381 protein-coding genes, 9 tRNA genes, 3 rRNA genes and 4 pseudogenes are annotated in these 372,027 nt (G+C 44.7%); 267 read left to right on the top strand and 130 right to left on the bottom strand.

What is annotated here, in order from left to right; all coding sequences use genetic code 11:
• Positions 1-193: 193 nt before the first annotated feature.
• Together ICN15_RS07485 and ICN15_RS07480 are read right to left on the bottom strand one after the other, a co-directional pair.
• Positions 194-505, bottom strand: coding sequence for a cytochrome c, class I (locus tag ICN15_RS07485; RefSeq protein WP_216202049.1), 312 nt, complete (start codon positions 503-505; stop codon positions 194-196).
• Between the two features lie 10 nt (positions 506-515).
• The gene (locus ICN15_RS07480) at positions 516-1,736 is read right to left on the bottom strand and encodes a molybdopterin-dependent oxidoreductase (RefSeq protein ID WP_216202048.1); all 1,221 of its coding nucleotides are present in this window, start codon (positions 1,734-1,736) and stop codon (positions 516-518) included.
• A gap of 432 nt (positions 1,737-2,168) precedes the next feature.
• On the opposite strand from ICN15_RS07480, the gene ICN15_RS07475 reads away from it, so the two are divergent.
• Positions 2,169-3,605 carry a carbohydrate porin gene (locus ICN15_RS07475; RefSeq protein ID WP_216202047.1) on the top strand — a complete coding sequence of 479 codons (1,437 nt, stop codon included), beginning with the start codon at positions 2,169-2,171 and terminating at the stop codon, positions 3,603-3,605.
• A gap of 150 nt (positions 3,606-3,755) precedes the next feature.
• Here ICN15_RS07475 and ICN15_RS07470 read toward each other — a convergent pair.
• The 8 genes from ICN15_RS07470 to def form a co-directional block, all read right to left on the bottom strand.
• Positions 3,756-3,831 (bottom strand) — tRNA-Phe (locus ICN15_RS07470).
• 52 nt (positions 3,832-3,883) lie between these two features.
• Positions 3,884-6,085, bottom strand: coding sequence for an OsmC domain/YcaO domain-containing protein (locus tag ICN15_RS07465; protein WP_216202096.1), 2,202 nt, complete (start codon positions 6,083-6,085; stop codon positions 3,884-3,886).
• Positions 6,086-6,176: 91 nt separating this feature from the next.
• A complete protein-coding gene (locus ICN15_RS07460; protein ID WP_216202046.1) occupies positions 6,177-6,857 on the bottom strand; it encodes a response regulator in 681 nt (226 codons plus the stop codon).
• 2 nt (positions 6,858-6,859) lie between these two features.
• Positions 6,860-9,169 carry an ATP-binding protein gene (locus ICN15_RS07455; protein WP_216202045.1) on the bottom strand — a complete coding sequence of 770 codons (2,310 nt, stop codon included), beginning with the start codon at positions 9,167-9,169 and terminating at the stop codon, positions 6,860-6,862.
• The gene (locus ICN15_RS07450; protein WP_216202044.1) at positions 9,166-9,747 is read right to left on the bottom strand and encodes a DUF4390 domain-containing protein; all 582 of its coding nucleotides are present in this window, start codon (positions 9,745-9,747) and stop codon (positions 9,166-9,168) included. Before ICN15_RS07450 ends, ICN15_RS07455 begins: the two co-directional genes overlap by 4 nt.
• Positions 9,744-11,057 (bottom strand): 16S rRNA (cytosine(967)-C(5))-methyltransferase RsmB, encoded by a 1,314-nt coding sequence (gene rsmB / locus ICN15_RS07445; RefSeq protein WP_216202043.1) that lies wholly within the window; start codon positions 11,055-11,057, stop codon positions 9,744-9,746. Before rsmB ends, ICN15_RS07450 begins: the two co-directional genes overlap by 4 nt.
• Position 11,058: 1 nt before the next feature.
• Entirely contained in the window at positions 11,059-12,054 is a 996-nt protein-coding gene (gene fmt, locus ICN15_RS07440) for a methionyl-tRNA formyltransferase (RefSeq protein WP_216202042.1), read from the bottom strand.
• Positions 12,055-12,061: 7 nt separating this feature from the next.
• Positions 12,062-12,577, bottom strand: a complete 516-nt coding sequence (gene def / locus ICN15_RS07435) for a peptide deformylase (RefSeq protein ID WP_216202041.1) — start codon at positions 12,575-12,577, stop codon at positions 12,062-12,064.
• 71 nt (positions 12,578-12,648) lie between these two features.
• Between def and dprA the strand changes: the two genes are divergently transcribed.
• Positions 12,649-13,347 (top strand): DNA-processing protein DprA, encoded by a 699-nt coding sequence (dprA, locus tag ICN15_RS07430; protein WP_216202040.1) that lies wholly within the window; start codon positions 12,649-12,651, stop codon positions 13,345-13,347.
• Between the two features lie 196 nt (positions 13,348-13,543).
• Positions 13,544-16,222, top strand: a complete 2,679-nt coding sequence (locus tag ICN15_RS07425) for a DNA topoisomerase III (RefSeq protein ID WP_370625426.1) — start codon at positions 13,544-13,546, stop codon at positions 16,220-16,222.
• Positions 16,223-16,281: 59 nt separating this feature from the next.
• Here ICN15_RS07425 and mnmC read toward each other — a convergent pair.
• The 7 genes and pseudogenes from mnmC to rpmH form a co-directional block, all read right to left on the bottom strand.
• Positions 16,282-17,283 (bottom strand): annotated as a pseudogene (gene mnmC, locus ICN15_RS10910) (FAD-dependent 5-carboxymethylaminomethyl-2-thiouridine(34) oxidoreductase MnmC); the annotation flags it as partial.
• A gap of 47 nt (positions 17,284-17,330) precedes the next feature.
• Positions 17,331-19,196 carry a phosphoenolpyruvate carboxykinase (GTP) gene (locus ICN15_RS07420; RefSeq protein ID WP_216202039.1) on the bottom strand — a complete coding sequence of 622 codons (1,866 nt, stop codon included), beginning with the start codon at positions 19,194-19,196 and terminating at the stop codon, positions 17,331-17,333.
• 88 nt (positions 19,197-19,284) lie between these two features.
• Positions 19,285-20,664 carry a tRNA uridine-5-carboxymethylaminomethyl(34) synthesis GTPase MnmE gene (gene mnmE, locus ICN15_RS07415; RefSeq protein WP_216202094.1) on the bottom strand — a complete coding sequence of 460 codons (1,380 nt, stop codon included), beginning with the start codon at positions 20,662-20,664 and terminating at the stop codon, positions 19,285-19,287.
• 40 nt (positions 20,665-20,704) lie between these two features.
• Positions 20,705-22,381, bottom strand: coding sequence for a membrane protein insertase YidC (yidC, locus tag ICN15_RS07410; RefSeq protein WP_216202038.1), 1,677 nt, complete (start codon positions 22,379-22,381; stop codon positions 20,705-20,707).
• A 10-nt stretch (positions 22,382-22,391) separates the two neighbouring features.
• The gene (gene yidD / locus ICN15_RS07405; RefSeq protein WP_216202037.1) at positions 22,392-22,631 is read right to left on the bottom strand and encodes a membrane protein insertion efficiency factor YidD; all 240 of its coding nucleotides are present in this window, start codon (positions 22,629-22,631) and stop codon (positions 22,392-22,394) included.
• Between the two features lies 1 nt (position 22,632).
• On the bottom strand, positions 22,633-22,950 hold the full coding sequence (gene rnpA, locus ICN15_RS07400; protein WP_216202036.1) for a ribonuclease P protein component: 318 nt from the start codon (positions 22,948-22,950) through the stop codon (positions 22,633-22,635).
• Positions 22,951-22,958: 8 nt separating this feature from the next.
• Positions 22,959-23,093, bottom strand: a complete 135-nt coding sequence (gene rpmH, locus ICN15_RS07395; protein ID WP_011903922.1) for a 50S ribosomal protein L34 — start codon at positions 23,091-23,093, stop codon at positions 22,959-22,961.
• Between the two features lie 222 nt (positions 23,094-23,315).
• On the opposite strand from rpmH, the gene dnaA reads away from it, so the two are divergent.
• The 25 genes from dnaA (at position 23,316) to priA (ending at position 49,276) form a co-directional block, all read left to right on the top strand.
• The gene (gene dnaA, locus ICN15_RS07390) at positions 23,316-24,740 is read left to right on the top strand and encodes a chromosomal replication initiator protein DnaA (RefSeq protein ID WP_216202035.1); all 1,425 of its coding nucleotides are present in this window, start codon (positions 23,316-23,318) and stop codon (positions 24,738-24,740) included.
• Positions 24,741-25,002: 262 nt separating this feature from the next.
• Positions 25,003-26,118 carry a DNA polymerase III subunit beta gene (dnaN, locus tag ICN15_RS07385; RefSeq protein ID WP_216202034.1) on the top strand — a complete coding sequence of 372 codons (1,116 nt, stop codon included), beginning with the start codon at positions 25,003-25,005 and terminating at the stop codon, positions 26,116-26,118.
• Between the two features lie 11 nt (positions 26,119-26,129).
• On the top strand, positions 26,130-28,628 hold the full coding sequence (gene gyrB / locus ICN15_RS07380) for a DNA topoisomerase (ATP-hydrolyzing) subunit B (protein WP_216202033.1): 2,499 nt from the start codon (positions 26,130-26,132) through the stop codon (positions 28,626-28,628).
• A gap of 6 nt (positions 28,629-28,634) precedes the next feature.
• Complete coding sequence (locus ICN15_RS07375; RefSeq protein ID WP_216202032.1) at positions 28,635-29,129, top strand: SET domain-containing protein; 495 nt, start codon at positions 28,635-28,637, stop codon at positions 29,127-29,129.
• 13 nt (positions 29,130-29,142) lie between these two features.
• Positions 29,143-29,367 (top strand): DUF3717 domain-containing protein, encoded by a 225-nt coding sequence (locus ICN15_RS07370; protein WP_216202031.1) that lies wholly within the window; start codon positions 29,143-29,145, stop codon positions 29,365-29,367.
• Between the two features lie 93 nt (positions 29,368-29,460).
• The gene (locus ICN15_RS07365; protein WP_216202030.1) at positions 29,461-30,228 is read left to right on the top strand and encodes an ABC transporter ATP-binding protein; all 768 of its coding nucleotides are present in this window, start codon (positions 29,461-29,463) and stop codon (positions 30,226-30,228) included.
• Entirely contained in the window at positions 30,225-30,929 is a 705-nt protein-coding gene (locus ICN15_RS07360; protein ID WP_216202029.1) for an ABC transporter ATP-binding protein, read from the top strand. Before ICN15_RS07365 ends, ICN15_RS07360 begins: the two co-directional genes overlap by 4 nt.
• A gap of 22 nt (positions 30,930-30,951) precedes the next feature.
• Positions 30,952-32,175, top strand: coding sequence for an ABC transporter substrate-binding protein (locus tag ICN15_RS07355; protein ID WP_216202028.1), 1,224 nt, complete (start codon positions 30,952-30,954; stop codon positions 32,173-32,175).
• Between the two features lie 17 nt (positions 32,176-32,192).
• Positions 32,193-33,113: a branched-chain amino acid ABC transporter permease gene (locus ICN15_RS07350; protein WP_216202027.1), complete on the top strand. Its 921-nt coding sequence runs from the start codon at positions 32,193-32,195 to the stop codon at positions 33,111-33,113.
• Between the two features lie 2 nt (positions 33,114-33,115).
• A complete protein-coding gene (locus tag ICN15_RS07345; protein ID WP_216202026.1) occupies positions 33,116-34,045 on the top strand; it encodes a branched-chain amino acid ABC transporter permease in 930 nt (309 codons plus the stop codon).
• A gap of 224 nt (positions 34,046-34,269) precedes the next feature.
• Positions 34,270-36,195, top strand: coding sequence for a tRNA uridine-5-carboxymethylaminomethyl(34) synthesis enzyme MnmG (mnmG, locus tag ICN15_RS07340; protein WP_216202025.1), 1,926 nt, complete (start codon positions 34,270-34,272; stop codon positions 36,193-36,195).
• The gene (gene rsmG / locus ICN15_RS07335) at positions 36,188-36,850 is read left to right on the top strand and encodes a 16S rRNA (guanine(527)-N(7))-methyltransferase RsmG (RefSeq protein WP_216202024.1); all 663 of its coding nucleotides are present in this window, start codon (positions 36,188-36,190) and stop codon (positions 36,848-36,850) included. Before mnmG ends, rsmG begins: the two co-directional genes overlap by 8 nt.
• A gap of 23 nt (positions 36,851-36,873) precedes the next feature.
• Positions 36,874-37,644: a ParA family protein gene (locus ICN15_RS07330; RefSeq protein ID WP_216202023.1), complete on the top strand. Its 771-nt coding sequence runs from the start codon at positions 36,874-36,876 to the stop codon at positions 37,642-37,644.
• Between the two features lie 20 nt (positions 37,645-37,664).
• Positions 37,665-38,555 (top strand): ParB/RepB/Spo0J family partition protein, encoded by an 891-nt coding sequence (locus ICN15_RS07325; RefSeq protein ID WP_216202022.1) that lies wholly within the window; start codon positions 37,665-37,667, stop codon positions 38,553-38,555.
• Positions 38,556-38,587: 32 nt separating this feature from the next.
• Positions 38,588-39,076: an ATP synthase subunit I gene (locus tag ICN15_RS07320; protein WP_216202021.1), complete on the top strand. Its 489-nt coding sequence runs from the start codon at positions 38,588-38,590 to the stop codon at positions 39,074-39,076.
• A 34-nt stretch (positions 39,077-39,110) separates the two neighbouring features.
• The gene (gene atpB / locus ICN15_RS07315) at positions 39,111-40,001 is read left to right on the top strand and encodes a F0F1 ATP synthase subunit A (RefSeq protein WP_216202020.1); all 891 of its coding nucleotides are present in this window, start codon (positions 39,111-39,113) and stop codon (positions 39,999-40,001) included.
• Positions 40,002-40,043: 42 nt separating this feature from the next.
• On the top strand, positions 40,044-40,310 hold the full coding sequence (gene atpE, locus ICN15_RS07310; protein ID WP_028818346.1) for a F0F1 ATP synthase subunit C: 267 nt from the start codon (positions 40,044-40,046) through the stop codon (positions 40,308-40,310).
• Between the two features lie 63 nt (positions 40,311-40,373).
• A complete protein-coding gene (locus tag ICN15_RS07305) occupies positions 40,374-40,844 on the top strand; it encodes a F0F1 ATP synthase subunit B (RefSeq protein ID WP_216202019.1) in 471 nt (156 codons plus the stop codon).
• Position 40,845: 1 nt separating this feature from the next.
• Positions 40,846-41,382 (top strand): F0F1 ATP synthase subunit delta, encoded by a 537-nt coding sequence (locus ICN15_RS07300; RefSeq protein WP_216202018.1) that lies wholly within the window; start codon positions 40,846-40,848, stop codon positions 41,380-41,382.
• 46 nt (positions 41,383-41,428) lie between these two features.
• Positions 41,429-42,970 carry a F0F1 ATP synthase subunit alpha gene (gene atpA, locus ICN15_RS07295; RefSeq protein WP_216202017.1) on the top strand — a complete coding sequence of 514 codons (1,542 nt, stop codon included), beginning with the start codon at positions 41,429-41,431 and terminating at the stop codon, positions 42,968-42,970.
• Positions 42,971-42,987: 17 nt separating this feature from the next.
• Positions 42,988-43,857, top strand: coding sequence for a F0F1 ATP synthase subunit gamma (gene atpG / locus ICN15_RS07290; protein ID WP_216202016.1), 870 nt, complete (start codon positions 42,988-42,990; stop codon positions 43,855-43,857).
• A 55-nt stretch (positions 43,858-43,912) separates the two neighbouring features.
• Positions 43,913-45,313, top strand: coding sequence for a F0F1 ATP synthase subunit beta (gene atpD / locus ICN15_RS07285; RefSeq protein ID WP_216202015.1), 1,401 nt, complete (start codon positions 43,913-43,915; stop codon positions 45,311-45,313).
• Between the two features lie 21 nt (positions 45,314-45,334).
• The gene (locus ICN15_RS07280; RefSeq protein ID WP_216202014.1) at positions 45,335-45,751 is read left to right on the top strand and encodes a F0F1 ATP synthase subunit epsilon; all 417 of its coding nucleotides are present in this window, start codon (positions 45,335-45,337) and stop codon (positions 45,749-45,751) included.
• 6 nt (positions 45,752-45,757) lie between these two features.
• Positions 45,758-46,882: a uroporphyrinogen decarboxylase gene (gene hemE / locus ICN15_RS07275; protein WP_216202013.1), complete on the top strand. Its 1,125-nt coding sequence runs from the start codon at positions 45,758-45,760 to the stop codon at positions 46,880-46,882.
• A gap of 264 nt (positions 46,883-47,146) precedes the next feature.
• On the top strand, positions 47,147-49,276 hold the full coding sequence (gene priA / locus ICN15_RS07270) for a primosomal protein N' (RefSeq protein WP_216202012.1): 2,130 nt from the start codon (positions 47,147-47,149) through the stop codon (positions 49,274-49,276).
• On the opposite strand, the gene gcvH is transcribed toward priA, so the two are convergent.
• The 3 genes from gcvH to ICN15_RS07255 form a co-directional block, all read right to left on the bottom strand.
• Positions 49,273-49,665 (bottom strand): glycine cleavage system protein GcvH, encoded by a 393-nt coding sequence (gene gcvH, locus ICN15_RS07265; RefSeq protein ID WP_216202011.1) that lies wholly within the window; start codon positions 49,663-49,665, stop codon positions 49,273-49,275. The genes priA and gcvH overlap by 4 nt on opposite strands.
• A 336-nt stretch (positions 49,666-50,001) precedes the next feature.
• Complete coding sequence (locus ICN15_RS07260; RefSeq protein ID WP_370625430.1) at positions 50,002-51,036, bottom strand: fatty acid desaturase; 1,035 nt, start codon at positions 51,034-51,036, stop codon at positions 50,002-50,004.
• 188 nt (positions 51,037-51,224) lie between these two features.
• Positions 51,225-51,300, bottom strand: a tRNA-Arg gene (locus tag ICN15_RS07255).
• A gap of 101 nt (positions 51,301-51,401) precedes the next feature.
• Between ICN15_RS07255 and ICN15_RS07250 the strand changes: the two genes are divergently transcribed.
• Entirely contained in the window at positions 51,402-51,629 is a 228-nt protein-coding gene (locus tag ICN15_RS07250; RefSeq protein ID WP_255532909.1) for a hypothetical protein, read from the top strand.
• A gap of 42 nt (positions 51,630-51,671) precedes the next feature.
• On the opposite strand, the gene rsmI is transcribed toward ICN15_RS07250, so the two are convergent.
• Positions 51,672-52,577 carry a 16S rRNA (cytidine(1402)-2'-O)-methyltransferase gene (gene rsmI, locus ICN15_RS07245; protein ID WP_216202009.1) on the bottom strand — a complete coding sequence of 302 codons (906 nt, stop codon included), beginning with the start codon at positions 52,575-52,577 and terminating at the stop codon, positions 51,672-51,674.
• Between the two features lie 107 nt (positions 52,578-52,684).
• On the opposite strand from rsmI, the gene ICN15_RS07240 reads away from it, so the two are divergent.
• Genes ICN15_RS07240 through ICN15_RS07230 form a run of 3 tightly spaced genes read left to right on the top strand, consistent with a single transcriptional unit; the run spans position 52,685 to position 54,314 of the window.
• Positions 52,685-53,287: a phosphoheptose isomerase gene (locus ICN15_RS07240; protein WP_216202008.1), complete on the top strand. Its 603-nt coding sequence runs from the start codon at positions 52,685-52,687 to the stop codon at positions 53,285-53,287.
• Between the two features lie 28 nt (positions 53,288-53,315).
• The gene (locus ICN15_RS07235; RefSeq protein ID WP_216202007.1) at positions 53,316-53,960 is read left to right on the top strand and encodes a BON domain-containing protein; all 645 of its coding nucleotides are present in this window, start codon (positions 53,316-53,318) and stop codon (positions 53,958-53,960) included.
• Positions 53,961-53,969: 9 nt separating this feature from the next.
• Positions 53,970-54,314, top strand: coding sequence for a c-type cytochrome (locus ICN15_RS07230; protein ID WP_255532908.1), 345 nt, complete (start codon positions 53,970-53,972; stop codon positions 54,312-54,314).
• Here the strand turns inward: ICN15_RS07230 and ICN15_RS07225 are convergent.
• Entirely contained in the window at positions 54,311-54,973 is a 663-nt protein-coding gene (locus ICN15_RS07225; protein WP_216202006.1) for a GNAT family N-acetyltransferase, read from the bottom strand. The genes ICN15_RS07230 and ICN15_RS07225 overlap by 4 nt on opposite strands.
• A 493-nt stretch (positions 54,974-55,466) precedes the next feature.
• On the opposite strand from ICN15_RS07225, the gene ICN15_RS07220 reads away from it, so the two are divergent.
• From ICN15_RS07220 to dsbD, 53 genes and pseudogenes are all read left to right on the top strand, one after another.
• A 16S ribosomal RNA gene (locus ICN15_RS07220) occupies positions 55,467-56,999 on the top strand.
• Between the two features lie 58 nt (positions 57,000-57,057).
• Positions 57,058-57,134 (top strand) — tRNA-Ile (locus ICN15_RS07215).
• 30 nt (positions 57,135-57,164) lie between these two features.
• A tRNA-Ala gene (locus tag ICN15_RS07210) sits at positions 57,165-57,240 on the top strand.
• 267 nt (positions 57,241-57,507) lie between these two features.
• A 23S ribosomal RNA gene (locus tag ICN15_RS07205) occupies positions 57,508-60,381 on the top strand.
• 106 nt (positions 60,382-60,487) lie between these two features.
• Positions 60,488-60,601: ribosomal RNA gene (rrf, locus tag ICN15_RS07200) — 5S ribosomal RNA — on the top strand.
• The 16S, 23S and 5S rRNA genes sit together here with 5 tRNA genes alongside, the layout of an rRNA operon.
• 112 nt (positions 60,602-60,713) lie before the next feature.
• Positions 60,714-60,798 (top strand) — tRNA-Tyr (locus ICN15_RS07195).
• A gap of 7 nt (positions 60,799-60,805) precedes the next feature.
• Positions 60,806-60,879 (top strand) — tRNA-Gly (locus ICN15_RS07190).
• A 26-nt stretch (positions 60,880-60,905) separates the two neighbouring features.
• Positions 60,906-60,980, top strand: a tRNA-Thr gene (locus tag ICN15_RS07185).
• Between the two features lie 66 nt (positions 60,981-61,046).
• Entirely contained in the window at positions 61,047-62,237 is a 1,191-nt protein-coding gene (tuf, locus tag ICN15_RS07180; protein ID WP_216201998.1) for an elongation factor Tu, read from the top strand.
• A 29-nt stretch (positions 62,238-62,266) separates the two neighbouring features.
• A tRNA-Trp gene (locus tag ICN15_RS07175) sits at positions 62,267-62,342 on the top strand.
• Between the two features lie 20 nt (positions 62,343-62,362).
• A complete protein-coding gene (secE, locus tag ICN15_RS07170; RefSeq protein ID WP_216202005.1) occupies positions 62,363-62,740 on the top strand; it encodes a preprotein translocase subunit SecE in 378 nt (125 codons plus the stop codon).
• Between the two features lie 10 nt (positions 62,741-62,750).
• Entirely contained in the window at positions 62,751-63,323 is a 573-nt protein-coding gene (gene nusG / locus ICN15_RS07165; RefSeq protein WP_216202004.1) for a transcription termination/antitermination protein NusG, read from the top strand.
• Positions 63,324-63,474: 151 nt separating this feature from the next.
• Positions 63,475-63,906: a 50S ribosomal protein L11 gene (gene rplK / locus ICN15_RS07160; RefSeq protein ID WP_011901890.1), complete on the top strand. Its 432-nt coding sequence runs from the start codon at positions 63,475-63,477 to the stop codon at positions 63,904-63,906.
• Between the two features lie 2 nt (positions 63,907-63,908).
• A complete protein-coding gene (rplA, locus tag ICN15_RS07155; protein WP_215305628.1) occupies positions 63,909-64,610 on the top strand; it encodes a 50S ribosomal protein L1 in 702 nt (233 codons plus the stop codon).
• Between the two features lie 243 nt (positions 64,611-64,853).
• Positions 64,854-65,372, top strand: a pseudogene (rplJ, locus tag ICN15_RS07150) (50S ribosomal protein L10); the annotation flags it as partial.
• A gap of 155 nt (positions 65,373-65,527) precedes the next feature.
• Positions 65,528-65,902, top strand: coding sequence for a 50S ribosomal protein L7/L12 (gene rplL / locus ICN15_RS07145; RefSeq protein WP_216202002.1), 375 nt, complete (start codon positions 65,528-65,530; stop codon positions 65,900-65,902).
• A 226-nt stretch (positions 65,903-66,128) separates the two neighbouring features.
• The gene (rpoB, locus tag ICN15_RS07140; RefSeq protein ID WP_216202001.1) at positions 66,129-70,229 is read left to right on the top strand and encodes a DNA-directed RNA polymerase subunit beta; all 4,101 of its coding nucleotides are present in this window, start codon (positions 66,129-66,131) and stop codon (positions 70,227-70,229) included.
• A 1-nt stretch (position 70,230) separates the two neighbouring features.
• Positions 70,231-74,493: a DNA-directed RNA polymerase subunit beta' gene (rpoC, locus tag ICN15_RS07135; protein ID WP_216202000.1), complete on the top strand. Its 4,263-nt coding sequence runs from the start codon at positions 70,231-70,233 to the stop codon at positions 74,491-74,493.
• 177 nt (positions 74,494-74,670) lie between these two features.
• Positions 74,671-75,051: a 30S ribosomal protein S12 gene (gene rpsL / locus ICN15_RS07130; protein ID WP_062307031.1), complete on the top strand. Its 381-nt coding sequence runs from the start codon at positions 74,671-74,673 to the stop codon at positions 75,049-75,051.
• Positions 75,052-75,202: 151 nt separating this feature from the next.
• The gene (gene rpsG, locus ICN15_RS07125) at positions 75,203-75,673 is read left to right on the top strand and encodes a 30S ribosomal protein S7 (protein ID WP_011901897.1); all 471 of its coding nucleotides are present in this window, start codon (positions 75,203-75,205) and stop codon (positions 75,671-75,673) included.
• Between the two features lie 27 nt (positions 75,674-75,700).
• Positions 75,701-77,803, top strand: a complete 2,103-nt coding sequence (gene fusA, locus ICN15_RS07120; protein WP_216201999.1) for an elongation factor G — start codon at positions 75,701-75,703, stop codon at positions 77,801-77,803.
• A gap of 50 nt (positions 77,804-77,853) precedes the next feature.
• Positions 77,854-79,044 (top strand): elongation factor Tu, encoded by a 1,191-nt coding sequence (gene tuf, locus ICN15_RS07115; RefSeq protein ID WP_216201998.1) that lies wholly within the window; start codon positions 77,854-77,856, stop codon positions 79,042-79,044.
• Between the two features lie 131 nt (positions 79,045-79,175).
• Positions 79,176-79,487 (top strand): 30S ribosomal protein S10, encoded by a 312-nt coding sequence (gene rpsJ / locus ICN15_RS07110; protein ID WP_011901899.1) that lies wholly within the window; start codon positions 79,176-79,178, stop codon positions 79,485-79,487.
• A 197-nt stretch (positions 79,488-79,684) separates the two neighbouring features.
• Complete coding sequence (rplC, locus tag ICN15_RS07105; protein WP_215306983.1) at positions 79,685-80,341, top strand: 50S ribosomal protein L3; 657 nt, start codon at positions 79,685-79,687, stop codon at positions 80,339-80,341.
• 12 nt (positions 80,342-80,353) lie between these two features.
• A complete protein-coding gene (gene rplD, locus ICN15_RS07100) occupies positions 80,354-80,974 on the top strand; it encodes a 50S ribosomal protein L4 (protein WP_215328351.1) in 621 nt (206 codons plus the stop codon).
• Entirely contained in the window at positions 80,971-81,285 is a 315-nt protein-coding gene (gene rplW / locus ICN15_RS07095) for a 50S ribosomal protein L23 (protein WP_076024545.1), read from the top strand. The genes rplD and rplW overlap by 4 nt, the downstream gene beginning before the upstream one ends.
• A 2-nt stretch (positions 81,286-81,287) precedes the next feature.
• On the top strand, positions 81,288-82,118 hold the full coding sequence (gene rplB / locus ICN15_RS07090) for a 50S ribosomal protein L2 (protein WP_015420235.1): 831 nt from the start codon (positions 81,288-81,290) through the stop codon (positions 82,116-82,118).
• Positions 82,119-82,137: 19 nt separating this feature from the next.
• A complete protein-coding gene (rpsS, locus tag ICN15_RS07085; RefSeq protein WP_216164231.1) occupies positions 82,138-82,416 on the top strand; it encodes a 30S ribosomal protein S19 in 279 nt (92 codons plus the stop codon).
• 7 nt (positions 82,417-82,423) lie between these two features.
• On the top strand, positions 82,424-82,756 hold the full coding sequence (rplV, locus tag ICN15_RS07080) for a 50S ribosomal protein L22 (RefSeq protein WP_205621309.1): 333 nt from the start codon (positions 82,424-82,426) through the stop codon (positions 82,754-82,756).
• An 8-nt stretch (positions 82,757-82,764) separates the two neighbouring features.
• On the top strand, positions 82,765-83,586 hold the full coding sequence (gene rpsC / locus ICN15_RS07075) for a 30S ribosomal protein S3 (RefSeq protein ID WP_216201997.1): 822 nt from the start codon (positions 82,765-82,767) through the stop codon (positions 83,584-83,586).
• Positions 83,587-83,588: 2 nt separating this feature from the next.
• The gene (rplP, locus tag ICN15_RS07070; RefSeq protein WP_216201996.1) at positions 83,589-84,002 is read left to right on the top strand and encodes a 50S ribosomal protein L16; all 414 of its coding nucleotides are present in this window, start codon (positions 83,589-83,591) and stop codon (positions 84,000-84,002) included.
• Positions 84,003-84,016: 14 nt separating this feature from the next.
• The gene (gene rpmC / locus ICN15_RS07065; RefSeq protein WP_015420239.1) at positions 84,017-84,211 is read left to right on the top strand and encodes a 50S ribosomal protein L29; all 195 of its coding nucleotides are present in this window, start codon (positions 84,017-84,019) and stop codon (positions 84,209-84,211) included.
• A gap of 12 nt (positions 84,212-84,223) precedes the next feature.
• Positions 84,224-84,493 carry a 30S ribosomal protein S17 gene (gene rpsQ / locus ICN15_RS07060; RefSeq protein WP_046329381.1) on the top strand — a complete coding sequence of 90 codons (270 nt, stop codon included), beginning with the start codon at positions 84,224-84,226 and terminating at the stop codon, positions 84,491-84,493.
• 186 nt (positions 84,494-84,679) lie between these two features.
• Positions 84,680-85,048, top strand: a complete 369-nt coding sequence (gene rplN / locus ICN15_RS07055) for a 50S ribosomal protein L14 (protein WP_015420241.1) — start codon at positions 84,680-84,682, stop codon at positions 85,046-85,048.
• A 9-nt stretch (positions 85,049-85,057) separates the two neighbouring features.
• Positions 85,058-85,366: a 50S ribosomal protein L24 gene (rplX, locus tag ICN15_RS07050; RefSeq protein WP_216201995.1), complete on the top strand. Its 309-nt coding sequence runs from the start codon at positions 85,058-85,060 to the stop codon at positions 85,364-85,366.
• 16 nt (positions 85,367-85,382) lie between these two features.
• Positions 85,383-85,925: a 50S ribosomal protein L5 gene (gene rplE, locus ICN15_RS07045; protein WP_216201994.1), complete on the top strand. Its 543-nt coding sequence runs from the start codon at positions 85,383-85,385 to the stop codon at positions 85,923-85,925.
• A gap of 9 nt (positions 85,926-85,934) precedes the next feature.
• Positions 85,935-86,240 carry a 30S ribosomal protein S14 gene (rpsN, locus tag ICN15_RS07040; protein ID WP_015420244.1) on the top strand — a complete coding sequence of 102 codons (306 nt, stop codon included), beginning with the start codon at positions 85,935-85,937 and terminating at the stop codon, positions 86,238-86,240.
• A gap of 24 nt (positions 86,241-86,264) precedes the next feature.
• Positions 86,265-86,660: a 30S ribosomal protein S8 gene (gene rpsH / locus ICN15_RS07035; protein ID WP_216201993.1), complete on the top strand. Its 396-nt coding sequence runs from the start codon at positions 86,265-86,267 to the stop codon at positions 86,658-86,660.
• Between the two features lie 10 nt (positions 86,661-86,670).
• On the top strand, positions 86,671-87,204 hold the full coding sequence (rplF, locus tag ICN15_RS07030) for a 50S ribosomal protein L6 (protein ID WP_216201992.1): 534 nt from the start codon (positions 86,671-86,673) through the stop codon (positions 87,202-87,204).
• 13 nt (positions 87,205-87,217) lie between these two features.
• Positions 87,218-87,571, top strand: a complete 354-nt coding sequence (rplR, locus tag ICN15_RS07025; protein ID WP_046329386.1) for a 50S ribosomal protein L18 — start codon at positions 87,218-87,220, stop codon at positions 87,569-87,571.
• Between the two features lie 19 nt (positions 87,572-87,590).
• A complete protein-coding gene (rpsE, locus tag ICN15_RS07020) occupies positions 87,591-88,109 on the top strand; it encodes a 30S ribosomal protein S5 (protein ID WP_216201991.1) in 519 nt (172 codons plus the stop codon).
• A 24-nt stretch (positions 88,110-88,133) separates the two neighbouring features.
• Entirely contained in the window at positions 88,134-88,322 is a 189-nt protein-coding gene (gene rpmD / locus ICN15_RS07015) for a 50S ribosomal protein L30 (protein WP_216201990.1), read from the top strand.
• Between the two features lie 27 nt (positions 88,323-88,349).
• Entirely contained in the window at positions 88,350-88,790 is a 441-nt protein-coding gene (rplO, locus tag ICN15_RS07010) for a 50S ribosomal protein L15 (protein ID WP_215308693.1), read from the top strand.
• A gap of 17 nt (positions 88,791-88,807) precedes the next feature.
• Positions 88,808-90,145: a preprotein translocase subunit SecY gene (gene secY / locus ICN15_RS07005; RefSeq protein WP_216201989.1), complete on the top strand. Its 1,338-nt coding sequence runs from the start codon at positions 88,808-88,810 to the stop codon at positions 90,143-90,145.
• A 4-nt stretch (positions 90,146-90,149) separates the two neighbouring features.
• Positions 90,150-90,368: a translation initiation factor IF-1 gene (gene infA, locus ICN15_RS07000; protein ID WP_088526684.1), complete on the top strand. Its 219-nt coding sequence runs from the start codon at positions 90,150-90,152 to the stop codon at positions 90,366-90,368.
• 34 nt (positions 90,369-90,402) lie between these two features.
• Positions 90,403-90,519 (top strand): 50S ribosomal protein L36, encoded by a 117-nt coding sequence (rpmJ, locus tag ICN15_RS06995; RefSeq protein WP_012357167.1) that lies wholly within the window; start codon positions 90,403-90,405, stop codon positions 90,517-90,519.
• A gap of 24 nt (positions 90,520-90,543) precedes the next feature.
• Complete coding sequence (rpsM, locus tag ICN15_RS06990) at positions 90,544-90,909, top strand: 30S ribosomal protein S13 (protein ID WP_088526685.1); 366 nt, start codon at positions 90,544-90,546, stop codon at positions 90,907-90,909.
• A gap of 18 nt (positions 90,910-90,927) precedes the next feature.
• A complete protein-coding gene (gene rpsK, locus ICN15_RS06985) occupies positions 90,928-91,335 on the top strand; it encodes a 30S ribosomal protein S11 (RefSeq protein WP_011901923.1) in 408 nt (135 codons plus the stop codon).
• A 116-nt stretch (positions 91,336-91,451) separates the two neighbouring features.
• Positions 91,452-92,075 carry a 30S ribosomal protein S4 gene (gene rpsD, locus ICN15_RS06980; RefSeq protein ID WP_216201988.1) on the top strand — a complete coding sequence of 208 codons (624 nt, stop codon included), beginning with the start codon at positions 91,452-91,454 and terminating at the stop codon, positions 92,073-92,075.
• A gap of 23 nt (positions 92,076-92,098) precedes the next feature.
• The gene (gene rpoA / locus ICN15_RS06975; protein ID WP_216201987.1) at positions 92,099-93,079 is read left to right on the top strand and encodes a DNA-directed RNA polymerase subunit alpha; all 981 of its coding nucleotides are present in this window, start codon (positions 92,099-92,101) and stop codon (positions 93,077-93,079) included.
• Between the two features lie 16 nt (positions 93,080-93,095).
• Positions 93,096-93,488 (top strand): 50S ribosomal protein L17, encoded by a 393-nt coding sequence (gene rplQ / locus ICN15_RS06970; RefSeq protein WP_216201986.1) that lies wholly within the window; start codon positions 93,096-93,098, stop codon positions 93,486-93,488.
• 68 nt (positions 93,489-93,556) lie between these two features.
• Positions 93,557-93,898: a divalent-cation tolerance protein CutA gene (gene cutA / locus ICN15_RS06965; protein WP_216201985.1), complete on the top strand. Its 342-nt coding sequence runs from the start codon at positions 93,557-93,559 to the stop codon at positions 93,896-93,898.
• Positions 93,895-95,568: a protein-disulfide reductase DsbD gene (gene dsbD, locus ICN15_RS06960; protein ID WP_216201984.1), complete on the top strand. Its 1,674-nt coding sequence runs from the start codon at positions 93,895-93,897 to the stop codon at positions 95,566-95,568. Before cutA ends, dsbD begins: the two co-directional genes overlap by 4 nt.
• Before the next feature lie 51 nt (positions 95,569-95,619).
• Here dsbD and hemB read toward each other — a convergent pair whose 3' ends face one another.
• The gene (gene hemB / locus ICN15_RS06955) at positions 95,620-96,639 is read right to left on the bottom strand and encodes a porphobilinogen synthase (protein ID WP_216201983.1); all 1,020 of its coding nucleotides are present in this window, start codon (positions 96,637-96,639) and stop codon (positions 95,620-95,622) included.
• The gene (gene yihA, locus ICN15_RS06950; protein WP_216201982.1) at positions 96,623-97,288 is read right to left on the bottom strand and encodes a ribosome biogenesis GTP-binding protein YihA/YsxC; all 666 of its coding nucleotides are present in this window, start codon (positions 97,286-97,288) and stop codon (positions 96,623-96,625) included. Before yihA ends, hemB begins: the two co-directional genes overlap by 17 nt.
• Positions 97,289-97,392: 104 nt before the next feature.
• On the opposite strand from yihA, the gene ICN15_RS06945 reads away from it, so the two are divergent.
• Positions 97,393-98,115 (top strand): cytochrome c, encoded by a 723-nt coding sequence (locus ICN15_RS06945; RefSeq protein ID WP_216201981.1) that lies wholly within the window; start codon positions 97,393-97,395, stop codon positions 98,113-98,115.
• A gap of 93 nt (positions 98,116-98,208) precedes the next feature.
• On the opposite strand, the gene lysA is transcribed toward ICN15_RS06945, so the two are convergent.
• Positions 98,209-99,507: a diaminopimelate decarboxylase gene (lysA, locus tag ICN15_RS06940; protein ID WP_216201980.1), complete on the bottom strand. Its 1,299-nt coding sequence runs from the start codon at positions 99,505-99,507 to the stop codon at positions 98,209-98,211.
• Entirely contained in the window at positions 99,504-99,695 is a 192-nt protein-coding gene (locus ICN15_RS10970) for a lipoprotein (protein ID WP_223146572.1), read from the bottom strand. Before ICN15_RS10970 ends, lysA begins: the two co-directional genes overlap by 4 nt.
• Before the next feature lie 2 nt (positions 99,696-99,697).
• On the opposite strand from ICN15_RS10970, the gene cyaY reads away from it, so the two are divergent.
• Positions 99,698-100,126, top strand: coding sequence for an iron donor protein CyaY (gene cyaY / locus ICN15_RS06935; RefSeq protein WP_255532906.1), 429 nt, complete (start codon positions 99,698-99,700; stop codon positions 100,124-100,126).
• A gap of 14 nt (positions 100,127-100,140) precedes the next feature.
• Here the strand turns inward: cyaY and aroB are convergent, their stop codons facing one another.
• From aroB to ICN15_RS06915, 4 genes are read right to left on the bottom strand one after another with little or no spacing between them, the layout of a single operon-like run.
• Positions 100,141-101,223, bottom strand: coding sequence for a 3-dehydroquinate synthase (gene aroB, locus ICN15_RS06930; protein ID WP_216201979.1), 1,083 nt, complete (start codon positions 101,221-101,223; stop codon positions 100,141-100,143).
• Positions 101,224-101,231: 8 nt separating this feature from the next.
• Positions 101,232-101,756 carry a shikimate kinase gene (locus ICN15_RS06925; RefSeq protein WP_370625425.1) on the bottom strand — a complete coding sequence of 175 codons (525 nt, stop codon included), beginning with the start codon at positions 101,754-101,756 and terminating at the stop codon, positions 101,232-101,234.
• Between the two features lie 12 nt (positions 101,757-101,768).
• Complete coding sequence (locus ICN15_RS06920) at positions 101,769-102,890, bottom strand: secretin and TonB N-terminal domain-containing protein (RefSeq protein ID WP_216201978.1); 1,122 nt, start codon at positions 102,888-102,890, stop codon at positions 101,769-101,771.
• Complete coding sequence (locus ICN15_RS06915; RefSeq protein ID WP_216201977.1) at positions 102,887-103,570, bottom strand: hypothetical protein; 684 nt, start codon at positions 103,568-103,570, stop codon at positions 102,887-102,889. The genes ICN15_RS06920 and ICN15_RS06915 overlap by 4 nt, the downstream gene beginning before the upstream one ends.
• A 140-nt stretch (positions 103,571-103,710) precedes the next feature.
• On the opposite strand from ICN15_RS06915, the gene ICN15_RS06910 reads away from it, so the two are divergent.
• The 16 genes from ICN15_RS06910 to hisD all read left to right on the top strand — a co-directional run bounded on the left by ICN15_RS06910 (position 103,711) and on the right by hisD (position 122,274).
• Complete coding sequence (locus tag ICN15_RS06910) at positions 103,711-106,047, top strand: penicillin-binding protein 1A (protein WP_216201976.1); 2,337 nt, start codon at positions 103,711-103,713, stop codon at positions 106,045-106,047.
• Between the two features lie 12 nt (positions 106,048-106,059).
• Positions 106,060-106,764, top strand: a complete 705-nt coding sequence (locus ICN15_RS06905; RefSeq protein ID WP_216201975.1) for a transposase — start codon at positions 106,060-106,062, stop codon at positions 106,762-106,764.
• 194 nt (positions 106,765-106,958) lie between these two features.
• Positions 106,959-111,704, top strand: a complete 4,746-nt coding sequence (locus ICN15_RS06900) for a glutamate synthase-related protein (RefSeq protein ID WP_216201974.1) — start codon at positions 106,959-106,961, stop codon at positions 111,702-111,704.
• Between the two features lie 38 nt (positions 111,705-111,742).
• Positions 111,743-113,206 (top strand): glutamate synthase subunit beta, encoded by a 1,464-nt coding sequence (locus ICN15_RS06895; protein ID WP_216201973.1) that lies wholly within the window; start codon positions 111,743-111,745, stop codon positions 113,204-113,206.
• A gap of 10 nt (positions 113,207-113,216) precedes the next feature.
• Positions 113,217-114,083, top strand: coding sequence for an ABC transporter ATP-binding protein (locus ICN15_RS06890; RefSeq protein WP_255532905.1), 867 nt, complete (start codon positions 113,217-113,219; stop codon positions 114,081-114,083).
• Positions 114,080-114,877, top strand: a complete 798-nt coding sequence (gene mlaE / locus ICN15_RS06885; protein WP_216201972.1) for a lipid asymmetry maintenance ABC transporter permease subunit MlaE — start codon at positions 114,080-114,082, stop codon at positions 114,875-114,877. The genes ICN15_RS06890 and mlaE overlap by 4 nt, the downstream gene beginning before the upstream one ends.
• Positions 114,878-114,898: 21 nt before the next feature.
• Entirely contained in the window at positions 114,899-115,381 is a 483-nt protein-coding gene (mlaD, locus tag ICN15_RS06880) for an outer membrane lipid asymmetry maintenance protein MlaD (RefSeq protein WP_216201971.1), read from the top strand.
• Complete coding sequence (locus tag ICN15_RS06875) at positions 115,381-116,127, top strand: VacJ family lipoprotein (RefSeq protein WP_370625424.1); 747 nt, start codon at positions 115,381-115,383, stop codon at positions 116,125-116,127. The genes mlaD and ICN15_RS06875 overlap by 1 nt, the downstream gene beginning before the upstream one ends.
• A 73-nt stretch (positions 116,128-116,200) precedes the next feature.
• Positions 116,201-116,848, top strand: a complete 648-nt coding sequence (locus ICN15_RS06870; protein WP_216201970.1) for a phospholipid-binding protein MlaC — start codon at positions 116,201-116,203, stop codon at positions 116,846-116,848.
• A gap of 24 nt (positions 116,849-116,872) precedes the next feature.
• On the top strand, positions 116,873-117,133 hold the full coding sequence (locus ICN15_RS06865) for a lipid asymmetry maintenance protein MlaB (RefSeq protein WP_216201969.1): 261 nt from the start codon (positions 116,873-116,875) through the stop codon (positions 117,131-117,133).
• 1 nt (position 117,134) lies between these two features.
• Positions 117,135-117,887 (top strand): ABC transporter ATP-binding protein, encoded by a 753-nt coding sequence (locus ICN15_RS06860; protein ID WP_216201968.1) that lies wholly within the window; start codon positions 117,135-117,137, stop codon positions 117,885-117,887.
• Positions 117,884-118,672 carry an ABC transporter permease gene (locus ICN15_RS06855; protein ID WP_216201967.1) on the top strand — a complete coding sequence of 263 codons (789 nt, stop codon included), beginning with the start codon at positions 117,884-117,886 and terminating at the stop codon, positions 118,670-118,672. Before ICN15_RS06860 ends, ICN15_RS06855 begins: the two co-directional genes overlap by 4 nt.
• A gap of 61 nt (positions 118,673-118,733) precedes the next feature.
• Positions 118,734-118,982, top strand: coding sequence for a BolA family protein (locus ICN15_RS06850; RefSeq protein ID WP_216201966.1), 249 nt, complete (start codon positions 118,734-118,736; stop codon positions 118,980-118,982).
• Between the two features lie 33 nt (positions 118,983-119,015).
• On the top strand, positions 119,016-120,290 hold the full coding sequence (gene murA / locus ICN15_RS06845) for a UDP-N-acetylglucosamine 1-carboxyvinyltransferase (protein ID WP_216201965.1): 1,275 nt from the start codon (positions 119,016-119,018) through the stop codon (positions 120,288-120,290).
• 20 nt (positions 120,291-120,310) lie between these two features.
• Entirely contained in the window at positions 120,311-120,937 is a 627-nt protein-coding gene (gene hisG, locus ICN15_RS06840) for an ATP phosphoribosyltransferase (RefSeq protein WP_216201964.1), read from the top strand.
• 14 nt (positions 120,938-120,951) lie between these two features.
• On the top strand, positions 120,952-122,274 hold the full coding sequence (gene hisD / locus ICN15_RS06835) for a histidinol dehydrogenase (protein ID WP_216201963.1): 1,323 nt from the start codon (positions 120,952-120,954) through the stop codon (positions 122,272-122,274).
• 1 nt (position 122,275) lies between these two features.
• Here hisD and hisC read toward each other — a convergent pair whose 3' ends face one another.
• The gene (gene hisC, locus ICN15_RS06830; RefSeq protein WP_216201962.1) at positions 122,276-123,349 is read right to left on the bottom strand and encodes a histidinol-phosphate transaminase; all 1,074 of its coding nucleotides are present in this window, start codon (positions 123,347-123,349) and stop codon (positions 122,276-122,278) included.
• Between the two features lie 135 nt (positions 123,350-123,484).
• On the opposite strand from hisC, the gene hisB reads away from it, so the two are divergent.
• From hisB to tatC, 10 genes are all read left to right on the top strand, one after another.
• Positions 123,485-124,072, top strand: coding sequence for an imidazoleglycerol-phosphate dehydratase HisB (gene hisB, locus ICN15_RS06825; protein ID WP_216201961.1), 588 nt, complete (start codon positions 123,485-123,487; stop codon positions 124,070-124,072).
• 64 nt (positions 124,073-124,136) lie between these two features.
• Complete coding sequence (gene hisH, locus ICN15_RS06820; RefSeq protein WP_216201960.1) at positions 124,137-124,799, top strand: imidazole glycerol phosphate synthase subunit HisH; 663 nt, start codon at positions 124,137-124,139, stop codon at positions 124,797-124,799.
• 20 nt (positions 124,800-124,819) lie between these two features.
• Positions 124,820-125,581, top strand: coding sequence for a 1-(5-phosphoribosyl)-5-[(5-phosphoribosylamino)methylideneamino]imidazole-4-carboxamide isomerase (hisA, locus tag ICN15_RS06815; RefSeq protein ID WP_216201959.1), 762 nt, complete (start codon positions 124,820-124,822; stop codon positions 125,579-125,581).
• An 11-nt stretch (positions 125,582-125,592) separates the two neighbouring features.
• Complete coding sequence (gene hisF / locus ICN15_RS06810) at positions 125,593-126,351, top strand: imidazole glycerol phosphate synthase subunit HisF (RefSeq protein ID WP_216201958.1); 759 nt, start codon at positions 125,593-125,595, stop codon at positions 126,349-126,351.
• 32 nt (positions 126,352-126,383) lie between these two features.
• Entirely contained in the window at positions 126,384-126,785 is a 402-nt protein-coding gene (gene hisI, locus ICN15_RS06805) for a phosphoribosyl-AMP cyclohydrolase (RefSeq protein WP_216201957.1), read from the top strand.
• A gap of 44 nt (positions 126,786-126,829) precedes the next feature.
• A complete protein-coding gene (locus tag ICN15_RS06800) occupies positions 126,830-127,231 on the top strand; it encodes a phosphoribosyl-ATP diphosphatase (RefSeq protein ID WP_255532904.1) in 402 nt (133 codons plus the stop codon).
• Positions 127,232-127,254: 23 nt separating this feature from the next.
• The gene (locus ICN15_RS06795; protein ID WP_216201956.1) at positions 127,255-127,611 is read left to right on the top strand and encodes an HIT domain-containing protein; all 357 of its coding nucleotides are present in this window, start codon (positions 127,255-127,257) and stop codon (positions 127,609-127,611) included.
• Positions 127,612-127,627: 16 nt separating this feature from the next.
• Positions 127,628-127,867: a Sec-independent protein translocase subunit TatA gene (tatA, locus tag ICN15_RS06790; protein ID WP_216201955.1), complete on the top strand. Its 240-nt coding sequence runs from the start codon at positions 127,628-127,630 to the stop codon at positions 127,865-127,867.
• 28 nt (positions 127,868-127,895) lie between these two features.
• Entirely contained in the window at positions 127,896-128,372 is a 477-nt protein-coding gene (gene tatB, locus ICN15_RS06785) for a Sec-independent protein translocase protein TatB (protein WP_216201954.1), read from the top strand.
• A 10-nt stretch (positions 128,373-128,382) separates the two neighbouring features.
• The gene (tatC, locus tag ICN15_RS06780; protein WP_216201953.1) at positions 128,383-129,189 is read left to right on the top strand and encodes a twin-arginine translocase subunit TatC; all 807 of its coding nucleotides are present in this window, start codon (positions 128,383-128,385) and stop codon (positions 129,187-129,189) included.
• Here the strand turns inward: tatC and ICN15_RS06775 are convergent.
• Positions 129,174-130,646 (bottom strand): tetratricopeptide repeat protein, encoded by a 1,473-nt coding sequence (locus tag ICN15_RS06775; RefSeq protein ID WP_216201952.1) that lies wholly within the window; start codon positions 130,644-130,646, stop codon positions 129,174-129,176. The genes tatC and ICN15_RS06775 overlap by 16 nt on opposite strands.
• A gap of 207 nt (positions 130,647-130,853) precedes the next feature.
• Here ICN15_RS06775 and ICN15_RS06770 point away from each other — a divergent pair, with 207 nt between their 5' ends.
• Positions 130,854-132,170 carry a porin gene (locus tag ICN15_RS06770; RefSeq protein ID WP_216201951.1) on the top strand — a complete coding sequence of 439 codons (1,317 nt, stop codon included), beginning with the start codon at positions 130,854-130,856 and terminating at the stop codon, positions 132,168-132,170.
• 138 nt (positions 132,171-132,308) lie between these two features.
• Here the strand turns inward: ICN15_RS06770 and ICN15_RS06765 are convergent, their stop codons facing one another.
• On the bottom strand, positions 132,309-133,883 hold the full coding sequence (locus ICN15_RS06765; RefSeq protein WP_216201950.1) for a tetratricopeptide repeat protein: 1,575 nt from the start codon (positions 133,881-133,883) through the stop codon (positions 132,309-132,311).
• A 48-nt stretch (positions 133,884-133,931) separates the two neighbouring features.
• Positions 133,932-135,467: a tetratricopeptide repeat protein gene (locus ICN15_RS10905; RefSeq protein WP_216201949.1), complete on the bottom strand. Its 1,536-nt coding sequence runs from the start codon at positions 135,465-135,467 to the stop codon at positions 133,932-133,934.
• Positions 135,468-135,567: 100 nt separating this feature from the next.
• Between ICN15_RS10905 and ICN15_RS06755 the strand changes: the two genes are divergently transcribed.
• The gene (locus tag ICN15_RS06755; protein WP_216201948.1) at positions 135,568-138,039 is read left to right on the top strand and encodes a tetratricopeptide repeat protein; all 2,472 of its coding nucleotides are present in this window, start codon (positions 135,568-135,570) and stop codon (positions 138,037-138,039) included.
• 17 nt (positions 138,040-138,056) lie between these two features.
• Here the strand turns inward: ICN15_RS06755 and ICN15_RS06750 are convergent, their stop codons facing one another.
• Positions 138,057-140,336 carry a tetratricopeptide repeat protein gene (locus tag ICN15_RS06750; protein ID WP_216201947.1) on the bottom strand — a complete coding sequence of 760 codons (2,280 nt, stop codon included), beginning with the start codon at positions 140,334-140,336 and terminating at the stop codon, positions 138,057-138,059.
• 118 nt (positions 140,337-140,454) lie between these two features.
• Positions 140,455-140,886 (bottom strand): large conductance mechanosensitive channel protein MscL, encoded by a 432-nt coding sequence (gene mscL, locus ICN15_RS06745; protein WP_216201946.1) that lies wholly within the window; start codon positions 140,884-140,886, stop codon positions 140,455-140,457.
• A 137-nt stretch (positions 140,887-141,023) separates the two neighbouring features.
• Between mscL and petA the strand changes: the two genes are divergently transcribed.
• The 8 genes from petA (at position 141,024) to ICN15_RS06705 (ending at position 146,261) form a co-directional block, all read left to right on the top strand.
• Positions 141,024-141,626 (top strand): ubiquinol-cytochrome c reductase iron-sulfur subunit, encoded by a 603-nt coding sequence (gene petA / locus ICN15_RS06740; protein ID WP_216201945.1) that lies wholly within the window; start codon positions 141,024-141,026, stop codon positions 141,624-141,626.
• Between the two features lie 10 nt (positions 141,627-141,636).
• A complete protein-coding gene (locus ICN15_RS06735; RefSeq protein WP_216201944.1) occupies positions 141,637-143,037 on the top strand; it encodes a cytochrome bc complex cytochrome b subunit in 1,401 nt (466 codons plus the stop codon).
• Positions 143,038-143,063: 26 nt separating this feature from the next.
• Positions 143,064-143,837 carry a cytochrome c1 gene (locus ICN15_RS06730; protein WP_216201943.1) on the top strand — a complete coding sequence of 258 codons (774 nt, stop codon included), beginning with the start codon at positions 143,064-143,066 and terminating at the stop codon, positions 143,835-143,837.
• An 80-nt stretch (positions 143,838-143,917) separates the two neighbouring features.
• Entirely contained in the window at positions 143,918-144,529 is a 612-nt protein-coding gene (locus tag ICN15_RS06725) for a glutathione S-transferase N-terminal domain-containing protein (protein WP_216201942.1), read from the top strand.
• A gap of 28 nt (positions 144,530-144,557) precedes the next feature.
• Positions 144,558-144,965, top strand: coding sequence for a ClpXP protease specificity-enhancing factor (locus ICN15_RS06720; protein WP_216201941.1), 408 nt, complete (start codon positions 144,558-144,560; stop codon positions 144,963-144,965).
• Between the two features lie 18 nt (positions 144,966-144,983).
• A tRNA-Thr gene (locus ICN15_RS06715) sits at positions 144,984-145,059 on the top strand.
• 84 nt (positions 145,060-145,143) lie between these two features.
• Positions 145,144-145,719 (top strand): CatB-related O-acetyltransferase, encoded by a 576-nt coding sequence (locus tag ICN15_RS06710; protein ID WP_216201940.1) that lies wholly within the window; start codon positions 145,144-145,146, stop codon positions 145,717-145,719.
• 47 nt (positions 145,720-145,766) lie between these two features.
• Positions 145,767-146,261 (top strand): methyltransferase domain-containing protein, encoded by a 495-nt coding sequence (locus ICN15_RS06705; RefSeq protein WP_216201939.1) that lies wholly within the window; start codon positions 145,767-145,769, stop codon positions 146,259-146,261.
• On the opposite strand, the gene ICN15_RS06700 is transcribed toward ICN15_RS06705, so the two are convergent.
• Positions 146,258-147,079, bottom strand: a complete 822-nt coding sequence (locus tag ICN15_RS06700; protein ID WP_216201938.1) for a DUF5672 family protein — start codon at positions 147,077-147,079, stop codon at positions 146,258-146,260. The two genes, ICN15_RS06705 and ICN15_RS06700, sit on opposite strands and share 4 nt — an antisense overlap.
• A 124-nt stretch (positions 147,080-147,203) precedes the next feature.
• Here ICN15_RS06700 and ICN15_RS06695 point away from each other — a divergent pair, with 124 nt between their 5' ends.
• Positions 147,204-147,881 (top strand): hypothetical protein, encoded by a 678-nt coding sequence (locus tag ICN15_RS06695; RefSeq protein ID WP_216201937.1) that lies wholly within the window; start codon positions 147,204-147,206, stop codon positions 147,879-147,881.
• A gap of 2 nt (positions 147,882-147,883) precedes the next feature.
• Positions 147,884-148,783: a glycosyltransferase family 47 protein gene (locus tag ICN15_RS06690; RefSeq protein ID WP_216201936.1), complete on the top strand. Its 900-nt coding sequence runs from the start codon at positions 147,884-147,886 to the stop codon at positions 148,781-148,783.
• A gap of 11 nt (positions 148,784-148,794) precedes the next feature.
• Here ICN15_RS06690 and ICN15_RS06685 read toward each other — a convergent pair whose 3' ends face one another.
• From ICN15_RS06685 to hemA, 8 genes are all read right to left on the bottom strand, one after another.
• Positions 148,795-149,379 carry a 2OG-Fe(II) oxygenase gene (locus ICN15_RS06685; protein WP_216201935.1) on the bottom strand — a complete coding sequence of 195 codons (585 nt, stop codon included), beginning with the start codon at positions 149,377-149,379 and terminating at the stop codon, positions 148,795-148,797.
• An 18-nt stretch (positions 149,380-149,397) separates the two neighbouring features.
• The gene (locus tag ICN15_RS06680) at positions 149,398-150,744 is read right to left on the bottom strand and encodes an MFS transporter (RefSeq protein ID WP_216201934.1); all 1,347 of its coding nucleotides are present in this window, start codon (positions 150,742-150,744) and stop codon (positions 149,398-149,400) included.
• Between the two features lie 5 nt (positions 150,745-150,749).
• On the bottom strand, positions 150,750-152,024 hold the full coding sequence (gene rmuC, locus ICN15_RS06675) for a DNA recombination protein RmuC (RefSeq protein ID WP_216201933.1): 1,275 nt from the start codon (positions 152,022-152,024) through the stop codon (positions 150,750-150,752).
• 33 nt (positions 152,025-152,057) lie between these two features.
• The gene (gene grxD, locus ICN15_RS06670; protein WP_216202087.1) at positions 152,058-152,369 is read right to left on the bottom strand and encodes a Grx4 family monothiol glutaredoxin; all 312 of its coding nucleotides are present in this window, start codon (positions 152,367-152,369) and stop codon (positions 152,058-152,060) included.
• A gap of 84 nt (positions 152,370-152,453) precedes the next feature.
• Positions 152,454-154,748, bottom strand: coding sequence for a tetratricopeptide repeat protein (locus ICN15_RS06665; RefSeq protein WP_216201932.1), 2,295 nt, complete (start codon positions 154,746-154,748; stop codon positions 152,454-152,456).
• The gene (prmC, locus tag ICN15_RS06660; protein WP_216201931.1) at positions 154,745-155,596 is read right to left on the bottom strand and encodes a peptide chain release factor N(5)-glutamine methyltransferase; all 852 of its coding nucleotides are present in this window, start codon (positions 155,594-155,596) and stop codon (positions 154,745-154,747) included. The genes ICN15_RS06665 and prmC overlap by 4 nt, the downstream gene beginning before the upstream one ends.
• A 12-nt stretch (positions 155,597-155,608) precedes the next feature.
• Entirely contained in the window at positions 155,609-156,688 is a 1,080-nt protein-coding gene (gene prfA, locus ICN15_RS06655; RefSeq protein ID WP_216201930.1) for a peptide chain release factor 1, read from the bottom strand.
• Positions 156,689-158,005 (bottom strand): glutamyl-tRNA reductase, encoded by a 1,317-nt coding sequence (gene hemA, locus ICN15_RS06650; protein ID WP_216201928.1) that lies wholly within the window; start codon positions 158,003-158,005, stop codon positions 156,689-156,691.
• Between the two features lie 41 nt (positions 158,006-158,046).
• Between hemA and ICN15_RS06645 the strand changes: the two genes are divergently transcribed.
• A complete protein-coding gene (locus ICN15_RS06645) occupies positions 158,047-158,304 on the top strand; it encodes a hypothetical protein (protein WP_216201927.1) in 258 nt (85 codons plus the stop codon).
• Here ICN15_RS06645 and ICN15_RS06640 read toward each other — a convergent pair whose 3' ends face one another.
• From ICN15_RS06640 to ICN15_RS06625, 4 genes are read right to left on the bottom strand one after another with little or no spacing between them, the layout of a single operon-like run.
• The gene (locus ICN15_RS06640; protein WP_216201925.1) at positions 158,305-159,072 is read right to left on the bottom strand and encodes a uracil-DNA glycosylase; all 768 of its coding nucleotides are present in this window, start codon (positions 159,070-159,072) and stop codon (positions 158,305-158,307) included. It abuts the gene before it with no gap.
• A complete protein-coding gene (locus ICN15_RS06635; RefSeq protein WP_255532901.1) occupies positions 159,072-160,856 on the bottom strand; it encodes a M61 family metallopeptidase in 1,785 nt (594 codons plus the stop codon). The genes ICN15_RS06640 and ICN15_RS06635 overlap by 1 nt, the downstream gene beginning before the upstream one ends.
• A gap of 4 nt (positions 160,857-160,860) precedes the next feature.
• Positions 160,861-161,595 carry a DsbC family protein gene (locus ICN15_RS06630; protein WP_216862807.1) on the bottom strand — a complete coding sequence of 245 codons (735 nt, stop codon included), beginning with the start codon at positions 161,593-161,595 and terminating at the stop codon, positions 160,861-160,863.
• On the bottom strand, positions 161,588-162,862 hold the full coding sequence (locus ICN15_RS06625; RefSeq protein ID WP_216201923.1) for an FAD-dependent monooxygenase: 1,275 nt from the start codon (positions 162,860-162,862) through the stop codon (positions 161,588-161,590). Before ICN15_RS06625 ends, ICN15_RS06630 begins: the two co-directional genes overlap by 8 nt.
• Before the next feature lie 39 nt (positions 162,863-162,901).
• Here ICN15_RS06625 and ychF point away from each other — a divergent pair, with 39 nt between their 5' ends.
• Positions 162,902-163,996 (top strand): redox-regulated ATPase YchF, encoded by a 1,095-nt coding sequence (gene ychF, locus ICN15_RS06620; RefSeq protein WP_216201921.1) that lies wholly within the window; start codon positions 162,902-162,904, stop codon positions 163,994-163,996.
• A 93-nt stretch (positions 163,997-164,089) separates the two neighbouring features.
• On the opposite strand, the gene ICN15_RS06615 is transcribed toward ychF, so the two are convergent.
• Positions 164,090-164,440 carry a hypothetical protein gene (locus ICN15_RS06615; protein WP_216201920.1) on the bottom strand — a complete coding sequence of 117 codons (351 nt, stop codon included), beginning with the start codon at positions 164,438-164,440 and terminating at the stop codon, positions 164,090-164,092.
• Positions 164,441-164,563: 123 nt separating this feature from the next.
• Between ICN15_RS06615 and ICN15_RS06610 the strand changes: the two genes are divergently transcribed.
• Positions 164,564-165,127 (top strand): hypothetical protein, encoded by a 564-nt coding sequence (locus ICN15_RS06610; RefSeq protein ID WP_216201919.1) that lies wholly within the window; start codon positions 164,564-164,566, stop codon positions 165,125-165,127.
• Here ICN15_RS06610 and trpC read toward each other — a convergent pair.
• From trpC to rpe, 5 genes are read right to left on the bottom strand one after another with little or no spacing between them, the layout of a single operon-like run.
• A complete protein-coding gene (trpC, locus tag ICN15_RS06605; protein ID WP_216201917.1) occupies positions 165,124-165,927 on the bottom strand; it encodes an indole-3-glycerol phosphate synthase TrpC in 804 nt (267 codons plus the stop codon). The genes ICN15_RS06610 and trpC overlap by 4 nt on opposite strands.
• Positions 165,928-165,938: 11 nt before the next feature.
• Positions 165,939-166,961 carry an anthranilate phosphoribosyltransferase gene (trpD, locus tag ICN15_RS06600; protein ID WP_216201916.1) on the bottom strand — a complete coding sequence of 341 codons (1,023 nt, stop codon included), beginning with the start codon at positions 166,959-166,961 and terminating at the stop codon, positions 165,939-165,941.
• A 5-nt stretch (positions 166,962-166,966) separates the two neighbouring features.
• Positions 166,967-167,533 carry an aminodeoxychorismate/anthranilate synthase component II gene (locus ICN15_RS06595; protein ID WP_216201914.1) on the bottom strand — a complete coding sequence of 189 codons (567 nt, stop codon included), beginning with the start codon at positions 167,531-167,533 and terminating at the stop codon, positions 166,967-166,969.
• The gene (gene trpE / locus ICN15_RS06590) at positions 167,517-169,022 is read right to left on the bottom strand and encodes an anthranilate synthase component I (protein ID WP_216201913.1); all 1,506 of its coding nucleotides are present in this window, start codon (positions 169,020-169,022) and stop codon (positions 167,517-167,519) included. Before trpE ends, ICN15_RS06595 begins: the two co-directional genes overlap by 17 nt.
• Positions 169,022-169,747 carry a ribulose-phosphate 3-epimerase gene (rpe, locus tag ICN15_RS06585; protein WP_216201911.1) on the bottom strand — a complete coding sequence of 242 codons (726 nt, stop codon included), beginning with the start codon at positions 169,745-169,747 and terminating at the stop codon, positions 169,022-169,024. The genes trpE and rpe overlap by 1 nt, the downstream gene beginning before the upstream one ends.
• 49 nt (positions 169,748-169,796) lie before the next feature.
• Between rpe and apaG the strand changes: the two genes are divergently transcribed.
• The 3 genes from apaG (at position 169,797) to ICN15_RS06570 (ending at position 172,253) form a co-directional block, all read left to right on the top strand.
• Positions 169,797-170,171 (top strand): Co2+/Mg2+ efflux protein ApaG, encoded by a 375-nt coding sequence (gene apaG, locus ICN15_RS06580; RefSeq protein ID WP_216201909.1) that lies wholly within the window; start codon positions 169,797-169,799, stop codon positions 170,169-170,171.
• 327 nt (positions 170,172-170,498) lie between these two features.
• On the top strand, positions 170,499-171,452 hold the full coding sequence (locus tag ICN15_RS06575) for a murein transglycosylase A (protein WP_255532900.1): 954 nt from the start codon (positions 170,499-170,501) through the stop codon (positions 171,450-171,452).
• A 24-nt stretch (positions 171,453-171,476) separates the two neighbouring features.
• Positions 171,477-172,253, top strand: a complete 777-nt coding sequence (locus tag ICN15_RS06570) for an enoyl-CoA hydratase (protein WP_216201907.1) — start codon at positions 171,477-171,479, stop codon at positions 172,251-172,253.
• Between the two features lie 32 nt (positions 172,254-172,285).
• Here ICN15_RS06570 and ICN15_RS06565 read toward each other — a convergent pair whose 3' ends face one another.
• Genes ICN15_RS06565 through bioA form a run of 4 tightly spaced genes read right to left on the bottom strand, consistent with a single transcriptional unit; the run spans position 172,286 to position 176,792 of the window.
• Positions 172,286-173,482 carry a M20 aminoacylase family protein gene (locus ICN15_RS06565; RefSeq protein ID WP_216201906.1) on the bottom strand — a complete coding sequence of 399 codons (1,197 nt, stop codon included), beginning with the start codon at positions 173,480-173,482 and terminating at the stop codon, positions 172,286-172,288.
• An 18-nt stretch (positions 173,483-173,500) separates the two neighbouring features.
• Positions 173,501-174,223 carry a dethiobiotin synthase gene (gene bioD / locus ICN15_RS06560; protein WP_216201904.1) on the bottom strand — a complete coding sequence of 241 codons (723 nt, stop codon included), beginning with the start codon at positions 174,221-174,223 and terminating at the stop codon, positions 173,501-173,503.
• Positions 174,220-175,449 carry an 8-amino-7-oxononanoate synthase gene (locus tag ICN15_RS06555; protein ID WP_216201902.1) on the bottom strand — a complete coding sequence of 410 codons (1,230 nt, stop codon included), beginning with the start codon at positions 175,447-175,449 and terminating at the stop codon, positions 174,220-174,222. The genes bioD and ICN15_RS06555 overlap by 4 nt, the downstream gene beginning before the upstream one ends.
• A complete protein-coding gene (gene bioA / locus ICN15_RS06550; RefSeq protein WP_216201900.1) occupies positions 175,446-176,792 on the bottom strand; it encodes an adenosylmethionine--8-amino-7-oxononanoate transaminase in 1,347 nt (448 codons plus the stop codon). Before bioA ends, ICN15_RS06555 begins: the two co-directional genes overlap by 4 nt.
• Before the next feature lie 89 nt (positions 176,793-176,881).
• On the opposite strand from bioA, the gene bioB reads away from it, so the two are divergent.
• The 19 genes from bioB (at position 176,882) to lpxC (ending at position 197,869) form a co-directional block, all read left to right on the top strand.
• The gene (gene bioB / locus ICN15_RS06545; protein ID WP_216201899.1) at positions 176,882-177,919 is read left to right on the top strand and encodes a biotin synthase BioB; all 1,038 of its coding nucleotides are present in this window, start codon (positions 176,882-176,884) and stop codon (positions 177,917-177,919) included.
• A gap of 19 nt (positions 177,920-177,938) precedes the next feature.
• Positions 177,939-178,562, top strand: a complete 624-nt coding sequence (gene coq7 / locus ICN15_RS06540; RefSeq protein ID WP_216201898.1) for a 2-polyprenyl-3-methyl-6-methoxy-1,4-benzoquinone monooxygenase — start codon at positions 177,939-177,941, stop codon at positions 178,560-178,562.
• 277 nt (positions 178,563-178,839) lie between these two features.
• Complete coding sequence (gene mraZ, locus ICN15_RS06535) at positions 178,840-179,268, top strand: division/cell wall cluster transcriptional repressor MraZ (RefSeq protein WP_216202084.1); 429 nt, start codon at positions 178,840-178,842, stop codon at positions 179,266-179,268.
• A 12-nt stretch (positions 179,269-179,280) separates the two neighbouring features.
• Positions 179,281-180,231: a 16S rRNA (cytosine(1402)-N(4))-methyltransferase RsmH gene (rsmH, locus tag ICN15_RS06530; RefSeq protein ID WP_216201897.1), complete on the top strand. Its 951-nt coding sequence runs from the start codon at positions 179,281-179,283 to the stop codon at positions 180,229-180,231.
• Entirely contained in the window at positions 180,228-180,494 is a 267-nt protein-coding gene (gene ftsL, locus ICN15_RS06525; protein ID WP_216201895.1) for a cell division protein FtsL, read from the top strand. Before rsmH ends, ftsL begins: the two co-directional genes overlap by 4 nt.
• Entirely contained in the window at positions 180,491-182,263 is a 1,773-nt protein-coding gene (locus ICN15_RS06520) for a penicillin-binding protein 2 (RefSeq protein WP_255532898.1), read from the top strand. Before ftsL ends, ICN15_RS06520 begins: the two co-directional genes overlap by 4 nt.
• On the top strand, positions 182,263-183,813 hold the full coding sequence (locus ICN15_RS06515) for a UDP-N-acetylmuramoyl-L-alanyl-D-glutamate--2,6-diaminopimelate ligase (protein ID WP_255532897.1): 1,551 nt from the start codon (positions 182,263-182,265) through the stop codon (positions 183,811-183,813). Before ICN15_RS06520 ends, ICN15_RS06515 begins: the two co-directional genes overlap by 1 nt.
• A 2-nt stretch (positions 183,814-183,815) precedes the next feature.
• Positions 183,816-185,258 (top strand): UDP-N-acetylmuramoyl-tripeptide--D-alanyl-D-alanine ligase, encoded by a 1,443-nt coding sequence (gene murF / locus ICN15_RS06510; protein ID WP_216202083.1) that lies wholly within the window; start codon positions 183,816-183,818, stop codon positions 185,256-185,258.
• Positions 185,249-186,418 (top strand): phospho-N-acetylmuramoyl-pentapeptide-transferase, encoded by a 1,170-nt coding sequence (mraY, locus tag ICN15_RS06505; RefSeq protein WP_216201892.1) that lies wholly within the window; start codon positions 185,249-185,251, stop codon positions 186,416-186,418. The genes murF and mraY overlap by 10 nt, the downstream gene beginning before the upstream one ends.
• 10 nt (positions 186,419-186,428) lie before the next feature.
• Positions 186,429-188,048 (top strand): UDP-N-acetylmuramoyl-L-alanine--D-glutamate ligase, encoded by a 1,620-nt coding sequence (gene murD, locus ICN15_RS06500; RefSeq protein ID WP_216201891.1) that lies wholly within the window; start codon positions 186,429-186,431, stop codon positions 188,046-188,048.
• On the top strand, positions 188,045-189,316 hold the full coding sequence (ftsW, locus tag ICN15_RS06495) for a putative lipid II flippase FtsW (RefSeq protein ID WP_216201889.1): 1,272 nt from the start codon (positions 188,045-188,047) through the stop codon (positions 189,314-189,316). Before murD ends, ftsW begins: the two co-directional genes overlap by 4 nt.
• On the top strand, positions 189,313-190,386 hold the full coding sequence (gene murG / locus ICN15_RS06490; protein WP_216201887.1) for an undecaprenyldiphospho-muramoylpentapeptide beta-N-acetylglucosaminyltransferase: 1,074 nt from the start codon (positions 189,313-189,315) through the stop codon (positions 190,384-190,386). The genes ftsW and murG overlap by 4 nt, the downstream gene beginning before the upstream one ends.
• Positions 190,383-191,819: a UDP-N-acetylmuramate--L-alanine ligase gene (gene murC, locus ICN15_RS06485; RefSeq protein WP_216201886.1), complete on the top strand. Its 1,437-nt coding sequence runs from the start codon at positions 190,383-190,385 to the stop codon at positions 191,817-191,819. Before murG ends, murC begins: the two co-directional genes overlap by 4 nt.
• A gap of 16 nt (positions 191,820-191,835) precedes the next feature.
• A complete protein-coding gene (locus tag ICN15_RS06480; protein ID WP_255532919.1) occupies positions 191,836-192,825 on the top strand; it encodes a D-alanine--D-alanine ligase in 990 nt (329 codons plus the stop codon).
• Positions 192,822-193,694: a cell division protein FtsQ/DivIB gene (locus ICN15_RS06475; RefSeq protein WP_255532896.1), complete on the top strand. Its 873-nt coding sequence runs from the start codon at positions 192,822-192,824 to the stop codon at positions 193,692-193,694. Before ICN15_RS06480 ends, ICN15_RS06475 begins: the two co-directional genes overlap by 4 nt.
• Before the next feature lie 2 nt (positions 193,695-193,696).
• The gene (gene ftsA / locus ICN15_RS06470; protein ID WP_216201882.1) at positions 193,697-194,926 is read left to right on the top strand and encodes a cell division protein FtsA; all 1,230 of its coding nucleotides are present in this window, start codon (positions 193,697-193,699) and stop codon (positions 194,924-194,926) included.
• 48 nt (positions 194,927-194,974) lie between these two features.
• Positions 194,975-196,315, top strand: a complete 1,341-nt coding sequence (gene ftsZ, locus ICN15_RS06465) for a cell division protein FtsZ (protein ID WP_216201881.1) — start codon at positions 194,975-194,977, stop codon at positions 196,313-196,315.
• A gap of 110 nt (positions 196,316-196,425) precedes the next feature.
• A complete protein-coding gene (locus tag ICN15_RS06460) occupies positions 196,426-196,926 on the top strand; it encodes a peroxiredoxin (RefSeq protein ID WP_216201880.1) in 501 nt (166 codons plus the stop codon).
• Positions 196,927-196,957: 31 nt separating this feature from the next.
• On the top strand, positions 196,958-197,869 hold the full coding sequence (lpxC, locus tag ICN15_RS06455; protein ID WP_216201878.1) for a UDP-3-O-acyl-N-acetylglucosamine deacetylase: 912 nt from the start codon (positions 196,958-196,960) through the stop codon (positions 197,867-197,869).
• A 27-nt stretch (positions 197,870-197,896) separates the two neighbouring features.
• Here lpxC and ICN15_RS06450 read toward each other — a convergent pair whose 3' ends face one another.
• Entirely contained in the window at positions 197,897-198,373 is a 477-nt protein-coding gene (locus ICN15_RS06450) for a hypothetical protein (RefSeq protein ID WP_255532895.1), read from the bottom strand.
• 81 nt (positions 198,374-198,454) lie between these two features.
• On the opposite strand from ICN15_RS06450, the gene secA reads away from it, so the two are divergent.
• The 4 genes from secA to ICN15_RS06430 all read left to right on the top strand — a co-directional run bounded on the left by secA (position 198,455) and on the right by ICN15_RS06430 (position 203,827).
• Positions 198,455-201,220: a preprotein translocase subunit SecA gene (secA, locus tag ICN15_RS06445; protein WP_216201875.1), complete on the top strand. Its 2,766-nt coding sequence runs from the start codon at positions 198,455-198,457 to the stop codon at positions 201,218-201,220.
• Between the two features lie 67 nt (positions 201,221-201,287).
• Entirely contained in the window at positions 201,288-202,523 is a 1,236-nt protein-coding gene (gene argJ / locus ICN15_RS06440) for a bifunctional glutamate N-acetyltransferase/amino-acid acetyltransferase ArgJ (RefSeq protein ID WP_216201873.1), read from the top strand.
• A gap of 11 nt (positions 202,524-202,534) precedes the next feature.
• The gene (locus tag ICN15_RS06435) at positions 202,535-203,395 is read left to right on the top strand and encodes an ATP-binding protein (protein ID WP_216201872.1); all 861 of its coding nucleotides are present in this window, start codon (positions 202,535-202,537) and stop codon (positions 203,393-203,395) included.
• A gap of 15 nt (positions 203,396-203,410) precedes the next feature.
• Positions 203,411-203,827, top strand: coding sequence for an NUDIX domain-containing protein (locus ICN15_RS06430; protein ID WP_216201870.1), 417 nt, complete (start codon positions 203,411-203,413; stop codon positions 203,825-203,827).
• Here ICN15_RS06430 and zapD read toward each other — a convergent pair.
• The 6 genes from zapD to ICN15_RS06400 are packed head-to-tail and all read right to left on the bottom strand — an operon-like array spanning position 203,824 to position 209,149.
• Positions 203,824-204,576: a cell division protein ZapD gene (zapD, locus tag ICN15_RS06425; protein WP_216201868.1), complete on the bottom strand. Its 753-nt coding sequence runs from the start codon at positions 204,574-204,576 to the stop codon at positions 203,824-203,826. The genes ICN15_RS06430 and zapD overlap by 4 nt on opposite strands.
• Before the next feature lie 35 nt (positions 204,577-204,611).
• The gene (coaE, locus tag ICN15_RS06420) at positions 204,612-205,274 is read right to left on the bottom strand and encodes a dephospho-CoA kinase (protein WP_216862804.1); all 663 of its coding nucleotides are present in this window, start codon (positions 205,272-205,274) and stop codon (positions 204,612-204,614) included.
• The gene (locus ICN15_RS06415) at positions 205,229-205,702 is read right to left on the bottom strand and encodes an A24 family peptidase (RefSeq protein WP_255532893.1); all 474 of its coding nucleotides are present in this window, start codon (positions 205,700-205,702) and stop codon (positions 205,229-205,231) included. The genes coaE and ICN15_RS06415 overlap by 46 nt, the downstream gene beginning before the upstream one ends.
• Before the next feature lie 26 nt (positions 205,703-205,728).
• Positions 205,729-206,793 (bottom strand): type II secretion system F family protein, encoded by a 1,065-nt coding sequence (locus ICN15_RS06410; protein WP_216201866.1) that lies wholly within the window; start codon positions 206,791-206,793, stop codon positions 205,729-205,731.
• Positions 206,793-207,863: a GspE/PulE family protein gene (locus tag ICN15_RS06405; RefSeq protein ID WP_216201865.1), complete on the bottom strand. Its 1,071-nt coding sequence runs from the start codon at positions 207,861-207,863 to the stop codon at positions 206,793-206,795. Before ICN15_RS06405 ends, ICN15_RS06410 begins: the two co-directional genes overlap by 1 nt.
• Positions 207,860-209,149, bottom strand: a complete 1,290-nt coding sequence (locus ICN15_RS06400; RefSeq protein ID WP_216201863.1) for an HlyC/CorC family transporter — start codon at positions 209,147-209,149, stop codon at positions 207,860-207,862. Before ICN15_RS06400 ends, ICN15_RS06405 begins: the two co-directional genes overlap by 4 nt.
• Positions 209,150-209,266: 117 nt before the next feature.
• On the opposite strand from ICN15_RS06400, the gene ICN15_RS06395 reads away from it, so the two are divergent.
• The gene (locus ICN15_RS06395) at positions 209,267-209,761 is read left to right on the top strand and encodes a methylated-DNA--[protein]-cysteine S-methyltransferase (RefSeq protein ID WP_216201862.1); all 495 of its coding nucleotides are present in this window, start codon (positions 209,267-209,269) and stop codon (positions 209,759-209,761) included.
• On the opposite strand, the gene ICN15_RS06390 is transcribed toward ICN15_RS06395, so the two are convergent.
• Complete coding sequence (locus ICN15_RS06390) at positions 209,758-210,738, bottom strand: squalene/phytoene synthase family protein (RefSeq protein ID WP_216201861.1); 981 nt, start codon at positions 210,736-210,738, stop codon at positions 209,758-209,760. The two genes, ICN15_RS06395 and ICN15_RS06390, sit on opposite strands and share 4 nt — an antisense overlap.
• Positions 210,739-210,846: 108 nt before the next feature.
• Between ICN15_RS06390 and ICN15_RS06385 the strand changes: the two genes are divergently transcribed.
• Both ICN15_RS06385 and ICN15_RS06380 read left to right on the top strand, forming a co-directional pair.
• Positions 210,847-212,262 carry a sodium:solute symporter family protein gene (locus ICN15_RS06385; protein WP_216201860.1) on the top strand — a complete coding sequence of 472 codons (1,416 nt, stop codon included), beginning with the start codon at positions 210,847-210,849 and terminating at the stop codon, positions 212,260-212,262.
• A gap of 112 nt (positions 212,263-212,374) precedes the next feature.
• On the top strand, positions 212,375-213,394 hold the full coding sequence (locus ICN15_RS06380; RefSeq protein WP_216201859.1) for a 2-dehydropantoate 2-reductase: 1,020 nt from the start codon (positions 212,375-212,377) through the stop codon (positions 213,392-213,394).
• A 79-nt stretch (positions 213,395-213,473) separates the two neighbouring features.
• On the opposite strand, the gene ICN15_RS06375 is transcribed toward ICN15_RS06380, so the two are convergent.
• Positions 213,474-214,241, bottom strand: a complete 768-nt coding sequence (locus ICN15_RS06375) for a fumarylacetoacetate hydrolase family protein (protein WP_216201858.1) — start codon at positions 214,239-214,241, stop codon at positions 213,474-213,476.
• A gap of 56 nt (positions 214,242-214,297) precedes the next feature.
• Between ICN15_RS06375 and ICN15_RS06370 the strand changes: the two genes are divergently transcribed.
• Positions 214,298-215,215: a reductase gene (locus tag ICN15_RS06370; RefSeq protein ID WP_216201856.1), complete on the top strand. Its 918-nt coding sequence runs from the start codon at positions 214,298-214,300 to the stop codon at positions 215,213-215,215.
• Here ICN15_RS06370 and ICN15_RS06365 read toward each other — a convergent pair.
• Positions 215,212-216,216, bottom strand: coding sequence for a polyprenyl synthetase family protein (locus ICN15_RS06365; RefSeq protein ID WP_216201855.1), 1,005 nt, complete (start codon positions 216,214-216,216; stop codon positions 215,212-215,214). The genes ICN15_RS06370 and ICN15_RS06365 overlap by 4 nt on opposite strands.
• Positions 216,217-216,291: 75 nt before the next feature.
• On the opposite strand from ICN15_RS06365, the gene rplU reads away from it, so the two are divergent.
• The 4 genes and pseudogenes from rplU to proB form a co-directional block, all read left to right on the top strand.
• On the top strand, positions 216,292-216,603 hold the full coding sequence (rplU, locus tag ICN15_RS06360) for a 50S ribosomal protein L21 (protein ID WP_216201854.1): 312 nt from the start codon (positions 216,292-216,294) through the stop codon (positions 216,601-216,603).
• A gap of 33 nt (positions 216,604-216,636) precedes the next feature.
• The gene (gene rpmA, locus ICN15_RS06355; protein WP_062308046.1) at positions 216,637-216,897 is read left to right on the top strand and encodes a 50S ribosomal protein L27; all 261 of its coding nucleotides are present in this window, start codon (positions 216,637-216,639) and stop codon (positions 216,895-216,897) included.
• An 88-nt stretch (positions 216,898-216,985) separates the two neighbouring features.
• Positions 216,986-218,080: a GTPase ObgE gene (gene obgE, locus ICN15_RS06350; protein WP_216201852.1), complete on the top strand. Its 1,095-nt coding sequence runs from the start codon at positions 216,986-216,988 to the stop codon at positions 218,078-218,080.
• Positions 218,081-218,108: 28 nt separating this feature from the next.
• Positions 218,109-218,885: pseudogene (gene proB, locus ICN15_RS06345) on the top strand (glutamate 5-kinase); the annotation flags it as partial.
• A gap of 42 nt (positions 218,886-218,927) precedes the next feature.
• Here the strand turns inward: proB and ICN15_RS06340 are convergent.
• Both ICN15_RS06340 and ICN15_RS06335 read right to left on the bottom strand, forming a co-directional pair.
• A complete protein-coding gene (locus ICN15_RS06340) occupies positions 218,928-219,497 on the bottom strand; it encodes a CNP1-like family protein (RefSeq protein ID WP_255532892.1) in 570 nt (189 codons plus the stop codon).
• Positions 219,494-220,090 carry an RNA pyrophosphohydrolase gene (locus ICN15_RS06335; protein ID WP_216201849.1) on the bottom strand — a complete coding sequence of 199 codons (597 nt, stop codon included), beginning with the start codon at positions 220,088-220,090 and terminating at the stop codon, positions 219,494-219,496. Before ICN15_RS06335 ends, ICN15_RS06340 begins: the two co-directional genes overlap by 4 nt.
• Positions 220,091-220,140: 50 nt before the next feature.
• Here ICN15_RS06335 and ICN15_RS06330 point away from each other — a divergent pair, with 50 nt between their 5' ends.
• Positions 220,141-221,883: a proline--tRNA ligase gene (locus ICN15_RS06330; protein WP_216201848.1), complete on the top strand. Its 1,743-nt coding sequence runs from the start codon at positions 220,141-220,143 to the stop codon at positions 221,881-221,883.
• A 19-nt stretch (positions 221,884-221,902) separates the two neighbouring features.
• On the opposite strand, the gene ffh is transcribed toward ICN15_RS06330, so the two are convergent.
• Complete coding sequence (ffh, locus tag ICN15_RS06325) at positions 221,903-223,285, bottom strand: signal recognition particle protein (protein WP_216201845.1); 1,383 nt, start codon at positions 223,283-223,285, stop codon at positions 221,903-221,905.
• 107 nt (positions 223,286-223,392) lie between these two features.
• On the opposite strand from ffh, the gene ICN15_RS06320 reads away from it, so the two are divergent.
• The 5 genes from ICN15_RS06320 (at position 223,393) to ICN15_RS06300 (ending at position 230,029) form a co-directional block, all read left to right on the top strand.
• Positions 223,393-224,154: an inner membrane protein YpjD gene (locus tag ICN15_RS06320; protein WP_255532891.1), complete on the top strand. Its 762-nt coding sequence runs from the start codon at positions 223,393-223,395 to the stop codon at positions 224,152-224,154.
• A gap of 3 nt (positions 224,155-224,157) precedes the next feature.
• The gene (gene ampD, locus ICN15_RS06315; protein WP_255532890.1) at positions 224,158-224,976 is read left to right on the top strand and encodes a 1,6-anhydro-N-acetylmuramyl-L-alanine amidase AmpD; all 819 of its coding nucleotides are present in this window, start codon (positions 224,158-224,160) and stop codon (positions 224,974-224,976) included.
• Positions 224,977-225,307: 331 nt separating this feature from the next.
• Positions 225,308-228,217 carry a ribonucleoside-diphosphate reductase subunit alpha gene (locus ICN15_RS06310; protein WP_370625429.1) on the top strand — a complete coding sequence of 970 codons (2,910 nt, stop codon included), beginning with the start codon at positions 225,308-225,310 and terminating at the stop codon, positions 228,215-228,217.
• A 43-nt stretch (positions 228,218-228,260) separates the two neighbouring features.
• Complete coding sequence (locus ICN15_RS06305; RefSeq protein WP_216201837.1) at positions 228,261-229,427, top strand: ribonucleotide-diphosphate reductase subunit beta; 1,167 nt, start codon at positions 228,261-228,263, stop codon at positions 229,425-229,427.
• A gap of 332 nt (positions 229,428-229,759) precedes the next feature.
• Positions 229,760-230,029: a hypothetical protein gene (locus ICN15_RS06300; protein ID WP_370625423.1), complete on the top strand. Its 270-nt coding sequence runs from the start codon at positions 229,760-229,762 to the stop codon at positions 230,027-230,029.
• A gap of 203 nt (positions 230,030-230,232) precedes the next feature.
• Here the strand turns inward: ICN15_RS06300 and ICN15_RS06295 are convergent, their stop codons facing one another.
• The 7 genes and pseudogenes from ICN15_RS06295 to ICN15_RS06270 all read right to left on the bottom strand — a co-directional run bounded on the left by ICN15_RS06295 (position 230,233) and on the right by ICN15_RS06270 (position 235,977).
• Positions 230,233-231,192 (bottom strand): carbohydrate kinase family protein, encoded by a 960-nt coding sequence (locus tag ICN15_RS06295; protein WP_216201836.1) that lies wholly within the window; start codon positions 231,190-231,192, stop codon positions 230,233-230,235.
• Positions 231,193-231,253: 61 nt separating this feature from the next.
• Positions 231,254-231,820, bottom strand: coding sequence for a DUF3426 domain-containing protein (locus ICN15_RS10900; protein WP_255532917.1), 567 nt, complete (start codon positions 231,818-231,820; stop codon positions 231,254-231,256).
• A 54-nt stretch (positions 231,821-231,874) separates the two neighbouring features.
• Positions 231,875-232,795, bottom strand: a pseudogene (prmA, locus tag ICN15_RS10895) (50S ribosomal protein L11 methyltransferase); the annotation flags it as partial.
• Between the two features lie 28 nt (positions 232,796-232,823).
• Positions 232,824-234,188, bottom strand: a complete 1,365-nt coding sequence (accC, locus tag ICN15_RS06285; RefSeq protein ID WP_216201834.1) for an acetyl-CoA carboxylase biotin carboxylase subunit — start codon at positions 234,186-234,188, stop codon at positions 232,824-232,826.
• 62 nt (positions 234,189-234,250) lie between these two features.
• Positions 234,251-234,718: an acetyl-CoA carboxylase biotin carboxyl carrier protein gene (accB, locus tag ICN15_RS06280; RefSeq protein WP_216201833.1), complete on the bottom strand. Its 468-nt coding sequence runs from the start codon at positions 234,716-234,718 to the stop codon at positions 234,251-234,253.
• A 34-nt stretch (positions 234,719-234,752) separates the two neighbouring features.
• Positions 234,753-235,202 carry a type II 3-dehydroquinate dehydratase gene (gene aroQ / locus ICN15_RS06275; protein WP_216201832.1) on the bottom strand — a complete coding sequence of 150 codons (450 nt, stop codon included), beginning with the start codon at positions 235,200-235,202 and terminating at the stop codon, positions 234,753-234,755.
• 247 nt (positions 235,203-235,449) lie between these two features.
• Positions 235,450-235,977: a TlpA disulfide reductase family protein gene (locus ICN15_RS06270; RefSeq protein ID WP_216201831.1), complete on the bottom strand. Its 528-nt coding sequence runs from the start codon at positions 235,975-235,977 to the stop codon at positions 235,450-235,452.
• A gap of 26 nt (positions 235,978-236,003) precedes the next feature.
• Between ICN15_RS06270 and mpl the strand changes: the two genes are divergently transcribed.
• From mpl to mtgA, 6 genes are all read left to right on the top strand, one after another.
• Complete coding sequence (gene mpl / locus ICN15_RS06265) at positions 236,004-237,410, top strand: UDP-N-acetylmuramate:L-alanyl-gamma-D-glutamyl-meso-diaminopimelate ligase (protein ID WP_216201830.1); 1,407 nt, start codon at positions 236,004-236,006, stop codon at positions 237,408-237,410.
• Positions 237,411-237,415: 5 nt separating this feature from the next.
• Positions 237,416-238,144 carry a 3-oxoacyl-ACP reductase FabG gene (gene fabG, locus ICN15_RS06260; protein ID WP_216201829.1) on the top strand — a complete coding sequence of 243 codons (729 nt, stop codon included), beginning with the start codon at positions 237,416-237,418 and terminating at the stop codon, positions 238,142-238,144.
• 2 nt (positions 238,145-238,146) lie between these two features.
• Positions 238,147-240,135: a ribonuclease catalytic domain-containing protein gene (locus tag ICN15_RS06255; RefSeq protein WP_216201828.1), complete on the top strand. Its 1,989-nt coding sequence runs from the start codon at positions 238,147-238,149 to the stop codon at positions 240,133-240,135.
• Between the two features lie 94 nt (positions 240,136-240,229).
• Positions 240,230-240,979 (top strand): energy transducer TonB, encoded by a 750-nt coding sequence (locus ICN15_RS06250; protein WP_255532889.1) that lies wholly within the window; start codon positions 240,230-240,232, stop codon positions 240,977-240,979.
• Between the two features lie 22 nt (positions 240,980-241,001).
• On the top strand, positions 241,002-241,907 hold the full coding sequence (gene aroE / locus ICN15_RS06245) for a shikimate dehydrogenase (RefSeq protein ID WP_216201826.1): 906 nt from the start codon (positions 241,002-241,004) through the stop codon (positions 241,905-241,907).
• Positions 241,908-241,927: 20 nt separating this feature from the next.
• Entirely contained in the window at positions 241,928-242,671 is a 744-nt protein-coding gene (gene mtgA, locus ICN15_RS06240; RefSeq protein ID WP_216201825.1) for a monofunctional biosynthetic peptidoglycan transglycosylase, read from the top strand.
• Here mtgA and pyrF read toward each other — a convergent pair.
• The gene (gene pyrF / locus ICN15_RS06235) at positions 242,668-243,531 is read right to left on the bottom strand and encodes an orotidine-5'-phosphate decarboxylase (protein ID WP_216201824.1); all 864 of its coding nucleotides are present in this window, start codon (positions 243,529-243,531) and stop codon (positions 242,668-242,670) included. The genes mtgA and pyrF overlap by 4 nt on opposite strands.
• Positions 243,532-243,604: 73 nt before the next feature.
• Here pyrF and corA point away from each other — a divergent pair, with 73 nt between their 5' ends.
• Positions 243,605-244,570, top strand: coding sequence for a magnesium/cobalt transporter CorA (gene corA, locus ICN15_RS06230; protein WP_216201823.1), 966 nt, complete (start codon positions 243,605-243,607; stop codon positions 244,568-244,570).
• Positions 244,571-244,580: 10 nt separating this feature from the next.
• Here the strand turns inward: corA and ICN15_RS06225 are convergent, their stop codons facing one another.
• From ICN15_RS06225 to thiL, 3 genes are read right to left on the bottom strand one after another with little or no spacing between them, the layout of a single operon-like run.
• The gene (locus tag ICN15_RS06225) at positions 244,581-245,093 is read right to left on the bottom strand and encodes a CinA family protein (protein ID WP_216201822.1); all 513 of its coding nucleotides are present in this window, start codon (positions 245,091-245,093) and stop codon (positions 244,581-244,583) included.
• Positions 245,090-245,665 carry a phosphatidylglycerophosphatase A gene (locus ICN15_RS06220; protein WP_216201821.1) on the bottom strand — a complete coding sequence of 192 codons (576 nt, stop codon included), beginning with the start codon at positions 245,663-245,665 and terminating at the stop codon, positions 245,090-245,092. Before ICN15_RS06220 ends, ICN15_RS06225 begins: the two co-directional genes overlap by 4 nt.
• Entirely contained in the window at positions 245,662-246,684 is a 1,023-nt protein-coding gene (gene thiL, locus ICN15_RS06215) for a thiamine-phosphate kinase (RefSeq protein ID WP_216201820.1), read from the bottom strand. Before thiL ends, ICN15_RS06220 begins: the two co-directional genes overlap by 4 nt.
• Positions 246,685-246,756: 72 nt before the next feature.
• Here thiL and ICN15_RS06210 point away from each other — a divergent pair, with 72 nt between their 5' ends.
• Positions 246,757-249,096, top strand: a complete 2,340-nt coding sequence (locus tag ICN15_RS06210) for an NADP-dependent malic enzyme (RefSeq protein WP_255532887.1) — start codon at positions 246,757-246,759, stop codon at positions 249,094-249,096.
• A 138-nt stretch (positions 249,097-249,234) separates the two neighbouring features.
• Complete coding sequence (locus ICN15_RS06205; RefSeq protein ID WP_216201819.1) at positions 249,235-249,855, top strand: barstar family protein; 621 nt, start codon at positions 249,235-249,237, stop codon at positions 249,853-249,855.
• 41 nt (positions 249,856-249,896) lie between these two features.
• On the opposite strand, the gene ICN15_RS06200 is transcribed toward ICN15_RS06205, so the two are convergent.
• Positions 249,897-250,658 carry a 16S rRNA (uracil(1498)-N(3))-methyltransferase gene (locus ICN15_RS06200; protein ID WP_216201818.1) on the bottom strand — a complete coding sequence of 254 codons (762 nt, stop codon included), beginning with the start codon at positions 250,656-250,658 and terminating at the stop codon, positions 249,897-249,899.
• A gap of 43 nt (positions 250,659-250,701) precedes the next feature.
• Between ICN15_RS06200 and tkt the strand changes: the two genes are divergently transcribed.
• Together tkt and gap are read left to right on the top strand one after the other, a co-directional pair.
• On the top strand, positions 250,702-252,705 hold the full coding sequence (gene tkt / locus ICN15_RS06195; protein ID WP_216201817.1) for a transketolase: 2,004 nt from the start codon (positions 250,702-250,704) through the stop codon (positions 252,703-252,705).
• 57 nt (positions 252,706-252,762) lie between these two features.
• The gene (gene gap / locus ICN15_RS06190) at positions 252,763-253,791 is read left to right on the top strand and encodes a type I glyceraldehyde-3-phosphate dehydrogenase (RefSeq protein WP_216201816.1); all 1,029 of its coding nucleotides are present in this window, start codon (positions 252,763-252,765) and stop codon (positions 253,789-253,791) included.
• Between the two features lie 123 nt (positions 253,792-253,914).
• On the opposite strand, the gene fur is transcribed toward gap, so the two are convergent.
• Complete coding sequence (gene fur, locus ICN15_RS06185; RefSeq protein ID WP_216202077.1) at positions 253,915-254,367, bottom strand: ferric iron uptake transcriptional regulator; 453 nt, start codon at positions 254,365-254,367, stop codon at positions 253,915-253,917.
• 73 nt (positions 254,368-254,440) lie between these two features.
• On the opposite strand from fur, the gene ICN15_RS06180 reads away from it, so the two are divergent.
• The 10 genes from ICN15_RS06180 to hemL all read left to right on the top strand — a co-directional run bounded on the left by ICN15_RS06180 (position 254,441) and on the right by hemL (position 265,224).
• Positions 254,441-255,145 carry an outer membrane protein assembly factor BamE gene (locus tag ICN15_RS06180; RefSeq protein WP_255532886.1) on the top strand — a complete coding sequence of 235 codons (705 nt, stop codon included), beginning with the start codon at positions 254,441-254,443 and terminating at the stop codon, positions 255,143-255,145.
• 69 nt (positions 255,146-255,214) lie between these two features.
• Positions 255,215-256,024 (top strand): 4-hydroxy-tetrahydrodipicolinate reductase, encoded by an 810-nt coding sequence (dapB, locus tag ICN15_RS06175; RefSeq protein ID WP_216202076.1) that lies wholly within the window; start codon positions 255,215-255,217, stop codon positions 256,022-256,024.
• 29 nt (positions 256,025-256,053) lie between these two features.
• Positions 256,054-258,723, top strand: a complete 2,670-nt coding sequence (leuS, locus tag ICN15_RS06170) for a leucine--tRNA ligase (RefSeq protein WP_216201814.1) — start codon at positions 256,054-256,056, stop codon at positions 258,721-258,723.
• 49 nt (positions 258,724-258,772) lie between these two features.
• Positions 258,773-259,300, top strand: a complete 528-nt coding sequence (gene lptE / locus ICN15_RS06165) for an LPS assembly lipoprotein LptE (protein WP_216201813.1) — start codon at positions 258,773-258,775, stop codon at positions 259,298-259,300.
• 18 nt (positions 259,301-259,318) lie between these two features.
• Positions 259,319-260,380: a DNA polymerase III subunit delta gene (gene holA, locus ICN15_RS06160; RefSeq protein ID WP_216201812.1), complete on the top strand. Its 1,062-nt coding sequence runs from the start codon at positions 259,319-259,321 to the stop codon at positions 260,378-260,380.
• A 61-nt stretch (positions 260,381-260,441) separates the two neighbouring features.
• The gene (locus ICN15_RS06155; protein WP_216201811.1) at positions 260,442-261,728 is read left to right on the top strand and encodes a glutamate-5-semialdehyde dehydrogenase; all 1,287 of its coding nucleotides are present in this window, start codon (positions 260,442-260,444) and stop codon (positions 261,726-261,728) included.
• Positions 261,729-261,773: 45 nt separating this feature from the next.
• A complete protein-coding gene (locus ICN15_RS06150) occupies positions 261,774-262,199 on the top strand; it encodes a CopD family protein (protein WP_216201810.1) in 426 nt (141 codons plus the stop codon).
• A gap of 46 nt (positions 262,200-262,245) precedes the next feature.
• A complete protein-coding gene (locus tag ICN15_RS06145; protein ID WP_216201809.1) occupies positions 262,246-263,712 on the top strand; it encodes a class I SAM-dependent RNA methyltransferase in 1,467 nt (488 codons plus the stop codon).
• A 22-nt stretch (positions 263,713-263,734) separates the two neighbouring features.
• The gene (locus tag ICN15_RS06140; RefSeq protein ID WP_071464595.1) at positions 263,735-263,905 is read left to right on the top strand and encodes a rubredoxin; all 171 of its coding nucleotides are present in this window, start codon (positions 263,735-263,737) and stop codon (positions 263,903-263,905) included.
• 26 nt (positions 263,906-263,931) lie between these two features.
• Positions 263,932-265,224, top strand: coding sequence for a glutamate-1-semialdehyde 2,1-aminomutase (gene hemL / locus ICN15_RS06135; RefSeq protein WP_216201808.1), 1,293 nt, complete (start codon positions 263,932-263,934; stop codon positions 265,222-265,224).
• A 23-nt stretch (positions 265,225-265,247) separates the two neighbouring features.
• Here the strand turns inward: hemL and ICN15_RS06130 are convergent, their stop codons facing one another.
• Both ICN15_RS06130 and ICN15_RS06125 read right to left on the bottom strand, forming a co-directional pair.
• Complete coding sequence (locus ICN15_RS06130; protein ID WP_216201807.1) at positions 265,248-266,087, bottom strand: symmetrical bis(5'-nucleosyl)-tetraphosphatase; 840 nt, start codon at positions 266,085-266,087, stop codon at positions 265,248-265,250.
• Between the two features lie 40 nt (positions 266,088-266,127).
• Entirely contained in the window at positions 266,128-267,618 is a 1,491-nt protein-coding gene (locus ICN15_RS06125) for a deoxyribodipyrimidine photo-lyase (RefSeq protein WP_216201806.1), read from the bottom strand.
• 111 nt (positions 267,619-267,729) lie between these two features.
• Between ICN15_RS06125 and ICN15_RS06120 the strand changes: the two genes are divergently transcribed.
• The 17 genes from ICN15_RS06120 (at position 267,730) to waaC (ending at position 283,985) form a co-directional block, all read left to right on the top strand.
• On the top strand, positions 267,730-268,539 hold the full coding sequence (locus tag ICN15_RS06120; protein WP_216201805.1) for a YdcF family protein: 810 nt from the start codon (positions 267,730-267,732) through the stop codon (positions 268,537-268,539).
• Positions 268,540-268,636: 97 nt separating this feature from the next.
• On the top strand, positions 268,637-269,233 hold the full coding sequence (locus tag ICN15_RS06115) for a YqgE/AlgH family protein (RefSeq protein WP_216202075.1): 597 nt from the start codon (positions 268,637-268,639) through the stop codon (positions 269,231-269,233).
• 28 nt (positions 269,234-269,261) lie between these two features.
• Positions 269,262-269,648 (top strand): Holliday junction resolvase RuvX, encoded by a 387-nt coding sequence (gene ruvX, locus ICN15_RS06110; protein WP_255532885.1) that lies wholly within the window; start codon positions 269,262-269,264, stop codon positions 269,646-269,648.
• Between the two features lies 1 nt (position 269,649).
• Entirely contained in the window at positions 269,650-270,153 is a 504-nt protein-coding gene (gene pyrR / locus ICN15_RS06105) for a bifunctional pyr operon transcriptional regulator/uracil phosphoribosyltransferase PyrR (protein ID WP_216201803.1), read from the top strand.
• Positions 270,153-271,133, top strand: a complete 981-nt coding sequence (locus ICN15_RS06100) for an aspartate carbamoyltransferase catalytic subunit (RefSeq protein ID WP_216201802.1) — start codon at positions 270,153-270,155, stop codon at positions 271,131-271,133. The genes pyrR and ICN15_RS06100 overlap by 1 nt, the downstream gene beginning before the upstream one ends.
• A 29-nt stretch (positions 271,134-271,162) precedes the next feature.
• Entirely contained in the window at positions 271,163-272,503 is a 1,341-nt protein-coding gene (locus ICN15_RS06095; protein WP_216201801.1) for a glycosyltransferase, read from the top strand.
• A complete protein-coding gene (locus tag ICN15_RS06090; protein WP_216201800.1) occupies positions 272,500-273,399 on the top strand; it encodes a DUF6492 family protein in 900 nt (299 codons plus the stop codon). Before ICN15_RS06095 ends, ICN15_RS06090 begins: the two co-directional genes overlap by 4 nt.
• A gap of 132 nt (positions 273,400-273,531) precedes the next feature.
• Positions 273,532-275,262: a GT-D fold domain-containing glycosyltransferase gene (locus ICN15_RS06085; protein ID WP_216201799.1), complete on the top strand. Its 1,731-nt coding sequence runs from the start codon at positions 273,532-273,534 to the stop codon at positions 275,260-275,262.
• A 36-nt stretch (positions 275,263-275,298) separates the two neighbouring features.
• Positions 275,299-276,198: a glycosyltransferase gene (locus ICN15_RS06080; protein WP_216201798.1), complete on the top strand. Its 900-nt coding sequence runs from the start codon at positions 275,299-275,301 to the stop codon at positions 276,196-276,198.
• Positions 276,199-276,202: 4 nt separating this feature from the next.
• Positions 276,203-277,210 carry a glycosyltransferase family 10 domain-containing protein gene (locus ICN15_RS06075; RefSeq protein WP_216201797.1) on the top strand — a complete coding sequence of 336 codons (1,008 nt, stop codon included), beginning with the start codon at positions 276,203-276,205 and terminating at the stop codon, positions 277,208-277,210.
• Between the two features lie 39 nt (positions 277,211-277,249).
• Positions 277,250-278,194, top strand: a complete 945-nt coding sequence (locus ICN15_RS06070) for a WxcM-like domain-containing protein (protein WP_216201796.1) — start codon at positions 277,250-277,252, stop codon at positions 278,192-278,194.
• Between the two features lie 7 nt (positions 278,195-278,201).
• Positions 278,202-279,308: a DegT/DnrJ/EryC1/StrS aminotransferase family protein gene (locus tag ICN15_RS06065; RefSeq protein WP_216201795.1), complete on the top strand. Its 1,107-nt coding sequence runs from the start codon at positions 278,202-278,204 to the stop codon at positions 279,306-279,308.
• 60 nt (positions 279,309-279,368) lie between these two features.
• Positions 279,369-280,427, top strand: coding sequence for a dTDP-glucose 4,6-dehydratase (rfbB, locus tag ICN15_RS06060; RefSeq protein ID WP_216201794.1), 1,059 nt, complete (start codon positions 279,369-279,371; stop codon positions 280,425-280,427).
• Positions 280,428-280,443: 16 nt separating this feature from the next.
• Positions 280,444-281,406 (top strand): dTDP-4-dehydrorhamnose reductase, encoded by a 963-nt coding sequence (gene rfbD / locus ICN15_RS06055; protein ID WP_216201793.1) that lies wholly within the window; start codon positions 280,444-280,446, stop codon positions 281,404-281,406.
• Between the two features lie 25 nt (positions 281,407-281,431).
• On the top strand, positions 281,432-282,355 hold the full coding sequence (gene rfbA / locus ICN15_RS06050; RefSeq protein WP_216202074.1) for a glucose-1-phosphate thymidylyltransferase RfbA: 924 nt from the start codon (positions 281,432-281,434) through the stop codon (positions 282,353-282,355).
• Complete coding sequence (gene rfbC / locus ICN15_RS06045) at positions 282,352-282,918, top strand: dTDP-4-dehydrorhamnose 3,5-epimerase (protein WP_216201792.1); 567 nt, start codon at positions 282,352-282,354, stop codon at positions 282,916-282,918. Before rfbA ends, rfbC begins: the two co-directional genes overlap by 4 nt.
• Positions 282,919-282,959: 41 nt before the next feature.
• On the top strand, positions 282,960-283,985 hold the full coding sequence (waaC, locus tag ICN15_RS06040; RefSeq protein ID WP_216201791.1) for a lipopolysaccharide heptosyltransferase I: 1,026 nt from the start codon (positions 282,960-282,962) through the stop codon (positions 283,983-283,985).
• 6 nt (positions 283,986-283,991) lie between these two features.
• Here the strand turns inward: waaC and ICN15_RS06035 are convergent, their stop codons facing one another.
• Entirely contained in the window at positions 283,992-285,611 is a 1,620-nt protein-coding gene (locus ICN15_RS06035) for a TolC family protein (RefSeq protein ID WP_216201790.1), read from the bottom strand.
• A 120-nt stretch (positions 285,612-285,731) separates the two neighbouring features.
• Between ICN15_RS06035 and ICN15_RS06030 the strand changes: the two genes are divergently transcribed.
• The 4 genes from ICN15_RS06030 to trmB are packed head-to-tail and all read left to right on the top strand — an operon-like array spanning position 285,732 to position 288,839.
• Complete coding sequence (locus ICN15_RS06030; protein WP_216201789.1) at positions 285,732-286,577, top strand: undecaprenyl-diphosphate phosphatase; 846 nt, start codon at positions 285,732-285,734, stop codon at positions 286,575-286,577.
• Positions 286,578-286,621: 44 nt separating this feature from the next.
• Positions 286,622-287,080 carry a DUF2721 domain-containing protein gene (locus tag ICN15_RS06025; protein WP_216201788.1) on the top strand — a complete coding sequence of 153 codons (459 nt, stop codon included), beginning with the start codon at positions 286,622-286,624 and terminating at the stop codon, positions 287,078-287,080.
• Between the two features lie 6 nt (positions 287,081-287,086).
• Positions 287,087-288,040: a UDP-glucuronic acid decarboxylase family protein gene (locus tag ICN15_RS06020; protein ID WP_216201787.1), complete on the top strand. Its 954-nt coding sequence runs from the start codon at positions 287,087-287,089 to the stop codon at positions 288,038-288,040.
• A 1-nt stretch (position 288,041) separates the two neighbouring features.
• Positions 288,042-288,839, top strand: a complete 798-nt coding sequence (trmB, locus tag ICN15_RS06015) for a tRNA (guanosine(46)-N7)-methyltransferase TrmB (protein WP_216862803.1) — start codon at positions 288,042-288,044, stop codon at positions 288,837-288,839.
• 63 nt (positions 288,840-288,902) lie between these two features.
• Here the strand turns inward: trmB and ICN15_RS06010 are convergent, their stop codons facing one another.
• Genes ICN15_RS06010 through ribBA form a run of 4 tightly spaced genes read right to left on the bottom strand, consistent with a single transcriptional unit; the run spans position 288,903 to position 292,599 of the window.
• On the bottom strand, positions 288,903-290,381 hold the full coding sequence (locus ICN15_RS06010; RefSeq protein WP_216201786.1) for an NAD-dependent succinate-semialdehyde dehydrogenase: 1,479 nt from the start codon (positions 290,379-290,381) through the stop codon (positions 288,903-288,905).
• A 37-nt stretch (positions 290,382-290,418) separates the two neighbouring features.
• Positions 290,419-290,922, bottom strand: a complete 504-nt coding sequence (gene nusB / locus ICN15_RS06005) for a transcription antitermination factor NusB (protein WP_216201785.1) — start codon at positions 290,920-290,922, stop codon at positions 290,419-290,421.
• A gap of 5 nt (positions 290,923-290,927) precedes the next feature.
• Positions 290,928-291,446 carry a 6,7-dimethyl-8-ribityllumazine synthase gene (gene ribH, locus ICN15_RS06000; protein ID WP_216201784.1) on the bottom strand — a complete coding sequence of 173 codons (519 nt, stop codon included), beginning with the start codon at positions 291,444-291,446 and terminating at the stop codon, positions 290,928-290,930.
• 4 nt (positions 291,447-291,450) lie between these two features.
• Positions 291,451-292,599 carry a bifunctional 3,4-dihydroxy-2-butanone-4-phosphate synthase/GTP cyclohydrolase II gene (gene ribBA, locus ICN15_RS05995; RefSeq protein ID WP_216201783.1) on the bottom strand — a complete coding sequence of 383 codons (1,149 nt, stop codon included), beginning with the start codon at positions 292,597-292,599 and terminating at the stop codon, positions 291,451-291,453.
• Positions 292,600-292,732: 133 nt separating this feature from the next.
• Here ribBA and ICN15_RS05990 point away from each other — a divergent pair, with 133 nt between their 5' ends.
• The 8 genes from ICN15_RS05990 to ICN15_RS05955 all read left to right on the top strand — a co-directional run bounded on the left by ICN15_RS05990 (position 292,733) and on the right by ICN15_RS05955 (position 297,341).
• Entirely contained in the window at positions 292,733-293,053 is a 321-nt protein-coding gene (locus ICN15_RS05990; protein ID WP_216201782.1) for a hypothetical protein, read from the top strand.
• A gap of 7 nt (positions 293,054-293,060) precedes the next feature.
• Positions 293,061-293,609, top strand: a complete 549-nt coding sequence (locus ICN15_RS05985; RefSeq protein ID WP_216862802.1) for a hypothetical protein — start codon at positions 293,061-293,063, stop codon at positions 293,607-293,609.
• Positions 293,606-293,935, top strand: coding sequence for a hypothetical protein (locus tag ICN15_RS05980; RefSeq protein ID WP_216201781.1), 330 nt, complete (start codon positions 293,606-293,608; stop codon positions 293,933-293,935). The genes ICN15_RS05985 and ICN15_RS05980 overlap by 4 nt, the downstream gene beginning before the upstream one ends.
• Positions 293,928-294,506: a Tfp pilus assembly protein FimT/FimU gene (locus tag ICN15_RS05975; protein ID WP_255532884.1), complete on the top strand. Its 579-nt coding sequence runs from the start codon at positions 293,928-293,930 to the stop codon at positions 294,504-294,506. The genes ICN15_RS05980 and ICN15_RS05975 overlap by 8 nt, the downstream gene beginning before the upstream one ends.
• Before the next feature lie 61 nt (positions 294,507-294,567).
• Complete coding sequence (ribD, locus tag ICN15_RS05970) at positions 294,568-295,683, top strand: bifunctional diaminohydroxyphosphoribosylaminopyrimidine deaminase/5-amino-6-(5-phosphoribosylamino)uracil reductase RibD (protein ID WP_216201780.1); 1,116 nt, start codon at positions 294,568-294,570, stop codon at positions 295,681-295,683.
• 71 nt (positions 295,684-295,754) lie between these two features.
• On the top strand, positions 295,755-296,372 hold the full coding sequence (locus ICN15_RS05965) for a riboflavin synthase (protein ID WP_216201779.1): 618 nt from the start codon (positions 295,755-295,757) through the stop codon (positions 296,370-296,372).
• Positions 296,373-296,652: 280 nt separating this feature from the next.
• A complete protein-coding gene (locus ICN15_RS05960) occupies positions 296,653-296,961 on the top strand; it encodes a type II toxin-antitoxin system HigB family toxin (protein ID WP_216201778.1) in 309 nt (102 codons plus the stop codon).
• Positions 296,958-297,341 carry a type II toxin-antitoxin system HigA family antitoxin gene (locus ICN15_RS05955; protein ID WP_216201777.1) on the top strand — a complete coding sequence of 128 codons (384 nt, stop codon included), beginning with the start codon at positions 296,958-296,960 and terminating at the stop codon, positions 297,339-297,341. The genes ICN15_RS05960 and ICN15_RS05955 overlap by 4 nt, the downstream gene beginning before the upstream one ends.
• 25 nt (positions 297,342-297,366) lie before the next feature.
• Here the strand turns inward: ICN15_RS05955 and queC are convergent, their stop codons facing one another.
• The 7 genes from queC to tolQ all read right to left on the bottom strand — a co-directional run bounded on the left by queC (position 297,367) and on the right by tolQ (position 302,714).
• A complete protein-coding gene (gene queC, locus ICN15_RS05950; RefSeq protein WP_216201776.1) occupies positions 297,367-298,107 on the bottom strand; it encodes a 7-cyano-7-deazaguanine synthase QueC in 741 nt (246 codons plus the stop codon).
• Between the two features lie 17 nt (positions 298,108-298,124).
• Complete coding sequence (gene ybgF / locus ICN15_RS05945) at positions 298,125-298,856, bottom strand: tol-pal system protein YbgF (RefSeq protein WP_216201775.1); 732 nt, start codon at positions 298,854-298,856, stop codon at positions 298,125-298,127.
• Complete coding sequence (gene pal, locus ICN15_RS05940) at positions 298,856-299,356, bottom strand: peptidoglycan-associated lipoprotein Pal (protein WP_216201774.1); 501 nt, start codon at positions 299,354-299,356, stop codon at positions 298,856-298,858. The genes ybgF and pal overlap by 1 nt, the downstream gene beginning before the upstream one ends.
• A gap of 118 nt (positions 299,357-299,474) precedes the next feature.
• Entirely contained in the window at positions 299,475-300,776 is a 1,302-nt protein-coding gene (gene tolB, locus ICN15_RS05935; protein ID WP_216201773.1) for a Tol-Pal system beta propeller repeat protein TolB, read from the bottom strand.
• A 3-nt stretch (positions 300,777-300,779) separates the two neighbouring features.
• The gene (gene tolA / locus ICN15_RS05930; protein WP_216201772.1) at positions 300,780-301,616 is read right to left on the bottom strand and encodes a cell envelope integrity protein TolA; all 837 of its coding nucleotides are present in this window, start codon (positions 301,614-301,616) and stop codon (positions 300,780-300,782) included.
• A gap of 19 nt (positions 301,617-301,635) precedes the next feature.
• Complete coding sequence (locus ICN15_RS05925; RefSeq protein WP_216201771.1) at positions 301,636-302,055, bottom strand: ExbD/TolR family protein; 420 nt, start codon at positions 302,053-302,055, stop codon at positions 301,636-301,638.
• A gap of 2 nt (positions 302,056-302,057) precedes the next feature.
• Positions 302,058-302,714, bottom strand: a complete 657-nt coding sequence (gene tolQ / locus ICN15_RS05920) for a protein TolQ (protein WP_216201770.1) — start codon at positions 302,712-302,714, stop codon at positions 302,058-302,060.
• A gap of 64 nt (positions 302,715-302,778) precedes the next feature.
• On the opposite strand from tolQ, the gene glyA reads away from it, so the two are divergent.
• The 4 genes from glyA to ICN15_RS05900 all read left to right on the top strand — a co-directional run bounded on the left by glyA (position 302,779) and on the right by ICN15_RS05900 (position 305,324).
• Positions 302,779-304,023 (top strand): serine hydroxymethyltransferase, encoded by a 1,245-nt coding sequence (glyA, locus tag ICN15_RS05915; RefSeq protein WP_216202070.1) that lies wholly within the window; start codon positions 302,779-302,781, stop codon positions 304,021-304,023.
• A 39-nt stretch (positions 304,024-304,062) separates the two neighbouring features.
• Positions 304,063-304,509 carry a transcriptional regulator NrdR gene (nrdR, locus tag ICN15_RS05910; protein WP_216201769.1) on the top strand — a complete coding sequence of 149 codons (447 nt, stop codon included), beginning with the start codon at positions 304,063-304,065 and terminating at the stop codon, positions 304,507-304,509.
• 209 nt (positions 304,510-304,718) lie between these two features.
• Complete coding sequence (locus ICN15_RS05905) at positions 304,719-305,021, top strand: type II toxin-antitoxin system RelE/ParE family toxin (protein WP_216201768.1); 303 nt, start codon at positions 304,719-304,721, stop codon at positions 305,019-305,021.
• Entirely contained in the window at positions 305,022-305,324 is a 303-nt protein-coding gene (locus ICN15_RS05900; RefSeq protein WP_216201767.1) for an addiction module antidote protein, read from the top strand. It begins immediately after the preceding gene.
• Between the two features lie 56 nt (positions 305,325-305,380).
• Here the strand turns inward: ICN15_RS05900 and adk are convergent, their stop codons facing one another.
• From adk to ICN15_RS05870, 6 genes are all read right to left on the bottom strand, one after another.
• Positions 305,381-306,046, bottom strand: a complete 666-nt coding sequence (adk, locus tag ICN15_RS05895; protein ID WP_216201766.1) for an adenylate kinase — start codon at positions 306,044-306,046, stop codon at positions 305,381-305,383.
• 103 nt (positions 306,047-306,149) lie between these two features.
• Positions 306,150-306,905 carry a 3-deoxy-manno-octulosonate cytidylyltransferase gene (gene kdsB / locus ICN15_RS05890; protein ID WP_216201765.1) on the bottom strand — a complete coding sequence of 252 codons (756 nt, stop codon included), beginning with the start codon at positions 306,903-306,905 and terminating at the stop codon, positions 306,150-306,152.
• A gap of 11 nt (positions 306,906-306,916) precedes the next feature.
• Positions 306,917-307,096 (bottom strand): Trm112 family protein, encoded by a 180-nt coding sequence (locus tag ICN15_RS05885; RefSeq protein ID WP_216136400.1) that lies wholly within the window; start codon positions 307,094-307,096, stop codon positions 306,917-306,919.
• A 19-nt stretch (positions 307,097-307,115) separates the two neighbouring features.
• Entirely contained in the window at positions 307,116-308,183 is a 1,068-nt protein-coding gene (gene lpxK / locus ICN15_RS05880) for a tetraacyldisaccharide 4'-kinase (RefSeq protein ID WP_255532883.1), read from the bottom strand.
• A gap of 62 nt (positions 308,184-308,245) precedes the next feature.
• Entirely contained in the window at positions 308,246-308,689 is a 444-nt protein-coding gene (locus ICN15_RS05875; protein WP_216201763.1) for a biopolymer transporter ExbD, read from the bottom strand.
• Positions 308,686-309,336: a MotA/TolQ/ExbB proton channel family protein gene (locus ICN15_RS05870; protein WP_216201762.1), complete on the bottom strand. Its 651-nt coding sequence runs from the start codon at positions 309,334-309,336 to the stop codon at positions 308,686-308,688. The genes ICN15_RS05875 and ICN15_RS05870 overlap by 4 nt, the downstream gene beginning before the upstream one ends.
• Before the next feature lie 313 nt (positions 309,337-309,649).
• Between ICN15_RS05870 and xseA the strand changes: the two genes are divergently transcribed.
• Complete coding sequence (gene xseA / locus ICN15_RS05865) at positions 309,650-310,876, top strand: exodeoxyribonuclease VII large subunit (protein WP_216201761.1); 1,227 nt, start codon at positions 309,650-309,652, stop codon at positions 310,874-310,876.
• A 25-nt stretch (positions 310,877-310,901) separates the two neighbouring features.
• On the opposite strand, the gene ICN15_RS05860 is transcribed toward xseA, so the two are convergent.
• Both ICN15_RS05860 and ICN15_RS05855 read right to left on the bottom strand, forming a co-directional pair.
• Positions 310,902-311,315 (bottom strand): type II toxin-antitoxin system HigA family antitoxin, encoded by a 414-nt coding sequence (locus tag ICN15_RS05860; RefSeq protein WP_216201760.1) that lies wholly within the window; start codon positions 311,313-311,315, stop codon positions 310,902-310,904.
• The gene (locus ICN15_RS05855; protein WP_216201759.1) at positions 311,312-311,599 is read right to left on the bottom strand and encodes a type II toxin-antitoxin system HigB family toxin; all 288 of its coding nucleotides are present in this window, start codon (positions 311,597-311,599) and stop codon (positions 311,312-311,314) included. The genes ICN15_RS05860 and ICN15_RS05855 overlap by 4 nt, the downstream gene beginning before the upstream one ends.
• 120 nt (positions 311,600-311,719) lie before the next feature.
• On the opposite strand from ICN15_RS05855, the gene ICN15_RS05850 reads away from it, so the two are divergent.
• Positions 311,720-311,992: a HigA family addiction module antitoxin gene (locus tag ICN15_RS05850; RefSeq protein WP_216201758.1), complete on the top strand. Its 273-nt coding sequence runs from the start codon at positions 311,720-311,722 to the stop codon at positions 311,990-311,992.
• Positions 311,993-312,010: 18 nt separating this feature from the next.
• Here ICN15_RS05850 and murB read toward each other — a convergent pair whose 3' ends face one another.
• Positions 312,011-313,051 (bottom strand): UDP-N-acetylmuramate dehydrogenase, encoded by a 1,041-nt coding sequence (gene murB, locus ICN15_RS05845; protein WP_216201757.1) that lies wholly within the window; start codon positions 313,049-313,051, stop codon positions 312,011-312,013.
• Positions 313,052-313,168: 117 nt separating this feature from the next.
• Here murB and ICN15_RS05840 point away from each other — a divergent pair, with 117 nt between their 5' ends.
• Together ICN15_RS05840 and xerD are read left to right on the top strand one after the other, a co-directional pair.
• On the top strand, positions 313,169-313,654 hold the full coding sequence (locus tag ICN15_RS05840; RefSeq protein ID WP_216201756.1) for a YajQ family cyclic di-GMP-binding protein: 486 nt from the start codon (positions 313,169-313,171) through the stop codon (positions 313,652-313,654).
• Entirely contained in the window at positions 313,647-314,573 is a 927-nt protein-coding gene (gene xerD / locus ICN15_RS05835) for a site-specific tyrosine recombinase XerD (RefSeq protein ID WP_216201755.1), read from the top strand. Before ICN15_RS05840 ends, xerD begins: the two co-directional genes overlap by 8 nt.
• 39 nt (positions 314,574-314,612) lie before the next feature.
• On the opposite strand, the gene vapC is transcribed toward xerD, so the two are convergent.
• Both vapC and vapB read right to left on the bottom strand, forming a co-directional pair.
• On the bottom strand, positions 314,613-315,017 hold the full coding sequence (vapC, locus tag ICN15_RS05830; protein WP_216201754.1) for a tRNA(fMet)-specific endonuclease VapC: 405 nt from the start codon (positions 315,015-315,017) through the stop codon (positions 314,613-314,615).
• A complete protein-coding gene (gene vapB / locus ICN15_RS05825) occupies positions 315,017-315,256 on the bottom strand; it encodes a type II toxin-antitoxin system VapB family antitoxin (protein WP_216862801.1) in 240 nt (79 codons plus the stop codon). The genes vapC and vapB overlap by 1 nt, the downstream gene beginning before the upstream one ends.
• Before the next feature lie 95 nt (positions 315,257-315,351).
• Here vapB and plsY point away from each other — a divergent pair, with 95 nt between their 5' ends.
• The 14 genes from plsY to ICN15_RS05755 all read left to right on the top strand — a co-directional run bounded on the left by plsY (position 315,352) and on the right by ICN15_RS05755 (position 326,218).
• Positions 315,352-315,987, top strand: a complete 636-nt coding sequence (plsY, locus tag ICN15_RS05820) for a glycerol-3-phosphate 1-O-acyltransferase PlsY (protein WP_216201753.1) — start codon at positions 315,352-315,354, stop codon at positions 315,985-315,987.
• A complete protein-coding gene (locus tag ICN15_RS05815; protein WP_216201752.1) occupies positions 315,984-316,355 on the top strand; it encodes an MAPEG family protein in 372 nt (123 codons plus the stop codon). Before plsY ends, ICN15_RS05815 begins: the two co-directional genes overlap by 4 nt.
• A gap of 80 nt (positions 316,356-316,435) precedes the next feature.
• Positions 316,436-316,687 (top strand): antitoxin, encoded by a 252-nt coding sequence (locus tag ICN15_RS05810; RefSeq protein WP_216201751.1) that lies wholly within the window; start codon positions 316,436-316,438, stop codon positions 316,685-316,687.
• 1 nt (position 316,688) lies between these two features.
• On the top strand, positions 316,689-317,096 hold the full coding sequence (locus ICN15_RS05805) for a type II toxin-antitoxin system VapC family toxin (protein ID WP_216201750.1): 408 nt from the start codon (positions 316,689-316,691) through the stop codon (positions 317,094-317,096).
• A 43-nt stretch (positions 317,097-317,139) separates the two neighbouring features.
• Complete coding sequence (locus ICN15_RS05800) at positions 317,140-317,925, top strand: GTP cyclohydrolase I (protein ID WP_216201749.1); 786 nt, start codon at positions 317,140-317,142, stop codon at positions 317,923-317,925.
• A 9-nt stretch (positions 317,926-317,934) separates the two neighbouring features.
• Positions 317,935-318,168 (top strand): hypothetical protein, encoded by a 234-nt coding sequence (locus tag ICN15_RS05795; RefSeq protein ID WP_255532882.1) that lies wholly within the window; start codon positions 317,935-317,937, stop codon positions 318,166-318,168.
• Between the two features lie 178 nt (positions 318,169-318,346).
• The gene (locus ICN15_RS05790; protein ID WP_216201748.1) at positions 318,347-318,625 is read left to right on the top strand and encodes a high-potential iron-sulfur protein; all 279 of its coding nucleotides are present in this window, start codon (positions 318,347-318,349) and stop codon (positions 318,623-318,625) included.
• A 221-nt stretch (positions 318,626-318,846) separates the two neighbouring features.
• Entirely contained in the window at positions 318,847-320,322 is a 1,476-nt protein-coding gene (locus ICN15_RS05785; protein ID WP_216201747.1) for a mannose-1-phosphate guanylyltransferase/mannose-6-phosphate isomerase, read from the top strand.
• A 90-nt stretch (positions 320,323-320,412) separates the two neighbouring features.
• Positions 320,413-321,552 (top strand): GDP-mannose 4,6-dehydratase, encoded by a 1,140-nt coding sequence (gene gmd / locus ICN15_RS05780; protein ID WP_216201746.1) that lies wholly within the window; start codon positions 320,413-320,415, stop codon positions 321,550-321,552.
• A gap of 20 nt (positions 321,553-321,572) precedes the next feature.
• Positions 321,573-322,547, top strand: a complete 975-nt coding sequence (locus ICN15_RS05775) for a GDP-L-fucose synthase (RefSeq protein WP_216201745.1) — start codon at positions 321,573-321,575, stop codon at positions 322,545-322,547.
• A 42-nt stretch (positions 322,548-322,589) separates the two neighbouring features.
• On the top strand, positions 322,590-323,462 hold the full coding sequence (locus ICN15_RS05770; RefSeq protein WP_216201744.1) for a phosphotransferase: 873 nt from the start codon (positions 322,590-322,592) through the stop codon (positions 323,460-323,462).
• 17 nt (positions 323,463-323,479) lie between these two features.
• Positions 323,480-324,535 (top strand): hypothetical protein, encoded by a 1,056-nt coding sequence (locus ICN15_RS05765; protein WP_216201743.1) that lies wholly within the window; start codon positions 323,480-323,482, stop codon positions 324,533-324,535.
• A 46-nt stretch (positions 324,536-324,581) separates the two neighbouring features.
• Positions 324,582-325,364, top strand: a complete 783-nt coding sequence (locus ICN15_RS05760; protein ID WP_216201742.1) for a hypothetical protein — start codon at positions 324,582-324,584, stop codon at positions 325,362-325,364.
• 140 nt (positions 325,365-325,504) lie between these two features.
• A complete protein-coding gene (locus tag ICN15_RS05755) occupies positions 325,505-326,218 on the top strand; it encodes a hypothetical protein (protein WP_216201741.1) in 714 nt (237 codons plus the stop codon).
• Between the two features lie 54 nt (positions 326,219-326,272).
• Here the strand turns inward: ICN15_RS05755 and ICN15_RS05750 are convergent, their stop codons facing one another.
• A complete protein-coding gene (locus ICN15_RS05750; protein WP_216201740.1) occupies positions 326,273-327,043 on the bottom strand; it encodes a hypothetical protein in 771 nt (256 codons plus the stop codon).
• Between the two features lie 32 nt (positions 327,044-327,075).
• The gene (locus ICN15_RS05745) at positions 327,076-327,798 is read right to left on the bottom strand and encodes a glycosyltransferase family 25 protein (RefSeq protein ID WP_216201739.1); all 723 of its coding nucleotides are present in this window, start codon (positions 327,796-327,798) and stop codon (positions 327,076-327,078) included.
• A gap of 120 nt (positions 327,799-327,918) precedes the next feature.
• Here ICN15_RS05745 and ICN15_RS05740 point away from each other — a divergent pair, with 120 nt between their 5' ends.
• From ICN15_RS05740 to ICN15_RS05685, 12 genes are all read left to right on the top strand, one after another.
• Positions 327,919-328,878 carry a glycosyltransferase family 10 domain-containing protein gene (locus ICN15_RS05740; protein WP_216201738.1) on the top strand — a complete coding sequence of 320 codons (960 nt, stop codon included), beginning with the start codon at positions 327,919-327,921 and terminating at the stop codon, positions 328,876-328,878.
• 11 nt (positions 328,879-328,889) lie between these two features.
• A complete protein-coding gene (locus ICN15_RS05735; RefSeq protein ID WP_216201737.1) occupies positions 328,890-330,308 on the top strand; it encodes an O-antigen ligase family protein in 1,419 nt (472 codons plus the stop codon).
• A 124-nt stretch (positions 330,309-330,432) separates the two neighbouring features.
• On the top strand, positions 330,433-331,650 hold the full coding sequence (locus ICN15_RS05730; RefSeq protein ID WP_216201736.1) for a hypothetical protein: 1,218 nt from the start codon (positions 330,433-330,435) through the stop codon (positions 331,648-331,650).
• Between the two features lie 94 nt (positions 331,651-331,744).
• A complete protein-coding gene (locus tag ICN15_RS05725; RefSeq protein WP_216201735.1) occupies positions 331,745-332,902 on the top strand; it encodes a DegT/DnrJ/EryC1/StrS aminotransferase family protein in 1,158 nt (385 codons plus the stop codon).
• Complete coding sequence (locus ICN15_RS05720) at positions 332,859-333,635, top strand: class I SAM-dependent methyltransferase (protein ID WP_216201734.1); 777 nt, start codon at positions 332,859-332,861, stop codon at positions 333,633-333,635. The genes ICN15_RS05725 and ICN15_RS05720 overlap by 44 nt, the downstream gene beginning before the upstream one ends.
• Positions 333,636-333,642: 7 nt before the next feature.
• Positions 333,643-334,656: a glycosyltransferase gene (locus tag ICN15_RS05715; protein ID WP_216201733.1), complete on the top strand. Its 1,014-nt coding sequence runs from the start codon at positions 333,643-333,645 to the stop codon at positions 334,654-334,656.
• A complete protein-coding gene (locus tag ICN15_RS05710) occupies positions 334,649-335,617 on the top strand; it encodes a hypothetical protein (protein ID WP_216201732.1) in 969 nt (322 codons plus the stop codon). The genes ICN15_RS05715 and ICN15_RS05710 overlap by 8 nt, the downstream gene beginning before the upstream one ends.
• Positions 335,614-336,381 carry a glycosyltransferase gene (locus ICN15_RS05705; protein WP_216201731.1) on the top strand — a complete coding sequence of 256 codons (768 nt, stop codon included), beginning with the start codon at positions 335,614-335,616 and terminating at the stop codon, positions 336,379-336,381. Before ICN15_RS05710 ends, ICN15_RS05705 begins: the two co-directional genes overlap by 4 nt.
• Positions 336,382-336,386: 5 nt before the next feature.
• Entirely contained in the window at positions 336,387-337,391 is a 1,005-nt protein-coding gene (locus ICN15_RS05700; RefSeq protein ID WP_216201730.1) for a glycosyltransferase family 9 protein, read from the top strand.
• Positions 337,392-337,408: 17 nt separating this feature from the next.
• Positions 337,409-338,344, top strand: a complete 936-nt coding sequence (locus ICN15_RS05695) for a hypothetical protein (protein ID WP_216201729.1) — start codon at positions 337,409-337,411, stop codon at positions 338,342-338,344.
• A gap of 28 nt (positions 338,345-338,372) precedes the next feature.
• Complete coding sequence (locus ICN15_RS05690; protein ID WP_216201728.1) at positions 338,373-339,473, top strand: DegT/DnrJ/EryC1/StrS aminotransferase family protein; 1,101 nt, start codon at positions 338,373-338,375, stop codon at positions 339,471-339,473.
• Between the two features lie 13 nt (positions 339,474-339,486).
• Positions 339,487-340,686, top strand: coding sequence for a glycosyltransferase (locus tag ICN15_RS05685; protein WP_216201727.1), 1,200 nt, complete (start codon positions 339,487-339,489; stop codon positions 340,684-340,686).
• A gap of 1 nt (position 340,687) precedes the next feature.
• Here the strand turns inward: ICN15_RS05685 and ICN15_RS05680 are convergent, their stop codons facing one another.
• Positions 340,688-341,068, bottom strand: coding sequence for a hypothetical protein (locus ICN15_RS05680; protein ID WP_216201726.1), 381 nt, complete (start codon positions 341,066-341,068; stop codon positions 340,688-340,690).
• A gap of 14 nt (positions 341,069-341,082) precedes the next feature.
• Entirely contained in the window at positions 341,083-341,613 is a 531-nt protein-coding gene (locus ICN15_RS05675; protein WP_216201725.1) for a hypothetical protein, read from the bottom strand.
• A gap of 260 nt (positions 341,614-341,873) precedes the next feature.
• Here ICN15_RS05675 and ICN15_RS05670 point away from each other — a divergent pair, with 260 nt between their 5' ends.
• Positions 341,874-343,256 (top strand): oligosaccharide flippase family protein, encoded by a 1,383-nt coding sequence (locus ICN15_RS05670; protein WP_216201724.1) that lies wholly within the window; start codon positions 341,874-341,876, stop codon positions 343,254-343,256.
• Entirely contained in the window at positions 343,253-344,314 is a 1,062-nt protein-coding gene (locus ICN15_RS05665; RefSeq protein ID WP_216201723.1) for a hypothetical protein, read from the top strand. The genes ICN15_RS05670 and ICN15_RS05665 overlap by 4 nt, the downstream gene beginning before the upstream one ends.
• 2 nt (positions 344,315-344,316) lie before the next feature.
• Here ICN15_RS05665 and ICN15_RS05660 read toward each other — a convergent pair whose 3' ends face one another.
• Both ICN15_RS05660 and ICN15_RS05655 read right to left on the bottom strand, forming a co-directional pair.
• Positions 344,317-345,171 (bottom strand): hypothetical protein, encoded by an 855-nt coding sequence (locus ICN15_RS05660; RefSeq protein ID WP_216201722.1) that lies wholly within the window; start codon positions 345,169-345,171, stop codon positions 344,317-344,319.
• A complete protein-coding gene (locus ICN15_RS05655; protein ID WP_216201721.1) occupies positions 345,164-345,976 on the bottom strand; it encodes a hypothetical protein in 813 nt (270 codons plus the stop codon). Before ICN15_RS05655 ends, ICN15_RS05660 begins: the two co-directional genes overlap by 8 nt.
• 12 nt (positions 345,977-345,988) lie before the next feature.
• Between ICN15_RS05655 and ICN15_RS05650 the strand changes: the two genes are divergently transcribed.
• The 3 genes from ICN15_RS05650 to ICN15_RS05640 are packed head-to-tail and all read left to right on the top strand — an operon-like array spanning position 345,989 to position 349,318.
• Positions 345,989-346,753: an FkbM family methyltransferase gene (locus ICN15_RS05650; protein ID WP_216201720.1), complete on the top strand. Its 765-nt coding sequence runs from the start codon at positions 345,989-345,991 to the stop codon at positions 346,751-346,753.
• Positions 346,753-348,021 (top strand): WcaI family glycosyltransferase, encoded by a 1,269-nt coding sequence (locus ICN15_RS05645; RefSeq protein ID WP_216201719.1) that lies wholly within the window; start codon positions 346,753-346,755, stop codon positions 348,019-348,021. Before ICN15_RS05650 ends, ICN15_RS05645 begins: the two co-directional genes overlap by 1 nt.
• 4 nt (positions 348,022-348,025) lie before the next feature.
• Positions 348,026-349,318: a hypothetical protein gene (locus ICN15_RS05640; RefSeq protein WP_216201718.1), complete on the top strand. Its 1,293-nt coding sequence runs from the start codon at positions 348,026-348,028 to the stop codon at positions 349,316-349,318.
• On the opposite strand, the gene ICN15_RS05635 is transcribed toward ICN15_RS05640, so the two are convergent.
• The gene (locus ICN15_RS05635; protein WP_216201717.1) at positions 349,315-350,757 is read right to left on the bottom strand and encodes a bifunctional class I SAM-dependent methyltransferase/glycosyltransferase family 2 protein; all 1,443 of its coding nucleotides are present in this window, start codon (positions 350,755-350,757) and stop codon (positions 349,315-349,317) included. The two genes, ICN15_RS05640 and ICN15_RS05635, sit on opposite strands and share 4 nt — an antisense overlap.
• A 121-nt stretch (positions 350,758-350,878) precedes the next feature.
• Between ICN15_RS05635 and ICN15_RS05630 the strand changes: the two genes are divergently transcribed.
• Positions 350,879-352,813 carry an acyltransferase family protein gene (locus ICN15_RS05630; protein WP_216201716.1) on the top strand — a complete coding sequence of 645 codons (1,935 nt, stop codon included), beginning with the start codon at positions 350,879-350,881 and terminating at the stop codon, positions 352,811-352,813.
• A 5-nt stretch (positions 352,814-352,818) separates the two neighbouring features.
• On the opposite strand, the gene cysN is transcribed toward ICN15_RS05630, so the two are convergent.
• Together cysN and cysD are read right to left on the bottom strand one after the other, a co-directional pair.
• Entirely contained in the window at positions 352,819-354,735 is a 1,917-nt protein-coding gene (gene cysN, locus ICN15_RS05625; RefSeq protein ID WP_216201715.1) for a sulfate adenylyltransferase subunit CysN, read from the bottom strand.
• The gene (gene cysD, locus ICN15_RS05620; protein WP_216202067.1) at positions 354,735-355,685 is read right to left on the bottom strand and encodes a sulfate adenylyltransferase subunit CysD; all 951 of its coding nucleotides are present in this window, start codon (positions 355,683-355,685) and stop codon (positions 354,735-354,737) included. Before cysD ends, cysN begins: the two co-directional genes overlap by 1 nt.
• Positions 355,686-356,618: 933 nt before the next feature.
• On the opposite strand from cysD, the gene ICN15_RS05615 reads away from it, so the two are divergent.
• Together ICN15_RS05615 and ICN15_RS05610 are read left to right on the top strand one after the other, a co-directional pair.
• Complete coding sequence (locus tag ICN15_RS05615) at positions 356,619-357,386, top strand: sulfite exporter TauE/SafE family protein (RefSeq protein ID WP_216201714.1); 768 nt, start codon at positions 356,619-356,621, stop codon at positions 357,384-357,386.
• Between the two features lie 329 nt (positions 357,387-357,715).
• A complete protein-coding gene (locus tag ICN15_RS05610) occupies positions 357,716-358,438 on the top strand; it encodes a sugar transferase (protein ID WP_216201713.1) in 723 nt (240 codons plus the stop codon).
• On the opposite strand, the gene ICN15_RS05605 is transcribed toward ICN15_RS05610, so the two are convergent.
• The 4 genes from ICN15_RS05605 to ICN15_RS05590 form a co-directional block, all read right to left on the bottom strand.
• Positions 358,435-358,869 carry a hypothetical protein gene (locus tag ICN15_RS05605; protein ID WP_216201712.1) on the bottom strand — a complete coding sequence of 145 codons (435 nt, stop codon included), beginning with the start codon at positions 358,867-358,869 and terminating at the stop codon, positions 358,435-358,437. The genes ICN15_RS05610 and ICN15_RS05605 overlap by 4 nt on opposite strands.
• A gap of 72 nt (positions 358,870-358,941) precedes the next feature.
• The gene (locus tag ICN15_RS05600; protein WP_216201711.1) at positions 358,942-359,376 is read right to left on the bottom strand and encodes a hypothetical protein; all 435 of its coding nucleotides are present in this window, start codon (positions 359,374-359,376) and stop codon (positions 358,942-358,944) included.
• Positions 359,377-359,380: 4 nt separating this feature from the next.
• Positions 359,381-359,617 carry a tyrosine-type recombinase/integrase gene (locus ICN15_RS10965; RefSeq protein WP_370625428.1) on the bottom strand — a complete coding sequence of 79 codons (237 nt, stop codon included), beginning with the start codon at positions 359,615-359,617 and terminating at the stop codon, positions 359,381-359,383.
• A gap of 39 nt (positions 359,618-359,656) precedes the next feature.
• Positions 359,657-360,316, bottom strand: a complete 660-nt coding sequence (locus ICN15_RS05590; RefSeq protein ID WP_216201710.1) for a hypothetical protein — start codon at positions 360,314-360,316, stop codon at positions 359,657-359,659.
• 46 nt (positions 360,317-360,362) lie between these two features.
• Here ICN15_RS05590 and ICN15_RS05585 point away from each other — a divergent pair, with 46 nt between their 5' ends.
• Complete coding sequence (locus ICN15_RS05585) at positions 360,363-360,605, top strand: XRE family transcriptional regulator (protein WP_216201709.1); 243 nt, start codon at positions 360,363-360,365, stop codon at positions 360,603-360,605.
• 86 nt (positions 360,606-360,691) lie between these two features.
• On the opposite strand, the gene ICN15_RS05580 is transcribed toward ICN15_RS05585, so the two are convergent.
• The 4 genes from ICN15_RS05580 to ICN15_RS05565 all read right to left on the bottom strand — a co-directional run bounded on the left by ICN15_RS05580 (position 360,692) and on the right by ICN15_RS05565 (position 364,990).
• Positions 360,692-361,789, bottom strand: coding sequence for a glycosyltransferase (locus ICN15_RS05580; protein ID WP_216201708.1), 1,098 nt, complete (start codon positions 361,787-361,789; stop codon positions 360,692-360,694).
• Between the two features lie 303 nt (positions 361,790-362,092).
• On the bottom strand, positions 362,093-363,022 hold the full coding sequence (locus ICN15_RS05575) for a glycosyltransferase 61 family protein (protein WP_216201707.1): 930 nt from the start codon (positions 363,020-363,022) through the stop codon (positions 362,093-362,095).
• 170 nt (positions 363,023-363,192) lie between these two features.
• Positions 363,193-363,903: a DUF268 domain-containing protein gene (locus ICN15_RS05570; RefSeq protein ID WP_216201706.1), complete on the bottom strand. Its 711-nt coding sequence runs from the start codon at positions 363,901-363,903 to the stop codon at positions 363,193-363,195.
• 67 nt (positions 363,904-363,970) lie between these two features.
• The gene (locus ICN15_RS05565) at positions 363,971-364,990 is read right to left on the bottom strand and encodes a calcium:proton antiporter (RefSeq protein WP_216201705.1); all 1,020 of its coding nucleotides are present in this window, start codon (positions 364,988-364,990) and stop codon (positions 363,971-363,973) included.
• Between the two features lie 79 nt (positions 364,991-365,069).
• On the opposite strand from ICN15_RS05565, the gene ICN15_RS05560 reads away from it, so the two are divergent.
• Positions 365,070-365,432 carry a sirohydrochlorin chelatase gene (locus ICN15_RS05560; protein WP_216201704.1) on the top strand — a complete coding sequence of 121 codons (363 nt, stop codon included), beginning with the start codon at positions 365,070-365,072 and terminating at the stop codon, positions 365,430-365,432.
• Here the strand turns inward: ICN15_RS05560 and cobA are convergent.
• The 3 genes from cobA to ICN15_RS05545 are packed head-to-tail and all read right to left on the bottom strand — an operon-like array spanning position 365,355 to position 368,510.
• Complete coding sequence (gene cobA / locus ICN15_RS05555; RefSeq protein WP_216201703.1) at positions 365,355-366,209, bottom strand: uroporphyrinogen-III C-methyltransferase; 855 nt, start codon at positions 366,207-366,209, stop codon at positions 365,355-365,357. The genes ICN15_RS05560 and cobA overlap by 78 nt on opposite strands.
• 23 nt (positions 366,210-366,232) lie before the next feature.
• Entirely contained in the window at positions 366,233-366,781 is a 549-nt protein-coding gene (locus tag ICN15_RS05550) for a DUF934 domain-containing protein (RefSeq protein WP_216201702.1), read from the bottom strand.
• A gap of 13 nt (positions 366,782-366,794) precedes the next feature.
• Positions 366,795-368,510 carry a nitrite/sulfite reductase gene (locus ICN15_RS05545; RefSeq protein ID WP_216201701.1) on the bottom strand — a complete coding sequence of 572 codons (1,716 nt, stop codon included), beginning with the start codon at positions 368,508-368,510 and terminating at the stop codon, positions 366,795-366,797.
• A 160-nt stretch (positions 368,511-368,670) separates the two neighbouring features.
• Between ICN15_RS05545 and ICN15_RS05540 the strand changes: the two genes are divergently transcribed.
• The 5 genes from ICN15_RS05540 (at position 368,671) to ICN15_RS05520 (ending at position 371,809) form a co-directional block, all read left to right on the top strand.
• Positions 368,671-368,949 carry a type II toxin-antitoxin system RelE/ParE family toxin gene (locus ICN15_RS05540; protein WP_216201700.1) on the top strand — a complete coding sequence of 93 codons (279 nt, stop codon included), beginning with the start codon at positions 368,671-368,673 and terminating at the stop codon, positions 368,947-368,949.
• Positions 368,950-368,958: 9 nt separating this feature from the next.
• Positions 368,959-369,261 carry a HigA family addiction module antitoxin gene (locus ICN15_RS05535; protein ID WP_216201699.1) on the top strand — a complete coding sequence of 101 codons (303 nt, stop codon included), beginning with the start codon at positions 368,959-368,961 and terminating at the stop codon, positions 369,259-369,261.
• A gap of 150 nt (positions 369,262-369,411) precedes the next feature.
• The gene (locus ICN15_RS05530; protein ID WP_216202065.1) at positions 369,412-369,789 is read left to right on the top strand and encodes an antitoxin Xre/MbcA/ParS toxin-binding domain-containing protein; all 378 of its coding nucleotides are present in this window, start codon (positions 369,412-369,414) and stop codon (positions 369,787-369,789) included.
• 61 nt (positions 369,790-369,850) lie between these two features.
• Positions 369,851-370,468, top strand: coding sequence for an RES family NAD+ phosphorylase (locus ICN15_RS05525; RefSeq protein ID WP_216201698.1), 618 nt, complete (start codon positions 369,851-369,853; stop codon positions 370,466-370,468).
• A gap of 63 nt (positions 370,469-370,531) precedes the next feature.
• A complete protein-coding gene (locus tag ICN15_RS05520; protein WP_216201697.1) occupies positions 370,532-371,809 on the top strand; it encodes a serine hydrolase in 1,278 nt (425 codons plus the stop codon).
• Positions 371,810-372,027 lie beyond the last annotated feature (218 nt).

The following is a 372,027-nucleotide window of genomic DNA, read 5'->3' as shown; positions in this document are numbered from 1 at the left end:
ACCCGCTTAAGACCACCTGACTTTAGAAACTCTTTAACTACCTTTAGCTTGAACTGCTTGCTGTACTTGCTCATAAAACAAAACCCCCTTGGTTGGACATGGTGTCCAACTTTTGGGGGTCAGTTCAGAAGGTGGTTTTATTGTTTCTTGGTGGCCCGGGGCGGAATCGAACCAGGGCGGAGAATGCCGAACCTTATTTTCTATTAGCCCCATAGGTATTATTAAGATAATCAACAATCACCGGAACCTCTTCATCAGTAATCGGCGCCTTGAAGATATTCTTCATCCTTAAAACTTGGGTATTCCAATAGCCAACTCCGGTATTAGGCGGTTGGTATTCTGCGTAGTGAGCAGAGTGACAAGCAGAACATTTTTGTAAGGTCAACTGATAACCTGGCAAATCTGATGGTCTCCATAAAACAGTATCGGCTGGCAACTCAATCGTTTTGGCTTGTGCCATTTGCGCCAAAGCAAGGGCGAATATAAGAAGAATTAATTTTTTCATATTCTTCTCCTTAAACCGCAGTGACCTTGACGGTCTCCACGATATTTCGCATATAACCAGCAGGCATCCAACTTGCGGTCATTGGTTGAACTTGACCGGCATGATTAAAGGCTCTAACCCTTAAGTCCAATGTCCCTTTTTGTGTTGGCGTAAATTCAACTCGCCACTCTCTAAATGAGAAGCGCCCAAGGTCTTGGCCTAATCTTGCCTCTGTCCAATTTTGTCCATTATCTTGGGAGAACAATACTTTCTTTATTCCATAACCAGCATCAAAGGCGATGCCTCTAGCTTGCGCTGGCTTTCCAACCGTAACAACGCTACTGTCTGTAAAGTTGGTAATGAAAGAGCGAATCGTAAATTGATTAATTGGAATGGTTTTGGAAGGAGCAGTTCCAGGTGCAACGCAATTACAGTCATTATCAGGAATGCGATAGGCAGGATTCATCCAATAACCGTTGTAGACATCATCAACCACTTTAATTTCACTTAAGTGCTTGACCCAATATGTGCCATAGTAACCGGGAACAATTAACTTGATTGGATAACCATTTAAGAAGGGGATATCTGTTCCATTCATTTGATAGGCAACCATGACATTACCATCCATCGCATGATCAATATCTAGCCCTTTTACAAAGTCTGAATCGCTTGGCAATACCGGCTGATCTAAGCCATCAAAGGTTACCTGCTTAGCACCGCGCCCAGGATTAGCCGCTTTCAAAATATCTTTTAAGGCAACACCAACCCAAGCGGCATTACCCATAGCACCATTACCTAATTGACCGCCATTGACTCTAGGTTCAAATAAACCACGGCTATTACCCGAGCATTGATTAACCGCAACAATACGTTGGGATGGAAAGTTTTTCTTTAAAGACTCTAGAGAAATCTCTAAAGGCTTTTCTACATTGCCACCCACCTTCAATCTATAGGTATTGGGATCAATTGATGTCGGAATCCCAGCCATGTGATAACGCACAAAGAATTCATCATTTGGCGTAATGACATGATTGTCGTAATACTTAAATGGGGTTTCTAATTGTGGAGGCCTAGAAGTCAACACAATCATGGGCTTCTTTTCAGGAAAGGCCATGAGCTCACGCTCGCCATAGGCAATAGGTAAATTAGTTCTCTCCGCTCCCAAAGCCCAGGATGGTAATAAGGAACTGGCTCCACCAGCCAATGCCGCAGTAATGACCTTACGTCTATTGGTAAAGTTCTCTGAATTCATGGATGTCTCCTCCACAGTATTTTTAAGCACATGTCAGCATAGCTACTTTTATGGAAGCATGCGTTAGTGATTACCCTCAGCACTCTTTAAAAGTGTCGTTTTAAACGACATTTCAAGCAAGGAGCCCAGATGACCGTCGCTTAAATCGACACTTGAACGACGCAGGGATGAATAATTGATTTGTCCTTTTAAAGGACAGTTCATGATAGAGATATCCGGCTGTAATGGCGTCTAACCCTGCCAAGCCCGAAAGAAAAATAGCCCAACAAGTGGGCTATTGAGATTCTTGGTGGTCCGAGATGGAATCGACCAGGGCCGAGGATGTCTGATCCTACTTCTAGACTATCTTTTGAAGATACCTCTAATTGAGAGTCATTCTCAGTTATATGCTAAGATGAGAACAATTCTCATTAAGTATATTTGGCATTTAGGATGTTTTTCTCATTTATTGCTAACCGCACAGCCTTTTGCACTCTTATTAGTGCCCTTTGCTTGGTTGGGCTATCTTTGCCTGTCTATGCCGAGTCCCCCGTAAGTGATGCTCCTATTGTTATCGCTGAATCACCCGTAAGTGACTCACCTAAGGTTGATAGCGCAGTCTCTGTCGACGGAGATACGGAGCAGTGGAGTATTCATGGGCAATCAACTTATATTGTTCAGGAGAAAAATAATTTCAAATCACCTTACTACGGACAAAATAGTCTTCTCAATAAATCTGAAGGCGGTGGTGGCAAGAGCTACACATTAAGTGCCACAGCATTTTTAGGGGCAAGACTTTGGGAAGGAGCTGAAGTTTATTGGAACCCAGAGATGTTTGAGGGAACACCTTTTAATGGACAGCTTGTTGGTCTAGGCGGATTTCAGAATGGCGAGCTACAAAAGGGCTCCTATGCTCCACCAGTCTATTACACCGCTCGAGCCTTTATTCGTCAGACATTTGGTTTAGGTGGAGGCAAAGAGCATATTGAGGGCGGAGCAAATCAACTGGCTGGTAATCTTGATAAGAATAGAATGGTGATTTCCTATGGAAAATTCGCAACATTAGATTTCTTTGATCAAAATAGTTACAGTCACGATCCACGCACTCAGTTTCAAAACTTTGCCCTCTTTTCTATGGGCGCCTACAGCTATGCTGCAGATACCAAAGGTTATACCTATGGTGTTGTAGCGGAATGGTATCAAGACGATTGGATTTTGAAAGCCGCAAGATTGGCGATGCCGACCATTCCGAATACTGCTCAGCTTGATTACAGCTTGACCAAAGACTACGGCAATCAAATTGAATTGACTCATGAACATGAACTATGGGGAAAGCCTGGAGCGATAAGGGCGCTCTACTACCAACAACATGCTTATATGGGCAACTATCAAAATGCGATTAATCAAGGCCAGGCAACCAACAGCACACCCGATATCACTAATGTGCGTAAAGCGGCCCAAAGCTCATGGGGCTATGGTTTAAATATTGAACAAGCCATTAATGATGATGTTGGGATTTTTGGTCGCTGGAGCTGGAACCCAGGCACTACAGAAACGCAAACTGTAGATATCAGCAGATCCTTATCTGGCGGTTTGAGCATCAAGGGCTCTAGTTGGTCGCGGCCCAATGATACTGTTGGCATCGGTTGTGCGATTAATGGAATTGCGTCAGCGCAAATTACCTACCTACAACAAGGTGGTATGGCATCCTTTATTGGTGATGGTGCGCTTAGCTATAAGAAAGAACAAATATTGGAAACTTATTACAGCGCAAAAGTTTATAAAGAGTTATTCATTTCCGCTGACTACCAACGCATTGCCAATCCAGCGTATAACTCTGCCCGAGGCCCAGTCAATTTCTTTGGATTAAGAGCCCATATAGAGATGTAATGTCGTTTTAAACGACATGGCCGATACAGGGATGAAAAATTGATTTGTCCTTTAAAAGGACGGTCCATGATGGGGCCATCCGAGACTAATGGTGGCTAAGCCTGCCAGCCATAAAAGAAAATAGCCCAACAAGTAGGCTATTGAGATTCTTGGTGGCCCGGGGCGGAATCGAACCACCGACACAAGGATTTTCAATCCTCTGCTCTACCGACTGAGCTACCAGGCCAAGAGATGGAATTATAGATGAAACTGTGTTTTAGTCCTGAAAACTGTAAATCCTATGTGGACGGGGATGTTTTGGCTCGAGCTGCATGCAATTTTCTATAACTATCGAGCAAGCGTTGGTGCCTATCTAGTCCCTCTAGCTTGATGCCAGTTGGAGTTAATCCATAGAATCGGGTACCCCCTTCCACAGATCCGATTACAGCATCCATCCGCTCGTTGCCAAACATCCGGCGGAAATTAACTACATAATCATTAAGCTTTAAGTCATCATTTAACTCAATTTCTAGAACCGCATTTAGGGCTTGATAAAATAATTTGCGCTCAACGGTGTTGTCGTTATATTGAAGAAAAGCCTCTACCAAGTCATGTGCCTCATCAAACCGCTTTAGGGCAAGATAAATTAGTAACTTGAGCTCCAAAACGGTTAGCTGACCCCACGGCGTATTCTCATCAAATTCGATGCCGATCAAAGTAGCAATATCACCATACTCGTCTAACTCGTTGTTCTCCAAACGGTCTAGCAGTCCACTAAGGCTGAGCTCATCTAGAGAGAAGATATTCAAAATATCATTGCGGAACAAAAGCGCCTTATTCGTGTTATCCCAAATAAGATCTTCTATCGGGTACACCTCAGAATAGCCCGGCACTAAGATTCTGCATGCGATCGCCCCTAACTGATCATGCACTGCGACATAGGCTTCTTTGCCCATTGTCTTGAGAATGCCAAACAAGGTTGTTGCTTCCTGCGTATTGGAATCTATGCCTTTGCCAGAAAAGTCCCACTCAACAAAATCATAATCCGATTTTGTGCTGAAAAAACGCCAGGAGACAATCCCGCTTGAATCAATGAAGTGTTCAACAAAGTTATTTGGTTCAGTCACTGCCTCACTTGCAAAAGTTGGCGGGGGTAAGTCATTCAACCCCTCAAAACTACGGCCCTGTAAAAGCTCCGTCAAACTTCGCTCTAATGCGACTTCTAGACTAGGATGTGCGCCGAAAGAAGCAAACACGCCACCTGTTCGGGGATTCATCAAGGTAACGCACATCACCGGATAGATGCCGCCCAGAGAGGCATCCTTCACCAAGACTGGAAAGCCCTGCTCTTCTAGGCCACGAATGCCAGCAAGAATATCAGGGTATTTTGCAAGCACTTCCTGCGGCACATCTGGCAAAGCAATTTCACCCTCGAGAATTTCTCGCTTTACTGCCCGCTCGAAAATCTCTGATAAGCATTGCACCTGTGCCTCAGCCAATGTATTACCGGCGCTCATGCCATTACTAACGTACAGATTTTCAATGAGGTTGGAGGGAAAATAAACTGTCTCGCCGTCTGACTGGCGTACATAGGGCAATGAACAGATACCTCGCTCCGAATTACCAGAATTGGTATCTATCAAATGTGAGCTGCGCAACTCACCATCAGGGTTGTAAATTTTTCGACAGTGCTCGTCTAGTATTTCTGCTGGTAGCGAATCTTTAATGCCGGGCTTAAACCAGCGCTCATTTGGATAATGAACAAAATCGCTGTTAGCAATATCTTCTCCCCAAAATGCACCAGCATAAAAATGGTTGTTACTCAGTCTCTCAATGTACTCACCTAAGGCCGATGCTAATGCACTTTCCTTCGTAGAGCCCTTGCCGTTGGTAAAGCACATGGGCGAATGCGCATCACGGATATGCAAGGACCACACATTTGGAATAATGTTGCGCCATGAAGCAATCTCGATCTTCATTCCTAAGCTGGCTAGGATGCCAGACATATTGGCAATCGTTTGCTCCAAGGGCAGATCTTTACCGGCGATAAAAGTATTAGTGCCGGAGTCTGACCTTAAGGCCAAAAGAGATTGTGCATCTGCATCCAAGCTCTTTACCTCTTCGATGACAAACTCTGGTCCAGCTTGCACCACTTTTTTAACTGTGCAACGTTCAATTGAGCGCAAAATTCCCTGGCGATCATTGGCAGAGATATCCTCTGGCAGCTCTACTTGAATCTTAAAAATCTGTTGGTAGCGGTTTTCTGGATCAACTATATTGTTTTGCGAGAGTCGAATATTCTCAGTGGGAATATTGCGTGTATCGCAATACAACTTCACAAAATAGGCCGCACACAAGGCGGATGAGGCTAAAAAGTAATCGAAGGGGCCTGGGGCTGAACCATCACCCTTATATCGAATCGGCTGGTCAGAAATCACGGTGAAGTCGTCAAACTTGGCTTCAAGACGATACTTATCGAGAAAGTTAACCTTAATTTCCATGGGAATTCCGAGAGTAATGTAGGCGCTATTATCCGTCGCCACGACGATACTGCTTACTAGTTATTGCTTCTACACTAGCGCAAAGTATCTATTACTCCGCTTTATTGCGCGAAGTGTCAATTCCTAAGGCTTTGAGTTTGCGGTAGAGGTGGGTTCGTTCGAGACCAGTGTATTCAGAGATTTTAGTCATACTGCCGCCCATAATGATCATTTGATGCTCAAAGTAGGCCTTCTCAAATAGATCTCTAGCCTCTCTGAGCGGCAAGTCAAAATAGGTTTTTGCAATACCGCTAATGTACACGCCATCAAGAGCTTGCGAGGCCTGCTCGCTGACTGCCGCCCTAGGACTTGGGCTAGATGATGAAGACGTTAGTGATACTTTTTCTTCTGCGGGCTCCACATACTTGGGCGAACTCTCCAGAGCTTTGGAAACCGTTTTCAGCAGCTTTTGGAGTGCAATTGGCTTTTCTAAAAAGTTAAGCGCGCCAATGCGGGTAGCCTCAACCGCTGTATCAATCGTGGCATGTCCAGACATCATGACTACAGGCATGGTGAGCTGACCCGTCTTTGACCACTCTTTTAACAAGGTAATGCCATCAACGTCTGGCATCCAAATATCGAGCAAGACCAGGTCTGGGCGCATTTGTTCACGAATGGTGCGCGCCTGCATTGCGCTCTCGGCGGCATAAACAGTATGGCCTTCATCCGTCAGAATCTCATTGAGAAGCTCGCGGATTCCCATCTCATCGTCGACCACCAAAATACTTGCCATTCTTACGCAGCCTCTTTTGCCAGATTCATAAATAAAATTGATACCTTTGCGCCAACTACTGTATCGCCCTGCATACGATTTCGGACCTCAATTTTAGCCCCGTGATCATCTACGATTTTCTTTACTACCGCCAAACCTAATCCGGTACCCTTGCTCTTGGTTGTGACATACGGCTCAAATGCTCTTGCCAATATCTTAGCTGGAAATCCTGAACCACTATCACTTATTGTTAAACGCACTGCATTTTGTGCAATGCCATTTAGCTCACCATAAGGCACTAATTCTGTTTTTACCTCAACCGGTTCGGCTTGATGCTCGCCCTCGAGAGTAGCATCTTGCGCATTTTGTAAAAGATTGTGAATAACCTGTCTTAGTTGCGTAGAGTCGCCCAAAATGTTTGGGCACTGCGGGTCTAGGCGGGTTTTTAAAGGACTGCCCTCGTATAAACCCAGGATCTCTTGCGTCAAAGCATTGATCGAAACCGATTTCAGTTGTGGACTCGGTGTTTTTGCAAAATCCCTAAAATCATTCACCATTTCTTTCATAGCCTGAACTTGGGCGATGATTGTTTCCGTACTGCGATTCATCATTTCTTCCTGCTCAGGACTCAATTTACCGGCTAATTTGTGCTGTAACCTCTCGGCAGATAGCTGTATTGGGGTTAGCGGATTCTTAATCTCATGTGCTAAACGTCTGGCCACTTCACTCCATGCAATCGATCTCTGGGCGCTCACCACATCGGTAATGTCATCAAATACCACCATTCGTAAGTCTGAAGTCAGCTCAGTTCCACGAACAAACAAAGTGACGCCGGGCTCATTTTCGAACTCGTTTGTAGTATGGAGTTGAATTTGCTTTTGCCATACTGGCACTGATTTAGTATCGTTCACGTCTGATTGACCGCCATCTGCCCCAACCGCTAACTTCATTGTTGCGAAGCCATCTTTAATGGCCTGCTCAAACTCAACCAGACTAGGGCTATCGCTTAAGGGGCGGCCATCTATTTGCATCAGATCTTGCCCGAAGATTCTGTCAGCTCCCGCATTGCTGGAAACGACATTGAAATTTTTATCAAAAATACAGACGCCCGCCGTTAAGCTCCCCAATACAGTTTCTAAAAATGATTTAGATTCTTGCAAGGAGGTCCTAGTGTCAGCAAGCTGACGTGTCATCACATTAAATTGTCGAGTTAACAACCCGAGCTCGTCGCCAGTATCTAGCTCTGGCTTAGGAGACAGGTCTCCTTGAGCAACTGCTTGCGTTCCCTTTAAAAGCATTAAAAGCGGTCTAGCGAGCTGACGCCCCAGTATTAAAGCTAAAGTTACCGCAACAAATAGTGCGAAAAACAAAGTCAATGTCAGCGTACCCACAAACATCTTACGCAAACCGGTGCGTCCCAATGATTTCTCTTGGTAATCGCTGTAGGCAGACTCAACCGCATCAATGTTTTTAGCTAACGGAGTTGGGATATAGCGCACTAACTGCAAAACATATTTATCATCCCCACCTTTGCTGGTATCGAGCTTGCCCTGGATTGGTCTTTTTCTCACAATGGGCACAATGGCTCTCACTCGATAACCACGTTGTCCATTCTCCAGCTCGATTTGATCAAGAAAGGTAGATCCTTTATTTTTAAACGCTTCCGCAATAGCGTCGGCGCTAGGTGCTGGAAAATATTTTTTAGGCCTTGGCTCACTGGTAAAGATCATGTTGCGCTGGATACTAAATAGGCTCAACTCCTGAATACCAAATTGATTGCGAATTTTCATCGCCATGGCGCCAACCTGATCGGAACTTGTGCCTGGCGGAACTTGAATAATTTGCTCGGCAATAAAATTGCCCTCGGACAAAATTTCTTCTTGAGCAACCCGCAATGTCACGCGCCCCAACTCCAGACCAGACTCTAAAGCCGACTCGACTTTGACATCAAACCAAGTTTCAATACTACGAGATACGAACTGCAAAGAGACACCATACAAAATTAATCCTGGCACCACACCCACTAAAGCAAAAATCATGGCTAGCTTGGCAATTAAGCGGGTGCCAAACCGCCCCTTACGCCAACGAATCGCAATCGCAATCACCAAGCCTAGAATAACTAAAGTGAGACAGACTCCAATAATGATATTGGCCGCATAGAGCCAAATAAAATAATTGTCAAAAAACTCAGTATTAGAAGATGCAATGGATAATAGCGCCAGCAGCAAAAGCGCAAAGGCGCCAATCACTGACATTGCTATTGGAAGTGCGCGTCTTTTCCAGGCGCTTTTTTCAAAAGCATTAGACCCAATGAAGTCTAAAGAGAGCTTCATCGCTTAACCAAGTTCGTTCCAGTGGGTGCAAATGGAAACCGCAACCAATCGCTAGAGACATTCCAGTCACGATTATTTAAGGCATTTACTTGAAACGGCTTAGGAAGCTTGCTCAAATCCAGAGTCATCCTTAACGCCGCGGTATAGGACTTGCTTGGATCTATTTGGTTGTTATCAATCACTCGCCAGCCGCCAATACTACCAACCGTTTGCAGGGCCTCAAAGAGGGTTTTGGACGAAAAGGTAAAGCCTTCAGAGGCGATGCGATATTGCTGAGTCATGGGTTGATAAGACAGGCGCGTTTGTCTTAAGGCAAGGGCAGGCTTTTCGTCAAACCAATACCAGCGCGAACGGGTTAAATCAAACTCCGTCTGAAAATATAAGACGACGCCTTTTTGAAGCGCATCCTCTAAGCCAGGCGTTAATTCAATCTGAAACGTGGCGTTTAATAGCCAATCGTTATCCACCCGCTCTAACTCGGCGGATTTAATCTTGATGCCCTCTGCATTTGCTGCCGCTGAAAATAAATTGAGCGCCAACAAACTACAGAGCATGAATTGTTTAATACCTTGGCTCATGACCCATTTTTCTCAAACAAAGCATAGTAAAAACCATCATTGAGCTCGGCTGGCAAAATTTGTCCGGGCGCGCTCAATCGTAATGCATCAGCATGCACTGTAGCAAACCAAGCCGCCTGATCCTTACCCTCCTCCGGAAATATTGAACAGGTGACATATAAAAGCGCTCCTCCTGGCTTGAGCATCTTCCAGGCCTGCTCCAAGATGGCCTGTTGCCTCAACTGCAGGGCCTTAATATCTGCTTCGCGCCGCAAAAAAGGAATGTCAGGGTGTCTTGCAACAATGCCCGAAGCCGAGCAAGGGGCATCCAACAAGATTTTGTCAAATAACTTGCCATCCCACCAAGTGGCCTTCGATGCATCCCCACGCACCACCTGGACGGCATCAGATTGAAGTCGCAACCGATCTAAGTTGCCGCCAATCTTGCCAAGCCGCTCTCCATCTAACTCCAAGGCAATCATTTCGCATGAGGCAAGCTCTAATAGATGAGCAGTTTTTCCACCAGGTGCCGCACATGCGTCTAAGACACGCTCACCTGGCTTTGGGTTCAGCAATGCTGCGGCAATCTGGGCGCCCGCATCCTGCACAGACACTGCGCCACTATAAAAGCCGGGTAGTTCTGATACTGGCACAGGTTCGCGCAAGAGCAATGCAGAATCTAGTGAGATGCCAGCAAGCTCGTAGATAGGCTCAGCATTAATACCCGCTTGTTGCAGCAAATCTTGATACTCCTGACGCGTATGCTGCTGGGCATTCACACGCAGAATCAAGGGTGCCCGCTGCCCCTGTTGAATCAGCATTGCCTGCCAAACTTTTGAGTAGTTTCGCTTTAGGCTGGCCCGCCACCAAGGCGGAAAAAACATTGGGATAGGATCTGGGGGGTACGGTTTTTCATTCTCAGCCTGAATCGCTAGACTTACCTTACGCAGCACTGCGTTCACTAAGCCTTTGGCATACATCGTTGGCTCATATTCACTACAGGCTTTTACAGCCTGATCAACAATCGTATGCGCAGCGTAACCTTTGCCCTCTGATCCACCCTGCAGAAACAAGGCAATAGCAACACTCAATACATACTCCACTTCTGGTGGTGGAGCCTTAGGGATGAATTGTTTGATCAGGTCGTGAGACCTTACCCACTTTCGCAGTGCATCAAAAGTTAAGCTCTGCACAATGGGCCGCTCATGCGCATCCAATTGCTCCAAGACTTCTGTGAGAGATCGACCGGCCATCACCTCGCCAATGGCTTGCGCAGAAATCGTAATCGCCTCCGATAGTGGAAGACTGCGCGATGTTTTTTGATCGGTCAAATTAAGCTTTCTTAAACTGCATGATTTTTTCTTCCGCACGATGAGTCTGTAGGCAGGCGCTTGCACTAGTCTTTTTCCCGCCCGGTTTTTGCATCTCTAGAATTTCGATGACGCCATCACCACACTGAACATAGACGCCATCTTCACTAAGCCCCAAAACTTGTCCGGGGCTTAGGGCTTGATCTGTCCACTCCTTGCCTGGCAAACAAGAGTTCCAAAACTTCAGCTGTTCACCATTGAGACTGCTCGTAGATCCAGGAAATGGATTGAAGGCACGAATACGTCGATCGATTTCAGGCGCGCTTAACTGCCAATCAATCTCCGCCTCATTCTTTAATATTTTTTCAGCATACGTAATGCCTTCTTCAGGCTGTGAGGTTCTGGTAACGCCAGCGCCTTGATCCATTTCACTTAAGGTCTTCACCATCAACTCCGCCCCTAAAGTAGCCAAACGATCATGCAGTGATGCACTGGTCTCTTGCGGGGCAATCGTGAGTTCTCCTACTAAAACAATATCCCCAGTATCTAGGCCGGCATCCATCTGCATGATGCTGACGCCTGTCACATCATCACCCCTCTCAATAGCGCGTTGAATCGGCGCAGCCCCACGCCACCTAGGCAATAAGGAGGCATGAATATTGAAGCAGCCATGTCGCCCTTTTTGAGATGCAAGGTCTAGAATATCTTGCGGAAGAATTAAGCCGTAGGCCACTACCACCATTGCATCAAAATCAATACTTGATAGATGTTGATACGCTGCTTGAGCAGCAGATCTTTTTTGTAAATCATGATGCCCTTGCTTCAAGGTCTCTGGCTGTAGTACGGGAATACTTTTTTCTTGTGCAAATCGCTTTACAGGACTTGCTTGAAGATGCATCCCCCGACCCGCACGACGATCTGGTTGCGTTAGCGCTAAAACAATGTGATGGCCAGCCTGATCTATTGCGCGCATTGCTTGTGCGGCGAACTCCGGAGTGCCTGCAAAAACAATTTTCATTGGGCGCTTAGCGCTGTCCTACTAATTCTTTAGCGCGCTTTTTCATTTTGAGAGAGATGCGGGTGCGCTTCAGCATGGAGAGGTATTCAACAAACACCTTGCCTTGCAGGTGATCCATCTCGTGCTGCAAGCATACCGACAGCAGTCCATCTGCCTCTACTTCGAATTCTTTACCATGGATATCGAGCGCCTTCACTCGAACAACGGCGGGACGATCAACCTCATCGTAATACTCGGGCACCGAGAGACATCCTTCACGCCAAGATTTTTTTTCTGGGCTTACCCAAACCAACTCTGGATTGATAAAAACCTGTAGCGCATTCTGATTCTCTGAAACGTCAATCACGACTATCCGCTCATGGATATCAACCTGAGTGGCAGCAAGGCCAACCCCCGGCGCCTCATACATGGTCTCAGCCATATCGGCCACAATTTTTTTAATGCGCGCATCCACCTGCGCTACAGGTTTAGCTACCTTATGCAGGCGCGGATCTGGATAACAAAGGACGGTTAATAAAGCCATATCGGAATTATCCAACAGAGTAATCAGGCTGTCCCGATAGTAATAGCCAGCCCTATGCTGAAAATTGCTTTATGCCAATTCCCAAAAGCACAAACATCGCCCTTATTCAGCGAAATAATCCCTACTATCCAACTCGCCTGCTGGATTTATGTGACCCGCCCAATTCCCTCTATATATACGGGGATATTAATTTACTTAGCTTACCCATGCTCGCTATTGTTGGATCGCGCGCGGCCAGCCCAGCGGGGATCAAAAATGCCTATTTTTTTGCACGGGCGCTGTCTAAGGCAGGATATTTAGTAGTTTCTGGGTTGGCCCGAGGCATCGACGGGGCGGCCCATTGGGGGGCGCTTGGATCAAAGCGGGAGCATCCAACTCTGGCTGTTTGCGGGACTGGACTTGACATCGTATACCCGCGTGAACACCTCGGTCTAGCCTGCGCCATTGGGAGACGGGGGCTCTTAATCTCAGAACTAGCACCAGGCCTCGGCCCGAAAGCCCATCATTTCCCACGCCGAAATCGCATCATTGCTGCACTTTCCCTGGGAATCCTGGTGATTGAGGCGGCCGAGCGATCTGGCTCGCTCATCACAGCAAGGCTAGGTTGTGAGCTTGGACGCGAGGTATTTGCCATTCCTGGGTCAATCCACAACCCACTTTCTAGAGGCTGCCATCAACTACTTCAGCAAGGTGCCAAACTTGTCCAATCTCCGGAAGATATTCTTGAGGAACTGCCAAAGTGGCCAAAAAACCACTTTAAGGCCTTTTAAAGCGCTGTTTTGGCAAAACGAAGTCGGTTAATAAGCTCAGAAAGAGGCGCCCAAAATGGGGTTTTTGGACTTTTGTCAATTTATCGGTTAATAATAAAAAAGGGATGTGAGAGGGACTAGGCTGGGTTTAGGTTTAAATTAGTCCTGCATTTTCCCTCTATAAACATCATTTCAAGTTCAAATTTAGGCAAAACGCGTGGCAACTAAAGCATCTACTAAAAAAAGCAGTCCAAAGACCTCGGCAGCGGATCACCCCAAGACACTGATCATTGCGGAAAAACCTTCCGTTGCCAATGACATTGCTAAAGCGCTGGGTGGTTTTACTAAATATGAAGACTATTTCGAAAGCGATGACTTTGTACTCTCTTCAGCGGTTGGTCACCTATTAGAAATTGCAGCCCCTGAAGAGTTTGATGTCAAACGCGGCAAGTGGTCTTTTGCCAATCTACCGGTTGTACCCCCCTATTTTGATTTACGCCCGATCGCTAAAACGGAGTCGCGGCTCAAGGTGCTGCAAAAACTCATTAAGCGCAAAGATGTCAACGAACTTATTAATGCGTGTGATGCTGGTCGTGAAGGCGAGCTAATCTTCCGCTTGATTGCGCAGCATGCAAAAGCGCCACAGGCTGTTAAGCGCCTTTGGCTACAGTCGATGACGCCTGCAGCGATTCGTGATGGCTTTGCTTCGCTACGTAGCGATAGCGATATGCAGCCCCTAGCTGATGCTGCTCGTTGCCGCTCTGAGGCAGATTGGCTCGTTGGCATCAATGGCACGCGTGCCATGACCGCATTCAATAGTAAAAGTGGGGGGTTCTTTCTGACGACCGTAGGTCGAGTACAGACACCAACTTTATCGATCGTAGTTGAACGCGAAGAGTTGATCCGTAAATTTATTTCTAAAGACTACTGGGAAGTGAAAGCGGAATTCATTGCTGCTGCCGGAGTTTATGAGGGCCGTTGGTTTGATCCTAAGTTTAAAAAAGATGCTGCCACTCCCGATGCCCGCGAGAATCGCCTTTGGAGCGAGGCTGCGGCTCAAAGCATTGTCGCTGCCTGCCGCGACAAAAAAGCGAGTGTTAGAGAAGAGGCAAAACCAGCCACTCAACTTGCGCCCCAGCTGTTTGATTTAACCAGCCTCCAGCGCGAGGCGAATGCCCGCTTTGGCTTCTCTGCTAAAAATACTTTGGGCCTGGCCCAGGCGCTTTACGAACGACACAAGGTGCTGACCTATCCACGTACTGATGCCAAGGCTTTGCCTGAAGATTATTTAGATACCGTTAAGCAGACCATGGAAAATCTAGCGGAGCACTCGCAAGAATATCGGCCTTTCGCGAAACAAATTTTGCAGGGCGACCCGAAAGATTCAAAGGCTAAAGCAGGCTATGGTTGGATTAAGCCTAACAAACGTATTTTTGATAACTCAAAAATATCCGATCACTTTGCAATCATTCCTACCTTAGAGTCGCCTAAGACTCTGAGCGAGCCAGAGCAAAAACTATATGACTTAGTCGTGCGTCGCTTCTTGGCAGTGTTTTATCCTGCCGCTGAGTTCCGCGTCACTACTCGCATAACCGAAGCGTCGGGGCATCACTTCAAAACTGAAGGTCGTGTTCTGGTTACTCCAGGCTGGCTAACGGTATATGGCAGATCGAATCAGGCAGACGATGAATTGGTGGCTGTGCAAGAAGGTGAAATCGTCCAAAATGAAACCATCACTTCCGTCCCATTAAAAACTAAGCCGCCGGCTCGCTACACCGAGGCCACATTATTGTCTGCAATGGAGAGCGCAGGCAAATGGGTTGATGATGATGACATGCGTGAAGCCATGGCGGAGAAGGGCCTGGGAACGCCAGCAACTCGTGCCGCGATTATTGAAGGATTGTTAGCAGAGCGCTATATGGTTCGCGAAGCACGAGAGCTTATTCCAACGGCTAAAGCATTCCAACTCATGACACTCTTGCGCGGGCTCGATGTTGAAGAACTCACCAGACCCGATCTCACGGGCAACTGGGAAAATAAACTCTCGCTGATTGAGCGTGGCGAGATGAACCGCGACACCTTCATGCAAGAAATTGCACAGATGACTCAGCGGATTGTGAAGCGCGCCAAAGAATATGACAGCGATACCATTCCAGGTGACTATGCCATCATGTCTACACCATGTCCACATTGTAAGGGTTCTGTTAAAGAGAACTACCGTCGCTTTGCTTGTGAGAAGTGCGGCTTTACGATTAGCAAAACTCCGGGTGGACGCGCATTTGAATATCCAGAGGTTGAAGAGCTGCTGCGTGAAAAAACGATTGGGCCATTGCAGGGATTCCGCAGCAAAATAGGTAGGCCGTTTGCAGCGATTATTAAGTTGAGCGAGATTCCTGAAGATGATGCCGATTATCCAAACGCAGGATTCAAATTAGAGTTTGATTTTGGCAACTCTCAAGAAGATGAGTCAGAGGCCATCGACTTTACTGGTCGCCAAGCTTTAGGTGCTTGTCCAAAGTGCTCGGGTGCCGTGTATGAGGATGGCATGCGCTACTTGTGCGAGAACAATACCGGGCCAAATAAATCCTGTGATTTCAAAACAGGTAAAGTGGTTTTACAGCAAGAAATTTCAGTGGAACAAGTACAAAAACTTCTTACGGAAGGTAAGACTGATTTGTTAACAAACTTTAAGTCCAATCGGACTGGCCGTGGATTTAAGGCTTACTTAGCATTGGGCGCTGAGGGCAAGATTGGTTTTGAATTTGAAGCTAAGGCGCCTAAGGCCGGAGCTGCTGCCAAGGTACCAGCAAAGAAACGCGCAGGAGCAAGTGCAGCGACCAAGTCTGCCGCAAAACCGAAGCGTGCTAGTAAAGCAAAATCGTCCTCTAGCACTTGAGCTGTAATCAACTTGGCTGCTAGAGCCGACCAAAGCGCCCCTCTTGATCCTAGGGCTGTAGCCAAATAAATTCCGGGGCGCTGTGTCAGTGCCCCGACGATGGGCAAGCGATCCCCTGCCACACAGCGCACACCTACAAAGCTTCCGGCCCCGTGAAGTTGACTTATGTCACCCTGCACATAATTCAACAAACCCTTTGCTTGCTCACGGTTAAGGTCATCGCTCGAAGCCCAATCGTGGGGGTCGGTTTCACCCTCATCAAAACTGGAGCCGACGATCCATTCATAACCACCTTCTGGCAACCTCTTTGCTGGCAAGCAATAGCCATCGCCTGAAATCGCTGTTCTTGGGAGTTGAGATGCCCAGGCATCATTTTCGCCAATGGAAAAAATACTCAATTGCCCGCGCACAGGCCTTAATGGAAGCTTGACATCCATACTCGCAGCCAATGTTTTGGTTTCCAGCGCTGCAGCAATAATGACTTTGCCGGCAGTCATGCTGATCTCGTTTTGATGATTCAATAATTGCCAGGCTGCGCCCTTCTTTTCTAATCGGGCTATAGAAGTATTCCAGCAACAGGTCAAATGTGGATGGGGCTTTAATGCATTGTTGGTTGCTTCTGATAAGTTCAATGATGCACCCCGTGGAAGCCAAACTCCATCCTGAGCAACTCCACAAATCTCTTTTGCCTCTTGCGCAAATAGTGCTTGAGCCATTGCTTCATCTAATTCAAGGGTTCGTAAATGGGCATTGACTTCATCACGAATAAAATGGCGATCTTTTTTTGCTGGCTGAAATATGCCGTGCTGATTCCAGATCGACCCCCAGCGCGCTTCTGCCATCAAAAAGGCAATACGAGTTAGGCGCAATAACCGGGGAGCACCTCGACCAATATGTGGGTGAGCAATAGCATGTGCATGACTAGAACATGCACTAGCAGGAAAGGGGGCAGAGTCGACAATACAAACAGCCTGACCGCGTGCTAACAACTCATTGGTGATAGTTGCACCAGCAATGCCCGCCCCAATCACCACGAGGTCATGGTGTTGGGGTGAAGTCATTAAATAATCGGGGCCTTAAAAAAGCTTCTTCAACCTCTAGGAAGTGCCTAGGCGTTTAAGCGCTTCTCGATTTTGCTACGGGCTTCAATCAACTCTTTAGGTAAGCGCTCACCCAAATGCTCAAATAACTCAGTATGCAGTTTGAGCTCATTCTTCCAGTCACCAATAGACACGGAAATCGCTTTCTCAAATTTTTCTGCTGAGTAGTCAAGACCATCCCATTGCATATCAGCGTATTCAGGGCAAATACCAAACGCCGTTTCTACACCTTTAGCTTTGCCTTCAACGCGGTCCAAAACCCAAGACAGGACGCGCATATTTTCACCAAAGCCAGGCCACATAAATTTCCCACTTTCATCCTTGCGGAACCAGTTCACGCAATAGATTTTAGGCAATACCGCGCCCTCAGCTGCAAGCTTATTCCCAATGTTGAGCCAGTGCCGGAAGTAATCACTCATGTTGTAACCAGCAAATGCAATCATTGCGAATGGATCACGACGAACCACACCAACCTGACCAGTAATAGCGGCAGTAGTTTCAGAGCCCATCGTTGCTGCCATGTAAACACCCTCTACCCAATCTCGCGCTTCGCTTACCAAAGGCACTGTGTTTGAGCGACGACCACCGAACAAGAATGCGTCGATCGCTACACCCTCTGGATCATCCCAATGAGAATCAACCGCAGGGTTGTTTGTCGCAGCTACAGTAAAGCGTGAATTCGGATGTGCGGCCTTGCGTCCAGCAGCACCATCAGCAGGCGTCCAATCCTTGCCTTGCCAATCAATTAAGTGCGCTGGTGGAGTATCAGTCAATCCTTCCCACCAAACATCGCCATCATCCGTTAAACCAACATTAGTAAAAATCACGTCTTGGTTCAAGGAGTCCAGGCAATTAGGATTCGTTTGACGATTGGTGCCAGGAGCAACACCAAAGTAGCCTGACTCTGGATTAATCGCAAACAAGCGTGTCTTGCCAGTAACGGCGTCTTTACGTGGCTTGATCCAGGCAATGTCATCACCCACCGTGGTGACCTTCCAACCCTCAAATCCTTTTGGGGGAATCATCATAGAGAAGTTGGTTTTACCGCAGGCCGATGGGAATGCGGCTGCGATATGGTATTTCTTGCCTTCTGGCGACGTGACTCCCAAGATCAACATATGCTCTGCTAACCAACCTTGGTCACGACCCATGTTCGATGCAATGCGCAAAGCAAAGCATTTTTTGCCCAGCAAAGCATTGCCTCCGTAGCCGGATCCAAAAGACCAAATCTCACGGGTTTCTGGATAGTGAACAATGTATTTTGTTTTGTTGTTGGGCCAAAGCATATCTTTTTCGCCAACCGTCAAAGGCTTGCCAACACTGTGGATGCAAGGGACAAATTTGCCAGTGGCGCCTAGCTGATCAATCACTGCCTTCCCCATGCGAGTCATCAAACGCATATTGATGGCAACATAAGGACTATCGGACAACTCCACTCCAATGTGGGCGATTGGTGAGCCAATGGGGCCCATGGAGAAAGGCACAACATACATTGTTCGGCCGCGCATAGATCCGTCAAACAAAGGATTTAGGGTGGCACGCATTTCGTTTGGCTCAACCCAATTATTGGTGGGGCCAGCATCTTCTTTTTTTGTGGAGCAAATAAAAGTGCGATCCTCAACGCGCGCGACATCATCCGGATCAGATAGCGCCAAGAAAGCATTTTTACGTTTAGCTGGATTGAGGCGCTTAAAAACACCTTTACTAACTAGAAGCTCACACAATTGATCGTATTCAGATTGAGACCCGTCACACCAGTGGATCTTGTCTGGCTTAGTTAAGGTCGCTACTTCAGCGACCCACTGAATCAATTGTTGATTTTTTACATAATCTGGCCCAATGACATTCATTTGCGCATTGATACTGGTGGTCATGAGATTCCTAGAGTAAATAATATATTCGAGCAAATGATTTTAGCATTTTGAGTCTATTTTTTAGCGCCCCACCAACTAAACCGATAATTTATTTACCGATACAAAACTGGCTAAATATCTTGCCCAAAAGATCATCAGGAAGTAGCTTGCCGGTAATTTGACCTAGCTGGTCTTGGGCTAAGCGTAACTCTTCGGCAAATAACTCCAACGATATATTTCCATCTGCTGCGAAGTGTTGGGATTTCTCTAGATGGCTTGAGGCCCTATCAAGACAATCTATATGTCGTCGTCGTGCGACTATTGTTCCTTCCTGAGAGCCGCCCCAACCTACTGACTTTAGGATTTCCTGCTTCAAGGCCTCAATCCCATCGCCTGTTTTGGCTGAAATGAGCAAGGTCTGTGTAACGCCCTTAATGGGGTTTGAGTTGCCTAACAAATCAGATTTATTACCAACCTCTAAAATGGGGCAGTTGAGAGGCAGGGCTTTTAATATTTGGGCTCTCAGATCTAGGCCATTACCGCTTTCTGGTCCACTCAATGATCCGGAGTCTTGTAGAAAGATAACTAGGTCAGCCATACGAATTGCCTCCCAAGATCTTTCAATCCCCTTTGCCTCCACCAGATCACTGGTGTCGCGCAATCCGGCGGTATCAATAATATGCATGGGGACACCATTAATCGTGATGCTCTCTCTCACTCGATCGCGTGTAGTTCCCGCAATGGGGGTCACGATGGCTACCTCTTCGCCCGCAAGGCGATTTAGTAAAGAGCTTTTGCCCACATTAGGAGGCCCAGCCAAAACTAGCTGAATACCGTCTCGCAAGATCCTTCCCTGTTTTGCACTCTCCCTGAGTGCATGCAACTTACTCATGACGGTTGTTAAGCGCTCGCGGGCATGGGCATTCTCTAGGAATTCAATTTCCTCTTCTGGAAAGTCAAGTGTAGATTCCACCAAAATTCGCAGTTGTGTGATTTCTTCAATTAAGTTGTTAATGTCTTTTGAAAAGGCGCCTTGCAGTGAGCGCGCCGCGCCGCGGACTGCAGCATCACTTTGCGCGCCTATTAAGTCGGCGATCGCCTCTGCTTGGGCTAAGTCAATTTTGTTATTGAGGTATGCGCGCAAGGAAAACTCGCCCGGCTCCGCAATTACCAAGCCATAATCTTTGCCCAACTCTAGGCATCGCTTCATTACTAGCTCAAGAAGTTGTGGTCCGCCATGGCATTGCAGCTCCAATACATCCTCGCCAGTAAAAGAGGCGGGGGCAGCAAAATAAATTGCAATGAGTTGGTCAATAACCTCGCCCTGCCCATCACGAAGCGTGAGCAAGTTCGTCTGACGCGGTTTTAGTGCTTTATGAAACAAAGCCTCTGTAATAGGATGGAGTTGGGGTCCGCTAATCCGAATCACGCCAACACCTGCTTTACCTGGTGCAGTAGCCACCGCAATGATGGGCAGCTTTCTAGTCATCATTGCGGGCAGCCCTTATGCATTTCTAAACAGCAAAGCTTTATTTAGCCAGCTTTTTTCCAAACATTTGATTGATTTGCCATTGTTGAGCAATGGATAGTAAGTTATTCACTACCCAATACAAAACCAAACCCGCGGGGAAGAAGAAGAACATCACCGAGAATACGAGTGGCATGTACATCATCACCTTTGCCTGAATTGGGTCCGGTGGCGTTGGGTTGAGCTTGGTTTGCACAAACATCGACGCTGCCATCACGATTGGCAAAATGTAGAATGGATCCGGTACTGAAAGGTCATGAATCCAACCAATCCAAGGTGCATTACGCATCTCTACGGAAGAGAGTAATACCCAGTAAAGGGAAATGAATACAGGGATCTGAATCACCACAGGCAAACATCCGCCCAGGGGATTAATTTTTTCCTTGCGATACATCTCCATCATCGCTTGATTTAATTTTTGTGGTTCACCCTTGTATTGCTCTTTCATTGCGAGTAATCGAGGTTGCACCTCCTTCATGCGCGCCATTGATTTGTAACTTGCAGCAGAAAGCGGGAAAAATACCAACTTAATCAAAATTGTCAGGAGGATGATTGACCACCCCCAGTTACCAACATAGACATGGATGTTTTCTAACAGCCAGAAAATAGGTTTAGCAAGAATAGTGAGGTAGCCATAGTCTTTCAACAAAGCAAATCCTGGGGCTATGGTTTCTAAAACACTTTCTTCTTGGGGGCCAACAAATAATCGTGCTTTTTCAACAACGGTTGTTCCCGGTGCAATTATGCCCAAGGGGATTTGCATACCAATGCGATAGAGATTGCTGTCAATTTTTCCAGCATAGATATCGCGAGCAGTTTTGTCGCTCGGAATCCAAGCACTAGCAAAGTAGTGTTGCACCATGGCAACCCATGCTGGGTCGCCAGCCGCCACCTGAGCGGGAATGGTAATTTTGTTTTTATCCATCTCCGCGAATTCAAGCTTATTGAATTTTTCTTTTTCGGTATAAGCTGCCGGCCCAGTAAAGGTGCTTGCAGAGAATGCGCCGTCAAAGGGCCCAATTTTTGCTTCCTGAGAGGCGTCGCGAACCAGCTCTGTGTATAAAACCAGTGGTGTTGCGTTGGCAGTGGTTTGTGTAACGCGATGACCAACATCGACAACGTAGCTGCCAGGAGTCAAGATAAAAGTTTTTTCAAGCCTTACCCCATTTCGCTCGCTAGCCAAAACCATGAATGGCTTGCCCGTTGCGTCCTTTCCAGATTCAACCAATTTAAAGGTGCTGGTATGGTTTGGTAAATCTGCATTACCCAAAGCAATTAAGCCGGAGCGTGCAAAATATTTGTGGGTTGGTGAGTATTGAAAAAGCTCTACCGGGGCTTTTTCCGCAGTGAGCTCTTTCAGTAATTTCGCATCAATGACATTCGCACCATTGGCACTAATTTCCAAAACCAACACATCACTCTTGAGTACAAACTTTTCTGATGTCTCTATTGCTCCAGAGTTCGTTAAGGGCGCCTGGTTTGGTGCTGGAATGCTGGGGTTTTGAACGGGGGATGGAATGTCAACCTTGTTACTGGCTACTTTATCGGCTGCGACAACCCCGCCTGTAGGGCTCCCGCCAAACATGGATGGCTTGCCTTCGTGAACCTGCCAGTTGTTGTACAACATGAGGCCGGACATGGAGAAGACCATCCACAGAATTGTTTTTTTAAAGTCCATTTGCATTCACTTAATAATGATGAGTTCTTGGTTTTACAGCAGGGTCATGACCACCTTGTGACCATGGATTACAGCGCAAAATGCGCCACACCATCAATCTAAAGCTTTTAAAAAATCCGTAACTGGTAAAGCAGTCGCATGCGTATTGGGAACAGGAGGGCTCAAACTTACAGTGCATGCCGACAAAAGGGCTTAATGTGACTTGATAGAGCCTCAAAAGCCTAATAGCGCTCTTGTTGAATAGTCGCATACTAGATCAATCCTACAATTTGGGTTCGCAGAATTTGTTTTTCTTTTTTTCTGAGCCTGCCGCGGGTTTCGCGACCAATTGGCTTTTTTAACTTCACCACAACATCGCTGTTCAGACTTGTGGCCTGCGCGCTACGAACTATTTCACGGATCATGCGCTTTAATCGATTGCGATCTACCGCACGCTTAGCTAGTTTTTTAGCTACTGCGATGCCCAAATCGGGGGTCGTGCGCTGGTCTGAAGATGCCAAATACAAACCCCAATACAAACTTGTTTTGGGGCGTGTTTTTAGTAACTCAGAAATCCTGGCGCTATTCAACGGCTAAATTAGACGGCTAAACGCTTGCGACCCTTAGCGCGGCGAGCGTTTAATACTGCACGCCCACTCTTTGTTTTCATACGAATGCGGAATCCGTGAGTGCGTTTACGACGTGTTACTGAGGGTTGGTACGTTCTTTTCATGATTCATCCTGCAAAACCCCGTATTTTCCTTGTTGCACGGCAAAAGGTCAACCTCAGAAGAAGAATATATAGGTATTTTTCGCTATTTTTTAGGTCTATTTCTTGTAGACCTATGATTTTTAATGTTTTTTTAGTTTTATTCACAAGTTATCCACAGGTTTTCCACGAATTTCTGGCTTGTGGATAACTTTGTGAGATCGCTACAATGGATCCTCTAAAAATATGAGTAACTTACAAATTCCCGCCGCCTTAAACGAACTTAACCCGCTGAGCTTTTGGGATGCCGCGCTGGGGACATTAGCCCGTGAGCTATCTCCCCAACAATTCAAAACCTGGATACAGCCCTTAAGCTTGGTTTCTTACGACGAAGGTGAGCAATCACTTGTGTTGGGGGCCCCAAACAGGTTTAAACTAGACTGGACTAAAAAAACTTTCTCTGACCGCTTTCAAGAGATGGCGAACCAGTATTTTGGCCACCCAATCACCCTCAATTTTGTTCTCAATGTGGATGGTGTGAGCCCCCAAACCCAGGGTGCGACCGCGCTTTCAGATGTGATTGAGCCTCACGAGGTGCTTGGGACTCCAGACACCACCTCTACAGAGGAGCAGGCGTTTGAGATTGAGGACCACTCTAAACTCAATCCAAACCTTACTTTTGAAACCTTTGTAACCGGGAAAGCCAACCAGCTTGCCCGGGCCGCGTCCATTCAGGTTGCGCATAACCCCGGAGCCTCGTATAACCCCATGTTTTTGTATGGTGGTGTAGGGCTTGGTAAGACCCATTTAATTCATGCGATTGGTAATCACCTTTTAAAAGAAAAGCCGAATGCTCGAATTCGGTATATCCATGCCGAGCAATATGTGTCTGATGTGGTTAGGGCTTACCAACAAAAGGCTTTTGACCGCTTTAAGCGCTACTACCACTCATTAGACCTTCTTTTGATAGACGATATTCAGTTTTTTAGCGGGAAATCTAGAACTCAAGAGGAATTCTTTTATGCCTTTGAGGCGCTTTTAAGTAACAAGGCCCAGGTCATTATTACTAGCGACACTTATCCCAAGGAGATGGCGGGAATTGATGATCGACTAATCTCCCGGTTTGATTCTGGGTTGACGGTTGCCATTGAACCCCCAGAGCTGGAGATGCGGGTTGCTATTCTGATGAAAAAGGCCTTGAGCGAGGGCATTCCGATAAGTGAGGATGTTGCTTTTTTTGTGGCCAAACACCTCAGATCAAACGTGCGAGAGTTAGAGGGAGCGCTGAGGAAGATTTTGGCTTTTGTACGCTTTCACGGTAAAGAGGTCACTATTGATGTGGCTCGCGTAGCCCTAAAGGACCTGCTTTCTATACAGAATCGTCAAATTTCTGTTGAAAACATCCAGAAAGCGGTGGCTGACTTTTACAGCATTAAGGTGGCTGACATGTACTCCAAAAAACGTCCGGCAAACATTGCCCGCCCCCGGCAAATTGCGATGTTTATGGCCAAAGAGCTGACCCAAAAAAGCCTCCCGGAGATCGGTGAGTTATTTGGTGGGCGTGACCACACCACCGTTTTACACGCTGTCCGGAAGATTGGTGAGGAACGCTCGCATGATGGGCAACTAAACCATGAAATCCACGTCATTGAGCAAACGCTGAAGTCTTAGTTTTGCCTGTGGATAAGGCTGTGGATAGTCTATTGGATAACTTTGGGGATAGCGTGTGGATAAATTGTGGAAAACAGACGCTTCGTGCAAAAATAGGGTGTTGATTAAAAGTTATCCAATATTTATTCAGCGCTTATACAAAAGTTTTCCACAGGTTTTTTTGGTTTTAATGATTTGTTTTACATAGGTTTTTTGACTTATCCACAGAAATAACGGGCCTTATTACTACTACTAATAAGATATATACAAGGATTTAAAAGCAATGCAACTCGTAAATACTTCGCGCGACAGTTTATTAAAACCACTTCAAGTTGTTAGCGGTATTGTCGAACGTCGGCACACCTTACCCATCTTGGCAAATCTGTTATTTAAAAAGCAGGGCGACAAGGTGTCGTTCGTTTCTACAGATATTGAAATTCAAATTACAACTAACGCTAATTTTGGCGTTGGTGCTGAAGATGTAACTACCACCGTGGCAGCAAGAAAGTTGCTCGATATCTTGCGGGCGCTACCCGAAGGGCCCGTTACCCTAAATCTTAAAGACAACAAGATGGTTGTCCAAAGCGGGAAAAGCCGCTTCTCACTACAGACACTGTCCGCGGTAGAGTTCCCTGTCATGCAAAGTGTTGGTGAGGTTACGGCCAGTTGGAAGATGAGTCAGAAGAGTTTTCGTCAACTCATTAGTCAAGTTCACTTTGCGATGGCTCAGCAAGATATTCGCTATTACCTTAATGGAATGTTGTTGGTTATCGAGGGAAAACAGGTGATTGCCGTAGCTACAGACGGCCATCGTTTGGCTTACTCTCAGGTTGAGTTGGCAGAGGCCCCAGCAGGCTCTGGTGAGAGACAGGAAATCATTATTCCTCGCAAAACAATTCTAGAGTGTCAGCATTTGCTCGAAGACTCTAATGAGCCGCTTGAGATGAGTCTCACATCAAACCAGGTGAAGTTTGCTTTTGGAGATATTGAGTTGATTTCAAAATTAGTTGAAGGTAAGTTTCCTGACTTTCAAAGGGTGATACCTAAGGGGCATAAAAACTCTTTAGTTGTTGGGCGTGATGTTTTGCAGTCTGCACTCCAACGAGCAGCAATTTTGACCACAGATAAATTTAAAGGGGTGCGCTTTTCTTTATCCCCAGATCGTATTACCGTTCAGTCAACCAATGCGGAACAAGAAGAGGCTCAGGAAGAGATTGAAACTGAATATGGTGGCGATGCTGTTGAAATTGGTTTTAATGTAAGTTATTTATTGGATGTTCTATCAAACCTGAAGAATGACAAAATTCAAATTAGTTTAGGTGATGCTAACAGTAGCGCCGTGGTAACCCTTCCAGGCTCTGAAGACTTCAAGTATGTTGTGATGCCAATGCGTATTTAATTTAGAAAAAAATGACTGAAGAAAAAAAAGTAGTTGAGCAGTACGGTGCATCATCAATTCAAATCTTAGAAGGCCTTGAGGCGGTTCGTAAACGCCCCGGTATGTATATCGGAGATACCTCCGACGGAACCGGCCTACACCACCTTGTTTTTGAGGTTTTAGATAACTCTATTGATGAAGCTTTAGCAGGCTACTGTTCAGAAATTACCGTTGTCATCCAGACTGATAACTCTATTTCTATTGTTGATAATGGACGCGGCGTCCCAACAGGTATTAAGTACGACGACAAGCACGAACCAAAAAGAAGTGCCGCTGAGATTGTGATGACCGAGCTTCACGCTGGCGGCAAATTTGATCAAAATAGTTATAAGGTTTCTGGTGGCTTACATGGTGTTGGTGTTAGTTGTGTAAACGCACTTTCTAAATGGCTAAAGCTAACCATTCGCCGTGATGGCAAGGCGCATTACATGGAGTTTGCGCGTGGAGCGATCCAGAATCGCAATATTCAAGAAGAAAATGGCGTTGCCATCTCGCCGATCACTATTACTGGCGATACAACGCTATCCGGTACTGAGGTTCACTTCTTAGCAGATGAAACGATTTTCGGAAACGTCGAGTTTCATTACGAGATCTTGGTAAAACGTATTCGCGAACTATCGTTCTTAAATAACGGTGTGTATATTAAATTAATTGATCAGCGCACCGGCCAAGAAGAAGATTTTGCCTTCTCGGGCGGGGTTCAGGGCTTTGTTCAGTACATCAACCAAACTAAAAACGTCTTACACCCTAATATTTTTTATGCGGAAGGGATTCGCCCATCAGACTTGGGCGGCAACATTACCGCCGAAGTGTCGATGCAATGGAACGACAGCTTTAGCGAACAAGTTCTTTGTTTCACCAACAACATTCCTCAGCGAGATGGCGGCACACACTTAACTGGTTTGCGCGCTGCTATGACACGCGTGATCAATAAGTACATTGATGAGCACGAGGTAGCCAAAAAAGCAAAGGTAGAAATTTCTGGCGATGATATGCGCGAAGGCCTCACTTGCGTTTTATCTGTCAAGGTTCCTGAGCCAAAATTCTCCAGTCAAACAAAAGATAAGCTGGTTTCCAGCGAGGTTCGTGGACCCATCGAGGAGATTGTTGCAGAGGCTTTGAGCGCTTATTTACAAGAACGCCCAGCTGATGCCAAGATACTGTGTGGAAAAATTGTAGACGCTGCACGCGCTCGCGAAGCAGCGCGCAAGGCGCGCGATATGACGCGTCGAAAAGGGGTGTTGGATGGTTTAGGCCTCCCTGGTAAGTTAGCCGACTGTCAAGAAAAGGACCCGACTAAATCCGAATTATTTATTGTTGAGGGCGATTCCGCGGGGGGCTCGGCCAAACAAGGTCGCGATCGACGCTTCCAGGCAATTCTCCCTCTTAAGGGGAAAATTTTAAACGTTGAGAAGGCTCGCTTCGATAAGATGCTAGCGAGCCAAGAGGTGGTTACCTTAATCACCGTGCTTGGCACCGGCATCGGTATTGAGGAATACAAGGCCGACAAGCTCCGTTATCATCGCATTATTATCATGACCGATGCGGATGTAGACGGTAGCCACATCCGCACTCTTTTGCTCACCTTTTTTTATAGGCAGATGCCTGAGTTAATTGAGCGAGGCCATATTTACATTGCGCAACCCCCTTTATATAAAGTGAAGTTTGGTAAAAATGAACAATATATTAAAGATGATGCTGAGCTGAACCAGCTATTATTAAAAATTGCTTTAGAGTCAGCATCACTCCAAACCCCCTCCGGAGAAATTATTGAAGGCGCCGAACTGGGTGAGCTGGCTAAACACTATCAAGTAATCCAGTCGATTGTTGATCGCCTCTCTCGAACCATTGATGAGGATGCTTTGCGCGCCATCGCTTCCGGCACTCAACTCAACCTAGACACTGAGGCGTCTGCTCAGGAATCCGCAAAGCGTTTGCGCGTTGCGCTCGCCGATTCTTTAAACCCTCTGGCGCTACCACCAGAGATCGTCGTGCAAAAAGAAGAGCGCACAGATCGCTTTAAGTTATTGTTATCTCGCCGCATTCATGGCAACTTAAGGTTATCTGCAATTAACTCCGACTTTGTTCATGGTGACGACTACCAAAGCTTATCGAATGCCGCTGCGGTTCTCTCTGGCAAGGTTTTGCCGGGGTCAAAAGTGCGTCGCGGAGACCCAGATAAAAACCAAAAAGAGCAAAGTATTCAAAACTTCAGGGCGGCATTTGCTTGGCTGCTTTCTGAGGCTGAACGCGTTCTCAGTCGTCAGCGATATAAGGGGTTGGGTGAAATGAACCCTTCGCAGCTATGGGAAACAACCATGGACGCCAACTCACGAACTTTGCTTCAAGTAAAAATTGAAGATGCAATTACGGCAGATCAGGTTTTCACCACTCTGATGGGTGATGAGGTTGAGCCGCGCCGCGCCTTCATTGAGAAGAATGCGCTTATTGCTCGCAACCTCGACGTCTAATTGTTTATGGGTAAAAAGAAATTAACCGCTCCAAAAATTGATCGATCCCGCATTGTTGTGAGGTCTTCGCCCATTCACGGCAAGGGCGTCTTCGTCGTAAAACCAATTAAAAAAGGTGAGGCGATTATTGAGTACAAGGGCGAGCGCATTAGTTGGAAGTTGGCAGAGAAGCGCCATCCCCACGACCCAAAAGACCCTAACCACACCTTTTATTTTTCGCTAGAAGACGGACGCTGTATTGATGCTAAATATGGCGGTAATGCTGCCCGCTGGATTAACCACTCCTGTAAGCCAAGTTGCGAAACACACGAGAACAGTTTTGGTGGAGAGCCGCGTGTTTTTATTTATGCCAAAAGAGATCTTAAGGTCAATGAGGAGCTTTTTTACGACTACTCTCTCGGGGTTGAGGGTCGCATTACAAAGCAGATGAAAAAGGATTACGAGTGTCGATGTGGCGCTAAAAAATGCCGCGGCACCATGTTATCTCTCGACAATAAGTGAGCGGCCGGTCCTCATGCTGTTTGTAACCATTCAGGACTTAGAGGCTGCTATTAACTATTGGCGCAGCCAATCACCCTCTTTGGGTGAAGAGCTTCAGCTGTGCCCAGAGGCCGCGGCTTTGGCCAAGCCCTATGCGCTCATGATTATTCAGGGATCTCAACGGGTGCCTATGGATGTCTTAAATATAAATGCTAAATCTGCTATTGAGCGCTACCTAAAAATTACTCGAGAGAATTAAATTGCACCCACTTTATTTTTAGGGTTATCGCTATATGGGCGCTTGTCGGATTAGGGTATTCTCAAACCCTTACCAAAGAAAGGTGGCGAGAGCTTGAGTTTGCAAGACACAATATTAAAAACAACTGGGCTCGGAAAAACCTTCAAGGGTTTTTCTGCCGTGAGTGACGTTAACCTCAATGTCACTCGCGGAACTATTCATGCCTTGATTGGTCCTAATGGGGCTGGCAAAACAACCTGCTTTAATCTCCTAACCAAATTTTTAGAGCCTTCTAGTGGCCAAATCTTTTTTAATGGTCTTGATATCACCAGAGAGAGGCCAGCTCAAATTGCTCGACGTGGTGTTGTTCGCTCATTTCAAATTTCTGCCGTTTTCCCCCACTTAAGTGTTTTAGAAAATGTTCGTGTTGCGCTGCAGCAAGGCTTAGGTACAGAGTTTCACTTTTGGAGATCTGGAAACTCTCTTAATGTGCTTAATGAGCGCGCTGAAGAGCTTTTATGTGAGGTTGGTTTGGCTGACTTTGCCCAAGAAGAGACGCTTAATCTACCTTATGGCCGCAAAAGAGCCCTTGAAATCGCCACCACCATGGCAATGGAGCCGGAGTTAATGTTGTTGGATGAGCCAACTCAGGGGATGGGGCATGAGGATGTGGAGCGCGTAACAGAGTTGATAGATCGGGTGGCTAAGGGCCGCACCATTTTGATGGTTGAGCACAATATGAAGGTGGTCTCTTCTATTGCTGATCGGATTACCGTTTTGCAACGGGGCTCTGTTTTGGCAGAGGGTTCTTATGGTGAGGTTTCAAATAACTCGTTGGTGATTGAGGCTTATATGGGTAGCCATGGAGGCGACACCGCATGAGCTCCATTGCATTAGAAGTTAAAAACCTAGAGTCTTGGTATGGGGAGTCTCACATTCTGCATGGCGTGAACTTTGCTGTACGAGACGGAGAGGTGGTTACCTTGTTAGGTCGGAATGGCGCTGGGCGCAGCACCATCCTAAAAACCATTTTGGGTTTAACAAGCAAAAGAACCGGCTCGGTAGAGATTTATGGTGCGCAAACTATTGCTATGCCAACCTATAGGGTTGCTCGCTTAGGGGTTGGTTATTGCCCAGAAGAGCGGGGGATTTTTGCGAGCTTGAGTGCCGAAGAGAACCTTTTGTTGTTGCCTGAAATTTCTCCTGGCGGCATGGATTTGAACGAGATTTATGAAATGTTTCCAAATCTGTATGAGCGGCGCAATAGTCCTGGCGGTCGATTGTCTGGAGGAGAGCAGCAAATGCTGGCGATGGCGCGCATTTTGAGAACGGGCGCAAAACTACTATTGTTAGATGAAATTACGGAGGGTTTGGCCCCAGTAATTGTTCAGAAACTAGGTGAAGTGGTTACTAGTTTGCGCAACAAAGGCTTCACAATTGTCTTGGTAGAGCAAAATTTTCGCTTTGCTGCGCCTTTGGCAGATCGTCATTATGTGGTCGAGCATGGAAATGTAGTCGAGGTTGTAAATCAAAACGAACTTACCGCGAAAGCAAGTTTATTAAACGAGTATCTTGGTGTTTAGTGGTTATTTATAGGAGATAAAAATGAAGTTAAAGCAAATTACCGCATGTCTGGTGGCGGCAACCCTGTTTGGTTCCAACCCAGTATTTGCGCAAGCATCAAAAGTAAGTGGTGATGTTGTGAAGATTGGCGTCTTAACCGATCTTTCTTCAACGTATTCTGATTTGGCTGGCCCCGGTGCCGTGATTGCAGCAAAAATGGCGATTGCGGATTTCTCTAAAGACGGCACTGTTATTGGCAAAAAGATCGAGCTAGTTAGTGCTGACCATCAGAACAAAGCTGATATCGCCGCAAACAAAGCGCGAGAATGGTATGACAAAGATGGTGTGGATGTCATTGTTGAGTTGGTGTCAACCAACGTAGCTTTGGCTGTGATGGAAGTTGCAGAACAAAAAAATAAAATTACGTTAGTTTCTGGTGCGGGTTCAGTAACTATTACAAATGAAAAATGCACTCCAAATAACGTGCATTGGGCTTATGACACTTACGCGCTTTCAAATGGCACAGGTAAGGCGGTTGTTAAACAGGGAAAAAAGAATTGGTATTTCATTACTGCTGACTATGCCTTCGGTGCAGCATTAGAGAAAGATGCTACCGCAGTGGTTACGGCTAACGGCGGCAAAGTATTGGGCACTAGCAAACACCCCTTCCCAAATAGTGACTTCTCTTCTTACCTTTTGAAAGCACAAGCAAGCGGCGCCGATGTGGTTGCTTTGGCTAATGCGGGTCAAGACACCATCAACTCGGTTAAGCAGGCCTCGGAGTTCGGCATTAACAAAAAACAAACGGTTGTTCCATTGCTGATGTTTATTTCAGATGTTCACTCTTTGGGCTTGAATTCTGCACAAGGCATGTATTTAACAGAAGGCTTCTACTGGGATAAAGATGAAAAGACGCGCGCATTTTCTAAGCGCTTCATCTTGCAACACAAGCGCATGCCTACGATGGTTCAGGCGGGCGTTTATTCATCAGTACTTGCCTATTTAAATGCTGTTCAAAAGGCTGGCACAGACGATACCCAAGCGGTAATGAAAGTTCTTAAGTCAACCAACATTGATGATGGTCTCTTTAAGGGCAAGATTCGCGCAGATGGTAAATTCGAGCATGACATGTATTTGCTTGAAGTGAAGAAGCCTTCTGAATCCACCAGTCCTTGGGATTATTACAATGTTCGCGCAGTGATTCCTGCTGCCGAGGCAACTCAACCACTTTCATTGTCTAAATGTAAATTGGTTACTAACAAGTAATTTATCTTTGACTAAGTATGTTTGAACTTCTTGGTATTACCCCACAAGGGCTGGTTGCTCAGCTCTTGGTGGGGTTAATTAATGGCTCTTTCTATGCCATTTTGAGTTTGGGTCTGGCCATTATTTTTGGCCTACTCAACATCATTAATTTTTCGCACGGCGCCCAGTACACCATGGGTGCTTTTGTTGCGTGGATCGGCTTAACTCAAGTCGGTCAATGGCTTGGTTTTCCAGAATTCTCAATTAATTATTGGTTTGCATTAATTCTGGTGCCCTTGGTTATGGCCGGCTTCGGTTTGCTTTTGGAGCGAACGATGCTCCGACGCCTCTATCACCTAGATCATCTTTACGGTCTTTTACTGACTTTCGGTTTGGCTTTGATTATTGAGGGCATGTTCCGTCATTGGTTTGGAATATCTGGTGAGAGTTATCCAGCCCCCGAGCTATTGCAAGGCGCCATTCCACTGGAGTCGATCGGCATCATCGTGCCAAAATATCGTTTGTGGGTTGTGGTGGCCTCTCTAACAGTGTGCTTTTCTACTTGGTTCGTGATTGAGAAAACTAAGTTGGGCGCCTATCTTCGTGCTGGCACAGAAAATCCAAAACTTCTTCAGGCTTTTGGTATTAACGTTCCTCTCATGATTTCTTTAGCCTACGCCTATGGTGTGGGCCTGGCTGGTTTTGCGGGCGTTTTAGCCGCACCTATTTTTCAAGTTAACCCATTGATGGGGTCAAATTTAATTATTGTGGTTTTTGCGGTGGTGGTAATTGGTGGAATGGGCTCCATTATGGGTTCCATTTTGACCGGCCTTGCTTTGGGTTTGATTGAAGGTTTAACCAAAGTCTTTTATCCAGAGGCATCGGGGGTGGTTATCTTTGTGATCATGGCAATCGTGTTGCTTGTTCGTCCAGCTGGACTCTTTGGGCGAGAGAAATAAACATGAACTCAAAAACAAAACTACTCTACAGTGCCCTGGTCTTGATCGCCCTCCTTTTGCCATTTCAGGATTTTATCTACTTGGTGTTTGCGATGAAGGTGCTCTGCTTCGCGCTTTTTGCCTGCGCCTTCAACTTGCTTCTGGGTTTCACCGGCCTCCTTTCTTTTGGTCACGCTGCATTCTTTGGAAGTTCCGCTTACATCACCGCTTATTTTTGTAAAGAGGCTGGACTGTCGCCTGAATTTGGAATTCTGTTGGGGGTGCTGGGTTCTGCCGTGCTGGGCTTTCTGATTGGTTCCTTGGCAATTCGTCGGCAAGGCATCTATTTTGCGATGGTGACGTTGGCCCTATCCCAAATGGTTTACTTCCTAGCCGTGCAACTTCCTTTTACTGGTGGCGAGGACGGCATTCAGGGTGTTCCGCGCGGAATGTTGTTTGGCCTCATTGATTTAAAAGATGATGTCAGTATGTATTACTTTGTGTTGGCAGTTTTTTTATTTGGGTTCGCGTTGATTCTGCGCACGGTCTACTCTCCCTTTGGTCAAGTTTTAAAAGCTATTCGTGAAAATGAACCGCGCGCAATTTCTTTGGGTTACGACGTTGATCGCTTTAAGTTAATTTCCTTTGTGATTTCAGCTGCGCTCGCTGGCCTAGCGGGATCTTTGAAAACCTTAGTCTTTCAGTTGGCAACATTGACTGATGTGCATTGGCACATGTCTGGCGAAGTGGTTTTAATGACTTTGCTTGGTGGCATGGGAACCATCCTTGGCCCAGTGGTTGGCGCTGGAATCGTGGTTGGCTTACAAAACTACTTGGCTAATATTGGCTCTTGGAGCACCATTGCCACGGGATTCATTTTCGTAGTTTGTGTCTTGGCATTTCGTCGCGGCGTTGTTGGCGAAATCACCCATTTCATTAAGAAGAAAAATTAATTGAGTGTTTTTAATTTGCTTTTAGTACGGCGCTGAGGCGCCGTACTCATTTATGGGTTCATATAGTTTGGGCTAAGCACGCCCGCTACCGGAACTAATTTTCATAAATCCTAATTAAATCAATAGCTTAACTTAAATATTTTTAGTGTTTTCGTGTAAGGGCCATATTTGTTTCACGTGAAACCTACAAAATGCTATGATCATCGCCCTATCTAAGGCAATTCATGCGTTATTCAAAGAACTTCGATGTCATAGTGGTTGGCGGTGGTCATGCCGGAACCGAGGCCGCACTCGCGTCCGCGCGTATGGGATGCGACACCCTCCTCATTACCCACAGTATCGAGAGTTTGGGTGCCATGAGTTGCAATCCCTCCATCGGCGGGATTGGCAAAGGCCACTTAGTTAAAGAGATTGATGCTATGGGCGGCGCTATGGCGGCTGCTACTGATGAGGCGGGTATTCAATTTAGGATTCTCAATTCGAGCAAGGGCCCCGCAGTTCGTGCGACCCGTGCTCAGGGCGACCGGATTTTATACAAAGCGGCAATTCGTAGCCGCCTTGAGAACCAAAAAAATCTCACTCTATTTCAGGCGGCAGTGGATGATTTATTGGTTCAGGGCGACGAAGTTCAGGGCGTAGTCACGCAAATGGGCCTTCATTTTATGGCCAAGAAGGTGGTGTTGACGGCCGGCACCTTCCTGGATGGAAAGATCCACGTAGGTTTAAATAACCATGCAGGTGGTCGCGCTGGCGACCCAGCATCTGCTTCTTTGTCTTCGAGATTAAAAGAGTTAAAGCTACCCCAAGGCCGATTAAAAACAGGCACTCCCCCAAGGATTGATGGTCGAACGATTGATTTTTCAGTCATGCTTGAACAGCCTGGGGATTTGGACCCTGTGCCGGTTTTCTCTTATTTGGGGCGCCCAGAGCAACACCCTAAGCAAGTCCCCTGCTGGATTTCACATACAAATGAGCAGACACACGACATTATTCGGGGTGGTTTAGACCGCTCCCCGATGTACACCGGTCTGATTGAGGGTGTCGGCCCACGCTATTGCCCTTCTATTGAAGACAAAATTCATCGCTTTGCCTCTAAAAATAGTCACCAGATCTTTTTGGAGCCAGAGGGCCTGACAACAAATGAGTTTTACCCTAATGGCATTTCTACTAGCCTCCCTTTTGATGTTCAGTGGAATTTTGTGCGGAGCATCCGCGGTCTAGAGTCTGCTGTCATTGTGCGGCCAGGCTATGCGATTGAATACGACTTTTTTGATCCACGGCATTTGCGCCATAGTTTAGAGACCAGGACGATCTCCGGCCTGTACTTTGCCGGTCAGATTAATGGCACCACAGGTTATGAAGAGGCTGCCGCACAAGGTATGTTGGCCGGCATTAATGCCGGCTTAGCAGCAAAAGGCAAGGAGCCTTGGCTGCCCAAACGAAGCGAATCTTACATTGGCGTTCTGGTGGATGACCTCATTACTTTGGGTGTTCAAGAGCCCTACCGCATGTTTACTAGTCGTGCAGAATACCGCCTCAGCCTGCGTGAAGACAATGCGGATATGCGTTTAACGACGATTGGTCGTGAGCTTGGTTTGGTGGACGATTACCGCTGGAATACGTTTTGCAGAAAACAAGAGGCTGTTTCACGTGAAACATCACGCTTACAAGAAATTTGGATTGGGCCAAAACATAGCTCTGCTAGGGCGGTTTCTGAGCTTTTAGGTCAAGACCTATCCCATGAATGTAGTGTGGCCGATCTGTTGAGACGCCCAGGCATTACCTATGAAGCACTTACTAGTTTGGAGCAGGGACTATGGTCTGCCGGCTCCTTGGATGAAGACTTAGGATTGGCCCAGCAAATTAGCGATCAGGTAGAAATCTCCATTAAATATCAAGGCTATATCGATAGACAGACGCTTGAAATAGCCCGACAAGAGCATAACGAGACCTTCCCCCTGCCAGAGCTGCTGGATTACAACCAGGTTCTTGGCTTGTCCAAAGAGGTACAACAAAAGCTGAATTTGCATAAGCCTGAGACGCTTGGCCAGGCAGGCCGGATTTCTGGTGTGACACCAGCAGCACTTTCTTTGTTATTAGTACACCTTAAAAAAGGTTTAGGTCGCAAGCAAGAAGAAGCCCATGAGTAATGAGTTGGTTTCTTTAGGAATTGAGGGTTTAGGCTTAAACCTGAATCCCAAAAATATCGCTGATTTAGAGCTATTTTTGCAGGAAATGGGCCGGTGGAACCAGGTGCATAACTTAACTGCAATTGAGGGAGAAAAAAACTCAGTTCGACTGCATCTAATTGATTCTATTACAGTTTTGCCAATGATGCGCCAATTTTTGACGAGCCCCAGCCCTAGCATTGCCGACCTGGGTTCGGGCGGCGGCTTGCCAGCCATCCCGATTGCGATCCTACAGACGGGCTGGAATTTGACCTTAATTGAGGCTGTTCGCAAAAAGACGGCGTTTCTTCAACATATCCGTGGCAAGTTGAATCTCAAGAATATCCAAGTCTTGAGCGAGCGCGTCGAGGCGGTTGCAAAAAATCAACCAGGCCAGTTTGATGCTGTGATATCAAGAGCATTTACCAATCTAGCCCATTTTTTGGAGCTCTCCCTGCCCCTTCTTAAACCTAACGGCCTAGTGTTTGCCATGAAGGCTAAGCGTGCCGACGAAGAGTTGCAGGATGTCTGTATGAACGATTGGCGCATGGTGGCAGATGAGACTTTGCATATCCCGAACCTGGAGGTTGAGCGCCGGCTTTTGGTCTTATCCCCCATGAGAAAATTACCCCTTTAAAGCAGGACATTTCAAGAAAAACTATGGCCAAAATATTTTGTGTTGCAAATCAAAAAGGTGGGGTAGGAAAGACAACCACCGCTGTTAATTTGGCCGCTGGCTTAGCTGGTCACCAGCAGCGTGTTTTATTGGTCGATTTGGATCCTCAGGGCAACGCTACGATGGGATCGGGAATCGAAAAAACAGACCTCAGCAGCACGGTGTATCAGGTATTAATTGGCCTCTCATCGGTGAAAGAATCAGCGCTCCGTTGCGAGAGTGCTCGCTATGATGTATTGCCAGCCAATCGCGATTTAGCAGGCGCCGAAATTGAGTTAGTAGAGCTAGATGCGCGCGAGCAGAGGCTGAAGGATGCGCTTGCGGTAGTTGCCAATGATTACGATTTTATTTTGATTGACTGCCCTCCTGCGCTATCGCTACTGACACTCAACGGATTGTGTGCAGCTAATGGTGTGATTGTTCCGATGCAGTGTGAGTATTTTGCTTTAGAGGGCCTATCTGATTTAGTTAACACCATCAAGCAGGTGCATGCCAATTTAAATCCGGACTTAGCGATCATTGGTTTGTTGCGCGTGATGTTTGATCCGCGCATGTCATTGCAACAACAGGTTTCTGATCAGCTCCTTGAGCACTTTGGCGATAAGGTATTTAAGACCATTATCCCTCGTAATGTTCGCCTGGCAGAAGCCCCGTCCTACGGGCTTCCAGGGGTGGTATTTGACCAAGCATCGCGTGGTGCTAAAGCCTATTTAGAGTTTGGTGCCGAAATGATTGAACGCATTCAGAAAATGTAAAGCTGAGGAATAAAAATATTATGGTCGCAATAAAGAAAAAAGGTTTGGGTCGCGGGCTTGAGGCATTGCTTGGAGACAAGGTGCAAAAAGAAAGCGCTGTTGATACCAATCGTTTGCCGTTGACTGCGTTGCAGGCAGGCAAGTATCAGCCGCGTCAAAAAATGGAAGCGAGTGCATTACAGGAGTTAGCAGAAAGTATTCGAGAGCAAGGGGTAATGCAGCCATTACTAGTGCGCTTGGTTGCCCCTGGAAAATATGAAATTATTGCGGGGGAGCGACGCTTTCGTGCGGCAACTTTAGCGGGATTAAAAGAGGTGCCCGTTTTAGTGACTACTGCGAATGACCAAGCTGCCGCAGCCATGGCTTTGATTGAGAACATGCAGCGCGAAGATCTTAATCCACTGGAAGAGTCTCGCGGCTTGGCAAGGCTGATTGAGGAGTTTGGTTTTACGCACGAGCAGGCTGCAAAAGCTGTGGGCAAATCCCGTAGCGCGATTACCAACTTGTTACGCTTGGGCCAGCTGGCAAAACCAGTGCAAGCCATGTTGTTGGCGGGAGAAATTGATATGGGGCACGCCCGTGCGCTATTACCTTTGCCGGGTGCAAGTCAGGTGGCTTTGGCGCAAAAAATTGCTGCGCAGGGTTTGTCGGTTCGCGAGGCAGAAAAAATGGCTGCGGCCCTAGCTCGGGCGGGTGGCCAAATTAGCAGTCAAAAGACTAAATCCCAGACGGACACTGGCGTCTTAGGTCGCGATCCTGACACACGCCGTCTGACACAGCAAATTGCCGACTTAATTGGCTTAAACGCAGAATTTAAGCTCAAGGGCAAGGGTGGGGAGCTCAGGATCCGCTTTAGTCAATTTGATGAGCTAGATTCCCTGCTAAAAAAATTGGGTATTGGGGCGGACTAGGGCTCTTTTTATCCCCCAGAAGAATGCATTTTGTGAACAAAGAACCGCTAATCCGTAAACAGGAATGGGACGAAATCCACGATGACTCCTATAAAGCCCTTAGCAAAGAGGAAATGGATGCATTGCGTGCAGCAAAGCCGCACAATTTTGCTTCAATGAATTCATGGTGGATCGTTTTAAGTCAGGTGGCGCTAACCTTGATCATTGCTTCCGCCTGCTTTGTTTTTTCCATTCAAGCTGACAAAAGCGTTTATACTTATTCGGCTTTGGTAGGTGGCTTGATTGGTTTTTTGCCCTCAGCATTGTTTTTAGTGCGCTTAGAGGCAGCAAAAAAGAATGTTAAATCGAGCCCCGGCGGATATTTAGCGGCGGTGGTTTCTGGCGAATTTTTAAAAATCGTAGCAACCGCCCTTCTTTTTATTGCCTTTGCCTTAAAGCAACCTGATTTGAAATGGATTCCATTGCTTGTCACTTATTTTGCTACGCTGAAATGTTATTTGTTGGCGTGGTTTTGGAGATGACAAGTGGTTAATATAGATAAGGACAATTTCAGCGATGTCTAGCGAAGTCAACGCAGCAGGAGAGGTAGCCCATCAAGTGGCTAGTGAACCCCTTACACCTACCGCTTATATTGCCGAGCACCTTCAAAACCTAAATAATATTGGCGGTGCTCAAACTTCCATTATTGATTTCAGTGTGATTAATCTAGATACGATTTTTTGGACCTCATTAATGGGTCTCATCGCTGTTTTTCTTTTGGTTTTGGCAGCACGCAAAGCATCTCCTGGAGTTCCTGGCCGTTTTCAGTGCCTAGTAGAGATGTTGGTTGAAATGGCTGAAAATCAATCTAAAGCCATTGTCCATGGTAACCGCACCTACATTGCCCCGCTGGCATTGTTTGTGTTTTGTTGGATTATTCTCCTAAATACTCTCGATCTCATACCCGTGGACTGGATCTACGGTGTTAACCAATTTATTGGTAGTTTTGGGGTCCATGTGCCTCATCACAAAGTTGTACCCACAACCGACTTAAATGCCACTCTTGGCCTTTCCTTCTCTGTGCTCCTCTTGGTTTTCTATTACAGCTTTAAGGTAAAAGGAGTGGGTGGATTCTTCCATGAATTGATTTCTGCGCCTTTCGGGGCCAAATGGTACTTAGCGCCAATCAATCTGGCGTTAAACATCATTGAGTATGTTGCCAAGGGAGTTTCCTTGGGAATGCGACTTTTTGGCAATATGTATGCGGGCGAACTGATCTTCTTGTTAATTGCCCTCTTAGGTAGCATGTGGACCTTTAACTTGGACCTGTACATGCTAGGTTTCGTTGGCAACGTGATTGCTGGCTCAGCTTGGGCGATATTCCACATCTTAGTCATTTTGTTACAAGCCTTTATTTTCATGATGTTGACCTTGGTTTACATTGGGCAAGCCCATAGTCATCATTAAATTTTTTATTTTTAACCTCACCTTCAATACTTAGGAGTAAACATGCAAGCATTCTTAGCCAACATTCAAGGACTAACCGCCATCGGTATCGGCCTCATCATCGGCCTCGGCGCATTAGGAGCCTGTTTGGGCATTGGCCTAATGGGCGGTAAGTTCATTGAGGGCGCTGCCCGTCAACCCGAGCTGATCAACGAGCTGCAAACCAAGATGTTCTTGTTGGCCGGTTTGATCGACGCTGCGTTTTTGATCGGCGTTGGTGTTGCAATGTTGTTTGCTTTCGCAAACCCACTGCTCGCAGTTATTAAGTAATTGTTCTGGCATGGATGACCAACGGGTCATCCTACTGTTCTAAACAATACTGAAAGGAATATCGTGAATCTGAACGCGACCCTATTCGCGCAAATGATCGTTTTCTTCGTCTTATGGTGGGTTGTTGCACGATTTGTGTGGCCGCCGCTGGTTAAGGCGTTAGATGAGCGTTCAAGCAAAATTGCTGATGGTTTGGCTTCTGCCGAGCGTGGCAAAGAAGCGCTGGCATTGGCAAGCAATGAGGCAGAGCAAGAGCTGTCCAAAGCACGTCAAGAAGGCGTACAACGTGTTGCGGAAGCAGAAAAGCGTGCGCAAATGTCTGCTGAAGAAATTCGTGCCAACGCACAAGCGGAAGCTGCACGGATTATTTCTCAGGCCAAGCAAGATGCAGATCAACAAGTAACCCGTGCTCGTGAAGTGTTGCGTGCCGAAGTGGCTGTGTTGGCTGTTAAAGGAGCAGAGCAAATTTTACGCCGCGAAGTGGATGCAAAAGCCCACAGCACATTGTTGGATCAACTCAAGGCAGAGCTTTGATATGGCTGAATTAGCCACCATTGCACGCCCTTATGCTGAAGCGCTTTTTCAAAGCACTAAGCCGGCTGAGCTTGCTGCTTGTTTAGAGCAGCTAAATGAATTAGCGCAGCTTGCTGCATTGCCGGAAGTTGCTGCTCTATCAAACAATCCAAAAGTGTCTGCTGATGATTTAAGCAATCTACTTTCTGGCATGGTGAAGACTAAGTTAGACGGTAAGGTTGCGAGCTTTTTGAATCTACTGAATCAAAACCATCGCTTAGCCGCTCTTCCCGAAATTGCCCATCAATTTGAGGCAATGAAGAACAAGAGCGAGAGTGCTGCAGAAGTAAACATTACTAGCGCATTTCCATTAGAAGGTTCTGCGCTAAACGATTTGCTGTCAAGTTTGAAGAAGCGCTTTGGTGGTAAAGAGTTGCGCCCGACTATTCAGATAGATCCCGAATTGATTGGTGGAGTTCGAATTCAAGTTGGTGATGAAGTAATGGATAGTTCAGTCAAGGCGCGGTTGGCCCAAATGCAAATCAGTTTAAGCGCATAAAGTTATCCCGATTAAGAACATACGAAATAAGACCCAGGAGTAAGTAATGCAACTCAACCCTTCCGAGATCAGCGAGCTGATCAAAAGCCGAATTAGCGAAATGGGTGTTGACACCCAGTCTCGTAACGAAGGCACTGTCATTTCAGTAACCGATGGTATCTGCCGCGTACATGGCTTATCTGGTGTGATGCAGGGCGAAATGTTGGAGTTTCCTAACAACACGATCGGCCTCGCCTTGAACCTTGAGCGCGATTCAGTTGGCGCTGTAGTGTTGGGTGAATATACCCATATTAAAGAAGGTGATCCGGTTAAGTGTACTGGCCGCATCTTGGAAGTCCCTGTTGGCCCAGAGTTGCTTGGTCGCGTTGTAAACGCGCTTGGTCAGCCGATTGATGGCAAAGGACCAATTAATACTAAGTTAACCGACTTTATTGAAAAAGTGGCCCCAGGGGTTATCGCACGGCAATCCGTTAGCCAACCTTTACAGACAGGTTTAAAGGCGATTGATGCAATGGTTCCAATTGGTCGCGGTCAGCGTGAGTTGATCATTGGCGACCGTCAAACTGGTAAGACAGCGGTTGCAGTTGATGCGATCATTAACCAAAAAGGCAAAGGTGTTTATTGCGTTTATGTGGCGATCGGTCAAAAAGCTTCTACCATTGCTAACGTAGTTCGCAAGCTTACAGAGTTGGGCGCAATGGAGTACACCGTTGTTGTTGCAGCGAGTGCTTCTGAGTCTGCAGCAATGCAGTACCTTTCAGCATATGCTGGTTGCACCATGGGCGAATACTTCCGTGATCGTGGCGAAGATGCCTTAATCGTGTATGACGATTTAACAAAACAAGCTGTTGCATACCGTCAGATTTCTTTGCTGTTGCGCCGCCCACCAGGCCGCGAGGCTTACCCTGGCGATGTGTTCTATCTCCACTCACGCTTACTTGAGCGTGCAGCACGTGTGAGTGCAGAGTACGTAGAGAAATTTACCAACGGATCAGTAAAAGGAAAAACGGGTTCCTTAACCGCGTTGCCTATTATTGAAACTCAGGCGGGTGACGTTTCTGCATTCGTTCCAACTAACGTGATTTCGATTACCGACGGTCAGATCTTCCTTGAGACCGACTTGTTTAACGCGGGTGTTCGTCCTGCGATTAATGCCGGTATTTCCGTATCACGTGTTGGCGGCGCAGCGCAAACAAAAGTCATTAAGAAACTGTCTGGCGGTATCCGTACTGACTTGGCGCAATATCGTGAGTTGGCAGCATTCGCACAGTTTGCGTCTGACCTTGATGATGCAACCCGTAAGCAACTTGAGCGCGGTAAGCGTGTTACAGAGTTGTGCAAACAGGCGCAGTACAAACCTTTGCAGGTTTGGGAAATGGGCGCCTCACTTTATGCAATGAATAACGGCTACTTCGATGATCTTGAAGTGAAGCATGTATTGGCATTTGAAAAAGGCTTGCAAGATCATTTGAAATCGAAATACGCTGATTTAGTTGCTCGTATTGAAGAGACTAAAGATTTAAGCAAAGATGACGAAGCTGCTTTGCGTGCTGCAATTGAGGATTACAAGCGTTCAGCCTCTTTCTAAGAGGGTACGCATAAATCATGGCAAGCACAAAAGAGATACGATCTAAGATCAAGAGCGTACAAAATACGCGCAAGATCACGAAGGCAATGGAAATGGTCGCCGCATCGAAGATGCGTCGCGCCCAGGAGCGCATGCGTAATGCGCGTCCTTATGCTGAAAAAATTCGTGAGATTGTTGCCAACCTTTCAAAAGCAAATCCTGAGTTCCGCCCTGCATATATGGCCACTCGTGAAATTAAGAAAATTGGCACCATCTTGGTTACAACAGACAAAGGTTTATGCGGCGGTTTAAACACCAACGTATTGCGTCTGATTGGGAATCAAGTGCGTGAAATGCAAAATACCAATATAGGTATTGAATACACGGCGATCGGTTCAAAAGGCCTGCAGTTTTTAAATCGCTCTAAAGCTAAATTGATTTCTCAAATCATTCAAATTGGCGATACGCCGCATATGGATGTGTTGATTGGCGCAATTACAGCCCAATTACAAGCTTTTGAACGCGGTGAGATTGATGCTGTTTATTTGGCGTATACCCGCTTTGTAAATGCAATGAAACAAGAGCCTGTTTTAGAAAAACTGTTGCCACTGGAGCCGGCTGCATTAACTCCTGAAGAGAAGACCGGCAATTCTTGGGATTACATCTACGAGCCTGATGCAGAGTCCATTTTGAATGGTTTGTTAAAGCGTTATGTAGAGGCAATGATTTATCAAGCGGTTGCTGAAAATATGGCTTCGGAACAATCTGCTCGTATGGTCTCAATGAAGGCCGCCTCAGATAATGCGAAGAACGTGATTGGCGAATTGCAATTGGAATACAACAAAACACGACAGGCTGCTATTACCAAAGAGTTGTCAGAAATTGTTGGCGGAGCGGCTGCGGTTTAAGCAGTCAGCGTTTAAGAATACGAAAGAATTCAGGAATTAAAAGCGGAGAAATGCGATGAGTAACGGAAATATCGTGCAGTGTATTGGTCCAGTGGTGGACATTCAGTTCCCACGCGACAAAATGCCAAACATTTATGATGCGTTGACATTGGTTGAGAGCGGCGAAAAATCATTTGCTGAAAAAGGCTTGACCTTTGAGGTTCAGCAACAAATTGGCGATGGCGTGGTTCGCGCAATTGCCATGGGTGCTAGTGATGGATTGCGTCGTGGCATGGAAGTGAAATCTACAGGCGCTCCTATTTCTGTGCCTGTTGGTCCAGCAACACTCGGCCGTATTATGGATGTTTTAGGTCGCCCAATTGATGATGCGGGTCCGATTGCTACAGAAGAGCGCCGCGCTATTCACCAGCCAGCACCAAAGTTTGATGAACTTTCACCATCCGTTGACTTGCTAGAAACCGGCATTAAGGTGATTGACTTAGTTTGCCCATTCGCTAAAGGCGGTAAGGTCGGCTTGTTCGGTGGTGCGGGTGTTGGTAAAACCGTGAACATGATGGAGTTGATTAACAACATTGCTAAGCAGCACTCCGGTTTGTCTGTGTTCGCTGGTGTTGGTGAGCGTACTCGCGAAGGTAATGACTTCTACCACGAGATGAAAGAATCAAATGTTGTCGATAAAGTGGCAATGGTATTTGGTCAAATGAATGAGCCGCCAGGCAATCGTTTGCGCGTGGCCTTGACTGGTTTGACAATGGCCGAAGCGTTCCGTGATGAAGGTCGTGACATTTTGTTCTTCGTTGACAATATTTATCGCTATACACTCGCCGGTACTGAAGTATCCGCGTTGTTAGGTCGTATGCCATCTGCTGTGGGTTATCAGCCTACTTTGGCAGAAGAAATGGGTAAGTTGCAAGAGCGTATTACTTCAACAAAGACAGGTTCTGTTACTTCGATTCAGGCTGTTTACGTTCCTGCGGATGACTTGACCGATCCGTCACCAGCTACAACCTTCTTGCACCTAGACTCCACAGTGGTGTTGTCGCGTGATATTGCTGCTTTGGGTATTTACCCAGCGGTTGACCCACTAGATTCGACCAGCCGTCAGCTTGATCCACAAGTAGTGGGCCAAGAGCACTATGACGTAGCACGCGAAGTACAGATGACGTTGCAGCGCTATAAAGAGTTGCGTGACATTATTGCAATTTTGGGCATGGACGAATTGTCACCAGAAGACAAATTAGCCGTTTCACGTGCACGTAAGATTCAACGTTTCTTGTCCCAGCCTTTCCACGTTGCAGAAGTATTTACTGGTTCACCAGGAAAATACGTGCCACTGAAAGAAACGATTCGCGGTTTCAAAATGATTTGCAGTGGCGAATTGGATCACCTGCCTGAGCAAGCGTTTTACATGGTGGGTTCAATTGATGAAGCCATCGAGAAAGCTAAGAAGCTTTAATCGAACTCATCTAGGGAAATTATGTCAACCATACGCGTCGATGTAGTAAGTGCTGAAAAATCCATTTTCAGCGGTGAAGCGAAGTTCGTTGCGCTTCCTGGGGAGACTGGTGAGCTTGGTATTTTGCACGGCCACACTCCTTTGATTACACGCATTCGTCCAGGTTCCGTTCGCATTGAAAAAGCGGATGGCGATGAAGAGTTTGTATTCGTAGCGGGCGGCTATTTAGAAGTTCAACCAGATCATGTCACCGTGTTGGCGGATACTGCGATTCGCGGCCATGATTTGGATGAAGCTAAGGCGACTGAAGCCAAGAAGCGTGCTGAAGAAGCAATGCAGAATCGCGGTACAGATTTTGATTTAGCGCTGGCTCAATCCGAGTTTGCGATGGCAGCAGCGCAGTTAGCGGCCATTGCGCGCTTCCGTCGTAAAAAGTAATAGCCAGTGAGCGCTCCACTATTATCAAACGATCGATTTTTAAAAGCCTGTTTTGGTGAGGCAGTAGATCAAACTCCGCTTTGGCTTATGCGCCAGGCGGGCCGCTACTTGCCGGAATATAACGCCACTCGAGCTAGGGCCGGTAGTTTTTTAGGCCTTGCAAAAACGCCTGCTTATGCAACCGAAGTGACACTACAGCCACTCGATCGCTATCCACTGGACGCAGCAATTTTGTTTTCGGATATCTTAACTATCCCTGATGCAATGGGATTGGGTTTGAAATTTACAGCAGGTGAAGGCCCTAGTTTTGAGCACCCACTTCGCACGGAAGAGGCAGTCAAAAAATTACGTGTTGCTGATATGGATCAGCTCAAATACGTCTTTGATGCTGTTTCAGAAATTCGTAAAGCATTGATACAGGATGGCAAGCAACGCGTCCCATTGATCGGTTTTTCCGGAAGCCCTTGGACGCTGGCATGCTACATGATTGATGGCTCTGGATCAGACGATTTCCGTCATGCCAAGACAATGATGTTTAGCCGCCCCGATTTACTTGAGCATATTCTTGAGATCAATATTCAGTCTGTTGCTGCTTATCTGACTGAACAGGTAAAAGCCGGCGCACAGGCGCTCATGATTTTCGATACCTGGGGAGGTTTGCTTCCCGATGGTTGGTACCAGCGTATGTCTTTAGCTGCAATGCAAAAAGTCATTACATTACTGCCGCGGGAACACGAGGGACGAAAGATCCCTATCATTATGTTCACCAAGGGTGGAGGCATTTGGTTAAATGACATGGCCAAAGTTGGTGCAGATGTGATTGCAATCGACTGGACTATGCGTTTGAGCCGTGCTCGCAAGCAACTTTTAGAAATTAACAAGCCTTTGTCTTTGCAGGGTAATTTAGATCCCCTGATTCTGTTTTCAGGAGCTAAAGATATTGCTACCGCTGCATCTGAACTTTTAGAAGATTTAGCGGACGCACCCACACTCAAGCCGGGGCTACATTCTTTGGACGGCCATATTTTTAATCTCGGCCATGGCATCAATCAATTTACACCCCCCGAAAGCGTAACTGCTTTAGCAGAAACAGTCATTTCCAAATCCAAAGCCCTCCGGGCAACGAAATAATCATCAGTAACTGCTAACTTTAGCCATGATTTTGCTTAAAGTTATGCACAGATATGTGCAGAAAAGCAAATACAGTGAGATTGAAGGGAAATGTGAAAATTTACCTTTAGTAATAAATACAACCTATTGATTTATATATACTATTTAATAAATATTGATTTTAGGTTTTCGATAGCATTCCTATAGAATAAGCATTAAAGCCTCAATCTGCGAATGATATCCACAGACTTATCCACAGGTTAAGACAGAAAATTTTGGTAAATCATGTTTAAACCTATAGTGGTCCAGGTGGTAGTGGACAAGCCCTTGGCCCAGGGATTTGATTACCTGTGGGATGCTGAAAAACTAGGCGGCTTACCGAAAATTGGTCATGTGGTTGAGGTGCCCTTTGCCAGATCGGACTCAATTGGCTTGGTAATAAAAGTGAGTGACCACTCAGATTATGAGATAGAAAAGCTTAAATCTGTAAATCGCCTTGCCCCACTCCCCCCTTTAGACGTAGCTTCTTTGCGATTAATGAATTTTGCGAGTCAATACTACGTACATGCTTTAGGTGAAACCATATTGCCCACCATTCCGCAGATGTGGAAAAAAGCAGAGAATTGGGAGAACATTCCTAAAAAATTAGCATCAGCTGAGAAAAAAAAGAGCAAAGCAGCCACTCTTGCTTCAGAGGGATTGATTACAGAGGCACAGTTAAATTCGGATCAAAAAAATGCACTGCAAGAATTATTAGCTGATGGCAAAAAAGAAAATCAATTTAGAGTGATTTTGCTGCAGGGTCAGACGGGGAGCGGTAAAACCGCCGTTTTTCTGAATTGGCTTGCCAGCATTCTCAAAGATGAAAGTGCGCAGGTACTTTTATTGGTTCCAGAAATTAACTTAACGCCGCAGTTAGAAAGACGTGTGAGAGCTTATTTTCCAGATAAGAAGATGGCTGTATTGCATAGTGGCATTAGTGAAAAGAAAAGGGGCATTGCCTGGTTTGAGGCAATGACCGGCTCAGCACAAATTATTTTAGGAACACGCCTTGCGGCACTGACGCCGATGCCAAGCCTAAAGGCAATCGTAGTAGATGAAGAACATGATTCATCTTATAAACAGCAAGAAGGCACACGGTACTCTGCAAGAGATTTGGCTATATGGCGCGCACATGACCAAACAATTCCAATTTTGCTGTCATCTGCCACACCCTCTCTAGAGACTTGGCAAGCAGCGCAATCACAGCGCTATGAATATATTCGACTCGATCAGAGGGCTCAGGGCGCAAGCTTGCCTAGAGTACATTTAATTGATACCCGCAATCCACAAAATCAATTTAGTCCTGGGGATGAAAAGGCGCCAAAACAAAAAAGTTTAATTACAAAGACACTCTCAAACGCTATTACTAGTGCGCTTAAAGAAAAAAAACAGAGTCTCATATTAATTAATCGTCGTGGCTATGCTCCGGTATTAAGTTGCGCCGCTTGTAACTGGTTATCAAAATGTACGCAATGCTCTACTTACACGGTAATGCATAAAGCAGGCGCATTAGGAAAAAGATCGATATTGAGTTGCCATCACTGTGGATTACTTAAATCCATTCCCCAGTTTTGTCCGGATTGCGGAAACGCAGATTTAAAACCGCTAGGTCACGGCACTCAGAAAATAGAAGATGCCATAGAGGAAATGTGGCCCCAGGCAAGAGTGCTTCGGGTTGATACAGACTCCAGCAGGAAAAGCAAAGGAGCAGAGACACTCTTCCAAGAAATACATGATGGCAATGTGGATATTGTTGTTGGTACACAAATGATTGCCAAGGGACATGATTATCAAAACATTGGACTGGTTGCTGTACTAGATGCAGACAGCCGACTCTATTCAGCAGACTTTAGAGCGGCCGAAAGATTATTTGCGCAGTTGGTGCAGGTTGCAGGGCGCGCTGGAAGGTCTGGGGTTGGTGGTGAAGCGGGTGGTGATATTTATATCGAAACTCAATATCCAGAGTCTCCCGTCTATCAGTATTTATTAAGACATGATATCGATGGATTTTTAGCGTTTACTGCGAGCGAGCGAGCTGAGTCAAAGTTACCGCCTTATTCTTATCAAGCCTTGATTCATGCTGAGGCTAAGAGCCTTGAAAAAGCTATTCAGTTTTTAAACGAATTAAAAATCCGTATGAAAACGAGAGGCATAGTCACGAAAGAATTAAAGGTCTATGACCCAGTACCCAAGCCGGTTATGCGTGTTGCAGGCGCCGAAAGAGCTCAATTGCTAATAGAGTCTGCGAATCGAAAGGCGCTTCAAGAAGCGCTTGAAATGGTTGATCAAGAATTGCGGCAAGACTCACAGGGGCGTATCAGTAAAACATCACGCATTCGCTGGCTGATAGAGCGCGATCCGATTGCTATTTAAGCGCCAGCACCGGAGTTGTATTGCGCAAGAGAGACTAAAGTGCTTAACTCAGAGTTCAACATTTCTTCCGATGTTGGCTTGATTTTAAAAAGCCACACTCCATAGGGTTTCTGATTCACGATCTCAGGTGATGCATCCATTTCTTCGTTGAGGGAGATGATTTCACCGCCAATAGGCGCATGAATATCACTCGCTGCTTTGACAGATTCAATTGCGGCGATAGCCTCACCCTGTTTAACTAGCTGACCAATTTTCGGCGCTTGAAAAAACATTACATCGCCCAAAGCTTCTTGGGCATGGTTGCTAATACCAACCCATACCAGCCCGTCATCCTCAATGCTGGCCCACTCATGCGTTTGCGCGAATTTAAATGTATCTTCAGTTTTCATTGGGTATCCTGTGAGATATAGGTCATGGACTGATGTCGACGTATGGCAAAGAACGCCAAACAAATCCCTAAGTTGGGGATGAAAAAATGAAGTTGAAACCTAATGAAGATTAGGTTTTTGCAGAACCAGTTCTGTGGGTACGGTTGTATAAGCAGCTAGCGCAGATCCAACGTTGTTTACGATTACTTGTCGGAATCCATGTGCCGCCCTCCAGACGCTTTTCGCGACTGCAAGAAGAGCAAAATTTAAGGCTCTGAGAGGTTTCTTGGGTAGCAGCTGGAGTCGAAGTAGTCATGGGTAGTCCGGGTAAGCCAAATCTTGTACAGAGGATCTATTTTACCCGTTTTGTCCTACTGGGGCTGGGCTGAGAACAACTCTCACGGAATCAGCCGTTTTGTTGCCATCAAAATCAAGCCAAGCCTTGTTTTCGAAGTCATAAAGCTTGCACATGCGGGCAGTATCAAAATACCAGGCCCAAGAGAACTTTTGAATAAAAATACGCTCTGGAAGGATGGTTTCCAGGGTATTTTGAGCTTCCTGAAGGCGATAAAGAGGGACGCTCATATCCACGTGATGGGCGGTATGCTCCATGATATGGTGCATTAAAGAGCCCCAAATCCAGCCAAAGGTCAAATGCACTGTAGTGGATACAAAAGGCTGGGCACGTAACCATTCTGATTTCTTGTCATACCAGGACACTGAGGTATGTGTGTGGTGAACATAGACTACAAAGCCGATCATGCCGTTCCAGAATAAGAAAGGCACTACAAAGCCGGTAATTAATCCTAACCAAATGGATTGACCAGTAGCAATGGCTCCGGCAATAAGGCAGGCAATCCAAATAATGGCAAAGCCCGTTACCAATAAATTGTCCTTAAGGAAAATAGGGCGGTCACCAGGTTTGTTCTTCGCATTTGGGAAATACTCGCGTCTCCACCAGATTTCAATGAGGTAATAGAGAACGGGCCCCCATCCACTGCGATAAAGACGCTCAAGCGTTTTACGCCAAGCAGGCAAAGCATCAAACTCTGTTTTTGATAAAGGCGCCCAGACAAAGTCAAAGCCCTTTAAGTTGGTTTGACCGTGGTGAACCACGTTATGACCTACATCCCATAGGCTATATGGGGTTAGGGATGGCAAGAAAGCAATGCGCCCTAGTACTTTATTAAGCTCACGGTGTGGTGTGAAGCTTTGGTGGCAAGCATCGTGACCCAAAATAAAAATGCGACCAGTTACAAATCCAGCAACGAGGCCAAAAATAACTTTGAGCAAAAGGCTTTCTACAAAAATTGTTCCAGCAATACAGCCAAGCCACAAAACAGAATCTAATGTTAGAAGCGCAATGGCTTTTGCAGTTTGTCCTTGAGCCATTGGAATCAGCCAGCCGCGAATCACTTTGCGATGTGGCAAAGGAAGATTGGGGGCCAAAGGGTTAGCCAAGGATGGCTCAGATAAGGCAGAATTTAGATGATTTGACATGATAAGAATCAATAAGTTAGGTGCAAATGATAGCCTTTTTCACGAATTTACGCAGGAGGTCGGTCAAAAACCCCCTCTTTTGGCGCGCCCGGCAGGAATCGAACCTGCGACCCTTGGCTTCGGAGGCCAATACTCTATCCACTGAGCTACGGGCGCCATTATAAAAAGGTAACTTCGCTATTGTAAGTGCCTGTACCTGGCTCTCTAGCTATAATCTTTTAGAAGTAATCCTAAACCCAACAAGTGATAAAAGTCCTATGAGCGAAGCACACGGTAGCCTAATTAAGTCCCCCAAACAATTGATTGCCATGGTCTTTGCCAGCTTTTTTGTGCCGCTGACTATCATTTTGTTGTTAATGGTATTTGTTAATAATGGCAAGCGTACGGATGCAGAAGCCACTGCAGAACAACTGATTAAGCCGGTTGGGCGATTAAATATTGCCGCTGCTGTTCCAGCGCCGGCTGCTGATACTGCAACTAAATAAGCCTTTCGACCTTAAGTCACAGCTGGCTAAAGGCCAGCTTTTTTATTCCTCGTTATTTTGAGCTTTTGCTTCTAAGGCAACTTGGTAAGCCTCTTTCTTAGTTAGGCCCAGGGTTTGTGCAAGTACCGCAGCAATTTCTTTGCTGCCGAGATAGGGGCTTAATGCATTGGCCCATAGTAATAGGGCTGAATGTTCTGGAGCCTCATCTGCATTGGCTTGGCGGCCGGCCACCAAAATGATAAATTCACCTTTGAGGCTCTCTGCCTTCTCAAGCCAGTCTGGAATATTGGCAGCAGTAAGGGTAACTAGTTGCTCAAATTTTTTAGTAAGCTCCCTGCCAATCAGCACTTGTCGCTCTGGCTCTAGTTCTTTACTAAGCATCACAAGGGTGTCTCGGATTTGATGGGGTGATTCAAACAAGATACTTGTTTTTGAATTGCTCCGAATATCTTGTATCAACGCACCACGCTCCTTAGCCTTATTAGGCCAAAAGCCAAGAAACTGAAAGCGCCCTTCTGATGGCAGCATGACTGAGCCACTTGCAGAAATAGCAGACAACACAGCGCTTGCACCGGGAATTGGAATCACTCGAAAACCCGCCTTCTGAACGGCGTGAACCAGACGTGCGCCTGGATCAGAAACGCCTGGGGTTCCGGCATCAGAAATGTAAGCCCAGCGCTCATTTTGGGAAAGGCGCTGAATTACAGTTTGTGCGCCAGCAACCTCATTGTGCTCATGCAGTGCCAAACATTTTTTATGAATGCCAAAATGCTGCAGGAGGGGCGCGCTATGCCGAGTATCTTCACAGGCTATACCATCCACGGAATGAAGCACATGAAGCGCGCGTAAGGTGATGTCCCCCATATTGCCAATTGGGGTGGCAACCATATATAAGGCGCCGGTAGGCAGGTCCTGTTGCTTTAAAAAATCCAAGGAGCTTAATTCCATAGAGGCAATCTCTTACGCGAGAAGTATGAATAAGTAACAGAATACGTTGCTTTTGGGATTAGGGGCAGCCTCGCCTGCCGAGCCTTACTTTGGCGCATAATAATGCGATGGATAAAGACACTCTCGAACGTTTGCGCGCTCGCGCATCCCAACATTTCTTAGACAGCATTGCCGTAAAGCAAGAGGCTGAAAAAATGCTTCCTCAACAGGTGGCGCGCGCCATAGTCGCAATGACGGAGTGCTTGCGTACTGGCGGAAAAATAATGGCTTGCGGCAATGGTGGATCTGCGGCTGATGCACAGCATTTTGCCGCGGAGTTAATTGGCCGATTCGAGAGAGAGCGTCAAGAGTTGGCGGCGATTGCTTTAACAACAGACACCTCAATTTTGACGGCAGTTGGTAATGACTATAGCTACGATGAAGTTTTTACTAAGCAGGTACGAGGCCTTGGTAAAAAAGGCGATATTTTGATTGGCATCTCTACTTCAGGAAATTCAAAAAACATAGTGAGAGCGATTGAAGTTGCAAAAACGATGGGCATCAAAATTATTGCGCTAACCGGTAATGGCGGCGGAAAAATTGCTAGCCTCTTGGATGCGGATGACATTCATCTATGCGTCCCGTCCAATCGTACTGCCCGTATTCAAGAAACACATTTAGTTTTACTACATGCTTTGTGTGATGGTGTTGACCATCTATTGCTAGATTAATTGTTTTAAACCGAAGAGGGCTCCCCATATGCGCATCAAGTTCATTGGTAAATTATTGGCACTACTAACCCTCATCTCATTTTTATCTTCTTGTGCAGTGGTTGCAGTAGGTGGTGTCGCTGCTGGTGCAAGCGTCATGGCCGATCGACGTTCTCCAGCAACTCAAGCAATCGATAAGGGGATTGGTCTGGAAATAGAGAATGCTTTGGATAAGAAGTTTGGAGATAGTGCGCATATTAATGTGACCTCGTTGAATCAAAAAGTATTGCTGACTGGCGAAGTGAAGGATGCCAGTATTAAAGAGCAAGCTACTGCGTATACAAAAGGAAATAAGAACGTACGTTCTGTATTTAATGAATTAGTTATTGGACCAAATAGCTCCTATACCGCTCGAGCAAATGACGCGTATCTCGAATCCAAAATCAAAACACAAATGATTTTCACGGACAAGTTGCCATCGAATTCAATGACAATCGTTGCTGAGGGTAGCAGCGTTTATTTGATGGGTATTTTGACGCAGAACGAGGCAGAGATCGCCAAGAAAGTAGCTAGCAACACGAATGGCGTAAAAGATGTTTATGCCTACTTCGATATTATTTCTGAGGCGGAAAAAATGCGCTTAGAAAAACAAGGAAAGGCAGATGAATCTCAGCCTAACTCGACGCCAAACTAATAAAGCAATATGAGCAGAGGTGGGAAATGGATTCTGTGTATTGCCCTGCTCCTTGTTTATTTTAGTGCAGCGCGCGCCGCTAACGATGACCTCGCGCCTCTCGCACTAGCAAAACAAAATGCTTGCTTAGGATGTCATGCGGTAGATAAAAAAATTGTGGGCCCCAGCTTTCAGGCGGTTGCAAAGAAGTACAGTAACGACCCTAATGCAACTGCGTTTCTAAAAAACAAAATTCTTAAAGGGGGTTCGGGGTCTTGGGGTGTCGTGCCGATGCCGGCAAACACAAAGCTAAGTGATGCGCAATTAACTTTGCTAGCCAATTGGATTCTGCGTGGGGCACCCAGTGCAAATTAAGTTGAGCTAGGTAGTGGTTTCCCCAGAATCCAGCACCAGGCATCCTTTGTACGCTTCCAATTCGCTTTCACGACGTAGTCAAAATTAGCCCACTGACTATTTGTAGCCTCTTCCACAATGGTGCTGTGATTTGCTGGCAACAACCTCAAGTGTGCGTCGGCATCTCCATAGGCAAGCTCAACATGCATTCCAGCCTTGCGAGCTATATGCATCATGGTTTTGTTATTTGCCAAACAATGTACAAACAAAGTTTTGACACCAGTATTGCGCGCATGCACTGAAGCACGTGCTAATAATGCAGTGCCTATACCCTGCCCTCGACCATTGGGTAGAACCGAAACACCAAACTCAGCAGCCTCTGATTGCTCATTGGCTATGGGTAAGTAGGCTAAATGCGCTATTCCAGCTAGGTTAAGTAGAGCATCAAAGTGACCGAACACCTTGTCTTGTGTGAAGTCGAGGCGTTCAACATGGCGCTCAATCACCTCGTTGGACGTCTGTGTTCCAAAGCGAAGTCGGCGATCATCTTCATTGAGCAATAAAAGATGATTCAGAATCTGTTCTTTGTGGTTGGCATGTAATTCACGCACATGGACGATCAAGCTTGATGCATATGGCGTCTTGCTGATGAAGCGACTATTCGCTGCTTTATTGTGCATAGCAACATACTAGCAGAAAACAATGAAAATATAGGGTTTTCCCTAATTTAATGAATTAAAGAATAAAAGTGGCAAAAGCCCGCTAAAAACTATAGGATTTAAGCCTTAATATCTGAACTGGGGCATCAAAAAACTGGGTTTTTTAAAAAAGATTGAATTTATTTTGAATCCCTATACCCCTGTTTATAAAGGGATTATTTGATATGTAAGAAAAATCTTCGCTTTTAGGTAGAAAAAGACCACGAAAGGTGTTGACAGGGCCGTAGGAGTGGGATATAGTCTGATCTCTCTGCTGAATGTTATTTGAAATACAAAACAAGTCAGCCCTCTTTAAAAATTAGTCAACCGATAATTGTGGGTACTAAGTGAAAGCATCAAGTCCTTCGGGACAGATGTAAATAAATAGTACTCATAGACAGTAAAAAGATTTGGTTTTATTACCAAGTCAATTTCTTTTGAATGAGTGCGACGATCCGCAAGGATCACAGGAATTAAACTGAAGAGTTTGATCCTGGCTCAGATTGAACGCTGGCGGCATGCCTTACACATGCAAGTCGAACGGCAGCACGGGTACTTGTACCTGGTGGCGAGTGGCGAACGGGTGAGTAATACATCGGAACGTACCTTATCGTGGGGGATAACGCAGCGAAAGCTGTGCTAATACCGCATACGCCCTGAGGGGGAAAGCGGGGGATCGAAAGACCTCGCGCGATTAGAGCGGCCGATGCCTGATTAGCTTGTTGGTGGGGTAAAAGCCCACCAAGGCGACGATCAGTAGCTGGTCTGAGAGGACGATCAGCCACACTGGGACTGAGACACGGCCCAGACTCCTACGGGAGGCAGCAGTGGGGAATTTTGGACAATGGGGGAAACCCTGATCCAGCAATGCCGCGTGAGTGAAGAAGGCCTTCGGGTTGTAAAGCTCTTTTGTCAGGGAAGAAACACCGGCTCTAACACAGTCCGGGAATGACGGTACCTGAAGAATAAGCACCGGCTAACTACGTGCCAGCAGCCGCGGTAATACGTAGGGTGCAAGCGTTAATCGGAATTACTGGGCGTAAAGCGTGCGCAGGCGGTTATACAAGACAGGCGTGAAATCCCCGGGCTTAACCTGGGAATGGCGCCTGTGACTGTATAGCTAGAGTGTGTCAGAGGGGGGTAGAATTCCACGTGTAGCAGTGAAATGCGTAGATATGTGGAGGAATACCAATGGCGAAGGCAGCCCCCTGGGATAACACTGACGCTCATGCACGAAAGCGTGGGGAGCAAACAGGATTAGATACCCTGGTAGTCCACGCCCTAAACGATGCTGACTAGTTGTTCGGGATTTACATCCTGAGTAACGTAGCTAACGCGTGAAGTCAGCCGCCTGGGGAGTACGGTCGCAAGATTAAAACTCAAAGGAATTGACGGGGACCCGCACAAGCGGTGGATGATGTGGATTAATTCGATGCAACGCGAAAAACCTTACCTACCCTTGACATGTGACTAACGAAGTAGAGATACATTAGGTGCTCGTAAGAGAAAGTCAACACAGGTGCTGCATGGCTGTCGTCAGCTCGTGTCGTGAGATGTTGGGTTAAGTCCCGCAACGAGCGCAACCCTTGTCTTTAGTTGCTACGCAAGAGCACTCTAAAGAGACTGCCGGTGACAAACCGGAGGAAGGTGGGGATGACGTCAAGTCCTCATGGCCCTTATGGGTAGGGCTTCACACGTCATACAATGGTGCATACAGAGGGTTGCCAACCCGCGAGGGGGAGCTAATCTCAGAAAATGCATCGTAGTCCGGATCGTAGTCTGCAACTCGACTACGTGAAGCTGGAATCGCTAGTAATCGCGGATCAGAATGTCGCGGTGAATACGTTCCCGGGTCTTGTACACACCGCCCGTCATACCATGGGAGTGGGTTTTGCCAGAAGCCGTTAGCCTAACCGCAAGGAGGGCGACTGCCACGGCAGGGTTCATGACTGGGGTAAAGTCGTAACAAGGTAGCCGTATCGGAAGGTGCGGCTGGATCACCTCCTTTCTAGAGAAAGATGCTGGAGCTCTAGTGCCCACACTTATCGGTTGACAATAAAAGCCACGGGTCTGTAGCTCAGCTGGTTAGAGCACTGTGTTGATAACGCAGGGGTCGTAGGTTCAAGTCCTACCAGACCCACCACCAGCCAGAAACAAGACTTAGTGGGACGTTGGGGGATTAGCTCAGCTGGGAGAGCACCTGCTTTGCAAGCAGGGGGTCGTCGGTTCGATCCCGTCATCCTCCACCATCATCTAAATGTCAAAACTAAGCAATTTGTTAATTGTTTAGTTTTGCCATTTATGGCTGTTCTTTAAAAATTTGAGTAAGCAAAGTGTCAAATGTTTCTTTGAGAGGACATTTGACAATGTAATAAGGGTAAAGATTGAATCATCAATCAGTAATACAAACGAGTTTTACCAAGTTCTTTAACAAGTACTTACAGTTTGGATTACGGCAAACATGTCAGAAGTAGAAATAAACCTGTAACAGGTGCTAGCAATGGTGCTCGTTATAGGATCAAGTGAATAAGTGCACATGATGGATGCCTTGGCGATTACAGGCGACGAAAGACGTTATAACCTGCGATAAGCCCCGGGGAGCTGGTAAATAAGCTTTGATCCGGGGATTTCTGAATGGGGAAACCCACCACTTTTGTGGTATCCATACCTGAATACATAGGGTATGAGAAGCGAACCTCGTGAACTGAAACATCTAAGTAGCGAGAGGAAAAGACATCAACCGAGATTCCCAGAGTAGTGGCGAGCGAAATGGGAACAGCCTTCTAGTGATATCTCAGTAATTAACAGAATGGAATGGAAAGTCCAACAATAAAGGGTGATAGTCCCGTATGTGAAAATTATTGAGTGGTACTAGGCTAGAGACAAGTAGGGCGGGACACGTGAAATCCTGTCTGAATATGGGGGGACCATCCTCCAAGGCTAAATACTCGTAATCGACCGATAGTGAACAAGTACCGTGAGGGAAAGGCGAAAAGAACCCCGGGAGGGGAGTGAAATAGATCCTGAAATTGTGTGCATACAAACAGTAGGAGCCTCGTAAGGGGTGACTGCGTACCTTTTGTATAATGGGTCAGCGACTTACATTCAGTAGCAAGCTTAACCGAATAGGGAAGGCGTAGCGAAAGCGAGTCCGAATAGGGCGCTAGTTGCTGGGTGTAGACCCGAAACCAGTTGATCTATCCATGGCCAGGTTGAAGGTGCGGTAACACGTACTGGAGGACCGAACCCACTAACGTTGAAAAGTTAGGGGATGAGCTGTGGATAGGGGTGAAAGGCTAAACAAAACTGGAAATAGCTGGTTCTCTCCGAAAACTATTTAGGTAGTGCCTCGTGTATCACTGTAGGGGGTAGAGCACTGTCATGGTAGTGGGGTCCATTGCGGATTACTGCGCCATAGCAAACTCCGAATACCTACAAGTGCAAGCACGGGAGACAGACATCGGGTGCTAACGTCCGGTGTCAAGAGGGAAACAACCCAGACCGCCAGCTAAGGTCCCTAATATATGCTAAGTGGGAAACGAAGTGGGAAGGCTAAAACAGTCAGGAGGTTGGCTTAGAAGCAGCCATCCTTTAAAGAAAGCGTAATAGCTCACTGATCGAGTCGTCCTGCGCGGAAGATGTAACGGGGCTAAGCATATAACCGAAGCTGCGGATCACAGCAATGTGATGGTAGGAGAGCGTTCTGTAAGCCTGTGAAGGTGTCTTGTAAAGGATGCTGGAGGTATCAGAAGTGCGAATGCTGACATGAGTAGCGATAAAGGGGGTGAAAAGCCCCCTCGCCGTAAGCCCAAGGTTTCCTGTTCAACGTTCATCGGAACAGGGTGAGTCGGCCCCTAAGGCGAGGCAGAGATGCGTAGCTGATGGGAACAAGGTTAATATTCCTTGACCATTGTTAGATGCGATGGGGGGACGGATCGCGGAAAGTTGTCCGGGTGTTGGAAGTCCCGGTTCTTGCGTTGGAGATGGCTATTAGGTAAATCCGGTAGCGTAATTCAAGGGCGTGAGACGAGCGAATTTATTCGCGAAGCAATTGGAAGTGGTTCCAAGAAAAGCCTCTAAGCTTCAGTCTAACAAGACCGTACCGCAAACCGACACAGGTGGGCGAGATGAGTATTCTAAGGCGCTTGAGAGAACTCAGGAGAAGGAACTCGGCAAATTTGTACCGTAACTTCGGGATAAGGTACGCCCTGGTAGTTTGACCCTGTACAAGGGGAGGACGAAAGGGTTGCAATAAAAAGGTGGCTGCGACTGTTTAATAAAAACACAGCACTCTGCAAACACGAAAGTGGACGTATAGGGTGTGACGCCTGCCCGGTGCTGGAAGATTAAATGATGGGGTGCAAGCTCTTGATTGAAGTCCCAGTAAACGGCGGCCGTAACTATAACGGTCCTAAGGTAGCGAAATTCCTTGTCGGGTAAGTTCCGACCTGCACGAATGGCGTAACGATGGCCACACTGTCTCCTCCTGAGACTCAGCGAAGTTGAAATGTTTGTGATGATGCAATCTACCCGTGGCTAGACGGAAAGACCCCATGAACCTTTACTGTAGCTTTGCATTGGACTTTGAACCGGTCTGTGTAGGATAGGTGGGAGGCGTTGAAAGCGGGATGCTAGTTCCGCTGGAGCCAACCTTGAAATACCACCCTGGTTTGTTTGAGGTTCTAACCTTGGCCCATTATCTGGGTCGGGAACAGTGCATGGTAGGCAGTTTGACTGGGGCGGTCTCCTCCCAAAGTGTAACGGAGGAGTACGAAGGTACGCTTGGTACGGTCGGACATCGTACCTAAAGTGCAATGGCAAAAGCGTGCTTAACTGCGAGACCGACAAGTCGAGCAGGTGCGAAAGCAGGTCATAGTGATCCGGTGGTTCTGTATGGAAGGGCCATCGCTCAACGGATAAAAGGTACTCTGGGGATAACAGGCTGATACCGCCCAAGAGTTCATATCGACGGCGGTGTTTGGCACCTCGATGTCGGCTCATCTCATCCTGGGGCTGTAGCCGGTCCCAAGGGTATGGCTGTTCGCCATTTAAAGAGGTACGTGAGCTGGGTTTAAAACGTCGTGAGACAGTTTGGTCCCTATCTGCCATGGGCGTTGGAGATTTGACGGGGGCTGCTCCTAGTACGAGAGGACCGGAGTGGACGTACCGCTGGTGTACCTGTTGTTTCGCCAGAAGCATCGCAGGGTAGCTATGTACGGAAGAGATAACCGCTGAAAGCATCTAAGCGGGAAACTTGCCTGAAGATGAGATCTCCCGTAGGTTTAACCTACATAAAGGGTCGTTGAAGACCACAACGTTGATAGGTCAGGTGTGGAAGCGCAGTAATGCGTTAAGCTAACTGATACTAATTGCCCGTTAGGCTTGATCCTATAACCAGCACTATTGTGTTGGATGTTTGCCAGATTTAATCTGCATCCTTAATTACATGCTTACTCAAATAGAACTGTTGATTTATCAACAGTTCGATCCTCTACGCCCGGTGACCATAGCAAGTTGGAACCACTCCTTCCCATCCCGAACAGGACAGTGAAACGACTTTACGCCGATGATAGTGCGGATTACCCGTGTGAAAGTAGGTAACTGCCGGGCACCAATGCGACGCCCAGACCCTCTTAGGTCTGGGCGTTTTTACTTGTGCAAAGCGTTTTGAGGTATTGAGGATTGACAGAAACTCCAATTGGAGTCAGAATATTGGGTTCGCGGAGGGGTGTCCGAGCGGCTAAAGGAGGCAGACTGTAAATCTGTTGGCTATGCCTACGTAGGTTCGAATCCTACCCCCTCCACCAGAGATGTGCGGGATTAGTTTAATGGTAAAACAGCAGATTTCCAATCTTCGGTCAAGAGTTCGATTCTCTTATCCCGCTCCAGAATTTGTAGTAATGGATTGAGTTTTGCCCATGTGGCTCAGTGGTAGAGCACTCCCTTGGTAAGGGAGAGGTCGGCAGTTCGATCCTGCCCATGGGCACCAGGCTTCATTTGTATTAATTTTAATTTCGTGTGTTGGTTTAAGAGTTAACTAAAGGCAGACAAAAAAATGGCAAAAGAAAAGTTTGAGCGGACAAAACCGCACGTAAACGTAGGCACTATTGGTCACGTTGACCACGGTAAAACCACCTTAACTGCAGCAATTGCAACCGTGCTCTCTAAGCAGTTCGGTGGCGAAGCAAAAGCATACGATCAGATCGATGCTGCTCCAGAAGAAAAAGCCCGCGGTATTACGATTAATACTGCGCACGTCGAGTATGAGACAGCGAACCGTCACTATGCTCACGTCGATTGCCCAGGACATGCTGACTATGTCAAGAACATGATTACTGGTGCTGCTCAGATGGACGGCGCTATTTTGGTTTGCTCTGCAGCGGACGGCCCAATGCCACAAACGCGTGAGCACATCCTCTTGGCACGCCAAGTCGGTGTTCCATACATCATCGTGTTCTTGAACAAGTGCGATATGGTCGATGACGCTGAATTACTTGAGTTAGTTGAAATGGAAGTGCGCGAGCTTCTGACTAAGTATGAATTCCCTGGTGATGACACTCCGATTATTCAAGGTTCTGCTAAGTTGGCTTTAGAGGGCGACGAAGGCCCTATGGGTAAAGAAGCCATCATGAAGTTAGCTGATGCACTCGATACATTTATCCCTACGCCAGACCGTGCTGTTGACGGCGCTTTCTTGATGCCAGTAGAAGATGTGTTCTCCATCTCTGGTCGCGGTACTGTTGTAACAGGCCGTATTGAGCGCGGTATTATCAAAGTGGGCGAAGAGATCGAAATCATCGGTATCAAGCCAACCTTAAAGTCCACATGTACTGGTGTTGAAATGTTCCGCAAATTGCTCGACCAAGGTCAAGCAGGTGATAACGTCGGCATCTTGTTACGCGGCACGAAACGTGAAGAAGTTGAGCGCGGCCAAGTATTGGCTAAGCCAGGTTCAATCACACCACATACTCACTTTACTGCTCAGGTATATATCTTGGGTAAAGATGAAGGTGGTCGTCATACCCCATTCTTTAACAACTATCGTCCTCAGTTTTACTTCCGTACTACGGACGTAACAGGGTCAATCGAGTTGCCAAAAGACAAAGAAATGGTCATGCCAGGTGATAACGTAGAAATTACCGTCAAGCTCATCGCCCCAATCGCGATGGATGAAGGTTTGCGTTTTGCGATCCGTGAAGGTGGCCGAACTGTTGGCTCCGGCGTGGTTTCGAAGATTTTGGCTTAATAGTTTTAAGTTGTAATGCGTTTTTATAAAGGGGTGTAGCTCAATTGGCAGAGCGTTGGTCTCCAAAACCAAAGGTTGGGGGTTCGATGCCCTCCGCCCCTGCCACGATTTGAACTGAAAGTAATATGTCTCAACAAACAGTAAGTCACTCTGAAGAAAAAAGTAGCTGGGTATCCATACTCGCTGCTTTAATTGTCGTTGCAGCGTTAGTGCTTTATTACACGCTGGCCGACCAATCTATGTTGGTGCGCTTAGCAGTTTTGTTTGGTGGCATTGCAGTTGCAGTTTTGATTGTGGCGATGTCACCGGATGGGCGTCGTTTTATAGCCTATGCAAAAGATTCTTGGTATGAAGTAAAGAAGGTTGTTTGGCCAACTCGTAAAGAGACTACCCAAATGACTTTAGTCGTATTTGGCTTTGTCCTGATCATGTCCTTATTTTTGTGGTTTGCCGACAAATTAATTGAATGGCTAGTTTTTTCAGTCTTTCTTGGCTGGAAGTGAGTGAGAAAAAATGATTGATATTGAATTGGTCTCCAACCCACAAGCCACTGGCAATATGCGCTGGTATGTCATCCATGCCTATTCAGGGATGGAAAAAAGCGTTAAAAGAGGCTTAGAAGAGCGCATCGCGCGTTCTGGTATGCCGGAAAAATTTGGCCGTATTTTGGTTCCATCTGAAGAGGTTGTGGAAATCAAATCTGGCACGAAATCGGTTTCTGAGCGTCGTTTCTTCCCAGGTTATGTCCTGATTGAGATGGAAATGACGGATGAAAGCTGGCATTTGGTCAAAAACACGCCAAAAGTGACTGGTTTTGTTGGGGGTGTAAGAAACCGCCCAAGCCCGATTTCGACTGCCGAAGTCACCAAAATCATGGATCAAATGCAGGCTGGGGTGGATAAACCTAAGCCGAAGACCTTGTTTGAGGTTGGTGAGATGGTTCGCGTTAAAGAGGGACCATTCGTCGACTTTAACGGCAATATTGAAGAAGTGAACTATGAGAAGTCAAGATTGCGCGTTTCTGTTACAATTTTTGGCCGTGGTACCCCAGTTGAGCTGGAGTTCGGGCAAGTAGAAAAGATGTAAAAACAAGGGCTTAGCCCTGTTTAGTGGTGGCAGTAGGTTTGAAGAGGTTAGTAATAACCGAGGAGCTGATCTAGAAAGCCAAAAACTAGTGAAGCGTTTACTCAACAGCGGTCTTTCCTAATGAGGTAAGGCGCGCTTTTAGGAGCAATCAATGGCAAAGAAGATTATTGGCTTTATCAAGTTGCAGATCCCTGCAGGTAAAGCAAATCCATCCCCTCCCGTAGGTCCAGCTTTGGGTCAACGCGGTCTCAATATTATGGAATTCTGTAAGGCGTTTAATGCTCAAACTCAGAGCATGGAACCTGGCCTACCAATTCCAGTGGTGATTACCGCTTTTGCTGATAAGAGCTTCACATTCATCATGAAGACGCCTCCAGCGACCATCATGATTAAGAAGGCTGCAAAGATCGAAAAAGGTTCACCACGTCCTCATACCGATAAGGTAGGAAAAATTACCCGTGCTCAAGCAGAAGAAATTGCTAAAGCCAAAATGCCAGATTTGACAGCAGCTGATATGGATGCCGCTGTAAGAACAATCGCTGGTAGCGCCCGCTCCATGGGCATCACAGTGGAAGGCCTCTAATCATGACTAAGTTATCTAAGCGTTTAAAAGCAATCGAATCTAAAGTTGATCGCAATAAGTTTTATGCATTAGAAGATGCGTTAAACCTTGTTAAAGAGTGTGCAACTGCTAAGTTCGATGAGTCTATTGATGTTGCGGTTCAATTAGGTATTGATGCGAAGAAATCTGACCAAGTTGTGCGTGGCGCAGTTGTGCTCCCAGCTGGTACAGGTAAGCATGTTCGTGTAGCTGTTTTTGCACAGGGCGAAAAAGCGGAACAAGCTAAAGCTGCCGGTGCAGAAATCGTTGGCATGGAAGAGCTGGCTGAACAAATTAAAGGCGGCAAAATCGATTTCGATATTTTGATCGCATCTCCAGACACAATGAAGATTGTTGGTACTTTAGGTCAAGTATTGGGCCCACGTGGTTTGATGCCTAATCCAAAAGTAGGAACAGTTACTCCTGACGTAGCTACTGCAGTGAAAAATGCAAAGGCAGGTCAAGTGCAATTCCGTGTGGACAAAGCCGGTATTGTGCACGCCAGTATTGGACGTCGTTCATTCGAGCCAGCTGCATTGAAATCCAACTTACTCGCATTGCTGGAGGCTTTGAACAAAGCGAAGCCACCTGCATCTAAGGGTATTTATTTAAAGAAGGTTGCCGTAAGCAGCACGATGGGTGCAGGCGTACGTGTAGACCAAGCATCGATTCAAGCGGCGCAGTAAAAAGAATTCAATCCGCTTGTAAAAAAGAACTTTGGGTCGGCTTTTGCTCTTTGAGTGAGAGTCGAACATCAAAGACCGTTGGTGAATTGTTTGCTCGTAAAGAAATACATTCTTAATTGTTACGAAAGTAAGAGCCAACGCAGATGGCGACCCTGAAAAGATTTCACAAGACTCTTGTGACAAATGATCAGACGCTGGTGTGTAACCCCAACTGGAAACAGTTGGTTTTTTAGGAGTTAAACCGTGCCTTTGAATGTACAAGACAAAAAAGCGATTGTTGCTGATGTCGGCGCTCAATTGGCTGGAGCTCAAACAGTCGTGCTCGCTGAATACCGTGGTATTCCAGTAGAGCAATTGACAAAGCTACGTGCTAGCGCACGTGACCAAGGTGTCTATCTTCGCGTTTTGAAGAACACATTGGCACGCCGTGCTGCACAAGGCACACAGTTTGAGCCTCTTGCTGATTCGATGGTTGGCCCCTTGATCTACGGCATCTCTGCTGATCCAATTGCTTCGGCAAAAGTATTGCAGAACTTTGCTAAGACTCAAGACAAGCTAGTCATTACTGCTGGCTTATACAACGGCAAGTTGTTGGACGTAGCGGGCGTTAAATCCCTCGCGTCTATTCCAAGCCGCGATGAGTTGTTATCACAGTTGTTGGGCGTCATGTTGGCCCCAGTATCTGCAATGGCTCGCGTATTGGGCGCAGTAGCAGCTCAAAAAGCAGCAGGAGCACCTGCTCCAGTTGCAGCACCTGCAGCAGAAGTAGCAGCCCCAGCTGAAGTAGTAGCTGAAGCCGCCGCTCCAGAGGCAAGTGCAGAGCCTGTAGCAGCAAGCCCAGAAGCTGGAACAGAAACAAGTGAAACCCCTGCCGCTGAATAAGCGACAGATTAACTATTAAGTATTAGGAGCTAAAAATGGCGATTACCAAAGAAGAAATCATTGATGCAGTAGGTAGCATGTCCGTAATGGATTTGAATGACTTAGTTAAGGCGTTCGAAGAGAAGTTTGGCGTATCAGCTGCAGCAATGGCTGTTGCTGGTCCTGCTGGTGCTGGCGGCGGTGCTGCTGCTGAAGAGCAAACAGAATTTACTGTGAACTTGCTCGAAGCTGGCGCAAATAAAGTTTCAGTAATTAAAGCTGTTCGTGAAATTACTGGTCTTGGTTTGAAAGAAGCTAAAGACTTGGTTGATGGCGCACCGAAGCCAATCAAAGAAGCTGTTGATAAGAAGACAGCTGAAGAAGCCAAGAAGAAGTTGGACGACGCTGGCGCTAAGTCAGAAATTAAGTAATACACACTGCGCTAATGCTTCTGTATCAGGAGCATTAGCCATGTTGGGTTTGACCATTAGTGGTCAAACCCGATTTCATTTCTGATTGAAATCGGGTTTGCCTTCTGATACGACTGCAGAATGCAAGTTTGGTCGGACACTAGATCGATTGATTTAGTGTTGTCCGCCAGTGATTGGTAGTGGCCAATCGCCAAATCTTTGTACAGTCGCTGAATTCGGAGATGAAATGAACTACAGCTTCACCGAACGCAAGCGAGTCCGTAAAAGCTTTGCTAAGCGAGTAAACAACCACCAGGTTCCGTACCTGATCGCAACTCAGCTGGAATCCTACGCTAAATTTTTACAGGCTGAAAAGCCAGCCATGTCTCGTCTTACAGAGGGACTTCAAGCTGCCTTTACATCAGCATTCCCAATTGTGTCCAATAATGGCTATGCACGTATGGAATACGTGTCATACCAATTAGCACAGCCACCATTTGACGTTAAAGAATGTCAACAACGGGGTTATACATACCACTCTGCCTTACGCGCAAAAGTTCGCTTGATTATTTATGATCGCGAAGCGCCTACTAAGGTGAAAGAGGTAAAAGAGAGCGAAGTCTACATGGGTGAGATTCCACTCATGACAGATAACGGTTCTTTTGTTATCAACGGTACTGAGCGCGTGATCGTATCTCAGTTACACCGTTCCCCAGGCGTGTTCTTTGAGCACGATAAAGGTAAGACCCATAGCTCAGGTAAGTTGCTGTTCTCAGCACGCATTATTCCTTACCGTGGCTCATGGCTCGATTTCGAATTTGATCCAAAAGATATTCTGTATTTCCGCGTTGACCGTCGTCGCAAGATGCCAGTAACCATTTTGCTCAAAGCAATTGGTTTAAACAACGAGCAGATTCTTGCTAACTTCTTTAACTTTGATCATTTTGCATTGAGCGCAAATGGCGCATCAATGGAATTTGTTCCGGAGCGTTTGCGTGGTCAGATGGCTAACTTTGATGTGCTGGATAAGAATGGCGTAGTTGTCATTCAAAGAGATAAGCGTATCAATGCGAAACATATTCGTGAACTTGAAGCTGCTAAAACCAAGAACATCGTTGTTCCAGATGACTACTTAGTTGGCCGCGTAGTTGCCCGTAACATCATTGATCCAGACTCTGGTGAAATCTTGGCATACGCTAATGATGAAATCACTGAAGAGTTGTTAGCTACATTGCGTGATGCCGGCATCAAGCAATTGGAAACAATCTACACCAATGATTTGGATTCTGGCGCATACATTTCACAGACCTTGCGTACTGACGAAACTGCTGATCAAATGGCTGCCCGTATTGCCATCTATCGCATGATGCGTCCTGGTGAGCCGCCAACCGAAGATGCGGTTGAGGCTTTATTCCAGCGCCTGTTCTACAACGAAGATAGCTACGATTTATCTCGCGTTGGCCGTATGAAAGTCAACAGCCGTCTCGGCCGTGCTGAGATGGAAGGCCTCATGGTCTTGTCAAACGAAGATATTCTTGACACCATTAAGCTGCTCGTTGATTTACGTAATGGTAAAGGCGAAGTGGACGATATCGATCACTTAGGTAATCGTCGTGTACGTTGCGTTGGTGAATTAGCGGAGAATCAATTCCGCGCTGGTTTGTCACGTGTTGAGCGTGCAGTGAAAGAGCGTCTCGGCCAGGCTGAAACTGAAAACCTGATGCCGCATGATTTGATTAACAGCAAGCCAATCTCTTCAGCGATTCGTGAATTTTTTGGATCTTCGCAGTTGTCCCAGTTTATGGACCAAACCAACCCACTTTCAGAGATCACGCACAAGCGTCGTATTTCTGCATTGGGACCTGGTGGTTTGACTCGCGAGCGCGCAGGCTTTGAAGTGCGTGACGTGCATCCTACTCACTATGGACGCGTTTGCCCAATTGAAACTCCAGAAGGACCAAACATTGGTCTGATTAACTCGCTTGCCTTGTTTGCACGCCTAAATGAGCATGGTTTCCTTGAGACGCCATATCGTAAGGTAGCGAATAGCAAAGTGAGCGATGAAGTAATGTATCTCTCCGCTATCGAAGAGGCAAAGTACATCATTGCTCAGGCAAATGCGACGATTGATAAGAACGGTAAATTGGCCGATGAATTGGTTTCAGCGCGTCAAGCTGGCGAAACCATGATGGTTAGCCCGGAGCGTATTGATTTCATCGACGTTGCCCCTAGTCAGATCGTTTCTGCTGCTGCTTCACTAGTACCATTCTTAGAGCACGATGATGCGAACCGTGCCTTGATGGGTGCGAACATGCAGCGTCAAGCAGTTCCTTGCTTGCGTCCAGATAAGCCATTGGTTGGTACGGGCTTAGAGCGTATTGTTGCAATTGACTCTGGTACTGTGATCTTGGCATCTCGTGGCGGTATCGTTGATTATGTTGACGCAAACCGTGTGGTGATTCGTGTAAACGATGACGAGACAGCGGCTGGTGAAGTGGGTGTGGATATTTATAACCTCATCAAGTACACCCGTTCAAACCAAAATACCAACATCAACCAACGTCCAATCGTTCAGGCTGGTGATCGTGTGGCCCGTGGCGACGTTGTTGCTGACGGCGCTTCTACCGATTTAGGTGAATTGGCTTTGGGTCAAAACATGACTGTGGCATTTATGCCATGGAATGGTTACAACTTCGAAGATTCAATCTTGATCTCTGAGAAGGTGGTTGCTGACGACCGTTACACCTCGATTCATATTGAGGAGTTGTCAGTCGTTGCTCGTGATACCAAGCTAGGTTCAGAAGAAATTACGCGCGATATCTCCAACTTGGCAGAATCACAACTCTCCCGTTTGGATGAGAGCGGTATTGTTTACATTGGTGCTGAAGTTGAAGCTGGTGACGTATTGGTAGGTAAAGTTACTCCAAAGGGTGAGACCACTCTCACTCCAGAAGAGAAGTTACTCCGTGCGATCTTTGGTGAAAAAGCATCTGATGTTAAAGATACCTCTTTACGCGTTCCTTCAGGAATGATTGGTACCGTCATTGATGTTCAAGTGTTCACTCGTGAAGGTATTGAACGCGATGCTCGTGCACAAGCAATTATTCAAGAAGAATTACAACGCTACCGTTTGGACTTAAATGACCAGTTGCGTATTGTTGAAGGCGATGCCTTCATGCGCTTAGAAAAGCTGTTGATTGGCAAAGTTGCTAATGGGGGCCCTAAGAAATTAGCTAAAGGCACTAAGATCGACAAGGAATATCTTGCTGATCTAGAAAAATACCATTGGTTCGATGTGCGTCCTGCGGATGATGAAGTTGCTTCTCAAGTTGAGGCAATCAAGTCTTCTATCGAAGCAAAGCGTAAGCAGTTTGATGAGGCTTTTGAAGAGAAGCGCACCAAGTTAACTCAAGGCGATGACTTGCAGCCTGGCGTGACAAAGATGGTCAAGGTTTACTTGGCCGTGAAGCGTCGTTTACAGCCTGGCGACAAGATGGCCGGTCGTCACGGTAACAAAGGGGTAGTTTCTAAAATTGCTCCTGCCGAAGATATGCCGTTTATGGCAGACGGACGTCCTGTGGATATTGTCTTGAATCCATTAGGTGTTCCTTCTCGTATGAACGTAGGTCAGATCTTGGAAACCCACTTAGGTTGGGCTGCACAAGGTATCGGCAAGCGAATTGATGAGATGGTTCGTCAACAAGTAAAGCAAGCTGAGCTCCGTAAGTTCATGAAGCAGCTGTACAACGAAACTGGCCGCATTGAAGACATCGATAACTTTACGGATGAGCAAATTACCGTTTTGGCTGAGAATTTACGCCAAGGTTTGCCATTTGCTACTCCCGTATTTGACGGTGCAACTGAAGCAGAAATCAGCCGCATGCTTGAATTGGCATATCCACAGGAAGTAGCTACTTCTTTAAAGATGACGCCATCACGCCAGCAAATGATTCTGTGCGATGGTCGTACTGGTGATCAGTTTGAGCGTCCAGTGACAGTGGGTGTCATGCACGTCTTGAAGCTCCACCATTTGGTAGATGACAAGATGCATGCCCGTTCAACCGGACCTTACTCTTTAGTAACGCAGCAGCCACTAGGCGGTAAAGCCCAGTTTGGTGGTCAGCGCTTTGGTGAGATGGAAGTTTGGGCCCTCGAAGCATACGGTGCTTCATATGTCTTGCAGGAAATGCTGACAGTGAAGTCCGATGACGTCGCAGGCCGTACCAAGGTTTACGAAAACATCGTCAAGGGCGAGCACACAATTGATGCTGGCATGCCCGAATCCTTCAACGTGCTGGTAAAAGAAATCCGCTCGTTGGGTATTGACATTGACATGGAGCGCAACTGATATGAAAGCATTGCTCGATTTATTTAAGCAAACGCAGGGTGATGAGCAGTTTGATGTCATCAAGATTGGTCTTGCATCCCCTGAGAAAATTCGCTCATGGTCTTTTGGTGAAGTACGCAAACCAGAAACTATCAACTACCGGACTTTTAAGCCCGAGCGTGATGGTCTGTTTTGCGCCAAGATTTTTGGACCAACCAAAGACTACGAGTGCCTATGCGGTAAGTACAAGCGCCTAAAGTTCCGCGGTGTTATCTGCGAGAAGTGCGGCGTTGAAGTGACGCTTGCTAAAGTACGGCGTGAGCGCATGGGCCACATTGAGTTGGCGGCCCCTGTAGCCCACATCTGGTTCTTGAAGTCATTACCATCCCGTTTGGGCATGGTTCTCGATATGACTTTGCGGGATATTGAGCGCGTTCTGTACTTTGAGGCCTATGTAGTCGTCGACGAAGGCATGACACCTGAAGGCGCCATGAAGCGCGGCCAGATCATGTCTGAAGATGAGTACATTGCCAAGACTGAAGAGTATGGTGACGGCGCATTTACTGCCATCATGGGCGCTGAAGGTATTCGCGATCTATTGCGCGGTATTGATATTGACCGTGAAGTGGAAACTATTCGTGCAGACTTAAAAGCCACCGGTAGCGATGCCAAGATCAAGAAATACGCTAAGCGCTTAAAAGTGCTTGAGGCGTTCCAGACTTCAGGGATTAAACCTGACTGGATGATCATGGAAGTATTGCCAGTATTGCCACCTGAATTGCGCCCATTGGTGCCATTGGATGGCGGTCGCTTTGCTACCTCCGATTTGAACGACCTCTATCGTCGCGTGATCAACCGTAACAACCGTCTCAAGCGTTTGTTAGAGTTGCGCGCACCAGAGATCATTGTTCGTAACGAAAAACGCATGTTGCAAGAAGCGGTTGACTCATTGCTCGATAACGGTCGTCGCGGCAAGGCCATGACTGGCGCTAACAAGCGTCCTCTCAAGTCCTTGGCTGAGATGATTAAAGGTAAGAGCGGTCGTTTCCGTCAAAACTTGCTGGGTAAACGGGTTGACTACTCTGGTCGTTCAGTCATCGTCGTTGGCCCAACACTGAAACTACATCAGTGCGGCTTGCCAAAACTGATGGCTTTGGAATTGTTTAAGCCATTTATTTTCAATAAGCTCGAAACTTTAGGAATCGCGACCACTATTAAGGCCGCGAAGAAAGAAGTTGAAAGTCAGACTCCAATCGTTTGGGACATTCTCGAAGAGGTGATTCGTGAACATCCAATTATGTTGAACCGTGCGCCTACCTTGCACCGTCTTGGTATTCAGGCTTTCGAGCCAATGCTGATTGAAGGCAAGGCGATCCAATTACACCCACTAGTCTGCGCAGCATTCAATGCCGACTTTGACGGTGACCAAATGGCGGTTCACGTTCCTTTGTCGCTCGAAGCACAAATGGAAGCGCGTACCTTGATGTTGGCCTCGAACAACGTATTGTTCCCTGCTAACGGCGAGCCATCGATCGTTCCTTCACAGGACGTGGTGTTGGGTCTGTACTACGCTACTCGTGACAAGATCAACGGTAAGGGCGAAGGCATGGTTTTCGCCAACATTACTGAAGTAGTGCGTGCATACGAAGCTGGCCAGGTTGAATTGGCCTCCCGCGTTGCTGTGCGTATAACTGAACATGAAATCGTGGACAAGAAGGCAGAGGGCGATGCCCGTTTTGCTGAAAAGACATCGATTTATCAAACTTCAGTTGGTCGTGCAATCTTGTCAGAAATTTTGCCTAAAGGCATGTCTTTCGAGGAAATTAACAAGCCTTTGAAGAAAAAAGAAATTTCACGCCTGATCAACACTTCCTTCCGTAAGTGTGGTCTTCGTGAAACGGTTATTTTTGCTGACCGTCTCTTGCAGTCTGGTTTCCGCTTAGCTACTAAGGCGGGTATCTCGATCGCGATCGACGATATGCTGATCCCGACTTCTAAAGAGCGCATTATTAATGATGCAACCAATAAGGTTAAGGAATATGACAAGCAGTTCATGTCAGGCCTCGTAACCAATCAAGAACGTTATAACAACGTAGTCGATATTTGGGGTGCTGCTGGCGATCAAGTTGGTAAGGCGATGATGGATGAGTTGTCACACGTTGATGTACTCGACCGCAATGGCAAGACAGCTCGTCAAGAATCCTTTAATTCCATCTACATGATGGCGGACTCTGGTGCGCGTGGATCTGCAGCGCAGATTCGTCAGTTAGCCGGTATGCGTGGTTTGATGGCGAAGCCGGATGGCTCCATTATTGAAACTCCAATTACTGCGAACTTCCGTGAAGGCTTAAATGTATTGCAGTACTTCATTTCAACTCACGGTGCTCGTAAAGGTTTGGCTGATACGGCATTGAAGACAGCGAACTCGGGTTACTTGACACGTCGTTTGTGCGACGTAACACAAGATCTAGTTGTCATCGAGGATGATTGCGGCGCAACTTCTGGCGTAACAATGAAGGCGCTTGTTGAAGGCGGCGAAATTATCGAAGCATTGCGCGATCGCATTTTGGGTCGTGTTTGTATCGGCGATATCGTTCATCCAGATACGCAAGAAATCATTGTTCCTAATGACACTTTGCTCGACGAAGACCATGTCGATGAAATTGTTGCCTTAGGCATTGACGAAGTTAAAGTGCGCACGGTGTTGTCATGCTTAACTCGTTTTGGTTTATGCGCTAAGTGCTATGGTCGTGATTTAGGTCGCGGTGGTTTGGTCAATGTGGGTGAGGCAGTCGGTGTAATCGCTGCTCAATCTATCGGCGAGCCAGGTACACAGTTGACTATGCGTACCTTCCACATCGGTGGCGCAGCATCACGTGCCTTGGTTGCAAGCAATATTGAAGCCAAGTCGAACGGTGCACTGAAGTTCTCCGGCACGATGCGTGTTGTGAAGAACGCCAAGGGTGAGCAGATCGTGATTTCACGTTCAGGCGAGGCTTTGATCGTCGATGACAATGGTCGTGAGCGCGAGCGTCATAAGGTACCTTACGGTGCAACTCTCTTGTTGAAAGAAGATGCGGCAGTCAAGGCAGGCGCAAGCTTAGCGACTTGGGATCCACTAACACGCCCAATCATTTCTGAATACGCTGGCATCGCTCGCTTCGATAACGTTGAAGAAGGCGTTACCGTTGCTAAGCAGGTTGACGAAGTAACCGGTCTTTCCACTTTGGTGGTGATTGACGGTAAGCGTCGCTCTGCAGCAAGCAAAGGTGTTCGTCCAATGATCAACCTGGTTGATGCTAAGGGCGGAGAAGTCATGATCGCAGGTACGGATCACCCAGTAAACATTGGCCTCCAAGTGGGTGCTTTGATTACTGTTAAAGATGGTCAAAAAGTTGAAGTAGGTGAAGTATTAGCGCGTATTCCAATCGAATCGCAGAAGACTCGTGACATCACCGGTGGTTTGCCGCGTGTTGCTGAATTGTTCGAAGCGCGTTCACCAAAAGATGCTGCTGTATTGGCTAAAGTTACTGGAACTGTTTCCTTTGGTAAAGAAACCAAAGGTAAGCAGCGTTTAGTGATTACCGATATGGACGGCGAAGCGAATGAATTTTTGATTCCGAAAGAGAAGCAAGTTCTGGTTCACGACGGTCAAGTTGTGAACAAGGGCGAGATGATTGTGGAAGGCCCTGCTGATCCACATGACATCTTGACTCTCAGAGGTATTGAAGAGTTGGCGATCTACATCGTTGATGAAGTTCAAGACGTTTACCGTTTGCAAGGCGTGAAGATTAATGACAAGCACATTGAAGTCATCGTGCGTCAAATGTTGCGTCGCGTGCAAATTACGGATGGCGGCGATACTGCCTACATCACCGGTGAGCAAGTTGAGCGCTCAAAACTGTATGACGCCAATGATTTAGTAATTGCTGCAGGTAAGCGCCCAGCTCAGTTCGAGAATGTGTTGCTAGGTATTACCAAGGCATCCTTGTCGACAGACAGCTTCATTTCAGCGGCTTCTTTTCAAGAAACCACCCGTGTATTGACCGAAGCCGCCATTATGGGCAAGACCGATACACTGCGTGGCCTCAAGGAAAACGTCATTATTGGTCGTTTGATCCCTGCCGGTACGGGCTTGGCTTATCGCCGTGCTCGCAAGGTCAGAGAGCAATTTGACCGTGACCGCGCTCAAATGATTGCTGCTGAAGAAGAAGCAATGGCTGATATGCCTGTAGAAATAGAGGCTGAAGTGATTGCTCCTGCTGCAGAGGCGGATCCAAGCTAATTTAGTGTTTCTGGCTAGAAATGGCCAGTTTTTTCCCCATTTGGTTGACGGAAAAGGCTGGCCAAGCTAGAATGCTGAGTTCTACTGATTCAGAAGAGGGTCTTTTTGACCTAGAAATTATCTAAGTCATTGATTTTCTTGAAGAAAGCAACAAAGAAGTACTAACCGAGCTATTTTATGCCAACAATTAATCAATTATTACGTAAGCCAAGAAGTCGGCTGACCGTTAAAAGCAAGAGCCCTGCGCTGCAAAACAGCCCGCAGCGCCGTGGTGTATGTACACGTGTGTACACAACCACTCCTAAAAAGCCTAACTCTGCGCTACGTAAAGTAGCTAAAGTTCGCTTAACCAATGGTTTTGAAGTTATTTCATACATTGGTGGTGAAGGCCATAACCTCCAGGAACACTCAGTAGTGTTGATTCGTGGTGGTCGTGTAAAGGATTTGCCAGGTGTTCGTTACCACATCGTTCGTGGTTCACTTGACTTGCAAGGTGTTAAAGACCGTAAGCAGTCTCGTTCCAAGTATGGTGCTAAGCGCGCTAAGAAAGCTGCTTAATAGCAGTTTCAAGTATTCGCAGTAAGTCGTTGTTTGTCAGACTCAAAAGACAAGTAAGTGGTTGTTCCGTCTAAGAATTTTTCTTAGATAGTAGGACAACTGGAGTGGATGATCCATTTGGATCATCCCTAACTGAACTGAAGGAGTAGTTATGCCACGTCGTCGTGAAGTTCCCAAACGGGAAATTTTGCCGGATCCAAAATTCGGCAATGTAGAAGTCGCTAAATTTATGAACGTCCTGATGTTGGACGGCAAGAAATCGGTTGCAGAGCGTATCGTTTACGGTGCCTTTGATCACATCGAGAAAAAAGCAAATAAAGAACCGCTCGAAATTTTCTCTACAGCTATGGGCAATGTTAAGCCAATGGTTGAGGTGAAGAGTCGTCGTGTTGGCGGTGCTAACTATCAGGTTCCTGTTGAAGTTCGCCCATCACGCCGCTCTGCTTTGGCAATGCGCTGGGTGCGTGAAGCCGCTAAAAAGCGCGGTGAGAAATCAATGGCACAACGTTTAGCCAATGAATTATTAGAAGCTGCTGAAGGTCGTGGCGGCGCAATGAAGAAGCGTGAAGAAGTTCACCGTATGGCAGAAGCTAACAAAGCTTTCTCACATTTCCGCTTCTAATCCAATAGTAAAGAAAAGGCACCAACAGTGGCACGTAAAACCCCCATCGACAAATACCGCAATATCGGTATTTCTGCGCACATTGACGCAGGTAAGACCACAACTACAGAGCGCGTTTTGTTCTACACCGGCGTTAATCACAAAATTGGTGAAGTACATGATGGCGCTGCAACCATGGACTGGATGGAGCAAGAGCAAGAGCGTGGTATCACGATTACTTCTGCTGCTACTACAACGTTCTGGAAAGGCATGGCAGGCAACTTCCCAGAGCACCGTATCAATATTATTGATACCCCAGGACACGTAGACTTCACCATCGAAGTTGAGCGCTCAATGCGCGTTTTGGATGGCGCTTGCATGGTTTACTGTGCAGTAGGTGGTGTACAGCCCCAGTCTGAAACTGTTTGGCGTCAAGCAAACAAGTATCAGGTTCCCCGTTTAGCCTTTGTAAACAAGATGGACCGCACGGGCGCGAACTTCTTCAAGGTCTATGACCAGATGAAGTTACGTCTTAAGGCAAACCCGATATTGATCCAGATTCCGATTGGCGCTGAAGAAAACTTCAAAGGCGTTGTGGACTTGGTCAAGATGAAGGCTATCTATTGGGATGAGGAATCACAAGGCACTAAATTTAGCTACGAAGAAATTCCAGCCGAGCTAAAAGCGTCTGCTGACGAATGGCGTGAAAAGATGCTTGAAGCCGCAGCTGAAAGTTCAGAAGAGTTGATGGAAAAGTATCTTGGCGGCGAAGAGTTGACCGAAGATGAAATTAAAGCAGCCTTGCGTCAACGTACGATTGCTAATGAAATCATTCCAATGATGTGCGGAACTGCTTTCAAAAACAAAGGTGTTCAGGCAATGTTGGATGCGGTAGTGGAGTTGTTACCATCCCCGTTAGACGTTCCACCAGTTCCTTGCGAATTGGAAGATGGCACACCGACAACTCGTGAAGCTTCCGATAAGGAAAAATTCTCTGCATTGGCATTTAAGATCATGACTGACCCATTTGTTGGTCAGCTGATTTTCTTCCGCGTTTACTCAGGCGTGATGAAGTCAGGCGATACGATCTACAACCCAATCAAGGGTAAGAAAGAACGTGTTGGTCGTTTGTTGCAGATGCACGCAAACCAACGCGAAGAAATCAAAGAGGTTTACGCAGGTGATATTGCTGCTGCAGTTGGTCTAAAGGACGCAACTACAGGCGAAACATTGTGTGATCCAGATAGCATTGTTATCTTGGAGCGCATGGTATTCCCAGAGCCAGTGATCTCACAAGCAGTTGAGCCTAAAACAAAGCCTGACCAAGAAAAAATGGGTCTGGCATTGAATCGTTTAGCTCAAGAAGATCCCTCATTCCGCGTGAAAACGGATGAAGAGTCTGGTCAAACAATTATTTCTGGAATGGGCGAGCTCCACTTAGAAATTTTGGTTGATCGTATGCGTCGCGAGTTCGGTGTTGAAGCCACTGTTGGTAAACCACAAGTAGCCTATCGTGAAACAATTCGTAAGGTTTGCGAAGAGATCGAAGGCAAGTTTGTTAAGCAATCCGGTGGTCGTGGACAGTATGGTCACGTGGTCTTGAAGCTTGAGCCACAAGCACCAGGCAAAGGTTTTGAATTCGTTGATGCTATTAAGGGCGGTGTAGTTCCTCGTGAATACATTCCTGCAGTAGAAAAAGGAATTCGTGAAACATTGAACTCCGGTATTTTGGCTGGCTATCCAGTGGTAGATATCAAGGCAACATTGTTCTTCGGCTCATATCATGATGTTGATTCCAACGAAAATGCATTTAAGATGGCGGGCTCGATGGCATTCAAAGACGGTATGCGTAAGGCGGCCCCTGTGTTGCTTGAGCCAATGATGGCCGTAGAAGTAGAAACGCCAGAAGATTTCATGGGTAACGTAATGGGTGACCTTTCATCCCGTCGCGGTATTTTGCAAGGTATGGATGACATTCCAGGGGGCGGTAAGATCGTACGCGCTGAAGTGCCATTGGCAGAGATGTTTGGTTACTCAACTGGCTTGCGCTCGTTGACCCAAGGTCGCGCTACCTACACCATGGAATTTAAGCATTATTCCGAAGCACCTAAGAACGTTGCTGAAGCAGTGATGGCTGCTAAAGCGAAGTAATTTATCCACATTATTTTGAATATTGACTAGCTAAGAAGGCAGACAAAAAAATGGCAAAAGAAAAGTTTGAGCGGACAAAACCGCACGTAAACGTAGGCACTATTGGTCACGTTGACCACGGTAAAACCACCTTAACTGCAGCAATTGCAACCGTGCTCTCTAAGCAGTTCGGTGGCGAAGCAAAAGCATACGATCAGATCGATGCTGCTCCAGAAGAAAAAGCCCGCGGTATTACGATTAATACTGCGCACGTCGAGTATGAGACAGCGAACCGTCACTATGCTCACGTCGATTGCCCAGGACATGCTGACTATGTCAAGAACATGATTACTGGTGCTGCTCAGATGGACGGCGCTATTTTGGTTTGCTCTGCAGCGGACGGCCCAATGCCACAAACGCGTGAGCACATCCTCTTGGCACGCCAAGTCGGTGTTCCATACATCATCGTGTTCTTGAACAAGTGCGATATGGTCGATGACGCTGAATTACTTGAGTTAGTTGAAATGGAAGTGCGCGAGCTTCTGACTAAGTATGAATTCCCTGGTGATGACACTCCGATTATTCAAGGTTCTGCTAAGTTGGCTTTAGAGGGCGACGAAGGCCCTATGGGTAAAGAAGCCATCATGAAGTTAGCTGATGCACTCGATACATTTATCCCTACGCCAGACCGTGCTGTTGACGGCGCTTTCTTGATGCCAGTAGAAGATGTGTTCTCCATCTCTGGTCGCGGTACTGTTGTAACAGGCCGTATTGAGCGCGGTATTATCAAAGTGGGCGAAGAGATCGAAATCATCGGTATCAAGCCAACCTTAAAGTCCACATGTACTGGTGTTGAAATGTTCCGCAAATTGCTCGACCAAGGTCAAGCAGGTGATAACGTCGGCATCTTGTTACGCGGCACGAAACGTGAAGAAGTTGAGCGCGGCCAAGTATTGGCTAAGCCAGGTTCAATCACACCACATACTCACTTTACTGCTCAGGTATATATCTTGGGTAAAGATGAAGGTGGTCGTCATACCCCATTCTTTAACAACTATCGTCCTCAGTTTTACTTCCGTACTACGGACGTAACAGGGTCAATCGAGTTGCCAAAAGACAAAGAAATGGTCATGCCAGGTGATAACGTAGAAATTACCGTCAAGCTCATCGCCCCAATCGCGATGGATGAAGGTTTGCGTTTTGCGATCCGTGAAGGTGGCCGAACTGTTGGCTCCGGCGTGGTTTCGAAGATTTTGGCTTAAGTAATTAGATTTAAAGCGGTAGAAATAAATATTATTTAGCGGTTTGCTAACCGGTGACATCTGTGCTGCAGATGTCACCGTGCTCTTTAGAAATATAACGCGGCAGCACCGCAACGCTCTTTGGAATTAATATGCAAAACCAAAAAATTCGTATTCGTCTTAAAGCATTTGATTACCGTTTAATCGACCAGTCTGCTGCTGAAATCGTTGATACAGCTAAGCGTACTGGTGCAGTTGTTAAGGGTCCAGTCCCTTTGCCAACACGTATTGAGCGTTTTGACATTCTGCGTTCACCACACGTGAACAAGACCTCCCGTGATCAGTTAGAGATTCGTACCCATCTGCGTTTGATGGATATCGTTGATCCTACAGAGAAAACAGTGGATGCCTTGATGAAATTAGACCTCCCAGCGGGTGTGGACGTCGAAATTAAGTTGCAGTAATTGGGTATTTCCAGTCTTTGCGCTTGCCAAGACTGGACTTTCGGGATAGAATCTAAGGCTTCGCTCAATTATTTGGACGAATTTTAAAGTTTTATCAGCATTAAAAACGTTGCAACTTATTGATTTAGAAGTACTTTTACTTGTAAATCACTTAAATTAATTTTGCCGACCAATCGAAGTCGGCGTGGAGCATGAATATGAGCTTAGGCTTAATCGGTCGCAAGATCGGCATGACCCGTCTATTTACGGACGAAGGGGAAGCAATTCCTGTTACCGTAATTGACGTGAGCGACAACAGAATCGCTCAAATCAAGACCCAGGCAACTGATGGCTATGATGCTATCCAGTTGGCACATGGCACACGTAGAGCTACTCGCGTTACCAAAGCAATGGCTGGTCACTTCGCTAAAGCAGGGGTGATGGCTGGTAACGGTCTCAATGAATTTCAATTAGATGCTGCAAAAATCGCAGAAATGGCACCAGGACAAGTTATTCCTGCTGACACTGCCTTTGCAGCTGGCCAAAAAGTGGACGTACAGGGTGTAACGATTGGTAAAGGCTATGCCGGTACCATCAAGCGCCATCACTTCGCTTCAGGTCGTGCGTCACACGGTAACTCACGTTCACATAACGTGCCAGGTTCTATCGGTATGGCGCAAGATCCAGGCCGTGTTTTCCCAGGTAAGCGCATGACAGGCCACCTTGGTGACGAGACACGTACTGTACAAAATTTAGTCATCGCACGCATTGATGCAGAACGTAATCTCATCATGGTTAAAGGCGCCATTCCAGGTGCCCCAGGCGGTAAAGTGATTGTTACTCCAGCGGTGAAGACACCGTTGAAGAAGAAATAAGGGAGAGCGAATATGGAACTTAAGCTTCTCCAAGACAACGGAACTTTAGGCGCGGGTGTGCAAGCCTCGCCAGAAGTATTCGAGCGCGAATATAACGAAGCATTAGTACACCAAGTGGTTGTGGCTTACCAAGCGAATGCACGTAGCGGTAATCGTGCGCAAAAAGACCGTGAGCAAGTTAAGCACACAACCAAAAAACCTTGGCGTCAAAAAGGTACTGGTCGTGCACGTGCTGGTATGAGCTCTTCCCCGCTATGGCGTGGAGGTGGTCGTATATTCCCGAATTCACCTGAAGAAAATTTCAGCCAAAAAGTAAACAAGAAAATGTACCGCGCTGGTATGAGATCGATTTTGTCTCAGTTAGCCCGCGAAGGTCGTTTAAATGTGGTTGACCAATTTACTCTTGATGCTCCAAAGACCAAGGTTTTAGCTGACAAAGTTAAAGCAATGGGATTGGATTCAGTCTTGATCATCGTTGATCAGGTTAGCGAGAATTTGTACTTGGCATCACGCAACCTGCATAAGGTTGCTGTATGTGAGCCACAGCACGCTGATCCATTAGCTTTAGTCCAGTACAAAAAAGTATTGGTAAGCAAAGCAGCGATCGCAAAAATTGAGGAGTTGCTGAAATGAGCCAAGTCCGTAAAAACGATCACAGCTTGATGAAGGTTCTGCTTGGACCGGTTATCTCTGAAAAAGCCACCATGGTTGCAGAGAAAAACGAACAAGTAGTATTTCAAGTAACACGCGACGCGAATAAGAGCGATGTGAAACAAGCGGTTGAATTGCTCTTTAAAGTGCAAGTTGACTCTGTTCAAATCGTGAATCAAAAGGGTAAGCCAAAGCGCTATGGCCGTTTTGAAGGTCGTCGTGACCACACTAAGAAGGCCTATGTTAGCTTGAAACCAGGTCAAGAAATTAACTTTGAAGCGGAGGCGAATTAATCATGCCTTTGATGAAGACAAAACCGACCTCACCAGGTCGTCGCTCAATGGTCAAGGTGGTCAATCCTGACCTGCATAAAGGTAAACCTTTTGCAGCGTTGGTAGAGCCCCAGTTCCAAAAAGCGGGTCGTAACAATAATGGTCATATCACTACCCGTCACAAAGGTGGTGGTCATAAGCATCACTATCGCGTTGTGGATTTCAAGCGCAATGATAAAGATGGCATTCCAGCAAAAGTAGAGCGCTTGGAATACGATCCAAACCGCAGTGCAAACATTGCATTGATCGTGTTTGCGGATGGTGAGCGTCGCTATATTCTTGCTGCAAAAGGCATGACTGTTGGTCAGGCATTGATGAGCGGCTCTGAAGCCCCAATCAAGTCTGGTAACAACTTGCCAATTCGTAACATTCCAGTAGGTAGCACAATTCACTGTGTAGAAATGTTGCCAGGCAAAGGTGCTCAAATTGCCCGTTCCGCTGGTGGTTCTGCAGTGTTGTTAGCTCGCGAAGGTGTATACGCTCAGGTGCGTTTGCGCTCAGGTGAAGTACGTCGTATTTTGATCGATTGCCGCGCCACTATTGGTGAAGTTGGTAATGAAGAGCACAGCTTGCGCGTGATTGGTAAAGCTGGTGCAAATCGCTGGCGTGGTATTCGTCCAACCGTTCGCGGTGTGGCAATGAACCCAGTAGATCACCCACACGGTGGTGGTGAAGGTAGAACTGGCGAAGGCCGTGTACCTGTATCCCCATGGGGCACACCAACCAAAGGTTATCGTACACGTCGCAATAAGCGCACAACTTCGATGATCGTTCAACGTCGTCAAAAACGTTAAGCGATAAGGATAAATAGATATGACACGTTCAGCTAAAAAAGGCCCATTCTGCGAAGCCAGCTTAGTAAGTAAAGTTGAAGTCGCACAAGCCAACAAAGACAAAAAGCCGATTAAAACTTGGTCACGCCGTTCAACAATCCTCCCAGACTTTATTGGTCTGACGATTGCTGTACACAACGGTCGTCAACACGTTCCGGTTTATGTATCAGAAAACATGGTGGGTCATAAGTTAGGCGAGTTTGCCTTGACCCGTACTTTCAAAGGTCACGCTGCTGACAAGAAAGTAACGAAGAAGTAAGGGGATGATGATGGAAGTTAAAGCTATTCACAAAGGCGCCCGCATTTCTGCGCAAAAGACACGTTTGGTCGCTGACCAGATACGTGGTTTGCCAATTGCGCGCGCATTAAACATTTTGAATTTCAGCCCTAAGAAAGCTGCCTTCATTGTGAAAAAAGTAGTTGAGTCTGCAATGGCCAACGCTGAACACAATAAAGGTGCTGATATTGATGAGCTCAAGGTATCAACAATTATTGTTGATAAGGGTACTTCCTTGAAGCGCTTCACAGCACGCGCTAAGGGCCGTGGGAATCAAATTGAAAAACAAACATGTCACATTACCGTGACCTTGAGTAACTAAGGGAAGATATGGGACAAAAGATAAACCCAACCGGATTCCGACTCTCGGTAACGAAGAACTGGACATCAAAGTGGTATGCAAACAATACTGATTTTGCAAAGATGCTCAAAGAGGACGTTGATGTCCGCATCTATTTGAAAAAGAAGTTGAAGAATGCGTCTGTTAGTAAGGTAATCATTGAGCGTCCTGCAAAGAATGCGCGTATCACTATTTACAGTTCACGCCCAGGCGTTGTGATTGGTAAAAAAGGTGAAGATATTGAAGTACTCCGCCGCGAATTACAAAAGCGTATGGGTGTTCCGGTCCATGTAAATATCGAAGAAATTCGTAAGCCTGAAGTAGATGCGCAGTTGATCGCCGACTCTATTACTCAGCAGTTAGAGAAGCGCATCATGTTCCGTCGCGCAATGAAGCGTGCAATGCAAAATGCAATGCGTCTTGGAGCACAAGGAATCAAGATCATGTCCTCTGGTCGTTTGAACGGTGCAGAAATTGCCCGTCGCGAATGGTACCGTGAAGGCCGTGTTCCACTTCATACATTGAAAGCCGATATTGACTACGCCACTTCAGAGGCAGAAACAACCTACGGCATCATCGGTGTAAAAGTTTGGGTATACAAAGGCGATACATTAGGCCGCGGCGCAGATGCCCCAGCGGTAACAGTAGAGCCGGTGGCTGATGAGAAGAAGCCTCGTCGTACACCCGCTAAAACAACCGCACGCAAACCAGCGACTGACAGTAAGCCATTGGTTGCTACCAAGCCAGCAGTAAAGCGTGCACCGAAAGTCGTAGAAGCCACAAGTGCTGAAGCGCAGAAGTCAGGAGAGTAAGCATGCTACAACCAAAGCGTCGCAAGTATCGTAAGGAACAAAAGGGACGTAATACTGGCGTGGCGACACGCGGTAGTTCAGTAGCCTTCGGTGACTTCGGATTGAAATCCATTGGCCGCGGTCGTTTGACTGCACGTCAGATTGAATCTGCACGTCGCGCAATGACACGTCACATTAAGCGTGGCGGACGTATCTGGATCCGTATTTTTCCAGACAAGCCAATTTCGCAAAAGCCGGCTGAAGTACGTATGGGTAACGGTAAAGGTAATCCAGAGTACTACGTAGCAGAAATTCAACCAGGCAAGATTTTGTACGAGATGGATGGCGTGGATGAAACTTTGGCGCGCGAAGCTTTTAAGCTTGCTGCGGCTAAATTACCACTGAAAACCACTTTCGTGATTCGCCACTTAGGTTGATCGGGATAGAGATTATGAAAAAGACAGAATTAGCATCCAAAGATCTGGTTGCCTTAAACGCAGAATTAACAGAGCTCTTGAAGACTAGCTTCAAACTCCGTATGCAAAAGGGCACTCAGCAACTCACTAATACCAGCCAATTGGGTAAAACTAAGCGTGAAATTGCTCGCGTGAAGACTTTTATTACTCAAAAAACTGCACAGAAATAAGGAAAAAGGGATATGACAGAGTTATCTAAACCCTTGCGCCGCACCCTTGTGGGTCGTGTCGTTAGCGACAAAATGCAAAAAACGGTGACTGTGCTAGTTGAGCGCCAAGTAAAACATGCGCTTTATGGCAAATATGTTGGACAGTCCAAAAAATACCATGCGCATGACGAAGCTGGTCAATACAAGATGGGTGATACCGTTGAAATTGCTGAATCTAGACCAATTTCACGCACCAAATCATGGGTTGTTACCCGTTTAGTGCAAGAATCAAAAGGTATTTAAAGAAATATTAGGGATTTTGGCGAACTTTCTTGCCAAATCCCTGTTTTACGTAGTAAGATAGAAGGCTTCTCTGGTTTTATTGGGAGAAGCAGTGTTTTTTCATTAATTCCGGGTGATAACTTTCGTTAAAGCCCATAGACGGAACCAAGACTGTTTGCCTTTGGCTAACAAGTTGGGGATTAAAAAATGATTCAGACCGAAAGTAGATTACAGGTCGCCGACAACACAGGCGCCAGTGAAGTTTTGTGCATCAAGGTATTGGGCGGCTCTAAGCGTCGTTACGCCAGTATCGGTGATGTCATTAAAGTGACTGTAAAGTCCGCTGCTCCACGTGGCCGTGTGAAAAAAGGTGATATCTATAACGCCGTGGTAGTGAGAACTGCTAAGGGTGTACGCCGTCCAGACGGTTCATTGATTAAGTTCGATGGCAACGCTGCGGTATTGCTCAACGCAAAGTTAGAGCCAATTGGCACACGTATCTTTGGACCAGTTACGCGCGAGTTACGTACTGAAAAGTTCATGAAGATCGTTTCTCTCGCCCCCGAAGTAATTTAAGAGGCTGATATGAAAAAGATTCGTAAAGGTGATTCAGTAGTTCTGTTGACAGGCCGCGATAAAGGCAAGCAAGGAACTGTTACAGCCGTTCTCGAGAACAAATTAGTGATCGAAGGCGTAAATCTATACAAAAAGAGCGTCAAGCCAAATCCAGCAGCCGGTATTACTGGCGGCATGATTGACAAGACGATGCCTGTTCACATTTCTAATGTGGCTGTGGTTGACGGTAACGGCAAACCATCACGTGTTGGTATCAAACTCGTGGATGGTAAAAAGCAGCGTTTCCTCAAAACCACTGGCGCAACATTAAGCGCGTAAGGGGCACGGAAAAATTATGAGTACACGTTTTCAAGAACACTATCAAGCAACAGTTGTTGCTGATCTGAAGGCCAAGTTTGGCTATAAGTCGGTCATGGAAGTTCCACGCATCACTAAGGTTACCCTCAATATGGGCTTGGGCGATGCGGTGAACGACAAGAAGATTATCGAAAATGCCGTTGGTGATTTGACTAAAGTTGCAGGTCAAAAACCAGTTGTAACAAAAGCGAAAAAAGCGATTGCTGGTTTCAAAATTCGTCAAGGCTACCCAATCGGCGCCATGGTGACATTGCGCGGTCAGCGTATGTACGAATTTTTAGATCGTTTTGTGACTGTAGCTTTGCCACGCGTACGAGACTTCCGCGGAATTTCTGGTAAAGCATTTGACGGCCGCGGTAACTACAATATTGGCGTTAAAGAGCAAATTATTTTCCCTGAAATCGAATACGACAAAATTGACGCACTCCGTGGCCTCAATATCAGTATTACGACGACCGCTAAAACTGACGAAGAAGCAAAAGCTTTGTTAGCAGCGTTCAAATTCCCTTTCCGCAATTAAGAGGCTAACGTGGCAAAACTATCCCTAATTGAGCGCGAAAATAAGCGCGCTAAAACTGTAGAGAAGTACGCTGTTAAGCGTGCTGAACTCAAAGCAATCATTGCTGATCAATCCCGCAGCGACGAAGAGCGATATGAAGCTCGCTTAAAGCTACAGGCACTTCCACGTAACGCAAGCCCGATTCGTCAAAGAAATCGTTGTTCATTAACCGGTCGTCCGCGCGGTGTATTCAGCAAGTTTGGTCTAGCGCGTAGCAAAATTCGTGAAATCGCCTTCCGTGGCGAAATCCCCGGTTTAACCAAGGCCAGCTGGTAAGCGGCGAAAGAATTAGGAGAACTCATGAGTATCAGCGATCCAATCGCCGACATGTTGACAAGGATCCGCAATGCGCAAGCAGTGCAGAAACCCGTAGTCTTGATGCCGTCGTCAAAAGTTAAAGTAGCTATTGCAAAAGTCTTGAAGGATGAAGGCTATATCGATAGTTTTGAAATCAAAGGTGAAGCGGCTAAGCCAGTGCTTCACATTGAACTTAAATACTACGCAGGCCGCCCTGTTATTGAGCGCATCGACCGTGTGTCAACACCAAGTCTACGCATCTATAAAGGTCGCCATGACATTCCTGAAGTGATGAATGGCTTAGGCATTGCAATTATTTCAACCCCACAAGGCGTAATGACAGACCGCAAAGCCCGTGCAAACGGTGTTGGTGGCGAAGTTATTTGCTACGTCGCGTAAGGAGAGAAATATGTCCCGCGTTGGTAAATCACCTATTCCAGTCCCTAAGGGCGCTGAAATCAGCATTAACGGTGCAAACATTACTGTTAAAGGCCCATTAGGCACTTTGACACATAACTTGCATCCTTCAGTTGGTTTGAAGCAAGAAGATGGCGTATTGACAGTTGTTTTAAATAACAACACACCAGAAGCTGGTGCGCAGTCAGGTACAGCCCGTGCTTTAGTTAACAACATGGTTGTTGGCGTCACTACTGGTTTTGAGCGCAAGCTCAGCTTGGTAGGCGTTGGTTACCGCGCTGCTGCTCAAGGCGAATCACTGAAGCTGCAGTTGGGTTTCTCGCACGACATTATTTACAACCTGCCAAAGGGTGTAAAGGCAGAGACTCCAAGTCAAACTGAAATCATTATTAAAGGCTCCAACAAGCAACAAGTTGGCCAGGTCGCTGCTGAAGTTCGCGCATACCGTTCACCCGAGCCATACAAAGGCAAAGGTGTTCGCTACGTGGATGAAGTTGTGCATCTGAAAGAAACTAAGAAGAAGTAAGCGAGATTAGAAAATGAATAAAGACGAATCCAGACAAAGACGCGCTCGGCAGACTCGCATTCGCATTGCCGAAGCTTTGGCCAATCGCTTAACAGTGATCCGTAGCAATACACATATCTCTGCACAGGTATATAGCCCATGTGGAACCAAAGTTGTGGCTGCTGCTTCAACAATGGAAAAAGATTTGCGCCAAGCGATCAAAAACGGCGGTAACGCTGAAGCGGCAAAACAAATCGGCAAGTTAGTTGCTGAGCGTGCTGTTAAGGCAGGCATTGTTGATGTTGCATTTGATCGTTCCGGTCATCGTTATCACGGCCGTATCAAGGCCTTAGCTGAAGCTGCGCGTGAAGCCGGCCTGAAGTTCTAACAGGGTTTAGGAAAAAAACATGGCAAAAATGCAAAACAAAATGCAAAACGAAGAGCGTGATGACGGTCTTCGCGAGAAGATGATTGCGGTTAATCGTGTAACTAAAGTGGTTAAAGGCGGTCGTATTCTCGGCTTCGCTGCACTCACTGTTGTTGGCGATGGCGATGGTCGTATCGGCATGGGCAAAGGCAAATCCAAAGAAGTTCCAGTTGCTGTTCAAAAAGCAATGGATGAAGCGCGTCGCAAAATGATTAAAGTTTCTTTGCGTAAGGGCACTTTGCAGCATACCGTTACCGGTCAACATGGTGCTTCACGTGTTTTGATTTCTCCTGCTAAAGACGGTACTGGAATCATTGCTGGCGGCCCAATGCGCGCTATTTTTGATGTCATGGGCGTAACTAACGTAGTTGCCAAGTCACTAGGCTCTACTAACCCTTACAACTTAGTTCGTGCAACGATTAATGGTTTGAGCAAGATGAGTACTCCTGCTGAGATTGCTGCCAAGCGCGGTAAATCAGTAGAAGAGATTCTCGGCTAAGACCACCAGATTAGGAATCTACAAATGACAACATCTCACTCTAAAGTCAAATTGCAATTAGTTCGCAGTTTGATCGGCACGCGCGAAAGCCATCGTGCAACCGTTCGTGGCTTGGGTCTGCGTCGTATTAATTCTGTTTCAGAATTAGAAGACACACCAGCTGTTCGCGGAATGATTAATAAAGTTTCTTATCTAGTTAAGGTCGTTAGTTAATAACTAGCAAGCAAATAGGAAAAGAATATGCAACTCAATACACTCAAACCCGCACCGGGCTCCAATAAAAATCGTCGTCGCGTAGGTCGTGGCATCGGTTCTGGTCTTGGAAAGACAGCCGGTCGTGGTCATAAAGGTCAAAAGTCACGTTCAGGTGGTTTCCACAAGGTTGGCTTCGAGGGCGGTCAGATGCCAATGTATCGTCGTCTACCAAAACGCGGTTTCGTGTCATTGACGCGCCGTCACGTTGGCCAGATTACTTTGAATGATTTAGCAAAAATTAATTTGCCAGAAGTGGACTTGTTAGTTCTCAGAGCCCATGGTTTTGCTGGCGAGCAGATCAATTCAGTCAAAGTGATCAAGACCGGTGAACTCAGCATTGCTGTAACACTAAAAGGCATCACAGCTACTGCTGGTGCAAAAGCAGCTATTGAAGCAGCTGGCGGCAAATTAGTGGATCTGGTTTAACTAGCTTTCAGTAAAAGATGGCACTCGTACCTAACAACTCAGCAAATACTGCTCAATCAGGAAACAAGTTTGGCGAATTACGTCAACGCTTGATTTTCTTGGTATTGGCTTTGCTCGTGTTCCGTTTAGGTGCGCATATTCCTGTTCCAGGTATTGATCCGGACCAGTTAGCGCAATTGTTTTCAGGTCAAAAAGACGGCATCTTGGGCATGTTTAACCTGTTTTCAGGCGGTGCTTTATCTCGCTTTACTGTATTCGCTTTAGGAATCATGCCGTATATTTCTGCGTCGATCATCATGCAGTTAATGACCATCGTTATTCCTTCATTAGAGTCATTAAAAAAAGAAGGTCAAGCAGGACAGCGAAAGATTACTCAATACACCCGTTATGGCACTGTATTGCTAGCCACATTCCAGGCATTAGGCATTTCTGTTGCATTACAAGCGCAACCCGGCTTGGTGATTAATCCAGGCCTCATGTTTGAGTTAAATACAGTAGTAACTTTGGTAACTGGCACGATGTTCTTGATGTGGCTCGGCGAACAAATTACTGAGCGTGGTCTTGGTAACGGTATCTCCATCATTATTTTTGGTGGTATTGTTTCGGGCCTACCTACCGCTATTGGTAGCTTGCTAGAGTTAGTGCGTACTGGTTCAATGAATATCCTGTCTGCATTGCTGATCGTGGTGATCTGTATAGCAGTAACTTATTTTGTAGTATTTGTAGAGCGTGGACAACGCCGCATCTTAGTGAATTACGCTAAGCGTCAAGTTGGCAATAAGATTTATGGTGGTCAGTCATCTTATTTCCCCTTGAAGTTAAACATGGCTGGTGTGATTCCCCCAATTTTTGCTTCATCGATCATTTTGTTCCCAGCGACGATTGCTGGCTGGTTTACATCAGGCGAGCCAACCAATATGTTTAGCAGGATTATTAAAGACTTGGCTGCAACATTGGCGCCTGGTCAACCGGTCTACACCATCTTTTACGCTGCAGCAATTATTTTCTTCTGCTTTTTCTATACAGCTTTAGTTTTCAATAGCCGTGAAACTGCAGATAATTTGAAGAAGAGCGGAGCATTTGTTCCGGGTATTCGTCCTGGCGATCAAACTGGCCGTTATATCGATAAGATCTTGGTTCGATTGACCTTAGCAGGTGCAATTTACATGGTTTTGGTCTGTTTACTGCCAGAATTTCTAGTATTGAAGTACAACGTGCCATTCTATTTTGGTGGCACTTCATTGTTGATTATTGTCGTTGTTGCAATGGATTTTATGGCGCAAGTTCAGTCATTCGTAATGCAGCAACAGTATGGTTCTTTAATGAAAAAAGCTAACTTTAAGATGGGCGCTTAACTGAATGTCTAAAGACGATGTAATTCAGATGGCGGGAGAAATTATTGAGAATTTGCCAAACGCAATGTTTCGCGTGAAGCTAGAAAACGGACATGTGGTTCTAGGGCACATTTCTGGGAAGATGAGGATGCATTACATTCGCATACTGCCAGGAGATAAGGTGACGGTGGAGTTAACTCCATACGACCTGACCCGCGCCAGAATCATATTCCGAGCGAAGTAAAGATTAAGTTATACCTATTTTTAAGAGGTGAGTTATGAAAGTTTTAGCATCCGTTAAGTGTATTTGCAGAAATTGCAAGATCATTAAGCGCAAACGCGTTGTGCGTGTGATCTGTTCTTCAGACGCACGTCACAAGCAGCGTCAAGGCTGATCTGGTTAATTAAGAGGAAATCTCATGGCACGTATCGCTGGGGTAAATATCCCAAATCATCAACACACTGTCATCGGTTTGACAGCAATTTTTGGCATTGGCACAACTCGTGCGCGCAAAATTTGCCAGACCACAGGTGTTGCTATCGACAAAAAAGTTAAAGATCTAACTGACGGTGACTTGGAAAAGTTGCGTGATGAAGTAGGTAAATTTATCACTGAAGGTGACCTTCGTCGTGAAGTGACGATGAGCATCAAGCGTTTGATGGACCTAGGCTGCTATCGCGGTGTTCGCCACCGTAAAGGCTTGCCTGTTCGTGGTCAACGTACTAAGACTAACGCGAGAACCCGTAAGGGCCCACGTAAGTCCGGCGTACAACTGAAGAAATAATCAAGAAAGTTTATTGACATGGCAAAACAACAATCCGCTTCCGCAGCTTCACAGCGCGCACGCAAGAAGGTTAAAAAGAACGTTGCTGACGGCATCGCACACGTTCACGCTTCATTTAATAACACCATTATTACGATCACTGATCGTCAAGGAAATGCGCTTTCTTGGGCAACTTCCGGCGGCCAAGGTTTCAAAGGCTCACGTAAATCAACTCCTTTTGCTGCCCAAGTAGCTGCAGAAGTTGCTGGTAAAGCTGCCGTTGAATGCGGTATTAAGAATTTAGAAGTTCAGATCAAAGGCCCAGGCCCAGGTCGTGAATCGGCAGTTCGTGCATTGAACTCTTTGGGTATCAAAATCACTGAGATTCAGGACGTAACGCCAGTTCCACACAATGGCTGCCGTCCTCCTAAGCGTCGTCGTATTTAAGTTAGGAAGCTGGTAGTACAAGTTTAGTAGTTTTTTTATTAAAGCCCACTGTTCATCTGAATTAAAGGGTGAACTCACCGCTAGTCGCAAGACTGCGGCAATGAAAGGAAAGCATCGTGGCACGTTACTTAGGGCCTAAGGCCAAGTTAGCACGTCGGGAAGGTACCGACTTATTTTTAAAGAGCGCACGTCGCGCCCTGTCAGACAAGTGCAAGTTAGATACTAAGCCTGGTCAACATGGTCGTACATCTGGCTCAAGAACATCTGACTACGGCAATCAATTGCGTGAAAAGCAAAAGGTTAAACGTATGTACGGAATTTTGGAGCGTCAGTTCCGTCGTTACTTCGCAGAAGCTGAGCGTCGTAAGGGCAATACTGGCTCTACATTACTCCAGCTGTTGGAGTCACGCCTTGATAACGTTGTTTATCGCATGGGTTTTGGTTCCACTCGCGCTGAAGCACGTCAGTTAGTCTCTCATTGCGCAGTAATGCTCAATGGTAGCCCAGTAAATATTCCATCTATTCAGGTTAAGCCTGGTGATGTAGTTGCGATTCGCGAAAAGGCGAAGAAGCAAACACGTATTACAGAGTCACTCAATTTGGTTCAGCAGATGGCAGCAGTTGGCTGGGTATCAGTCGATGCGGCGAAGCTGGAAGGAACGTTTAAGCAGGTGCCTGACCGTGAAGACATTAGCGGCGAAATTAATGAAAGTTTGATCGTCGAATTGTATTCACGCTAATTAGGTACTCTCAAGGAAAAAATATGCAAACAAATTTGCTCAAGCCAAAAATTATTTCTGTTGAAGCGCTTACTGCCAACCAAGCAAAGGTTGTTATGGAGCCGTTCGAGCGTGGCTATGGCCACACACTCGGCAATGCATTACGTCGTGTTTTGTTGTCATCCATGGTTGGCTATGCTCCAACTGAAGTTGCCATCGCTGGTGTTGTTCATGAGTACTCCACATTAGATGGAGTTCAAGAGGATGTTGTTAACCTTTTGTTGAACCTCAAAGGTATCGTATTCAAGTTGCAATCACGTGATGAAGTCACCATCAACTTGCGCAAAGAAGGTCCAGGCGTTGTAACTGCAAAAGATATGGACTTGCCACATGATGTAGAAATCATGAACCCTGACCATGTACTTGCTCACCTGTCCGCTGGTGGCAAGTTAGATATGCAGATTAAAGTTGAAAAAGGCCGCGGTTATGTTCCAGGTAATGTACGTCAATACAACGACGAAACTACGAAGATCATTGGTCGTATCGTATTAGATGCTTCATTTAGCCCAGTAAGTCGCGTTAGCTACGCTGTGGAGTCTGCTCGTGTTGAACAACGTACTGACCTTGATCGCCTAGTAATGACGATTGAAACAAATGGTGTGTTGTCTCCTGAAGAAGCAATTCGTCAGGCAGCTACGATTTTGGTTGATCAGTTAGTGGTATTCGCAGCTTTAGAAAGCAGTGAAATTTCTGGCGATCTCGCACCAAGCCGCTCTTCAATGGTTGACCCAATGTTGATGCGTCCAGTGGATGATCTCGAGCTCACAGTGCGCTCTGCTAACTGCTTGAAGGCTGAGAATATTTATTACATCGGTGACTTGATTCAACGTTCAGAAAATGAGTTGTTGAAGACGCCTAATTTAGGTCGTAAGTCTTTGAATGAAATCAAGGATGTATTGGCGGCTCGTGGCTTAAGTCTTGGCATGAAACTCGAAAGCTGGCCTCCGGCTAACCTCGAGAAATAATTAGAAAGGAAGCATCATGCGTCACGGAAACGGCTTACGCAAACTAAACAGAACATCATCACATCGCCTAGCGATGCTGCGCAACATGTCCAATTCTCTTTTGGAGCACGAAGTGATTAAAACCACTTTGCCAAAAGCAAAAGAATTACGCATGGTTGTTGAGCCCTTGATTACCTTAGGTAAAAAAGATTGCTTAGCAAATCGCCGCTTAGCATTCAACCGTACACGCGATCGCGATATCGTGACTAAACTCTTTACAGAGCTTGGACCACGTTACGCAACTCGCCCAGGTGGCTACCTTCGTATTTTGAAGTTCGGCTTCCGTCATGGTGACAATGCACCAATGGCTTTGGTTGAGCTACTTGATCGTCCAGATGTTGAAGAAACAGCTGTAGCTGAAGAGGCTTAAGCCCTTTAGTAAGAATAAAAGCCAGGCTGCGGTCTGGCTTTTTTCATTTTTACGGTTATAAATGCACAATGACACAAGATCATTTGTCTGAAATACTAATTGTAGTGACCAGTTTCTCGCGCTTGGAAGATGCCCAAGTAATGGCCCGCCAACTGATTGAGCACCGCCTAGCTGCTTGTGTGCAAATGCAGCAGGGGATCCATTCGATATACCGTTGGGAGGGTCAGATCTGCGAAGAGTTTGAGGTGCTACTCTCTGCTAAGACAGTATTAGATAAGTGGGATGAAATAGCTCACTTTATTGAAAGTCAGCATCCCTATGATCTACCGGAGCTCATTGCATACACCCCCGAGAAATATAGTGCTCAATATGGTAATTGGGTAGAAGCAGAGGTAAAGTCATTGCCATGAGATTGATTAATAAAATTATTCCAGCTATAGCAGCGATCCTTTTTATGATTGGAGGCGCTTTTGCCGCCCCAGAATTTCTGCCACCTGAAAAAGCGTTTCAAGCTGAAGCAACTTGGGCGCCAAATACCAATGACATTGAGTTGGAAATTATTCCAGCTAAGGGTTATTACATTTATCAAGAATCACTACATTTGAGGCTAGGCTCTCAGCCCAATAAATTAGAGGGGGTGAAAGCATCACTTCCTAAAGGCGTGGAAAAGTTTGATGAGACTTTTCAGAAGAAAATGCAAATTTATAAACAAGCATTTCTTATCACAATGGACAAAAAAGCAGAGCTAGGTAAGCCGGCCTATCTAGAGCTCGAATTGCAAGGCTGCGCTGAAGCGGGTATTTGCTATCCGCCCATGACCCTGAAATTTTTACTTGCAGGCCCTGGGGTGAAGGCTGCTCCCATTCCGGAGATGTTGGATGGAGCTGCAAGTGCTTCTCCATCTAAGGAGAAATTAAGCTTATTGGATGTATGGCGTGAGCGGGATGATGTTAATGCTATTAGTCGCTTTTTAGAGAGTACGCCAACAGGATATTTATTCCTCGCCTTCTTTATTCTTGGCCTGGCTTTAGCATTTACTCCCTGCGTTCTGCCGATGCTCCCTATTCTATCGAGCGTGGTGTTTGGAACTCAAGGTAGTAAATCGATCAGCAAGGGTCGAGCAAGTATCTTAGCGTTGGCCTATGTGCTTGGTATGGCCTGTGTCTATGCCTTGGCTGGCGTCTTAATGGCAGCGCTGGGTGGAAGTGTTCAAAGAGCGCTGCAGAGCCCTATAGCGCTGATTGGTTTTGCACTGTTGCTATTGGCATTGTCAGGAAGTCTCTTTGGTTTATATGACCTCCGACTACCTCAGTCTTGGCATCAGCAAATTGACCGTTTAGCTGGACGCCATCAAGGTGGGAGTGTGACGGGTGCTTTTGCCCTAGGCGGTATATCCACGTTAGTTGCGAGTCCTTGTATTACAGCGCCCCTGGCTGGAGTCCTCGCATTTATTGCCCAAACAGGATCGATGAGCTTGGGGGCTGGATTACTCTTTGTAATGGCGCTTGGCATGGGCTTGCCCCTACTATTTATTGCGATTGAAGCGCGCATCTTGATTCCATCAACCGGTATTTGGATGGTTTGGTTACAAAGAACATTAGGCGTTTTATTAGTAACAACCGCAGCATGGATTGCTTCACCATTATTACAAGATGGTGGTAACGAAGCAGGTAGGATCACGACCAATGGGCAGCGCCAACATCAGATTGGAAATGCTAATTTTGCTGTGATTGAATCTAGTGCGCAGTTAGATCAATTCTTAACCCAAGCAAAAGAGCAGAAGAAATTCGTCTTATTGGATTTTTATGCAGACTGGTGCATCTCTTGCAAGGAGATGGAGCTTAATACTTTTGCTAACCCCGAGGTAAATCAAGAGCTGCAGAAATTTGTTTTACTGCAAGCTGATGTAACTAAGAACAGTTCCGAGAATCAGGCTTTATTGAAACGTTTCGGATTATTTGGACCGCCTGGAATTTTGATCTTTGATTTCAATTCTGTAGAGTTGAAAGATCAACGTGTAATTGGGTATATGCCACCGCAGCGTTTTGCTGAGCGCCTGAAAAAAGTACTAGGCAATTAAATCACTCTAAACATGAGTAGGCGTTAAACCCATTCATGTTTGCTTGAATCATTATTTACTTGTCTTTAGTAGGCGCGCAGCCTCAAGAGCAAAATAGGTCAAGATGCCATTAGCGCCAGCACGTTTGAATGCGAGTAGGGACTCCATCATCACCGCATCGTGATCTAGCCAACCATTTTGTGCGGCTGCTTTGAGCATTGCGTATTCACCACTCACTTGATAGACATAGGTGGGATAGTTAAATTCATCGCGTACTCTACGAACAATATCTAGATAAGGCATGCCGGGCTTGACCATGACCATATCAGCACCCTCACTGATATCTAGTGCCACCTCCCGCAAAGCCTCATCCGTATTAGCGCAATCCATTTGGTAGGTTTTTTTATCAGCCTTACCTAAATTTTTTGCTGAGCCAACGGCATCCCTAAATGGACCATAAAAAGCAGAGGCATATTTAGCGGAGTAAGCCATGATGCGTGTATGGATGAGCTTATGTTCCTCTAGCGCCTCACGAATTTTCCCAATACGGCCATCCATCATATCGGACGGTGCAACAATATCTACACCAGCTTGAGCTTGAGCAACGGCCTGTTGAACCAAAATTGCAGTGGTCTCATCATTCAGAATGCGACCTTGCTCATCTAACACTCCATCTTGTCCATGACTAGTGTACGGATCAAGTGCTACATCAGTCATGATGCCCAAGGTGGGGAAACGCTTTTTCAGCTCACGAACTGCAGTTGGAATGAGTCCATTAGGATTAAAGGCCTCTTTGCCATCAGGCGTTTTAAGCGCGGTATCAATTACGGGGAAGAGTGCTAAGACTGGTACTCCTAAATCGACACACTCTAGTGCAACTAAAAAAAGTAAATCTAAAGAAATGCGATTAACGCCAGGCATTGAAGCGACTGATTGAGATTGGCCTTGGCCTTCAAGTAAAAAAACGGGATAAATTAAGTCGCTCGCTGAAACACTATTTTCTTGCATTAAGCGACGTGACCAATCATCACGACGCATTCGGCGAGGGCGATGGGCTGGAAAGTGCAATAAAGAGTTAGCTTGTGATTTCATCTTCCTGAGTCTCCGCTTCAAATAACCACTTAATAATAATATCGTCAGCCTCTTCAAGGCCAATACGCTTAGTGCTTGAAAATAATTGGGCCGTCAATTGTTTAGAGTCACCGGTCCCATCTGGTAAGGCTGGGTCGTACTGCTGTAATTGTTTCTGAACTGCTTCAATCGCATGCTTACATTCACTTTTATTGAGCTTGTCGCACTTACTCAGCAAAACATGGATCGGCTTGCCGGTGGGTACAAACCACTGAATCATTTGTTCATCCAGATCGGTAATGCCGCGCCTAGAGTCCACAATCAGGACCATCCCTACTAACTGCTCACGCTCTTGTAGGTAATCGCTGAGGAGGGCATTCCAGTGGTATTTAGTCTCGCGGTTGACTGCTGCATAGCCATATCCCGGTAAATCCACTAAGTAGGCCAAGAGATCATCTTTGGCAAAAAGGCCAAAATAATTGATATGTTGGGTGCGTCCCGGGGTTTTGCTGGCAAAAGCCAGCCTTTTTTGGTTGCAAAGCACATTAATAGCACTGGATTTACCCGCATTTGAGCGTCCGGCAAAAGCCACCTCTCGGAGTTGGGTAGCAGGCAAACAATGGGTGTCATTGACGGTGGTGGCGAAACGGGCTTGAAAGAGTTTAGACATGTCCTGAAGCTATTGTAAAATCATGAAATAATTCATGGTGTTGGGTAAAAAGTTATAAATATGAGGCCCAAACACTTTTAAGAATTTTTGCCAAGGTAAACATAATGCGTCAATACACCCAAATCTCCAAATTAACTGGCTTTCGTGCCGGTTTTTTGGCCCTAGCTATTGCCACTCTTAGCGCCTTTGCAGCGCCAGTATTTGCGGCAAATCCTGCCCCTACCGCCCCCGCAGCAGAAGCGACCCCAGCTGTTCCAGGTAAGCCTAAGGCTGACCCTGCAGCTGGTGAAGCCCTGTATAACGTTGGTGATGCAACTCGCGGCGTTGTGGCCTGTATCACTTGCCACGGCCCTAAGGGTCAGAGCGCCGTAGCAACATGGCCCAAATTAGCTGCACAACATCCAGCCTATGTAGTAAAGCAGTTAAAGAGCTATAAAGAGGGTACCCGGGTTAACGCCATCATGATGGGCATGGCAATGCCCTTAAATGATCAAGATATGATTAATATTGCTACCTACTTGTCTCAGCAGGCGCCATCCCAAGGTGAAGCGCAAAATAAAGAAACTATTTTGTTGGGTCAGAGTATTTACCGTGGCGGTATTGCCTCGAAGGGTGTTCAGGCTTGTGCTGGCTGCCATAGCCCGAATGGGGCAGGTATTCCATCGCAATATCCACGTCAAAGCGGACAGTGGGCTGAATATTCATATACTCAATTAATGAATTTCAATCAGGGCACGCGTAAAAATCTTCAAATGAATAGTATTGCCGGTAAGCTCTCTGATCAAGAAATGAAAGCAGTTGCTGATTACATGGCAGGCTTGCACTAATTAGAGTATTTAGTACCAAATAAAAAATCCCGCTCAAGTGGCGGGATTTTTTTTGCCTTGCTTGATACATCATCTCAATATTACGTTGAGTATTTAACTAGGCAAAATACTTTCGCTAACAAAAAGATCGGTAATATTTTCACGAGCACGAATGACGAAAGCATTTTTTCCATCAACCATAATCTCTGCAGGTTTCGGTCTGGTGTTGTAGTTAGAGGCCATCACAAAACCATAAGCTCCTGCAGACAGAATGGCTAGCAGATCGCCTTCTTCGATTGCCAGCGTACGATCTCTTCCTAGCCAGTCTCCAGATTCGCATACTGGACCCACGATGTCATAGGTAGTGCTTTTAACTGTTCTAGTTTCAACAGGAACAATGGCGTGATAGGCCTCATACAGGGCTGGCCGCATTAATTCTGTCATGGCTGCATCTACGATACAAAAGTTTTTCTCGGCACCAGGCTTCAGGTATTCCACCTGCGTCAGCAACACGCCAGCATTGCCCACCAAGGATCTGCCAGGCTCTAAAACCACATCCAGATGCCCAAAGCCACGATCTGCAACCCTATTCAGCAAGGTATTGGTGAACTCTGTGATATCGGGCGGATGATCTTCACCATAAGAGATGCCTAGACCACCACCCAAATCCAGGTGATGTATTTCTATGCCCTCTTTTTTCAATTGAGCGACTAATTCCAGTACTTTATCGAGTGCATCTAAATAAGGAGCTGTGGTGGTGATCTGGGAACCAATGTGACAGTCAATTCCAACTACATCAATTTGTGACAGTAGTGCAGCTTCACGATAGGCATTTAAGACCTCGTGATAAGCGATTCCAAATTTATTATCTTTTAATCCGGTAGAAATATAGGGATGGGTTTGCGCATCGACATCTGGATTCACGCGCAAGGAAATTGGTGCACGACATTGAAGTTTAGTAGCAACGCGATTAATTTGGCGCAACTCAGCGATCGATTCCACATTGATACATTTCACACCCGCTTGTAGTGCTTGGGTAATTTCGTTTGCCGATTTACCAACACCTGCAAACACTAAGCTCTTTGGATCTGCACCCACTGTAAGTGCGCGAGCCAATTCACCGCCGCTAACTAGATCAAAGCCAGCACCTAATTTTTTAAAACAATCGATGATTGCTAAATTACTATTTGCCTTCATCGCATAGTGAACGCGAGCACGTCGTTTGCCGGCGGAATCCACGCAGGCTCGGTCATAAGCTTGATAAGCTTCAGTTAACGCTTTTTTGCTATAAACATACAAGGGAGTGCCAAACTCTTTTGCTAAATCTGCAAGAGGAATTTCTTCAGCGTACCAATAACCATCACGTTCGCTAAAACCCGCTAAATCGGGGAGTGGAATTACTTTAGTTGTCATGGCTTGGCCGAGGATGGGTTAATTGCAGCAGGGCTTTGGGGTGGATAAAGCTTCCCCTTAGGCTCTGGCTCGCTGGGCGGCATAGGAGCTGGTGGTACATTTGGTAAATATAGTGGCCCTCTAACCCCACATCCAACAAGGGATATAAGAAGGCTAATGCCGAGAGTACTTTTAAGAATCGCTATCATGAATGTCTCTAAAACGAATGATTGAATATAGCATGCAGGACTCCAATATGAAGCCAAACAATCAAGCCGTCGAAACCATTGACGATAAGCAATTTTATCAACTGGGAAGTCATTTATTGCAGTCGATTGAGGTTGCTTTAGAAACAGCGGATGATGCACTGGATTTAGACCTCGATGTGGAGCGTCAGGGCGGAAACGTCATCAATATTCGGTTTAAGGATCGCAGTGTCATCGTAGTCAATACACAGGCGCCTTTGCACGAGATCTGGGTTGCAGCCAAATCAGGCGGTTATCACTATCGTTGGGCTGGCACTTTAACTAATCCCCTATGGCTAGATACCAAAACAGGGCATGAAATCTTGAGTGATTTATCCGAATTTGCTAGCACTCAGGCTGGCCAAACAGTGACGATTAGCTTAATTCAAAAATAAGACCTCAGAAGACATTACATCGCGCCAGTAGCCGCTAAAGTTTCCATAACTTGGGCATCTGGCACGCTCTTAATTTGCGCTTTGCCAATTCTTTCCAAAACGACGTAACGAATTTGACCGCCTTCAGTTTTTTTATCCACTTGCATTAGCGCCATATAACGCGGCGCACCAAACTTTGGTGGCTCTGTTGGCAGATTCATGGATCGAATAATCTGCATCAAACGATTAACTTCGTCTTGGGTAATGAGGTTCAGGCGTCGTGATAAGTCTGCACCCATTACCATGCCACAGCCAACGGCTTCGCCATGGAGCCATTCGCCATAACCCATACCCGCTTCAATTGCATGTCCAAAAGTATGTCCAAAATTGAGTGTGGCACGAATGCCGCCCTCTCTTTCATCGGCGGATACTACCGCGGATTTAATTTCGCAAGAGCGCAGAACGGCATGCGCCATGGCCGTCGTATCGCATGCCAATAAAGACTGTGCATTCGCCTCAATCCAACTTAAGAACTCAGCATCGGCAATGGCGCCATGCTTCACCACTTCTGCCAGTCCTGCTGAGAGCTCGCGTGCCGGTAAGGTTTTCAGTGTATTGAGATCGGCGATCACGGCTACTGGCTGGTGAAATGCCCCGATCATATTTTTTCCAAGCGGGTGGTTGATGCCTGTTTTTCCGCCAACGGAAGAGTCGACTTGCGCTAATAGGGTTGTTGGTACCTGAACAAAACGAATGCCGCGCATGAAGCTCGCAGCGGCAAAGCCGGTCATATCTCCAATGACTCCGCCACCAAGTGCTACCAGCATGGTTTGACGGTCCGCGCCAAATTGGAGAAGATCATCAAAAATCAGTTGAAGATTTTTCCAGTCCTTATATGACTCCCCATCGGGCAAGACAATCGTTCTAACAGGCTTACCCAGTTTCTCTAGGGTCTTTGTGAGACGCTCTGCATATAAGGGACCAACGGTAGTATTGGTAACGATATAAATTGAGGTCGCTTTTTCAAAAGCACTAAATAGTTCTGGTTGATCTATTAAATCCGTACCAATATGAATGGGGTAACTGCGGCTGCCTAGATTAACTTCTAATGTTTTCATGTATAAGTTCAAGCGGAAAGTTCAAGCTGCATGATTAAAGTGTTGACCAATTGGTTGACGCTGGGCTTCCCAGTTTCAATGACATAGTCAGCGATTTCTCGATAAAGGGGGTCGCGAATAGCGTATAGATTTTCTAAAATCGTTTTTGCATCACCATTTTTGAGTAGTGGCCTACTTTCACTGGCTTTGGTGCGATGCCAAAGCTCTAGCGGATTAGCGTGAAGATAAATGACGGTGCCTCTTTTGCTGAGAAGTTGACGATTCTCTAGAAGCAGGATGGCACCACCACCGGTTGCCAAAATAACATCTTGTTCGGCAGTAATATCCTTTATTGCCAAAGCCTCACGCTTTCTAAATCCATCCTCACCTTCCATTTCAAAGATGACGGGGATCTTCACGCCACAACGATCCTCAATGACATGATCAGCATCCAAAAAGCGACGACCTAACTTTTTAGCAAGCAATTTGCCTACGGTCGACTTTCCGGCGCCCATGAGGCCAATTAAAAATATATTGTTAGATGAGGAGTTCACCCTCTGATTTTATTAGGGTTTATCTAGGACCGTAGGAGTTAAGAAGACTAATAGTTCAGTTTTATCTGCTAATTTAGATTTATGGCGAAACAAATGCCCAATTAGTGGGATATCGCCTAGCAGGGGTACTTTGATCTCATCGTCTCGTTCAGTAGTTTGAAAAATACCGCCGATAATGGCTGTGCCCCCATTTTCTACGGTGACTTCAGAGCTGAGGTTTTTGGTATCAATTGCATATCCCTGCTCCGTTTTCATGCCAACCGTGTCTTTATTAATGCTCACCAACATGGAAATCTTCCCATCGGGATGAATCTTGGGCAAAACCTCTAATCGTAAATTGGCCTTACGGAACTGCAATTTGCTGCCGCTTTGAGTGCTCACCTGGTAAGGAAGCTCAGTTCCTTGTTCAATAGTCGCCTTGACCTGATCACCGGTCATGATGCGGGGATTAGAAAGAATCTTGCCATGACCATCCGATTCCAAAGCGGAAAGCTCCATTTGCAAGAGTCGGGCTGCGTTTTTAGAAACCAAGGTCGCGGCTAAGGTGGCTGGGTTGAAGCCCGCCAAACCAGTGCCTGCAAAGTTCAGATTAGCGCTTGCATTTTGCTCTGGATGATTGCCAATGCCATTAGCTTGATATCCCAGCTTGACACCGAGTTCACGGGCAAATCGTTGATCTGCCTCGACGATGCGAGCTTCTATAAGGATTTGACGAGGGCTATTTATATGATCGCCGCCAAAGGGTAGGGCAGCATCCTCCCGCCGAAACTTCTGGAAACTTTGAATTTCTGCGTGGGGACCGATCCAATAAATATCCCCATTTCTGACAAGTCTCAATCCTCTACTGGCAAGGATGGAGTGGAGGGCAGTTGTCCAGGGTGTATCTTTCAGGTCGACTGAGATCTTCCCTTGAATAGATTCACTCAAGAGAAAGTTCGAACTTCCCATTTTGGCTAATACCTGCAGTAGCTCAGTTACCTCGATCTCGCTAAATTGGAGGCTGATACGGTTTTCTTTTGAAGTGCCTGCAGAGCTCAATTCTGGTTGATTTCCTCGGGCCGTGTTTAGTAGCAAAACCAGTAATAGGACGAACAAAAAAGAAGGGATTTGTCGAGGGATTTTCAATAAGTTCATTCCGATTTGGTCGACTTCAAGGTGATGGATTTGCCTTTGGGATGGGTCAGTTTGGCCAACGCCTTTTCTGCTTGAGTGAGGCGCCATTCACCCAAAGCCAAGCCCTCTTTACCGACCATCACCGTAGTTTTGCCATTGTGAAAAAAGGCCTGCTCTGTTGCCCCCATTCGAGTGAGACCCAGGTATCTCCAACGACGCAGTTCCGCCTCATGTGGGATGGTAATTGGCTTATTTTGGGGTGCTAATATTGGGGGCTTCACTTGTATAGAGTGAACATTCACTTCTATTTCGTCTATTGCAATATATAGATTCTCTTGTTCAGAATGCCAGTCATCTTGAGCCATCACAAGCTCATTTTTTAATGTGGATATTTGGCTCTTTAAGACGTTGAGCTCTTCTTCAGAGCTGGCTTTGTTGGACTCAAGGAGAAAAAATACCATTGTGATAGTGAGCATAAAGATGACCGCTCCCATCATCAAAATAGGGGCAGCTTTAAGCTCGCTAAAGCCAATATTGGGAATAGAAAACGACGGTGATTTTGACTTCACCTGGCTCTCAGGTGAGGGTCTTGGTGAGGCCGAGGACTTACGAATTCCATGTGGATCTGGAATGGCAGGATCGTCCCCTAATTCACTCAGAATGTCATCAAAGGACTGGGGGGAGATATGGCGTGGAGGCATGCAATATTGTTTGCTCTGGGCCGATGAAAAACGATCAGATAAGGCAGAATTGAAGGTCAGAAAAATCTGCCTCGTAGTTTTTCAAACAGGGACCTTAGCGCTTTCGGGAAAATTGACCAAGCACCCTATAATTTGATTCTATGGCTCTACCCCCAAAAGACAAGCCGCCTTTAAATCGCCGGTTTAACCGACAGCCTGATAGACGTCCTGGTCAGAATAGAGCGGAGCGTTCTCCAGCGAATACATCAGGCAGTAATCCCCTTATAAAAGCCTTGCTGATTATGTGCATGGTTTTTGCGGTGGTGTTTACCTTGCTCCTGGGCTATGCCTTTCTGATAGCAAAACCCAATCTGCCAAAGATTTCAGCTTTAGTTGATTACAACCCAAAAACACCCTTAAGAATCTATACAGCTGACAAGGTCTTGATTGGTGAGTTTGGAGAAGAGCGCCGCAAGGTCATTCCTCTGAATGAAATCCCAATGACGATGAGAAACGCAGTCTTAGCCATTGAGGACGATCGTTTTTACTCCCATGGAGGAGTGGACTATGTGGGAATCGTTAGGGCCGCCCTCACTAATTTGAGAGGTAATCTATCTCAAGGTGCATCAACGATCACAATGCAAGTAGCCCGCAATTTCTTTTTAAGCAATGAGAAAACCTTTAGTCGTAAGATTTACGAAGTTTTGCTTTCATGGGAAATTGAATCTCAGTTAAGCAAAGATAAGATTCTTGAAATTTATATGAATCAGATTTTCTTGGGTCAAAGAGCGTATGGTTTTTCTAGTGCCGCCCAAATCTATTTCGGTAAGGAATTAAAAGACATCACGATTGCTGAGTCTGCTATGTTGGCTGGTTTGCCTAAAGCCCCTTCGGCTTATAACCCAGTAAGCAATTTCCGTCGGGCAAAAATCCGCCAAGAATATATTTTGCAGCGAATGCGTGATTTATCTTACATCACCCCAGAGCAGTATCAGATTGCAATGGCAGAAGAATTGCGCATTCGTGGCCTCGGAAATGAATTTAGTACTCGTGCTGATTTTGCCGCTGAGATGGTGCGCCAGCTGCTATTCACACAATACGGCGAAGCAATTTATTCTCAGGGAATAGATGTATACACCACGATATTAAAAGCCGATCAAGATGCGGCATATAAAGCAGTTCGTAAGGGTATTTTTGACTATGACTTGCGTCATGCTTATCGGGGCCCTGATGGATTTATTGAGCTCCCGGAAGAAAATATCAAACGCCAGCGTGCAATTGATGAAGCTTTATTAACCTACCCACAGTTAGATGATTTGCAATCAGGGGTGGTTCTCGAGATCAAGCCAAAAGAAATGCAGGTGATGATTTCTACGGGGGATACGATCACATTAAAGGGTGAGGGCATGAAGCTGGCCGCCGCCTCTTTAACCGATAGTGCGCAGCCAAAAAAACGCTTACGCCCTGGAGCAATCGTCCGGCTGTTGAAGGATGAAGGGATTTGGAAGTTGGCACAATTGCCTCAAGTGGAAGCTGCCTTTGTTTCTATGAACACAGAGACTGGCGCGATTCTGTCATTGGTTGGCGGCTTTGATTTTCGTCGTAATCAATTTAATCATGTGACTCAGGCACAACGTCAGCCAGGCTCTTCATTCAAGCCATTTGTTTATGCTGCGGCAATCGAAAAAGGTTTTTCTCCAAGCACGATGGTAAATGATGCGCCGCTCTCTATCGGCAGTATGGAAACAGGTAGTCAAGCTTGGGAGCCTAAGAACTATGATGGGAAGTACGAAGGCATGATGCGTTTACGGACTGCCTTAGCTAAATCAAAGAACCTGGTTTCAGTACGCATCATCCGAGCAATTGGCCCCTCTTATGCACAAGACTACATTCAGCGTTTTGGATTCGAGGCTGAAAAACATCCCCCTTATTTAACAATGGCCTTGGGTGCTGGCTCTGTAACGCCATTGCAAATGGCCTCTGCTTATAGCGTTTTTGCTAACGGCGGCTATCGTGTGGATCCGTTCTTAATCAATAGGATGACGGATTCGAAAGGGGCAGTTTTGTTTGAAGCAAAACCTACTCATGCGGGTGATGATGCTACTCGAGTGTTGGATGCTCGAACTGCGTTTGTAATGGACAGTATGTTGCAGGAAGTAACCAAGACTGGTACAGCAGGAAGTGCGCGAGCAAAACTGGGTCGTAATGACATCGCTGGTAAAACTGGAACAACGAACGACTCCCATGATGCTTGGTTTGCCGGCTACAACCCTAAAGTTGTCGCTATTGCTTGGATTGGATTTGATAAGCCTGTCAGCTTAGGTGATCGTGAAACTGGTGGCGGTCTTGCTTTGCCGATGTGGATTTCCTATATGGGAATTGCTTTGCGGGATCAACCACAACTTGGGCGAGAAGTGCCTGCGGGCGTTAATCAAGTGGATGGGGATTGGTTTATCCCTGAGTTTTCAAATAATGGCGGCGTACGCGAGCTGCAATAGTTCGTTTTAGTCATGGCAAGGCAAGCCCGCACGATTATTCCCGGCCAAGCAATGCATGTCATGGTTCGAGGCAATAATCGAGAGCAGTTATTTTTTAGTGATGTTGACCGCCGCAGGTATTTAGATTGGTTGCGAGAAGCGGCTAAGCAATTTGGCAGCACTGTACATGCCTTTGCTTTAATGCCGAATCATGTCCATCTGTTGATTACTCCGCAGAATATTGACTCGCTTGCTAAAACAATGCAATCTTTAGGCCGGCGTTATGCTCAGTATTTCAATCAAGAACATCATCGCTCCGGAACGATTTGGGAGGGGCGATATCGTTCCTCTTTAATAGACCCTGATTATTTTTTACGCTGTCAGCGCTATATAGAGCTCAATCCCGTTAGGGCCGGCTTCGAATCCAACCCTCAGGATTCCTCCTGGACCAGCTTTGCCTCTCATATCGGTGGCAACGCAGAGCCATGGCTTGTGGATCACCAGCACTTTTGGAAGTTGGGTAATACCCCCTTTGAACGGCAAATGGCTTGGGCAGGTTTTGTAAAGGAGGGTGCCCCCCATTGGGAGGATCAGCAAATTACTGAGGCACTGATTAAATCCAAGCCATGGGTAAGCGATATTTATGCCAGAAAGCTTTTTAAAGACAATCCTGATCAAGCACTCATTCGTTACCGCGGTCGCCCAAGAAAATTAATCCTAATTAATTCAATGGCTTAAATAGAATTCCGAGCATCTAGCTTCTTACGCCGCCTTAATCAATTCTTGACTCTGTCCCTTTATTAGCAATTTATTGAGGTCATACCCCAATTTAAATGGGACAGACTCATTTTATTTCTATTGCATCAATATGGGTATTCCCCTATATTTGATCCTCCAAAAGTAATAACGCCCTTAAGGCACATGCAAACACCATGACTACACAAATGAATACAGATCTTCGTCCAACCGCTCAAGGTCTCTACGATCCACGAAATGAGCATGATGCTTGCGGAGTAGGATTTGTCGCACATATCAAAGGCAAGAAGTCCCATGAGATCGTGGCACAGGGATTAAAGATTCTCGAAAACTTGGATCACCGAGGCGCAGTGGGTGCCGATCCACTCATGGGCGACGGTGCTGGTATTTTGATTCAGGTTCCTGACCATTTATATCGTGAAGAAATGGCTAAGCAAGGCATCGTGCTTCCACCGTATGGGGAGTATGGCGTTGGCATGATTTTCTTGCCAAAAGAGCATGCTTCCCGTTTAGCCTGTGAGCAAGAGTTGGAGCGCACAGTACGTTTAGAAGGCCAAGTAGTTTTAGGTTGGAGAGATGTGCCGATCGATGTGAAATTGCCGATGTCTCCAACGGTACAAATGACGGAGCCATTTATTCGTCAGATCTTTATTGGACGTGGGCGCGACATCATGACAACCGATGCGCTAGAGCGCAAGTTGTATGTCATTCGAAAAACAGCAAGTCACGCCATTCAAGACTTGCATTTAAAGCACGGCAAAGAATATTTTGTTGCGTCGATGTCAGCGCGCACCATCGTTTACAAGGGTTTGCTGTTAGCAAATCAAGTGGGGGCGTACTTCAAAGACTTACTAGATCCGCGGACGATTTCTGCGTTGGCATTAGTGCATCAACGTTTTTCCACAAACACCTTTCCAGCATGGGAGTTGGCTCACCCTTACCGCATGATTGCGCACAACGGTGAGATCAACACCGTTAAGGGTAACGTCAATTGGGTGAATGCACGCGAGGGTGCGATCAGTTCCCCAGTGCTTGGTGATGATCTGAAAAAATTATGGCCGTTGATTTATCCAGGCCAATCTGACACAGCCTGTTTTGATAACTGCTTAGAGTTATTGGTGATGTCAGGTTATCCCTTAGCACAAGCAATGATGATGATGATTCCAGAGGCTTGGGAGCAGCACACCATGATGGACGATAACCGTCGCGCATTTTATGAGTATCACGCTGCAATGATGGAGCCATGGGATGGCCCAGCTGCAATGGCATTCACCGATGGACGCCAAATTGGCGCCACCTTGGACCGCAATGGCTTGCGTCCTGCAAGGTACTACGTTACTGATGATGACTTAGTCATTATGGGTTCGGAGGCAGGTGTGCTGCCTATTCCCGAAAGCAAGATTGTCCAAAAATGGCGTTTACAGCCTGGCAAGATGTTCATGATTGATATGGAGCAGGGTCGGATTATTGACGACATGGAGCTCAAGGATGCTGTTTCAAAAGCAAAACCTTACAAGAGCTGGATTGATGCAGTTCGCGTCAAGCTCGATGAGGTCGATGCTAGTAAAGCAGATTTAGTAGACGAAAAAAATACCATTCGTCCTGCCGCAAAATTACTAGATCGCCAGCAGGCGTTTGGTTATACCCAAGAGGACATCAAGTACCTCATGGCGCCAATGGCCATGAATGGTGAAGAGGCCATTGGATCAATGGGTAACGACAGCCCATTGGCAGTGTTATCTGAAAAGAACAAGCCGCTCTATAACTACTTTAAGCAACTCTTTGCACAGGTCACCAATCCTCCGATTGATTCCATCCGGGAAAACATGGTGATGTCCTTGGTGTCTTTCATTGGCCCTAAGCCGAACTTGTTAGATACCAACAATATCAACCCACCGATGCGCTTAGAAGTAAATCAGCCGATTTTAGATTTTGACGATATGACAAAGATTCGTCATATTGGTCACTACACGAATGGTAAATTCCGCTCATATGAGTTGGATATTTGCTACCCAGCTTCTTGGGGCAAGGCCGGCATTGAGGCACGCTTAGCTTCTCTCTGTGCTGAAGCAGCGGATGCGGTTCGCTCCGGCTACAACATCTTGATCGTGAGTGATCGTCAGGTGGATGAAGAGCATGTAGCTATTCCAGCATTATTGGCAACCTCTGCTATCCATCAGCACTTAGTTGAAAAAGGCTTGCGTACTAGCGTTGGCCTGGTTGTTGAAACGGGTAGTGCGCGTGAAACACATCACTTTGCACTCTTAGCTGGGTATGGTGCTGAAGCAGTTCATCCCTATTTAGCAATGGAAACGCTGGCTGAGATGGCCAAAGGTTTATCCGGTGATTTATCTGCTGAAAAAGCGGTTAAGAACTTTGTTAAAGCAGTTGGTAAGGGCTTGCAAAAAGTAATGTCCAAGATGGGTATCTCTACTTACATGTCTTATACCGGCTCACAGATTTTCGAAGCCATTGGTTTAAATAAAGAAGTGATTGATCATTACTTTAAAGGTACGCCATCTAATGTTGGTGGTATCGGTGTGTTTGAGGTAGCGGAAGAAGCATTGCGTATGCATCAATCTGCCTTTAGTAGTGACCCAGTCTTAAGCAATATGCTTGAAGCTGGCGGTGAATATGCTTTCCGTATTCGGGGTGAAAATCACATGTGGACGCCAGATACGATTGCGAAGTTACAACACTCCACACGGATTGGGGCTGATAAGGGCTACCAAACCTATAAAGAGTATGCAAACATCATCAATGACCAAACCAAGCGTCAAATGACATTGCGTGGCTTGTTTGAATTTAAGCTTGATCCAGCGCAAGCGATTCCATTGGATGAAGTAGAGTCCGCAAAAGAGATCGTTAAACGGTTCGCAACGGGCGCGATGTCTTTAGGTTCTATCTCTACCGAGGCACATGCGACTTTGGCCATTGCTATGAACCGTATAGGTGGTAAGTCCAATACCGGTGAGGGTGGTGAAGATCCCAATCGCTATGTGAATGAACTCAAAGGTATTCCAATTAAGAAGGGTGAAACCTTAGCGAGTATTTTGGGTGACGATGTGGTTGAAGCGGACATCCCTTTGCTTGAAGGTGATTCTTTACGCTCCAAAATTAAGCAGGTTGCTTCAGGCCGTTTCGGTGTCACCACTGAATATCTGCGTTCTGCTGATCAGATTCAGATCAAGATGGCGCAAGGCGCTAAGCCTGGTGAAGGCGGTCAATTGCCAGGCGGTAAAGTTTCTGATTACATTGGTAAATTACGCTTCTCTGTACCAGGAGTCGGTTTGATTTCTCCTCCCCCGCATCACGATATTTATTCCATTGAAGATATTGCGCAATTGATTCACGATTTGAAGAATGTGAATCCAGCGGCTGATGTTTCAGTGAAGTTGGTTTCTGAAGTGGGTGTTGGCACGATTGCTGCTGGCGTTGCAAAAGCCAAGGCAGATCACGTGGTGATCGCTGGTCATGATGGTGGTACTGGCGCATCTCCGCTATCTTCTATTAAGCATGCTGGTTCCCCATGGGAATTGGGCTTGGCTGAAACACAGCAAACCTTAGTGCTCAATGGCTTGCGTAGTCGTATCCGTGTTCAAGCAGATGGCCAAATGAAAACGGGTCGCGACGTTGTGATTGGCGCTTTGTTAGGCGCAGATGAATTTGGTTTTGCTACAGCGCCATTAGTCGTAGAAGGTTGCATCATGATGCGTAAGTGTCATTTGAATACCTGTCCAGTCGGCGTTGCTACTCAAGATCCCGCATTGCGTAAGAAGTTCTCTGGCAAACCGGAACATGTTGTGAACTTCTTCTTCTTCGTTGCTGAAGAAGTACGCGAGATTATGGCTCAACTCGGCATTCGGAAGTTTGATGATTTAATTGGTCGTGTTGATCTCTTGGATACCCGTAAAGGTATTGAGAATTGGAAAGTCCATGGCTTAGATTTCAGTAAGATTTTTGCTGAGCCAGCGGTAGCGAAAGATGTTCCACGCTATCAAATCCTGACTCAAGAACATGGCTTAGGCAGCGCCTTAGATAACATTCTGATTGAGAAGAGTGAGCCTGCATTACAACGCGGCGAGAAAGTTTCCTTCATCGTTCCAGTGAAAAACGTGAACCGTACCGTTGGCGCAATGCTCTCCGGAGAAATCGCTCAACGTTATGGTCATGCCGGTTTGCCGGATGACACTATTCATATTCAATTAAACGGTACTGCTGGTCAAAGCTTTGCGGCTTTCTTGGCGCGCGGCGTTACTTTAGATTTAGTTGGTGATGCTAACGACTATGTTGGTAAAGGTTTATCTGGTGGTCGGGTGATTGTGCGAGCGTCCCATGAGTTCCGTGGCGATACAGCAAAGAACATTATTGTCGGTAATACCGTGCTCTATGGTGCAATCGGTGGTGAGGCATTCTTCAATGGTGTTGCTGGCGAGCGTTTTGCAGTGCGTAATTCTGGTGCAACCACAGTCGTTGAGGGTACCGGTGATCACGGATGTGAATATATGACTGGTGGCACTGTCGTGGTCTTGGGCGCAACTGGCCGTAACTTTGCCGCAGGTATGAGCGGTGGCATCGCCTATGTCTACGACGAAGATAGCCTCTTTGAGAAACGTTGCAATACCAGCATGGCTACTTTAGAAAAGGTACTGCCTTCTGCCGAGCAGATCGCCAAGATGCCTCAGTCCGCGTGGCACGCCCCAGTTGATGTGAAGGATGGTGGTGAGCGCATGACAGATGAGCAAATTTTGAAAGGTTTGATTGAGCGTCATTTCCGTCATACCGGTTCAGAGCGTGCCAAAACACTCTTAGCTGATTGGGAAAATGCCCGCGGTCGTTTTGTGAAAGTGTTACCTACTGAATACAAACGGGCTTTAGGTGAGTTGTGGGAAAAAACGCAAAACAATACTGTCACTGCTTAATTAATCAAGATATAAAGAAAAGATACTAAGGATTCGATATGGGTAAGGTCACTGGATTTATGGAGTTTGAGCGCGTAGATGAAACTTACGAAGCTCCCGTTAAACGCCTGCATCACTACAAAGAGTTCGTTGCCGCATTGACAGATGATGAGGCGAAGATACAGGGTGCGCGCTGTATGGATTGTGGCATTCCGTTTTGTAATAGCGGTTGCCCAGTGAATAACATCATTCCCGATTTCAATGATTTAGTGTTTCATAATGATTGGAAAAATGCATTAGATGTTTTGCAATCTACCAATAATTTCCCTGAGTTTACGGGCCGTATTTGTCCGGCACCTTGCGAGTCTGCTTGTACCTTGGCGATCAATAGTGAAGCGGTTGGCATTAAGTCGATTGAGCATGCCATTATTGATAAGGGCTGGGAAAATGGTTGGGTTAAGCCTCAGCCGCCTAAATCTAAAACGGGTAAAAAAGTAGCTGTCGTTGGTGGTGGCCCTGCTGGTATGGCGACTGCGCAGCAATTGGCCCGCGTTGGTCATGACGTTACTGTATTTGAAAAGAATGATCGTGTTGGCGGATTGCTCCGCTACGGCATTCCGGATTTTAAAATGGAAAAGTGGTTGATCGATCGCCGTGTTGAGCAAATGCAAGCTGAAGGCGTGAAATTTGAGACGGGTGTATTTGTTGGTAAAGAAGCGATTGGTGCTGAAGTAATCAATTACTCCACAAAAACGGTATCGCCTGATCAGTTGATGAAAGACTTTGATGCCGTTGTCATTAGCGGTGGATCGGAGCAGCCTCGGGATTTGCCTGTGCCTGGCCGTGATCTAGCTGGCGTTCATTACGCTTTGGAATTTTTGATTCCTCAGAACAAAGAAAACGCAGGCGATTTCAAAAATATGATTTCTGCGGCAGGTAAGAATGTCGTTGTTATTGGTGGCGGTGATACGGGATCGGATTGCGTCGGAACCTCTAATCGTCATGGGGCTAGCAAAGTCACCCAATTTGAATTAATGTCCCAGCCACCAGAAGTCGAGAACAAGCCTTTGGTATGGCCTTATTGGCCAACCAAGTTACGCACATCCTCATCCCACGAAGAAGGTTGTGATCGTGACTGGTCTGTAGCCACTAAGCGTTTTGAAGGTAAAGACGGCAAATTAGAGAAATTGATCTGTGTCCGTTTAGAGTGGAAAGACGGCAAGATGACAGAGATGCCCAACTCTGAATTTGAAATTAAGGCAGATTTGGTGTTCTTGGCGATGGGATTTGTGTCTCCTGCGGCTCAGGTCCTCAATGCTTTTGGAGTTGAAAAAGATGCTCGTGGTAACGCAAAAGCCACTGTAGACGGTCAAAATGCCTATCAAACCAACGTTCCCAAGGTATTTGCTGCAGGTGATATGCGTCGTGGCCAATCCTTGGTGGTTTGGGCTATTCGTGAGGGTCGTCAAGCCGCCCAGGCAGTAGATGAGTATTTAATGGGGTCATCTGTTCTGCCGCGATAATATCGAGGATATGAACACCAGCCGCTCCCACTCATTGGAAGAAAAACAAAAAACCGTTAGTGGCTCTAATGGCGAAGTTGTCGTTGAGATTAAAGACGTCAACTTTTCCTATGCCCCGGGCGAGCGACAAATTTTATCGGGACTCAATATGAGGTTCCGCCGTGGTCAGGTCGTTGCCGTGATGGGTAGCTCTGGTTGTGGCAAGACTACTATTCTCAGATTAATAGGTGGTCAATTTACTGCCCAATCAGGCCAAGTCCTTTTTGAAGGGCAAGACATTGGCAAGATGAATGGTGCGCAACTCATGATCGCCCGTCGTCGCATGGGTATGCTCTTTCAGTTCGGCGCACTCTTTACTGACCTGAGCGTTTTCGAAAATGTGGCATTCCCCTTACGTGAACACACCAATCTCACTGAAGAGCTATTACGTTCTTTAGTGCTAATGAAACTCAATGCAGTTGGCTTGCGTGGAGCACGGGATTTAATGCCCTCACAAATTTCTGGCGGCATGGCACGTCGTGTTGCATTGGCAAGAGCGATTGCGCTTGACCCACCCTTGATCATGTATGACGAGCCATTTGCTGGTCTTGATCCCATTTCTCTGGGTATTACTGCGCGCTTGATTCGGGACTTGAACCAAGCCCTGGGTGCTACCAGCTTATTGGTAACGCATGATGTCGAAGAGACGTTTGAGATTGCGGATTATGTTTACTTTATAGCGAATGGTCGCATCGGTGCAGAGGGCACTCCAGCAGAGTTGAGCCGTTCAACCGATCCGTTTGTGCGTCAATTCTTGGATGCTTCGCCTGATGGTCCAGTGCCATTCCATTACCCTGGCCAAAGCCTTGAAGAAGATTTTGGGGTGCGTCTCAAATGAGCATTCTTAATAAGGCTTCGGGTCTCTTCGGCGATCTGGGATTTTTCGTTCGTCGTAACTTAACCAGTCTTGGGCTTGCTGCGCGGATGTTCGCTGCGATTATTTGCCGTTCAGGTTTTTTATTGAAAAGACCTCGTTTGGTTTCTGATCAAATTTTATTTGTGGGCAATCACTCTTTTGTGATCATTGCGGTATCTGGTTTATTTGTTGGCTTTGTCTTGGGCTTACAGGGCTATTACACTCTGAATCGTTACGGCTCGGAGCAGGCACTGGGTTTATTGGTTGCCCTGTCACTGACACGGGAATTAGGCCCAGTGATTACTGCTTTGTTATTTGCTGGCCGTGCCGGTACATCACTGACTGCAGAGATTGGTTTGATGAAAGCCGGAGAGCAATTGAGCGCCATGGAAATGATGGCAGTGGATCCCTTGAGTAGGGTGATTGCTCCACGTCTTTGGGCGGGGATTATTTCTATGCCGATTTTGGCAACGATCTTTACTGCTGTTGGTGTGCTCGGTGGCTACCTTGTTGGCGTGCCTCTGATTGGCGTAGATTCTGGTGCTTTCTGGTCACAGATGCAAGGTGGGGTCGATCTCTTTTCAGATATTGGTAATGGCCTAATTAAAAGTCTGGTATTCGGTGTGGCTGTGACTTTTATAGCCCTGTATCAAGGGTATGAGGCAAAGCCAACCCCTGAAGGGGTCTCACAAGCGACTACCCGTACTGTGGTGATCTCTTCTTTATCGGTTTTAGCATTAGATTTCTTGCTAACCGCGATGATGTTCTCGAATTAGAAAGACTAAACTAGGGCTCTTATGAGAAAAAGTGCAATTGATGTTTGGGTTGGGATCTTTGTAGCCATTGGCTTATTGGCTGCCTTATTCCTTGCCTTGAAGGTTGGCAATATGAATGCCGTTTCCTTTGCGCCAACCTATAAAATTTCTGCTCGCTTTGACAATATCGGCGGTTTAAAGCCGCGTGCACCCGTTAAAAGTGCGGGAGTGGTCGTTGGGCGCATTAGCAACATTTCTTTTGATGACAAAACTTATCAAGCCACTGTCACTATGACCGTTGAAGACATCTATAAGTTCCCTAAAGATTCTGCGGCGAAAATTTTGACTTCAGGTTTGTTGGGTGAGCAATATATTGGCCTTGAAGCTGGTGGTTCGGATGAGATGTTGGTTGCGGGAGACAAGATCACCCAAACCCAGTCTGCAGTCGTTTTGGAGAATCTGATTAGTCAGTTTTTGTACAACAAAGCGGCTGATAGTGGTCAAGATAAGGGCGCGGCAAAATAGTGGCGTTCTTATCAAAGCTCAAGCGTATATTGCTTCTCTCTTGGGTTGGGATGATGGTTGGCTGCGCATCTATTCCTGCTGGGGTTCAGCCCTCCCCAAGTGATCCATGGGAGCCATTCAACCGCTCCGTATTTGAATTTAATGAAGGCTTAGACGCTTACCTGCTTAAGCCAGTCGTTAGGGGATACCGCTTTATATTGCCCGAGTTTGTGCGAGACGGGATTTACAACTTTTTTAGTAACTACAATGATATTTACACTGCCTTGCAGAATTTATTGCAGGGTAAGCCTGCTGATGCCTTTAGCGATTTGATGCGCGTCGTAGTCAATACTACCTTTGGTTTGGGCGGTCTAATTGATATGGCCACTCCCGGTGGCCTTCCAAAACATAAAGAAGATTGGGGCCAAACCTTTGGCGTCTGGGGCATTCCATCTGGTCCTTATGTCGTTTTGCCATTCTTTGGACCTAGTAGTGTGCGCGATACCTTTGGCACTGGAGCCGACTTGGAGTCGGATTACTTATTTAGCTTTGTCAAAGATATTGGCTTGCGAAATAGTATTACCGGCCTGCGGGTGATTAATGCACGCAATACCTATTACGAAGCGGGCGACTTATTAGACGGAGCGGCTCTTGATAAATACAGTTTCCTGCGCGACGCCTACATTCAGAGGCGGGAATACCAAATCAATGAAGGTCGCGAAGATGAGGAGGTCGTAATGCCTCCATATCAGAACCCCTACGAATAAAGGCGCCTAAGCCTAGCTAGATTCTTTTAAAGGGCTAAAATGGCTCTCAAAGAGCAGCTTTAATTGAGGAACCATGAAAACCCAAAAAATCACCCAAAAATTCTTTGCCGTGTTACTAGCTAGCGGGTTTTTATTTGCTGCTGGCGTACGCGCTCAAGCAGTAGACCAATCTACGCCAGATGGTCTGATTAAGGCTGTTGTCTCTGATGTGATGGCCTCTGTAAAGTCTGATCCCGAGATTCAAAAAGGGAATATTCCGCGTATTGTTGATTTAGTCGACAAGAAGATTCTTCCTTATACCGACATGCGTCGGACAACTGAAATGGCAATGGGTCCCAATTGGAAAAAAGCAACTCCTGAGCAGCAAGCCCAATTAGTGAGCGAATTTAAGAGTCTACTCATCCGAACCTACTCTGGCGCACTCAGTCAGCTACGTGATCAAACCATTCAATTTAAACCTTTGCGCGCTGCACCTGACGATAAAGAAGTCGTAGTGAAGACTGTGGTAATTGGTCGTGGCGACCCTATACCTCTTGATTATCGTCTCGAGAAAACAGCTAATGGTTGGCGAGTGTATGACATGAACATCATGGGTGTGTGGCTGGTTGAGGCTTATCGCAATCAGTTTTCCAACCAAATTAGTCAAAACGGTATCGAGGGTCTTGTGAAGTTTTTACAAGAGCGGAATAAGCAGCTTGCAGCTGCAAAGCCCACCACTTAATGACTCAGTAAAGTTAAGTAAAAGATGCCATTTTTATTACCTGTTTCAGTGACACAAGACAATGCCGTGCAATTGGAAAGTGATGGACTTCTCAATCTTCCCACCTTAAGCACGATAGATTGCGCAAGCTTAAAAGATTTTGACTCTACGGTATTAACCGTCCTGCTGGCATGGCAGAAAAAGTTACAGTTAGATGATCGACAAATTTGCGTAAAAAATGCACCTAAAAAATTAACGGTGTTGGCTGGCCTTTATGGCGTTGCCGAGTTGCTAGGTTTGTCATAGCATGCACGCTGGAATCTCGATTGACAACATATCAAAAAATTATGGCGCGCTGCAAGCGCTAGACCATGTCTCTTTATCCATTGAGCAAGGAGAGTTCTTCGGCTTGCTTGGCCCCAATGGTGCAGGCAAGACGACACTGATTTCTATTTTGGCTGGCTTGGTTACTGCGGATAGCGGCCATGCAGCAATTATGGGCGCTGATGTACAAAGCCACTTTCGCGAGGCACGCAGAATGTTGGGAGTAGTGCCACAAGAGTTGGTATTTGATCCTTTCTTTACTGTAAGAGAGACCTTGCAGTTTCAATCAGGATATTTTGGAATTCGAAATAACGATGCCTGGATTGATGAGATCATGGCTAATCTGGATCTCACTGGTAAGGCCGATAGTAATATGCGCTCTTTGTCTGGTGGTATGAAGCGGCGAGTATTGGTGGCGCAGGCTTTGGTTCATCGTCCACCCGTCATTATTCTGGATGAACCTACTGCTGGAGTTGATGTGGAATTGCGCCAATCGCTTTGGCAATTTATCAGTCGACTCAATCAAGATGGGCACACGATTGTTCTCACAACTCATTATTTAGAAGAGGCTGAGGCGCTTTGCCAGCGTATTGCCATGCTCAAACAAGGAAAGATTGTCGCTCTGGATACCACTGCTAATTTGCTCAGCCAGTACGGCTCGGTTAAAAAAGATGGAGAAGGTAAAACGGATCTTGAGGATGTGTTTGTCAATATTATGTCGGGAGGCGCTCGATGAAGTCCACTTTGGATAAACTGCCAATTGCTTATGGAAGCGGTTTCCCAACGCTATTGCGAAAAGAAATTAAACGTTTTTATAAGGTAGGGTTTCAGACAGTAGCTGCACCAGTACTGACAGCTGTTTTGTATTTAATGATTTTCGGGCACGTACTAGAGGGTAAAGAGGTGTATGGTCGACTGAACTACACCGCCTTTCTGATTCCGGGTTTAGTGATGATGAGTGTTTTACAAAATGCGTTTGCGAATACCTCTTCTTCTTTGATTCAATCCAAGGTGACTGGAAACTTGGTGTTTGTCTTGTTAGCCCCATTTAGTCATTTCGAGTTTTATGCTGCCTATGTCTTAGCCGCAGTATTTCGTGGCATCGTAGTGGGCGCTGGCGTATTGCTGATTACTGTCTGGTTCGCCGCACCGGCATTTGAGCACCCCTTGTGGATATTGATATTCGCTCTTTTGGGCGCGGCAATTTTGGGTAGTATGGGTTTAATTGCGGGTATCTGGGCTGATAAATACGATCAATTGGCCGCCTTCCAGAATTTCATCATCATGCCTGCGACGATGTTATCGGGTGTGTTTTATTCCATCCACTCTTTGCCTGCATCCTGGCAAGCGGTATCTCATTTAAATCCATTCTTTTACATGATTGATGGATTTCGTTATGGCTTCTTTGGAGTGTCCGATATCTCCCCTTGGGATAGCTTGGCAATTGTTGTCTGTTTCTTCGTCTTAGTTTCAGCAATGGCTTTGCGCTTGCTGCAAAAGGGTTACAAGTTAAGAAATTAGTTGTTGTTTTGAGTTATTAGATATTTGAAATATCAGAAACATTAGAAATCAGGAGATCGTGATGTTCCCAACCCCAGAGCAAATTGAGGGCTATATACAGCAAGGTATTGTCTGTACCCACGTCAAAGTAGATGGGGATGGTCAGCATTTTTTTGCCACCATCGTGAGCCCCGAGTTTGAAGGTAAGCGCCTCATTCAGCGCCATCAATTGGTATACAGCGCCATGGGCGATCGGATGAAGGCAGAAGTACATGCTTTATCAATCAAAGCGTTTACTCCTGAAGAGTTCGCAAAAAACTCGGCAACTTAGATGACTGTATTCGCTTTTTACTGGAATTGATGGATGGATAAATTACGAATGGTTGGCGGCACTCCGCTCAAGGGTGAAGTGATTATTGCTGGCGCAAAGAACGCAGCATTGCCGATTCTGTGCGCTTGCTTGCTGTGCGATGAACCGATTACCTTACGCAATGTTCCTGATTTGCAAGATGTGCGGACAATGCTCAAACTCCTCCAGGAAATTGGTGTCACCGTATCGTTCCCAGATGCACATGATCGTAATCATGTGGTGCTGAATGCGGCGAATATTAAAAGCTCTGAAGCAACGTATGAGATGGTGAAAACCATGCGGGCCTCTATTTTGGTGCTTGGCCCATTACTTGCCAGAATGCATAGTGCTAAGGTTTCTTTGCCAGGTGGTTGCGCGATCGGCGCACGCCCAGTGGACCAGCATATTAAAGGCCTAAAAGCGATGGGCGCCACCATTCAGATTGAGAGCGGCTATATCAAGGCGGAAACTAAATCAACTACTGGCCGCTTACAGGGTGCCTCGATCTTGACCGACATGATTACAGTGACTGGCACTGAAAATTTATTGATGGCCGCCACCTTAGCATCCGGGACGACCATTTTAGAAAATGCTGCACGTGAGCCTGAGGTGGGTGACTTGGCTGAGTTGCTGGTCAAAATGGGTGCAAAGATTACCGGTATTGGTAGTGACCGCTTGGTAATTGAGGGTGTTGAAAAGCTGCACAGCGCAGAGCATACAGTCATCGCTGACCGCATTGAGGCTGGCACATTCTTGTGCGCAGTTGCAGCTGCTGGTGGAGAGGTGCTGTTGAAGCACTGTCGTCCAGACACTTTAGATGCGGTGATCGTTAAGTTAAAAGACGCAGGCTTAGAAATGGAAGTGGGGCCAGATTGGATTAAGGCTTCAATGAAGGGGCGTCCGAAGGCAGTGAGCTTCCGCACCTCTGAATACCCCGCTTTCCCAACGGATATGCAGGCCCAGTTAATGGCTGTAAATGCGATTGCCGAGGGCAATGCCACCATCACCGAAACCATCTTTGAGAACCGCTTTATGCACGTCCAGGAGATGAATCGCTTAGGTGCAAATATTGCAATTGAGGGTAATACCGCGATTGCTCAGGGTGTAGAAAAGCTTTCTGGTGCAATTGTGATGGCGACTGATCTCCGCGCCTCTGCGAGTTTGGTTATTGCCGGTTTGGCTGCCCATGGCGAAACTCAGGTAGACCGTATTTATCACCTAGACCGTGGCTATGACCGTATGGAACAAAAGCTGACCCTCTTGGGGGCCAACATTCAGCGCGTGAAGTAAGGCTGATGGATAATTAGGGCATGAAGTTAACGTTAGCCCTCTCGAAGGGGCGCATTTTTGAAGAAACTACGGAGATCTTATCGAAGATCGGTATTCGTCCGCTTGAGGATCCTGAAAAGTCGCGCAAACTCATTATTGAAACTTCCAATTCTGATGTCCGCTTAATTATTGTGCGTGCTTCAGATGTACCTACTTATGTGCAATTTGGTGGCGCTGATTTTGGGGTGGCTGGCTTAGATGTGTTGATGGAAAAGGGCACAGATGGTTTGTATGTCCCTTTTGACCTGAACATCGCTAAATGCCGTATGTCGGTAGCTGTTAAAGAAGGCTTTGATTATGCTGCTGCGGTAAAGCAGGGATCGCGTTTAAAAGTGGCAACCAAGTATGTCAACTGTGCACGTGAGCACTTTGCTAATAAAGGCGTGCACATTGATACGATTCATTTGTATGGCTCGATGGAGTTGGCGCCATTAGTTGGTTTAGCTGACGCCATTGTGGATTTGGTGTCCACAGGCAATACCCTGCGCGCTAATGGATTAGTTGAAGTGGAGCCCATTGCCGATATCAGTGCGCGCTTAGTGGTTAATCAAGCCTCCTATAAGCGAAAGCGTACTCAGTTGCAGCCTTTCTTTGAGTTGTTGAAGTAAAGCCGAAAATCCCCATGTCCGCAGAAGTCAAAGTCAAACGCCTTAATAGTAAAGACGCAGGTTTTAAAGAAACCCTACTCTCTAGTCTCTCATTGCCAATGGCGGATGATGATGCGATAGACGCTGTTGTAGTGAGCGTGTTGGCGCAAGTTAAGGCCAAGGGTGATGCTGCAGTTCTGGATTTCACAAAACAATTTGATCGGCTAGATGTTGCGAGTGTTGCTGAGCTAGAGATTTCTCAAGAAGAATTAAAAAAATCCTACGAGGGTTTATCAGCCGAACAAAAAAATGCGTTGGATATTGCGGCGCAGAGAGTCCGCGCTTATCACGAGAAGCAAAAGATTGAAGCGGGTTGTCATTCTTGGGAGTACGAAGAGGCTGATGGCACGCGCTTAGGTCAAAAGGTGACTGCCTTGGATCGTGTCGGAATTTACGTACCTGGCGGTAAAGCTGCTTATCCGTCTTCCGTCTTGATGAACGCTATTCCCGCAAAAGTGGCTGGAGTGAGTGAAGTCATCATGGTGGTTCCAACTCCAGATGGAGCGCGTAATTCGCTGGTCTTAGCCGCCGCTTTCTTATCTGGCGTTGATCGTGTATTCACGATCGGTGGTGCGCAAGCAGTTGGAGCTTTGGCTTACGGCACCAAAACGATTCCGTCAGTCGATAAAATTGTTGGGCCAGGCAATGCCTATGTTGCTGCTGCTAAGCGCAGGGTATTTGGCACTGTTGGCATTGACATGATCGCCGGCCCTTCAGAAATTTTGATTCTCTGTGATGGCACCAGTAATCCCGACTGGATCGCAATGGATTTGTTTTCTCAAGCAGAGCATGACGAGTTGGCGCAATCCATCTTGCTTTGTCCGGATGAACAATTCATAGAGCGGGTACAAGCCAGCATTAATCAGTTATTACCTGAGATGCCTAGAAAAAAAGTCATTGAAGCATCGCTCACCAATCGCGCCTTATTAATTCAGGTAAAAGACATGGCTGAGGCGTGCGAAATTGCCAACGACATCGCTGCTGAGCATTTAGAAATTTGTACTACTGAACCACGCAAGTGGGCCGAACTCATCCGTCATGCGGGTGCGATCTTCATGGGTAATTACACAAGCGAATCGCTTGGTGATTATTGTGCTGGCCCGAACCATGTTTTACCAACCGCACGCACTGCACGCTTTTCTTCGCCACTGGGTGTGTACGATTTTATTAAGCGCTCCAGCATGATCGAGGTCAGTGAAGCAGGAGCTCAAACACTCGGCGCTGTAGCCAGTACTCTGGCTCATGGCGAAGGCTTAACAGCTCACGCGCGTGCAGCGGAGATGCGCCTGAAAGACTAGCTTAAGCGCTAGCCAGAATTGCTTTTAAGGCTGCAACTAATTCATTCGTTTGATCATCAGTGCCAATCGTGATGCGCAAAAATTCCTTAATCCGTGATGACTTAAAGTGACGCACGATAATGCCGCGGTCACGTAAGGCCTGATATAAATTCACGCCAGCGTGCTTTGGGTGGCGGGTAAAAATAAAATTGGCTGTCGATGGCAAAGTATTAAATCCAAGTGAAGTCAGTTCGTTAACTAAGCGTTCACGAGTGGCAGTCACTTTTGCCGAGGTGGCTTCTAGGTGCGCTTGATCCTGTATTGCGGCGATGGCTCCTGCTTGTGCTAAGCGACCTAGTGGATAGGAATTAAAACTATTCTTTACGCGCTCTAGACCTTCAATTAAAGCAGGGTGTCCTACTGCAAATCCAACACGTAAACCCGCCAAGGCACGCGACTTAGAGAGCGTGTGAACAACTAATAAATTCTCAGGGCAAGTACTTCCGCGTAGGAGCGGGATACAGGATTCGGTTCCATAGTCTACATAGGCCTCATCAATGACTACGACGGAGTCTGTATTCCTGCCCAGCAGGGCTTCAATCCCGGCTCGAGGAATAGCTCGCCCTGTAGGAGCGTTTGGATTCGGGAAAATGATGCCACCATTAGGGGTCTTGAATTCATCCGACTGAATCTCAAAATGGGATCCCAGAGGGACGGTTTGATAATCAATACCGAATAGCTTGCAATAGACCGGGTAGAAGCTGTAGGTGATATCTGGAAATTGGACGGGCTTCGTTTGCTTGAGGAGGCCTAAAAAGACGTGGGCGAGGACCTCATCCGAACCATTTCCTAAAAACACCTGCTTTGGTTCTAGGCCATGTAAATCCGCGATAGCCTTTTTCAGAGCCGCCCCTTCAGGATCTGGATATAGCCTCAAATCATCGTTGTTTTGCTGATGAATGGCCGCTAGCGCTTTAGGTGATGGACCGTAAGGACTCTCATTGGTATTGAGCTTTACCAGCCGCTCCATTTGCGGTTGCTCCCCAGGAACGTAAGGGGTAAGGGTCTGAACAACGGGGCTCCAAAAACGGCTCATGAGGGACTCTGGTTAAAAAAACAGCAAAACAGCAAAAGTAAAGAAACGCTAGCTATCAAAATCAGCATTTATATCTAGACTAGGAATGATATTATGAGGCTTCAATCAACACTTCGCCTCGCGGCGCACTGAAGCATGCGGCAAGCCGACGTTACCCGAAACACTTCTGAAACCAAAATTCAAATTGTGATCAATTTAGATGGCACAGGCAAGGCTGAGCTCGCCTCAGGCGTTCCTTTCTTGGACCATATGCTCGATCAAATTGCCCGTCACGGTATGATTGACCTCAAAGTGGTCGCAACAGGTGATACCCACATCGATGATCACCATACCGTTGAGGATGTGGGCATCACTCTGGGGCAAGCATTTGCTAAGGCAGTGGGCGATAAAGCGGGCATTACCCGCTATGGCCACTCCTATGTCCCTTTAGATGAAACTCTCTCGCGTGTTGTAATCGATTTTTCCGGTCGTCCAGGTTTGGAGTTCAATGTTCCTTTTACGCGTGCGCGTGTCGGCGACTTTGATGTGGACCTCAGTATTGAGTTTTTCCGTGGCTTTGTGAACCATGCTGGCGTGACACTGCACATTGACAATTTGCGGGGTATCAATGCCCACCATCAGATTGAAACCGTATTCAAAGCCTTTGGGCGTGCGCTTCGCATGGCTTTAGAGCTTGATCCACGAGCATCTGGCGTTGTGCCCTCTACTAAGGGCAGTCTCTAAGCTAGAAAATTTCTAGTTTTGAGTAAAAGATGGCCACAAAATACTTCAGAACATAGGCTAATCGTTGGCGCAGACAATTGCGATCGTGGATTTTGGAATGGGTAACCTGCGTTCCGTATATCAAGCTTTTCATCATGTGGCGCCAGACGCCAATGTAGTGATTGCGCATACCCCAGAAGAAATCCTTTCCGCTGAGCGGGTAGTGTTGCCAGGACAAGGCGCTATGCCAGATTGCATTAAGCATCTAAAGGAGTCGGGCTTATTAGAAGCGCTGTTTGATGCTGCTAAAAATAAGCCTTTGCTCGGTGTTTGCGTTGGTGAGCAGATGTTGTTTGATCAAAGTGCTGAAGTAAGGGCGACATCTAATGCGCCTTGGACACCCTGCTTGGGTTTAATTCCAGGGGAAGTAAGGCGTTTTGAGCTGACCGGCAAATTACAGCCAGATGGCTCTGCTTATAAAGTGCCGCATATGGGCTGGAATCAGGTTCGCCAGGATCGTCAGCACCCCCTTTGGGAAGACATTCCGGATTTGACGAGCTTCTATTTTGTACATAGCTACTATGTCGTACCGCAGCGTCAGGAAGATAGCGCGGGTTCAACAGAGTACGGCAACTGGTTTACTTCTGCCGTTGCAAGGGATAATATTTTTGCAACGCAGTTTCACCCAGAAAAAAGTGCAGAATATGGGTTAAAGCTCTACAAAAACTTTGTTTCTTGGCAACCTTAATATTTTTCTAACCTACCGCTATGCTGCTGATTCCCGCGATTGATTTAAAAGATGGCCACTGTGTTCGACTCGAGCAAGGTGATATGGATAGAGCCACCATTTTTTCTGAAGACCCGGGCGCAATGGCAGCACACTGGATCAGTAAGGGAGCGCGTCGCCTACATCTAGTTGATCTGAACGGCGCCTTTGCTGGCAAGCTCAAAAATGAGTCTGCTATTAAATCCATCCTCAAAGCAGTAGGTGACGAGATCCCCGTTCAATTGGGCGGCGGCATTCGTGACCTAGAAACTATCGAGCGTCTATTAGATGACGGTATTAGTACGGTCATTATTGGAACGGCCGCAGTGAAAAGTCCTGGTTTTGTTCAGGATGCCTGTACTGCTTTTCCTGGGCACATCATGGTCGGTCTAGATGCGCGTGATGGCAAAGTAGCAACTGATGGCTGGAGCAAAATTAGTGGTCACGAAGTAATTGACCTCGCCAAGAAGTTTGAAGACTATGGCGTAGAGGCAATCATCTATACCGATATTGGTCGCGATGGCATGCTTAAGGGTATCAATATGGATGCCACTATTAAGCTGGCACAAGCGATTCGAATTCCGGTGATTGCCAGCGGCGGCTTATCGAATAATCAAGATATTGAAGCCCTCTGTGCGGCCGAAGCTGAAGGCATTATGGGTGTCATTGCAGGGCGCTCTATCTATGCGGGTGATTTAGATTTAACTGCGGCGCAAACCTATGCTGATGAGTTAACTCTGAAGTTCGCGCCGAAAATGATCTAAAGTGCGTATCTGTGCTCACTAAACGAATCATCCCTTGCCTTGATGTCACTGCAGGGCGCGTCGTGAAGGGCGTGAATTTTGTTGGCTTACGTGATGCTGGCGACCCCGTAGAAATTGCAAAACGTTATAACACCCAAGGTGCAGACGAACTCACTTTCTTAGATATTACTGCTACATCAGATGGGCGTGATTTGATACTGCACATCATTGAAGATGTTGCATCCCAAGTATTTATTCCGCTGACTGTAGGCGGTGGTGTACGAGCTGTAGCAGATGTGCGTCGATTACTCAATGCTGGCGCTGATAAGGTCAGCATGAACTCTTCTGCAGTAGCAAACCCCGATTTGGTTTCTGATGCTGCCGCGTATTACGGTTCGCAATGTATTGTGGTGGCGATTGATGCTAAAAAAACTGATGCAGGTCATTGGGAAGTATTTACTCACGGTGGCAGAACTGCCACTGGTATGGATGTCGTTGCTTGGGCATCTGAAGTGGCTAAACGTGGCGCTGGTGAAATCTTGCTTACGAGTATGAACCGTGATGGTAGTAAAGATGGTTTCGATCTGGAGTTAACTGCAGCAGTCAGTGATGCAGTCAGTATCCCAGTGATTGCTTCCGGTGGGGTCGGGAATTTACAGCACCTAGTTGATGGTATTACGAAAGGTCATGCCGATGCAGTATTGGCTGCCAGCATCTTTCACTATGGTGAATACACTGTTGGCCAAGCAAAAGAGTATATGGCGAGCCAGGGCATTCCGGTTCGCATTTAAAGCGCAGCACAACACATTCAAAGAAGATATTCATGAGCGCCTTCACCCCAATCGAATTTTTAGAAGCCGGCACCTGGCTTGATGCTGTTAGCTGGAATGAGCAGGGCTTGGTTCCTGTGATTGCTCAAGAGATTGGCAGTAAGGATATTCTGATGATGGCTTGGATGAATCGAGATGCCTTATTGGCAACTCTGCGTTTGGGAGAGGCGGTGTATTGGACGCGCTCCAGACAAAAGCTATGGCATAAGGGTGAGGAATCTGGCCATACTCAAAAAGTGAAAGAAATCCGCTTAGATTGCGATGGCGATACGATTGTCTTGTTAGTGGAGCAAAAAGATGGCATTGCTTGCCATACAGGCCAGCATAGCTGCTTCTTTCAGCGGTGGGATTCCGAAAAATCTACTTGGGTTGATGAGTCTAGGGACCATAAATAAGCGCTTCTTTGTCTTCCTGGCAATAAAAGACATAAAATCGATTTATGACTAGCCCAATGAATACCCTTTCTAATTTAGATGCTGCTTTAGCCCATCTGGCAGATGTAGTAGATCAGCGTCGAGATGCATTTAAGGCTGGGAAGGCCGATCCGAGTACTTCTTACACTGCCTTACTCTTTTCTAAGGGTGATGATGGCATTTTGAAGAAAATTGGTGAAGAGGCCACTGAGGCAGTGATGGCTGCCAAGGATGCCCGTAATGCCAATTTAGCGCCCGAGCAGCAAAAGCTCCTCGTAGGCGAGATGGCCGATCTGTGGTTTCACTGTCTGATTGCCTTGTCTCAGTTTGGATTGCGGCCAGAAGATGTGATTGCAGAGTTAGAGCGTCGTCTGGGCACTTCAGGTATTGAAGAAAAAGCTGCCCGAAAAGCGGCTGGCACTGAATAAATAAGCAAAAGAGAGGCCAAAGCGTGAGCCACGATCCAAATTGCTTGTTTTGCAAGATTGCTAAAGGCGAAATTCCGTCCCAAAAGGTATACGAGGATGAAGAAATCTATGCTTTTAAGGATATCAACCCGGCTGCGCCAATCCATTTCTTGATGATTCCGAAAAAGCATATCCCTATGCTGGCGTCTGTAGAAGTCGCAGATGCGCCGTTGCTAGGTAAAATGATGGAATTAGCACCACGCCTCGCTCAAGAACAGGGTTGCCGTCCTGGAAAAGAGGGGGGCTTTAGATTAGTAGTGAACAATGGCGTAGATGGTGGGCAAGAGGTTTATCACTTGCATTTGCATGTGATGGGCGGTCCGCGCCCCTGTAACAAATAGTCAGAGGAGATTAAAAATGGGTTCATTTAGCATTTGGCACTGGTTGATTGTTTTGGTGATCGTGATGTTGGTATTCGGTACCAAAAAACTACGCAATATTGGCGCTGACTTAGGTGGCGCAGTTAAAAGCTTTAAGGATGGCATCAAACCGCATGATGGCGCCGAAGAGTCAAAAGAGCAGATTCAGCAAACCGCTACCGCCACTACAGCAGCAGAAAAAACAGTAGATGTGCATGCTAAAGACATCAATAAGTAATAGTTGATTGAAATAATGCGTCTTTTACATGATTGATCTCGGAGTATCAAAGCTTGCACTTATTGCAGTAGTTGCATTAGTGGTGGTTGGTCCCGAGCGTCTTCCGAAGATTGCTCGTATGGCAGGCAATCTATTTGGACGAGCGCAGCGCTACATGGCTGACGTTAAATCTGAAGTGAGTCGCCAGATGGACATTGAAGAGTTCAAAAAACTGCGTGAAGAAAGTACTTCAGTACTTAAGGATGTAGAAAACTCGCTTCAGTCAACAGTTCAAGAAGCTGGCGCTAATCTGAGTGACCAGGCGGACATTTTTGACAATAATTTCGCTAGAGCCCCACTCGATGAAAAAGAAGTATTTCGTAAGTCGATGCGCCAAGGACGCAAGAGCTGGGGTGTAAGACGTGCCGCTAGACCAGTCTGGTTTAAGCATTCCGCTGGTATTCGTACGCGCGTGCAATCCGGCGCCGCTCGGATGAAGCGCTTTCATCACAGCGCTAATAAGTGACCCGTATCCAATGACGGAAAATAACTCAACAGAAGACTCGGGCTTGCAGGAATCCTTCCTATCGCATTTAATTGAGTTACGTGATCGCATCATCAAGTCAGCAATAGCTATTATTGCGGTGTTTGTTTGTCTGGTCTACTGGGCTCCAGATATTTTTCATTTATTTGCGCAGCCACTTCTGCAGGCTCTACCTGCTGGTGGCAAGATGATTGTGACTGATGTGACAGGCTCGTTCTTTGTGCCAATGAAAGTCACGATGCTAGTAGCCTTCTTGATTGCGCTGCCTATTGTGATGTACCAGTTATGGTCTTTTATTGCGCCAGGACTCTATCAACACGAACGTAAATTGATCATACCTTTGGTAGTGAGTAGTTACAGCCTGTTTATTTTTGGTATGGCATTTGCTTACTTCTTGGTCTTTCCAACGGTATTTAATTTCATGGCGAGTTACAACGCTCCTTTGGGCGCGGAGATGTCTACTGACATTGATAACTATCTCAGCTTTGCCATGACGACCTTCTTGGCCTTTGGTATCACCTTCGAAGTGCCAGTTGTGGTTGTGGTACTCGTTCGCATGGGAATAGTTTCGCTCGCTAAGCTGAGAGAGATTCGTCCGTATGTAATCGTTGGCGCTTTTGTGATTTCTGCGGTAGTGACACCGCCAGATGTGTTGTCCCAGCTACTTTTGGCTGTGCCTATGAGCTTGCTTTATGAGTTAGGTTTGCTGATAGCCCGCTTCTATACTCCGAAGCCTTCAGAGAATGACGGTCCCCAAGATGGTGAATCTAAAGGTACAGATCCTCAAGCAACAGCTTGATCTTGCGAGAATGTGGCTTTAAGCCACTCGGTTACTCGATCAAATCGATAACGTCTTTGTCGTAAATTACCCTCTTGCTCTAATTCGCTTCCTGCAAATGCTTTTCCGGCAGCAAGTAAAGAGCGGCGTTGCTGCGTATTGTCTATTTGAATTAACCTTGGCAGTATTTTTGGCAGCTCATGACGAATATCCACAACAATACAATGTTCATGTTGTAACTGCCCTACCTCACAAAGTAGTAATTCTGCTTTGCTCAAATTAAATTGATTCGCAATGATAATTCGGTGACAGAGCAAGATCCACTCAGCATCTAACTGATGCTCTGCATGATGATTTAAAGTCTTTTCAGCATAACTCGCTAAGTCAAACCAATCATTATTCTGAGGATTAGAAACGCTCTCCAGGATTTTTCCTAACAATTCTTGAGCTTCTAGGATGCCTTGTTGGTGAGCCTGCCAAACCCAATAAGAGGCCTGTAGTCCACGAACTTTCTCTTCAATCTTTTGCCGCTTACGCCACAAATTAGCCCCTTTTCGAAACTGTGCTTGTGCATGACCTAAATCAGCGGCGCGATCAAAACAGCGATCGCTTTCAGCGGCGTTGTAGCCCGAGAACTGCGGACGACGATAGATCTCGCCCAAAGCAAACCAAGCATCCCGTTCCCCATCCTTAGCAGCAAGTTCTAGCCAGTAGGCTGCTTTTTTGAGAGATGCATTGGATTTATCAATGACATCGCCAACAGGCTTCCCAACATTGGACCCAACTTCAAATTGTGCTAACTTCAAACCTAGAGTTAGCTTAGCGGCGGTAAGGCCAAGTTCAGCAGCTTGTAAAAGAGCGCTTTCATTTTTTTCAGCAAGCCAAGTATTCCAAAGCGAAGATAGGGCCTCATCTTTCGGCTGCAACTTAATAAGAAGTTCTTTTGCCGAGTTAGTAAAAGACGTTTCTGTCTCAGTGAGTTTGAGAAGAAAGCCTTTGGCAATTTTTTGAAGTGCAGAAAAATCACGCTTACCTCCTTGCCTGGAAATCCACTGAGCAAGCTCCGACTGAAGCTCTTTTTTCTCTGGATGTAAAAGTAAATCCGCAAGTTGCCATTGCGCAGCGTAACTTGCAGGAATGCTCGCCGTGGTTAACTCCCAAAATGATTTCCAACCAAAGGCAAAGGCAGGAGAATTAAAGGTGGCCGCCAGTGGGACCGTGGCAATTAATTCAAGGATCTCTTGAACTTCTCTATTAGAGTGTTCCAGCTCCAAAATTTCGGCATTACTAGGGGTCTTGTTGATAAGTAATTGATTTTGAATGGAAAAATAAGATTTTTCGAGCCAAATTAGGGCATTGGCTGGCTGTATTGGGGTTTTCAAGGCCCCAGTTAGATAGGCAGAAGCTAAACTTTGTTGTGCTAAAACATCACCCAAACGGGCTGATTGCAGGATTTTTAAGAATTCGCGGCTTGCCATATGACAATTCTGCCATCTGAGGCCCTAAAACACCCGAAAAGGATGACCTTGTTGCCATGATACAACGAAGAAAGCCAGAAAACTACCTTTTGACAAGCAAAAAGATCCTCTAAATACCCTTACCTCCAGTCTAGGAAGGCATTGCAAGCAAAATTCGTAAGTCCCATTTTTTTTGGGCATTACTTTCAATTTATGGAGATTTAAAGAATGAAAAAATCGCTATTCGCAGTTGCAGCTATGTCAGCTATCGCTGGCGCTGCTCAAGCACAGTCCAGCGTAACCGTTTACGGTGTTGTTGATGCTGGCTTTATTGGTTCAAATGCTACCGCTTACAGCAAAACCGGCGGTAATGCAGGTACTACTGGTGGCAACGTTAAAACTACAACAAGCCAATTCGGCCAAGGCGCTGAGTCTACTAGCCGTTTAGGTTTCAAAGGCATGGAAGATTTAGGCGGCGGTACAAGCGCATTCTTCACTGTTGAAGCTGGTTTGACACCTGCTAACGCTAACTTATCTGGCGGTACAGCTGTTGATGCGGTTCAAGGCACTTCTACTGATAGCGGCTCTGCATTGAACAACCGTCAATCATTTGTTGGTTTGAAAAAGAATGGACTTGGACAATTCGCGTTTGGTCGTCAATACACTCCAATCTTCGATGAAGCTGCAAAGACTGACCCAACTGCATATATGAATATGACTGGTGGCGTAATCTATGTTGGCGGCAATCAATCTGGTGCTGAGTCTGGTCAATCTACAAACATTGGCTTCACAAACCGTGCCTCTAACGCCTTGACAGCTGCATCAGATACTTTTGCTGGTTTCCAAGTAAAAGGTATGTACGCAATGAATAATTCCAATTCAACACAAGTTACTAGTTCATCTGGTGGTAACAACAACTGGAATGGTTGGGCTTTGGGTGCTAACTACACATGGCAAAAGCTGTATGTAACGGCTAACTACCAGTCTTTCAGCGTTAAAGCTTCTGGAGTTGATTCTTTTGCTGCTGTTTCATTGAATATCGGCGGTGCTAATTCTCCTGTGTATGCACAAAGTGCAGCTGCTATTACTACAACAGCTGGCCTCTTGGCATTTACTAACTTAGCTGACAAGCAACAGTATGTTGGTGCTACTTATGACTTCGGTATTTTGAAAGCCTACGGTCAGTGGATCGGTCGTAAAGTTACCCAGAATTCAGGTCTAACTGTATCTGGCACAGCCACATCAAGCTCTACTCAATTTAACCGTAATGCGCAGCAGATTGGTGTACGTAGCTACATTACTCCTACGATTGAGGCTTGGGCAAGCATTGGTAACGGTCGCTACAAAGGTGCTGATTCTGCTGCTGGCGTAGCACCTGCAACTGTTAACTTCACTGCATATCAAATTGGTTCTAACTACTACCTTAGCAAGCGCACAAACTTGTACGCTGCATTTGGTTCCACAACCTCTACATCTGCATCATCTGTAGCTGGTTCTGGCACAAACGGTAACCAATACGCTGTTGGCGCACGTCACACTTTCTAATTTAATGCTAGCGTAAGCTAGCGCAGATTAGTTTTTAAGACGTAGCAGCAGTAAGTAAAAGAAGTTAAAAACCCACTGTGGAAATACAGTGGGTTTTTTTATTGAAGTTAGTAGCAGGTTTACCTGTGAGAGAGAAGTTTAGGTAGGAAAGTGTAGAGCGAGATCTCTTTTGACTCGATCAATTACTGGGGACCAATTAAGAAGTGCTTCCTGCCTGAAAAGTTTAGCGCATGGATACCAATCTGTATCTACTCTCATGAGCAACCATCTCCAGTCAGGATTTTTAGGTAGCAATATCCACGTTTCTTTTCCAAGGGCTCCCGCCAGGTGTGCCACGCTAGTATCAACCGTAATCAATAAATCTAGCAATTCACAAAGGGCAGCAGTATCGAGAAAGTCATTCAGATCATTTTCAAAATGTAATATTTCGGGATGATCTAAAAGAAGTGCGTGATCAGCGGTGCTAATATTTTTCTGGACTGATACTAACTGATAGTGGGGTGAGCCCAGCTTGATGAATTCATTCAAAGGAATGCTTCGATTCCAATCATTGTGATGATCTGGATTGCCACTCCACACTATTCCAACCCGCGGCTTCGTTTTTTTGCCCAGCCTATTTTCCCATTTAGAAAGGCTTTCCTTAGAGGCCTGGAGGTATGGCACAGAGCTATTCATGGCCTCCTTTGAGTAGGCCTTTAAGGCCAAAGGAAGACTCATCAATGGGCATTGAAAGTCAAATGCCGGGGCTGTCTCGCCTTTGGAGATAATTTGGTCAACCCCTGCAAGGCTAGAAAGCAGTGAAGTTAAAGGTTTTTGAACTTCAAGAATGACTCTCGCGCCAAGCTGTTTAACTTGAATGGCAAATCGGGAAAATTGCAGCGTATCCCCAAGCCCTTGTTCTGCATACAAGAAAATAGTTTTATTTAATAAAGACTCTTGCCCTAACCATAATGGCTGATCAAAATTTCTGCGCTCTTGATTGATTGGGAGATCAGGGCTAGACCAGCGCCATTCATGCTCTTTCCAGCCGTTTTCAAAGTCGCCAAGCAATAGGTAGCAAAAAGCCAGATTCCAGTGGGCGGTGGCAAAGTTAGGATTAATGGAAAGAGCTTGTTTACAGACTGTAATAGCACCCTCATAAGCCCCAATTTGCTCTAAACAACCTGCTTTATTGCTATACGCCTCGACAAAATTAGGCTCAATAACAAGCGCCTGATCATAGGCTTTAATTGCTGCCTCAAATTCTTTGAGATATCGCAAGGAATTTGCTTTATTAAAGTAAATGCTTGGATTATTTTTTTGTAATTGGAGTGCCGCATCATACGATTTAATTGCCTCCAAATGATGGTGAGTGTCTTGCAGGGCATTTCCAAGGTTGTAATGTACATCTACTAAGCCTGGTTGTAATTGAATGGCCCGCTTTAAGTTATCTATAGCGGGGAGATATTCTTTTAATTCCAGCTGTGCAAACCCTAAAGTGCTGAAGGTTGCTGCATGATTAGAGTTCAGATAACTTGCATTTCTTAATACTTCGATAGCTTTTTGGAATTCGCCGATTTGTGCGTAGAGAAGACCTAAGAAATATAAGCAGTCAAAGTTATTGGGGTCAATCGTAATGTATTGTTCGTAAAGAGATCTAGCTTGAGCTAAATTATTTTTTTGATGGTGAGATACTGCTTGAGTAAGTAATTGATTGGCGCTATTGCTACTCATGAATTAGCTCTTGGGTTGGGGTTTCATTACGCTTGAGTTTAGACAATCTTACTCGCCCATAGAGCGTTTTTTTGCTATTGATAATATTTTCTCTTTGACCTCGTTGAGAGGCTTCCCCCAATCCCCTCTTTTGTCCTGCCTTAGCAAGCAGGTATTGGGGTACCAGGGGCTTTTATCGCAGTCGACTAGCGACATAAAATCAGGAGGATCTGGAATTAGCAACAGCGTGGGCACCCCAAGAGCGCCAGCAAGGTGAGCGCAAGCAGTATCTACTGATAAAACAAGGTCTAGTTGGGCTATTAAGGCCGCTGTATCTGAAAAATCAGTTAACTCATTTGCGTATATGTTCAGACCTTTTAAATGGGGCGCTTTAAAATCAGTGTCAGACCCGAACTCAGCTTGAATGGCATAAAACGCAATATCATCCAATGCTAAATTGGAGACAAGATTCGCAATGAGCGGGAAGGGGATATTCCTTTTCTCACTTATTTTATTGGCGTATTTTCCAGAGCCTCGCCAGGCTACCCCAACCTTTAACAACTTGGGCTTACCATCTGAAGTTTCCAGTTTTTTGGCCCAGGTGGCTTTCTTTATTGGATCAATATGGAGATAGGTAGTAGATACGGGAATGCTATCTAATGTTGTTTCAAATGATAGCGCAAGACTCATGATGGGACATTGAAAATCAATTTTTTCGCAACTCTTCTCTGAAAAATTTTCCTGGTCGACAACCCTAATTGTTGGGCTGAGACTTTTCATTAGGGGGGCAAGTAATTTTGGAGCACCGAATATCACTTTTACATTTTTTTCTTTTTCAAGAAGGGGTAAATAACGGCTAAATTGAATCGTATCCCCGAAGCCTTGCTCTGCATAAATATAAATCGTCTTACCCTCTAGAGATTCTTGCCCAAGCCATAGTGGTGCGGCAAGAGTTGGTTTATGCTCCATCATTCCTGGAATATGCCAGCGCGATTCAAATAAAGGCCAGCCAGCCTCGAAGTTTCCCAATCTGAGTAGAGAGAGAGCTTTATTCCATTTGGCAAGATGATTATTGGGATTCGTGATGAGAGCTGTATTAAACCATTCAAGAGCATCGTTATAGTATTTGGACTCATTGAGTAAATTACCTTTACCAATAAGAGCGTCTTCATAGTACGGATTTAACCCAAGTGCTTTTTGATACGAGAAATCAGCAATTTCAAACTCTTCTCTCTCCTGATGCGCATGTCCTTTATTCGACCATGCGGCAATCAAATTTGGATCGATTTCTAGACATTTGGTAAAGTGCCCTATCGCTGAGTCAGCATCACCCTCATGGGCAACACAAACTCCTAAATTGAGCCAGCCAATAGGGTCTAGTGGATCAAACTCAAGAAGCTCCTCACAAATATTGCGAGCCTTACTCCATTCTTTAAGTTTTATTAAGGTTGCCGAAAGATTTGCCAAAATTGAGGGGCGATCAGGTATGAGCTCATAAGCTTTGATTAACTCAATTTTTGCTTTTTCATAATCGCCAATCTCAAAAAAATTCAAGCCGGCTTGAAAATATTCTTTTGCTTTAGAAAATTGAATGTCTGTGTTCACCTAGGCCCTGAGAGCAATTTATTGTTAATAATAATGCTAACATTGTTAAATCATATAGCTAGCTCTAGGGCAAACCTTAGAAAAAGTGCTTAATTAGCCCATGCAAAAATTAGACCCATTGGCAGCAGAAAAAATCTTATCTGAGGCTACAGCATATTATGGTCAAAATGACCTTGAAAATGCTAAAAGCTTGTTGCATAAGTTAATTCAATCAAGCCCCAATCATTCTCGTGCAAACGAATTACTGGCCTATGTTGAATTTTCATTGGGAAATCAAGGGGATGGTGAGATTTTCTTGGTTAAGGCCTGCTTTGATGAGCGCTCTTCCCCCGAGGCAAATTACCATTTGGGCTCCTTATATTTGGAAAGAGGCGCTTATACCGATGCTGTAAACTTTTTTGAGAGGGCGACTCTAAAGGATGGGCAATATTTTGCAGCCCATCATGACCTTGGTGCGGCGCTTGCCCTCCTTGGTAGATCTAAAGAGGCATTGCAATCGCTGTCAAGGGCAGCTCAACTGAATACTAGTTCAAGCGAACTGTACTTTAATCTTGGTCGACTCTATGAGGAGTTGCACCAGTCAATGGAAGCTATTGAGTATTACGATAAGGCTTTAGTTTTAAACAATCAATATTTAGAAGCATGGCTAAATAAGGCTGTACTTCTTGAGGGTCTAAAAGATTACGAATCAGCAAAAGCTTGCTACTTAGAAGCTATAAAGATTAATATTCCACATCGAGATGTATGGCTTAATTATTCTAAGTTGCTAGCAGATACAAATCAAAATGATGATGCGCTTGAAGCAATCGAAAAGGCTATTGCTTTAGATAAAGGATATGTTCAGGCGCATAACAACAAAATATTTATCCTAAACAAGCTATTTCGTCCTCACGACGCATTGTTAGTTTCAGAAGAAGCCCTTGGCATTAATTCATCGTTTGCAGAAGTTTGGGTTAATAGAGGAATAGCATTACGTTTACTCAAGCGCTACGACGAAGCAATTGCCTCGTACAAAAAAGCTTTGAGCATTAAGCCTGATTACGCAGAGGCTTGGTCTAATCAAGGGACGGTATTCTCAGATTTAAAGCGCTACGACGAAGCAATTGCCTCGTACAAAAAAGCTTTGAGCATTAAGCCTGATTACGCAGAGGCTTGGTCTAATCAAGGGACGGTATTCTTAGATTTAAAGCGCTACGACGAAGCAATTGCCTCGTACCAAAAAGCTTTGAGTATTAAGCCTGATTACGATTTTTTAGAGGGAATGTTATTGCATCTTAATATCTCCATTTGCGATTGGACTAATTATCAGGATGAAGTTAGTCGTTTATTGGAAAAAATAAAACTCGAGAAAAGAGTTATTTCACCATTTACATTATTAGCAATATCAGATGATGAAAGCGCCCACTTAGAGGCTGCAAAAATTTGGATCAATAAGAAAATTGAATCTATTAGTGTTTCTCCGCTAAGGGAGAGGGTGGGTCATAAAAAAATTCGTATTGGATATTTTTCCGCAGATTTTCGAAATCATCCCGTTGCACATTTGGCTGCCGGTTTATTTAAGGAGCATGATAGAAATCGTTTTGAAATTTATGCTTTTGCATTTGGGCCCAGTGATGATGATCAAATGAGATTGAGGCTAAAAAGTACATTTGATAAGTTTATAGAGCTTAGCTGTGTGAGTACTCAGCAAATAGTAGATATCGCACGAAATTTAGAGATTGATATTGCAGTTGATTTAACTGGCCATACAGAACACAGCCGTGTGGAGGTTTTTGCTAAAGGTGTTGCGCCAATTCAAATTAACTATTTAGGGTATCCGGGGACCATGGGAGCATCTTGTTATGACTACATCATTGCGGATTCAATTCTTATTCCTGAGTCACAACACAAATATTACTCTGAAAAAGTTATTTACATGCGCAATACCTATCAGCCAAATGATAGAGCCCGTTTAATATCAAAACGAAACTTCTCGAGGGCTGAGTTGGGGCTTCCTCATAAGGGCTTTGTTTTTGGATGCTTTAACAATAATTTCAAAATTACACCAACAATGTTTGCGATTTGGATGCGATTACTATCAAGAGTCGAGGGAAGTGTCCTTTGGTTATTTGAAGATAACCCAATGGCAGCAAGTAATTTGAGAAAGCGTGCAGCTGAAAATAATATCTCGCCAGAGCGATTGGTATTTGCTCGGAGAATGGAGCTTTCAGAACATTTAGCACGCTTACGTTCTATGGATTTATTTTTAGATACTCTTCCATACAACGCGCATACAACTGCTAGTGATGCTCTTTGGTGCGGGGTACCAGTACTCACTTGCCTTGGCAAATCATTTGCTGGCAGAGTGGCAGCCAGTCTAATTATTTCAATTGGTGCGCCCGAGTTAATTACTTATTCTCTAGAAGAGTATGAATCAAGGGCATACGAATTGGCAACGGATGCAAATTTACTCGGAAGTATCGTAAGTAAAATTAGTCAAAACAGGCTGAAGTGCCCCCTTTTTGATACCAAAGCATATACATCAGAGCTTGAGTCTGTATACGAATCTATTAACGGCAATTACAGTATGTGATTCTTGTCTTCATATCTTCAATCAAGTTGACCTTGGCTTGATTTAGCCATATTTAAGTAGAGCTCTTCTAGATCCCGAACATATTTACTGGAGTTAAATAATGGGGCCGTCAGATGACTTGCAGCGAGTTTTTTACGCAGAAGCGCCAACTCTTCTGGCTTTTGAGCAAGCTCGATTGCCTTGTTACAGTACTCTTCCAAAGAATGGGTAATTAGCTCTGGTAAATTGGCGGCAGTAAGTTGGCTAGCTGCTACTCTGCCAGCAAATGAGTCGCCTAGTAATGTAATTATTGGAACGCCTGAAGTAAGGGCGTCAGCTGCTGTAGCGTGAGCATTGTAATGAGGGGTGTCTAAAAAAAGATCCATCAGCCTTAAGCGATTTAGGTGATCTTTTCTGCTGGGTGTGCGAATCGCAAAAATTAGTCGCTCAGGATCAACCTCAGAGCGTTGCGCTTCACGTTTTAGGTTTTCAATAGTTTTTTCTGGCATTTGAGAGAGCCACAAAACACTATTAGGAACCTCTTTTAATATGCTCATCCATGTAATGAAGATTTTGGGTGAAATTTTATAGGCATTATTAAAGCAACCAAATACAACCCCCTGATCGGGTAGGTTTTGACTTTTCCGACTTGGAATATTTCCAAGGTCATTAATTGTAAATTCTAGATTTACAGGAAAAAAAGAGTTGGGAAGGTGGGCTATCTTTTCAGTAAATTCGGTCTGATAACTGGATGGTATTGCAATTTGATCTGCAATTAAATAGTCGAAAAATTTTGTACCCGTTGTACCAGCATATCCCAAAAAATTTGCTTGAATTGGCGCAAGTCTTTTTGAGAATAATGACATTCTAGCGCCAGAAGTGTGTCCACTTAAGTCAATTGCGATGTCTAATTTTTGATCTCTGATCAAGGCTATCGCTTGAGGATCTGATAGGCGGGCTAAGTTGAAGGATTGATCAAATAACTCCAGTAGAGACTTTTCAATATCATCTCCAGTCTCATTATTTAGAAAGAAGCCATAAATTTCAAATTGGGATCGATCGTGAAGCGCAATAATATTACTCATCAATATGCCAACCGGATGCTCTTTGAAATCGAAAGAAAAGTAGCCGATACGCTTTTTTTCGTTCTGCGCTATTTTTGATGTTGATAAATTTTTCAATTCATGAGGTTGAACCCATTTTTGAACAAACTGCTCAGCGCATTTTTTTTGAATTGAGAGATCTATCGGCGTGGATAGAATGTCAAACGGCATAATTGCATTTTTACCGCTGGAGAGGCTCTGCGTAATTTTTTCACAGAGAGAATCATAATTCTCCCAATCACAAAGATGCATTAGGACGCTTAGGTAGTTACCCAGCAAATAGTCAACTTCATCCCCCGTTGCGATCGCCTCCTCAAGTACTCGCTTAGCATCCTCAAAGTCTTTGTTGAATTTTAGGCTGACCCCAAGATTAGATAAAGTTGTCGCAGAATTTGGATTACTCTCCAATGATTTGCAATAGGCCTCAATAGATTCTTTAACTTTTAATGTTGCTTGCAGTCCATTTCCTAGGTAGAGCCATGCTGCCGCTGATTCTGGCTCAATTTCTAATGCTCGGCGGCATGAATATATTGCTTCATCAATTTGATTTAACGATAGAAGGACCTTGCTCCTATTAATCCATACATCAAGAAGGTCTGGTGACAAGGCTAGCGCATGATCAAACGCCTCTAGAGATTCAGAAAATTTATTTTTAGAGCTTAATGCTGACCCTAAATTACACCATGCTTCTGCTTGATTTAAATCAATGCTTATAGCTTGTTGTGCGGCAGCGATAGCTTCTTCATGCCTTAATAATTCGTTAAGAACACCGCTCATATTAATCCAGAGATTTGCAGTATTGGAGTGCAATTTAAGACCACTCTCATAGATAACCAAAGCTTCTTCTTGCCTATGGAGTTTCACGAGTGAAACTCCATAATTTAGCCAAACATTTGGATTTTCAGACATCGTTCGAATGGCCTGCTGGTGATGAGGCAGGGCATAAAAATCTTTATTGGTATCTGATAAAGCCTTAGCCAAGTTCATATGAATAAATCCATTACTAGGGTCAAGACTAATTGCTTTTTTGAGGAGTCGAACCCCCTCTTCATGCTCCCCCTTTAAATTTTTGATAACACCTAAGATTTGAAGTGCATCTGGATTTTTGGGCTGTATTTTTAAGGCGGTAGAGATTAATCTTTCCGCATTATCGAGATTGCCTATTTGAAATTGATCAACCCCTTGGCTAATGATGCTAAATATGTTTGCTGTCATCAATTTCTTAATCTCAGTTTTCGCCTTATTTCAACCTGAATCTTGAGTGCCACCTCTTTTACTTTAGATTCCTAACCTAGGTCTACTTATGTAATTTGATTTTGCGCTCAACATTAATTTATTTTTTCAGGCTATCCCGAATTTCACGCAACAAAATCGTGTCCTCTGGTTCTGAGGGCTCCGGCGGTGATGGGGGCGCATCCATGAGTCGAACCCGATTAACCACCTTGACCATTTGGAAGATGACAAAGGCGAGAAGGATGAAGTTGATTGAAATCGTGATGAAGTTGCCGTAAGCAAAAATAGGGATCCCAGCTTTTTTGAGCGCATCAAAGGTTCTGGGCACCCCGTCTGGAACGTTGCCCAAGACTAAAAAGAGGTTGGTAAAGTCGATATGACCACCCAAAAGGGTTGATATAACAGGCATCACGATGTCATTTACTAAGGAATCGACGATTTTTCCAAAGGCGCCACCAATAATGACCCCGACTGCCAAGTCGATCACGTTACCCTTGACAGCGAAGTCCCGGAATTCCTTTAAAACACTCATTAATGCCCTCCTTTTTGTTTGAATATGGATTAAACCGAGATTTTCCCCATAACCTTCCACCTAACCCTACTTTTTACTTTAAAATCTTACCTTTAAGTAATTTTCACCTATAAATGCTCTTCCAAGGAATTTTGTAAATGAGTGACAAGCCAAGCATGGACAAGGATCGTCGTAAATGGTTGATCGCTACCTCAGCGGTCGGCGGCGCCGGCGCAGCAGCAGCCCTTTACCCTTTTGTCGATAGTTTTCAGCCCTCCGAACGTGCAAAGGCCGCTGGAGCTGCAGTCGAGATCGATATTTCCGGTATGCAGCCGGATGAGATGCGGATGGTGGAGTGGCGTGGTAAGCCTGTATGGGTGGTCCGTCGCACACCAGAGCAGGTGGCCGAACTCTCTAAAATCGATGCAGAGCTGGCAGACCCTGATTCTTTAAGGGATCCAGCCTTATATACCCCTCCCTACGCCCAGAATCAATGGCGTTCTATCAAGCCTGAATATATGGTTGTAGTGGGTATCTGCACGCATTTAGGTTGTTCTCCAACGCCGAAATTTGAGGCAGGTGCTCAACCTTCCTTGCCAAATACTTGGCCAGGCGGCTTCTTATGCCCATGTCACGGCTCAACCTTTGATTTGGCGGGCCGTGTCTATAAAAACAAACCAGCACCAGATAATATGCAAGTGCCGCCACATATGTATTTGAGCGATACCAAGATTCTGGTCGGCGATGATCAGAAGGCCTAAGGAGAGATAAATGGCATTTCACGAAAAAGTAGTTCCAGCAAATGCATCTATTGCTCAGAAGGCAATGGCATGGGTTGATTCACGTTTACCGGTGACAGAAGCGTTCAAGCGTCATATGAGCGAATACTACGCACCTAAAAATCTGAATTTCTTTTATATCTTTGGCGCGTTAGCCATCGTCGTTCTGGCGATTCAGATCGTTACTGGCATTTTCTTAACCATGAACTACAAGCCAGATGCCGCTAAGGCATTTGAGTCTGTAGAATACATCATGCGTGAAGTGCCATTTGGGTGGGTGATCCGTTATATGCACTCGACTGGCGCCTCGATGTTCTTTGTCGTGGTGTACATGCATATGTTCCGTGGTTTGATTTATGGCTCCTATCGTAAGCCGCGTGAACTGATTTGGATCTTCGGTTGCGCAATTTTCTTGGCCTTAATGGGCGAGGCATTCTTTGGGTACTTGCTTCCCTGGGGTCAAATGTCCTATTGGGGTGCACAAGTTATCGTGAACTTATTCTCTGCAATCCCTTTCATCGGTCCAGACTTGTCCTTATGGTTGCGTGGTGACTATGTGGTTGGTGATGCAACCCTCAACCGTTTCTTTGCATTCCATGTCATTGCCATTCCATTGGTGTTGATTGGTTTGGTTGCCGCACATATTCTGGCATTGCATGAAGTGGGCTCAAACAATCCAGATGGTGTTGAAATTAAGAATACAGTTGATGAAAAAGGGATTCCTTTGGATGGAATTCCTTTTCACCCGTTTTATAGCGTTCATGACGTCATGTATCTAGGCGGTTTCTTGATCATCTTTGCTTCAATTGTTTTCTTTGCACCAGAGATGGGCGGTTACTTCTTAGAGGCTAATAACTTCATCCCAGCAAATCCGTTTGTGACCCCAACGCATATTGCACCGGTTTGGTATTTCACGCCGTTCTACTCCATGTTGCGCGCTACTACTACCAACTTTTTGCTGCCTTTGTGGATTTTCTTAGCAGTGATCTTAGGGATGTTTGCCCTGAAATCAAAAGATCTTAAGGTGAAGGGTGCTTGCGTAGCTATCGCAGTGGTTTTGGCAGCTGCCTTCTATGCGCTTGACGCGAAATTTTGGGGTGTGGTGATCATGGGTGGTTCTGTTGTGATTTTGTTCTTCTTGCCTTGGCTAGATCACTCCCCAGTCAAATCCATTCGTTATCGTCCACAGTTCCATAAATATATTTATGGAACTTTCATCGTGACCTTTGTGATTTTGGGATACTTGGGTATCGAGCCGCCATCACCCTTGTATGAAAAGATTTCACAGATTTGCACTATTTATTATCTGGGCTTTTTCTTAGCAATGCCGTTCTGGAGTACGCTTGGCACGTTTAAGCCAGTTCCAACACGCGTTACTTTTGCGCCCCATTAATTTACGCTGAGATATTAGGAATAAGTATGAAACAAATTCTGCAAACTTTGGTGGGAATCTGCCAAGCAGCTTTATTGGTTGCCGCCCTTGGTTTTGGTATAAATGCTCAAGCCAATGAGGGTGGTTTCCCATTAGATACAGCACCAAACCGTGTCAGCAATAATGCTTCATTACAAAATGGCGCCAAGATCTTTGTAAACTATTGTTCTGGCTGCCATGCCGCAGGCAGCGTGCGTTATAACCGTTTACGTGACATCGGTTTAACCGACCAGCAGATCAAAGACAATTTGATTTTGACGGATGCTAAAGTCGGTGATCTCATGACAATCTCTATGTCAGCGAAAGACGGTAAGGCTTATTTTGGCAAGACTCCACCAGATCTTTCCGTAGAAGCGCGCGCACGCGGTACAGACTGGCTTTATACCTACTTCCGTACTTACTATAAAGATGACACTACACCGACTGGTTGGAATAACTTGGTCTATCCAAACGTGGGTATGCCACATGTTCTCTGGCAGTTGCAAGGTGAGCGTGCTGCCAAGTTTGAAGAGCGTAAAGATCCTCACGATGCAGACAAAATGGAAAAGGTGTTTGTGGGTTTCGAGCAGTTAACGCCTGGGACGATGAAGTCACAAGAGTATGACGATAACATCGCCGACTTAGTATCATTCCTATCCTGGATGGCTGAGCCAGTTCAACTCGAGCGTAAGCGTTTGGGTGTAATAGTGCTGATTTTCTTGGCAATCTTCACTTTGTTGGCTTGGCGTTTGAATAAGGCATATTGGAAAGATATCCACTAAGCAAAAGATGTAGTTGGATTTAAAGTCGCAGATTAATATGCGTTTGCTGTATTGAAGTAGATATTTAAGGGAATCAATTTATGATGGTGTTGTACTCAGGCACAAACTGCCCATTCTCACAACGCTGCCGTCTCGTGCTTTTTGAAAAAGGCATGGACTTTGAGATCCGTGATGTTGACTTGTTTAATAAGCCAGAAGACATTTCGGTGATGAATCCTTATGGGCAAGTTCCCATCTTGGTTGAGCGAGACTTGATTCTTTATGAATCTAACATCATCAATGAATATATTGATGAGCGCTTTCCTCATCCTCAGTTGATGCCGCCTGATCCAGTTGCACGCGCACGTGCACGTCTCTTCCTCTTCAATTTTGAGAAAGAGCTCTTTGTTCACGTAGCTGCTTTAGAAAATGAAAAAGGTAAAGCTGCTGAGAAAACCCATGAAAAAGCGCGTTTAGCTATTCGTGACCGCTTGACTCAGTTGGCGCCTATTTTTGTAAAGAATAAGTACATGTTAGGTGAAGAATTCTCCATGCTTGACGTTGCAATTGCTCCTTTATTGTGGCGTTTGGAGCACTACGGCATTGATCTATCACGTAACGCTGCCGCATTGTTAAAGTATGCGGAGCGTATTTTTAGTAGACCTGCGTATATTGAAGCTTTGACACCTTCAGAAAAGGTAATGCGCCGCTAAGCGGCTCATTATTCAGGCGGCTCTAAGCATGTCTGATATTCCAAGCAATAAACCCTATCTAATCCGTGCGCTACATCAGTGGTGTACGGATTTTGGTTTTACGCCATTTATGGCGGTGTTTGTAGACTCTAGTGTTGAGGTGCCAATGGAGTTTGTAAAGAATGACGAAATTGTGCTCAATCTTTCAGTAGAGGCTTGTCACCAGCTCAATTTGGATAATGATTGGATTAGCTTTCAGGCAAGATTTGGCGGAATTCCCAGGAAGATTATGGTTCCCGTAACTCATGTTCTGGCAATCTATGCCCGAGAAAATGGACAGGGTATGTCTTTCCCATTTGATGCTGCCAAAAATACAGCGGATAAAACAGGTAAAGGTATTGCGGGACAGGCTAAAAAGCCGAAAGCCAATCGGCCGTCCTTGACGATTGTAAAATAGGTTAAAATGTTTTTCGTTGCCCCTTTAGCTCATCTGGTAGAGCAACTGATTTGTAATCAGTAGGTGGTCTGTTCGAGTCGGACAAGGGGCACCATTCTTAATATTCCCCCATTCCGCAAAACAGCGGTTTGCTTTCTGAGCTAAGCGGTTTGTATGCTATTGAAGATCATATTTTCATATGCCTCATAAACAAAAGCGAACGACGCATGTGGGAAAAAGTCCGGTAAGTGTGGGTAGGTTCACCTATGGCCATGAAAATATAAATATCAGGCAATGGGGCGAAGGAGCGGCATTGAGCATTGGAGCCTTTTGCTCAATTGGCGCATCAGTAAAAATTTTTCTCGGTGGTAATCATCGTTCTGATTGGATCAGCACATTCCCTTTCGGACATATTTATCAACAGGATTTGGGCGGAGAAAATATTATCGGACATCCTTCAAGTAAGGGCCCAGTAGAGATTGGTAATGACGTATGGATTGGTGAGGGTGTGACAATAATGTCGGGCATTAAGATTGGTAATGGTGTAATTATTGCTGCGAATTCTACGGTTACCAAAGATGTCGACCATTACTTAATCGTTGGTGGCAACCCGGCAAAGGTAATTAAGAAGCGGTTCGAAGAAAAATATGCTGAACTTCTTTTGAAGTTTGCTTGGTGGGATTTGCCCTTAGAGGAGATTAAGATTTTAGTGCCCATCCTTTCGGGTCGGCCAAGTATTTCCATACTTGAATCACTTTTAAAAAAATATAGATGATTTTTTTAAAAGTTAATTAGATTTTTTCACCAACAGCATATAACAAAATGACGCGAACACTAGATCTTGGCTGCGGCCCTAACCCAAAAAATCCACTTAATCTAGATGAGATATACGGCATTGATATTCGAGATGATATTGAGGCAAAAATTTATAAGGCAGATTTAGCAGTTGAGCCAATACCGTTTGCGGATAATTATTTCGAATGTGTTAGTGCATTTGACTTTATTGAGCATATTCCTAGAGTGATATATGCCCCTCATCGAAGATTTAGCTTCGTCGAGTTAATGAATGAGATTTATAGGGTCTTAGTTCCCGGGGGTTTATTTTTATCTCTGACGCCAGCATTTCCGCAAGAGTCCGCTTGGCGTGATCCAACACACGTAAATATCATTACAGAACAAACTTTTCCAAGATACTTTGATGACCAAAACCGTTTAGCTGCTATGTATGGTTTTAATGGCTACTTCCGCATTGAAGAGCAAACTTGGGACGGTGAGCATTTAAAGGTTGCAATGAGAAAGCTTATCCTGCAGGTTTAGCTTTTGGAATTCAGTTGTTTAATTAAGGTTGGTAAATCACTTTTTGGATTTTCTTTTATCTCTAATTCAATTGCCTTAATTAGGCTGGGCTTGTGGATGTAATTTTGGACGCTTGCAGAGAATAATTGGGAGTAATTCTCCTGCATACAGGTCCGCAGGTATCGTAAAACCATAATCGGCTGAAAAATTCTTTCCATGATTTGATCGGTGACCTTTAGAAGCTCTGACTCTGGAATAAAAAAGGGGAAGTTATCTACACTATGAAATCCCAGCATATTAGATCTTACGGGGCCAGCCTGGAAAGAAAACCTCTCAGCAACTTCCAGAGGTGCAAATTGAATACCCCGCGATTCGAGCTGACTTCTAAATTTAGTGCAGATAATTCTATCCTCTGGTTGATCATCGGGGTTGCTGAGATCGATCCCAATTCCCAAGGCTTTGATTGCTTTTATCAACTTTTGTGACCTCAAGCTAAAACCGCCATTGCCTACCCACCCACCCAGTGGAGCGCCAATATAGTCATACTTTAAGAATTCATCGCTCCAATTTTGGGGGAAAAGGGGGAAGCCATCCCACTGAATAATGAGGAAATGATCTTCGGTTACATGCTCTGGGATTGCATTAAATACGACTGATCCGTAGTCATTATTATTCGAAAGTTTTGGAATTTTAATGAAGTGAGCCCCATCAAAAAATGGCTCATCAGAAAAAGTGTATATCTTCCCTACATTAGGTAATTGCAGCGCCATGTGGATTGCAACTACAGCCAAATGCTTATTGGGATAGGTGTCAATAATGATGGCTGCTAATTTACTCATTTTTGTGCTGTAAAGTTATTGCTTTAAGTTTAACTAAAAACTTTCAGGCATATACAACTATTCATCTACAATCCAAAACATCAGTTTTATTCATTTAATTTGCCTTTAACCTTACGGGTGCTACATGTCTAGAGGAATTATTTCAATCTATTGGGGAGATGAAGCAAAACTGCCTATTGAGCGCCTAAAGGCTTCAGTGAAAAAATATCATCCCAATTTATCGCATGAAATTATCAAAGTTGATGCTCCTAGTGGTGATCCAAGCAGCCTAAATAAGAAGGCTGCCATGATGGATTTGTCGCCTTTTGATGAAACCCTGTTCTTAGATCTAGATACGGTTGTTATGGGTGATCTAAGCTTTGGATTTGAAAAGGCTGACCAGTTTGGTTTAGCGCTTTCTATCTGTGAGTCTCCCTGGGGGCGACGCTACCCAAACCTATTTACGGGCGATGAAATCGAGTACAACACTGGCGTTATCTTTTTTACTAAAAAAGCAGTTTCCGTATTTGACGAATGGAAGAAGCTCGCAGGCACTATAGATTCGTCAATGCTTGTTTTGGGGGAGCAGGGTGTTAGCACAATGCCTGCGAATGACCAAGGCTCATTCGCATTGGCTATTGAAAATACAGGCTTCAATCCTTTCGTGCTGCCTTTGAATTGGAACTTTAGGCCCATGTGGCATCGTAGTTTCTTTGGGCCAATTAAGATATGGCATGACTATTCTGACCCACCTCCGTTTTTTGATGAGATGACTGCCTACTACCAAAGTAAGGATTCCATCATTCAATATCATAGTGGCTAATAATGATGACTTCATTTCAGATCGTTGCGACACCGGACACATTAAATGCTGCTCTTGAGACATGGTTTATTCAAAATAATTTATTAGGCGGTGCATCGTATAGCCCAGGATTTGATCCTAAAAAAATTCAGAATTCTGTAGTGGTTTATCTAGAGTTAGGTGAAATTGATGCTGGACTAATTCAGGCACTTAAATTAGCTGGAAATAAAGTAGCCCTGTTTCATATGGGCGATGAACTGGCTAATAAAAATATAGATCTCTATGCATCATGTGATTTCGTAATTAGGAATTATTACTTTTCTCATATTGTGCCCAAGGTTTCTCAATCGCCCAAGATCATGTGGGTCCCGAATGGTTTTAGAACAGGAGTGGGTCCACGAGCGGCTGTTAACCTTAAGCCGGCCGATAAGCGCCGGGCCCTTGCTGCTTTTTTAGGGTGGATTAATAATGCGGCCTCATATCATGGAGAGCGCCAGAGTTTTTCTGAGGCTGTTCCAATGTGTGGCGAGAACTTATTTGTGATGCCATCAAATGGCTTTGCTGCTGGTTATAACGTTGGACTCTATTCCGCAATTTTGGAGGATAGTGTCTTTGCTCCATGTCCTGCTGGCAATTCGCCTGAGACTATTCGTCTTTATGATGCCTTGGAAACAGGTTCAATTCCAATCTCACTAAAGCATGACTTTTTAATGTCAGAAGACGCTTTGGCCTCGATTGGCCCGGTCCCATTTCCTATCATTGACTCATGGGCACAACTACCTAGCTATCTGGAGCAAATGAGGGGTCTATTTGATTCGAATCCAGCAAAGATTATCCAACTACAGACCGAGTGTATTGACTGGTGGACCCGATATAAAAAAATGATTGCCACTCGCTTATCGGATGGCCTCAATCAGATTTAGCAGCTAATTGTTTAAAAATCTTCTAGAAAATTGAAGTTAATGACACACCGAGCCGGCGTCACCCTTGGTGACCTATTGGCATGTAATTGGTTTTCTGGGAAGTAAACCAGCGTTCCTTTTTTTGGAGTAAAAGAAAAGATAATGGGGTACTCACCATCAACTTTTTCATTTTTCATGAAGAGCGTATCCCCATCGGAATCATTAACGTAATAAATAGCAACAATTCCTTTGTCGGTGGTGTCGTAATGAGGAGGGTAGTAATTTTTCTCAGAAAAATCAACCACGGGAAAATTCACATTCAGCTTGCAGCTAGACATTTTTGGTGGGATGCCGAGTTTACTGACTATAGCCAATGCCAGGGATTCAATTAGATCCCATTCGTTTGAGACTAGCTTACCTTCAGTCACAAAGCAGTGATTCAGTCTTACAGATTCTTTTGTATTGCTATCCCAAAATCCCGTTTGATCATCAATAAAGACTGATTTGGTATTCAAAAAAAGTGGAAATTGATTCCCTAATAACTTTTTCTCAAGAGAATCCTGTTGCTCAATCGGAATAATATTTTCGACGACGTGAATATTCTTTACGGGGTCCATGTTGAGGATATTAGCACTTTATTTTGCCAAATTTTCTTTTGAGGTCTCTGGTAAGAACCAAATTGCTATAAAGGCTGCCAGACCTAAAAACCCAACCGGATACCAGAGTCCAGCAAGGCTGTCCCCCCATTGTTGATTTAGCCAGGTAACGATAAGTGGAAGTAATCCACCAATCCATCCTGCCGCGAGATTATGCGGCAGAGTTGCAGCGCTATTTCTGTTTCTGGCTGGAAAGAGCTCCGCTAGTAGTGCAGTTTGTGGTCCAACTACGAGCGCCAGGATAAGAGAAAGCCCAGTCAAAATCATAGCAATTCCCAGTAGTGAGCCGAGATCACTGTTTTGAGAAAAAGTATTTCCAAGGTGCTGCATCCCAAGGTAAGCGCTTCGCATCAAGAGGGCGCCTAAGATTAGCCCGCTGACGACAACAGGTTTTCTACCTACCTTATCTGAAAGCCATCCTGCAAAAATGGTGAGTGGAAATAGTGTAATTGTTGCAAAGATGCTGAGTTGATCAACAAGTTCGGGCACTAGATTGACAGAGGTCTTTAAAAAGATGGCCGTGTATACCTGTACACAAAAAAATAATATCGCCCCGCTCGATGAAACACAGAAAAAAAGGAGAAACATTCGCTTGCGAATTTCAGAATCTTTAAAGTTATGTAGTAATTGCCATTCTCTTGTTTTATTTTCTTTCGACAACTCAATAAACACTGGCGTTTCTTCTAAAGATCTGCGGAGGACAAAGCCAATAATGAGCAGGAGAAGTGAAATCCAAAAAGGCACACGCCAACCCCACAATAGAAAAGCTTCGGGTGTCAGCCAATGTTGAAGTAAGGCAATTTGCAAGGTGGAGGCCAGGATGCCTAGCGGACCCATGAGTTGCAGGAAGCTGGTTTTAAAGCCACGATCGGTATCTCCGGCATGCTCTGTGAGGTAGACGGCGCTACCACCAATTTCACCGCCTGCAGAGAGGCCTTGTAACAGTCTTAGGCTCACTAAAAGAATAGGCGCCCAGATTCCAATTTGGTCATAGGTTGGCAAAAAACCGACGCAGACCGTTGCAAATCCCATGAGGGTGATCGTGATTATGAAAACAGGGCGGCGACCAATACGATCCCCAATGCTGCCGAAAATGACCGCCCCAATGGGACGCACAACCATACCAACTCCGAAAATTGCCAGACTAGCTAATAAGCCTGTGCTGGGATCGCTAGAGGGAAAGAAGAGAGGACCAAAAATGACCGCCAAAGTGGCGAAGGTCAGAAAATCGTACCACTCTAGAAAAGTTCCAAAACATGCAGCAATGGCTACTTTTTTATAGGAATGGGGTGACGTTTGTGTTTCTGACGCGCTAGTATCAGTCAATTTTTTTATTCGAAATCTGTTGACGAATCAATGAGTGGTGTTGAAAGATTTTTACTAGGTTTGACACCGAGCTCACGCACTTTCTCCGCAGTACGAATGAGATTACCTTTACCTGATTTCAGTTTATTGAAAGCATCGTGGTAGCTAGTTTGTGCTTGGTCTAATCTTTGGCCAAGCTTTTCAAGGTCATCCACAAAGCCAACAAACTTGTCGTAGAGCGTACCGCATTGCTTGGCAATTTCTAACGCATTACGATTTTGATGATCCTGTCTCCACAGGTGTGCGACGGTTCGAAGTGTTGCCATCAGCGTACTAGGACACACTAGAACTATATTTTTTGCTAATGCTTCCTGATAAAGATTGGGAGCGGTCTTCAGTGCCAATAAGAATGCGGGTTCGATCGGCACAAACATCAGTACAAAGTCTACTGAACCAATACCATAAAGGGAGCTATAGTTTTTGCTCGAAAGCCCTTGTATGTGCTGACGTAGTGATTGGATATGGGCGGCTAACTCTTGTTCAGCCACTGCTGAGTCAGAGGCTTCAGCATGACGCGAATAAGCCGTAATAGAAACCTTGCTATCTACCACTAAGCTCCTGCCCTCGGGGAGCTTGACGACAACGTCGGGTTGAAGACGTGAGCCATCAGTTTGGGTATGGCTATCTTGTACTAAGTACTCCTCGCCCTTACGCAAGCCTGAGGACTCCAGAATGGATTCCAAAACGAGCTCACCCCAATTACCTTGTACCTTAGAGTCGCCCTTGAGTGCCTGAGTAAGGGAGCGGGTTTCATCAGACATGCGTAGATTGAGATTGGCGAGTCGCTCGATTTCATTCTTAAGGGCAAAGCGCTCACGTGCCTCATTGCCATAAGAAGTATTTACCTGTTCTTTAAATTCCGTCAGCTTAGTTTGTAGAGGCTTAAGCAAGGCATCTAAATTGGCTACATTTTGTTCCGTAAAGCGCTTAGACTTATCTTCCAGAATTTCATTGGCGAGATTCTTGAACTGGCTTGTAAGGGCTTCTTTAGCCTCATTGAGCGACTCAATTCTGCCAAGCCCCTGTTTGCGCTCGGAATCTAATGCAGCCTCTAGGCGAATTGCATTTTGTACAGCTTGGTCACGCTCTGCTCTTAAGCTAATCGCTAAATGAGCTTCAGATTCATTTTGGTGCTCAACACGACTTAGTGCTGAGCGTAAATTCAGTGCATAGACTAAAAGTCCAGCACATAAACCTAAGGGTAAGCCGAATAGAAGAAGAGAGCTTAAATCAAAGGTCACTGATAAGCGCCCATTCTTTCACTCATTGAGTAATTAGCCTTGCACAAGCTTTTTCAACTCACCACTTTCGAACATCTCCGTCATGATGTCTGAGCCGCCAATAAATTCACCATTGATGTAGAGCTGCGGAATCGTTGGCCAGTTAGCAAATTGCTTAATTCCTTGGCGTATTGCTTCGTCTTCTAGAACATTGACTGTATGAAGGGTCTCAACGCCGCTAGCTCGCAAAATATTGATCGCATTTCCGGAGAAGCCGCATTGCGGAAACTGAGCATTGCCTTTCATGAACAATACAACGGGATGATTGGAAATGATTTCTTTAATTTTATCTTGAGTACTCATAATTTTCTTGCCTAATAAGGGGTTAATAAAGGAGTCTGCTGCATCTAAATTGAGTAAGTAATTATAAAACTTCTAAGGCATTTGGTTTTATGGGTTAATCTTAATATCTGCTGCGACTAAATTATTGCAGTATCGCTCATGTGCCTGAGTGAGACCGCTTTCTAGATGTTTAGTAAATAGTTGTGAGTCGAATAAAGGGCTTGATAATCGATTGGAGGCCAACCTGTCTCGAACAAGTAAAGTTTTCCCTGGAATATTAGCAAATTCAACAGCTAAATTTATGTAGTCTTGTTCAGAATTCGCAATCAGTTCAGGTAGGTTGAGGGCTGATAGGAGGCTACTAGCCATTCGGCTGGCAAAGGCTTCCCCAGGGTAGGTCAAAACAGGCAGTCCAGACCACAGGGCATCACTAGCAGTCGTTCCTGCATTAAACGGATGCGTATCTAAAAAAAGGTCAGCGAGTCTATAGCGGGCCAAGTACTCTTCTTGCGGCAATCGGCCGGTAAAAATCAAGCGATTGGGGTTAATGCCCTTTTTTTCAGCTTCAGATCGCAAATTATAGGAAATATCAATCTCATCTTCTAGTAGCCAAAGTACGCTACTTGGAGACTCTTTCAGGATCATCAACCACGAGGAGAAGCTTTGCTGAGTTATTTTGTATGGGCTGTTAAAGCAACAAAACACAAATGCCCCTTCAGGAAGCGAAAAGTCTTGCCTAGAAAATACTATTTCAGAAATTTTTCGTTTTGAATCGTTTGCTTGATAAGAGTTTGGCAGATAAATAATCTTTTCTGAATAGCTATCTTTAAGGTTTTCTGGAATAACTACTTGATCTCCAATAATGTAATCGATATAGCTAGACCCCATTGTTCCTGGGAATCCTAAATAATTAATTTGAATAGGCGCTGCTCGATAGGCTAGAGCTCTAGTTCGACTGCCATTTGTAAATCCACCTAAATCAATTGCAATATCAATTTTCATAGATCGGAATTTATTAGCAATTTCTATATCACTTAGTGTATCGACGTCAATAAACTGATCAAAAGAGGCTCTCAAACGCTGCTGCATTTTATCGGCATTATTTTTTTTAGATGAGAAGCCATAGACTTCAAATCTGTTTCGGTCATGCAACTCAAAAATTTCTGCAGTTAAGATTGCAACCGGATGCATACAAAAATCGGCTGATAGGTAGCCCAGGCGTATTTTATTGTCATCATTATTACGTGGACTCAGCAGGGGCAATGCTTCTTTCGGCCCGGTGTTTTCGGCATAGATTTCAGCTGCTTTTTTCTGGAGAGTAAGTCTATCAGTTAATCCTAGTATGAAAAAAGGGGAAATTAATTTTTTATTCTTTGAACTTTCTGAAAATATTTTTTTTGTTAGGCGATCACTTTTAATCCAGTCGCACATTCTCATCATGCTATGAACAAGCGCACCTATTAGATAATCAAAGTTTGGGTCAATTTCAAATGCTTTTTGGTAACACTGAAGAGCTTCTTTATGTTTATTAAGCTCGAATAAAGTATGGCCTTTATTAACCCAGGGCGAGCAATACTCAGGCCTTAAATTAATAGCATTGTCATAGGATGGAATTGCTTCTTCTTGGCGAGATAATTTACCAAGCAGATTTCCGCGATTTGACCATGCTTCTGGATAGCTTGGGTCTAGCCTCAATCCTTCATCGTAAGATCTAAGTGCTTCATTAAGTAGATTCAGCTCTTCTTGAGCATGAGCTAGATAAAGCCAGCCCTGAGCATGATTTGGCTGAATCTGAATAAATGCCTTAAAGCACTCAAACGCTTCGGAGAATTGCTTTAGCAAGTTCAGTACTAGACCTTTGTTAAAAAGGGTGGTTGGTAATTTTGGGTTGAGCTGTAGCGCTCGGTTATAGGAGTCCAAGGACTCTGCATACCTACTAAGGTGGCGATATGAAACTCCAAGATTTGACCAAGCTTCTGCAATATTGGGATTGAGTCTAATCACAGAATTGATTGTTACGATTGCTTCTTCATAGCGCTTTAGCTCATTAAGCACCAGCGCCTTATTAATTAGTGTTTCAATATTATTAGGATCAGTCTTAATTGCTAGATCGTAGTAATGGAGAGCCTCTTCATTATTATTTTCCATAGCAAAGACTAGCCCAAGGTTGTAGGAAATGGTTATGTTATTTGGTTCGAGTGCTAAGGCCTCAAGGAGGTATTTTTTTGCTTGTTCGAAGTCACCATGCTGAGCATAAATTGTCCCTACTTTAATTCGAATAAGGCAGTTATCGCTGTTTATTAATTCAGCAAGCCTAAAATTTCTTTCTGCTTCTAAGTAATTTTTGCCGCCTAGTGCGGCGATTCCCTCTCGGAGAAGTTGGACCACTTCTGGAGACATCATTTATTTTTTTTTCTGGCTGATGCAGCTCGGCAATGTCCAGCTAAATCTCGATGGACTTGTATCTCCTGGAGTTGGGCTACTTTTATAAGATTGACTACAGAGTCTGATTGGTTAAACCCATGCTCTACAGCGATTAGACCGCTAGGCTTTAGGTATTTATCTACCCCCGAAATAATGAACCCTAGGCAGCTTAGACCGCTAGCAAAATCCGTGAGAGCTGCTGCGGGTTCAAATCGGAGGTCCCCCTGAGTAAGGTGAGGATCCCGATTGGCAATATAGGGAGGATTGCTCACAATAATGTCAAATAGACTATTTTGGTCAAGCGCTTCATACCAGCTACCCTGCATAAACTGGACTTGAGAGTCCAACCGTAATGCTTCCGCATTTTGTCTTGCAATAGCTAAAGCATCTGTGGATTCATCACTTGCCGTAACGGAGGCTAGTGGGGCAGCGCTTGCAATTGCCAGTGCAATTGCCCCTGATCCCGTACCCAAATCCAGAACTGTACATGGCCTATTGAGTTTGGCGATTTCAGCAAGGGCGATATCAACCAGCAGCTCCGTTTCAGGCCGCGGGATTAGTACCCCGGGCCCTACCATCAGTTCAATGTTGTGAAATCCCTTCTTACCCAAGATGTAGGCAATCGGCTCACCATTTATTCTTCTGGTGACTAGGGATTGCCATTCAGTACCCGCTCTCTCATTCAGGGTCATATCATCATGGGATAGCAAGGCTGATCGAGGAAGCTGGTAGTGTTTTTCTAGAATATGGCTCAGCAGGATGCGAGCTTCATTTGCAGGCAATGCGCAATTGCTTAGTAAGAGGCGCAATGGTTGGCTAGCACTCATCTTCAGGCTAAATTAAGTATCACCTAATGCTGCAAGCAGTTCTGCTTGATGTTCAGATGCGAGCGCATTGCAAAGATCATCCAAATCTCCATCCATCATGGCATCAATTTTATAGAGCGTCAGGTTGATGCGATGGTCGGTAATTCGACCCTGTGGAAAGTTGTACGTACGAATTCGGTCACTACGGTCGCCTGTGCCCACCAAAGACTTTCTGGTTTGGGCTTCTAGTTGATGCTTTTCACGTTCGCGTGCATCCATAATGCGGGACACCAATACTTTCATCGCTTGTTCACGATTGCGATGCTGACTACGATCATCTTGGCACTCAACCACTGTGCCTGTAGGTAAATGAGTGATGCGTACTGCCGAATCTGTTTTATTAATATGCTGACCACCAGCACCCGAAGCTCTAAAAGTATCGATGCGCAGTTCGGCGGGGTTAATTTTTACGGCCTCAAGCTCATCTGCCTCAGGCATCACGGCCACAGTACAAGCTGACGTATGTATACGACCTTGAGTTTCTGTTTGGGGCACACGTTGAACACGGTGGCCACCAGATTCAAATTTGAGACGGGAATAAACCGATTGGCCAACCAGACGCAAGACCACTTCTTTGAAGCCACCTAGGTCAGATTCAGCGGCATTCACTACTTCCACCTTCCAGCCTTGGCGCTCCGCAAAGCGCGTGTACATTCTCAGAAGGTCGCTAGCGAAGAGTGCGCTCTCATCACCACCAGTACCTGCACGAATTTCTAAGAAGACATTACGTTCATCGTTGACATCTTTGGGTAGCAGGAGTTTTTGTAAAATTCCCTCAAGCTTTTCCATGGTGACCTGAGCTTGCTTTTGCTCTTCATCGGCAAACTCTTTCATTTCAGGATCTTTGCGCATCTCTTCAGCAGCTTGTGCGTCTGCCTCAGCCTGTTTGTATAGGCCAAATTGCTCCACTACCGTTGCAATATCAGAATGCTCACGTGTGAGCTTCCGATAGTTGTCCATATCTTTGGTGGACTCTTCGGTAGTTAATAAGGAATTGAGTTCGGCTAAGCGCGTATCTAGGTGGTCTAGCTTAGCCCGCATGCTGGGCTTCATCTAATGGTCTTCTGGCTTAGAGTGTGAGGTGAATAATTTAGGTAGCAACTTAATCAGGGCGTCACGCTCAGCGCCATTGGAGTGTTGTAAAGCATGCAATGAGCCATGCAAGAACTTGTTAGTTAATCCTTGCGCCATGGCATTCAGCACTTCTTGAGGGTCATCACCACGCATTAATCGTTTCATGGCGCGATCGAGTTCTAGTTGCCTGAGGTGTTCACCTTGCTGTTGAATATCTTGAATGAGCGGTACTGTCTTACGACCTTGCATCCAGTGCATAAAATTGCCGACACGGTCTTCAATAATTGCCTCAGCTTGACTAACTGCCGCTTGACGTAAAGAGGCGCCCGTTTGAATCATGGTACCTAAATCATCAACTGTATAGAGGTAAACGTCAGCCAGCCTGGATATTTCTGGTTCAAAGTCGCGCGGTACTGCTAAGTCAATCATGACTATTGGCTTACGGCGGCGTTGTTTCAATGCACTCTCCACCATGCCTAGGCCAATGATAGGAAGTGAAGATGCGGTACTCGAAATAACAATGTCAAATTCGTGAAGGCGGCTTGGCAGCTCAGAGAGTTTTAATGATTCTGCTTCAACATCCTGAATAGAGATTGAGTCTGCTAATTCTTGGCCACGTTCAATCGTACGATTGGCAATTGCAACCCCTTTGGGTTTGCGTGCAACAAAATGGGTAGCGCATAAGGTAATCATATCGCCAGCACCAATAAACAATACCCTTTGGTCGGCAATGGTTTCAAAGATGCGTTCTGCCAAGCGAACTGAGGCGGCCGCCATGGAGATAGAGTGAGCACCGATTTCTGTAGACCCTCTTACCTCTTTGGCAACAGCAAATGTTTTTTGAAAGAGTTGATTGAGATAGGTGCCTAAGACGCCTGCATCATTTGCAGTGCGTACAGCATCTTTCATTTGACCCAGAATTTGGGTCTCACCAATCACCATGGAGTCTAATCCGCAGGCAACTCTAAAGGCATGACGTACGGCATCGGATTGCGGGAGAGAATAAATGTGGGGCTCTAAACTGCTTGGGGCTACTTGTTGTGTTTTGGCTAGCCAGTCAAAAGTCGCTTCATGCAAGAGGCTAGCTGCATCTGCATCATTGGCAGCGCAATACACCTCGGTACGGTTACAGGTTGACAAGATGGTGGCTTCGGGCAGGCCGGCTTGATTCGCGCCAACGAGATGTTGGCGAAGATCGTGCAACGCTTCCTGAAGAAATGCGGGGTCAAAGGCGACCTTTTCCCGAATGGCGACCGGCGCTGTGTGATGATTGATGCCAAGTGTCAACAACTTCATAATGGTGATTATAGATTTGAGATGGCATTCATGGGGGCGCAATGGGATTTTTGGCTTTTCTGGTGATTGGTGGCTTATCTGGTGTATTTGCCTGGGTGTTCTACCCGAGGGCGAAAATAGCCAAACGACAACTTAAAAAAATCCTCGTAGCTTTTTTGATTGGCTTCCTAGTTGCCGTAACTAGCTCCTATGCGGGGCAATTTTTAGGGCTATTTCAGTTAGGACAGATGCTGGAGTGGCTAAGCGCTGTGGTGGCTTCTTGCCTTGCTGCTTGCTTATATGCTGCCGCGGTTAAGTAATTAATCAAATAAAGTGGTTTGAGGTGCGGTTTCAGGGTTTGGTTCAATCCAGACAATGGGTAACTCTTGGTGCTTCAATAGCCATTCATTTGCCTTCGCAAAATGACCGCAACTTACTTTTCCACCTGGCTGCAAGAACGGACGATCTGTTTTGTAGACCCCCAGCCCGGATGGGTGTGAGGATTGCAAAATTAATGGATCAATGCCTGATTCAATGAGAGGGAGCTTAGATTGAGCATGTCCACCCCAGAGCATCCACACTAGGTGTGGCTTTTGCTGCGCTAAGGCACTAATAAGCTTATCAATGAGGGGTTTCCAGCCAAGGTTGGTATGACTACCTGCTTCTCCTAATTTCACACTCAGAGCGGTATTCAGGAGAAGTACACCTTGCTCAGCCCATGTATGAAGATCGCCGTGAGGCAGAGCCCCAAAACCCTCAATCGCAAGTGCTTTACTGATGTTGCGTAGTGAGCTAGGAAATTGCCGGGAGTTGCTTGGGATATCTCTGGGGATGGAAAAAGCCAATCCCTGTGCGAGTCCGGGAGAGTGATACGGATCCTGTCCTAAGATCACCACTTTGACATTAGCTAACGGGGTTAGTGCAAGCGCTTTAAAGAAATTCTGTGGCTCAGGTCGAATTTGATCTGCGTTTTGATTCAGTTCGGAACGTAGATTGGTTTGTAGTGCTTGCCACTCCGGCGATTCAAAATAATCACCAAGCAGAGCGCGCCAGTCTTCGGGAATATCAGCTGCAGAAAATAAGGGCATTACTCAGTAGGAGTCAAAGCATATTGAGTGGGTAATTGATCATCCTCAAGCACCATCATGCACTCGTGTTCCAAATCATCGCGATAAAAACAAATCTGAATCAGCTGTTCTGGGATGAGGCTAGATAAAACCTTTTCCCAACGAGCAGCTGTAATGCGTTCACCGTTGATGCTAGCAAGCAGATCACCTGGAGCCAGCCCTGCGAGTTGTGCAGCCCCACCATCTAATACATGCGTTACTTTTAACCAGCCGTTGGTATCGCTATGACGTAAGCCCAGTTGCAATTTGATTTGCTCAAGATTGGAATGGGATTGAAGTTGAACCGAAATGGTTTTTGGGTCAAACCACTGCTGAATGGGAATGTCCTCTACATCAAAAATATAGCGTGACTTGAATTCATTCCAAGTTTTTTTGAAGGCTTTGCCAAGGAGTTGATGAATCAACTCGTCTAAACCATCTTCAGCAATACCCTCTAAGGTGACTCCATGGGTTTGCCAGATTAGACGCATTAAATCGTCTAAAGATTGACGATGATTTGTAAATGCGCGAATCTTCAGGTCCAGTCCCAGGGCAAGTAGTGCACCTTTACCGTAATAGCTCACTACTGCATTTGGTGTGTTCTCATCGGCCTGATAGTACTTGGTCCAGGCATCAAAGGAGCTGTCAGCTAAGCTTTGTTTCAGCCTTCCTGGGCCACGCAGAATGGCATTCCAATTATTCACTACGAGCTTCAGGTAGGTTTTGAGATCAATCCGTTTGCTACGTAAGAGTTGTAAATCATCGTAATAACTAGTGAAGCCCTCAAACAACCAAAGCAGACGAGTATGGTTTCTGCGATCCAGTTGGTAAGGCTGAAATGCTTTAGGTTGAATGCGCTTCACTAGCCAGGTATGAAAGTATTCATGACTGCAGAGCCCTAAAAATTCACGATATGCCGTTTCATCTAGTGGGGTATTTACCTGGGGAATCTGATCGCGAGGGCAAAGCAGAGCGGTGCTATTGCGATGCTCGAGTCCACCATATCCGGCAAGCACTGCATTGACTAAAAATAGATAGTTTTGGAAAGGAGCTGTTTTAGTCTTGGGCTCAAATAGATTGATTGTGCAAGTACAAATTGCTTGGAGATCTGTAGCTAAACGCTCAAGGTCAATCTCATGAACACAGCCTTGGATCGCCATGCTGTGTGAAACACCATTAGATTTCCAGTGGGCAATCTGAAACTCACCCATCGCAATCGGATGATCCAATAAGTCATCATAGTTCTTGGCTAGATAAAAGCCATAGCCCTGTAAATCTATTTTGACCGGCCGTAATCCAGTCTGCACAGTCCAATGAATGGTAGAGGCATCTTTGGGTGGTATCAACACTAAAGCACAAGGTAAGCCCTCTTGGCCTTTGACGCTCAAACATAAGCTACTGGGATTAATAAATGCCCGTTCAGTGTCCAGATAAGCAGCGCGTACCGAGGGATCAAATGCATATACCGTTGTCAGAATGTCTACGGGACCAACTACGCTGGGTAGGCGCCACTGATCGTTATCAATCCGCTCAAGCACTAACGCTTCATTGGGCTTGCCTACCGCAAAGGCTTCAATAGTTTCGATTTGCTTACTGAAATCCCGAATCAAATAACTACCCGGAATCCAGGCAGGCATTTGTAAAACTTGCCCATCAGGCATTGGGTTCTCAATCCGTAACTTCACCTGAAAACGGTGGCCATGTAGATCTGCAGACCAAATCGTATATTGAATTTCAGGTAAATCAGAGGTGTTCATGGTGTTCATCGCTTTACTTCAGGCTACTAAATTTCTTTTCGATATCGGTGATTTGTACGGCACCTGGAAAGCGACTGCCATCAGTGAAGAAGAGGGTAGGTGTGCCAGTAACACCATATGTTTTGGCGAAAGCCATATTTTTATCGAGCGGCGTAGTGCAATCACTTTTACCGCTCGGCGCAATACCATTAATCATCCAATCGATATAGGTTTTTTGTGGGTCAGCAGAGCACCAAATTTGTTTGGATTTCTGTGCAGAGTCAGCAGACAGAATTGGAATGAGATAGGTATAGATCGTGACGTTATCTAATTGCTGCAAAGATTTCTCTAAACGTTTGCAATATCCACAATTGGGATCAGAAAAAACGGCTAACTGTCTGCCGCCATTACCGCGGACTACTTTTAAGGCATTGGATGGGTTTAGCTCAGACCATTTAATGCGATTGAGGTCAGCTTGCTTTTGCTCGGTAATATTTTTTCCCGTAGCAATTTCAATGATTTCCCCTTGGATTAGGTATTTGCTATTGGAATCGGTATAAAAAATCTCATTTCCAACTAGCACTTCATAAATACCAGTAATAGGCGAGGGAGAAACACTTTTAATTTTCGTAGTTGGACCAACCTTCTTTTGGAGATCAGATCGAATTTGTTGATCTGATTGCGCTTGAACTGTTCCTACAAAAAGGCTGAGGAGACTAAGGAGGCTAAGGAGGCTAACAAGAGCGATAGTAGAAAAGTGTTTATTCAAAATCAATGTCTCCGAGAGCGCGTTCAATTAAGCGCCGTTTAATAAAGTGGCTACGATTCACCATACCTAATCCCCAATTACGTAATTGCTTTTCAGTGCCACTGCTGGCTGAAAATAACTTCTTGAGTTTATCTGTCACCCACAAGAGTGCGCTTGTATCGCCCTGACGTTGACGTTCATAACGACGCAAAAGTACTTTATCGTTCAGCATTCGAAAGGATTCTCGTTTGCCCAAAATATGAAGCAGGGTAGCAACATCCCTCAACCCTAAGTTCAGGCCCTGTCCCGCTAAGGGGTGCATGACGTGGGCTGAATCTCCAATCAGCACAACCTTGGGATTTACTTCTGGACCAATAAAACGACTTGCCTGAATTCTTCTGAGGGGAAATGCTGCAGGCATGGAGTTGAGAGTGAGCGTGCCAAGTTGGTCAATGATCGCGCCATTGGCAATCGAAGAAAATCTTTGCGACCAGGCTGCTTGATCTAGCTTGAGAAGATCTGCAGCATTTTCAGGTGAGGTTGACCACACCATGGAGACTTGTTTGTTCGGTAGCGGTAACATCGCCACAATATCCCCACCTGATAAAAACCATTGATAGGCAGTTTCTAGGTGCGCATGAGTACATTTCCAGTTAGCAACCACAGCACTTTGTGAGTAGCTTTCTTCTTTGATTGAAATGCCTAATTCAGTGCGAATAGGTGAGTTGGCACCATCAGCAGCAATGACGAGTTGGGCTTGCAAGGTAGCACCATTGTTGAGGTGAAGTATTGCCTCCGTAGAGTCCACTTCAATGCGTTCCACTACACCGGTGATGCGTTCTAATTTATTTTGAAAGCGTGAAGCTTGATCTAGAGTGTGCTCAATGATGTTGGATTCACCGATCCAAGCCAACTGAGGCGTTCCTGCTTCGAAGGCAGAAAGGTGCAGTTGGTCATGCTTTTCTCCACGATCGCCAAAAATTCGCATATCCCGGACGGGCTGCATACGGCCTTGATCAAGGGCATCCCACAATTGCAATTGGGCCAGCAATTTCTGGGTGCTTGGAGAAAAAGCATAAATACGCTGACCCCATTCAGTGCCTTGTGGGGCCGGAATGGTCTGATCTAGGTCGGGAGCGATTTGAATGGTTTGAAGCCCAAGTTGAGCAAGGCCTAGTGCACAAGCCTTGCCGACGACGCCTCCGCCCACAACGACGACATCAACGACTCTCATCGGAGAGGTATTTTTAGGTAATTTGACGGGGGTATTTTGGTGAACATCTGACATAACTCGATGATATCGAAACTAGCCCTTTACAATACGGGCATGTCTTTAAAATGTGGCATCGTCGGCCTGCCTAATGTCGGCAAATCTACCCTCTTTAACGCGCTTACCAAGGCTGGAATCGCGGCGGAGAACTATCCTTTCTGCACAATCGAGCCAAACGTAGGCGTGGTTGAGGTTCCTGATCCCCGTCTAGCTGCCCTATCTGAGATCGTCAGTCCTGAACGCATCGTCCCTGCAGCCGTCGAATTTGTCGATATTGCCGGTCTGGTGGCCGGAGCATCCAAGGGGGAGGGGCTTGGGAATCAATTTCTAGCGAATATTCGGGAAACGGACGCCATTACTCATGTGGTGCGTTGTTTCGAGGATGCTAATGTCATTCACGTCGCCGGAAAAATTGACCCCATCTCCGATATTGGCGTAATCGATACCGAGCTGGCATTGTCTGACTTAACCACGGTTGAGAAAACACTCCAGCGCTCCACTAAGGCTGCCAAGTCAGGAAATGACAAAGATGCTGCTGCATTAGTGGCCGTGCTCACTAAGGTGCAAGCACACCTAGATCAAGCGCTCCCCGTACGCAGTATGAAACTGACCGAAGATGAACAGCTAATCCTCAAGCCACTTTGCTTAATTACCGCAAAGCCAGCGATGTATATCGCCAATGTCAAAGAAGATGGTTTTACCAATAATCTCCATTTAGAAGCAGTCTTAAAACATGCGGCTAAAGAAGGTGCCCCAGTGGTGGCAGTCTGCGCTGCAATTGAAGCAGAAATCGCTGATTTAGATGATGCGGACAAGATTGAGTTTTTGGCCGACCTCGGTATGGAAGAGTCAGGATTAGATCGTGTGATTCGTGCGGGATACAAATTATTGGGCTTACAAACTTACTTTACTGCGGGCGTGAAAGAGGTTCGAGCCTGGACCATTCACCAAGGTGACACTGCTCCCCAAGCTGCTGGGGTGATTCATACCGATTTTGAGCGTGGCTTTATTCGTGCGCAAACAATTGCTTTTGAAGACTTTGTGCAGTTCAAAGGTGAGGCTGGCGCAAAAGAAGCCGGTAAGATGCGTGCCGAAGGTAAAGAGTATGTTGTAAAAGATGGCGACGTACTGAACTTCTTATTTAACGTTTAAAACAGAGACTGTTAATAAAAAAGCACTTAGTTTGCTAAGTGCTTTTTGCTTTTCCATCTGTGGAGCGCGATGGTAACCACCATTAACGGGGCTTTAACTTGCTTTGACTGCCTTTTCTAGGCATTTAGAAATCTCTTCATAGCGCTTGATAGCGCTCTTGGTCGGAATTACTTCTTTCTTACGACCATCTTCATTCGCAATCATCTTGATATAACCCATCGCACTCAGGTTCTTGAGACGCCCGTGAAGCGTAGCCTGGGAGCCAATCTCAGCCATAGAAATAAGATCACCCACCAAAATTGACTGTTTGGCATGAAAGCTCAATAGGATGTTATCCAACAAACTTTCTTCAATCGAATCCAGTTTCTTGCCTGGATTCATACGGTCCAGGGCATCGATTAAGTTTAAAAATCGGATGTAGTAAGAGGGTTTAGTGGTTAACATTTTTTAAATTAAAGATTGCTTAAATTTTAGGGCTTATAGCCCAAGGGTAAACCTTAGTATATTCCGAAATAATTTGAAGGGTGATATTAAAATACTAATTTAAAGCCAAATCTGCTGCTATTGATGAAAAATATCCTCCCAGAATGGATAACCGGTTTTTTAGTTAGCGCCTTAACTTACGCAGCCCTCTTCTATTTCAATAACTGGATTACAAGCGACTTGTCTTATGGCTTGGGAGTGAACTGGATTTATCTTCCTGCTGGTCTACGTTTATTTCTAACACTCGTTTTTGGCCTATCAGGCGCTATTGGCATTGCCATTGCTTCTTTTCTAATTAGTTATTTCGGTGAATTACCGCCTGATCTCACAACCTGCATCGGCGTAGGCTTGATATCAGGTTTTGCACCTTACTTGGCCAAAATATTTGTAGCGAGCAATGTGCAAATCTCATCTGATCTTAGTGGGCTCACATTGCAAAAATTGATGGCATGTATTTTGATTTATGCCCTCTTAAGCGCTGGTTTGCATCAGTGGTGGTTTTCTTCGCGAGGACTTGACCAGGCTGGAAGCATCAATCACTTCTTGGTGATGTTTATTGGAGATGTCCTCGGAACTTTACTGCTCATCGCTTTGATCAAGTATGGTTTAAACCTGATAAAGCGGGGGGGGGGGATTAAAGCGCTTTAGCTAAATAGCGCACTCAAAGCGACTCCAGGATCGCTTGCACGCATAAAGGCTTCGCCCACTAAGAACGCATTCACCTGATGATCACGCATGAGTTGCACGTCAGCGCGACTCATAATGCCTGATTCGGTAACCAAGGTTTTTCCAGTAGGAACCATTGAGAGTAATGACAGTGTAGTTTGAAGCGTTACTTCAAAGGTTTTAAGATTGCGATTATTGATTCCAAGTAAAGGTGTTTTGAGCTTTAAGGCCTGCTCTAATTCGGAGGCATTATGCACTTCAACCAATACATCCAAGCCAAGCTCATGCGCACAGGCTTCAAGCTCTTTCATTTGATTGAGCTCAAGGCAGGCCACAATTAATAAAATAGCATCAGCACCAATAGCCCTTGCTTCGTAGACTTGATAGGGGTCGATCGTAAAGTCTTTACGCAGCACCGGAATGCTACAGGCAGCTCTGGCTGCTTGAAGATAGATATTGGATCCCTGGAAATAATCCCTATCCGTCAGAACCGATAAACAAGCTGCACCATGTTTTTCATAGGACTGAGCAATCTCGGCTGGATCAAAATGTTCCCTTAAGATGCCTTTACTAGGACTCGCTTTCTTAATCTCTGTGATCACACCAGCTTTGCCAGCGACTATTTTTTTCTGGATGGATTGAATAAAGCCGCGCGGCTGTAATGCAACAGTGCGATTATTTTCTTCAGCCAGATCACGCTGGTTTGCTAAAGATATTTTGACTGAATCTGCACCAAGCTCAATCTTTTTAGTGGCAATAATTTTGTCGAGGATGTCGCTCATGAAGATCTTAATTAATGTTGGGTTGCAGCTATAAATTGGTCTAGCTTTTGACGGGCTGCACCTGATCCAATCGCGGCCTGAGCCATCTGAATGCCACTAGCGATACTTGGTGCGACATCGGCTACATAAAGGACTGCGCCTGCATTGAAGCAAACAATATCGCTTGCCGGACCTGGAGTTTGATTGAGAACATCTAAAACAATGGCTTTAGACTCCTCGGCATTGGCTACCTTAAAGCTATTGGTCAGCGCTGTGTTCAAGCCAAAGTCTTTTGGATGAATTTCATACTCGCGGACTACGCCATCCTTGAGCTCACCGACTAAGGTTGGGCCTTCAAGAGAGATTTCATCTAAACCATCTCGGCCGTAAACCACTAGTGCGTGGTCCATACCCATCGCTTGCAATACACGCGCCTGAATGCCGACTAAATCCGCATGAAATACGCCCATCAGGATGCGTTTAGCATCTGCTGGATTAGTTAATGGGCCCAAGATATTGAAGATGGTGCGCACGCCCAAATCTTTACGTATAGGTACTACATTTTTCATGGCGGGATGATGGTTAGGGGCAAACATAAAGCCGGCCCCAACCTCTGCAATACATTTTGCTACTTGCTCGGGAGAAAGTGATAGCTTCACACCTAAAGATTCTAGAATATCGGCGCTACCCGATTTACTGCTCACACTACGATTACCATGCTTCGCAATTTTTGCACCTGCAGCTGCTGCAACAAACATGGCTGCCGTAGAAATATTGAAAGTGTGCGCACCATCTCCGCCAGTACCAACTACATCGACTAAATTTTTTCTATCTTCTATATGAACTGGTGTCGCAAACTCACGCATAACTTGAGCAGCTGCAGCGATTTCACCCACAGTCTCTTTTTTGGTGCGCAGGGCAACCAATAGTCCTGCCACCAACGCGGGGGGCATCTCACCACTCATGATCAAGCGCATCATCGCCGCCATCTCATCATGAAAGAGCTCGCGGTGTTCAATACAGCGTTGCAATGCTTCTTGTGGGGTAATTGGCATGGTAATTATTTAGCTTGCAGAAAATTCTTGAGGAGCGCATGACCCTGCTCAGAAAGAATGGATTCTGGATGAAATTGCACGCCTTCAACCGCAAGTTCTTTGTGGCGTACACCCATAATTTCACCATCAGAGGATGTGGCGGTGATTTCAAGAACGCTAGGTAAAGAGCTCTTTTCAATTGCAAGGGAGTGATAGCGCGTTACCTTAAAGGGATTTGGTAGGTTTTTAAAGACACCTACCCCAGTGTGATAAATATCATCCGTTTTGCCATGCATTACTTTTTGAGCGCGAATGATTTTTCCACCAAAGGCTTCGCCAATGGCTTGATGCCCAAGACAGACTCCCAGAATCGGAATCTGTCCTGCATAGCGTTGAATCGTAGCTACAGAAATACCGGCTTCTGCAGGACTACAGGGTCCAGGTGAAATACAAATGCGTGCAGGCTTCAGGTTGGCAATGCCTTCAACCGCAATCTCATCGTTACGTAATACTTTTACTTCCTCTCCCAGCTCTGCAAAGTATTGAACGAGGTTATAGGTAAACGAATCGTAGTTATCAATCATGAGGAGCATCGAGTCCTCCTTGCACTAAATCAGCTGCCATTAAAACTGCTCGGGCTTTGACTTCAGTTTCTTTCCATTCGGCGGTAGGATCCGAATCTGCCACAACACCAGCACCCGCTTGAGAATGCAAGACGCCATCCCGAATCACGCCAGTGCGAATGGCAATGGCGACATCCATGTCACCAGAGAAGGAGAGGTAGCCGACCGCACCACCATACACACCGCGTTTAACAATTTCCATTTCATCAATAATTTCCATCGCCCGAATTTTTGGGGCGCCCGATAAAGTCCCTGCTGGGAAGGTCGCGCGTAGGACATCCATATTACTCATATTGTCTAATAATTCGCCTTCAACAGAGCTCACAATGTGTTGGACGTGAGAGTACTTCTCGATGGACATCGAATCCGTTACTTTAACGGTGCCTGTTTTGGCAATTCGGCCGACATCGTTGCGAGCTAGATCGATCAACATGACATGCTCAGCAATCTCTTTCGGATCAGCCAGTAATTCCTTTGCAAGGCGCTCATCTTCTTCAGTCGTGATGCCCCGTGGGCGCGTACCGGCAAGCGGACGAATGGTGACTATTTTCTGTGCTTCACGCTGCTCTTGGCGTACTAAGATCTCTGGTGAGGAGCCTACAACTTGCAAGTCGCCAAAGTCGTAAAAATACATATAAGGCGAAGGATTGAGCGAGCGTAGCGCTCTGTAGAGAGCGAGTGGTGAGTCTGTGAAAGGTTTGCTAATGCGTTGTCCAATCACCACCTGCATGCAGTCGCCAGCCAAAATATATTCTTTAGTTTTGCGTACCGCATTTTCAAAATCTGCCGCTTTAAACTTTCGAATCAATTCTGTCTTAGTGCTTGGTAATGAGGCTGGCATGCTGACTGGCTTACTTAAGCAAGCCAGTAATTCTTGTAATCTAGCCTGACCTTTCTCAAAGCTACCTACAGCGCTAGGATCGGCATACACAATCAAATAGATGCGACCAGCAACGTTATCAATCACTGCTAACTCCTCAGTGAGCATCAGCTGAATATCTGGAACGCCCAACTCATCCGGTAGCTGATATTTGGCTAAGCGCGGTTCAATATAGCGTACGGTGTCATATCCAAAGTAACCTGCAAGACCGCCACAGAAGCGGGGCAACCCCGGTTGAACGGCAACCTTGAAACGCTTAAAGTAGGCGTCTACAAAGTCTAATGGATTGTCACGATTGGTTTCAATGACTTGGTCATTAAAAAGGACTTCAGTGAGTGGGGCATCTGGCATACCCACAGTTCTTAAAACTGTTTTAGCTGGCAAGCCAATGAATGAGAAGCGCCCGAAGCGCTCGCCACCGAGAACGGATTCAAGTAAGTAGGTATTTTTTTGACCAAAGGCTTGTGTCAGTTTGACGTAAAGCGATAGAGGCGTCTCTAAGTCTGCCAACACTTCTTTTACTAAGGGAATGCGATTAAAACCCTGTTTTGCTAGGGCAAGAAATTCTTCATGCTGCATTACGCTTTTCCTGACGTCGCTAGTTCTGCACGCATCGCTTTAATGACATCAGCATAATTTTCTTTGCCAAAGATTGCGGAGCCAGCAACAAAAGTATCCGCACCCGCTTTGGCTATTTCTGCGATGTTGTCGACTTTAATGCCACCATCGACCTCGAGGCGAATGTGGCGTCCTGTTTCTTGTTCATAACGGTCTAAGCGAGCACGTACTTGAGCAATCTTTTGCAAAGTGCTTGGGATAAATGACTGACCACCAAAACCAGGATTTACTGACATGAGTAAAACGAGGTCGAGTAATTCCAAAGTGTGATCTAGGTGGTGAAGCGGTGTCGCAGGATTTAGAACCAGTCCTGCTTGACATCCCTGATCACGAATGAGGTTAATAGTGCGATCCACATGTGGACTTGCCTCGGGGTGAAAGCTAATCAGATTCGCTCCTGCTTTTGCAAAATCCGGAATCAGGCGATCTACTGGCTCCACCATCAAGTGGACATCGATCATCGCTGGCCTGCCATCTTTTATTGCATGCGGACGAATGGCCTCGCATACCAATGGGCCAATAGTCAGGTTAGGAACGTAATGGTTGTCCATCACATCAAAGTGAATCCAGTCAGCCCCCGCCAACAGAACATCTTGAACTTCTTTGCCAAGACAGGCAAAGTCAGCCGATAAAATGGAAGGGGCGATGACAAACTGGCTCTTTGAGGGTGATTTCTGGCTATCCATCCCTAGATTCTAGCTTGCAGTTGGCTCTAGGATGGAGCAGAATTCGAGCATGAATCCTCACGAAATCACTATTACGGTCAAAACTCAGTACTTGCCAGACCAGTCTGACCCTGATAATCGCCAGTTTGCGTTTGCCTACACAGTCACTATTAGAAACTCTGGCACGGCGAGTATTCAGCTGATTGCGCGCCATTGGTTCATTACTGATGGGGATAATGATGTCCAAGAGGTCCGTGGTTTAGGCGTTGTAGGCCAACAACCCCTGCTTCGCTCCGGAGAGCAGTTTGAGTACACCAGTTGGGCAACGTTGCCGACCCCAGCTGGCACGATGCGTGGGGAGTACTTCTGCGTAACCGAGGAAGCCCAGTTTTTCCAGGCCCCGATTCCAGAATTTGCCCTAGTCATGCCTAGAACCTTGCATTAGACCCCAGTAAAACATTACTTTTTGCCCTTACCAGTCCAAAGGACAATAAATAGGAGAAGGGCTAAAGCAAGTCCCCCCTCTAGAGCAAATAAGATCATGGGGTATTCATCGAGTAAATTGGCAATCATGATTTTTATATCCAAATTAGTATGTCGCGGGAAAGCCACGCGAATCCTTGTCTGCAGTGTATTCGCTATAGCCATTACCAGCCTATTGGCGGCTTGCTCCACCCCTTCCACCCGAGGGTCTAATTACCGCTCTAGTGGTACTGCCCCAAGCTCTTTCAGCTCCCCGATCGCCAACTTTCGATCAGCGTCATGGCAATCTTTGCCCGGCTGGCAAGAAGATGAATTAACGCAAGCCTGGCCTGCTTGGCTCAAGAGTTGTGAGGCTTTACGTAAACGGAGTAGCGAGATTGATTGGCGCTCCGTTTGCGCTCAAGCCAATAGTGTTTCGGGACGCGATGGACAAGCGATTCGCAAGTATTTTGAGGCCAACTTTCAGGTATTCGAAGTGCGCAATAGCGCCACCGGTAATGAATCTGGCCTGATTACCGGTTATTACGAGCCCGTTATGAATGGCTCGCAGACTCGAACTGCGAATTACACCGTTCCTTTGTATGGTCTTCCTACTGCATGGAAGAGCGCTAAACCAAACCCTGCGCCGACACGTGCTGAGTTAATGGGGTCCGGAGTCCTGCGAGGTTCTGAGCTTGCTTGGGTTCAAGATCCTGTTGCCGCTGCTTTTATGCAAATCCAGGGTTCCGGAAAGATTCGGCTTGAAGATGGGCGTGTGTTGCGCCTAGGCTATGCCGGCACGAACGATCAACCATTTAAGTCTTTTGCTCAATGGTTGTTAGACCGTAAAGAAATTACTCGTGGCGAAGCAACGATGCAAGGGATATCTGCATGGGCCAAGCGAAATCCTGGCCGTGTAGAGGAGATGCTAAATGCCAATTCGCGTTTTGTATTTTTTAAGGAGTTGCCAGGTAACGTCAGTGCTGATCTTGGTCCGAATGGTGCTTTAGGAGTGCCATTGACATCTGAACGCAGTATCGCGATTGATTTAAAGGCGATGCCTTTGGGCGCCCCAGTATTTCTGAGCACCACTAAGCCTTTAAGCAGCCAAGCCTTACAAAAATTAGTGATGGCCCAAGATACGGGTAAAGCCATTGTGGGCGGGGTGCGAGCGGATTACTATTGGGGATCAGGAGATTCTGCTGGAGAATTAGCAGGACGCATGAAGCAAGATGGCAAGATGTGGTTATTGTTGCCACGCTGAACAAATCATTTTTGAAAGAGATCCATGACTTACAACACCATATTGACTGAAGTGGATGGCAAGGTTGCTGTCATTACTCTCAATCGCCCGCAAGTATTAAACGCGCTCAATGACGAGTTGATGGATGAATTAGGCGTAGCCTTGTTGGGATTTGATGCGGATGACAATATCGGCTGCATTATTGTGACCGGAAGTGAAAAAGCGTTTGCCGCTGGGGCAGATATTGCCAGTATGGCGAAACGTGATTTGCGTGATGTTTATCGGGGTGACTTTATCTCGCGCAACTGGGAAGAGATGAAGAAGGTACGTAAGCCGGTTATTGCTGCAGTGTCGGGTTACGCGCTTGGTGGAGGTTGTGAACTAGCGATGATGTGCGACACCATTATGGCTGCTGATAATGCAAAGTTTGCTCAGCCAGAAATCAAGTTGGGCATTATTCCTGGCGCTGGTGGTACTCAGCGATTACCACGGGCAGTCTCTAAAGCAAAGGCCATGGATTTGGCTTTGACTGGCCGCATGATGGATGCAATAGAAGCAGAGCGCTCTGGTTTAGTTGCCCGAATTTTCCCCCAAGCGGATCTATTAAAGGAAGTCAAAGCCATTGCAAAAACAATTGCTGACATGCCCTTGCTGACTGCAATGATGGTTAAAGAATCAATCAATACCGCTTACCAAACTACGCTATCAGAAGGGATGCATTTTGAGCGCCGTTTGTTCCACTCGTGCTTTGCGACCAATGATCAAAAAGAGGGTATGGCCGCATTCTTGGAAAAGCGCCCCGCTAAATTTACGAACTCTTAACTCTTTACTTTTAATAATTAGTTAGTAATGAGTTAGTTTGTTTCTAAGTAGCGTTGCGCTAGCTTGACCCAGTAGCTCACGCCCACTGGTATTAATGCGTCATTGAAATCATAGGATGGGTTGTGTAGATGGCATGGACCCATGCCATGACCTTCGGCGCGGTGATCACCGTCGCCATTGCCTAAGAAAACATAGCAACCTGGTTTCTCTAGCAGCATGAATGCAAAGTCCTCGGCTCCCATGGTTGGATCAATGGCGGTATTGACGTTCTGCGCCCCAACGAGTTCGTTCATCACAGCGCTCGCAAACACGACTTCGTTCTCATGATTAATTAGTGGGGGATAGCTTCGGACAAAGCTCACCTCTGCTTGACAATCAAATGCACTGGCTACGTGATGGGAGATTTCTCGTAAGCGCTGCTCAATTAAATCCAACACTTCTATCGTGAATGTGCGAACCGTGCCACCAATAAAAGCACTATCCGGAATGACGTTGCTTGTTTCCCCCGCATGAAATTGGGTAACGGATAAAACGGCTGCATCTACGGGGCGCTTGTTGCGCGTAATGATGCTCTGCAAAGCTTGAACAACTTGAGCGCCTGCCAATACAGGGTCAGCGCTATTGTGTGGCAAGGCAGCATGACCACCTTTGCCGCGGATGGTGATTTCAAATGTATTGCTTGAGGCCATCATTGGTCCTGGAGTCACCCCAAAATGACCTTCTGCAAGACCGGGCCAGTTGTGTAAACCAAAAACGGCATCACAAGGAAATTGCTTAAAGAGTCCATCGTTAATCATTTCTTGTGCACCAGCACCACCTTCTTCGGCCGGCTGAAAAATGAAAATTACTGAGCCTTTGAAATCTCGATGATTGGATAGGTATTGAGCGGCACCCAAGAGCATTGCAGTGTGGCCGTCATGACCGCAAGCATGCATCTTTCCGGGATTTTTTGAGGTGTGCTCAAAGGTATTGTGTTCTTGTAATGGCAGGGCATCCATGTCGGCACGCAGACCCACCATCTTGCCTGTACCCAAGTCACCATCGAGCTTGCCAACCACTCCGGTTTTACCCATGCCGCGATATACCGTAATGCCCCAGCTCGAAAGTGCCTCTGCTACGAGATCGGAGGTGCGATTTTCTTCAAAGCGCAATTCTGGATGTGCATGAATATTGCGGCGAATCTCTTGTATGGCAGATGCGGAGTCGATAATTTCTGGAAGTAATCGCATGGCTTCATCTTATCTGATTTACTCAGGCAGCCTGATGTGCTCTGCAGCAAAACGTAAGGCCTCTATGGAGTAAGGGGCATTCTCTGGCTTCGTGAGCAGCGGCGAAAGGCTCGGAATAGTGCCTAAAAATGGGGCAAATATTCGGTCTTTCAAGGTCTGGATATTCTCTTCCAGAAGCGGCATTTCATTAAAAAGTGTATTAGCAACCCATCCTGCAATGGTGAGTTGACGGGATTGAATTGCTTCGCATGTGAGTAAGGCATGATTGATGCATCCCAAACGCATTCCAACGACTAGGATGACGGGTAAATCCATAGCTTGAGCCAGATCACCTAAATCTTCCTGCTCATTTAAGGGCACTAAAAAGCCGCCCGCACCTTCAACCAGGACTGAATCAAAGTTTTGAGTCAATACATTGAAAGAATTTAGGATGATGGTGGCATCCAGCGATATTCCATGCCGCTCGGCAACAAGATGGGGTGCTGCTGCCTCATCCAGCACATAAGGGCAAAGACATTGCTCATGTGGATTTAGTCCGGAAGCAATTCGTAATGTCTCAAGATCCTCATTTAACTTTTGCTTACTTGAGTCAATATAAGTGCCTGCAACGACCGGTTTAAAACCTACTGAATGTAGGCCAGCTTCTCGAAGTTTAAGAATGAGCGCACCAGTCACTAAAGTTTTTCCAACTTCTGTATCAGTACCGGCGATAAAAAAACTCGTGGGAGAGTTTGATCTCATGACCCACTTTCTATTTTTTGCTCAATCATCTTTAATGTCTTGATGAGTTTTCGTAAATCTTCAACGCTGTGGTTAGCAGAAAAGGTAATGCGTAGGCGAGAGCTACCAACTGGAACCGTAGGCGGACGAATTGCCGGAATCCAGTAACCCACTTCATCCAATAACTTAGCCGCAGCTAATGCGTTGGCATTGCTTCCAAGAATCACAGGCTGTATCGGCGTAAATGAAGGCACTTTTTCCCAATGGGTGAATTTCATTTCATCATGCCAAATTTGAATGAGTTGGTTCAGTTGTTGTCGACGACTAATGCCTTCATCGCTCTCGATAAGCTCAAGACTGGTAAGCAGTGTGTGCGCAATCGCCGGTGGTGTTGCGGTACTGTAAATATAGGGGCGACCTTTTTGAATTAGCCATTCAATAAAAGGCGCAGCCGCACAAATAAAAGCCCCGCTAACACCTGCCGCCTTACCGAGTGTGCCAATATAAATAATTCTTTCCGAATGAACTTCAGATTGCTCCAAAATACCGTGACCTTGTTGGCCAAGTACACCAAATCCATGGGCATCATCCACCATGAGTAGCGCATCATATTTTTCGGCAATTTGAATCAAATTCTCCACTGGTGCAATATCACCATCCATACTAAAGACACCATCAATCACAATCAGTTTTAGTGGGTGAACATCATGCTTCAATACCTCCTCAAGAAAATTGAGATTTTGGTGATCAAACAATGTCACCTGAGCTTTAGTTTGAGCGCTAGCGAGACGAACACCATCAATCAGTGAAGCATGATTGAGTTTGGCTGAATAGATGCTGACTTCACTTGGTCCCGCAAGTCTAGCTAGACCGGTAATCGCAGTCACATTGGCAAGGTAGCCAGTACTAAAAAATAAGGCTCTTACATCGCTAATATGAGCGCTCTCAAAAGTAGCTAATTTTTTCTCCAGTAAGTCATGTGCAATGCTGTGGCCACTAATGAGATGGGATGCCCCGCTCCCAACCCCATATAGTTTTGCACCTTCCGCAATTGCGGACACTAACTCAGGATGGTTTGCTAGGCCTAAGTAGTCATTACTACAAAAGGTTTTCAGTTCGCGCTGGCCAATGCGGGCTTTGGTGTCACATGGAGACTCAGTAGTGCGCAACTTTCGCCGCAGTAGCTTTGTATCTAGGTCGGCGATTTGATGCTCTGCCATATCGAGCGCACTAAAACTGTTGCTCATGCAAGCACCTGTTCTAAAGCGTGTTTTACAGAGCTTCCCATCTTCATGGCCTCTTCGGGTGAAAGAATGTATGGCGGCATCACATAAACCGTATTACCGATTGGTCTGATCAGTAGGCCTTCCTTAAGGCTTGAAGAAAACATCTCACGTGAAAAAGTAGTCGGATTTTTTAAGACTTCAATCTTGACATCAAAAGCCAAAATCATCCCCTGCTGCCGCCAATGCTCAATTCGAGCATCTTCTTTTGCCCAAGCAAAAGCATTTGCAAGGTCACTGCTACGCTCAATATTTTTTTCGAGAACCGAATCAGTTTCAAAAATCTCTAAGCAGGCAAGGGCAGCAGCGCATGCTAGCGGATTGCCTGTGTACGAATGTGAATGTAAGAAACCTTGCCGCGCTTGATCGCCATAAAATGCGCGGTAAATTTTATCGGTTGTCATGGAAAGCGATAGTGGAAGATAGCCGCCACTAATCCCTTTGGACAGGGTTAAGAAGTCCGGCCAGATTCCCGCTTGTTCGCATGCAAAAAAGGTTCCTGAGCGACCGCACCCCACTGCAATCTCATCAGCAATGAGATGAATGTTGAATTGATCGCAAAGTGATCGTACTAAGCGAAGATATTCTGGTGAGTGCATCGCCATCTGACCTGCACACTGAACTAGTGGCTCAACAATAATGGCTGCAATGTTGTCATGCTCTACTTCCAGCAACTCTGCCAATGTTTTAGCAGCGCGCCTTGCTACATCTTCCGAACTTTCACCTGCAAGCACTTTTCTTGCGTCAGGCGAAGGCACAGTAAACACATCTTGCAGTAGCGAGCCATAGGCATCGCGGAAGATGGCGACATCAGTAACCGCTAGCGCACCTAGGGTTTCGCCGTGATAGCCATTTTCTAGGCAAACAAATTTTTTCTTTTGCGCTTGGTTATTTAGCCGCCAGAAGTGATGACTCATCTTCAATGCAATCTCTACTGCAGATGCCCCATCGGATGCATAAAACACATGTCCTAAGTTTCCTTGGGTTAAAGCTGATAATTTTTCCGACAGTGCCACTACGGGTGGATGAGTAAATCCCGCCAGCATCACATGCTCAATTTTTTCGAGTTGCGCATTGATGGCTTGATTAATCGGAGGATTGGAATGGCCAAATAGATTGGTCCACCAAGAGCTGATGCAATCAAGGAGTGCAGCCCCTTTTTCGTCATAGAGCCAAGCACCCTTACCCTTGGTAATGGCAATTAATGGCAATGACTCATGATGTTTCATCTGGGTACAAGGATGCCAAACTGCATCTAGGCTGCGATCAACTAGAGTGGTTTGTTTTAAATCAGAAGTTGGCTTCATCTTTGGTATTTGACCACTAGTTTTTCCTAATGAAGACCTGTATCTGTTATGTTAGTGACTTGAATTGATCTATTTCCCGGAATTCGACCATGCAGGCCATCCAAACTAATGAAAAACCCCTTACCCACGTCAAATCCCAAAAGGTTTTACGGGATGAGTGTGATACATCTGGCGCTTGGTCAGTTGCCCAAATTGAGGCACTTTTTGCTCTCCCATTTAGTGATTTGATTTTCAAGGCACAAGAGACGCATCGCACCCACTTTCCTGATGGTGATGTGGAGTTGGCAACCCTGTTGTCGATTAAGACTGGTGGTTGCCCAGAGGACTGCAGCTATTGTCCCCAGGCTGCCCGCTATGACACTGATGTGAAAGCCAATAAATTAATGGATCTAGACGAAGTAATTGAGGCGGCCAAAGCTGCTAAAGCGGCTGGATCGAATCGTTTTTGTATGGGTGCAGCTTGGCGGGAGCCTAAGGATCGCGATATTGAAAAAGTCACCGCAATGATCAAAGGCGTAAAGGCTTTAGGTCTTGAAACCTGTGCCACCCTCGGGATGTTAGAGGCCAATCAGGCTCAGGCCCTTAAAGATGCTGGCTTAGACTTCTATAACCACAATCTGGACACCAGCGAGGACTTTTATCGCTCAGTGATCTCTACCCGAGGTTATCAAGATCGTTTGGATACGATTTCTAATGTGCGTTCTGCCGGCATGTCCGTTTGCTGTGGTGGCATTGTTGGGATGGGCGAGTCCCGCGAGCAACGCGCGGCGTTCTTGGCCCGTTTAGCCAATTTAAGTCCGTATCCCGAGTCGGTGCCAATTAATCATTTGGTTCCTGTCGCAGGAACGCCTTTGGAAAATCAGGAGCCCTTAGATCCACTGGAATTCGTTAGAACGATTGCCGTAGCTCGCATTACGATGCCCAAGGCCAGAGTGCGTCTATCAGCCGGACGCCAAGAGCTTGGCAGAGCGGTGCAGGCGATGTGTTTTCAGGCTGGTGCAAACTCTATTTTCTACGGTGAGCAACTGCTGACTACTGGCAATCCTGAGGCAGAACAAGACCGAGAACTCTTGGCCGAATTAGGCTTAAAGACAAAGCAGAGCTGTAAGGCAGAGATTTTGGTCTAAGCGCCCTATACTGACGCCTATGATTGATCGCTTCATTGTTGAGTTTGATAACGCACTGCGCTCGGTGCTAGGGGGTGCACATGCCCATCGACCAACACCTGGATCAGACACCCAATCCACTAGTTTGTTAGATAGTAAGGAGTGTGAACACGCTGCTGGACTGATGCGTGTAAATCATGTTGGTGAGGTCTGCGCCCAAGCGCTGTACCAATCCCAAAAATTAGTCGCTCGCAACCCAGAAATCCAGCAGATGTTGGATTCTTCTGGTCGGGAAGAAATGGATCACTTGGCGTGGTGTGAAACCCGCTTGCAGGAGCTCGGTTCTCACGCAAGCTACCTCAACCCAATTTGGTATGCGGGATCCTTTGCGATCGGCTTGGCAGCTGGGTTAGCGGGCGATAAGTGGAGTCTCGGATTTGTTGCTGAAACCGAAAAACAGGTACAGCATCATCTTGAGAGCCACCTTGAAAAACTGCCTGTAGAAGATCAACGTTCTAGAGCCATTGTTCACCAAATGCGGATTGATGAAATTGAGCATGGACAAGAGGCTATTTCTGCCGGCGCGGCGATCCTGCCACAACCAATTCAGAAGTTAATGCAGGCAATGTCTAAGGTGATGACGGCAACTGCATACAAAATCTAGCTTTAGATTAATCTTTTTTGCTTGTTTTTATTTAATATACTGTGTATTAATACAGTATATTGGTTCAATATAAGTATAAATAGCTAAGATCTATTCTTAAGTATATTTTCCAAGCCCTTGTTTCAAGTAGTATTTTTATATTCACCATTTTATCAACACATCTCGCTAAGTGTTTGTAATCACTAGGAAATTTCCTAAAAATTTACCCAAAAACACTTGACCCTCTGGGTGCGATCCTCTAAAGTGTGGGAGGAAGTGTGAAAAAGTGGGGTAAATGGTGTTTCAAGGTGCGTCAGCTCTCAATTTAGATGCAAAAGGCCGCATGTCTGTGCCGGCAAAGCATCGTGACGCCTTGTTAGTTCAAGGCGAGGGCCGAATCACGCTCACAAAACACCCTGATGGTTGCCTACTTTTATTCCCCCGTCCTGAATGGGAAACTTTTCGTTCACGTGTAGCGCAATTGCCAATGGACGCCCATTGGTGGCGCCGAATTTTTCTGGGCAATGCCTCAGAAGTTGATCTAGACAGCGCTGGAAGAATTTTGGTGGGTCCTGAGTTACGTGCTGCCGCGGGCATTGAGAAAGAAGTGATGCTGCTTGGAATGGGTAGTCACCTAGAGTTGTGGGATGCGGCTACTTACGCTTCAAAAGAACAGGCTGCCATTACGCAAGGTATGCCTGAAGCTCTGAAGCAATTTAATTTTTGATGACAGGGTGCAATGAACACAACCCATCGCCCAGTCTTGCTGGCCGAGGCGGTGACAGCACTGATCAGTGGTCTGCGCATCCCCTCCTCCGAGACATCACAAAACCTGCTCTTGATAGATGGAACGTTTGGGCGTGGTGGTCATACTCAGGCATTGTTAGCAAAGCTTCCCTCCCACGCGCGCATGATTTCCTTCGACAAGGATCTGGATGCGATCGCAGTCGCGGAAAAAATCAACGACCAACGACTACGCATAGTGCACGAGAGTTTCGCGCAGATGGACCAGTACGCGGAGCCAGCATCCGTCGATGGCATTTTGTTAGATCTTGGGATCAGCTCTCCACAGGTGGACGAAGCGCATCGCGGCTTTTCATTTCGCAAGGATGGCCCACTCGATATGCGAATGAATACAGAATACGGTTTGACAGCGGCAGAATGGTTGGAGCAGGCATCACAAGAGGACATCACTCGGGTGATTAAGACTTATGGTGAGGAACGTTTTGCATTTCAAATTGCTAAAGCGATTGTGGCTAAGCGAGAAGAAGGATTGTCTCCAAAAACAACCCTGCAGTTATCAAGCTTGGTAGCAAGTGTTGTTCGTACAAGAGAGATTGGACAAGATCCTGCCACTAGAACTTTTCAAGCACTTCGTATTTTTATCAATCACGAGCTAGAGGATCTGGAACTCGGCTTGAAGGCGGCACTGAACTTATTAAAACCCGGTGCACGACTAGCGGTGATTAGCTTTCATTCTCTAGAAGATCGCATCGTGAAGCAGTTTTTCCAAGCACATTCCAAGGTGGAGGTACCTCGTGGCCTACCGGTTCGTGACAGGGACTTACCGCAGAGCGCTTTAGAAATTATTGGACGTATTAAGCCGACTGAGGAAGAGATTCGAGAGAATCCCCGTGCTCGCTCAGCCATCATGCGTGTTGCTGAAAAGCGTTTAGGAGTCAATAGTTGAATCGCGCTACTCTTACATTGCTCGTTTTGCTATTACTTTGCGCACTGTCTTTGGTAGCAGCACAGCAACGCGCACGTAAATTATTTATTTCTTTGGATCGTGCGCAAATTGAAGAGCGCAGACTCAATCAAGATTGGCTACGTTTGGAGTATGAGCAACGCAATCTTTCTAAATCTGCGCGAATTCGTGACGTTGCACGTAATCAGTTGCGCATGGTGCCTATATCTCCAGAGCGCACTTTATACCTGAAGGAGGCGAGATGAGACCAGTAGGTTTCTCCACTACGCCCAATTTAGTATTGCGACTGCCAATGTGGCGGTCACGTCTGATGCTATTTTTGTTGTTCTTCGTTTTTATGTTGCTTCTGATTCGCGCTTTCTGGATTCAAGGACCTGGAAATGCCTTTTATGAAGCTAAAGGTGTGCGTGGTACACAGCGCGAACTAGAGTTACCCGCTTCTCGAGGAAAAATACTGGATCGTAATGGACAGGTTATTGCTACGAGCTTAGAAGCAAAGTCTGTGATCGCCTATAACGATACCGTACCAGATGATTTACCTGCAGATAAAGTTCAAAAGTTGGCGAAACTATTGCAAATCAGTGAATCAGACTTGCGTAAGAAGTTAAAAGATGGACGTAAGCAGATTTTCTTAAAGCGTCAAGTTGATCCAGATATTGCACAACAAATTAAACAATTAGAAATTCCAGGCATTGGCTTGAATAACGAATATCGTCGCTTCTACCCTGAGGGTGAGGCGATGGCGCATGTCGTTGGTTTCACAAATGTTGAAGATCTTGGTCAAGAAGGCATGGAGCTCTCCAGAGAAAAAGAATTGGCTGGACATCCGGGCTCGCGTCGCGTAGTAGTGGATCGACTTGGTCGCGTTGTGGAAGACGTAGCTATTCTGCAGTTACCGCAAAATGGCAAAGATTTGCAACTCTCAATTGATAGCAAAATCCAATTCCTTGCCTATAACGCGGTCAAGAGTGCTGTAGAGCAACACCATGCAAGTGCAGGCGGTGCAGTGGTCTTAGATACGCAGACCGGTGAAATTTTGGCTCTAGCAAATTACCCCAGCTATAACCCCAATGATCGTAAGAAATTGAATGGTGAGCAATTGCGCAATCGTGTTTTGACTGACACCTTTGAGCCTGGCTCCACAATGAAACCTTTAACCGTTGCCATTGCTTTGGAAAAAGGCGCTATCTCTCCCAATACGAATATGGTAATCGGCGCTAAATATTTAGTTGGCCCAAAACCAATTACAGATACCCATCCTTACGATAATCTTACAGTTACTCAAATTATTCAAAAATCAAGCAATATTGGCACAGCCAAAATAGCAATGAATAATTTATCCGCAGAAGAAATGTGGAATTTCTACACTTCTGTTGGCTTAGGTCAAGTCCCTAAGATTGGTTTTCCAGGTGCGGTCGCGGGTACAGTGCATCCATATAAAAAATGGGTTCCAACCGATCAGGCGCGCATTGCATTTGGATATGGTATTTCCGCTTCACTCTTTCAGGTTGCTCGTGCCTACACAATTTTCGCGCGGGATGGTGAGTTAGTGCCGCTAACAATTGAGCGCAGCCCAAACTTTAAGCCTGGTACTAAAGTAATCTCGGCAAAGACGGCCGTCTCAATGCGTAGCATGATGGAATCGGTGACAGAGTCTGGTGGAACTGCAATCAAGGCTCAGGCCGAAGGTTACCGAGTTGGTGGAAAAACAGGTACCGCACATAAATTAGTGGGTAAGACATACGGCAATAAATACCGTGCTTATTTTGCAGGCCTTGCGCCGATCAGTGCGCCACGGATAGTGGTTGCGGTAATGATTGATGAGCCGACTGTTGGAAGTCATTACGGTGGGGATGTTGCCGCACCCGTTTTCTCTACCATTGTGAGTGAAACGTTACGCGCCCTCAATGTACCTCCTGATATTAATATTAATCAGGGGGCGATGAAGGATGCAAATCTCAGAGATATTCAGACTGCCTCAGTAAAAGTTCAGCCAGCGGTTTTAAAAAGATGATGATGGCAACGAATATTAATCCCCATCTTTTAATTTCTTATTTACGCGATCTGACTTCTGTAGATGCGAAAGTGAGCGCAGATAGCCGTCAAATTGAGGCTGGTGATATTTTCTTTGCGTATGCGGTTGGGCATGGTAACGCTCGGAAAGATAGCCGTCCTTACATAGCCGCCGCCTTGGCAAATGGTGCAGCTGCAGTCATATTTGATCCTGCTGATGCAGTTGCTAATGAATACTTAGATAGTCCTTGCTGTTTTGCTGTGGAGAATCTAGCAACTATAGTCGGCAAACTCTGTGCAGAGTGGTACGGCTACCCAAGTAAAAAATTAAATATCATTGGCGTCACCGGCACTAATGGCAAGACCACTGTTACTCAATGGCTATCTCAGGCCTTGAATGATGCAAGTCATCGGACGGCGGTAATGGGTACTTTAGGCACAGGATTTCCTGGTGCGCTTATTCAGACCGGTTACACAACCCCAGATGCACCACTTTTGCAAACCCAGTTAAAAGAATTGCTCGATGCTGGGGCTCATCAAGTGGCTATTGAAATATCATCTCATGCGCTGGATCAAGACCGTATTTCCGGATTGGATATACATACTGCGGTATTTACGAACTTAACCCAAGACCATTTGGATTATCACGGCTCAATGCAGGAGTATGCGCAAGCAAAAGCAAAACTATTCCAGCAGTTTAAGCTTCAGAATGCCATTATCAATTTTGACGATATCTTTGGGCGGGAGTTGGCACTCAGGCTCCTTGCTGCAGGTGGTCCTCAAATATGGGGCTATGCATTAAGTAAAGAGACTTTTGCTGGATTTGAAAAATTTAGCGATCGATTGAATTGTGTTTATTCAAAAGATACGGTTCTTACGCCTACTGGTTACCAATCTAAATTTAGCTGTGATGAGATTGGTTCGGCTACTGTTCAGTTGCCAGTACTGGGCGAATTTAATTTAAGCAATTGCCTTGCTGTTTGGACAGTCTTATTAGCCCAGGGTTTTAGTTCTGAAGAGATCTCTAAGCGCCTGGCAAAGTTAAGTCCTGTAGCGGGTCGCATGGAGCTTATTTGCCTCAGCAAAACACAGACTGCCGAAGGCCCATTCATTGTGGTTGATTATGCGCATACGCCTGATGCACTTGCTAAAGCATTAAGCGCCTTACGCCCCATTGCAAGCCAAAGGGGTGGAAAAGTGTGGTGTGTTTTTGGCTGTGGTGGTGATCGAGATTCAGGAAAGCGCTCTCAAATGGGACGAGTTGCTCAAGAGTGTGCTGATTACATCATCATTACTAGCGATAACCCAAGGTCTGAAGATCCAGACTCAATTATTGCCATGATCAAAGCAGGGATGTCAGTAGACTTAATACGTGTACAAACCATACCTGATAGAGCGGCAGCAATTATGGCTGCAGTTCGTCATGCAGATATTAAGGATATTGTTCTAGTTGCGGGCAAGGGGCATGAGTCTACTCAAGAAATTAATGGCAAGAGATTTGATTTTTCTGATCAAGAGCATATTCGTTTGTGTGCAGGGGGTAGCAGATGAGTTTGCCAATGACGACCCTTGCCGACGTGCATGCCATGTTGCCAGGAAGCCAATTGATTCATGCTTCAGATGAGGCATCTCAGACAATCAGGATTTCTCGTGTAGAAAGTGACAGCCGTCAGATTGAGGCTGGTGAGCTATTTGTGGCTTTAGTAGGAGAGCGGTTTGATGCTCATGACTTCTTGGCGGAAGTAGCATTAGCAGGTGCTGGTGCAGCACTAATTAGCAATAAAGACAATTGCCCCAAAACTTTAGCCGCAGTCTGTGTGCCTGACACTAAGCAAGGTTTGGGTCAATTAGCAAAAGCTTGGCGCTCTCAATTTCCTATTCCAGTGGTATTGGTTACCGGATCAAATGGCAAGACTACTGTAAAAGAAATGATTGCCTCAATTTTTAAGGTAGCAACTGGTGAAGAGTACACATTAGTTACCACAGGCAATTTAAATAATGACATTGGCTTGCCTTTAACTTTGTTGCGTATGCGTCCAAGCGATCGCTTGGCTGTGATTGAGTTGGGCATGAACCATCCTGGTGAGACAGCAGAATTAGCTGCAATTACCCAAGCTAATATTGCCCTGATTAACAATGCACAGCGAGAACATCAAGAATTCATGGCAACTGTTGAGGCAGTTGCAAAAGAGCATGCCACTGCTTTAAGTACGCTCCCCTTGGATGGTGTTGCAGTATTCCCAGCCGATTCTGAATTTACTGATATTTGGTATCAAGCTGCAGACGGACGCAAAGTAATTGATTTTGTTTTGGCTTCTGATGCCTCTTTCGCTAACGCTTCTGTAACCGGCAAGTTACTTATCAATGGAAAAGTGGAGATTAAAACAGAGCTGGGTAAGTTTGAAGTGCAGCTCAATACATTAGGAAATCACAATGTTCGTAATGCGCTTGCTGCAAGCGCTGTTGCTCTGGCAGCTGGTTTAAGTCTTGAAAAAATTAAGATAGGTTTGGAATCCTTTGTTCCGGTCAATGGCCGCATGCAATCAAAACCCTTAAACCCTAGTCGAACTTTGATTGATGATAGTTATAACGCCAACCCAGATTCTGTTAGGGCTGCAATTGATGCTCTGAAGCAGGCTGGTAACACTTCTTGGTTGGTACTAGGTGATATGGGCGAGGTAGGCGATCAAGGCCCTGAGTTTCATGAAGAAGTGGGAGTCTATGCTGCGGAGCAGGGAATTACAAAATTGTTTGCACTTGGAGAGCAATGCAAGTTTGCAGTACAGGGTTTTGATCGTTCGCAGAAAAATCAAGCTGTGAGTACGGCTGCGCATTTCACAAGCTTGGACCAATTGCTTGAAGAGCTCAATGTTGCCTTAGCAGATCAAGAGTTAAATCAGCATCAACATTTAGATATTTTAGTTAAGGGGTCCCGTTTTATGCGCATGGAGCGTGTGGTGCAAGCCTTATTGAAGGAGGCTAAAACATGCTCTTAATATTGGCCCAATGGTTGCAAGATGATTTTGGATTTTTTAGAGTCTTCAACTACATCACCTTTAGAGCAGTAATGGCGACTGTAACTGCGCTCTTAATTGGCTTGGCCGCTGGCCCATGGGTTATTCGTAAATTAACTGCACTGAAGATGGGTCAAGCAGTGCGTACCGATGGTCCCCAAACCCATTTAGTGAAATCAGGTACTCCAACAATGGGTGGTGTATTAATTCTTTTGGGTATTTTTATTTCCTGCATGCTGTGGGCAGATCTCAGAAATCGCTTTATTTGGATTGTGATGATTGTGACATTTGGATTTGGATTAATTGGCTGGGTTGATGATTATCGAAAAGTCGCTCGAAAAGATCCCAAGGGAATGGCTTCGCGAGAGAAATTCTTGTGGCAAACCTTAATCGGTTTATTTGCTGCAATTTATCTGGCTTTCTCCGTATCTGAAGTCAATAATCTAAAGGTATTACAGCTGTTCTTTGATTGGCTTAAGAGCGGCTTCGCTTTAGATTTGCCAGCCAAATCAAACTTACTCATTCCTTTTATGAAGGAAGTCAGCTATCCGCTAGGCGTAATGGGCTTCATCATCCTAAGTTACTTAGTCATTGTGGGCAGTAGCAATGCTGTGAATTTGACAGATGGACTTGATGGCCTCGTGATCATGCCTGTGATTTTAGTAGGCGCGGCATTAGGAGCATTTGCTTATGTGATGGGTAATGCCATTTATGCAAAATATTTACTGTTTCCTTACATTGCAGGTGCCGGCGAACTACTCATTTTTTGCGGTGCCATGGGTGGGGCAGGACTAGCATTCCTTTGGTACAACACGCACCCCGCTCAAGTATTTATGGGTGATGTCGGTGCGCTCGCATTGGGCGGTGCACTTGGCACCATTGCTGTCATTGTCCGTCAAGAAATTGTGCTCTTTGTAATGGGTGGAATTTTCGTCGCAGAAACCGTTTCCGTCATGCTGCAGGTCTTTTGGTTCAAATTTACCAAGAAGCGTTTTGGCGAAGGTCGCCGTATTTTTAGAATGGCACCACTTCATCATCATTTCGAATTAGGTGGCTGGCGTGAAACTCAAGTGGTTGTACGTTTTTGGATTATCACCATTTTATTAGTTCTCATCGGCCTCTCCAGCCTCAAATTACGGTAAGCCAAAGAATATGCATAACTTAGACCAAGCCTTCGCTAATCCTGCACTGATTACAGATGAGCGCTATCAAGCGCCTCAACATTTTTTGATATTGGGGTTGGGAGAATCCGGCTATGCAATGGCTAAGTGGTGTTTACGAAATGGTGCAAAGGTTAGTGTTGTAGACACGCGCAATCGTGAACAGCTGAATGAACGGCAAAAAGCGTGGCTCAGCGATTTGGAATTTGCTGGCCTCAAAGATGCATATTTTGGCTCTCTTGATAATGCTGATTTAAAAAATATTGATGTCATCGGTATTAGCCCTGGTTTATCACCATCGCTAGAGCCAACAGCTTCTTTCTTGGCAAGAGCGGAGGAGTTAAGTGTTGATATTTGGGGTGAGCTAGAGTTCTTTGCTAGAGCATTGGCAGCGTTAGATCGGATGGCTCAAGTAGATCACTCGCAATATCAACCCGCTGTCTTGGCTATTACTGGCACTAATGGGAAAACCACCACCACGGTATTAACTGGCCAATTGTGTCAGCGTGCTGGCAAGCGTGTTGCAGTTGCTGGAAATATTAGCCCCGCAGCTTTAGATCAACTAATGTCGTGTTTGGATGCATCAGATCAAATCGCAGATATGCCTGAGATTTGGGTACTTGAGCTCTCTAGTTTTCAGTTAATCTACACGAGCAACTTTAATGCTACAGCAGCAGCAGTATTGAATATTACCCAAGATCATTTGGATTGGCATGGTGATATGAAGGCCTATATAGATGCAAAGGCCAATATCTTTGGACGAGATTCTGTCTGCATCTTGAATCGTGATGATGCATTGGTGATGAGTCTACTGACTGATGAGCAAAAAACCAATCGATCCATCATTACTTTTGGTGCCAATCGCCCAAATGAACAGGGTACCTTTGGAATTGAGCATGATCTGCGCGCAGGTGGAATTGATTGGTTAGTTTGGGCTGACGTAGATGAGGATCTTGAGCTTCAACCTAAGCGTCGCCGCAAAGCTGTGGTGATAGAAGACGAGCCATTAAGACTGAAACGTTTAATACCAGCTGATGCCTTACGTATTCGTGGTCGTCACAATGCTTTAAATGCGCTAGCTGCATTAGCCTTAGCAAGATCTGCTGGTTTGCCGTTGAATATATTGCTTCATGGTTTACGTGACTATCACGGCGAGCCTCATCGTGTTCAAAGCGTGTCTATTGTGTCGAACGTCGAGTACATAGATGACAGTAAGGGCACTAACGTAGGTGCAACAGTTGCCGCGCTAAATGGTTTAAGTGCTAATGATTCAAATAAACGAATCTGGTTAATTGCTGGCGGTGAAGGCAAGGGCCAAGACTTTAGTCCCTTACGTGACCCGATAACACGATTTGTAAAAGGTGTTTTCTTAATTGGTAAGGATGCTCCGATCATCGCTGAGGCCTTATCGGAATCTGCTCCTTGCATCATGAGTAAGACTTTGCAAAATGCAGTAGCCGAAGCCGCTAAGCAAGCTCAGTCTGGCGACATCGTTTTACTGTCACCAGCTTGCGCAAGTTTTGATCAGTTCAGCGATTACGTTGCCCGTGCGGAAGCATTTGTTGCAGAAGTTCAAGAGCTAGGAATGCAGTTCGAAGGAGTTCATGCATGAATTTGAGGGAAAAAATATTTCCTGAGAGTCGCTTGGGTCTTGACCGCTTCTGGAATTTCTCAAGAGGTGGAATAGATAATTTCCGCAGCGGCTTAAGAGATGCCGTATCTGGTGTTGAGCAAACCCGCTCTCGCATGATGGACTACGACCAGCTATTGGTTTGGGCAGTACTCTCTTTGGCCCTGATTGGTTTAGTCATGGTCTACTCTGCATCAATCACTTTAGCTGATGGCCCTAAGTACGCAAATTACAGTAGCAACTTCTTTTTAATTCGCCATTTGATTTCGTTGACTATCGCGTTAGTGATAGGTATCTGGGCTTTTAAAATTCCCACCTCTGTGTGGGATCGATATTCTCCAGTCATTTTTGGCATCACAGTCATACTATTAATTGCAGTATTGATCCCCGGAATTGGAAAGGGAGTGAACGGGGCTAAGCGTTGGATTCCGTTGGGCTTATTGAGTTTTCAGCCATCTGAATTAATGAAATTCGCCGCAGTCATTTTCGCAGCGAGCTATACAGTGCAACGCCAAGAATATCTCCATTCATTTGTTAAGGGCATGTTACCGATGGGTATCGCTGTTGCATTGGTAGGGGGTTTACTCATGGCTGAGCCAGACATGGGTGCTTTTGTAGTAGTAGCTTTAATTGCCTTTGGAATTTTATTCTTAGGCGGTATCAATGCTAAATTATTTGGTGGCTTGATCTTGGTCGGCATTATGAGTGGGGCAATCATGATTGCACTATCGCCTTTTCGTCGAGGACGAATGCTAGCCTTTATGGATCCATGGCAGGCAGATAATGCAGCAAATAAAGGCTACCAGTTAACCCATTCATTGATGGCCTTTGGCCGTGGTGAATGGTTCGGTTTGGGATTGGGTGGTAGCGTTGAAAAACTCCACTATCTACCGGAGGCTCACACGGACTTCATCATGGCTGTGATTGGTGAAGAGCTTGGATTTGTTGGTGTAGTGGTGATGATCTTTCTGTTTTATTGGATCGTACGTCGTGCATTTTTAATCGGCCGTACTGCGTTGCAGTTGGATCGTAGTTTTGCTGGCCTTGCTGCCAAAGGTGTGGCGATCTGGATTGGCTGGCAAGCTTTTATCAATATGGGTGTGAATTTAGGTTTGCTGCCCACTAAGGGCTTAACTCTTCCATTGGTGAGTTACGGCGGCTCTGGAATTTTGATGAATGCGATTGCAATAGCTATGCTACTTCGCATTGATTATGAGAGCCGAATCTTGATGCGGGGAGGTAAGTTATGACCAAGCCTTCCATTTTGGTGATGGCTGGCGGTACTGGGGGACATATCTTCCCTGGCCTTGCTGTTGCTGAACATCTACGTCACTGTGGCTGGAAGGTATCTTGGCTAGGTAATAAAAATGGCATGGAATATCGCCTTGTAAGGGCATGCAATTTCCCTTTTGAGGCGGTTGATTTTGGTGGACTTCGTGGGAAGGGCCTCAAAGCGAAGCTCATGCTTCCGTTGAATCTGGCGAGAGCAAGCTATCAGAGTTGGAAAATTATGCGCCGCCTAAATCCAAACGTTATTTTAGGAATGGGTGGTTACATTACTTTTCCTGGCGGCTTGATGACAAAACTCTTAAAAAAGCCTCTAGTCCTGCATGAGTCTAATTCAGTGGCGGGTAGTGCCAATCTGGCCTTAGCCAAAATTGCTATGCGTACCTTAACGGGTTTCCCTGATGTGATGACTAAAGCTGAATGGGTAGGAAACCCAATCCGTGAAGAATTTGATGCAGTAGCTGCGCCAACTAAACGTTATGAAGCGCGTACTGGCCCTCTATCCATTTTAGTAGTTGGGGGAAGCTTGGGTGCTAGCGCGTTAAATGATGCTGTGCCTGCTGCACTAGCCTTAATAGATAAATCAGCTCGACCACAAGTAATTCATCAAGCTGGGGATAAACATGTGGCAGAACTTCAAAAACGCTACTCGGAGCTAGGTCTTGAGGCTGATATTCGTCCATTTATAGACGACATGCCCACTGCCTATGCTCAAGCGGATCTAGTGATTTGCCGTTCGGGTGCGATGACAGTTTCAGAAATTGCGGCTTGCGGTGTTGCATCCTGTTTAATCCCATTTCCTTATGCGATTGATGATCATCAGACTGCAAATGCACGCTTTCTGTCAGATGCAGATGCAGCAATTCTTTTGCCGCAAGCAGATCTGAATCCCCAGGATATGGCCTTGATGATTCAAAATTTTAATCGTCAAGATTTAAAGACGATGGCTGAGCGTGCCCATGCATTAGCCAAGCCACATGCCACTCAGCGTGTTGCCGAAGTATGTGCAGACTGCGCGGGGGTAGGAATATGAAGCATATTATTCAGCAAATTCATTTTGTAGGTATTGGTGGCGCTGGTATGAGCGGCATTGCCGAAGTGCTCCTGAATTTGGGATATCAGGTCTCTGGATCTGATTTGACTGAAGGTGCTGTAACCAAGCGTTTAAGGGGCTTGGGTGCAGTGATTCATATTGGACATGATCCTCAGAATATTGGTACTGCAGAAGCCGTTGTTATTTCTACCGCAGTGACTGGTAATAATCCTGAAGTCTTAGCTGCCCGTGCAGCTAGGGTGCCAGTGATTCAGCGCGCCGTCATGCTGGGTGAACTCATGCGCTTAAAACAGGGCATTGCGATTGCGGGTACGCATGGAAAAACAACCACGACCAGTTTGGTAGCCTCAGTATTGGCTGAAGGTGGCTTAGATCCCACCTTTGTGATTGGTGGAAAGTTAAATTCTGCGGGTGCCAATGCACGCTTAGGTCAAGGTGACTTCATTGTGGTTGAGGCAGACGAGTCCGATGCCTCCTTTTTACAGCTATTCCCTGTTATGGAAGTAGTGACCAATATAGATGCTGATCATATGGATACCTATCAGCATGATATGTCGAGATTGAAACAAGCTTTTGTACAGTTCATCCAGCGTATGCCTTTTTATGGTGTTGCTGTTTTATGTATCGATGATGCTAATGTGCGGGATATTATTCCGTTTGTATCTCAGCCGGTATTGCGTTATGGCTTATCAGAAGATGCCGATATTCGGGCTAGCAATGTGCGTGCTGAAGGTACTCGTATGCACTTTACGGTGGATCGTAAGACAGTTCGCCGTCATGGTAATAAGCCAGGCCCATTAGAAGTGCAGTTAAATTTACCCGGCCTTCATAATGTTCACAATGCATTGGCTGCCATCGGAATTGCAACCGAATTGGGTGTCGGTGATGAGGCAATCATTAAGGCGTTATCTGAATTTGGCGGCGTTGGCCGTCGCTTCCAAAAATATGGCGAAATTCCTTTGGAAGCGGGTGGCAGCTTTACGCTAATAGATGACTATGGTCACCATCCCGTAGAAATGGCAGCTACTTTAGCTGCAGCACGCGGAGCCTATCCAGGCCGTCGCTTGGTATTGGCATTTCAGCCTCATCGATTCACGCGCACGCGTGATTGTTTTGGTGAGTTTGTCCAGGTTATCAAAAACTTTGATGCACTTGTGTTGACCGAAGTCTATCCAGCAGGTGAGGCAAAGATTTCCGGGGCGGATGGGCAAAGTCTTATGAAGGCGGCACTTGCAGTTGACAAGACTCTAAAGATCCCTCTGGATCAGACCGCAGTCGCCTTTGCTCCGACAGTGTCTGAGATGCCAGAAAAATTAAGCGCCTTACTCCGCGATGGAGATGTGTTGATTACGATGGGTGCAGGTTCTATTTCTGGATTACCCCATGTGTTAGCGGAGGCAAAGCATGCCTAAGCAAGATCAAGCATTTATGTCATGGGGCGAGCGCGTTAAGAGGGATCTCGCAAGTTTAGATGTGAACTCTCTTGGTCGAGTAGGTGTTCTGCTCGGTGGCCGCTCTGGCGAACGTGAGATTTCATTAATGTCCGGTAGTGGTGTTTTAGAGGCATTGCTCTCTAAGGGTGTTGACGCCCATGCATTTGATCCAGGATTACGTTGTCCAACTGAATTAGCAAAAGAAAAATTTAACCGTATCTTTATCGCATTGCATGGACGTTACGGCGAGGACGGTACGATTCAAGGATTACTTGAGCTCCTAGATTTACCTTACGCCGGCAGTGGTGTATTGGCGTCTGCTTTAGCGATCGACAAAATTGCAACCAAGCGTATTTGGTTGAGTAGCGGTCTATCGACCCCAGAGTTTCAAGAATTAAAAGCCGATAGTGATTGGAACGCGGTAGTGCAGCGTTTAGGCTTGCCGTTGATCGTTAAGCCCGCACATGAAGGCTCATCATTGGGTTTGACTAAGGTGAAATCTGTCGACGAGTTACCTGCCGCTTATCAGCTTGCGGCAGGAATGGATAAAAAAGTAATTGCGGAAACTTGCATCATTGGTGATGAGCTCACTTGTCCATTGGTTGGCTATGGCAAGGATGCTGAAGCTTTACCAGTGATAAAAATTATTCCTCCGCAGGCCAATTACGATTTTCATAATAAATATTTTTCAGATGAAACCCAATATTTATGTCCAACTGGCTTGTCCCCAGAGGTGAATTTTGCAGTTCAAGAATTGGCTTTAGCTGCCTATCGTGCTCTCGATTGCAAGACATGGGGTCGTGCTGATGTGATGTTGGATCATACAACTGGCAAACCCTATCTCCTTGAGATGAATACCTCCCCGGGAATGACATCACATTCTTTGGTACCTATGGCAGCGAAAGCAGCTGGCATTGATTATGCAGAATTGGTGCTTTGGCTTATCAGTCAAACACTAAAGAGGAAAGGTGCTGAGTCAGCATGAGTCAGTTGAACTCTTTCTTAAATGGATTCGGAGAGGTATTTACTTCGCTTGCATCCCCACTTTGGAATTATCCAGAGCGGATGAAAAAATTGAGTCGTTTCTTGATGTACTGTTTTGCGGCAGCGGTTTGTATTGGAATGCTTGTTTGGTTGAGCCAGCGGCCAGTATTTACCTTACGCCAAGTAGTCATCGAGCCTATTGTTGGTCAAACACTAAAACATATTAATCAGCCTGTAGTGAAGCAGCAAGTATTAGAAACGGTTCAAGGCAATTTTTTCAGTGTCAGGCTGGAAGATGTCAAGCGGGGCTTTGAATCAATGCCCTGGGTACGTCATGCGAATGTCCGCAGAGTTTGGCCCAATGGATTAATTGTAAGTATTGAAGAGCAAAAGCCTTTTGGCACTTGGGGTGGAGTTGATAGTCATACCCTGATGAATACCCATGGTGAACTCTTTGTAGGTCGTATTTCCGATATAGGCGATGGGATTCAATTAATTGATTTCTCTGGACCAGAGGATGCTAGCAAAGAAGTAATGCGCTTATACGAGAAAGCGAATGCTTGGTTCAAGCCCTGGAATACAGAGGTAAAAAGTTTAGCTCTCTCCGAGCGCTATGCCTGGCATGTCAAATTATCTAATGGCATGAAGGTGGAATTCGGGAGAGATGAAGAGAATTCAGACAAGACCTTAACTGAGGATCGGGTAGCACGATTGTTTAAGTATTGGCCACAAGTTCAAGAGAAATGGGCAAATCGCGTAGATGCGATTGATCTTCGTTATGCAAATGGCTTTGCAGTGCATCTTGCTTCGGCAAGCCTGAAAAAGAATGAAATAGATAGTAGAAAAATGAGTAGAAGCAATGAGGAGTGAGAATGAGTAAAGATAACCGCGATGTATTGGTCGGATTAGATATTGGCACCTCTAAGGTGGTTGCTTTGGTTGCTGAATTAGCGCCTGATGGTCAATTTAATGTTGTTGGCGTAGGCCAAACTGCGTCTAAGGGACTAAAGAAAGGTGTTGTTGTCAACATTGAGGCAACTGTCCAGTCCATTCAGAAGGCGCTTGAAGAAGCCGAAGTCATGGCTGATCGCCAGATTGTTCAGGTATTTACTGGCATCGCTGGAAACCATATTGTGAGCTTCAACTCTAGCGGCATGGTGGCTATTCGTGACAAAGAAGTGAGTGCGGGAGATGTTGAGCGCGTCCTTGAAACAGCTAAGGCAATCAACATTCCAACTGATCAGCAAATTCTTCACATCCTGGTTCAAGAATTCATTATTGATGGTCAAGAAGACGTTCGTGAACCCATTGGTATGAGCGGCCTTCGTCTTGAGGTGAAGGTACATATTGTTACTGGTGCTGTTAGTGCCGCACAAAATATTGTGAAGTGTGTGCGTCGCTGTGGGCTTGAGGTAAATGATCTCATTTTGCAACCGCTGGCGTCGAGTCTGGCGGTATTAACGGAAGATGAAAGAGAGCTTGGTGTTGTATTGGTTGATATTGGCGGTGGAACTACGGATATTGCTATTTATTGTCAAGGATCCATACGCCATACTGCCGTCATTCCAATCGCAGGGGATCAAATTACTAATGACATTGCGATGGCATTACGAACCCCTACTATCGATGCAGAAGATTTAAAAATTCAGTATGGTATTGCGCGCCAAGATATGGCAGACCCCACGACGATGATTGATGTGCCAGGGATGGGTGATCGTGAGCCACGCCCAATGTCTAAACAGGCATTGGCTGCAGTGATTGAACCGCGAGTTGAAGAGTTATTTACTTTGGTGCGAGGTGTTGTACGTGACTCTGGTTACGAAGATATGGTGTCTTCAGGAATTGTTCTTACTGGCGGCACTGCTTTAATGCCAGGAATGGTTGCACTTGCTGAACAAGTATTTTTGCGTCCAGCACGTGTTGGCACTCCAGAATATCGCGGTCATTTACATGAAGTCTTACGTAGCCCACGATTTGCTACCAGTATCGGTTTGTTAATGGAAGGTCAGGCGCAGTTGTTGCGAGGCCGTCGTGTATCTCAATCAGGCGCTTTACAAAGTGTTGTTTCGCGCATGAAGGAATGGTTTGCAGGAAATTTTTAAGTTTTTTCGTCGTCGTTAATGTAGTACGTTTATTGCCTAGGAGGGTATATGGAATTTGAAATGTTAGATCAAGAAACAGCTGGCAAAACCATTATTAAAGTGGTCGGAGTTGGCGGTGCGGGTGGTAATGCTGTGCAGCACATGATTCGCCGTGGAGTTAATGGCGTAGAGTTTATTTGCATGAACACCGATGCGGGCGCTTTACAGCGTTCTGAGGCATCTGTGAATTTGCAACTAGGTTCTAGTGGACTTGGTGCTGGAGCAAAGCCTGAAATTGGTGCTGCATCTGCTGAAGAGGCACGTGCGCGTATTGCAGATACTTTGCAAGGTGCTCATATGGTGTTCATCACCGCTGGAATGGGTGGTGGTACTGGTACTGGGGCTGCGCCAATTGTGGCTCAAGTCGCTAAAGAAATGGGTATTTTGACAGTTGGCGTAATTAGCAAGCCATTCGATTTTGAGGGTGTCAAGCGCTTAAAGGTGGCAGAAGATGGCGCGGCTGAACTTGAATCTTATGTGGATTCATTGATCGTAGTGCTCAATGAAAAACTCTTTGAGGTCATGGGTGAGGATGCTGAGTTCGATAAGGCCTTTGCCTGCGCGGACGACGTATTGCACAACGCCGTTTCTGGAATTGCGGAAATTATTAATGTCCAAGGCTTAATCAACGTTGACTTTGAGGATGTAAAAACAGTCATGGGCGAACAAGGCAAGGCGATGATGGGAACGGCAACCGTTTCTGGCATGGATCGTGCACGCTTAGCTGCTGAAGCTGCAGTGGCATCGCCATTACTTGAAGGTGTTGATCTGTCTGGTGCCAGAGGCGTTCTGGTGAATATCACTGCTAACCGTTCTTTAAAGTTATCTGAGACTCGCGAAGTAATGGCTGCGATTCGTGGTTATGCCGCGGATGATGCCACAGTGATTTTCGGTACTGTTTATGATGAATCTTTGGGCGATGCCTTGCGAGTGACTGTAGTTGCAACAGGATTAAATAACCCACTTGCACGTCAAAGTCATCAACCAGAAGTAGTTTGGAGACAAGCAACGGGTACCCATGATGCAATGCCGACCATGGCGGACTTAAATAGCTTCGCTCCCGCAAGTGCGTCAGCTGCAATGAGTAAGGTAGGCTTGGATTCTGCTTTGAGTACCAGTGCTGGGTTAGCAATGACAGGGTCTGGTAGTGCGCCTTCAATGACCACTCAAGCAACAAGTAACAGTGTTGATTACAGTCAATATGATTTGCCGCGGGTTTTCCGCAGTTCGCGTGAAGCTGCTCCAGCCCCTACATTAGGCGCTGATAGCTCACCACAGGCTAAATCGATGTTGGATAAAGGGGCTGATTATTATGAAATTCCAGCCTTTTTACGTAAGCAAGCAGACTAAGCAAAGCTCATACAATAGACGTTGAAATGCCAGCGCAGCGCCCCTCCGGACGACGAATCCTGCGCTAGCGTTGGCATGCTTATAACAACTATGTATTAATTGGAGATCTTATGATTGCAGTTGGACAAAAATTACCGAATGCCACTCTGTATGAGTTTTTAGATGAAGCAACTGAAGGCTGTGCCATTGGTCCGAATGCATTTGAAGTTGAGAAGCTGACTGTTGGTAAAAAAATAGTGATCTTTGCATTGCCTGGCGCATTTACGCCAACTTGTTCTGCAAAGCATGTTCCTAGTTATGTTGAACACTTTGATGCGATTAAAGCAAAGGGTGTCGATGAGATTTGGTGCATTTCAGTAAATGATCCATTTGTTATGGGTGCTTGGGGACGTGAACAAAAAGTAGGTAATAAGATTCGCATGTTTGGCGATGGTAGTGCCGAATTTACAAAGAAACTGGGCCTAGAATTAGATTTGACTGCTCGTGGTTTTGGAGTTCGCTCAGACCGCTATGCCATGATCGTTGAAAATGGCATTGTAAAAACTTTAGATCGTGAAGCGCCCGGTAAGTTTGAAGTAAGCGATGCCGCTTCAGTTTTAAAGCAACTTTAAGTAGTGATTCCTGAATTGAGATAAGACCAACATGAAGCAACGCACCATCGCTACCCCGATTAAAACTGTAGGGATTGGCTTGCACTCTGGGCGCAAGGTGACTTTATCGATTAAGCCTGCTCCGGTGAATTCAGGAATCGTATTCGTGCGTGTAGATACCCCAGAGCAGTCGGTGATACCGGCTACCGCTCTGGCGGTTTGCGATACCCGCCTTGCATCTGTTATTCAAAAAGATGGAGTACGCGTTTCCACGGTCGAGCATTTACTCTCGGCTTGTGCCGGTTTAGGCCTTGATAATTTATTCATTGAGCTAGATGGCGAAGAAGTGCCGATTATGGATGGTAGTGCTGCCTCATTTCTATTCTTAATGGAGTCTGCTGGTATTGCAGAGCAAGATGCACCCAGACAATTTTTAGTTATTAAAAAACTAATTGAAGTCCGAGAAGGCGATAAGCTAGCCCGCTTAGAACCTTTCTTTGGTTTTAAATTGGATTTCACAATCGACTTTAAGCATCCGGCCGTTGATAAGACAGGTCAGCGTTTTGTAGTAGATTTTGCTGAGCACGCTTATCGAAGTGAAATTGGTCGTGCGCGCACTTTTGGTTTTGCCCATGAGGTTGAAGCATTACGAGAAATGGGTTTAGCGCGCGGCGGAAGTTTAGATAACGCGATTGTGCTCGATGAGCACCGCATCCTGAATAACGAAGAACTACGTTATGAAGATGAGTTTGTGCGCCATAAAATTTTGGATGCCATTGGGGATCTTTACTTGGTTGGGCACCCTATTGTTGGGTCTTATGTGGCAGAAAAATCAGGGCATGCCCTCAATAACGCGCTTTTACGAAAGTTGTTAGAGGACCCAAGCGCTTATGAGATTACAAGCTTTCCAGAAAGTAAGGCTCCTGCGGCATACTCCAAAGAGAGTCAGCCCCTTTTTTTCTGAAACCGCCTCCTGAGGTTTTATCTATCTTTACTTGGGTTTGTTTTGAAGAAGGCGTTCAACTGCCTTACGTAAGTCGGAATCCGGAGCCAACTTATCGACCAAAGACTCCCAAGATGCCCTTGCTACCGCATTAAATCCCCTCGCTTTTTCTGTCGCCTGGCGACCTTCACGCGGCTTAATGTCCCAGGTAGTTGGTGCTGGCTTTAGGCGTACTTTAATAACCGAACAAACCACCCCATTCTTAGCTAAACCATTGATTAAGCTAGGTAAAACTTGCTGAAGTCGAGTAGCAATGCTCGCCCCACCCACCAATAAAAATAGCTCATTTTGACTGCCAGTCCGCCATCCAACTTCCATTTTTGAGGCTAAGTGATCTAAATCCAACTCAAATAGAGCGGCCTTGAGTGCCACTTTGAGTTTGGCTAGATCTTCCGTTTTGGCCAAAATTCCACCGAGCCCCTCGGAATCACGTAAGTAGTCCAGCCAGTCATGGGCTACTTTCATAGGCTTAGGTTTGGAGGAAAAGTTCATATAAAAATAGGGTACGGGTGATAAACTCAAGGTCTTAATTTACTTCAATATCCCATGGTAATCGGTCTTCTTAAAACCTTGGTCGGCAGTCGTAACGACCGCCTCATAAAACAGTATCGCAAAGCGGTTGCTAAAGTGAATGCTTTCGAGCCTAGCCTGCAAGCTTTGGATGACGCTGCACTGCAAGCAAAAACTGCTGAGTTCAAATCTCGTTTGGCTGCTGGTGAGTCATTGGATGACCTGGCTCCGGAAGCTTTTGCGGTCGTTCGTGAGGCCAGTACTCGCGTTATGAAGATGCGTCACTTTGATGCTCAGATGATGGGTGGTCTTGCATTGCATCAGGGCAAGATTGCGGAAATGGGAACAGGTGAAGGTAAGACCTTAACTGCAACACTGCCTGTATATTTAAATGCATTAAGCGGTCAGGGTGTTCATGTAATTACTGTGAATGATTACTTGGCTCAGCGAGATGCAGAGTGGATGTCAACCCTCTACAATTTCTTGGGCATGAAGGTTGGTGTGAATTTATCGCAGATGGAGCACGCCACTAAGCAGGAGGCTTATGCTGCCGATATCACTTACGGTACCAATAATGAGTTTGGCTTTGATTACCTCCGCGATAATATGGTGCAAGACTTTGGTCAGCGCGTTCAGCGCGGGCTAGCTTATGCGATTGTTGATGAGGTGGACTCGATCTTGATTGATGAGGCACGCACTCCATTGATTATTTCTGGTCAAGCCGAAGACCATACGGATCTCTACATCAAAATTAATGCATTGCCTGCTTATTTAGAGCGTCAAATCGGCGAGGAAAAAGCCGATGGCACTGGTGTTGAAAAGCCAGGTGATTATTGGGTAGATGAAAAGTCCCAGCAAGTCTATCTAACTGAGCGCGGTCATGACAAGGCGGAGACAGTCTTAGTTGAGCTTGGCGCTTTAAACGATGGCGAATCTTTATATGCTCCCCAAAACATTACATTAATGCACCATGTGTATGCAGCCTTGCGTGCACACACCCTATACAACCGTGATCAACAATATGTAGTCCAAAATAATGAAGTCATTATTGTTGATGAGTTCACAGGGCGCTTAATGCAGGGTCGTCGTTGGTCAGATGGTTTGCATCAAGCGGTTGAGGCAAAAGAGGGTGTACAGATCCAGAATGAGAACCAGACCTTAGCCTCAATTACCTTCCAGAACTATTTCCGGATGTATGGCAAATTGGCCGGTATGACCGGTACTGCTGATACGGAAGCATACGAGTTTAAGGAAATTTATAGCCTTGAGACTGTAGTCATTCCACCGAATCGCCTAAGTCAAAGAAAAGATCGGCAAGATCAAATTTACAAGACTTCACGCGAGCGTTACGACGCAGTGATCAAAGATATTGATGACTGCTTTAAACGTGGTCAGCCAGTACTGGTTGGCACTACCTCGATTGAAAACTCTGAGTTAATTGCGAGCCTACTAGATCAGCGTGAATTGCCACATCGAGTCTTAAATGCCAAACAGCACGCTCGTGAAGCGGAAATCATTGCTCAGGCTGGTAGACCGAAGATGATTACGATTGCCACCAATATGGCTGGTCGTGGTACAGATATTGTGTTGGGTGGTAATGTAGGTAAACAATCTTCTTTAATCCAGGCGGATGACCAGCTCCAAGAGGCTGAGAAGGCTAGCAAAATTAAGATTTTGCAAGACGAATGGCAAAGTCTGCATGATGAGGTTTTAGCTGCTGGCGGATTACATATTATTGGTACGGAGCGCCACGAAAGTCGCCGCATTGATAATCAACTGCGTGGTCGTGCAGGTCGTCAAGGCGACCCCGGCTCTTCCCGCTTCTATCTTTCCTTGGATGATGCCCTCTTACGTATTTTTGCTGGAGATCGTCTGCGCGCAGTCATGGATCGCCTCAAAATGCCGGATGGAGAGCCTATCGAGGCCGGCATGGTGACTCGCTCGATTGAGTCTGCTCAGCGCAAGGTTGAAGGTCGTAACTTTGATATTCGTAAGCAGTTATTAGAGTACGACGACGTTGCCAATGACCAGCGTAAAGAAACCTATCGCCTCAGAAATGAAGTTTTAGAAAGCGACGATGTTGGCGAATTGATTGCTAATTTGCGTGAAGACATCCTGCGTACTATTTGTGGCTTGTATGTTCCGCCTGAGTCGATGGAAGAGCAATGGGATTTAGCAGGGCTTGAGAATATATTGGCGAATGACTGGGGTTTAACGATCGACCTGAAAAATTGGGTTGAGAGTGCTGCCTCGATGGAAGACGGGCAGATTATTGAGTACGTATTGCAGGCCGCAAAAGAAGTCTATGATGCGAAAGTCGAGCTCTCCGGTCGTGCTTCCTTTGCCGGATTTGAGAGATCTGTTTTGCTTTACAGCCTAGATACCCATTGGCGGGAGCATTTGGCGGCCTTGGATCATTTGCGTCAAGGCATTCATTTGCGTGGCTACGCTCAAAAAGATCCAAAACAAGAATACCGTCGCGAAGCATTCGAGCTTTACGGTGAATTATTAAATGTCATCAAGAGTGATGTGACGAAAAGTATCATGACGGTACAAATTCGGAGTGCGAGTGAGTTGGATGAAGCCTCTGAATCCATCAATGAAGATTTAGCTAAGCTCTCAGATGTCCAATACCAACATTCAGATCCAGACCTTGAGGTTGCCGGCTCAACAGGTGATCGTGGTGCAGCAATTGAAATTGCGCCAGCACCACTGCGTACAGGGCCCAAGATTGGTCGAAATGATCCTTGTACCTGTGGCAGCGGTAAGAAATATAAGAACTGTTGCGGCGCATTAAGTTAGTCTATTGATTGTCAAAGAGCTGCCGAATTCTGCAGCTCTGCAGGGCCTCATCTACAATTGTCAGATCATGACAGTTAACCTACCACCCCCCCTAAAAGATCAGCTGAAGCCTATCAAAGGCTTTCAGATGGGTATTGCAGAAGCCGGTATTAAAAAGGCCAATCGCAAAGATCTACTGGTAATGACTTTGGCTGCTGGCTCCCAAGTCGCAGGTGTCTTTACCTTAAACCGTTTTTGCGCTGCACCAGTTCAGGTTTGCCGAGAGCATCTAGCCCATGATGGCACTAAGGGGGAGATTCGCGCTTTGGTAGTGAATACTGGTAATGCGAATGCAGGAACAGGTGATCAGGGTATGAAAGATGCCCTAGCAACTTGCGCTGCACTTGCGAAAGAGTTACAGCTGAACCCTGAGCAGATTCTCCCCTTTTCTACAGGCGTAATTTTAGAGCCCTTACCGATTGCTAAATTGATTGATGCGTTGCCGAAGGCAGTTGCTAATTTAGGTGAAGATCTATGGTTTGATGCTGCAGAAGCCATCATGACAACCGATACGCAGCCTAAAGCCAGTTCTTTGGCAGTGGAGACGCCGTTAGGTCTTGTCACCATGACCGGCATCTGCAAAGGTGCAGGCATGATTCATCCGAATATGGCGACTATGCTGGGCTTCATTGCAATGGATGCTGGCTTTGCACCGGGTTTGTTGGCCAGTTTGACGCGTGAAGTTGCAGATCAATCATTTAATGCGATCACAATAGATGGTGATACTTCAACGAATGATTCTTTCATCATAATTGCAACAGGCCAATCATCAGTGCAGATTCAATCTACTGATGACCCTAGTTATGGCCTGGTAAGGACTGCTTTAATAGAGCTTGCACGCAAACTAGCACAAATGATCGTGCGTGATGGCGAGGGTGCCACTAAATTTATTACGATTGATGTACAGGGCGGCAAGACGGAGAAAGAGTGTCGATTGGTTGCTGAGGCGGTAGCTCACTCACCATTGGTAAAAACCGCCTTCTTCGCTAGTGACCCCAATCTGGGCCGCATACTTGCTGCTATTGGTTACGCTGGTATCACTGATCTTGACGTAAACCAAGTGCAAATGTGGCTTGGTGATGTGTGGGTGGCTAAGAATGGTGGCCGCAATCCTGAGTATCAAGAGGCTGATGGTCAAAGAGTGATGCAGGCAGCAGAAATCACCGTCAAAATTGACTTGGGTCGTGGATCAGCAAAACAGACCATGTGGACTTGCGACCTATCACATGACTACGTTTCCATTAATGCTGACTACCGCTCATAGGAAAACATGAGATGAATGAAAAACTAGACCAGCTCCTGAGCCATTTGGAAACATTTCTACCAAAGCAGTTAACTGAAGAGCAGTGGCAGTCTTCCACTGCATTTAGATGGCGTCGACGTGACAGTATCTTTGGTAGCATTGGATTTCTGCAGCCGGTCAAACATGTAGCAGATATTAGCTTTGAAGATCTGAAAAATATTGATCGTCAACGCGATGCGATTCGTGACAATACTAAGAACTTCATTCAAAAGAAACCAGCAAATAATATTTTGCTCACAGGTGCACGAGGTACAGGCAAGTCTTCGCTCATTAAAGCGAGCTTGCATGAGTTTGCTACTCAGGGACTGCGTTTAGTTGAAGTAGAAAAAGAACATCTAGCAGACTTAGCTGATATTACTGACTTGCTGGGTGATCGGCCTGAGCGATTCATTATTTTCTGCGACGATCTTTCCTTTGAAGACGGTGAGTCTGGATATAAGGCTATGAAGTCCGCATTGGATGGTTCGGTATCCGCCCAAGTCGATAATATTTTGATCTACGCCACATCAAACCGTCGTCACCTATTGCCTGAGCATATGAAAGACAATCTGAGCTACTCTCATAGTGATGATGGAGAAATTCACCCGGGCGAAGTAGTTGAAGAAAAGATTTCACTGTCAGAGCGTTTTGGTTTGTGGCTCTCTTTCTATCCGCCTAAACAGGATGAGTATTTGGAAATCGTTGCCCATTGGTTACGCCATTTTAGTTTAAGTGATTCGCAGATAGAAGATGCGCGAGCTGAGGCATTGGTTTGGGCATTAGAGCGTGGTTCACGTTCTGGCCGAGTAGCTTGGCAGTTCGCGAAGCACTGGGCTGGGTCACATACTGTTTAGGTATTTATTTTTTTGATGAGTGAATTGAATCGTCCCGTTACCGAAGTTGCCGCTGGGATCTTATTGGATGCAGAGGGGCGCTACCTCTTGGGCCAGCGTCCAGAGGGTAAACCTTATGCAGGCTACTGGGAAGTTCCGGGCGGCAAAATTGAAAGTGGTGAATCTGTATTTGCAGCGCTCAAACGCGAATTAAGGGAAGAGCTTGGAATTGAAATTGAGTCTAGCGAAGAGTTAGTTGTTTTAGAACACGATTATCCACATGCTTATGTTCGTTTACATGTCAGCATTATTCGGCAATGGAATGGGGTACCGATGGGATGCGAAGGACAGTTACTTTCTTGGCAGTTACTCGGAGATGCAGTTCCAACAGTGGAGCCCTTATTGCCAGCGGCATGGCCAATGCTCGAAAAGCTCAGACTACTAAGGGCTTAGAACTGGCAGAGGGTAAGTCTAAAAGGCACATCCTCATTGAGAAGCTGAGGTTTTTTATCGCGATCTGCTTTTAGAAATCGAATGGATAGCAAGTATTTATTAGCACTGATCTCAGAAAAGAGGGTGTCATCCTCTACGGCAATGCGCATCAGTTGATACACCTTGCCGGAGGGTGCTTGTTGATAAGAGCCTTGATGTCCAACAACATCCTTGGCTTCACCAGATTGGCGGAGTAGACGTAAGAAAATTTGACAAGCTTCTTGCCATGGTAAAAGTGGCGCAATGTATTTTTCTAATAACTCCCTGCGTTGAGTCGAGGGAGTATTTTTCCAAGCATGGTAGCTTGGTAAATCAATTGGACTAGTTCCACCCGGAATATTTAAGCGCGTTCGAATAGCATTCAACCATTCACTTTCGCTAATCACCGCATTAGGCTTACCCATCGACTGATTAATACTCAATGCAGCCTTATCAATTTCAGTAAGCGTTTGTGAAAGCGCCTCCTGATCTACTTTTTGAGAGGACTTCAAGCCCTGCAAAGTATATTTTTGACGTTCGAATTCTTTGAGCAACAAAGACTTAATGTCACCTCGAGAGCCAATGTCGCCCAAATCAAATAACATCGCAATTGCATTGTGATGGAGCTCGGGATCATCAGATCTTAGGAAGTGATTAAAGCGGGCGAACAAGTACTCTAGCCGAAGCATGCTTCGGACTAATTCATTGAAAGGATATTCGTAGACGATCACAAGCCTACATTCTATGACGAACTCAGGGGCTCTCCCTAAATTCTGAGCAATTGTTGGTGCAGATGGAAAACCTCAGATTTGAGATCTTCCAGGCTGCCTTGATTTTTAATCACGGCATCAGCGGCGGCTAGACGGATCTCTCGGGTGGTTTGTGCTTTAAGGACATTTTCTACCTCTGATCGAGTCATATTGCTGCGCTGCATCACTCTTTTTATTTGAGTTTCTTCTGGGCAATCTACCACCACTAGATGGTCAATCAGTTTTATCCATGAGCCGGATTCAATAAGGAGGGGAACAACAAAAACTAGGTAAGGAACCCCGAGTTTTGCTAGTTTAAAAGCGTTTTTTGCCGTTTCTTGCTGAATCAAAGGGTGAGTAATTTGCTCTAACGTTTGCCTAGCTTTGGGATCTGAAAAGACGAGGGTGCGCATTTTAGGGCGATCCAGAGCGCCTTGAGGATCAATGAATTCAGATCCAAATGCCTCGGTAATCAATGTAACTGCTTTACCGCCAGAGGAGGTAATGTGATGAGAAATCAGGTCTGTATCAATAATTCCAGCTCCAAGCTCTCCTAGCAAGTCGCTGACGGCAGTCTTGCCGGAACCAATGCCACCAGTTAAGCCAATCAAGGGTATTTTCCCTTTTAAAGCTTTTAAATCAGTCTGGGTAGGATCAAAGTCTGAATGAGTTGAGGCCATAGCAATTCAATGATGCCAGCAAAAGCTAGAAATGGGCCAAAAGGGAATGCGTTCCCAACATTGTGCCGATTCCATTTGAGCCAAACGATGCCACCAATAAGCCCCGTGATAGAGGCGATCAGGAGAATGGTAGGTAGAGAGTGCAAACCTAACCAAGCGCCCAAGGCTGCTAAGAGTTTTGCATCACCCATGCCAATACCATTGCGATTTTTGAGCAGACGATAGCCAGCATTTAATGCCCACAGTGATCCATAACCCAGAATCCCCCCAAGTAAGGCTGAAGCCGGGGATGTGAGGGAGAGGTCTGAAACGCAATTAAAAACGATGCCTAAAAAGATCAAGGGCAGTGTAATGACATTGGGCAAGCGAAAAGTACGCCAATCAACATAGGCCAAGTAAAGCAAGGCCAAGATCAAAAAGGATTTCATTATCCAAATGATGGCTTTGGGATCCATTAAACAATTTGCCCTAAATTAAAGATGGGTAGATAGAGGATTATGACTAAAGTGCCAATGATGACTCCAACAAAAAGAATCAGTGCAGGCTCTAGGCTCTGACTAAGGGTATTTAGTTGACTGCTCAACTGTGAGCCTAAAGTAGTAGCACGCTTATTTAGCATCTCAGCCAATCCGCCACTTTCAGCGCCAATATGAAGTAGTAATAGGGTCTCTACATCAAGTAGGCGTGACTTTGGGTCTGCTCGTTTAAGAGACTCACCCAAAGGCCATCCACGAGTCAGATGTTTAAATATTTCAGCACTAAAGTCATGGCTTACCCAGTGATTAGAAGATTGCGCAGTAACTCTTAGCGCATCTGGCAGAGGTAAGCCAGTTTCCAATAAATGACCTAAAGTTCGACACCAATGGCTGAGCGTTGCCAGTCTAAACAAATTCCCCAAAAATGGAATCCTCAAGAAGAGAGCATCACAGGACTTTTGGAGTGCGCTGGATTTGAGCCATGCATATAGAAAGCCAGCACTTAGAATTAGAGTGGCTGTCACTAATTCTAAGTAGTAATCCTGGATACCCGAAGAAATGACAATGAGTATTCTGGTGGGCGCTGGCAGCTCCGCCTGAAAATGTCCAAAGACCTCCTTAAAAACGGGCACAACCCAAACCATCATTACTATTACCAGCAAGAAAGAGGTGGCTAAAGTGATCATAGGATAAGTCAGAGACTGCTGGACTTTTCTGCGCAATTCTATTTGTGCTTCCAGTTGCGCGGAAATTGTCCGAAGCGCTAAACCTAGATCGCCCGATCGCTCACTGACTCTAATGAGGTTTGAAAATTCTGGGGAAAATTTTCCATCTTGCGCACTCAAGCAAAAAGAAAAACTATGCCCCTTTTGAAGAAGAGAGCGGATCTCTTCTAACCATGCCTGCCAAGATTTTGGTGCAGACTGAATTAATAGCGCAATGGCATTTAGCAAGGGGAGCCCAGCCTGAAGAAGGGAGAGCATTTGTTCTGCGAAATGCAGTTGCTCAGACTGACTGAGTCTTTGATTAAAAAATATTCCCATTAATGCCAAGTGCCCAGCTCTGAATTTAAAGAGATCTGGTCGATTAAACCTGTTTTAACTGATTCCATGCCTGCGGAGTAAATATCCAGAGGGTGACTTGATTCCAGTAAGTGTTTGCTGCCTAAAACTTCATGAACACCAATGCGACCAAAATATCCCGAACCTTTGCAAAGATGGCAAGGAGCTCGCTTAGGAATCTGATGGCACTGTTCACAGCGTTTACGGACAAGTCTTTGAGAGCTTACACAGCGCAGGCAGGACTCAATGGACTCTTGGTCTATGCCCAAGCTGTTGAGTCGACTGAGAGCTCCAATTGCATTGCGTGTATGCAAGGTGCTGAGAACCAAATGACCTGTTTGTGCTGCTTGAATGGCGAGCTGTGCACTTGCGGCATCGCGTATTTCACCAATCATGATGACGTCAGGGTCTTGGCGCAATAGGGCGCGAATAATAGTAGGGAAATCTAAACCCGCTTTTGGGTGATAGGCAACTTGATTGATACCTGGAAGGCGGATTTCGATGGGATCCTCTACAGAGCAAATATTACGTTGCACTTGGTTTAATGCACTCAGGCAGCTATATAAGGTGCGTGTCTTACCGCTGCCTGTAGGCCCTGTCACCAAAATTAAGCCATTGGTCTGATGAATGGCAGTGTGAAATATCTCGAGTTGCTCTGGAAGCAGTCCGATTTGATCTAGCGCAAGCTCGTCCAGGCGGCTAGGCAGTATGCGGATTACCGCCTTTTCGCCATGCAAAGTAGGAAGGATGGATACCCGGCAATCGATATTGGGATGGCTAAAGTCATGGCCAATAGCCAGGCGCCCGTCTTGAGGTAGACGCTTTTCTGCAATATCAAGACGAGCTAATATTTTGATGCGTGTAATTAGACGCTCGTGCAAATCAATCGGATATTGGTTTTGTAATGCAAGGCGACCATCTATTCTCACCCGCACTACTGTTTCTTGAGATCTTGCCTCAATATGGATATCAGTAGCCCGCGTAGTTAGTGCATTGACAGCAATTTCATACCAGGTCCGAATGATGTGAGAGTCATGCAGAAGCTCGCTCAATCTGGATTCAGTTTAGCGATAGGTCTATATAACTTCACGGTTTTTACAGCATGCTCATCAAACTGCACGATTTCCATTACAACGCCCGCAATCCGAATGCTCACATCGTAATCGGGAATAGCCTCTAATTTTTCTAGGATAAGACCATTCAAAGTACGCGGGCCATCCAAGGGTAAGTTTAGATTGAGAAGGCGGTTTAAATCTCGTAATGAAGCAGTGCCACTAGCTAAATAAGTTCCATCTGCCAACCAGCGAGGATCATTTGAAAGATTCGAGAATGAGGTTGTGAATTCACCAATCAATTCTTCAACAATATCTTCAAAAGTAACTAGACCAAGTACTTCACCATATTCATTAACCACTAGGCTTAAACGTTGTTGGTTGTCTTGAAAGAATTGCATCTGCTGCAGAACAGGTGTTCCGCTTGGGATAAAGTAGGGCTCGTTTAGTAGAGCCCGAAAGTCTTCGTGATGAAGCTCTAGATTACCTAGCAATGAAAGTGCCTTTTTTACTGAAAGAATTCCAACAATCCGTTCAGAGTCACCATCGCAGACTGGTAATTTATTGTGATAACAAGTTTCTAGCTGCTGCACTACTTCATCAATCGGTCTTGAGAGATCAAGTGCCTCAATCTTCGAGCGAGGTGTCATCACATCATCAACCAAAATATTTTCTAAATTAAATAGATTGAGCAAAATATTGCGATGGTGAGTAGAGACAAAGCGATTAGATTCAAGTACTAGACTACGTAATTCTTCCTTACTCATTACTCTATTGTCTGTTGAGGTTTGAAGTCCAGAAACTCTCATTAATCCCGATACAAAGCTGTTAATGAACCAGAGTAGTGGTTTTAGTAAGAAGGTGAGGGGTAGGATGACAAAGCCAACATTGCTGGCAATTTTTTCAGGAAAGGCTGCCCCGATCACTTTTGGCGTGATCTCACTAAAAATAATAATCAGTAGTGCAACCACTAGGGTGGCGATCGACAGTACTAGGCCGCTATCACCAAAAATATGGAGCGCAATCCCGGTAACTAAGATGGGTAGGATCGTATTGATGAGGTTATTGGAGATGAGTAGAACGGATAGTAGCGAATCAATTCTTTTTAATAACCTCTCGGCAAGTGCAGCCCCAGCGTTACCGCCATTTGCCATAGCTCGCAGGCGATGACGATTGGCTGACAGCATGCTAGTTTCGGCCATGGAAAAAAAGCCAGAGAGTGCGAGTAAAAATAGGACTAATGCGACTTGGCCAATAAAAGGCCAATCATCAAAAAAGGTGTCCATGAGTTATGCCTGCAAAGAATAAGGAGCAACCAATATAGCAAAGAGCGATTTCACTAGCTATAGGTATCTTGGAAAAACGGATGACCGCATTCTTCAATCTATGTCAGAATCTTCTGGATGCTGACCCCTAAATCCACAGAATATTGCGTCATATCAGCCCCTTTTGGCCGCCTAGGTGCGAAAACAGAGTTGGTGGATGGCAGTTTGATGATCTCAAAAATTGATTATTTGTTGCCAAATACCGCCTTGAGTGCCCCAGGCAACCAATTAGCGAAAGCGTTTTTAAAACAGTGCGAGCACTATTTCAGCAATGCCGCATTTGTTTTTGACCTCCCCCTAAAGCCTGCTGGCACTGCTCACCAGCAAAAGGTTTGGAGAGTCGCTCAGAGTATTCAGGTGGGTAATACGATTACTTATGGCGAGATCTCAAAAATGATTCATAGTGGACCTCGCGCAGTTGGGACTGCCTGTGGTGCCAATCCATACCCTTTAATTACCCCCTGCCACAGGGTAGTTTCTGCACAAGGGCTTGGGGGCTTTATGAAAGAAGATAGCCCTGGTTTTTATCGCCAAGTCAAAGTATGGCTTTTAAAGCATGAAGGTGTACCTTAATTTGCCTCTACTGCAAGTCTTCTCAAGCGACCAGAGGCGGTATAAAAAAATGATTGCATGAGGAAGTTATTGCCGGCAGCGATTTTGGTGAAGCCATAGAAAATCCAAACTCTATTTCTAGAGACCTTTAGTAAGGCTTGATCGCTCAATTCTTGTCTAGCAGCAATCTTTTCTAAGGTCATGACCGCAAGGCCGAATGCCAAAAAGCAGAAACGCCTCATACCCACCTCTTTAGTAGGGATCAACGTAATGTACTGAAGCGAGTCCTGTAGTTTTTCGTAGGCAATCTTGAGCAACTCCGTTTGACTCATCTGAGCGGGCTTCCATGAAACTCCGCGTGCACAATCTTCTGGCGAGTCTTTTAGGATATTGGTCATTTGCAAGGCTTGACCAAACGCTAAAGCGAGCCGCTCATTCCCAGCGATATTTTGCGCAAATTCAGGGGAGTGGTGACCAAAGATCGTAGTAAGCAGCTCCCCAACTACGCCTGCCACGACATAACAGTATTCTTCAAATTCAGCGAGGTCTTTAAGACCTGTACGTGATTGTCGACTATGAAAATGGGACATGCCTTCAGACATGATCGCAATGCAACGACTAATAGCCGCCTGATCACGATTGGGAAAGGTGCGGAGAATGCTCAGCACAGTTGGGGTATGAGCAATTAAATCAAGTTCATCCCTATTGGAATAGCCTTTCAAAGCCCCTAGACAGGGCGTTACGAATGACGCTACTGGAATGGTGCCAAGCACAGCATCTAAGAATAGTTTTGATAAACCCTGCTTCTCTGTTGGGCTAATTTGAGCCGCATCCTCGATTGTGTCGACGATGCGGCACAGCAAGTAGGTGTTGCCCACAACGATTTCAATTGCAGGGGGAAGCAGGGGAATAGTCAGCGCAAAAGTACGCGATACAGAACCCAGAATCGCTTTTTGATAGGCTATATCAGTGTTTTGGTTCTCTAGGATTGAATTCACCCCTGAATTATGTCAGACAGACTCAGCCATAGCTGGTGCTCCTTGATTAAATGACATAAGTAACAAAGCCATATAATTTGTTCAAAAACCTGAAGGAGAAATTGGGCGATGTTGATTTGGTTTGTCGTCATCTATTGGGTGGTATCTGTAGGCATCGGTCTTTGGGCTGCGCTTCGGGTTAAAAACACCGCGGACTTTGCTGCAGCTGGTCATAGTCTTCCATTGCCAATTGTTACCGCGACCGTATTTGCCACCTGGTTTGGCTCAGAAGCAGTATTGGGCATTCCGGCTACTTTCTTGAAGGAGGGTCTGGGTGGAATTGTTTCCGACCCTTTTGGCTCTTCAATGTGTTTGATCTTGGTCGGACTCTTTTTTGCTCGCCATCTGTATAACCGTCGCATGCTCACGATTGGTGATTTCTTTAGAGAAAAATATGATCGTACGGTAGAGGTTTTAGTCACACTCTGTATTGTGGTTTCTTATTTAGGATGGGTTGCAGCACAGATTAAAGCCTTAGGTTTGGTCTTTAATGTTGTCTCTGACGGCAGCATTTCACAAACTGGTGGCATGTTGATTGGCGCGGGCAGTGTTTTAATTTATACCCTCTTTGGCGGCATGTGGTCAGTTGCGATCACTGACTTCGTTCAGATGATCATCATTGTGGTGGGGATGCTCTATATTGGCGGCGAGCTGACGGCTCAAACGGGGGGTGTTGGCGTTGTAATTGAGCATGCAGCCGCGGCTGGACAGTTTTCTAATTTCTGGCCGGATATGAATCTCACCTCCATTTTGGGCTTTGTGGCTGCCTTATGCACCATGATGTTGGGCTCGATTCCTCAGCAAGATGTCTTTCAACGAATTACCTCATCTAAGAATGTGAACATTGCAGTACAAGCAGCCTTATTGGGCGGGGTAATGTATTTCATCTTTGCTTTTGTCCCGCTTTACCTGGCTTATTCAGCAACCATCATTGATCCAGGCTTGGTGGAGCGATACCTCGATACTGATCCGCAAATGATTTTGCCTCAGCTGATCCTGAATCACGCTCCATTGATTGCCCAGGTTATGTTTTTTGGGGCATTACTCTCAGCCATTAAGAGTTGTGCGAGCGCCACCTTGCTTGCACCCTCAGTGACGTTTGCTGAAAACATTGTGAGAGGCTTTTTTAAGCACTTGTCTGATCACGAGCTATTGAAGGTCATGCGCATTACGGTTCTCTGTTTTACACTCGCCGTCACCTTTTTTGCGATTAACTCCGAATTATCGATTTTTAAGATGGTGGAGAGCGCATACAAAGTCACCCTAGTCGCTGCTTTTGTACCACTTGCGTTTGGGGTGTATTGGTCCAAAGCTAACTCGCTTGGAGCCTTATTGGCAGTGTTGGGAGGGCTTACCGTCTGGATTGCTTGCGAAATTCTGGCGCCCCACGCTATTCTTCCTCCACAATTGGCTGGGCTCTTGGCTAGCATTGCAGGCATGCTTTTGGGTGGTTTGGTTCCTAGGACTCAGTTAAGAGCGAGTTAACGTATCTAGTAACTAGGAGCATCCTTAAGTTGGATATTCAATTTATTGCGTTGCAAAAACATCTTCTCTAATATGATATTAATTGAGAATTTTTTATCTTGATGGGATTCCTATGAAAATCTGTGTGATCGGTGGAGGGGGCGCTATTGGCGGTTACCTTGCTGTCATGTTGGCGCGTGCCGGCAATGAAGTGACGGTGGTTGCTCGCGGCGCTACATTGGCTGCGATTAAAGAGCGTGGCCTAGCATTAATTATGGATGACCAGCCTGAGCCTTTAGTTGCCCAAGTAAAGGCGGTGGAAAAAATTAGAGAAGCAGAAACTCCTGATGTTGTTATTTTAGCGGTGAAGGCGCATCAAGTAGAGCCAATCATTGAAGACTTGGCTGCAATCATGGGGCCAGAAACAATTTTGATTCCGATGCAAAACGGAATTCCATGGTGGTATTTCCAGAAGCTAGGCGGTCAATACCAAGATCATTCGGTTGAAACAGTGGATGCTGGCGGAGTAGCCAAGAAGTCCATCAACCCAAACAATATTATTGGTTGCGTAGTCTATCCAGCTACCTTCACTCAAGCTCCCGGTGTAATTCGACATGTCGAGGGGAATCGCTTTCCACTAGGTGAGTTAGATGGCAAGCAAACTGAGCGTATTCAGAAGGTGTCCGAGATGATGACGGCTGCAAGTTTTAAATCACCTATCTTGGAGGATATTCGCTCTGAAATCTGGTTGAAATTGTGGGGCAATATGACCTTTAATCCAATCAGCTCGCTAACTCACGGCACTCTCGAGGGTATTTGTCAGTACCCCCTCACCAAAGAGTTGGCTCGCAATATGATGGCCGAGGCACAAACGATTGCCGAAAAGTTGGGCGTTACTTTCCGGGTAGATATTGAGCGTCGTATTGCAGGCGCTGAAAAAGTAGGAAAACACAAAACATCTATGCTGCAAGACTTAGAGGCTGGTCGTAGTTTGGAGATTGATGCTTTGTTGGGTTCGGTTATTGAGCTTGGCAAGATCACCGAGACACCAACACCTTGCCTCGACACCGTCTTTGCGTTGACTAAGTATCTTGATGAAAATGTTCAGGCCTCTAAAGGTAGCTTGGCATTGCCATCAGTTTCAGGGTACTAGAAAATAAAATTGTATTTAGACTAACGATCTCTAAGATTGAAGCATTAAAAAACCTCCCCACTAAACATGGTGAGGTTTTTTATTCGAAGCGATTATCTAGGCGTCCAACGCCATCAATAATGATGCTGACATTGCTGCCAGGCTTCATTGAGCCAACGCCAACAGAAGTTCCGCAGGCAATGATGTCACCAGCTTGTAATGGCACATCTTGAGAAATCAGGCTTACTAATTTTGCTGGTGCAAAAATCATATCAGTGATGGGGTAGTTCTGACGCTCTTGATCGTTCAAAATGGTTTTGATAGTGAGCTTACTTGGGTCCACGTCGGTGGTGATATACGGACCAAAAACACCAAAGGTATTGTAGCTCTTAGAGCGTGTCCACTGAGCGTATCCAGGATCTCGATTCAAAATCTCAATGGCAGTGACATCGTTAATACAGGTGTAACCAAAAATGGCTTTGGCTGCTTGCGCTTCATCTACTTCGTAGCAAGCTTGGCCAATGACAATTCCGAGTTCACCCTCGTAAACTACTTTCCCAGAATAGGACTTTGGCGCACGAATGATTTGATTGGCAGCTAAGAAAGAGTTATTGCCTTTGAGAAAATACAAAGGCTCAGCTGGCACTGCGTGTTCGAGCTTAGTGACCAGTGCATGAAAGTTATCCACCATGGCAACCATTTTGGATGGAATGCAAGGGATATCAATGGTGACATCCGCTAGCGCTAGTATTTCACCGGTAGATTGAGGTTGATTAAACAGATCGCCCGAATACACAGCGATCTGATCACTTTGAACTTGTCCTAAGCCTGGTTTACCTTGATGTTGAAATCTGAGCCATTGAGCCATAATTCATTCTCCCGATAGTGAATTTTGAATTAGTAATATCTTACAGGGATGTATTGATGGCTAAGAGCTCTGAATTGGATCAGCCCGTTTCTTATATCGAACGCACCCGAAATTTTTATCTCGGCTTAGGATATGAAACGCCCTACGTATGGGCGCACTATCTTGACACTCCCTTTGCTCCACTAGGTAAACCTCTCAATCAATCCGTTTTAGGTTTAGTCACTACGGCTGTGCCTTTTGATTTAAGTAAGGGTCCACAGGGATCAGGGGCACCATACAATGCGGCTGCCAAGTTTTATGAGCCGTATATTCTACCGACCGATAGAGAGCATGATTTGCGCATTGCTCACGTAGGTATTGATAGGCGCAACGCGAACATGACAGATGCTAATTGCTGGTTTCCATTAAATGCGGCGAAGCGGGCGGTAGGGGCCGGACTGATTAAGTCCCTATCAAAACACTTTTATGGCCTACCTACGAATCGTAGTCAGCGTCATACCTTGGATATAGATGCGCCACTGGTTTTAAGGATGATGCGTGCTGATCAGGTTGATGTTGCGGTATTAATTCCCAATTGCCCTATTTGTCACCAAAGCCAAAGTTTATTAGCGCGTTATTTGGAGGAAGCTGGCATACCTACAGTCATCATGGGCGCAGCAAAAGATATTGTGGAGCACTGTGGAGTGCCCCGTTTTTTGTTCAGCGATCTACCATTAGGTAATGCTGCGGCGTTACCCAACAATCTTCAATCTCAAGACGCTAATTTTGAATTGGCTTTGCACCTTCTGGAGCATGCTTCAGGCCCACAAACTACGATGCAGTCGCCTTTAGTCTGGTCGACTGACCCTTCATGGAAATCAGATTATTCCAATTTAGATCGACTTTTGCCTGAGGAAATTGTACGTTTGCGCGCAGAAGCAGAAAAAGCCCGCATTACCGCACGAGAGCTTAGGGTAAAAAGTGTTGGTGCTTAAGTCTGTCTAGATAGAGAGTATTGGCACAAGGCACGCAATGCTGCTGTTGCCTGATTTTGCGGAAAGTCTTTGATGCACTCTAGCGCAAGATCTACTTCACGTTTTGCTGCGGCTTGGGTGTAGTCCAAAGCGCCTGAGTTTTGAACTGCACTCAGAATTCGTACAAAGACGTCATTTGGCAAATCTTGATTTTGCTCAATGGCTGCGCGTACTAATAATTGCTCTTCGTTGCTACCATTCTCAAGAAGATAAATCAGCGGTAGTGTGGGCTTGCCTTCCCTTAAGTCATCGCCCGCATTTTTACCCATTTGGGATGCATCAGCGGTGTAATCCAGTAGATCATCCATTAATTGGAAGGCAGTGCCAATGTGGCGACCAAAGGCGGCAGATTGCTCTCTTTGCCTGATATTGGCCTCAGCCAAAATGGCCCCAAGCTCTGTGGAGGCTTCGAACAACTTAGCCGTTTTATAGCGAATGACCCGGAGATAACTGTCTTCATCTGCTTCAGGGTCATTCATATTGAGAAGCTGTAAAACTTCTCCCTCGGCAATCGTATTCGTTGCATCCGAGAGAATTTCCATTACCCGCAAGTCGTTGGGCTTCACCATCATCTGAAATGCTCTGGAATACAGGAAGTCACCCACTAGCACGCTTGCGGCATTCCCAAAAGCGGCATTTGCGGTTTCTAGACCCCTTCTGAGGGTAGATTCGTCAACAACATCATCATGCAGAAGGGTGGCTGTATGGATAAATTCCACTACTGCTGCTAGTTCTAGGGCGTGGGGGGTTTCTTTATCGTTTCCAAGGGCCTTACTGACCAGCAACAGAAGGGCTGGGCGCACTCTTTTACCACCTGCTTGGATGATGTAACTGGAGATTTGGTCAATTAAAGCGACTTTAGAGGCTAGCCGCAAGCGAATAACCTCGTCTAAAGCCTTGAAATCTAAGGCAATTGGGGCCAGAATTTGGCTTAATTCATTGGTTTTGACACTAGTCATCATGCAAGATATAATAATCGGCTTAGCTCATCCAGGGTGGATTAGCTTAAATGTAGAATTAATTTGAGGTTTCACACCATGTACGCGGTCATAAAAACCGGTGGCAAACAGTATAAAGTTGCTGCAGGCGAAAAATTGAAAATAGAACAGATACCAGCGGAAATCGGCAGCGAAATCACACTTGACCAAGTCCTCGCCGTAGGCGAAGGCGTTTCACTCAAATTGGGTGATCCACTGGTTAATGGTGCCGCTGTGATGGCCACTGTCGTCTCCCAGGGACGTCACGATAAAGTGACAATCTTTAAGATGCGCCGTCGCAAGCATTATCAAAAGCACCAAGGCCATCGTCAGAATTACACAGAAATTCTGATTAACACGATTAAAGCCTAATTTAGGCTTACGGCTCAATAGCAGGAGAAAGATATGGCACAGAAAAAAGGCGGCGGCTCGACACGAAATGGCCGCGACTCAGAATCGAAACGCTTAGGCGTTAAGGTATTTGGCGGCGAGCAAATTAATGCTGGCAGCATCATCATTCGTCAACGTGGCACACGGGTTCATCCAGGTGCAAACGTTGGCATCGGTAAAGATCACACCTTGTTCGCCTTAGTTGATGGACAAGTGGAATTTGGCGTTAAGGGTGCTTTGAAGAAGGCCCAGGTTTCAGTTCTCCCGCGTTCATAAGGCGCCTGACTGAGACCCGTTTGATTCAGATTCACTCCGAATTTAACTCTTAGGAACAGGCCTCGCTACTGCGAGGCCTTTTTTATTCATGAAATTTATAGACGAAGCGCGTATTGAAGTCATCGCCGGCCAAGGTGGCGCCGGAAGTGCTTCTATGCGCCGCGAAAAATTTATCGAATTTGGTGGTCCTGATGGTGGCGACGGTGGTAAAGGCGGAAGCGTTTGGGCTACTGCCGATCGCAACATTAATACGTTGATCGACTATCGCTATGCCAAGACTCACACCGCAAAAAACGGTGAGCCAGGTCGTGGTGCGGATTGCTATGGTCGCGCGGGTGACGATATTGAATTGCGTATGCCGGTTGGAACGATTATTTCTGATTACGAAACAGGTGAGCCAATTGCGGACTTAACTACCCATGGTGAGCGTCTTTGCTTGGCCCAAGGTGGCGTTGGTGGCTGGGGCAATATTCACTTTAAGAGCAGTACGAATCGCGCTCCACGTCAGAAAACCAATGGTAAGGATGGTGAGCGTCGCAAACTCAAGTTGGAGTTAAAAGTATTGGCTGACGTAGGTTTATTGGGCATGCCTAATGCTGGTAAATCTACTTTAATTACTGCGGTATCGAATGCGCGTCCGAAGATCGCCGACTATCCATTTACAACTCTTCATCCTAATTTAGGTGTGGTGCGCGTAGGGGCTGAGCGCAGCTTTGTGATTGCGGATATTCCCGGTCTAATAGAGGGTGCCGCGGAGGGTGCTGGTCTAGGTCATCGCTTCTTAAGGCATTTACAACGCACTGGCGTACTGTTGCATTTGGTGGATATCGCCCCATTTGACGAGAATATTGATCCAGTAGCCGATGCTATAGCGATCGTCAATGAATTACGTAAGTACGATGAAGCCTTGGTTGAGAAACCGCGTTGGTTGGTGTTGAATAAAGTCGACATGATTCCTGAGGATGATCGTAAGAAAGTAGTGGCAGATTTCATTAAGCGCTTTAAGTGGAAGGGACCTGTATTTGAGATTTCTGCTTTAACAGGCCTAGGATGCGATAAGCTTTGCTACTCTTTGCAGGACTATTTGGATTCTGTTCGCAAAGATCGTGACGATGCAGATGAGCGTGCAGCTGATCCTCGTTATCAAGATCAAGCTCCGCTAGAAGACAAAGCCCCAGATTAAATAGCCCTCATTCGATTGCGCATTTGTTATGAATACTCAGAAAACAAAACGGATTGTTGTCAAAGTGGGTTCAAGTCTTGTCACCAATAATGGCGAAGGCTTAGATCATGCTGCGATTGCAATGTGGGCTGAGCAGATGGCGACCTTGTTAAGTGCCGGCCATGAAGTATTAATGGTGAGCTCCGGTGCCATTGCCGAGGGAATGCAACGTCTAGGTTGGACAAAGCGTCCACAAGAGATTCACCAACTACAAGCTGCAGCTGCAGTCGGTCAAATGGGCTTAGTGCAGGTTTATGAGAGTTGTTTTGCGCGTTTTGATTTACGTAGCGCACAAATTCTATTAACCAATGCGGATTTAGCGCATCCAGAGCGTAATGCTAACGCTAAGGGTACTCTAGAGACTTTGCTGAAGTTAGGCGTAGTTCCCATCATTAATGAAAATGATACGGTTGTTACCGATGAAATTAAATTCGGCGATAACGATAACCTTGCCGCCCTAGTTGCTAATCTGATTCAGGCGGATTTGCTGGTGATCTTGACTGATCAAGGTGGCTTATTTACAGCAGATCCAAGACGCGATGCTAGCGCCATATTATTAAGCGATGCAGTGGCGGGGGATCCTACCTTAGAAAAAATGGCGGGTGGTGCTGGTAGTGAGCTCAGTAAAGGCGGCATGCTGACTAAGGTATTGGCCGCCAAGGTGGCAGCTCAAACTGGGGCGGTTACTGTCATTGCATGCGGGCGCGAGTTGGATGTCCTTACGCGATTGATGAATGGTGAAAAGATAGGCACTCATCTAGCCGCCACTTAGCTATTGAAATCACAACACAATGAATTCAATGCCAATCTAGTTCATCAATCCAAATGAATTCGTTGGCTTAGTCTGACCGGTAAATCCATTGGGATTCAGCGATTTAATGATGGTCTTGATGTTCTTTTCTTGAGAATTAAAGTTGCAGAACGCCCCTTGCGCTAAGGCCGCTTGATAGCGATTTGGAGTTCGATCTTGGATAGGCCGCCAACTAGATAGTGGATTTTCTTTCCAAGTACCACTTTCAAAGGTGCCATATAGACGCCACTGAAATGAATCACAACGAATACCCTCATACTGCACTTGGCTGTTGCCATTAGGGCTCGTCAAAATAACGATATATCTCGTCACACCGTCATTCCCGATCAAAATGGAGTCGGTATCCACCGCAAACTTAAAAATGGTTTGTTGAGATACGTAAAAAGGTTGGATGGTGGTTGCATTTGGTGGATTTAGAGGCATTGCAGTTACGCCCTCTTTGAAAACCATTGGCGCAAATGGATCAACGCCACTTTCTAGGGGATCCCCTGCGCATCCCGCCAAAGTTAAACAAAAGGCCAAGCTAATGGGGAGGAGTGGAATGCTACGAATAGAGAGTGTCATCATGGCTTATCAGTAGGTTTTACTTCTGTGAGCTGATTTACTTCATCCTTATAAAAGGATTGAAGTAGATCCAGCGGAGATCCCCAAGCCAATTGTTGCATGCGAATCCCATGGGATAGGTAGCGAGCAAGTTCAGAGAGAGCCAATTGATAGACTTCGCGCTTGAAGTCAATTACAGAGTCCAATTGAATCCAAAAAGGGATCCAGCGCCAAGCATCAAATTCTGGGTGCTCAGAGGCGCGTAGGTGAATATCGCTATCTTGACCCACTAAACGCAATAAAAACCAGATTTGTTTTTGGCCGCGATAGCTTGCCCGATGGGTTTTGGAGGGATGTTGCCGACGCAAAAACTCCTCTGGGACATCGTAACGAAGCCAGTCCCTAGTGCGCCCAATAATTTGGACATGTTCTGGTAGCAAGCCAACTTCCTCATGCAATTCGCGATACATGGCCTGCTCGGGGCTTTCACCATGTTGAATCCCACCTTGGGGGAACTGCCACGAATGCTGCCCAACGCGTTTTCCCCAGAAAACCTCGTTATGGCTATTAAGGAGGACTATGCCGACATTGGGTCGATACCCTTCACGGTCAAGCATGAGATCGTGCCTCAAATCCTTTAAAATCAATGATTTGATTATATCCATACATGAAAGCCTCACAGTCATTTCTCGCCACACTAAAAGAAGCCCCCTCCGACGCTGAGGTGGTTTCCCACAAACTCATGGTGCGCGCCGGTTTAATTCGCAAAATCAGCGCGGGTATTTATAACTATTTGCCATTGGGCTTGAAGTCGATTCGTAAGGTAGAAAATATCATTCGCGAAGAAATGAATCGCGCAGGTGCAATCGAATTGCTGATGCCAATGATTCAGCCGGCAGAGTTATGGCAAGAGACCGGCCGTTGGGAAAAGATGGGGCCAGAATTACTCCGCATCAAAGATCGTCATGATCGTGACTTTTTAATTCAGCCGACGTCTGAAGAGGTAGTGACGGATTTAGCGCGTAATGAGATCAAAAGCTATAAACAACTCCCAATCAATTTTTATCAAATTCAGACGAAGTTCCGTGATGAACGTCGCCCTCGTTTTGGCATCATGCGTGGTCGTGAGTTCAGCATGAAAGATGCTTATTCATTTGATCGCGATACTGAGGGCTTAAAGAAGTCCTATGAAATCATGTTTGATGCTTACACGCGTATCTTTAAGCGTATGGGGCTCAAGTTCCGTGCGGTCACTGCAGATAACGGCGCTATCGGTGGATCAGGCAGTCAAGAGTTTCATGTAATTGCGGATACCGGGGAAGATGCAATTGTGTACTGCCCAACATCTGATTACGCGGCAAATTTAGAGGCCGCCGAGTCACTCTCATTAATTCCGGCACGCGCTACCGCAACTCAGTCTATGAGTAAAGTGGCAACACCCGAGCAAAAAAATTGTGTAGATGTTGCCCAATTTTTAAAGTTGCCAATTGATAAAACAGTGAAGTCGCTATTGTTTGCGGCTGACCAAAAAGAAGGTCCGGCCAAATTATTTATGGTGCTAGTACGCGGCGATCATGAGCTCAATGAAATCAAAGCCAGCAAGATTCCAGGCATGCTTGAATCACGCTTCGCAAGTGAAGCAGAGATTAAGCAAGCATGTAATGCACCAGCTGGTTATTTAGGTCCTGTTGGCGTTAGCGCCGATGTCACGATTGTTGCTGATCGGACTGTTGCCAATATGTCTGATTTTGTCTGTGGCGCCAATGATGCAGGTCATCACTTAACGGGTGTGAACTGGGGCCGGGATTTACCAGAACCTTTGGTGCTCGATTTACGGAATGCGGTTGTAGGGGATCCTTCACCTGATGGCAAAGGCGTGCTGGATATTTGTCGCGGCATTGAGGTAGGCCATGTATTTCAATTGGGTACGCGTTACTCAGAGGCAATGGGTTGCACTTATTTAGATCAACAAGGTAAAGCACAGCCGATGGTAATGGGTTGTTACGGCATTGGTGTTACTCGTTTACTAGGTGCTGCAATTGAACAGGGCAATGATGAACGCGGGATTATCTGGCCGATTTCGATGGCGCCATTTGAGGTGGTAATTTGTCCAATGGGGTATGACAAATCCGAAGCGGTCAAAGTCGCCGCCGATCAACTTCATGATGAATTAATTGCCTCTGGTGTAGATGTTGTACTTGACGATCGTGGCGAGAGACCGGGTGCGATGTTTGCAGATTGGGAACTGATCGGTGTGCCATATCGCGTGGTAATTGGAGATCGTGGCTTGGCAGACTCTCAGGTAGAGTTCAAAGGCCGTACTGATGCAGAGTCTCAACTTATCCCACTCTCGGAAACTAAAGCCACAGTGATTAGTGCAGTGGATGCAGCCAAGCAATTGATTGCTTAAGCTCAACCTCGTTTAAGGATTACTTTTTAAAAAGCCCACCAAGTCCTTTGGTGGCACCTTTAGCGGCCATAGATGCCATGGTGCGTGCCATCTTGCCGCCCTTAAACTGTTTCATCATGGTTTGCATTTGTTCAAACTGGGTAAGCAAGCGATTGACTTCTTGTACTTCGACGCCCGCGCCAGCCGCAATGCGACGCTTGCGAGTAGCCTTAAGTAACTCCGGTTTAGCCCGTTCTTTTGGGGTCATACTATCGATGATGCCGCGCATGCGTTTAGTTTGCTTGTCAGCTGCACTCAAATTGGTTTTGGATGCTGCTTGTGCAATGTGACTGGGTAGCTTGTCCATCAAGCTGGCCATACCTCCCATTTGCTGCATCTGTACCAGTTGATCCCTAAAGTCTCCTAAATCAAATCCACCTTTAGAAATCTTGCTGGCTAATTTTTCTGCTTTAGCGACATCAACGTTTTGCTGGGCTTGCTCAACTAGCGCAAGGATATCGCCCATACCCAAAATACGGCTGGCCATTCGGTCGGCATCGAATGCCTCAAGGCCATCCATTTTTTCTGCAACACCGATAAATTTGAGTGGTACTCCAGTAATTTGACGCACAGAAAGTGCGGCGCCTCCCCGCGAGTCTCCGTCTAGCTTAGTAAGGATGACGCCAGTGAGTGGCAGAGCTTCATGGAAGGCTTTAGCTGTATTGACGGCATCTTGACCCAGCATGGCATCAACGATAAATAAGGTTTCAATTGGATTGAGGTTGGCATGCAAGGTTTTGATCTCTTGCATTAGGGCTTCATCAATACCTAAACGCCCTGCTGTATCCACCAAGAGAACATCAAAGTAGTGGCGTCGCGCCCAATCTAATGCTGCCGCCGCAATTTCACTCGGCTTTTGGTTGACATTGCTGGAGAAAAATTCAGCGCCAACTTGTTTTGTGACGGTCTCTAGCTGCTCAATCGCTGCAGGACGATAAACGTCACAAGAAACGGTGATCACTTTCTTTTTCTTCTTTTCTTGAAGAAACTTGGCCAGCTTGCCTACGGAAGTAGTTTTACCGGCCCCTTGCAGACCTGCCATTAGGATTACCGCTGGCGGTTGCGTTGCTAAATTGAGGTCGCCACTTTGTGTGGTGTCACCCCGCATGACTTGAGCCAGTTCACGTTGCACTACTCCGACAAGCGCTTGACCTGGACTGAGGCTTCCAACCACTTCCTCACCAAGGGCTTTAAATTTGATTTGTTCCAGTAAAGACTTAACGACTGGAAGCGCTACGTCTGCCTCCAGCAAGGCCAGACGGATCTCCCGCAGCATTTCTGCGGTATTGCTTTCGGTGAGGCGAGCTTGTCCCCGCATTGTTTTAACAACACGAGATAGGCGGTCGGTGAGATTCTCTAGCATTTATCGATTAGACTTTATGTATGGACATTTTAGGTTACTCAAGTTACGGCTGGCTTCCCCCAGTCCTTTATTTGCTTTTACTGCTCGTTTTGAGCCAGAGAGCTAGCTTGACCAAGGAATCTGCTCTTTCTGCTGGGTTAGTGCAAGCGGGTATTTTCGTGATTTTGATAGTACATGGAATTGAATTGCATGATTCCGTCTTTACACCCCAAGGTTTTGTTTTTGGATTTGCACAGGATTTGTCTTTAATTGCTTGGGTGGGACTCATATTTTATTGGTTCCAATCCTGGTTTTTGCCAATCGCTAGCTTGCTTTGGATGTCAATATTGTTTGCTTTATTTTGTTCTTTGCTCCCAATCTTTTTCCCAGGGGTATTAATTTCTCCTGTGGCAGTTTCAGACCCCTGGTTCAAGGCGCACTTTATTGTGGCCACAATTTCAGTGGGTCTATTGAGTTTAGCGGCTATGCAGGCCATGCTGATGAGTGTTTACGACCGCGCCTTGCATCGTCAATTAGCGATTGTCCCTAATAGTCGTCTTGCTCGTTGGTTGGAAGATTTGCCCCCCTTGTTGACGATGGAAGGCCTGCTATTTAATTTACTTTATGTTGGTTTTGCACTTTTAAGTCTGACCGTTTTCTCTGGTCTATTTTTTTCACAGGCTTTATTTGGCAAGCCTTTAGTGCTTGATCATAAAACGATTTTTGCGCTCGTTTCCTGGATCTTGTTTGCGGGCTTACTGATAGCCCGTTTGTGGGTCGGCTTACGGGGTTGGGCAGCAATTCGCTGGGTTTTGAGCGCTTACGTTATCTTATTACTCGCTTATGTTGGTAGTCGGTTTGTACTGGAAGTGGTTCTGCAGAAAGCATGACCCTTGTTTAAGTGGTTATTATTAATTGCGGGTATCGGACTTTTTTACCTATGGTTTAAGGGTAAAAAACAGGCAAAAAATACTCTCAACAAGTCTTCTGATCCTCGGTCTCGTCAGGCGGAAAGCGTTATCGCTCCAGAGGCAATGGTGCAATGTCAGTGCTGCAAAGTGCATCTACCTCAGCCAAATGCGATCGCTCACGATGGGCGCTTTTACTGCTCCCAAGAGCATCTCCATCAATTGGATGAAGGGGGCTGGCTTGGTTCTGCTCGCTGGCGCACTTCACCAAATTACGATACCAGGCCAGAAGGCATTAGCCCCGATTTAGTGGTGATCCATCACATTAGTTTGCCTCCCGGAGGTTTTGCAGACCAGAGTTGCACCCAATTAATCGTGGATTTTTTCCAAAACAAGCTAGAGCCCTCTCTCCATCCTTATTTTGAAGAGATTGCTGATCAGAAAGTTTCAAGTCATTTTTTAATCTCCCGTCATGGCGAGGTTTTTCAGTTTGTTTCCACTCAAAATAAAGCTTGGCATGCCGGCCTTTCCTCTTTTTTTGGCCGTGAAAAATGCAACGATTTTTCGATTGGCATTGAGTTAGAGGGAGATTCGGAGATCCCTTTTGAAGAAATTCAGTATGATGCACTGGTTCAACTGAGCTCTCAACTTCAGGCTATTCACCCTAATCTACAGTTCGCTGGACACAGCGATATTGCACCAGGAAGAAAAACTGACCCAGGCATTCAGTTTGACTGGAAAAAATTTCAAACTAAAAACAACATTTCTATCGAGAAATTACCCTTTGGGCTGCGATCCCGCTAGGGCTGATAATTCGTATGTGAGCACAAGCTCACTTTCTTCCCCTTTGGCTAAAAAGGGTTGCAAAATCCGCACCAAAATAGATCCTAATTTATTGAAAATATAGGGAAAAATACTTATAAATATTCATCAGAAATATCTTACCAAATTCCAAATATTTCCCTATACTTAGTAGCTAATTCGCTTCAAGACACTAGATGTAGTGTTTGAATATAGCAATACCCCATTGTTTTTAAAGATTTTTGTCCAAATAACTATATATATAAGCAGGAAAAATATGACATATGCCAACCCACAGACAGCAGCACAGGCTGCCGGCACAAATAGCCCAGGAATGAATCCATCGGAAGCGATGAATCAAGCCCCCTCTGCTGGTTTTGTTGCCGGTGGAGTAGGTGGCGGTCAAGCGACCCAACTATCAGATTACAAAATTATTCGCCGCAACGGTTCTGTAGTGGCATTTGAGCCATCTAAAATCGCAATTGCAGTAACAAAAGCATTTTTGGCGGTTAATGGTGGTCAAGGTGCTGCATCTGCGCGCGTGCGGGAACAAGTTGAGCAATTAACTCATGCAGTAGTGCGCGCTTTATTGCGTAGTCGTCCAAATGGCGGCACTTTCCATATTGAAGATATCCAAGATCAAGTGGAGTTGGCCTTGATGCGCAGTGGTGAGCACAACGTAGCGCGTGCATATGTTCTTTATCGTGAAAAGCGCAATCAAGAGCGTGCTACACAACAGGGCATCTCTCAAGAAACTCAAGCAGCTACCCAGGTTGGCGAATCCGGTCTCAAGGTTTTGGATAACGGCGAAGAAAAGTGGCTGGATATGGCTGCTTTGCGCACGATTATTGAGGCAGCATGTGAAGGCCTTGGAAATAACATCGATGCAAGCCCAATCATCACAGAAACCATCAAGAATTTATACGATGGCGTGCCGATGGCTCAAGTGTACGACTCAGCCATTTTGGCTTCACGTACTTTGATTGAAAAAGATCCAGCCTATAGCCAAGTGACTGCACGCATCTTGATGCACGTGATCCGCAAAGAAATTTTGGGTCGCGAGGTATTGCAAGGCGATATGCAAGCTGAATACAGCACCTACTTCGCTAAATATATTAATGAAGGTATTTCTGCGGAGTTGTTGGATCCACGTATGCGTGAGTTCGATCTTCCAAGGCTAGCTGCTGCATTGAACGCGAGTCGTGACTTGCAGTTCAACTATCTTGGCTTGCAAACGCTGTATGACCGCTATTTCTTGCATATTGAAGAGCGTCGTATTGAGATGCCGCAAGCATTCTTCATGCGCGTTGCGATGGGCTTGTCTTTAAATGAGATGGATCGTGAACGTCGCGCAATCGAGTTCTATGAAATCCTCTCTACATTTGATTTCATGTCCAGCACGCCAACCTTGTTTAACTCAGCAACGACACGTCCTCAGTTATCCAGCTGCTACTTGACAACAGTGGATGATGATCTTGATGGCATCTACGAAGCTTTAAAAGAAAATGCACTTTTGTCTAAGTTTGCTGGTGGTTTGGGTAATGACTGGACCAATGTTCGTGCATTGGGAAGTCATATCAAAGGCACTAACGGTAAATCACAAGGCGTAGTTCCTTTCTTAAAGGTAGTGAACGACACAGCGGTAGCCGTTAATCAAGGCGGTAAGCGTAAGGGCGCGGTATGTGCCTACCTTGAGACATGGCACTTAGATATTGAAGAGTTCTTAGAGTTGCGCAAGAACACGGGCGATGATCGCCGCCGTACTCATGATATGAATACCTCTAACTGGATTCCAGATTTGTTCATGAAGCGTGTGATGGAAGGTGGTGAGTGGACCCTGTTCTCGCCTTCGAATACACCTGACTTGCATGACAAATACGGTAAAGCATTTGAAGAGGCTTATGTTGCCTATGAGAAAAAAGCAGATGCTGGTGAGTTAAAGCCATTCCGCCGTATTCCTGCCCAGCAATTGTGGCGCAAGATGTTAGGTATGCTGTTTGAAACTGGTCTCCCATGGATCACATTTAAAGATCCTTGCAATATTCGTAGTCCACAACAGCATGTCGGCGTAGTTCACTCTTCTAACTTGTGTACCGAGATTACTCTCAACACAAACGAGACTGAGATCGCCGTATGTAACTTGGGTTCTGTGAACTTAACAGCCCATATGACTACCGATAGCTCTGGCAAGATGATTTTGGATCATGAGAAGCTCCAAAAAACTATTCGTACTGCAATGCGCATGTTGGATAACGTAATTGATATCAATTACTACGCGGTGGCTAAAGCACGTAACTCGAATTTGAAGCATCGTCCAGTAGGTATGGGCATTATGGGCTTCCAAGATTGTTTGCACATGCAGCGTATCCCCTATGCAAGTGATGAGGCAGTGAAGTTTGCAGACTCTTCCATGGAAGCAGTGTGCTACTACGCTTATAAGGCATCCAATGAGCTGGCTGAAGAGCGTGGCGTTTACACCACCTATAAAGGCTCGCTGTGGGATCGCGGTATTCTTCCGCAAGACTCAGTTGCTTTGTTGGCTGCAGAGCGTGGTGGCTACCTTGAGGTAGATAGCTCCTCCACTATGAATTGGGATAGTTTACGTGCCAGCATTAAGCAACACGGTATGCGCAACTCCAATTGCGTTGCCATTGCACCTACCGCAACTATTTCCAATATTATTGGGGTATCCGCTTGTATTGAGCCTACATTCCAAAACTTGTTTGTGAAATCGAACCTCTCAGGTGAGTTCACAGTAGTGAATGAGTATTTGGTGCGTGATTTGAAGAATCGTGGCCTGTGGGATGAGGTCATGATTGCCGATTTGAAGTACTTTGACGGCACTTTATCCAAGATTGATCGCGTTCCACAAGATTTACGTGATTTGTACGCTACTGCGTTTGAGGTTGAGCCAACTTGGTTGGTTGAAGCTGCCTCACGCCGTCAGAAGTGGATTGATCAAGCGCAGTCACTCAACATCTACATGGGTGGTGCATCTGGTAAGAAGTTGGATGACACCTACAAGCTGGCATGGTTGCGCGGTCTAAAGACGACGTATTACCTCCGTACTATGGCGGCAACCCACGTTGAGAAGTCTACCGTCGCTAGCGGCCAGTTGAATTCTGTATCTAGTGGTGGTGGCGTGAATGGTACCGATGCAGCGGCAGCGCAAGAATTAGATGGTCCAGCCTGCACAATGCGTCCAGGTGATGCCGGCTTTGATGAATGTGAAGCATGTCAGTAAGCGTTTTGCTTGCTGATCGAGAAAAAAGAATTAGGAGAGAGTTATGTTGAATTGGGAAGAAGAAGTTGCCCCCGCACTAGCGAAAGCTGTGCTTACACCGCAACCAGCGGTGACTGAGATGCAACGTCCGCAGCCAGATCAGGTTGCTATTAGCATTACCGAACAAGCTGTTTCTGCAGTAAGTGGCGCTGCATTACGCGTTAATGCTGCTGATAAGCGTGTGATTAATGCGAAGACTGACGTAAATCAGTTGGTACCATTTAAATATAAGTGGGCTTGGGAGAAATATTTAGCTGGTTGCGCAAATCATTGGATGCCACAAGAGATCAATATGAACCGCGATATCGCGCTTTGGAAGGATCCCAACGGTCTAACTGAGGATGAGCGTCGCATCATTAAGCGCAATCTGGGTTTCTTCACGACTGCTGATTCCTTAGCAGCCAACAACATCGTTTTGGGTACTTATCGCCACATTACTGCTCCAGAATGCCGTCAATATCTATTGCGCCAGGCTTTTGAGGAGGCAATTCATACTCATGCGTACCAATATATTGTGGAATCTTTGGGTTTAGATCAAAGTGAAATCTTCAATGCGTACAACGAGATTGAGTCTATTCGCGCCAAAGATCAGTTCTTAATTCCTTTCATTAATGTGTTGACTGACCCTAATTTCAAAACTGGGACATTAGAAACTGATCAAATGTTGCTCAAATCATTGATCGTTTTTGCCTGCGTAATGGAAGGATTATTCTTTTATGTTGGTTTTACGCAAATACTTGCAATGGGCCGTCAAAACAAAATGACGGGTGCTGCTGAGCAGTATCAATACATCTTGCGCGATGAGTCTATGCACTGCAATTTCGGCATCGATTTAATTAATCAAATCAAGCTGGAGAACCCGCAGTTATGGACTTCTGCGTTCAAAGATGAGATCAAATCGATCTTCGAAAAAGCGGTCGAATTAGAGTACCGTTATGCAGAGGATACGATGCCTCGCGGAGTGCTCGGATTGAACGCGCCGATGTTCAAAGGGTACCTAAGATACATCTGTAATCGCAGATGTTTGCAAATAGGACTTGACGCGATGTTCCCAAATGAAGAGAATCCATTCCCATGGATGTCAGAAATGATTGATCTGAAAAAAGAGAGAAACTTTTTTGAGACACGCGTTATTGAGTATCAAACTGGCGGTGCGCTGAGTTGGGAGTAGTGGTTAGATAAAAGCGCATGGCCGGCTAAATAGGAGATTAGACGGTTGGATAGTTTTAAAAGTCAAAAAAACCAGACTCAAATCCGAAAACCCTTATTCAAGGGTGTCTGGACTACTCTCCCTGTTTTTTCCAGCAAATTGAAGAAGCCGTTGCCCTTTGGGGCCACGGCTTTTTTTCCAAGATTCATTAGCGTGCAGCACCTAGCATCAAGCCGCGCGCCGATGAATGGCTCGCTCGTCGGATCCAATTGGTCGCAAGACCAAGCGGAAAAGAATGGTCGGGTCTTCTTAATCGGTAGTTTGAACTAATCCTCACGTGAAGGAGTATTACTATGGCAATCGCCAAGAAGAAAGTTGCTGCAAAGAAACCTGCTGCTAAAAAAGCTGCTGCTAAGAAGCCTGCTGCTAAAAAAGTAGCTGCTAAGAAGAAACCAGCTGCGAAGAAAAAAGTAGCTGCTAAGAAGCCTGCTGCTAAAAAAGCTGCTGCTAAGAAGCGTCCTGCTGCTAAGAAGCCTGCTGCTAAAAAAGTAGCCGCTAAAAAGAAGCCTGCCGCTAAAAAGCGTCCTGCTGCTAAAAAGCGTCCAGCTGCAAAAAAAAAGTAAGTAAGCCTGCTGCGAAGAAAGCGGGCAAAGCTGTAAAAAAGCCCGTGGCTAAAAAAGCTGCCGCTTCAACAACGTTGAATCCTGCTGCTGCTTGGCCCTTCCCAACTGGCACGCGCCCATAGGCTTTGCTTTTAGGTGTGTGAAGTTCAAAGGGATCTCTCACGAGATCCCTTTTTTATTGCTGCCGCTTGAATAAATTCGCTTTAGAGTGCAAATCCAAAAGCAGATTTAAATTGGGAGGCAATTGCTTCTTTGCTCATTTGGTGATTTTGTGGTCCCTGATGGGTAATTTTGATTGATCCCATTAAACTCGCCAGTCGACCCGTTGTTTCCCAATCCATATTATTTTCTAAACCAAATAGCAAGCCACCGCGGAATGCATCACCGCAACCGGTTGGATCGATCACTTTTGCTGCTGGTACTGGCGGAATCGCAATGCATTTACCCTCAAAGTAGATGTCTGCACCTTCAGCACCCTTGGTAACGATCAACGCCTTTACTCTTTCAGCAACTTTTGCCAAGCTGAGGCCTGTTCTTTGAGAGAGCATTTCACCCTCATAGTCATTCACGGCAAGATAGCTGGCAATATCAATTAATTCTAGAAGTTCTGGCCCGTTAAACATCGGCAAGCCTTGGCCTGGATCAAATACAAATGGAATGCCTGCTTGGGCTAGTTGGTGGCAGTGTTCCCACATTCCTTGGCGACCGTCTGGCGCAACGATGCCAAACTTAGCTGCACCTTTTGCATTTTTGCTGCGCTCTGTAATGACTTCAGAAACTTGGTTTAAATGAGATTCATCCATGGCGCCTGGATGAAAGGCAGTAATTTGATTGTTGGCCTGATCAGTGGTGATCATTGCTTGAGCAGTAAACGCTTGGGCAATTTGGCGAATGTGAGTTGCATCAATCTGAAGTTCCTGAAGGCGATTCAGGTAGGGCGTAGCATCCTCACCTACAGCTGCCATGATGATAGGGTCGCCACCAAGCAATTTCAGGTTATAAGCAATATTGCCTGCACAACCACCAAATTCTCGGCGCATGGTTGGGACCAAAAACGCGACATTCAGAATATGAATCTGCTCCGGCAGAATTTGATCGGCAAATTTGCCTTCAAAGTTCATGATGGTGTCATAGGCGATAGAACCACAGATCAAGCTGGCCATAAATGATTACTTTCTAGGAAAAGGGGTTGTAGTGAGCGCTGAAATAGGCGTGAAATTGGTTTTAGGGGTAAAAAATTCTGACGCGATAGCCTGCAGCGTTTTGCGGGAGTGTCATCGGTAGTTCTGAGCGAAATATTTCTCCAGAGGGAGCGCCTCGCTTTAAAAAATCAGGATGCGCATCCATCCAAGTGCTAGGCAACCATTCTTGCGGAGAAAATTGAATCGTTTTGATCTCCATTTCCTCTGCATCTGTGAGAGAAATTTCTAAATGAGGGAATAAAACCGCTATCGCAAGACGATTTTGTATTTCCACTTGCAGTGTGGATTGATTTAAAGCGTTTTTAAGACCCTCTCGCGCGTTTTCAGGAGATAGAGTGACTGAAGTTATTTTCCAAGCAGAAAAATCGCTTACGGGGCGATTTATACACCCTAGTGCGCTACACAATTGTTCATCTAATTTCTGCAAAAGAGAAAAAGCAGTGTTTGCAATCGCGGGAGAGCTACCATCAACTCGAGTTGCCAAGGTTGGTAGTAGAGAATTTCTTGAAAGGTGCTCGCCAAAAATAATTAGCAAGAGACAAAAAAGACTGATCAGAATGAATTTAAGACTTTTTTTTTGAGTCGGCATCAAAGCCGCTGTATTTTTGTCATCCGACTTCGCATTATCAGCTTTAGCAGGCAGTGTACCGTGCAAACAGACCCAACCTTCGCTTTCTTGCCAAACAGAAAGGTTTAGCCATTGGCTATAGGTCGCAATAACCTCTTCAGCTTGGCGAGCTAACACTCCTGAGAGCACAATTTTTCCACCCGAACGCATCTTGTTGACTAAAGCAGGGGCAAGTACTTGTAATGGATTAGCCAAAATATTGGCCATGACGATGTCATATTTAGTCTCTGCTGCAAGTTCAGTGGCATTTTCGTTGGGCAGAACAAAACGAATGACCGTATTGTTGATTTCGGCATTGCTACGGGCCGCGACCATTGCTTGTGGATCAATGTCGGTGCCCACTACCAGATTGCACCCCAGTTTTGCAGCCGCAATTGCCAGAATTCCAGATCCGCAACCATAATCTAAAAGACTTTGATTTTGGAGTTGAGTATTTTTTTCAAGCCACAGTAAGCAAAGGCGAGTTGTTGGATGGCTGCCGGTACCAAATGCTAAGCCAGGGTCTACCGCTAAGCAAATCGCATTTGGATCAGTCGGTGCCTCATGCCACGAAGGGACAACCCAGATGCGCTCACCAATTTGAATCGGAGCGAATTGACTTTGGGTTAAGCGAACCCAATCCTGCTCTTCAACGATCTTTTCTTCAGGTACTTGGAGGTAGAATCCCGCCTCTTTGAGTGAGGCTAATAGCTCAGGAATAAAATTCACTGCATCAGAATCATCAATTTCAGAGTTAAATAGCGCCGTTACGGATGATCGATCCCAAGCTTGGACTTCTGGTGAAAGTCCCGGCTCACCATAGAGTGGGTTTTCATCGTAACCCCCTGCAGCGGCATCCTCAACAGTGACTGAAAGCGCACCCACTTCCAGTAATGCATCACCCAGTGACTCCGCAATCTCGGCTGAAACAGTGAAAATCAGTTCACGATAAGACATGCTGACTCCAAATGAGCATCAATTGACTTTAGGACTTGCCGCGACTGGCGGCCTGCTCTTCAAGACGATGCTCAAGATAATGAATGCTGGTACCACCTTCAATAAAGTTTGGATCCAGCATGAGTTCACGATGGAGAGGGACGTTAGTCGTAATGCCATCAATCACCATCTCAGAGAGTGCGATCTGCATACGGCGGATCGCTTGTTCACGGGTATTGCCGTAAGCAATTAACTTACCGATCATGGAATCGTAATTGGATGGCACTACATACCCGCTATAGGCATGTGAGTCGACGCGAATACCAGGACCCCCTGGCATATGGAAGGAACCAATCTTCCCTGGGCTTGGTGTGAATTTGAATGGATCTTCCGCATTTAAACGGCATTCAATCGCATGTCCACGGAAAACAATATCTTTTTGGCGATAGCCGAGCTTTAAACCAGCAGCAATCCGAATTTGCTCTTGAACGATATCAACACCGGTAATCATTTCAGTCACGGGGTGCTCTACTTGAACTCGGGTATTCATTTCAATGAAGAAGAATTCGTTATCTTCGAATAAGAATTCAAAGGTGCCAGCGCCTCGATAACCTATTTTTCTGCAAGCTTCCGCACAACGCTCACCAATTTTAGCAATTAAGCGACGGTCAATGCCTGGCGCAGGTGCTTCTTCAATCACTTTTTGGTGCCGACGCTGCATCGAGCAGTCGCGTTCACCTAACCAAATGGCATTGCCATGGGTATCCGCCAAAATCTGAATTTCTACATGACGCGGTTTCTCCAGAAATTTCTCCATATAGACTTCTGGATTACCAAAAGCACGACCAGCCTCTTCTTTGGTCATGTTGACCGCATTCAGAAGCGCTGCCTCGGTATGGACCACGCGCATACCGCGACCACCACCACCACCTGCCGCTTTAATGATAACTGGATAACCAACGCGTTTTGCAGTTGCAATAATTTCTTTTGGATTGTTTGGTAATGCACCTTCAGATCCAGGTACGCAGGGAACGCCTGCTTTGATCATGGCGCGCTTGGCGGACACCTTGTCGCCCATCAGACGAATCGATGCCGCAGTGGGGCCAATGAATGCGAAACCCGATTTCTCGACGCGCTCAGCGAAGTCCGCGTTCTCAGAGAGAAAGCCATAACCTGGGTGAATCGCTTCAGCATCAGTCACTTCTGCCGCAGAAATAATAGCCGGCATGTTGAGGTAGCTCAGAGGCGATGGTGCTGGCCCGATGCAAACCGCTTCATCTGCAAGTTTCACATATTTGGCTTCTTTGTCTGCAGTGGAGAACACGACAACTGTTTTAATTCCCAGCTCGCGACAGGCGCGTTGGATGCGGAGAGCAATTTCTCCGCGATTGGCAATCAGAATCTTATCGAACATGTCCGCTCTGAGTTAAGTAGGATTGCATTGGATAGATCTAGAGATGATCAATGGGAAAACCATTAAGCGATGATGAACAGTGGCTGATCAAATTCGACGCCCTGGCCGTTTTCACACAGAATTTGCTTAATGACGCCAGCTTGCTCGGATTCAATTTCATTGAGCAGCTTCATGGCTTCAATAATGCAGAGTGTTTGACCGACCTTGACTGTATCGCCTACTTTGACGAAATCAGGGGATTCTGGATTCGGCGCGCGATAGAAGGTGCCCACCATCGGTGAGCGAGCCACGAAACCAGTTTCTGCAGGCGCTTCCTCCGCTGCGGCAACTGCAGGAGCAGGGGCTGCAACAGAAGTCAAAGTTTGTATAGCCTGAGTTGGCGCTGGGTTGGTATAGATCACTTGACCCGCAGGGGCTGCAGATCCGGCATTTACGATGCGTACACGATCTTCACCTTCGTTCACTTCTAATTCAGAGATTCCTGATTCAGAAACGAGATCAATTAAGGTTTTTAGTTTTCTCAGGTCCATTGAGGATTCCTCTTATGTCATTCTGAATGAATTGTTATTTTTCTAAATTAGCTATAGCGGCTTCAAGAGCAAGTTCATAGCCAATTGCCCCAAGGCCGCAAATCACACCAGTGGCAATATCGGATAGGTAGGAGTGCTTTCGGAATTCTTCGCGTCGATGAATATTGGATAAGTGCACTTCAATAAAGGGGATGGCAACTCCAGCGAGGGCATCGCGCAGAGCAACGCTAGTATGGGTAAAAGCACCAGGATTGATGATGATGAAATCCACTCCATCCCGTTTGGCTTTCTGAACGCAGTCAATCAGCTCCCCCTCATGATTGCTTTGGAAGGTAGACAGCTCAACCGAATGAGATTTAGAAATGATGCCCAGTTTGTTATGGATGTCTTCTAAGGTGGTTTTACCGTAAACCTCAGGCTCACGGGTTCCCAGCAAATTGAGATTTGGACCTTGAATAACGAGAATTGAGGTATTTTTCGACATAGATCGATATTTTTAGAGGCAGTTAGGGTTAATTGAGTAGATTAAGCATTGCTCTAAAACTGCTTATTTTGTGAAATTATTTCATCGTTCAGAGAATGAAAGTATACCTCCGGAAGACCCTGTTCAGCAAAAAAGAGTGACTCAAAAATAAGATTTCATCGTATTTTTAAGGGAAATAGAACTAAATTTAGTAGTTAAACAAGGGATTTTAGTAAAAACAGTGAGGAATAAAATTCAATAAAAGATCTTATAAAGCAGATTTAATCTGATTTCTGAGCTCTTCTTCACTTATCTTCCCTAATTTGCTATTACTAGCCTGGCCGTTTGCCTTAATGATGACAGTATAGGGAAGCGCACCCTGAGCATTCCCCATTTGTTTTGAAAGGTTGCTGCCTTCCAAACCCCCTACAACGATCGGGTAGGAAATTGGTGTTTTTTCAAGAAATTCACGAATATTAGAGGGTGAATCAATACCAATGCCGACAATTAGCACATTTTGAGACAAAAATTCTTTCTGTAACCGGTCTAAAGCAGGCATTTCTTCGACACAAGGGGGGCACCAAGAGGCCCAAAAGTTCACTACGAGGACTTTTCCTCGCCATTGGTCGCTATTTACCGGTTTTCCATCGGGCGTTTGCCAAGAGTTCGCAAAAAAAGCCTGAATCGCAGGGTCACTGGCTAGACTCGTTTTATAAATCCACTGCGAAGTAGTCACTCCTGCGATCAGTGCCAATAGGCCAATTCCGGCAAAACTGATCCACTGTCTTCGGTTCATTACAACTCCTTAGCTAAAATTTGCCTATGCATATTCATATCTTAGGCATTTGCGGTACTTTCATGGGCGGCATTGCCGCAATCGCGCGGCAAGCCGGACATCGCGTTACTGGTTGTGATGCCAATGTATATCCACCAATGAGCACTCAGCTTGAAGCGCAGGGCATCGAGCTCATTGAGGGATTCTCGCCTGACCAATTATTACAGTTTGAGACGATGCCGGATTTATTTGTGATCGGCAATGTGGTTTCTCGTGGCAATCCATTGATGGAGGCCATACTCAATCAAGGTCTTCCTTACACCTCTGGACCCCAATGGCTAGGTGAGCAAGTGATATTTGGCAGGCATGTGCTGGCAGTAGCAGGCACTCATGGCAAAACAACCACTTCTGCAATGCTGGCGTGGATTCTGGAATTCAACGGTTACCAGCCTGGATATTTAATTGGTGGCGTGCCACTGAATTTCACTGTGTCGGCGCGCCTTGGTGAGGGCAAATATTTTGTTATCGAGGCGGATGAATACGACACTGCATTTTTTGATAAGCGCAGCAAGTTTGTTCACTACCGTCCCTCCACGGCTTTATTAAATAATCTGGAGTTTGATCATGCTGATATTTTTGCGGATCTCGCTGCAATCGAAACCCAATTTCATCACTTAGTTCGTACGGTTCCAGGCAATGGCCGGGTAGTAGTCAATGGTGAGGAGCCTGCTTTAGATAGAGTCATTACCCGAGGCGCTTGGGCGCCTATTGAAAGATTCGGACAAGATAAAAACAATGTCTGGTCATTGATTTCTCAAGAGGCTGATGGTTTTATTGTTCTGCATAAGGGCAAGGAGGTAGCAGCTGTCGAATGGGCGCCAGACTCTGGAGTCATGGGACGCCATAATCAGCTCAATGCACTAGCAGCAATTGCCTGCGCAAATCACATTGGCATTTCACCAGCGGATGCTGCCCGTGCCTTGATCCAGTTTAAGAATGTAAAACGCCGTTTAGAGACTATTGGCGTTGCAAATGATGTGACAGTCTATGATGACTTTGCGCATCACCCAACAGCGATCACCACCACTGTCGATGGCTTACGTAGACGAGTTGGGAAGTCTCGGATTTTGGCGGTTTTAGAGCCGCGATCAAATACGATGAAGTTAGGCGTGATGAAAGCACAGCTTCCTAACAGCTTAGAGGCAGCTGATAAGGTCTTTGCGTATGGCGCTAGTGCTGGTAAAGAATCTTTGGGCTGGGATTTAAATGAAGTCTTAGCGCCATTAAATGCCATAGAAAAAGATCGTGCATTAAGCTTTGATGATCTTGGTGTCTTGGTAAATGCTGTAGCGCATGAAGCGAAGCCGGGCGATCACATTCTAGTAATGAGTAACGGCGGCTTTGGTGGTGTGCATCAAAAAATATTGGCCACAATAGAAAAGAAAGCGGAGTAATGAGCATGAGATTGAAAGATAAGGTAGCTATTGTTACTGGCGCAGCAAAGGGTATTGGCTATGCCACGGCGAAGCGATTCTCTGAAGAGGGTGCCAAGGTTATGATCGCGGACGTTAATCCAGATGCAGTCAAAGCAGCGGTCGACCTAATTCCTGGCTCTGAAGCGTATGTTGTCAATGTGACGGACCGCGCCAGCATCGAAGCTGCAGTGGATCAAATCATGCAGCGTCACGGACGTATCGATGTTTTGATCAACAATGCCGGCATCACTCAAGATGCGCGCTTAGTCAAAATGACTGAAGCCCAATTTGATACGGTGATTGATGTCAACTTAAAGGGTGTTTTTAATTGCACTCAATTAGTCGTTCCGCATATGCTGGAAGCGGGTAAGGGTGCCGTTGTCAATGCCTCTAGTGTGGTTGGTATTTACGGTAACTTCGGTCAGACAAACTATTCAGCTACGAAGTTTGGTGTGATTGGGTTCACTAAAACCTGGGCTCGTGAATTGGGTGCAAAAGGGATTCGGGTGAATGCGGTTTGCCCAGGATTTATTGCAACCGAGATGGTAAAAGCGATGCCTGAAAAAATCCTGCAGGATATTGAGAGTCGTAGTTGGTTAGGCCGCTTAGGCACCCCAGAAGAAATGGCAAATGTGTATTTATTTTTAGCCAGCGATGAAGCTAGCTATGTGAATGGGGTTGCACTTGAAGCCAGCGGCGGGATCTCTCTCTAAGCATGCATCTTTTATACGAAGAGGGTGGCGATATTAAGGTTGCCACAGTCCAGTCTGCTTCGGGCACTGGAGATGCTGAGTCCTGGCAGGCCACAAGCCTATCTGGCAAGAAGATCAAATTGAAAGCCAAAGAAGTTTGGTTGCGTTTTGAGAAGCCAGAACCGCAAGCCTTAATGGATCAGGCGAGTGTTTTATCTAAAGAGATCGATCTGCAATTTCTTTGGGACTGCGCCCCTGAGGAAGAGTTTGGCTTGGTAGATGTTGCACAAGAGTACTTTGGTGCACAGGCCTCCATATCCCAAGAAACTGCATTAGCAATTGCTTTGCAAGGTGCGCCCGTATTTTTTCGACGCAAAGGACGGGGGCGTTTTCAGCGTGCGCCGCTTGAACAGTTGCAAGCTGGCTTAGCCGCGCTTGAGCGTAAGCAAAAAGAATTAGAGCAACAGACGGCTTGGCAACAGGAGTTAGTTTCTGGCATATTCCCTGAGGCCCTCAAGTCTCAAGCCAACCAACTGCTGTTTTCGCCAGATAAAAATACTTCTGCCTACAAGGCATTGATTGCAGCCTGCACGGAGTGTGGAGAGTCGCCTGCACAATTAATGATTCGTTGTGGAGCAATTGACTCGCCTTTGCAGTATCACCAAAACATGTTCTTAAAGGCCCATTTCCCTCATGGCTCTGCTCATCAGGCGGGCTTGGCGCTAGAGCAAGCAGTGTTAGATGCTGCTATTTCAGAATTACCTTTAGCCGATGTAACAGCCTTTTCAATCGATGATTCAGGTACCACTGAGATTGATGATGCGTTGTCGGTCACGCCACTCGCTGAGGGTGGCCATCGGATTGGTATTCATATTGCAGCACCGGGATTAGCCATTACTAAAGATGATGCTTTGGATCGGGTGGCACGAGCTCGTATGTCCACGGTATATTTCCCAGGCGACAAGATCACGATGTTGCCGGATGCCGTAATCCAACAACTCTCATTGGATGAGGGCGCTGCTCGCCCCGCTTTATCGATTTACGTTGATATTGATCTTGCCGGAGTAGTGGATAAAGAGACCTTGCAATTACGTGCTGAAATGGTGCCGATGGGATCGAATCTGCGCCTCGAAAACTTAGAGCATCTCGTCACAGAAGAAAGTCTAATTGATGAAGCTGCTCACTATCCTTATCGACAAGAGCTCAGTATCTTGTGGACAGCGGCCAAGCTATTGCATGCTGGACGTCAAGAGCAGCGTGTCACTAATGGATTACGTGCTGAGCAACTCGGCATGCTTGATCCTCAGGCACTAGCAAGAGATTTTCATTTTCAAATCCAGGATGTTGATGGTGCACAAAGAGTAGAGATCACGCCGCGCCAACGGGGCTCTATCTTGGATACGATCGTGGCCGAGTGGATGATTTATTGCAATAGTGCTTCAGGGCGTTTACTAGCTGACCACGGCATACCAGGCTTATTCCGGACACAAAAGGGCTGGGGTCCATTACGCACTCGTATGCAGACAACGCCTGGCCCACATGAGGGCTTGGGTTTAGATTACTACGCTTGGTGCACATCGCCATTACGCCGTTACTCTGATTTAGTTAACCAATGGCAGTTAATCGCGATAGCGAAGCATGGCATTACTGCCAAGATGGTGGCGCCTTTCCCTCCAAGAGATGCAGCCTTGATGGGTATCGCTGCTGACTTTGAGGCATGCTATTCCGCTTATGCTGAATATCAAGATCGCTTGGAGAAATACTGGTGCTTACGTTGGATGGCTCAAGATGAGATTCCGAAACAGATATTTGTGAGACATCTCAAAGAAGGGATGTCACGAGTCGAGCCTATCCCTTTGCATTTGCCAGTACCCGAGTTAGCGACACGTCCGCGTATGACCCGTGCTGAGGTAAGTATTGCCGATGTGGATCTTCTGCAGCTCACTGCAGGTGTGCGCATCGTTCACATTGAAACTCCAGAAGTTCCTGAGAGTGATGCAAGTCCCGCTTAGGTTGAGACAGTGTGCAGGGTCCTTCAAGGGGGCTTGGCTGCGTTATCCATTTCGGATGGCGCTTTGCCTCTCTATCCTTTTGCATCTCATATTTTTGTCATTTCGTTGGGGGATTGGCGAGATTCAGAATCGGCGTTTAAATACACCGCTGAGTGTGGTTTTGGTGAATGCCAGCAATCAAGTAGCACCCCAGCAAGCGAATAAGCTAGCCCAAGCAGATTTAAATGGGGGCGGCAATACGCCTAATCAGGAAGCTACAGCATTGCATCGAGCAAGACTGGGTGCAGAAGCGCGTCTTGAAGTCTTAGAAAAGCAACAAAGGCAAATGTTGGCTAAGTTGGATGCAGATCGAGCCCAATCAGGCGGTCGCAAGAGCGGTGACGATCAAAAGCTGGCATCACAACTGAACTCTTTAGAGGCTGAATTAGCAAAGCGCCTGCAAGTAAATGGGCGTGAGCCACGTCGTAAGGTATTAACTGGTGCCAGCACGAAGGCGGTTGTATTTGCCCAGTACTACGATGCGATGCGTCAAAAAATTGAAGCTTACGGTAGTGCTTTTTTCCCACGCGCGAATGGCCGCCCTTTGTATGGGAGTTTGGTCATTGTTGTGAGTGTGGATGCCCAAGGACGCATTACGAATAATGCTGAGGGCAAGGAAGGCTTAAGTATTGGGCGTAGTTCTGGCAATCCTGAGCTGGACCGACAAGCATTAGCGATTGTTCGAGCATCCGCCCCATTTGGGCTGTTTCCAGTCGAGATGCGAAATCAGATTGATGTCTTGGATTGGATCTCGACTTTTGAGTTCACGCGAGATAGTTCTGATCGTCTAGAGTTGCGACCATAATTTCGCTTATCCTGTAGCCAATATGAACCCAGCCCATTCAAACGACTTGCACACAGATCCCGCTCAATTTCCTGGAGTGGATGTCTATGCTGTTGCTGGGAATCCTATCTCACACAGTAAATCGCCTACTATCCATGCCAGATTTGCTGAACAGTCAAAACAAAAAATACATTATGGTCTTTTGCAGCCAGCACTTGATGAATTCAAGGCCGTAGCAACATCTTTCTTTGCCAATGGCGGCAAGGGTATGAATGTCACAGTCCCCTTTAAGTTAGACGCCCAGTCATTTGCCGATGAATTAACCGCTCGCGCTCAATTAGCAGGCGCAGTAAATACTTTGCACATCGAAAACGGCAAAATCTTTGGTGACAATACTGATGGTGCTGGCTTAGTGAGAGACTTGTTAGCTCAAGGCATCCAACTGCAAGGTTCGCGGATTTTATTGTTAGGAGCGGGCGGAGCATCAAGGGGCGTTCTTGGTCCATTGTTAGCGCAATCACCAAAAGCGTTGCTGATTGTGAATCGATCTCACTCTAAGGCTGACGAACTGGTTCGGTTGTTTAGTCCATTGGCGCAATCCCACCAAGTTTCTTTACAAGCAGCTAATTTAGATGCATTGGAAGATCCGAATAGAATGCCTACTGCTTTTGATCTCATTATTAATGCTACTGCAGCTGGACTATCTAATGAGTCTGCGCTGAGTGATCTAGCGGCAAGCCATATTTTCACTCCCCAATCATTTGCCTACGATATGGTCTATGGGAAAGTAACTCCTTTGATGCAACAAGCGTTGCATCGGGGGGCACGCGTGAGCGATGGCTTGGGTATGTTGGTAGAGCAGGCTGCAGATGCCTTCTTAATCTGGCGCGGTGCACACCTGACTGAAGCAATCAATCCTCGCGCAGTGTTGGCGGAACTTCGCGCTTAATTGGCTGGAGCTAAGCTTTAGTGCGCTGGCTTCAATACTTTTTAAAGTGTGTGCTTGGTGGTTTTATCGCCATGCAAATTTACTTTGTGATTCAGATTGGACTATGGACCATTCTTGATCCGAGTAGTACGGCTTTTCAGCGCGCCGAGCGCTGGCGTCTTTGTGGATTGAATTGGTCTTGTCCGGTCTACTCATCTTGGGTTCCTTATGACAAAATTTCTGCTAATTTAAAACGCGCTGTTTTGGTCAGTGAAGACGATATTTTTTTCCAGCACATGGGGATTCGGGTTGAGGATATGCAAAAAGCGTGGGTTAAAAATGCTCAACTGAATCAGCAGAGTGGTGGTAAATCAAAAACTGCTTTGCGTGGTGGTTCTACGATTACGCAGCAATTGGCAAAAAACTTGTTTCTATCTTCTGAGCAGAATTACTTTCGCAAGGTACAAGAACTGATCATCACCGGCCTGCTAGAGCTGATGCTACCTAAACAACGACTTTATGAGATTTATCTGAACTCTGTAGAGTGGGGTGAGGGTATCTTTGGCATCGGTGCAGCAGCTCAGCACTACTATGGCATTAGTCCGGCCTCACTGAATCGAGAGCAGGCCGCTGCCCTAGCATCCGCCTTACCTGCGCCGAAGTGTTTTGATAAGACACAATATTGCCGCAAAGCTAGGATTCACTTCCCCACACGGCAAGACTTTATTTTGGAAAATATGGATAAGGTGGCTTTAGCGCCCCTGCAGAAATCCAAAGCGCGTTAGATTGAGCTATGAGTTGCAGCCCCAGCCGCAGCCCTTAATGCATCCCTAGTAGTGATGGCTACTTTTCTAGCAGCTTCGGCAAAATCACTACCCGAGCTAGCGTATAAGATGGCTCTTGAGGAATTAATCATCATGCCTGTGCCAGGCTTGTTGGGAATGCCACCCGCTTTCACGGTCGCATCGATATCCCCGCCCTGAGCACCAATCCCCGGAATGAGCAAGGGCATCTCTCCAACAATCTTACGTACTTTGGCGATTTCTTCAGGGAATGTGGCTCCCACTACTAGACTAATTTGTCCAGAGGTGTTCCACTCCTGTGCGGCTAACTTGGCTACATGTAGGTAGAGAGGTTCGCCACTAGTGGCCATATTCAAAAACTGGAGATCAGAGCCCCCTGGATTTGAAGTACGACACAAGACAATGACGCCTTTGCCAGCATGTCTCAGGTAGGGCTCAATAGTGTCAAAGCCCATATAGGGGCTAACGGTCACAGCATCTGCTCCATAGCGTTCAAAAGCCTCTATGGCATAGTGATCTGCAGTACTGCCGATATCTCCTCGCTTGGAATCCAGGATGACCGGAATATGGGGATACTTGTCCTTCAGATACTTAACCAATTTCTCAAGTTGCGCCTCCGCCCATTGGGATGCGAAATAAGCGAACTGGGGCTTAAAGGCGCAGACCGTATCTGCAGTGGCATCAGCAATCTCACGACAAAACTCATAAATGCCCTCAGACTTACCTTGGAATATTGCGGGCATGCGCTTGAGATCTGGATCAAATCCCACACACAACATGCTGCCTTGGGAAGCCCACGCAGATTGGAGTTGTTGAGAAAAGGTATTTGAGCTGGAGTTCATCTGATTTAAGCTTATTTTAGCGAAACTGTTATCTCCATAGGATAAACTAGCGCACATTCCTTAGGAGTTCACCATGATCAACTTGTTCGTCCTGCAAAATGGCCGCCTCTCTCAAGAGCAAGTGGAAGATCGCAATGAATTGTTGGAATACTCCAACCCGATCTGGATCGACGTCGTTGATCCAGAAGAGGAAGAGCTCCTCTGGATTAAAGAGGCTTTTGGCGTACTTCTCCCCGAATTAGATGATTTGGGCGACTTGGAAGCTTCTGCGCGCTATTTTGAGGCTGATGATGGCCACCTCCACATTCGTACGGATTTCTTACTAGATGAGGAAGAGACTTCTCGCAACGTGCGAGTTGCTTTTGTCCTGACCAAGCAAGTCTTGTTTTCTATTCACGATGAAGATTTACCGGTGTTTCGTTTAGTGCGCTTGCGTGCACGTTTGCGTCCAGGTTCAGTCAGCAATGCGAAAGACGTATTACTAGATTTATATTCCACTGATGCTGAATACTCTGCAGATGCTCTAGAAGAAGTTTACGAAAATTTAGAGCAAGCAGGTAAGCGTGTTTTGTCAGACGAAATTACCGACTCGGACGCTGCTGAGGTTTTAGAGACGATTGCTAAGGAAGAGGATACCAACGGCCGTATTCGTCGTAATGTAATGGATACCCGTCGCGCATTATCATTCTTGATGCGTAGCAAATTGTTATCCGATGAGCAACAAGAAGAGGCGCGCCAAATTCTGCGCGACATCGACTCATTAGAAAACCATACTGCGTTCTTGTTCGATAAGATCAACTTCTTGATGGATGCAACGGTGGGCTTTATTAACTTGAACCAAAGTAAGATCATTAAGATCTTCTCGGTGGTATCTGTCGCCTTAATGCCGCCTACTTTGCTCGCCAGTATTTGGGGTATGAACTTCCGCTACATGCCAGAGTTGGAGCAAACATGGGGCTATCCGGTTGCCATTCTCTCGATGGTAATCTCAGCGATTATTCCTTTAGGCTACTTCCGTCATAAAGGCTGGATGAACTAATCACTTCTGCTTATTGGAGCAGTCGAACTAATCTGGAAATTGCGTAATCACATGCTTGCTCTCGCACTGCTTGACGATTACCGGAAAATTGCTGGGTTATTGAGGTAGTTTCAATTGCATCATGAGTAATATTTTTATTGATTGTCCAAGCAAAGCATACGGTTCCAACGGGCTTGTCTGGCGAGCCTCCTGTTGGCCCAGCGATACCCGTGATCGAGATAGCCACATTGACATTGGCGTTAAGTCTCGCACCCTCTGCCATTCCGATTGCAACGGGTTCGCTAACCGCTCCAAAGGATTCAATGGTCTCTGCGGGAACGCCTAAACATTCTGTTTTAGCCTCATTGCTATAAGTAATGTAACCCCGCTCAAACCAATCGCTAGAGCCTGCAAGGTCAGTCAAGGTGGCACAAACTAAGCCACCTGTACAGGATTCAGCTAAAGCGATTTTCCATCCACGCTGAATGAGGATGCTAGCGAGGGTCCTGGCAGATTCGTGCTGTGGGTCAAGATGATTTGTCATGAGAAATAGTGAAGTGCAGCTTGCAAGATAGCGATGGAGATGAGAGTAAAAAACGCAGCCGCTAAATCATCGGCAATGATGCCGAAACCACGCCACAGAATTTGTATTGAATTTGATGGTGAAGCGTCATTATTACCCTCTGCTTTTTTAAAGTAGCGATCAATCGCACCGATGGGGCCGGGTTTAACAGCATCAAAAAATCGGAAGAGGGCAAATGCGAGAATTTGCATCCAAAGATGGGTAGGCATGATGAACATTAGTACTAACCAAAAAGCGACTATTTCATCCCACACAATTCCGCCAAAATCCTTTTTTCCTAATTCTTCGCTCACTTGACCGCAAATCCAGCAGCCCAGCAGAATGCCTCCACCAATGATCCAAAGAAATACTTGGGTAGATAAAAAATAATCCCCAACCAAAAATGCCGCCCATGCCCAGAGTGTTCCAGCTGTGCCTGGGGCGAATGGCGCTAGTCCACTACCAAAACCAAATGCGAGGATACGTTCGGGCTTGCTATAGACCCACTTGAAGCTTGGGATTGGTGTTGAAGAAATAGGAGATGGCGTATTCATGCGAAATGGTCAAAAGATTGAAGCAGAGGACTGGCCTCTTCGGGGCTTAGCTTAGCGCCCTGGTGATTAATCAAGTGAATCTCAGATGCGTCGTGTTGCATGGGCTTAACACTGCCAATATTTGTGAGAGGAAGATGTAAGTTTGCACTGATCTTTTTAAGCACCTCTCGCTTGCTGACAGGAGCTGTAAAGCAGAGTTCATAATCATCTCCACCACTAGCAGCATATTGGTTTTGAATATCAGCCGATTGCTTTAGTAGTGTGGCGGATTTAGGAAGTCGATCTAAAAAGACTTCGGCATCCTTATTGGATTGCTGCAAGATATGCCTCAAATCTCCAAAGAGACCATCGGAGATATCGACAGCAGAGTGGGCAATTTCTCGCAGAGCAATGCCCAGCTCAACCCTCGGACTTGGTTGATGCATGCGAGCTTCAATCAGGGTCAGATCATCCCGCGGTAAATGAATTTCATGACGCAGTGCAGCAAGCATAAGTCTGGCGTCGCCTACTGTCCCAGAGACCCAGATGTCATCACCATTTAAAGCTCCTGATCTTCGAATCGCTTTGTCCTTGGGGGTGCTGCCAAAAGCAGTTATACAAATATTGAACGGGCCAGCAGTCGTATCGCCACCGATCAGAGGGCAAGAGTAACGGCTGGCAATAGCAAATAAACCCTTGCTGAAGGCTTCTAAATGAGCTGGGTTGACTTCGGGTAACGCCAATGCAAGTGTGAAGCCTAAAGGCTTAGCACCCATTGCAGCTAGGTCTGAGAGGTTGACTGCTAAGGCTTTCCAGCCAAGCCACTCGGGATTGGCATCCTCAAAAAAATGGCGTCCTGAGACCAGCATATCGCTAGTAATGGCCATTTCTTCCTGAGGGTCACTTGTGATCATTGCGCAGTCATCGCCAATACCAAGCTGCACCGATCCCGGGCTCGATGCCAGCATCCGGTCTGATTGTGTTTTAAAAAAACGCTGAATCAGAGCAAATTCGCCAAGTGAGGAGGTTTTAGATTGCATGCCCCATTTTATGGCTCTTAGGAGTCTTTCATCGGAGAGGAATAGAATTAAACGCTTGAAGACATCTGATTGATGAGTGAACTGATGAGTAAACCAGGTAATAGTAGTAAAGAGCAACAAATAGCGGACCTCAGAGCGGCTGCTCTCCACTATCACGAGTTTCCAGTTCCAGGAAAAATCGAAATTGCCCCAACCAAGCAGTTAACGAATCAGCGAGACTTGGCTCTTGCCTATACGCCTGGTGTTGCAGCGGCTTGTGAAGAAATCGCCAAAGATCCTGCCAACGCTTTTCGTTATACAGCGCGTGGGAACTTAGTCGGCGTGATTACAAACGGAACTGCAGTACTGGGTTTGGGGAATATTGGACCATTGGCAAGTAAGCCAGTGATGGAAGGTAAGGCGGTCCTCTTTAAGAAATTTGCTGGCATCGATGTATTTGACATTGAGATAAACGAGAATGATCCAGAAAAGTTGGTGGAAATTATTGCTGCGCTTGAGCCTACTTTCGGTGGCATCAACTTAGAAGATATCAAAGCACCAGACTGTTTTATCGTAGAGCGCAAGTTACAGGCGCGGATGAAGATTCCAGTCTTTCATGATGATCAGCATGGCACGGCGATTGTGGTTGCTGCAGCTATTTTGAATGGTCTGAAGGTTGTTGGTAAAGATGTGGCTCATGTGAAGTTGGTGACCTCTGGTGCTGGTGCTGCTGCTTTGGCTTGTTTAGATTTATTGGTTGATCTGGGCATCCCGCGTAAAAATATTTGGGTGACTGACTTGGCTGGTGTGGCCTATAAAGGTCGTAAAGAATTAATGGATCCAGAGAAGGAGCCTTTTTGCCAAGAGACGGATCTGAGAACTTTGGATCAAGCCATTGAAGGTGCTGATATTTTCTTGGGTCTGTCTGCTGGGGGTGTTCTCAAGCAAGACATGGTGAAGAAGATGGCCCCTAGGCCATTGGTATATGCCTTGGCAAATCCCACGCCAGAGATTCTTCCGGAAGAAGTAAAAGAAGTTCGTCCAGATGCAGTCATGGCGACGGGCCGCACCGATTACCCAAATCAAGTCAATAACGTTTTATGTTTCCCTTTTATCTTCCGTGGTGCTCTGGATGTGGGTGCCACCACTATTACCCGCGGCATGGAAGTGGCGGCCGTCAAGGCTGTAGCGGAGCTGGCTCAAGCTGAGCAGAGTGAGATCGTGACCTCTGTTTACGGCATTGAGAATTTATCTTTTGGTCCTGAGTACTTGATTCCAAAACCATTTGACCCGCGTTTAATTACGGTGATAGCCCCTGCGGTTGCAAAGGCTGCAATGGACGATGGTGTTGCTCAACGCCCGATTAAAGACTTTGACGCTTACCGCAATCAGCTACAACAATTTGTCTACCACTCTGGTACGTTGATGAAACCTCTGTTTAATATCGCAAAAGAGGTACCTGCAAATCAAAAGCGGATCATTTTTGCTGAAGGTGAAGATGAGCGCGTATTGCGTGCCGTACAAATCCTGATTGATGAGCATTTAGCGACTCCGATTTTGATTGGCCGCCCTTCAGTGATTGAACATCGCATTGAGAAATTTGGTTTACGGATTAAAGCTGGCGAAGATTTTGACATCGTGAATCCTGAAAATGATTCACGCTTCCGAGATTTCTGGCAATCCTATTTAGCCTTGAATGAGCGTAAGGGCGTTACGGAATCATTTGCTAAGTTAGAAATGCGTCGCCGCAACAGCTTAATTGGATCTATGATGATTAGCAAAGGCATGGCTGATGGCATGATTTGTGGAACCGTCGGTGACTTAGCTACGCATTTGAAGTACATCGATGAGGTAGTTGGTCGTGAACCTGGCGCAAAGGTTTATGGTGCAATGTCCGGACTGATCTTGCCAGGTCGCCAAGTATTTTTGGTGGATACCCATGTGAATATCGATCCCAGTGCGGAGCAGTTGGCTGACCTGACTATCATGGCGGCAAGCCAAATGCGTAAATTAGGTATCGAACCCAAGGTAGCGCTCTTATCTCATTCGAATTTTGGTTCTAGTAGCGCTCCATCAGCAGTCAAAATGCGCGAAGTATTGGCTTTGATTCAAAAGGCAGATCCGGCACTCGAAGTAGATGGCGAGATGCATGGAGACAGCGCTTTAGATGAAACCATCCGTGCTGGCGCAGTCACTTCATCTCCATTGAAAGGCGGTGCCAATTTGCTAGTTCTGCCGAATATTGATGCTGCCAACATTTCTTATAACTTATTGAAGACTGCTGCCGGTAACGGCATTGCAATCGGACCATTACTCTTGGGAGTGGCTAAGCCGATTCATATTCTCACGCCAGCAGCTACCGTGCGTCGTATTGTGAATCTGACCACTTTGGCAGTGGTTGAGGCGGCCAGCAACAGCAGAGGTGTAGCTTAATCTAGATTTAATCGTAAATATTTATGTTAGTTAGTGTTAACTGACATAAATAATTACTATATAAATCAGTGGTTTATATAAAACCTACTGTAATTGGGCTTGATTTGATTGCGGGTTAAGGGTAACCTAGCACCCATCATGAATAATCGCTCTGAAAACAGCACTACAGTGGGCTTCGAAGAACAAAGTCGAGCCGAAGGCTGGGATAGCAACGATAGACTCGAACCAGAATCTTTTGCTGCCAATATCTACGCAGAGGGCGGTTTATCTCGTTTACAAACCTATGCAGCAAATCAAGTTTCGGGGAAAAAAGTGACAGCTTCTTGGCGTGCCGCCTTGGCCGTTCGCGATGCCGGACCGCCGGCAATGTTGCGCAGTGTGCGCACTAACATCGTGCAATCCATTCGTGCCTTCCGCACTCCTGATCTACAGGAAGCGGCTACCGAGCTTGGCCAGCATTTTATTTACGCCAATTGTGCAAATGCAATGACAAAAGGTGAGGTTCTAGAGGCAATTGCCATTGCTTACACATTTACCAAGCAACAGGCAAAGAATTTTGATCCTTTGTTGGATGCTTTGACGACTACCGTTGATAAGTCTGGCCCACAGCCCGGTTTTGTGGTGGTGCTAGAAGGTTTGCCTTGCACCCAGAAGTTTGACAAAGAGGCTCGCGAGACGCTCTTGGATGTTTTCAGGGATGCAGTGGATTTCTGGTCTGAGCGTCGAACGCCTTATCGCGTGTTCTACTCTTTTGCCTAAGTAACTAAGTAAGAAGCATTAAAAAACAGTAAAAATCGCCTCTACCGGAGGCGATTTTGCATTTCTGGATCCCAAATACTGTGTACGGCCGTGATTGCCACGATGCCAGCAGTCTCTGTCCGCAAGACCCGATCCCCCAAGGAGACAATTTGATAGCCTGCCAGCTGGGCCTGCGCCTCTTCTTCTGGCGAATGACCACCTTCTGGCCCAATCATCAGAATCAGGTCTTGAGGCGGAGTATTTATAAGGACTGAATAGAGGCTTTTATCGGTATCTGGGCTTAAAAGTAGCTTAAGTGTGGTTTTCTGTGGCTTTTGAAGGTAAAGATCAAAAGTTTGTACTGGTTCTAAGGCAGCAAGTACTGTGCGATCGCATTGTTCGCAGGCAGCTTGAACGATCCCTTCCCAATGCAAAAGGCGTTTTTGCGCGCGTTCTGCATCGTTCGGGCGCGTTAACTTGATCACTGAGCGCTCACATTGCAGAGGGGCAATCACCTGGGCACCCGTCTCAATAGCCTTTTCAACGATCCAATCCATCTTGTCCCCGCCAGCAAGCCCTTGTGCCAAGGTAATTGCATAAGGGCTCTCGCGGTGGGTATCTTGGCGAATGTCGCTCAGTTCTGCCTCGCCAGTTTTATTCCCCAAGGAAAGCAGTTTTGCTTGGGCAACCTGGCCTTTTCCATCGAAGATAGGGAAGAATTCACCCACTTGGATGCGACGCACCCGCAAATGATGAGCAAGCTCAGGAGTCAGCAAGTTTGGCTTTTGGGATTCCCATGGTCCGGGAAGATAAAATTGAGGCATTACTGCAATATAGCTAATTAATTTTCTAGAGACCCAATTTACGATGTCAAACCTTCAAATTCGCATGGCTAATGCCATTCGCGCTTTATCCATGGATGCAGTTCAACAGGCAAATTCTGGTCATCCAGGAATGCCGATGGGCATGGCTGATATTGCAGTCGGTCTTTGGAATGAGCACTTACAACATAATCCGACAGATCCGCATTGGATTAATCGTGATCGTTTTGTCTTATCTAATGGTCACGGATCAATGTTGTTGTATTCCTTATTACATTTGACCGGTTATGACTTGCCGATCGGAGAGTTAAAAAATTTCCGCCAGTTGCATAGTAAAACTGCTGGCCATCCTGAATACGGAATTACTCCAGGTGTAGAAACGACTACCGGACCTTTAGGTCAGGGGATTTCTAATGCAGTCGGCATGGCACTTGCAGAAAAATTATTAGCAGAAGAATTTAATCGCCCTGGTCATCAGATTGTTGATCACTACACTTATGTATTTTTAGGTGACGGTTGTTTGATGGAGGGTATTAGCCATGAGGTGTGTTCTTTGGCTGGAACGCTCAAACTCAATAAGCTAATTGCACTATGGGATGACAACGGTATCTCGATTGATGGCAAAGTCGTTTCTTGGTTTAATGAAGATACGCCAAAGCGTTTTGAGGCTTATGGCTGGAATGTGATTCGTGATGTCGATGGTCATAATGCAGAAGTGGTATCGAGTGCAATCTCCAAAGCAAAGAAGAGTGATAAGCCAACCTTAATTTGCTGTAAGACTGCGATTGGTCAAGGCTCTCCAAACATGGCGGGTAGCGATAAAGTGCATGGCTCACCATTAGGTGCCGCTGAAATTGCTGCAACCCGGGTTGCCTTAAATTGGCCTTATGCTCCGTTTGAAATTCCACAAGATATTTATGAAGCTTGGGATTTTAAGAAGCGCGGCCAAGCTGCTGAGCATGAGTGGAATAAAGAATTCCAAGCTTATCGGAATAAATACCCTGAGCTCGCTTCTGAATTACAGCGTCGCATGCAGGGTGATTTGTCGCAAGATTTCTCAGCCACTTTGAATGCTTATCTCAAGACTTGCGAATCAAAAGCGGAAACCATTGCGACTCGTAAGGCAAGTCAAAATGCGATTGAAGCTTTGGCCCCAGCCCTACCAGAATTTATGGGAGGCTCTGCCGACTTAACGGGTTCTAACTTAACCAATTGGTCTACCTCTAAACCAGTGCGCGCAGATCAATGGGGTAACCATATTAATTATGGTGTGCGTGAGTTTGGCATGAGCGCCATCATGAATGGCATCGCTTTGCATGGTGGATATATTCCATTTGGCGGTACATTCCTTACCTTCTCAGATTACAGTCGTAATGCCTTGCGCATGGCTGCATTGATGAAGTTGCGGAGTATCTTTGTGTTTACGCATGACTCCATTGGCTTAGGTGAGGACGGTCCAACCCACCAATCTGTGGAGCATGTGGCGAGCCTACGATTGATTCCGAATTTAATGGTTTGGCGTCCATGCGACACCACTGAGAGTGCGGTTGCATGGGGTGCTGCGATTGAGCGCAAGCATGGCCCAAGCGCTCTGATCTTCAGTCGTCAGAATTGTCCATTTGTGTCGCGCGATGGTCAGCAAGTAAAAGATATTTCCCGTGGCGCTTATGTATTGCGTGACCCTAAAAAGGCAAAAATCAATGCTGTGATTATTGCCACTGGTTCTGAAATTGCCTTGGCTTTACAAACTGCTGAGCGCTTAGAAAAAGAGGGCTTAGGCATTAGGGTGGTATCAATGCCTTCAACCACCGTATTTGATCAACAAGATTCTGCTTACAAAACAAAAGTATTGCCTGCCGATATTCCACGGATTGCTGTTGAGGCAGGTGTCAGTGATTTCTGGTGGAAGTATGGTTGTGCAGCAGTACATGGCGTGGATACCTTTGGTGAGTCTGCGCCAGCACCCGTACTCTATGAATATTTTGGCTTAACTGTGGATGAGATCTCCAAAACAGTAAAGCAATGTATTGTGAAGAAACAAAAAAGATAAGAAGCAATAAGAAGCGAAGTATCGCCTTAGAAATTTAATGTTAGCAAGGAAAATGGCATGACAATTCGTGTTGCAATTAATGGTTATGGTCGCATTGGTCGTATGGTCTTGCGTGCCCTGTATGAGGATCAGGTCAATGGCAAGCCAAGGCGGGATATCAAAATCGTGGCGATTAATGCCATGGGTGATATTGATATCAATGCACACCTTACGCAATATGATTCAGCACATGGTCGTTTTCCAGCAGAAGTAAAAGTAGACGGTGATTGCATGGTGGTCAATGGCGATCGTATCAACATGTTCTCCACTCGCACTCCTTTGGAAACTCCTTGGGGAGAATTAGGCGTTGATTTAGTTTTGGAATGCTCAGGCAAATTTACTTCAAAAGAAAAAGCCATGGTGCACATCTCTCAAGGTGCAAAGAAAGTACTCATTTCTGCTCCTGGTGAAAAAGATGTGGATGCCACGATTGTGTATGGCGTGAATCAACAGGTTTTAAAGCCTAGTGATATCGTGGTTTCGAATGCCAGCTGCACGACAAACTGTTTGGCTCCCTTGGTTAAGCCATTGCTAGAAAAGATTGGTATTGAGTCTGGTTTGATGACCACGATTCATGCATTTACCAATGACCAGGTTCTAACTGACGTGTATCACAAGGATATGCGTCGTGCTCGCTCTGCAGTCAGCAGCATGATTCCAACGAAGACCGGTGCTGCCAAAGCCGTAGGCCTAGTCTTGCCAGCATTGGCAGGTCGTTTTGATGGTTTCGCCATGCGCGTCCCAGTGATTAATGTGTCTGTAGTGGATTTAACGTTTGCTGCCAGCCGAGCCACAAGCGTAGATGAAGTCAATTCCATCCTGAAGACTGCCAGCGAAGGGGAATTAAAGGGTATTTTGGGCTTTAATACTTTGCCACTGGTATCCATTGACTTTAACCATGACCCCCGTCCCAGCATTTACGATGCCTCCCAAACTAGAGTTTCTGCTGATGGCAAATTGGTGAAGGTGTTGTCTTGGTATGACAACGAATGGGGCTATTCAGTGCAGATGCTCAATGCGGCTGAAGCTTTAATGGCGGTAAAGTAGGTTACTAGTCGTTAAAAGACGCTAAAAGTTAGTAAAATTTCTCTTCATGCTCAAAAAAGACCTCAATTGAGGTCTTTTTCACATATTTAATCTACATCCTTAGTGTAATTAAGCCTTAAAGCATCAACTGGCCTGTTTATTGCGGCAATTTTTCTTTTGACAGTGGCCATACATGGCTAAGGAGTGCTCTTGGAGCTTAAAACCGAGGTTTTTAGCAATGTCACGTTGTCTTTTTTCAATGGCTTCATCAACAAACTCTTCTACATGGCCGCAGTCTAGGCAAACCAAATGATCGTGGTGTTGGCCTTCATTAAGCTCATAAATAGCCCTACTATCACCTTTAGAGGACTCAAAATGACTGCGGAGTAGAAGACCCGCCTGTTCAAACTGGGTAAGTACTCTATAAACCGTGGCTAAGCCAATTTCCTTGTCATCCTTGGCTAGAGCCAAAAAGACATCTTCAGCACTAAAGTGCGTGCCCCCATTGTGATGAAAAAAATCCAGAATTTTCATGCGAGGACCAGTCGCTTTAAGGCCAATATCGCGTAAATCCGTAGGTGTGGGGTTTTGGTTCATATTCAGGGGTTTGGGGGCTAAAATCAATGTCTTAATGATACGGCCTCCCATGCAAAATCGCCTTCAACTTTTTATGAGTTTTTTCCAACCCGTTTTAGGGATGCTCCATTTTGCCCGTTCCTGTCTGCTAATAGCTACTTTTGGTGGGGCGCTGATGGTTGCTGGTTGCACTAGTGCTGTTAATGAGACGCAACGCGCTTGGATGAATACCGTCTTTAGGCCTTATGTTCCAGATGTAGTGCAAGGCAACTTTATTTCGAGTGAGCAATACGCCAAGTTACAAGTTGGCCAAAGTCGCGAGCAAGTGCGCCAAATTCTTGGCACACCTTTGCTTGCAAGTTATTTCCATGCAAATCGTTGGGATTACGTTTTTGAATTCAAGCGTGCAAATCAAGTGATGGGCAAGGAGCGTCGCGTTACGGTATTTTTCGAAGGTGATAAGTTGGTGAAGTTTCAAGGTGATGCTTTGCCAACGGACGTAGAGTTGGTTGCTGAGATTGATGGCTATGCAAAAACAAAACGCTCATTCTGGGATGTAATGACTGGGTCTAATAAACCACCCATTACACCTGCATTACAACAACCTGAATTACTCGTTCCTAGCCCAACCAATAATTTGCCGGCTGGAGCTGCTGTGCCTGCGGCTGCGGCAGCTTCCACTAGCAGCTCTTTTTGGGACTTTTTTAGTTTTTCAAAGAAGCCATCAGCAGCTCAGCCTGAACCTCAGCAGTTAGGCCCTGGCGCCCTGAATGTTCCGCAGGCTAGTGAAACTAAATAAAGATTACTTTTGCGTTGAGGCTGAGTAATTTTTTTCGGCAACCTTTAATAAGAAACGAAGATGCAAATGATGAAAATCGCAATCGCTGGTGCTACTGGGCGCATGGGAAAAATGTTAATCGAAGCGGTGCTCAATTGCTCAGACGCCGAGCTGGTTGGCGCGCTTGAACATGAGTCTTGTCCTTTGGTCGGTGAAGATGCTGGTGCATTCTTGGGTAAGAAAACGGGAGTATTGATTACGTCCGACATTACCCAAGCCTTAAGTGGCGCTGAATATTTAATTGACTTTACGCGTCCTGAGGGCACGATGGCGCATTTAGCAGTAGCGCAAAAGACAGGTAGCAAAATGATTATCGGCACCACGGGCTTGAGCCCTACGCAAATTGATGGCCTGAAAAAAGCCTCTGCAAATTTAGCAATCGTCTTTGCTCCTAACATGAGTGTGGGTGTGAACGCTACTTTTAAGCTGCTAGAGATCGCCGCTAAAATGCTGAACGAAGGTTACGATATTGAAATCATTGAAGCTCACCATCGCCACAAAGTCGATGCCCCATCGGGTACTGCTTTAAGAATGGGTGAAGTGATTGCCAATGCGCTTGGGGAAAAATTGGATGATGTTGCTGTATTTGCTCGTGAGGGTCATACCGGAGAGCGTAAAGCAGGCTCTATCGGTTTTGCCACTATTCGGGGTGGCGATATTGTGGGCGATCACACAGTCTTGTTTGCGGGTGAGGGCGAGCGTATCGAAATTAGCCATAAATCCTCCAGCCGTCAGTCTTACGCACAAGGTTCTTTGAGGGCTGCGCGGTTCTTACAGGCTCAGAGTTCAGGCTTGTACGACATGCAAGATGTGCTTGGCCTTCGCAAGTCAATTGGGTAAATCAGCGTAGAAGAAATGAGTTTGATGGAATGAGTCAGGATTACGATCACCGCAGTATTGAGGCGGCAGCGCGTGCGGACTGGGAAAGTACGCAAGCATATAAGGTAGTTGAGAATGCAGTAGATGCCTCTGGTAAGCCAAGGCCAAAATACTATGCTTGCTCTATGCTGCCTTACCCATCAGGTAAGTTACATATGGGCCATGTTCGTAACTACACTATCAATGATGTGATGGCTCGACAATTGCGTATGCAGGGTTACAACGTATTAATGCCAATGGGCTGGGATGCATTCGGTATGCCCGCTGAAAATGCAGCCATTCAGAATAAAGTGCCTCCAGCGAAATGGACTTACGACAACATTGCTTATATGAAAAAGCAAATGTCAACGATGGGTTTAGCAATCGATTGGTCGCGTGAAGTAGCTACTTGCAGTCCTGACTACTATCGCTGGAATCAATGGCTCTTTTTGAAGATGCTTGAAAAGGGGATTGCTTATCGGAAAACCCAGGTCGTTAATTGGGATCCAATTGATCAAACCGTATTGGCGAATGAACAGGTCATTGATGGTCGAGGCTGGCGTTCCGGTGCCTTAGTTGAAAAGCGTGAGATCCCTGGCTACTATTTCGATATCACCGCATACGCAGAACAATTACTTTCTGGCTTGGATGACTTAGGTTGGCCTGAACGCGTTAAGACGATGCAGCAGAACTGGATTGGTAAAAGCCGTGGGGTCCGTTTTGCTTTCAAGCATGAAGTTGCAGATGCAAATGGTAACTTAGTTCAAGATGGCCAACTCTATGTGTTTACAACGCGTGCAGACACCATTATGGGGGTCACATTCTGCGCGGTTGCTGCCGAACATCCACTAGCAACCCTTGCTGCTAAAGGCAATCCTGAGCTCGCAGCGTTTATTGAGAAATGTAAAACCGGTAGTGTGATTGAAGCTGATCTCGCTACTCAAGAAAAAGAAGGCATGTTCACGGGTATGTATGTGACACATCCTCTTACTAATGAGCCTGTGCCAGTTTGGGTCGGGAATTATGTGTTGATGTCTTATGGCGATGGTGCCGTCATGGGTGTGCCCGCACATGACGAGCGTGATTTTGCTTTTGCTCTCAAATATGAATTACCAATCAAACAGGTGATTGCTCTGCGCTCGCCTTCAGACATGTTTAATACAAGCCATTGGCAAGATTGGTATGCGCAAAAAGACAATGTAGTTTGTCTGAACAGCGGTAAATATGACGGTATGTCCTATGAAGAGGCGGTCAGTGCCGTTGCAGTAGACCTAGAAAAAATGGGCATTGGAGAAATTAAAACCACTTATCGTTTACGGGACTGGGGCATCTCTCGTCAGCGCTATTGGGGCACCCCAATTCCGATTATTCATTGTGGTGATGAGCAGAATCCGGGTTGCGGGGCAGTTCCTGTTCCTGAAGCAGACTTACCAGTGGTATTGCCTGAGGATTGCGTCCCTGATGGGAGCGGCAATCCATTAAACAAGCGCGCCGACTTTCTAAATGTGCAGTGTCCGAAATGTGGCAAGCCTGCGCGTCGTGAGACTGACACCATGGATACCTTTGTGGATTCTTCTTGGTATTTCATGCGCTACACCGGTCCCAATGCTAAGACGATGGTTGATGAGCGGAATGCATATTGGATGCCGATGGATCAATACATTGGCGGGATTGAGCATGCCATTTTGCACTTACTGTATGCACGCTTCTGGACGAAAGTCATGCGTGATCTCAAGTTGATTACTTTTGATGAGCCTTTTCAAAACTTGTTGACGCAAGGCATGGTTCTCAATGAGACCTATTACTCTGAAGAAGCTTCTGGTAAAAAGACTTGGTTAAATCCGCTAGATGTTGAGCTCGAACTTGATGAGAAAGGTCGTCCTCAGGGTGCTAAGTTAAAGGGGGATACCTCTGGCAAGCCCATCATCATTGGCGGCATTGAGAAAATGTCCAAGAGCAAGAACAACGGCGTTGATCCGCAGGCATTAATTGATCAGTATGGCGCAGATACTGCGCGCCTATTTGTCATGTTTGCTGCCCCTCCAGAGCAACAGTTGGAATGGTCTAGCGCTGGTGTTGAAGGCGCATCTCGTTTCTTGCGTCGTGTCTGGGTATACACCAGCAGTCAAGCAGATTCGATCCGAGCATCTGACGCGAAGTTACCAAGTGAGTTAAATGATGCTGAAAAAGCATTGCGTCGTGAAGTACATACCATTCTTAAGCAGGCCAATTTTGATTATCAGCGCCGGCAGTACAACACCGTAGTTTCAGCGGCAATGAAAATACTCAATGTATTAGAGCCAATCAAACTAGATGCTGGTGTTGTGCGACCTGCAGTATTGCGCGAGTGCTTAAGTATTCTGATCCGAGTGTTATATCCAGTGGTGCCGCATGTCACCTATGCACTCTGGAATGAATTAGACTGTCACAAAACTTTTGGCACATTGTTAGATGCACCTTGGCCAATGGTGGATGAAGCGGCGCTAGTACAAACAGAGTTGACCATCATGCTTCAAATTAATGGCAAATTGCGCGGAGATATTCGTGTGCCGGCTGATGCAACTAAAGAACAAATTGAGGCTTTGGCTCTGCAGAGTGAGCCTGCCGTCAAAATGCTCAATGGTGCAGCGCCTAAGAAGGTGATTGTTGTGCCGGGTCGTTTAATTAATATTGTTGCTTAGATTGCCCATTTAAATTACTAATGCATTATTTTGAACAGAAACTATAGACATGAGCGTAAATCACCTTAGACGTACTATGCTTGGTTTGCTTGTTATGGCTCCGATTAGTAGTTTGATCGCCTGCGGCTATCGTTTGCGTGGCATGGTTGACCTGCCATTTAAAGTGATTGCAATTACGGGTAGCCCGTCACCACCCTTGCGTGGAGATTTACAAACCACTATTTTGACCGGTACCGATGCCAAGGTAGCCATTAATCCGAAAGATGCTGATCTCATTTTAGAAGTGATTAGCGACCTGGATAGCCGAGAGATATTAGCCTATAACTCAAATGGCCAAGTCTCCGCCTATCGTTTAAACATCCGCGTGATTTTCAGGGCGTATGACAACTCTGGCGCGGACGTTGTACCGGAGTCTGAAATTTATCTGACTCGCGATATGGACTTCTCAGTATCGACCGTCTTGGCAAGCGATGTTCAAATGCAGCAGTTTCTATCTTTGATGCGCAGAGATTTGGCGGTACAGATTCTGCGTCGGGTTGCTGCTTCTGCACGTGCACCTCAGGCCCGCAGATTTTAGGAAGTGATTAACTATTAAATGGTTAAAAACGACGCCCTACAGGTTCATTTAAAGTCACTGAATTCTGCCGCTTCATTCAAGCCTCTATATATTTTTAGTGGGGACGAACCTCTTTTGATGATGGAAGCAATGGATCAGTTGCGAGCCACCGCTAAGAAAATGGCTTACACCGATCGAGAAGTTTTATTGCAGGAGCGCGGTTTTGATTGGAGTGCTTTATTAAGTGCTGGACAGACTATGTCCTTGTTTGGAGATAAGCGCTGGGTAGAGTTGCGGATTCCCACTGGCAAGCCTGGACGGGATGGCGCTGAAGCGTTAAAACAGTTCTCGGCTCAAATTGAGGCTCAGATAGTGGGGGCTGAAGGCCCTGATACGATTTTTTGCATCATTTTGCCGAAGTTAGACGGCAAGACCAAAACTTCGGCCTGGTTTAGTGCGCTGGATGACGTGGGTATGGCTATTCAGTTAGATTCTTTGGATCGCACTCAATTGCCACAATGGATTGCAGGACGTCTCAAAAAACAGGGTCAAGAAGTTGAATCTGGGCCAGAGGGGCAGAGAGCTCTAGCTTTCATTGCCGAGCAGGTAGAAGGCAATCTCATTGCTGCCCATCAAGAAATTCAGAAGCTGGGTTTACTATATCCAACGGGCGTATTAACTGAAGAGCAAATTCGGTCTGCTATTTTGAAAGTAGCCCGTTACAACGTTTTTGAGCTGACTGAGGCGATGTTGGCAGGTGATCTGCCCCGCCTGAATCGGATGTTAGATGGACTCAAAGGAGAGGGCGAGCCTTTGGTATTAATTTTATGGAGCGTGACTGAAGAGCTTCGGATACTATCGAAACTGAAGGCGGCGAGTGACGCTGGTGAGTCAGTGCAGAATTTAATGCGGACTAACCGAATCTGGGGCAATAAGGAGCGTTTGTATCCAATGGCGCTAAAGCGGGTGCAGCCTTTGAGGTTGCGACGAGCAATGCAGGTTGCGGCCGGTTTAGATCGTCAAGCCAAAGGACTGCATGCAGCAGAGTTGCCAGCGGATCCTTGGGATGGTTTGCGTTTGGTAGGTAATTTATTGCGCTAGATCAATCGAATCTGAAAATTCAATTGAGATAAAACAAGATTCATTTAGACATAGTAAAGACATGAGTAATTCAACAGATACCATTCACCAGCTGATGCAAGATATTGGGCGACGTGCACGTCAGGCATCACGTGCAATGGCGCGCGCATCTAGTGAACAGAAAAACCAAGCCCTATTGCATATTGCCCAGTTGATTCGTGAGCGGACCAATGAAATTGAGCGGGTGAATGGACTCGATGTTGCTCGTGCAAAAGCGAATGGTCAGGATGCCGCATTCATTGATCGCTTAACCATGACCCCTAAAACGATTGAATCAATGGCCTTAGGTTTAGAGCAAATTGTTTCCTTAGAAGATCCGATTGGCAAAATGACGCCAATGCAAAAGCAAGCCTCTGGCATTGAACTAAGCCAAATGCGTGTGCCACTCGGGGTCATTGGCATCATTTATGAATCTCGTCCTAATGTAACAATTGATGCCGCTGCACTTTGCCTCAAATCGGGCAATGCGGTGATTTTGCGTGGGGGCTCTGAAGCGATTGATTCCAATACTTTGCTGGCGCAGTTCATTCAAGAGGGCTTAGATGCTGCCCATTTACCAATGGATGCTGTTCAGGTAGTGACTACGACTGATCGTAGCGCTGTGGGTGAGATGATTACCATGACGGAATATATCGATGTTATTGTGCCGCGCGGCGGCAAGAGCTTAATTGCCCGCTTAATGGCTGAGGCACGAGTGCCAATGATTAAGCATTTGGATGGTATTTGCCACACCTATATTGATGCGGATGCAGACATTGCAATGGCGATCAAGGTTTGCGATAACGCCAAGACCCAGCGCTACGCACCTTGTAACGCAATGGAAACCTTATTAGTAAATACATCCATCGCAGCGCAGGTTTTACCTGTTCTATGCAAAATCTATCAAGATAAAGGTGTTGAGTTGCGGGTAGATGGGCTCACACGGAAGACCTTAGAGGCAGCAGGATTCGAGAAGCTCGTCAATGCGACCGAAGAAGATTGGCACACGGAGTATTTGGCGCCGATTTTATCGATTAAAACTGTTGCGGATATCGATGAGGCGATGGGTCATATTGAGCAATACGGTAGTAAGCATACCGATGCCATCATTACGAATAATCAAGCCCATGCTAATCGTTTCTTACGTGAAGTAGATAGCGCAAGCGTCATGGTTAATGCCAGCACCCGTTTTGCCGATGGTTTTGAATATGGTCTTGGCGCTGAGATCGGCATCTCTAATGATAAATTGCACGCTCGTGGTCCGGTAGGCTTAGAGGGGCTGACTTCTCTCAAATACATCGTCATGGGTCATGGCGAGATTCGCACTTAATTTATTCAGTCATATTTAACCACTTAAGAACAGAAATTATTCATCATGGGCAATGCGTATCTCTGGACTAAGACATTTCATATTGTCTTGATTGCCTCTTGGTTTGCAGGTTTATTTTATCTCCCCCGAATTTTTGTGAACTTGGCAGATGAAAAAAATCCCGAGGCCTATGCCCGTCTTTTGGGTATGGCTGAGCGCTTACTGCGTTTCATGACCATTTTGGCTGTGCCAGCAGTATTACTTGGCCTTACGCTGTGGTTACATTTTAAGATTGGTGCTGGTGAGATTTGGATGCACGCCAAAGTATTTTTTGTCATTTTGGTGATTGTCTATCACTATGCCTGCTGGAAACTAGTTAAAGATTTTCGCCTTGGTATCAATATCCATTCCGGTGTTTGGTACCGTTGGTTTAATGAGGCGCCTGTCTTACTCATGTTAATAGTGACTGCTTTGGTGGTGATTAAGCCTTGATGCCCTTGTATTTCCCCATCTATACCCTTTTTAGATTGCTAGCCTCATGAGATTTTTTGTTGTTTGCCCAGGTGGACTAGAAGTGCCACTAGCGCAAGAGCTGGCGAAGATTGCACAACGACCAGACTGTAAAGCCTTGGGAGCCTGGGTCATCGATTCCACGCCAACGAGCCCAACCGGCGGTGTAGGTTTGGCAGCACCACTGTCTGCAGCAATGGCCCTGAACTTACATTCTCGGATTGCCAGTCGCGTTTTGTTACAGATGGCTGATGCGCCATATCGTCAAGAAGAGGATTTATATAAGTTAGCGAGTGGCTTAGCTTGGGAGGAGTGGTTTTCTTCGAAACAAACCTTGCGTGTGGACGTTACTGCACATCGCTCACCATTAAAGAGTTTGAATTTCGCAACCTTAAAGATTAAGGATGCCATTGTCGATCGCTTGCGTGACGTTACGGGCGATCGTCCTAGCATCGATACTGCTTTTCCTGATGTACGCGTTCAAGCTCACCTAACTGCTACCCATGTCACCATTTATTTAGATACTTCCGGTGAGGCTTTATTTAAGCGCGGTTGGCGAGATGAAAAAGGGGATGCTCCTTTAAAAGAGAATCTTGCAGCAGGAATCTTATCCATCACGGGCTGGGAGCCTGCGCAAACTTTATTTGATCCGATGTGTGGCAGTGGCACCTTTCTGATCGAGGCAGCACAAATTGCTTTAGCGATTCCGCCAGGTGGCATTCGGGCTGGGATGTACGGGGATGATGCTAAACCTTCGCGACTGGCCTATCGCCCCTTAGTAACTTCCGCCCATGGCTTTGGTTTCCAGCGGCTCAAGCCCTTTAATGAAGTGGCAGAGCAAAAGCGCTGGGTAACGTTGAAAGAGGCTGCCCAAGCGGAAATGATGGAAAAGCGCACACAGTTCCCCGATGCAGAATCTCTGGGTATCAGTGGCGGTGATATTAATGAGCGTTTAGTAGCGATGTTTAAAGGTAATTGGCAGCGTGCTCAATTGCCTGGTTTACCAGTGACGCGTCAGATTGATGCTTTAGTCAGTAAACCCCCAGTGAATGCAAAAGAGGGCGTGATGTTATTGAATCCACCTTATGGTGAGCGCTTGGTCATTCAGGGTGGACGAGGGCAGAATCATGCTGTAGGAAGTGATCCCGATCAAGACTCCAACGATCAGGTGGAAGAACCTGAAGATCGCTTTGCGTATAACCTAGAGACAGGTCGCCAAAGCGCTAAACGCTCTAGTCGCGAATCCCTTAAGAAGTTGCAATCCCAAGAAGAGCAGGACCCCCGATTTGTGGAGTTCTTAAGGCAATTTGGCCAGCATCTGAAAGATGCTTTTGGTGGCTGGAATGTCTTTGTTCTCACTGCAGATATGGCCTTGCCGGGACAGTTGCGTATTAAAGAATCGAAGCGCACTCCTTTGTTTAACGGCCCATTGGAATGTAGGCTCTTCAAGTTTGAGATGCATCAGAAGCGCGATCAACCAGCAGATTTAAAATAGAAAATATTTAAGAAAGACGGCAATGGAATTCAAAACCTATATGTGTTTAATTTGTGGCTGGGTCTATGATGAGGCCGCTGGCTTGCCTGATGAGGGTATTGCACCTGGAACACTATGGAAAGATGTTCCTATGAACTGGACTTGCCCTGAGTGCGGCGCACGCAAGGAAGATTTTGAAATGATGGCGATTTAATTCATTAGCGAAAGTAGGAGAGTAACGTGGGACAAAACGAAATTTTATTTGAGCGCGCGCAAAAGACGATTCCTGGAGGTGTGAATTCTCCGGTGCGTGCTTTCCGCCAGGTAGGTGGAACACCCCGTTTCGTTACCAAAGCCAAAGGCCCTTATTTTTGGGATGCTGAAGATAAGCGCTACATTGATTTGATTATGTCTTGGGGGCCTATGATTGCAGGCCATGCCAATCCTGAAATCGTTGAAGCAGTCAAGAAGGCGGCTGAAACGAGCTTTAGTTATGGCGCACCGACCGAAGGTGAAATCGAATTAGCTGAACGTCTTTGCCAATTGGTGCCCAGTATTGAGCAAGTGCGCATGGTGTCCAGCGGTACCGAAGCAACCATGAGCGCCTTGCGTCTTGCCCGAGGCTATACCGGACGAGATCTCATCATTAAGTTTGAGGGTTGTTATCACGGTCATGCCGACAGCCTATTAGTCAAAGCGGGCTCTGGTCTTTTGACATTTGCTGACTCCACTCAAAATGCCCCTTCTTCTGGCGGCGTTCCACATGATTTGGTGAAACATACTTTAGTACTGCCTTACAACGATGTTGCCGCATTGGAGGAAGTATTTAAGAATCAGGGCGATCAAATTGCGGCAGTGATCTTAGAGCCTATTTGCGGCAATATGAATTTAATTAAGCCCTCAACGGCATTCTTGACGTCGATGCGTAGTTTGACTAGTCAATATGGCAGCGTACTCATTTACGATGAAGTGATGACCGGCTTTAGAGTGGCCTTAGGCGGAGCCCAATCCTTGCAAGGGATTACGCCTGACTTAACTTGTCTTGGTAAGGTGATGGGCGGCGGTATGCCCATGGCAGCCTTTGGCGGTAAAAAAGAAATCATGTCTAAGTTGGCTCCTTTGGGGAACGTCTATCAGGCTGGCACCTTATCGGGCAATCCAGTAGCGGTAGCCGCAGGATTAAAGACATTGGAGATTATTGCGCGTGAAGGTTTTTACGAGTGCCTAACAGGTCAAACAGAAAAACTGATGGCCGGACTTAAGCAGGCAGCTGATGAAGCAAGCATCCCTTTTGCGGTAGATAGTGTTGGCGGCATGTTTGGCTTCTACTTCGCTGATCAAGTTCCCACCTCATTCGAAGCAGTAACTAAAACGGACATAGAAGCATTTAAAAAATTCTTCCACTTGATGTTAGATCAAGGAGTGTATTTAGCTCCATCGGCTTACGAGGCAGGCTTTACGTCTATTGCCCATGACAATGCCGTTTTGGATGAGATTATTGCTGCAGCCCGACACTCTTTTAAGGCGCTATAAGCCGTAGTAAAAAATCTTGGGGCTTACATTCTGAGTGGATGATCGTAACCATCCACTTGAATAATTTCTAGCTTTTTACTCGCTTTACCGGAGTCCGGAATTTCCATGGCAGTGAGTTTCCCGCCCCATACACATCCGGTATCCAAGCCGATAATATTTTGTTGTCGTAACAGCCCCAATGTAGACCAGTGCCCAAAATAGATGAGGGTATCTTTGGTTTTTCTTTTGGGGGTTTTGAACCACGGAATATAGCCTTTGGGGCCGCTCTCGAAACCTTCTTTGCTATTGAACTCCATCGTACCGGCAGGCGTACAAAAACGAATACGCGTGAGTGCATTGGTAATCACACGAAGCCGCTCATAGCCTTTCAGTGAGTTACTCCACTTCTTTGGGATATTGCCATACATATGCGCTAAGAAATCCTTGTAGGATTTTTTGCGGAGCGCCTTTTCTACTTCTTGCGCGCATTCAATAGTCTGCTGTAAATCCCATTGAGGTAGGACGCCTGCATGAACAGTCAAGACTTTGCCATTGCTTAGTGCCATGGGTCGATGGCGCAACCAATTGATTAACTCCGCCTTGTCTGGGGCATCTAGAATAGGTCTTAAGGTATCTAGGCCTTTGGTCATGCGGATCCCAGCATCAATGGCCAGTAAATGCAAATCATGATTGCCAAGAATGCATTCAATACGCTGTTCTTCCTGTAATTTCTTAAGATAGCGTAATGTACCTAATGAGTCCGGCCCTCTATTGACCAGATCGCCTAAGAAAATAATCTTCGATTTAGTGGGGATCTTTTTGACAAGCGTTTTTAAAGAGGGTGTGCACCCTTGGATATCGCCTACGGCATAGATCTTGCTCATGCTCTATCTTAAATCGAAAAGTACTTTTACATTCAATACTTTAATTGTCCAGAGATTCGGGACTTACTTTTTTCACAACGCTATACCGCACCAAGGTTTTCTTACGAGCTTCATCATGATTGACAATCGGTAGTGGGTAGTCTCGGCCAAGGAGAATACCAGCGGCCTCTAATTCAATATGACCTGCTTCCCAAGGCGCATGAATAGATTTTTTAGACAATTGATCGAGTTGCGGTAAATATCGTCGAATAAATTTACCTTCGGAATCAAATTTTTGAGATTGGGTAATGGGGTTGAAGATTCTGAAGTAGGGCTGGGCATCACAACCTGAGGATGAGGCCCATTGCCAGCCACCATTATTGGAAGATAGCTCAAAATCATTGAGGTGTTGCGCAAAGTAGGCCTCACCCCATCGCCAATCAATCCCTAAATCCTTGGTCAGAAAGCTGGCGACAACCATACGTAGGCGATTATGCATGTAGCCACTTTGATTCAGTTGGCACATAGCCGCATCTACCAAGGGATAACCTGTTTTGCCGTCACACCAAGCTTGAAATAATTTTTTGGCATGGGCGCCGCTTTCCCATTCGATATTGTCGTAGTCTGGCTTGAAGGCAGCGCCTTTGGCAAGGCGGGGGTGATTCGCGAGAATCATAAAATAAAAGTCACGCCAGATCAGTTCGCTCAACCAAATGGTCGCACCCATACTTCCTGCCAGCATACGGCGATGGGTTTCGCGTACCAGACCACGGATAGAAAGCATACCAAAGCGCAAATGAGACGAAAGATAACTGACGCCCTTGATGGCCGGGAAGTCTCTACCGATTTGGTATTGATCGATGCGATGAAGAAAGTCTTCTAAGAATATTTGACCAGCTTCGGAGCCTGGTGGTAAATAAGTTTCAATACCGGTTGGAGTAAAGCCCATTGATTCCAAGGTCGGGAAGGGTGCTTGTAGTGCCTTCGGAATTGCTGCAAATTGTCCTTTTTTAGGAGAGCAGTCATAAGCGGCAATATCTTTTTCTTGTAAAGATTTGAGCCAATTATTTTTGTAAGGCGTAAAGATAGAGAACACCGTATTCGAGTTCGTCAGAATTTCCTTCTTCTCAAAAATTACTTGGTCCTTGAAAGTTTCCAATGCAATACCCAACTGATGTAAAGATGCTTGAATTGAAGCATCTCTTGCGATTGCCGATGGCTCGTAGTCATGATTAATGTAGACCGTGTTTACGCCCAATGTCTTAGCGATGTGTGGGATGCATTCTGTCGGTTTACCAACTTGAACAATCAGTCCGCCACCCTGTTGACGTAATTCAGCGTCGATTTGTTGGAGACCTTGCCAGATAAAGTCGATGCGGCGATCATGGGTGAGTGCATCTCGATCCACGCCCTGGCTATGAAGTGGCTCTAGGATATTAGTATCAAAAATGAAGGTAACCCAAACCTGCGTGTTCTGTTTGAGGGCGTTATGAAGTGCGGCGTTGTCATAAAGACGTAAATCACGGCGGAGCCAAATAAGCGCTTTTTGCATAGCCCCTATATTAGGGCTTATTCGATTAGCCTGCTGAGCTTGCGGGTAATATGAGGGTTACTGATTGACTACGCACTAACTACGCACTAACTACTCACCGACTATGTATTTATGGATACTTTCTTTTTTATCTTCTCTAAGATCGTGCAGTTTTGTATTGAACCCCTCAATTGGGTCATTGTCTTTGTGGTGCTTAGTCTTTTCTTTCTTGGACTGAGAAAACCCCTTCTATGTAAACGATTCTTAATATTGGCTTTATTCGATTTATTGCTAGTGGGCTGGTTGCCCACTTCGGAGATTTTTTTAAGAGCGCTTGAGGATGCGGTTCCTAAGGTAAATCTTGCTCAAATGTCAGAAAAGGATTTTGGCGGCATCATTATTTTAGGCGGCGCCATTGAGGGTGGTGAAATTGCCCTAGATCGTGGTGAAATTTCTATTGGATCGGCTGCCGAACGCGTTACCAAGGCTTTCGAGCTCATTCGCCGGTATCCAGAATTACCTTTTATCTTTAGTGGTTTCTCAGGGCGCCTCTCTCCAAAAGGGGTATCTGAGGCGGATGCGTTTAAGCAATTGATAGCTGAGCAGGGTCTTCCCAGTAGGAACGCCCATTATGAAAACCAATCCCGTAATACCTATGAGAATGCATTGCTGGTAAAACCCATGGTCTTGGAGTTTGGCGCCAAAACTGCCAATGACAACCCAAAACCTTGGTTGCTGATTACTTCGGCATCGCATATGTATCGATCTTTAAGGATTTTCCAAAAACAAGAGATTGAGGTAATCCCTGTTTCCGTGGACTACCGTACTGGAAATAGCCTGCACTGGGGATCATTTGATTTGATGGAGGGGGCTCAGCAATGGAATAATTTTCTGCATGAGCTTGTTGGCTTGTTGGCTTACTTCATTACCGGCAAGATCTGACCATATTTCGGTAAAATAAAGTCACATGAACAAGGCTAATAAAGCCCCTGGGGGTCAAACCCCAACTCCCACCCCAACCCCTGAGATGGGTCAGTCCATTTCATTTTCTGCAGATCATCTCGCTAATCAATTCTTAATTGCTATGCCTGGCATGGTTGATCCTAATTTTGCCGGTACTGTTATCTATCTGTTTGAGCATACCGAGCGGGGTGCTATGGGTTTAGTAGTGAATCGACCTACGGAATTAGATATGGGGGCTCTCTTTGAGAAGATCGAACTCAAACTGGAAATTGCCCCTATTTCGGGGCAACCAGTCTACTTTGGCGGCCCAGTTCAAGTAGAGCGGGGCTTTGTTCTGCATGAGCCCGCCACTAAATCTGCTATGGAATCTATATATAGCTCCTCTCTAGTCGTACCAGGCGGTCTCACCATGACTACTTCTAAGGATGTCTTGGAGGCAGTAGCAGTTGGCAGTGGCCCTAGCAAGTTTCTGATGACCCTGGGATATGCCGGCTGGGGTGCTGGCCAGCTTGAAGAGGAAATTACCTTAAATGGCTGGATGAATGTGCCCCTATCCCAGCAGCAAATGATAGATATCATTTTTGATACTCCTGCCAGTCAACGCTATGAGAGAACTATGGGGTATTTAGGCTTTGATCCTGCCCACCTATCTGACCAGACGGGACACGCCTAATCCGATGCGGGGCCCAGAGTTAACGGTAATGGCCTTTGACTTCGGCACCAAGCGAATTGGTATCGCTGTGGGCAATACCCTCACTCAATTGGGTCAGCCCATTAAAACGATTACTGAAACATCTGGCGATGCTTGTTTTAAGTTGATTGAAGGGCTCCTAAAGGAGTGGCAACCTAATCGCCTTGTAGTTGGAATGCCCTGCCATCCAGATGGTGCCGAACATGAAATGAGTGCCCGTGCCCGTCGCTTTGGAAATCAGCTCCATGGCCGCTTCGAGTTGCCAGTAGATTGGGTGGATGAGCGTTATACCTCAGCAGTTTTAGAGGGTAATCCTGAGATGCGAGACAATTTGGATGCCGAGTCCGCGGCCTTAATTTTGGAGCAATATTTTCTTGAGAAGAATTGGATGAGTTGAGATGAATGCAGAGCAGTCATATCTAAAATTACTAGAGGTATTGCGCCAGCGCAAAGATGCTGGCGATGTTTTTGAGTTGGCTGGACTTGCAATGGGCGGGGCTTGGATTGCAGAGCGTTTAGCTGCAGATTTAAATCTACCCCATTTTGGCGTCATTAATGTAGCGTTTCATCGAGATGATTATGCCGAAAAGGGAATGACTGCAATCCGCACCTCTAGTACGATGCCCACCCATCTTCCTTATGAAGTGAATGGTGCTAATGTGATTTTGATTGATGATGTCTTGCTTACTGGCCGCACGGTACGTGCTGCACTTAATGAGTTATTTGATTTTGGTAGACCCGCACAAGTAGAGTTGATGGTCTTGGCTGATCGTGAGAAGCGTGAGCTACCTGTTACTGCCGATTTTGTTGGAGAGCCGGTTACTATTCCTGAGCATCAGATTTTAGTATTAGAAAAAGATGGTGCTGGCAAGTTCAGCTTCCAATTAGAGGAGCGTGCGTAATGAGCGAGTCTAATAATTTCGGCACTAGTCAGATCAATCAATTTAATACTGCTGGCGAGTTAACCCATTTATTAACCTTAGAGGGTTTACCTAAGGAGCAACTACTTCATATTCTCGATACTGCAAAACAGTTTGTCAGTGTGACAGATCCCGCAAGAGAAGTGAAAAAAGTTCCGCTCCTTCGAGGCAAGAATGTATTCAACCTTTTCTTTGAAAACTCCACACGCACTCGCACCACCTTTGAGATTGCCGCTAAACGGTTATCTGCTGATGTCATTAATCTCGATATCTCTACTTCCTCCACGGCTAAAGGGGAGAGTCTCTTAGATACGATTGATAATTTAGTCGCAATGCAGGCGGACATATTTGTCGTGCGCCATGGTGTCTCTCGAGCACCGATTGAAATAGCTCAGCATGTTCCATCTCATGTGCATGTGGTTAATGCTGGTGATGGTAGCCATCAACATCCGACTCAAGGTCTGTTGGATATGTATACGATGCGCCACTTTAAGAAGGACTTTACTAGCCTTAAGGTTGCCATCGTGGGCGATATCGTGCATAGCCGAGTTGCCAAATCCAATATCTGCGCTTTGAGAACCTTAGGTTGTACGGACATTCGGGCAATAGGACCTGAAAGTCTGTTGCCAAGTGACTTGGATATGTTGGGGGTCAAGGTCTTCCACAGCATGGAGGAGGGTTTGAGAGGGGTTGATGTGGTGATGACCTTACGTATTCAGAAGGAGCGTATGGAGGTTGGGCAGGTCCCAGAAGGCGCCGCTTTTTTTAAGCAATATGGTTTAACATCTTCACGCCTCGCTCTGGCACAACCTGATGCTATCGTCATGCATCCCGGACCCATGAACCGTGGCGTAGAAATTGATTCTGTAGTAGCCGATGGTCCTCAGTCAGTAATTCTGAACCAAGTGACTTTTGGTATTGCAGTACGTATGGCGGTGATGTCGATCGTTGCAGGCAACTAGTTGCCATCCACTATTACGCTAGTGCACTAATGCAAAAAAAGAACTGGTTAATCCTGTCACATGGTTTCAATATGGATGGACGGGCATCGAGCCTCACCATTACCGACAAGATTCCTTATTTATTAAATGCCGGTATTCAGCCTCGTGTTTTTAGTGCCATTACCGGCATCAAAGATAGCAGATTTCCTCATGAGCAATTTTTAGCTTGGGGTCCGGCAGCTTTTCGTTTTGACTTCCGTCATTGGATTGCCAACCAATATGGCCGCGGGATCTTTTATAAGATCTCTACTGGTCTAGTCTCCTTATTGCTTGCTCCTCTCATCGCTTTAGAGAAATTCTTTCTCGGTTACTCTAGTCAATGGTCTTGGGCAATGCCAGCTTATGTACATGGTTTAAAACTCATTAGAGAGGGCAAGGTTGATGTCATTTATTCAACTGGGGGGGCTTGGTCGGCCCACTTGGCGGGTTTATGGCTGAAGAAAAAAACAGGCTTGCCTTGGATTGTGGAGATTCATGATCCTTTAGTGATTCGCAAGAGTGCAACTGATCCTGGATTTGACAAACCTAAAAATCGTGACGCACAATTTCGTCAATACCTAGAAAAACAAATTTGTAGATACGCAGATTTAGCATGGTGGTTCACAGATGGTGCCTTGCACTATGCAAAGGTGCGCAATCCCAATCTCAACACCCCAAATAATGCTTTTGGTTTTATGGTTCTCCCAGGAGCAGAGCCACCAGGAGGCCTGAGTCAATCTGTTAAGCACGCATATTCTGAGCATCTCAATTTATGTCACTTTGGTTCTTTGGCAAATGATCGTTCACTCTCTACTATCCTAAATGCGCTTGTACCACTGTTTAAGAAATTTCCTGAGGCCAAGCAGCACATACGAATACATGCTTATGGCGCACCTTTAGACCCTTTGACAGTAGATGCAATTAAAGTACTGCAGTTTGAGGATGTATTGGTAGCTCATGGTCGTCTTGAGAAAGATCCTCAGTCTGGTAAATCTGGTAGAGAGCGGGTAGTAGAGAAGATGCAGGCTGCAGATGTATTGATTTTGCTGCATGGCAATGACGAGTGGTGCGCTGAATACATTCCCTCTAAGCTCTATGACTATCTCTGGACCGGAAGACCGATGTGGGGAATAACGCATCGTAATCCTCAGTTGGATCAGATACTACTGGATCAGAGTGCCTATTTGAGTCCACAGAGTGACGTTAAAGCAGTTGAACTTGCCTTAGAAAGAATTTGGTTAGACTGGAAAAATCGGCAACTCATAGAGCCCAAATGGATGCCGGTGGGCGTGGATCAGGCTGCGTTTAGAATACTTTCAGAAGTTCAAGCAAAAATAGAAAGAAGTATTTGAAAGATCTCATTCTCTACTGTAAGTCGTATCGTAATGATTTTCTTAGGCTTAAGAGACTTCTCTCCTCGGTGAATCAATATAACCTTGATCAGATTCCCTTTTATATTTCTACCCCAAGAGCCGATCATGATCTACTAATCAGCATATTGGGCAATGAGGCTTATATTTGGATTGCTGATGAAGAGATTGTTACCGCAAATCCTCGGGCTGACTTAAAAAAATATAAGGAGTTACCTGGCGGGATATCACAACAAATTGTTAAATCAGAGTTTTGGCGCTTAAAAATTTCTGAAAACTATGTATGTCTTGATTCGGATTGCATCTTTATTCGCAATTTTTTCAAGAATGATTTTTTAACTGCAGAGGGAATTCCATATACGGTTTTACATCAAAATAAAGAATTTTTTCAAATGGCAGCCAATCGAGGTCATCTCAGGGTTGAGAATGATCTCCGAGAAGAGGCAAGGCGGGTACAGAGTCTATTTTCTAGAGTTGGCCCATCATTTTATTGCGCACCAGCCCCTTTTATTTGGTCGGCAAGGGTATGGGAATCATTGGATCTTGAACATCTTAAGCCACTAAATATTTCAATTTGGGAGTTTATTTCCTCTCAGCATCCTGAGACATTAATATATGGGGAGGCACTAATGAAATATAGGGCAATCCCCTTGGTTGCCATAGAACCTCTTTTTAGAACTTATCACTACGACTGGCAATATTATTTGATGAAGCGTCAGGGTGAAACTGTTGAGGGGCTTAGACAAAACTATATGGGAGTAATCTATCAATCTTCATGGGATGGAGATGTCGACTTATTTCCCAGAAAAAAAACACTCCCTTCAAGGATGTTAAGACGTTTGAAGCGATTTATTAATTATCTTCAGAGCTTTATTTAATTTTGCAGAGCTAATGATTAGGTTAATTATTGATATGAGTGAATTGAAAACCACAATGCACTATTTAAATGGATGGGTTCTCCAGGCAGTGAAAAATTTATTGGATCTTCAATTGCATAACACAGAGCTCAAATGTCAACCATCATAGTTTTTTCAAAAGATAGGCCCATGCAGTTGCATGGTTATCTAGAAAGCTTACTGCTATTTTCTGATGTTGTAGAGGAAGATGTAGCTGTACTTTTTAATCAAACCTCTCAAATTGATTACAAGAGGGTGATCGATTCTTTTCCAGCCGTTAAATGGGTTAAGGAGAAGAATTTTTATCTTGACTTAGTAACTATAATTGAAGCATCCGATGATTACATTATGTTTGGTTGTGATGATGTTGTTTTTAAAGCTCCATTCGATCTTAATTTTGCAAAAGAAGTATTGAAAGAAGATGATGATATTTTTGGATTTAGTTTAAGGCTCGGCAGAAATATTCAGCCCACACCTAAGGATTTCTTGGTCTCAAAGGAATATTTGAAGTGGAACTGGCAAGGGTCTACTGATTTACATTACAACTACCCATGGGAGCTAGATTGCACTCTTTATCGTAAAAGCGATATTAAAAAGATGCTGGCATCTCATAACGACACAATAAAGTCGCCAAATTATTTTGAGGGTGACTTTGCTAATGAGTCAAAAAAATATATATCTAGACCATGTTTAGCTTGTTTTGATGGAATAAGTAAGGCAATTGTTATCACTGTCAATGCCGTCCAAGATACTCACCAGAATGGTTTTGATAATAAAAAGCTAACTGATGTTTTTAGCCTAAGTCATTTATACAATGTTCAACAAAACAAGTTGGATATAAGAGCAATTGCAAATATCAAAAATTCCCAAATTCATGTTGGTTCCGAATTTTTCTTACTCGAGAATTATGATAAAAATTGGGAGAGTTTTGAGGTTCAGGAGGTTCAGAAAAAAAAGTCAAACCCGTTTAAATTGTTTATAAAAAATATTGGCTATTTATTTAAATACGATCTCAAAAAAATAGCACAGGATTCTGTTGGGAGGAATGAATTTAATTTAACGCTGGATGGAATCCACTATGAAATCTCCCGCGATCTTGTCAAGATTAATAAGCCCAACATTCTTTCCCCCAGAGAAACGATTAGTGAGCTAGTGTACAAGAAGACGTCATTTTGCCGTTTTGGTGACGGTGAATTTATCCTAATGGCGGGTGAAGGTATAGCATTTCAGAGATCAGATGCGATATTGACTCGCAGGCTAAATGAAATATTCCGATCAAACTATGAAAATATATTCATTGGGATACCTCATTGCTATTATTCCACCGTGCAGGATATGAGGGACTTTCCTAAGGCATTTATAAGATCCTGGGTTGCTCAATATAGAAATAAAATTACATCTCTTACTGTGCCAAGTAAGCAGTATTACGATACTGGCTGTACACAGTTATATGCGTTATTTAAAAGTTATGATTTTAAGGAGTACTTCTCTAAAATAACTGATATTTGGACGGGGCGAGATGTTGTAATTATTTGCGGTAGTTCAGTATTTGACTTGATTGAAAATAATATCTTTGATTGCGCAAAAACTCTTGAGTATCAATATGCACCCTCTAAAAATGCATTTGACTCTTACGATGAAATTTTAGAGAAGGCAAAAACAATAGACCATGAAAAATTGATTATTATCATTCTTGGTCCGACAGCTACAGTTCTGGCATTCGATTTAGCCAGGCTGGGATATCAAGCCCTTGATTTTGGGCATATTGCAAAAGATTACGATTTTTTCTGTAAAAAAATAGAGCACAACGACCAAACAATATCTAATTTTTTTAAGCCCGACTAAAATATCTTTAATCACTATTTATAGAATAAGCGTTAAGTGTCCCTCACCATTTTTGTTCTTTGTTATAACAGGCCTGCTTTGGCCAGACTGGCAATTGAATCTATCGTTCAGCAAAGCTGTCATGGTTTTATATTAATTATTTCAGATCAATCTACCAATAATGATGTAGAGGCGATGGTCAAAAGCGAGTTTCCCAGTGTATGTTATGTAAAAAGGCCTTCATCTCTAAAGCATTTGGAGCACTTCAATACCTGCATAGGTGAGGTTAAAACAGATTATTACTGCCTTTTTCATGACGATGATCTAATGAACCCAAATTTTGTGGAAGTGATGCTGAAATTTATCGGCGATCATCCATCTGCTGCTGCTTATGCCTGCAATGCATTTATTGAGACTAACGGCACAATAGAGCCCCGCTTATCTTTTATTTCAAAAAATGAATATGAATTAATAAGTGGTCCCCGCGATTTAGCGGAGCGCTATTTTTCGCATAACCAGTCTGGCATTGCCCCAAACCCAAGTTATATATATAGCCATCCACTTGCTGGGGACGAGTTATTTATTGTGAACGGGGGCAAGTATGCAGATGTTGCATTACTTTTAGATATTCTTAAAAAGGGAAGTATCTTTTGGTTGAACAAGCCATTAATGACTTATCGAATGCATGGGAATAATGTTGGCAGTGTTGAGTCAATACCAGATCGCCTTCGTTTTCTTGGGTATCTCAAGAAGCACAGGCAGGAATTTGGTAAGGCTATATTGCAAGACTACCGCTACTCATTTATTTATAAAAAGATCTTAAAATCCGATTGGAGATTCCGCTCTAAGAGATTAGGGGTCGTAAAAAAATTCTTAAGTGGATACCAGATTTCTCGGTACTCAAGATTTAGCACCTACAAGGCACTGCTGAAGCGTGCTTTGATAAAGTGGGCCTAAAAGGATGATTTATGGAAACTTCTTTTCAGATGATCCACGTGGAAAAAATGCCATGTTTGGGGAGCTGGTTGAGAGTCCGATGGGCTACTATGAGTTACTAAAAGAGCATTTTCAGCGTTTGGGAATTGAAATCAATACGCCTGATGTTAATTACGGAAAGACAGTTTCCTTTGATCTGCATATTGAAGGACGTCATTTGATAGGCGACGATAATGTACCTAGGTATCTCATTGCATTAGAAAATCCAAATCATAATCAACTCAATGGATCTCAACTCTATTTTAGTAATTTTTCCAAGGTTTTTACTTGGAATGCAGAATTACTTAATTTAGTTAATGTAATAAAGGTGTTGCCACCACATCAAATTTCACATAGTCAATTTAGTTCTTACCATGACCGCGATATTTTTAGCACTCTAATAAATGGCAACAAAGCTTTCCGTAAAAAATTGCCAACTGATTTATATTCAGAGCGTATTTCCACCATACGCTGGTACGAAAGAAATGCCCCTGATGAATTTGAACTATACGGAAGAGGGTGGGATAAGCCTCCGCCAGCCTTTGATCTCGTTGGCAAAATGAGGCGTAGTATTCCAAGCCTGGGAGTAAAATTACTTAAAAACAAGTGTTTCCCGAGCTATAGAGGTGAATTGCAAAATAAAAGTGAAGTATTGCGTCGTAGTAAGTTTTCATACTGTTATGAAAATAATAGAGATTTATCTAATTACATCACTGAAAAAATAATAGATGCTTTTGTATCTGGATGCGTGCCTATATATTGGGGGGCTGATAATATCCTAGACTATATTCCCGCAGGATGCTTTATAGATAGGCGAAATTTTAGGAATACTGCCGAAGTACATCAGCATCTTCTCTCTATTTCTCCAGAAGTATATTCTGAGTACCAGTCGAATATTTCAAAGTTTCTACAGAGTGATGTTGCCAAAAGATTTAGTTTTGAGCACTTTGTTTCTGTTGTAACAAATGAAATAGCCCAAGATTTTGACTTGTAACTTGTTTAGTTTTTGCAGAACTTACGGTATGTTGAAAACATGAATAATATAAATTACTTTACTCACCCACTTTCGGATGTTCAGACGAAAAGAATTGGGAAAAATACTCGTATCTGGCAATTTGTTGTTGTTTTGCAGGATGCAATCATTGGCTCAGAGGCAAATATTTGTGCTAATTGCTTGATTGAGAATGATGTTGTGATTGGTGATCGTGTCACCATTAAATCCGGTGTTCAAATTTGGGATGGCCTTCGTATTGAGGATGATGTTTTTATTGGCCCCAACGTAGCATTCACTAATGATAAATTCCCTCGTAGCAAAATCCATCCAGAAACTTTTTTAAAAACATATATTAAAAAAGGCGCGAGTATTGGTGCAAACGCCACCATACTGCCCGGTGTAACTGTTGGAGAATGCTCCATGATCGGAGCCGGTGCAGTAGTTACCCGCGATGTCCCTCCAAATGCAATCGTTGCCGGAAATCCTGCCCGAATTGTTGGGTACGATCCTTCTGAAGCGGCTACACCTGAGTTGGCTGATGCGATTACTCCTGGCATGGGATCGAGCAGTAGCGTCGGAATATCAAATTGCCGTATATATCAGCTTCCATTTATTCAAGATTTACGCGGTAATTTATCTTTTGCTGAGTATGAGAAGGATCTCCCTTTTGTTGCTAAGCGATGTTTTTGGGTCTTTGATGTACCTTCAAAAGATGTTAGGGGAGAGCATGCACATAAAGAGTGTCATCAGTTTTTAATTTGCGTATCTGGACATGTAACCGTGATGCTCGATGATGGTAGCAAAAGAGTGGAAATTAAACTTGATAGCCCCTCGCTTGGTCTGCACATTGAACCAGGTGTCTGGGGAGTCCAGTACAAGTATTCTGCTAACGCTGTTTTGGTTGTGCTTGCATCCCATATTTACGATGCCGATGATTACATACGTGATTATTCGGCATTCTTAGCCTATAAAAATCATTCCTAGAAACCACATGATTCCCTTTCTTGATTTAAAAACTATCAATCTAAGACAGCGAGATGAATTTCATGCGGCCTTGGATAAAGTCCTTAATAGTGGGTGGCTCATACTGGGTGAGGAATGCAAGTCTTTTGAGGTTGAATTTGCATCTTATTGTGGTGCCAAGGAGTGTATTGGCGTTGGTAATGGACTAGAGGCCTTGCATCTGGTACTACGTGCATGGAATATAGGTCCGGGTGATGAAGTTATTGTGCCCTCCAATACCTACATTGCAACGTGGCTTGCAGTAACATATACAGGCGCCATCCCTGTCCCCGTCGAGCCAGACAGAACAACATACAATATTAATCCCGCTCTAATTGAAGGGGCGATAACCGCCCGAACAAAGGCCATCATTGCAGTTCATCTATATGGACAACCAGCAAATATGTCTGCCATCAATGACATAGCAAAAAAATATGGCCTAAGAGTTCTTGAGGACGCTGCTCAGGCTCATGGAGCCGAATTTATGGGGCATCGAGTAGGTGCGCTTGGAGATGCAGCTGGTTTTAGTTTTTACCCGGGTAAAAACTTAGGTGCGCTTGGAGATGGTGGAGCTATTGTAACTAATGACCCAGTGCTGGCCAATCAATTGCGCGCTTTACGTAATTATGGATCTCACGTCAAGTATCACAATGAAGTATTGGGTTTCAATTCTAGATTAGATGAAATTCAGGCCGCTTTCCTGCGCATGAAATTACCGCTGCTTAATACTGATAATGGGCATCGTGCTGAGATTGCTGAAATTTATAATCATGGTTTGGCTGGTATTGAAAGTTTGACTCTTCCAGAGATTATTGACGGCAATACATCTGCATGGCATCTTTATGTGGTCCTGCATCCCCAGAGGGATAAATTGGCTAGCTATTTAGCTGACCAGGGTATTTCAACCATGATTCACTATCCCATCCCGCCCCACCTGCAGCCTGCTTATAACAACCTTGGTTTTAAAAAAGGTGATTTTCCTATTTCTGAAAAAATTCATTCCGAAACTTTAAGTCTGCCCATGGGTCCATCTATGTCTATCGAAGAGGCGAAAAAGGTAGTTGCTTTAGTTCAAATTTTTTGTAAAGCATTCTGAGAAGTATTTTCTTAAGAAATAATAGGCAAGCATGGCAATACATTTAGTATTGGAGTGGAAATGATATTAGTTACTGGTGGCGCTGGCTTTATTGGTGGAAATTTTGTCCTTGATTTTCTGAGAGATCCCACCAAAGAAGGAGTCATTAACTTAGATAAGCTAACCTATGCCGGTAATTTGGCTACTTTAGAATCTGTAAGAGATGACCCTCGGCATATATTTTTTCAAGGCGATATTGGTGATCAAGGGTTAGTTACCAGATTGCTCAAAGAGTATCAACCAAGTGCAATTGTAAATTTTGCAGCTGAGAGTCATGTAGATCGATCTATCGATGGGCCAACTGAATTTATCACCACCAATATTGTCGGTACCTTTAATTTGCTTGAGTGTGCTCGAAAATATTGGAGCGACTTAGACGAATTTTCTAAAAAAGCATTTCGCTTTCATCATGTATCTACTGATGAAGTGTATGGATCCTTATCTTTAACAGATCCTGCTTTTACTGAAACCAATACCTATGAACCTAATAGTCCATACTCTGCGTCCAAGGCAGCTTCAGACCATTTAGTGCGCGCATGGTTTCATACTTATGGCTTTCCTGTAGTGACAACCAATTGTTCTAATAACTATGGCCCCTATCACTTTCCTGAGAAGTTGATTCCATTAGTCATTCTTAATGCACTCAATCACAAGCCATTGCCCATTTATGGCGATGGACAGCAGATTCGTGATTGGCTGTATGTGGGTGATCATTGTTCTGCGATTCGTGAAGTATTGGCTCATGGAAAACTAGGTGAGACTTACAACATTGGCGGCTGGAATGAAAAAACCAATATTGATGTTGTAAAAACTATTTGCGCGATCTTAGATGAACTTCAGCCACGCTCAGATGGCAAGTCTTATGTAGAGCAGATCACTTATGTCAAGGATCGCCCAGGGCATGATCGCCGTTACGCGATTGATGCTAGCAAAGTTGAGCGAGAGTTGGGATGGAGGCCTGCTGAGACTTTTGATACTGGTATTCGGAAGACAGTGCAGTGGTACTTGGATAATCCGGTGTGGGTCGAGGGCGTCGTTAGTGGCTCTTATCGTGACTGGCTGCAAAAGCAGTACCACTAGACTACGCATAGCCTTAATGAATATCCTGGTATTTGGTAAAGATGGTCAATTAGGAAAAGCATTTCAGGTTTTACTTGATACTCAATTATCTATTTTCATGGATAAGCCAAATATTCAATACGTTGGTCGCCCCGAATGCGATCTAACTAACGCAAGTGCTTTAACTGCACTGTTAAGCCAATTCCAGCCCGATCTCATCATCAATGCTTCAGCATACACAGCCGTCGATAAAGCGGAGGCAGAGCCAGCCCTTGCTTTTGCAATCAATGCCACAGCCCCTGAGATCATGGCGCAATTCGCTGCAAAACATGGCGCTACTCTTTTACACTTCTCGACTGACTATGTATTTGATGGTGAGAAATATGGCTACTATCTAGAAGGTGATATCCGTAATCCCTTAGGTATGTATGGCAAAAGCAAGGCCCTTGGTGAAGAAGTGATTACCAAGACATTTGTTAGTAGTAATAATGGCGGCCAATACGCTATCTTAAGAACTAGCTGGGTATATGGCGATGGTGGCAATTTTATTCGGACTATTTTGCGTTTAGCAAAAGAGCGAGAAGCGCTCAAGGTGATTCATGATCAATGCGGAGTCCCCACTAGCGCCCAGTGGCTAGCGCAAATGAGCTTGAATTTTGTAATGGATGATGCAGGCTTGCTAAGAGAGTTTCCCTCTGGCATTTATCATGCAGTGCCAGCAGGCGAGACTGATTGGCATGGTTTGGCAGTTTTAGCCGTGCAAGTTGCCTTAGAGGCTGGCGCAACCCTGAAGGTGCTGCCAGATGCTATTGAGTCAATTCCTGCGGTGGACTACCCTCTACCTGCTCCTAGACCCATGAACTCAAGAATGTCGACTGATAAGCTTCACCAAGTCTTGAAGAGTCGGGGCGATATGTCAAAATTACAACAACTCAATCAGCCCTGGGATATTGACGTGAAAGCCTATGTCTCGAAGTTGGTTAAAGATGGAATTCTCTAGAAAGCAAGTGATGGCCGTAAATCCGATGAATCGCAAAGGCATTATTTTGGCAGGAGGCTCTGGCACTCGTTTATATCCAGTGACGCAGGCCGTTTCTAAACAGCTCATGCCTGTCTACGATAAGCCGATGGTCTACTATCCGTTGACTACGCTGATGCTTGCTGGCATTCGCGATATTTTGTTAATTTCTACACCCCATGACACGCCGCGGTTTACAGAGTTGTTGGGTGATGGTTCTCAGTGGGGCTTGAATATTGAGTATTGCGTACAGCCCTCACCCGATGGATTGGCTCAAGCATTTACCTTAGGCAAAAACTTTGTCGGTAACAATCCTAGTGCCTTAGTATTAGGTGACAATATTTTTTATGGTCATGAGTTAGTGAATCAGCTTGATAGCGCCAATGATCGCAATAGCGGCGCTACAGTATTTGCTTATCACGTGAATGATCCTGAGCGATACGGTGTAGTGGAATTTGATCAAGAGTACAAAGCACTCTCGATTGAAGAAAAACCTCTCAAACCGAGAAGCAACTACGCAGTTACCGGCCTCTATTTTTATGACAACCAAGTCTGTGACATCGCCTCATCAATCAAGCCGAGTGCACGCGGAGAGTTAGAAATTACGGATGTGAACCGCGCCTATCTTGCAAAGAATGAGCTTAATGTCGAGATTATGGGCCGTGGCTTTGCATGGCTTGATACAGGGACTCATGACTCATTGCTAGATGCTGCTGGCTTTATCGCCACATTACAAAAGCGCCAAGGTCTCATGGTTGCATGCCCCGAGGAGATTGCTTATCGTCAAGGGTGGATTACAGCGGATGATGTTCGAAAAGTAGCCGCGAAACTCAATAAAAATAGCTACGGACAATACCTCAGTAAAATTGTGAATGAGCTCAATACCGGTATCCAACCTGCTGCTTTATCGCAAAAGAGGATGATCGGGTGAGCACCCAGCCTAAACTAATAGTTACTCCAACAGCCATTCATGATGTACTCATCATTGAGCCCAAGGTTTTTGGTGATGAACGCGGTTGGTTTACTGAATCCTTTAACGCTCAAGACTTTGCTGCGGCTACCGATTTGAATGTCGAGTTTGTACAAGATAACCACTCTTTTTCTCATCAGTGGACGTTGCGGGGCTTGCATTACCAATCAGAGCAAACACAGGGTAAATTGATGCGTGTTGTTGCCGGTAGTGTTTTTGATGTGGCGGTAGATATTCGCAAAGATTCGCCTACCTATGGGCAGTGGGCTGGCATCGAGCTGAGCGCCGTTAACCATAAACAATTGTGGATACCACCAGGTTTAGCTCATGGCTTTTTAGTGCTGTCTGAGTCTGCTGAGTTTCTCTATAAGACTACTGACTACTATCACCCCCAAAGTGAGGCTTGCTTGGCCTGGAACGACTCTACCGTTGGTATTAAATGGCCCTTGCCAACAGGTATCAAGCCCAATATGAATGCCAAAGATTCTGCTGGCCTATCGTGGGATCTTGCCCCCAAGTTCTAGTTGAATTTAAGCTTATTTTCAAAAGATAAGATAATGCTCTGATGAGCGCTTCCCCCAAAATCTTATTGGTAAAACTATCGTCTCTGGGTGATGTCTTACATAACCTCCCTATTGTTTGGGATTTACGAGCACGATTACCTCATGCCCAAATCGATTGGGTAGTGGAGGAGGGGTATGTCCACTTACTCACCCCACTATTAACTCGAGATGGTTTTAGGGGAATAGATCGGATCATCCCCTTTGGCTTGCGTCGGTGGAAGAAGAATCTGTTTAGCCTGGCCGTTTGGAAAGAATACTTTGCATTCAGAAAAATATTGCAAACGACTACCTATGATGTGGTGATTGAAACACAAGGCCTACTCAAATCCGCCATCGTATGTTCTTTGGCCAAGAAGAGCCAAGACGCTGTAGTTATTGGTCTTGCTAATGCGACTGAGTTCTCAGGTTATGAACCGCTCGCAAGATATTTTTATAGCCAATCTGTTCGTGTGCCTACTCAATGTCACGCGGTAGATCGGTCGCGCCAGGTAATGTGTTCGGCATTGAATTGGCCCTTACTGGAGCGCTCAACTACGCCACAATTTTATCCAAAAGAATGGATTACCAGTATTTCAAAGTCTTCTATTTCAGAGCTGAATGCGCCTTATGTACTGTGCTTTCATTCCACAGCAAGAGAAGCTAAGCGCTGGGCTAACATGCATTGGGTTGCCTTTGGTAAAGAGCTGGCAGCGCGTGGCTTTCAAGTAGTATTTCCTTGGGGAAATGCGGCAGAAAAATCAGTCAGCGATTTGCTTGCATCTCAAATTTCTAATGCGCTTGTCCCCCCAGCCTTTTCTATCGAAACGGCTTTTTCAGTGATTGCTGGTGCTGCATTAACAGTGGGGGTTGATACTGGCTTAACGCATCTTGCCGCAGTTTTAGATAAGCCGACCGTAGAAATTTATTGCGATTCTCCCCGCTGGAAAACGGAGGGCTATTGGTCCAACCGAATTGCTAATGTGGGTGATATCCAAAGTCCACCGACAGTCAAAGAGGTGTTGGATGCCTCTCTTAAACTACTGGCTTGATTTCTCTTATCGGAGCAGAGTGTTAATAGAAAGCAGATCCTCGTCAGACAAAGAAGAGGAAAGTGCTTTCAGTCGAATCGCATTGAGGATAGTGTTATAGCGTGACTGCTGTAGTAGGGAGCGGGTAGAAATCACGGTATCTAAGGCGATCAATACATCAATATTGATCAATGTCCCTACCTGAAATCCGAGCTTGCTGGACTCCAATGCGGATGTCGATGAGCGCTCTGCGGCCTCATAAGCCTTCACACTTGCCAGGCCACCATAAAAGCCAGTAAAGGCTGCGCGCGTATTTTGGGCTGCTGTGCGACGGGCGTTATCGAAATTGGCCTTAGCTGCATCTAAGAGAGCAGCATTCTGACGAATAACAGAGCTGTTATAGCCACCAGAAACCAGTGGAATATTCATTTGCAAACCAATGGTGTTGTTATATACATTTGTTTGCGCTGGTTGATAGCTGTTAGGGGTTCCATTTGAAGTGTTATAGCCACTCGTGCCGACTAAATTAATGGTGGGGTAATTGAGCGCTTGCGATGCTCTATAAGTACTCTCTGCCAGGCTAACCGACAGCTGACCTACCAACACATTGAAATTCGCTGTTTCAGCTTGAAGAATCCAGTCTTCCAAAGTTTGACCCTTAGGTAATGCTGGGTTCACGCTTTCGGCAATGGGAATGCCATTGCTATCCTTACTCCTAGAGCGAGGATCTCTAAGAACCCCATCAATCTTGGCCTCTTTGGTTAGTGGCTTTAAAGCACCCACAGGTCGCCCAACTAATTGCTCTAAAACACCGCGTTTGACTACGAGATCCGCTTGCGCTCCAATTTCTTGAGAGTTGGCGAGATCTAATGCAGCTTGAGCAGTATTGACATCAACAATCGTTGCTAAGCCGGCATCAAATTTTGCTTGGGCAATTTCGAGTTGTTGCTTAATTAATCCTTTTTTATTGCGATAGAGTTCAACGTTATCTTGACTGGTTAAAGCATCAAAATATGCTTGTGATACCCGCAGAATTAAATCTTGTTGCGCTAGATAAAATCGCATGTCAGCAATTTTGGTATTCAAGTCACCCTGATTAAATGCCTCTAAGGCAGCGACGTTAAATACGGGTTGTGTCAGCGTGACGGTGTAGTTTTTTTGATCAAATACACGGGAGTTTCCGGCTTGATTAGATACGGTTGTAGTACCCGCACCATGCTGGTAATAGCGAGTACCGCCAGGGGTAGCGTTCGCTTGTGGAAGTAATAAGGATAAACCTTGCCAATACAATTCTTTGCTGGCTTGGTAGCTAAAGCGTGCCGCATTGAGAACGGGGTCGCTAAACGCAGCCTCTTGATACAGGCGAATTAAATCGGATGCTTGACTAGGGCTAGTGACACCAGCGGCGCCATTCAAGCTTGAAGGGGCGCCATTAGTCGGAATTGCCTGCTTTGGAACTGCCACCATTTGTGGAGGCATATCCAATCCGGTTAAGGATTGGGTGCTGATAGGGGTTGGCAGCGATGGCTTGGCTCCAATAGCACTTTGCCCATAAACGCTGGAAGAGATCGCACCAAAGCCGAGTGTCTGGCTCAGGATTAAACCAAAAGCGGTTAACTGAGATAGGCGAAAGCGGGTTGGGATCATCTAATTCGAGTACTTTTCAATGTGCCATGCAGTTTAAGGCTTATTTGTACAAATTGCCTGATTTGAGCCTCATTTTGCCAAATCTGAACTCCAATACTATCTATCTATAAAATCAGGTCTATGGATCTAATTTTGCTAGGCAAGGCCTTAATACTAGGGGTAGTGGAGGGCTTAACGGAGTTTTTGCCAATCTCCAGTACAGGCCATTTGATATTGGTTGGCGATTTACTCGATTTTAATGATGAGCGTGGCAAAGCCTTCGAGGTGATTATTCAGTTTGGAGCGATCTTGGCGGTCTGCTGGGAGTTTAGGGAAAAGCTTTTGAAGGTGGCATCCACTTTGCAAACTAGCGCGATTTCTCGGCGCTTTATTATGAATTTATTGATTGCTTCTATTCCTGCTATGGGTCTGGCTTTCGTATTTGGTAAATATATTAAGGCGGTCTTGTTTGCTCCAATTCCAGTTGCGACTGCCTTTATCGTGGGGGGATTCGTCATTTTTTGGGCGGAGCATCGTCAGAAAAAAGTGATGCCTACCAAAGGCCATATTCAATCGGTAGATGATCTCACTCCCTTAGATGCTTTAAAAGTGGGATTAGCGCAATGTGCTGCTTTGATTCCAGGGACATCTCGCTCGGGCGCGACCATTATTGGGGGCATGCTCTTTGGTTTGCCGCGAGCAGTAGCTACCGAGTTTTCTTTCTTTTTGGCTATTCCGGTCATTGGGGGCGCAACGGCCTATGAATTACTAAAGCTTTGGAAAAGCCCTGTTTCTTTGTCGGGCGACTTCACTTGGGCGATTGCTGTCGGATTTATTTCAGCCTTTATCTCAGCCTTTATTTGCGTGCGCTGGTTAATTCATTATGTTGCTGGGCATAACTTTATCCCCTTTGCTTGGTATCGTATTGTCTTTGGCTTGCTAGTCTTGATCAGCGCCTATAGTGGGCTAGTGGCCTGGTCACATTAAGCTGAAGATTCAACAAGTAAATTGGATAACACACTGGAATCAATATGGATGCATCAATAGACGCAATTACAAATAATATTCAGCTAGCCCTAGCACCTGTCTTTTTATTGACCGCAGTAGCTACACTCATTAATGCCATTTCTGCACGCTTGGCTCGATCGGTCGATCGCATGCGCGCTATCCAAGATCGCATTGAGGAGGGGGTTATTCAGGATCAGGCCATCCTGATTCACATGATGAAGGAAGCCAATGAGGCAAAAGTTCGAGGCCGTCTTTGTACTGTGGCCATTTTCTTCAACGTTTTGAGTGGTGTATTTATTTCATTAACCGTCTTGGAACTATTTTTCTTTCAAGCAGGTGCAGTACGTTCCATACAGGCTACCTATGTTATTTGGACTTTCGTACTGGGCCTCATATCATTTATGACTTCTCTCTCAGTCGTGCTGGCTGAAGTGGTTTATGCCTATCGTTCCGCTGGTTGGAACACACCTTTTCCTAAATAAAATACTATGCAAAATTACAATCGTCACAACAAAATCCTCATCACTGGAGGCGCAGGCTTTCTTGGCTCGCACCTCACCGAGAAACTGCTTAAAGAGGGTAATGAGGTTTTGGTGGTGGATAACTTCTTTACGGGTACCAAGCAAAATTTGTCCCATCTACTAGGCAATCCCCATTTAGAGATCATGCGTCACGACGTGACCTTCCCACTGTATGTAGAAACCAACCAGATCTACAACTTGGCTTGCCCAGCTTCACCAGTCCATTATCAATATGATCCCGTCCAAACGACGAAGACCAGCGTGCATGGCGCAATTAATATGCTGGGATTAGCTAAGCGCACTCGCGCCAGAATCTTGCAAGCGTCTACCAGTGAAGTCTATGGTGACCCTGAAGTGCACCCTCAACCAGAAGAGTATTGGGGAAGAGTCAATCCCATTGGGATTCGCTCTTGCTATGACGAGGGCAAGCGCTGTGCCGAAACCTTATTTTTTGATTATTATCGTCAGCACAACTTAGATATTAAAGTGGTGAGAATCTTTAATACCTATGGACCTCGCATGCATCCGAATGACGGTCGGGTAGTAAGCAACTTTATTGTGCAAGCCTTACAAGGCAAAGACATTACTATCTATGGTGACGGTCAGCAGACACGAAGCTTTTGTTATGTAGATGATCTGATTGATGCCATGGTATCCATGATGAACTCCGAAGAAGGCTTTACAGGCCCCGTTAATATTGGTAATCCAGGTGAGTTCACAATGCTGCAATTAGCTGAAACCATTTTGAAGCTCTCGGGTAGTAAATCCAAAATTATTCATCAGCCACTCCCATCGGATGATCCTAAGCAACGCCAACCCAATATTGAGCTGGCTAAAGCCAAGCTAGGTTGGCAGCCTAAAGTTCATCTTGAGGATGGCCTCAAAGAGACGATTGCTTATTTTAAGAAAGTAGTGAATTAGGTTGCCTGAAGAGAGATCGGAGAAGCAGGTCGACCGTATCCGCTCTTTTGTTTTAAGGGCAGGCAGAACTACTGCTGGTCAACAAAGGGCGATGGATGAGTTGGGCCCACAGTTTTTAATTCCCTATCAAGAAGAAGAGCTCAATCTTCAGGCTGCTTTTGATGGCTCTTTGCGTCCTAAGATATTGGAAATTGGTTTTGGTATGGGAGAAACCACTGCCAAAATTGCAACCTTACGACCTGAAGATGATTTCTTGGCGATTGAAGTACATCCTCCTGGGGTTGGCGCTTTACTGAAATTGATTGGTGAAAATAATCTCACTAATTTGCGCTTGATTCGTCACGATGCTGTTGAGGTACTCGAGAAAATGATTGCGCCAAACTCCTTAGATGGGATCCATATTTACTTTGCAGATCCTTGGCATAAAAAGCGTCACCATAAGCGCCGCTTAATACAAGCGGAGTTCGTAACGCTATTGGTTTCTCGTTTAAAGCTCGGAGCCTATTTACATCTCGCCACCGACTGGCATAACTATGCCGAGCAAATGCTATTAGTTTTAAATGCCGAGCCAATGCTCATGAATACTTCGAACGAGCAAATGCAGATAGAAACTTTTACCTTCGATGATGTTACAAAAGAAGGGGGGTCTAGTAAAGAATTTAAACCTACCCTCGAGCAACTCAATACAAAGCAACTCGGGTATGTTGAGCGGCCAGCTTACAGACCCATTACCAAGTTTGAAAACCGAGGATTAAAGTTGGGTCACGGAGTGTGGGATTTGGTTTATCGGAAAAAATAAAGCCGCTCAATAAAGTCGCTAACAGCAGCTTTATTGCACAGTTTTATCAAGAGCACTGTTGATTTACAGTCCCAAGCAAATATATTTCAGTTCGAGATATTCATCCATGCCGTAGGCGCTACCTTCGCGCCCAAGACCAGATTGTTTGACGCCGCCAAAAGGTGCTACTTCATTGGAGATGATGCCTGTATTAACACCCACAATGCCATATTCCAAGGTTTCAGCCGCTTTCCAGATGCGGCCAATATCTCTGCTGTAAAAATAAGATGCCAGGCCAAATTGGCTGTGGTTTGCGAGTCTTAGGGCCTCTTCATCACTCTCAAAGGGAATGATCGGCGCAACTGGACCAAAGGTTTCCTCATGAGTAATCAGCATATCGCTAGTGACATTGGACAAAATAGTTGGCTCATAAAAGGTGCCGCCTAGTACAGATCGCTTGCCGCCAGCCACCAATGTAGCCCCTTTGCTTAGCGCATCTGCTACATGTTTCTCTACCTTTATCAAAGCAGCTGGCTCAATCAATGGGCCTTGAGTCACTCCAGGCTCCATACCGTTACCGAGCTTAATCAGCTCAATCGCCTTGGCAAATTTTTCTACGAATTCATTTTGCACTTTTTTATGTACATAGAATCGGTTAGCACAAACACAAGTTTGTCCTGAGTTACGATATTTGGATGCCACTGCGCCAGCAACGGCAGCATTAATATCCGCATCTTCAAATACGATAAAGGGAGCGTGGCCACCGAGCTCGAGGGCTAATTTCTTTACAGTAGGCGCACATTGCGCCATCAAAATGCGACCCACTTCAGTCGATCCCGTAAACGAGAGGTGGCGCACAACAGGAGACTCGCAGAGTGTTTTACCAATCGCAACGGATTGATCAGCATCTGCTGTCAGAATATTAATAACACCAGCAGGAACTCCAGCACGTTGGGCTAGCTCAGCTAACGCAAGTGCGGATAGTGGTGTTAGCTCTGCGGGCTTGATCACGATAGTGCAACCTGCCGCCATTGCAGGAGCGATCTTGCGAGTAATCATCGCGATTGGGAAGTTCCAGGGCGTAATGGCAACGCACACCCCAATGGCTTGCTTCAGAACGATAACGCGTTTATCACTCCAGGTAGTGCTTGGAATCGATCCCGTCACTCGTTTTGCTTCTTCAGCAAACCACTCGATAAATGAAGCACCATAGGCCACTTCACCGCTAGCTTCACTTAAGGGCTTACCTTGCTCTAAGGTCATGAGAGTAGCGAGATCTTGGGTGTTGGCAGTAATTAAATCAAACCATTTGCGCATGATTCCGGCACGTTCTTTACCGGTTTTATTTTTCCAGTCTTGAAAAGCCTGTTCTGCTGCAGCAATTGCGTGCTCAGCATCTTGAGGTCCGAGATTACTCACTTCAGCAATGAGTTCGTTGCTCGCTGGGTTAGTGACTGCAAAAGTTTTTCCTGAGGCGCTACTGACCCATGTGCCATTGATGAAGGCCGCCTCCTTAAAGAGGCTGGGGTCTTTTAGTAGGTTACGAATGTCTATTTTTTGCATTACCGTTCTCCGAATACACCTCATACTCTGAGTGAGTTTATTTTATTTCGCCAGCCTGAATTTCAGTGCTGCGTAGTGTTTTAGCAAGTAGGTCTAAAACCCCATTGACATACTTATGACCATCAGTGCCGCCAAAAGTTTTAGCAAGCTCTACAGCTTCATTGATAGCGACTTTATAGGGAACTGCTAAATCGATCGCTAGTTCATAGGTGCCAATTAATAAAGCAGCATGTTCTACAGGCGAAAGCTCATTAATCGGGCGATCGAGAGCCGGAGTAATCAGACCCTCTAACTCATCAGTACGCTCTAGAACCCCTGCAAAAATGCCTTGAAATAGCTCGAGCTGACAACGACGAAAACCGGGATCTTCAGCTAATTGCTTGGCAATGGCGGCAGCATTAGGCAGGCTGCCCGCACGACGCATGACAAGACTCTGATAAACACCTTGTAAAGCATATTCACGAGCGCGACGACGGGGCGTTAGCGATCTCTTGGGTGGGCTAGCTACTGCAGTTTGTGGGTTAACGGGAGTCTTGGTCATATCCATCATTCATCTTGGCTGGGATTGATCTCAAAATCAATGTCGGGTGTCAATGCTAACGCTAAGTTAGCCATCTCTACAACGGCTTTAGCGCAATCAGCACCTTTCACTTGAACACGCACTTGAGCTTGTTCATCGGTATTGCAGGTGAGTACGCCATTGGCAATGGGCAGACCTGAGTCAATAGAGATGCGTGTGATTCCGGAAGCGGATTCGTTGGAGACTAATTCAAAGTGATAAGTCTCTCCACGGATCACTGCACCAAGAGCAACCAAAGCATCAAACTCACCAGTCTCGGCCATTTTTTGGAGTGCAAATGGAATTTCTAATGCACCCGGTACGGTCACTAATTTAATATCAGATTGAGACACGCCTAACTTGATGAGCTCCTCAATACAGGCCGTCGTCAGTGCAATGCAATGGTCTTCATTAAAGCGGGCTTGTACGATACCGACGCGAAGGTCTTGGCCATTTAAATCTACTTCTAAAACGCCTACTGCTTGTTCATGATGGGCTGTTGTCATAGTCTTAGCTTGCTGATGAATGAGGTTCAAATGGGGTGTAGCCAGTCACTTCAAGTTGATATCCAGAAAGGCTAGGGATTGGATTCGGATTAGCGAGTAAGCGCATTTTTCCAACACCAATATCTTTCAGAATTTGAGCGCCGATACCGTAGCTACGAAAATCAGTTTTTCGTGCCAAAGGTTTTTGTATTTCTTCAGCATGAGTGCCATTGAGTTTATGAAACTGGGCAAGCCAATCGGCGTCATTGGGTGCTGCAATACCTGAAGCATTGAGGAGTACTGCAACGCCTGCCGGTGCAGTTGCCAGCTTTTGTAGTGCTTGAGCAAGAGGCCAAGAGTGGGTACTGACATTCGCGTCAAGGAAATCCAAAACAGTGACGGGTTCATGCACGCGCACCAAGGTCTCTTCAGACTCTAAAGGCTTGCCATGAATTAATGCCAGATGGATACAAGAGCTAGGGGTATCGCGATAGACGATGCCCTGAAACTTTCCCCAGGGGGTGATGAACTCACGTTCACCCTCACGAACCACAATGCTTTCATGCTGGCTACGATACTGAATGAGGTCAGCAATACTGCCAATCTTAAGCTGATGCTCTTTTGCAAACTCTAGTAAGTCCGGCAAACGTGCCATGCTGCCATCATCTTTCATGATTTCACAGATGACAGCGGTAGGGGAGCAACCTGCCATTGCTGCTAAGTCGCAGCCGGCTTCTGTATGTCCTGAGCGTATCAACACACCACCTGGTTGCGCCATGAGTGGAAAGACATGTCCAGGTTGCACAAGATCACTAGGTTTAGCATGCGGTGCTACCGCTGCCTGAATCGTGTGGGCGCGATCTGCAGCAGATATGCCAGTTGTGACACCACTGGCTGCTTCAATCGAAACAGTAAAGTTAGTCCCCATGGAGGTGCCGTTATCTCTCACCATTAAGGGGAGATTAATTTGCTGGCAGCGCTCACGAGTTAAGGTGAGGCAAATCAATCCACGACCATGCTTGGCCATGAAATTGACGGCTTCAGCAGTGACATGATCTGCAGCGAGTACTAAATCACCTTCATTCTCGCGATCTTCTTCATCAACCAGAATGACCATCTTGCCGGCTTTGAGCTCAGCAACGATTTCTTCTGTGGGGGCGAGGGTATTTTGCATAGCCCTCTATTTTAAGCTGAGGGGGCTATTTTTGGGCTGTATCCCTGGCCCACCAGCCAATATCCAGCATTTCTGACGAGAGCTGTCCATTCAGAAGCATTTTTCCCCCCTGATTCTCCGGAGAAAATGCCCAATGGCCCAATTATTCCTGCAATCTGTACTTAACCCCACATCGCCCACATCGGATCAGGCCAATGGCTTTATCTTGCTTGAAGTTTTGGTGGCGATGAGTTTAGTGGCAAGTAGTTGGATGACCCTAGGCAACACCTATCAACAGATGGTGCTCCGACTAGGTCAGTTACAAGAGCAGAGGGTGCAAATGAAACAAACGTTAGATCAACATGAGCTTGCATTAATCACTCATCAGCCAAGAAAGTCATCACATGAGTCTACTGGAATGTCTCGTCGGTCTCGCCCTATCTCTAGTGCTGGTGGGGCCACTCATCAAAAATAGTGGTGAGATGATCGCAAAGCAGATTCAATATGAAAAAACCCAATCCCTAAATGCAGAAGCCGAGCGCGCATTGGAATTAATTGGACGAGCAATCCGCATGGCTGGGTATCAACACACCCAGTCCTTTATTCGAAACTCCAAACATAAGTCATCACCCAGTGATTCGATTCAAATTCAAAAAAGAGTCGGCTTTAGAGGATCAGATGCTTTGATGGTGAAGCACGAACTTTCTCATGGACTAGATTTTGATTGCATCGGCAACACCTTATCGAAAGAACGTACTAAAAATCATCTAGCACAGCAAGGCTTTCTGGTAGACCGCCAAGCCTCTGTGCCGAAAGGAATGCGCGTCAATGGAGGGTCATTAATCTGTCAGTCACTAGATAAGCGGGGCCATTTACAAAACACCACCTTAATGAATGGCGTCAATCAGCTCTCCATTCAAGAGCTGCCAGGCTTATCTGGTAAGGCCTATAAGGTAAAGCTGGAGATGACAGATGGCGTTTTATTGCACCGAGAATATGAGCGTATCTTTTTTGCTCGCAATCTGTCGTGATTATTGCGTGGGTTTTATCCCTCTTATTATTACTCTCCTCCTTAGTGCATCACTTAGAGCGATTAGCTGCGCTGGAGGTGGTTAGCGTCAGCATTTACCTTAAGTCGCATCAACAATTTATTGCAGCCGAGAAAGCACTGGTTGAATGTGAGCAACATCTATCAAATATTTCTGGACTTGAGAATGCGGCATGCCATATTCAGTCTGCTGGAAAAAATCTTTGGATCATTTCTAGTAAAGAAAAGCCAGTTCTGGAAGTCCTAGTATTTTTAGACGAACAGACAAATCAAGTGACTCGTTTAAATTGGCGCCAACAATTTGAATAAATCCAATGCAAAGTGCTACCTAAAGAATGGCCAGGATGAGGGCGGCAGTTTATTAGAACTCATGGCGGTCGTACTCATCATTGCCATCATTGCAGTAATGACGATACCCTTATTGCACGAACAAATGGCATCCCGGGAAATCGATTTAATTGCGAGACGCTTTATCACTCATGCGCAGTTTGCGCGGGCGCAAGCTTTAACACTGGGTACGCCTGTTCACATTGCTCCGCTCAATGGAAATCTTTGGGATGAGGGCTGGGTTGTCAAAAGTCCGTGCCAAGATCGCCAATTGAAACCCATTTGTGGCGAGCGTTACTGGTTTTCTCAGGGGGATATTAGACCGGTCTATTTCAAGGGTGGTGGCAAGCAATTTATTGATCCTTATACTTCCAGAAGAGGGATTTTATTTAATGCAGCGGGAGCCGCAAAAACAGCTCAAGGGGGATTTGTGGCCAACCGACTGATATTGGGCCATGATCGGGACCCCGCTTTAGAGCGACAGCTGATTTTGGGTAGCGGCGGTCGATGGCGGATCTGTGACCCCCGCAAAGATGCTAGAGCTTGCAGGTAGTACAAGTTAGAACATAGAGGTAAATTTACTGTTCATATCCACAATCGGTTTTAATAGACCCATGTACAGCGCAGTCGACCACCAATTTATGAGCGAGGCTTTGGCCGAGGCTCAAAAAGCCCTTTATTTATCTAACCCCAATCCCCGGGTGGGATGCATCCTCGTTAAGGAGGGGCAGATTATTGGTCGAGGCCATACCCAAAGAGTGGGCGGACCTCACGCCGAGGTTCAAGCCCTAGCGGATGCAAAAGTACAGGGTTTTGATCCTATTGGATCAACGGTATATGTGACTTTAGAGCCCTGTAATCACACAGGTAAAACGCCGCCTTGCGTTGACGCTTTGATTGCCGCTAAGCCCACCAGGGTTGTCGCTGCCATGACAGATCCGAACCCACTGGTAGGCGGAAAAGGGCTCGCGCGTTTAAGGGAAGCTGGTATTGCTGTGGAGTGTGGATTATTAGAGCTTGAAGCTCAGGCACTCAATCGGGGATTTATTTCTAGAATGACTCGAGGTGTGCCTTGGGTACGTATGAAGATTGCCGCCAGCTTAGATGGCAAGACGGCCCTTCCTAATGGAGAGAGTCAGTGGATTACTGGCCCTCTCGCTAGAGCAGATGGCCATCATTGGCGCGCACAAGCCTGCGCCATTTTGACGGGGATGGGGACTGTTAAAGAAGATGACCCCACCTTGAATGTTAGGGAGGTTCGAACAGAGCGCCAGCCCTGGAAAATTATTGTGGATTCCAAGCTAGAGACGCCCCTGAATGCCAAGGTATTAAAAAATCCAGAGGAATCAGGTGTCATCCTCGTTTGCGCTTCATTAGATTCTCAAGAGAGTCAAGAAAAAACAAAGGCATTCGAGGCCAAAGGGATTGAGGTGCTAGTGATGGCTAATAACCATGGCAAAGTCGATCTACCCAAGCTCTTTGCCTATTTAGCCCAAGAGCGTCAAGTGAATGAAATCCATGTTGAATCTGGATTTAAGCTCAATGGATCTTTACTACGAGAGGATTGTGTTGATGAGCTTTTACTCTATTACGCCCCTTTCTTCATGGGCGAGGGAATTGGAATGGCAAACATCTCTCCATTAACAGCTTTGAACCAAGCTCAGAATTGGCAGATCATCGATCACAGTGTGTTTGATCCTGATTTACGCATCCGCCTGATCAAGAAATAACGCAGTAAGAAATGAATTCACTCATCAATTACAGTTGAAGAAATCCTCAAAAAGAAATCAAAGAACCTAATATGTTTACTGGAATCATTACTGCGGTTGGTCAGATTAAGAGTGCGCAAGCAAAGGGCGATGGCTTGCAATTGGTGGTGGAAGTACCATCAGGATATCTTGATGATGTGGTCTTAGGTGACAGCATTGCTATTCAGGGTGCTTGCATGACTGCGACGGAATTAACTAGCAATACCTTTGTTCTGGATATCTCCCGCGAGTCCTTAAACAAAACAGTAGGGCTGGACAAAGTAGGCCCAGTGAATTTAGAAAAAGCGCTGCGATTAAATGATCGTCTAGGCGGTCATTTAGTCAGTGGGCATGTGGACGGTGTTGGCAAGGTGACACACTTTGCCACGGTTGCACAAGATCCCTATGGCTCATGGCTACTGCAGATAGGTACCCCGAAAGCGCTGGCACCCTTTTTAGCCTACAAAGGATCCATTGTGGTGAATGGGGTTTCTTTGACGGTGAATTTAACCGAGGATACAGCTGATGCCTGTGTAGTGAATATCAACATCATTCCTCATACACTTGAGAACACGACATTAGGTCAATTAAAGCAAGGGGATGCAGTCAACCTTGAGGTAGATTTGATTGCTCGTTATGTTGCGCGAATGTTGAGTAAACCTGAGGCCTGATGATTTGGTTTAGAGTTTTGTAGAAGGATGCGATAAGTATCTTCCGGTATAAGATACGCCACAATTTGGCCATACTTAGTAATTGCAAGTGGCTCATCATTTAAAAGTTTGAAAACTTCATCAGCATCATTTCTTAGCCTCGAAAGTGGCACCCTTAGGGATGTTAAATTTGCCTTCATTTTTTAATGATATCGGGCTTGGGATGAATCCAAGACCATGATTTACCTATGGTTTTAAAGCCCTACTGTGAGTAGTCCCAATATGGGACTATAATCAGAGAGTGAGAATAATTTCCAAAAAATACTTAGTTCAATTTTGGGAGTTACATAGGGAGTCAGAGCAACCTTTGAAGGCCTGGTATGACGAAGCGGTTAAGGCTAACTGGCGATGTCCCCAAGACATTAAAGAGCAGTACAGAAGCGCAAGTTTCATAGCAAACAATAGAGTGGTTTTTAATGTCAAAGGAAATGATTACCGTTTAATCGTTGCAATTGCTTATCGTTTTGGGGCGCTATACATAAAATTCATTGGTTCGCACGCAGAGTACGACAGAATTAACGCGAAGACGATTAATATGGAGGAGATATGAAAGAATTAAAGCCGATTCGAAGTGAGGCGGAATACAAGGCTGCATTAGCAGAGGCCTCTTACTTTGTTGACCATGAGCCGCCCCCCAACAGTAAAAAGGGAGATAGATTTGAAATGCTATTACTCTTAATTGAAGCTTATGAAGAAAAGTGTTACCCCATCAATCTTCCGGATCCAATTGAAGCAATTAAATTCCGTATGGAACAAGCTGGCTTAAAACCAAAAGATTTACAACCAATGATTGGTGGATTAAATCGAGTGTATGAAATACTGAATCGCAAAAGACCTTTGACATTAAAAATGATTTGGAATTTGCACACTATGCTGGGTATCCCTGCAGAGAGCTTAATTCAACAGGCAGCTCAGTTGGAAGCAGCTTAAAACTAAATCGGCTAAGCGTTTTTTGTTATTTACTTTGATAACGCGTAGGATCGCTGAGATTAGCTTGTTTAAATCCAACCTGTCGTAAGCGACAGGATTCGCATTCTCCACAAGCTTCGCCTAAGTCATTAGCTTGATAGCAAGAAACGGTTTGTGAGTAATCTACGTCCAAGGTAGTACCCAGCTGGATGATTTCTGCTTTGCTCATGCTGATAATAGGAGCGTGAACCCGAAAGCGATTTTTCTGATTCATTGCCTCTACCCCAGCTTTAGTGGCCAGATTAGCCATTATTTCAAATGAGGCCACATACTCCGGACGGCAGTCTGGATAGCCTGAGTAATCCACGGCATTGGCACCGTAAAAAATATCTAATCCACCCAGTGACTCCGCCCAGCCTAAGCCAAGTGAAAGCAAAATCGTATTGCGAGCCGGTACATAAGTAACCGGAATTTCTTGATCGTTCCCTGGACTGGTTGGTATGGCGATGGAGGAGTCCGTTAAGGCAGATCCGCCAAAACGCGTAAGGTCTAAATTCACCACCTCATGACGTATCACTCCCATTTTCTTAGCGAGATGTTTTGCTGCTGCCAACTCCGAAGAATGACGTTGTCCGTAACTTACGGAGAGAACATAGGGCGCATAACCAAGATCTTTTGCAAGCGCTAGAATTGTGCTCGAATCTAAACCACCCGAAAACAAGATGACTGCAGGATCGTTTGGTTTTCTAGGAGCGATGTGTTGAAATGCAGCTGATAGTGAAGACATTGCAGTAGCTTTATTTCTTACTTGATGGTTGCATTCAGCTGCTGCGCGTCTTTTGCCGCCTCAGTATCGGGATATTTACTAATAATCTCAGAAAAGGTTTTCTTAGCCGCTGCTTTATTACCGCTTTCTAATTGGGCGTTACCCAGCGTCAACATTGCCGATGGAATGCGAGAATGGTTTGGAAAGCGTTTAATTAAACCTTGTAACTGAGCAATGGCGCCAGTGTAATTTTTGTTTGCATACTTACTGTTGCCCCCCCAATAAAGTGCCAGAGGCAAGTAAGGGCTTTGGGAATATTTTCCCGCAAAAGCAGTGAAGCTTTCATCTGCCTTTTTAAGATTGCCAGCTTGAAATGCCTTTAAGGCCTCGTCGTAGGCTTTTTTCTCCCCAGGCTGCACTGTGCCACTAATGCCTTCAATCGTCACGGTACGGGGCTCAAAATTTCCTAAGCGGTTATCCAGATCTTGATAGTAGGTTTTTTGGCTGGTGTTGATATCCTCGCCTTGTTTTTCCAGACTTTCTACCTTGCCGCGCAGCTCTGCATTTTCCGTTTTAAGTCTCTCAATTTGATTTTGTAAATCCATTTGCGTAGTTGCCAAGGATTTACGTAAATCTAAAATTGCCTTACGGGCATCGTCATCAGCAAAGAGTGCCCATGCATTACTGGATAAGCAAAGACAAATTACCGCAGTACTTAAGCAAAACGCTCGTGAGAGCGTTTTGTTAAAAGGATAAGAAAGCTGACGCATTAGTTCGTGATGTAAACAATGTCAGCGCGACGATTTTCTGCCCAGGCTGCTTCGTTATCCCCTTCAGCCTTTGGCTTTTCTTTACCAAAGCTCACGGCTTCCATTTGGTCATCAGATACACCCATTTGGTTTAGTGACTTGCGAACAGCATCTGAACGGCGTTGACCTAAAGCCAAGTTGTACTCTGCGGTACCGCGCTCATCGGTATTGCCTTGAATGATGATCTTCTGCTTCGAATTGGCTTTTAAGAAACTGGCGTGTGCAGACAACTGTTTCTGATATTTGGTCTGAACAGTGTATTCATTTAAATCAAAATACACACTACGTTGAAAGAGTGGGCTACTTGGATCGTTCCATGGTTGGGAGCCAAAGTTACCGCTACCACCACCATTGGCGCTATCAACATCATCTAATTTGACGCTTGAACAAGCTGCCAAAAATAATGCTGTGAGACCTACTAGGGTGAATGTTGCAGCACGGCGGGCGATAACAATCTTCATGATCTTTCCTTTTCCTACAAATGAAGCTATTAAATGAAGCAATAGCCAATATTATGCCCCTAAGAACCCAATATTGGCTAATAAGCCGGAAAGATCTGAGCAGAGTCGGCTGACTGCACTAGTCCATAAATGGACCCCAGGATGGCTGGCGGACATCTGATCCCGGAATGCTCAATACCTGTTTGGAGCTACCATCTATCGATACCGCTGCTAAGACTCTTCGGCCGCCAACTTTTGTGGAATACAAAACATAGCGACCGTTTGCCGCAAAGGATGGGGACTCATCGCTACTACCATCTGTTAAGGCTTGCGAGTCACCAGTAGCTAGGTTCAAGATATAAAGGCGGAAGGTGCCGCCAATATTGGCAATGTATGCCAAATACTTGCCGTCTGGAGATATCCTAGGGGAAGTCACAAAACCTTGCTTAAAAGTAATGCGCTTAGCACTCTCTGCCTGTTCGCCCTCGGCGCTCATACGGTAGATCTGGGGATTGCCACCGCGATCACTTGTGAAATAAATGTAACGACCATCAGCAGAATATTGTGGCTCCGTATCGATCGTACGACCTTGAGTAAGGCGCTTTAAGCCGCCACCATCCGCATTGACACTATAAATTTGGGTGTTGCCATCTTTAGAGAGCGATACCGCTAGTTTTTTACCGTCGGGTGACCAAGCTGGCGCACTATTGTTTCCCTTTTGATTTGAGAGTGAGGTACGCCGACCGGTTGCTAGTTCATGTACATAGATGACAGGCTTGCGATCTTCAAAAGAGACATAAGCCACCTTCTTGCCATCGGGTGACCATGATGGGGAGATGATGGGTTCACCACTGTTCATGGCATTGCGAATGTTTTGACCATCAGCATCAGAGATGACTAAGCGATAACGTTTGCCTTCTTTAATCACATAAGAAAGTCTGGTGGAGAAGATGCCACGCTCTCCCAGCAACTTGAAGATGATGTCATCGGCAATTTTGTGACTTACGGCGCGCAAATTATCGGCGCTGGAATTGAGGTTAAGACCACCCAGACTAATGGATTTACGCACATCAAACAATTTGTAATGAATTTCAAACTGGGATGGCCCAGTTTGAACAACTGAACCCACTACTAAGGCATCTGCACCGCGAGCAGCCCAAGACTTGTAGTTAGGTGTACCTTCATCACTTTCACTAGCATTGCCGTTTTCAGTATTTTTAAAATAACCACTGCGTGCCAAGTCTTGGCGAATGATGTCAGAAATACTGGTGGGTAATTTATTTTCATCTTTAAAGCGCATGACCGCAATGGGGTAAAGAGATTGACCAACGCCGGTGATCTCAATATTCATTTGCGCTGCGGCGGGAGTAGCGAGGGAAAATAACGACAGAGCTACTAGAATGAATGCGAATGAAAAATACTGCTTAGCAACTTGCAACATGCTTTAGTCCTTGGGTTTGAAGGTCAGCTTAACTTCTCTTTGAGGAATCTTGCCATTGTCATCTTTCGGCAGGCTTTCTGCACGAGTTAATGCTAACAATACGGCACGATCCCAGCTGGCATTGCCGCTGGAGGTCAAAATACTGGTTTCTAAAATCGCACCATCGGGTGCGAGATTGACTTTAATCACGGTGGCTGGATTGCCGCTGACGGATTCTGGGTTAAAGACAATCAACGGCTTCACCTTCTTGATGACTTTGTCTGTCCACCCAGGTGGGGCATTGCCACCACCGCCAACACCACTTCCACTGGTACCTCCGCTACCTCCCTCTGCACCAGCTGCAGCACGTAAGCGCGCTAATTGATCTGCACGTACTTTCTCAGCGGCAGCATTGGCTTTCGTTTCTGCTGGGGATGCGGCTTTAGGAGGTTCTACTTTTTTAGGCGCCTCGGTATTTTTGGGTTTTTCCTTTTCCTTCTCCTTAGGCGGAGTTGGCTTGGGTGGGGTCACCGGCTTTGGAATTTCTTTCACTACTTCTTTTTTAGGAGGCTCTTTTTCAACTGGTTTTTTCTTAATGGCGATATCAGCCGCCTCTTCCTTTATCTCGGTTTTGAGTTCAGGAAAAAAAGGCGTTTCTATTGGCGGGTTAGCATCCCACAGCTCAACTTCAACGCCAGCAGGAGTGGAATTATTCCAGCTAATACCGATGACCAAAAAAGCGACTAGACCTAAGTGAGCAGCAAGAGAGAAGCTAAAGGCACGTTTAGTGCTTTCACTTTTAGTCTGGCGACCTCGCTTAAAGGCTGATGAACCGGAGTGAAAAGTTTGGGCGCTATTCATGGGTGCAATACGAAGAGGTCTATTGACTCTTTACAGCTAGGCCAACACGTTTCACACCGTTTTCTTTGAGCTTTGACATCACTTCCATCACTACTTCATATTTGATGGATTTATCAGCAGCTAGCACAACAGGTTGCTCAGCAGATTTTTCTGCTTGTGAGCGAGCAAATGCACCCAGCTCTAATTTATTCAGTGTTTGCACAGGATCGCCATCTTTGCGAACGATGACATTTTCATTGGCATCGATGGTTAAAAATACTGGTGGTAGTGATTGCACTTTTGCACCGCCAACAGTAGGCAAGTTCACTACACCAGGATTGACCATTGGCGCTGTCACCATAAAGATGACGAGCAATACCAACATCACATCAATGTAGGGCACCACATTAATGTCAGACATTGCCCGACGTTTAGAGGATTTTCTGAGGGATCCGGCCATGCTTATTTACCTGAGACTTGGCGTTGCAAGATATTGGTAAATTCTTCAATGAAGGTTTCAAAACGAATTGCTAGCCGATCTACGTCGGTTGCTGCACGGTTGTAGGCAACAACTGCGGGAATCGCAGCAAACAGACCAATCGCGGTGGCGATCAGGGCTTCAGCAATACCCGGTGCTACTGCAGATAGGGTGGCATTCTGGACATTCGCTAGGCCACGGAATGCATGCATGATCCCCCAAACAGTTCCAAAGAGGCCAATATACGGAGACACTGAGCCTACCGAGGCCAGAAATGGCAGATTGGCCTCCAGCATATCCATTTCCCGTTGGTAGGTTGCTTTCATGGCCCGGCGAGCGGCATCAATTTCACGGACTTTCATGAATTCCTGCATGCCGGCTTCAAAGATGTGCTCCAAAACCGCATCGCTGCGGGTATTGCGCTGAGCCGCTTCGAGAAGGGTGCTTAGTTCACCGCCAGACCAAAAGTCGCGCTCAAAACGCTCGGTATCGCGTCTGACGCCCCGCAGGATAGCGGTTTTCTTAAAAATGATGGTCCAGGAGGCCACCGACATACCCATTAATAACACCATTACCAACTGGACTAATAGGCTGGCATTGAGGACTAGGGAGAGAAATGAGAGGTCTTGTGTATGAGTCATGATAAGTTTTTGTATTATGTAAGTTGATTTTACTTAAGCAACTAACTACTTGAGGATTATGACCATGTTTGACCGCCAAAACACCTTAGCCAAAACCGACCCAGAATTATGGGCAGCGGTTCAGAATGAAAATAAACGTCAAGAAGACCATATTGAGCTGATTGCTTCTGAAAACTATGCCTCCCCATCTGTGATGCAGGCGCAGGGCACTCAGTTAACCAATAAGTATGCTGAAGGCTATCCGGGTAAGCGTTACTACGGTGGTTGTGAGTTTGTCGACGTGGCTGAGCAATTGGCGATTGATCGTGTCAAGGCCTTATATGGTGCTGAAGCAGCGAATGTGCAACCGCATTCTGGTGCTTCTGCTAACCAAGCCGTGTTCTTGGCCTTCTTAAAGCCTGGAGACACTTTCTTAGGTATGGGCTTGGCTGAAGGTGGTCACTTGACCCACGGAATGTCACTCAATTTGAGTGGTAAATGGTTTAACCCAATCTCTTACGGCTTGGATAAGAATGAACTGATTGATTACGAGCAAATGGAACGCTTAGCTCGTGAGCACAAGCCAAAAATGATTATTGCTGGCGCATCGGCTTATTCCAGAGAGATTGATTTCGAGCGCATTGGTAAATTATGTAAAGAAGTAGGCGCTATTTTCTTGGTCGATATGGCGCACTATTCAGGTTTGATTGCTGCTGGTGTCTATCCTAATCCAGTACCTCATGCTGACGTGGTTACCTCCACTACCCACAAGAGTTTGCGCGGTCCCCGTGGCGGCATCATCTTGATGAAGGCTGAGCACGAGAAGGCTATTAACTCTGCAGTGTTCCCAGGTTTACAAGGTGGCCCTTTAATGCATGTAATCGCTGCTAAAGCAACTGCATTTAAAGAGGCGCTAGAGCCTAGTTTTGTTGATTATCAAAAGCAAATCATTGCGAACGCAAAAGCCTTGGCTGAAACACTCATCTCACGTGGTTTACGGATTGTGTCTGGTGGAACAGATTCACATGTCATGTTGGTGGATTTACGTGCCAAGAAGTTGACTGGTAAAGAGGCGGAGCGTGTACTAGGTGAAGCCCATATCACTTGTAATAAAAATGGCATCCCTAATGATCCAGAAAAAGCCATGGTAACAAGTGGTATTCGTTTGGGTTCACCAGCGATGACAACGCGTGGCTTTAAAGAAGCGGAAGCCAGACAAGTCGGTAATTTTATTGCGGATGTGTTGGATAATCCTAATGATCCGGAGAATATTGCTAAGGTGCGTGCACAAGTTTCCGAGCTGACTAAGCGCTTCCCGGTTTACGGCTAAGTAATAGGCCATACCCATAGAGCATAAGTAGACCAATCATTGCGTTGCCCTTTTTGCCATAACGACGATACCCAGGTACTAGATACCCGGGTATCGGACGAGGGCGATACGATTCGTCGTCGCCGCCGTTGTGCAAAGTGCGATAAGCGATTTACGACTTACGAGCGAGTAGAGCTCCTTCTCCCAGCCATCGTAAAGAAAAATGGCAGTCGTGTTGACTACAGTCATGACAAGCTCGAAAGCTCCATCAAGCTCGCCTTACGTAAGCGTCCCGTATCCTCTGACTCAGTAGATGAGGCTATCGGCCGTATTGAAGAAAAACTACTAAGTCTGGGTGAAAAAGAAATCCCTAGTGAGCGCGTAGGGGAGTTAGTGATGCGCGAACTCAAGCGCCTAGACAAGGTGGCCTACATCCGCTTTGCATCCGTCTATCGCAGCTTTGCTGATATTGAATCTTTTGAGAGTGCACTCAAAGAGTTAAAGTAAATCATGCGGTGTTAAGGCTATTTGGCTTCCATTTTCTTGGTACCATCTCACCATTAAATACTGCCTTCAATCATCTTCAGAGACTCCTTTAGTTCTCCAGCAATCTACTTATTCAACATTAAAGAGTTGCCCTCAAGATTTCACTAAATAGCTATTTTCATCAGGTGGTCTTTAAGGGTATACTGTAATCAATCGATTACAATTTACCAATGTATGAAATCAAGAAAACAATTGAATTTGAGGTTTGGCTTAACGCAATTCGTGATGCTTTGACTCGGGGGCGATTGTTGGCAAGATTACGAAGGGTTGCCTTAGGAAATCTTGGTGATGTAGCTCCAATATCAGATTCAAATGGAATATGGGAAATGCGCGAACATTTTGGTGCCGGCTACCGGATGTACTATTTGCGGAATGGAAAAGCAATAATCATCATGTTAAGCGGTGGCTTTAAAGCAACTCAAAAGCTCGATATTAAGAAAGCGAAGAAGATGCTTCTAACGATGGAGTGTTAAATGAAAAATACCAAAAAGATAAAAATAAAAGACTTGCCTAAATTCGATGTCGTAGATTACTTAAAAACCGAGGCAGATATTGCTGGATATTTGACGGCGGTACTGGAGGATGGAGACCCCGCACTATTCGTTGCTGCAATTGGTGATATTGCTAGAGCAAAAGGTATGACCGATATTGCTAAGAAAAGTGGTGTTACTAGAGAGTCTCTGTATAGAGCCTTAAAAGTTGAAGCTCGTCCACGATTTGAAACGGTAGCCAGGGTAATACATGCCTTAGGCATGAGGTTAAGTGTTCACGCATAAATAAAAAAAGACTGCAATGCAGTCCTTTTTTTCATTCACAAGTAGTGGAAAATAAATTATTTCAATTCTGCAAAGATGGAAGCAGTAATGTCATCTACGTTTCCAGTGCCACTAACTTTACGATAGGCAGGAGCCTTCACTTTATCAGTCACATTGCTTTGATTGGCCCAGGTGGAATAGTACTCAACCAAAGGACGGGTTTGATCATCGTATACCTGTAAACGCTTGCGAACAGTTTCTTCTTTATCGTCATCACGCTGAATCAATGCTTCGCCAGTGACGTCATCTTTACCCTCAACTTTCGGTGGGTTGAATGTCACGTGATAGGTTCGTCCAGAGGCTGGGTGTACGCGACGACCACTCATTCGATTAATGATGGCATCAAAAGGAACATCGATTTCGAGAACGTAGTCGATGGGTACGCCGGCATCTTTCATGGCCTGCGCCTGAGGAATCGTTCTCGGGAAACCGTCAAATAAATAACCCTTACCGCAATCAGGCTGAGTTAGGCGATCTTTAACTAAACCAATAATGATGTCGTCAGAAACCAGGCCACCCGCATCCATAATTTTTTTGGCGGCAATGCCAAGTTCAGTACCTGCTTTTACGGCGGCGCGCAACATATCGCCGGTCGAGATTTGTGGAATGGCAAACTGTTTGCAAATGAACTGAGCCTGTGTTCCTTTGCCAGCACCTGGTGCACCGAGCAGAATCAACCGCATTGTTTTCCCCTTAGAAGAATCTCATTGTCCCGTATTTTTTCGGGATCTCTAGTATCGAACCCTAGGATTATCCCCGAGAAGTCTTCAGGGTCAAGATTTGGGTTTATCCGGCTAAGATGCGGCGGACTCGCTCCAGGTCTTCGAGGGTATCAACCCCAGCTGGCGGGGCTTCGCCGGTAGTATGTACAGCAATACGATACCCATTCCAGAGGGCGCGCAACTGCTCTAGTGCCTCTGCTTGCTCTGGCGGTGCTGGTTCGAGACGGATATAGGCTTCAAGAAAATCTACTCGGTAGGCATAAATACCTAGGTGGCGCAAATGCATTGTGTTCTGAGTGGATGCTGGATCGCGCACAAAAGGAATGTCCGCTCTTGAAAAATATAGCGCCTCACCAAGGCGGTTGAGGACGACCTTCACTACGTTGGGGTTGGTTATTTCTGCAGCATGAGTAATGGGTACGGCAATAGTAGAGATGGCGCAAGTCGGGTTATCGGCCAAAGTTTGCGCAACTCGATTAATGAGATCTGGCGGAATCAATGGCTCATCCCCCTGAACATTCACAACCAAGGTATTAGCAGGTAGCTTTAGCAGTTGTGCTACCTCGGCAATTCGATCGGTACCAGTAGGGTGATCTGGGCTGGTTAATAAACATTCAATACGATACTCATCACAGACAGCTTGAATTTCTGGAGAGTCAGTGGCAACCACCACGCTCTGTGCTTGCGACTGTTGGGCGCGTTCAGCTACGCGAATTACCATCGGCTTGCCGCCAATATCTGCTAGGGGCTTGCGGGGCAGGCGAGTGGAGCCCAGCCTAGCAGGAATGACGACTAAAAATCCTGGGGGCTTAGCACTCATTTTTGTTTGATTTAACTGCACTCATCAGCAGAAAGGCTGCGAGCTTCATCCACTAGCATCACTGGGATGTCATTGCGAATCGGGTAAGCTAGTCGATCCGCTTTACAGATCAGTTCGTGCTTTTCAGAATCTAAATGCAATGTGCTTTTGCATAAGGGGCAAACCAAAATCTCTAGTAATCGCTTATCCATATTGGGTCTTTGCTATCTTTTATAAGGTGTATTGATTCGGGTCGGGTCTTTGCAAAACCGATTGCAGCCATTCTGCCAAGGCGTTTGGAATCTCTAAAGTCATTGGAACAACCCAAATCCGTTCATCATTTATTAGAGAACATTTTACGGCATCCTTCTCTGTAATCAGAATGCATTCAGCTTGAATGGCAGAGAAAAATTCTGGGGTGTAGCTCGCATGATCGCCTAAACCAATGCATTTACCTGCAATGCCGTGTCTGAGTAAATCATCAAAAAAACGTTGTGGATTGCCAATCGCAGCGACGGCAGTTATTTTGTTTGGGAGATAAGTATCAGCAATGGTCGCGAGTGATTGAGTATTGCTTTGATTGATTAGTTGATAGGATGCGCTTAATTGACCGTTCAGCGTGAACGCTCGGCGTCCGAGAAAATATTCCTCGCTATGACTATTAGATGGACCCATGCCACTCATGAGGGTTGCATCACGCTCGCGAGAAGCTGACTCTCGTAATGGCCCAGCAGGTATTAAAAAACCATTCCCTTCCCCACGTTGATCACGGACCACTAATTCAATATCGCGGCCGCCTTCTCGGGCCGGCCAACGGGCTAAGCCCCGATGTTGTAGACCATCATCACTGATGATGACGTTTACTGAGGGGTCTTGTTTAAGGAGCGAGCGAATGCTCTGTACCCGCTTAGGGTGCACCCAAACTGGAAATTGATCCTGTGTTCGCTTGGCAATTAAGGTCGGTTCATCGCCTGCTTGCGATGGATCAGAGTGACTAAACACTTGGATTGGCAGTGGCGATGAACTCGCTCCGTAACCTCTACTGATGATTCCCGGTTTCCATCCCATGCTTGCGAGGCGCTCTGCCAAAGCAATCACAATCGGTGTTTTACCTGTGCCGCCCACGCGAATATTACCAACAATAATGATGGGCACTTTTTGGATATTTCTTTTCCTGAAGTCAAGCTCATTGATTAGATTCAGGACATGATTGATTTGACCGTATACCCATGACAGTGGCCAAAGCAAAATACTCGTCGGCCCGCGCCGCTCCCAAAACCGTGGGGCATTATTTAGCAAGGAAGATCGCCTTCGGGATTGCTTGTCGGGTCGCATCGGAAATCATTTGCGTTGATTTTGATTTATTTCTTGGTTTGACTACTAAAGACAATATTTGATAGGTTGGCGTCGCGCGCTGCCTCTAGGGCGCTCATGACCGCCTGGTGTGGTGCTCTAGCGTCTGCATCAATATTTACTTGGATATTCATGTCTGTATTCAGGTTACTCAAGAGATTGCTTAGCTGTGTTCGATCAGCCCCCTTTCCATTAATTGCAAAACGTCCGTCACGACTCACAGCAATATGAATTTGCTTCACCTCCACTTGGCTTGCTGCACCATTGGCAGTGGGCAATGTGATAGCTAATTCTTGGTAGCGCGTAAAAGTAGTAGAGATCATGAGGAAAATTAAGACCACTAACAACACATCAATAAAGGGAATGAGATTGATCTCGGGCTCTACTGACTGGGATTTCACGCTAAGGGAGAAGCGACCATGGCGCTGAAGGCTGTTATTTAGCCAACTCATTTTGTATCCGCAGTATCGGCGTGCTGCGAGTAGAGCTTTTTAAATAACTGACGGGTAAATTCTTCGCACTCATGCTGGCGTTGATTGGCCATCGCTCGCAAACCGCGCCATGCTGCTAAAGCTGGAATGGCGATCAATAGACCAAATGCGGTGTTGTACAGGGCAACTGAAATACCATGCGCCAATTGCTGAGGACTGCCTGCACCACCATTGATGGCGCCTTGACTGCCAAAAATCTCAATCATCCCAACTACGGTACCAAAGAGCCCAAGCAAAGGGGCAACAGTAGCAATGGTGGCGAGTGCGCCTAAATAGCGTTCAAGCTTCAACCAGCTTGTCTGTGCGCTTGCTTGCAATTCCTCAAGAGCGGAGTCGGCACTGCTACCAGTCAACTTTTCGCGCAACGCACAGGCAAAGAGGGGTCCCACGGGCGAAATCTGGCTAATAGAGCTGATTTCAGCCTCAGACACGGTTTTATGTAGGGAAATCGTATTGGCTAGTCCAAATACCGATTCCAGGCTATCTTTGGGAAAAATATGAATTTGGCGCAAATACCAGGCGCGTTCAATGACGATCGCAAGACCGATAATGGAGATAATGAGTAGAGGCCAGATGGGCCAGCCTGCAGACAGTAAGATTGAGTACATAGCTCAGTACTTTAGCTGAATTAAAAACCCATATTCTGAAAGTCATCCTGTGGATAACTCTGTGCAAAACTTTTCAACAGGCATCTTGTAAGTCTTTGATTGATGGTAAATGGGTCTGTTTTTGAGTGGAATGAGTAAAAGTAACACATCAAAATACTTTATACAAATCAAATACTTAGATGTGAAATTTAGGATTTATAAGCTGTTTTGGGTCAGTAATTACTTACTTTCTTATGTGTAAGCTCAGTTGAACCCGTTTCTGTGGATATGTATTGGCCTGCAAGCCTAATGCCTGTGTAGAAAAAGAGAAAAAATGTCGGAAATATCAAGAGAAATTCTGAGTGTTGGCGATCTCAACCGCGCCATTGCTAGCTCTTTAGAGGAGCGCTTTGATACCCTTTGGGTTAGCGGGGAGATTTCCAATTTCAAGGCTTATGACAGTGGGCACTGGTATTTTTCTCTTAAAGACGAAGAGGGGCAGATTCGTTGCGTGATGTTCCGGGGTCGCAATAGCCAAGTCGGCTTTATGCCCCAATCTGGGGATTTGGTGGAAGTCGCTGCCAATCTCGGGTTTTATGTCCCCAGAGGAGACATTCAGCTGACGGTGCAAAGTATGCGTCGTGCAGGGGTGGGCGGCCTCTGTGAAGCGTTCTTGAAACTCAAGGCCAAACTAGCAAAAGCGGGGTTATTTGATGCAGAGCGTAAACGCGAGATCCCGACCCATCCAAGATCGATTGGCATTATTACCTCGCCACAGGCTGCAGCTTTAAAAGACGTCCTAAGTACCTTAGCGAGAAGAGCGCCGCATATCCCCATAGTGATTTACCCAACGCTTGTGCAGGGTCCAGATGCCCCGAGCGGAATTATTGCTGCACTCAAAGCTGCTGAACAAGAACATGCAGTCGATGTCATTTTGCTAGTGAGGGGTGGTGGCAGTATTGAAGACCTTTGGGCATTTAATGATGAACAGCTGGCTTACGCGATCGCTCAGTCACCCATTCCCACGGTAAGTGGTGTGGGCCATGAAACGGATGTCACGATTGCTGACTTTGTTGCTGACTTGCGCGCACCCACTCCAACGGGTGCAGCAGAATTAGCTGCTCCTCGGCGCGACCAAATGTTGCAAGAGTTAGACGCTATTAAGCAGACTCTCTTGCAAAGAGTAAATCAACGCATTGAACGAGATGCGCAAACATTGGATCAATTGGCTTTACGTCTGAGTCATGCTTTACCCAATCCCGATCGCATGCGCGAGCAAATTCAAGGTTGGCAGAAGCGACTCAACCAATCATGGCTAGTGCAAGTGGAGAATTGGAAGCGCGATCAAGGCCATTTCCAATCTCAGTTAGAGATGCTCAATCCACAAAGAACCTTAGAGCGGGGCTATGCAGTGATTCTGATTAATAGCAAAAAATCTCAGGAAGAGAACGCAATGCATGCAGTACGCAATCCACAGGAGCTTAATACGGACAGCGTGTTTGAGGTGCGCTTGGCAGAGGGGCAGGTAGAGGTGGAGTTTTTGAGAGTTACGGAGGACTAGCCTAGCCTATTCATTTAGATTTTAATTAATAGGCTCGTTCAAAAAATACTCCCGCCGGAACATTAAAGCGTTTTGCCAAAGAATTAATTTGGCGCACATTCAGTTCACGAGCGCCAGAAAGAATTTGAGAGACAACGCTTTGATTGCCGACCTCAGGTAAATCGGATTGCTTGAGACCATGCTCTATCATTAAAAAAGAAAGAAGTTCTCTGGGGTTGGTATCGGGTACATTAAAGTGCTCCAGATCATAAGCTCGAATTAACTCGCTTGAAAGTTCAAATACATTCAGTAGAGGATGCTTTTTGGATGAGCCGATGACATCACTCAACATATCTGCGAGTTCAACCATTTTCCGATATTGTTTTTCAGAATGAATTGGACTAAGGTCGACCGTCTTTTCAAGGGCTTCCCAAGCTTTTTGAAGATCATTAAGGTTCATTTTTTCCATCCTGCTTTGTCGTAGTCTTTATGAGTTAAAACAGCCTTTACATAACAGATCTGCCTTTCAAAATGGAGATATGCTACGAGGCGATATTTATTTCTACAAATATTAAATACATATAAATCTCGCACCTTGTCTACCGATGCAAAAACTTGCTTCACTTCAGCAAAGTTCTTAAAGCAACTAAATTCCATTAGTTTTCGCCAAGCCTGAAGTGGCTCCTGAGAGTCTTTAAATTTAGCTGAAAATTCAAGTAGGCGACGATTGGTAATTACTCTCATGGAACCATTATATTGCAAATTGCAATATATCAGAATGGTAAAAAATAGCCTTACTCTTATCGGTGACTATTAAAAAAACTAGAATTGCACCACTCACCCTAAAAAAGACACAAGGAAAAAATGTACCACCCACCACATCCAGGCTCGACAATTAAAGAAGATATTCTCCCTGCCTTAGGTGTAACCGTAACTGAGGCTGCAGAACAGTTGGGCGTTACGCGCGTTGCACTTTCCCGTGTAATTAATGGAAAGACTGCTATTTCTCGGGACATGGCCTTACGGATTGAGAAATGGTTGGGCGTCAAAAATGGTGGTAGAGCAGAGGTCTGGTTGAACCAGCAGGCTAGATTTAATCAGTGGCAAATAAAGAGAATGGACCCCAGGAAGCAGTAGTACTAAGCAAAATTTTATTTACAGAATATTTGGCTCGATTTCAAGTCGCACACTGAATTTGCCTAAAACTTCTTCCTGAATATTTTTTGCTAAATTCAAAATATCAGTCGATGTCCCACCACCGTGATTGACCAATACTAGAGCTTGCTTCTCATAAACACCTACCGGGCCAATACGCTTACCCTTAAACCCGCATTGATCAATAAGCCAGCCAGCAGCGAGCTTGCGTTTACCCGCGACATCTGGATAAGACACGAGCTCTGGAAATTGCTTCATGAGTAATTCATATTGAGTATCAGAGATGATTGGGTTCTGGAAAAAACTACCCGCATTGCCAATCACTTTGGGGTCAGGCAATTTTTGTGATCGGATAGCGCAAACCGCATCAAAAATTTGCCGAGCACTTGGGTTTGAGTTTGTATCCTTAAATTGCTTTGCCAGATCCGCGTACTGCAAGCGTGCTTGCCAAACTTTCGGGAATTTAAACACGACCTTTGTCACGATAAAGCGATTGGGATTTTGCTTGAAGTAGCTATCGCGATAAGCAAACTGGCAGGCATCTTGCGGGAGGGTGACAAAGGCATGGGTCTTTGAATCAAATGCCTCGATATATTCTATATATTTCCCTACTTCAACTCCGTAAGCCCCGATGTTCTGAATGGGCGCGGCACCCACGGTTCCCGGTATGAGCGCGAGGTTTTCCAGTCCTAGGAGTTCGTGCTCTAGAGTCCAAGTAACCAAGTCATGCCAATCTACTCCAGCACCAACGGAAAGGTAGGTGGTTTGAGCATCTGACTTAAGGACTTCTTGACCAAGAATGTTAATAAGTAGAGTTGCTCCAGGTAAATATTCTGGGAGGATCACGTTACTGCCGCCCCCTAATGCCCGCCAGCCCAGTTTTTTCTCCTCAAGCTCTTTTATGAGGGTGGGTAATTGATCGGGAGAGGTAATGTCGTAGGCAAGCTCGGCCGTGGAATCCAGGCCAAAGGTGTTCCGGTGCTTGAGACCCATATTGAGTATCAATTTTGCTGGACTGGGCGCAATTTTGGCTGAGTTCATGCCACAATCTTATTCGTGTTCAAGTTTCTGATGACCATTTTCAGAAAATCTTGAAAAAAAGCACTGCATGCATTGCATTTGCAAAGTTGATAGCCTAGATTATTTAAGGAGTTAGAGATGCCCTCATTTGACGTTGTTTGTGAGCCGGACATGATTGAGTTGAAAAACGCAATCGAGCAATCCAATAAGGAAATCACCAATCGTTTTGACTTTAAAGGCTCTGATAGCCGAGTGGAGCAAAAGGATGAGACCCTTATTTTGTTTGGTGATGATGATTTCAAATTAGGTCAAGTGCGTGATGTGCTCTTTGGCAAGATGGCTAAGCGCAATGTGGATGTCCGCTACCTTAAAGATGATAAAAAAGAGACTATCGGCAGTGATAAGCGTAAGCAAACAATGAAAATTCAAAAAGGAATTACTTCAGAGTTGGCTAAAAAGGTAGTGCGTATCATTAAAGACAGCAAGATTAAAGTGCAGGCCAGCATTCAAGGCGATGCAGTGCGCGTCACAGGCACTAAGCGCGATGATTTGCAAGAAACCATGGCATTGCTAAAGAAAGAAGTAAGCGAGGCACCATTGGGCTTTAATAACTTTCGTGACTAATGCAGTTTCAATCAGCATCCTGCCGACAAGTCAAGAGGCTATCGAACGCTTCTGTGATGCTTGTTGGTTGGAAGACGGGTTAGCGCAAAACAGTTTGTCCGCCTATCGCCGAGACCTTTTACTATTGGCCCAGTGGTTGCAAAAAGAATCGGGAGTTGATCTTTACGGCGTTACCGAAAAAGATCTCACAGCGTATATTGCGCATCGCCGTGCAGATAAAGCGACTACCGCAAATCGTCGGTTGACAGTGTTCAAGCGGTTTTATCGCCATGCGCTCCGCATGAATTTAGTCAAAAATGATCCTTGTATTGGCTTGCGTGCTGCTAAGCAGGCATTACGCTTTCCGAAGACCTTAAGTGAGAATCAGGTCACTGCCTTATTAAATGCACCTGATGTTGAAACCTCTCTGGGATTAAGAGATCGCACTATGTTGGAGTTGATGTATGCCAGCGGTTTGCGTGTATCCGAGATTGTGGCTTTGAAGACGGTTGCCCTGGGTTTGAATGAGGGAGTAATTCGGGTTGTGAATGGCAAGGGTGGTAAAGAGCGCTTAGTACCCTTTGGTGGTGAGGCAGGGCAGTGGTTGCGTCGTTACCTAGCAGATGCCAGAACACCATTACTTGAAGGTAAGACTTCGGATGCCGTGTTCATCGGGCGGCATACCGGCACAGGACTCACCCGTCAAGCCTTTTGGGCCTTAATCAAACGGTATGCCACGATTGCCAATATCCCTGTGGCCTTATCCCCGCATACCCTGCGGCATGCTTTTGCTACTCACTTACTAAACCACGGTGCCGATCTAAGGGTAGTACAGCTACTGTTAGGCCACGCTGACATCTCTACCACTCAGATCTACACCCATGTGGCTAGAGAGCGTCTCAAATCGATTCATCAGCAGCACCATCCCAGAGGTGCTTAAACTTAGTATCTGGGGAAAGCCTACAGTTCAGTTCTGAGTTTAGGTCTCAACCCAGTTCTCTAATGCAAGATTTGCAACCCTTTTAAATTCACGCAAATTATTCGTTACTAGAATGAGGCCTTGGCTAATCGAATGTGCTGCAATATGAATATCATTCTCACCAATAATTTCACCTTTTCTCTCTAATGTCGCTTTAATTTGGCCATAGTGTTGAGAGGCCTTAGCGTCATAAGGGAGGACATCTAGATGGCTAACGAATTCTTCAATTGCCTCTAAATTCTTATCCACATTTAGACTCTTCTCTGCGCCGTAAATTAACTCAGATAGGGTGATGCTGGAGATTGCCATTCGACTGGCATTGATATTGAAAATATTCAATACTTCTGCTGGCCTGCGTTTAAGTACGTAAATAACAATGTTGGTATCAAGTAAATACTTGAGCATTACAGACCTTCTCGCTCTACTGGTTTTTGTTCCCCACGTTCATTCATAAAATCATCTGATACAGATGGCCCGTTTAGGAAAAAGTTATCCCAGGTATTTTCAAGTGGCGTAATGATTCGTTCCCGACCGCGAATACGGACAATGACTTTTTTCACCTCATCTGGCAAACGGGCTTCAGCGGGCAATCTAACTGCTTGACTCCGATTGTTGGTAAATACCGTAGTGATTGCTATGGACATGGCTTGCTCCTTATGTATATAGCAATAGTATATAGCAATTTGGACTGTTTAACAACCCAAAAATAATTACCCTGATAAGTGTTTAAGATAGCACCATGAATTTAACCTTAGATCTTTTGCTCATCCCTATTGCCTATCTCATTGGTTCTATTTCTTTTGCGGTGGTGGTGAGTAAGTGCATGCGCTTACCCGATCCCCATTCCTACGGTTCTGGCAATCCTGGCGCTACCAATGTGCTGCGTACTGGTAACAAGCTAGCCGCTGTTCTCACGTTGATTGGGGATGCCTTAAAGGGGTATTTGGCAGTCATGTTGGCCCGAATTCTTTTGGGTGATGCATCGTTGACTTCAACCCTCAATTCTTGGCTTTTATGCGGAGTGGTGATCGCTGTGTTCTTGGGGCATCTATTTCCGATATTTCATGGCTTTAAGGGCGGTAAGGGCGTGGCTACAGCCTGCGGTATTTTGTTCGGTATTAATGGGATCTTGGGTATTGCCACTTTGGGCACTTGGATCATTGTTGCCCTGTTTATGCGCTACTCTTCTCTAGCGGCATTGGCTGCAGCAGTCTTTGGTCCAATTTATTTCGTGTTCTTATTTGGTTTTCAGCCAATGGCAATTGCTTTGACATTTATATGCGCGCTCTTGATTTGGCGTCACCGCAGCAATATCCGTAATTTGATGAATGGCACTGAGTCGCGCATTGGGGCTAAGAAAAAAGGGCAGTCATGACTATCGCATATTGGTGTGTGTTGTTTATGGGGCTATTACCTATTGTGGCAGCAGGTATTGCCAAAGCAGGATTTAAGGATTTTGACAACGGCATGCCACGACAGTGGCTGGCGAATCAGACGGGCTTTCGGGCGCGAGCCAATGCAGCTCAAGCCAATCTATTTGAATCTCTCCCTTTATTCTTTGCCGCAGTCATCATTGCGACGATCGCTCATGCGCCTCAAAACAGGATTGACTTATTAGCTATTGGATTTGTAATAGCGCGGATTGCCTTCCTGATTTGCTATCTGGCGAATTGGCCTACAACCAGAACAGTCATTTGGACTGCTGGCTTCATTTGTGTGGTGGCGATCTTCTGTCAGATTTAGGTTTTTCCTGCTTAATTTGCTGAAATACAGAATGTAATATATCATTGCTACATTACACTTTATTGTGCGAGGCAAATGAGATGACCAGTATTGCTAAGCTATTCATGAGTGGGCGAAGTCAAGCAATTCGCTTACCCGCTAAATTGCGCTTTCAAACCAGCCAGGTCCGCATTGAGCAGGTCGGAAATGCTTTGTGGATCACACCAGACCAGCCGCAGGAGCAAAATTTAGGCAAATGGCTGTCCACCTTTTATGAGCAAAACGAAGCATTGCCGAAAGATTTTTTAGCCAATAGAGAAGATTCCCCTGCGCAAGAGCGGGACTGGACTTAATTTGACTCAGAAACAAAAAACATTTGATACTAATATTTGTAGTTATGTTTTGAGGCGTCATCCCCAAGAGATGCTCAATCGTTTTTCCAAATTGAATCAAGATGAAGTGTGGTTATCATCCATCGTTGCGGCTGAACTGCGTTTTGGTGTTGCTAAGCTAGCTTCTCCTCGATTTAGCGCGGCAGTAGAGGCGTGGTTGGATGGCTTTGAAATACGACCCTGGCCAGTTGAAGCAACCCATCACTATGCGCACATTCGTTGTGAGCTCGAAAAAATGGGCCGACCCATTGGGGGGATGGATTTAATGATTGCCGCTCATGCCCAGTCAGAGCAAAGTACTTTAATTACCAACAACGCACAAGAATTTAGCCGCATCTCCACTCTTTCTGTTGAAGAGTGGAAGTTGTAAATCCTGAACTTTTAATTTATTACTCTGATGAGTCAAGCAATTCATGCTAACTAAAAAAATAAATCCTAAGGCTGCTACAAAAAAAACACCAGCAAACAAGGCGCTGACAAATAAAGCGCCTACCAAGAAAGCAATTGAAAAGAAGGGTGATGGCGGCACCCCTCTGTCTGTCGTGATTCGTCGGCGTATCGAGGCACAAAAAGCCCGCTTTCATGCAAACGACAATATCTCCGCTTTCATCAAACCAGGAGAATTAGAGGGTTTAGTGGATGAAGTGGCGCAAAAGATGCAGGCCGTTCTCGAGAGCTTAATAATCGATACTGAGAGCGACCACAATACCCAAAATACAAGTCAACGCGTTGCAAAAATGTTTGTTAAGGAAGTATTTAATGGCCGTTATGTTGAGCAGCCGACCTTAACCAAATTCCCGAATGTGAGTCGCTTAAATGAGTTGATGATCATTGGTCCGATTACGGTTCGAAGTGCCTGCTCCCACCACTTTTGCCCCATCATGGGTCGTATTTGGATTGGCGTATTACCGAGTAAAGATTCAGCCCTCATTGGTTTATCGAAGTACTCCCGCTTAACGGAGTGGGTCATGTGCCGCCCCCAAATTCAGGAAGAGGCGGTAGTAGAGTTGGCCGATATGCTTGAGAAAAAAATCAAGCCCGTCGGTGTTGCTATCGTCATGGATGCGGACCACTTCTGCATGCAATGGCGTGGAGTCAAAGATCGTGATTCGAAGATGGTCAATAGCGTAATGCGCGGAGCATTCTTACAAGACTCTAATTTGCGTCGGGAGTTTTTATCACTGCTTGATAAAAGATAAAATTATTCAATGAGCGATTTAGCTTCACTTCACACCATGCTTAAAACTGCCTTTAGCTTGTTAATAGTCGCTAATTTATTTGCCTGCTCGCTATATCCTGATGTCAATAGCGATCCCGCTAAAAATAATAAAGCTACCTTTCAGCGAGATGCCATAGATTGCGCTCAGTCCTATCCAGAGTCTGGGTCCGGGGTGAATATTAAGCAGCGAATTGCATGTATGAATCTCAAAGGTTGGCATTAATCCACCCCCAAGATTTATCGCACCGACCACCTGATTCAACATTTTCTTCTTTGAGAACAATTCTCAACAAAATAGTGAATCAAATCAATGGCTTAAAGTGCCAATTGTCGATAAATTTGATCTGCTCTATGATCCTCTCAGATACAAATTTTGTTTTATTTCACCCTCTGGAGTTCATATGAAAAATAGTCGTCGCCAATTTATGATTTTGTCCGCTGCTGGTGCTTGCACCTTGGCTTTGAACGGTAAAGTTCAAGCTCAAGCTATGGTTGCTGAAACTGACCCACAAGCTAAGGCTTTGCAGTATGTTGCCGTTTCCAAAGTTGCCGGCAAGCAGTGCAACAATTGCGCTCTTTACCAAGGTAAACCAGATTCAGCTGCTGGTGGCTGTTCTTTGTTTGCAGGTAAGCAAGTGGCTGCTAAAGGTCATTGCAGTGCTTGGGCCAAGAAGGCTTAATGCCTCTCTAGCTTAACTGTGTTGTCAAAAAAGACCGCTTAGCGGTCTTTTTTGTTGCCAGGCTCCTATTTTTTTGATGTTGATTACGGTCATAATGAAATCCTCCAAAACTTTTGGTGGGACTGTTTGGAGGTAGTACTTTTCCTGATAAATAGGGTTAGATTTCATAAACCTTTAAAATTGACACCAATTTTTATAAGAACGATAAATACCTTCACTATATGATTCAAGTCACCCCAGTTATTCTCTGTGGCGGTTCTGGCACTCGTTTGTGGCCGTTATCACGCTCAGGTTTTCCAAAGCAGTTTTTAGTGCTTTCTGGGGATGATGCTAGTCAAAGCCTCTTTCAAGAAGCCGTTCAAAGAATCAATGCAATTATGGGTCCTAGTATTGAGTTAGGTACCACCCTGATTGTGACCAACGAGGATCATCGCTTCTTAGCTTTAGATCAGCTCCGCGAGCTAAAAGATATTCAGTCAACTGTATTGCTGGAGTCTTCGGGTCGTAATACTGCGCCTGCATTAACTTTGGCAGCATTTCAGGCAAAAGATGGCTTGAATGACCCTATCCTAGTAATTACGCCAGCCGATCAAACGGTAAAAAATTCAGCAGCCTTTACTCAGGCTCTGCAAGATTGCATCGCTGTAGTTGCCGCTGATAGCTCGAAGCAAACCATCGCTATCTTGGGCATTACACCCACCTCTCCGGAAACAGGTTATGGGTATATTCGTCGCAATGCTGTAGTAGGTGCTCATCATGAGTATGCTGTTGAACAGTTTGTTGAAAAGCCGAATGCCAAAACAGCGCAAGCATATCTAGAGGATGGAAACTACCTTTGGAATAGTGGTATGTTCGTTTTGCGAGCAAGTACTTGGCTTGCCGCACTTAAAGAGTTTCGCTCTGATATCTTTGGCGCTACAGAAACAGCTTGGCAAGCAAGATCAACAGATCAAACGGATGTCACCACTTTTATCCGTCCAGATAAAACGTTATTCAACTCGATTCCCAGTGAGTCCATTGACTACGCAGTAATTGAAAAATGCCCAGGTAGTCGGTATTCGATCAAGATGGTTGAGCTTGATGCTGGCTGGAATGATCTAGGCGCTTGGGATGCAGTTTGGCAAGTGGGCAAGCAAGATGAGAGGGGTAATGTCACCAGCGGCGATAGTCTGTTAAGCAATACAAATAACTCATTAGTACATGCTAGCAGTCGCTTGGTGAGTGTGGTTGGCGTAGAAAATCTCATTATTGTTGAGACGGCCGATGCAGTTTTAGTAGCTGATCGTAAAAATAGCCAAGACGTAAAGCACATTGTTAATCAGTTGGAAGCGCAAAAACGCGAAGAGAAAAATCTACATCGAAAGGTTGCTAGACCTTGGGGGTGGTATGACAGCGTTGATGAGGGAGAGCGTTTTAAGGTAAAGCGTATTCAGGTAAAGCCGGGCGCAAGTCTCTCGCTACAAATGCATCATCATCGCGCAGAGCACTGGATCGTTGTCAAGGGTATCGCTGAGATCACCAATGGCGATCAGGTAATCACACTCACTGAAAATCAAAGTACTTATATTCCGCAGGGACAAACCCACCGATTAGCCAATCCTGGGGATACCCCTCTAGAGATTATTGAGGTGCAGTCTGGTAGCTATCTTGGTGAGGATGACATTGTACGTTTTGAGGATACCTATGGACGTAGCTAGAGAAGATGTAAAAAGAGAATATAAAACTGAGAATATAAAACAGAGAAGTAGTGATTAAACATTTAGCAGATAGAAGAAGTTAATAACAATATGACTAATCCAGTAAAGCATCAAAAAGTCGCTCTCATCACCGGCATCACGGGCCAAGATGGTTCCTATCTAGCCGAGTTTTTACTAGAAAAGGGCTACATCGTTCATGGGATTAAGCGTCGAGCATCTTCATTTAATACGGAGCGGATTGATCATTTGTATCAAGATCCCCATGTAAATCACCCTGATTTGATTTTGCACTACGGTGACTTAACAGATACCAGCAATTTGGTCCGCATTATTCAAGAATGTCAGCCTGATGAAATCTATAACTTAGGCGCACAAAGTCACGTCGCGGTTTCATTCGAATCTCCTGAGTACACTGCAGATGTTGATGCTATGGGACCGCTCAGAATGCTTGAGGCTATTCGTATTCTGGGCCTGGAGAAAAAGACACGCTTCTACCAAGCATCCACTTCTGAGCTTTATGGTTTAGTGCAAGAGATTCCACAAAAAGAAACCACCCCCTTTTATCCTAGAAGTCCTTATGCAGTAGCAAAGATGTACGCTTACTGGATTACCGTGAACTATCGTGAAGCTTATGGCATCTATGCCTGTAACGGAATTCTCTTTAATCATGAGTCCAAGCGCCGCGGTGAAACCTTTGTCACCCGCAAGGTAACGCGTGGTTTAGCCAATATTGCCCAAGGTCTTGAGAAATGCCTATTCATGGGTAATATCGATGCACTACGTGACTGGGGCCATGCAAAAGATTACGTGCGCATGCAATGGCTAATGCTGCAGCAGGATCAGCCCGAGGACTTTGTGATCGCTACTGGAGTGCAGTTCACGGTTCGTGAATTTATTACCCGTAGCGCCAATCAACTAGGCATTACCCTCAAGTTTGAAGGTACTGCAGAGAATGAAAAAGCTATTGTTGCCAGCATTGAAGGGGATAAAGCACCAGCCTTAAAAGTAGGTGACGTGATCGTGCAAATTGATCCTCGTTATTACCGCCCAACAGAAGTGGAAACACTTTTGGGTGACCCTACGAAAGCAAAAGAAAAGCTCGGTTGGGTTCCAGAGATCACGCTAGATCAGATGATTGTTGAGATGGTAAGTAATGACTTAGATCGGGCTAAGCAACATGCACTTTTAAGCAAGCATGGTTACTCGGTAGCGGTTGGTAAAGAAAATTAACAAAAAAAGAATTAATAAAAATGAGTGCGCCAACTAATTTGAATGAAAAGATCTATGTGGCTGGCCATCGAGGCATGGTGGGATCTGCAATTGTGCGCAATCTCCAAGCGCTAGGTTATGCCAATATTGTCGTCAGAACGCACGCTGAACTGGATTTAACTAATCAAGCTCAAGTAGCTGCATTCTTTGAGGCTGAAAAGCCAGATCAGGTGTATTTAGCTGCAGCTAAAGTGGGCGGGATTCATGCTAACAACACGTATCCAGCAGATTTTATTTATGAAAATTTAATGGTGCAAAACAACGTCATCCATCAAGCTTTTCTCAATGGAGTGAAAAAATTACTCTTCTTGGGTTCAAGCTGTATTTATCCAAAGCTTGCATCCCAACCCATGGAAGAGGGCGTCTTACTGACTGGAAAGCTGGAGCCAACCAATGAGCCTTATGCAATTGCGAAGATTGCAGGTATCAAAATGTGTGAGAGCTATAACCGTCAGTATGGTCAGAGTCATGGCGTAGATTACAGATCAGTGATGCCCACTAATCTGTATGGACCTGGTGATAATTACCACCCTGAAAATAGTCATGTTGTACCGGCGCTCATTAGACGGTTTCATGAAGCCAAAATATCCAATGCGCCTGAGGTGGTCATTTGGGGCACAGGCACCCCGAAACGTGAATTTCTCTATGTTGATGACATGGCTGCAGCCAGTGTGTTTGTGATGCAGTTGGGTAAAAAAACTTACGATAGTCAAACCGAGCCAATGCAAAGTCATATCAATGTAGGCTTCGGTAGTGATGTCACCATTGCTGAAGTAGCCAAAGCTGTGGGTAAGGCGGTTGGTTATCAAGGCAGTATTAGTTTTGATCCATCCAAACCAGATGGCGCTCCTAGAAAATGGATGGACTCATCTAGGCTAAATCAGCTGGGCTGGAGTCCAAAAGTTGACCTGGTAAAGGGTTTGGAATTGGCTTACAGAAATTTCCTCATTCTATGATGAGCCCAGCGGGCGTATATTGATACCCCAATGAATGCCTCCATGGAAGCTAATAATGCTTTAGAGTCTAATCCTTTTCTCGTAAGAGGCCATTCAGATTTTCAGGTAACGCGCTTATTAAATGGAAATATTAGGAAGTTATCGAACTCAAAAAATATGGTGCGTTTGAAAGCGCAATGCCAAAAGCAAAAAAACTTCATTTCGAATAACTCAGTATTCATAGTCTGCCCCGTATTAAATGAATTTGAGTCCCCCGAGGTTTACGGCTTTGAGATGCCATTTTGTCGTGGTGAAGTGGCGCCTGAGTATATTGACCGAGCCAGTCCTTTTGAGGTTCGTGGATTTATATATCAGCTAATTGCTTTGCTTGAGAGCTTTATTGCGGAGTCAGAGTTAAGGCATATTGATGCAGAAGTTATTTGGGGTAAGAGTGCTGATGTCCGCGAGCAGATCAGAGGTAATGTCAATGTATCGCCTTCAGTACTGGATTTGATTGATCAGCATATTGCGATTGTTAAGTTACATTCTAACTTTGAGCTTCCCATCGGAAAGTGTCATGGAGACCTTACCTTATCCAATATTATTTTTGATGATTTCAATGATCGATATTTCTTAATTGATTTTTTAGATACCTATATCGATAGTCCATTGCTAGACTTGGTAAAAATCTCTCAAGAAACTAGACTGCTATGGACTTCGAAATTTATGCATCAGACTCATGATTCGGCAAAATATCAAATTGTTATGAATGTGCTCGAGTCTGAGGTTCAAAAACATTTCTCGAAATATAAATGGTATAAAAAATATCAATCTATTTTTGAGTTCCAAAACTTGATCCGCCTGCTCCCTTATGCGAGCGATCACCTAATCATCGAGGCGATAGTTAAACGCCTCCATCTTTTAATTACAGCTTAACTTATCGGAGCGAATTTATGAAACTTATCCTTCCAGTGGCCGGGTCCTCAACTCGGTATCCAAAATTAAGGCCAAAGTGGCTGCTGACCCATCCTAATGGCAATTTAATGTTTCACGAGGCTTTAACTGGCTTAGATCTTAGCGAGGTTGATGAAATCGTGATTGTTTGCCGAGAAGATCATTATGAGCAATTTGAAGTTGCTCAGGTAGTGGAGCGTCAATTTGCAATCTCGCCCATAAAAGTTCCCTATAGAGTGGTTCAGGTAAGCCCAACCCAGTCTCAACCAGAGACCGTATACGCCGCTTTGAAGAAGGCGAATATTTCGGGTCCGATTTACATTAAGGATTCAGATAACTACTTTGAAGATAAGGTGATTCCTGCAAATAGAGTGGCCTCCATTAATTTAAGCCAATTAAGTTATGTGGATGCTGCAAATAAGAGCTATGTAGAATTGGATCAAAATAATCAAATCATCAATATTGTTGAGAAGCACGTCATCAGCAATACGTTTTGTGTAGGTGGGTATTCATTTCTGGATGCCAATCAATTTTGCAAAACATTTGAGAGTTTGGAAAATAGCTCCAACCTTTATGTTTCCCATCTAATCTATAAGATGCTGATGGACGGTGTGCCATTTGAAAATGGTAACGTCTCCCATTTCTTAGATTGGGGAACCCTGAAGGAATGGAATCGCTTTCGTAAGGAATATGCCACCCTATTTATTGATATAGATGGTTGTATTGTCAAAAATTCCGGTCAATTTTTTAGTCCTGTTTGGGGAGAAACTCCTGCAATTCCAGAAAATGTTGAGTACATTAATCAGCTATTTGATAGCGGCAAGGCACATATTGTCCTCTCCACTTCCAGGTCCAAAGTGTTTGCCGATGCAACACGCAAACAGCTTGATTCCATTGGCATGCGTTATCACGACATTATTTTTAATCTTCCGCATGCCAAGCGAATATTGATTAATGACTATAGTGGCTCTAATCCATACCCATCGGCCATTGCGATTAATTTGGATCGTGATAGCCAGAAATTACCCGGCCTGCTTTCTTCCATCTTTGAATAAAGAAGGCCTACCTCCAGCTAAATACTTAATCTTATAATTTTTCATTATGGCTAAAGTTTTTTCATTTCTACAGCCTATCAAGGAGCATATTAAATATCGTCTTAGATGGCGCTATCAATGGCGCACTTGGTTTCTAGAGCGTCATGCATGCCTTGGTTATGAGGTTCTGAAGTATTACGATGGCCTCCCAAAAAGAGTGAACTTTCAAAAGGGTCGAGCAGACCTGTTGGCTGAGTATTGGTTTAATGAAAGTTTATTACCCAAAAGCTCACGCTTAAGAGCATTCATGACTCGGTTTGATCTTCTCGAGCTGATTCGCCAACTTCAATTCTTTAACTGTCTACCAAGCAGGGCTCCAAAATTTATATTCATGGACTCTTTTTCGGAGTTGACTGATCAGATGTTTATCAGTCGCTCTGAGGGGTGGAGATTTTGCTGTGGCTATAGCGATGTTAGTCATGATGAAACTTTTTCAAGAGATTATTTGTGTGAGGGGCTAATCCCTGCTGAACAGCTAAAGGGCACCTATTTAAGGCTTTTTAGTATTTTTGAAAAAAGGTGGGGCGCAGTACCCATTTATTTTTTACATTTCCCCATTGCGCTTGAGACAAGAGCAGTTTTCAAAGAGCGGTACAAAGAGATCGCTCTAGCAATGGATGAGATAGCAAGGGATCACCCTCATATCTACTCAATTAAGGTTGATGAGTCCAAAGTGCAAAGGTCTATGGATGCTACTGATGACTTGAAGGACTTTCCTTATCATTACGATGAGGCAACCTATTTATTGTTTAAGAAAGAGATTGAAGAAGTGGCGCCCTTGCGCTGGTAGTATTCTTTAATGTGTTACTGATCCCTACGATGCATTCCTGTTGTTGGCGTGAGATGTTTTATGCTTTCGTTACACTATTATTTAATTTCATTGAAATCAGGCTAGATATTTAAGTGTTACTAAAAGACTCCAATATTAGGTTGGCATTAAAAAACCTTTTTTTGCCTAAGCGTAAAGATTGTGTCGTGCTTGAACCTCATATGGGCTTGGGTGATAGCCTCATTAACATCGGCTTAATTAAGACTATCGCAGAACGTGATCCAGGCAGTATTTTTTACTACGCTTGTTTGCCGATGTATTTCCACTCCATTTCTTGGGCTCTAAGTGGTTTGAGTAATGTTTATCCCCTGGTTGTGAGCACCGGGCGGGAAGCTCGACAATATGCTGAATTCAAAAATGCAACATATCTACCTATTGGGATCGATGATGTAGATATTCATCGATTTGATGAGTTTTTCTATTATCAGCATAGTATCCCTTTTTCTTTGCGATGGGAATTGGCAAAAACTCCAGCTGGTCACAACTCCGAGCTTTTGTTTTCGACTTTAAACCCTCAAAACCAACCGTATATTCTGGTTTGCAACAAGGATTCCAGTGGCGAGAGCCATCAATTGAATTTGCTAAATGAATCTGATTTGCTGGTGATTAATGTATACCCTGCAACCAATAATATTTATGATTGGATGGGTTTGGTTTTGAGTGCCCAGGAAATACATACCATTGATACGGCCTTTATCCACTTTGTTGAAAATACCTTAGACCCAGACACGACCAAGAAATTGTATTTTCATCGAATTCGAAAAAGCCCAACGGAATTTACAAGACGCTTGCCATGGCAAGAAGTTTTATATTGAAGCTTAAGAAAAAATAAAATGCTGCAAGTAAAAAACCAAGACTAATGAAGTGCCTTACTTGGGAAACATAAATCGTTTGAGCTTGAAAAGTAGCTTGGCTTGCTTGGGTGATTGCTGCCGTGTGTGCTCCATGATTTGAGGATAGCTAGAGTTGGAAAATTGGCTTGCTTGACTGTTGCCCCATTGAGATGGATCTCTAAATCCTTGCAGCTGATACTTTTTGCATAGCAGGCTAAAAACTGATTGATCATGACGGTGAGCTGTAAATCCTGGGTAATTCGGGAGTCCGCAGAGATTGTCTAGGTCAGTCAAGATGTTTGGGTTACAGCAGTATTCAAGGTACTCTGCCATAAACCGCATGCTGAAAGCACTCTTTCGAATCACAATAAAAGAGGCCAGAAACTGCCTAGTTTCTTGAAATCCCATAGCATCGGCATTCATGTAGACAAAAGCATCGCGTTTGGTCCATGCGCTCTCAGGAAGATCTAATTCGAAGGGAATAATGTCCTGCTTATAAGTTGCAGGTAGTTCTAGTAAGGGGTTGGCTGAATGGATAAAGTGAGAAGCGGCATCTGCATACATCAATAGATCACCATCCCGTAATTGATCTAATGCTTGCATAATAATGTAGGGCTTCCAAAGCCAGTATCCAGCCCCCCTAGACTGTCTAAGAATGGGCTCGTGCTGGATCTTGAATTGCTCATCAACTAGATCTGGGTTTGTACTCAATACGCGATCAAAGTTACCAATCTTTAATGCAGTTTTAGTATTGAATTGCTGGGCGCCTCCAAAATTTTCCGTTGCGAAATTGACTAATAATTTCATACATCTTTGAGCTTACGCTCCCTTGCGATTGCTCACTTTGGAAACCAAGGTTTAGGATTAAATAATCGATCTAAGGCTCGGTGTAGACTCCTGAATTTTTTCCGAATCCCTTTAATGGGGGCTCTATCGTAGCGATCATGCATTGTGCTCATCATCCCGCTGATTTCAATTGGGTAAGGCTTATAGGCAACAATCTTCAGTTTATGTATTTTTTGGTGCTCCAAAAAATGGTCCAAAGGCTCAAAGATTTCACTTGAATAAGCGATTAATTTTTTAGCAGCAGCTGGCTTGATAATATATGCCGTGGCTCCTAGGGGATCTTCGTGATTGGTGACGATTTGATAATCAGGGCCCGTGGCAAGGGGGGAGTCAGGAGTTGGCATCAAGCCCTGCAATCTTACTATATCCCAGCTGGTATTTTGGGCATATAGGGTCGATATAGCTTGCTCAAAGTGGGGCTTGAAAGCGAAATCATCCTCGAGAATGAGGGTGTCGCAATCTTTCTCGACACATTTTATCCATGCAAGCCGGTGAGAAAGAAAGCAACCAATTTCAGAGGGGGTTAATGGAAAGCCTAATAATCTAGCAACTTTTGCTTCGCGATATTCAGAGGGGGTGTACTGTAGCTGAAGCCCATCAATCCCTTCTAATATTTCCCAATGAAGAAAGGGCTTTGTTCTTAGGGCTTCAACAGCCTGCTTGCGGCGATTTTCGGACCGCTTGAGGTTAATAAGTATCGTGAATAAGGGCGTCATTTAAAATTGCGATAGATAGATGCATTAATGATAATGCAAAGCATGCTGTTTAACTGCATTATGTATGTCTATTAGGGCGATTTTAATTGATGTGATTTTGACTGGCGAAAAGAAGGTCTGGTGAGTAAAAAAAGTATTCGAATTGCATGTTTGGGGGTTCCTAGCGACTACCGTGCCAGCCTGGTGCCTCTCGCCATCAAACACTTAGGCTATCAGATTGACTGGGTAGCCCCGCATCGGGCAGATTTAGTAGTTTACGGATCTTTCTATGATGTAAATGCGCCCAGACTACGTTGGCTGCCTAAGCCATGGAGGCAAGGGGCAACGGCTGCTGTTAATGCCATTGAAAAGCGGCTAGCTAAAAGGAAAATTCCTCCATTGACGCTTTTTCATACGGGTGAAAATTTACGACATGATCACATCAAGACGGATTATTCGATTTCGCATGACTTAAATATCCAGTCTGATAAACATCTTCGGTTGCCATATTGGATGGAAATGATTGACTGGTCTCATGAGGGTTTGATGGGAAATATCAATCCTCGTTATGGCCAATTACTCAATCTAGAGAGATTACAGTCCCCATTAGGAAATCAGTTCTTAACCCGTGAGCAAAAATGTATTCTCTTGAGTTCCCACCTGCGTGAGCCACGAGCAAGCGCCTTATCTGCCCTGCAGAAACTAATGCCAGTCGATGGTTTTGGCCCTTATTTTGATAAAAAAATTAAAGATCATCACAGCAGCAATTTTCTTAAAAAGGATATCCTGGCAAGATACGCATATAACCTATGTCCAGAAAATGGGCTTTACCCAGGTTATGTAACTGAGAAAATTCCCGAAGCATTTACAGCCGGTTGCTTGCCAATCACTTATGTAGATCGGGCTGTAAATGTAGATTTCAATCCCAGGGCATTTATTAATTTAGCGCCGATGGCAGAGAGTGGCTACGACGGACTCGCAGAAATACTGCAGTCGAAATCACGCTTAGAGGCGCACGCAGAGGAACCGCTCATCACTCAAAGACCAAGTATTGAGCAGCTAAGAAGCTTCCTGCAAAAAATTATCAGCAATTCCTTTTAAAAATATCCGATATGAAAAAATCAATACTCAGCGATACTTTTATTCCAAATTGGATTGTGTGGTCACAAGCAATTTGTTTTTCAGTGCTCTACGCTATATGGGCTCTGCCAGAAACCATCCTTGTTCGGCATATCTGTTTAATTATTGGTGCGCTATTAAGCCTCTGGATTATTTACCAGAATCGACATCTTTTTCTCCAAAAGTGCGCTATCCCCATTTGGCTGATTTCAGCCCTCTTTGCATGGGTTTCGTTTCATCTCTTTTTTCTCTCAACTGATTTTGCTGTGCAGTATGAGGAGTACACCAGCATTTGGAAGAGAGTGGCTCTTGGGACTATCTTTGCGATAGGCTTCGGGATTGCCTTATCTTCACTCCCCCGCGAAAAGGATTCAACTGGACGTTACTTGTGGGTGCTAATGTATTTGGGGCTCTTAGCGCCAACACTCATTTACATTATTAAATTCATCTTAACTAATAAAGCAAAGCAGTGGGGGATAGTTGTCCCTGATTACGGGGTTTTGTACTACGGATCAGCCCCATACTATTTACCTAAGACGGCTTATGTCTGTTTTTGCTTGCCTACACTAGGCATTGCCCTTGGCCAATTGGTCCGGAACATCCATCAGCATCAGATATATAAATGGGGCAATGTGATTTACTTAGTAACGATTCCCGCAGTCTTATTCGTCTTCTATGCCGAGAATATTAAAAATGGGATGGTCTATAGTGCTGCGCTTCTTCTGGTATTTTTTGGGGCAATACTATTTCGAAGCTTTAGCCGTCATTGGGCCGCTAAGTTGGTCGTTGTTAGTGTGGTTTTGGTAATCGGAAGCCTCTTTGTTGTTAACAGCATCCAAAGGAATGAATCCTGGAGAGCATTCATAGCGGATGCTAAGGTGGCTGCTGACACTCAAACCTACCCCCAGTGGAAATACAATGGTGCGCAGGGTTATCCCAATAATGAGCTAGGTAGTATGGTCTCGGTCACCAATTACGAGCGTCTAGCCTGGGGTAAGATCGGGTTAAAACTAATCGCCCAAAACCCCCTGGGATATGGGCTTGTAGAGCGCTCTTTTGGGCGCCTTGCCAAAATCAATTGGCCTGACACCAATCTCCATCAAAGCCACAGCGGCTGGATTGATTTAGGGCTAGGTATCGGTGTCCCCGGACTTTTGCTGATTCTGGGTAGTTTGCTACTCTTACTTTATCAATTGAACTTCATAAATCGTGGCCCCGATATTGACGCAGTCGGTAGTCATAACCTCTTGAAGGTTGCGGCACAGTGGGCGCTCTTTAGCTTATTGATCATGTGGTGCACCACTGAGATTAGCCAAAAGATCTTCTTTGACGACCTGATTTTTTGGATTGCTCTAGTGGGTGGGGTGGCTTTGGGTCTCAAACGCGGAGGAAATAAGGAGCTAAGGCCATGAGTGGGTTATCTAAACCCCTCAACCTACTCCTTATTAATATCGTTTTAAGTTTAATAATGAGATAATTAGCTAATTAAAGGGGTTAATTGACCCCACTACATGACTATTTATATTGGTAATTTGGATGATAAATACCCAAAACCCATCTTCTGGCGACACGCCAAATGATGGTGAAATCTCCCTGGTGGACATCATCACATTTGTGCATGAGTCCTGGAAAAAACTAGCGATTGCTAGTGTTGCTGGTGCCATCTTAGGTCTATCGGGTTGGTTTGTCTTGGGGAGTTATTCTGCTGAGTTTGTACTACTAAACAACACCAACACCAACACCAACACCAACACCAACACCAACACCAACACCAACACCTATGGACTCGATCTATTGTCTTGGAAGGTGATTCAAAAAAGCCTGCCTAATTTAGCGGCTCAAATAGTAGAGGATGGTAAGGTACCTGAGGGTCAAACTGGACTTTATCGAACCTTGTCTAATGATCAGTGGTGGCAAAAAAATGCAATACCCAGTTATGCGCTTTCCAAGGCGGACACTAAGGACCTAGCGGGCATCAGTAAAGAATTTGACGGCGCTAGTACAACAATCTTAAATGTGACGGTCAATGCTAGCGGGTCCAGTAAAGAGGGTGCAGAGAATGCCGTTAGGGGGGCTGCCCAGTTCTTGCGCACTGGAGGGGCCTACCTACAGATACGTAGCATGCTAAATGGATACGAGGGTGAGGTTATCAGCGCTGCAGGAGAGATCCAAAGAAAAATTACTGGTACGAAAATTGAGATGGGTTATCAGCAACAACGCGCTAAGTCTTTGGAAGAGTTACATAAACGCTATCCCAATAACTCTAGTGCCGGCCAACAGGTTGTTGACCCCAAAGAATCTGCTGCTAAATATCTTTCAATTACCACCCAAATTATTGCAGCGAATAATGACATTAACCAGTCTAAGGAAGCGCTCAATAGGCTGGAAGATCGCTTGACTCAGATCTCCTTAACCAAATCATTTCTTGATGAGGCACTCCCTAAAGTAGTGACTACCTTTGACGGCTTGGTTTTAGATAAAGAGCTCCTGGCAATTGAGTCAAAGCTGCGTGACAAAGTTGGCAAGGATGATCCTAAGCAACAAGAAATCCTAGATCAAATCCGCTCGCAAATCTTAATGATTCAGGCTCGCTTTAGTAAGGGCTTAGAAGCCAATACGGCGCCCACCAGTAGTGGCAAGAAGGGTATGTTCAAAAGCACTGCTGGCGGATTGGCTGGTGGATTTTTCCTAGCACTCTTGCTGCTACTCGGTCAACGCATGTGGTCTAGTATTAAAAAAGGTGATGCTAAGTGAATGTAGATCAGTGCACGGTGGATGCCCGCTACCGGGCATTAGCGGGCTTTCAATATTTTGGGTCAACCGGAAATTTAAATAAGGAACATTAAAAATGAGTCAGCGAAAATATTTGACATTCGGCTCACCTCAAATCATGCAGGAAGAAAAAGATTTGGTCATGGAATGTTTGAATTCATCCTGGCTTGGTACGGGACCGCGTGTTGCAGAATTTGAAAAAAGTTTTGCACACTTTAAAGGTGTTGAAACTGCACTTGCTGTTAATTCTTGCACCGCCGCTCTCCACATTAGTTTAATTGTTGCAAACATTAACCCTGGTGATGAAGTTATTACATCTCCTCTAACTTTCTGCGCAACAGTAAACTCAATCATTCATGCAGGCGGAATTCCAGTCTTAGCTGACATTGATCCTGTTACATTTAATATAGATCCAAATCAGGTAATTAATAAAATCACATCAAAAACAAAGGCGCTAATACCAGTTCATTTTGCAGGAAGGCCATGCGAAATGGATCCGCTAATGGAAATTGCAAAAAAGTATGATTTGAAAGTAATTGAGGATTGTGCTCATGCCGTAGAAGCAGAATATAAAGGGAAAAAAATAGGAACTTTTGGTGATTTTGGTTGTTTCAGCTTCTACTCGACAAAAAATGTAGTGTGCGGAGAGGGGGGGATGATTCTGTCAAAAAAAAATGAAGACCACTCTAGATTAAAGGTATTAAGTCTGCATGGAATGAGTAAGGATGCATGGAATCGGTTCGGGAGTGACGGCTTTAAGCATTACCAAGTTACTGAATGTGGATTTAAATACAATATGATGGATATTCAGGCAGCAATTGGGATACCACAGTTGCAACGATTAGAAAAAAATTGGTTGCGCAGAGGAGAAATATGGGATCGCTATATGAATGAGTTACAGGAGCTTCCAATTAAGCTCCCATCAAAAAATGATGAAAACACGAAACATGGATTGCATCTTTTTACAGTAAGAGTGAATGAAAAAAGGTCCGGGATCTCAAGAGATGGGTTCTTGGACGCATTACATAGTAAAGGGATAGGATGCGGCGTTCACTATCTAAGCATCCCAGAGCATCCCTATTATCAGCAAAAATTTAAATGGCATCCTGATATGTGGCCGAATGCTCGTGATGTGGGGCGGGAAGTTGTTAGCTTGCCAATTTCTCCAAAGCTAGTTGATGAAGATGTTGATGACGTCATTACCGCAGTTAGAAGTATTTTCAATTTCAAATGAAGGCCTTTATTTTTGTATCGAAATAGGAAAAAAATTGACTAAATATTTACTTAGAAGATTGGTGACTCATATCGAGCGAGTACGCTTTTGGGCTATAGATCCCGGTAATTCAGCGTATTTATTTAGGGAGCTGCAGAAAGTGGCTACTGCCGATACTGTAGATTTCATTCTGAAAAATTTGGCTGATAAATGTTTCTATTGGAATGCAAGCAAACTATTGGAGGACTCTATTGAAACCATTCCCGAAGGGCTTGTTATGGAATTTGGCGTTTTTCAAGGTAATAGTATTAATAAGATTGCAAAGTTGATGCCCAAAGAAACTATATACGGATTTGACTCATTTGAGGGTTTGCCTTCACAATGGTACGGGTTAAGTAATTCAAAATCTGCGTTTAACTTAGCAGGTCACATGCCAAAAGTGGAGTCAAATGTAGAGTTAATTAAAGGCTGGTTTAATGAGACAATCCCTGATTTTGCAGAGCAGAATAATCAAAAAATTAGTTTTATACATATAGACTGTGATTTATATTCATCAACTAAGATTATCCTCGATAAATTTGAAAAATTTTTTCAGGTTGGAAGCACGATTGTATTTGATGAATACTTTAATTATCCAGGTTGGCGTATGCATGAATATCTAGCATTTGATGAATTTATTAAAAAGACTGGTTTTAGATTCGAATATCTTGGATACTCTGATAGACAAGTTGCTGTTCGTATTGTAAATATTTAAGTATGCTATGAAGATTCTGCTTGTGGGAGTATTTGACCAAATTGGCTCTACAAATATTGAGATTGCCAGGGCTCTGAAAGAGATGGGGCACACCATAGATCAGTTTGGGTACAGGGCTGTAGAGAGAGAGAGCAGTATTTTAAATCCAGCACATCTTCCATGGTCTATCCTAAACCGGATAACAAGTATATTCAGAAGGTTAAATTTTTTGCCAATATGGATAAAGCATCTTCACTTTAAGATTTTCGGAAGAGGCTCAATGAACCAGTTGCTTCGTCAAAAAATTTTAAAAAATGACTATGATTTAGCTATCTTTTTCAAGACAGACACGGTTAATCCAGATGTGTTTGAGATAATTCCGAAGCAAATGAAATCATGGTATTTCTTTATGGATCCAATGGATCAAGTAAAGCGTGTTAATGCATTTAGCTATGCGGAAAGAGCAACATTTTCAAGCTCGACATTTTCTGATGTCGTGGAATATGCTCATGCTAAGGGCATCAAAATGAAGTGGATTACCGAAGGAGTTGATCCAAGCCTTTACTGTCAACCACATCGGATGAAAAAATATATAGATATTATTTTTGCTGGAACAAAAACGGATAAAAGAGAAAGATTGATTAATAAGATTAGAGGGTCAGGACTCCATGTTAGTTGTTATGGTATTGGGTGGGAGAATTCTCCAAAATTTGGGCCGGATTTAGTAAGCCTATATCAAGGCAGCAAGATAATATTGAATTTTTGTAGGGATGGAGAAGGATTTTCACTAAGAGTTTTTCAGGGGATGGCAACCGGTACATTTATGCTAAGTGAGGAATGCAGCGATCTTAAGAAATTTTTTAGTCGTGGGATTCATTTGGATTGGTTCAAGGACGATTCTCTATTAATACTCATAAGGAAATATCTAAAAAATGACAAGCTACGTGAAGATATTGCAAAAAATGGGGGTGAATTTGTGATAGAACATTTTACATGGCGACACATCATGACAAAAATTATTTCAGACGTTGAGTATGTCTGAGGAGCAGGCGTATTTTTATACTGGTGGTACATTAGGCGATGCATTTATTGTTGCTTGTAAATTGTATAAGTACCACAGCGATACTGCCAAGATTTGTAAATTAATTAGATTTACTAGTCATCCATCTGAGGATTCTAGCGTTCAAGCTCTATATAAATACTTTCCATACATAAGTACTGAATCTGTCCTGTGCAATGGAATTGACGATGAGATTAAGAAACTAGAGAGTGCCTCAAAAGTTTTAATTCCGATCAATAGCAGAGCTGATGGCAAAGCCCCCCAGGGATTAAAATTTTTTCAAGATCCTGACTACATAAGAATGGATCCATTCCCAAAACTTTCACTGAAGGTTGAAAAATCAAATATTTTGAAAAGAGTGGTAATTCAAGTACAGTCTGGAAAACAGCGGGAAAACTATAAATTTTTTGATAAATCTTGGCTGAGAAAGTTGGTTGATTACCTTGCCACGAGCGAAGATCTTGAAATAATATTAGTAGGAAAGGTTGAAGCTGGAGAAAATTTTTATGAAGAACTAGCTAAAACTCAAGACAGACGGAGTTACAACAAAAGAATTATCAACTTAGTCAATAAAACTACACTTGAAGAGTGGCTGTGTGTCATTGCGGCTGCTGATTTTTTTATTTCGCCTGAGGGTTTTGCGGCGTTTTTTGCAATGAGCCAGAGGGTTCGGTCCCTAGTATTTTTTACGGATTATCAAGTAATAGATCGAATTCCAATAGAATGGAGATTGGAAAATACTATTATGTCGGCCGGCTGGGCGGGAGTTTCTTCTAAAATTTATCGTAAGATCTATAGAAGAATTTATTCAAGATACCCTGGTTTGGCGCCGTTAAAACCAGAGCAAGTTTATTCAATGGCATTGCTTAAGGGTAGAGTTAGTAACCCCGCCATACCTATACAACAGTCATTAAGCTCTTCATTCGGAACTTTATTTAAATGAATGAAAAAAAACTAGCAATTGTTACAAGGGCCTCTGGAATTGATGATATATGCAAAATATCTCACCCACTCTTAAGAGAGTATGCAAAAAAATGCAAAGCAGAGTTTATAGTCATCTCCGAGCGCAAAGTAAATATTGGATTATTTCACAATGAAATTTTTCAATTGTATGATCTATTAAAGGAATATAACAGAATATGCTTAATTGACTCGGACGTAATAATTAAGCCCGATACTCCTAATATTTTTGAGGTTGTGCCAAATTCAAAAATAGCAAGTGTATTTGAAGATTATGGATCAAGAAAGAAGAGTAGACAAAAATTAATAAATTCAATTCAAAATAAATATGGAGATATTAATTGGAAATCCGGATATATTAATACTGGTTTTTTTGTTTGTTCTGACTTGCACAGAGATATATTTAAGGTGGATAATAAAAACCTATGGTCTGATATAGGGCATGACGATGTTCAAATAGGTTACAACATAAACAAACTTGGGTACAAGATACACGAGTTAGAGCACTCCTATAACCACATGTCACTTTTTTCTGAGCAAGGAAAAAGCTGGTTAGATTCATATGTTATTCATTATGCAGGTAACGGTTTCTATAGAAGAATGTTAAGAATAGATCAAATGAAGAGAGATCTTGATATTTTGGATAGGCACCCTATTAAAAGGAGAAGATTTATTAATCTCTTGCCTAGATTAAGGCTTGTAATTATTGGTAAATTAATGTTATTTAAATCCTTTTTTCAGCATTAATAGCGATGGCGGAAAAAAAATTAGTTCTATACAACCCGTATGGAATTGGAAATACAATTTTGATGTTGCCCATGTTGCAATCTTTAAAGAACAGTTCATTTAACTATAAGATTTTTATGGTAGTAACGCAAAATGTAGTTAAGGACTTATTATCGGATCAAAATTTACTAGATGAAATTTACTTGTACGAAAGCAAGGCCAACAATAAAAATAGCTACCAAGGGTTGCTTGGAATAATTCACTACGTTACTAATAACATTAAGCTTATTTTATTAACTAGGAAATTAAACGCAACTTATTTGGTTATATTGGCAAAAGTAGGTTACAAAGAGTATCTATATGGAATTTTGAGCGGTGCAAAAACTGTGCTGGGTTATAAAAAAGTGGCATTTATAAATAAAATGCTAAAAGAATTAAAAGAGTTTGATGAGATTGCCCATGAGACGGATGCATGGTTGGATCTGGTGGGGCAATTAACAGAAAATACAACAACTTCTAAAACTCCGAATCTCCAAATTAAAAAAAATTTAAAATTACTCAAAGGAAATAAAAGGATTGGAATTCACCCGGGATGTAGTGAGGCTCTTAAGTTTAAAAGATGGCCAGTAGAGTCTTATATAGATTTAATTCGTATGGTTAAAAAAAACTACGATGTAGACGTTTTAATATTAGGCGGTAAGGGGGAGTTATTCTTGGGGCAAAAAATTGAGAAAAGTCTTGCCGGCCTTGTTGATAACTATGTCGGTGTTTTGGATATTAAAAGTACTGCCAATTTAATTCAAGATTGCGACCTATTTATATCGAATGATAGTGGATTGATGCATTTAGCTTCTGCTCTAAATGTAAGGCAAATTGCCTTGTTTGGCACAAGCAACACTGAAAAGTTTCGACCTAGATCACCAAATGCAATCGTAATCGATGGTAAAAAACTAGATAAAGTTTCTTTAAACCCAATTGATAATATAAGTGTTTCACTTGTATATGAGACTGTAGCGCAATGTTTGGCGTAGTTATGGGTGACCAAACGATGAGCGGAATTCAAAATATACCAATAGCACTTTTCGTCTATAACAGACCCGAGCATACAAAGGCTGTTATTGAATCACTTTTAAAAAATGATATCGCTAAAGATACTTCTATTTATATATTTTCTGATGGCCCCAAAAATTTTGAACAAGAAGGTTTGGTAAAAAGAACGAGAGAGTATATAGACACAATTACTGGATTTAAAGAAATTTTTATCGAGCAAAGTCAGTCAAATTTAGGGTTGGCAAAATCTTTAATCATTGGGGTCACTAAAATCCTGAAAATATATGAAAAGGTTATTGTCCTAGAGGATGACATAAAAGTTTCCAAGGAATTTTTAGTATACATGAACAATGCGCTAAATTTTTATCAAAAGGATATAAGAATTGGTTCGATAACTGGATATACGGTTCCAATTAATTTTCCCAAAAACTATAAGGGAGATATTTATTTAAATACTAGACATAGTAGTTGGGGTTGGGGCACATATTCAAGGGTATGGTCAAATGTTGATTGGAGCCATGAGGATTTTCATAAATTTATTAAAAATAAGGAATCGGTAGAAAGTTTTTCACAATCTGGGTCCGATCTTGTAACTATGCTAAAAAAGCAAAATAATGGAAAGCTTGACTCGTGGTCAATAATATTTGATTATCACTGCTGGAAATATAACCTATACTCAATAGCACCACGTTATAATTTGATTGAAAATTTTGGTTTTGATAAAACAGGGACTCATTGCAACACAGCGCCGAGTCATTACGCAAATAAATTAACCGACTATAAAATCGTGCATTTTATAGAAGGTATATTAGAAAACAAAGAGATAACCAATCAAAACTATGCAATTTACAGTCAGTCCTTAATTAAAAGATTTTATAAAAGATTTTTCCGGGAATATTTATCGTGGATGAAAAATTTATATTCCAAGCATTAAATTGCATTCTATTTAAGGATATACATCTATGATCCCTCTATCAGTACCATCACTTAATCAGGCAGAAGCTGATCTTTTAATGAGTGCTATTCAGTCCGGATGGATCTCCTCTTTGGGTCCATATATTGAGGAATTTGAAAAGAGGTATGCGAAGATTTGCGGCGTCAATTATGCTCTAGCTGTCTCAAACGGTACTACTGGACTGCATTTGGCTTTGCATTCATTGGGCGTTGGACCGGGGGATGAGGTAATAATTCCGGATTTGACATTCGTAGCTACTGCTAACGCGGTTATGTACTGCAAGGCAAAGCCTATACCCGTCGATGTGTGCAGGGATAGTTATTGCATTGATCCCGAGAAAATTTACAACGCAATCACACCAAAAACAAAAGCTATCATACCCGTACATATATATGGTCATCCTGCGGATATGGGTGCAATTATCGATATAGCTAGAGAGAAAAACTTGCTCGTAATTGAGGATGCCGCCGAAGCGCATGGTGCATCGATAAACGGAAGACAAGTTGGTTCATTTGGAGATTGTGGCGTATTTAGTTTTTACGCTAATAAGATACTGACAACAGGGGAGGGGGGGTTAATAACAACCAACGATAAAGCGCTGTATATCAGAATGAAGCATTTGAGAGATCATGCAATGTCAAGTAGCAAAAAGTATTGGCATGACGAAGTGGGATTTAATTATCGAATGACAAATCTTCAGGCCGCAATTGGAGTTGCTCAAATTGATAAGTTGAATTATTTTTTAGATGAGAGATCGAAAATATTAAATAAGTATAAAAATATACTTGTTGAATCAGGCGTTGAATGTAATCCCTCATTAAATGGAGCATGTCCAGTTAACTGGATGGTTTGTGCAATTGTTCCTGGGCTCGAAAGGGCTCAAAGAGATCATGCTATAGAATTATTAAGAAAAATTGAGGTTGATTCGAGGCCTTTTTTCTATCCAATTTCAAAGTTGCCAATGTACAAAAACATTCTTAATGAAATAAATCCAATAAGTTTAGACCTTTCAAATTCTGGAATTAATCTACCAACTTATGTAGGTATTAGTGATGCTCAGATAGAAGAAGTAGCTGAAAAGTTCATTTCAGTAATGAAAAAAATCTAAGGCTGAGTACATTTTGAAAATTGGGATTGATTTTTATAGTTTTAATCCAGAATACTCGGGTGGAGTACATAATTTTTCAATTGGCTTAGTAGATGGATTTGAAAAAAACAATTTGATAGAGTTGGTGATAATAACATCAAGCAAAAACAGGGCTTCACTGGAAAAATTATTTTATGGTCGTCAAGTTAACTTTATAACAATTCAAAAAAAAATATTAGACAATCATATAAATCGAATAATTTGGGTTGCCTCATGGATCACTCGAAATATAAATATAAGAAAATTATTCGATCACTATTATAGAAGAAAAATATCAGAAATAATCGAAAGGGAAATTGATGTTCTAATTGTGCCAACTCCGACTCTGAATTTTTATGCACTAAAAAAACATACAATACTATGTATACATGATATACAGCATATGTACTACCCAAAAAATTTTAGCATTCCTCAGTTGATAGGAAGATGGGCATCTTATAGGCTCTCATTAGAAGCGGCTGATGCAATTCAGGTGAGTAGCCAATACGTTAAAAATACATTGAGTGAAAAATTTAATAATAAATATACGCAAAAAGTATTTTTTGCATCAGAAGGCGTGGATTTAGAAAGATTTTCAACTTCGTCGCTGGCAATAAAGCCAGTAAAAATACTAAAAGATCTTCAGGAGGATGAGTTTTTTGTTTACTACCCCGCACAATTATGGCCACATAAAAATCATTCAATGCTTTTAGATGCGCTGCTACTAATAAAGAAGGAGTTGGGAAAAGAAATTACATGCATATTAACGGGTCAAGATTATGGTTACGGAAAAATCATACTTAATAAAATCCATAAATTAAAATTAGAAAAAATTTATGTATTGGGAAGGGTGCCGCAGGAAGAGGTTATATGGCTTTATAAAAACTGCACAGTTGTTCTCGCTCTCGGACTACATGAATCAAGTTCTTTGCCAGTTCGCGAAGGGGCTCAATTTGGAAAGGTGATTGTGTGTGCTGACATTCCTCCAAATGAGGAGATTAAAAATCAACTGAATATAGAGCTAGTAAACTCTAAACATGCAAAAGAATTAAAAGAAAAACTAGTCAAAATACATGAAGAAAGAGCTGGATTTATAAAAAGAGGAAGTGAAAATAGTCAATTAGTAAAAAAATTTGCATGGCAACATGTTGTTGTACCCTACCTTGCAATGGCAAAAAATTTAGTAAAAAAGTAAATTAATGATAATTCTTTCTTATAGAAAAAATTAAGCCAAGATAGACCCAGTATAAGTATGGAAAAATCACAACGCCAGATGAAAATGTTAGGGATTGAATCATGAAAGCAAAAAAACCCAAACTAAGCAAAAAGGATATGTTACTTTGATTGCATCTAACATCAGGCTGAAGTGCCTCGATTTTTGAGGTTAAAGTTTTGTAGGTTACAAATAAAAGGATTGAAATTCCTAAGGAACCAGTTAGCAAAAAGACCTCAAGGAAGGTATTGTGGGGGGTGCCAATATAAATCAGCGAATCTGCATTTGGAGCGGCAATATATGCATTTAGCTCTAGTACTGTTGAGCCTAAACCATAGCCTGCAAGATAATTCTTCATTGGCATAGCCGTTAGTAAATTTATCCAGCTGGTAAGTCTAACAAAAGTGGTGCGGCTAATAGTGAAAACATCATCAAATACCTGTAAATTGATAAGGAATAAAAAAAATAAAATAATAAAAAAATAGTTAAATAAGAGGATGGCTTAGAAATTTTAAAGTCTTTTAAGGGGTAGAGTAGAAAAATACTGGTAGCTAAAATAGCGGATCTATAGCCCACGATGAATAAGAGTGCTGCGGATATTAATAAATAGAGGCGAGCTATAAATTTTTCGTAAATATTTAATAAATTATTCTTCAGTAAAATAACAGCGCTAAGAGCCCCAAAAATATTTAAAATAAATAAATTATCATAAATTTCTTTTGTGAAAAATAAGTCTAAAAAAACAAAACGTAAAATAATCTGAGTAGAAACATCTAATAACCATATATAAAATATTAATCTAAAAAAAGAATTAATTGAGCTTTTGTTGGTTAAAGACTTTTGTATTGTGTAAGCAAAAATACTATACACAAAAAATCTAGATTGGGAAAATACATTTTCATTGTTCATTATTACTGAAGAATATAATACTAATAAAATAGAAAATAATGTGGGAAAAATAAAAAAATTAATACCTAAATTCACATTAATAAATAATTTAATAAATGTAATTATTAATAATAAGATGAAGATTAAATCTAGATACCAAATATTCGGATTAGTATAAAATAGTGGTAGAAGAGTGTCATAAGAATTCGAAGGATTATATAAATTCAGCCAGAAAAATAAATATGATGAGAATAGTAGGATTTTCACAAAATTAGACATAAATGAAAAATATAATAGACGGAATTAAATGGAATGGGTTAGCGGGATTGATGCTTCTGGTGATTAAGCCAATTTCAAACTTATTCATGGCAAGATTATTGATGCCAGAGGAATTTGGTGAGTATGCCTATATATTTTCAATTGTATCAATCGCTTGGATGCTAAGATCATTTGGACTTGAAGATTATATAATAACAAATTACGAAAAAGATAATAGAAATAGGATGCTTTCTACTGTGCAATTTATAAATCTATTGTCAGCTTCGCTCATTGGCCTATTAATAGTAATATTAGTATACATATACTTATATAGATATTTTGAAATAGCAGTGATATTAGTATTGGCACAATTTATATCATCATACTTTGTGATTTCTCACGTTCTAATTAATGCAAATTTAGATTTTAAAATATCAAATATAATAGGAATAGCATCAAATATAGTTGGAGTTACAATTGGAATTTCATTGGCATATGCAGGATATGGAATTTGGAGTATTGTATTAATGACAACATCAAAAATAATTATTGATCCAATTATTTCCACTTTGTATATTGGAAAACTATTCAAACCAAAATTATATAGAAACGAATTATATCGAATAAAAGAATTCTGTAGTAAATACTATATAGGGAACATGATTACTAGAGCTACTGATTATATGGATAAAATCGCAATCGGAAAAACAACAAGTTCAACCGACTTAGGCCTATATACTCAGTCTAGCAGTATTGCAAATCTAATATTTTCAACAATAGATACAATTATTTCTGGAGTAACCATACCTATATTGAGCAGAAAAAATACTTCAATTAACGAAAGAGATAGGTTCCTTATAATTTATGAAATGCTTATCTCTTTTTCAATATTATTATCAACAATATTAATTTTTAAATCAAAATTAATAATAATTATTTTATTGGGAAGTAAATGGCTTGCAGCAACAAATATTTTAAGTGTAATATCATTAATTGGTTTACTGGGTGTAGTCAACAACTACCTTAAGAATTTTTTAATTATTAAAAATATCGGTTCACTATTAAATATAAAAATTATTACATTTTTTATATTTATTATATCTATTTTTCCTTTGACAAAAATATATGGAATTAATGGATGTTTGATATCATTAATTTCCTATAATATAGTATATTTACTAATGCAAATTTTTAATATTAATTTAGAGCAATATAGAATAAGTATATTTAAAATTACATTTAAATATCTATGTATATTAATTATATCGATATTTATAACATATATCATAAATTTTGAATTTCATTATTATAATAATTTTTATCAAGATTTAGTCGAAATTTTAACTTTTATATCTATTTATATAGTGTTGACAATTGTAATTCTAAAAATGAATAAAACTAGATGAGTAGATATTTCATACATATAGGCTATCATAAGACAGCAACAACATTTCTTCAAGATTATTTATTTAGCAATCATGAGGATATCTTTTACCTTGGTAAAGCCACAAATTATCCAAGACCAAAGATCATAGAGCTATTTCACAACCTATATGAATCATCAGATAGCGAATTTGATATAAAAAAAAATAAAAATTTACTAAAAGAGATATTGCAAACTAATGATAAACACAGCAATTTAATTGGGTTAAGTGACGAGGGATTAAGTGGTGGGTTTGATTGGTTTGGCGGCTTAACATTATTTGTTGCGAAAAGAATATATGATGTTTTTCCAGTTGGAGAGGTCAAAATTATTATTGGAATACGTGAGCCAGTATCTTTTTTAAATTCAATGTATGCAGAATATGTGAAAAGGGGTGGTGTTTTATCGTTTCATGATTTAATTAGTAGTCCACTATCTCCAGGTAGACATTTAATTCATAAAGTTAAGTATTTTAATTTAGTTAGCGAATATATAAAATATTTTGGAATTAATAATATTCATATATATTTATACGAAGAAATACAACAAAATGCAGATAAGGTTAAGTCAGATATTGAAGATTTTTTAAAGATATCTAAATCAAATATTAGTCTAAATTCTATTGCCAAGAATAATACTAGTCCATCGCCATTTGGCTTGTACATCATGCGATTATTAAATAGATTTTTTTACACAGTCGATAATTATGATTCATTTACAATATTTTTATACAAAATCTTAGCTAGAGTTTTGCAGGCAGCTCTAAAAATTAATTTTATAGCTAAGATTAAAAAATTGAAAAGTATAAAGAGATGGGACATCTATTTCTTGGAAATATATTTAGCCGATAAAATTCATTCTGCAGTAATGAATTTCATTTTTAAAATTGACTTTCTATTATTCAAGAAATTAATAAAAACTAATATTAGCAATATTAATAATAAAGATAAGAATATTATAATTTTATCAACACAAGAATCAAATTATTCGTTATATAAATTATTAAAAAAGAAAATAATAATTAATAAATACATGAATTAAATTTATTTAATCCAATTTTTTTTAATCCTTATTATTCTGATAATTTCTAAAATATTTCTGATAGGTGGGATTACTATCTTTGAAATTTTTGGAAAATTAATGCATACAAATTCACGATAATTATAGTTATTAATAACTTTAGATGGGATGTAATCAACATCCGATCCTTTAGGTATCTTAGTTGAAATTGACCCTGCATTCTTTTTTATATTGATGTATATATATGAAATGTTACCTCTAAAATCTAAAGGCAAGGAATCAAAATTGTAATCAAAATAGTATGAGTATCCAAATTGTTTATGTACGAGAATATTACATTCAGATATTGTATAGTTTATTTCGTTATAAAAATCCTTGTAAAGATTAGGGGATATTTGGTAGTATCCATGCAGAATACTTCCAGAAATTGGATTTAAATGAATAATTTGACCTCCACTTTTAACAATTTTTGATATATTGTTCAAAGCTGCAGGGATATTATAAATATGCTCTAATGTTCCAAAATCAATCAATACATCCCAGGTATCATATAGAGATTCTAAAATTTTTGATCCAATATCGATGGTATAGGTAGGTTCCTCTTTGCTGGAGATGTCAATAGAATCAATTCTATTGCAGCCTAGCATTTTAAACATTGTATCTTGATTAATTGTTTTACCATACTTGGTTATATTGTTATATTTACATTCAGATATGCTTATATCATTATTGAGTACTCCATATTTGAGCATTAACTTTCTTAGTTCATAGAAGTCTTTAATATGAAGACCTTGTACTCCAAGAGTGACAATAGCTGAGCCTTTTAAATTCAGATTCTTGGCTTTCAACAAGAAAAACTCTAGTTCATTATTATTCATTATTTAATATTATTGCTGTTTGATCATAGCCTTGCTGGTAGGTAGTGGGGCCTTCAGCCAGAATCAGCTGAAAGTTATTATCGCTTATTATTTTCTGATATTCTTGATATCTATCTCTGTTCGAGTTATCAAGTACAATCATACCTCCTGCCTTAATCTTCTTAATTGCTTGTTTAAGACATTCAACCCTTGATTCTCCATCAATAATAATTAGGTCAAATTTAAAATCATATTTTGATATTGAGTTAACATAGTTGATGTATGAAGTATTAGGGCTATCCCAATATGATTTATGTAGATTGCTTCCCCCTTCAACAACGATTGGAGCCTCAAATGTCAAATTAACATTATTTATATTTCGATTTGACAGTTCATTTTTAACAGCATCACACCAAACTTTATTAGAATCCACTGAATATACTTTTTTTAGATGCTTGCTCAGCCAAATTGTAGAAGTTCCTGAGCCCCATTCAAAACATACAGCCTCTTTTTTTTGTAATAAAAAAAATTCTATAAAGTGGATTGCTTTAATATACATCCATGGCAACGGATCTTTTTGCTTTAAATTATTTAGAGGCTCTTCTGCTGCTAAAAAAAATGAATTTATCCACTGGGTGTAGACATCTATATTTTTAGAATTTGATAAAGATGATTTAAATATTTCTCTAGAATACAGAAGATAAATTTTATAATTGAATACTGCAGGAAAGCCTTTTATTAATCTATATATGAAGTACAGTGGGGATTTCCTTAGGTTGCCTCTTAAACCATGGCTATCTACTATGGATTCAAATTTCTTAAACATATTTTCCCTATCATGAATATAGACTTAAAAAAAATTATTATATTTTTTACAAAAAATAAACTTAAGCTTCAGAAATTAATTGCAATTTTTAGTAATTTATATTATCTGAAGATTTTTATTAAGTTTCGTGTTGCGCCTTCTATCGAGCATCTTAACACTCTTATGGGGCTTAACTGTAAGACTATTGTGGATGTGGGTGCCAACATGGGTCAATTTAGTATTCTTGCGATAGATATTTTTCCTGATGTAAAAATATTTGCGTTTGAGCCATTGGATAGCCCATTTAAAACTTACTCAAGAATTTTTAAAGATAATTCAAAAAAAATAAAACTTTTTCGTTATGCGTTAACATCGCGTGATGGTGTGAGCAGGATAAATATCTCTAAAAGGAATGATTCATCTTCGTTGCTTGATATAACTGATTTTCAAAATAGTATTTATAAAAACACATATAAGATTTGCGAACAAATGGTTGAAACTAGAATGCTCGACTCTGTACTCAAATCTAGTGATGTTGAGAACCCATCGCTTATTAAAATTGATGTTCAAGGTGGAGAACTAGAGGTCTTATTGGGATCAATTAATTTATTGGAAAAATTTAACTGGATTTATGTTGAATGTTCTTATGAGGAGTTTTATAAGAATCAACCGAGGGCAGACGATATTATTGAATTCCTTGGGTTTCATAACTTTAAGCTGGAGAAAATTTGTAATCAGGAAATTATAGGAGAAAAAATAGTGCAGGCAGATTTTTTGTTTAAGTCTGAAATTATATAATGCGCATCTTGGTCTATTCACTGAACTACAAACCAGAGCTAGTGGGTACTGGAAAGTATACGTCAGAAATGGTTGACGAACTCCTAAGTTATGGCCATGATGTAAGAGTGGTAACAGCTAAACCCTTTTATCCTCACTGGAAAATTGAGGAATCATATAAAAAAAATTTTTATATGGTGAAAGACAATATAATTTACTGTCCTTTATGGGTGCCAAATAAGCCCGGCGGAATGAAAAGAATTTTTCACTTGCTTAGTTTTGCACTTACAAGTTGTTTTCCTGTTTTTAGATTAATTAGCTGGCGTGCAGATCTAATTTGGACCGTAGAGCCAACGCTTTTCTGCGCCCCCGTAGCCCTACTTTATTCAAAAATCACACGCGCAAAATCTTGGTTACATATTCAGGATTTTGAAATTGAGGCTTCATTTGCATTGGGAATATTTAAGTCGAAAAGCCTGCAAAATTTAGTCCTTTTTATTGAAAGAATTTTTCTTAATAAGTTTGAGTTTATTTCAACAATTTCAAAAAAAATGTCTTACAGACTAGAGCAAAAAATTAACAAAAAATGTAAGCTGAAATATTTTCCAAACTGGGTTGATGTTAGACATATTTATCCAATTAAAAAAAATAAAGATGATAATTTTTTTGCAAAAAAATTTAATATAAAGAACGAAGATATAGTTTTGCTTTATTCAGGAAATTTTGGGAGAAAACAGGGGCTTGAGATAATAATTGAAGCCGCATCTAGAATTGAAAATTTAATTAATTTAAATAAAAAATCACCTATCGCAAATATGAGCGCCAATTTTCGTAATATTATTTTTTTTATGTGCGGCGATGGTGAGGAGTTGGATAGCTTGAAGAAGATTGCATCTAATCTTTCAAATTTAAAATTTATTCCATTTCAATCATATTCCATGCTAAATGAGTTACTTAATCTTGCAGATATTCATTTAATAACGCAAAAATCGCAGGTCGATAGCTTAGTCCTTCCGTCAAAATTAGGAGGAATATTTGCAAGTGGCCGTCCGGTTATTGCTACGGCTGCGCAGGAATCAGATCTTGCAAATTTAGTGCAGGGGAAGGGGTTGTGTACCCCCCCTGAAGATTTGGATAAATTTATTGACGCAATATTGGAATTAAGTTTGTCTGACTGTTTGCGTGAGAATTTTGGTGCGGCTGCTAGAAAATATGCAGTTGAATATTTGAATAAACAAACTATTATAAAATCTTTTGAAAGAGAATTTAATGATAAAGGCCGAGAATAATTTAATGAAAATATCATCTCATAACAAATTTTATATAAAATATTTTGAAATCAGCATTCTAATTTTAGCAATAGTTTATGGAATTCATGATTGTTACTATAGACAAGATCCTCTGGCAATTTTTGTAATCCAAAGTAAATTAATTCTAGATGGATTTGATATTAGTTACATAGATCAGCCAGGTATTTTAATTAATTACCTTTCAATCCCTATCCTCTATATATATGGGCTTTTCTCCAAATCAAATGGTGGAATCCCTGGTTTCTTTCAAGCAAATATTTATTTATATTTTTTAAATTATTTAATTTTACTATTTGGCTTTTATAAGCTGGTAAATTTGATTGATAAGTTTATTTTTGAAAAATTTCTATTTGCCCTTATTATTATTAATCCTATAGTTTTAACCATTATGGGTTCGGCTGATGGTTATGCATATGCTTTAGCAATAGTGGCTGTTTCGCAGATAGAGGTTGGCGGCAACATTATTAAAAATTTAAAGGGAATATTTTTTTTGGCATTATCAGCAACAGCTAAATCCCTGTATTTAATAGATTTTATTTTTATTTTTCTAGCAATATTTAACAGTCGTAAAAGCTATGCAGATAATTTAAAAAATTTATTAATGACTATAGTTGTAGTCTTGTTTTTTTTACTTATAATTATATTTTTTACAAATTTTCCAGTTTTAAGTCACTTTAAATTTGTCCTTAGTCCAAAAATTACAAATTTCGACCATATTAATTTAATAGATGCCATTAAAAATAATCTAGTTGACTTAATTTATCATCCTGAAATATATTTATTATTTTTATATACATTTTATTTAATAATTAAATCTAATACTTTAAAAAATTCTGAAACTTTTTTTCTATTATTGATTTTAGTAGTTGTAAGTTTTTTTACGCTTATTCTTGTTTCTGCCAGGCCATATAAATCGGATGTTTATATTTTTTTGTTAGTGCCTATATATATTGCTATTTTGAAATTAATAACTAACAATCAACTTTTAATTTACAAATTAAGCTATTTCTCTAAGTATTCTGCTCTACTAATTTTAGTTATTTTTCAATTAAATCTATACATGCGTGAGGAATTAGAAATTAAATCACATAAAATTTGGTATCAAGAAATTGGTGCTGTCTTGAGAGGGTTTGATAGTCTGAATGACTTGAGAAAATCAAATGTCGACTACGAAAAATTATTCTTCTGGTGTAGGTTGCCAGATGGATTTTCCAGTGGAATATACAGCGATAGGTTGATCAAAGAAACTTATGACTATTTCCGAAATAATTACTAAATAAATTTTATACGACGAGCAGCGAAAATTACCATTCTTAATAATAGCCATCCATGACGCCATCGAGAAATATTTGTTTCTCCATATTGCCTAGCGCGGTAGCGAACAGGGATCTCACTTATCTTTAGGTTTAATCTTGCCGCACCAAATAGTAGATCGAAGTCCCCAAATGGGTCAAAATTTCCGAAGTATGCTCTATTTTTTTTAATTTTTACATAGTTTTTTTTCCAAAGAACTTTAGTCCCGCACAAGGTGTCTCTGATTGGTTGACTCAGTAGCCAGCTAAAAGCATATGCAAAAAATTTATTTCCAACTAAGTTAGCAAATCGCATTGCTTCTTTTTCCATGGGATATATTAGCCGTACTCCATTAACAAATTCAGCAGTGCCGTTGGCAATCAGATTAAAAAAACGTGGTAAATCTTCTGGTGGAACGGTAATGTCTGCATCAAGAATCATCAATATGTCACCGCTGGCCATTTCAAAACCCAATCTAACTGCGTCCCCCTTGCCTTTGCCATATTGTTTAAATATTTTAATATTAGAAGATTGACTCTGGCTGATTGCTTCAAGAATGGCAGAATAAGTATCGTCTGATGAATTTCCTTCTACAAATATTATTTCTGTACCGCCGCCCATTTCAGGCACTCTCTCTAATATTTCTTTTATATGTCCAGCTTCATTTCTTGCAGGTATTATTACTGATACGGTGGGGTTCTTTTGAATATACTCTCCTAGTGGTCTTGCCACCATAAAGTTTGATATATTCAGAAGGCGAAATGGAAAAATCTTTGCAATGTATTGATTTAAAAAATTTGAGAATAAAGGAATATATAAGGGTAATAGAATCTCACTCCATTGCTTTAAGGGCTGAAAATTTGAAATCTCCAAAATGTTTTCCATATCTTCAATGGTTAACCAATTTTGTAGCATTGAAGGTTGTATGAGACCAAGTTTTTGCGCTAGCCTTAAGGGCAAATCCCATAAATGACTATGGAAGTTTAGAATTAGTCGAGTATCAGAATTGCAGTATGACTTGATTGCTTCTAAGGACCTTTGAACATCCCATAGATCATTAACTAGATCTGAAAGAATGATATATTCAAAGAATCCTAGATCCTTTTGAATATCATTTGCATCAGCTGTAATAAAGTTCAAATCAGGATACTTATTGCTGGCTTTTGACAATATTTCGGGGCAAAAGTCTATACCAACACCCCTAGATGGCCTTAGGCTCGATAGAAGATCCCCCTCGCTACAGCCTATTTCCAATATAGAAGAGTATGGTGGAATAATATTTGAGTAAATTAATTCAATCTTATTCTTGTAGTAGCTCGAAAATATTGACCCGAGAGGTTTAATCTGTAAATGTTTGTAGAATAACTTCCGTTGACTTTGATAGTCACGAGCTTCTTTTTGGTAAAAAGATTCTATTGGCATAGTTTAATAATTATTCATACAATTTAAAATTTCTTGAATATTAGTTTTTTTAATTAAATTTAATTGCTTATGACTGTCAAGAATATATGGCTGATAAATTAGTAAATAATAACATGGTTAAATGAAAGGCTTTATGACCAGTTGCATAAATTTCCCCTATCGCGCTGACATTGATGGCTTAAGAGCAATTGCAATACTACCAGTAGTCCTTTTTCATCTTTTCCCCAACCTAGTAAGTGGCGGTTTTATTGGGGTCGATATTTTTTTTGTGATATCTGGGTTTTTGATTTCTACCGGTATCCTGTCGCAATTAAATGATGGTGCTTTTAGTTTTTCTGGCTTTTATGCCCGTAGAATCAAGCGCATTTTTCCATCTTTGCTGGTGGTCCTTGGCTTCTGTTTGGTTGCCGGATGGTTTTTGCTGCTGGCTGATGAGTATGCAGCCCTTGGTAAGCACGTTGCAGGCGCAAGCGTATTCATTTCTAATCTCATCCTTTTTAAAGAATCTGGTTATTTTGATGTTGCTGCCGAAACCAAGCCTCTTCTCAATTTGTGGAGCCTGGGAATAGAAGAGCAGTTCTATTTAATTTGGCCAATTATTCTTTGGCTTTCTTTTAGAAGCAAGGCCATTTTACTTAGCACTTTACTTGCTGTTGCTGCCCTATCTTTTTTATTAAATGTTTCTCTAATTGCGTCTAATCACGAATTGGTTTTTTACTTACCATTTGCTCGTTTCTGGGAGTTAGTAGCGGGTGCTTTTTTGGCATGGCTTAATTGTGCCGATTGCCCTAAATTCGGGCCAATCAAATACGCTACGAGAAAATTAAAAATAAATGTAGATAAGCATCGACAGATCTTTGCTAATTTGCAATCAGTATTAGGTTTAAGCCTGATTTTAGGTGGCTTATTTTTTATTAAATCTGGTCCAAATTTTCCAGGATGGTCTGCATTGCTTCCGGTAGTTGGGTCCATGTGCATCATCGGCGCGGGTAGAGATGCTATAGTTAACTCCAAAATTTTATCTAATAAAATTTTTGTTTGGATTGGTCTCATCAGCTTCCCCTTGTATTTGTGGCATTGGCCGCTTATATCTTTTGTTCGCATAGTTGGCGGTGTAAATTTGACCTTGCAAGAGGGGGTTGCTTTACTTGTAGCCTCTATTTTTTTGGCGTGGCTGACATATCAATTTGTAGAAAAGCCAATTAGAAAATCACAGAAAAATATGAAGAAAGCAGTTTTTGCGCTAGCTTTCTTAATGACAATTTTAGGTTGCATCGGTCTAATCATTTATCTCAAGGATGGCTATCCCTCAAGATTGGTGGCGATAGGGAATTCACATTCGAGTTCATATGACATTGCTGATGGCGAAAGAATAATATTCGGAAACGTAGATTCGCTAAGAAAAATTTTAGTATATGGGGATAGTCATGCAGGTCATTTAACTAAGGCGTTAAATGACGTCCTTGGGAGGGAATATCAATTAATTTACATCAAAGGATGTTTTTTAGGGGAGAATATCTCACTTCCAGATGATTGCAATGATCTCGATTCATATAAAAATTCTATTGAATTGCTAAAGGAATATAGAGGTCAAAAATTAGATGCGGTAATTACATCGCAGCGCTGGACTAGGCATGGAATTAATGAAGAAAGAAAAATTCATAATGCCCTTCTTGATAGGATAAATATTTTTGGATTGAGAGCCTCGCAAGTTTTTATTATTGGAGAGGCGCCCGAGGTTGACAGGCAGTGTGAAATAGCCGCTGCAAGCATGCCTTTTAGAAATTATCTACATGGAAAATGTAATGACTTCAAAGCTAATAAAGCTTGGATACATGAGTTTATAAAAACATCTAGTGAAATTAATTTTCCAGATAACGTTCACCTAATACAGCCTTACAACATGATTTGCCCAAATGATCATTGCATAGTAGTAAGAGGGGATGGGGTGGTAAACTTCAACGACACCCATCACTTTTCTTTTGAGGGATCCTATCCGATTGTCCAGGAAATCAGCAGGATTTTACGCTTGAACTCGGCATTAACTAGTCAATAGTAATTTTATAAACTCCATAATAGCCTTAGATGGGCTAGTATCTTTTCCTGTGAATTAAACGGATTAAGTACTACTTCTGCATTTAAAGGTAGCTCATAGGATGAGTCAATCCCAGTAAAGTTCTTAATTAATCCCTGCCTAGCTTTCTTATAGAGTCCTTTGGGGTCCCGCTTCTCGCATTCCTCTAGCGGGGTGTCAACAAAAATCTCTATAAATTCACCCTCTGCAAATTTACTTCTAGCCATTTCTCGATCCTTTTGGAATGGGGAAATAAAGGTTACGAGCACTATTAAACCAGCATCAACCATCAATTTTGCTGCTTCAGCAACGCGGCGTATATTCTCAATCCGATCAGCTTCGGTAAAGCCTAAGTCATGGTTTAGGCCATGGCGCACATTATCCCCATCGAGGATGTAGGTATGCTTGCCGATTTGATAGAGTTCTTTTTCCAGAGCATTGGCAATAGTCGATTTTCCTGAGCCCGAGAGGCCAGTAAACCATAGGCACATCGGTTTTTGTTGTTTTGAGGCTGCTCTAGCTCCTTTATTGATTTCAAAAAACTGGTTTTGAATATTACTTGAGCGTCTAAGTGCAAAATGTATCATGCCGGCACCAACAGTATTATTGGTGACGCGATCAATAAGAATGAAGCTTCCCATGGCGCTATTTTCTAGATAAGCATCAAATACAAGGGGCTTATCTGTCGCGATATTGCATTCGGCGATTGCATTGAGGTCTAACTTATCGGCTGCCAATTTCTCAAGGGTATTGACATTAACTTGATGCTTGATTTTGGTCACAGTTACATTCACTGTTTGTGTAGCCAATTTGAGTAAATAGCTTCTACCGGGGTAGAGGGGCTCTTCGCTCATCCAGACAATTTGGGCATCAAATTGGTCGGCTACAGTTGCAGGATCTTGCGGCTTACTGAGGACATCACCTCTAGAGATATCTACCTCTTGGGTGAGTGTCAAGGTTATTGCTTGCCCTGCAATTGCTTTCTTAAGAAGACCGTTTTTAGTCACTATCGATTTGATGGTGGCCTCTTTACCAGAGGGATGAATACGGATTGCATCACCTGGGGCAATTTCTCCGGAGAAAATCGTGCCTGCAAAACCCCTGAATTCATGGTTGGGGCGATTGACCCATTGCACGGGCATCCTAAAGGATCTTTGGAGCGCTTGGCCTTGCTCAAGGGGTACTGTTTCTAAATAACCCATTAATGTTGGGCCACGGTACCAGCTCATTTGGTTACTTGGAGTGGTGATGTTATCACCTGCCAGAGCCGACATCGGGATCGGCGTAAATTTTAATTGGCAAGATTCCCCATTCTGTTTTTGTAGACCTTGGATAAATTTCAGATAGTCTTGAACAATGTTTTCATAGACGTCTTTATCGTAGCCCACTAAATCCATTTTGTTTACAGCCAAGACAATCTCTTTAATGCCCATCAAAGAAACGAGATAGCTATGTCGTTTGGTTTGCGTCAAGATACCTTGTCGTGCATCTACTAACACAATGGCTAGATCCGCAGTCGAGGCGCCAGTAATCATATTGCGGGTGTATTGCTCATGGCCTGGGGTATCGGCCACGATAAATTTACGTTTATCGCTTGAGAAGAATCGATAAGCCACATCAATGGTGATGCCTTGTTCGCGCTCGGCGGCCAAACCGTCGACAAGCAGGGCGAAGTCTAAATTTTGGCCTTGAGTACCCAATTTTTTGGAGTCAGCCTCCAGCGCTTCTAATTGATCTTCAAACAGCATTTTAGATTCATAAAGCAGGCGACCAATCAGGGTGCTCTTACCATCGTCAACACTACCACAGGTGATAAAGCGTAGTAGCGTTTTATATTGATGATTTTGGAGATACGCCTCAATATCTTCATTAATCGAATCAGCGTATTGGCTTTGATTTGCCATTAAAAGTAGCCCTCTTGTTTTTTCTTTTCCATAGATGCAGCATTGTCATGATCAATCATGCGGCCCTGACGCTCGGAGGTTTTAGTTAGTAACATTTCTTGAATAATTCGTGGCAACGTATCTGCTTGAGATTGAACTGCGCCGGTTAACGGATAACAGCCTAAGGTTCTAAAGCGAACCTTTTTGATCATCGGAACTTCACCGGGGGCTAGCGGCATACGTGCGTCATCTACCATAATGAGCGTGCCATCTCTCTCCACAACTGGATGCTCTTGGGCAAAGTATAAAGGCACAATCGGAATATTTTCTCGGTAAATGTATTGCCAAATATCGAGCTCAGTCCAATTGGAAATCGGGAAGACTCGAATGCTTTCGCCCTTATGTTTTCTGGTGTTATATAAATTCCATAATTCTGGACGTTGCTGTTTAGGATCCCAGCGGTGTTGACTATTGCGAAACGAAAAAATACGCTCTTTGGCGCGCGATTTTTCTTCATCACGTCGTGCGCCACCAAAAGCCACATCAATGCCATACTTATCTAAAGCCTGTTTGAGTCCCTGGGTCTTCATGATATCGGTATGGATTTGTGAGCCATGGGTAAAAGGGTTGATTCCTTGTGCCACGCCATCTGGATTCATGTGCACAAGCAGTTTAAACCCATGCTCGTATTTCATTTGATCGCGAAAGGCATACATATCTTTAAACTTCCAGCCCGTATCGACATGAAGTAATGGAAATGGCAGCGGGGCTGGATAAAAAGCTTTCAATGCCAAATGTAGCATCACAGCACTATCTTTACCAATAGAGTAGAGCATCACTGGATTATCTGCCTCGGCAACAACCTCACGCATGATATGAATGCTCTCTGCTTCAAGGCGTTCCAGATAGGTGAGGGTATTTTGGTCTAATTTAGACTTTTCTGACGGAGTTTTTTGCTTATCTGAAGTCATTGATACTATTCTTTTTGATTGCGTTTTTGGGGTTACAGATGATATGTCGATACCAGCAACTGGGTTTGAAGTATCCCTGAGTAATACATGCTGATTATTATTTGCAACCCACGAAACTAGTTTCGGCGTGTAAGAAAGCCCGGCAAAGTGTAGTTCCAGAGCAATGCCTGCTGGGTTGGTATCAAGTAATTTTTGGCAAAATTCGACGTAACTATCTTCATTAAGTGGGTATGTATAAAAGTTCCAAAATAGCTTGCCACGAAGATCTTTTGCATAGAGTAAACAGTAATCTTGCTTGGTGAATTTGATGTTGGGTAATTTCAAATCCGTGCCAACAAAAACACGAAACTTTTTTTGCGCTGCTTTTCCCAAAATAGTTGTGCTTGCTTGCTCATTAGCATGGGGAAGCCAACCCCATTCTTTTAGCAGGCGCATTGCACCGCGCTTATTTACGAGTCTAGAGTGTGAACCAAAATTACCGTGCCCAGCGTTTTGAAATTCCATAAGCCATTTGGCTAATGAATCAAAGGTCCAAAGTTGCTTTCTTTTTTCGTGAAATAATTGCTTCCAAACGGTTTCCCATTGCCCTAGAGTATTTATATCTTTTGATGTTTTGCGTGGTCGACCTACTTTTCTTTGGATTACCGCTTGCAATCCACCGGCTTGATAGGCTTTATTTAAGGCAATGATTGTTGGCGCGCTCAGGCCTGTTGCCTCTTGAATTTGAGCAATCGTTGATCCAGATTGACGCAATTGAATTGCTTCCTTTCTAAGGCTTAGAGAACTTTTCTGTCGATTTAGGCTAGCTTTGGCGTTCATGCTTTATATTAAACAACAATATTATTTAATATGTAAAGTATTTTACTGACTATAATCATTTTCATTTAATCATGCATCCAACAGTAGGTAATTCAAAGGTTTAAGGACATTCAAATGCTTATATTGGCGGGTTTCTTGGTGGGTGTAGTAGTGGGTTTGACCGGAGTTGGGGGCGGGGCGCTAATGACGCCCTTATTGCTTTTATTTTTTGGAGTGGCCCCAGTAACTGCCATTGGCACTGATTTATGGTTTGCAGCCATCACCAAAATGGCTGCAGGCAAAACGCATCACACCAAGGGTTTGATTGACTGGCAAGTATTGCATTATCTTTGGATGGGAAGTTTGCCGGTTTCTGTCATCATGATTTTGCTGATGCGGGGCGGCTATATAGCCCTTGAAACATCCTCCTTGAAGGATGCGGTAGCCATTGCAATCCTGATTACTGCTGTGAGCATGTTGTTTCAAAAACAACTTCATGTGATTGGCAAAGATTTCCGCTTAAGTGATGCGCAGCACTTTAAATATTGGCAGCCAACTTTGACTGTTATTGCAGGGGCGATATTAGGCGGCTTAGTAACTTTAACTTCAATTGGCGCAGGTGCCGTGGGTGTAGTGATGTTGACCTATCTTTACCCTTTAAGACTCACACCCGCTAGGCTGGTTGCAACCGATATCGTGCATGCTATTCCATTAGCTATGTTTGCTGGCATGGGCCATTTATTCATTGGCAACATTGATTTTGGTCTGCTAGGCTGGCTCTTAATTGGTTCTATCCCAGGTGTGCTTATTGGGGCGACGCTATCCAGCAAGTTGCCGCAGACGCCATTGCGAATCTGCATTGCGGTAGTTCTTGCTTTAGTCGCAATCAGGCTTTTAGCCTAAATAGAGATGTGATGCTAGCTTATTCAATGCCAGACTCGATTATCTAGCTGATAGTTTATCCTTAATAGTATGACTATTACCAAATTTGCTCCTCTAGGTTTTACTGAGCAAGCGATGATTGATCATTTAGTTCCGCTGATAGATATTTACCCGTGCTTTGGACCTACTTGCATTCGGAATACCCCAGCAGGACATGCTGTAGTGATAGGGGTAAGGGGTAGATTATTAACATCGAATAAAGAGCCGATTATTTATAAACCAAGTAATATTTTCAACCCCAACTTTTTTGTATATGGGTTTTAATATTTCAGATACAGACTCATCAAATCATGAATAAAATTCACGAGCCCGCTCAGGCTTTTCCTTATACGCCCCCAACAGATGAGATATTGCAAAAATACTCTCATATCTTTGAATTAAAAGATCCACTTCCGCCTCGTTTTTTTAAGGTTTTATTTGATAAGTTAATTGCAATTTTCCTTTTAGTAATTTCAACACCAATTCTATTGGTGTTGAAATTAGCCTTTTTGGTAGAAGGTTGGTTGATTCCTGAAAATAAGGGCTCTATGTTCTTTTACTATAACGGGATTAGCGCCGGAAAGATTATTCCCAAATACAAGATTCGCCTAATAAAAACAAAATACATTGAGCCTGAGGGCGCTAAAAGACACGACTGGATTGCCTATTCTGCGGAGTGGACGCCAGATAGTCGAACTTATGTTGGTCAATTTGTTAAGAAGTTTTACTTAGATGAGTTGCCTCAATTTTGGAGTGTTCTCAAGGGCGATATGAGTATTGTTGGGCCGCGTCCTCTATCTGTTCTGCACTATGAGCGAGATCGAGCGCAGGGAAACGTCACTAGGTTTTTGCTGCGCGGGGGCCTTTTGGGTTTGGGTCACATCAACAAAGGAACCTCAGAGATGGGTAATCCTATTTACGAGTATGAGTATGTTGATCAATATCTCAAGTGCTCTTCCTTTGGACTGCTTTGTCTAGATCTTTGGGTAATCTGGAGAGGCATTTTGGTGATTATTAAAGGTGGGGGACACTAATTTTTAGTAAGCGCCAGCAATTCTCCAATGGCTGTTGAAAGCTGTCTTTGCAATGTAGTTTGATAGCGCATTAGACGATCTAATTGATCTAAATCTGGAGTGGTGGAATATACTTTTATTTCTAATAATTTTGCGAAATCAGAAATCTTTTGATTTCGCCGAATACAGCGAGAAATTTCATTTGAATGCCACTCTGCTACACGTTTTAATTCTTTCAGGTCAACTTGCCCAATGGCTTCATCAAGTGCCTGCTCAGAAATCACAGGTTTCTCATTTAGGAATATAAATCTAACATTCAAGCCGAGCGCAAAATGGTTTGAATTATCCTCCTTGAGTCTTGGTATCTTTTGATCGATGTAATCCTTAACACTCAAATTTTGCTTTCCAGCCTCATGTTGTAGATGCTGACATAGCTTAGGCGTCTTACCCAAAAATTCTTTATCGCTTGTTGGTCTATTGGGTGGGTACAAAGACCACACCTCCATCGAGAATTCAAATGGAAACTACTCTAAAAATTCATTATTACTACTAATACCAAAGATGCCGTTTGCTATAAGGTCGGCTATTTTCTGGTCTATATCAAGAGTTTTCAAAAGTGTGTCATAAATACTTGATGTAGCCCTGCTAATTTGAAACTGGGCATCGATCGTATTTTGTATTCGCTCTAATTGAATATTAAGTTTTGCTATCTGCTCTAACTGAATTCGAACGAGAGGATTTTGATTTGGGTGGGGTTCCTTCAAATCTTCCAATAAAGTAATGTAATGCTGATGCTCGGCATCATTAAGTAATTTTGGTGAAGTTGCGCCATGGGTTACCGCATTTTTGGATGAAGTACTTTTTCCAAATGTAGTAATAGGGCCTGTAGATTTTTTCTTCGCTGATATTGTGATGGATCTACTTTTCGTTTTATTAGTATTGGCTACAATATTCCCCATATTTTTAATGATCGGTAGGTGCTATTTGCTCAACATAACGCATCACGGTGTTTGTTTTTGACCATCTTCTACGATTCATAATATTTGGAAGACTCACCCCTTCCCGCAATAAATCTTTAGCCGCACCCACATGCATCGAGTGACCGCTAATATTTTTAATGGCATCGCAATTTATCTGAGCTTTATTGACAATCTTTTTATAAATTCGGGCTAATTGACCGCAACATAGTTTTTCGCCAATCTTATTTCCTCTATTAATTCCTCTAAAGATTTGTCCCTGTCAAAGATTCGCAGCAATTAACCATTCTTGGAGTGCCACGCTTCCTAGCTCTGATAGGTGCAGCCATTTTCCTCGGCTATTTTGATCGCTTTTGCTTTTTCGCAATTTAATGGAGAGGCAAAATCTCTGTTGGGTTGTGGAAACATTTTTTGTAATATCCTGCACCATTAAATCGACTAATTCACTTCGTCTGCACAGCGTATCGTAGGCTACCTGCAATAACGCCCTATCTCGGATCCCTCGCAGATCTAGCCCCGTTGCTAACAGCATTTTTTGCAAGATGTCTTTTGTTATGGCGGCTACTTGTTTGCTGAATCTACCTAATTTTCTGTGCATTTTGCGCATTGCTAGTTGTACATCACAATCTTTCGTGGGATCCTCAAGGCGATTGAGTTTGTGGATGGTTGAAATTAAAACTAGGATTCGGCGAATATAGGTTGAGGTAAATTTGCCATCACTTAGGCTATTGATATAGTTGCTGACAACAGATGGGTGCGTGGATAGCGGGGCAGTTTGATTTTCTTTGCAATAGATGATGAAGGTATTGAAATGTGCTCCAAAGGCTCGAATGGTTGCTGGGGCGTAGGCGCCTTCTATTCTTTGTAGAGTTTTGATAAGCAGTCTAGATGCGTTATCCTGTTGCAGTTGAGCTGATTTCATAATTTAAAGAAACTAAAAGTGTCAATAATGACACATTATATGTCTAATGATTACAGGTGCGCAAGTGCGGGCTGCAAAGGCCCTTATTAGATGGTCTGGATCTGATTTGGCCGATCAGGCCGGAGTTAGCTTATCCAGCATTCGTAGGATCGAGGCTTTTGATGGAGTGCCGGATTCGGCCAGCGTCAAGGTACTGCATGCAATTCAGCAGACTTTTGAAGATGCTGGAGTTGAATTTATTGGCTCTCTAGAAGAGGGGCCAGGCGTTCGCTTAAAGTTGAAAAAATAGCTTTTTGCGAAACGAACTATCTTGTTTCAAGTTGGTCTAAATAGCGGTTTTGCAAGAAGCGCTCGCTAATGCCATGTAGCACTCCACTATTCTTGACTATCCAATTTTCTTTCAAGGTGTAGCCACTTTGGAGTTTTAAATCTAATGATTCTTGAGTAGAGCCAAACATACAAGGTGATAAAGAGTAGTGACGCGCTGATTAGGATTGGGGTTGATTGCCACCATAGTAATGCTGGTGTAATGCTCAAGCCAGCTAGCACCCACAGGTAAGGGGCAGTTCTAGAGTTAGCTGAGAACCAATTTTGATCTTGATGCTTATTCATTAGAATGCGACGGTATAGCAGGGTGTGAAAGTGGGTGCCATCAGGTTGGCCAGGACTTTTCCCTTGATGAATCTTCCGCCTGTAAATGGTGAAGAGTGTTTCAGCAATAGGGTAGCCATTAATAAGAAGGGCAAACCAAGGAGAAATCTCCTGATGCCTAAAGACGATTAAGACGCTAAGGGCTGCAATCCAAAATCCAATGAGATAAGCGCCACCATCACCTAAAAAGATGAGCCCTCTCGGGTAGTTCCAGATGAAGAATCCGGCAATGGTACCCACCATAATAAGACTCAGGTAAATGATGGTTGAATCGCCAAAGAGGTAGGCTACATAGCTAATCGCCAATAGGGTGATGATCGCGACCATACTTGAGAGGCCATGAAAACCATCAATAATATTGTAGGCATTCGCTAAACCAGTCATGGCAAATATGGTGAAGGCAATGCCAAAAAAAGGAATAGTAAAAATAAGGTCAAGTATTGGGATGTCGAGCCTAAGAATCTGCGCCTGCAATAGATAGACAATTAGGCCTGATGACATGGCCGTAAAAAATAATCTTTTGCGAACGCTAATTTTTTTGGTGATGTCTTCAGTAACACCAATGGCAAATGTGGGAATAGCGGAGATGAGTAGACTTAATTCTAGGCTGGCATTAGGCGAATTTATTAGTCTTAATACTATAGCCAGTAGCAATCCAATTGCGATCGAGATTCCACCAATTCTGGGGACAGCAATCTTATGAAATTTTTGAGGTCCAGATAAATCTAAGTCTGCCGAGAAGCGGCTGTGCAAATGATTAAATCGGATAATCAATAGGGTGGTAATCAGCGAGGAGAAAAATGCGATTAGTAAACCAGTCATAGAATGATTATAAATTCTAAATTCATCTATTTACCTTTTAGCCTGCAATATATTTGTGAATTCATTGGTAAGTTTGTATCTTGGGGTCTGAACACCTCCAGGTTAAGTGACTCCAGGTACTATGTAGCTTTTAATAAATAACTAATAGCAATTTAAGCCTCACCCCCTCCCTAGAGGGGTGACTGTTTTCCGGAAAAATTGCTTTGAACTAGGGTATAGCGTAGGGGCTTGGGTGAACCTGAAAAATTCTACAGCTATAAATCCTATCTTTTAATCAGTCTGCTCTATGCTTGGCATTAAAGACTAACTCTTAACCCATTGGTAGATGCAGTCCCTGGTAAAAATATTGCTAGGACTGTGAATGTACATGACCGCACTATTGTGTTCGATGTGCTCACAAAGAATGCGTAATTTCTCCTGTACTCGACGCTGATTTGGAACAAGAGCATCGCCGAGAACAATAACAACTGAATTTTTAGCCAAAAAAGCATTTACTAAAAAAGCTGATCCATCGGTAACAAGCAAAGTTTTACTGCTTTGTACAATATGGACTTGATCATTAAAGGCTTTTGAGTTTTCACTACTAAAAACTTTTGAGTCCTTGATGCCTCTGAGGTAGATCTCTATATCATCGGTGTCGACTTCGCGATCATTAGATTTATAGTTCCCCTTTTTTTGCCTGGGCATTAATAAATAATCAATTTCTTTACTTACTTTAGTTTGATGAAACTGCTCTGAAAATTCAACTAGCATTTCCTTGAATTTGTCATGCTCTGAGAGATCGTTGATTGACGTGCAGGGATTTACAAATATGCAGACATTATTTTTTTCAGAAAATTTAGTGACAACTCGATCTGGTGAGATGCCAAAATATTCCAAGATCTGCATCTTATATCCTCTTGACCCCATAGAATAAATTTTAGAATTTGGGTAGGCATCAAGAATAGCCTTTACTTTAGGGAGCCAGATGGCGCTTTCAAAAAACCAATGCCCAAATGCGTCGTGATGTATGGTGTCTATTGCAATATAAATTGGGGTCGAACCACTTTTTAAGCTCTCCGTACCACTTTCATAGCTCGGGCTGAGAGCCATAATTTTCCAGGAATTAAAATTGCAATGTTCGTAAGATAGAACATCACGCACTACGGCAAAGTCTGATCCTTTAAAATTTTTATTAGCTGTTAGGATGATTTCATAGGGATCATTTTTAAGCCACCGAGTTACGGGTTTCAAAAGCCTTTTGATTGGCTGGACAACCCTTTTATTTGCAGACTTAAAAAACCGCCTAATATGTTTTAGTACATTCATAAATAATGGTTGTATGGTGATATTAATTGAATGCTAGTCAGATCCAAGGAGCGCTTTTCTATTACGTATCGGCAACACTTTGATGGGTGGTTTGGCTATATTTTTTTAAAATGAAAGCAACCGCAACCATAAAGCTGGTTATCGGTACTTTGTTTATTAGCGTTTGCGGTAAATTTCCCGGCGTCATCAACGTAGGCAAAATTAATCAAGTCAAAGCCTGAGAAATACTGGAGGATTTGTTCGTACGCGTAAATTCGATGGGCATTGTATTGAATGATGGACTGAGAGCCCATAGGGACTACAAATATTAGATCCCCATTCTTGGCGGTAACGCGTTTTAATTCAGCTATGGCTTTCAGGTCCCCACGTGGATCTAATGGGTCTCCGTATCGCTCTAGTCCAATATGCTCTACTACGTGCATACAAGAGATCGAGTCAATAGAATCATCCGCGAAAGGCAGGCTCATGATGTCGGCTCGTTTTGACTCTAGCCCTGATAAGTGTAGTTGTGCCGGTCGATAGTCGTAAAACTCTATCGGGATGAAAGCCGAAACCATTGAAACAAATCTTAGACATGAAGAAATATCGACATGTAGTTTTGGTCGCGTGTTTGCCAGCACCCTTGCGGCCCACGCTGTATGAAAAAGATAATGCGCATCAAAACCTGTGGTCGATGTAGCATCATCAAGGCAGGGATAACGTTTTTCCCATTCCATGGCAAATCGATTATCTTCCAGAGCCGGACGATTTTTATTAAAGCTTTTTGCAAACTTTGCATTACGTAAATACTTTTTAAATAGATTCATTTTTTTTATGTAACTTTAAATGTTGTGTTTATTTTACTGTTTGCAGTCAAAATGTTGTACTAAGCCGTTAAGGCACCAAACTTAAGAACAAAAACTCAAAGAAGATAATCAAGTGCACTACACCCTGCAATAGGGTAGTCCTGCCAATAGCCAAGGTAAGTGCCCCAATAAAGAATGACAGGTACATCAGGGTCATATTCAGGCTGCTGATTCCGAGGCTGAGTGGCAGATCATAGATGATCGCGATTGCCGCAACTGTTGGAATGGTAAGTCCGATGCTAGCTAGCGCAGATCCCAGCGCCAAGTTCAAGCTACTTTGCAGTCGATTTGCCCTTGCGGCTCTTACTGCTGCATAGGCTTCTGGCATCAACACCAACATAGCAATTGCGATACCCACAACTGTTTTTGGTGCACCCGCCATCTTTACCCCGGCCTCAATAGCCGGATTGAGTGCTTCGGCTAATCCTACCACCACACCAAGTGATATGAGCAGTAGCAGTGCGCTAATACTAGTTTTGAGATTACTAGGTTTATCGGCATGTGCACCTCTATCTGTCTTTTGCTTTTCTGCTTTGGGGAGGTAGTAATTTCGATGGCTCACTGTCTGAAAAAATAAGAAAGCCCCATAAAGAGCAAAGGAGGCAATACCTGCAAAAGCCAGCTGACTCTGAGTAAAGTCTGGCCCCGGCGTACTGACGGTTACCATGGGCATTACCAGGATGAATGTGGCTAAGGCGGTAAGTACGGCTAATGCTGAGTTTGTACCCTCATTGCGAAATGACATCTCATGATGTTTAAAGCCACCCATAAAAATGCATAGCCCAATTACACCGTTAATCACAATCATCACCGTTGCAAAGACGGCATCTCGCGCAATAAATTCAGAACCTTCATGGCCAGCCAGCATCATGGCGATGATGAGGGAGACCTCAATAACAGTAACGCTAATGGATAGCACTAGAGTGCCGTAGGGCTCCCCAGTTTTGTGGGCAATGACTTCGGCATGGTGAACAGCTGATAGGACGGCACCAACGAGGGTAATGCCCATGAAGACGATGAACCAAGTTTGGCTGAGAAGATTTGTCATGCGGCTATGTGGGTCTAGGTAAGGCGCTTAAATTCAGGGTAAGCTTAGATAATTAATGCTGATAGTTTAAAAGGTTTATATGCAGGGAATCATCTTATTTGGACATGGTGCCCGCGATGCCCGCTGGCGCGAGCCATTTGATCGCTTAGTCTCTCTGTGGAGAGCTCAGCACCCCAACGTTCTGGTCGAGCTAGCCTTCTTAGAGCTAATGGAGCCTAGTTTGGAGGAGGCTATTGCTTTCCATGCTAGCGCTGGGGCTTCAGAGGTTTTGATAGTGCCCGTTTTCTTTGGTCAGGGCGGCCATTTGCGCAACGATTTCCCAGTTTTACTGTCCGCTTGCCGGGAAAAATTTCCTGTAATTACTTTAAGCGCTACGCCGGCTGTCGGTGAGGATGAGGCTGTCTTGCAGGCTATTATCGATTTTGGAGCTAGAGCTCTGTAAGTCATTTATTGGGCTGTTTTTCTGCTGCTTTTCTCTCAAGGCTTCACCCACCATAATCAGTGCAGGTGAAGCAGTATCAAACCAATCATTCGCTTTTCCCTTGGCTAGCTCTCCAAGAGAACTAGACCAATGACGCTCATTCTTGGTACTGACTGCTTCCAGAATATGTACAGGAGTATTGCTAGAGTGATATGAGCTGTTATCTATTAATTGCTTGGCAATGTTTGCAGCATCTTTGCGACCCATGTAATACACCAAGGTATCGGCTTGTGGATTTTGAATTAGTTGCGGTTGATCTTCGATGTTGGATGAAGTTTCAGTGCCCTGTGCCAAAGTAACAAAAGCCACGCTGCGGGAGACACCGCGTAATGTGAGGGATTGCTGAATCGCTGCGGCACCAGCTAATGCTGCTGTAATGCCGGGCACTACCTCTACTTCAATATGGTGATTCTTAAGGGCTTGAATCTCTTCATCTGCACGGCCAAACATCATGGGATCGCCACCTTTTAGACGAACAATCACTTGATATTTTTGAGCCGCATCAATCAAACGCTTATTGATAAAGTGTTGAGCAGAAGAAAGCTTGCCACAACGTTTACCCACAGGTTCTTTAATGGCTTGAGGGCATAAGTCAAGCATAGCGGGATCCACTAATGCATCATGAAACACGATATCAGCCTTTGCCAGTAGATTGGCTCCACGCACGGTAATAAGATCAGCTGCGCCAGGACCGGCGCCAACTAAATACACTTTACCGAGTTTGTTTGGATTGCTCATAATGTATCTGTGGTGCCTTTGACTTAGATGGCCGCTTGAGTGCTACGAGTGGCACGCCAGCTGTTTTGTGTTGTCACACCGTAAAGATCAAATTGCTTCAGTCCGATCTCGAGGTTTTGATCAGGACGCAGCTCAAAAGTATCAAAACCTACACGTGCCCCTTGTAAGAGTTGATCAATTAAGACATCTCCAATTGCACGGAGCTCACCTTGCCATTCAAAGCGATCTCTTAGTAGGGCTGCGGTACTAAAACTTCTACCATCTCTAAAGATGGGGAAGTGAGCAGCTATAACCGGCCAGCGGTTTTTGCCTTCTTCAATAATGTCAGCATGCTTGAGAATGTCATCATCTGCAGCAAACCAAACACCAACTCCACCTTTATTTGCCCTGTCTGCGATATCTGAGTTTTTATGATGTGTAATCCACCAATGAAATGGCACTAATACCTTGTGCAATCCATACACTAAATCCGGAATGCTACCTTCATCACGCTCACCATCCCAGACCTGCCATTCATTAGCGATGAGGGTGGGCTTACCGCCTTTGGGGTAGTAAATAATCTGCTGGTTCATAGTCTTTCCATGATTAAGCTAGCGCTCCTTTGGAGTGCTTACCGTTGTTCATGTAGGCCGCTTCTTTGAATGGGGTTAGGCCTAGGCGGCGGTAGGTGTCAATAAACGGCTCGTCCGCAGTTCTTTGCTCTACGTAGGTATTGATGAGACTAGTCATGACATCAGGGATTTCATTAGCATAGAAGGAGGGTCCAATCACTTTGCCGATAGATGCTTTATTGCCTTGTTCCCCACCTAAAGTGATTTGATACCACTCTTCACCATCTTTATCGACACCCAGTACACCAATATTGCCTACGTGATGATGCCCACAAGAGTTAATACATCCAGAAATATTCAGACTGATATCACCTAAATCAAATAAGTAGTCCAGGTCATCAAAGCGTTCTTGAATTGCTTTGGCAATCGGGAGTGATTTGGCATTCGCCAATGAACAGAAGTCGCCACCAGGGCAAGCAATGATATCTGTCAGTAATCCAATGTTCGGAAGCGCTACATGTTGCCTCTTGGCGGCTTGCCAAAGTTCTACAAGCTTGGATTGCTCTACATCAGCTAATACTAAATTTTGTTCATGCGTGACTCTCAGTTCGCCAAAGCTATATTGTTCAGCTAGATCAGCAATGGCATTCATCTGCGCGCTAGTAGCATCGCCAGGGGCAACTGTTCCATGGGGCTTGAGCGACAGAATCACACTAGCATAGCCAGGTACTTGATGGGGTTTCACATTACGCTTTAGCCAACGGGCAAATGGTGCTCTTTCTATCTCGGATGCTGTCGCCTGGATGGCTTCATTACTGATTGGCTTAAGTTTCAGATAGTCAGGCTTAGTAAAGTGCTTGGCAACACGCTCCCATTCAGCCTGCGTGAAATTATCATTACTGGGTTTTGATTCGCTGTGAAGCTGCAACCATTCGCCTTCTACCTGGCGCGCAAACTCTTCAGAGCCTAGAGCTTTGACCAAAATCTTAATGCGTGCTTTGTAGAGGTTATCTCTTCTGCCGAAGCGGTTATACACCCGCAAGAGCGCTGTTAAATAGCTTGGTAATACCTGCCAAGTTACATCTTTTTTAATCAAGGAACCTAGGATAGGGGTACGGCCCATGCCACCACCAGCATAAATATCAGCAGTCAATTCTCCGTTATTAATATTTGGATTTTTCTTGAGCTCAATACCGACATCGTGACAGAGTAAAACGGTGCGATCTTCTTTGGCACCATTGACGGCAAACTTAAATTTACGTGGCAGGTGTGCAAACTCGGGATGCAAGGTTGACCATTGACGCAGCAGTTCACAAATAGGGCGAGGGTCAATGTACTCATCTGCGGCTACACCAGCAAAGGCATCGCTGGTAATGTTGCGAATACAGTTGCCCGATGTCTGAATAGCATGCATCTCCACTTTGGCCAGTTCAGCCAAGATGTTGGGAGTCTGCTCCAGCTCCACCCAATTGAACTGAATATTTTGGCGGGTGGTGAAGTGGCCGTAGCCACGATCATATCGATCAGCAATAAAAGCAAGGGTGCGCAATTGCTTTGCGCTTAACAGGCCGTAGGGAATAGCAACCCGCAACATATAAGCATGGCGTTGGTGATACAAGCCATTTTGCAGACGTAGGGGGCGAAACTCTTCTTCTGCTAAGGTCCCGTTTAAGCGTCGCTCTACCTGATCCCGAAATTGGGTAACTCGTTGGTCGACCAAGGTTTGGTCAATGTAATCATATTTGTACATAGCCCTAGATTGTCTAGGGCTAGTGATATTTCCACAAATAATTAAATATTGTTTCTATATATGAATAAAAATATATAGATGGGTCAGAAATTTTGGCAAATAGGATTAAAGTGATAAATATTCCGCTAAACAGATTCTGTGATGTAGAATATAATAATGCATGATCCATTCATTCTTATGTAAAGAGGCTGAAGCACTTTTTAACAGCAAACCCTCTCGAAAATTCAAGAGTATTGAAAGGGTTGCAAGGCGTAAGTTGCTGCAGTTGCATGCAGCAGTTAGTTTGCTAGATTTGCGTACACCACCTGGTAATTTGCTTGAGGCTTTGCTTGGAGATAGGGCTGGGCAACATAGTATTCGCATTAATGGTCAGTGGCGAATCTGTTTTGTATGGAAGGTGGATGGTGTTTACGCAGTAGAGATTGTGGATTACCACTAAGAGATGATGATGACAAAATTACTTGATGAAATTCACCCAGGAGAAATCCTTCTGGAGGACTTTATGAAGCCTATGGGGATTACTGCACGACAGCTCTCAGCAGATATTGATGTCTCGCCGAGTCGCATTAGCGATATCGTTCACGGTAATCGTCCTATCACTGCGGATACTGCATTACGACTTGGACTGTTTTTTTCAATGGAGCCTAGATTTTGGCTCAACTTGCAGTCTGAATACGATATGAGGGTGGCAAAGCGAGACCTTCAAAGTCAGATGGAATCTAGGATCCGCGTTTTCCAGATAGCGGCCTAATTAAATATCGATCTCATATAACCAAAAAGATATAAGGGGTAAGAAGCTGGAATTCCCTAGTGAAAGAGGCTAAAGACCTTTATTCCTGCTAGGTTTATTTAGAAATTTATGTACAATAATATTTCCTATGAAATATATCAGTTTCAAATCATGATAGCCGCCAATCAAATCAAGTCGGTTACAAGCCCAGCGAGCGTGTTGGGTAAGGCGGTGATTCGGGCTGCTGACCGATTGCAGATTTCTCATGCATTGTTATCCAAGGTTCTTGGTCTCAGTGCCCCGACTATTACCCGCCTTTACCAAGGCAGTTACGAGCTGAAGGAAGGGTCAAAGGAGTGGGATTTTTCGCTCTTATTTGTTCGCTTATATCGATCGCTTGATTCGATTGTGAGTGATGACCAAATTGCCTATCAATGGCTCACGAATGAAAATCTGGGGCTGCATTCAAAGCCTATTACATTAATACAGACAACGGAGGGATTGGTACGTGTCGTTCAATACTTGGACTCCTCACGCGGTGTCGTCTGAAGCATTTCATTGGCGAAAAAGTGTTTGGCGAATGGTTGAGTCTCAGCACATCGCTTCAACCATGAAACTAGTCGACGATATATATGAGCAGGATGCATTAGAAATGCTGCTTGAAGGTAGCAAGCCAATCATGAGGGCTGGTACATCACAACTAGATTATTTGCTCGCAACCCCTTTTCGATATCACCCTAAAAGAGGTGGCTCAAGATTTCGCTCTGAAATTGATCCGGGAGTGTTTTATGGTGCACAGTCTCTTCGAACAGCAGGTGCGGAATTGGGATATTGGCGCTGGCGTTTTTTAAAAGATGCCCCAGACTTAAAATCTCTCGGACCAGTGGCACATACTGTTTTTTCCTGTGAGCCATCATGTCAGGCAGTCGATCTGAGGCGGCCACCTTTTAAAAAGGATGCCCAACTCTGGCGGGATGCTAGTCAATACATTCAAACTCAAGAAATTGCCCGTTTGGCAAGAAAAGAGAATGTACAGGCGATTATTTACGAATCTGTTCGAGATGAAATTCCGGCTTGGTGTGTTGCCATTCTAGTTCCCGATGTTTTTGTAGGCATCAAGCCAAAAGTGGATGAGCAGGTTTGGTTTCTGTCTGTTGGCCAAACTAGTGTCACATTAAAAAGTCAGGGGAAAGCATATTGCTTTTCTGCGGCGGAGTGGGGTCTCTAGAAGACAGTCTTTGAACACGGGTATATTGGCACCAGCATTCATAAAAAATAGATTGGAGATAAATTGAAAAAATTACTCATAGCTAGTGCCGTCATTGGAACGTTGGCTATCCCCTCATTCGTTAGCGCGCAGACCAGCAAAACTCCGCTACCTCTATCAGGCGCTCCTGGGCAGGGGTTCACCCAAGAGGGCCTCAAACGCATTGATGCGTTCTTTGCAGATCAAATCGCTACCAATCAAATGCCGGGTGCTATTTTGGCAATCTCTAAAAATGGCAAATTAAGTGTCTTTAAGCCCTATGGTTATCTCGATAAAGAGGCTCAAAAGCCGATGACGACCGATGCCATCTTTAACTTGGCATCTATGACCAAGGTCATGGCAACAGTAGGCGCACTTACATTCTATGAAGAAGGGAAGTTACCTCTCAATGCACCTATTGCAGACTGGCTCCCCCAGTTTAAGAATATGAAAGTAGGACAAGTAGATGCCGATGGCAAACTCACTACCACTCCAGCAAAAAATCCCATCACCATTCAAGATTTGATGCGGCACACCAATGGCTTAACTTATGGTGGGCGTGGAGCTACACCAATTCATAAGTTTTATCCTGCTGGCTCAGCTCCAGCGGCTATCAATTTATCTTCTGAAGAGTTCATTAATCAGTTGGCCGCTGCTCCTTTGCTTTATGAGCCAGGTACTGCCTGGGATTATGGTTTTGGACTGGATGTGCTTGGCATCATTGAGGAGAAAATTTCAGGTAAGCCTCTAGGAGGGGTTCTTCAAGAGCGTGTGTGGAGCAAAGTAGGAATGCCTAGTACAACCTTTCAGCTTGCTGAAAAAGACCGTCCTCGTTTGGCGCAGCCATTAGCGCTTGATCCTCTAACAGGTAAACCACAAAAGATAGATATTCTTACTCAACAAGTGAAGTTTGATTGCGGCGGTTCATGTGCTTACTCTACTGCGGGTGATTATTTACGCTTTGGACAAATGTTACTGAATGGCGGAAGCATAGATGGCAAGCGTGTCTTAGGTCCGCAAACTGTGGCATTTATGACGGCCAATCACTTAAACAAAGATATTAAAAATAATGTGAGTGGCACTGAGCCTGCCCGTGTGGGTTATGGCTTTGGCTTAGGGGTTGCTGTGAGAACCGAACGCGGCCTATCTGCTAATAATGGCAATGTCGGGGACTACTCCTGGAATGGCGCTTACGGCACCATCTTTTTTGTTGATCCTAAAGAGCAGATGGTGGTGGTCATGATGGGTGTTGCTCCTGGAGAGATCCGGAAAGTGCATCGTGAGAAGCTCAACGCATTAATTTATGGCGCGCTCGAGAAGTAAGCTTTCACTCATCTCGGGAGCAAAAATGCCTTGCATTAGGCGATGAATAAAAAAGTAAGGGATTTTTCTGGGTAAGCAGAAAGAATGCATTTGCCCCCTTTTGTTTTAAGGGAGGGCAAGGGGTAATAAACCCCAAATTTAAAGGTTGAATCAGCAAATTCCGATTAAATTTGCCTTAACATCAACTTAAATATATACTTAGATATATATTTAAATAT

It is taken from the genome of Polynucleobacter sp. CS-Odin-A6, assembly GCF_018882095.1.
Lineage (GTDB): Bacteria > Pseudomonadota > Gammaproteobacteria > Burkholderiales > Burkholderiaceae > Polynucleobacter.
Note: the sequence above shows the minus strand (reverse complement) of the source record. Positions and strands in the feature narration are given on the sequence as shown.

Excerpts from the sequence above, each read along its gene's own strand:
- ICN15_RS07485 (WP_216202049.1), bottom strand. The coding sequence starts at position 505 with ATGAAAAAATTAATTCTTCTTATATTCGCCCTTGCTTTGGCGCAAATG.
- ICN15_RS07480 (WP_216202048.1), bottom strand. The coding sequence starts at position 1,736 with ATGAATTCAGAGAACTTTACCAATAGACGTAAGGTCATTACTGCGGCA.
- ICN15_RS07475 (WP_216202047.1), top strand. The coding sequence starts at position 2,169 with ATGTTTTTCTCATTTATTGCTAACCGCACAGCCTTTTGCACTCTTATT.
- ICN15_RS07465 (WP_216202096.1), bottom strand. The coding sequence starts at position 6,085 with ATGGAAATTAAGGTTAACTTTCTCGATAAGTATCGTCTTGAAGCCAAG.
- ICN15_RS07460 (WP_216202046.1), bottom strand. The coding sequence starts at position 6,857 with ATGGCAAGTATTTTGGTGGTCGACGATGAGATGGGAATCCGCGAGCTT.
- ICN15_RS07455 (WP_216202045.1), bottom strand. The coding sequence starts at position 9,169 with ATGAAGCTCTCTTTAGACTTCATTGGGTCTAATGCTTTTGAAAAAAGC.
- ICN15_RS07450 (WP_216202044.1), bottom strand. The coding sequence starts at position 9,747 with ATGAGCCAAGGTATTAAACAATTCATGCTCTGTAGTTTGTTGGCGCTC.
- fmt (WP_216202042.1), bottom strand. The coding sequence starts at position 12,054 with ATGAAAATTGTTTTTGCAGGCACTCCGGAGTTCGCCGCACAAGCAATG.
- def (WP_216202041.1), bottom strand. The coding sequence starts at position 12,577 with ATGGCTTTATTAACCGTCCTTTGTTATCCAGATCCGCGCCTGCATAAG.
- dprA (WP_216202040.1), top strand. The coding sequence starts at position 12,649 with ATGCCAATTCCCAAAAGCACAAACATCGCCCTTATTCAGCGAAATAAT.
- ICN15_RS07420 (WP_216202039.1), bottom strand. The coding sequence starts at position 19,196 with ATGACCACCAGTATCAATGCGCAAATGAATGTCATTGGGCCAGATTAT.
- mnmE (WP_216202094.1), bottom strand. The coding sequence starts at position 20,664 with ATGACTAGAAAGCTGCCCATCATTGCGGTGGCTACTGCACCAGGTAAA.
- yidC (WP_216202038.1), bottom strand. The coding sequence starts at position 22,381 with ATGGACTTTAAAAAAACAATTCTGTGGATGGTCTTCTCCATGTCCGGC.
- yidD (WP_216202037.1), bottom strand. The coding sequence starts at position 22,631 with ATGCGACTATTCAACAAGAGCGCTATTAGGCTTTTGAGGCTCTATCAA.
- rpmH (WP_011903922.1), bottom strand. The coding sequence starts at position 23,093 with ATGAAAAGAACGTACCAACCCTCAGTAACACGTCGTAAACGCACTCAC.
- dnaA (WP_216202035.1), top strand. The coding sequence starts at position 23,316 with ATGAGTAACTTACAAATTCCCGCCGCCTTAAACGAACTTAACCCGCTG.
- dnaN (WP_216202034.1), top strand. The coding sequence starts at position 25,003 with ATGCAACTCGTAAATACTTCGCGCGACAGTTTATTAAAACCACTTCAA.
- gyrB (WP_216202033.1), top strand. The coding sequence starts at position 26,130 with ATGACTGAAGAAAAAAAAGTAGTTGAGCAGTACGGTGCATCATCAATT.
- ICN15_RS07375 (WP_216202032.1), top strand. The coding sequence starts at position 28,635 with ATGGGTAAAAAGAAATTAACCGCTCCAAAAATTGATCGATCCCGCATT.
- ICN15_RS07370 (WP_216202031.1), top strand. The coding sequence starts at position 29,143 with ATGCTGTTTGTAACCATTCAGGACTTAGAGGCTGCTATTAACTATTGG.
- ICN15_RS07360 (WP_216202029.1), top strand. The coding sequence starts at position 30,225 with ATGAGCTCCATTGCATTAGAAGTTAAAAACCTAGAGTCTTGGTATGGG.
- ICN15_RS07355 (WP_216202028.1), top strand. The coding sequence starts at position 30,952 with ATGAAGTTAAAGCAAATTACCGCATGTCTGGTGGCGGCAACCCTGTTT.
- ICN15_RS07350 (WP_216202027.1), top strand. The coding sequence starts at position 32,193 with ATGTTTGAACTTCTTGGTATTACCCCACAAGGGCTGGTTGCTCAGCTC.
- ICN15_RS07345 (WP_216202026.1), top strand. The coding sequence starts at position 33,116 with ATGAACTCAAAAACAAAACTACTCTACAGTGCCCTGGTCTTGATCGCC.
- mnmG (WP_216202025.1), top strand. The coding sequence starts at position 34,270 with ATGCGTTATTCAAAGAACTTCGATGTCATAGTGGTTGGCGGTGGTCAT.
- rsmG (WP_216202024.1), top strand. The coding sequence starts at position 36,188 with ATGAGTAATGAGTTGGTTTCTTTAGGAATTGAGGGTTTAGGCTTAAAC.
- ICN15_RS07330 (WP_216202023.1), top strand. The coding sequence starts at position 36,874 with ATGGCCAAAATATTTTGTGTTGCAAATCAAAAAGGTGGGGTAGGAAAG.
- ICN15_RS07325 (WP_216202022.1), top strand. The coding sequence starts at position 37,665 with ATGGTCGCAATAAAGAAAAAAGGTTTGGGTCGCGGGCTTGAGGCATTG.
- atpB (WP_216202020.1), top strand. The coding sequence starts at position 39,111 with ATGTCTAGCGAAGTCAACGCAGCAGGAGAGGTAGCCCATCAAGTGGCT.
- atpE (WP_028818346.1), top strand. The coding sequence starts at position 40,044 with ATGCAAGCATTCTTAGCCAACATTCAAGGACTAACCGCCATCGGTATC.
- ICN15_RS07300 (WP_216202018.1), top strand. The coding sequence starts at position 40,846 with ATGGCTGAATTAGCCACCATTGCACGCCCTTATGCTGAAGCGCTTTTT.
- atpA (WP_216202017.1), top strand. The coding sequence starts at position 41,429 with ATGCAACTCAACCCTTCCGAGATCAGCGAGCTGATCAAAAGCCGAATT.
- atpG (WP_216202016.1), top strand. The coding sequence starts at position 42,988 with ATGGCAAGCACAAAAGAGATACGATCTAAGATCAAGAGCGTACAAAAT.
- atpD (WP_216202015.1), top strand. The coding sequence starts at position 43,913 with ATGAGTAACGGAAATATCGTGCAGTGTATTGGTCCAGTGGTGGACATT.
- ICN15_RS07280 (WP_216202014.1), top strand. The coding sequence starts at position 45,335 with ATGTCAACCATACGCGTCGATGTAGTAAGTGCTGAAAAATCCATTTTC.
- priA (WP_216202012.1), top strand. The coding sequence starts at position 47,147 with ATGTTTAAACCTATAGTGGTCCAGGTGGTAGTGGACAAGCCCTTGGCC.
- gcvH (WP_216202011.1), bottom strand. The coding sequence starts at position 49,665 with ATGAAAACTGAAGATACATTTAAATTCGCGCAAACGCATGAGTGGGCC.
- ICN15_RS07260 (WP_370625430.1), bottom strand. The coding sequence starts at position 51,036 with ATGGCTCAAGGACAAACTGCAAAAGCCATTGCGCTTCTAACATTAGAT.
- ICN15_RS07250 (WP_255532909.1), top strand. The coding sequence starts at position 51,402 with ATGAGCGAAGCACACGGTAGCCTAATTAAGTCCCCCAAACAATTGATT.
- rsmI (WP_216202009.1), bottom strand. The coding sequence starts at position 52,577 with ATGGAATTAAGCTCCTTGGATTTTTTAAAGCAACAGGACCTGCCTACC.
- ICN15_RS07240 (WP_216202008.1), top strand. The coding sequence starts at position 52,685 with ATGGATAAAGACACTCTCGAACGTTTGCGCGCTCGCGCATCCCAACAT.
- ICN15_RS07235 (WP_216202007.1), top strand. The coding sequence starts at position 53,316 with ATGCGCATCAAGTTCATTGGTAAATTATTGGCACTACTAACCCTCATC.
- ICN15_RS07230 (WP_255532908.1), top strand. The coding sequence starts at position 53,970 with ATGAGCAGAGGTGGGAAATGGATTCTGTGTATTGCCCTGCTCCTTGTT.
- ICN15_RS07225 (WP_216202006.1), bottom strand. The coding sequence starts at position 54,973 with ATGCACAATAAAGCAGCGAATAGTCGCTTCATCAGCAAGACGCCATAT.
- tuf (WP_216201998.1), top strand. The coding sequence starts at position 61,047 with ATGGCAAAAGAAAAGTTTGAGCGGACAAAACCGCACGTAAACGTAGGC.
- secE (WP_216202005.1), top strand. The coding sequence starts at position 62,363 with ATGTCTCAACAAACAGTAAGTCACTCTGAAGAAAAAAGTAGCTGGGTA.
- nusG (WP_216202004.1), top strand. The coding sequence starts at position 62,751 with ATGATTGATATTGAATTGGTCTCCAACCCACAAGCCACTGGCAATATG.
- rplK (WP_011901890.1), top strand. The coding sequence starts at position 63,475 with ATGGCAAAGAAGATTATTGGCTTTATCAAGTTGCAGATCCCTGCAGGT.
- rplA (WP_215305628.1), top strand. The coding sequence starts at position 63,909 with ATGACTAAGTTATCTAAGCGTTTAAAAGCAATCGAATCTAAAGTTGAT.
- rplL (WP_216202002.1), top strand. The coding sequence starts at position 65,528 with ATGGCGATTACCAAAGAAGAAATCATTGATGCAGTAGGTAGCATGTCC.
- rpoB (WP_216202001.1), top strand. The coding sequence starts at position 66,129 with ATGAACTACAGCTTCACCGAACGCAAGCGAGTCCGTAAAAGCTTTGCT.
- rpoC (WP_216202000.1), top strand. The coding sequence starts at position 70,231 with ATGAAAGCATTGCTCGATTTATTTAAGCAAACGCAGGGTGATGAGCAG.
- rpsL (WP_062307031.1), top strand. The coding sequence starts at position 74,671 with ATGCCAACAATTAATCAATTATTACGTAAGCCAAGAAGTCGGCTGACC.
- rpsG (WP_011901897.1), top strand. The coding sequence starts at position 75,203 with ATGCCACGTCGTCGTGAAGTTCCCAAACGGGAAATTTTGCCGGATCCA.
- tuf (WP_216201998.1), top strand. The coding sequence starts at position 77,854 with ATGGCAAAAGAAAAGTTTGAGCGGACAAAACCGCACGTAAACGTAGGC.
- rpsJ (WP_011901899.1), top strand. The coding sequence starts at position 79,176 with ATGCAAAACCAAAAAATTCGTATTCGTCTTAAAGCATTTGATTACCGT.
- rplC (WP_215306983.1), top strand. The coding sequence starts at position 79,685 with ATGAGCTTAGGCTTAATCGGTCGCAAGATCGGCATGACCCGTCTATTT.
- rplD (WP_215328351.1), top strand. The coding sequence starts at position 80,354 with ATGGAACTTAAGCTTCTCCAAGACAACGGAACTTTAGGCGCGGGTGTG.
- rplW (WP_076024545.1), top strand. The coding sequence starts at position 80,971 with ATGAGCCAAGTCCGTAAAAACGATCACAGCTTGATGAAGGTTCTGCTT.
- rplB (WP_015420235.1), top strand. The coding sequence starts at position 81,288 with ATGCCTTTGATGAAGACAAAACCGACCTCACCAGGTCGTCGCTCAATG.
- rpsS (WP_216164231.1), top strand. The coding sequence starts at position 82,138 with ATGACACGTTCAGCTAAAAAAGGCCCATTCTGCGAAGCCAGCTTAGTA.
- rplV (WP_205621309.1), top strand. The coding sequence starts at position 82,424 with ATGATGGAAGTTAAAGCTATTCACAAAGGCGCCCGCATTTCTGCGCAA.
- rpsC (WP_216201997.1), top strand. The coding sequence starts at position 82,765 with ATGGGACAAAAGATAAACCCAACCGGATTCCGACTCTCGGTAACGAAG.
- rplP (WP_216201996.1), top strand. The coding sequence starts at position 83,589 with ATGCTACAACCAAAGCGTCGCAAGTATCGTAAGGAACAAAAGGGACGT.
- rpmC (WP_015420239.1), top strand. The coding sequence starts at position 84,017 with ATGAAAAAGACAGAATTAGCATCCAAAGATCTGGTTGCCTTAAACGCA.
- rpsQ (WP_046329381.1), top strand. The coding sequence starts at position 84,224 with ATGACAGAGTTATCTAAACCCTTGCGCCGCACCCTTGTGGGTCGTGTC.
- rplN (WP_015420241.1), top strand. The coding sequence starts at position 84,680 with ATGATTCAGACCGAAAGTAGATTACAGGTCGCCGACAACACAGGCGCC.
- rplX (WP_216201995.1), top strand. The coding sequence starts at position 85,058 with ATGAAAAAGATTCGTAAAGGTGATTCAGTAGTTCTGTTGACAGGCCGC.
- rplE (WP_216201994.1), top strand. The coding sequence starts at position 85,383 with ATGAGTACACGTTTTCAAGAACACTATCAAGCAACAGTTGTTGCTGAT.
- rpsH (WP_216201993.1), top strand. The coding sequence starts at position 86,265 with ATGAGTATCAGCGATCCAATCGCCGACATGTTGACAAGGATCCGCAAT.
- rplF (WP_216201992.1), top strand. The coding sequence starts at position 86,671 with ATGTCCCGCGTTGGTAAATCACCTATTCCAGTCCCTAAGGGCGCTGAA.
- rplR (WP_046329386.1), top strand. The coding sequence starts at position 87,218 with ATGAATAAAGACGAATCCAGACAAAGACGCGCTCGGCAGACTCGCATT.
- rpsE (WP_216201991.1), top strand. The coding sequence starts at position 87,591 with ATGGCAAAAATGCAAAACAAAATGCAAAACGAAGAGCGTGATGACGGT.
- rpmD (WP_216201990.1), top strand. The coding sequence starts at position 88,134 with ATGACAACATCTCACTCTAAAGTCAAATTGCAATTAGTTCGCAGTTTG.
- rplO (WP_215308693.1), top strand. The coding sequence starts at position 88,350 with ATGCAACTCAATACACTCAAACCCGCACCGGGCTCCAATAAAAATCGT.
- secY (WP_216201989.1), top strand. The coding sequence starts at position 88,808 with ATGGCACTCGTACCTAACAACTCAGCAAATACTGCTCAATCAGGAAAC.
- infA (WP_088526684.1), top strand. The coding sequence starts at position 90,150 with ATGTCTAAAGACGATGTAATTCAGATGGCGGGAGAAATTATTGAGAAT.
- rpmJ (WP_012357167.1), top strand. The coding sequence starts at position 90,403 with ATGAAAGTTTTAGCATCCGTTAAGTGTATTTGCAGAAATTGCAAGATC.
- rpsM (WP_088526685.1), top strand. The coding sequence starts at position 90,544 with ATGGCACGTATCGCTGGGGTAAATATCCCAAATCATCAACACACTGTC.
- rpsK (WP_011901923.1), top strand. The coding sequence starts at position 90,928 with ATGGCAAAACAACAATCCGCTTCCGCAGCTTCACAGCGCGCACGCAAG.
- rpoA (WP_216201987.1), top strand. The coding sequence starts at position 92,099 with ATGCAAACAAATTTGCTCAAGCCAAAAATTATTTCTGTTGAAGCGCTT.
- rplQ (WP_216201986.1), top strand. The coding sequence starts at position 93,096 with ATGCGTCACGGAAACGGCTTACGCAAACTAAACAGAACATCATCACAT.
- cutA (WP_216201985.1), top strand. The coding sequence starts at position 93,557 with ATGACACAAGATCATTTGTCTGAAATACTAATTGTAGTGACCAGTTTC.
- dsbD (WP_216201984.1), top strand. The coding sequence starts at position 93,895 with ATGAGATTGATTAATAAAATTATTCCAGCTATAGCAGCGATCCTTTTT.
- hemB (WP_216201983.1), bottom strand. The coding sequence starts at position 96,639 with ATGAAATCACAAGCTAACTCTTTATTGCACTTTCCAGCCCATCGCCCT.
- yihA (WP_216201982.1), bottom strand. The coding sequence starts at position 97,288 with ATGTCTAAACTCTTTCAAGCCCGTTTCGCCACCACCGTCAATGACACC.
- ICN15_RS06945 (WP_216201981.1), top strand. The coding sequence starts at position 97,393 with ATGCGTCAATACACCCAAATCTCCAAATTAACTGGCTTTCGTGCCGGT.
- lysA (WP_216201980.1), bottom strand. The coding sequence starts at position 99,507 with ATGACAACTAAAGTAATTCCACTCCCCGATTTAGCGGGTTTTAGCGAA.
- ICN15_RS10970 (WP_223146572.1), bottom strand. The coding sequence starts at position 99,695 with ATGATAGCGATTCTTAAAAGTACTCTCGGCATTAGCCTTCTTATATCC.
- cyaY (WP_255532906.1), top strand. The coding sequence starts at position 99,698 with ATGTCTCTAAAACGAATGATTGAATATAGCATGCAGGACTCCAATATG.
- aroB (WP_216201979.1), bottom strand. The coding sequence starts at position 101,223 with ATGAAAACATTAGAAGTTAATCTAGGCAGCCGCAGTTACCCCATTCAT.
- ICN15_RS06920 (WP_216201978.1), bottom strand. The coding sequence starts at position 102,890 with ATGAACTTATTGAAAATCCCTCGACAAATCCCTTCTTTTTTGTTCGTC.
- ICN15_RS06915 (WP_216201977.1), bottom strand. The coding sequence starts at position 103,570 with ATGCCTCCACGCCATATCTCCCCCCAGTCCTTTGATGACATTCTGAGT.
- ICN15_RS06910 (WP_216201976.1), top strand. The coding sequence starts at position 103,711 with ATGGCTCTACCCCCAAAAGACAAGCCGCCTTTAAATCGCCGGTTTAAC.
- ICN15_RS06905 (WP_216201975.1), top strand. The coding sequence starts at position 106,060 with ATGGCAAGGCAAGCCCGCACGATTATTCCCGGCCAAGCAATGCATGTC.
- ICN15_RS06900 (WP_216201974.1), top strand. The coding sequence starts at position 106,959 with ATGACTACACAAATGAATACAGATCTTCGTCCAACCGCTCAAGGTCTC.
- ICN15_RS06895 (WP_216201973.1), top strand. The coding sequence starts at position 111,743 with ATGGGTAAGGTCACTGGATTTATGGAGTTTGAGCGCGTAGATGAAACT.
- ICN15_RS06890 (WP_255532905.1), top strand. The coding sequence starts at position 113,217 with ATGAACACCAGCCGCTCCCACTCATTGGAAGAAAAACAAAAAACCGTT.
- mlaE (WP_216201972.1), top strand. The coding sequence starts at position 114,080 with ATGAGCATTCTTAATAAGGCTTCGGGTCTCTTCGGCGATCTGGGATTT.
- mlaD (WP_216201971.1), top strand. The coding sequence starts at position 114,899 with ATGAGAAAAAGTGCAATTGATGTTTGGGTTGGGATCTTTGTAGCCATT.
- ICN15_RS06870 (WP_216201970.1), top strand. The coding sequence starts at position 116,201 with ATGAAAACCCAAAAAATCACCCAAAAATTCTTTGCCGTGTTACTAGCT.
- ICN15_RS06865 (WP_216201969.1), top strand. The coding sequence starts at position 116,873 with ATGCCATTTTTATTACCTGTTTCAGTGACACAAGACAATGCCGTGCAA.
- ICN15_RS06860 (WP_216201968.1), top strand. The coding sequence starts at position 117,135 with ATGCACGCTGGAATCTCGATTGACAACATATCAAAAAATTATGGCGCG.
- ICN15_RS06855 (WP_216201967.1), top strand. The coding sequence starts at position 117,884 with ATGAAGTCCACTTTGGATAAACTGCCAATTGCTTATGGAAGCGGTTTC.
- ICN15_RS06850 (WP_216201966.1), top strand. The coding sequence starts at position 118,734 with ATGTTCCCAACCCCAGAGCAAATTGAGGGCTATATACAGCAAGGTATT.
- murA (WP_216201965.1), top strand. The coding sequence starts at position 119,016 with ATGGATAAATTACGAATGGTTGGCGGCACTCCGCTCAAGGGTGAAGTG.
- hisG (WP_216201964.1), top strand. The coding sequence starts at position 120,311 with ATGAAGTTAACGTTAGCCCTCTCGAAGGGGCGCATTTTTGAAGAAACT.
- hisD (WP_216201963.1), top strand. The coding sequence starts at position 120,952 with ATGTCCGCAGAAGTCAAAGTCAAACGCCTTAATAGTAAAGACGCAGGT.
- hisC (WP_216201962.1), bottom strand. The coding sequence starts at position 123,349 with ATGAGCCGTTTTTGGAGCCCCGTTGTTCAGACCCTTACCCCTTACGTT.
- hisB (WP_216201961.1), top strand. The coding sequence starts at position 123,485 with ATGCGGCAAGCCGACGTTACCCGAAACACTTCTGAAACCAAAATTCAA.
- hisA (WP_216201959.1), top strand. The coding sequence starts at position 124,820 with ATGCTGCTGATTCCCGCGATTGATTTAAAAGATGGCCACTGTGTTCGA.
- hisI (WP_216201957.1), top strand. The coding sequence starts at position 126,384 with ATGAGCGCCTTCACCCCAATCGAATTTTTAGAAGCCGGCACCTGGCTT.
- ICN15_RS06800 (WP_255532904.1), top strand. The coding sequence starts at position 126,830 with ATGACTAGCCCAATGAATACCCTTTCTAATTTAGATGCTGCTTTAGCC.
- tatA (WP_216201955.1), top strand. The coding sequence starts at position 127,628 with ATGGGTTCATTTAGCATTTGGCACTGGTTGATTGTTTTGGTGATCGTG.
- tatB (WP_216201954.1), top strand. The coding sequence starts at position 127,896 with ATGATTGATCTCGGAGTATCAAAGCTTGCACTTATTGCAGTAGTTGCA.
- tatC (WP_216201953.1), top strand. The coding sequence starts at position 128,383 with ATGACGGAAAATAACTCAACAGAAGACTCGGGCTTGCAGGAATCCTTC.
- ICN15_RS06775 (WP_216201952.1), bottom strand. The coding sequence starts at position 130,646 with ATGGCAAGCCGCGAATTCTTAAAAATCCTGCAATCAGCCCGTTTGGGT.
- ICN15_RS06770 (WP_216201951.1), top strand. The coding sequence starts at position 130,854 with ATGAAAAAATCGCTATTCGCAGTTGCAGCTATGTCAGCTATCGCTGGC.
- ICN15_RS06765 (WP_216201950.1), bottom strand. The coding sequence starts at position 133,883 with ATGAGTAGCAATAGCGCCAATCAATTACTTACTCAAGCAGTATCTCAC.
- ICN15_RS06755 (WP_216201948.1), top strand. The coding sequence starts at position 135,568 with ATGCAAAAATTAGACCCATTGGCAGCAGAAAAAATCTTATCTGAGGCT.
- ICN15_RS06750 (WP_216201947.1), bottom strand. The coding sequence starts at position 140,336 with ATGACAGCAAACATATTTAGCATCATTAGCCAAGGGGTTGATCAATTT.
- mscL (WP_216201946.1), bottom strand. The coding sequence starts at position 140,886 with ATGAGTGTTTTAAAGGAATTCCGGGACTTCGCTGTCAAGGGTAACGTG.
- petA (WP_216201945.1), top strand. The coding sequence starts at position 141,024 with ATGAGTGACAAGCCAAGCATGGACAAGGATCGTCGTAAATGGTTGATC.
- ICN15_RS06735 (WP_216201944.1), top strand. The coding sequence starts at position 141,637 with ATGGCATTTCACGAAAAAGTAGTTCCAGCAAATGCATCTATTGCTCAG.
- ICN15_RS06730 (WP_216201943.1), top strand. The coding sequence starts at position 143,064 with ATGAAACAAATTCTGCAAACTTTGGTGGGAATCTGCCAAGCAGCTTTA.
- ICN15_RS06725 (WP_216201942.1), top strand. The coding sequence starts at position 143,918 with ATGATGGTGTTGTACTCAGGCACAAACTGCCCATTCTCACAACGCTGC.
- ICN15_RS06720 (WP_216201941.1), top strand. The coding sequence starts at position 144,558 with ATGTCTGATATTCCAAGCAATAAACCCTATCTAATCCGTGCGCTACAT.
- ICN15_RS06710 (WP_216201940.1), top strand. The coding sequence starts at position 145,144 with ATGCCTCATAAACAAAAGCGAACGACGCATGTGGGAAAAAGTCCGGTA.
- ICN15_RS06705 (WP_216201939.1), top strand. The coding sequence starts at position 145,767 with ATGACGCGAACACTAGATCTTGGCTGCGGCCCTAACCCAAAAAATCCA.
- ICN15_RS06700 (WP_216201938.1), bottom strand. The coding sequence starts at position 147,079 with ATGAGTAAATTAGCAGCCATCATTATTGACACCTATCCCAATAAGCAT.
- ICN15_RS06695 (WP_216201937.1), top strand. The coding sequence starts at position 147,204 with ATGTCTAGAGGAATTATTTCAATCTATTGGGGAGATGAAGCAAAACTG.
- ICN15_RS06690 (WP_216201936.1), top strand. The coding sequence starts at position 147,884 with ATGATGACTTCATTTCAGATCGTTGCGACACCGGACACATTAAATGCT.
- ICN15_RS06685 (WP_216201935.1), bottom strand. The coding sequence starts at position 149,379 with ATGGACCCCGTAAAGAATATTCACGTCGTCGAAAATATTATTCCGATT.
- ICN15_RS06665 (WP_216201932.1), bottom strand. The coding sequence starts at position 154,748 with ATGATGTCTCCAGAAGTGGTCCAACTTCTCCGAGAGGGAATCGCCGCA.
- prmC (WP_216201931.1), bottom strand. The coding sequence starts at position 155,596 with ATGAGTGCTAGCCAACCATTGCGCCTCTTACTAAGCAATTGCGCATTG.
- prfA (WP_216201930.1), bottom strand. The coding sequence starts at position 156,688 with ATGAAGCCCAGCATGCGGGCTAAGCTAGACCACCTAGATACGCGCTTA.
- hemA (WP_216201928.1), bottom strand. The coding sequence starts at position 158,005 with ATGAAGTTGTTGACACTTGGCATCAATCATCACACAGCGCCGGTCGCC.
- ICN15_RS06645 (WP_216201927.1), top strand. The coding sequence starts at position 158,047 with ATGGGATTTTTGGCTTTTCTGGTGATTGGTGGCTTATCTGGTGTATTT.
- ICN15_RS06640 (WP_216201925.1), bottom strand. The coding sequence starts at position 159,072 with ATGCCCTTATTTTCTGCAGCTGATATTCCCGAAGACTGGCGCGCTCTG.
- ICN15_RS06635 (WP_255532901.1), bottom strand. The coding sequence starts at position 160,856 with ATGAACACCATGAACACCTCTGATTTACCTGAAATTCAATATACGATT.
- ICN15_RS06625 (WP_216201923.1), bottom strand. The coding sequence starts at position 162,862 with ATGTCAGATGTTCACCAAAATACCCCCGTCAAATTACCTAAAAATACC.
- ychF (WP_216201921.1), top strand. The coding sequence starts at position 162,902 with ATGTCTTTAAAATGTGGCATCGTCGGCCTGCCTAATGTCGGCAAATCT.
- ICN15_RS06615 (WP_216201920.1), bottom strand. The coding sequence starts at position 164,440 with ATGTTAACCACTAAACCCTCTTACTACATCCGATTTTTAAACTTAATC.
- ICN15_RS06610 (WP_216201919.1), top strand. The coding sequence starts at position 164,564 with ATGAAAAATATCCTCCCAGAATGGATAACCGGTTTTTTAGTTAGCGCC.
- trpC (WP_216201917.1), bottom strand. The coding sequence starts at position 165,927 with ATGAGCGACATCCTCGACAAAATTATTGCCACTAAAAAGATTGAGCTT.
- trpD (WP_216201916.1), bottom strand. The coding sequence starts at position 166,961 with ATGCCAATTACCCCACAAGAAGCATTGCAACGCTGTATTGAACACCGC.
- ICN15_RS06595 (WP_216201914.1), bottom strand. The coding sequence starts at position 167,533 with ATGCTCCTCATGATTGATAACTACGATTCGTTTACCTATAACCTCGTT.
- trpE (WP_216201913.1), bottom strand. The coding sequence starts at position 169,022 with ATGCAGCATGAAGAATTTCTTGCCCTAGCAAAACAGGGTTTTAATCGC.
- rpe (WP_216201911.1), bottom strand. The coding sequence starts at position 169,747 with ATGGATAGCCAGAAATCACCCTCAAAGAGCCAGTTTGTCATCGCCCCT.
- apaG (WP_216201909.1), top strand. The coding sequence starts at position 169,797 with ATGAATCCTCACGAAATCACTATTACGGTCAAAACTCAGTACTTGCCA.
- ICN15_RS06570 (WP_216201907.1), top strand. The coding sequence starts at position 171,477 with ATGACTTACAACACCATATTGACTGAAGTGGATGGCAAGGTTGCTGTC.
- ICN15_RS06565 (WP_216201906.1), bottom strand. The coding sequence starts at position 173,482 with ATGCGATTACTTCCAGAAATTATCGACTCCGCATCTGCCATACAAGAG.
- bioD (WP_216201904.1), bottom strand. The coding sequence starts at position 174,223 with ATGAGATCAAACTCTCCCACGAGTTTTTTTATCGCCGGTACTGATACA.
- ICN15_RS06555 (WP_216201902.1), bottom strand. The coding sequence starts at position 175,449 with ATGAGCAACAGTTTTAGTGCGCTCGATATGGCAGAGCATCAAATCGCC.
- bioA (WP_216201900.1), bottom strand. The coding sequence starts at position 176,792 with ATGAAGCCAACTTCTGATTTAAAACAAACCACTCTAGTTGATCGCAGC.
- bioB (WP_216201899.1), top strand. The coding sequence starts at position 176,882 with ATGCAGGCCATCCAAACTAATGAAAAACCCCTTACCCACGTCAAATCC.
- coq7 (WP_216201898.1), top strand. The coding sequence starts at position 177,939 with ATGATTGATCGCTTCATTGTTGAGTTTGATAACGCACTGCGCTCGGTG.
- rsmH (WP_216201897.1), top strand. The coding sequence starts at position 179,281 with ATGAACACAACCCATCGCCCAGTCTTGCTGGCCGAGGCGGTGACAGCA.
- ICN15_RS06520 (WP_255532898.1), top strand. The coding sequence starts at position 180,491 with ATGAGACCAGTAGGTTTCTCCACTACGCCCAATTTAGTATTGCGACTG.
- ICN15_RS06515 (WP_255532897.1), top strand. The coding sequence starts at position 182,263 with ATGATGGCAACGAATATTAATCCCCATCTTTTAATTTCTTATTTACGC.
- mraY (WP_216201892.1), top strand. The coding sequence starts at position 185,249 with ATGCTCTTAATATTGGCCCAATGGTTGCAAGATGATTTTGGATTTTTT.
- murD (WP_216201891.1), top strand. The coding sequence starts at position 186,429 with ATGCATAACTTAGACCAAGCCTTCGCTAATCCTGCACTGATTACAGAT.
- ftsW (WP_216201889.1), top strand. The coding sequence starts at position 188,045 with ATGAATTTGAGGGAAAAAATATTTCCTGAGAGTCGCTTGGGTCTTGAC.
- murG (WP_216201887.1), top strand. The coding sequence starts at position 189,313 with ATGACCAAGCCTTCCATTTTGGTGATGGCTGGCGGTACTGGGGGACAT.
- murC (WP_216201886.1), top strand. The coding sequence starts at position 190,383 with ATGAAGCATATTATTCAGCAAATTCATTTTGTAGGTATTGGTGGCGCT.
- ICN15_RS06480 (WP_255532919.1), top strand. The coding sequence starts at position 191,836 with ATGTCATGGGGCGAGCGCGTTAAGAGGGATCTCGCAAGTTTAGATGTG.
- ICN15_RS06475 (WP_255532896.1), top strand. The coding sequence starts at position 192,822 with ATGAGTCAGTTGAACTCTTTCTTAAATGGATTCGGAGAGGTATTTACT.
- ftsA (WP_216201882.1), top strand. The coding sequence starts at position 193,697 with ATGAGTAAAGATAACCGCGATGTATTGGTCGGATTAGATATTGGCACC.
- ftsZ (WP_216201881.1), top strand. The coding sequence starts at position 194,975 with ATGGAATTTGAAATGTTAGATCAAGAAACAGCTGGCAAAACCATTATT.
- ICN15_RS06460 (WP_216201880.1), top strand. The coding sequence starts at position 196,426 with ATGATTGCAGTTGGACAAAAATTACCGAATGCCACTCTGTATGAGTTT.
- lpxC (WP_216201878.1), top strand. The coding sequence starts at position 196,958 with ATGAAGCAACGCACCATCGCTACCCCGATTAAAACTGTAGGGATTGGC.
- ICN15_RS06450 (WP_255532895.1), bottom strand. The coding sequence starts at position 198,373 with ATGAAAGTAGCCCATGACTGGCTGGACTACTTACGTGATTCCGAGGGG.
- secA (WP_216201875.1), top strand. The coding sequence starts at position 198,455 with ATGGTAATCGGTCTTCTTAAAACCTTGGTCGGCAGTCGTAACGACCGC.
- argJ (WP_216201873.1), top strand. The coding sequence starts at position 201,288 with ATGACAGTTAACCTACCACCCCCCCTAAAAGATCAGCTGAAGCCTATC.
- ICN15_RS06435 (WP_216201872.1), top strand. The coding sequence starts at position 202,535 with ATGAATGAAAAACTAGACCAGCTCCTGAGCCATTTGGAAACATTTCTA.
- ICN15_RS06430 (WP_216201870.1), top strand. The coding sequence starts at position 203,411 with ATGAGTGAATTGAATCGTCCCGTTACCGAAGTTGCCGCTGGGATCTTA.
- coaE (WP_216862804.1), bottom strand. The coding sequence starts at position 205,274 with ATGGCCTCAACTCATTCAGACTTTGATCCTACCCAGACTGATTTAAAA.
- ICN15_RS06415 (WP_255532893.1), bottom strand. The coding sequence starts at position 205,702 with ATGAAATCCTTTTTGATCTTGGCCTTGCTTTACTTGGCCTATGTTGAT.
- ICN15_RS06410 (WP_216201866.1), bottom strand. The coding sequence starts at position 206,793 with ATGGGAATATTTTTTAATCAAAGACTCAGTCAGTCTGAGCAACTGCAT.
- ICN15_RS06400 (WP_216201863.1), bottom strand. The coding sequence starts at position 209,149 with ATGGACACCTTTTTTGATGATTGGCCTTTTATTGGCCAAGTCGCATTA.
- ICN15_RS06395 (WP_216201862.1), top strand. The coding sequence starts at position 209,267 with ATGCTGACCCCTAAATCCACAGAATATTGCGTCATATCAGCCCCTTTT.
- ICN15_RS06385 (WP_216201860.1), top strand. The coding sequence starts at position 210,847 with ATGTTGATTTGGTTTGTCGTCATCTATTGGGTGGTATCTGTAGGCATC.
- ICN15_RS06380 (WP_216201859.1), top strand. The coding sequence starts at position 212,375 with ATGAAAATCTGTGTGATCGGTGGAGGGGGCGCTATTGGCGGTTACCTT.
- ICN15_RS06375 (WP_216201858.1), bottom strand. The coding sequence starts at position 214,241 with ATGGCTCAATGGCTCAGATTTCAACATCAAGGTAAACCAGGCTTAGGA.
- ICN15_RS06370 (WP_216201856.1), top strand. The coding sequence starts at position 214,298 with ATGGCTAAGAGCTCTGAATTGGATCAGCCCGTTTCTTATATCGAACGC.
- ICN15_RS06365 (WP_216201855.1), bottom strand. The coding sequence starts at position 216,216 with ATGATGACTAGTGTCAAAACCAATGAATTAAGCCAAATTCTGGCCCCA.
- rplU (WP_216201854.1), top strand. The coding sequence starts at position 216,292 with ATGTACGCGGTCATAAAAACCGGTGGCAAACAGTATAAAGTTGCTGCA.
- rpmA (WP_062308046.1), top strand. The coding sequence starts at position 216,637 with ATGGCACAGAAAAAAGGCGGCGGCTCGACACGAAATGGCCGCGACTCA.
- obgE (WP_216201852.1), top strand. The coding sequence starts at position 216,986 with ATGAAATTTATAGACGAAGCGCGTATTGAAGTCATCGCCGGCCAAGGT.
- ICN15_RS06340 (WP_255532892.1), bottom strand. The coding sequence starts at position 219,497 with ATGATGACACTCTCTATTCGTAGCATTCCACTCCTCCCCATTAGCTTG.
- ICN15_RS06335 (WP_216201849.1), bottom strand. The coding sequence starts at position 220,090 with ATGCTTGACCGTGAAGGGTATCGACCCAATGTCGGCATAGTCCTCCTT.
- ICN15_RS06330 (WP_216201848.1), top strand. The coding sequence starts at position 220,141 with ATGAAAGCCTCACAGTCATTTCTCGCCACACTAAAAGAAGCCCCCTCC.
- ffh (WP_216201845.1), bottom strand. The coding sequence starts at position 223,285 with ATGCTAGAGAATCTCACCGACCGCCTATCTCGTGTTGTTAAAACAATG.
- ICN15_RS06310 (WP_370625429.1), top strand. The coding sequence starts at position 225,308 with ATGAATCCATCGGAAGCGATGAATCAAGCCCCCTCTGCTGGTTTTGTT.
- ICN15_RS06305 (WP_216201837.1), top strand. The coding sequence starts at position 228,261 with ATGTTGAATTGGGAAGAAGAAGTTGCCCCCGCACTAGCGAAAGCTGTG.
- ICN15_RS06300 (WP_370625423.1), top strand. The coding sequence starts at position 229,760 with ATGGCAATCGCCAAGAAGAAAGTTGCTGCAAAGAAACCTGCTGCTAAA.
- ICN15_RS06295 (WP_216201836.1), bottom strand. The coding sequence starts at position 231,192 with ATGGCCAGCTTGATCTGTGGTTCTATCGCCTATGACACCATCATGAAC.
- ICN15_RS10900 (WP_255532917.1), bottom strand. The coding sequence starts at position 231,820 with ATGCCGACTCAAAAAAAAAGTCTTAAATTCATTCTGATCAGTCTTTTT.
- accC (WP_216201834.1), bottom strand. The coding sequence starts at position 234,188 with ATGTTCGATAAGATTCTGATTGCCAATCGCGGAGAAATTGCTCTCCGC.
- accB (WP_216201833.1), bottom strand. The coding sequence starts at position 234,718 with ATGGACCTGAGAAAACTAAAAACCTTAATTGATCTCGTTTCTGAATCA.
- aroQ (WP_216201832.1), bottom strand. The coding sequence starts at position 235,202 with ATGTCGAAAAATACCTCAATTCTCGTTATTCAAGGTCCAAATCTCAAT.
- ICN15_RS06270 (WP_216201831.1), bottom strand. The coding sequence starts at position 235,977 with ATGAACCGAAGACAGTGGATCAGTTTTGCCGGAATTGGCCTATTGGCA.
- mpl (WP_216201830.1), top strand. The coding sequence starts at position 236,004 with ATGCATATTCATATCTTAGGCATTTGCGGTACTTTCATGGGCGGCATT.
- fabG (WP_216201829.1), top strand. The coding sequence starts at position 237,416 with ATGAGATTGAAAGATAAGGTAGCTATTGTTACTGGCGCAGCAAAGGGT.
- ICN15_RS06255 (WP_216201828.1), top strand. The coding sequence starts at position 238,147 with ATGCATCTTTTATACGAAGAGGGTGGCGATATTAAGGTTGCCACAGTC.
- aroE (WP_216201826.1), top strand. The coding sequence starts at position 241,002 with ATGAACCCAGCCCATTCAAACGACTTGCACACAGATCCCGCTCAATTT.
- pyrF (WP_216201824.1), bottom strand. The coding sequence starts at position 243,531 with ATGAACTCCAGCTCAAATACCTTTTCTCAACAACTCCAATCTGCGTGG.
- corA (WP_216201823.1), top strand. The coding sequence starts at position 243,605 with ATGATCAACTTGTTCGTCCTGCAAAATGGCCGCCTCTCTCAAGAGCAA.
- ICN15_RS06225 (WP_216201822.1), bottom strand. The coding sequence starts at position 245,093 with ATGACAAATCATCTTGACCCACAGCACGAATCTGCCAGGACCCTCGCT.
- ICN15_RS06220 (WP_216201821.1), bottom strand. The coding sequence starts at position 245,665 with ATGAATACGCCATCTCCTATTTCTTCAACACCAATCCCAAGCTTCAAG.
- thiL (WP_216201820.1), bottom strand. The coding sequence starts at position 246,684 with ATGCAATCTAAAACCTCCTCACTTGGCGAATTTGCTCTGATTCAGCGT.
- ICN15_RS06210 (WP_255532887.1), top strand. The coding sequence starts at position 246,757 with ATGAGTGAACTGATGAGTAAACCAGGTAATAGTAGTAAAGAGCAACAA.
- ICN15_RS06205 (WP_216201819.1), top strand. The coding sequence starts at position 249,235 with ATGAATAATCGCTCTGAAAACAGCACTACAGTGGGCTTCGAAGAACAA.
- ICN15_RS06200 (WP_216201818.1), bottom strand. The coding sequence starts at position 250,658 with ATGCCTCAATTTTATCTTCCCGGACCATGGGAATCCCAAAAGCCAAAC.
- tkt (WP_216201817.1), top strand. The coding sequence starts at position 250,702 with ATGTCAAACCTTCAAATTCGCATGGCTAATGCCATTCGCGCTTTATCC.
- gap (WP_216201816.1), top strand. The coding sequence starts at position 252,763 with ATGACAATTCGTGTTGCAATTAATGGTTATGGTCGCATTGGTCGTATG.
- fur (WP_216202077.1), bottom strand. The coding sequence starts at position 254,367 with ATGAACCAAAACCCCACACCTACGGATTTACGCGATATTGGCCTTAAA.
- ICN15_RS06180 (WP_255532886.1), top strand. The coding sequence starts at position 254,441 with ATGAGTTTTTTCCAACCCGTTTTAGGGATGCTCCATTTTGCCCGTTCC.
- dapB (WP_216202076.1), top strand. The coding sequence starts at position 255,215 with ATGAAAATCGCAATCGCTGGTGCTACTGGGCGCATGGGAAAAATGTTA.
- leuS (WP_216201814.1), top strand. The coding sequence starts at position 256,054 with ATGAGTCAGGATTACGATCACCGCAGTATTGAGGCGGCAGCGCGTGCG.
- lptE (WP_216201813.1), top strand. The coding sequence starts at position 258,773 with ATGAGCGTAAATCACCTTAGACGTACTATGCTTGGTTTGCTTGTTATG.
- holA (WP_216201812.1), top strand. The coding sequence starts at position 259,319 with ATGGTTAAAAACGACGCCCTACAGGTTCATTTAAAGTCACTGAATTCT.
- ICN15_RS06155 (WP_216201811.1), top strand. The coding sequence starts at position 260,442 with ATGAGTAATTCAACAGATACCATTCACCAGCTGATGCAAGATATTGGG.
- ICN15_RS06150 (WP_216201810.1), top strand. The coding sequence starts at position 261,774 with ATGGGCAATGCGTATCTCTGGACTAAGACATTTCATATTGTCTTGATT.
- ICN15_RS06145 (WP_216201809.1), top strand. The coding sequence starts at position 262,246 with ATGAGATTTTTTGTTGTTTGCCCAGGTGGACTAGAAGTGCCACTAGCG.
- ICN15_RS06140 (WP_071464595.1), top strand. The coding sequence starts at position 263,735 with ATGGAATTCAAAACCTATATGTGTTTAATTTGTGGCTGGGTCTATGAT.
- ICN15_RS06130 (WP_216201807.1), bottom strand. The coding sequence starts at position 266,087 with ATGAGCAAGATCTATGCCGTAGGCGATATCCAAGGGTGCACACCCTCT.
- ICN15_RS06125 (WP_216201806.1), bottom strand. The coding sequence starts at position 267,618 with ATGCAAAAAGCGCTTATTTGGCTCCGCCGTGATTTACGTCTTTATGAC.
- ICN15_RS06120 (WP_216201805.1), top strand. The coding sequence starts at position 267,730 with ATGGATACTTTCTTTTTTATCTTCTCTAAGATCGTGCAGTTTTGTATT.
- ruvX (WP_255532885.1), top strand. The coding sequence starts at position 269,262 with ATGGCCTTTGACTTCGGCACCAAGCGAATTGGTATCGCTGTGGGCAAT.
- pyrR (WP_216201803.1), top strand. The coding sequence starts at position 269,650 with ATGAATGCAGAGCAGTCATATCTAAAATTACTAGAGGTATTGCGCCAG.
- ICN15_RS06100 (WP_216201802.1), top strand. The coding sequence starts at position 270,153 with ATGAGCGAGTCTAATAATTTCGGCACTAGTCAGATCAATCAATTTAAT.
- ICN15_RS06095 (WP_216201801.1), top strand. The coding sequence starts at position 271,163 with ATGCAAAAAAAGAACTGGTTAATCCTGTCACATGGTTTCAATATGGAT.
- ICN15_RS06085 (WP_216201799.1), top strand. The coding sequence starts at position 273,532 with ATGTCAACCATCATAGTTTTTTCAAAAGATAGGCCCATGCAGTTGCAT.
- ICN15_RS06075 (WP_216201797.1), top strand. The coding sequence starts at position 276,203 with ATGATTTATGGAAACTTCTTTTCAGATGATCCACGTGGAAAAAATGCC.
- ICN15_RS06070 (WP_216201796.1), top strand. The coding sequence starts at position 277,250 with ATGAATAATATAAATTACTTTACTCACCCACTTTCGGATGTTCAGACG.
- ICN15_RS06065 (WP_216201795.1), top strand. The coding sequence starts at position 278,202 with ATGATTCCCTTTCTTGATTTAAAAACTATCAATCTAAGACAGCGAGAT.
- rfbB (WP_216201794.1), top strand. The coding sequence starts at position 279,369 with ATGATATTAGTTACTGGTGGCGCTGGCTTTATTGGTGGAAATTTTGTC.
- rfbD (WP_216201793.1), top strand. The coding sequence starts at position 280,444 with ATGAATATCCTGGTATTTGGTAAAGATGGTCAATTAGGAAAAGCATTT.
- rfbA (WP_216202074.1), top strand. The coding sequence starts at position 281,432 with ATGAATCGCAAAGGCATTATTTTGGCAGGAGGCTCTGGCACTCGTTTA.
- waaC (WP_216201791.1), top strand. The coding sequence starts at position 282,960 with ATGAGCGCTTCCCCCAAAATCTTATTGGTAAAACTATCGTCTCTGGGT.
- ICN15_RS06035 (WP_216201790.1), bottom strand. The coding sequence starts at position 285,611 with ATGATCCCAACCCGCTTTCGCCTATCTCAGTTAACCGCTTTTGGTTTA.
- ICN15_RS06030 (WP_216201789.1), top strand. The coding sequence starts at position 285,732 with ATGGATCTAATTTTGCTAGGCAAGGCCTTAATACTAGGGGTAGTGGAG.
- ICN15_RS06025 (WP_216201788.1), top strand. The coding sequence starts at position 286,622 with ATGGATGCATCAATAGACGCAATTACAAATAATATTCAGCTAGCCCTA.
- ICN15_RS06020 (WP_216201787.1), top strand. The coding sequence starts at position 287,087 with ATGCAAAATTACAATCGTCACAACAAAATCCTCATCACTGGAGGCGCA.
- ICN15_RS06010 (WP_216201786.1), bottom strand. The coding sequence starts at position 290,381 with ATGCAAAAAATAGACATTCGTAACCTACTAAAAGACCCCAGCCTCTTT.
- nusB (WP_216201785.1), bottom strand. The coding sequence starts at position 290,922 with ATGACCAAGACTCCCGTTAACCCACAAACTGCAGTAGCTAGCCCACCC.
- ribH (WP_216201784.1), bottom strand. The coding sequence starts at position 291,446 with ATGACAACAGCCCATCATGAACAAGCAGTAGGCGTTTTAGAAGTAGAT.
- ribBA (WP_216201783.1), bottom strand. The coding sequence starts at position 292,599 with ATGCAAAATACCCTCGCCCCCACAGAAGAAATCGTTGCTGAGCTCAAA.
- ICN15_RS05990 (WP_216201782.1), top strand. The coding sequence starts at position 292,733 with ATGGCCCAATTATTCCTGCAATCTGTACTTAACCCCACATCGCCCACA.
- ICN15_RS05985 (WP_216862802.1), top strand. The coding sequence starts at position 293,061 with ATGATCGCAAAGCAGATTCAATATGAAAAAACCCAATCCCTAAATGCA.
- ribD (WP_216201780.1), top strand. The coding sequence starts at position 294,568 with ATGTACAGCGCAGTCGACCACCAATTTATGAGCGAGGCTTTGGCCGAG.
- ICN15_RS05965 (WP_216201779.1), top strand. The coding sequence starts at position 295,755 with ATGTTTACTGGAATCATTACTGCGGTTGGTCAGATTAAGAGTGCGCAA.
- ICN15_RS05955 (WP_216201777.1), top strand. The coding sequence starts at position 296,958 with ATGAAAGAATTAAAGCCGATTCGAAGTGAGGCGGAATACAAGGCTGCA.
- queC (WP_216201776.1), bottom strand. The coding sequence starts at position 298,107 with ATGTCTTCACTATCAGCTGCATTTCAACACATCGCTCCTAGAAAACCA.
- ybgF (WP_216201775.1), bottom strand. The coding sequence starts at position 298,856 with ATGCGTCAGCTTTCTTATCCTTTTAACAAAACGCTCTCACGAGCGTTT.
- pal (WP_216201774.1), bottom strand. The coding sequence starts at position 299,356 with ATGAAGATTGTTATCGCCCGCCGTGCTGCAACATTCACCCTAGTAGGT.
- tolB (WP_216201773.1), bottom strand. The coding sequence starts at position 300,776 with ATGTTGCAAGTTGCTAAGCAGTATTTTTCATTCGCATTCATTCTAGTA.
- tolA (WP_216201772.1), bottom strand. The coding sequence starts at position 301,616 with ATGAATAGCGCCCAAACTTTTCACTCCGGTTCATCAGCCTTTAAGCGA.
- ICN15_RS05925 (WP_216201771.1), bottom strand. The coding sequence starts at position 302,055 with ATGGCCGGATCCCTCAGAAAATCCTCTAAACGTCGGGCAATGTCTGAC.
- tolQ (WP_216201770.1), bottom strand. The coding sequence starts at position 302,714 with ATGACTCATACACAAGACCTCTCATTTCTCTCCCTAGTCCTCAATGCC.
- glyA (WP_216202070.1), top strand. The coding sequence starts at position 302,779 with ATGTTTGACCGCCAAAACACCTTAGCCAAAACCGACCCAGAATTATGG.
- ICN15_RS05905 (WP_216201768.1), top strand. The coding sequence starts at position 304,719 with ATGTATGAAATCAAGAAAACAATTGAATTTGAGGTTTGGCTTAACGCA.
- ICN15_RS05900 (WP_216201767.1), top strand. The coding sequence starts at position 305,022 with ATGAAAAATACCAAAAAGATAAAAATAAAAGACTTGCCTAAATTCGAT.
- adk (WP_216201766.1), bottom strand. The coding sequence starts at position 306,046 with ATGCGGTTGATTCTGCTCGGTGCACCAGGTGCTGGCAAAGGAACACAG.
- kdsB (WP_216201765.1), bottom strand. The coding sequence starts at position 306,905 with ATGAGTGCTAAGCCCCCAGGATTTTTAGTCGTCATTCCTGCTAGGCTG.
- ICN15_RS05885 (WP_216136400.1), bottom strand. The coding sequence starts at position 307,096 with ATGGATAAGCGATTACTAGAGATTTTGGTTTGCCCCTTATGCAAAAGC.
- ICN15_RS05875 (WP_216201763.1), bottom strand. The coding sequence starts at position 308,689 with ATGAGTTGGCTAAATAACAGCCTTCAGCGCCATGGTCGCTTCTCCCTT.
- ICN15_RS05870 (WP_216201762.1), bottom strand. The coding sequence starts at position 309,336 with ATGTACTCAATCTTACTGTCTGCAGGCTGGCCCATCTGGCCTCTACTC.
- xseA (WP_216201761.1), top strand. The coding sequence starts at position 309,650 with ATGTCGGAAATATCAAGAGAAATTCTGAGTGTTGGCGATCTCAACCGC.
- ICN15_RS05860 (WP_216201760.1), bottom strand. The coding sequence starts at position 311,315 with ATGAACCTTAATGATCTTCAAAAAGCTTGGGAAGCCCTTGAAAAGACG.
- ICN15_RS05855 (WP_216201759.1), bottom strand. The coding sequence starts at position 311,599 with ATGAGAGTAATTACCAATCGTCGCCTACTTGAATTTTCAGCTAAATTT.
- ICN15_RS05850 (WP_216201758.1), top strand. The coding sequence starts at position 311,720 with ATGTACCACCCACCACATCCAGGCTCGACAATTAAAGAAGATATTCTC.
- murB (WP_216201757.1), bottom strand. The coding sequence starts at position 313,051 with ATGAACTCAGCCAAAATTGCGCCCAGTCCAGCAAAATTGATACTCAAT.
- ICN15_RS05840 (WP_216201756.1), top strand. The coding sequence starts at position 313,169 with ATGCCCTCATTTGACGTTGTTTGTGAGCCGGACATGATTGAGTTGAAA.
- vapC (WP_216201754.1), bottom strand. The coding sequence starts at position 315,017 with ATGCTCAAGTATTTACTTGATACCAACATTGTTATTTACGTACTTAAA.
- vapB (WP_216862801.1), bottom strand. The coding sequence starts at position 315,256 with ATGTCCATAGCAATCACTACGGTATTTACCAACAATCGGAGTCAAGCA.
- plsY (WP_216201753.1), top strand. The coding sequence starts at position 315,352 with ATGAATTTAACCTTAGATCTTTTGCTCATCCCTATTGCCTATCTCATT.
- ICN15_RS05815 (WP_216201752.1), top strand. The coding sequence starts at position 315,984 with ATGACTATCGCATATTGGTGTGTGTTGTTTATGGGGCTATTACCTATT.
- ICN15_RS05810 (WP_216201751.1), top strand. The coding sequence starts at position 316,436 with ATGACCAGTATTGCTAAGCTATTCATGAGTGGGCGAAGTCAAGCAATT.
- ICN15_RS05800 (WP_216201749.1), top strand. The coding sequence starts at position 317,140 with ATGCTAACTAAAAAAATAAATCCTAAGGCTGCTACAAAAAAAACACCA.
- ICN15_RS05795 (WP_255532882.1), top strand. The coding sequence starts at position 317,935 with ATGAGCGATTTAGCTTCACTTCACACCATGCTTAAAACTGCCTTTAGC.
- ICN15_RS05790 (WP_216201748.1), top strand. The coding sequence starts at position 318,347 with ATGAAAAATAGTCGTCGCCAATTTATGATTTTGTCCGCTGCTGGTGCT.
- ICN15_RS05785 (WP_216201747.1), top strand. The coding sequence starts at position 318,847 with ATGATTCAAGTCACCCCAGTTATTCTCTGTGGCGGTTCTGGCACTCGT.
- gmd (WP_216201746.1), top strand. The coding sequence starts at position 320,413 with ATGACTAATCCAGTAAAGCATCAAAAAGTCGCTCTCATCACCGGCATC.
- ICN15_RS05775 (WP_216201745.1), top strand. The coding sequence starts at position 321,573 with ATGAGTGCGCCAACTAATTTGAATGAAAAGATCTATGTGGCTGGCCAT.
- ICN15_RS05770 (WP_216201744.1), top strand. The coding sequence starts at position 322,590 with ATGGAAGCTAATAATGCTTTAGAGTCTAATCCTTTTCTCGTAAGAGGC.
- ICN15_RS05765 (WP_216201743.1), top strand. The coding sequence starts at position 323,480 with ATGAAACTTATCCTTCCAGTGGCCGGGTCCTCAACTCGGTATCCAAAA.
- ICN15_RS05760 (WP_216201742.1), top strand. The coding sequence starts at position 324,582 with ATGGCTAAAGTTTTTTCATTTCTACAGCCTATCAAGGAGCATATTAAA.
- ICN15_RS05750 (WP_216201740.1), bottom strand. The coding sequence starts at position 327,043 with ATGAAATTATTAGTCAATTTCGCAACGGAAAATTTTGGAGGCGCCCAG.
- ICN15_RS05745 (WP_216201739.1), bottom strand. The coding sequence starts at position 327,798 with ATGACGCCCTTATTCACGATACTTATTAACCTCAAGCGGTCCGAAAAT.
- ICN15_RS05735 (WP_216201737.1), top strand. The coding sequence starts at position 328,890 with ATGAAAAAATCAATACTCAGCGATACTTTTATTCCAAATTGGATTGTG.
- ICN15_RS05730 (WP_216201736.1), top strand. The coding sequence starts at position 330,433 with ATGATAAATACCCAAAACCCATCTTCTGGCGACACGCCAAATGATGGT.
- ICN15_RS05725 (WP_216201735.1), top strand. The coding sequence starts at position 331,745 with ATGAGTCAGCGAAAATATTTGACATTCGGCTCACCTCAAATCATGCAG.
- ICN15_RS05720 (WP_216201734.1), top strand. The coding sequence starts at position 332,859 with ATGACGTCATTACCGCAGTTAGAAGTATTTTCAATTTCAAATGAAGGC.
- ICN15_RS05715 (WP_216201733.1), top strand. The coding sequence starts at position 333,643 with ATGAAGATTCTGCTTGTGGGAGTATTTGACCAAATTGGCTCTACAAAT.
- ICN15_RS05710 (WP_216201732.1), top strand. The coding sequence starts at position 334,649 with ATGTCTGAGGAGCAGGCGTATTTTTATACTGGTGGTACATTAGGCGAT.
- ICN15_RS05705 (WP_216201731.1), top strand. The coding sequence starts at position 335,614 with ATGAATGAAAAAAAACTAGCAATTGTTACAAGGGCCTCTGGAATTGAT.
- ICN15_RS05700 (WP_216201730.1), top strand. The coding sequence starts at position 336,387 with ATGGCGGAAAAAAAATTAGTTCTATACAACCCGTATGGAATTGGAAAT.
- ICN15_RS05695 (WP_216201729.1), top strand. The coding sequence starts at position 337,409 with ATGAGCGGAATTCAAAATATACCAATAGCACTTTTCGTCTATAACAGA.
- ICN15_RS05690 (WP_216201728.1), top strand. The coding sequence starts at position 338,373 with ATGATCCCTCTATCAGTACCATCACTTAATCAGGCAGAAGCTGATCTT.
- ICN15_RS05680 (WP_216201726.1), bottom strand. The coding sequence starts at position 341,068 with ATGCCAATGAAGAATTATCTTGCAGGCTATGGTTTAGGCTCAACAGTA.
- ICN15_RS05675 (WP_216201725.1), bottom strand. The coding sequence starts at position 341,613 with ATGAACAATGAAAATGTATTTTCCCAATCTAGATTTTTTGTGTATAGT.
- ICN15_RS05670 (WP_216201724.1), top strand. The coding sequence starts at position 341,874 with ATGAAAAATATAATAGACGGAATTAAATGGAATGGGTTAGCGGGATTG.
- ICN15_RS05665 (WP_216201723.1), top strand. The coding sequence starts at position 343,253 with ATGAGTAGATATTTCATACATATAGGCTATCATAAGACAGCAACAACA.
- ICN15_RS05660 (WP_216201722.1), bottom strand. The coding sequence starts at position 345,171 with ATGAATAATAATGAACTAGAGTTTTTCTTGTTGAAAGCCAAGAATCTG.
- ICN15_RS05655 (WP_216201721.1), bottom strand. The coding sequence starts at position 345,976 with ATGTTTAAGAAATTTGAATCCATAGTAGATAGCCATGGTTTAAGAGGC.
- ICN15_RS05650 (WP_216201720.1), top strand. The coding sequence starts at position 345,989 with ATGAATATAGACTTAAAAAAAATTATTATATTTTTTACAAAAAATAAA.
- ICN15_RS05645 (WP_216201719.1), top strand. The coding sequence starts at position 346,753 with ATGCGCATCTTGGTCTATTCACTGAACTACAAACCAGAGCTAGTGGGT.
- ICN15_RS05640 (WP_216201718.1), top strand. The coding sequence starts at position 348,026 with ATGAAAATATCATCTCATAACAAATTTTATATAAAATATTTTGAAATC.
- ICN15_RS05635 (WP_216201717.1), bottom strand. The coding sequence starts at position 350,757 with ATGCCAATAGAATCTTTTTACCAAAAAGAAGCTCGTGACTATCAAAGT.
- ICN15_RS05630 (WP_216201716.1), top strand. The coding sequence starts at position 350,879 with ATGAAAGGCTTTATGACCAGTTGCATAAATTTCCCCTATCGCGCTGAC.
- cysN (WP_216201715.1), bottom strand. The coding sequence starts at position 354,735 with ATGGCAAATCAAAGCCAATACGCTGATTCGATTAATGAAGATATTGAG.
- cysD (WP_216202067.1), bottom strand. The coding sequence starts at position 355,685 with ATGACTTCAGATAAGCAAAAAACTCCGTCAGAAAAGTCTAAATTAGAC.
- ICN15_RS05615 (WP_216201714.1), top strand. The coding sequence starts at position 356,619 with ATGCTTATATTGGCGGGTTTCTTGGTGGGTGTAGTAGTGGGTTTGACC.
- ICN15_RS05610 (WP_216201713.1), top strand. The coding sequence starts at position 357,716 with ATGAATAAAATTCACGAGCCCGCTCAGGCTTTTCCTTATACGCCCCCA.
- ICN15_RS05600 (WP_216201711.1), bottom strand. The coding sequence starts at position 359,376 with ATGGGGAATATTGTAGCCAATACTAATAAAACGAAAAGTAGATCCATC.
- ICN15_RS05590 (WP_216201710.1), bottom strand. The coding sequence starts at position 360,316 with ATGAAATCAGCTCAACTGCAACAGGATAACGCATCTAGACTGCTTATC.
- ICN15_RS05585 (WP_216201709.1), top strand. The coding sequence starts at position 360,363 with ATGATTACAGGTGCGCAAGTGCGGGCTGCAAAGGCCCTTATTAGATGG.
- ICN15_RS05580 (WP_216201708.1), bottom strand. The coding sequence starts at position 361,789 with ATGACTGGTTTACTAATCGCATTTTTCTCCTCGCTGATTACCACCCTA.
- ICN15_RS05570 (WP_216201706.1), bottom strand. The coding sequence starts at position 363,903 with ATGAATCTATTTAAAAAGTATTTACGTAATGCAAAGTTTGCAAAAAGC.
- ICN15_RS05565 (WP_216201705.1), bottom strand. The coding sequence starts at position 364,990 with ATGACAAATCTTCTCAGCCAAACTTGGTTCATCGTCTTCATGGGCATT.
- ICN15_RS05560 (WP_216201704.1), top strand. The coding sequence starts at position 365,070 with ATGCAGGGAATCATCTTATTTGGACATGGTGCCCGCGATGCCCGCTGG.
- cobA (WP_216201703.1), bottom strand. The coding sequence starts at position 366,209 with ATGAGCAATCCAAACAAACTCGGTAAAGTGTATTTAGTTGGCGCCGGT.
- ICN15_RS05550 (WP_216201702.1), bottom strand. The coding sequence starts at position 366,781 with ATGAACCAGCAGATTATTTACTACCCCAAAGGCGGTAAGCCCACCCTC.
- ICN15_RS05545 (WP_216201701.1), bottom strand. The coding sequence starts at position 368,510 with ATGTACAAATATGATTACATTGACCAAACCTTGGTCGACCAACGAGTT.
- ICN15_RS05540 (WP_216201700.1), top strand. The coding sequence starts at position 368,671 with ATGATCCATTCATTCTTATGTAAAGAGGCTGAAGCACTTTTTAACAGC.
- ICN15_RS05535 (WP_216201699.1), top strand. The coding sequence starts at position 368,959 with ATGACAAAATTACTTGATGAAATTCACCCAGGAGAAATCCTTCTGGAG.
- ICN15_RS05530 (WP_216202065.1), top strand. The coding sequence starts at position 369,412 with ATGATAGCCGCCAATCAAATCAAGTCGGTTACAAGCCCAGCGAGCGTG.
- ICN15_RS05525 (WP_216201698.1), top strand. The coding sequence starts at position 369,851 with ATGAAACTAGTCGACGATATATATGAGCAGGATGCATTAGAAATGCTG.